This window comes from Psychrobacter sp. G (assembly GCF_000418305.1).
In the GTDB taxonomy this organism is placed as follows: Bacteria; Pseudomonadota; Gammaproteobacteria; order Pseudomonadales; family Moraxellaceae; genus Psychrobacter; species Psychrobacter cryohalolentis.
Genome location: NC_021661.1, coordinates 1787819 through 2249191 on the forward strand (window position 1 = coordinate 1787819; position 461373 = coordinate 2249191).

Genomic DNA, 461373 nt, shown 5'->3' on the forward strand with positions numbered 1-461373 from the left:
ACGCGCACAATTCTGAATGTCCTGCACAACAATCTTGCAATAAAAACTGAATGACCATCTCCATATGTGATAGTGATGCACGATAAATTATCTGGCGGCTGTGTCGTTGAGACACTACCCACCCTGCCCGCGCCAGCACAGCTAAATGTGCTGACATCGTATTGTGCGGCACAGACAATTGACGAGCAATTTCACCTGCTGGCAGACCAACGGGCTCTTGGCTGACAAGCAACCTAAAAGCTTTTAGACGAGTATCTTGAGAGAGCGCAGCAAAGCTTGCGATAGCATTGTTTATTTCCATATGTCTAATAATACAGACATATTAAAATGACTCAAGTTTTTTTGGATAAATAAGCAAAAAAAAGCATTACTCCTGATAGTTTATCTTTATCTGATGAGAATCAACCACCAAACCGCCGCAAAAACTGTAATTGTGTCTTGCAAGATGCTTAAAATCAGCATAGGCTAATCTATTTCATTTTTATACTTATCTGCGCTTTTTGGTAGTTCCTATCGTTAATTGCCACTTATTTATAACCATCCGCATTTTTCATATTCATACACACGAGTCTAGGAATTTTTATGCTGTCACATTGGGTACGAGCCATCTTACAAGCCACTGTCTATGACGTTGCTATTCAAACACCACTTGAAGCGGCACCCAAGCTGACCCAACGTTTTGCTAATGACATTCGATTCAAACGTGAAGACCTGCAACCGGTAAAATCCTTCAAATTACGCGGCGCTTATAACCGTATCAGCCAATTAAATGACGAGCAAAAAGCGCGTGGCGTGATTTGCGCATCGGCGGGTAACCATGCCCAAGGTGTTGCCTACTCTGCTCGCAAGCTTGCCCTTAATAACATTATCGTTATGCCAACCACTACCCCTGACATCAAAGTAGATGCTGTAAGAGCACTTGGCGGCAATGTAGACTTATATGGTGATAGCTTTGATGAAGCGAACCGCTATGCGATCAATCGCGCTGAGCGTGAAGGTCTGACTTTTATCCCACCATATGATGATGAGCTGGTGATTGCCGGACAAGGCACCATCGGGCTTGAGCTCACCCAGCAATGGCGAAATATGGATTATGTTTTTGTGGCAGTTGGTGGTGGCGGTCTGATTTCTGGCGTCGCTGCGTTTTTGGGCGAAGTTGCTCCGCATGTCAAAGTCATCGCTGTAGAAGCCGACCAATCAGCATCACTAAAAGCAGCGCTTGAAGCCAATGAGCGAGTCAAACTTGAGCAAGTGGGACTGTTCGTCGATGGTGTGGCAGTCGCACAAATCGGCGAATTACCGTTTGATATTGTTCGTATGCAGAAGAGCGATAAGTCCGGTCCTGTCGTCGATCCTGAAGTCGTCACTTGTACCAATGATGAAGTTTGCGCTGCTGTCAAAGACATCTTTGAAGAGAACCGCAGTATAGTTGAGCCTGCTGGCGCGCTGCCAGTTGCTGGTATGAAAAAATACATCGAGGCTCATAACCTACAAGGCAAAAACTGCGTCGCCATCATTTGCGGTGCTAATATGAATTTTGATCGCTTGCGCTACATCGCTGAGCGTACTGAGATTGGTGAGAAAAAAGAAGCCATCTTTGGCGTAACGATCCCTGAGCAGACTGGCGCTTTCTTAAACTTCTGTCGTAGCCTACACGGCCGTAATATTACTGAGTTTAATTACCGTGCTGATAGTAAGAAATCACCTGATTCTATGGAACCTGCGGCGATATTCGTTGGGATTGCATTAAAAGAAGGTGACAAAGAGCGTCAAACCATCCGTACGCAATTGGTAGCTGATGGCTATACAGCACACGATTTGACCGATGACGATGTCGCCAAATCCCATATCCGTCATCTAATTGGTGGCCATGCTCATGTTGAAAATGAGCAGTTATTACAAGTCACTTTCCCAGAACGTCCAGGCGCTTTATTGACCTTTTTAGAAAAATTGGGTGACGACTTTAATATTACCTTGTTTCATTATCGCAATCATGGCGCTGCTGAAGGTCGAGTATTGGTCGGTTTGCAAGCTTCTGAGGGTAACTCTCGCCAGCTACAAGATGCGCTGCTCGATATCGGTTACGACTGCACCATGCTTAATGATAATGTTGGTTATCAGTTGTTTTTAAAATAAAACTAAACGTAGACTATCAATTTATCAGTGGCCGAAAGCATTGCTCCCAAATGACATAATGCACAGAAGCCACTTAAACTTTATAGCACTGTCCTAATACAAAAATGGATGATAACCATGACAGCATCCCCTATGAAAAGCAGTGGTGTCAATAACCTCAATGACAAAAACGATGTTAATCGCTTAGTGCTCTTTTAATTATTAAAAATACCACCATTATAATCTTACATTATTGATATCTATGAGGTTTTGATGAGTAAACATAATAAAAACCACAATCAGCCCAGTCATAGCAATCCTGATGCTATTCGTATGCGTCTTGATAAATGGTTATGGGCTGCTCGCTTTTACCGCACTCGCACTCTTGCCAAAGAAGCCATCGAAAGCGGGCGCGTACATTACGCAGGTAGCCGCGCAAAGACCAGTAAAGAGATTACCGTTGGCGATGAATTGCAGATTCGTCAAGGATCAGCCACTGCCATGACTGAAAAGACAGTCGTTGTTGAAGCACTAACGGCGCAACGCGGTAACGCAACAGCAGCTGAAGTATTGTATTCAGAAACCGAAGAAAGCATCGCTCGCCGTGACTATTATGCTGAGCAGCGTAAACTTGCCAACCTTGCCCGTCCAGACAACAAACCCAATAAAAAAGAGCGCCGTGATTTACATCGTTTTAAGAGCAATCAAGATTAGCTCTCTTGGTAAGATCAGTAATAATATCGCCTCATCTTAAATAATAATACGGCTAGCGGGTATGCATGAACCGCTGACCCTATTGTTTACTCTCCGCCCTTGCCATTCAAGGTATTAACCGTTACGCTATCACTCATTAACTTACACTCTATAGCATGCTTATAAATCACATTTTTAGTGTTGATTTTGATAGCATGTTTTTTTATTGCGACAAAAGGTCATCATATGCCCATCAAAGCGTCTACTCCGTCATCTGTATTATTGGTCTGTTTGGGGAATATCTGCCGTTCACCAACTGCTGAAGAGATTTTTCGTCAGCAAGCAGCGATTGCAGGGTTGTCGATGAAGGTAGATTCGGCAGGCACTGGGGATTGGCATATTGGGCATGCACCTGATGAGCGCGCGCAGCGTCACGCTAAAGCTCATGGTTACAACATCAATAAATTGGTCGCGCGCCAAGTCAGTGCTGATGACTTTCGCGATTTTGATTTAATCTTAGCGATGGATGCACAAAATTTAGCAGACTTGCAGAGTATTAAAAACGGTATAACAAATACCGATAAAAAATTAGCCAAATTGGCTTTATTTAGTGAGGAAGATCCCACTTACGGCGGTGATGATGTGCCAGACCCATACACTGGTGATGGCGATGCTTTTGAAGAGGTAATCGAGCGTATCGAATCAAGTGCACAAGCTTGGATTGAAAGCTGGAAGATATAGTAATCATAAGGCGCTATATTTTTGCTACCTTTATACCTAGCATCCTTTATAATAAATACCATATGACTTTTTGTTTACTTGCCCCATAGGCTATGTTATGACTTCAGCTTTATGCTCTAAACCCAGTGCACCACACACTCTATCTGATGACGTAGCTGATTTGTCTCATAGCAACACCATGGCTTTGGCATGTATGGCTGACTCTGTAGTTACCTTAACGGATGAGGTGCAACTTGATGAGTTTATGGCATATTATGAGCAAAATACTCAACATAGAAAGCCATTATTTGTCTTGTCCGGTGGTAGCAATGTGCTACTACCAGCAAAGCTCAATGCGATTGTCTTACGACCACAAATGCGTGGTATACAGGTGACAGCGCAAACAGACTCTCATGTCGATATCGAGGTAATGGCAGGTGAAAACTGGCACGACTTGGTGGTACATACGGTCGCTCAAGGCTGGTATGGACTCGAAAACCTTGCCCTCATACCTGGTCTGACTGGCGCCGCTCCCATACAAAATATTGGCGCTTATGGTGTTCAGCTAGAGGACTGCTTACAGTCTGTACGTGCTTACCATCTGCCAAGTCAAACGTGGCATGATTTGACCGCGGTCGACTGCGATTTCGGCTATCGTGATAGTATGTTTAAACGTCAGCCGAATACGTGGCTAATCAGCCGTGTGGGTTTTAGATTGCATACTGATGCGACAAAGGTGCTGGCAAGCTATGGTGATGTACAGACCGTCGCACAGAGCTATGCGATACAGCAAGGTCGCACCAAACCGACGCCCGCTGATGTAATGCATGCCATCATTGAGATTCGTCAGCAAAAGCTGCCTGACCCGAAGCAATTACCAAATTGCGGCAGCTTTTTTCAAAATCCTATTGTCCCTCAAGATCAATTTGCTACGCTGCAATCATCTTATCCGGCTATCGTTGGCTACCCAATGCCTGACGCAATGACTAAAGTGGCAGCCGGCTGGCTTATCGAACAAGCGGGTCTAAAGGGCGGCGGTATAGAGCCTATTTTTACCCATCAGCAGCAAGCGCTAGTACTGACCAATCACGCGCCGTATATTGCTACTAAACAAGATGTCGCCGCTGCTCAAAAATATATTATAGATACTGTCTATGAGAAATTTGCGATTCAACTGTCGCGTGAGCCAGTATGGGTAAATGCCGATGGCTCCATTGGGTACGATGAGCATGTGGTCTAAGCAGTCATGGTCTAATCGCCTATGGCGACATTATTTACGTTCAGCTGAGCGTATGATCAAGCTGTTTCGTATTATCAATGCTACGTTTTTGCTGGGTGCAACGACCGTTATTTTAGTCCTCATCAGTTTATTCACGCCGCTATTTTCTCAAGCAGTAGTCTATATATTGGCTCATCTGCCGCTACCAAAAATGCCACCTGTTGCTATAAGCTCGCCGCCTACCGCTTATGTGGTATTGGGTGGCGGTCTGACCAATGATAATAACAACCAAATTATCCTCAATCGCTATAGCCTTAATCGTGCCCGTGCTGCCGCTACAGCCTATCACGACCTTCCTCTGCCCATTGTACTCAGTGGTGCTGAAGCGCCTTGGCTTGGTCAATGGCTGATTGAGCATGGTATTGATGGGTTAATCAGCGAAAACGCCAGTATGAATACTTGCGAGAATGCGCGATTTACGGCAAAGCGTATCCCTCTGCATCATGTCTATCTCATCACCGACAGCTACCATATGGCACGTGCTCGCAGACAATTTGCCTTAAACGGTATCAATAGCACGGCGATTAATGCCCCCTTACCCGTCATACGTGACTGGATGGAGCCAGCACAAAACTTAAGCCATTCTAGGCGGGCGGTTTATGAGGTTGCCGCCTATCTACGCGATGTGATACGACCTCAAGCAAATTGTCGCCAAGCTAAAGAAGTGACGTCGCAGCAGCTGTTGACTCCAAGAGGTAAAGTTGCCAAAACTGCTGACGACTAGAGTCTATACCTCAATTTTAGAAACATACCCTCATAATAATCTACCTTTTTACCTTTATCCTTACAGGTCAACCATCTCACTGGCAACAGGTGTATAATAGTAAAAGAAACTGCGATTAAAGAGATGTGCCATGCTCAGTATATTTTTACTAATTCCATTAAGTCTCATGCTGTTTGTGGTCGCGATTTGGGCAGTACGTTATGCGGTCAAATCCAATCAATTTGAGGATTTGGATAACGCCTCCCAGCGCATTATTTTAGATGATCGCCAAGAACGTCGACAAGTCATACAAGCTCAGGAAAATGTAACACCTATTCAAGAAGTAAAAGAAGTGAGCGATACTACTTCGATTGAAAAAGAATCTAATAAGCTAAATAATGCGCATATTGCCGCCTCTCCTCTCTCTGATACAGACAAGAACTCAAAAACATAGCCTTGGGCTATTTTACTAATGCGTTACCCACTTATTCTATCTGCATAAGAGAGTGATAAGTCGGTACGCCTTTTACCATTTTTAGGAGTACCTTCCCATGACCACAGCTTTACTCGTTGCGGCATTATTAATGGGTTTTTTTGGTTCACCACATTGCTTAGGTATGTGTGGCGGCTTAGTAACTGCCTTTGGTCTGTCGATGAAGGATGTCAGCCCCGCCAAGCGCCGTGCATTGGTGGCGACCTATCATTTCGGTCGCTTAACCAGCTACGCATTTTTGGGTTTGATCGCAGGACTGTTAGGTACTGCCGTATTACAACCGTTGATGCAAGGCAATAGTGCACCGCGTATTTTGCTTGGTTTGGTATTGGTGTTCGTCGGCATGACCATGCTTGGTGCACCATTTTTAAAGAGACTTGAGCGTTTTGGTATGCGATTTTGGCAATACCTAAGCCCTATTCGTCAAAAAGTATTTCCACTCAACACTTTTCCGCGAGCATTGTCTGCTGGTCTTCTATGGGGATTCTTACCTTGTGGCTTAGTCTATGGCGCCCTACTTATCGCTGTGGTCGCGCACAACCCTCTCAGCGGTGCTGCCTTGATGTTCATCTTTGGCTTAGGAACCGTACCGATGTTAGTCGCTACTCATGAGACCGTTGGTTGGTTACGGGATAAGATTGGACGTTTTCGCTTAAGACAGCTTAATGGTGCTGTGATGGTATTATCAGGTTTGGCTGTGGTCTTCGTTCCTATCGCCATGTCCAGTATGCATGGTGATCATGGCGGCGGTCATAGCATGGGCATGGCGCATGGTGATACTATGATGACTGATACGGATAATACGACTCACCATGATATGAGCCAAATGGATCACAGTATGCACAATATGAATAATGACTCGGAGACGATGGAATAGCATTACTAATCAATAATAATTGCTTAGTGTCATAACCAATATTACATGCATAAAAAAGCCCTTAATTATTTATCAAGGGCTTTTTTTATCAGTCAACAATTTTAAATAGTTTGATGAATAATGTATTGGCTGAGTTCTAAATATTAAGTACTTAAGGCTGCCACTGCTCAAGCTTAAACTTCGTATCTAAATGCTTCTCTAATGCCGGTATATTAAAGGCATCATCTTCGCTGACAAAGCTAATACTAATTCCGGTTTGCCCAGCGCGCCCAGTACGACCAATACGATGTACATAGTCATCTGGCTGGTCTGGCAAGGTATAATTAATCACATGACTGACATCATCTACATGAATACCGCGCCCTGCTACATCAGTCGCGACCAAAACAGAGGCATGCCCGTCTTTAAAGCGCTGTAAATATTTTTCGCGTTTTTGTTGAATCACATCGCCTGATAACATGACAATTTTATGTCCCTGACGCAGCTTATGATATAGGCGCTTTACTTGGTCTTTACGATTGGCAAAAATAATGACCTTCTCTACCGTACTATCCGTGATAATACGCTCAACCGCTTCTAGCTTCTGATCTTCAGTTAAGAGATAAAAATGTTGGTCTACCAGCTCACTGGTTTTATGCTCAGGCTCAATCTCAACAAACTCTGGCTCATGTAACCAGCGATAAGCCAAACCCATCACATCTTGGTTAAAGGTAGCAGAAAACAATAAACTTTGACGGTCGGTATTGGGCGGCATGCGACCGACTAAGCGTTTGATATCGGGTATAAACCCCATATCGAGCATGCGATCTGCTTCATCTAATACTAATACTTCTACGCGATCAAGATAAACCATACCTTTGTGCATTAAATCAATCAAACGACCAGGTGTGGCAATCAAGATATCGACGTATTGACGCTCAAGCTCATGCTGCTGGGTTTCATAATTGGTACCACCCATAATACAGACGCTATGCAAAGAAGTATATTTGGTCAAAGCGATACAGTCATCGAATATTTGCTGAGCAAGCTCACGGGTTGGTGCCATGACTACAGCACGTGGCTCACCTAAATGACGTTCTTCATCAGCAGCAAATGGGCGCTTAAGTAACGCCTCCATAATGGTCAATAGAAATGTAGCCGTCTTGCCCGTACCCGTTTGCGCCTGTCCAATCGCATCTTGATTTGCCAGCGTATGCGGCAGTATTTTTGCTTGAATCGGCGTCAATTCAGTAAAACCTAAGTCACTTACTGCACGCAAGGTCGCTGCTGAAAGTGGCAAATCCGTAAACGTCGTAAAGTTACTCAAAAAAATATCCTTTTATATAAATCGCTTGTGTATCATAAATAAATGAGAGGCTATAAGGCTTAACGATTTATATCAACCATTAGCCAACAGGCAAGCCCTATAAAACTGATAAGCATAAAAAAGCCAAGCCCCATGTCGATACTTACCAAATATGCTGCGTTAAAATCAACATAAGTAAGACAGAACGGGCTTGACTCAGTAGTATATCAGTAGTTTGTACAGACATTATAGCTAAACTGCACGAATGACTGTCACGATTACTCTTCTACTTTTCTGACTTCTTCAGCTTGTAGGCCTTTATCACCTTCTACCACACTGAACTCAACTTTTTCGCCGTCTTTTAGAGAGCGATAACCATCACCTTGGATCGCGCGGAAATGCACAAAAATATCTTCTCCGCTATCACGTTGAATGAAACCAAAGCCTTTTGAGTCATTAAACCACTTAACGATACCTTGCTCGCGAGCTGACATAATATTACTTCCTAAAAAGTTTACTTAGTCCCAAATTCCTTTGCATCATTGCATATAAACGGGTACCAAGATGATGAAATCAAAACTTAAAAGTGACTATCTAATACAGTATTAGCGAAATATGAAAGCCTTATACTTACTTTTAGTATTTAGCATATAGTCATTTTACTGCCTCTAATCTTTGATAGAAACTAAAACTAGAGTTAGCAACAAACATGTAATGTTTATTGTGTAAAAAATATCATAACACGGGTTTTTAGCAACACAAAGGCTTTTAATATGATTTTTATACCTCGATCTATTTTTTAGAATTATTTTTTTATAAGTCAGCTTGCAAGCTGTTAATATAAAAGGATAGAGAGCGCTATGTTCCCTAACACCTGTTATTGTAGTACGCTTATACTCACCAATAATTTATCTAGACATATTCATTGCTACTCATAGAGACCATTATGACCGCCTCATCTCAATCAGCAACGACCAGCACTGCTTCCCATAAAAAAGCCAATAAAACCCTTACTCATAAGCTATTATTGATTAATGGTGTCAATCTAAATCTGCTCGGCAAACGTGAGCCTGATATTTATGGTCATATGACGCTTGCTGATATTGAGAGTGCTTTAATCAAGCGCGCCGCGGCACATGGTATTGAGCTAATTTGTAGTCAGTCGAATCACGAAGGCAAACTGGTCGATGATATTCAGTATTACGGTCTATTGGCAGAGCCAAGCGCACAGATCGATGCCATAATCATCAATCCTGCTGCTTTTACTCATACGTCTGTTGCGATACGCGATGCGCTACTTGCTACCCAAAAGCCATTTATAGAAGTACATTTATCTAACGTCCACGCACGCGAGTCGTTTCGCGAGCATTCTTATTTATGTGATGTAGCGGTTGGCGTGATTTGTGGTTTGGGGCATTTGGGCTATGATATGGCATTGGATTATTGGCTGACCCATACTTATGCAATAACACTGAATAAGTAGTTTAATGGCGTTAAGGTTTTTATCTAAACAATACTGCCGAACACATGACAAAAATTACTGCGACAAGTACTACACAAACCGTTATTGCGATACTTTTAGCACAGTAGTTAAACAGCATTCATTCGATTAAAATAATAATATTAGGGGTTAGATACTAACCCACTAAATACCCCACTATATGGTGATAGGCATGGCAAAATCGTCCGGAACGCGCTTTATGAAACTTGCTGGTATGACAGCAAGTATTGCTGGAAAAGCAGCTAAAAACTCCCTAAAGCATCTCTCAAGTGACGAAGAAAAACGCCTACAAGCGCGCTCAGAATTGATGCAAGATGTCGGTATTCAAATCGCTGAAACTTTAGGTGAGATGAAAGGTGCGGTCATGAAGGTAGGTCAAATTGCCTCGCAATATAAAGATGTGTTTCCACCTGAAGTTGCAACCGCATTAGAGAAACTACAAAAAGATGCACCGGCGATGCCCTATGCGCAGATACGCACACAAGTTGAACGTGAGCTCAAAGCACCTATTCATGAATTGTTTACTGAATTCGAAGAAATACCATTTGCTGCAGCTTCCATCGGACAGGTACATCGCGCAATTTTGCCATCTGGGCAAAGGGTTGTGGTTAAGGTGCAATACCCTGATGTCGACAAAAATTGTGATAGCGACCTAAAACAAGTCCGTATGGCACTAAAAATCGCTGGCGTGCTCAATATGAGTAAGCAATTGCAAGAGCAATTATTTCACGAAATTCGCCAAAGCTTACATGATGAGCTTGATTATATTAAAGAGGCGCATAATCTGCGGGTATTTGGCGCTTTTCATGTCGAAGATACGGGTCTCATTATCCCAAAAGTGATTAGCAGTCACTCTTCTAAAAGAATCTTGACCTTGACAGAAGAGAGCGGCGAAACCTTAACAGTGGCAGCAACGTGGGATAATGATATTAAGCAGAAAATCGCAGTGCGCTTGTTTCATTTTACTGCAGGGCAGCTGTTTGGGTTATATCGAATGCACTGCGACCCTCATCCGGGCAACTTTGCGTTCCGTGCTGATGGCAGTGTGGTTGCCTATGATTTTGGCGGGATTCGTAGCTATAGCGACAGCGAAGTTCAATTATTTCGCCGATTTGCCAAGCATGCCTTAAAAGGTGATGTCACTGCCCTTGAGCAAGATTTGGTTGCTCTTGATATACGCCGTGAAGACGATAAAATCGTACCGGGCGAGTTTTATGGAAAATGGTTAGAGATTGGGCTGAAACCCTTATCTATCAAACCCTATCAAGACGGTGATTTTGATTTTGCAAGCAGTCAAACCCATCATGAAGCCATCGCCCAAATGCGCACTTCTTTGAAATACTTTGGACAGTTTCAACCATCAGCCTCTACGATGATGCTCGACCGTACTATATCAGGACAATACTGGAACTTAGTCAATCTAGGAGTGACGATAGATTTGTCGCCACTGGTACATGAATATATAGGTTTTTAGAGCATTAAATGGCTATAAATATATAGGACAAGTTTTAGTATTGGTTATACATGCAAGGCATGTCCACAGCGGTCACAAAAATCCGCACCTACTGCGTGTCCAAATTTACCACAGTTCGGACACGTGACAGGATTGAGCTGCGGGCGCATATTACGTGCAAGCTCTGAGGTGAAAATCCCTGTCGGTACAGCAATGATTGAGTAACCTGTAATCATGACCATGGTTGCAATGGCTTGCCCTAAGGGTGTTTTTGGTGACATGTCTCCGTAACCAACCGTCGTCATGGTAACAACTGCCCAATAGATAGATAGCGGAATGCTGGTAAAGCCGTTTTCTGGTCCTTCTACGACATAGATAATCGAGCCAAAAATGGTGACCAGTAACACCAGTGATAAGAAAAATACCGTGATTTTTTGCTGACTGGTTCTAAGCGCAGACGCCAAAAACCCTGCTTGTTGCATATAGGCTTCAAGCTTAAGTACTCGAAAGATACGCAAAATACGTAAGATACGAATGACAAGTAAGTACTGTACGCCCACAAACATTAAGCTTAAGTAGCTTGGTAGTACGGACAATAAATCCACTATCCCAAAAAAACTAAACACGTAACGAAAACGATTGGGTGCTGAAAACAACCTGAGCATATACTCAATCGTAAACAAAATAGTAAAAAACCATTCTGCATACAAAAACAGCGTGCCATACTGCAAGCGCATATAGAGCACACTATCGAGCATCACGACCGCCACACTGGCCAAAATCGCGATCAACAATACAATATCAAACAGCTTACCCAAACGAGTATCTGTACCTTCAATAATAATATGAATGCGGTTACGCAAATGAGTAACGGCTTCGGTATTCGGCTGCTTCATAAAGTCAATCAAATCATAGGATCAATGGATATCTAAAACCGGACAACTTAGGCGTATATGCATAAGCTAAGATTGGTCAAAATACGTGAAAGTGGTTTATAATATTGAAAGTAATGTGGTTATTGGCTGCTATCCGTCACTACGATAATAATCGATAGCGGGTCAAAAGCCAGAACATAGCAGTGTAGCAAAAAAGCGCTATTAACAACATACAAATCGTTAACTTAGCGACAGATCACTTAACAGCGCAATCAGGTAATAAAACTGCTGTAGCTATAAAAAATTTTTACCAATAAATGTTTTAGCTGTACAATACATCACTCGTAATACTTAAGGACGTCATATGGCAGGCCATTCAAAATGGGCAAATATCAAACACCGTAAAGCCCGTCAGGATGCGGTAAAAGGTAAAGTATTTACCAAAATTATTCGTGAAATTGTTTCTGCTGCCAAGCAAGGTGATCCTGACCCTGATAAGAATCCGCGCCTACGTGCGGTTATTGAAAAAGCCCTGTCCGTCAATATGACAAGAGACACCATCAATCGTGCGGTAGCTCGTGGTACAGGCGGTGATGACAATGACAATATGGACGAAGTCAGCTATGAAGGTTATGGCATCGGCGGCGTCGCAGTATTAGTCGAAACCATGACTGACAATCTCAATCGGACAGTCAGTGAAGTACGCCATGCTTTTACCAAAAATGATGGCAATCTGGGTACTACTGGCTCTGTGGCTTACCTATTCAATAAACGCGGTGAAATAAGCTTTAATGACACAAGTTTAGAAGATGAAGTTATGCTAGTGGCATTAGATGCAGGCGCGCTTGATATCGAAAATGATGGCGAAAGCTTGCTTGTCATCACTGAGTGGGAAAATTTCGGTCATGTTAAAGACGCGCTTAATGCTGCTGGTTTAGTCTCTGACAATGCTGAAGTAACTATGTCGCCATCCACCAGTGCTGAAATAGACAACGTTGCAGATGCCGAAAAAGTCATGAAGATGATTGATATGTTAGAAGATATTGATGATGTGCAAGAAGTTTATAGCAACGTCAATTTTTCAGACGAAGTCATGGCGCAACTTGAGCAGTAATTTTTGTATTTTGTATTAAAAAAGCCAAACGTTTTTAGCGTTTGGCTTTTTTGTTCAACAATATGTGACGAGCAATTACTTCAAACTAAGCTTTGCACGTGACGCCTTCAAGCGCTAACAAATGCGTTTTCTTATCTAAGCCGCCTGTATAACCACCAAGTTTGCCGTCGCTTGCAATAACGCGATGACACGGAACGATAATACTAAAAGGGTTTTTACTATTGGCATTCGCAACCGCACGAAAGCCTTTGGGACTATCGACATTTTGTGCCAGCGTTGCATAACTAATCGTCTCGCCATACCCAATATCTTGTAGTGCTTGCCAAACTCGCTGCTGAAAATTAGTTCCTAAGCTTGCATCTAGTGGCAAATCAAATGCTTGACGCTCACCGTTAAAATACTGTGTTAATTGTGCTATAGCCTCTATTAATAATGCTTGAGTAGGTTCATTTTTGCTTAGGCTATCTTTATCTAGAAATGTGAAGCTTTGATCGTCAATACCATAATGCTTTTTAAGCTTGGGAATAGATTTTGAGCTGTGCCAAGAGTCACCTGCCAGCAGCCAATTGACCTCAACCAGCTCAGGACTGCTATGCTCATTGACACTCGCAATTAATGTTAACTGATTAGATCCAAAAGCGGCTGTGGTGACTATCATGACTACTCCTTTTCAAATCGTTATATTTTCAAGACTTGAGTATTGACTAAAATAAACGGTTGAGCGCTATTCTTTATCATCAGTTTCAAACAGCGCGGCGACAAATTGTTTTGGACTAAAGGCACGTAGATCATCAATCGACTCGCCTACGCCAATATAACGAATAGGTACATCCGTCGTTTCGGCAATATTAAAGACCACACCGCCTTTGGCAGTCCCGTCTAGTTTAGTAATCGTGATTCCGGTTAATGGTACCACTTTATTAAATAATTCCACTTGATTAATGGCATTTTGACCCGTGCCAGCATCAAGCACAATCATGCCTTCATGTGGCGCGCTTGGATCAGCTTTGCGCATCACACGTACGACTTTTTCGAGCTCTGCCATCAAATGGGTTTTATTCTGTAAACGTCCAGCAGTATCGGCAATTAACACATCAATATTTTTTGCTTTAGCAGATTGCATGGCATCAAAGATAACTGATGCACTATCAGAGCCATGACCTTGCGCCACAACCGGAATATGATTACGCTCACCCCAGATTTGCAGCTGTTCAGTAGCAGCTGCGCGGAAAGTGTCCCCTGCTGCTAACATCACAGACTTACCCTCGCCTTGCAAACGTTTGGCAAGTTTACCGATAGTCGTCGTTTTACCTACGCCATTTACGCCTACGACCAAGATAACAAATGGTTTTTTGCTGCTATCAATAATAAGCGGCGCAACTTTTGGCGTTAAGATATCGACCAATTCAGTCTGCAATGCCTTATATAATGAATGCGCGTAGATTAAATCACCGCGATCTGTCTGCTCAGTAAGGCTTTTGATAATACGATTGGTCGCATTGACACCGATATCAGCCACCAACAGTTGGTCTTCAACCTCTTCTAATAGCTCATCATCAATCTCTTTGCCACCAATAAGGATACTGACCATCCCTTCGGCTAAGTTCTTACGCGACTTACTTAAACCGGTTTTCATCCGGTTAAACCAGCTGCCTTTTTTGCTGCTTTCTTGTTCCTCTTGCAACGCTTTATTTGCTTGCGACTCTACTGGAATCGTTTGCTGTGGCTCAGAGGACGCTTGATTACTACTACTATTAATGCTACTTGCACTGCTAGGCGTAACGCTTGGCAGATCCCCTAATTGTGCTTGTAAGGGCATAGTAGGGATTTTTGATCCAGAGACAGCTGGTGTTGTCTTCTCTGTTTCATTGGTATTTGCAAAGCTCTCTGAGGTATTGTCTGTATGACTCTGCTTTTGCGTCATAAGGATAGGCGCGCCTAGGGCAATGCTCTCGGCTGCATCTGTGCTTGATACTTGCTTATTGACTGTAGGCGTTACTGGCTCATCACTATTACTTACCTCATTTCTTTCAGGCGCATCGATAATAGGGACAGATTGCACTGGCAGACTGGGTAAGGTAATATCATCGTCATCTAATTCATCAAGTCCGCTGTCAAGATTAATGACCACACGATTGCTATTATTGGGGTTATTCATAAGTTTGCCCTAAAGTTCATCAGTATCAGTAATGTGTTTATGGTAAAACCGGATCTGTATATCGTTGTATTGTCCGTTTTCTATGATTCAATGCAGAGATTATTTTTATTCTAGTTTAGCATAATTCAAGTTGAGCTCAGCCTTTCGCATCCTAGATTGCTTATAAATGGCAAAAATCATCAAGTGATACAAAAGCGCTATTAAACCTTTAGCGTGAAAAAGATGATAAATAAGATCGCTCATTGAGCAAGTTTCGCTTAAGGTTTGGACACATAAATCTGACCTTTGCGATGGCAAACTTCGCCTACTCTTAGCAAGGCTAATTAAATACCTGTTTATAGCCTTTATCTCCATGCTTCTTACTTATATTAGGAATGTCTTATGTTGTCTTTATCCAATCATTATAAAAACATCGCCCATATCACTGCTACTTTATTACTGGCGACGATGGCACTATCAGCGACAGGTTGTAACACGACTCAAGAATTCAAGCCGACTGCCAGTGTCATGGTTGGTGCGCACAAATCTTTATGATGGTATAAGTATCAGTACCATGATGAAAATAGATATGTAGTCAATTCAATTTAAAAAGAACACAGTACTGCTGGGATAAATTTTGCGAAGCCTTTGGAGTGCTAAGTGCACAGCAAGCGAGAGAAATTTATCCCAGCATAATGCTATTCTGAACGTAACTCTTTTACATTGAACTTACTATACACTCTCATCCATTTACAAGCTGCCCGTTTAAAAGTCTCCCTTTTATATAAGTAGAACATACCATGTCTGTCCCTTTATCTCGAACCACACTCTCTTTACGTCTTGCATCTGCCTTAGCCATGGCGACCACACTTGCCGCTTGTCAAACCAGTACCATTAACGCCAATTCCGTGACTGCGGTCAAGAATCCAGTGCCTGAAAACATAGTTACCAAGGACGCTCAGCCATCATCAGCGCTGACTATGGATATGTCTGGTCGCCATGAATATCAGTTGGAAAACGGTCTAAAAATAATCGTCAAAGAAGATCACCGTGCGCCTGTGGTGATGACTCAGATTTGGTATCGGGTTGGCTCAGCTGATGAGCCGGTCAATAAAGGTGGTATCTCGCATGTGCTTGAGCATATGATGTTTAAAGGCACTATTAACGTTTCAAGCACTGATTATGAACGCTTAATTGCTAAGTTTGGCGGCGTCAATAATGCCTTTACTAGCTATGATTATACGGGTTATTACGAGCTGTTCCCTGCTAACCGTTATCCTTTAGCACTTGAGCTTGAAGCAGATCGGATGAAAAACTTGGTATTCAATGAGAAAGAGTTTGTCAAAGAGCATCAAGTTGTCATGGAGGAACGTCGTCAGCGTACTGATGACAATCCACTTGCCAAGGCTTACGAATCATTTCGTTTACTGGCATTGCCAAATAGCCCCAAAGGCGAGTCAGTCATTGGCCCCATGAGTGAGCTTGAATCGATTACGCTCTCAGACTTAAAAGACTGGTATAAAACATGGTATGCACCAAATAATGCCACCTTGGTTATCGTTGGCGACGTTGAGCCCGCTGAGGTTTTAACCCAAGTGAAGCGTTACTTCGGGGAGCTAAAACCAAGTAAGCTACCAAAACGTCCTGCCGTTAATCAAAAAGGCTTTCGTGGTTATCAGCAAGTAGAATCTGAGCAAGCAGTACAAGTGCCTGTATTGCTGATGGGCTATAACGTACCAAGCCTTGTGACAACAGATGCCAGCAATGAAAAACAAGCCTATGCACTATCGCTTGCGCAAGACGTATTGGATGGCGGTTTATCAGCGCGCCTTGAGAGTCGATTGGTACGCGAGCAAGGGCTCCTGACCACAGTGGGTACGTCTTATGATCTATTAGATCGAGGCGACGGGCTATTTTTGATACAAGCGACTCCGCGTGAAGGCGTCAGCTTAGCGCAAGTGCAGCAAGCCATAATCTCTGAAATAGAAAAGCTTAAAACCGATCCGATTGCCACCGATGAAATTGAGCGCGCCAAAACCAATACGATCACTGGTCTGATATACGCGCAAGATAGCATGGAAGGTCAAGCGCGTATGATTGGCTCACTACAATCTATCGGTCTCGATGATAGGTTACTTGCTCAGCTACCCACCAAAATGGATACCGTAACGGTTGCAGACATACAAGCAGCTAGTAAAAAGTATTTGGTCAAAGACAATTTGACGGTCATGCATATTATCCCACCTAAAGAACCGGTCAAAAAGGTCGTTAAGAAAAAATAAGGGTACTGTAATATTGGATAATGTTATCAAATATCATGACTCAAAATACCAATGACTAAAACACTATTAATAAGAAGAAAGATATGACTCAAAATCCTACTCTCCATGCTAAAAAGAATACTGTTCTGGTGTCATCAATAAAGCCAACATTTAAGCGACTACCCTATTTGAGCATGGGGTTATTTTTGGGGCTGACTACTTTGACCATGACCGCGCAGGCTGATGGCATTACTGGTGAGGATTATCGTACTCAGGCATCTGCAGTCGATGTCAATGCACCTATTGCTGCGTTGTCTAAGCTGACTAGCCTCGATAATGCTAAGCCTTTAAAAGTTACCGTTCCAAAGATTCAACAGTTTAAGACCAAAGCGGGTGTGCCAGTACTTTTTGTACCGACGACGGCATTACCCATTGTCGACATCGATTTACGTTTTAATGCTGGTAGCGCGCGCGATGGCAGTATCAGTAGCACAGGTTTTGGTATCGCCAATATGACAGCGACTATGCTCGAACAAGGCTCCAAACGTTTAGATGAAAACGAATTTACTCGCGCGGTTGAAACCTTAGGTATCAATCTAGGCAGCAGTGCCTATAAAGATATGTTTACGGTCTCATTACGCAGTTTATCTGACGATAAACATCTATTACCTGCCATCGATTTGATGACCCAAATGCTCACCGAACCAAGTTTTAATGAGCAAATTCTAGCTCGTAATAAAGCCCGTTTATTGGTCGGCTTGCAGCAGCAAAAACAAGACCCAAACAGCCTTGCCAGCCTTGCTTTTGATAAAGCACTCTATGGCGGCCATCCTTATGCTCATCCTTCTGTTGGTACACTTGAGACATTACCTAATATCACAAGACAACAGCTGATAGACTTTAAAAATCGCTATCTGGTTGCCGCCAACGCTAGCCTTTCTATGACAGGTAATCTCACTTTAACGCAAGCCAAAAAACTGGCAGAAAACATCACGGCGGGTTTACCTACTGGTCAAGCAGCGCCTATTCTGCCTGAACCAAAACCATTGACGAAGTCTCAGCATATTCATATTCCCTTTCCTAGCACTCAAACGACAGTACTGATGGGGCAACTTGGTGATAAGCGTGCAACGGATCCGCAAGCGCAGCAAAAGCAAACCAGTTTTGCCGTTGGCAACGAGGTGCTCGCAGGGGGCGATTTTAATGCACGACTGATGACGGAAATCAGACAAAACCTTGGCTATACTTATGGTATTTCAGGCTCAATGAGTCCGATGCTGACACGCGGACCATATCAGATAGGTTTTTCGACGCGCAATGACAAGGCTCGTGCCGCCATTGATGCTAGTTTAGACGTTATTAATGACACGTTAAAAAATGGCATTACTAGTACTGAGATGAAGCTGACCACGGATAATTTAAAAAACAGCTTCCCAATGGGTTTTGCCAGTAACGCTGGTATTAATGGTTTGCTTGGTATGATGAATTTTTATCAGCTACCAACAAGCTATCTTAGCAACTATGTCAATCGTATCGAACAAGTCAAATTAGCAGAGGTGAATCAGACCCTGCGTGATACCTTAAAGCCTAATGACTTCTTAATTGTGACCGTTGGTGAGGTCAATCCTTGGGATAAGAAGGCGGCTAAATAGTTAATTTATCTTTCATAGTGCTATAAAAAAGCTCAGCCCATTATATATACGGGCTGAGCTTTTTTCTATCTTAGAATTATCGTCAGTAGCGGCAGGCAGAGCTGCTACTGGCATGATTAAAGCCCCATTTACGATAACCATCGGTATCTAAATGTATAGCACCAGTGGAATATAATCCTAGACCAAAATTGTGCGACTGACCCTGATATTGCCAAAACTCACATAAGCTGTCTTGCATTCGGCTCAGCTGCCATGGACTACTTTCATAATCTGGCACCCAAATATCAATCGCGCCAGCTGTCATATGCTTACTACTACTCGCGCCGCCCGCGCAGTCATTTAATCCGGGACTACGATATACCGAGCGTATCTCACTGTTTGCTGGCAGAATCCCTTGGCTTTTCAGCTGACTGTATAGCTGCAATGTCGGTACAATGTTTGACCACAGCTCTTGAGGAGGCAGCTGATACGGCTCATAGCCACATTTGTCCCAACTGCGAGCGGTGGTCAGTAGCTGTGACAAAGGCGGTACGTTTCGAGCGCCGACACGCGCGCTTAAATAGCGCTGATAGTTTGCTACTTGGCTTGCGCGATAGCTATTACTGTTGAGCCAAGTATTAAAATCCATGCTGATAAAATCATTGTAATTGTTATTACCCGTGCTATAGGTGGTGTTATAACGCGGCGTACTTCTATTGGTAATGACACGTTTGTTCTCTTCTATTGATAAGCTGGCATCAAATTCAAACTCACGCTGCTTTTGCTGAATAAGTCCTTGCATACTATCGCCACTTGATCCGCTTAAAATAGTCACCCCTGCATTATAAGGCGCTCTTTGTGCAGATGGTGTGATATAGGTATTGGCATTGCTGTTGTTCACACTGCTACCCTGACGCACTTGGATACGGCGCTCACTATTATCACTAATAATAGCGGCATGGGCACTCATAGTGCTGGCACAAATACAGAGTGCAATAATAGGCCTATGGATTTGCCTGTAAACTTGTTTTGTTATTTCGATCATTGCAACAAACACCGCTAAAAACGTTTTATCGATACTATCAAATTTTAAGCAAGCAAGCTAAACTATCGTCACCAATTGGCAGCGACTTATTCGTTATTAACACTTATCCTCATTATTTTTATATTGACGTTACTTTATTACCGACAAGTTACTTTTTTTATCATCTAATCGGTTAAATGCCCTATAATTATCGATTTTCTTAAGTCTTCTGCTAAATATAGCCCTTCTTCCACACCAACTGCCAGTCACACTTTGCCTATGTCTTCTAACCCGCAATATCGTTTTTCCCGACAGAGCCACCATTTCGGTCAAGGTCAGACACCGACCTTTTGGCAACGTAGTCATATTGACCCTTGGTTGACCCTTTTATTATTGACCGTTTGTTGTATTGGGCTAACGATTTTATATAGTGCAGCCGCTCAAGATACGAGTATGGTGCTACGACAAATGGTCAGCTATGGTGTCGCTTTTACTGTTATGTTTATCATGGCGCAGATACCACCGAGCCTTTATCGTACTTTTACGCCCATCTTTTATGTATTAGGTCTGATACTATTGGTGTTGGTTGATATTATCGGTGAAGTACGTATGGGGGCGCAGCGCTGGATTAATCTACCAGGATTTGGTAGTGTGCAGCCCTCAGAGTTTATGAAGCTTGGCATGCCTATGATGTGTGCGTGGTTTTTGTCTAAGCGTGATCTGCCCCCTTCACTACCCAGTATCGGCATTACCTTGGCGTTAATTGTGGTGCCAGTCTTATTAATCGCTAAAGAGCCAGATCTTGGCACTTCATTATTAGTCGCTGCTAGCGGTATCTTTGTGCTGTTTTTGGCAGGGCTATCGTGGCAACTGATAGCTGGTGCGGTTGCTTTGTCGATCCCGCTTGTTGCCTTTGCTTGGAATTTTTTGTTACACGACTATCAGCGTACCCGTGTACTCACACTATTCAATCCTGAGGCAGATGTGCAAGGTGCTGGCTGGAATATCATTCAGTCCAAAACTGCTATCGGCTCCGGCGGCCTAACGGGTAAAGGCTATTTAGAGGGTACACAGTCGCATTTACATTTCTTACCAGAAGGTCATACCGACTTTATTATCGCGGCTTTCTCTGAAGAGTTTGGCTTGCTTGGCGTCATACTATTGATGTTTATTTATGCATGCTTATTGACCCGCGCCTTATATATCGCCTTTTCTCATCCTGATACTTATAGCCGACTACTAGCAGGCGCGATTGCGATGTCGTTTTTTGTGTATGTCTTTGTCAATGTTGGTATGGTCGGCGGTATTTTACCTGTCGTTGGTGTACCTCTGCCTTTTATCAGTTATGGTGGTACTGCCATTGTTACTTTAATGGCAGGTTTTGGTTTACTGATGTCCATTCATACGCACAAGTCAGACTAAGTATCTACGTTTTTATACCTAAAGAGACAATATTTTAATAATACGGTCTCTTTTTTTATACCCTCTATAAGCCCTATCAAGGTGCAATGAATTTTTCAGAAATTAAGTATTAAATAGTTTATGTCAGTATCTAAAATAGTGAAAATGGCGATGATACATAGATGGCTGAATACATAAAGAAAACATAACATAGCATGTTTCAAAATTGAATCGATTAACAAATAACTGCACAAATTTGACTTAAAATCTAGTTACTAAGTAACTATGCGTAAAGATAGAATGTGCAAAAATCTTAGTAAATAAGTTAATTTTTGCCAATCTTATTTGTAATCAATTATACATAAACTATTATAAAAACTATAATTTTATTACTCCTTATTCAATCATAAGATTATGATTTAATTACTAATATTTTCAAATACTATCCTTGAAAATTATACCTAATATTCAGTATTTAGGATTGAATACCAGTCTGTTTTATTCCTTGTCTTTTACAATTATTTGCGTTAATCTCGTGTTAGTGTCATTTATACATAACCCGTACAGACCTACTAAGAAAGTTAGCATTTAATTATATTGTCGTTGTAGCTCATCCGTATAGTTAGCAACTTGTAGATTTTAGACTTTCAAAGTCACTACTTAATTAACGGTTTAATAACAAACTCATACGTAAAACTCTCGAAACCCTTTATTAACTTAGCAATGTTAAAAAGGCTGTTTATCGAATATTAGTATCTGATTTTAGTTGTTGATGAATATTTTAATTAAGATTGTTAACTATCATTTGAGCGTGTCATAAGTGGATTATTTATAATCATCAATCCAATTATGATCATGAATTAAAAATTACCATACGTTAGAACTTATAAAAGCCGAACGATAAAATCAGTCATTATAAAGAAGATAGATTGATATCGGTTTTGGAGTTTGCGGTATTGTTAGATTGGTCTAACACTATCTCGCTCAATCTAAGATGTTTTTAGAGTTAGGTTCTAAGGTATAAGTCATAGAGGTATTTATGAATAAGCGTTTATCTGGTTTACTTACAATGTCAGCGGTACTATTTGCTGGCTCTGCAATCGCTTCTAATGCAAATGCTGTAGAATCAAGAACCTCCCTTGCTATGATCTCGCAAGATAACGCCTCCCATATCGACCGTGTACTTGGTGAACTTAGTCGTCAACATGACGGCGCATCAAGCTTAGTCAAGTCTGCACGCCAACCTGCCTCATTAGCGCTTAGCAGCTCACTGTTAGCCAGTGATACCGCCCAAGTCAGTAATGATGAAGATGTGTTAGAGCGCTTAACAGCCGTTGCCTCTAACTCGGTCAGCAAATTCAAGCAAACCGGTTTAGCTTCTTGGTATGGTCGCCAGTTTCATGGTCGCAAAACCGCCAGTGGCGAAACTTTTGATATGAATGGTTTAACGGCTGCACATCGCTCATTGCCATTAAACTGTTATGTTAGAGTGACCAACAAAACCAATGGTAAAAGCGTCATCGTTAAAGTAAATGATCGTGGTCCGTTCCATGGTAATCGTGTGATGGATTTATCTTATGGTGCTGCCAAAAAACTTGGTATTACTGCTAAAGGTGTCGGTAACGTCGCGATTGAGCGTGTTTCAGGACCTTCTTCTTAAACCATTCGCGGTTTAAGCCTTTAACGGTTTTGTACAAATATTTTTAGATTTAACTAAGAGCGCCTAACTAATTGATAGTTAGGCGCTTTTTCGTGTCTTAAATTTACAAGGTTTATAGATATAAATATTAGATCAACAAACTATAACTCGAATGCACTCGCAATCGCATCATCAAGACGTTCGACTGCAATGACATTAATGCCTTTGAATTGCGGCGCATCTTTGGCAGGCGCATTGGCTTTAGGAATAATGGCATGCTTAAAACCATGCTTCATGGCTTCTTTTAAACGCTCTTGTCCATTGGGGACAGGACGAATTTCACCCGATAAACCGACTTCACCAAAGACCGCCAATGACGATGGCAATGCTTTTTCTCTAATGCTGGATGCACAGGCTAATAATACTGCCAAGTCTGACCCTGTTTCTATGACTTTGACACCGCCAACGACATTGACATAGACATCTTGCCCGCTGGTATGGATACCGCCATGGCGATGCATCACTGCTAACAGCATAGACAAGCGCTGAAAGTCTAATCCTAATGCCATACGTCTTGGTGAGCCTTGAGAGTCATCAACCAAGGCTTGTACCTCTACCAATAGCGGTCTTGTGCCTTCTCGGCTGACCATAACCACAGAACCCGCCACGGGCTTGTCATAGCGGCTCAAAAATATCGCTGATGGATTGGCAACCTCTTTTAGTCCCATATCTGTCATGCCAAAAATACCTAGCTCATTGACCGCGCCAAAACGGTTTTTGACGGCACGAATCATGCGAAAACGAGAATCAGACTGACCCTCAAAGTACAATACCGTATCGACCATATGCTCAAGCACTCGCGGACCGGCAAGTGTTCCTTCTTTGGTGACATGTCCCACTAGAAACAGAGCTGTACCTGTTTGCTTAGCATAACGTGTCAAAATCGCCGCTGACTCTCGAATTTGACTGACCCCGCCTGGTGCAGAGTTAATCGCATCAGTATAAATAGTCTGAATGGAATCAATAATAGCAATCGCTGGCTGCTCTTGAGTCAAAGCGGCACAAATAGTCTCGACATTGGTTTCAGCAAGCACACGAAGTCTGTCCGCAGGTAAATCCAAGCGCTTTGCCCGCATAGCAACCTGTGCCAATGATTCCTCACCAGTCACATACAGAGCGCTACCTGCCAGTGAATCCGCTTTTGCCATATTGGTCGCGGTTTGCAATAGAATGGTCGATTTTCCAATACCGGGATCACCGCCAATCAGTACCACAGAACCTGCAACCAATCCACCGCCTAACACACGATCAAATTCACTAATACCAGTCGGCAACCTAGTGTCTAAACCTACGCTCACCGCATTGAGCGGCATCACAGCACTATGCGTTCCTGCATAATTGCCCGCCGGTGCACCCGCACCACTTGCATTACGAGGTATGGCGCGACCAGCATTGGACTTTGCTACGTTTTTATTATGATGTGGCATACTGACGTTAGGCGCTTCAGTCAAGGTATTCCATTCGCCGCAATCACTGCATTGCCCTGACCACTTGCCAAAATGAGCACCGCAAGCTTGACAGACATAACTGGTTTTATTTTTTGCCATAATATAGAAGCCTTATGCAGGTGTTCAAGTCTAAAAGAGAGAGTATATGAAAGGGAATAACGCTTATAAGCGTATTTTTGAAGATAAATACTAAAGTATAAATATTAAGATAAACAAGCAGTTGCTGTAAGAAGCAATGTTTTATAGAAGAATTTTTGCGAACGGCACAATATAGAGAGGGCTGACTAAGAATGCAAAGTAACAAATCTTATGTCAGCATAATTCAGTAATCAATCACTTAGTCTATACCTGAAAGTCTTTACCAAGATACACAGATTTCACCAGCTCATTTTCCAGAACTTCTTCTGAGGTACCCTCAGCAATGATAGCGCCTTCTGAGACGATATAGGCTTTTTCACAAATCGCTAAAGTCTCACGAACATTGTGATCAGTAATTAATACACCGATACCACGTCGTTTGAGCGCTAAAATGACATCTTTGATATCACCGACAGAGATAGGATCTACACCGGCAAAAGGCTCATCTAGTAAGATAAACTTGGGGTCAGCTGCTAGAGCGCGAGCAATCTCACAACGACGACGCTCACCGCCTGATACGCTCATACCTAGAGATTTTCGTACATGTTCTAAGTGAAAATCACCAATGAGCTTTTCAAGCTCTTGACGCTGCTGGTTACCATTCAAATCTTTACGAGTTTGTAAAATGGCTAAAATATTGTCTTCAATGGATAGCTTACGAAAAATAGAGGCTTCTTGCGGTAAATAACCAATACCGGCACGCGCACGCTCATGCATAGCATATTTAGATAAGTCCATATTTCCCAAGGTGACACGGCCTTTATCCATATTGACCAGTCCGACTACCATATAAAAACTAGTCGTTTTACCTGCTCCATTTGGACCTAACAATCCAACGACTTGCCCTTGCTCAACAGAGAATGAGACATCTTTGACGACCCAGCGCTTACCATAGCGCTTACCCAAGTTTTGCATCGACAAACGAGCGACCGGCTCAACAGCATCATGCGCTGTTATGGTTTGGTTTTCTACTAAACTGGCATTATTTTTATTATCATTCATAACTTACTCATAAGGTGGTCGCATTTAAATGGATAGCAACCACTGAAATGTTTAGTCGTTTGTTTATATTTATCGCAGGTGTTATGACTTAAGTCGTCATATAGCCTAACGTATACCACTCTGGCTGGTACTATTGTTAGGCGGGAATACCAATTCGACGCGCTGATTGCCGCCAGCAGTCGCTTCCACATCACCAGCTTTTAGGCTATAACGAATGACATTACCTGCGAAGCTTGCACCATTTTGTACCAATTTTGCATTGCCCGTTAGCGTCACGATACCCGTCACAGCATTATAGTCAATCTTATTTGCCTGACCTTTTGCCAGACCTTTTTCTTGCGTCACAACTTGCTGCATCGTCGCTGGACGCCCTGTTGCTACTGCAGAATTGATACTTCGACCTTGTGATAAATTGACCGTGATATTATCAGCGGTCATCTTAAACGTACCTTGAGTAATAACTACTGTACCAGAATAGCTTGTAATACCGCTACGCTCACTATAAGTGGCTTTGTCTGCCAATAATTTAATAGGCTGATTGGCATCTGATGGCAGAGCATGGCTGTATAGTGGCAGCGCCAACAGCATAACCACTGGCAGTGCACGCAATCTATGCGACACTTGAATAGAGCGTGTCGATAGCAAGCGTAAAGTAGGCAAAGAATTAGATTTCATGAAAATTACTCGTTTTATAATGGGTAGTAGAGTTTGCAAACTTCCTGCTAGATGCTTCACTGAATAATATGCTAATTAAAACAGGGCTTTGTCTTGACGATCAGCGGGCGTAAAAGAGACAGCCACTTGACCAAATTCATAGTCGCCCGTTTCAAGATTGGCTTTCATACTCGATGCCTCAAAACGGTTCATACCTTGTTCAACCTTAACTGGCTCATTACTATACACTTGACCTGACTTGGTATTGCCTTTCAATGTGACACCAGTGACCTTAATAGGTTCAACTTCAGGATTAGCTGTTTTGCCTTCACTGATTAAAGAGAAACCGCCCGATAAGCTCAGCTCACCCGTCTGCTGACTGATAGCCGCTGTACCCGCTTCAATACGATAACGCTGCTCATCCGAAGGCTCCCAATTCATGGTAATGCCTTTCATCTCATCTTTATTGGTCACCGGATTGTGCGTCAATGACTCAGCGCTCAGCTCATATTCGGTCTCACCTTGCTCATTGGTTTGTACCGCTTTAATATCTGTTGCTTCATAATCGACATCAGAGGTTTCAATATTGACTGGCGGCGTGATTTCTCCTTGCTGCTTAAAAAACCAACCAGCAAGACCAGCGATGATCAAGGTAATGACTATTAAAACACGAGTATTCACGATAAGTCATCCTGATTTTTTACTTCATCAAGCGTATAGTGCGCGATAAAGTCTTGGTAATGTCCATGACCCTTTAAAATGAGATCACATACTTCACGTACGGCGCCTGTCCCGCCGGCTCGCGTGGTTACCATATCACTGCGATTGATAACCTCTGCTTGGGCATTTGGCACAGTAGCAGCAAATCCTACTGTTTGCATGGCTTTGATATCTGGCAAATCATCACCCATATAAGCGCAATCAGCAGCTGTGATATTAAGCGCCGGATCAAGGCTGGCAAGCAGCTCGTTTAATGCTACTAACTTATCATCACGTCCTTGGACAATATAATCTACGCCAATTTCAGTGGCGCGTTTATCGACCATAGGACTGCTACGACCAGTAATAATCGCAGTCAAAATACCATAACGGGCTAATGACTTGACGCCTACACCATCATAGACAGAAAACGCTTTGGTCTCAACACCATTGGCATCATAGATAATTTGACCATTTGATAAAATACCATCAACGTCCATGACCAATAACTTCACTTGTCCGGCTTTCTTGATTAAGTCTTGCATCAGTCATCTCTTCTATTAATAGATATTCTAATATAATGTTTATTTTACACCAGCTTGTAGTAAATCATGTACCGTAATAATGGCTTCTAGGCGCTGGTCATCATCGATAATAAGCAATTGACTGATAGCATTTTCATTCATCACGCTAAGCGCATCTGATGCTCGCATGGATTTACTGATACGACGAGGGCTACACACCATCAGCTCACGCATCGGGGTCTGCAAATCAATGCCTTTTTCCAATCCTCGCCTTAAATCACCATCGGTAAATATACCAACTACTTTTTTCTCATCATCTGTAACCACCGTCATGCCCAATCGCCCAGCTGACATGATAAATAATGCTTCTTGTAACGGTGCTTGCTGATTGATGAGTGGCAAGTCCTCTGTTTTAGTATGCATCAAATCTTCTACGCGGGTCAGTAATTGACGACCCAATGCACCTGCAGGATGCGATAACGCAAAATCTTCTGAGGTAAAATTGCGGGCATGCACTAAGGCAACTGCCAATGCGTCACCGAGTGCTAGAGTTGCTGTGGTACTTGAGGTAGGAGCCAGATTGAGCGGGCAAGCTTCTTGCGACTTACCAAGTGTCAATATAATATCCGCAGCATGGGGCAGCATACCTCGTTTATCTCGACTGATACTAATCAGCGGAATATCTAAGTGCTTGACCACAGGCAAGAGCATTTTGATCTCATCTGACTCGCCAGAGTTAGAGATGGCAAGCAACACATCCCCTTTGACCAACATTCCGAGGTCACCATGCCCTGCTTCACCAGGATGCATAAAGAACGATGGCGTACCAGTAGACGCAAATGTCGCCGCTATCTTACGACCAATTAATCCCGACTTACCCATCCCTGTCACAACCACACGACCTTGACATGCCAAAATGATGTCACAAGCCTGAGCAAATCTATCATCTATTTGCTCGGTCAGTAATGCTAGTGCCGCCTTTTCAGTATTGATGGCATCAATAGCGGTACTAATAAATTGCTCATGGGTTAGATTGCGTTCAGGACTATTCATACAGTGGCTCTATATTTTATTAATTTTTTTGTTTTCAATGACTCTATATTTTTGGCTATATTCTTATAATTTGATGAATCATTTTACTATACATTTTATAATACTATGAACCATATTAATAATTATGGTCAATATTAATATGATGCTGTAGGAATACAGCCATAAGGCTATCGTGGGTGCATTAAAATGTTATTACTTATAAGAGTATCAATACAAAAAAACCCACTATAATAGTAGGTCTCAATATGATATCTCATGTCTTAGTAGGAGGGTCTAAGAGTTGCTATCATCAGACTCGTCATTAGGTTTGTTGTCATAACCCACATTCTCTGACGGCGCTTCAAAACCACGATCTTGACCAAAACCACCACGCTCAAAACCGCGATCTTGACCTTGACCAAAGCTACCGCGCTCAAAGCCGCGCTCTTGGCCTTGACTAAAGCCACCACGATTAAAGCCACTACGATTGGCAAAACCACGTTCTTCAAAGCCGCCGCCAGTAGCTGGATTTGCGCTACTGCCGCGCTCAAAACCACCGCTCACGCCGCCACTTTGACTTGGATAGCCCATTGGTGCTGCGCCTTGACTTTGAGTAGTCGCGCTTGGCGTTGTGCTGCTACGAGGATTACGTGCTGGGACGACTGTTGAGATAGCATGCTTATATACCATCTGACTGACGGTATTTTTCAGCAAAACCACATACTGATCGAATGATTCTATTTGACCTTGCAGCTTAATACCGTTCACTAAAAAAATAGAAACAGGAATGCGATCTTTGCGTAGTGAGTTCAAGAACGGATCTTGTAAAGTTTGTCCTTTTGACATGAAATCTCTCCTAAATATTATATAATTATTGTTAGCGCCAATTATTTTAAAGGTTACTGCAATTATAATGGCTAAGGGTAGATACAATAATAAGTTTTATTTATAAAACGTATCTAAATAAGTGCTAAAGCTTGTTAAGTCATTCTACTTTATCGTGAATATGTCATTATTTTCATAAATTAAGTAACCAAGTGTTGCATGGGTCACCTCTATCACCAAATGTTGATGAATAAACACTAAAAAGCAATCAACGCTTGCAACAGTTAACACTTTCATATAATCAAATTATAACAGTTATATACATTATACTTTGAAACTAATTGTCATTACTTTCGTATCTTTGTATGATGTTATACGCTCATACTGTGTTTTTATTACTACAGCTCGACCATTAATATTACAGAACAATAATGGTCTGACAAATCTAGATATAGGCAAACGACTGATATCACTCATTAAACCAAATACGCTCTCGCCTGCTCCATAGTGCTAAATGAGTGCAATATTAACTTATTTTTTTGAAGATCTGTCACATCATCAGAGCCAACAATGGATGTCGACGACGCTGTTATTGATCCTATTGCAGGCACTGCTGCCGTATTAGACAGTTGCATCACTTTTCGCAGCCACGTGTATTGGCGCTTTGCTAACTGCCTTGTAGCATATAATGCCTTATTTTGCATTTGCTGACAAGCAAGCGCATCGGTTTGGGCAGTTGCCATTGGTAGATGCGTCTGAGTTATGCTACTTTGAATCGTGGTATCTTGCTCTTTACTTTCGTTACTTGATGGTTCCGATTGAGCAAAAGCATCATAAAACTGCGCTTTATCCAAATGGGGCTGTTCAAATACAGGGTGATTAGTCTGTACCAAATACTCTAATACTTGTCGATAACCAACACAGCGCATCGAAGGTAAGCTTGGGATCAGAGGATAATGCTCAAGCAAACTGATAACCTCTGCTACCAATCCTTCACGCCACATGATATCTAATCGCTGCTCAATACGCGTATGCAACCATGGACGGTCTGGCATAACCGCCAAAGCATGCCACTGCTGATTGGGATTATGAGCCAATGCTTGCTTGGGCTGATGCTGCCAGTCACTAATAGGAATATCAGTTTGCAAATATACTTCAACAGCACGGGTAATACGCTGGGTATCAGTTGCATTAAGACGCTCATGGCTGATAGCATCAACTTCACCAAGATAATCATATAGCGCACTGATGCCTTCATCTTGTCGCCACTGCTCAACACGCTCGCGAACACTGTCATCACTATCAGGCACTGGTGAGAGTCCATCGAGTAATGCCATGTAATACATCATCGTACCGCCGACCAACAAAGGTATTTTGCCATTCTGATGACAGCTATCAATCAATCTTGCCACATCATTGACAAACTCAGCGACACTATAGCTTTGCATAGGATCAATGATATCGACCAAATGATGGGGATATCGTGCTAGCTCAGCAGAATTTGGTTTTGCGGTACCGACCGTCATGTCACGATACACCAATGCTGAATCTACCGAAATCAGCTCATAACGACCGCTATCATAAAGCTCGTAAGCCAAAGCGGTCTTACCACTCGCGGTTGGTGCCATCAAGCACACCACGCTATTGTCCGCCAAATTGGGACTTAAGTAAGAAGATAGGCTATCAGATGAAAGTCGCATATACTTGCCTTTGATGGTCATGGTTTTAAGAACAATAAGGTAAATTATTGATAGCTCAGCGATATGTCTTAACTATAGAAAATACGCTATTTTCCCAATAGCGCTATTTAAGCGCAGATGATAACATCAATGTGACTAATTGATGACTATCTATAGAGTGGATAGCATATTTGCTCAGTATAGCTTCCATATCTGCTACAAAAGCTTGTGCATCTTGTGATGACATCTGCTTAATTATCTTCGCCAATTGCTGATTAATAGTAGTGCTATTTAATACTTTGGCTTTGTCATACATAGTGCTGCTAAAGATAGTTGACTCAAACAATACTTTTAATCTTGACTGCCATCTCTCAGCGCTAATTAGCGCACACTGCCCTTGATGATAAAATAGTAGCCAAGGCAGCGCTTTATCGTCAATACCATGTCTAGCTGTCGACTCCACCAAACCAGTAATACTATCTATAACTTCTAAGCAAACTGGTAAAGATGGTGTTTTTACAGAGTAACTATTAACAGCATGACGACTGTCTTCTATAGGCTCATCAATATGTAAGTCTTTAATACTTTCGAATAACGACTCATTTTCTGACAGCTGATATGGTTGCTTAGGAGCTTGAACTTGCTGACCTCGCATTACACTGTTAGTAGATGATGCTATCGGGTTCGACGTATTAAAAGACTGTTTTGTGGAGGTATGACCACTTGGAATTGGTGTCACCTTTTTAGAGCAAACAATTTTCGCGGTATTAAGCCCTCTTAACTTCGCACGAATCGCATGACTTAAATGTGCCATGATATTGTTCAGTGGGCTAATCTTGATACGCTGCTTGGAAGGATGAACATTAACATTGAGCCACTGAGTTGGTAACTCAAAATAAAGCGCATAACCCATACCTGCTAGCTGTACACTTTGAACCATTTGACGAAGCTGATTGCTAATTAATGCTTCTTTTACCAATCTGCCATTTACATAAATGAGCTTTGGTAAACTATGGTTGGCATCATAACTTGCCCACAACCAACCGCCAATACTCGCCGGTTGCATAGTGCGTACATTATCAGCATATTCATCATTAGCATGAGTAGCAGAAGAACTCCCAAATTGCTGCGTTAGGCTAGATAAATCAACCGCGACTTCAATGGCCTGCTCTGTAAGTGCCAATCCAGTCGCTTGCTCCAAACGTGATAACGGCAAATACTTTTCAGTAACTTTATTTATAGTGTTAACCGATAGTGATAGCCGTTTTTTATTATCATGAAAAAGCGTCAGCGCCACATCAGCGCGTGCTAAAGCCACTTCACGGACAATCGTTTCGATATGACCAAACTCAGTCGCGATAGATTTCAAATTACCGCGCCGTGCTGGTACATTGAAATATAAATCTTTGACTGTAATAGTAGTACCGCGATGATGCACAACCGGTATCAGCTTTGGCGTATCGCCCAATATACCGGCAACTTGCAACTGACGACCAATCCCGCTGCTATCATGACTACTGGTTAAGATCAAACGGGAAACAGCAGCCGTCGCTGCCAGTGCTTCCCCGCGAAAACCCAGCGTTGTAATTCCGTGCAAGTGTGCCACATCAGCGACTTTGCTAGTGGCATGACGCGTGACTGCCATGACCATATCATCAGGATGAATCCCAACGCCATTATCAATCACCTCAATCATACCCATGCCACCTTGGGTAATGCGGACCTCGATATCTGTGGCATGAGCATCAATTGCATTTTCCAGTAGCTCTTTAACCACAGCTGCTGGACGCGTCACGACTTCACCCGCTGCTAATTGATTGATCAGCAGCGGCGATAGTTTTTTGATACGAGTATTGGTGTGGCTATGTAGCATTGATGGGTATCATATATTGAAAATAATAGAGGCAGATTTTAAGGCTTTAAACATCTGTAGCACGATTTGGACTAAAGATTTAGACTGGATAGGTCAAAACCTTGTACTTGTCCTGCCTTTGACAATCGTATTGCAACTTGGCGAGATTCTTTATCATCATTGCTATTACTTTGAGTCATATCAATAAACATAGTAGGCAGCGGCAAATAGCTGTCCGCACGGCTCGCCCATTCAATGATAACCAACGCATTTGGCTCATCCAAATACTCATCAAAGCCAATAAAAGACAGCTCTTCTGGATCTTGTAAACGATATAAGTCAGCATGATAAACAGGTTTAATTGAGCCGTCATTTTGGATAATACTATAAGGCTCAACCAAGGTATAAGTCGGACTTTTCACCGCTCCTTTATGCCCTAGCGCTTGCAACCAATAGCGAGTTAATGTGGTTTTACCCGCACCCAAATCTCCTGCCAGCCACACACTACCGGTCAGCGGCAAAGCTGCCAATTGCTCAGCCAAACGCTGAGTATCTTTTTCTGAATGCAGCGTCAAAGTCTGCAGGTTCTTACCACCACTTATAGCTGTGTCTTCAATCGTTTGATTATTATTCATTAAACTCAATCTACCTGTACTTGCATTGTGACTGCTGGATTAACGAAACTCTCACCACGTATCAGTTTGGCATATAGCTCAGGGTCATGCCACTCTGCACATACTTGCTCGCTAAATTCAAACTCTTCTAAAACCAACTTACCCATTTGCTCATTGCTCACATCATCAGCAAAACACTGCGCGTAACCAGTCGCAGTTTCGTGCGCAATCACTGAATATACGCTCACATCCGCTTCGCCATTTTGCATTTGTGTCTGTTGCAAAATCTCTTGCGCCCAAAAGAATATCACCCGCGAGAATTGCTCTGCTGACGGCGATACCGGCAAGCTGATCCAGCGTGCACTGAATTTCTTACAGGCAGCGATGTATTCAGGATCGTCTTTACTCCAAAAGCAAATCGCATGATCAAAGCTGTCGATAATGTCTTTAATAGAGGATTTTAATAAGCCAAAATCATAGACCATCTGCCCATGATCTAAACGCTTGGCCTCAAGTATCAGCTCAATCTGATAGCTATGACCATGAATCGAGTGTTTGCAGCGCTCAGAGCTACAGTTACGCACAATATGGGCGTTTTCAAATTTAAACAGTTTACGGATACGCATAATAATCAACCAAAACAGTAAGCATCATTGTGCTAAATAATAATAGGATAAAGGTTTGCCGCGATTTATCGGCTTGCTGCTCATTATAGCAAATCGTGATGTATTCGTAAGTAAGCACTTATTAACGCCAGCGTCCATTTGCTTGAAGCTAGCTATTAATCACCCTTAGGGCTATACTGATTTTAATAAGTATTAATCAGTCACATAAAAGGACAACATCATGAGTAAAGGTCAAGATAGTAAGAAGAATGTCAAAAAGAAGCCGCTGTTAACAGCAAAAGAGAAAAAAGCGGCTAAACAATCAAAGAAAGATGATAATGGTAGCATCTTAGGAAAGCATTAATAGTAAGCGCAGCAATATGCCAATCGAACTTAATGATTTGATTGGCATTTTTTTATTTATATGATCAGTGAAAAGCAATATCGATACCTTATTGTACTGCTGGTATGAATTTTTTGTAGCTTCTGTCTGCGTAGTCACAGCAAGCAAGAAAAATTCATACCAGCAGTACCGTAGCGTTTTTAGGGTATTTTAACTGTATATTGAATTTACTAAATCTTGAATTAATAAGCTTTAATTTGCGCACTTTGACTCATAAGCTAGGCACTGCGCGGCGCAAACATAATAATTGCCATGCCCAGTAAAGCAATAGCAGAACCTACAATATCCCAAGTCGTTGGACGTATCCCGTTCACTGTCCACAACCATAAAATCGCCATCGAAATATAAACACCGCCATAAGCGGCATAGACCCTACCGGCAGCAGCTGGATGTAATGACAGCAGCCATACAAAAGCTATCAAACTCAGGGCACCAGGTATGAGCAACCAAACTGACTTACCCTCTCGTAGCCACAGATAAGGCAGATAACAACCTGCGATTTCAGCCAATGCAGTAAGAGCAAAAAGCCCCACTGTTTTTAATTCAGACAAAACTTACTCCTCGACCGTGATAAATCCCGTCAAATAATGCACAGCATGACCGGAGATAAGCACTCTATCTCCTGCAACCACACAGTCTAGTACCCCGCCACGTTTTGACGCTTGATAAGCAACCAATGTATTTTTACCCAGTCGCTGTGCCCATAATGGCGCTAGTCCAGTATGAGCCGAACCCGTAACTGGATCTTCATCACCACCATTGGCAGGCCAGAAATAACGTGAAATAAAATCGTAGTCTTTGTAGTCAGCAGATTTAGCCTGACAAGTGACAACCACATCGAGAGGCGCAAGTTGTTTTAGCGCGTCATTATCACGCTCTACATTTAACACGTCAGATTCCGAGTCATAAATCACAAAATATGCCTGTGAGTTTTTATAGACTTCAATAGGGACAATAGACAATCCTGCCAGCAAACTATCAGGGATATCACTGACTTTCTCAGGCTTAGTATTGGGAAAATCCATCTGTATTTTATCATGATCGGTTTGCTTGACCGCTAAAACCCCAACTGCTTCAGCTGAAAACTTAATAGACGTCAAAGTAGGGTTTTTCTTAAACAGTACAAAGGCAGAAGCCAAGGTCGCATGACCACAAAAATCAATCTCCGTAAGCGGTGAAAACCATCGAATATGATAAATGCCTTTATTATCCAAGACTATAAAAGCCGTCTCTGATAAATTATTTTCAAAAGCAATAGATTGCATGAGTTTCTCAGACAACCAGCTTTCTGTAATGATCACTGCCGCTGAATTGCCTTTAAACACAGTATCAGTAAAGGCATCGATAACATTGATTTCTAATTGCATATTACGCTCTTATTTTTATGATAGGGATATCGCTGATTTACGGTAAAAAATACCCTGTTGCTGATAAAAAATAGGTCAAAATTTTGCAGCCTTTATCAGGCTCTATCTAAAGGATTGTCGCATCGGTTTGAATAGCTTATTTGTAGACTATAACTCAGTATCTATCATCCCCTGTATTTTCCTACAGACTCTCGAGCTTACCTTTTGCAAATCAGTATACAGCTTTGAAAGATTTGCATTTACTATTTGGCGATTATAGACAGAGTACAATCATAGCTAAGGCAATAGCTGGGGCGCGATATAATCTTTCAAATTAATGGTGGCTATCTTATCAGCCCAATTTGGCTCAGTTGGATGCGGTAAACTATCTAAAACCGTCAAAGGCTTCTGATAAATTGTTTTAAAAGCACCCATAAACCCAATTGCAGTATCGCCGCAAGGTACGATAATAATATCAGCTGACGCTTGCTCAAGCACTTCAGTTAATCGGCTAACAAAGTCTTTAAAAACACTGTTTTTCTTCAAATCTACAGGTAATTTATTCGGATTACTTTGATTTAAATTTTGTTTAATAGCTGCCAATTTATTCACTTTTGCTAAGTCTTCACTATTTAAAGCGCAAGGGTAAAACGCTTTATTCAGTGACAATGTAGAGCAGTTTAAGATACCCAGTGGCTGATAATTTAGTGCTTTGATATTACAGCCTAATGGCAATTGGGCATCAAAATCCTTTAAATACCCTTGAGCAATCAAAAACTGAGTGAGCTCAAGCGCCGACTCGCCTGCCGCTGGATGTTGATGGAGATATTCATTGATATAGGGAGATTCTAGAATAAATAACACTTTTAACTTTGTCACATCCTCAATCAAGTTGAAGACTTTATATTTTTCTAAAGACATAGCAATTCTCCTTATGCCATCTATAACTATCAGTTTTATGATACTCGTTTTTATTATAGAAGCAGATACGTAAAAAAGCACCCTATCGAGTCTGCCTCAATAGGGTGCGTTTTGTTTAACGAACAATAAAAGCTAACACGAGAATTTAGATATCAAACTCAAGCGCTCTATCGCCCTCGCTATCTTTGATGCGCGTAGGCAGACCAATTTTATTCAATAGATTGATAAATGGCTTGGCATCAAGCTCTTCAACGTTGACCATTTTTCCTGCATCCCACTCGCCTGTAGCAACTAGCATCGCTGCGGCGACTGGTGGCACGCCTGCGGTATAAGAGATACCTTGACTACCAACTTCATTATAGGCATCTTTATGGTCTGCGATATTATAGATAAATACCTCACTATCGACACCATTGATCTTGCCTTTGACCTTGTCACCGATACAGGTTTTACCGGTGTAATTTGGCGCAAGTGAGCTTGGATCTGGTAGGACTGCTTTCACTACTTTTAACGGTATCACTTCTTGTCCTTCAGCAGTCATCACTGGCTGCTCAGACAATAAGCCCAAGTTTTGTAGAACGGTAAAGACATTGATATAATGCTCACCAAAGCCCATCCAAAAACGAATATTGGGCACATCTAAGTTGGCAGACAAGGAGTGAACTTCGTCATGACCACTTAAGTAACTGTTTTGTACGCCAACAACAGGCAAGTCATCCGTACGCTTTACTTCAAACATCTTGTTAGACTGCCACTTACTGTCCTGCCAAGAATAAACCGTACCAGTAAATTCACGGAAGTTAATCTCAGGATCAAAGTTGGTGGCGAAGTATTTACCATGACTACCAGCATTAATATCAATGATATCAATATCAGTCACTGAACCTGCATCCATCATGTCATAACCAAGACGTGCATAGGCATTGACCATACCAGGATCAAAACCTGCACCTAAGATCGCAGTGACATTATTATCGGCACAGCGCTGTTTGCGCTTCCATTCATAGTTATCATACCATGGTGGCGTCTCGCAAATCTTACGAGGATCTTCATGAATAGCGGTATCAATATATGCTACGCCAGTCTCGATACAAGCTTCCAATACTGTCATATTCACAAATGCCGAACCGACATTGATAAGGATTTGAATACCCGTATCTTCAATCAGCTGTATCAGCGCTTGGGTATCCATGGCATCGACTTCATGCGTGTGCAATACCGCTTGCTGCTTAAAGCTGTTCTTTTCTATAACGCTCTGAGCGATGGCATCGCATTTATCTTGGGTACGTGAAGCGATATGAATCTCGCCAAGTACGTCATTATGCATCGCACATTTATGCGCGACTACTTGAGCGACGCCGCCAGCACCGATAATAAGTACATCTTTTTTACTAGGCTTAACTTGTTGGTTTGTGTTCAAAGAACAATCCTCCTTTGTGTCCCTGTCGATACCATTGATATTGGCTATGCAAAACAGAAACGAGTGAATGATATGCGTGAATTAAAAAGGAAGACCGAGGAAAACCCACGCACCCGTTAGACAAATCCTACTGTGTTTGCCAGTAGCAATTATAACAATTTTTACTGACTTTTCGGCAAAAATTACAACATAACTTAAAAACGTCAAAGCGAATAAAGATTTATAGATAGTTGTTTGGCATTACCATTTGGTCATGCCAAATATGCGTCTAATAGCGTTATGACAAGCTTGCCTTATAATCTTGATAATCAAACTCGCGTTGGATATCGATACTGCCATCTAAGCGGCGAATGACAATCGCTGGCATATTCACGCCATTAAACCAGTTTTTCTTCACCATGGTATAGCCTGCTGCGTTACCAAAGGTAACGGTGTCACCTACTTTTAGCTTATTTGGCAAGGCATATTCACCAAAGATATCGCCTGCCAAACAAGAACGACCATAGATAATCGTATTATTAGCTGATTTAGCGTTCTCGCTTATGGGTGCAATGTTGGTAGGGTCGATATCAAGAGAGGCGATATTAATTAAATCACTATTAACAGCCGCTATCGGCGCTGACTCACGGTAAATCAGCAAATCAAGCATATGTGCTTCAATGGATGAATCTACTACTGCTAGGTTTTTTTCATTGTGCATCGTATCTAAAACGCTTGTGACTAGCGTACCAGCACCATGAATACTTGCCTCACCCGGCTCTAGATAAACTTGTACGCCATATTTTTCACTAAAGCCTTTTAACCTGTCAGCCAGTTTCTCTAGTGGATAATCAGGAGCAATAAAATGAATACCACCGCCCAAACTGACCCATTCAAGCTGCTGCAAAACATCACCAAATCTGGTTTCGATATCAGCTAAGCTGTAACTAAACGCCTCAAAGCTGTCATTTTCACAGTTGTTATGAATCATGACACCGCTAATATCACTCAACACGGCTGCAATTTTATCTTTATCATGCTCGCCAAGACGACTAAACGGACGCGCAGGATCGGCAATGATAAATGACGAATTACTGGTCTTTGGATTTAAGCGTAGTCCGACTGGGATGTTTTTTGCTGATGCTTCACCTTTAAAAGCATTTAACTGCGCGATTGAGTTAAAGATAATCTTATCGGCGTAGCTGAGCACTTCAGGCATCTCATCCGCGCTGTACGCCACGCTATAGGCGTGAGTTTCTTTTTTATCTTTGCTACTAGCGTCGCTATTATTACCAAAAGTCTCATAACCCAATCTGACTTCATTTAGCGAAGATGACGTTGTACCATGCAGATAAGGCTGCATGATATCAAAAACGCCCCAAGTCGCAAAACATTTGAGCGCAAGCAGTGCTTTTGCGCCAGACAACTCGCATAGGCGAGCGATAATCTGCATATTGGCGACGATTGCGGCTTCATCAAGCAAGTAATATGGCGTTGGTGGTAATGATGACTGAGTGTTTTGTAGCGAATTTTTTGTATTCATAAGGTTTACCTAATAGCTGCTGCTCGTATCATGACAGACATAAATATTTGCGCTATAGTAGACTAAATCTATCATAATTAGAATAGCTTATGTCTCTCTCAACCGATTATTCCACCTCAAAAAGCCATGCCAATTTATCGTCACTTGATCCAAAAAACATAAGTTTAGAGTATCTCGATTCAGAGGCGTGTGCCGTATTGGATTTTTGGTTTGATAAGGACAATGAACATTATTGGTTCGAGCAAAGCCATGAATTTGATCAGCAAATAAAAGAGCGGTTTGGTAAAATTTGGCAAGCAGCAAAGCAAGGGGAATGCGTCACTTGGCGCATTTCAGAAGCAGCAACCGACTGCAATAGCTCCATTACCGCTTTGGCTGGGCGTCTGGCAGAGATCATCGTTTTAGATCAATTTTCACGCAATTTATGCCGCAATAAAGCGGAGGCGTTTGCGCAAGATGGTATGGCGCTGGTGTTGGCTCAAGAAATCGTATTGCAGCCACATTTTTCTACCTTACCAATGACATGGCGCAAATTTGCTATTATGCCGTTTATGCATTCAGAATCTTTAAGGATTCATAGTCGCTATCTGCCATTATTTGAGCAGCTCGATGATGCCATTACTTTAGATTTTGAGCAGCAGCACAAAGAGATTATCGAGCAGTTTGGGCGTTACCCACATCGCAATAACACGTTAGATCGCGAGTCAACAGATGAAGAAGAAGCCTTTTTGCAGCAGTGGAACTCGTCGTTTTGACGTGATAACGCTTTCATAGTGGATTGACTATTATATAAAACAAGGGCTGAATCAGATAACTGGTTCAGCCCTTGTTTTATAACTTGTTCTATAATAAGTCTTTTAGATCACGCAATTAATTGTTCACAGCACCAGTTTTAAAGGTAAAGCTCTCACGCTCTGTGGCTTTGCTATCGACTAAGATATCAAAGCTGACACGGTAATCACTATTGCCATGTAAACCACAATTTGCGTCTTTTTTACTGGTGCTTGTACAGCTTTTCAAATTGTCCGTAATGGGCAAGATGAACGCTTCGTTCGCTGGTAGCTCATATATGGTGTTTTTATGGGGATCTTGGCGATAATCTAATATCTCAATGGGCACATCCATATTACGCTGTATATCATGGAATTTAACATTGCTGATGTCAATCGTTTGAGCAGACGGCATACTGACATAAATAGGCTGTCCGATAGGATCAGTTTGTAAGTCACGACCTGTTCCTTTGACCGGACTTGGCGTTTCGTTATACAACGCAGTGACGGTACCGCTGACCCCTTGGCATGGATAAGTGAATATTCCTGCTACCGTATTATCTTCGGTCGCCTGCGTCGCTGAGGCATGGTTGACTAATACATAACCTTGATTATTAGCCGTATCCTTACCAAAAGGCTTATAAGTGACCATGCCCGTCCCTGTCAAACTTGAACCTGGTAGCATCAAAGAGCGCAGATGATAAGGCGCTGCCAATAACGACTTAGCCATTGAGCCTGCCACTGTATCAGAGCCTATAATATTGCCTGCCGAGCTATAGTAAACCGATTGGGCAATATTCTCAGTCACAACATATCTGGCATTGCCATATTTTGCCTGTAATAACCGGTCTGTGAAGCTAACGCCCCTAAAGAACGGGTTAGTATCGCCTGTGACGTTTGCGATATCCGCAATCTTATTTTCATAATGTGGACTAAAAGTAGTCGGTGTACTGTTAGCAAATACGTGCTTGATGTATTTGGCATGTTGAATCGCAATATTATCCAGTGCGGTGTCAGCGGACAAACCTCCAAGACCACAGCTGGTACGCGCTAGACTAAAGGTATTACTTGCGATTAATGCTGCTTGTGTCTCATTGTCGCTTGCCACATTAGCAGTTTGGTCATCAGGCTTATCAGTCGAGGTATCATCAGGACTAGCAGCAGGTGCTATTGGCTTTGGCGTAACGTCATTAGCGCTATTACCTGAGTCTCCGCCACCGCCACAAGCCGTTAAAAAAGCCGTTAATAATATAATTACAGCGAGGTTTTTTTTTGGCAATTTGAGGGTCATCTCTTATCCTATAAGATAGTGGCGCGGTTATTATGAACAATAATTCGGGTATAACGAATACTTATTCAGATGTCATTTAATGAAAAGTATAAAGCTTTAAAGCATGTTTATTGAAAAACTAATAAGTATTTCGCTTAGGCTATTTATTTAAATAAATCAGCCAATCTCTACCCACTCTTAACGCTCTAACGCCTTTCTAACGGGTGCAAAGCTGCGTCTGTGCGCGGCTAATACGCCATAAGTTTCGATTGCCTCCATATGTGCGCGTGTTGGATAGCCTTTATGCTTGGCAATGCCATATTCAGGATGCTCAGTGTCAAGCGCGTACATGGTTTTGTCACGGCTAACTTTTGCCAAAATACTGGCAGCGGCAATACTGGTATGACGAGCATCACCCTTGACCCATGCTTGACAGTCAACTACTTCTTCTTCGACACCAAGTTCTACGAGCCTTGCATAATTCAATTCAGGACAGCGATTCCCATCGAATAAAACTTCAGCATGCAGCTGATGTATGTCTTGTGCCATGTCATTCAAATGATAAGCAATGACCTCTAACATTATCTCAGTACATAAACGCATCCCAAGCATGGTAGCTTGTAAGATATTCACTTGGTCAATCACTGCCGCTGGAATATCAGCAATGACATAACCAATGGCATATTGCTGAACCAAGGGATACAGCATATCGCGCTTTTTTTCGCTCAACTGCTTGGAGTCCGTCAGTATCGATAAGGGCGTATCTTTGAGAGGCTGCCCTTCAATCAGTCCTGACCAAACACGTGGTAATATTGCCGACGCAACATTCACACTGCCCAACAATGGTCCACGCCCTGCTTCATCGACACCAATCTGAAGCACTGAGCTCGTATCACTCTGTGCAATAGTGTTCGAATATTGCGCAAGTAATTCGTTGATATTAAGTTGACCAGATAAATAAATGGGAGAAGCCAAATTAATATATTGTCCTTTTATATCAATCTGTTCGATACGGCGTCTGATCTGTAAGATATGGTTCTCTTTATATGGCATGCTATTCATTGATTTTACGGTCTTATGTATATGAGATGACGAGATATGAGGTGAATTCACTTACTAGATCTGCGCCGTTTTCGACGGATAATTTTGCAGATACCATTGTTCAATCACGCTATTGGCAGGTTGATGATTGCTTTGCTGTTGCAAAAGATGCTTGGTCTGAATCAGCGCATTCAATTGCTCCGCATAAGCACGTGGCTGCAAAAGGCGCATGACGGTACGGCAGATATTGTCACCACTTGCTTGCTCTTGAATAAGCTCCGGTACGATCGCGGTAGCTGCCAAAATATTTGGCAAACCCACATAGGGCACTTTGACCAGACGTTTAGCAATCTGATAGGTTAGCTGATTCAGCTGATAGACGACGACCATCGGACGCTCAAGTAGCATCGCCTCAAGCGTTGCGGTACCTGAGGCTAACATCACAATATCTGATGCCGCCATCGCCTGCTGACTAAAGGTTGGCTGGCTATCATCATAGACCACCACGATGGCGGCACGCAGCTGCTCTGAGCGCTGATCAATCACGTCTTGGACGATATATTGATGGTTTTGATCGACAGTTGGGATGATAAAGCAAAGCTTTGGGTCCAATAAAAGCAGCTTTTGGATACCGTCTAGCATCAAGGGTAAAATAGCCGTTATTTCACTGCGGCGTGAGCCCGGCATCACACAAATAAGCTGACTGACCTCATCAAAGCGTTCGATAAAAAACTGCTGCAAGCCATCATTGTGCCAGACCAGATCACTACGTCGCTGATTGATTGGTATGTCGAGCAGTGACTGGTCAATGGTATACATCAGTGGATGCCCAACGCATATCGCCGGATGCTTATAACGCTCGTAAACAGGCAGCTCAAACGGAAACAGGCACAATACCAAGTGGGTTGCCGCTTTAATATTATGAATACGTGACTCGCGCCAAGCCCAGATAGAAGGACTAACATACTGCACGCAAAACACGCCTTTAGGCTTTAATTTTTTAGACACTCGTAGATTAAAATCAGGGGCATCTATTCCAATGAACCAATCAATATCCGCCTTTTTAAAAGCAGCCAGCAACTCACGACGCGCCTTAAGCAAATCAGGCAATTGCCCCATGACTTCTACCAGACCCATCACTGCCAAACGGGACAATGGAAAAATACTATTAAGCCCTTGTGCCTGCATTTTGGTACCGCCCACTCCGACCCAAACGATGTCATCACGTAGATTGTTCATCTGCTGCATAAAATCTGCACCCAGACTGTCTCCTGATACTTCACCAGCAACGATACCAATAACGAGCGGCTCACGCGCTACATTAGCCATCTCGTAAGTATCAAATGGCACAGTTAAATCAGTCTGAAGCGTATGGTTATCGGTCATGAAAAACTCTTAATAATAAAGTGTTACAGTGAAAGTCGTACAAGGGAGAAAACATGGATATTATAAAATATAACATGGGGTATCTATTATAGGATACGCACCATCATAATCAGCGGCGTTTTTGGTGCTCAAATTGAGCTATTTATACTGCCATCATACGTGACGATGATAAAAATAGCGAAGCTGCCCGAAGAAATCCAGTGGCATAAACGTCTCTTTATCTTACCTATAATCATCAAGTATAACCAAGTTTTCGCATCAGCATTCCAGTTATCAGTCAATTAACTGCTCGACTCCCCTTGTCAACCGGTACTTTTGTCCGCATAATGAAAGTCCCTATAAATCAGCTAGACGATATATAATCATGATAACAACCGCTACCCATAATGCAGAAATTGACGACGTGAATATTGAAAAATTTATTCCATTAATCACACCCAATGAGCTAAAAACCGAACTTCCTTTATCAAACGAAGCCTATAAAACCGTTTTAAATGGTCGTCACACTATCCAAAACATCTTGGACGGCAAAGACAAGCGTTTGTTTGTGGTTATTGGTCCATGCTCTATTCATGACATCAAAGCCGCTCATGAATATGCTGATCGCTTAGCCATATTGGCGAAAGAGATTGAAGACAGCGTATTCGTTGTGATGCGTGTCTATTTTGAGAAGCCGCGCACGACCGTTGGCTGGAAAGGCATGATTAATGACCCCGATATGAATGACAGCTTTGATATCGAAAAAGGTTTGCGTACAGCCCGTAAGCTACTGCTTGATCTCAATGAAAAAGGACTACCTTGTGCTACTGAAGCGCTTGACCCGAATACACCGCAGTACATGCAGGACTTGATCAGCTGGTCAGCGATTGGCGCACGTACAACCGAGAGCCAAACGCACCGTGAGATGAGCTCAGGCTTATCATGCCCAGTCGGCTTTAAGAATGGTACTGATGGTGGCATGACTGTTGCGGTCAACGCCATGCAAGCGGTAAAAGCGGGTCATAGCTTTTTAGGTCTTTCTTCAGATGGTAAAGTGTCTATCATCAAATCTAAAGGCAATCCTTATGCTCACGTGGTATTACGCGGTGGCAATGGTAAGCCTAACTACGATGAAACAGCAGTCGCTCAAGTAGAAGACGCGCTTGCCAAAGGTAAAACCAGTAGCAAGATTATGATTGACTCAAGTCATGCCAACTCAGGTAAAGACCCTTATTTGCAACCGATGGTGATCCAAAACGTCGCGGAGCAAATCAGAAACGGCAACAAGTCAATCATTGGTATGATGATTGAGAGTCACTTAAAAGGCGGTCGCCAAGAGCTGACTGCTGATTTGGATGCGCTCGAATACGGCATGTCAATTACTGATGGTTGCTTAGATTGGGACAGCACGGTCACAGCACTACATAACTTACGTGATATGGTCAAAGACATCCTACCTAACCGTTAATAGCTGCTTATCAAAAAAGCCCGTTTGACACTAAATTGTCAGACGGGCTTTTTTCATGTTTAAGATTATGACTTTAGTTTTTTAAGACAGCTCTATGCAGTCGCTGTACCCAGCACACTGCTTAGACTCTCATGCACATGCTTAGAGGATACTTGCTGCTGCACATCAAGCAGCTGCAAATGAGCCATTTGACGGCGTGGCTCAGCTAACGTATTCCAACGTGCCAATACTTGTAGTAGGCGCGAGGCTATCATCGGGTTAGAATCATCTAGTTTCTTAATCACGTCTGTATAGATATCCAAACCTTGTTGCGTCCATAATGCAGTTGGCTGCGCGGTAAAAGCGCTGATGACTGAACGTACGCGATTGGGCGTATTCCAATCGAAATCATCATGTGCTAATAGTGATTTAATAACATCAGCATTGACGTTGTCAGCAGATGCTTGGACACTAAACCACAAATCAATCACCAAATCATCGGCTTGAAAACGCTGATAAAAATCTGCCAAGTACTCATCAGCCTTTGCCACTTGATGATTGACCATGGCCTTTAGTGCCCCAAAACGCTCCGTCATACAGCTGGCATTATCATACTGCTGCTGTGCCCACTCTACAGCGCCTTCCACGTTTGCGCTCAATGCCATATCGAGTACCACATTACGTAGTGCCCGTTCACCACGAGCTTCTGCACTGTCTTCATAAGAGTGCAATGGCAGTTGCTTGTAAAGCATTTCCCATTGATCTTTTAACGCCTCTGCTAGCTGCTGATACAAACCTTCACGCTGCGCTTTGACCACTTCTGGATCATAATCTTCAGGAATAGCAGCCGCCAACTCTTGAGCTGATGGAATATCAAGTAAACGCGCTGCTAGCATTGCATCTTCACCTGCGAGCACTGGCAATGTCTGCGCCAATGCCGCTAGATAAACATCAGGATTGCTCTTTGTGCCTTGGGTGGGCAACAAAATACGGTTGACCAGCATCTGCGTCACTTGCCAACGATTGAAGCCATTGGTTTCATGTTTAAGTAAAAATGCCAAATCTTCATCTTGATAATCGTAATTCAGCTGTACAGGCGCACTAAAATCACGTAGCAAAGACACCACAGGCTCAGCACTTACGCCTTCAAAAGTAAAGGTTTGTTTGGCTTGGTCTAATAGCAACATACGCTCAGCAATAATTTTGCCGCTTTCTTTATCGAATAATGCCGTTGCAACTGGAATAGGCAAGGGTTTTGGCGCATCAAAGCCGCTCACATGACGGGTTTGCTGACTCAACGTAATGATTAATGTTTGCGTGGCGCTATCATAGTCTTGATGACCGGACACCACTGGCGTACCTGGCTGGCGATACCAATCGATAAATTCTTCTACTTTACCGTTAGTAATACTAAGCGCAGATAAAAAGTCTTCAACCGTGACCGCTTGACCATCATAACGACGGAAATACTCGTCCGTCCCTTTTCGGAAATCATCAGCGCCCAAGGTATTGGCTATCATACGGACAATTTCAGCGCCTTTTTCATAGACGGTGGTAGTATAAAAATTATTAATCTCAACAAAACTCTCAGGACGTACAGGATGGGCAAGTGGTCCTGCATCCTCTGCAAACTGATGGGCACGCAAAGTCGCGACGTCATCGATACGTTGTACCGCGCTTGATTGCTGATCCGCTGAAAACGATTGATCGCGGTAGACGGTAAAGCCTTCTTTTAAACATAACTGAAACCAATCACGACAAGTAATCCGATTGCCTGTCCAATTATGGAAATACTCATGGGCGATAATAGCTTTTACGCTAAAGCTACGAGTATCAGTCGTGGTTTCAGGGCTTGATAATACACAGGCAGTATTAAAGATATTTAGCCCTTTATTTTCCATCGCACCCATATTAAATTGACTGACTGCAACGATCATATAACGATCTAAGTCATAAGCACGACCGTAATTAACTTCATCCCATTGCATCGAATCTTTGAGCGCCTGCATACCAACATCACACTTATCGATATCGGCAGACTTTGCATATACTTCAAGTAAGACTTCTCGACCTTCACTGGTCGTATAACTATCCGCTAATACATCCAAGTCAGCGACCACACAAGCAAATAGATAGCTTGGCTTATTGGTCGGATCATGCCAAATCGCATAATGGCGGTTTGGCGCATCGATCATCTCCCCCGCTTCAACCAAATTACCATTGGCTAGTAGTGTTGGATAGCGCTTGTCTGCTTCAAGGCGAGTGGTAAATATCGCGAGTACGTCAGGGCGGTCTGGATAAAAGGTAATTTTACGGAAACCTTCCGGCTCGCACTGGGTGACAAACATCGTCTCATCACCACTGCCCGCCATATAAAACCCCTCAAGGGCAGTATTGGTCTGTGGACAGATACGCACTTGTAGCGCCAATGTCACCTCATCAGGAGCATCACTAATCGTAAGCTTACCTGCTGACAGCTCATAACGCTCAGCACTCAATGCCTCACCATTCATAGACAAAGCCAACAGCTCTAAATCTTCACCAAATAAAACGATATCGCCTGCGCTTTGACGTACCATCTTTAGAGTACTATCTACCTGTGCATGGTCTTCAAATAACTTGATATCTAAGCTGACAGTTTCAACATCGAAGCTTGGCTTTTGATAGTCTTTTAAATTGATTTTACTAGGCGCATGGAGAGGTACATCAGGCATTTCAGCATTGATGATTTGTGCATCGTTTTCAGCGGTAGACATATAGATTCCTATTGTTTTTTATGATGGTTATATTTATAACAGCCTTTATAGCAAGACTTAAGCGACACTTTGATACTGTCGCAATACCTATGTAAGATACCTAAATACATTGACTTAAAGCGCCAAATTTCAAGGTGACTACTAAATTAAAATAAGAAAGGTAACGATGGTAAGAATCCCTATATAATGGCGTAAATATTGGCGTAATGCGCATTATATCTATTTGTAAACTCTAGCATTATTTACAGTAATAGTACTTACATAAAGTAACATTTAGTATATTATAGATAGCAATTGCCTAAGTTTTATCGTAAGCAGTTTACAACAACAAATCTAATTCATTAAAATTTTTGGAGCTTATTATGTCAACCAGTTTTTCAAAAATCGCTGCCCTCGCTGTATTATCAAGCGCTGTTGTTCTAGCATCAGGTTGTGCCACCAAGCGCGCCACTTCTGAAGTCGTCGTTGCCCCACTGGGTATCCCAGGTGGTCAAGTTGGCTACAATGGTGCAGTTATCGTAGACAACTCAAATGCAGTTATTACCGGTGCTGAGAACATCCAAGCCGTTGTATACTTTGCCTTTGACAGCAGTGCGATTACTTCACAATCTGCAGGTGTCTTAAACCAACACGCAGGTCTGTTAAAATCTAACCCAAATGCAGGCGTAGTTATCGCGGGTCACACCGATGAGCGCGGTAGCCGTGAATATAACATCGCATTGGGTGAGCGCCGTGCCCAAGCAGCACGTGATTATCTTGCAGCACAAGGCGTTGCAGCAAATAATATCCGTGTCATCAGCTATGGCGAAGAGCGTCCTGCTGCTGCCGGTACGAACGAAGATGCCTATGCCCAAAACCGCCGTGCTGAACTGTCTTACTAAGCACATAGCATAAGACATTATAAGCATTCAAAAGCCCAACAAGCCTATTGTTGGGCTTTTTGTTAGGCTAAGATAAATCGCGATATAAACCATAAGTTTCTACAGTATACAGACTATGCAAAACTTAATGCTACACGATATTCTCTATACTCAGCTCGACCCCATGACAATGACATGGTGTGCGACTGCTCAAGTGCGCCCTATCCAGCCTTACTATGATCAAGCAGCCGATGCTCACTTATCTGCTCCTCAGATTGCTCGTCATCAGCGCCAGCAGCAACGTGCAGGTGTAAGGCTATTATTGCAGGCATTGCTCAAAAGACTGGATATCGTCGATTGTTTAGATGAATCAAATTTTCCTTATCGACTCACTCATAGCCAATATTATGTGTGTTTTAGCCATACCAATGGCAATAATAAAAATGCTACTCGAATACAAAATGATATAGAAAACTCAGACATACCATACGTCAAGGTCGCTGTCGTTATCAGTCGCTATCGTCCCTCGGGTATTGATATCGAAGTCAATGCCGTGAAATGGCAGGTAGCAAAGCGGTTCTATCATCCAAAAGAGCTGGCTATCTTGCAAGCATTGCCAATGATACAGCGTAACTCTGCCATAAGATGGCTGTGGCAAATAAAAGAGAGCTTTATTAAGATACATCAATATACGCTTGCCCAAGGTTTAGGCATGGATTATTCCGCCATCATTTACGATTTACTCAATCAGCCTATAGAAACCCTACCCTTGCTTACTCTGACTGACGATAAGACTAATTATCGCATCTCTGTTATTTCCTCACAGCAAACTGTTATTGTTTATTGATAAATCTCAAATACATGATAATAAATGATATTTATTACTTTATTTTAGACATAAAAAAACGACCCTCAAAAGGATCGTCTTTTTATACTTATTCTTCTGTTAACAACAGCACTCAGACTGTCATTAAATTAGAAGCGGTAAGTTGCACCAACTTTAACAATTGGCAACCACTCAAGAAATTTTTCGTCTTCCAATTCTTTCTTAATTTGAGCTTCAGCAGCTGCACCGTTTGCGCCAGTGGCATTAACAGTAGCAGTCGTTTTACCCATATAAGCTGCACCTAGCTCACCGAATAAACCAAAGTTATTAGTGATATTAGGACGGAAGCCAATAGTAGCATAAGGAGCTAATTTATTACGATGCTCTAAATCAGCTGAAACACTACCAACATTTAATTGGTCACCACGTGAAGCATCATAGTCACCATTTGTAGGAGTGCCAACAAAATATTTTTTGCCATCTACAGGATAATATCCATTAGGACCAGCATCTCTTGCATTAGCTGTGGCAGTGATTTCGTTATCAGGAACGATGATACCAGCACCCATAGTGAACCAGTTCGCCATAGGACGTAATTGGACGCCTAGGTACGGGTTGCTAAAGTCAGTATCTACATCGTAGTTTACATCGTTAGCATCAAAGTCACCGCCGAATAATTCAGCAGCATCGCCACCTGCCCAACCAGCTTGAATTTCAGTTTTGTCGTTTAAGCCCCAAGCGATGTTAGCACCATAACCTAAAGTACCAGCTTCAGCACTGATCGCTGCTGGATGAGTAACAGTTTGGAAGAAAGTCTTAGTACCGCCAACAACTGCACCAGTGGTGTTACGTAACACACCAGCATCTGCATTATAGGCATAACCAGCGTCTGCTTGATAAGCAACTGCTACTGGCTCAGCTTCGTATACAACAGCGTCATTGCCATCAATAACAATAACTGGATCAGCTGCAAGAGCAGCAGTTGAGGCTAAAACGGCAGCAGTGATTGCTGTTAATTGAATAAGTTTCATAATTACTCTCCTAAAGTATGAAATAACGCGCCCATAAAAAAATGAAAATACTAACTTTTTTAAACAATCATTTTGATGCGAGGATTAAAACAATTTTGGCTCAAAAAGTCACCCCTAAAGACGCACTTTTTATTTACCATTATGTAAAGATTGCATAGATATTGTAATAATTACTACACCAGCCCGCAATACTTCGCCTTTTTGTTACACAATGCTATTAAAGCCACCGCGCAGCCTACACATGATTATTGGAATGCTTAACGCTCATGTAAAGGTATTACAAAATATGTCTGCATGATGAAGCATCTTGAGAAATAACGCAATAACAGTTATGGAGTTAATTACTACAGATTGTTGTACTTTGTGACTGAACGTATCTAATATTGCTAAGAAAACCAAAAAATTCTCAGATAATTATTTTGTTATAAATCCACGCAATGTAAATACGTTACTATATAATGAGAGGTAGGCTTGTCTAAGGGTTATATTGTGCTAAATTAGAGTCAGTAAGCCAATTACTGTAGGCTTTTATACTTATCCATTTTTAGCCTTATCGCCTTGACTGTTCTGCTCTATTTTTAGAGGCGATTATATCTATTACGATACAACTACTTGCTTTGTTTTTTTATTATTACTGAGTCATTTATATGCCTAAAGTATCATCGATTACCCGTGTGCTAGAGATTATTGAGGCGGTATCTTATGCCTCAAAGCCGATTTCGCCACTAGAGCTATCGCAGGAGCTTGATATTCCGAAGCCAACCATTCATCGATTGATTCAAAATCTGGTTGATGAAGGGTTTGTGACAATTGATATTGGCGGCGGTATTATACCGGGTAAACGTGTACGCAATTTGGGTGTTGAGCTTTGGCAGCAGCGACTGTTCTTTAATGAACGTCAAATGATTTTGCAAAAACTGGTCGATGAGTTAAAAGAAACCTGCGGTATCGGTGTTCCTTATCACATGAATATGATCTATACCAACCGCGCACAAACGACCTTGCCGATACAGATTTATTTACCAGTGGGCGCAAAGTCGCCAATGTGGTGTACAGCGACTGGGAAGCTGTATTTAAGTCAGTTGCCGAGTGCAAGCCGCGAAAAAATACTACAAAATTTATCACTAGATAAGTTCACTAAAAACACCATCACTGATATCGACAAATTAAACGCTGAGCTTGATCGTATCGCTGAAACAGGCATAGGTATCGATAACGAAGAGTTTATCTCTGAGATGGTGGCAATCGCCGTACCGATAAGGGATAGGAAATCACGCTACCTTGCTTCGCTATATCTGCATGCACCGACCATACGGGTGTCTTTAGATGGCCTCTTAACCTATGTGCCACGACTGCAAAAAGCGGCGCAAGATATTCAGTCTCTGGTCTATGAGCTGCCAAGTTAAATGCCTTGATATAAACTAGAAATAAGTCAAAAAAGGTCTGCACTATTACCATAATGCAGACCTTTTTTATTTGTGTGCTTGATAATTTAAGACAATACAGAGCTGTCGTGACGCGCCATAATGCTAGAAAAATCTCTATCGCCATTCTCGATGGTATGCGCGGCATAAAGCTCAGTTGCTTTAGCGCCCATTGGTGTCTCTACATGCGTATCTTGAGCGGTTTGCATGGCAAGGTTAAGATCCTTTTGCATCAGCTTACTCATAAAGCCACCTTGATAGCCATTGCTCGATGGGACATTTTCCATCACTTGCGGATAAGGGTTGTAGACCTCTAGCGTCCAGTTACGACCGGAGCTTTGTAGCATGATATCGGATAGCACTTTTGGGTCGAGACCATTTTTGACGCCTAGATTAATCGCCTCTGCCGTTCCTGCCATCAGAATTCCAAGCAGCATGTTATTACAGATTTTAGCTACTTGTCCTGCACCATGCTCGCCTGCGTGAAAGATGTTTTTGCCCATTACAGCCAGTATCGGTTCAGCTTTGGCAAAGGCTGCATCGTCTCCACCAACGATAAAGGTCAATGTGCCAGCGATAGCGCCCCCTGTACCGCCAGAGACTGGCGCATCTAAAAAATCAATACCAAGCTTACTTGCAGCTTCTGCTACTTTCCTAGCATCAGCAGCTGCTATAGTACTGCTATCGATAACCAAAGTACCTTTTGGTAAGTCTGAAAGTAGACTGTCAGAGCTACCTTCTCCTAGATAGACAGAATGGACATGCTTGCCAGCAGGTAACATACTGATAATCACCTGAGCATTTTGAGCAGCATCTTTCGGACTCTCTGCTACATGGGCACCCGCTTGTTGCAAGCGCGCGGTCGCCTCTACAGATAAATCATAAACCGAAAGCGTATAACCTGCCTTTAACAAGTTTTCTGCCATTGGACCGCCCATGTTACCTAGTCCAATAAAGGCAATATTTGGCTTTGCCGTATTACCATCATTATCAGTCGTAGTTGTACTACTTGAACCTGTATCCTTTGTAGCCATCTCATCGCTCCTTGATGATTGATTATGCAATTAGTTTTAATTTTTCAAATTTCACTTAATCTAGTCACTTAATCCAGTTAAGTTGGCTTAAATCAGATGCTAAATATCTGGTTAGCGAACCGCTTCATTACCCAATGCAGCAGCGCTAAGCCAATCGTCTAAAGGATGCTCGCCTTTAGCATATGGATTGGTAAAATGCTGCTGGATATAATCTTGTCCCTCTGCGCTCAAGCAGTCCGCTAACGTACGAGACCAGTTTGGCGTCCGATCTTTATCAATCAATAACGCACGTACGCCTTCTTTGAAATCAGGGTTAGCCGCACAATGTACAGCGACATTGGTCTCTAGGTACAAAACTTGCTCTAGCGATAAATCCGTCACCTTATGATATAGCGCATAGGTCAATGCCGCAGTCACTGGACAGCCATGTCGATAGGTTGCAATGGCTCGCTGTGTCCAACTGTCGGCAGCAAAATCTGCATCGAGCTCTATGAGCGCCTCATCACTTTGTAATAGCGCATCGATATCACCCAAACCGCCCCTGTTCATTAGCTGCTGAATAGCACACCAATGCTGCGCAAGCTTACTAGTAGGCAATTCAGCAACAGGCTGCGCCGCCAATGCTCGACTCACGATACTATGGGCGCTATTGTTGTCACATTTATCCGTACTATTAGCTGCAACCTGCCAATCGCTCTGTTTTAAACTTTGTATGACGGCATCATAGTGACTACTGGCGACAGCATACTCTGCAAGGTTAGCCAACATTGCATCGTTGCCATTACACATCGCACCCGTTAGCCCCAAGAACAAACCTGCTTTGGCTGGCATACGCTGCAAAAACCAACTGCCAGAAGCATCAGGGAACAGCCCAATAGTCACTTCTGGCATCGCAAAGCGGGTACGCTCGGTGACCAGACGATGGCTGCAACCTGACATCAATCCCATGCCACCGCCCATAATAATGCCGTCACCCCATAGTATTAATGGCTTAGTATAAAAGTGCATTTGGCGGTATAGACGATATTCATGACCAAAAAAATCTGTCGCATAAGGATTTGGCATAGGCGCTGTTGCTGACATACTGTCATATAACCTACGAATATCACCGCCAGCACAAAACGCCTTATCGCCCGCGCCTTTTAATAGCAATGCCACTACTTGCTCATCACCTTGCCACTGCTCTAGTTGTTGCGATAACAATTGACACATCTCAACGCTCAAGGCATTAAGAGATTTGGGCATATTTAACGTCATTATCCCAATAAGGTGACCACAATCTGTCGGCTCGGTGCTGAATAATACCGGCGCGTCTGATATGCCTTCTATAGCTGCTGTCATAAATGTGACCTACAAATATTAAAAGAAAAATAGTATCATTAAGTTTGATTTTATGGCGTTTATTTATTTTGCCAAACAGGCTTACGCTTCTCTAAAAATGCTTGCACACCTTCGCGCTGATCTTCAGTATCGAACAATCTAACAAAGGCTTCACGCTCATGGATAAGGTTTTGCGCAGGCGGCGTGTGTCTTGCTGCTTGAATAAGTGTTTTGGAATAACTGACTGCAACTGGTGATTGTTTAGCAGCTTTTTGCGCCAATGCTTGTGCTGTTTGTAATCCTTCACCTTTCGCAGCAACTTCTTCGACTAAGCCAATGCGTAGTGCAGTCTCGGCATCGACGCGCTCACCGCATAATATCATGCGCTTTGCCCAACCCTCGCCTACTAAAGCGGTTAGATTTTGGGTACCACCGGCACACGGCAACAAGCCAACGCCCGTCTCAGGTAATGCCATTTGAGCATGATCTTCTGCGATACGGATATCACAAGCGAGTGCGCACTCAAGTCCACCGCCCATCGCATAGCCATTGATCACTGCAATGCTCACGCCGCGATAGGCTGACAATGCTTCGAACGCTTCACCAAAGGCTATCGCCATACTGATCGCGCGACCTTTATCACCATCTGCAAAATTATTTAGATCGGCGCCCGCTGAAAAGAATTTCTCACCATCGCCATGAACAATTAGTGCATATACCTCGTCGTTGGTATTGAGGTCAGTGACCAGTTGCTTAAGCGCCTTGAGACTGCCCATTGTCCATGTATGAGCAGGTGGGTTATTCAGTGTTAGCGTTGCAGTATGACCATCAATCGATAGTTTTAAGTTGGTATAATCCGTCATGAGCAAACATCCTTATCATAAAATCATTTTATTCATATAAATAGGTTAGCGCAGTTGGCTCAATGCATCGTCTTGTAATAGCTGACGCGAGACAATCACGCGCATAATCTCATTGGTGCCTTCCAAAATCTGATGCACACGCAAATCTCGCACATGACGCTCAAGCGGATACTCATTGAGATAGCCATAGCCACCGTGTAGTTGCAGAGCTTCGTTGGCGACATCAAAACACAAATCCGTCGATAAGCGCTTTGCCATCGCGCAATAAGTAGAGGCTTGCGCATCGTTATTATCAACTTTGTTCGCTGCTAAATACAGCATTTGCCGTGCCGTGATGGTTTGAGTCAACATATCAGCAAGCTTAAACTGTACCGACTGTAAGCTGGCAATCGGGCTGCCAAACTGGCTGCGCTCTTGTACATAATTGGTCGCTGTCTCAAGCGCCGCTTGCGCCGTCCCTACTGCACAGATACCGATATTAATCCGGCCACCATCCAACCCTTTCATGGCGATACGGAAACCTTGACCTTCCTCGCCGATGAGATTCTCTACTGGCACTTTGACATCTTTAAAGCTAATCGTCCGTGTTGGCTGCGCTTTCCAGCCCATTTTATGCTCATTTTTGCCGTATTCAATACCAGCACTATCGGCATCAACCACAAATGCTGAGATGCCTTTGGGTCCTGCAGCGCCCGTACGTGCCATAACCACTAACACATCGGTGGAACCTGCCCCTGAGATAAAAGTTTTTTCGCCATTAAGAACATAATACTCGCCTTGCTTATCGGCTTTGGTACGTAGCGATGCAGCATCAGAACCGGCATTAGGTTCCGTCAAACAATAACTGCCTAGCCATTCACCACTGACCATATTTGGCAAATATTTTTTGCACAACACATCGCTACCAAACTCACCAATCATCCAGCCTGCCATATTATGAATACTCATATAAGCAGCTACTGCGGTATCACCCCATGCTAGCTCTTCAAAAACCATGGCAGAATCTAAACGCGGCAAGCCCAAGCCATCATACTCAGGGTTGGTATATAACCCTAAAAAGCCAAGCTCGCCTGATTTTTTGATGACATCAATTGGGAAATGCGAAGTGCGATCCCATTCAGCAGCATTGGGCTTTAGCTCTTTTTGTGCAAACTGTCTAGCAGTTTGTCGAAAGGCGATTTGGTCATCGGTCAATGAAAAATCCATGGGGTCATCCTTGTGCTGAATAGAGTATATTAAAGCGTCAATGCAAATATAGGTGATTCAGCGTTAAATTGAAATAGTCGTATTAACACCGCGACTTGCTTCATCATCAAACCAGCGCGCTGTAACGGTCTTGGTTTGGGTATAAAATTGCACTGCTTGCTTACCATAAGGACCTAAATCACCAAGCTTACTAGCACGTGAACCTGAAAACGAGAACATCGGTAGTGGCACAGGAATTGGCAAGTTAATACCGATTTGACCGACTTGGATATCTTGCTGGAACTTATGCGCGGCAGCCCCTGACTGAGTAAAGATAGCGGTACCATTACCATGCGGGTTGGCATTGAGCAGCTCAATTGCCTCATCTAAGCTATTGGCACGCATGATGCACAGTACAGGTCCAAAGATTTCTTCTTTGTAAATTTGCATGTCGCTTGTGACGTTATCAAAGATAGTTGGACCAACGAAGTTGCCTTTCTCATACCCTTCAACCGTAATACCACGACCATCAAGCAATAGACTGGCTCCCTCTTCTACACCAGTACCAATCAAATGCTCAACACGCGCTTTTGCTGCAGGAGAAATCAGTGGACCCAAATCTTTATCGTGCTTACCGGCTGAGACGATTAAACCTTCTGCTTTGGCCTTGATGTCATCAATCCACTCACCAGCAGCACCGACAAGGACAACGACAGACAGTGCCATACAACGCTGACCGGCAGCACCAAATGCGGCACCTGCTAGCTGATTAAGAGTCTGCTCTTTATTGGCATCCGGCAAGATAACGCCATGGTTTTTTGCGCCCATCATACACTGAGCACGTTTGCCTGATTGACTGGCACGCTCATAAACATGTTTGCCGACATTGGTCGAACCGACAAAAGAAACTGCTTTAATATCAGGATGATCACAAATCGCATCAACGGTGGCTTTGCCGCCATGTACGACGTTTAGCACTCCTTCAGGCACACCCGCTTCAACCGCAAGTTCAACCAAACGCATGGTCACCATCGGATCTTGTTCAGAAGGTTTTAAGATAAAAGTATTACCCGTGGCAATCGCCATTGGAAACATCCACAGTGGAATCATCGCTGGGAAGTTGAACGGCGTAATGCCTGCACAAACACCAAGTGGCTGCCAAATACTGTAAGTATCAACACCTGATGCAACGTTTTCAACAAAGTCCCCAATCTGCAGGTTTGCAATGCCTGCTGCATGCTCGACTACCTCTAAACCTCGGAATACATCACCACGCGCATCAGCAATGGTCTTGCCCTGCTCTGCAGTCAAGATCTCTGCTAATTCATCCATATGGTCGCGAATCAGTGCTTGGTACTTTAAAAAGATACGAGCACGAGTGGTAATTGGTGTTTTACGCCACGTTTGAAAAGCCGTTTGAGCGGCAGCGACTGCTTGATTGATTTCATCGTCTGTCGTTTGCGGTACCTTGGCAATGACTTCTTGAGTGGCAGGATCGGTAATATCAATCCATTCGCTAGTATTAGAATCAACAAATTGACCATTGATGAGCTGCTTGACGTGGTGCATAAGATATCCTTATCTTGTTTGTAAGACCGCCATTAGGTGACGGCTTAGAATTTTGAAGACTTTGAGTTTTAAAACTCTAAATTTAAAAACTTAAAATTTATCATTCTGTCATATAATTTTAAAATGATTTATTTCGTATCGTTATTGACTATAACAATAAAACAATTTTAGGGTCAAGCTCTTTATGCTGCTTTTAGTAAAGTTAACGTTAATGTCCGATTTATATACCATAATCCATAAGCTATTAACGACAATAAAAAAGCCCATGAGCATTCATGAGCTTTTTTAGATAAAGGTAGTTTTAAAACGTGCCTGAAAATGCGCCTAGTAATCCTTCATAGATTGCTTGACCGCATCAATAGCCGTTGGATTATCAAGGGTAGACATATCACCAGTGGGTTTATCCTCTGCTAACGCCCGAATAGCACGGCGCAATATCTTACCAGAGCGCGTCTTTGGTAATGCTTGCGGGAAATAAATCGCAGCAGGTCGCGCGATACCGCCTAAGGATTTCACCACCGCACCGATCACTTGCTGCTCAAGGCGAAAGCGGTTTTCAGTGGTTGCCACCAGTTCATGATCTTTTAACACGCAAAAAGCAATCGGCAGCTCGCCTTTTAGTTCATCTTGAATACCCACGACCGCACACTCTGCGACCTCTGCATGCATACTGATTGCCTCTTCAATCTCTTGGGTTCCCAGTCTATGACCGGCGACGTTGATGACATCATCGGTACGACCAAGGATATGAAAATAACCGTCCTCGTCAACGACTGCATAGTCCGATGTCGAATATTGATTGCTATCCGCTAAGCTAAAGTAGCTGTCAATAAAGCGCTTATCATTACCCCAAACTGTGGTCAAACAACCCGGTGGTAAGGGCGCACGAATCGCCAGTAAACCTTTTTCACCCGCTTTACACGGCTCGCCAGTTTCTTCATTGATGACCTGCGCATCGTAGCCATACATAGGATAGCCAGGTGAGCCTTGTTTGTGCGGTTTATCAGCGAACCTAGGAGTATTACTCAGAATAGGCCAACCTGATTCTGTCTGCCAATAATGGTCTAAAATCGGTACACCCAAATGCTTGGTCAGCCAGCTGGCAGTAGACTCATCTAGTGGCTCACCTGCCAAAAAGAAGGATTTGACGCTTGAGACATCGTAACGGGTCATCCATGTCTCATCTTGCTTTTTCAGCATACGCACACCAGTTGGTGCGGTGAATAAGATATTGACCTTGTTGGCCTCCACAATACGCCACCAGATACCAGGGTTTGGTAGATGCGGTAAGCCTTCATACATAACACTGGTCATGCCAGCAAGCAATGGCGCATAAATGGTATAAGAATGCCCAACGGCCCAACCGATATCAGATATCGCCCAAAACGTCTCGCCTGCCTTACCGTCGTAGATATAGTCTATCGATGTGGTCAGTGCTACTGCATGACCACCGGTATCACGTTGCACGCCTTTTGGTGTGCCCGTCGTACCAGAGGTATAAAGCAGATACGATGGCGTATTAGACTCAAGCCATACAGGCTCGACGATAGCATTGGCTTCACAGCTGATACGGCGTTCAGTGGCATAATCCACATCTAGCTCTTTTACGTCAAACGGCAAAATACCACGATTGACCACTACTACATGCTCAGGCTTAGTGGTTGCCTGCTCGATACCTTGATTGACAAGGTTTTTATAGTTGACGACTTTACCACCACGCAAACCTGCATCCACTGTGATGACCATTTTTGCTTCAGCATCATCCATACGAATGGCTAAATTATGGGCAGCAAAGCCACCAAATACCACCGAATGCACTGCACCGATACGCGCACAGGCGAGCATTGCATAAGCGGCCTCTAAAATCATCGGCATATAAATGATGACACGATCGCCCTTCTCAATACCGTAACGCTTTAATACATCGGCAAAATAATTCACTTCTTTATAAAGGTCGTTATAAGTCAGGCGGCGCTTGGTGTAGTCGGTATAGAACTCAACGTTATTACCCAAGTCTTTAAAAGCATCGACTACAGCAGGATAGGTTTCTACGAGTTCTTGATTAATCTCTGATGACAGCCAAATAAAGGCATCCTGTTCTGCACGTTCTTCAAGGTGACGATCGACACAGTTATAGCAAAGATTGGTCTCGCCGCCAACAAACCACTGCGCAAATGGCAAATTACTGTCATCAAGGATTTGCTCAGGCTCTTTATGCCAATAGATACGCTTGGCTTGCTCAGCCCAAAACTCTTCTTTATTTTCAATAGAAGACTGATAAATCTCAGCAAAGGTTTGAGTCGTATTTAGTGCTTGAAATGTTGGGGCTGACATTTGATTGGTCACTGCAGTGGCGGTTTGCGCGCTCATAATAGCTGTCCTTAGCATAAATGATGGGTAATGCGATGTGATTTGTCCGATAATATCATAATATAAGACTGGCTATCCCGGCCAGCTATCCTTACTAAATCAAAAAAACCGATACACTACGTATCGATTTAGTGTGTATCGGTTTAAAATGTAGCAGAGCCAATCATAAAGGTCAACTATTAAGCCTGTTATCTGCTTAATAGTTGAGTTAGTTCAAAAAAACTATACCTCGCTCTGATTGGCATACATCTCACGCATCACTTTTTTATCGTGTTTACCAACAGAGGTCTTTGGTAGTTCATCTACAAACTTAAACTGACTAGGTATACCGTATTTTGGAATGATACCACGGGCCACTGCCTGCTCTGCCAGCGCTTTGATGTCATCAACTTTGGTATCTTGGCAATTTGGTTTGAGTACTACCAATGCTAATGGACGTTCGCCCCATTGCTTATCACGTACCCCAATCACAGACACATCCGCCACCGAAGGATGTAGCGATAGAATCGTCTCAATCTCTAGTGAAGATATCCACTCGCCACCTGACTTAATCACATCTTTTAAGCGATCGGTGATTTTGATATAGCCATCAGGTCGTATATAAGCGATGTCTTGAGTATGCATGTAGCCGTTTTCCCACAGCTCTTTGCCAGCGTCATCATTTTTTAAATAGCTTTGGGTCAACCACGGTGCGCGTAATACCAGCTCGCCAGTATTATCCTGACCTGTACCAACTGGCTGATTGTTCTCTCCCCATACTTGAGCATCAACCATAAGTACAGGCTTACCCGTCATACAGCGGCGAGCAATATCCTCTTCTTCACTCAGCTGCGGCTCATTGAGGCTAAAGTCAGTCAGACTGATTAGAGGTGCGGTCTCCGACATCCCATAACCGGTATAAACTTCAATACCCTGATCCATCGCCGCTTTTGCCAAGCCTTCTGTCAATCGTGAACCACCAATAATCATTTTTAGACCATTAAAGCTGGCACCGCGGTCTTGCGCTTCTTTGAGTACCATTTGCAAAATTGTCGGTACACAGTGGGTGATGCTGACCTTTTCATTGATAATCAAATCCATCAACAAATCGGGTGCATAACGACCAGGATATACTTGCTTTAGACCTGTCATAGTAGCTGTAAACGGAAAGCCCCACGCATGGACATGGAACATCGGGGTCATTGGCATATAGACATCACCATAGCTGACGCCTTGTTTATTTGGCAACATACCAATCGACGCTGCTTCCGTCAGGGTATGCAGTACTAACTGACGATGGCTAAAGAACACGCCTTTCGGATCACCTGTCGTACCTGAGGTATAAAAAGTTGTAGCAATGGTGTTTTCATCAAAATCTGGGAAATCAAAATGGTCATCAGCAGCATCAAGTAGCGCCTCATATTCACCTTTGACACGGTTCTGGTTACCCCCGAATACGCCCTCAGAGGTCACACCATTATCATCTAACCAAATAATATGCTCAATGCTGGAGTTTTCAAACTGATAATCTTTGACCAACGGCGCAAATTCAGAGTTGAGTAGCAGCACCTTTGGTTTCGCATGATTAATGGTGTAAAGGATTTTGTCAGGTGATAGACGAATATTGACCGTCTGCAAAATATACTCTGACATTGGTACGGCAAAGTAGGATTCAAGATAGCGATGACTGTCCCAATCCATCACAGCAACCACATCACCAGCATCAAGGTTTAAGCCGTCTAAAACATTTGCCAAACGATTGATACGGTTAAATAAGTCTTTATAAGTAAAACGTTTTTTATCTGCATAAACGATTTCTTGATCTTGTGATACGGTTTTGGCGCGGTTTAATAACTGCTTAACCAATAGCGGAAAATCATAGGCGGATGGCGCACTGTGATAGATATTTGACATAAGTTTGACGTCCTTGTTTATAGTATTTTTTAGTGCAGATAAAAACCAATTGATTGGATATCAGTCGTGATTACATGGTGATGTTTTTATCAATAACCTCTTGATAGTAAGAAAAAACCAGCCTCATGTAAAGGCATGACACATAAGTGGCACAATACTCATTGTTCGAAAATAATCGTTTCTCGATTGCTTAGCTTGTGATAGCTTATTTTATCTCTTATGTTGGTTTGTCTGGTGTTAGCTTGTCTGGCATTAAGCAGGACGCGGTTTTGTTTTTATCATGCCAAAACTTGCGACCAAAAGTGCCAATACTTGTACAAATAATAATAGCCAAACGGTTAATGACCATTGTCCACGTGCATAAACGATACCGCACAGCCATGCGCCCATCGTGCCGCCCGCATAATAAGCCATATAATATAAACCTGAAGCTAATGAACGTCCGTTTTTGACATTGACGGCAATATAGCTAATGGTTGCCGCTTGGGTAACAAAAACGCCTGACGACATAATGGCAAGCCCAATAATAATGCCCCATAATGGCGTGACCAGCGTTAATAACGCACCAAGCATCGAAAAAATCACTGCCACTCGAACGGTGCGTGCTGCCCCAAATCGACGTAATAATGTTGTCGACAATGGCGTGATAATCACTCCGATTAAATACACCGCAAAAATATTGGCAAGCGCGCCAGTGCTGAGCTCATAAGGCGTGCCAGCAAGATGTAGATTGATAAAGGTAAAGCAACCAACGAGCGAAAAAAGCACACAAGCACCGAGCAAACATGCGGTTACCACATAACGATTGGTCAAATGCTCACCAAGCGTCTGCATCGCTGAGCGAAAATTTGGATTGGCTACAAAATGCCGCGACGATGGCAACATCTTGCCAACCCATAGTGCACCGATAAGCGTCATCGCTGCCATCACATAATAGCCTGCACGCCAGCCAATATATTCATGCAAATGCCCCAGTAAGAACCGCCCCATAAAGCCGCCAAGTACCGAGCCTGAGACATAGAATGACATCAGCTCTGTGACAGCTCGCCCCTCGAACTCTTCACCGATATAGGCAATGGTCACAACCGTAATGCCTGGCACAGACAATCCTTGCATAAAGCGCCACATACCAAGCCAGCCAATACTAGGACTTTGGGCGATTAAAGCAGTAGGTATCGCTAAAAACAACAATGCCCCAACGATAAAAGATTTGCGCCCGGCCGCATCAGATAGCATCCCTAAAAACGGTGACATAATGGCAATCGCCATCACTGTTGCGCCAACAACCATCCCTGCCTGCACTTCAGTCGCTGAAAAATCTACCATCAATACTGGCAATACCGCTTGAATAGAATACACCTGCAAAAAGGCGAACATCCCAATCAAACCAATAGTTAACTTCAGCACCCATGAAGGCGAATCAAAGAGTATCTTTGTCGTGTTGTTATTTATATGATTATTCAAAAGAGTACTGACTATAAAAAGGCTCATTTAGCTTAGGCTAATTGGGCGTGGGTGATAGGAATACGGCAATAGTACACAAAATATCTAATCTAATAACTGTAAAAATCATGACTTAATATCAAAAAAATTTAATGAAGGCAATTTTAATCAAGGTATTTTCCATTAAAGTATTATTCATTAAATCAGCTGAGTTCCAAAGCCAATAATTCTCAAAGAAGTTAAGTTGCATTTTATCACAGCACATAACAAACACAGGTTGCGCTATGTTACAAAACAGCATTCAACACCATGATGGCAATAGCCTGAAAATAGAAGCCTATAACTATAAAAACGGCTTATAAAGCGCTCAATAATAAACCGTGGATAAACTCAATCGTCTCTTGAGTCAGCGCAGGTAGGGTGCTATTTTACAGTCCCTTCCAATGTATGGCGTTCAGCAGTAACACAAATGATGTTAAAATAACGATTTGTCCGTATTTTACCTACAGTGTTGCCCGTAATTTCAGCCATATGTTGCCTAAAACTCTATGCTTAATTTTAAAAAGGATGTAAGTCATGATTAACACCAAAATATACAAGTCCGTTTATACCTTGGCTGAAAAGCTACTAGAAGCCGATAGAAAAGGACATCAAGAAGCCTTTAATTGGCTATATAGCGAGTTAAAAGCGATTTGTGTCGATAATGAAAATACTGATAAAGACCATCCAGAGCAATGGGAAACGCTAGCCGACTTCACTGCAGAGTTAGATGAAGCGTTGGTCATTTATGATAAGGCACTTGAAAAAGCCAAAGCCATCAACTCAAAAGATCATCTGTCATCCATTGCGTTTTCTATGGCAGTTATCCAAGTTGAATTGGGGCAAAAAGAAGCTGCAATTACCAGCCTGCAGAACGCAAAAATTACCGCGAATAAAATCGAAGATAAAGAGTTTAAAGCGGAAATAGATGAATTACTTACCAAATTGTTAGCAGAGTAAACAACTCAAACTTTCGATCCGGTGCCAACACAACATCAAATCAATACATTTCTACATTCGTATATTGATACACATCCTGCTATCTTTTTTATGGCAAACTTTGTATATCTATAAATAGGCATAAGCGTTTATATATCAGCAGCCGTATAACCACTAAAATAGTTAAAAAAATAAACCATAAGGACGAGTATTAATGAGCGATAAAATCATAGATTTGGGTGCAGGATTTTGGAACATTCGTGGTACGTTTCGTTTAGGCGGTGTGCTGAATATCGGTACACAATGCTCATTGGTTAAACTTGCCTCTGGACAATTTGTTTTTTTAGACAGCTATACCTTGACTGATGACGTACGAGCGCAAGTGATGGCATTGACTAATAATGGACAAGATGTCGAAGCGGTACTTAATTTGCACCCCTTTCATACTGTCCATTGCGCGCAAATGGCAAAAGACTTTCCGCAAGCGACTTTTTATGGCAGTAGTCGGCATCATAAAAAAGTACCTGAAGTGCAATGGGCAGACGATTTGGTCGAAAGTGATGCGGTCGCTGAGCGTTATCCTGAGCTTAAGTTCTCATTGTCACAAGGGGTTCACTATATCGCACCTAATGAGATGATTCATGCAGGTTCGCTGCTGGCATTCCATCCTGCCAGTAAAAGCTTACACGTCGATGATACTTTTATGAGTCCGCCGACAAAGCTATTAGAAGCAGTGTTACCTGAATTATTGCTACATCCTACTACCAAAAAAGCACTAAAGAATGAGCCGAACGCTGGTAAAGAGTATTGTGATTGGGCAAGTAACTTGGCAGATGACTGGCGCGATGTACGCAACTTTTGCGCAGCGCATTCATATTTAGTAAAGTTTAAAGACGGTGAGTTTGAGAAAGCATTATTAAAGGCGATTGCAAAAGCACGACCTAAGCTTGAAAACGCGTAATGGTTGATTGGATAAACGATAAAAAAGGCTACCAAAATAGGTAGCCTTTTTTATCGCGAAACCCTGTTTGCAGCGTCGGGGCAACTTGTATGGTACTGTCTTGAGTGGCGTTGCTAACCATATCTAAACTTGAGTAACCTGTTAATAACATAACTGCCATAACAGCTGATGCGCTCATTTTGCAAACGCATTTTATAGTATGACTCTTTAATAATCTTGAAGTTAATTTAAATAATTTTCACTAGAATGGCATACTATTAATAGTAACTTCACAATGATGCTAAGTAGATCACAACATCCTGTCTTATTTAAATTGCCTTTCAAAAGCGAGAAAATATGTTATGACAATTATGATAATAATGCTGCAAGCTCATCCTTATTCTCGATAATGTCTGCTAATGTATAACGTTCAAGCACGGCAATAAATGCTGTCAACGCTTCAGCAAGCACCTGTTTTAGCTGACAGACCGGACTGATAATACAGCCTGAAGCTATATGACTTACAGTTTCATCAATCAGTTTTAATGACATATCGTTAACGCTAGCGTTCTTTTCATCATTTATTACAGCACTATTAATATCAGCGATCGAGCTGTCCAATGAGTTTGTAGAAAAGCACTCAACCAAAGCAAAATCCGGCTCTATCTTTTTAATCAATTCACCCAAATTAATGTCTTTTGGCGCGTGCGCTAAGCGAATACCGCCATTCTTACCGCGCACACTATCGATATAACCAAGCTGTCCGAGCTGCTGGATAATCTTGGTCAAATGACTTTTAGATATATGATAGCTATTGGCAATATCACTGATATTTGCCAATAGCGTCGGCTCGGGCTTAGTCGCCAAATATATTAACGAGCGCAGTGCATAATCACTGTAATTGGTCAATCGCACCTTAAAGTGCTCCTATTTCTAATAGTTTATTCATTTATTCTAAGGGCTATGCTAGATAAGTAAAGTGATTTAAAACCGCTTTATAAAAAGAAATGGATTGAATATGGAATAACGCTCCAAGCTTATCGAATCAGTTATTATCCGCTCTCACAAAAACAGTAGAAATCTCCTGCTTTTATCGACTTAGACTATTCATGTATAAAAACCATCAGGAGTCTAAATGTCTAAAGAGAGAAATAGAAGTTAATGAATGCTATTCTGTCAACAAAAGCACCCTATCGTTGTCTATTTTGAAGTGCTTCAACTACAGTAGCTTAGCATAATAATGAGAACCAAAAAGGCAGCTAATACTGCTCGATGAAATTCCAATTAACCAGTATAACAACCTCACCCATATTCGGTTAAATTTGCTACAATACGCCCAATTTTGATTTACTATTTTACTAAGTCTTATATCAACTGATTTTATCAATATATTGAGAGCATGTTATGGGTTTTAATTGCGGCATCGTCGGTCTACCAAACGTGGGTAAATCCACCCTGTTTAACGCCTTGACCAAAGCGGGTATCGCCGCTGAAAACTTTCCATTTTGTACCAAAGATCCCAATACAGGTATCGTTCCTGTACCTGACCCACGCCTAAAGAAACTCGCTGATATCGTCAACCCTGAACGCGTGTTACCAACGACGATGGAATTTGTTGATATCGCAGGTTTGGTCGCTGGTGCGTCAAAAGGCGAAGGCATGGGCAACCAATTCTTAGCCAATATTCGTGAGACCGATGCGATTGCGCACGTGGTACGCTGTTTTGATGATGACAACGTCGTACACGTTGATGGTCGCGTTAGCCCTATCGACGACATCGAGACCATCAATACTGAATTGGCATTAGCCGATTTAGAAGCGGTTGAGCGCGCGATCTTTAACTTGACCAAAAAAGCCAAAGGCGGTGATAAAGACGCTGGCGCCATGCTTGATATCTTCAAAAAAATCGAGCCGTTATTAGCAGAAGGTCAAGCCGCACGCGCCGCCAATCTTGATGCTGATGAGAAAAAATTAATCAGAAGTTATGGTTTAATTACTCTGAAGCCTACCATGTATATCGCTAACGTCTCTGAGGACGGCTTTGAGAATAATCCTTACTTAGATGCCGTACGCAACTATGCCACTGGCGAAGATTCTATCGTTATCGCATTGTGTAACCAAATCGAATCTGAAATTGCCCAGCTTGATGAAGATGATAAAAAAGACTTCTTGGCTGAAATGGACATGCTTGAGGCCGGTCTTGACCAAGTGATTCGTGGTGGTTATGATTTGCTTGATATGCAGACTTACTTTACCGCTGGCGTAAAAGAAGTGCGTGCATGGACAGTCGCTGTTGGCGCAACCGCACCTCAGGCAGCTGGCGTGATTCATACTGATTTTGAGCGTGGCTTTATTCGTGCTGAAGTGATTGCTTATGACGACTTTATCGAACATAACGGCGAAAAAGGTGCTGCTGCTGCCGGTAAATCACGCTTAGAAGGCAAGACTTATATCGTACAAGATGGCGATGTGATGCATTTCCGTTTTAATGTTTAATGCTTAACCTTTAATACTAGACAGCATGTTTACACAGTCTTAGCATAGAACAACCAAAAGCCAGCCTTGATGCTGGCTTTTTTTATTATACTGGGAGCGACAGCCGTTAAATAATAAGAATAAAGGATTATGGACCATGATCGCTCCTATTAATAAACCACTTAATAGCCGTAGCCATTGGGCAAAACTATTTAGTGCCCAGCGTTTAGGCAGTCAGAAAAAAGCCCCTGCTCAAGATACTGCGCGCTCTTCTTTTCATAAAGACTATGACCGATTGGTGTTTTCGCATTCCTTTCGTCAACTCAATCAAAAGACCCAAGTCCATCCATTGACAAATCAATTGGGCATTCATACCCGACTTACACATTCGCTAGAGGTTTCTTGCATTGGGCGCTCTTTAGGGATCATGGCAGCTGAGAAGCTACATGACAAACTAGAAGGTGGTTTACCTGATGGTGTCACGCCAGCTGATGTGGGTGTGATTGTACAAGCAGCCTGCCTCGCCCATGATATCGGCAATCCACCCTTTGGGCATGCGGGAGAGTACGCCATTCGTGATTGGTTTATGCATTCTGAACGTCAAACCATTCTGCAAAATATGAGCAGCAATGAGCAATTAGACTTGTTGGCTTATGAGGGTAATGCGCAAGGATTTCGTATACTCATCCGTAATGAGCATCACCCTGATGTAGGTGGTATGCGCTTGACTTGTGCCACGCTAGGCGCGTTTATGAAATACCCTTGGCTTGCGACGCATAGTAATAATGACACTCAAAGCAGTCATAAAAGTACTCCGCACAGCAGGATATCAGCTAAGGCGCAGAAATTTGGCTGCTTTTATAGTGAAGCCGTACAGTTAGAAGAGTTAGCAGCCTGCTTGAATCTACCTCGCTCAGAGCAGCATGACGGTTATGCTCGCCATCCCCTCGCCTATTTGTTGGAAGCTGCTGACGATATTTGTTATGCGCTGATAGACTTAGAAGATGGTATCAATCTAAATATGCTTACCTACAATGAGGTGGCTGCTATCTTCTATGAGCTGATTGGCGAGCGTCCTAGCACTATCAGCCTGCCTACACATATGTCCGTCAGGCAGCATCTGGCATCACTACGTGCACGGGCAATGATGCGATTGGTCAACACCGTCACCGATGCGTTTGTTGATAATAGTGATGCGATGCTAGCGGGTACACTGCAAGGCAGTCTATTTACCCATTGTGATGCGACCGTTCAGCATGGTATTACCCAAGCCAAAGAGTTAGCACGTGAAAAAATCTTTAACCACCCAAGTAAAGTGCGCATGGAGCTAATGGCCAATCAATGTCTGCATCGCCTGTTGGATGCTTTTATGCCGTTAGCTTGGACAAATGAGACAAGCACACCGATGTCCTTTGAACAACAGCGTTTGCTCATGTTGTTAAAGCCCCATCTTGATGAGCATCACCGTGTTTTAACAGATAATATTTATCAAAATATGCTCAATGTCTTAGACTTTATAACGGGCATGAACGACCATGAAGCTTATCGATTGGCCCAAGAGCTACAAGGACATTGGGGAACTGTTGTTTAAAAGCGACATTTAAGCGTATTTCATTCGTATTTTTGCAATGAAATGAGTATGATAGACTTCTATCAGTTAATTTTGAAATATTATGAGCAGTCGCGAACAAAAAAAACTTCAAACTCGGCACGCCTTTTTTAATGCAGTGCTCGATTTATGTATGACAGGACAATCTTTTAGCTCTATTAGCCTCAGACAAGTCACGCGCGAGGTTGGTGTCGTGCCGACCGCATTTTATCGCCATTTTGATGATATGGAATCGCTCGGTCGCGCTTTGGTGATTGAAGAGCTAGGTGGTACATTAGCCACTTTGAGTGAGAGTTTGCATATTGGACGTAAACGCAGCTTTGAGCGTCAAATTGCCAAAAGTATTCAGCTATTCTTGCATATGGTCAGTGAGCAACCCTACTATTGGCAGTTTTTGGTCAGTGAGCGCTATGGTGGCTCGGACGCCGTCCGTAAAGCCATCAATGAGCTTATCAAACAGCATGGGGGAAGCTTAGCAGACGATTTGGCGTTACAGCCTGCTTTTACACACATTAATACTTATGATCGTAGACTGCTGGCTGAGGCTGGGGTCAATATGTTTTTTTCTTGGATCATTGATTGGCTAGAGCTGACTTATACTGAAGATCATGATGATGAAGTCGACTTGGCTGAAATTGAACAACGAAAGCAGCTGATGCTACATAATTGTACGCGCCAAGCACAGATGTTGTTTTATGGCGCTTATAATTGGAAATCTACTGAAGAAACTCATTTAAGTGATTAATAAGACATATATTTGATTGTTTTTGATGATTATCGTTTAGTGATAATAATCAAAAATTCGGTCGAAATGCCCAAAGTCGTTGCGTCACCACGCGAACCTCTTTGGGCGTTTTGTTATCAGCGTTTTTATTATTGCTATTAGCATTATCGCCGTTATTGCTATTTTCCATAACATCAGTAGCAGTCTTGCTAATCATGATGGTTGCATAGCGTTGTCTTGCTTGACCAACAGTTGCATTATCCGTAGCAGTGATAAGTGCCGTAAAAGCTTGGCTATCAACCGCCAAGAGTGGCGCTAGTGCTTTCCGTTGCTTTTCATTTAAACTACTTAATATTGGCAGCTGCCATATCTCATCAATAGACTCGAATACTTGCTTTTCCCGCAGGTCAACGATGGTTTGCATTTGCTGGCTAGTTGCGCCGTCGATCAGAGCAGCAAGTATCACCGGACTGGCTGTATTCATATTAATAGGTAAATAATGTGGCACTACTGTGATATAAGGTCGTAGCACTGCCAATACTTCCGCGTTGATGCCTTTCACATTTTGTAGCTGATCGATATTGACCAATCGTTGATTGGGTAAATCGTTATCCACTGAGCTATTAGACTGCTGGTTATAAACCGTACTTTCATCACCGCCATCTTGATAAACCTCACTGTCTGCATCTTGATAATCAAGAACAGCAATAGCAATATCTGGCGCCAAATTCAATTGGGTTAATAGCCGTTGCAATACTGCCAAAGCATTATTATCGACTGCGCCGTTTTGATATAAATTATTGATATTAAAGCGACTGGCTTCATCACGTATTTCAATGCCAACGCTATGTGTCCCCAAGGTATAAGGGGGTATAGGCTTTGCCCAGATATCTTGCGTACTATCAGTGTCATTTAGATTAGCATCGGCACGAATCATCGTAACCGCTAGTTGCTGACCGGCATCGATATCTTGTAAGAGCTGGTTTTGATCAAACAACAAACCGCTGCGTCTAATCGCAATTTTTTGGCTGGCAAGCATCGCCCCTGCGACCACCGTAATACTAACCACTAGTAATAAAATGGTAAGTAGCGCGACACCACGCTGAGAGTCGACTTTCATGGGCATAACTGGCATGCTTGGCATATATTAAATTCCATTCCCTGAATTATTATCTACATTGCCATTGGCTGCATCATTGTTACTTGCGCCATTGCTATTGCCGTTGCCGTTGCCGTTGCCGTTGCCGTTGCCGTTGCCGTTAGAATTATCAGGAGTATTATTTTTATTGGCACTATTATTTGGTATTGGCTGCGGAGCAAGCGCCCACTGCCAGGTAATCGGCATATCTTGATAAGTGAAAGTGATAGCAACTCCTTTCGGTAGCAGCACACTCTCAGGCTGAGCAGTGGTTGACGCCGCCCCTTTTCCAAACTGGCTGTTCAAGCTGGCATTGTCACTATTACTGTCTTTATTGGGAAACTTTGTACTTATTTCTGGCAGATACGCTTGCCATTGCCCTGCTGTCACCCCTTCCAGCAAGACACTATCCAAACTGATACTATCACTACCTCCGCCTATACTGGCATATTGACGGCGAATCAAACGCTCATCAGCAAAAATATATTCGACATGCTGCATACTAGGACTGCTTTGATATCGAGGATCAGGATCAGCAAAACGGACAAAGCTGATACGCGTACTATCCAGATTCATAAAAGGTTCAGGCGCAGGCTGTAGTGCATTTTCTTGATTGCTATTATTTGCATTATCAACATTTAAAACACTGGCACTTTGAGTATTTACTGCTTGATAAGGAATGATTTGCCTCATATCTTGCTGTAGCTGCAGATAAGCATATTGCAAAACGGCTAAATTATCTGCATGGAATTGGGCACGTTCTCGAGCACGGTTGACGCTATCAAACACCTGCCAGCCTGCCACTGCTAGCATCGCAAATATTGCCATGGCGACCATCAGCTCAAGTAAGGTAAATCCATGCTGCGATTTCACAGACTACCTCCATTTGGGTTTGAGCCAGTCAAGTCCAAACTACCTATATCTTGCTTTGAGTTGCTCAGTATCACATTGATATCATTGACTGCGGTACGCGTTTGACCATCTATGATAGGTGCAACGGCGATATTCACTTTTTTTAATGCTGGCGTTATACCCTCACTCACAGTCATCGTAATTTGCCAGTCGCGACCTTGGGCATTGATTGTCTGGGCACTATTAGCAGTTAGCCAGGTGTCTTGAATACGTAAGTCAGCAGCAGCGTTTTGGGCAACAAAATGCGCAAGCGTACGTGTCCGTAATACATCGACTGAGCTCAAATAAGCACTACTAGCACGGCTCGCAGCAACAGCAACGACCGCCAAGATCGCTAAGGCAACCATCACCTCAATCAAGGTAAATCCGCTCTCATGCTTTGATAGGTTTGGCTTTCGGTTTACATGGTTAGGTTTGGCTCTGTCATTATTTATCATCGGTTATTGCCCTTGACCTATCGACATACTGCCATCTGGCATAATCGTAATGACCTCACCTACCAGACGGGAATTATGGCGCACTTCAATGGTCACCGGTGCTGCTTGCCCTGTGCCAAACCATAATACTTGCGGCACTGTTTGATCTGTAAACCAAGGTTGTAGCGTTTGGATTTGTCCTCTATTTGACATATTACCAGCATCTAGGCCTTGTATGGCTAAGCTCACCCCAGCAGGCAGCTCAGGCAAAGTGACTTCGGACTCAAGCTCCCAGCTTGGTGTTGGTAGCTTGTCTTTAATCCCACTAGACATATTGGATAAATCGGCAGATAGCTCCATTGAATTCTTAGGCGTACTGTCTCCACTAGAAGACGCCGAGGTATCAGTTTGATAAGCCATATAAGGATTAGATAGAGTGACAATCACAGGGGTAATTTGACCCTGCTTATTGGCTTGCAGACTCAAACCCATCGGCTGCATACGTTCAGCCGATAACAGTCGAACATAGCTTAATGAATCCGTCAGATGCTCATAAAAAGCGCGATTTTTACGCGATTCACTACTACCTACTGATAAGCTCATCATGCCAGCGAATATAGACAAAATAACCACGACGACGACGATTTCAACCAGTGTAAAGCCAGCTTGGGTATGATGATGTGTCATTGGTGATGAGAGTTTTGACATACAAAAGTCATCTTGAATGGCGTCATTCTTTTAAAAATGACGTTATATTGGGTGAGATATAAAACGGGAGAGAAGATTGACTGTATCAGATAAAGATTAATGTGCTGCTACATAGCATATAACAACACAGATTATTTTATAAAATAACCACTCATGGTTTTCACGTTACAGTAAAAACCTAATAATTGGTATTGCGATGCTCTTCTGACTCAGTATCAATCTGTTCGACCAATTCCTGCATATCCTCATCCATCACTTCATCCTCAGCCGCTGGGTAATGGCTTGGCAGCTCTAGCATTTGTTGGACAAAGGCATAACGCAGAGTATCGCGGCGTCCCAAATAACGCTGATAAAAACTTGAGTTCAACAGCCCTGCACCGCCCTGACCCATCGCCCAGATAGATGATAGGTAATCACGCGTGCTTAAGCTACTGTGCTCGTCCTTCAGATAAGCACTGATGATATCAATCAAGCGCTTCATGCGCTGACGGCGAATATCATACAGCTCACCAAATAAGCGATTAAGACCTGTCACTGATGCCGCCAAACGCTCTTCGATTTGATTGAGTAGCATGGCTTTTTGTGGATTAAATAATTGCTGAAAAATCATACGAGCGACGCCTGCTGATGGGCAATCGTCAATACGATTAATTTCAAACAGCTGCTCTTCATAACGAATGATAATACGCAGATAGAGCTCATCTTTACTAGAGAAATGCTTATACAATGTGCCTTTAGCCAAATCAAGCTGGTCTGCCAAGCTGTCTAAAGTGATGTCGCCATCGCCTGACTCAAGTAGCAATTGCTCTGCCATTGCTAAGATATTCTCTTCTCGTACCTTGAATTGATGCTGACGACTCATAACCTCTCCTAAAACTTGACAATATCATGCATATGACCACAGTTCGTATTGGCATATCGGCATTCGGAGTATCAAATACTCCAAAGAATGCGTGACGAACACAATAAAGAAATATGCGTATGTTTGCTAAATAATCATTTATAATCATGTGCTTATATTTAACGTTGCAAGACGGCATGCATAAAACAGCTGCCACTTGCAAGAAATGACTGAGTGGTCATAGCATAACCATTTTAATGATACTGTGCTAGTAAATTCTCAAAGTTTTTTGCAGTCAGTGTACCGACCTCTTCGCTACTGCAGCCATACATCTCTGCAATACAACTGGCGACATAAGGCACGTAAGCTGGTTCATTCGGGCGACCACGTTTGGGGACAGGCGCTAGATAAGGGCTATCTGTTTCGATCAATATCCTGTCTCTTGGCATATTTTTTGCCGCATCTTTGATATTTTGGGCGCTTTTAAAGCTGACAATGCCTGAAAATGAGATATAAAACCCTAAGTCTAAGGCACGTTTTGCGGTTTCCCAATCTTCGGTGAAACAATGAATAATGCCATGCTCAGCACCTTCTGCTTTTAGAATATCAATCGTATCTTCTTTAGCATCACGCATATGGATGACAAGCGGTTTTTTTAGGCTTTGGCTAGCATGAATATGACGGGCAAGGCTGGCTTGTTGCGCTTTTTTATTTTCTGTCGACCAGTAATAATCAAGTCCCGTCTCCCCTATTGCCCACACATGGTCAGCGCTAGCCGTTTCTATCAAACGTTCAACGGTTGCAGATTGTAAAACGCTGATATCTTCACAAGGATGTATACCAACGCTCATGCCAAGATTGAGCGTTTCATCGCCATAAATCTTGACGATATTGGCAATCTCATCATATTCAGCAAAATCACACATAATTGCCATCGCGCGCGTGACATTGGCTTCTTTCATCGCGGCAATTGCGCCAGACAATTGACCATCGTATTTGGTCAAATCTAAACGGTTAAGATGGCAGTGGCTATCGGTAAACATAAACAATCTCGTTAATAAAAATCAATAAGTAGAATTATCTTATAATATGGATTTGGTAATCGTAATAGTATTAATTGCTCTAAATAGCACTGTTTTCAAGGGGTGTTTAACAAACGCCTATATACGTGCTTCTAAACCCTTTTCTCATCAGCGTATATTTTTCAAAGAATACATTTTTTAAAGAGATTACATTTAAAGGGCAGTTATCAATGCAGTTGTCAATGTAACGGTACCACGCGCATCACCTCTTCCATGGTCGTTACCCCTTCACTAATACGCTTCGCACCCGATAGGCGTAATGGCTGCACACCTTCGCGGTATGCTTGCTGCTTTAATACATCCAGATTGGCATCAGTAGCGACCAGTTTTTTTAGCTCATTTGATAATGGCATAATCTCATAAAGACCAATACGACCTTGATAACCGGTATGGCGGCAATGCTCGCAACCCTGTGCCTTATAAATCTGCGCTGGCACGGACGCGCGCCACGGCTGTACTAATTCTTGCCATTGAATGGCAATCTCGCTATCTGCCGTAACATCCACGGCTTGCTTACAATGTGGACATAATGTCCGTAATAGACGCTGTGCCATGATGCCCAAGATAGTCGCTGACGTCAAAAAAGGCTGAATACCCAAATCATGCAGTCGAGTAATTGAACTTGGTGCATCATTGGTATGCAAGGTTGAGAGCACCAAATGTCCCGTCAAAGACGCTTGTACTGCCATATTGGCCGTTTCAGCATCACGAATCTCACCAACCATAATAATATCAGGGTCTTGGCGCATCAAAGAGCGAATACCATCAGCAAAATGTAAATCAACTCCTGGATTAACCTGCATTTGATTAAAGGCAGGTTCAATCATTTCAATCGGATCTTCAATAGTACAGACATTGACTTGCTCAGTGGCGAGCTGCTTGAGCGTACTATATAAAGTGGTCGTTTTACCCGAACCCGTCGGACCGGTAACCAATATAATGCCATTTGGATGCGCGGTCAGCTCGTGCCAAGTCTCCAGCTGCTTACCTGACAAACCAAGCTGAGCAAAGGAGCGTACTAGTACCTCAGGGTCAAATACCCGCATGACGAGCTTTTCACCAAAGGCAGTCGGCATCGTGGATAAACGCAGCTCGGTCTCTAAGCCTTTTGGTGTACGTGTTTTTAGTCGCCCGTCTTGTGGTTTGCGTTTTTCTGCCACATTGAGCCGTCCCAAGATTTTAATACGTGCCGTTACCGCCACTATAATAGCGAGTGGCATCTCATAAACACTATGCAGCACCCCATCAATGCGAAAACGCACCTTGCCCGTCTCACGACGTGGCTCTAAATGGATATCACTGGCGCGCTGCTCAAAGGCATATTGCAACAACCAATCGACGACTTTGACAATATGTTGGTCATTGGCATCGGGGTTGGTATTGTCCCCTAGCTGTAATAGTGCTTCAACATTAGTGATATCAGATGCGGCACGTTTATGTAGTGAGTTCGCCCCTGCAATCGCTTGCGTGACTTGGTAAAATTCTTGCCGATAGCGATTGATTTGTTCAGGATTAATAAAGACTGTACGATAGCTTTTTGACTTAATGAGCTTTTCAATATTGCCATGCCAATCGGTATAAAATGGCTGATCGGTACCGATAACCACCTCATCAAGCGTTACTTCAATCGGCAAAATATGCTGCGAGCGTGCATACTCAAACGACATGAGCTGCGTCACTGCTGGTACATCGACTTTTAACGGGTCAATACGGACCAGCGACATATCTGCTTTGGCAGCCAACCATTGATTGAGCCATGCCAAAGTTAATTTATTTTCAGTATTATTATCAAGTGCATGACTATTAGGCAGACCAAACTCACTTATAGCCAATAGCGGATGCTGACCCTTACTGCGGCGGCTGGTAATGACGAGATTATAACCCCGTTGGTCTATCACTCGATCTGCCAGCAACTCATCAAGGCACCAACGCAAATCAATTACTATCGAATACTGTTGAGCAGGCATATTTTTTCTTCTTTTATGGTTTAAAGCATTTGCGCAATGTCGATATTCATCTTACCTATTAGACTATATTGTGTCGATATCCGTTATCTGTAATTCACCTGAACCTATCAATTGAAAACTCACATCAATAGATTTATAGCGCATGATAAATGAAGTATTAACCTCTTTCTGGCGATAAGCAGGGCGTGGGTCTTGTGCTATCAACGCTTTAATATTATCAAGATCAGGCATAAGCAATTGTTTTTGCATTTTATGAATGACCGATTTTACCGTTGCTTTTTCATTGTGAGCTATTTTTTCTGCTTCATTGTGAATATGTTGATTGTCTATAATTTGCACAAACTGCTCATAGGCAACTTTAGTGACAGTCACCTCCAACAAATGCGGCGCAGAGGGCGCAAAACCGCTTTGTGCATCAGGTAACGCATCACTATAAGCCACATAAGGCTTGATATCGATAATTGGCGTACCATCTATCATATCAGCACCGCTAATGATAAGTAGCACCCGTCCTTCTACAATCTCAATAGCTTCAAGCTTAACCACAGACAATCCAAGCGCTGAGGGTCGATACATACTGCGACTGGCAAACACGCCTATCTTTTGATTGCCGCCCAAACGCGGCGGTCGCACTTGCGCACGAAAGCTGCTATCCGCTTTATTAGCCTGTTTATCTTTATACAAATAGTTGTGATGAAACTGCCAGCTGACCCAGATATGGCTAAAATCTTCCAAACCAACAAACGCAGCTGGCGTATCATAAGGCGCAATCATCTCAATCACGCTGGTCAATGCAACCAGATTTGGCTGTCTTGGCGCGCCAAACTTCTGTGAAAGTGGGGCATGATGGTAACCGATAATTGGTGCTATATGATTATGCAAAAAAGAAGCAGTCTGACAAGACATAAATTAAATCCAAAAAACAGGGTTTTATAGTTCCACATAAGCGCTATACAAGCCAGCTGTGACTAATTATAGATAATAACTCACTAACGATATTCCATTTTATCATGCTATACCAAAGCCGCTTGACGGATTTTTATTTTAAAGTTTGTTATGATGAGCGAGAAATTTATTGAGAATGGCTTGCATTCATCAATAATGGCTTAAAAATCGCGGTCATGCGCGCCGCATCAGCTTATAACGCCGAATAATAATGTTAAAATAACAGAGTGATGGCTTAATTAGCATTGATAGCATTCATCTTCTATTAAAATTTTGCACCATTTTGACTTTATCATGGAAAATGGGTATTCAGCATTTATTTAGATTGATACAGATTACCACTTACTAACGAGGAATTTATGTCAAAACTCCGCACCGAAACGGTTACAGAGGTTCATCATTGGAATGATGCACTATTTAGCATCAAAACCACACGCGACGACGGCTTGCGCTTTCGTAATGGTGAGTTTGCGATGATTGGTTTGGTCGTTGATGGCAAGCCGTTGCTGCGAGCTTACTCGATTGCCAGTCCTAATTATGAAGAACATTTGGAGTTTTTCTCCATTAAAGTACAGGACGGTCCATTAACGTCGCGTTTGCAACATATTAAAGTTGGTGATGAGCTATTGGTCAGTAAAAAACCAACGGGCACTCTCGTATTAGATGATCTCTTGCCGGGTAAGAACCTCTATATGCTGTCAACCGGTACAGGTGTTGCGCCATTTTTAGCATTGGCACGTGACCCTGAAGTCTACGAGCGTTTTGAAAAGATCATTTTGGTACATGGTGTGCGCGGTGTTAGTGACTTGGCTTATCGTGACATGTTCGAAAACGAGCTGCCGAATGATGAAATTTTTGGTGAAGATTTCCGTAAAAAATTCATTTATTATCCGACTGTCACTCGCGAAGAGTTTAGAAACACCGGTCGTATTACCGACTTAATGAAATCTGGCAAATTTTTTGAAGATATCGGCCTGCCTCCTATGAACAAAGAAGATGATCGCGTCCTAATATGCGGTAGCATGCCGTTTAATGCTGAAGTCTCAGCTATTTTGGATGATTTCGGTCTAACGGTCTCACCGCGTATGGGTGTACAGGCAGATTATGCGGTTGAACGCGCCTTCGTTGGTTAAAATCTGAATTTTTATTCAAAATATAATAAATAATTCTTGACGCTCAAAAATAGGCTGCTATAATACGCAGCCTATACAGAGATAACCCTGTAGCCCAATTCGATAATGTTTGCAGTATATAAACTTTATCACCTAACACGCCGGTGTGATGGAATTGGTAGACATGACGGATTCAAAATCCGTTGCCTTTAAAAGCGTGTCGGTTCGAGTCCGACCACCGGTACCAATTAGCAGTACAAGTAAGTTCGAGAATGACTGATTAGCCCTTATGTTTAATAGCATAAGGGCTTTTTTGTGTCTGTAGTAGTCCGAGCAGGTCTATAGCAAACTGAGATTAATAACAGTAAACCAGATAGTAATTACACCTTTTACTGTTTAATCAAAATGGAATTACTGTCTAACGATAAAAGTTAAGATTGGAGACGCTGTTAGAAAGTCAGGTTCTATTATGGTCTAGGCGATAAACCATTACACTTTTTCTGTCTCAGGCTTAGAGATAGCTCGCCATAAAATCACAAATAGCGCGTCAAACTCTGCGTTTATCGGCGTATTGCTCTGCCGCATAATATGCATAAAGCCTAAACGACTGATAAAACCCATAAAAACATCAAACAGAATATATAGCGGCACACTGTCATTCAATACACCCCGTTTTTGACCATCTTCTAATACATCCAAAAATGCACCAATCAGTTCTTTATTCTCATAAATGGCAATACTGCGAATGCGGGATACCGATATCGAGGACAGCACCATCACTGCATCTGGATGGCTGTCGACAAAATCAAAACATACCCAGAGTGTCTTGCGCAATCGATCTTTTACGCTATCAATCCCTTGTAAATGGTCCATGATCCGCGTCGCCAACCTACCAAGTACGATATCCATAATGGTATTAAACAGGGTTTGCTTGTCTCCAAAATATTTATAAAGCGTTTGCAATGAAACGTTGGCAGACTTTGCAATTTGAGCCATCGTTACTTCACTAGGGTCGAAGCCTGCGAACACTTTACGAACCGCTTGCTCAATCTTATCCAAGGTGGCAGGTCGCATATCTGATAAGGGCGCTAAATGTTGAGAGGTCTCAATACCATCCTTTCGCTTGACTGTCCTCATTGTCATTACTATTTACTCCCTTGTAATCTACTTAGACTAGAGTCAATCTCTTCACTCAATAAGCCACTTTTATCTAAGGTAAGATGTATTACCATTTATTTTAAACGTATTGAATAAAGCAGTTTTGTCATCTAGTATATCTTCTACAAGTTTTTATTTTAAAGAGTTTTTAATACCTAACTAAAGGGTAATATAAATTACCCTAAATTCAATTTCTATATAATTACTGTCAAGGATGGACAACATGAGTATTGAAGCATTTACCTCAAACTGGATGACCGAAGAACACAGCATGGTATATGACAGTGCTTTGAAGATGTTTAAAAGTTGGGAGGATAAAGATGAGCAGTGGCGTGAAAACGGCATGATTGACCGTAAAGCTTGGAACGAGGCAGGCGATATGGGGTTTTTATGTGCGTCAATGCCTGAAGAATATGGCGGTGGCGGTGGTGATTTTGGTCACGAAGCCGCTATTTTGTTAGCTCAGGCACAGGCTAACCAAGCTGGTTTTGGTGGTATGGTCCACTCAGGTATTGTAGCGCCATATATTTTAAAGCACGGTACTGAAGAGCAGAAAAAAGCATGGCTACCTAAACTGGCTACTGGCGAATCTGTTGGCGCTATCGCAATGACAGAACCAACGACAGGCTCTGACTTACAGGCAGTCAAAACCTACGCGGTGAAAGATGGTAACGACTACATTATCAATGGTTCAAAAACGTTTATTACTAACGGTCAGCATACCAACCTTATCGTTTTAGCTTGCAAAACGGATCGCGATCAGGGCGCTCAGGGTGTTTCCCTGATTGTGGTCGAAACTGACGCTCTAGAAGGTTTCTCACGTGGTCGCAACCTCAAAAAGACCGGTCTATCTTCTCAAGATACCTCAGAGCTATTCTTTAGTAACGTCCGTGTCCCACAGAAAAATGTATTAGGCGGTGTTGAAGGTCTTGGCTTTATCCAAATGATGCAAGAGTTGCCGCAAGAGCGCCTGATTATTGCGCTAAGTGGTTGCGGTGCTATCAAGCTGGCTTTAGAGTTGACGCTTGAGTACGTAAAAGAGCGTGAAGCTTTTGGAAAGTCAATTTGGAAGTTCCAAAACACGCGCTTTAAGCTGGCTGAAGTTCAGGCCGATTACCTAGCCGTAAAAGCTTTGTGTGACTCTGCTGTTGAAGCGATGATTAATGGCACCTTAACCGCACCGCAAGCGTCATTAATCAAGTATTGGGTGACCGAAAAACAGTGCAATGTCATGGATGAATGCTTACAGTTATTTGGTGGTTACGGCTATATGACAGAGTACCCAATCGCTCGTATGTATGCTGATGCGCGCGTCCAAAAAATCTACGGCGGCACTAATGAGATTATGAAGGAATTGGCTTCACGCTTTATGTAATAGCGTTGGGTGAAACCAAGCCGCTTTATGAAAACCGTTACATGCAAATAAATACATGCCAGCCAATATACGAATGTTATTAAGCCAAATGTTCTTAAGTATTTAATTGAGGAGAGTACGTTCTCCTCAAAACTTCATTATCTAACAAATATCCAATGAAATCTTAAAGGGATTTATTATGACTGAGACCGCTTATATCTATGATGCCATCCGCACCCCACGTGGCAAAGGTAAAAAAGATGGCTCCCTCCATCAGGCGTCACCTATTTGGCTCGTTCGTACGCTACTAAAAGAGATGCAACAACGCCATAATTTAGATACCAGTTTGGTAGACGACGTCATTTTAGGCTGTGTGACACCAGTCGGTGAGCAGGGTTCTGATATCGCACGTATCGCCGTTATCGACGCTGATTGGCATGAGAGCGTAGCAGGGTTAACGCTGTCACGCTTTTGTGCGTCTGGTCTCGAGTCAATTAACCTTGCGGCAACCAAAGTCATGTCTGGTATGGAAGACTTAGTCGTCGCCGGTGGTGTTGAGTCAATGAGCCGTGTACCAATGGGTATGGACGGCGGCGCTTGGTATATGGATCCACGAGTAAACGATGCCGTTCAGTTCGTACCTCAAGGGGTTGGCGCTGATACCATCGCAACGCTAAAAGGCTTTAGTCGTAAAGACGTTGACGAGTTTGCATCAGAATCACACAGAAGAGCAGCGGCTGCATGGGAAAAAGGCTACTACGATAAGTCAGTCGTTCCCGTAAAAGATCTAAACGGTTTATCGCTATTAGACAAAGACGAAACCATTCGCCCAAACACTTCAGTGGAAACGTTAGCAGGCCTAAACCCATCATTTATGATGTCCGGTAAAATGGGCTTCGATGGCGTTATTCTTGATAAATACACCACTATTGAAAACGTCAACCATGTGCACCACGCTGGTAACTCTTCAGGCATCGTTGATGGTTCAGCATTATGTCTTGTGGGTAGTAAAGCTGCTGGCAAAAAAGCAGGTCTAAAACCACGCGCTAAAATAACGATGGCATCTGTGATTGGTTCAGAGCCAACCATCATGTTGACTGGCCCTACCCCTGCCTGTAAAAAAGCACTGGCTAAAGCCGGTATGACTGCTACTGATATCGACCTTTGGGAAATCAACGAAGCATTTGCAGCTGTACCGCTTAATACCGCTGATGACTTTGGTCTCTCACTTGATATTGTCAACGTCAATGGTGGCGCTATCGCTATGGGTCACCCATTGGGTGCGACAGGCGCGATGCTGCTGACCACGGTGCTTGATGAGCTTGAGCGCCGCGATCTAAAAACAGCAGTGCTCACACTGTGTGTCGGCGGTGGTATGGGTATTGCTACCATCATTGAGCGTGTTTAAGCCTCAAATATTACCTATATATGGACAAACCTACGCATAGAAAATAAGGATATCGAATGAACACAAACAGCGTAAATGCCATTAATGAATTAAACAGTTTTTCAGCAGAATCAGACAACGGTATTATTACGGTTACTATCGATCAAGTAGATCGTAAAATGAATGTCATCGGTGATGGCTTTAATGACGCCTTTGCCACATTGACTGATGCTTTTGTCAACGACCAAGAAGCAAAAGGTTTGATTTTAACGTCTGGTAAATCAACCTTTGTAGTTGGCGCAGATATTGACCAACTGGCCACTATTGAAACTGCTGAGCAAGCGTTTGACTTGGTTGAGGACTTAAAATCCAGTTTGCGTACACTTGAAACGTCAGGTAAGCCAGTGGTTGCTGCTATTACTGGTACGGCACTAGGTGGTGGTTTAGAGCTAGCTTTGGCTTGTCATTATCGCATCGCCATTGACTCTCCAAAGACCTCGTCTAAAACCAAGCTGGGTTTACCTGAAGTCAAGCTTGGTCTATTACCTGGTGGTGGCGGTACTCAGCGTCTGCCACGTTTGATTGGTATTCAAAAAGCACTTGAGCTGATGACGCAAGGCAAAGCGCTTAGCCCGCAGCAAGCGATTGACATTGGTCTTATCGATGACGTGGCTCATGATAATGATGAGCTTATCAGTAAGGCTAAAGCATGGATTAATGAAAAACCAAAAGCTCAGCAGCCATGGGACAAAAAAGGCTTTAAAATCCCGGGTGGCGACAGCAAACATCCTAAAGTAGTACAAGTATTTTCGGTTGCGCCTGCGATGGCAAATCAAAAGTCGCACGGCAATTATCCGGCAATCACCCATATCTTATCTAGTGTCTTTGAAGGCTGCCTAACCGATATCGATAACGGTCTTAAAATCGAATCACGCTTTTTTGTCGCTTGTGTATTATCAGACGCGTCCAAAAATATGATAAATACGCTTTGGACACAGTTAAATAGCATTAAAAAAGGTCAGTTACGCCCAGAAGGGTTTGAGCGTTCTAAAGTAAGCAAAGTCGGCATACTTGGTGCTGGCATGATGGGTGCGGGTATCGCTTACGTCTCAGCTAAAGCGGGTATGGAAGTGGTGCTGTTAGATACGGCTATCGAAGGTGCCGAAAAAGGCAAAAACTATTCTGCTAAGTTGCTAGACAAGGCGATCAGCCGTGGTCGTTCAACGGAAGAGAAAAAACAAGCACTGTTAGACCTTATTAAAACCACAACGTCTTACGACGATTTAGAAGGCTGTGATTTAATTATCGAAGCGGTATTCGAAGATGTAGACATCAAAGCTGAATGCACGCGTAATGCTGAAGCAGTAATTCCAGAAGATGCCGTTTATGCGTCAAACACGTCAACCTTGCCTATCACTGAACTTGCCAAAGCTAGCAAGCGTCCAAACCAGTTCATCGGTCTACATTTCTTCTCGCCAGTAGATAAAATGCCATTGGTTGAGATTATTGTTGGCGAAGAAACCGATGATGCCACTTTGGCTAAAGGTTTTGATTATGTCGGTCAAATCGGTAAGACACCTATCGTTGTCAATGACAGCCGCGGCTTCTACACTTCTCGCGTCTTTGGTACTTATGTCTCAGAAGGTATTGCCATGTTAAGTGAAGGTATTCATCCTCGTAGTATTGAAGTGGCTGGTATGAAATCTGGTATGCCGATGCCGCCACTCGCACTGCAAGATGAGGTGTCACTAAGCCTATCATTACATGTCATGCAGCAAACCAAGCGTGCCTTGGAAGCGCAAGGCAAAACCTTTACCCCACATCCTGCCATGCCAGTGGTAGAAAAAATGGTGAAGGAACTTGGCCGTGAAGGTAAAAAGGTTGCTAAAGGCTTCTATGACTATCCGCAAAATGGTGAAAAGCATCTATGGCCTGAGCTCACTGAGTTATATCCAGCGATAGATGAGCAGCCGTCTCAGCAAGACTTGGTAGACCGCCTACTTTACGTGCAAGCCAATGAGACCGCGAAGTGTTTCGAGGAAAACGTCGTACGTACGGTAGCTGATGCAAACGTAGGTTCAATCTTCGGTTGGGGCTTTGCACCGAACCAAGGTGGTACATTACAGTTCATCAACTCAGTAGGCGTTGATAAATTTGTTGAACGTAGCCGCGAGCTTGCTAGCAAATATGGTAAGCGGTTTGAACCGGCTCAAATATTAGTGAATATGTCTTCAAGTGGTGAGGAGTTTGTTGATGGCTAATCAAGCTGATACTATGAAAAACTGCCTACAGGGGTTGCGCGTTGTTGATTTGACGCGCAACCTCCCAGGACCATTTGCCACGCGACTGCTTGCAGACTTAGGCGCGGATGTTATTAAGATTGAACCGCTTAATGGTGATCCTGCCCGTGCCTTTGGCGAGCTTTTCACCGCGTTAAACCATGGTAAAGAGACTCAAAAAGTTGATTTTCGTGATCCAGCAGGTATTGAAACAATCAAAACGCATCTTAAAGATGTCGATGTGATGCTTGATAGTTTTCGCCCAGAAGTGCTTGAAGGTATGGGGCTGGACGCTAAGACCCTGCATGCTATTAATCCAAAGCTGGTCATGGTATCGATTACGGGTTATGGCGTTGTTGATGGCGAGAGCATTATCCATGATTGGGCTAATAAAGCTGGTCATGACATCAACTTTATGGCGATGAGCGGCGTGCTTGATCAGCTCAAAACCGCAGATGGTGATCAAGCAATGCCTAATATCCAGTTTGCAGATTTGGCAGGCGGCAGTGATACGGCAGTCATTACCCTTTTGGCTGCCGTGTTGTCAGCACAGCGCACGGGTAAAGGTCGTCACGTTGCGGTCAGTATGACCCATAGCTTGTATCAGCATCTGGTCATGCCAAAAGCAACTGGTAAGTTGGTTGCAAGCTTTTCTGGTAAAAACCCAAAGCCGGAGCATGATTTTTTAGGTGGTCTACTACCCTGCTATCGTTTGTACAAAACAGCAGATGATCGTCATATGGCAGTCGGCTCTTTAGAGCTAAAGTTTTGGCAAGGTTTATGTGACGTATTAGAGTTACCTGAGCTCAAAACTAAGCATTGGCAAATGGGTGTCATGCCTAATACCAGAGACAGCCAAGAAACGGCGCAATTGGTCGCTGATACCTTTGCCAGATATGGTCTTGCTCACTGGCAGCAGGTTTTTGAATCGGCAGATGTGTGCGTTACGCCAGTTCTTACACTAGAGGAAGCGCGCGCGCACCCTTTATTTGCGCACCAAGATGAGCATGGTGCAACATTAGGCTGGCAGTAAAATGACATAGTCAGGACGCTATGTTAAAGTTAATCGTCAAAAACCAAAGAAGGTTTATGTTGGAAAAAATCGTTCATGATACCAACATTAAAACTATCAGCAGCAGCGGTATCGACACCATGCACACAAAAGGCTGTAAAAAATCTTTGTCGTTAAAGCAGATCTAAGTTTGACTAAAGAGGAAGTCTTATAATTTTGCAAAGAAGATTTGACGGGATGTAATAGTTATCGCGGTGATAGCAATAAGACACGGCATATGAACCTAAAACATTATTTGCATTGTTGTTTTTAATTATCTTTATTCAGATATTTTGAGACATCAAAATAACCACTAATAATTACTTATTTAGTTAAGCGCAGTCGTTGTCAGTGCCATGGACAAGTATTTAACACCTATTAAGTTACTCTAAGCGAATCTATACAGGCATTACAAACTTAGCCAAAACAAACACCAACGCATAAACAAAGTTAAAAACGATCCCAATACGGATCATCGCCAAAACGCTCAGCGATAAAATCGATTAGATAACGGCAGCGCTGCGATAAGAAACGGTTTTTGGGATAAACAGCATAAGCATTTAAAGTCGGCAATTGATACTGCTGCATGATGGGCACAAGTGCACCACTGGCTAAGGTTTTGTAAGTAATAAAATTGGGCAAAAAAGCGATTCCATGACCTTTTACCGCCATTTCTCGTAAAAAGTCGCCATTATTGACCTTTATCTTTGAGTTGATAGCGACTTGGTGCTTTTTACCTTGCTCGTCTATGAGCTCTATCGTGCTGGATTTGTTTAGACCGTATTGTAAAAACTCATGCTTGGCAAAATCTTCTAGGGTAGTTGGTGTGCCCATTTTACTCAAATATTCAGGGCTGGCACATAAGGTATAGCGAATTAGCGCCAGACGTTTGGCTTGATAGCTCGAGTCCTGCAGTTCTCTAATACGAATCCCCAATTCAAACCCTTCTTCAACCAAATCTGTATGCCGATCAGAGAAATCGAGCTCAAAGTTCAAATTGGGATGCTGATTGGCATATTCATCAATGACATCATTTAGATGCATCAAGCCAAATGACAATGGGGCGGTCATTTTTAAGGTGCCCTCGATACGCGTGGGCGCACCACTGGTTTCTTCGTTTAGGGCGTCAACTTCGCTCAGTATATTATTCACCTTTTGATAATACTGCTCACCGGCTTGGGTTAAGTTGGATTGGCGCGTGGTTCGGCTAATAAGTTGACTGCCCAAGCGCGTCTCTAAATCCTTGAGACGACGGCTAACCGCTGATTTGGCAATATTTAATTGCTCAGCGGCTTTTGTGATGCTGCCGGCTTCAACAATGCGTACAAACATTGCCATGTCTTCTAATTGTCCCATGTAAGATGCTCCTTGACTGTTCTATAAAAAAGAACTGTTATTTGCGATTATCACGGTTTATCTATAAGTGGTCAACAATTAAAATATAATCATTACTTAGCGACATATAAACGATTTAAATCCACATTGTGACATTTTTGGAGAATTACTATGGATAAATTACAAGAGCTTAGCGCCCCAATTGGTCGCCTATTTTTATCAATGATTTTTATCTTTTCAGGCTTTACCAAAATCACAGGCTACGCTGCTACTCAAGGTTATATGGAGTCGATGGGCGTACCTGGTATGCTATTACCGTTGGTGATTGCCCTTGAGTTATTTGGTGGCATTGCTATTTTGCTCGGTTTTAAAGCACGCCTGATTGCGTTATTGTTCGTGGGTTTTAACATTATATCAGCACTGCTTTTCCATCAGTTCTGGATTGATGAATCACAAATGAACCCGTTTATGAAAAACATCGCGATAGCAGGTGGTTTCTTGATGATTTTTGCTCATGGTGCAGGCGCTTATTCAATTGATCACAGCAACACGCGTAGATAATTGCCTATAACTAAAAATAAGAAAACGATGGTTAAACGTGTATTTATGCTCACTTATACTTATGACAGCTCCTTATCATGACAACTAACGCTCACAGCCCATCTAATGATAACTTACCAAGTTTTTGGCAGCGTCATCAAACGCCTGTGTTATTGACAGTGGTTGGCGGTGCCATTGATACCATTGGTTTTATCACCTTGTTTGGTTTCTTCACCGCACATGTCACGGGTAACTTGGTGATGGCGGGCAGTGGCTTGGTGAAAGGTGAAGCCGGTCTATGGATTAAACTTGCCGCTTTACCGTTATTTATTTTGACGGTCATGGTGACCAAGATATTTATTGATCATAGTAAAAATAAACAGCTAACGCTGAGCCATTTATTCTTAGCGGAAGCATTTTTTCTGACCGCTTTTATGATTGCCGGTTTGTACTATCAGCCTTTTGTCGATGCTGGTGATATAACCGTGGCGATAACGGGTGGATTAGGCTTAATTGCGCTGGCAATTCGCAATACCGCTAGTAAAACGGTGATTAAGCATATGAGTCCGACAGTATTGATGACAGGTAATACTACGCAACTGGGTATCAATCTGACCGATTACTTGGTCAATCGCACAGCGGACAATCGCAAAAAACTGGCACACAGCTCAGTATTGGTATCTAGCTTTTTAGTAGGTGCATTAGTGGGTGCGTTGTTATATATGCAGCTAAGTTTTTGGGCAGTAGGCTTATTTGTTTTGCCCGTGCTGTATCTATCAGTTAGGGCGCGTGATAGAGACTTTTTACAACATATTGCGTAATGGATTTTTGGGCTTATAGCAACCGTTTATGCAACTGACCCTGTTATAGAATCCATGGTTCCACTATGAATATGTGGCGCTATCTCTGCCATCCAATTGTTCTAAAAACAAGAATAGCTAATTGCATTTAACGTTGTTTATCTATTATAGGATAACAATTATAATAGACCCATTGTTTAAACAAGTTAATTAATAATAAATTTATAGACATTTAACCTATTAATATCTAAGGATAAATTATGAAAACGATCTATCATGCAGCAGACTCTCGTGGCGATGCCAACCATGGCTGGCTAAAAAGCAAGCACACTTTTAGCTTTGCTAACTATCATAATCCAGAACGTATGGGTTTTGGTGCGCTACGTGTCATCAATGATGACTTCGTCATTGGTGGTCAAGGCTTTGGTAAGCACTCACACCGCGATATGGAAATTATCAGTATTCCTTTATCAGGTAAGCTCGGTCACGGCGATAACATCGGTAATAATGGCATCATCGAAACCGGTGAAATCCAAGTCATGTCAGCGGGTACTGGTATCACGCACAGTGAAATGAATGGCGATGACAAAGAAGAGGTGAAGTTCATACAGATTTGGGTTATCCCAAATAAAATGAACGTTGAGCCTCGTTATCAGCAAATCCGTATGGACGATATCCTAAAGCCAAACGAGTTCAATCAAGTATTGTCACCCAATGCGGACGACGCAGGGGTATGGATTCATCAAGATGCTTGGTTTAGCATGGGTGATTTTGATAAAGGTGTTACCCAAACCTATCAGCTAAAAGATCCTAACAACGGTGTTTATGTCTTTGTCATTAGCGGTAAAGTCGTGGTAAACGATAACACTTTGGATACCCGCGATGGCCTTGGCGTCTGGGACACCAAAAGCTTCACGATGGACGTCATCGATGATGCTAAAGTATTGCTAATGGAAGTACCAATGAGCTAATGGACGCTTCAACGCATTTTAATTTATCTATACTAAAAGATAATTATTGGAAGTGCAGATACTGAATATAACCATTAATAGTACCGATCATTTATTAGTTCGAATCAATTTATATTAACCATGTGGAGAAATACTATGTCAGACCTAAATACCTTACAACAACTTGCCGAAAAACGCCGTTCTATCTATGCGTTGAGCAATCAATTGCCCGTATCGAATGAAGAAGTCGTTAAGTTGGTTGAGCATGCAATCTTGCATACGCCGTCATCATTTAACTCACAATCGACGCGTGTTGTCGTATTGTTTGGTGGAGGGCATCAGAAACTGTGGAATATCACTGAAGAGACGCTACATGCAATCGTTGGTGATGAAGAAAAGTTTAAATCAACAAAAGACAAAATCGCGGGCTTTAAGGCGGGTGCAGGTACAATCATGTTCTTTGAAGATCAAAGTGTCGTGAAAAGCATGCAAGAAAACGCGCCGTTATATGCGGATAAATTCCCCATTTGGGCACATCAAACCAACGCGATGCATCAGTATGTTATTTGGACGGCTTTGGCCAGTATCGACGTTGGCGCAAATCTGCAACACTATAATCCTATTATCGATGACAAAGTTGCTGAAGCATGGAATATTGACAAAGACTGGACGCTAAACGCTCAAATGGTATTTGGTGCTATCGAGCAGCCTGCAGGCGACAAAACGTTTAAGCCTGTTGAAGAGCGCATGAAAGTATTCGGTTAATATCGCATAGTTTTCAATACTAAGCTGCTCACAATATAGACAATAAAACCGCTATCGAAATATCTTAGCGGTTTTATTGTTTTGACATTATTTTAATTTAATTGTGCTTACAAGGTATTTACCACAGCAACCCACTTACTTGTCATGATTTTGTATTGACTTAAAAAAGCCTCCTTATTGGAGGCTTTTCTGTGTACAGATTTTGAGCATTATTACGGTAACAAGACATGCTTGCTCTTTTGATAAGCCGATAGACCACCTGCGCCCAACTCTCGACCAATACCACGCAGCCAATGCAAAGGCTAATTTCCAAGCAGTGGTTACCATTGGAAAATTCCACGGGACAATAAGCGCACAGATATCAACGGGTGTAAGCAGATAGGCTTGAGTAGCGACATCCACTGCTATATCTACGTGGGCTTTTGTGCTCAGTCTGGTCGTAGTAATCACCACTCCTGAATTTGGGTCATATAATGCATAGGTATCTTTCTCATCATCTCGGTCTACCGCTTCAATAGCTACCTTTAATAAGGCAAAATCGATTGCTGGCATAGCATTACGCACAAGCACATTTTTTAATACAACAGATGCGCCACAGTAGTAATAACCACCAAACTGATCAGCGTACGCAGAATAAAAATCATAAATAGCTCTAGCACATTCAGCTTAATGTTTGATTTTAAAATCAGCGCCCCTACTTCAGACATATAGATAATCTGGGTAATAGAAGCTGCACCAACGATAAATCTCGTCATCTCACTTTCAATACTCTTACCAACCAAAGCGGGCAAGTACATATCAGCAAAGCCCATAATCATCGCTGGAGCCGCTTCAGCAGCCTCTGGAATTTGTAGCAATTCAAGCAGCGGTACAAGCGGTGCCGACAACCAGTTAAATACGGGCGTGTACTCTGCTAAGCCAAGACCAATAGTACCGATAGCAAAAACCACTGGAATCAAGCCAAAATAGATATCAAATAGGTTTTTTAGGCTGTGTTTAAAGACATTACCCAAACTTGGCATAGAATGTGCGCGCGTAATTGCATGGTTGATCGCCCATTGATAGGTGGTGTACTCAGTCGGAATCTCTTCATCAAGCATGCTCTTACCTGAGTGATAAGTGTCAGGCTTTAAAGATAATGGTGGTAGGCGCGGCATGATAATGGCAGCAATAAAGCCTGTTAAGGCAATGGTCAGATAAAAATACACAAAGTTATTGTCAACGCCGATGGTTTTGGCTACCACATAGGTAAAAGCGATGGAGGTGACTGAAAAAGTCGTTGCGATAATGGCTGCTTCGCGCTGACTGTAGTAGCTTTTATCATACTCTTGCATGGTGACAAGCAAACCGATAGATGCAGCGCCAAACCAAGAAGACATGGCATCGACCGCAGAGCGGCCCGGTAACCGGAACAGTTTGACAAACACCTTACTCGACAAGGTACCCAAAAATTCCATCAAACCAAAATCAGTGAGAAACGGTAACGATAAAATAGCAAAAAAGAACAAAGGAATCAAAATAGGAATCAGGTCTTCAAAAATCACGCCGCCGGTATTACGGTTGATAATAAACTCAGGTCCGATTTGCAGGTAAATCATCCAAACAAATAGCGCCCCTAAAAAGCGCGCGGCTAGCCAAAACCAATCAACATCAAACAATTTTGCGCGCATAGAATCGGCTGGCATATTAGGCTTCAAAACTTTGACCGCTAGCGCCCCTACAAAGGAGACTGTCACAATCGCTAATGCGGCGTAAACAACATAACCTCCAATCAATGCTTGCAAGGTATCGGTAAGCACTCCTAATAAAATAGTTACCTTGCCGTCCCATTGAAACGGGATGATAAATAAGGTAATACCCAATGCTGAAAACAGCAAGAACTTCCACATTGCGGCGCGCCACTGTGCGCCTTGCGGGGTCTCTGACACACTAACATGATTGCCCAATATGGGCTGCTGCGATTGATCAATAACATTTGACATCTGATTCCTCCTTGATAAGCGACGATCACCAATTTTTCCCTTTGGCGGTCTGACCAATGCTCGAATTGAGCGAATTGTTCGGATCTAATTTTATTAATTATTTTTAGTACAAATCAATATTCAGCTAAAGCAGGTAAACGTCTTACCCATTTCAAGAAGAAATTCATCAGCCTCATCAATTTCATAAATGATGGGTTGTGTGCCTTTAATGTCTTTTTTTAAAGCGTCGAGCAGTTGCTGTTTGGCTGTGATTCTGCGATAGCCTGCGCCAAATCCTGCGGCTAATGGCTCAAAGTTCGGGGTTTTAATATTGACCCCAATCAATGGTAAGCCGCCCTCTTCCATATAGCGGCGAATCTCACCGTAACCTTGGTTGTTCCATAACAGCACAATCAATGGCAGCTCAAGCTCGGCGGCGCAAATTAGTTCTGCGATGGTAAACTGAATGCCGCCATCGCCAATCAGACTAATAACTGGCGCTTTTGAGCCAATCATGGCACCAATCGCGGCAGGCAAACCATAACCCAAAGTGCCAAAGCCAGTCGATGAGTTAAACCATCGACGCGTGGCTAAAGCCTCAAAACCAAGGTTGCCACTATAAACAGGTTGGGTTGAATCGCCAACGAAAATGACGTCTTTTACTTCATCTCGAATCAGCTGTAGCAGTGCGTTTTGACCAGCAAAATCTGGCGTCATTTCTTCTATCAACGCTTGCTTTACCTTTGCTACTCGCGCGAGGGCTTGATGATTCAGCGGTTGATTTTCTAAGCGCGTACATAGACCACTAATGGCCATTTGCGCATCAGACAATAGCGCAATATCTGCTCTAAACGGACGCTGTAATTGCTGAGCATCGCAATCGATACGAATCAGCGTGCCATTGATTTTGAAACCACCATTAAAGAAGACGTCATAATCAGTCTCGCCAAGCTCAGTACCGATCGCCAATACTAAGTCGGCCTCGCTAATGACAGCGCGACCAACATCCAATGACTGATTGCTACCCAAACTCAGCGGATGAGCAGGTGGCAGTAAACCTTTGGCATTAATGGTCAAAAAGGTGGGCGCATCGATAAGCTCTGCCAGTTTTTGTGCGTCATTATCGACATCAACGCAGCCACCGCCATAGAGCAATACTGGATTTTTTGCGCTTTTTAGCTGCTCAATAATCAAATCTAATTGCGCAGGATGAGGTAGCGGTTTGTTTACTTGTAGTTGCGCCAGAATATTATTATCAGATTGGCTGTTTAGAGAAGCATCTAGCTTATTTAGCTTAGGCGGCTTGGCGACATGACTGGCATCGGCGGTAATCACATCAATGGGCAACTGGATATGCACCGGTCCCAGACGCGCGCCATTAAATAACGCAAAAGCTTCAGCGATGACTTTGGGTAACGACTCAGGTTGCCAGATGGTTTTACTCATGAGCGCAACCTTACTGACCATACCTTGCTGGTCATGCAATTCATGCAAGTGCCCTTCACCGCTGCCGGTATGCTGCACTTTATTGACACTAGATATCACTAGCATCGGTATAGAATCTGCCAATGCTTGCGCCATTGCCGTCATGATGTTGGTCATGCCGGGACCGGTGATAATAAAGCATACTCCGACTTTACCAGAAGCGCGGTAATAACCATCGGCCATAAAGCCTGCGCCTTGCTCGTGACGCGGCGTCACATGGCGGATATTGGTATTGGGCAGGCCACGATATAGCTCGACCGTATGTACGCCCGGAATACCAAATACCGTCTCAACCCCGTAATATTCTAGCCACTGTACGAGTAGCTCACCGCAAGTTAGAGATGAGGTAACTAGCGCAGATTTTGGCAATGAAGAAGGCGTTTGTGGAGAATGCGTCATGAGTTAATCATCCTAAAAATTCAATAGCAATTAAATAAGTCGTTCAGTATCAAATCCAAGCTAAACCCAAACTGCCCTTTAATTCCTTATAAAAGGCAATTTAAGATTATAAATCATGCTCAATAAATGGCTTTGACTTTGTCGTCATAGCGCACACCCGGTAAGATACATAACATTTCAAATAGCAGGTTCGCGGCTAGTACCGAGGTATTACCAAACGGGTCATACGGCGGTGACACTTCTACCAAATCGCCACCGACCACATCAAGTCCACGCATACCGCGAATGATTTCAATACCTTGCGTTGACGTCAAGCCACCGATTTCAGCGGTTCCCGTACCCGGTGCAAATGCCGGATCGATGCCATCAATATCGAAACTTAAATATACTGGGCCATCGCCTAATTTTTCGCGCACTTCTGCCATCAATGGCGTCAGCGACTTGTACCAGCATTCCTCAGCAGGCACTACGCGAAAACCTTGCTCGGTTGACCAATCAAACTCTTCAGCACTATAACCCGTACCACGTAAACCAATTTGTACCACACGATTACCATCGATGAGGTTCTCTTCAACTGCGCGGCGGAACGGCGTACCATGGGCAATTTTTTCGCCAAACATCTCATCATTGATATCAGCATGCGCATCGATATGCACCATACCGACAGGGCCATGTTTTTTGGCGAGCGCACGCAAAATAGGCAGTGCAATCGTATGATCACCGCCTAACGTTAAAGGAATAGCGCCATGACTGACGATTTTATCGGTATAGAATTTTTCGATAATATCGACGCTTTTTAGCAGGTTAAAGGTATTGATAGGCACGTCGCCAATGTCAGCGACTTGTAAGGACTCAAAGGGAGCGGCGCGAGTGGCGACGTTATAAGGGCGAATCATGCGTGATTCATCGCGAATCTGTCTCGGACCCAATCTTGCACCGCTACGGTTTGAGGCGCCAATATCTAAAGGCACCCCAACAAATGCTACATCTAGTCCTTCGGCATCGGCTTGGGTTGGCAGGCGCATCATAGACGCAAAGCCGCCAAATCTTGGCATGTCGTTGCCGCTTAATGGTTGATTGAATTTCATCACTCACATCCTTGTATCGATTGGTCAAAACAGACAATTTGTCTATGCCACTTTTTTTCTATGTCACTTTTTATATACTTCTGACAATACCTAAATATCAACAGGTAGACCATGATAAAATTTAGAAGTAAACTTCTGATTTTTCGTAGTAACTTTGATTTATTCGTTATTTATAGAAGTTTTACAGAAAATTGGTTAAATTGGTTAAGACAATAGATACAGGGACATGACTTTCGATGCTAGATGAATTGATAAAAATTGACATCAAAACCCTGCGGAGCTTTATGGCCATCGTAGAGTGCCAAGGCGTGACCGCCGCGCAGTCACGCTTAAATGTCACGCCGTCTGTTATCAGCGGTCATTTGACCCATTTAGAAGACCGCTTGGGTATGACGCTCTGTCATCGTGGACGCGCGGGTTTTAAGCTCACCGAAGACGGTGCCGCGGTTTACGAGGCTTGCTTAAGTTTTACCGAAGCGGTGGCAAGCTTTCAGCATCAACTGCATTATATTCGCCAATTAGATTCGGTGCGTGGCGGTCATATTCGATTATGTTTGATCGATCAGATGCCAACGGTTTTTTATGATGCGTTACGTCAGTGCTTAGCAGCAAGCTATCGTAATAATCCATTGATACATTTTTCTATCGATGTGCAAAACCCTGAGAGTATGCTTGATAAGCTTTTAAGTAATGAAAGTGATATTGGCGTGGGATATTTTGGTAGCTTCCCACCCCTATTAACTTTCCAGCCAGCATTTATCGAAAAGCAAGTGGTTTGCTGTGGACGTGAGCATCAGCTATTTTATGAGGCGGAAGGTTTAACCTTTGAGGGTTTGGAACAAAACTATCCATGGATAAAACGAGGCTATATTACTGATTTGAGTATCAATCATGTCCGCCCAAAAACGTTAAGCGCCACCACTTACCATATGGAGGCGACCGCGCAATTAATTTTGGCAGGTCATCATGTCGGCTACTTGCCCAATGATTTGGCAAAGCGTTATGAAGAGATGGGGATGATGAAAATACTACTGCCCAATGAGGCAAGTTACGAGGTCAAGCATCATTGGGCCTATCGAGAAAACTTACATAAGCACGTCGCTGATTTTTTAGAGCAGATGATTAGCCTATTACGAAAAAACCCCTTTAAAGAATGAATATTCTTTAAAGGGGTTTATGTAGCTGTTGTTTAATTAACTGCTTGTGCTTTTTGATGCTTACGGACGCTAGACCCATCTTTGCGCGTAATCGTTATCCCTGTAAAGCCAAACAATATCGTCAGTAGCAGTGATAAATAACAGAAGAATGCATAAGGTAGATAATCAAGCACTGGCACACCTAACGCTTGGCTGATAAACACACCGCACACACTCCATGGTACAAGTGGATTGATAACTGTACCAGCATCTTCAATGGTGCGCGATAGGTTTTTTGGATGCAAGTTCAAGCGCTCAAACGTCGGACGAAATGCCGTACCCGATAAAAGAATACTCAAATACTGCTCACCGATGAGGACATTGATACTGAGTGCTGACATGGCAGCGGCAAAAATGGCGCGTCCTGCTGTCGTTAAATTGTCTTTGATACCAGATAACAGTGCTGGCAAGATACCCAACGCCGTCAGCAATCCGCCTAAACTCAGCGCCAATATCACGATGGCTTGAGTAAAGAACATACTTTGTACACCGCCACGCGACAGCATACCGCCCACTTCACCAAGCTCTAATGACTCTGCGGGTGTATAACCTGCAAAGAAATAACCACCCAACTGCCCAACGTTTGGCGTGCTATGCATATAAGTAATGATAATTGCCACAGCAATGGTACAAATAATGGTGTAAATGGCATTAACTCGAAATAGAGCCAGCGCAATCAAGACCACAAATGGTAATACCGCATAACCATGCACCAAACCACTGTCAATCAATTGTCCTTTTAGCACCGTTACTTGACTTAAATCTGAGCCAGCCGTCTGTCCAGAGAAAAACCAAAATAATATAACCGTTAATATCCATGCCGGCACTGTGGTATACATCATATTGCGTATATGCTCGAACAAATCGATGCCTACAACTGCTGAAGCAATGGTACAAGTATCCGATAATGGCGACATTTTATCACCAAAAAAACGCCCCTGATACCACAGCGCCTGCCGCTATCGCAACGTTAGCATCAAAGGCATCACTCATACCAATGAAAGCCACGCCAAGCGTCGCGGCAGTCGTCAAACTACTGCCCAACGCGATACCAATAATAGAGGTCAAAACAAAGGCTGAGATATAATAATATTGCGGTGATATCAGCTCAAAACCAAAATACATCAGCGTTGGGATGGCACCAGACATCATTAAGGCGGCGACCATCAAACCGATAAAGAAGAATAAATAGATCGCACCAATACCGCGCATAACGCCGGATGCCATTTGCGCTTGCATGTCATCAAAACTTAATCCTTTAAATATACCAATGCCTAGCAGGACACAGATAGCGAGGATTAATGATAAATGCGGTACCCAGCCAAAGCCAATCATGGTAACGCCCATGATAGCAATGACAATGGCTGAAATCATAAATGCCAGTTGCGGTGAGATTTGGGTTAGAATTTTTGGAGGCATCACACATCCTTAGAGTGCCAGTAGAGTCTGGCAACAGGGTTTGATTTTAGGGTGACAAGTTTAATCAGTTGCTAGCAGTATTGCTACTCTGATTATTTGGTGAGTAAGCTGTCGGTCTTGGCTGCCATGACAAAGTCATTGCGATGCAAACCTTTAATACTGTGCGACCACCAAGTGACCGTCACCTTGCCCCACTCTACCAATATGCCCGGATGATGCCCTTCTGCTTCAGAAATCTCAGCAAGCTCATTGGCAAATGCCATTGCTAAAACGAAATTCTTAAATTTATATTGACGCTGTAATTGCTTGATGCCATCGATTTCAATCAACGTCCACTCTGGTATTTGTTGTAATAACTCTGTTGCTTCGCTGTCGCTGACTGTCGGTGCGCCAATACGGCAGGCTTCACAGCTGGCTTGTGATAATGTCGTCATGATAATATCCTTTTATATTAACTATTAGTTTTTTAATGAATGTACGTCCGTGTTGACGTTGGTTCCTTTATTACTTATAAAAAATGCACTGTCTATTAAGCGGTTTTGATAGCATATGTTGGCTCAAACATTCCTAAACTCATCGCCTTTTTTACAGCGCCCATAATGTCGCTATTCACGATATCAAATAACATATCCAAATCGTCAATTGCATAATAGATAGGCTGAATTTGATCAATACGGTAAGGAGTGCGCAATACGTCAATCAAATCAAACGCACGACAGTCCGGATCATCGCTTAGGGCATAGATGGTTTCAGACGGTGAGCTTAAAATGCCGCCACCATAAATCTTGCGGGTTTCTTTGGTCGCGCCCATTAGACCAAATTCGATGGTGAACCAATACAGGCGTGCTAAATAAAGACGTTCTTGCTTAGTCGCATTGAGACCAAGCTTGCCATAAGTCTCATTAAAAGTTGCAAAAGCAGGATGGGTCAGCAGCGGACAATGCCCGACGATTTCATGAAAAATATCTGGCTCTTCGATATAGTCCATATCATCAAAGCGGCGGATAAAGGTCGCAACCGGAAAGCGTTTATTAGCTAAGAGTTTGAAGAATTTACCGAAGCTTATTAACGCTGGTACAGCAGCGGTTTGCCAACCAGTACTGGCTTGCAATACTTCATCAATATCTTGTAGTTGCGGAATATGCGTTGCTGGTAGCTTGAGTTTCTCTAAACCCTCAAGATAGGCTGAACTGGCACGATTGGGTATTTGCTTGGCTTGACGTTCAAGCAGTGCTTGCCACATCGCGTTTTCATCGTCACTATAATGAATATGACCATGATCGTCTGGCTGACGCGATACGTAAGGGTGCTTCTTCTGAGTTAAATGATGAGTAGAAGCTTCAGTGCTTAACGAATTGCTACTGAGAGGCTTTATGTACGCAGTTGTCTGGTGACGGCTTTCCATGCCTAGTTTCCTTATATTGCAATGAGTCCAATACCTTGGTATCAGTCATTTGCTTTATTCACTTTATCTGCCTCGCTTTTAACGTTTATTATTAATAGCAGAGTAACAAAGGTAATAAGGACAAGATAAACCCCTTTCATCTTGCCCTTTTGATACTTGTTTAAAAGTGCTTTTTTAAAGGCACTCTTAAGAAATCTCTGAAAATTATGGCGCTTCTGTCTCTATCTCTGTCTGACCAACCATACCGCGGCGTACTTGGTCGCGCTCGATAGATTCAAACAATGCTTTAAAGTTACCTTCGCCGAAGCCCTCTTCGTAATCGCCTTTACGCTGGATAAACTCAAAGAATACTGGGCTACCTAAGATGGTTTCAGAGAAAATCTGTAGTAGCAGACGCGGAACATCGCCTTCAGTTGTACCATCTAACAAGATGCCGCGCATCTGTAGCTCAGAGATATTCTCGCCATGACCTGGTAGACGCTCATCAAGCATCTTATAATAAGTATCATTTGGTGCCGTCATAAGCGGAATGCCCATCTCTCGCAATTTGTCGATGCTAGACAATAGGTCATCACTCAATAGCGCGATATGCTGGATACCTTCGCCATTAAATTGCATCAAGTACTCTTCGATCTGACCGCCGCCCTGCTTTGACTCTTCGTTCAATGGGATACGAATTTTGCCATCAGGTGCAGTCATCGCTTTACTGGTCAAACCAGTATATTCACCTTTGATATCGAAGTAGCGGATTTCACGGAAGTTAAAGATACGCTCGTAGAAGTCAGCCCAGTAAGCCATGCGCCCACGGTAGACGTTATGCGTTAGATGATCGATGACTTTGAAGCCAAAGCCTTTTGGATGCTTATCAACATCAGGCAGATATTCAAAGTCGATGTCATAAATAGAGTTACCAGCGGTAAAGCGGTCGATAAGATAAATGAGCGAGCCGCCGATACCTTTGATCGCTGGCAGACGTAACTCCATCACCCCTGTTTTGACATCGACTGGCTCAGCACCGTTTTCGATCGCTAAATCATAAGCTTGCTGGGCATTTTTTACACGAAAACCCATGCTGCAAGCGCCGGCACCATGCTCACCTAGAAAGTAGCTACCATGGCTTTTTGGCTCACGGTTTAAGATAAGGTTGATGTCTCCTTGACGAAACAAGGCAACATCTTTTGAGCGGTGATTGGCGACATGAGTAAAGCCAAGGTTGCGAAACAGCTCTTCGACAAGCTCAGGCTCTTGTGAGACGAACTCAACAAAATCGAAGCCTTGTAGACCCATAGGGTTGTCAAATAAATCTGCCATTGTCATCATCCTTAATTGCAATTGGTGGTATAAAGCGCTAAAAATTAGCAAAAAATAAGTTTCATCAATCATTCCTATTGACGATTCATTTATATTAGATTAGCTTGATTTATAAGACTAATCGTATTTTTTGATTTATTTATCAGGTTTACTTATGAATATCAGCATTCGCCAACTTACCGCTTTTATCAAAGTCGCTGACAACGGCAGCTTTACTCGTGCCAGCGACCAGATGCATTTGACCCAATCTGCCGTTAGTGGATTGATAAAAGAGCTTGAATCTAGCCTTGGCATTGTGTTGTTTGATCGCACTACACGCCAGCTGTCGTTGTCGGCAGTTGGACGGCATCTATTGCCGCAAGCTCGGCGCATCTTAAATGAGATGCAGCTGTTTGAAAATGAAGCCAGTAGCTTAACGAGCTTAGCGCAAGGTCAGGTCAGGCTCGCTGTATCACAGTTTGCGGCCTCCTCTATGCCAGCGGTTATCGCTCAGTTTGCCAAAGAATATCCTGAGATTAGCGTGTCTTTGCTCGATTGCTCAGCAGAAAATGTCTTAGAACACATTCAAAACATTGAGGTGGATTTGGGCGTGGGCACTGAGCTTGAATTTATGGACGCTGAAGATGACATCAGCGCCGATTTGTTATATCAGCTGCCATTCTGTGTGGTCATGCCTGATAGTCATGCGCTGGCACGTAAATCTGAGATTGTTTGGCAGGATTTGATTGATACGCCGCTCATTACCCTGCAAGGTCCATTTATTGAGCAAGTGACCGCAGAGCTTGATGAGCGAATCGCAAACCACATACAACAAGCACGCTATAAAGTAAATTTTATGTCGACGGCGCTCGAGATGACCCGTCAAGGCTTTGGCATTACCTTGTGTCTGCCTTATATGCCGGAGGTGATAGACTGGGTCAGCGCTAATGGTTTGCAGATGCGACCTTTGACGCAACCTGTCAAAATGCGCCGATTTTTTATTTACCAACGCTCTTCACGCGCTTTATCACCAGCCAGCATTGCTTTTAAGCATTTTTTGCAGGGCTACTTTGCGAGCCATTTTGATGATTTACAAAATATTTAATAGGCAACTTTATACCCTTTATCAAAGCAATTTAAACCATGATTCAAGAAAAATGGCATCACTAGGCAAAAAACTGCATGAATTGGTGGGGATAATGGAATCTAACATTGAGTTAATGCCCAAACTGGTTTATGCTTTTTAGCGCCTCAACTTATACCTTTGTACTTATATCCCTTGTAAGGAAAACACATGTTTGAACGTATCGATTACTATGCCGGTGACCCAATCTTAGGATTGATGGACAAATTTGCAGCCGATAACAACCCAGATAAAGTCAATTTGGGTGTCGGTGTCTATTATGACGAAGATGGCAAAATGCCAGTACTTGAGTGTGTAAAAACCGCTGAACAACGTATTGCTGACCCTATCTCGCCGCGTCCGTACTTACCAATGGCAGGTTTACCAGGACATCGCAAAGGCTGTCAAGAATTGCTGTTTGGTAAAGACGCTCAGATTTTACAAGATGGCTTAGTGGCTACTATCGCGACCATTGGTGGTTCTGGTGCACTAAAAGTCGGCGCAGAATTCATCCACGAATGGTTCCCGCAGTCTAAGTGTTACGTGAGCGACCCTACATGGGGCAATCACATTGCGATCTTTGAAGGGTCTGACGTCGAAGTCGGTAAATACCCGTACTACGATACTGCTACTGGTGGCATCAAATTTGATGAGATGATCGCGTTTTTTGAGACATTGAATAAAGATGATGTTCTGCTGCTTCATCCTTGCTGTCATAACCCAACGGGTGTTGATTTGACTCGTGAGCAATGGGATCAAGTCCTAAACGTCATTCAAGCGCGCGAGCTGATTCCGTTTATGGACATCGCTTATCAAGGCTTTGGCGAAGATATGGACAGCGATGCTTACGCCATTCGTAAAGCCGTCGATATGGGTCTGCCATTGTTTGTGAGTAACTCATTCTCTAAAAACTTATCGCTATATGGCGAGCGTGTCGGTGGTCTATCAGTTGTTTGCCCAACGGTAGATGAAACTGATCGCGTCTTTGGTCAGCTGAACTCTACGGTACGTCGTATCTACTCAAGCCCGCCATCACATGGTGGTCGTGTGGTTGATATCGTTATGAACGACGAAGCGCTACATGAGCAATGGGTTGGCGAAGTATATGCGATGCGTGACCGTATCAAATCTATGCGTACCAAACTCAAATCAGTATTAGAAGAAAAAATCCCAGGTCGTAGCTTTGATTACTTGACCGCACAAAACGGTATGTTTAGCTTTACAGGTCTAACGCCTGAACAAGTTGCTCAGCTACAAAGCAAGTATGGTATCTATATGGTATCGAACTCACGTATGTGTGTTGCCGGCTTAAACAGTACCAATATCGACTATGTTGCCAATGCAATGGTTGACGTTTTAAAAGATTAATTCCCTAATCGCTTTTATTAAAATATAAACAAAGGCTAAGTATCGTTACTTAGCCTTTTTTCATGCGTTGGATTTCGTAATGGTGATATTTTTAGCAAAAAAGGCAAATATAGTCAAAACGCTACGGTACTGCTGGTACAAATTTTTTGCAGCCTCTGTCTGCATGGGCACAGCAAGCAAGAAAAATTGATACCAGCAGTACCTAATGTGTCGATATGACTTTTCACTGACTATAGCTTTTAGTCTCAGTCAAAACTTAATCAATTTATAGAACGAGCACATAAAAAAACTTGCAATCGATTACGCTATAAATTACATTATACGTAAGTAGTTAATTATAACGTAATTTAATATTCGCTTTAGCAAGGAGCCGATCATGTCAACGATTGACAAAAACCTATCATCTTTCCTCGATATCGCAACCGATTCTGACTTCTCTATTCATAACCTGCCTTATGGCATTTTTAGTGAGAGCACCGACGGCAAACGTCGCGCTGGTATCGCTATCGGCGAGCACGTATTGGATTTATCCGTACTTGAATCTGAAGGGTTATTGGGTTTAGACGGTGGTTCATATTTCGGTCAAAACACGTTAAATGCCTTTATTGATTCTGGTCGAGACAATTGGAGCAAAGCGCGTAAAACGATTCAAACGCTACTCTCTAGTGATTGTGATACTTTACGTGACAACGCCGATTTGCAGCAAAAAGCCCTATTTCAACAATCAGATGTCACTATGCATCTGCCGGTTCAAGTGCCCGGCTTTACCGATTTCTATTCGTCTAAAGAACACGCAACCAACGTCGGTACTATGTTCCGTGACCCAAGTAATGCCTTACTGCCTAACTGGACTGAGATGCCAGTAGGCTATAACGGACGCGCCAGCACCGTCATCGTCAGTGGTACAGATGTGATACGTCCATCGGGTCAGCTAAAACCCAATGCCGATGACCGCCCTATTTTCTCACCTTGTAAGCGTCTGGACTTTGAGCTTGAAACGGCATTTGTCGTTGGCAAAGGTAATAATATTGGTCAACCGATTGCCGTAGATAATGCTATTGATCATATTTTCGGTATGGTTTTGCTGAACGATTGGTCAGCTCGTGATATTCAAAAATGGGAATACGTGCCATTAGGTCCATTTAACGCCAAAACTTTTGCCTCTGAAGTATCCCCATGGATTGTGACGATGGAAGCTTTGGCACCGTTCAAGATGCCATGCCCAACGCAAGAACCAAAGCCGCTTGCTTATCTGAACGAAAAAGACAGTAATAATAGTTACGATATCCATTTATCAGTAGAACTATTGCCAGAAAATGCTGAAGAAGCAACGGTGGTTTGCGAAACCAATTTTAAATATATGTACTGGTCAATGGCGCAGCAGTTGACTCACCATACTATTACTGGCTGTAAAGTAGAAGTGGGCGATATGATGGGTTCAGGGACTATCTCAGGACCGACGCCTGATTCTTATGGCTCGATGTTAGAGATTGCGTGGAATGCAACCAAACCTGTCACCCTCCAAGGCGGTGAGACACGCAGCTTTATCGAAGATGGTGACACGGTCATCATGAAAGGCTATAGCGAAAAAGACGGTATTCGTGTTGGCTTTGGTGAAGTACGCGGCAAAGTATTGCCTGCCCTTACCTTCGATTTTGACAAATAGTACTTATTTGTTGACCTGTATATAGTAAACGTTTATGTATAAAAAGGCGTGCAAACGATAGCGTTACGCTGTTAGGGGTTAATGACTTATATTCATAATTACTAACAGCCAACCGATTGATACAAATTGTACGTCCTATCAAAAGGAGTTTGATATGAGTTTTAAAATTGAAAAAATCCATCATGTGGCCTATCGCTGCAAAGACGCTAAAGAAACCGTGGAATGGTATAAAAAATATCTGAATATGGATTTCATCCTAGCCTTCGCTGAGGATCATGTACCTTCGACCAAAGCCTTTGACCCTTATATGCATGTGTTTTTAGATGCGGGCAATGGCAATGTATTGGCATTTTTTGAAGTGCCTAATCAGCCTGAAATGGGCTTTGACCCTAATACGCCAAGCTGGGTACAACATCTAGCGATGAAGGTAAAAGACCGTGATGCCTTAATGGCAGCTAAAAAGCATTTGGAAGAAAACGGCATCGACGTGGTCGGTGTGACGAATCATGGCATCTTTCATTCTATCTATTTCTTCGATCCAAATGGACATCGTATGGAGCTTACTTACGATGATATTACCTCAGAAGAAAAAGTTTCGATGATTACTGAAGAGATGAAATATGAGATGCTGGACGAATGGTCACGTACCAAACGCGCACCCGCTCATACTCAGTTTTTACATGCAGAGGAGCTGGCTGAAGCACGAGAAGTCGCGCCTGCCGGTGAGTAATATTTTTTAGCGTTTAGATTATTCTTTATAAAATAGCTAAGATAAGTTTTAGCTATTTTACGAGCTACACTATTTGATAACGCTGTGCAATTGCTAATATTTGTTCGACCACATTATGCTGCTCACTCATAGGCAACTGCTCTGTGGTACCAATGATAGTAATGGCATACTCCAAAGACAAACTTTCAACAGATAGTTTGTCTTTGTCATATAGATTCGCAGTGGTTGATAGCTGCGGTATGATAACGGGAATAGTAATCGCATTAATCCCCATTAACATATCACCAGTAACAGTCGCATAGCCTTGGGTTCGAACTTTCGCTCGCAACTGGTTAAAATGTTGCCATTTTTCTGTTATTGCTGGCTCTTGCTTCGCCTGCCATTCTGCGATGACCAAGGGTTTGATAATGGTATCTGGCTGATAGCTTGCAAACAAATGACCTGTCGCAGATGTAGTCAGCGGCATACGCGATCCGATGCGAGTAATAATACTAATAGCGCTATCTGGTTCAACAGATTGAATGATAATAGGACCTTCGCTAAACCATTTAGCGATTTGTACACCGCAATTAAGCGTGTCTTTGATCTCATTAGCAATATGCGTCAGACGATCCAAGATATTATTTTGATTAAACCCACTATGACCTACTGCTCCTAGCGCGCCCATTGCATGAACTCTATCACCAAGTCCATAACGTCCATCACTGAGCTGGCGAGCATAGTGTTTACGAATAAGACTGACCAAATAACGGTGGCACTTTGCTGGATGCATTTGCATGGCTTGTGCAATATCCTTTAGCATCATCGGCTCGTTACAATCGATGAGCACATCTAATACCGACAGCCCAATCTCAAGCGATTGTACGCCGCCTTGGTTTTTATTCATCGTAGGAAGATTTTCTATCAGGTTTTCAGCTGCTGGCATGGTTTACTCTGTGAATGATTAACTGAATGCGTTATCAATACAATATTAGAAAATTGAAATAAAGACTTAATGTCATAATAGGTATCTTTTACTCTTTAAGACATTAGTAAGCTCAGTAATTATAACCCTTTATTTTACTCACAACACAGCATAATAAAAGGAATACCTTATGATGACACTTTATGGCTACTTTCGCAGTAGCACCTCTTACCGTACACGTATCGCAATGAATTTAAAGCAGTTAGATTACGATTACATTGCGGTTAATTTAGCAAAAGATGAGCAATTAGAAGCCGTCTTTCAATCTATTAATCCTCAAGGCTTGGTACCCGTCGTACAAGTAAATGATTTATGGTTGTATCAAAGTCCTGCTATTTTGGAGTGGTTAGAAGAGGTATATCCTGAGCATCCTCTGTTGCCCAAAGACGCAGCAGGTCGCATGCAAGTACGGGCTTTGAGCGCTATGATTGGCTGCGATATCCATCCGCTAAATAACCGACGTATTTTGCAGTATCTGCGTAATGAACTATCAGTAGCTGAAGATCAAGTCATGGCTTGGTGCCATCGCTGGATGAGTGAAGGTTTTGACGCTCTCGAAAAACGCTTGGCACAAGACAAAACACGCGGTAAATTCTGCTATGGCGACAGCCCTACTTTTGCAGATTGTTATCTGATTCCGCAGATCTCTTCTGCCGAACGCTTCAAGGTAGATCTCAGTGCTTATCCAAATATCGTTGCGATCGACGCCCACTGTCGAACATTAAAGGCTTTTGCCGACGCTGACCCTATGGTGCAGCCTGATGCACCAAATGCTTGATATAAGCTGCAAAAAAGCCTCCGATTTAGGAGGCTTTTTTCTGAAAATATAGTGGTGCTATTGCCATTTATACTCTCTAACTTAAAGTATGGAAAGTAGGCTATTCAAATATTCATATCAGATTGTGTTGCAGCCACTGTTTTTATAGGTACTGCGAACAGCCAAGCCGTACCACAATTACAGTAAAAACAGCCATCTTTAAATTCGACAATATAAGCGGTAAAATCGTTACCACAATGATCCATCATCGCTTGTTCATCACTGTCATCATCGACTGCGCACCATATTTGTTTGTCGCCTCGTGCAAGCAATGCGCGTGTTAAATCACTTCCTCTCAACTCATTATTCATACCCAGCTCCTTAACTTCTCTCACCATAGTTTGAGCTATTCGTCATGAAATATAGGGTTTTCTATACTGATATTTATTAATGATCTTTATCGTTGCTAAAGTGATGAGCTTGATATAAGCGATGCAAGTCCATTTGCTACTCATCTGTACCCATTAAACATTATGCCTATATTTAACGATGATTTACCTTTCTTGCTCTATATCTATAAACGCTTTGTATCCTAGCTATCTTATTGTAACGCTATGCAAGCAAAAGTGTAACAACCAGATATAGTATTTCCGATGAATGGTCAAGATATGAATATGAACGGTCAGTACATTTAAAAATACTACTAATTATTATGCATATTTATCAGATTTGGCATTTTATAATCTAATAGTTCTTTGAATATTATCGATTACATGAACGATGATGATGCACTATCGATATTAAATTTTTAGAATAGTTTTCAGTAGTTAAAAACCCTAATGAAAATCTTGTTTTTTATCAATCTATGTAACACTTCTCACTTTTTGAGTGAGTATTAGAGACCAAAATCAGTGCGAAAAATCAGGTAAAATAGTTTTATGACAATACATGTTACAACAACAAACACTAAACCTGACGTTAGCCAATCTAACCTTCGCAAAATCATTCATATCGATATGGATGCTTTTTATGCCAGTGTAGAACAGCGTGATTTTCCTGAGCTGCGTGGCAAGCCATTGGTGGTTGGCGGCGATCCCAATGGTCGCGGCGTGGTTGCTGCTGCCAGTTACGAAGTTCGTAAGTTTGGCGTACGCTCCGCCATGTCATGCTATGAAGCCAGAAAGCGCTGTCCTGACGTGATATTTGTACCGCCGCGCTTTGATGTTTACCGTGCTGTTAGTGTTGAGATACGTCGTATCATGCACAGTCTGACCCCACATGTTGAGCCGTTATCATTAGATGAAGCCTATTTGGATGTTACTGGATTGTCTGTTCATCAAGGCTCAGCCACATTAATGGCAAATTGGTTACGAGCGCAGATTTTAGAACAAACGGGTCTAAATGCCTCTGCCGGTGTCTCATTTAATAAAATGCTGGCGAAAATTGCCTCTGATATTAATAAACCTAATGGCACAGCGGTCATCACGCCAGCGGATGCTGATGCCTTTATCAGCGCTTTGCCTATTGAACGCTTCCACGGTATTGGTAAGGCAACGGCCAAACGCCTGCATGCAATGGGTGTTAGTAACGGCGCTGACCTTCGGCGCACGCCAGCTGCCATACTAATCAATGAGTTCGGTAAGCGTGGACAGTTTTATCATGATATCGCTCATGGACGTGATGAGCGTGCGGTCAAGTCTGAGCGTACACACAAATCGGTTGGCTCTGAGACTACGTTTAGAGAAAACTTAACGGATGATAATGAACTAAAAATACAAGTCTATGAACAAAATGCTGATGCCTTTAGTCAGCTGCACAAAAAACAGCTTATTGCCTATACTATTACTCTAAAGGTCAAATACTCAGATTTTACTCAAGTCACGCGCTCGCACACCTTATCGACGGCATTTGATAGCGCAGAATCCTCTCACTTTTGGTTAGATAAGCTATTTTTGGACATTCCGCGTACTCTTCCTATTCGATTGGTTGGTGTGACATTTTCCTCACTGACATCTGCAACGCAAGTCACGCCACAATTAAATTTATTTGAATGATTTTTCGCCTGAATTCTTTAGAGAGTTTTCCTAAACAAATATCTCAATTTTTTACTTAGGCTATTTTATTTATATTTAGAGGTAAATAAAAAAGTCCTGCTTAGTAAAACATTCTTTCATATCCTCATTTCTGCTACAATTGCTCTCAAAATTCCCACCTATCGAAAGACTTTCTTATGACTGATTCTGAACCTCAAACCTTAAATAATAACTCTGAAATTACTGCCAGTCATAATGACGATATTTTAGAGTATCTAAGTGTTGATGATTATGATTATGAACTGCCAGACCAGCTGATTGCCCGTTATCCATTGGCACAGCGCTCCGCGTCAAAGCTACTTTATTTGCCTGCTAACAATGTTAATCGTCAGGTTGAAGTTGAAGATAAGCTATTTTCTGAGTTGCCAGAATTGCTTAATGCAGGCGACTTGATTGTTTTTAACGATACCAAGGTAATGAAAGCGCGCTTATTTGGTCAAAAAGATACCGGTGGAAAGATTGAAGTATTAATAGAGCGTTTAGTCTCTCTATCGGATTTAAATAGCGCGGATCTAGACGCAATAACGTCAAATTCTGACATCATAGACATGAAAGTTATTGCAAAAAAGCATATCGCTCTTTGTCATGTTAAAGCCAGTAAAGCGTTGAAGCTTGGACAAGGTCTTGTACTTGCTGATGGTCATATGACTGGTGTCATGATTGGACGCCAAGAGAACTTATTTATCTTGGCTTTTGATACGCCCATTCTGCCTGATTTAGAGCTATATGGTGAGCTGCCTATTCCACCCTATTTCGAACGCCATGCCGATGCGACCGACAATACTCGCTATCAGACTGTTTTTCATGACCCTGCTAAGCTTGCCAGCGTCGCTGCCCCGACAGCAAGCTTACATTTTGACGATATTGTATTAGAAAAGCTGGCGGCAAAAGGTATTCAAACCGCTTTTGTTACACTGCATGTCGGCGCAGGTACTTTTGCTCCGGTAAAAACAGAGAACCTGCTGAATCATACGATGCATAGCGAATATGCACACCTGCCTCAAGCCACTGCCGACCTTATCAATCAGACCCATGCCAATGGCAAGCAAGTCATTGCTATCGGGACTACTGTCACACGTGTCCTTGAAACGGCTTACCAACAAACCGCAGTTGATGGACAGCCACTTTCTGGCTGGGCAGGTGATACAGAGATTTTTATATATCCCGGTTTTGAGTTTGGCGTCGTAGATAAGCTACTGACCAATTTTCACTTGCCAAAGTCTACGTTGCTGATGCTAGTGTCCGCATTTGCCACAAAAAAATCTATCGAAGAAGCTTATCAACATGCAATCGAATCCGAGTATCGGTTTTTTAGTTATGGTGATGCCATGCTGCTTGATAAAAAAGTTGACTGATGTGTGTAAATATTAAACATACAATTGAACTATTGGTCACAACAGCAGTGGAATAAACTGGTAAACTAAACAGTATTTTGTTATAACAACACAGACAACTTTTACTCCAAAGGGCTGCATATGTCTTGTCATTTATCTTACCGCTTGACTAGCATACATCGCGCAGTATCGATGGCATTGTTTTATTCAATAAGTTATGCAGCCTTAATATCTAGCGCCCAAGCAGCGACTATCGGCAAAACAGTTGTTATTTCAGCTCAGCATGAACCTTTAGTTGCCAGTATTATGGTCACTGATATTGAAAACACTGACTTTTCAGCCAGTTTGGCAAATTCTGCCATTTATCAGCAAATGGGTCTAACCCCAACTGATTCCATGATCGTACGCTTTCATCCGACTTCAGCTACAAGTGGTCAAGTTTTTATTACCACCACCAAGCCTATGTCCAAACCCTTTGCCGATGTGGTTCTAGCAATTAATGATGGCAATCAGCGTAATGTTATTCCAAAAACATTACTGATGCCACTTAATGACAGCTTACCGATTGCGACTTCTAAAAATATTGTAACAGGCGCAAAAAATCCTAACTTACCCGTGGTTTCTACAACTAACGCGCAGCCATTGACGGTTAGAAATGGTGCACCGCCACCTTTATTATCATCTGGTTCATCGAAACCTACACTAAAGGCTGCAACATTACCCGAGCGCAATGTTCAATCGCCGAATATACGAGTACCTGTTATTCAAACGCCAAGTATCCAAGCTTCAAGCTCACAAGTACCAAGCCTTCAAGCAACAGCTATACCCTCTGGCTTACCAAAAGCATTTGCAACAACGACACAAAGCAATATCACAACCTATGCGCCTAGCCGTTTAGAAAACGGTCGATTAAATAATCCTATTGATATAAAAAACGATAGTGTCATGGCGGGCGCAAATAATGATAATAATACAGCTTTAACCGTCTCATCAAATAGTACGCTTTCTGCTACTAGCGAGACTGATAAACAGCTCGATATTTTAAACATACAAATTACTCGTCAGATACAGCCGAAGAGTCAAAGCAATACAGATATGATGGTTGCTAGTTCTATGGCGCTCAAAACCCTGATTCCGAATGAAGCAGCTTTCACCAATAAAAATAAAGCTATTATCCCAAATGATAGTAATAATATGGTCGCTACAGCCCCTTTCAATAATGATGTGCACCCTAACTCGAATGCCTGGCAGAAAGCAGTGACGCCTAAAACGTCGGCCGCAGCAAAAAACACTTCAAGCCAAGTATCAGATAAGTCAGCTAGTAGCGAGATCAATTATACCGTGCAGCGTAACGACAACTTGTGGGTGATTGCACAGCAAATCGCAGAGAAGAACAATATCGACGTTCAAACCGTTATGAAAGAAATTCAGACGCAAAATCCTGACGCTTTTATCAATAGAAACGCCAATCAATTAAAAGCAGATGCACAGTTGAGTTTACCTAATTATGATGCGCTACCTTCACAGCAAAAACTTGAAGCTGCTATCAGTGCTCAAAGGCAATATAGAAGCGCCAATACACCTGTCGCAAAAAAACCAACTGCATCAAATCCTGTGTCCAAAGGTGCCAATACGCAAGCAACAAAACATACTGAAAAGCCGGCGACCACTAAGACTCAATTTTTACCAAAGGCGCAGTTTTCTGTCCTTGCTCCTGGTCATGAAGGCAGCGCAGATGGCACTAAAACCAAAGCAGGCATGGCAACGGGTAACGGACTTAGCATGGAAGTGTTAGACCTGCTTAAATCATCAAGACAAAGTACCGCATCGCAAGCGCAGCAGTTATCAAAAACTAGTGGTACGCTTGAGAGCTATACTCGCAAATTACAATTACAAAATCAAAAACTGGCTGAGCTGCAAGCTCGTCTCAAAAAATTACGCAATCAATAATTGCCTAACAGATCAATGCAAGCAGCTCTGATCGTAGGCGTGGGAGTAACTATGGACAATATGCTATATATCATCGCCGGATTGGTGGTTATTTTACTCGTTGCGGTCTTGGTCATGCGCAAAAACAAAGCGCAAAAGCCATCAGAGCATTTGAGTACAAATACTGGCAAAATTGAGCCCTTATCGAAGCATGCTGCTTCTAGAAGTACGCCTACTCAAACAGCTATCAATCATGAGAAAAAGTTTGATCATATTGAGATTGCTCAACGTTTTATGGACCAACAGCGCTATGATAAAGCGATTGAAACGCTCAATCGCGGCTTAAGCGAAAAGCCAAATGATAGCCAATTATCTCTCAAGCTCCTTGCGGTATATGCCACGATAGATGAGTCTGAGAATTTCAATAAAGTCTATGATGCTATCAAAGCAAATAATGATGACAAAAGTATCGCACAAGCTGATGAGTTAAAAGCTTTGCTGACTGAAGAACAGAACCAAGTCACTAAACAAACTATGTTAGCAGACAAAAGCGAAGATGCTGGATTTGAAAGTTTAGATTTCGATTTACCGACCAATAAAGCGAGCAGCAATAGTCCAATCCTTGATACTAATACGGTTCAAAATGTTGAATACAAAAACGACTTGTCAGAGGCTACTAATGAAACCTTAGCAGCTTCGAATGCTTTTGATGATAATAATTTCGATGATATTGAGCAGGCGTTTGATTTTAGTCTGAGTGATTTAGAAGATGGCACTAATAAACCTGTCCATACTAGTAATAACTCGGCACCTGTCACCACGCTTGATGTAGTAGATGAAGATATTTTTGCGCCTGCAACTGTGGTTATAGACACTGATAATAGTCCTATTACTGACAGTGATTTTGATTTTGAATTATCTGAGCACAGTCTTGCATCTACAGAGACTCCCACCGATGAGGCTACCGATGAGGCTACCGATGATAGTTTTAACAGCAGCTTAAATGAGCTATCATTAGAAGATGACTTTGTCTTAGATTTAAACAGTGACGCCGATACCAATAACGTTATCAATAATGCGCCTGTCACAACAGAGACAACTTATTTAGATGATGACCATCTGACCTTATCTTTACACAGTAAAGATGTGTCGAATGAGACGCCAGATCAAATAGAAATTCAGCATTCTCTTGTCGAAGATAATTTTGAAGATTTTAGTTTCGAAGACGCAAATATTGAAGATACAAATATTGAAGGTATCAGCGCCGAAGAAACAAATAGCACAAAAAATGAGTCCGACGCTTCTAGCAGTGCCCCTACTACTCTGATGTTCGATGATGATACGGTCATAGACGATGATTTTGACTTTGATTCTTTATCTTTATCAGAGTCTACAACAGCAAGCACGCCAGTTGAAGTTGATAGCGAATATGCCAATACTCATATCGACAATGCTATTGATATAGCTCCTGCAGCCGACACTAGCAGTATTGAAGATTTTTCGTCACGGTTCGCAGCAGATTTTGATTTTGTTAAATCTTTAGATAGCAATCAAGTTACGCTAGATTTAGCAGGTCAATACGTGCAACTTGGCGAATACGATAGTGCCAAACGCCTACTCAATGAAGTCATTGCTAAAGGCAATAGTGAACAGCAGCAGCAAGCACAACGATTGCTTGATCGCACTGCTTAAAATGACTGGTGTAACAGCGAGTATTCTAGCCGCTTAGAATACTCGCTGCATTTATAATAATAGTGCTTTTTCTATCTCTTTTCTTTCAATAATTCTGCTCTATCGTCTATTCAATTTAAAACCAATACAGTGCACTCATCTATGACAAATACAATCCCTGCACCTATTCAACTTATTTATGCTGGCGGCACTTTCGGGAGTTATGGTCGTCCATTAGCGCCGCTATCAGCAGAGGTTTTTTTGCCAACTTTGCAGCAACTACTGGCAGAATTGGATAATGCGCTTAATCTATCGCCCATTGCTTGGCTTCACAATACTCTGATTAAGGACAGCAGTCAGTTTACACCCAGTGATTTTGTGCATTTTTACCAACTTTTATTATCGGCATATCAACAAGGCAGTAGACGTTTTGTGTTAATTACGGGCACGGATACACTCAGTTATTTGGGAGCGTTCTTAGCAGAAGCCTTTGCAGGTAGCGATATTTGTATTGTCGTTACTGGTAGTATGCGTCCGCTCCTAGATAGTGAGGAACTGCACTCTTATAAAGTAGATGCACAGAGTGATGCTTGGAACAACCTTACTGACTCGTTAAAGCTAGCAAGTGCAGGTGAATCTGGGGTGAAGATTGCCTTCGGCGGCGAATCATGGCCAGCGCAAACAGTACAAAAAATACATAGCCATGACTTTATGGCATTTACTGGTCACTCTAGAGCGGCTTATCCTGCCAATAGTTATGTCAAAAGCTTACCAGATACTCGTCGGCAGCATTGGATTGATGACCAACAAGATATTAGTGCTGATATTGCAGTTCGTGCCGAGCACGCTTACGTTCATGCGTTGTACTGCTTGCCCAATGCAACCGACGCATTAAACCAACAGCTACGCGCCTTATTATCACAGCCGCCTTGTGGCATTATTTTATTAGGCTATGGCGCTGGCAACGTCCCTTATTCAGTAGAGTTGGCAGAAGCCTTGCAACTGGCTTATGAAAAAGGTCATATGGTAGTGTGCGCTAGCCAATCGCCGTTTGGTGGTGTGAGCGACACTTATGCTGCGGGCAGTTGGCAATACGATTATCAAGTGGTTGCAGGCGGTCGTTTAACCATTCCGGCCATTTATGCACGCTTGCTATGGTTACTGCTACGCTACGATAGCCCAGCACGACGTCGACAACGCTGGTTAAATAACGTCCAGCAAACGGCCACCAGTATCAAAAAACGTTAAACTATCACTCACAAACTCTGTATAAGTTCCAAAATGACCATGTTCATGACTGAAAACAACGAAGCAAAGCGCCCAACTTATACTTTAGCCATTGCTATTGAATTTTTGGGGACTCACTATCATGGTTGGCAACGCCAAAGAGAGGTATTTGGCGTACAAGAAGCGTTAGAGACCGCCATTAGTACTGTTGCCAATGAAACAGTAGAAGTGATTGCTGCAGGGCGCACAGACTCAAGTGTTCATGCTGGCAATATGATTGCCCATTTTGTTACTCATGCTTATCGACCCTCGCACAATTGGCTGCGTGGTGTAAATAGTCTTTTACCTGATGATATCGCTTTACGCTGGGTTCAGACGATGCCTGCTGAGTTTCATGCGCGTTTTGCCGCAATTGCTCGTCGTTATCGTTATGTTACTCTCAATCAAACTCAGCGTCCTGCCATCCTCAACCATCAAGTGACACATATTCACGAGCCGCTTGACCTAAAAGCCATGCAGCTTGCAGCATCTGATATCGTTGGTACACATGATTTTAGTAGCTACCGTGCTGCCGCTTGTCAATCTAATCAGCCCGTGCGCCATATTAGCCATGCCAATCTTTTTACTCATGGTCAGTTTATCGTCTTCGATATTCAAGCTGATGGATTTTTGCACCATATGGTGCGAAACCTAATGGGGACGTTATATGCGATCGGCAGACACGAGTTAGAACCGGCTGACTTCTTAAATATTTTGGCGAAAAAAGATCGGACAATAGCACCACCAACTGCTTCAGGTGATGGCTTGTATTTCATTAATGCCTATTATCCTGAGCATTTTCAAAACTTACTGCCCGATGCGCCGCTCACGCCTATTTGGCTCAACCTTCCTGATTAAATTCATATAATCTGGCATACATATCACTTACAGGCTGTCAAGTAAAAATCAGGTTCCGTATTGCTTTAATCTGCTAACTTACGTATAATATGGGCTTATTTTAAATTGATTGATGATACAAATTATGGCAAAAGACGAGATTATTGAATTTGAAGGCGAAGTCATTGACACCCTTCCAAATACTTTGTTTAAAGTTCGTTTAGAAAACGGACACGAAATTATTGCGCACATCTCAGGTAAGATGCGTAAGCATTACATCCGAATTTTGACTGGTGATAAAGTTAAGGTTGAGATGACACCTTATGATTTGTCTAAAGGTCGCATTACTTATCGTGGTAAAAACTAAATTCTTATCTACTAAGATAGTTATAAGAGCATATGTATAATGCTTGAGTGGTTTAACTGATAATAATAATGATATTGCTAACCTACTCATTATTGCCTATCATATTTTAGTAAGTTAATATGGTTTTTACCATAAAAAATACCGCTAGATATCAGCGGTATTTTTTTGTCTAAAATTTAGCCGTTATTTAAATTCAACAGTTGCACCACTTTGTATCACCCCAAGTAATGCAAGCGCATCCCAATTGGTTAGACGTATACACCCCGCTGATGCCTGACGACTGATACGAGCAGGATCAGGCGAACCATGAATCCCATAAGACGGCTTACTGAGTCCAATCCATACTGACCCTACAGGGTTGTTAGGACCGGGTGGTAAAATAGACTTGCTGCCGTTCTCTGCTGTATAAGTATAATTAGGCTCGTGTACCTTAACTGCAACTGTATGCGTACCTGTTGGTGATGGCGTCGCTGTACTTCCTACTGTGGTTGGATAGCTAGCAACCAAGATGCCTTTATCATCATATGCATACAATGTTTCGGTAGTCTTATCAGCAACCACTCGACTAACAGGTTTGATATTAGGAGTGCCTGGATTGTAAACAGTAATGGTTTCGCCTACTGCAAATTTAGCATTAGGATTGAGCGCCTTAAGATAACTTTCACTAATATGAAACTTTTCCGCCAAACCTTCAATGACAGTTTCATAGTACATCCCTTCAAGCTTGGCTTTGGCTTCTGCTCCTGCTGGAATAACCGTGGTTTTTATATTGATATCTGCATCAGTGAGCTGATAGTTGACCAATACCGGTTGTGCCATAAGCTTATCATTCTTGGTCAATGCCTGCCACGTCTCAATATTTAATGTATCAGTCACTGCCAACCCATTTGCCATCTGAAAAGCCTGCATTGCCTTACGAGAGTTCTTTCCCCAATAGCCATCAACTGCACCAACACCGTTTTGATGCCAGTTTAATAGAGCTTGCAGCTTAGTGGTAGTATCACGATTTCTCTTCATACCTTGTTTCCAAGTAGCACCATTTACCTTTTGCGCCTCCATTGGTAGATTTTCAGTGGTATATTTTATGGTCGGTAAATACTTATTCAACGATACTGCTGTCTTACTTTTACCAGCAACTTTTTGACTTACGCCATTGGTTACTGGGCTGACATCGTTGTTATTACTAGTTACTTGATTTGTATTATTGGACTCTGTGCTCTTAGTGGCAGTACCTTTTGCACTTCCTTCGACCGTGTCATTTTTGACATCGCTCGTTACTGCAATACTTTGCCCCATAAATAAAATGGTCGATAGACCAAGCGCTGCGATTGCCGTGCTGATTTTGGTCAATTGATACATGTATTACTCCAATTTGTTAAGTTATATTTTTTATTACAAACAACTTATAAGTAATTATAAAATTATTACCATTAATGCCCAATTAGGATTATATAATTAGTTCAACATACCATATGTCCATGTCAAAAAGCCTGTGACTAGTATAGGACTGATTTTACAATGTGGATTGAGCCAGTAGACATTGATTTATCTAAACCAGTTATAGATAAGCTATGGTGACATATTCCCATGTGAGCATATAACAGCATTGTGTTAATAAGCGCATTAGACTGCAGTATCTGTGTTAAAACAAATGCTTTTATGCAGCTTTCTGTTTAAAGACGTTAACATTAGCGAATGCTTATCTTCTCTAAAAGCGAACAGTAAAAAACCCACAACTTGCTTAGTAAATTATGGGTTTTCATTATAAATTTTCAAAAATTCAGATTAGGATAAAGTAATCTCTATTAAATCAATTTTGCCAATACGGCTTGCCCCATTTGCTGACAACCGACTTGTATAAGTCCAGCTTCATTACGATCCAAGATATCAACCGTACGTAAACCATCATCAAGCACCTCACTGACCGCTTGCTCAATCGCTTGTGCTGCTGCTTCTTGTTTAAAAGTATAACGTAACATCATAGCGACCGATAAAATGGTCGCTAGTGGATTGGCTATATCTTGTCCTGCGATATCAGGCGCTGAACCATGACAAGGCTCATACATGCCTTTGCCCGCTTCATCAAGGCTGGCTGATGGTAGCATACCAATAGAGCCTGTCAGCATCGCCGCTTCATCAGATAAGATATCGCCGAATAAATTGCCAGTGACCATAACATCGAACTGTTTAGGGTCTTTAATCAGCTGCATACAAGCATTGTCAGCATACATATGAGATAACGCCACATCGCTATATTCTGACTGCTGTAATTCAATCATCGTCTGTTTCCAAAGCTCAGTAACTTCCAATACATTGGCTTTGTCGATAGAGCAGACTTTGGCAGCGGTTCCTGCTGCTTGCGCGCGTGTTTGCGCCAATTCAAAAGCAACTTTGCCGATACGATTGATTTCGCTGGTGCTATACACCATAGTGTTATAGCCTTGCTGCTCACCATTTTCTAGTGTACGAATACCGCGAGGCTCACCAAAATAAATACCACCAGTCAGTTCACGCACGATCAGCAAGTCTAGACCCGAGATAATCTCAGGTTTAATGCTTGAAGCATTCACAAGCTGCGGATAAAGTTTGGCTACACGCAGATTGGCAAACAAACCAAGCTCACTACGGATTTTTAGCAAACCGCGCTCAGGACGTTTGCTACGTTCGATACCATCCCACTTAGGACCACCAACTGCACCTAATAACACTGCATCTGCTGCGCGTGCACGTTGTAGCGTCTCTTCTGGCAAAGGTTCACCTGTTGCATCAACTGCTACACCGCCAATCAATCCAGACTCAAGGTTCAAACCTAACGCAAACTTATCATTGACAGCGTTCAGCACATCAATGGCCTGAGTCATGATTTCAGGGCCAATACCATCGCCCGCTAATGTTAAAATCGTTGCCATACTGGTCCTTGAGGTTGAGTAAATTTATATTTCTATGACTTATTTTATACTTACTTTTGTTTGTAGCTAATAACGACAGGCTTTTAATAATTATACTTTGGCTTTTACCTTTACTTTCGATGGCACTGATGCCGCCTTAACGATACTGGCTTCTACAAACTCTCCTTGATGCTCAGTGCCAATCTGCTTGCAGAAGCGGCGCTGGACGGTATTGCCTTGATAAAGCTCAACACATAAAGGCTCTGGCGATGCTGTATCTAACAAGCTACCGGAGCTCTGGCCAGACTTTTTTTGATAAGCACGCAGCTGATAAGTGCCTGGGCCAGCAAAGTCATGAATCATAGCAAAACGCTCGACATAGCCTAGATTATTTTCTGGATAAAAATTAACGTGCACTTCACGTTTAGCGGGTTGGACCCGAGCATAATAGTTAATAAGATTTGGCATAGCAGACGCTGATAATGGCACAATCTTAATGGCATTATTATGAATAAGCGGCGTCATATCCATCGTCATAGCAGCTTGAGAATGCTTACTTCTTGTGCGAGTTTTATTGTTTTGGCTCACAGCATTCATCGCAACCACCATGGTGGCATTCACAGGTTTATGATTTTCAGGCGATATCACCATCGTGCGATCTATCTTTACAATCTCACAGTGGTAGGTGCCGACACAGGCAATATTTACCTCGCCAGCAATGGGCTTAATAGTACCCGTCCATACCTTTGCGCTTTCTGCTTTATCTATCTGTTGATAGCCTGTCAATGCCTGACAACCAGATAATAAGGTTATGGCAATAGCCGTACTTGTCCATACCGCAAAACGTATTTTATTCATAATGGTGGCTACTATTTATCAGATGGAAATATATAATATAAGAATAGATTACCGTTCATTTTAGCCACTTAGTCGCCATAACTCAACGCTGTATTAGCGTTAAGCTCGTTTTTATGGCGATTCATATTCGTTATTAATCGTTTGCCATTAGCGGTTTTATTTCATGATTAAACACTAGGCTCTGACTTCATTAAATATCCAAGGCGTTTTTTGCATCATTTTATGCTCGTATTCTTTAATAGCATCGCTTTGCTGCAACGTCAGTCCGATATCATCAAGACCATTTAATAGGCAGTGCTTACGAAAGTCATCGACTTCAAACGCATACTCTTCGCCAGTTGGGGTAATGACCACCTGACGCTCAAGATCTGCAGTCAGCTCATAACCTTCGTTAGCAAATGTTGCTTTCATTAAGGTGTCAACGATTTCTTCGTCCAATACAATCGGTAGCATGCCATTTTTAAAACAGTTGTTATAAAAGATATCAGCAAAGCTTGGGGCGATGACTGTACGAAAGCCATACTCTGAAAGTGCCCAAGGCGCATGTTCACGGCTAGAGCCGCAGCCAAAATTTCGACGAGCTAGTAAGATGCTAGCACCCTGATAGCGTGGCTTATTCAGAATAAAGTCAGGATTGATAATACGTGTGCTGTTGTCTTGACCCGGATAGCCTTCATCCAGATAACGCCAGTCATCAAATAAATTGACGCCGAAACCGGTACGCTTAATAGACTTCAAAAACTGTTTGGCGATAATCTGGTCGGTATCAACGTTTGCGCGATCAAGTGGGCAAACGATACCTTTTTGGGTGTTATAAGCTTGCATAGTATTTCCTATCGATATTGTGCTTATTATTAAATGACGCGTAATAACTAAAAAGTTCGCACATCCACAAAGTGACCTGCCAATGCTGCTGCCGCTGCCATTGCTGGGCTGACCAAATGCGTACGACCACCATTGCCTTGACGACCTTCAAAGTTGCGATTGGATGTCGAAGCACAATGCTCTTGTGGCTCAAGCTTATCAGCATTCATCGCAAGGCACATCGAGCAGCCAGGCTCACGCCATTCAAAGCCTGCATCCGTAAACAACGCATCTAAGCCTTCTGCTTCTGCCTGCAACTTCACTTGACCAGAGCCCGCAACGACGATGGCTTCTTTGATAGTATCAGCCACTTTACGACCTTTGATCACGGCGGCGGCATCACGCAAATCTTCGATACGTGAGTTGGTACAAGAGCCAATAAAGATACGGTCCAGCTGAATATCGGTAATTTTTTGACCCGCCTCCAAACCCATATAGGTATAAGCACGCAACCATCCTTCTTCTTGTGCTTCATCAATCGCTTGATCAGGCGTTGGCACTGACTGTGTGATATCAACCACCATCTCAGGCGAGGTACCCCAAGATACTTGCGGTGCAATTTGGCTACCATCAATCTCAATCACGCTATCAAACACAGCGTCATCATCTGAGTAAAAAGTACGCCAGTAAGCTTCTGCTTGCTGCCATTGTGACTCGTTCGGCGCATATGGACGACCTTTAACATAGTCAATCGTCGTATCATCGACTGCAACCATACCCACGCGTGCGCCCGCTTCAATCGCCATATTACAGACGGTCATACGACCTTCCATGCTCATGTCTTCAAATACTTGACCAGCAAATTCAATCGCATGCCCTGTTCCGCCAGCAGTACCGATTTTTGCAATGATAGCAAGCACCACATCTTTTGAGGTTACGCCAGCGCCAAGCTCACCCGTGACGCGGATTTGCATATTCTTTGATTTCTTTTGAATCAAACACTGGGTTGCCAATACGTGCTCAACCTCAGAGGTACCGATACCATGTGCTAAGCAGCCAAGTGCTCCGTGCGTGGCAGTATGCGAGTCGCCGCAAACAACTGTCATACCAGGCAATACCAAGCCTTGCTCAGGACCGACGACATGCAAGATCCCTTGACGAGCATCATTAATCGTAAACTCAGCGATATCAAATTTGCTGCAGTTTTCATCTAAGGTCAGTACTTGTAAGCGCGAGACCTTATCCTTGATACCTGCTACACCTTCTGAGCGCTCTTTAGTGACTGTCGGTACATTATGGTCAGGGCTTGCAATATTAGCCGACAGACGCCACGGTGCTCTATTAGCCAATTCCAAACCCTCAAATGCTTGCGGACTTGTTACTTCATGTAGCAAATGGCGGTCGATATAAATCAGGCTCGAACCATCATCACGCTTGGTGACTTCGTGAGCATTCCAAAGTTTGTCATATAACGTTTGACCGGCCATATTGCTATCCTTTTTAGTGGCTAATGACTTTATTCTCATTTACTAAAACCCTAGTACTAGGACCATAGTTTGCTATGGTTTTATCTGTTAATTACTAATGGTTGCGATAATAGATGCCTAAAATAAGATTTATGGCGCAGATTATCAAGTAAATACAATAAATATGTCTAAAATACGTTTCGATGTCTTGTGATTATAGCAGGCTAATCCTATAATAATAATTGATGATTCTTTCATAGTTGCAAACTTTTATTTCTAATACATTATGATTGGGTCAGCCAACTTTTATTTATAGCTCGTTATGTAGCTAAGGACATCGGTGTGAATACCACAAATTTGACGACATTCGTGACTGTGATGAATACAGGTAGTATTTCGGGTGCAGCAGAAAAGCTTTTCATTACTCAGCCTGCGGTCAGTAAACGCATCAAAAACTTAGAAGATGAGTTTAATATCACTTTATTTGATACGGTGGGTCGCGGTATTGTCCCAACTCAAGCAGCTAGTGAGATGCTACCTCATGCCAAACGATGGCTTGAAGACTACGAAAACTTTAAAATCAATCTGCAGCACTCTAAGCATATTGTATCCGGCAAACTTGTCATTGGTACTAGCCATCATATAGGCTTACACCATCTCGCCCCTGTTCTTAAGCATTTTATCCAAGCCTATCCTGCCGTACAGCTAGAGGTACATTTCGTCGATTCAGAAACCGCACATAAAGCGGTACTTGATGGTGACTTATCTCTAGCCTTTTTGACCCTGCCACCCGTCTATGACAAGCGTTTAACCTATCATACTCTATGGTCAGATCCACTTTACTTTATGACTGGCACCTTATCACCTTTGGCCAGTAAATCTAATGTGACACTAGAGCAATTGGCACGTTACCCTGCTATCTTGCCATCTGCCAATACCTTTACCAGTCAAATTACCTTGGCTGAATTTGCCAAACACAATCTAAAGCCTTATGCCACCATGAGCACCAACCCACTTGAATCTATTCGGATGCTGGTGTCTGTAGGACTTGGTTGGTCAGTATTGCCGCAAACGATGATTAGCCAAGACTTAGAGCGTATTGATATGGCAGATAATATCGAATTACAGCGTCATTTAGGCGTGGTAATCAACCCAAAACTGACTCAATCAAACAGTGTAACTGCACTATTAGATTTGCTAGCACCTATTGAATAGCACCTTATTCAATAAAAACTCCTAGTCTAGTGTGGTTGGATAGCTAAGATAAAATAACTTTCTAAAATATTACTTGCTGAAAGATACTGAGTTAGCATTTATGACGCTCGTACGTTATAATGCCTCTGACGTTTTTTATAACATAATTTTACCCAACTGGCACTGATAATCATATATTGAACATCTCTAGTAATATATGATAGTAAACAGTAGGTTTAATGGTTTTAAATGATTGGTTATATAAGCGATTAATATTTGGCAAGTGGTAGAGATGATGGCATTTAACACAGAAGTGTATTTGCCCTTTTCTATACAACATTGTTTGATAAGTATTGGTCCTAAAACAGCATCAATCATATAAAACTAACAGAAGATATTGAATAAAAGCCATTATGTCCTACTTAATGGCTTTTTTTGTCTTTAGATATTGTTTCTAAACATCGTCTTGCAAGACTTAATTTTTCTCGTTAAAAATAATGACAGCCAACAACGTTGGTTAAGGACTATTTATATGAACGGAGTTTCTAGTGGCGTGCTGATATCACTTGGCGCCTATTTCTTAGTGATGATCGGGATTGGGGTTTATGCTTATTTTAAGCAAGCCAATGATACCGAAGGCTATATGCTTGGTGGTCGTAGTCTCGGTCCTGCGGTAACCGCTTTATCCGCTGGCGCATCAGACATGTCCGGTTGGCTATTACTTGGTTTACCGGGTTATATGTATGCCGATGGCGTCGTGAGTATCTGGATTGCCCTCGGTTTGACATTGGGTGCATTTTTAAACTATATCATCGTGGCACCGCGCTTACGTGTTTACACTGAGATTGCAGATAATGCCATCACATTACCTGACTACTTTGCAAATCGATTCGAAGATAAGTCGCATATGCTGCGTGTTATCTCAGCAGTTGTAATTATTTTATTCTTTACTGTTTATACAGCAGCTAGCTTAGTTGGTGGTGGTAAACTGTTTGAAAGCTCACTCAACTTATCTTATACCACAGGTTTGTGGGTGACTGCTGGTGTGGTTGTCGCCTATACTCTATTTGGCGGCTTTTTAGCAGTGTCAATGACTGACTTTGTACAGGGCATTATCATGCTATTTGCGATGGTTATCGTACCTGTTGTAGCCTTTACTGATCTTGGCGGAATTTCAGCCACAACTGAGGCGGTCAGGAACATTGATCCAAGCTTACTTAATGTCACCAGCGGTATGACGATCCTTGGTATTGTTTCGTTAATGGCTTGGGGTTTGGGGTACTTTGGGCAGCCGCATATTATTGTACGCTTTATGGCTATTCGCTCAGTCAAAGATATACCAACGGCACGTAACATTGGTATGAGCTGGATGATTGTAAGTCTAATTGGTGCATTGATGACTGGTTTTGCAGGTCGTGCCTATGTACAAAAAACAGCAATGACTTTAGATGATCCTGAAACTATCTTCTTAGTATTCACCCAGTTCTTATTCACGCCATTAGTTTCAGGCTTCTTGTTAGCCGCTATTTTAGCCGCGATCATGAGTACAATCTCATCACAGCTATTGGTCGTATCAAGCTCACTAACCAAAGATGTGTATAAGCTGTTTTTTGATAGAGATGCACCAGAAGCCCGCCAAGTAATGGTCGGTCGTCTTTCAGTTATCGTGGTCGCCGTCGTTGCTATTTTGCTGGCTTCTAATCCTGAAAGCTCTGTATTAAGTTTGGTCTCTAACGCTTGGGCAGGATTTGGTGCGGCATTTGGACCGTTGGTTATTTTCAGTCTTATCTGGCGCGGTATGAACCGAAACGGTGCGGTTGCTGGTATGGTCGTTGGTGCATTAACTGTCATCTTATGGATCTATGGTCCTTTCCAGATGAATGGTATGGCACTAAATAGCTGGTTATACGCTATCGTTCCAGGCTTTATCTTAAGTACTATTGCCATCTTTGCTGTAAGTATTATGACAGGGGGTCCAAAAGCCTCAGTCTCAGCGAAGTTTAAAGAAATGGAAATGAACTTAGATCAATAAGCACTTTTTAATTACTGCTGTTAAATTAGAAAACCTCGCTACTGTTATAGTAACGAGGTTTTTTATTGTTTGATTAAATATCACTGGGTTATTTCAATGCTAACTGCCTCTATATCATCAATTTGCGTGATAAAAAGGTAGTTAGTAACCCTCTACGTCTATTACTCTGAAAGTTACTACCTATTTATTTTTAAATAGATGCAGTATCACTAGGCTACTTCTTGCAAATCTCTATACTACCTAATAATAGCAAGTAGTAAATCTTTATATAAATAGCATTCAAATCTCAATATTAACGTACCGTTTCTATCTATTTCTATAGCTATTAGGTTTTTCCTCGATTCATATATATAAGAAAGCGACCCTTAATGGATCGCTTTCTCATGTCTAACCTATTTGTCTATAATAGTGTTTTATTTAGCTTGATAAGATATTTTTACACCAGCCACATAACCATCGTTGTCTTGGAAGTCACCAACGATCTTATCTGTAGGTAGTTGACCTTGAGCATCACCAAACCATAAGTATTTACCACCTGCTGATACTGCCCAGTTCTCTGTAAGGTTATACTTAGCACCTAGACCAACACTGTAATAACCATCAATTGGACCTAATGAAGTCGTTGGATCACCAGCGCCACTATCCCAACCAACTGTACCACTAATGGCTAAAGCTGGGGCAATGCGTTTAGCAAGACCAAGCTCTACCTGCCATTGATCGTCATCATACTCAACCAGATTCAAACCCTCAGGGAAACGTTGTTTACTGACTTGATTGTATACTGGAGGAGTAATGGCAAAATCGCTCCATGGTACCCAGCGTACTTTTGCCGTCGCTAACGTAGTAGGATTAATACCCGTTTGGAAATCAAAGTTTACTGACTTAGGTGTTGTTATCTCCATCTCATTGACTGCTCCATTTATCCCTACCACTGGATAATCCTCTGAAATCTGCGTGTTATGCTTAATCTCAGAACGATAAGTCAATGCCGCCTTTAACGCTATCTCAGGTTTGCTAAAGGCAACGCCAGCAAGGTAACCATAATCTTGATCAGGATTTACATGAGCGTTGTAACCAGTAGCAGGACCATAGGCAAGGCCTCGCAACTTAATATCAGCTCGTACACGCTGTGCTACTGGACCACCATACACTTGAAAGCTTTTAGTGGCACCCAACTTCATTCCAAGAATGGCAGTAATATTCTCACTACGAACTTCAACGTCTGTGCCTTCACCTGCATCTGCATCTTGTTGTGCTACAATACGCGCCGCGCCGCCAAGAGTTTGAGCTTGAGCTTGAGCATTAGGATCATTCGGGTTAGCTGCTGCGTTAATTGCTGCAGCTCTAGCAGCTGCGTTAAGAGCTGCTTGATTAACTAACGGATTACCAGTTACTTCTCGAGCAGACTCATCTCCATTGCCACCTTTTGATACAAAGTTATTATCACCTTCATATTTGGCAGCAGCACCAAATGGCTCGTCATATAAGATACCGACACTAAAAGTATCATTAATGTCTGCCTTTACGCCATAACGAAAGAAGTCATAAGACTCAGCAATATCACCAGTGGCATTACCTTTAACATAGGTATTGCTTGTAGGGACATTGTTAGCACTATCAAAGCCACTAACGTCTGCGTCGATGTAGGTATAGACGGCCTCAGCATAGGTGCCATCTTGTAGGAACGCTGTAATATCTTGACCTGAACGATCAAGACCTGCAGCGTTAGACATACTGGCTATAGAAAGAGTAGCTATCGCTACAGCAAGAGTTTTTAAATGAAAAGTAGCGCGCATTGGGTATCTCCAAACATCCTAGTTGTTAAATCATCTTCATAACTCATATTCGGCATTGTTGCTTAAAATATAAACTTATGTAAACGACGTCCTGAATGAATAGTAATCACTTTTTGACACTAAAACAACACTTAAAACACTTTATTTCTTAATAATGACTGTTCAGTACATTTATCTAGACCTAAAGCAAACGAACAAAAATACAAAACAAATATTCATAAAGTAACTCATAAATTGTAATTTTAGCAAACTTAAATCTAATAGTTAGTAATTCTAGATTTTTAATTTAATACATAAAAAAACGACCCCTTAAGGATCGCTTTTAAAATTGTTAAAACAGTATTATTTAAAGTAAAGGCATAAGCGCTTAGTTAAAGTTTTGCTTGGCTTGATAAGATAATTTTACACCAAGAGCAAAGCCATCATTATCTTCAAAGTTACTGACAACAGTTTTACTAGGTATCTGACCTTGGGCATCACCAAACCACAGGTATTTACCACCAGCAGAAATAGCCCAGTTGTCGGTCAAATTATACTTTGCACCAAGACCAGCGCTATAGTAACCTTCAATAGGACCTAGTGACGTAACTGGATTGCCAGCACCACTGTCCCAGCCAACCGTACCGGTCACTGCTAATACTGGCGTTAGACGTTTAGCAAGACCTAATTCAACCTGCCACTGGTCTTTATCATAGCTAACCAAATCTAAACCTTCAGGAGGAATACCAGGCTGACCTGCTAATTTTTGGCTAGTCTCATTGTATAATGATGGTGTAATCGCAAAATCACTCCATGGTACCCAGCGTACTTTTGCTGTAGCTAGCATCGTAGGATTAATACCCGTTTGGAAATCAAAATTCACTGATTCAGGGGTAGTGATCTCAATATTATCGATTCTATTTGGCGAAAGACCAACTCTCTGAGCGAAAGGATAGATTTCTGCAGCCTGTGTATTATGCTCAATTTCTGAACGATACGTTAGAGCAGCTTGTAAGGCAATTTCAGGCTTACTGTAAGCGACACCAGCTAACCAGCCATAGTCCTGATCAGCACTGATATTGGTGCTATAACCATTAGCGATACTATAAGCAGTTCCACGCAATTTCACATTGGCTTTCACACGTTGAGCTACTGGACCACCATATACCTGGAAGTTCTTATTTTCGCCAAGTTTTGCGCCAACAATGCCAGTGATGCTTTCAGTACGAACTTCAACATTGGTACCTTCACCATTTCTAGGTGAAAGAGGATTTTGATCTACAAAGTCATTCTTACCACTATAGTCAGCTGCTGCACCAAAAGGCTCGTCATATAAAACACCAACACTAAAAGTGTCGTTGATATCCGCTTTTACACCATAACGAAAAAAGTCATAAGACTCAGCAATATCATCAATCTCTTTACCTGACGAATCTTTGCCAGTGACATCGCCATCAATATAGGTATAAACCGCTTCAGCATATACACCATTTTGTAAAAACGCTGTGATATCTTGACCTGAACGATCAAGACCTGCCGCACTCGCAACACTAGCAATAGAAAGAGTAGCAATAGCTACCGTGAGGGTTTTAAGATTAAAATTTGCGCCCATTGTGTATCTCCAAACATCCACGTTGTTTACCGCTATCCCGAACTTTGTTAGGTAGACGGTACTTAAGGTGAAGGATACTAATGTTTTTAGTACACTAAAACAACATTATTTCTCTAATATGACTGGATAGTCACTGCACAGTATATTTATCCGAAAATACATATATAAATTCATTCAAAATAATTCAGTTAGTCGCTGTTTATGTATGGCATATTATGGTTAATAATGGGGTGGTCTGTCTGCCATAACGTCAAAAGGTGCCACGCCTCCTTCTTCATCTTGGCTTTCAACTTGTTTATAAATAAATTGTAATTGTCGTTGTAGCGTTTGGATATGTTTGTCTTGACGAGTAATGACGTCGTCAAGGCGTTCTACGGTCAACTCAAGATGAGACATATTCATCTGCAGTTCGACTAACTGCAATTGTAAATCAGCTTGTGTGGCTAAGCTGTCGATTTGCGGCTTGGATACACTGTTATTTTTTGGATTTGCTTCATTCATATTTTTCTCAATACTAGATGCTATGGCTAACGATGGCTAAAGCCTTGATAAGATGTTCTACATTGCTTCATAAATTAATCGTCATAAAATCGTGCTGATAAATCTATTTACGCACGCTACAGTTACGTGGCAGCATGTTATACTGCTGCAAATTTTGCAACAACCCCTACCTCACTATTATATAAGCTTAAGATACTCTATGGCACTGATACATTTAAAAGATATTCACTTAGCCTTTGGCGTCGCTCCTGTCCTTGATGGTATTGACTTTGCTATCGATTCAGGCGAGCGCGTGTGCTTAATTGGTCGCAATGGCGAAGGCAAATCCACCTTATTTAAACTGATTAATGGCACATTGTTGCCTGATAGCGGCGAAGTTATTATTAACAATAGTGTACGCGTCGCTATGCTCGAGCAGGATGTACCTGAAACCAGCGGTAGAATTTTAGATATCGTTATGGGTGGCAGCAAACGCACTGCCGAGCTGCTGATTAACTATAATGCGCAAACTGATTTATGTGCCAATGGTGACATGGATGCCTGCGAGCGTATGGCAGACTTGCAGCATGATATCGATGCGGTACATGGTTGGGATTTAGAGCGCGAAGCAACACGTCTTATCACGACAATGGGTCTCGATCCAGACGATGACTTATCGTCACTATCTGGTGGTCGTAAGCGCCGTGTTTTATTAGCACGCTCGTTAGTGACTAAACCTGATGTACTGCTTCTCGATGAACCGACTAACCATTTAGACGTTGATAGCATTGAGTGGCTTGAGCGCTTTTTATTAGATTGGCAAGGTTTGACATTGTTATTCGTCACCCATGATAGAGCGTTCGTGAATAAATTATCGACTCGTATCATTGAGCTTGATCGCGGTCAATTGACCAGCTATGACGTCACTCAAGGTGAAGGTGGCTATGCACGCTACCAAGAGCTAAAAGAGCTACAGTTACTAGCTGAAGAGAAGAATAATGCCAATTTTGATAAAAAATTGGCACAAGAAGAAGTTTGGATTCGCCAAGGTATCAAAGCACGCCGTACCCGTAACGAAGGTCGTGTGCGTGAGCTAAAAGCATTGCGTGAAGAGCGTAGTGACCGCCGTGAGCAAGTCGGTAATGTCAATATTACCATGGGTCAAGGCGAGAAAAGCGGCAAGCTGGTCTGCAAAGTCAAAAATCTACACCTACAATATGATGACCATGTATTGGTCGATAACTTTAGCACTACCATCATGCGCGGTGACAAAATCGGTATCGTCGGTCCGAATGGCGCAGGTAAAACCACGCTTATTAAAGCCCTACTCGATATGTCAGACGATGATGTGATCAAAACAGGCAGCGTTGAATTAGGTACTAACTTAAAAATTGCTTTCTTTGACCAGCTGCGTGATCAGTTAGATTTGGAAGCCAGTGTGGCGCAAAACGTCTCAGAAGGCTCTGACTTCGTCGAAGTCGGCGGTCGTAAAACGCACATTATGAGCTATCTACAAGATTTCTTATTTGCGCCAGAGCGTGCCCGTACGCCTGTCAAAGCATTATCAGGTGGTGAGCGTAACCGCGTGCTACTAGCTAAGCAATTATTAAAACCTGCAAATATCCTCGTACTCGATGAGCCAACCAACGACTTGGATATGGCGACACTTGAGCTACTAGAAGAATCAGTCGCCAGCTTTGGTGGTACGATTTTGCTCATTAGCCATGATCGCTCATTTATGGACAATGTCGTCACTTCTACTTGGGTATTTGATACTGATGAAGATGGTAAAGGGACGGTCAGCGAGTATGTCGGCGGCTATCAAGAGTATTTGGTACAAAAGAATCGCGAAGAAGCTTCTAAAGCAGCTAAATCTTCTAATAGTAATACTACTGCCAACAGCAAATCTGTTAATAAATCAGCGGCAGTAGCGAAACCTAATACTGCTGCTAAAAAGCTTAACTTTAATGACCAGCGTGAGCTTGATGCGTTACCAAAAGAGATTGCTGCTTTAGAAGCGGAACAAATGCAACTAGAAGAAAAGCTAGCCGACGGTACTTGGTTTAATCAAGATTTTGATGCGGCAACAGCTGCTAGTGAGCGACTGCTTGCTATTGAAGATGAGATGATGATTAAACTTGAACGCTGGAATACGCTTGAGAGCTAATCTAAGTCATTATGCACGTAATTATCATCACTTTATAATATAAAGTGGTGATAATAGCGTCACAGCGACTTACAAAGTAGTGATGTGCTGAAAGTTAGTGAACATTGTCGTAATTTCAAGTATCATTCGCTATTGCCGAATACCCTTATCATTTATAAGGTCATTATCCATAACATTTTTGTTGATATAAAGCTGCTATTAAACATTGATAATTAAGGTGTTATGTCTTGATCACTTTGTTTAACGCTAAAACGTGCCCTATTAAGGTTGCTTTATTTTTAACACAATAATTTATTTTATGACCAAAATAGCTTAGAATAGCAACAATTAGCAAAATTAGGCACAGCTAACGTGGCTTGATAATTGTTTCTATTCTAAGTCACAAACCCAGTGTGGGATAATCCCATTTCATTCACCTGGAGGAAGTATTAATGAGCCATGCCGAAGGCGTTAACGTACAACGCCGTAGAGTTCTGATTGCCTCGACTGCCGTAATTGGTGCAGCTGGGGTAGCTGCTGTGGCAACACCTTTTGTCCGCTCTTGGACCCCAAGTGCTAAAGCTGAAGCTGCTGGTGCAGCAGTGACCCAAGATATTGGTTCTATCGAAGCAGGACAAATGATTGTCGTCAAATATCGTGGCAAACCCATCTTTGTGGTTAAGCGCACTGAAGAGATGCTGACCCTGCTTGAGTCAGTAAAGCCATTATTGTCTGACCCTGATTCTAGTGCCTCTTTGCAACCTGAGTACTGTAAAAATCCTGAGCGCTCTATCTCGCCAGAAGTATTGGTAGTAGAAGGCGTCTGTACACATTTAGGCTGTGCACCAAACTACCGTCCTGATGTTGGCGCAGCCGATTTAGGTGGTAATGACTGGTATGGCGGGTTTTTCTGCCCATGTCATGGCTCTAAATACGATTTAGCGGGTCGCGTTTATAGTGGCGTACCTGCACCGCTTAACTTACCTATCCCAGAGTACAACATGGATGGTACCATCTTGACGATTGGGGAGGCTTAATATGAGCATGGGTAAAAAGTTAATGCATTGGGTGGACGCGCGTTTTCCTGCGACTGAAACCTATGAATATCATATGTCAAAGTACTATGCACCAAAAAACTTTAACTTTTGGTACTTCTTTGGCGTGTTATCAATGGTGGTACTGGTCAATCAGTTAGTAACTGGTATTTGGCTGACGATGATGTATAACCCAAGTGCCGAAGGGGCATTTGCGTCTGTTGAATATATCATGCGTGATGTCAAAGGTGGCTGGCTCATCCGTTATATGCACTCGACCGGCGCGTCAGCGTTCTTCGTAGTGGTATATCTGCATATGTTCAGAGCCTTGCTATATGGTTCATACCAAAAACCGCGTGAGCTGATTTGGCTTATCGGTATGGGTATTTACTTAGCATTGATGGCAGAAGGTTTCTTCGGTTACCTACTCCCTTGGGGCAACATGTCATTCTGGGGTGCTCAGGTTATCTTGAACTTACCTGCAGCCTTACCTGTCATTGGTGACGGTCTTGCTGAGTGGGTTCGTGGTGATTATATCATCTCAGGTATCACCCTAAACCGCTTCTTTGCCTTGCATGTGGTTGCGATTCCGCTCGTGCTTGTGGGCTTAGTCTTTATGCATTTAGTGGCTCTGCATCATGTGGGTTCTAATAACCCTGATGGTATTGACATTAAGAAGCTAAAAGACAAAAACGGCGTGCCATTAGATGGTATCGAATTCCATCCGTACTACACTGTGCATGACATGGTTGGTATTGTTGTCTTCTTTATCTTATTCTTTGCTGTGGTGTTCTTCTTCCCAGAAGGCGGCGGCTTCTTCCTTGAGCCACCAAACTTTGAGACTGCCAACTCACTAAAAACACCAGCGCATATTGCACCGGTATGGTACTACACGCCTTTCTATGCCATCTTACGTGCCGTTCCTGATAAGCTTGGTGGTGTGATTGCGATGGGTGCTGCTATTGCCGTATTGTTCTTAATACCTTGGCTTGATAGATCGCCAGTACGCTCGATACGTTATAAAGGCATTTTATCTAAAATCGCTTTAACCGTGTTTGCTATTAGTTTCTTAGTATTGGGTTATTTAGGTGCGACGCCTACCACCCCAACAGCAACTATAATGGCTCGTATCTTTACCATATTGTATTTCTTGTTCTTCTTATTGATGCCGTTTTACACTGCCATTGAGAAGTGTAAACAGCCACCAGAACGCGTTACCGGAGGTCACTAATGAGCACGCTAATTAAATCCCTAGCAGGTTTGGGCTTAGGCGCGGCATTAACTTTGACTGCTGGTAGCGCTCTAGCAGCAGGTAGTGGCTGCGGTACGTTTACCAATGCTGAGGGTATTGTAGAGCATTTGGCTTGTAGTACAGCGCCTATTGATTTTACCAATAAGGGCTCACTACAAAACGGTGCTAAGACGTTTATGAACTACTGTGCTGGGTGTCACTCAGCCAAGTACGTTCGTCACTCACGCATCGCTAAAGATTTAGAGATTCCACCTGAGTTGGTCGAAAAGTATTTGATGGTGACGACCGATCAGATCGGTGATCATATCGATGCTGAGATTGACCCTGAAGTACAAGCCTCATGGTTTGGCGCGGCTCCTCCAGATTTGTCACTTGAGACAAGACTGCGCGGCGATGATTGGGTTTACACTTACCTATTGTCTTTTTACGAAGATCCAAGCCGTCCTTGGGGTGCTAATAACTTAGTCCTTGCAAATGCGGCAATGCCTCACGTTTTGCATAACATGCAAGAAGAGCTGAGTCAGGAAGAGTTCGAATCTGAAGTAGGTGACTTGGTTAACTTTATGGCATGGATGGCAGAACCTGTTCGTCATGACCGTAAAGTGATTGGTTTCTTTGTGATTTTATTCTTACTTGTGTTACTGATTCCAGTTTACTTGCTTAATAAAGAATTCTGGAAAGATATCAAATAAGCGATATTGATAATCGAGCAAGATATTGGTATAAAAAAAGCATTACTTCGGTAGTGCTTTTTTATGCTTTAAACATTTATAAATCAGCCACAAAAGCAAGCTAAGCGCCAAATTTTTAAGCGACAGTGTTTACGTACGCTACCTTGATAAACACAGCAACATTGTTTACGATGGCAGGCTTTACTATTAACATTAGGCTTTCATGATTGATGCGAATGACATTCCAAGTAGTCAGCTAATTTTATACGCTGATGACGGCTACGACAGTCATGTGGTGCGCCTATTGCTTGAAGAAAAGAAGCTCGCTTATTATTTATCACGTTTGCATTCTGAGCGTCCTGAGGATTTGACTGAGCTGAACCCTTATCATACTTTACCTGTCCTACAGCAGCGTGAGATTGCGCTTTATGAGATTAACGTCATCTTTGAGTACCTTGAAGAGCGTTATCATGCCAATAAGCTCTTGCCTGAGACGCCACAAGAGCGGGCACAATTTCGCCAGTTAGCATGGCGTATTCAGCGCGATTGGCTCTCACTCGGTAAGCGATTGCTTATGCATCCAGACAGCTTCAATAAAGCCCAAGCGGTTATGGCTAGAAAACAGCTGAGCGATTCGCTCATCACTATATCACCATTATTTGCGCACAAGTCTTACTTTATGGCAGATGAGTTTGGCTGGTGTGATGTGCTTCTAGCCCCTTTATTGTGGCGATTGGAAGAGATGGACATTGAGCTACCACGCGCTATCAGTCGTCCTCTGTTTGACTATCAAAAACGGGTCTTTGAGCGAGATAGCTTTCAAAAAAGCGTGCGTTAATTAGACAACAGTCAAATGCTGCCTTAAAATAACAAATAATGAAGCGCAAATGAATTTCTGCAAATAATCTTTTGCCGCTGATACCTTTTAACCCTTACTTAATACCGTCAATATAGGAAGCCAAAGATGAGCGAAGAAACCACATCTATTACTCCAACACGTCCTTATATGGTACGTGCCTTGTACCAATGGATAGAAGACAATGCGCTTACGCCGTATCTGATGGTCGATGCAACCGCCGATAATGTTCAAATTCCAAAAGAGCATGTGCAAGATGGTCGTATCGTGCTCAATATTGCCAGCCGTGCCACTGGCAATATGAGTATGGAGAATGACTACATTCATTTTAGTGCGCGATTTGGCGGGGTATCACAAGAGATCTGGGTACCGCTCACAGCAGTGCTAGGTATCTACGCCAAAGAGAACTCTCAAGGGATGTTTTTCGATCCCAATGAATATGACAATTATGTGCCTGAAGACGATGCCGTTGCGAGTAGTAGCTCTAAAACAAACGTAGCAGCTCCTAAGCCCAAACGTGATAATAAAGCCGGTTTAAAAGTATTAAAATAACAAAATATATCGCATAAAAAAGCTGAGCATATTAAATATGTTCAGCTTTTTTTATTGTCAGCCCAAAAGTGATGATAACCTTAAACGATTAGGTTCTCGGCAAAGTCACACCGCGCTGTCCTTGGTATTTACCGCCGCGATCTTTATAACTCGTCTCACAGACATCATCAGCATCACTTTGGAAAAACAGCATCTGCGCAACGCCTTCGCCGGCATAAATACGCGCAGGAAGATTGGTAGTATTACTAAACTCTAAAGTCACATGCCCTTCCCACTCAGGCTCAAGTGGCGTGACATTGACAATGATACCGCAGCGGGCATAGGTTGATTTACCAAGGCAAATAGTCAATACATCGCGTGGAATACGGAAATATTCCATCGTACGAGCCAATGCAAAAGAATTAGGCGGAATAATACACTCGTCACCGATGACATCAATAAAGCTTTTTTCGTCAAAGTTTTTAGGGTCCACAATTACTGAATGTACGTTGGTGAAAACCTTAAATTCAGGCGCGCAGCGTACATCATAACCATAGCTTGAGGTACCGTAACTGACCAAACGCTCACCGGCATCATTAAAACGTACTTGACCGGCTTCAAACGGCTCAATCATGCCATGTTCTTGAGCCATTTTACGAATCCAGCGGTCAGACTTGATAGACATTGTTATTCCTTAGCAGATATAAAATAAAACTTATAATATGAATGGTGTTTTGATAGCGACGATTATACGGAATTGAGCGCTCAATTTATAGGCTTGGCTACGTTTAAAATAAATCTCTGGTCAAAATGATAATCGCCTACCATTTTGCATAATGATCTTCTGCCAGTCCCATCACATTATCAAGCTTAATCACCTCTTGTTTGATTCCAATCTCACCATTATAAAAACCAAGCCATTGCTCAAAAATACTGGCAACGATACCAAAGTTATCGGTCTTCTTATAAACCGTTATAGGGGTAAAGCTTAAATCAATATCAACATTGCTCCAGCCAAGGTTTTGATGATAGATATGCCAAGGCTGCGGTGTGTCATCTAACCTATTAGCAACAGTGTCTTGCTGATTGGATGGCAAATTTAGAGCATCACGAAGAAACATAACAGGCGGTAAATAACATATCTGCCCATCTAGCCAGCACGCATTTTCACTAGTGCCCGTTTCATTAACACCCATCGATAAGTTCAATGTGAAATGACGACCATCTGGCAAATAGCTATTGATACATGTCCAAAACCAATTGGTCTCATGACGCATATATCCAAGTGTCCAATCTAAATTGGCAATAGTGTCATCATTGAATGATATTTTCTGAACTTGTTGTCCATTATTAAACGTTGAATTGGCCTTAATAGCTAAGTGACCTACGATTTTGGTAAGCGGCTCTTTTTGCGTAAAAGTCCAGCCACGCCTGCCAGTCGGTGTGCAGACCGCCAAAGGCTGCGACTGCCGCTGTAACGTTGCTTCAATAGCCAGATACTGACTATCTAACACAACGTTGACTTGTGGCGGGGTAAAATCTAACGTCAATGTCAGATTGTTATGTCTAAATGCCATCTGCCCTTGATAGCAACTACCCTCTAAACGCGTATCAAGCGTCAAAGGCTGCAAGGCTTCACACACCTCTATCTCGTTTGTTTCATCATTATAAAGATAAACAAAAGCACTGGTCGCAAGCTTAATAGTCGCCAGTGCCAAGCAGACTCGATAAGGTGGTTGAATGATTTGAATAAAGCAGAATTGATTGGCTTTTAGGTATTTACGCCAATTGGGCAGAGGTTTCTGTGAGATAAGGTGACTGTGATAATCTAAATATTTGATGTTTTTAACTTGGGCAAAAATACCAGAATGAGGCTGACCGTTTTGGATTAGTTGGTCGAGCACCGCTGGTTTCAATTTATTAGAGATATCAGACAAAGGTTGATGATTGTTTTGAGTCATAATGGCGGCATCCTAGCCAAATTTATACCAAGAGTTAAGCAGTTTGTTATGTAATAGCTATTGTTTGCTACTAACTTAGTATAATAGCAAACAATAGCCCATTAAAAATAAAAACGCTGTGATTCTTAGTAGGAAACTATAACCATTAAAAAATACGCTTATCATTAATCGGTTTGGCAAACTTATTAATATTGGTTTCAATATTTTTGGCAATACTCAGATAGTAAAACGCAAACTCATCATCTACCAATACGCTTGGCTCACCTTTATCTACCTGTGCACGGATAGCGCTTGCCAGTGGAAGCTGTCCTAATAGCGGCACTTGATATTGATCAGCGATCTTTTCGCCGCCGCCCGTACCAAAGATAGCTTCAGTATGATTGCAGTTACTACAAGTGTGCAGCGCCATATTTTCAACCACGCCAAGCACAGGAATATTGGTTTTATTAAACATCTCAATGCCTTTTTGCGCATCAAGTAAGGCAATATGCTGCGGCGTCGTCACAATGACAGCGCCCGTCACCGGAATACGCTGAGCAAGGGTGAGCTGAATATCACCGGTGCCTGGTGGCATATCAATGACCAAATAATCTAACTGTGGCCAATTGGTTTGATTATATAGCTGCATCAACGCACCGGTCGCTTTTGGACCGCGCCATGCGATAGGCGTATTATCACCATCAAGCAAGCTGCCAATCGATAGCATCGCTAGTCCATGCGCATTGATAGGCACAAACTGCTCATTTTCAAGCTCAGGTCTGATACTATTCACACCTAGCATCGCTGGCATACTGGGTCCATAAATATCAGCATCTAATACGCCAACACGGTTGCCGAGCTTTTGTAATGCCAAGGCGATATTGACAGTAGTCGTTGATTTTCCCACGCCGCCCTTACCAGAGGCAACGACAATGATATGACGAATACGCGGATGAGCGGACAACGACGCTTGGGTAGGAGCTTGCTTAGTGATAGGTGGTTCAGCATTTACCGTACTATCATCGCTCTTGGCAACAGGTTTACTATGACTATCCATCGCATTGGTGGTTTTTGGCATTGCTTTTGGCAAACTTGAGCCTTCACCTTTCATCGGCACTGGTATCCGAACATTCATATGAATGCTTTGAATACCATGCGGCTGTAATAACTGCCCAAGCGCTTGCTGAATGGCCTCAGGATCGCTTTCATGTGGCAGACGCAGCTCTAATGTCAGCTCACCACCATTACGCTCAAGCCCAGTGACCATCGTAGCAATACTGCTATCCCCAACATGATAACCCAGCAATACTTTATCAACAGCGCTATCAAGCGCAGCTTTCTGCTCTGGAGTTTCCTTTTGTGCGGTGGGTTTTTTCTTCATAAAATTAAACATAGCGACCGTGACTGCCTATACAAGTGGGTTGGTATGCTAAAAAGTATTATTAATACTATAACGAGAATAATTAACGATAGAAGCCATAAGCTTTTTAGCCAAACCTTTTATCGTGTCAGTGTAGCTCAATTGCAAGCATAAAAAAACCATGATGCCAGTAAGACAGCATTTTGCGTACAGCTTTGAGCCTACGGTATCATCGATATCAAATAACATAGATGAATTACTTTATGACACGAGACAAGGATGAATTTGTTCAATACAAAAGGCAAGCTCGCAGCTTATCATCACCACAGACATCATACTCATTACCAATACCAATACCAATACCAATACCAATACCAGCGATACTATGAAATCACCGCGAACACAGCACGAGGGAATACCGAAGCAAGCGTCCCCTGAATATCGGTATCTATATACACAAATATCGTCGAGCGATTGGGCAGCTGCTGTAATAACTGCCAAGCAAGTTTGGGTTTAATCAGCGCGATGATATCAGCGATATCTATAGGACGTAACGTCTACAGCGCATCAATCGCGCTTAAAATCTTGTCTTTCAATAGTATCGCTTAACTTTATTGATATGCCTTTATTATTCATCACTTTATCCCTGCGCCCAAGATAGCCCAACGAGCGCTCATAAAAAAGAGCCAATATCATTGGCTCTGGTCAATATAAAGATAAACCCTAGTCGATTGGTCTTTTTTAGCAAGCTCATACAGTTAAGCTGACTGACCAAACAAGTTCTTAATTCGTACTATTAATTCATAAACCAGCCGTGGCTTGCGACAATCGATTGTCCGGTAAAGACATTGCTTGGAAATGCAGCCAAAAATAAAGCCAGTTGAGCAATGTCATCAACCGTAGTAAATTCTTTATCAACCGTATTAACTAGCATAATATCGTTCACTACTGACTCTTCGCTAATGCCTTTTTCAGCCGCTTGTTGAGGGATTTGTTTTTCGACTAAAGGCGTTTTGACAAACCCTGGGCATATCACATGCGAGCGTACATTATGGGCAGCGCCCTCTTTTGCCAATACGCGACATAGACCAAGTAAACCATGTTTGGCGGTGACATAAGGCGCTTTAAATAATGAGGCTTCATGTGAATGCACAGAACCCATATAAATCACTGTGCCACCTTTGTCATCTTTATACATATGCTGTACGGCAGCTTTGGTGGTCAAAAACGCCCCATCTAGATGAATGGCGAGCATTTTTTTCCAATCTTCAAACGCCATTTTATGGATGGGGTCAATGATTTGGATACCGGCGTTAGATACCAGAATATCAATACCGCCAAAGGTATCGACCAGTTTCTGAACACCGTCATTAACAGCAGTTTCAGACGTTACATCCATCGCAATTGCAACGGCACGCCCACCTGCTGCTTCAATAGCATCGACGGTTTGCTGAGCAGCTTCAATATTAATATCTGCAATACCGACTGCCGCGCCTGCCTTAGCATAAGTTTCGGCGATATCACGTCCGATACCGCTGGCAGCGCCTGTGACCAATGCTACTTTGCCGGTCAAATCTTGTTTTAATTGGGTCGCCATATATTATCCTTAATAATAGGTGATGGTGTGTAGTGATGAGTAGTAATGAATGAAGCCTATAAATAAGCCACTAAAATATAGTGGCTATTAAACAATTTACTAATCAGTATTTGAACTATTGAGTGGTTTATCAAAGCTATTGAGCAATGCTCACTGGTGTTTTTTCTTGTAGCTCATCGAAGCTAACACCATCTGCAAGCTCAACCAATTTTAGGCCATTATCAGTCACATCAAGTACGGCAAGCTCTGTGATAATACGATCAACCACGCCTTTCCCTGTCAGTGGTAATTCGCAATTGGCAAGGATTTTTGGCTCGCCGTGTTTATTAACTTGCTCCATGAGCACAATCACACGCTGTACGCCTGCGACCAAATCCATCGCGCCGCCCATGCCTTTAACCATTTTTTTGGGAATCATCCAGTTTGCCAAATCGCCCTGCTCTGAGACTTCCATCGCGCCCAATATTGCAAGGTTAACATGACCGCCACGAATCATCGCAAACGACTCTGAACTACTAAAATAACTCGCACCTGATTCGGCAGTGACCGTTTGTTTACCTGCATTAATCAAATCTGCATCGACGTTTTCTGCAGTAGGAAACTCGCCAATACCTAATAAGCCGTTTTCTGACTGTAGCCAGACATCGACGTCTTTAGGGATATAGTTTGCAACGAGTGTCGGTAGACCGATGCCTAAGTTAACATAATAACCGTCTTGTAACTCTTGTGCGGCACGCTGTGCCATCTGCTCTCTTGTCCATGCCATGATAGCTTCCTTAATTTTTACGATATTCTATTACTATAAATTTAATAATTTATTAATTATGCTGTAATCGCAATGACTAAGCGCCTTCGACCACTTTAGTTGTTGTCTTTTCGATACGCTTTTCAGGGCTGCTATTCAATACGATACGCTGCACAAAAATACCCGGCAGATGAATCTCATCAGGATTTAAGATGCCTGTTTCTACGATCTCTTCAACTTCAACAATAGTAATCTTGCCCGCCATCGCACAGTCTGGATTAAAATTACGCGCCGTTTTATTAAAGATTAAGTTACCTGCTTTATCCGCTTTCTGCGCTTTGATTAGAGACACATCAGCGCGTAATGAATGCTCAAGCACATAAGTACGACCGTCAAATTCGCGGGTTTCTTTACCTTCAGCAACTAAGGTACCAACGCCAGTTGCGGTATAAAATGCCGGAATACCTGCACCACCTGAACGCAGTTTTTCTGCCAATGTACCTTGCGGAGTCAGCTCAACTTCCAACTCGCCTGCCAAGTACTGGCGCTCAAACTCTTTATTTTCACCCACATAAGATGAGATCATTTTTTTAATTTGGCGCGTCTGTAATAACAATCCCAAGCCAAAGTCATCGACACCAGCGTTATTACTGATGCACGTCAAATCTTCAACACCACTATCCCGCAATGCTTCGATTAACGCTTCAGGAATACCGCATAGACCAAAACCACCTATCGCCAGCGTCTGTCCGTCACGCACAATACCACTCAACGCCGCTTCTGCGCTGTCATACACCTTTGATTGACTCATGCTTATCTCCTTACACGTCTCATTTTTATTATTTACATTGATTCATTATAGGTTTTGCTTATTTAAGCAAACACTAGACTACCAATCAGTTTTATATTTAAAGCAATACAATTTATATCACTATAAAATATAGAGTACAGCTGTAATAACTTAACATATAATTCTAGCAGCGACTAGACAATAATATAAAGCGCGTACAAGGCAGCGCAGCTTGAGCAATATGGGTGAGGTCACCATCCTAATTGTCTAAAATAATGTTTGATAAAATACGTTAAATCGCCCGTTACGTTTAATTTTATTGACCTATTTCCCTATGCCCTGCATACTCTCAGGCTTAACTTAGCCAAGGAGGGCGGTCATGTTTAGCACACTTGCTATTATTATTACTTTATTACTTTTGATGTTCTTTGCTTATCGCGGTTATTCCGTACTGATTTTAGCGCCAATTATGGCTGCTTTAGCCGTACTACTTTCAGGTGATTTTTTAAGCAGTATTCCTGCTTATACTGATGTCTTTATGGGCGCATTGAGTGGCTTCCTACTCAAATTCTTTCCTATCTTCTTACTGGGCGCACTCTTTGGCCGTTTGATGGCAGATTCTGGGGCGGCAACAGCGATTGCTAAAACGGTGGTCGAAAAGCTTGGCGCCAGTAAAGCGATTTTGGCGGTTATCTTAGTTTGCGGTATTTTGACCTATGGCGGTGTGTCACTGTTTGTCGTGGCATTTGCTATTTATCCAATCGCCAAAGACTTGTTTAAAGCTGCTGATATTCCTAAGCGCTTGATTCCAGCAGCGATTGCCCTAGGTTCGTTTACCTTTACCATGACAGCATTACCTGGCACGCCTGCCATTCAGAATGCTATTCCGATTCCTTATTACAATACCAACGTATTTGCCGCACCTGTCTTGGGACTTATTGGTGGTACGATCATGTTTGTCTGTGGTTGGTTGTGGTTGCAATCGCGTGCCAGAAAAGCGAATGGCGCTGGTGAAGGGTATGGTCAGCACGATGAGAGCGATGTAGGCGGTGTTGGTGGAGGCGCAGCAGAGACCAACTTGCTTAGTACACATCATACCTCATTCACCGTTGCGATGATTCCTCTGATACTGGTCATCAGTTTGAACGCTTTACTGACTTACTTTGTCTTCCCATCGATGGATTTTAGTGGCCTACAGACTCAGTTCCCAGATTTGAATATCGCAGGTTCGCTTGGTCTATGGTCGATCATCCTCTCATTGGTCGTAGCTTGTATCGTGCTAATCGTCATGCGTCTCGGTCATTGGACCAACCTACAAAAAACCATCAACCGCGGTACTTATGACTCGATGTTACCGATCTTTAACACTGCGTCGGAAGTAGGTTATGGTGCCGTTATCGCTTCATTAGCAGGCTTTCTTCTCATTCGTGATAGTATCTTGAATCTAACGCCAGAAAATCCACTCATCTCAGAAGCAGTCGCTATGACCACGCTGGCTGGTATTACTGGCTCATCATCTGGTGGTTTGAGTATCGCACTATCAACCTTGGGTGAAGACTATCTAAGAATGGCAGTCGCAGCCGGTATTGATCCAGAACTAATGCACCGAGTGGCGGTAATGGCAGCAGGCGGTTTGGATACCTTACCACACAGTGGTGCGGTCATTACCTTGTTGGCCATTTGTGGTCTGACACATAAACAGTCCTACTTAAACTTGGCAATGGTCACTATGGTGATTCCACTGATTGCTGTCGTCGTTGTCATTACCTTGGGCACGATGTTTGGTTCATTTTAATTGGGTTGAATCAGTAAAGCATATAATGAAGTCAATTTAAAAAACGGACAGCTTTACTGTTTTAAAGCGCTCATAAAAACCCCGCTAAGCAAAAGCTTAGCGGGGTTTTTATGAGCGCTTTATAAGGATTTATTATGTTGGACTTTTATCATAAATATCAATAAATACATTACACTTATTATAACGTACTACTGGTATAAACTTTTCTTGCTTGCTGTGCCTACGCAGACAGAGTCTACGAATAATTAATACCAGTAGCGCTGCACTCTTCTAAAAGTGAATCAACTATAGCGCTTATTACCATATTAATTCGTAAGGAATATCACAAATTTAGCCGAATTACGGTATCATAGGCACACTTTTTCAATTTCTATTGATAACCAACCCGTTTATATAAGAATATAGGTGATGAAAGTGCGTGAGATTTTAGTAACCAGTGCCCTGCCCTACGCCAATGGAGACATTCACTTGGGGCATCTTGTAGAGTATATCCAAACTGATATTTGGGTACGATCGATGAAGGCGCAAGGCCATAAGGTGACTTATGTCTGTGCGGATGATGCTCATGGTACTGCTATCATGCTCAAAGCCGAAGACAATGGCGTAACACCAGAACAGCAAATTGCCAATGTGCAAGCTGCTCATGAAGCCGATTTTGCTAAGTTTTTGATTAATTTTGACAATTATCATTCAACGCATTCAGAAGAAAATCGGGAATTTTCTGAGCTGATTTATCGCCGCCTTAGAGATGCAGGTCATATCTCTACTCGTGATGTGGAGCAGCTATTTGACCCTGAAAAACAGCTGTTTTTAGCCGATCGTTTTGTTAAAGGTACCTGCCCTGAGTGCGCCGCTACCGACCAATATGGTGATAATTGTGAAGTTTGTGGTACGACTTATGATGCGACAGAACTTAAAGATCCGTACTCTACGTTATCAAATGCGATGCCTATTCTAAAGACTTCAAAGCATTATTTCTTTGATTTACCAGAGTTTGAGCAATTTTTAAAGGATTGGACGCGCAGTGATAATCGCTTGCAAACCTCAGTTGCCAATAAGCTACAAGAGTGGTTCGATGCCGGCTTAACCAGTTGGGATATCTCGCGTGATGCGCCTTACTTTGGCTTTCAAATTCCAGACACGCCAAGCGATGAGCCAGATAAATACTTCTATGTATGGCTAGATGCGCCTGTTGGCTATATGGCAAGCTTTCAGAACTTGTGTGATAAACGTGCAGGTACAGAAGAGGCTCTAGACTTTGACCATTATTGGGCGCAAGAAAACGAGCATAAAACCGAAGTGTATCACTTCATCGGTAAAGATATTGTTTACTTCCATGCGCTATTTTGGCCTGCCATGCTTGCTGGTAGTGAACTCCGTACACCAACCGGCGTCTTTGCTCATGGCTTCTTGATGGTCAATGGCGAAAAAATGAGTAAGTCGCGTGGCACCTTTATTAAAGCCGACACTTATGCTGAGCATTTGCATCCTGAGTACTTGCGTTATTACTTTGCGAGTAAGTTATCTGACAAAGTCGAGGACATTAACCTTGATTTAGAAGACTTTATGCAAAAGGTTAACTCTGATCTCGTTGGTAAAGTAGTCAATATCGCCAGTCGCAGCGCTGGATTTTTGGTCAAAAAGTATGATGGTATGCTGACAGACGTCTGTGCTGAGCCAAGCCTATTAGAAGACATCACCAAGACGGGCGATGAAATTGCTGCGGCTTATGAAAACCGTGAATTTTCTCGTGCCATGCGCCTGATTATGCAGTGTGCTGATAAAGCCAATGAATACATCGATGACAAAAAACCGTGGGCGCTTGCCAAGGTTGAAGGCGCAGAGCAAGAAGTTCAAGACGTCTGCTCAGTAGCAATCAATATCTTCCGTCAATTAATGGTATATCTTGCGCCTGTATTACCTGAGCTGACTGCCAATGCTAAAGAATTCTTGAACATTGATGATTTAAGTTTTGCCAGCCGTAATGAGTGGTTGCTTGGTCATCAAATTAATAAGTTTAAACCACTGATGCAGCGTATTGAAGAAAAAGATATTGCAGCGATGGTTGAAGATTCTAAAGCCTCATTGACACAAGTAGGTGCGCCTACCGCTAGCCAAGACGATAAAGCAGCAGCAAAAAATACCTCGCCTGCAGCAATGCCAAGCAGTACCGAACAAGCAGACTATATCGGTATCGAGGACTTTGCCAAAGTCGAGATGAAAGTCGCTCATGTTATCGCTTGCAACCATGTCGAAGGCGCGGACAAACTGCTTCAGTTCACACTAGATGTTGGTGAAGCACAACCTCGCAACGTCTTTAGTGGTATTCGCAAATTCTATGAGCCTGAGCAATTACAAGGTAAAAAGGTTATTTGCGTGACCAATTTGGCACCGCGTAAGATGAAATTTGGCATATCAGAAGGCATGGTATTGTCGTCAGGCGACCCGAAAACAGGTCTGGTGGTAATTACCTTACCTGATGAAGCCGTTATCGGTGATTCACTGGCTTAAAAACGTTAAATTAATCAAGTAATAATAAAAGAACAAAACAAAAAACGGTCTAAATAGACCGTTTTTTATGTTAAAAAGAATAGAAAGTAAGCTTGCTGTTTATCTGGTCAAAATATCAATGATCTGCAACGTATCATTAACGACCGTCACAATTTTATTTTCTGGCGTGCGAATACGAACATAGCGGTCATCATAACGGTCTAAAATTACCGAACGATCATAAATATCTCTATCAATGTTGCCGACTACTCTGTAACCGTATTGATCGAGATCACGCTTGAATGAGGCGTTAGAGTTAGCATGATGATAAGCATTAATGTTAGGCTGGGCATTGCTGCTATAACCATTTTTAAATTTATATTTTTCTAACTGATGCTGCTTAAGCTGTACTTGTTCATGCTTATCTTTACCGACATACGCAGATTTGCCCTTGCCATGATTATTACCGTGACCCTCTTTTGCCATAGCAGGTAAGGAAATCAATGAGATCGCTGTAATGCCAGCGATGGTTAATAACTTAAGATTAGTAGTGTTCATAATGTCATCCTTAAAATATTCATTTGAAAAAGATTAAGTAGATGGTAGAGTCTGTTGAACATTCACTAATGTCAGCATGATTAATAATGATATGGATTTCAGACTCACTGTAACTTTCGTATAGAAATTAGCTTGCGTTCATTATAAAGTGCGTTTGTAATCGCTGAATTGCTGGTTTGTGCGTTTTTTAAGCAGCGTTTTGCCGAATAAAGATGATTTTGCCAAATAAAACAGTCAATACTTGCTTTAATAACACTGGTGACGAATACGCTTTAATTTTTTATTGCGATAAGTTACATTACTGTCATAATATGAACATAATGATCAATGGATTGATTACTTTGATGTTAGCCCGTTATCTCAGCATTCACATAACATTGACTCGGGTAACCTGCACTTTCTAACCTACGAGCCACTATAAAATGATTTTTGCTACTACTTTACGCTTTAGCCTACTTGGTGCTGCGATGAGCGCCGCGCTTGGATTATCAGCCTGCTCTAAACCTGCAGATACTACAACGACCACCGATGACAGTACCACTACTGCTCAAAAACCTGCCAAAACATTGGCAATTACTCAAATCGTTGAGCATCCCTCATTGGATGATATGCGTCGCGGCATTATTGATGAGTTGGCGGATAACGGTTATGTCGAAGGTCAAAATCTAAAGGTTAACTTTCAAAGTGCGCAAGGCAATACTGCAACCGCAGGACAAATCGCCAAGCAGTTTGTCGGCGACAATCCTGATGCCATCGTTGCTATCTCAACCCCATCGGCACAATCTATCGTCTCTGCAACCACGACCATACCAATTATATATACCGCCGTCTCAGACCCACTGGGTGCCAAATTGATCACTGCAGATGGTAAACCCTTTCAAAGCAATTTGACCGGATTATCAAGCCAATTGCCATTAGAGCCGCAGCTAGATTTGCTCCAAAAAATCAAGCCTGACCTCAAAACCATTGGCTATGTATACAGTCCTGGTGAAGCCAACTCGGTATCATTGCGTGATGCGCTTAAAAAAGCGCTGCCGGCACGTGGCTTATCATTACTAGATATTCCAGCCAACCGTCCAACAGATATCGGTATGGCGACACGTAGCTTACAGGGTCGCGCGGATATTATTTATACCTCGTTTGACAATAATGTTGCCTCAGCCTTTGAAGCCATGGCACAAGCTGCCAATGAGCTAAAACTGCCTATTGTTGCCTCTGATGAATTCAGTGTCCAACGCGGTGCCACAGCAGCACTTGGTGTCAATGATTATGACTTTGGTCGTACGACAGGTAAGATGGTTTATCGCATTTTAAATGGTGAAGCGGTCAGTACCGTTAAGCCTGAAGTCATGAACGAATTGACACTCTACGTCAGCCCTAAACATGCTAAAACGCAAGGTGTAGTACTGTCAGATGAGCTGTTGAAAAATGCTATTAATGTTGATGAAAAAGCAAAAACTGCCAGCAAATAATCGCTAGTAGATAAGAGTGAATACGCAGTAGATAGCTTATAATTTATAACAAACACTGTTTATAACCGCAGTACGTAAGATCTTCTATTTATCTTTTATATAATGTACGGACACATTATTATTTTCAGGAGTAAGACCCATGTTGTATCAGAATCGTTTTGCCAAAGCTCTTTTATGGGGCGGTATATGTACCGCTATTTTGACTGGTTGTAATCAGCCAGCTAAAGAAGGTACCGCGACTGATGGTACTGCGGGCACCAATACCACAACAGAAATGAAAACGGTTGCTATTACCGCTATCGTTGAGCATCCAGCGCTTGATGCCGTACGTAAAGGCGTAATCGATGAGCTAAACGATGCCGGCTTTAAAGATGGTGAAAACCTGAAAGTTAACTTCCAAAGTGCTCAAGGTAATACTGCTACTGCTGGTCAGATTGCCAAGCAATTCGTCGCCGACAATTCAGACGTTATCATTGCTATTGGTACGCCATCGGCTCAGTCAGTCGCTGCTGCAACCAGCAGTATCCCGTTAGTGTTTTCAGCGGTTACTGATCCGGTTGAAGCCAAACTGGTCTCAAAGCTTGATGGTTCTGGCACCAACGTCACTGGTGGTTCTGATGCGCTTCCTTATGAGCCACAGATCGACTTGATGCGCCAAATTATTCCTAGTCTCAAAAACGTCGGCTACGTCTATAGCCCAGGTGAAGTTAACTCAACGATTATCCTAAAAAATCTAAAAGAAAAACTGACGCCACTTGGCATCAAAGTACATGAAGCCCCTGCCCAGCGTAGTACTGATATTGCGATGGCAGCACGCAGCCTAGAAGGTAAGGTCGATATGATCTACACCTCAACGGATAATAACGTGGTTTCAGCTTATGAGTCACTATATCAAGCCGCTAAAGAAAGTAAGATTCCGTTAATTGCTTCGGATACCAGCTCAGTTGAGCGCGGTGCCATCGCAGCATTGGGCGTCAACTACTATGATCTTGGTCGTGAAACTGGCAAAATCGTTGTACGTATCCTAAATGGTGAAAAAGCAGGCGCAATTCCCGTATACACGCCAAAAGTTCTTGACTTATATGTCAGCCCAAAACATGCTAAAGAGCAAGGCATCACCTTACCACAAGCGGTTATTGATAAAGCAAAAGAAGTGGTAGAGTAACTGCCTTTTACCTAATTAGTATAAAACAAACAGTAGATGATAATGTTGATTGCGCAAGCTGTCATTATCGTCTACATTAGCTTTACCTTGCTATTTATTGGTGCGAATTATTGCTACAAACAAAACCCAGCTATGTGTCAGTAGGCTGGGCTTGTTGTTTAAAGGCTTTCAATAAGCAAAGATTATGATCATTTATGACAGTGATCGGTTGCGCTTTACCCTAGCTGCAGATTATACAATCTGTTAAATTCACCGCCTAAGTGTTTGGTTTGTAGATGATGCTGATATATGCCACTCATCTCAACCTCATGGTTCTCTAAACACTTGGTTATGACTTACTGATCTCTTATGTCTTTAATTGCTTTTTTTGGTGCACTTGAAAGTGGTTTGATTTATGGCCTAGTGGCGCTTGGCGTCCTTATTTCATTTCGTACCCTCGACTTCCCTGATTTGACCGCTGACGGCAGTTTTCCATTAGGTGGTGCGGTCGCTGGCATCTCTATCATCGCTGGTGTCAATCCATGGCTTGCTTGCGCCTTTGGTATGCTAGCCGGCTCAATTGCCGGTATCGTCACTGCTTGGTTGCACGTTAAGCTTGGCATATTACAGCTCCTTGCCAGTATCTTGGTGATGGTTGCGCTCTATTCTATCAACCTACGTATTATGGGTGCGCCAAACTTGCCGCTGTTGGGTGAAACGACTGTCTTTAGTACCTTGGTCAATGATGGCAATGGCTATTGGATGCGCTGTCTGATCATTGGTATTGTCGTGCTATTGGCCATGTTATTTTTAAATTGGTTTTATAGTACCGAAACCGGTCTCTCTATGCGAGCAACCGGCTCAAACCTACGTATGGCGCAAGCACAAGGTATCAATACCTCATGGATGACCATCATTGGTATGGCAATCTCTAACGGTTTGATTGCTTTAGCTGGCGCGCTTTTTGTCCAGACCCAAGGTGGCGCAGATATCTCAATTGGTATCGGTACTATCGTTATTGGTTTGGCAGCGGTCATTATCGGTGAGACGATTATTCCAGCTAAACGCATTTGGCTGATTACATTTGCAGTGGTCGTCGGTGCGGTATTGTATAAGCTGTTTATTCAAGTGGCACTATCGAGCGATACGCTACGTAGTATCGGCTTTGGGCCGCAAGATTTGAACTTAATTACTGCCCTACTCGTGGTATTGGCATTGGTATTGCCAAAAGCTAAAAATAAATTCTTAAGTCGTAAAGTTCGGGCTTAATGTCAATGTGCACCCATAAGGAATAATAATTATGATGCAAGCTACAGATTTGCGGTTGACCTTTAATCCTGGAACGCCCATTGAAAACCCTGCCCTACGTGGTATCGATTTAAATATCGCTGATGGTGAATTTGTCACTGTCATCGGTACCAATGGCGCGGGCAAATCGACCTTTTTAAACGCGGTCAGTGGTACCACTCGCGTCGATAGTGGCTCAATCTTACTAAATGGCATTGATGTCACCAAAAAGACCGCGCACCAGCGTGCTCATTGGGTGGCTCGTGTATTTCAAGACCCAATGGCGGGAACTTGTGAAGCGTTAACGATTGAAGAAAACATGGCGCTTGCCTATAAACGCGGTGGCAAACGTGGTTTAAACTTTGCTCTAAACCAAAATAACCGTGACTTATTTCGCGAAAAATTGTCGGTCTTAAAACTTGGCTTAGAAAATCGTTTGACTGACCGCATGGGTCTGTTATCCGGTGGTCAGCGCCAAGCGGTTAGCCTATTGATGGCATCATTGCAGCCGTCTAAGATTCTACTACTTGATGAGCATACGGCGGCGCTTGATCCTAAAACTGCCGCTTTTGTGTTAGAACTAACAGATAAAATTGTCACTGATAATCAGCTTACCACCATGATGGTCACGCACTCGATGCAGCAAGCGCTCGCTCATGGCACGCGTACCGTGATGCTACATCAAGGTCAAGTGGTATTAGATGTGGCTGGTGATAAACGTCAAGGCATGACTGTGCATGATCTACTCGATATGTTTGAGCAAACGCGCGGCGAGAAAGTTGATGATGACAGCTTAATATTAAGCTAACCGATAACACGTATTTCTTTGAATATAGATAAAAAACGCCTACTTAATCGTAGGCGTTTTTTGCTTTTGATTTACTATAAAAATAATAGCTGATCGTTATTCCCAATTGAGAATCTAACGTCACTATAGTCAACATACTCTAAAAACGCTACGGTACTGCGGGTACAATTTTTTTGCAGCCTCTGTCTGCGTAGGCACAGCAAGCAAGAAAAATTGATACCAGCAGTACATAATATGTCGATATTACTTTTCATTGACTATATCTTTTGAATCAGCTCGCTTTTTATATACCAAAGCCCTCTACTCATCAGCCACGCCTAATTTGCTTTAAGGTTTTTGTTATTGATAAGTAATGATAGCACCACTTTGCCACTAGCCATTATATAGTAAGCATTTATACATCTGCTCTTAGTAAAATAACCGTTATCTATCAGCATTCGCTTATAAGGTTTATCATGCGCAAAATTCCTGTTTATATACACCCTGCAGCGGGCTGGCCTGCACTGATTGCCTCTACGCGTACCTTAATGGATTACAAGGCTTTTTTGCGCGGCAGTATCAGCGTCTTACATAGCAATCAGCCAAAGGACGGCTTTGATTGTCCGGGCTGCGCATGGCCGGATCACAAGTCAAATAAGGCCATAGATGTCTGTGAAAACGGTATCAAAGTCATCGCCAGTGAAACGATGAATAGACGAGCAGACGCGGCTTTTTTTGCTAATAATACAGTCACAGCGCTACAAGGCTGGTCAGGCTATGAGCTTGAACACAGTGGACGCTTATCAGAACCACTCTATTATGATGCTACTCAAGACCGCTATCTGCCGATTTCTTGGGAAGCGGCTTATGAGATTATCGCTGACCAATTAAAACAGCTTGATTCGCCAGATGAAGCACTGTTTTATACCTCAGGACGGGTAACCAACGAACCTGCTTTTATGTTTCAACTATTTGTGCGCTGTTTTGGCACCAATAACTTGCCTGATTGCTCAAACATGTGTCATGAGCCAACGTCAGTGATGCTAGGTAAGCAGCTAGGCATCGGCAAAGCAACCATAATATTGGAAGATTTTGAGCAGGCTAAATTGATTTTAATGTTTGGGCAAAATCCTGCAACCAATCACCCACGTATGCTTGAGATGCTAGCGCACACGCATAAGCAAGGCTGCCGCATTATTTCTATTAACCCCATGCGCGAACAAGGTCTAAGCAAGTTTAGAAATCCGCAAAAACCCTCCCATATGGCAGCAGGTCAAAGTGATGAGATGGTCGATGAGGTTATCCAAATACAAATCGGTGGCGATGCGGCTTTATTAACCGGCATGGCCAAATGGGTCACCAAAAACGGTAAGATAAACAGTGGTTTTATTGAGCAGCATACCTCAGGCTATGACGCTCTGGATGCTTGGTTACGTCAGCAATCTTGGACGGATGTAGAGCTTGGCTGTGGCATTAGTAAAGCAGAGATTATTATGCTCGCAAAGTTGGTTGCTGAGAGTCCAGCAACGATTTGCACATGGGGCATGGGCATCACTCAGCATGTACAAGGCGAGGATAATGTTGCCATGATTACTAACTTGCTATTGTTGATGGGTATGATTGGTATTGATGGTGCAGGCGCATCGCCTGTACGTGGACACTCAAACGTGCAGGGTGATCGTACCATGGGTATTCATGAACGCCCTAAGCAGAGCTTGCTTGATAGTCTTGAGCGCGTTTTTAAGCAGCCGATGCCACAAGAAGATGGTCTTGATGTCATCGCCGGTGCAAAGGCACTAATAAAAGGCGGCATCAAAGCCTTTGTTAGTATGGGTGGCAACTATGCGGTTGCCGCGCCAGATAAAAGTGCGATTCAAGCGGCGCTGACTACTACCCAGTTAAATGTCTTTGTCGCAACCAAGCTTAACGAAACCATGCTATATCCTGGTAAAAACAACCTTATCCTGCCTTGCATCGGTCGTACCGAGCGCCTCATCACTGATAAAGGTGAGCAGTTTGCCACCATTGAGGACTCAATGTGTCAAGTTGTGGCGACCAGAGGACGCCTTGAGCCTATCAGTAACACGCTAAAATCCGAAGCGCAAATCGTTGCAGATATGGCAACTCATGTACTTGGATCTGAATCCTCAATCCTTTGGCAAGCGATGAGTACGGATTTTGATGTTATTCGTGATTATATTGCGCAAGCGATTGAAGGATTTGAGGATTTCAATCAGCGTATTCGTGCTGCTGAGCGTAGTTTTCACTTGTATCATGCGGCGCGTCATCGGATTTGGAATACGGATAGTGGCAAAGCACAGTTTGAAGTGCCGCAATACCCGATTACCTACGTTGCCGCGCAAATGGCACAAACGAAATCCGATTATCAAAATAATTCAGTAGACAATCAAACCTTTGATATGAACCAGTCCGCTGAGCAAAACGTCTGGCAACTGACGAGTGTCCGTAGTCATGACCAATTTAACACCATGATATTCGGCTTCCAAGATCGCTACCGACAGACTGATCGTCGTGATGTGCTCTTTATGCATCCAGATGAAATCAGTCGCTTAGGTTGGCAAAAAGGCGATCAAATCATGGTATCGCGTCAAGACAGTCAAAATGCTGAGCGCACGTTAGGGCCTTTAATACTGACAGAGATGGATATTGCAGCGAATGCAGTGGCAACCTATTATCCTGAATGTAATGACCTCCTTGATTTGGACAGTCATGCGCCGGAATCTAGAACACCTGCTTATAAGTCTGTTACCGTGGTATTGAAGTGTGTTGAACAAAGCAGTATGGCAACTGCCGTATGATGGGTGTCTCGGCACCAGGACTTTTATTTTATTAATAACACAGGCTAATAAGCACTCACAATGGCAAACAAACCTCACTTGGCGGCAGAAGATAGCTTTAAGAAAGATGCGCCATTATCACGGCTACATGTGGCATATAAACACAGCTATGCATCAGATACATTTTTAGATGCTGCTAAGAAGGCGCCGCTGGATATTGATACCAAGTCAGGAATGTTGGCTGTTGAGGCAGCTGTAGCCATTGTAATTAATGGCATTCATTACGCTGTCTTGATGGCAAGTCCTTATCAGCTCGAATATCTTGCCATCGGCTTTTTATATAGTGAAGGATTGATTCAGCATAATCATGAATTACTAGATTGGGATATTACTCAATTGACAGACGATGAAAGTTATCAAGATTTTACTCCTGATTCTTTTATTCAAAATTCTTCTAATAAACACTCTCTTAATTCTAATGTGACTGATGAGCTTATAAGCTTGGATCAGCTCTCAGAGCAACTGCAAGACTATGATATATACGTGGTCGAGCTAGTCTTAAACCAGCGCTGTCATCAACGTATTCAAGCGCAAAAACGCCAACTAGCAGGACGCACAGGATGCGGTATGTGCGGCATAACGGGTTTAACGCAGGCACTACCCGATCTAAGTAAATATCAGATAAACAAGCTATTGCTTAGTAGAGCGATGCCTAATCTTGACGATTTACTGAGTATGCAGGCACAAATCAATGTAGCCCAGCACACCCATCAGCTCACAGGTGCTGTCCATGCTGCTGCAACCCTATATGAGCAGCAGCTGTACCTATTTGAGGACGTGGGGCGCCATAACGCTCTCGATAAGCTCATAGGATGGCAGCTGCATCATAAGGTAGAGGTTGACTATGTGCTAATGACTTCGCGTTTATCGATTGAGCTGGTACAAAAATCCATTCGTAGTCGTATACCTTGGCTGATTGGTATGTCTGCACCGACCAGTACCGCGGTACGTGTTGCCGAGCGTTATGGCTTAGGCCTAGCAGGATTTTTACGTGATAACCGCGTGACTTACTACGCAGGTTATGCCGACTCTTAAAATACATAGACCCTCTTCTACTCTAATGTTTGAACACATTCTTTGTCTAACCACTTCCATCAAACTTTGTTTTTTAATATCTCCCTCATCTGTCGAACACACTTTTCAATGATCAAATTTATATATCATTATTTATAATAATTAACCATAAAATTTGTGATTGATAGCAGAATAGGTTAGTCTTAAGGCACAAACATGTTACTAATATTTAACATTACTGTAGTTTTAATTATCAATGCTACGTATGTCAGGTTAAATGCTTAGACATTTATCACCTGCCATCACGATTACGGATTATGTGTATTAGACCATAGATTGAGTAAAACAATACTCGATCCATGGTTATATATATCTGATACACGCTATCTAAACCTAGCATAAGTCAAGCAGTTGCGACTTACCGCTCATCCGTATTATTGCTATAGATGCTTGTACAAGCCTTTATCAGCAGCCAGCTATATCACGTATGCATCATTCGTAGCGTAATGGTTCAGCCATTTACAGACGCATATCGAGCGTTGTCCCTATGATTTTTGACATATCCTTCATAATTTATGATGAAGTCATATAGAGGCAAAAGCCATCCGCTTTCGATTTTTTTTGTGACGGTTCATCTCGTTGCGTGCTACCGATAATTGACCTATAGGCTGAATAGGTCGTTTTTGCATACCTGATAGTCTGGGAGAATACGTTTTAATCTACATTTTACTTATAACAATTGCGAGGTAGGAATTTGAAAACTGAGTCATTGTTCCAATTTTCAGCATTAACCATCATTTTGCTATTACTGGCATTTTATGGTGGTACTTATCTGCTGTCTTTATTAATAAAAAAAGATAAGGAGACGACCTCAGGTTTTATGGTCGCCGGTCACAACGTCGGTTTTGGTATGGGTGCTGCCAGTATGACCGCTACTTGGATCTGGGCAGCGTCATTTTATGCAGCTGCCACATCCGGCTATAAATATGGCGTCTCAGGACCGTTACATTATGGTTTTTGGGGTGCCTTGATGATTTTATTCATATACCCTTTTGGGATGCGATTTCGTGAACTTGCCCCTAATGGACATACCTTGGGTGAACTTATTCACGCCCGCCATGGCTCATCAAGTCAATTAATTTTAGCCATATCTAACCTTATGGGCAGCTTAATTAGCTTGATGGTCAATTTCACCGCTGCTGGCGCATTGGTATCAGTATTATCACCTTTGTCATTCCAAACAGGGGTAATTATCGCCGGCGTCGGAGTGCTAAGCTATACCTTAACTTCTGGATTTCGTGCTTCAGTGTTCACCGATTTTGCCCAATTGGTCGCGTTAATGGCGATTGGTGTCATCATTATCCCAGCGGTACTGTTTTCCATGGGTGGTCCTTCTGCCATGGTAAGCGGACTTTCAAATCTAACCTTGCAGCAACAAGACTTCTTTTCATCTGAAGCCTTTTTTCAGCAAGGTGCGCCCTATTTTGTCGCAGTATTGGCTTATGCCATCGGCAATCAAACCATTACCCAACGTCTATTTGCCATTGATAAAAGCAAAATTAAAGCAACCTTTATTACTGCTACTGTCGGCTATGCCGGTATTGTAATTGGTCTCGGCATGATTGGACTTATGGCATTAACCATAGGTATTGAGCCGCTCAATGGCAATATGAATAATTTGATTCCGCAAATGGTCAGCACGTATCTACATCCGGTATTCATCGCCTTATTCTTTATCTTGGTTATTGGTGCCCTGTCCTCAACAGCTGATTCAGATTTATCAGCACTATCTACAATTATGATGGCTGACATTTATGGCAAGAATATTGCCAAAAAAGGCGGCGTAAACCCAAAAACCATGATGCTTGTCGGTCGGGGAACCATGATTGTCGCTACGGCTGCCGGATTGATTTTTGCCAGCTTTAAGCTTGATATTCTCGTGATGCTGGTTTTCGTCGGTGCGTTATGGGGTGCGATTGTATTCCCAGTGATTGCCAGTGTGTTCTGGAATCGCGTGACAAACACTGCCTTTACCTCAGCCGTCATCGTCGGATTATTATTATTCTGTATCGCTCGCTTTGAGCTCATACCTATCATTGGCGTTACGGCGCTATTTTTTGAAGTATTGGCAAGTGTTGGTGCTGCTGTGGTGATTGGACTCATGGTATTTGGCTTTTTAGGTCGAAAAATGGCTGTGGCAGCTGCCGCTCTCACACTGATACTGATGCTGATATTTGCCACTGGTTTCTTACGTCAATATATGGTGCTGCTTGCATCACTGACCGCTTATGGTGCCAGTACAATCGTCTGCGTCATTATCAGCCTCATGAGCAACGAGCATTTTGACTTTGACCTTATTAAACAGCGCGTTGGCGACTATGACCATAAACCCAACATACCGCCGACCACCAACGTTCAAAACTAGATTTATATCTTATCGACGTTTTGATGAATTTTTTAATGGCTTGATGTATTCATCATTCATTTTTAATACCTAAAATAAAGGAGTTAATATGGAAACCACGTTTTTTTATGGGCTTTATATCTTAATCTGGCCAGCAATCACGCTGGGTGTACTGATACTTATTTGTACTGCGACTTATAGAGATGTAAAAAAGGCCGTAAATAACAATAAAAGTATCGTTTAGCGGCTTAATTGAGGCTAAGATTTATCGTGATATAACGCTAAATACGCCTAACCTGATAAATAATCGGTCTTTATATCAAAAAGGGCTTGTAATTTAAATTATATTTGCTAATATAGGCGTCCTTGATTGGCTGGGTGGCAGAGTGGTCATGCAGCGGACTGCAACTCCGTTAACGCCGGTTCGATTCCGACCTCAGCCTCCAATTTATTAGGTTAAAAATTTATTAGGATTTATATTAATTTTAGCTTGCTTTATTAATGTAAATGCTTATAATAGCGACCACTATCTAACAAGTAGAAAGCTTACTTATTAGATAATACAAGTTTTGCCCGGGTGGTGAAATTGGTAGACACAAGGGATTTAAAATCCCTCGCTAGTAATAGCGTGCCGGTTCAAGTCCGGCTCCGGGTACCATTATATTGAAAGGCTTCCAAGAAATTGGAAGCCTTTTTCTTATTGTATATCATTAACTTTCTGTAGCTACTTCTTACCTCTACTATCAGCAGATTATGCTGTAATTCTAATGAGAAATTTAGGCATAAAAGCCACCAAGCGCTTTAATACTATCGTATTCTTTGTCGTTACGTGTTCCATGAATAGACATAGATTATATCCTCTAAATTATTAATCGATTGAAATAGCATCACTTTATTTATTTAGAAAGCACTAGCTAATGATAGCCATTAGATAACACAAGTCCTTATTCAACCTGCTTGTTTCATACAAGTTTTTTAGCTACAGTTAAAACTCTTATATTAAATAATGACGATGAACCGTCAAATAAAAACAATCTTTCATAAGCTGGAGTACATTATGGAGCTAAAGCTGAATGAGCTTTCCGATAAAAACAATTTAAATAGTCATCATGGCGAGCATATTATCCTGCGTCTAACTTATGTTAGCCGCTATAACACCGAAAATTCAAATATCGAAGTAGCACGTATTCTTGAGCAGGCGCAGCGTAATAATGAGCGCAATGGTATTACTGGCGCATTAGTAATTAATGAAAACTATTTTCTCCAAGTTATTGAGGGCGCAAGACCAGTTATTAACAATCTGTTAAAAAAATTGATTGAGGATAAGCGACATTTTTCTTTGCAAATTATTGAGTGCCGTGAAATTGAGGAACGGCATTGGAATAAATGGTCAATGAAATATTTAACGGCTAATGATCAGAATAAAGAGTATGTTCTGAAATACTCAGCCAGCAATGAATTTAATCCTTACCTAATGAATACTTCTCAAATTACTATGTTTATAGACAAGTTATCAAAACTTCAAGAGCGACAAGAAAAACGCGAGTCTAAGATGAAAAAATCTTAGTTTTTGACCAGATGATTAGAATGGGTATATTTTATAGGTTAAGAACAACTTAATCGTCTAATGTATAGCCTACTATATAGGACGCTATACCTCTCAATACCTGAAAAACGCCCAAAATAAAGGGCTAACAGTCTATGACGGTCAGCCCTTTATCGTTGTTTGGTGGAGATGGCGGGAGTTGAACCCGCGTCCGCCAGCATTACGCTCATGAATCTACATGTTTAGTTTCTGTCTTTAATTTTAGTCTGCACCGATCCGACAGTCAGGATGGATTAGCCGATTCTCTACTTTTAAACCCAAGCAATTGAGACAATCACTTGTGGCGCTTCTACATGCGGACGCTTCAACTTAGTTGACCAACTGTAGATGATCAGCAACCAAGTAAACAGGGTTTAAGCTGCTAGAGCGTAATTTTCGTCGTTTGCGACTATAACAATATATGTTTGATTAACGAGAGGACATATACTCTCGACATGCATCATTGAGTTTCATCACCAGCGTCGAAGCCAGAACATCCCCAATAAGGTCGATGATTATATAGCATATATACGGCTGCTTGCAACCTATTAGAGCTCTGTATTACATTACGTTACAGCTCAACCATCTAAGCCAGTATGGTATTTAACCATTTACCGATATTTTGAATCTGCGGCATACATACCTGATGTGCCATAGGATAGGTATGATAAGCAACACTATATCCTTTCTCTGATAATAACTGCTTTGCTTGTTCGCCTAGTATAACGGGAACAACTGGATCATGCGTACCATGCTCAATCAAAATGGGCATATCTGTGTTGGCAGCACTATAGCGAACGCTGTCGTTGGTTGCAAAGTAGGTAGAAAGCGCCATCAAGCCAGCCAAGCGCTGTGGGTAACCGAGTGCCACATGATACGCCACTGCCCCGCCCTGCGAAAATCCTGCAATCACAATATGCTCAGGTTTCACACCGCGCTCGATTTCACGAGCAATCAAGTCATGGATTTGTTGTGCGGACTCTTCAATCTGCGCAATATCAACTTTGCGCTCAAGGCTCATCTCCAAGATGTCATACCATGCGGGCATGACCATACCGCCATTGACCGTCACTGGGCGGTTGGGTGCATGCGGAAAGATAAACCGCACTGCCATTCCATCCGCTAAGCCGAGCTGCGGTACGACTGGCTCAAAGTCATGACCACTAGCACCCAAGCCATGCAGCCAAAGGACAGCTCTATCTATTTTTTTCTGTGAGGGATTGTGCTCGACAATAACGGCATCTAAATACTTATTCATTAATTATCCTTAATGAGAGTCAAAATTTAAACAAAATTAATATTACAAAATTACTTTGGTTGTCATCATTCCTTAAACATAGCCCTATATTTTAGGAACTAAGTCAGTAACCATAAAATTAGTAATGATGATTTATGCACATTTATGAGGATAGTTTACATGACAATTTCAAAAAATTCAGCGAATGAGCGGGCGCAGCTGCATAACGCAGTGCTGAATAGATTCAGACGCCAAGGTTTTACTTTACCTTTAGCCATTATCAGCACTTTTTTATTAATAGGCTGTAATGAAGATGACGGTTCATCAGCGATCGTACCACCTACTCTACCGCCAACGATTGAACCTATACAGTCGCTAGCTTATACCTATGGCGTTCGACCATTTTATCTGGTCAACGATATGGATGACAGCCCGCTAAAAGATGAGTTACTGGCATGTAAGGGTCAAACACCTAGCAAGACAGATTTCTCTCTCGCCCATCGCGGCGCGCCTCTACAATTTCCTGAGCATACTTATGACGGTTATGTAGCGTCAGCACAAATGGGTGCAGGCATTTTAGAGTGTGATGTGGCTTTTACTAATGATGGTGAGCTGGTATGTCGCCATGCCCAAAACGATCTGCATACCACGACCAATATTGTCGCCACACCATTAGCGAATCAATGTAGTGTCCCACCTATAATAGATGCTAATGGAACTCTCACCAACGCCGCCGATATTGAATGTCGCACTTCAGATATTAGCGTCAGGGATTTTAAAAGCTTAACGGGAAAAATGGACGCCGCTAATCCAAAAGCCACCAGTATTAGTGCCTACATGAATGCAACTGCCCCATGGCGCACCGATTTGTATTCACAAAATGGTGAGGTATTGACATTAAAAGAGCATATAGCACTTGCCAGTAGCTTGGGCATGAAGCATACACCTGAGCTCAAAGAACCCGTGGTTACTATGCCATTCAATGGCTATAGTTTAGATACTTATCGTCAACAGCTAATTGACACTTATAAAGTTGCAGGCGTGCCCGCCAGCGATGTATATCCGCAGTCGTTCAATCTTGCAGATATTGACTATTGGATTAATAACGAACCGAACTATGCCACCAATGCCGTCTACCTCATCGATGATAGCAACGAGAGCGCGGCGGGTAAAATATTTGATAAAAACGACCCAACGACGTGGAAGCATTCATTGGCTGAGCTGAAAGCGCGCGGCGTTAATATCATTGCCCCCGCAACTTGGCTATTGGTCACCAGCGATGGTAATGGCAAGCTGCTACCGTCGGCATATGCCCTGCAAGCCAAAGCCAATGGCCTCGACATTCTCACGTGGTCGCTTGAACGGTCAGGGCCATTAAAAAGTGGTGGTGGCTGGTATTATGGTGGGCTTAGCGACGCCATTAATAATGATGGCGACATCATGAATGTCATTGATGTGCTGGCGCAAGAAGTTGGAGTGAAAGGCATCTTCTCAGATTGGCCAGCAACGGTCAGTTACTATGCCAACTGTAAAGGTTTAAAATAATGTAAAGGGTCAACCTTACTCATGTTATAAAGACATAAGGACCTTAAGTAATCGATTGGACTGGTTGCTTAATATCGGCATTTTGACCACGATGACGCAGATAATGATCCAGTAACACAATCGCTAACATAGCTTCGGCGATAGGTGTTGCACGTACACCAACGCAAGGATCATGACGACCTTTTGTCAGCATCTCAATCGCCTCCCCCTCTGTATTGATACTCTTGCCAGCCGTAGTAATACTAGAGGTTGGCTTCAGTGCAATACTGACACGGATATCTTGTCCTGATGAGATACCACCCAAGATGCCGCCTGCATGATTGGCGGTAAAACCATCGGGTGTCATTTCATCACGAGAGCTATGCCCAAATTGTCCTGCCACTGCCATGCCATCACCAATCTCAACACCTTTAACAGCATTAATACTCATCATGGCATGGGCAATATCGGCATCTAAACGGTCAAAGACAGGCTCACCAAGTCCAACTGGTACACCGCTTGCAATAATCTCAAGACGGGCACCACAGCTCGTACCTTCACGGCGTAAACTATCTATCAAGGTCTCAAAGCGACTGACAGCATCGGCATCCGCACAAAAAAACGGATTACTATTCACAAAATCCCAATCGATTGTGCTTGGGTTTAGGACATTACTGTACTCATTACCAATTTGGGTCACATGACCACGGATTTGCACACCTAAGCGCTCTAGCAAGTATTTCTTGGCGATAGCGCCAGCAGCGACACGCATGGCAGTCTCACGCGCCGATGATCGACCACCGCCACGATAGTCACGAAAGCCATACTTCATACTATAAGTATAATCGGCATGACCAGGCCGAAAGGTATCTTTAATTTCACCATAGTCTTTAGATTTTTGATTGGTATTACGAATCAGTAGACCGATAGAAGTACCTGTCGTTTTACCTTCAAAAACGCCAGAGATAATCTCGACTTCATCAGACTCGCGTCGCTGGGTCGAGTACTTAGAAGTACCCGGTTTACGGCGATCCAAATCTATTTGCAAGTCGGCTTCGGATAAGGCTAAACCAGGTGGCACGCCATCGACGATTGCCAATAAACCTGCGCCATGCGACTCACCGCAGGTGGTGACGGTAAAGACCTGCCCAATACTGTTGCCTGCCATATTTATCCTTAAACAAATGAAGTCGATTTTTGACTGTTTGAATTATAGTATCAATCGTGATTTATTGATTGCTATCTAGTAACTGTACATAATTAGCGAATAATGAGCGATAGCTCATAAGCTCATCATAGGTAATCGCAAAGATGCCATGACCGCCATGAGCAAACCTTAGCCAATCAAACTGAATCTCAGGATAAGCTTGTTTTAACGCCCACTCGCTATCGCCCACTTCACAGACTAGCAAACCTTCTGGGCTAAGATAATCTGGCGCTTCAAACAAGATACGATGTACCAAGTCCAAACCATCTTGACCAGCAGCGAGTGCATGCTCAGGCTCATATAAAAACTCTGGTGGCAAATCTGCCATGATAGCGGCATCAACATAAGGAGGATTGGTTACAATCAGTTCATATTGATTTTCGGCAGGGATTTTGGCAAATAAGTCAGACTCAATTACATTGACTTGATGACCAAGGTCATGATGATCGACGTTGACCATCGCGACTTCTAGCGCGCCTTTATCAATATCTACAGCATCAACCAGTGCATCGACAAAGCGAGTCGCCAGCGCGATAGCAATACAGCCAGAACCGGTACATAAATCTAAAATACGCTCAGGCTGTGATAGCTGTTTAATTTCTAAGCCATGATCATAAAAAGCTGGCGCTTGATTATTGACACTTACGCCTATTGGTTTTGCCAGCTCACTCACTTCAAAATATGGATGGAACTGCTGACGAATCAATTCAGCAATAGGTGAGCGAGGAATCAATACGCGCTCATCGACATAGAACGGCAAATCACAGAAATAAGACAGATTAATCAAATAGCTTAATGGCTTACGCTCAGCGATACGCTCTTCTAACAAGCTTAGAACCAATTGCTTCTCTGAAGTGGTCAAACGACAGTCCAGAATCTGATCATTGGCAGACCAATCCAAAGACAAAGAATGCAATACAATCGCAGATGCTTCGGCAAACTCATCGGTGGTGCCTTGGGCGACAACCACATCATAGTTGCGTAATTGCGTCACTGAAAAACGAATAAAGTCACGAATAGTGACCAGTTGCTCACGTGCCTCTTCAAGCTCCGCACGCAAAGTCGCAAATTCATCGTGCTCACCGACCAGCCCTGTCTCTAAATCGTATTCCATATCATCATTGATACCTTGTGACTCATCATCATTAAAGTATTGATTTTGAAATTCTTCTGCGCTCATTACTTGGTCTTCTGACATATCGCACCTTGCTGATTACATGCTCACTGACTACATGCGGATGGGTTAAATCGCTTTCAATGATTTCACTGAACAGCCAATTTATTAAATAAAAATCTCGTTCTACATTATAGACGGAAACAAGATGATGCGCCAATGACTGTGTTTTTTACTTCAACAAAATCTCCATCAGTGTTTACAATTAAGTAGCGCATGACTTTAACAGAACGGTCAAAAAGGGTAATTTAGCATAGCCATATATCACTACCTTAAAGCTCATAATGTATTGTGGTAACTGTTAATTGAGTGGAAAAGGCAGCCCTAGCCTGACTCAACTCTTGCTTAATTGTAGTGAATACGTCAACTGTTAACGTTTGGCAAGTCTTAAACGAAAAAATATGTGTCAAAAGTTTGCGAAGCATTCAAATTATGCGCATAATAGCCTCATTAGCAGCCACCACAAGTATATAAATATGATGAAAATAAAACCTCTTATCACCGCTATATCTATCGCTGTTGTTAGTATGAGTGCTATTGCTGCACCTACTGATGGTACACGCACTTTACCTGTACGCACAGCTGACTCGCTTCCTAGTATTGCGAAAAAAGTCAGTCTGAATGTGCAAGAAAGCCGTAGTAGCTCAGTCGTCGACTCTAGTACGACCGTAAAGCTAGATACGAATAAAGCCAAATCAGCGGACCGTATGACCCAGCTGATTGATGCCAAGCAGGACGCTGAAGTGAAAGCATCGGTCGCGGTTATCGCTGACAATATGACCGTAGAGGAATTGACTCGTAAGGATGAGCAATCAGACAGTGACGATATTAGCGAAGGTCAAGCGGTATCAGCACCTAGCTCTGCCATGGCTGATAGTGCAACGGATACTTCTATCAAAAGTATCGCCGATGTTGATGGTAAAAAACATACCACGCTGAATTTGTCTAATTATGCCAAACAAGTAAACGGTGCCACATGGACACCGAGTATGAAAGTTAACTCAGCTATGACTATCAAAATGCAGGCGCTGCTCGATTGGAATCATGCGTCTCCGGGTGCTATTGATGGCGGCTGGGGCATGAACAGTAAAAAAGCACTGATCAACTTTCAAACCATGCAAGGCTTGCCAGCAAACGGTAAGATGGATCAAAAAACATGGGATGCTTTAAATAAAAATATTCCAGCTAACAAGCCAGTTTTAGTGACCTATACCATCACTGAAGATGATGTGAATACCAATTTTGCTACTATGCCTGCAGACTCAGAAGCCAAGTCAAAAATGAAAGGCTTGTATTATCAAGATATCAAAGAGATGTTTGGTGAGCGCTTTCATATGGATGTGCGTTATTTAGACAAGTTAAATAAAAACAAACAATATAAAGCGGGTGAAACCATTACTGTGTTAAATACGCGTGCTCCGCTTAAGCAGCGTATCAATCGTGTCGTCGCCAATAAAGCCGATAAAACCCTTTATGCTTATAATGATGATAAGCTGGTTGCAACCTATCCTACAACTGTCGGTAGTGACAGCACGCCATCACCACAGGGCACCTTTAAAATCGTTAATAAAGTAAAAATGCCGTGGTATAAAGCAACTGTTGGTGAAGGCGCAGATAAAAAAGTACATATGTTACCACCAGGACCGAACAGTCCCGTAGGTGTCGTATGGATGGGCTTATCTAAACCTTCTTACGGTTTACATGGCTCACCTAAGCCAGAAGGTATCAGTCGCCAAGCATCAGCAGGCTGTGTGCGTTTGACTAACTGGGACGTTTTAGAGGTCTATGCCAATATCGAAAATGGTGCAACCGTTGAGCTAAAATAGTTCAATAGATAGTACGCAATAAAAAAGACCTTGATCATCGTATCAAGGTCTTTTTTATTATATTCCAAAAGATTCAGTACCAAAATTTTCAATGTAATAAATAAAATGAATAGCATATATAAAATGCTCGATTGAATGATACTACGATCTTTTTTACCACGAACTATGCTTTGTAACCCTCTTCATTACCTGTAATGTTGCCAATTTTTTTGGTGAAAAATAATGCTGTGGGAATAGAAACTAAGAAACCGATAGCGACTGCTATTTGAATATGCGGAATCTGGTTAAAACCCATGACCAAAGCGCCGATCATAAAGAGACCGATGATGACAGTTGCTGCCATTGAATAGACAACAGAAAAAAGTGGCCAGTTCATAACTTATTCCTTACTTTTATTATGGGTATAACTACTTTATACACTATATCCACACTAATAGTAAGTCTTTTATTATTTATGCTCAGCCCAATCATAGTAAGTAATTACTATTAATAACCTTATTATAAGTATTGATTTATAATAAGTGTTTTTACTAACCCCAAACCGCCTTTTATTTAAAAGTTTTCCACCCTTTGTACTGGTCTAATTTTATTCAGGAAGACCTATGACTACGTGCTTGTTTATCCTTACTATTGAAATATTCGACTGACAATCTAAATAAAATTGTCTGGTTTATAGCAAAAAATGAGTAGGGTTTACCATGTATTTACTTAGGAATCTTCAACACCTTTGGCACGTTTGTGCTAAAATCGCTTGCAAAATTATTTTACTTATTCTACTAAATACATCCGTCAGTAAGGAGCCGCTGTGAGCCAGCCATTTCGCTCAGCCGATATTCGTCAAGCTTTTATCGATTTTTTCATAAGCAAGCAGCATACCCCCGTCGCCTCATCGAGTTTGATTCCGCATAATGACCCGACATTGCTATTTACCAATGCCGGCATGAATCAGTTTAAAGAGACCTTTTTGGGTATGGAGCCGCGTGATTATACGCGTGCGGTAACCTCGCAAAAGTGCGTACGTGCTGGTGGCAAGCATAATGATTTGGATAACGTCGGCTATACGGCGCGCCATCATACATTTTTTGAAATGCTTGGTAATTTCTCTTTTGGCGATTACTTTAAGCAAGCCGGTATTGGTTATATTTGGGAATTTTTGACCTCGGACGAATGGCTAGCAATCGATAAAAATCGCTTGTATGTGACCATTTATGAGACTGATGACGAAGCCTTTGATATTTGGCATAAAGACATCGGTATCCCAAGCGAGCGCATTATCCGTATTGGTGATAATAAAGGCGCGCCTTACGCCTCAGACAACTTTTGGACGATGGGCGATACCGGTCCTTGCGGTCCTTGTACCGAAGTCTTTTATGACCATGGCGCTGATATCGAAGGCGGTTTACCGGGTACGCCTGAAGAAGACGGCGACCGCTATATTGAGATTTGGAACTGCGTCTTTATGCAGTTTAATCGTCAAAAAGACGGTACTATGCTGCCGCTACCAGCCCCAAGTGTTGACACCGGCATGGGACTTGAGCGTATCAGTGCCATCATGCAAGGCGTACATGGCAACTATGAGATAGATTTATTTGTTCATCTGATGGATGCTGCCGCTGATATTTTAGGTATCGAAAATCAGCAACAGTCATCATTAAAAGTCATTGCTGACCATATTCGCGCTGTTTCATTTTTGATTGCTGATGGTGTCACTCCAAGTAATGAAGGTCGCGGTTATGTGCTACGCCGTATCATTCGTCGTGCGGTACGCCACGGTAATAAGCTTGGTGCCGATAGCGATTTCTTTTATAGAATGGTCGCACCGCTTGTCGCTGAGATGGGCACTGCCTATCCTGAGCTAAAAGACAAACAAAGCGTCATTGAAAACGCCATTCAAAAAGAAGAAGCGCAATTTGCTAAAACCTTAGCACAAGGTTTACGCCTGCTTGCCAGCGAACTTGAAGGCTTACAAGATGGTGACACCCTCTCTGGCGAAGCGGCATTTAAGCTATATGATACCTATGGCTTCCCCGTTGACTTGACCGCTGATATCACCCGTGAGCGCGGTATCGTAATTGATGAAGCGGAGTTTGATGAACATATGCAAGCACAGCGTGAACGCGCGCGTGATGCAGGCAAGTTCGACGTTGATTATAGCAGTGTCATTCAAGTAGAGAACCCAACCACCTTTATCGGTTATGAGCAGCTTGAAGAAGAAGGCGTAATGATTGATGCGCTGTATCAAGATGGCAATCCAGCCAATAGCTTAACTGAAGGTATGGAAGGCGTAGTCGTCCTTGACCGTACACCGTTTTATGCTGAAGGTGGTGGTCAGGTTGGTGAGCTTGGCGAAATCCGCACCGCGACTGGCGTTTTTGAAGTGCAAGACACCAAAAAATCTGGTCAAGCCATCATTCACTATGGTGTCGTGACCATGGGTGACATTAGCACTAAGCAAACCGCTGAAGCACAAGTACTCTCTAGCATCCGTGCGGCCAGTGCCAAAAACCACTCTGCCACGCATCTCTTACATGCTGCATTAAGAGAAGTATTGGGTGATGAAGTTACGCAAAAAGGCTCGCTAGTATCAAGCGAAGTATTGCGTTTTGATTTCTCCTATGACAAGCCCGTCAGCACTGCTGAAATTACGCGTATCGAACGCTTAGTCAATGAGCAAATTCAAGCCAACACCCCTGCTCGCATCGAGAATATGTCCATCGACGAAGCGATGAAACAAGGTGCAATGGCATTGTTTGGCGAAAAATATGGCAGTGACGTTCGCGTCTTAACCATGGGCAGTGACAGTATCGTCGATGGTCAACGTAAGCCCTTCTCTATTGAGCTTTGTGGTGGTTTGCACGTTAAACGTACCGGTGATATTGGTGTGTTAAAAATTACCAGTGAATCAGGTATTGCGGCTGGCATCCGCCGTATTGAAGCCGTCACTGGCATGAATGCGATTAAAAATATCCAGCAAAGTGAGCAGCAGCTGAGCGAGCTTGCCAGTCAGCTAAAAGTAAAACGTCCAGAGGTTGCACAGCGCGTGCGTACCATGGCGGATAAGCAGCGCGAACTTGAGAAACAACTAGAGCGTTTAGAGCAAAAAATCGCCAGCGCCCAAGCCGCAAACTTGCTTGATGACGTGCAAACCATCGCTGGTACGCCAGTACTTATCAGTACATTAAGCGGTATCGATGGTAAATCTATCCGTACGCTAATGGACGATATCAAATCAAAACTACCAGATAGTGTGATTGTATTGATTGGTGATAAAGATGGGCAGTTAGCACTAGCCGCCAGTGTGGCAAAGTCTGTAACTGCGAGAGTAAAAGCCGGTGACATCATTCGTCATTTGGCAAGTGAGCTTGGTGGTAAAGGTGGTGGTAAACCTGACTATGCTCAAGGCGGCGCGCCAAAAGCTGCCAATACTAGTGCGGTTGTCAATGCCCTACCTGCTTGGATTGCGGACCAGCTTGGCTAATACCTTAAGCTGAGCAATATTGTACTAAATCAGAGATAAGATACGCGATTGGTTATAACGGTTATAACCAATCGCCATGTATCTAATGTCTACTGATACTTAAAGTTACGGCTCGAATATGATATAAAGGTCAACGCTTAGACTTATTTCAGCGTATGAAGTCTATTGGCATAATAAGACAGTAAACCATCAAAAAGTAAAACAAAGGGCGCAGTTCTTATAATCTGGCTTTATCGTTATTAAAATCAATCTAGCACTTAATTTAGACAGTGCCATGACGAATTGATGTCTCTCAATAACAGATAACCATTGGTGAATAATAGGTAGATTTTTATGGCGTTAATAGTACAAAAATATGGCGGCACCTCGATGGGCAGTATCGACCGCATCAAAAACGTCGCCAAACGAGTCAAACGCTGGCATGACAATGGTCATCAAGTGGTCGTTGTCGTGTCTGCCATGAGCGGTGAAACCAACCGTTTGATTGATTTAGCACGCCAAATCAGTAGCCAGCCCGATCCTCGCGAATATGACCAAATGGTCTCAACCGGCGAGCAGGTGTCTATCTCACTGCTTGCCATGGCGATTAAAGAGTTGGGTATCGGTGCACGTTCATTTACCGGTCGTCAAGTCGCTATTAAAACCGATAATGCTCACAATAAAGCGCGTATCGAAAGTATCGATGACAAAAACATCCGTGAGCAGCTAGATGCCGGCAACGTCGTTATTGTCGCAGGCTTCCAAGGTATCGATGAAGAAGGCAATGCGACGACATTAGGGCGCGGCGGCTCTGATACGACAGGCGTGGCGATTGCCGCGGCTTTAGGCGCGGATGAATGCCAAATCTATACTGATGTTGATGGCGTCTATACCACTGACCCGCGCGTCACCTCAAAAGCCAAAAAACTTGAAAAGATTACTTTTGAAGAAATGCTTGAGATGGCAAGTCTTGGCTCTAAGATTTTACAGATTCGCTCAGTAGAATTTGCTGGCAAATACGGCGTACCGCTGCGCGTATTATCTAGCTTTGATGAAAACAACGATGGTAGCTTCGACCAAGAATTTCAAGACAATGTCGGCACCCTAATTACGATAGACGAAGGAGACAATATGGAACAGGCAATCATCTCAGGTATCGCTTTTAATCGAGACGAAGCAAAAATCGTCGTACGCGGTGTCCCTGATCACCCTGGCATTGCTTCTGCTATCCTCAGCCCTATTGGCCGCGCCAATATCGAAATTGATATGATCGTGCAAAACCTATCTACCAATGGTATGACTGATTTTACTTTTACCGTTAATCGTACGGACATGGAAAAAACCATGAAAGTACTAGAAAGCGAAGTCAAAGATGAAATCGGTGCTAAAGAAATATTGGCCAATGATGAAGTGGTTAAAGTCTCATTAGTCGGCGTCGGCATGCGCTCGCACGCAGGTGTTGCTAGTCTTATGTTCCAAACCCTTGCGGAAAACAACATCAATATTCAAATGATATCGACCAGTGAAATCAAGGTATCTGTTCTTATCCAAGAGCAGTATCTGGAAAAAGCGGTAAGATCACTGCATACGGCCTTTGGTCTTGATCGTGAAGACGGTGAAAGCAAAATCGCTGGTTTATAAGAATGAGCGTATAAACACTTTACTAAAGCCGTATAAAAATAATAGGCTTTAATATTTGTTCAATAAACTGCGATTTATTATTTTCAATAATGCTTAATGCTTAATTAAATAGGGTCTTATTAAGACCCTATTTTCTTTTTTTATTATTTCTGAGGTTATTATAAAACCAATAGTTTTGTGAAAACCCGTGACAGTATCTGTTATGCCCCCTATAATGAGGGTTTCATTTGGGCTAAATGAATTTATCTATCATTATCGCTATTAGCATCCTATTTTGGGTAAGATTTATAAAACAATGTTTATGATATTTATTTTATAACAGCTGCCTATTTTGTGCAGCGATAATGTCCTGTAATTGAGACGCAATCTGATGAGTAATAATCTGTTGATGCGACATAAGGAGTGTGACGCATGTTAATTTTGACACGCCGCGTGGGCGAAACGCTAATGATTGGCGACGAGGTCAGTGTGACTGTCCTAGGTGTCAAAGGCAATCAAGTACGTATCGGCGTTGATGCGCCAAAAGATATTGCCGTACACCGCGAAGAGATTTATCAGCGCATTCAACATGAGCGCACGGTACAGTCGCAAATGCAGCATCTTGAGCAAGGCAGCTTTGCGCCTTCATTCGATGATGAAGACTATTTTAATCGCTAACCTGTTAGCTTCATATCCAACTATCAATAATCATTAAGCTTGTATCAAGCATGCTAGTTTTGGCTTTTTAACAGCTTTGAGGTCATTTATTTATGAGTATCCGCCAATCAGATGTATCGGCTCTACTTAATGGTTTGAATAAAAAAGCCATTGGATTCAATGATGTCATCAGTTTTATTGATGATTTTTATCGTTATGCGCCAGCGCCTTTTGTGAATGGCATGGCACATAATGCTGCTGGTGAAAACGAAGGCAGCGCCAAGATTTTTGGTTTTGCAAAGCATCACGGCTTAAATCAATTAGATACGCTAAAGTTGTTTGGTGAGCATTACCAAACAGTTCAAGCGACGCCTAAAGGAGTTGATCATCCCAATATTCGCAATTTTTTACATTGGGGCTGGCAAGGTTTTTTAATGGAGAAGAATCCATTAACACTGCGCCCTAGCGTAGATACCAGCACGCTTTAATGGTTTATGATTGACGATTATAAAAAAGCCACACTATGATGATAGCGTGGCTTTTTTTATGCTTCATTTTTTATCAGTGCATTTACATAGTAAGTCTATTTATCACGAAACTTCACGGGCTGTACCGCGCCTTTCGGATTTGGCATATTGGGATAATGATGTTCATGTTCAACATCACATTCAGCCCCAACGACCGAACCATCTTCTCTGACCGGCTTATGAATATAGCCAGTTCGCTCAGCAGGCGCCAGATGTTCATGTTCCCATACCATCACGGCTTGCATACAGGTCTCGCGCTGCTCAGCAGTCAGCTTACGACCGTCTTGCCATTTGCCAAGCTCAATTGCCATACGAAATTTATCGACCACTTCAGGTGTTAGGCTTGCTAATATCGTTTGTTTGTCCATCGTGCCTACTCTCCACTACTATTTTTTATATCACATTTTTGTCTAATAAAGACGCTTATTCATCGTCCATGATATCATCATCAGCGTCGAGACTGAATTCCTCAGCATGCACATTCCAGTGTAACTTCGTCCGGCACGCTTCATAAAAGTCAAACCCTGGCGGATGTAGCAAGGTTAATTTGTCCGGATGCTTACGAATATATAGACGCTGCTCTTGTTCAAGCGGCGTGCTTGGTTTACCGTCAGCACTGACCATCGGTTGGGTGCGGTTGTCCTCATGAATACGAATACAAATCTCGCTGGTGCCACTGACCACAATAGGGCGACTTGACAGCGTGTGCGGGTGCATAGGCACCAAACATATGGCATCCATGCTTGGATGTATAATAGGACCACCACCAGAGAGCGCATAAGCTGTCGAGCCCGTCGGTGTCGCTACGATGAGACCATCACTGTGCTGCCGATAAACATCATGCCCATCGATTTTCATCTGAAAATCAATCATATGGACAGACTTACCAGCGTGCAACACGATATCATTGAGTGCCATGTCTTCATGAATAATCTTACGACCTTCACGAATCTCCATCGTGAGTAAAAATCTATGGTCTAACTGATAATCGCCCATCAGTACTTGGCGCAATTTAAACGCCGCTTCATCAGGTTTGACATCGGCTAAAAAACCAAGGCGACCACGGTTAACCCCCAAGACAGGTACACGATAGCGCGCTAGTGCTTCGGCAGCATGGAGTATAGAACCATCACCGCCAACCACAATGACCAAATCACAAATCTCGCCGATAAGGCTACGCTTAACAATTTTGACCCTCTCAATATCAGTGAGATTCAGAGTGGGCAAGTTAGCAGTTTGCACATCCATAATCAACGTAAGGTTCATATCGTTAATTATCTGGGCAATCTGCCCAAGACTTTGGGTTACACTGCGCTTTCCAGCACGTCCCATCAAGCCAATACGGCGAAAAGCTGGATTTTTGATAGCGTGGAACAGCTCTGATTCATGTAAGTGCGGCAATCTTGCGGACTGCGCTGAGGTTTCCATAAAACGACTCGGCATGATGATAAATTACAGAGCAATGATAACGAGAAATAGGCGATTAGACTAGCCTGTTTCTCAATTATCGTTGTTAACGGTCGTAATTGACCCCATATAAAAGCCAACATGCGCTGTTTCGGGCGTATGTATTTAGCTATTTGATATCGCTGTGTATAGGAGCAAAATCGACTCAATAGTTGCGCAAAGCCTTGTACACTGTCACGCAAACACCGTTGACAATAATGGCGATTTTGCTAAAGTAGCTGACATAACTATTATTTATATTTTATTGAGGACAACTTTATGGCCAATCCTATTGTCAGTCGCGCAGAGCTTGCCGTCGGCGGTGCGCCGATGACAGTGAAGGGCGTGATTCAAAAAACCAGTTTATTGCTTGGCTTATCGGCGATTACTGGTATTGGATTTTTCTTTTATGCGTTGATGGCAGGTTTATCACAAGGTTTTATCACGATGGCGGCTTTTGGTAGTATGTTTGCTGCCTTTGGTCTTGCTATTTTTATCACTTTTAAACCGCAAAAAGCTAAGACGCTTGCCGTCCCATATGCACTTTTGGAAGGTATATTCTTAGGTGGTATTTCCCTGTTTTTCATGAGAATGTACCCAAGTGTACCAGTCACTGCAATGTGTGCAACGTTTGTAACAGCGGCGGTTATGCTAGGGCTATATCGCTCAGGCTTGGTTAAAGTGACTGAAAAGTTCCGCTCAATCGTCACCTCAGCCTTGATCGCTATCATGCTAGTTTATGTGGCGCAGTGGGTACTTTCTTTAGCATTTGGTTCAAGCTTGCCTTTCTTGTTTGAAGGCGGTCCTATCGCTATTGGCTTTAGCTTATTTGTAATTGTTATCGCCTCTTTTACACTGTTATTAGATTTTGATAATATTGAGCGTGGTGTGGCAATGGGTGTGTCAGAAGACTACGAATGGTTATTCAGTATTGGTCTTCTTGCAACGCTAGTGTGGATGTATATCGAATTTATGCGTCTATTAAGCTATCTACAAGATTAGTCAAATAGCTGTTCGATAGTCATTGAAATAAAAAAACCGTCTTTTATAAAGGCGGTTTTTTGTGGGTAATCTTCAGAGATTTTTTTAAATGAGTTTAAGCTGGTTTAAATTAAGCACGCTTTAGACGCAGGGCATTCAATACCACAAATAACGAGCTTAATGACATGCCGATGGCAGCGAGCCAAGGTGGCACATAACCCAAAGCTGCTGGTATCAAAACACTGCCATTATAAATAAGTGCCCAGCGCAAGTTTTGTTTGATAATGCGCTTGGTTTTATCAGCGATACGTTTCGCTGCAATAATAGCTTCAATTTGTCCGTTTAGGATAATACTGTCACTAGATACTTGCGCCAAATCTGCTGCACCGGCAATCGAGGTTGAAACGTCTGCCGCTGCCAATACTGGCGCATCATTAATACCATCACCAACCATCAATATTACTGCACCTTGAGCTTGTAGCTGTTGAATATGTTTGACCTTGTCCATTGGTGACAGACCGTTATACGCAGACTGCATACCCAAATTTTCAGCCATGACCAAGGCTTGCGGACTTGGGTCACCTGTGAGCATGACAGGCTCGATACCTAATGCTTTCAAGCTATCCAGCATAGATTGAGCACTATCACGTACCTTATCATTAAAATAAAAACATGCCAGTGCTTGCCAGCTTGCTGATTCATCCTTTTGACAAGATAAGACTACCGCTGAGCTGGCGCGCTCGGCAACTAGATCAATCATTAAGTCGTTATCTGCATTGGCAACATTATTCATTTTGTCTAAAGCAAAATCTACATGACCAATACGATATAGCACATCATCCATCATTGCTTCCACGCCACCTGCTGGATAATGCTGTAAAGCTTGTGTCGCTGGCAGATGCAGTTGATATGCGGCGGTCAGTAGCGCATGAGCAATAGGATGACGACTGCCCACCTCTAACGCTGCCGCAATGGCTAATACATTGTCTCTTTGCTCATCTGCCTTTGTGATGACACTTGTATCAGTAAGTAGCTTAATGTTTAATAAATTGGGTTTACCATAGGTCAAGGTTCCCGTTTTATCAAATGCCACATGGGTAATTTCAGCAAGCGTTTGTAGGGTATGCCCGCGCGTCGTCAAAAAGCCATAACTAGCCAATCTATTGGTCGATACGGTAAGTGCAATTGGTGTCGCTAAAGACAGCGCACAAGGACATGTCGCGACCAATACCGCCACCGTTGCCCAAATCGCTTGGCTTGGATCCACAATATACCAGCCAATAAATACCAAGACAGACAATACTAAAATACGCGCCACAAACCAACGTGCTAGCTTATCTGCTTGCTGTGCAAGTTTTGGCTTTTCACTCATTGCCCGATTCATTAGCCTGTCAATCAAACCGATTTGGCTGTCTTCTGGTAACGCTGTGACCAACATCTCAAATGGTTGGCTGTCGTTTTGTGCACCGCCAACGATATAATCGCCTTGGGTCTTAGTGATTAAATCACCTTCACCTGTCAGTAGGCTTTGAGAAACTGTGGCGGTTGAGCTGAGCAAGATACCATCACTGATAATCTCAGAACCTGCCTCAACCATGATGATGTCGCCCACTTGCAAGCTATGAGCGGTCACCATCTGCTTTTCTTTTGCCTCATCGTTTGTATTTGAGACAGTTAATCGTTGCTGACGAGTCTGCTGCCATTCTTGAGCAATACGTGATGTTAACTGATAGACATTAGCATCCATACTTTGCGTAAAATTAGGCGTAGCGCTCACTGTGTTTTGACTATTTACCTCATTACCAACTACGGTAACAGCCCCATTAACAGCTCTATCATCAAGCTTATTAACAGACTCTTCGCTTTCTTGTTTAAGCGCATTTTTCTGAACGCTATTTTGTTCTAATAATTGCAAAATACTTGCAGTAGAGTCTTTGTTTTCAGCAATTTTCTGTACCAATACTGGCTCAACTACCACCAAATCGTTTGCCATAGTTGCCGCTTTTAGGCGCGCATTGTGCTCAATATAACGACCTGCCAGCAAGAAGAAAATAAACATACTAACTGAGTCATAATAAGTCTCCCCTTGCCCAGTAATAGTGGCAAATAGACTGGCGAAAAATGTGACAATCAAGGCAATACTAACGGGCACGTCCATATTGACTTGGCGAGCACGAATCGCTGACCATGCTGACGTAAAAAATGGTACACCGGCATAAAAGAATACTGGCGTACTGACGAATAAAGACACCCAGCGCAAAAAATCGCGCTGAAATATCAGCATATCGCTATATTCACCGAAATAAATTGCCACGGCATACATCATCGCTTGCATTGAGCCGAGTGCCGCGATACCAAGCCTTATTAGCATTTGGTTGTTATGACGTGCTAGCATGGCTTCGTGGGTATCTTGCCGATAAGGCTTGGCTTCATAGCCAATTTCATTGATAACCGCAAGAATCCGGCTAATCGGTAGCTTGGTCTCATCCCAAATTACACGCATGCGTTGATTGGTCAAATTAACCTGACATTTACTGATGCCATCCAACTCATCAAGCCGCGATTCAATCAACCACGTACAAGCGGTGCAACGCAAATTATTGACAGACAACTCTGCTACCGACATACCGTCTTGGGCGTAGACAAACTGTGATTTTATTTCATCATGATCATAAGCTTCAAGGCGGGTCATCTGAACGGGTAAGCTTGCCGTACGGTTAATCTCCGAGCGATCAAGATAATATTGCTCAAGCCCCGCTTCCACGATACTTTGCGAAGCTAACTGGCAGCCCATACAACACATCTCACGCGATTTACCTAATATATCGGTATGAAACGGCGGCTGCGGCAAGGGATCACCGCAATGAAAACAATGACCCTCCAGCGGCAATACCAGACCGTCAATAATAGAATTGTCTTGATAATGAGTATTGGGTTTTGATGACCTTGGTAATGTCGGTGATGTTGGCGGCATAGGAGATGGAATACTGGACATAATCGCACTTATTTCCTTTAGACAGAACATTGAGTAAATAGCTTTAAATCAAGGCTCTATCATCTGATCTACTCGATATCGAGAAAACCACTATGTTTGATGTACATTGGTTAACTGGCTACTATATTTGGGCTACGCGACATTGATGGTTATGCTTCTTTAAAATAGTGAGTGTTAATGCAAACCATTACTCTTATTCAAAATTGAGACAGTGTTACGACAATAAGAGGTGGCGGATACTTTCAAATAACCATCATTGCTTTTATAAAGATTATACTATAAGCACAGGCTCTCAGCAGTATAACTCCTGAGCGCTGAGAGCAAATGAATGCCTGCGTTGATGATGATAGATTGAAAAATTTGTCAATTTGCGTCATTATGAGGCAGTTTTTCATCCCAAAATGGTGTGTCATCAGTGCAAAAATCTAATTCTAAGCAACCACAGTCCTCTAAGCCTGCTATCAATACGCTACCTTCCCAGCAGCGCGGTGTGGTGTTTAGTAGTATTTTATTAATTGTTGTCATCGCTGGCATGGTGCTATTAGCACTATACTTGGTCAAACTTGATCGCACCATTACTCACAAGTTTGAGGGTAAACGCTGGGATATTCCTGCCAAAGTATATTCGCAGCCATTAGAGCTGTATCAAGGCGCCAACGTCGATAAAGACACGATGAAGAAATGGCTTGAGCTACTTAACTATCAAAGTAATAAAGCCTATGATCGCACGGGTACTTATCATAAATCAGGTAATACCTATTTTATTCATACACGTGGATTTACTTATAGCGCTAATGATATAGACCAAGAGCAAGTCATCAAAATGACTATTGCTGGTGATAAGATTGAGTCAGTACAAAGTACTGTGGCGGCGAAAACCGGCATTATCCGTCTTGAACCGGTGAATATCGGTGGTATTTACCCAGATAGTAATGAAGACCGTATGGTTGTCTCGTTAGATCAAGTACCGCAGCCGCTTATTGATGCGCTGATAGCGACAGAAGATCGTGGTTTTTATGAACACAAAGGGGTATCGATACGTGGTATCGCTCGTGCAGTTATCAATAACTTCTCTGGTGGATCACGTCAAGGTGGCTCGACCATCACCCAGCAGCTGATCAAAAACTTTTATCTCAATTCAGACCGCACAATGAAGCGTAAAGCCAATGAAGCCTTGATGGCTGTGCTACTTGAACTGCATTATAGTAAAGATGAGATTTTGCAAGCATATCTCAATGAGATTTATCTTGGTCAAAATGGCAAACGCTCTATTAATGGTTTTGGGTTGGCATCACAATTTTATTTTGATAAGCCGCTCAATGAGCTGCGCCTAGATCAGCAAGCACTGCTTGTCGGTATGGCAAAAGGACCGAGCGTTTATAATCCGCGCCGCCATCCAAACGATTCAAAGGCGCGTCGCGATGTTGTGCTTAGCAATATGTTGGCGGTCGGCTCGCTCAGTCAAGAAGACTACGATAAAGCATTAAAAAACTCACTTGGGGTAGTTGATAAGCCTGTTGAAGGTAAAAGCCAATTCCCTGACTTTTTAGATATCGTCAAGCGTGAACTAAATAAAGTCTATTATTCCGATGATCTCAAAAACGAAGGTCTGATTATCATCAGTACGATGGACCCTATTGCCCAGTTGGCAGCGGATAAAGCGGTTGAGAGAAAGCTTGGCGAGCTACGCCGTAGTGGTAGCAAAACCAAAGATTTACAAGGGGCGCTGGTCAGTGCCAATCCTGAGACGGGTGAGCTGGTTTCTGTTGTCGGTAGCGGCAGCGAGTTTACTGGCTTTAACCGTGCGGTCGATGCCAAACGCCAAGTAGGCTCATTATTAAAGCCGATTATTTATATGACTGCTCTCGAAAGTGGTCGCTATAATTTGGCAAGTTCGGTTGATGACTCCCCTATTACGGTCAGTCTAAGCGACGGTACCGAATGGAATCCCAAAAACTATGACAATCGTGATCATGGCTACATACCCTTTACCACAGCGCTGTCGCAATCGTATAACCATAGTGCCGTACGCTTAGGGATGGAGTTTGGAGTCGACACCTTTGCCAAGCAATTAAAACGTATGGGCGTTAAAGAGAAAATACCTCCTTATCCTGCGGCATTATTGGGCTCAGTCAATCTAAGCCCGATGGACATGCTTGGGGTCTATCAAGTTTTTGCAACGGGTGGTTTCCGTACGCCTATTCATAGTATCCGTAGTGTGATTGATGATCGCGGTAGTATTTTGCAGCGCACAGGCTTAAATACTCAGCGCAGTATTCCGCCTGAGACCAACTTTTTGATTAATTATGCGTTGCAAGATGTCGTCAAGAACGGTACAGCTAGACGCGTGCAATCGCTTGGTAGCAATCTAAATCTTGCGGGCAAAACAGGTACTACCAATGATTACCGCGATGCGTGGTTTGCCGGTTATAGTGGCAACTATGTCAGCGTGGTTTGGGTTGGACGTGATGATAATAAACCGATTGGGCTTAGTGGCGGTAGCGGTGCTTTGCCAGTTTGGGTTGATTATATGAATCGTCTAAAACTGACACCTGTTGCGCTACCAGAGCCAGAAGGCATCGAATGGCTCTGGTTAGAGAACAACTCAGGCAAGCTGTCTAATGAGCGCTGTGCCAGCGCACGCTACTTGCCTGTTATGTCAGCATATTTGCCCCAAGAAGCCAGCAGCTGTGCGATTGGCTTATACCAACAGGATCGTGCGCGCGAGCAAATGCAGTGGCAAAATCAGCAAGGCAATATCAATAAGCAACGTCGCCGTGAAGGATTAGAGATTCCAGATGGTGAGGCTATTGATAATAACAGCAGTGATGCCGAGCAAGACGGTGATATACCCAATCGTGTAGATACTTGGTATGATCGTGCTGTTGAATGGTTTTAGTGAGCTGCTTCTATTTCAGTCGTGATAGCTGAAAATTTGACTTTAAAGGTTAGTAGCTGAACGATTTTAAGATTTTTAAAACTTAAAAAGGGTTTTAATATGGCGTTATCTATATTGCAAGCGTTATTGACTCAGCAGACGATTGAAGCTCAGTCCAAAAAACAGCCAAAGCATTTGCATACAGCTCTTTTAATTAGCGCTTGTTTTAGCATGCTAAGCTTGAGTGCTTGTCAGACTGCACCAACTTCAATAAAAGCGCCTTCTGCTCAAACCTTCCCATCAACCAGTAGTCAAAAAACGACGCAACCTGAACAATCCACAATAGTGACGCAAACCCCTAGCACTGATCATAGTGGTTATGAAAGTGTTGAGAGTACTGAAGCTGATAAGACTGACGATAATTATCCTATCGAGCCTTATCATCCACCTGTATCGATAGAGTCGCCAACGGAATCGGTAACAGAAAAGCCACCTGTAATCTTGGGGTCTAATCAAAGCACGAGTCAAACTCCGATCGTAACTCAGCCTGATACCGTGATCCTCACGCCTGCTCGTGAAGATGAAGTGATATATGTGCCATCTATCCCGTCGCATAATGAGCTATTAGAGCGTGCGCGGCAGAACTCGCAGCGCAGTCAGAAAACCACCAACAATAATAGCAACTTGCCCGCTTTTCGTACCCTGATGCAAGTGGGCACTGATCAACTAAAGGCAGGCAATCTCAATAGCGCTGAGAGCAGCTTTACCCGAGCTCAGCGCCTAGCACCCAAATCATCAGCGGTATATTTTTATCTTGCGCAAGTGGCACTCAAAAAAAACCAGCCACGCAAGGCTGAAGCAATGGGACGGCGTGGGCTTAGTGTCTCTCAAGACAGCAGTCGCCGCCGTGCGCTATGGCAAATTATTCTACAGTCTGGACAAGCACAAGGTAATGCACGGGTGATAAAAGAAGCCAAACAAGCATTACGCTAACAGTATTATCTTTTTGATTAACCATGGCGACTGACTATATAAGCGCTAAAATAGGCTTTTATAGTCGGTCGTTAATTTTTATTATCTATTTTTTATTTTGAAACAAGGTTACTTTTATGGCATGGCAACAACTTCACTTACAATGTGAAAAAGACAACGTAGATCTTGCTGAAGCGCTATTATTAGAAGCAGGCGCGCTATCTATTGCACTTGATGATGCAGGCGACCAACCTTTATTTGAGCCACTTCCTGGTGAATCACCACTATGGGACGAAGTGATTTTAACAGGGCTCTTCGATGCTACGATAGAGACTGGAACTCGTGATGTTATCGAGCAACTCAGTCATGAGATTGCAGTCCAAGTGCAGGCGAGCCGTAGTTGGGTAAGTGCTGTCGATGACAAAGATTGGGAGCGTGAATGGATGTCCAATTACAAACCCATTGAGTGTGCCAATGACTTGTGGATTGTACCTAATTGGCTGACTCCGCCCAATCCTGAAGCGACAAACATCATAATGGATCCAGGCTTGGCATTTGGTACTGGCTACCATGCGACGACTCGCCTATGTCTTGATTGGCTAACTGAGCAGGACCTTACAGATAAAGTAGTGATTGATTATGGTTGCGGCTCAGGTATCTTGGGTATCGCTGCCTTATTATTAGGCGCGCGCCATGTTTATGCCGTAGATATTGACCCGCAAGCGGTACTGGCAACCAATCAAAATGCAGCACGCAATTCGGTCGACAATCGTTTGCAAGCGTTTTTACCAGAGGATTTCACTGCCTTTTGGCAACAGCAAAATATAGCGCCTGTAGAAGTGATGGTTGCCAATATTTTAGCCAAGCCACTGATAGGTCTAGCGCCTTATTTTGTCACCTTGATGGCACCAAAAAGTCGCATCGTCCTTGCCGGTTTGATTGAATCACAAACTGAGCAAGTGACCGAAGCGTATCAGCCTTATTTTGCGCTTGATCCTAAGCATGCTTTTACTGCACAAGAAGATCAACATTGGCAGAGATTGTCTGGTACATTTACAGGCTAGCAACATTAAATTACATCTGTTACGATAGAGTAGTAGTTAAATGTTGTGTATTTGGCGCTACTCTAGAGTTGCCTGTAGTTTATAATTAATAATACTTCAACAATGACATTGAAGTATTTGGCAGCGGTTGGTGAGTGGCTATACGGTATTCCTACTGATACCTTTTTGGATTCAACTCTATGACCACACCCATTAAAACCCAGTGTCCTCATTGTCATACCATTTTTAATATAAAAAATACCCAGTTAAATCAAAAAACCGCGACAGTCTGTTGTGAACATTGCCAGCAAATGTTTTTGGTGAATAACAATCTTATCGTCACTGCTGATATAGACAGCAATCGTAAGCTGACAAGTACAGAAGTTTCTAGCGAGCGTGATAAGAAAATTAATGACATAACCTCTCATAAGAAACATTCTATTTTAGCTGCTGCAAACTCAAATGATACAGATATCCTAATTCATGACGATATGATACATGATGACATGATTCATGACGATATCGATATTGAGGCATCTGCTGACAAGAGTCTAGAATACGACTCACTAGATAGTATGGATGCTTGGCTTACACAAGCCACTGATAACAATAATGCTACCCAAAACGCTCTATCAGAAAAAAGTACTGCGAAAAAATTAGATAAACATTCAGATACATCCCTTAATTTATTTGAAGAAACTTCTACCTCTACTAAGCATTCAAAACGCTCTCCTTCATCCGCAGAATTGGCTTTAAGCTCAACGGCGGCTAACAGTATTCATGCCAATATTGATAATGATGCTGATGACTCGTGGCTCGAAAAACTGCTTAAAGAACAGCACCCACCCGAAGATACGCCAACCAATGATACTGATTTATCGCAATTACTCATTAGTATGGGCGTCGACTTTAAAGAAGAAGACCATAGTAAGGCGGCACATGCTAAAAGATTACAAGCGCAAGCCAAATTCTCACCAACACCATCCCATCGTTCAGTAGCTTCATTACTATGGACAGTAGGCTGTTTGGTGCTAGTACTACTACTTTTTGCTCAGTACATTATGTTTAACTTAAATAACTTAGTTAAAAATCCTGCACATGCTCAACGCTTACAGACGATATGTACGATTGCAGCTTGTAGCCTGCCCAGTGCTGACTTGACTGCATTAACTCTGAGTGACATCAGATACCGAGCCGGTCAAATAAATAGTGCAGCTGATTCTAGTGATATAAGTGCTACTCTAAATAACCAAAGCTCACAAGCACAGCTATATCCTCATATAAAAGTCAGTGTATATGGTGCCAATGCGCTGATTGGTGAGTTTATCGCTCCACCAGATAAGTACTTGGTTGGTAAACAAAGTCAATTAGCTTCTAATGGTCGTAAGCAGTTACTCTTTACGGTACCTATTGCCAATGCTCAAATTAGTAAAATTGCTATTAATCCCATTTACTGATGTTCGCTGACTGATATTCGCTCATTAACCTCATCTTCTTAAGATGATCGCTGCTGATTTTGATATAATAGCCAACGAGAGCCTCATGGTTTTACTCTTTAACCCCAAGGACATTATCTTATGACACCACAGGCACAGTATAATGCCAGTCATGTTAACAAAAGCGCTGGTAATCTTGATTATTATGAAGAGGACTACCATCGCTCAATCCGTAATGTGGAATCTGCTTTAGATGACACAGATCATGCGCATGAGCCATTACGGATACATGTTGAACGCGTGGTGCGTCAATATTTTGCAATGTTAGGTGATGAGATACCAACTGACTTATATGAGCTTATTTTAAAAGAGATAGAGCAACCTTTGCTGTCTGTGGTACTAGAAAAGAGCCGTGGTAATCAAACCAAGTGTGCACAGATTTTAGGTCTAAATCGCGGTACACTACGCAAAAAGCTCAAAATATATGGTTTAATGTAATACTATAAATAATGTTTTTGATAAATCTGACTTATTAATAAGTACCATCAATCCTATTTATGAAACGCTTACCTACCCTAACTGATATTATGTATGGCAGTTTATAGTTTATGATCTTATCACTCACGATATGCTCTATACTGATTGTCATTGTTACCTTGCCAGACGTTTACGTCAGGCTTTTTTTATGGAAATTTTTTTATGAGTAAAGCCCCACTAGCACTACTGTCGGTCTCCGATAAATCCAATATCGTTGAGTTCGCTCAAGGTCTGATTAAAGCAGGTTTTGGTCTGTTATCGACTGGCGGTACTTTCCGTTTGCTCACAGAGCATAATGTCGCTGTCACCGAAGTATCAGACTATACGGGTTTCCCTGAGATGATGGATGGTCGGGTTAAAACGCTTCATCCTAAGATTCACGGTGGCATTTTGGGACGCCGCGGCACAGATGATACTGTGATGAGTGAGCACGCGATTGAGCGTATTGATTTGGTAGTCGTAAACCTTTATCCATTTGCAGAAACGATTGCCCGTAGTGACGTTACCATGGATGATGCCATCGAAAATATCGATATTGGCGGACCTACGATGGTGCGTTCAGCGGCAAAGAATCATGCACACGTTGGTATTGTGACTGATCCAGCTGATTATACGCGTGTACTTGAAGCATTAGGAGATGGGACGACATTAACCCATGCCTTACGCTACGATTTAGCGGTTAAAGCGTTTGAGCATACGGCACAATACGACGGGATGATTGCCAACTTCTTAGGCAGCCGTGTTAACGAGAATCAAGAGCCGGAAGATTTTTCACGTACCTTTAACGTTCAGCTAGAAAAAGTGCAAGACCTGCGCTACGGTGAAAACCCGCATCAAAAAGCAGCGTTCTATGTTGAAAACAACGCTTTAAAAAGCAAGCAAGCATCTATTGCTACTGCTAAGCAATTGCAAGGCAAAGCATTGTCTTATAACAATATCGCCGATACTGATGCCGCGCTTGAATGTGTGAAAGCTTTTAGTACGCCTGCCTGTGTGATTGTCAAGCATGCCAACCCTTGCGGCGTTGCTGTCGACACTGATCAAGTAGCAGCATATCGCACTGCCTTTAGCACCGATCCTGAATCTTCTTTTGGCGGCATTATCGCTTTTAACCGCCCGTTAACACTTGCCGCTGCTAAAGCCATTATCGACAATCAGTTTGTTGAAGTCATTATTGCCCCAAGCATTGAAGACGGTGTCCTTGAAGCGACAGCTAGCAAGAAAAACGTTCGCGTTTTGGTCTGCGGCGACTTGCCAGCACCTGAGTTACGTGACCGCCAGCTTGATTACAAGCGCGTCAATGGTGGCTTACTGGTGCAAGAGCAAGATTTAGGGTTAATTACTGCCAATGATTTAAAAATCGTCACAGACGTGCAACCAACCGAAGCACAAATTGCTGACTTACTGTTTAGCTGGAACGTTGCAAAATACGTCAAATCTAACGCCATCGTTTATGCTAAAGGTCAGCGTACCATTGGTGTCGGCGCAGGTCAGATGAGCCGTGTTAACTCAGCTCGTATCGCTGCTATTAAAGCGGAGCATGCTGGACTTGCAACCGAAGGCGCGGTTATGGCATCTGATGCTTTCTTCCCATTCCGTGATGGTATCGATAACGCTGCCGAAGTAGGTATTGCGGCGATTATCCAGCCGGGTGGCTCTATGCGTGATGATGAAACCATTGCTGCGGCAAATGAGCACGGTATCGCCATGGTATTCACCGGTATGCGTCATTTCCGTCATTAATTTGTGATTGAGCGCTATCATCATTAAAAACTCATCCTCTTGAATAAAAAAAGCCACTGTATGATTACAGTGGCTTTTTTAATGGTTAAAAATAGATTTATTTAAAATGGATAGCGCACAAAGTACTTATCGCCCTTGTGCATTTTCCATATTGGCTTTATTAATCTCAACCTTATACACCAAACGCAAATAGTCTAAGTAATCTTGCAACTGATCTTGGCCTAAATTATCACGGATAATCGCTGCCGTTTGCGCTCTTTGGGCGGCAGATAATGGTGATTGCTGCTCTGTTTTGATACGGTCACCAACCAATACCGTTGCGCCCATTTCTGTTTTACTTGCTACGGCAACTACACCGTTCTCAGGTGCTTGCTTACTAAACGCTAAGCCGCGCTCTTTTTCTGTCAGCTGCGTAGTCTGACGATTGATCTCACCAAGCGCTTGGAATGTTACCCCTTGCTTATTGATATCAGCAGTAGTCTTAATACCAGCCGCAAGTTTTTTCGCATCATTTAATGCCAATTCACTAGCCTTTTGCTGACGTAATAACTGCGTGATTCTAGGCGTCGCAGCAGTTAAAGACAATGTTTTGGTCGGACGATAGTTACTTGGCTGTACCCATACCGTGCCATTACCAACTTCGATACCAGCGGTGACCGCTTGGTCTTGAATGGTAAACTCATCAAACGCTTGTTTAATCACCGCTGGCTGGGCAAGGACAGATTTATTATTCTCTTTGCGGTAATCTTTAAGACGTTTTAATGACACATTTTCTTGCTGAGCAATATCTTCAATACTAAACCCATCTGCGGCTAAATCGTTAATCGCCGTTACTTTGTCAGCATAGATTTCTTGACGCTTGTACTCTTTTGCTTTGGCTATCAAATCATCACGCATACTCTCAAGGCTTGGTATCTTGTTACCATTATCTTCAGTCACGGTGAATATCTGATAACCAAAACTGGTCTTCACTGGTACGCTAACATCGCCTACACTCAAACCTTCTAACGCTTTTTCTACTGCTGCTGCATCATTGCCAAATACTGAGGGATTAAAGCGTCCGATATCGCCGCCTGTTTCGCCTGATGGATCATCTGACTCAGCTTTAGCAACCTTCGCAAAGGCTTCACCTTTGGCAAGACGCGCTTTAATTTTATCAGCACGTGCTTTGGCATCGCTACCAGTTAATAAGATTTGGCTGACCTTACGCTCATCGACGACGGCAAGGCTTTGCTTATAGGCTTCGTACTGCTGCTGTAAGTCCTCTTTAGTGACCTCGTTTACTTGGATGGTCTGAGGGCTAAGCTGCAAGTAAGCCAAATCGACCATAGCAGCGCTCTTTAGCGTGTCTTTATTGGCATCATAATACGCTTGGATGTCATTTTTACTCAATTTAACTTTTGACACATAATCTTGCCAGTTAAAACGATGTAGCCAGATATTGCGTGCCTCTAGCTGCAAATCAATCAGTTGACTGACTGCTTTCATCGGATAGGCAGCAGTACCAACGATACTAGCATTCAGCTGATCTAAGCTCAACTGATTGCGGAACTCATCAAACAGCTGATTTTTTGTCATATTGCGTTGACGTAAAAAGCTTGCAAACTGATCATTTGAAAACTCGCCATCTGCACCTTTAAAGATCTCTTCTTGACGCAACAGACGATTGATGGTGTCATCAGAGACGGTCATACCAAGCTTGCCAGCCTGCTGCTCTAGCAAGGTGCGGTCAATCAGACCTTTTAACACTTGCTCATGTAGCACATCTTCATTTAATAAACTGGCATCATCAACTTGGTCTAAAAGCTCAGTACGGCGATTGTTTACTGCCGTTTGATACTCTGATAGGCCGATACTCGCTTCCCCTACCTGAGCGATCTGATTGGGATCGACATTACCCCCAAAGTAGCTTTCGACGCCCAATAGAGCGAGCGGCGATAGGCATAAAATCAATAAAATGCGACCCGGCCAGCTTTTTAAGAAATCGCGCAATTTATCCATAGTTATCTCTGCTTTATTAACCTATATTGATGAAAAACCATTGTAATACTATTAATAATATCAACGCTCTACAAGCTGGCAATGGTAAGAAAATGGTAAAACTAAGAAGGGGTACATTTTATTATGGTTGCTCAAGGCGGATAACACCGTCTTTGTTCGAACAACATCTCTGTCGCGCGCCCTATGATACGTGATTTTTGATGCAGACTCAAAATATTCAGGCGATATAATACAAACCACAGCACTAAAAAAAGCACCTATTATCTAGGTGCTTTTTTGATGAGTCGCTCATAGCTGTTATGAGCCATCACTTTTTATCACTTTACCGTCAACAGACGCCGTTCTTATTCGTGTATCACGCCATAAGCTGCGACTGTCTTTAAATAGATACGGCTTAGTTCAAGCGTTCTTTTAGGTTTTTACCAGCTTTAAAGCTTGGTACTTTGCTAGCTGGGATACTTAGCTCTTCACCAGTCTTAGGGTTACGGCCAGTACGTGCTTTACGGTCTTTTACGCTAAAAGTACCAAAACCAACTAGTGAAATGCTATCGCCAGCTTCTAGAGCTTCGCCAACGCTTTCCATAACTGCGTTCAATGCATCGCCAGCTTGAGTTTTATTTAGACCACTTTTCTCAGCAATGCTATCAATTAATTCTGACTTATTCATAAAATTTCCTTCAAGTTTTAGGGGGTAAAAAAACGCTCACGCCAAGCATTGTATCGCTCTCAGAGCACTTAAGCAATAAAAACCACTTGGCTCATGCATAAACAGGTTTTGCTTTGTTATCGCCTTTATAGCAAGGCAACATAAGGAGCGCAAGCAATTTTACATATTTTTGTGCACTCTACAACGTATTTGACACCCAATGTTACCTAAACCTGCTGCAATATGATGACAAAAACGCTATTTTAGCTTTTAATTTGTGTCTTAGCTTTTATTTACTGAACGCTTATCTAGACGCTGATGTTTATCAACGCCAACTATAAACTTTGATAGTTAACGCATAAAATAAAAGAATTATTGTCAGGTAATAATTTTGCAACTGAAAGAAACCCGCGTTACTTTTTATCATAAAGGCGTTACTATAAGCGCAATGTCATTGCATACTTTGGGTCGGTTTTAACCCTTACTTATCTTATTATGTTTTATTTGAACAATAAAAACGGATTATCTACATGAAGCGTTCTACGTTGTCTCACTCTTTTCTTAATGTCCTCTTGGTGTTTATCGAATCGGCGCTGACCCTATTGTTACGTTTAGATCCAGAACTCCGTAAAGCTGCTTATCCACTTGCTAAGCAAGAAACTGTCGTTGCGCTTAGATTATATCTACCACACGTAGAGGTGTTCGCTACTTTTAGTACCAAAGGCGTGTTATTAGATGACAGGCTACCTATTGGTCGCAGTGAGCCTGATGTCGTGATCAATGCTTATAGCCTGCAAGTGATTAATGCCATTACCACGCATGATAGTGAAACAACTGAAAAGCTGCAAATGCGTGGTGAAACGGTACAGGTTCAGCTGGTTAAGCAATTTATTATGCAGCTTGGTCTAGGTAGCTTAATTCAAGGCTTAATCAAAAAGATTAAGGGCGGTAAAAGCAAGCCCAAGCCGACCGAAGCGGAAATGGCAGATAAAAAAGAAAGCTATAAGCTACGTATTAAAGAACAGCAAATCGAAATTACCACTTTGACCATCAAAAATCGTGAGCTCGAAATCGCTGTCAAAGAGCTACAAAGCAAACAAAAGACTTTTATCATCACGACAATAATTGCTTCTATCATTGCTCTTGCTGCCATCATTGCACTCTTTGTGATGAATTAATGTTCAAAAAATAATCTGATGTATAGATGATTTTTTGAAAATATCTCTTAAAAGCGTTTGATATGGCATATCGTCTATCAAGCGCTTTTTTCGTTTTATATCCAATCATTGTTTTTATCAATCATCGTCATTAATATCACTAACCATTCAACCACATTTTAATCTTGACTAAATTACTCGGGATTGAGTATAATTACCTTATCGTTGCACACATCGGGTAAACCATCTGTTGTTTAATAACGATAAAACACACTTAGTCGATAGATGATTTTTCTTATTAGCAGCATAGCTATTTATATGTGACTGGCTATCTCTTAACCATCTGACCGAACTAAGATCGTTGTTAAATAAAATTATCCTTAAAAAGTTTGGAGATAACACATGCGTTTAACTACTCGAGGCAGATATGCCGTGACCGCTTTGCTAGATTTGGCATTACAAACCAGCCAACAAGAAAGCGCGGTGTCTTTATCCGACATTGCCAAGCGACAGTCCATTTCTATATCCTACCTTGAGCAGTTATTCTCAAAACTTCGTAAGCGCGGTTTGGTCACTAGTATTCGCGGCGCAGCAGGTGGCTATTATTTAGCAAAGCCACTTGATCAGATTGATGTGATGAGTATCATCTCTGCTGTCGATGAATCGGTCAATGCCATGCAGTGTGAAGGACGCGGCGACTGCCAAGGTGGTACAATGTGTCTGACCCATGATTTGTGGTGTGCATTATCAAATCATGTAGAGCAGTACTTGAAAAATATAACATTAGCGCAATTATTAAACATGGAGCACGTGCAGTCTGTATCAGATCGGCAGCACAGCGATGCTCTAAAAGATATTTCTATAAAAGACATTAACACTATTACTTTATCGACCAGCGAGGCAAACCCAGCATGAGCCAACATAACACCCTTATATATTTAGATTATGCCGCCACGACGCCAGTTGCTAAGTCAGTCGCTGCCAAGATGAGCGAATATCTGACGGTAGATGGCATCTTTGGTAACCCAGCATCACGCTCGCATGGCTACGGCTGGCAAGCAGAAGAAGCGGTAGAAACGGCTCGTCAGCAAGTTGCTGAGGTCATCAATGCTGATCCTCGCGAAATCGTCTTTACCTCTGGTGCGACAGAATCTGATAACTTAGCCATCAAAGGTGCTGCTCATTTTTATCAGTCTCGTGGTAAGCATATTGTTACCAGTAAAATTGAGCATAAAGCGGTATTAGATACCTGCCGTGAGCTTGAGCAAGAAGGTTTTGAGATTACGTATCTTGAGCCGCAGCCAAGCACTGGCATGATTTTACCAGAGCAAGTAAAAGAAGCTCTGCGTGAAGATACTATCTTAGTGTCTCTCATGATGGTGAATAATGAGCTTGGTACGATTACTGATGTTGCAGCGATTGGTGAAATCACGCGCGAAGCGGGTGTTATTTTTCACGTTGATGGCGCACAGTCTGTTGGTAAAGTACTTATCAACCTTGCAGAGATGAAAATTGACTTAATGAGTTTCTCAGGTCATAAAGCTTATGGTCCTAAAGGTATTGGTGCCCTATTCGTTAGTCGCAAGCCGCGTATTCGCCTAAAAGCCGAGCAGCATGGCGGTGGTCATGAGCGCGGTATGCGTTCAGGTACTTTGCCGACTCACCAAATCGTAGGTCTTGGCGCAGCATTTGAGTTAGCCAATCAGCGCTATCAAGAAGACAATGCACATGCGGCAAAATTACGCCAAAAACTGTGGGATGGTCTACAAGATATTGAAGAGATTTATCTAAACGGTGATTTAGAAAACAGCGTACCTAATATTGTAAATATCAGCTTTAACTTTGTTGAAGGCGAATCACTGATGATGTCGCTAAAAGACTTAGCTGTCTCATCAGGTTCAGCTTGTACGTCAGCGACTCTTGAGCCATCTTATGTCTTGCGCGCTATTGGTCGCCCAGACGAGTTGGCACATAGCTCAATCAGATTTAGCTTTGGTCGTTATACTACTGAAGAAGACATTGATACGGTTATCACCCAGATGCATCAAGCTGTTGATAAATTACGTGCGCTATCGCCACTTTGGGATATGTATCAAGAAGGCGTTGATTTAGATTCAGTAGAATGGTCTGAGCACTAATACTACATTTAAGCTTTATAATTTAAAAAATAATGGCAACAGCGATATTTTTATTTACTTTTTCTATCAAACATAAAAATATCGCCATAGCTAATGAATCAGACAATTATACATTAAGTGTTTGACCCCAATTATCGATGAGCCAGTAACCCATTAACAAAGACAGTCATTAAATGACAGCTCATCATCTAACCAGGAGAAAACCCCATGGCCTATAGTGACCAAGTTATTGATCATTACGAAAATCCACGCAACGTTGGCAATCTTGATAAAAATGCCAAAAACGTCGGTACTGGTATGGTCGGCGCACCAGCCTGTGGTGATGTCATGCGTTTACAAATCCAAGTCAATGATAACGGTATTATCGAAGATGCACGCTTCAAAACTTACGGTTGTGGTTCAGCCATTGCGTCAAGCTCGCTCGTTACTGAGTGGCTAAAAGGCAAAAGCTTGGATCAAGCTGGTGAAATTAAGAACAGTCACATTGCTGAAGAATTGGCATTGCCACCAGTAAAAGTGCATTGCTCAGTCCTTGCAGAAGATGCAATTAAAGCGGCTATTAGCGACTATAAAGGCAAACATGTTCCTGCCTGAGCCCAGTCGTCGTTAAAATGACCAGCCATATTAAATAGTGTATAAGCTGTTTAATATATATTATTTAGCAACTTGTTCTCTGTATGAAAGCGCAAGCTGCCAGAAAGCGGCTAACGCCAAGGAGGTGACAATGACGCTTATGTAATTGTCACCTTTTATTTATTTCGTTATTTATTTTGAATTTTTATCCCTATTATTGATAGTCAATGGGAGTTGGCATGATTGAAATGACAGAACGCGCCGCTCAACATGTGCGTGAGTTTTTGGACAATCGCGGTAAAGGCGAAGGCATACGCGTGGGTATTCGTACGGCAGGATGTTCAGGCTTGGCTTATGTTTTAGAGTTCGTTGATATTCCTGACGAAAATGACACTCGTTATGAGAGCCTTGGTGTTAGTATTTTTATTGACCCTAAAAGCTTGGTATATCTCGATGGTCTATTAATGGATTATGAAAAAGAAGGTCTCAATGAAGGCTTTAAATTCAGTAATCCTAATCAGAAAGGCGAATGTGGCTGCGGTGAGTCCTTTACGGTATAACCGTTTTACTATATAAAATAGAAGCCCTTAAAATAATAAATAAAATAAAGGCAGACGATATGACAGACAACGTATTAGAACCACAGTTTGATAATTTTTTTGCCTTATTTGAGCAGCCCGTACAGTTTGATGTTGTACAAGACAATTTGGATCAGCGTTTACGTTTTTTGCAAAAACGCTATCATCCTGACAATGTCGCAAAAAATATAGCCAATATTGCAAAAGTACAGCAGCAATCTGAGCAAGCATCAGCGCTTATTAATCAGGGCTATCAAACTCTGAGTTCGCCTGATAGTCGAGCCAGTTACTTGTTAGATATGGCAGGTCAAGCGCAAAGTCTAGAGCATTCCATCGCAGATCTAGACTTCTTAGAAGACGCTATGGAAATGCGCATGGATTTGGACGACGCTATTGGTGCTCAAGATATAGCAACGCTAAAGCAGTTACATCCACAGATTACAGAACGTCTAGCAAAGCAGTCAGCAAGCTTTAAAAACGCTTATGAGTCTCAAGACTGGCAAACCGCTATTGATTCTACCCAAAAGCTGAAATTTCTGGTGAAGTTAAATGCTGACGTCGTGACAGCCATTGATGGAATTTCGGCAGCTACACATTTAGATGATGATGATGATTTATATGTGTAATTAATGCGCTTATTAGTAGCGTTATTATTGAATATAATAATAACGGCTCAATTTATAATACGTTTCAGAAGTTTTAAAAAGCGACGGTTAAAATAAGACCAATTATCTCGTATAATCTTAACTCTAAAAGCCTTTAATGGCTAGTTTCTATATTCAAACATTTATAGCAAAACCATTTTATGTTGTACTAACGATAGTCTATTTATCGTCTTTGTATCATTTCACTTATTCATTTTATCTTTGAGTTATCTTATGTCCTTAATGCAAATTGCTGAACCCAATCAAAGCACCCGACCTCACGAGCATCGTTTTGGCCTAGGCATTGACCTTGGTACCACGCGATCATTGGTCGCCGTGGTACGCTCAGGCAAGGCCCAAGTTTTGCAAGCAAGCACAGCGACAGATACCTTGTTGCCTTCTGTGGTGTATTATCCAAGTGAAGGTAGCCCATTGGTTGGCTCGGACGCCCTCGCCCACGTAGTAGATGATCCTAAAAATACCATTATTTCAGCCAAGCGCTTTATGGGTCGCAGCCAAGCTGATATCAAATTCTCTCATCCTTATGAGCTAAGCGGTGGCAAGGATGAAATGCCAGCTTTTGTCACTGCGCAAGGAGCCGTATCTCCTGTTGAAGTGTCAGCGCGTATCTTAGCAGCGCTAGAACAGCGTGCTGCTCACGCATTGCCTGAGGATAGCATTCAAGGTGCGGTCATTACCGTGCCTGCCTATTTTGATGAAGCACAGCGCCAAGCTACTAAAGACGCCGCCCAAGCAGCTGGTATCAAGGTACTGCGTCTGTTAAACGAACCTACTGCGGCTGCGGTTGCTTATGGACTCGACCAAGCAACTGATGCAGGTATTGAGAAACATTACCTTATCTATGATTTGGGCGGCGGTACGTTTGATGTGTCGATTTTGAAACTAAACGATGGCGTTTTTGAGGTGCTAGCGACAGGTGGTAATAGTGCACTTGGTGGTGATGATATCGATCGCTTATTAACCAATTGGTTGATCAAGCAGTTAAATATCGATCCTAAAGACGTCAGCCTGCATGATAAGTCAATCCTTGCTCAGCAAGCCAAAGCTTATAAACAAGCACTGACGGATACTGAGCAAGTCGATATTGATATCGTCGTGAATGAGCAATCTTTTAAGGGCATATTGCGCCGTGAAGATTTATTAGTCATTGTAGACCCAGTGAGTCGCCGCACCTTGAGCGTTTGCGAACAAGTATTACGTGATGCCAAAATTTCAACATCCGACTTAGATGAAGTTATTTTAGTTGGCGGCTCGACCCGCATGCCTGCTGTTAAACAAGTGGTTACTGATTTTTTTGCAAAGCAGCCACTTTGTCGATTAAATCCAGATGAAGTCGTTGCTTTAGGTGCGGCACAAACTGCACATCAATTGGTCAACGGTGATAGTGATAATAATTTATTGTTGTTAGATATCACTCCGCTATCGCTTGGTCTTGAAACTATGGGCGGTTTGGTTGAAGTGCTTATCCCGCGTAATACCCCTATTCCAGTTAAGAAACGCCAAATATTTACCACTTATCAAGATGGCCAAACCGGCATGGTGATTCATGTGGTACAAGGTGAGCGCGAGACTGTCGATAACTGCCGCTCACTGGGACGCTTTGAGCTATACGGCATTCCGCCCATGAAAGCGGGATTTGCGCGAATCGAAGTGACTTTTAGCATTGATGCTAATGGGCAGCTGACAGTGAATGCACAAGAAACCACTACCAAGACCGAAAGTAAAATTGAGATTGTGCCCTCTTATGGCTTGTCTGATGAACAAAAAGAACAGTTACTCATTGCAGGATTTAAATACGCTGAAGAAGACAAAAACGCGCGCTCATTGATTGAAACCAAGGTTGAAGCAGAACGTGAGATACTGGCACTGCAATCGGCATTGAAAGATTTTGACGCTTTACTTTCAGAAGATGCTAAGCAGTCTTTGGCACACACTATGCAAGACTTGCAAGCTGCGCTTGATACCAATGACTTAACCCTTATTGATGCAAAAAAGCTGGCGCTTAAACCGCATAGCGACGCCTTTGCTGCTCTTATCATGAATCAAAGTGTCAAGACCAGTATGGCAGGTACCAGCGCCAAAGACTGGTAACAGAAATAAGTTACCATATTACTGACGTGTCAAATTAAGCATATTTTTATATTTTTAGATGTTATTTTAAATGGATTAGCACCGGATAGACTACCTTATGCCAAAAATCACTGTACTACCCCATCATGAAATTTGCCCTAAAGGCATCGAAGTTGAATTAGCAGCAGGCGAAAACTTATGTAAAGCCTTACTCGAAAAAGGCATCAAGATTGAACATGCTTGCGAGATGTCAAAAGCTTGTACGACTTGCCATGTCGTAGTGCGTAAAGGTTTTAATAGCTTAGATGAGATGGATGATATCGAAGCTGACTTACTCGACCGTGCTTGGGGACTGGAACCTGATTCACGCTTGTCCTGCCAAGTGATGCTTGAGGATGACGATTTAACCATCGAAATTCCTAAGTACACTTTGAACCATGCTAAAGAAAATCACTAATTATTGATGACTTTATACTCATAAAAAAGCCAACTATGTCTTATAGCTGGCTTTTTCCTATTCCAATATCTGATACTTTAAGTAATCACAATCTATTCATGAGCAAAGAAAATTATTTACTATCATTATAATATTGCTATAAATTATTTATGCTTCCCTTCTTTTTTGCTGGCTGCGTCAATTTTAATAGCGGCAGATTTTTCTTCTTGCTCAATACGTGCAAGTGCAAGATTAAGACGACTTCTAATATCTTGATAATCGTTATCTTGCATGTCTCTAAAGTTCAAATGCAGATTAAAACCTGGAAGCGTGTGGTCTACCCATTTCGATAACTTGCCTTTATTTTCATCTGGATCCAATACTTTCCAAGCACTTACTTTATCATCGAAACCTTTTAGCGGGAAAGCACCTGCGTATTCGCAGTCAAAATCATGAGCGATATAGTCGTGAGTGCTCTCGCTAATGTATATTTCACCCTTACCAGCGACAGCTTCAAGCCTTGAAGCCAGATTGGCCTCTTTGCCAATCAGCGTATAGCTCAGACGATTATTACTACCAAAGTTGCCAACATGACAGTAGCCTGTGCTAATGCCTACGCGTATATATAATCCCTCAAAGCCCATCAGTCGCCATTTTTGTCTCAATGTGCGCATTTCACGGCGCATATCTATTGCCATAGCTACGCAATCTAAGGCATCTTGACGCGGACCGCGGCTATTTGGCTCTCCAAAAAAACACACCATGCCATCACCAATAAACTTATCTAATACTGCCCCATGTTTATTGGCGATCAAAGTCATACAGTGCATATAAGTGTTTAAAATATCAGCCAAATTATCTGCACTTAAGCTATCAGACAGCTCAGTGAAACCAACGATATCTGAAAACATAATCGTCAGTTTAGCGCGTTTATTAGCGACAGTAACTGGACCGTCCGCTTTGACAATAGGCTCCCATACTTGCGGTGGTACGAAACGTGTCAACTTATTGATTACCGACACCATCGTACTTAAGCGCCCGACCACTTGCTCAGCCCGTGCCTCATAATGGATATACTCATAATATATATGGCGAAAGTGACAAAGCATTACGATCATCGTTGCTAGCAAGATGATAGGCGTTATCCAAGTGGTGTGACAATCTATCTCGGCACTACTCAAAATGACACTAACGTAGTAAAAAATAATGATGGTAACGATGGATACAGAAACCAGCTTTAGATGATTCTCAGGGCTGCTAATAATAATACGCAATCCGATCAACGACGCTAAACTTAATGAGATAATAGGACAAAGCTGAATGGAACCAATAACAGAAGACAATAAAATAATAACTATATTAGACGTCCAAAAGCTTTTTTGACGACGAAAGTTATAAACTAAAATCATGAGGCTAGGTAAGCAGACGACGATTAAAAGTGCCATCGAAGTTGGACTGAAGTCAAAATGGATAGCGAGCAGTATCACGCTGAGTATGAGAACAAAGATTTCAGGATAATCAAATCGACAGACATCTGTACCCTGTATAGATTTTTTTGGGCTAAAGGTGTCTAAAAGTGCCATGAGAGCTATTCGCTTAAATCAGTAAAATCATTGAAAGTACTCATAAAGATAGTATAGATAATGTACCTTATCCTTATAAAAAATATTTATGCTTATAAATAATATAAGAGAAATTAAACAGTTAACTTGCATATTATACGTTTTAATTTTATTAACAGCTATGTCATTGATTCCTCAAAGTATACCGTTTGTCATTTATTTTGTTACCAAAGCCAATGAAATCATCATCTCAAGACCTTTGTACTAAACATAAATATCAATTTCGAGCTAATGGCAAAAAAGCCAGATAATATATCTGACTTCTTTTAACTGGCATGTACCAAGCAATGTTAAAACTATCAATAAGTAGTTAGTTACATCTGCCAATCAAACGGCATTTGATGATGACCGCGCAGTGCCATCATCAAAGTCTGTTGCATTTGCGCCAATACTTCTTTGCTATAAGGCACTGCAGGAACGCCCCATACCGGATTTGGCCACTGCATATCGTTTTGATAGCGGACAATATGATGAAAATGAAGCTGTGGTACTTGATTACCGAGCGCTGCCACATTCATTTTATCTGCCTGAAAAGTTTTAGCGAGCTGACTTGATAACCAGCTTGATTCACGCAAAAACTGCGTTTGGTCTGCCTCAGACAATTCATACAATTCTTTGATGCCTGATACTCGTGGCACCAATATCAACCATGGAAACTGGCAATCATTGATTAAGCGACAGGTTGATAGTGGAAAATCACCCACTAAAAAACTATCGGCAGCAAGTTTATGATGAAGTTGGAACATAATGGCGGTTCTCTTGTTATGAAACTCAAGTAAAAGAATAAGAAAGAAAGATTAGGCTTAAAATTTAAAACAGATATTTAAGGTAAAAATACAGTGACGCTATTTTATCAGTTATCCAATCGATAAAATAGCGTCATGATTTATTGTCTAAATGTCCTGCTTTTTAAATCTCTTAGTCTATAAGGTAAAGGTTAAACAGCTATTTTCCATGGTATATAGTGATGATTGAATATCCTAAACCGACTCTACCACCATATGCTTGCTAAAATAGCTTAATAACTCTTGAATCACCGTGACACGCTGCTGCGGTGTTGCCAATTTATCAGCATCCTGATAGCGAATGCCAGAAGCACCATTCATACGATAGTGCTGCCCATTTGCTTGAATTAGTTTAATAATCGCCAAAGCATCGACCGGGGTATCGGGTGCAAACTCTAATGTCATGCTATTACTATTGGCATCAATTTTATTAATTTTCAAAGGCTCGGCTTGTATGCGTAGACCATGAACCGCAAATAACTGCTTGGTCTGCTCTGGCAAAACACCAAAACGATCAATCATTTCAGTTCGAATATCAGTCAGTGCCTCTTTATCATCGGCATTACCAATACGTTTATAAAATAACAAACGCTGATGCACATCATGCAGATACTCTTCTGGTATCAGTGCCGAGCTATGCAGATTGATTTCGCTGGTTAGCGATAATGGTGTACTTAAATCAGGCTCTTTACCGGCTTTAATCGCCTTCGTTGCTCGCTCTAGCATATCCATATATAGACTGAAACCAATTGCCTGCATATTACCACTTTGCTGCTTACCAAGTATTTCCCCAGCACCGCGAATCTCTAAATCTTCACTTGCCAGCATAAAGCCTGCACCTAATGTGTTAGCACGCTCAATAGCATGCAATCGGCGCTTGGCATCTCCTTTAAGCCCCTTGATAGACGGTACAAGTAAATAGCAATAAGCTTGATGATGACTACGACCCACGCGACCACGCAGCTGATGTAATTGAGCCAAACCAAACTTATCCGCGCGCTCTATAATAATGGTATTAGCATTCGGTACATCAATACCAGTTTCGATAATGGTCGAACAAATTAGCACATTGAATTTTTTATGATAATACTGCTGCATGACTTGTTCTAGTTGACGCTCTTGCATTTGCCCATGAGCGACCCCTACTCGCGCTTCAGGCACCAGTTCACGTATGGTCTCTGCCATGCGCTCAATACTGGCCACATCGTTATGCAATAGATAAACCTGACCACCCCGCAACAGCTCACGCAAGATAGCCTCTTTCATTAAAGCATCGGTCTTCTGCATGACAAAGGTCTTAATCGCAAGACGACGGGCTGGTGGCGTGGCAATAATCGACATATCACGCATACCTGAGAGCGCCATATTGAGCGTTCTCGGGATGGGCGTCGCTGTCATCGACATACTATCAACATCAGTCTGAATCGCCTTAATACGCTCTTTATGGCGCACCCCAAAGCGATGTTCTTCGTCAACAATCATTAGACCTAGATTAGAGAACTTTACATCGGGCTGTAATAACTTATGCGTACCAATGACGATATCAACCTTGCCTGCCGCAAGGTCTGTTAGCACAGTGTCTTGATGTTTTTTACCGCCAAAGCGCGAAAGCGTTTCAATACGTACTGGCCAATCAGCAAAACGATCACGAAAATTGTCTTCATGCTGACCTGCCAGCAAAGTCGTCGGCACCAGCACCGCTACTTGATAACCAGCACTGACCGCGATGAATGCCGCGCGCATGGCTACTTCCGTTTTACCAAAACCCACATCACCACAGATGAGACGATCCATGGGCTGATTCTGCTTCATATCTTCCATGACTGCATGAATAGCATTGGCTTGATCCGGCGTTTCTTCAAAGGCAAACTGACTAGCAAACAGCTCGTATTGCGAGATATCTATTTTAAAATGAATACCGACCTTTGCCTCACGCCGTGCTTGTATATTAAGCAACTCAGCTGCGACATCATGGATTTGCTCGAGCGCTTTCTGTTTAGCTTTGTCCCATTTTCCACTACCAATCTTGTGCAATGGTGCAAGCGCGGGATCACCGCCGCTATAGCGATTAATCATTTGCAGATTGGCAACCGGCACGTAAATACTGGCATCATCAGCGTATTTTAAGTGAATAAATTCTTGCTCACCATCTCCGACATCTAAGGTTATTAAACCATTATAACGTCCAATGCCATGCTCAATATGAACGACTGGACTGCCATCAGTTATTTCAGTCACGCTTTTAACCAAGAACTCTTCTGATACACCACTTTGACGGCGGCGGCGCGTTTGCAGCACTTGCCGACCAAATAATTGTGTCTCACTAATCAGAACCAAACGTTCTGGCACATAGACGCCACGTTCAATAGGTGCAACCGTCAGCCCAACCTGTGGCAACTTTTTATTATTAAGCCCAGTGCTTTTATCGGCAGCTAAAAATGCTGCAAAACTATCATAAGCCTTGATCTCAATCTTACCCTTAAACAGCTCAATAAGAATCTCACGACGACCTGCTGTCTCAGATACTATCAATACTGGTGTTGCTGTTTGCGCTTGTAGCTCTAAAAACGCTAGCAGCTCAGTAAGTGGCTCTGCTTTTTGATGATTGACCGCCAACTGTGGCGGCTCTTGCGCACTTAAAGTCACCAATCCTTGTTGCTTATTCTGAACAAAATCTAACTGTGGTTGCTCAGATAACTGTAATGGACTCTCCAATACTGTCTCGTCAATCGCAGATGCATCATTCATTGTCGACAGTTCATTACGTGCACTGAGTATCACCCGTGGATAATGATTGAGATGCTCGTTAAGAGTATTTGACAACAAATACAGCAACTCAGGGGCGACAATAGGTTTATCAATATCGTGACGACGCTCTTCATAGCGGCGCTGGATTTGCGACCAATAATCCGCTTGTTTCTCGTTAATTAGCTCATCAGTGATGAATAGCGTATCGCTTGGCAGATAAGCAAATAAACTACTCTCTACCGTCCAATCTTTTAAATCAAAAAACAGTGGCTGATAATATTCCAGTCCGCTACTCGCAATGCCCGCCATTACATCTTTATGTAATTCGAATTTACGGCTATTGCTATTGGGGAACATGGCAGCAAAATTGGTACGAAAGGTTTCACGCCCTTCATCAAGTGGAAACTCTTTTGCGGGTAGGATCTGAAACTGTTTAATAGGCTTTGAGATATCTGGCAGTTTATGCAGTAGCGACAATGACTCTTTGCCCATACTACTATCGTTACCACTCATCATTGACTTTAAATCATCAACGGTCAATGTCCGTTGGGTCTGCGGATTAAAAAAGCGAATGGTTTCAATTTCATCGTCGAATAAATCTAGACGTAGCGGGAATGGCTGACCCATGGCAAAGATATCAATGATACTACCACGTACCGCAAATTCCCCCGGCTCAAAGACATTATCTACCGCTCGATAACCTGCTTTTGCTAATAAGCTACGTTGGGTATTGATATCAAATTGATCGCCAACACTTAAATCAAAATGCTGTCCAATTAACCAGCTTGGTGGCGCAACACGGTGCATTAATGCTTGCACAGATATCAATAGCACGCCTGACGTTGGCATATCAGTTAATAAATTGATACGCTCGCTGACAATATCTTGATGCGGTGACAACTCATCATAGGTCAGCGTCTCCCAATCAGGAAATACATGAGCATCCACGCCGCAAAACGCCAATTCTGTCTCTATTTGATTCAGCTGATTTTGGTCACGCGTCACTACGACTTTTAGACGCTCGGCAACATTCCATATAGGTGCTTGTACTAAACTTGCCAGCCATAAGCTGCTGACTGCACCGTGTACAGGTGCAAGCCAGCGGCGCTGGGCATTTTGGATAGGGAATAATTGCTGGTTAATCGGGGCAAAGGCGTCAGTCAAAGCAGTGATAGGCATAAAGGGTAAGATCAATGTTAAGAGTCAGAAAGCTATTATACGAATATTTGCGCAATTACCAAAATTTATGCCGTAACGGTTTGTCACATAGCATTATTATAAAAAATATAAAGAGCCAAACACTTTATAAAATAAAGATTTATTGCTAAGAATAGGGCTGATAAACGAAAAGACCTTAGCTTGCGAGCCAAGGTCTTTATAGGGAACTCTTCAAAAACAGACTTTGTCTTTAAATTAATGGCTTGTCACTAGCGATAATGCCGTTATTGTCTGCGTAGACAAACATACCAGAATTTAGCGTTAAATCACCAAAGCTGATTTCAAGATCGGTTTGACCTTCATCGCGGCGATTTGATTTACGCGGGATACAACCAAGCGCCATGACCCCGATGTCCATTGCTGCCATATCATCAACATCGCGAACACAGCCATATACAATGACCCCTGCCCAGCCATTATCAATAGCCGACTGTGCAATCATATCGCCTAATAGCGCACAGCGCATAGACCCGCCACCATCAACGACCAATACTTTGCCATTACCGTCTTTGTCTTTACCATCACTGTTAAGCAACGATTTGACGCGACTATTATCTTCAAAACATTTGACGGTCACAATCTCACCGCAGAATTTATCTTTACCGCCAAAACTATAAAACGATTTACCTTCGATATTAGGCAGGCATACCTGTGATTCAGGATTGGCATCTAATAAATCACAAGTTACAAAGTTTTCTTTGGTCATTGTTGCTGATTCTGGCATGGTGAGACTCCTTGTCTGTTATAGTTAAATTGTTTTGACTTATTAAACCTAAATATTACTTAGGCTATTTATTGTAGTAGTAATAAATGTAAAAGTTATCTGATTAATAGCTTAATGTTTTACACGGGTCATCGCAAGCATCTGTTTATTTTCGATAATATCAGTGGTTTTAATCGCGGGTTCGCTGCGGTATTTACTGCGATGATAGATATCATGGGCGCTCATCGCCATGGCACTAGCGACACGCTTAGCTGAAATAGGATGTAAGGATAATGACTCTGACACCAATGGCGAGATAAGCTGGAAGGCTTTTTGTCCCAGACTCTCAAGCGGGCGACCCTTATGTTTACCAAGTAGTAATGATGGACGGAAAATAACCAATTGGGCAAACCCTAATGCCATTATGGACTCTTCCGTTTCAGCCTTTACCCGATTATATAAAAAGCGACTGTCGATGTCAGCATTCATCGAGGACAATAAAAAGAAGTTTTCAACGCCTTTATCTTGGCAAAGTTTGGCAAAACCAACATTATAATCATGATCAATCTTGCGAAAAGCTTCATCACTACCCGCTTGTTTTTTGGTGGTGCCCAAGCAACTAAAAGCATCCGTTTTTCGATCAGCGCCAATGCTTGTAAAGATTTCGGCTAAGTTGTCAAAATCATTCACCTGATAAAAACGCATGCTCGCATTGATGTAGCGAGGAGGACGCCGTGCAATCACAATTAATGTGTCATAAATCTCACTCAGCTGCTTTACAAGATGTTGCCCAACCAATCCCGTTGCACCTATTACCATTGCTTTTCGCTGCATATCCTATCCATTTATAGAGTGTTGGAATACTTATGATCGTCAAAAATGTGACTTTTTAAAGCCCGTCGGTGACGCTGACCACTGTAGTATCATACCTAAATTAATCAATCATCGAGGCTATTATGCATGATTTATTGTAAGAGATTTTATCAGCAAACAGTTTCACTCAGCTCATACGCTCATTTAGACTCAAATACTCACTCAATATTATGATAAATACCTTTATAAATACCTATTAAAGGCATAAAATCCCGCTCATCCACGTAATGCCGTAACTTCTTTGAGCATTAATCATCAAACTTATTGTCCTAAGGGCGATAATTTGCTAAGATAACCGGCTTTACACGTCAACGCTGTTTAATTATTCCAAACAGTTTTGGCGCTTGCGATGATTTATTACTATCAGATACTTTAATAGTAGGCATCGACATCATGTTCGGCGAGACGGCTGCTCGTTATCGATGATGGTTAAACCCTTTATTGCAATCCACATTCATAATTTTATCTGTCTTTATCAAGGAGATTCGCGTGGCTAATACTGCACAAGCTCGTAAACGCGCCCGTCAAAACACTAAACGTCGTCAGAACTCTGCGTCACAACGCTCTATGGTTCGTACTTATTTGAAACGTGTTGACGCGGCTATCGCTGCTAAAGATTATGACGCGGCTACCGAAGCTTACAAAAAAGCGGTACCGGTTCTTGATCGTATGGCTGACAAAGGTATTCTTCATAAGAATAAAGCTGCTCGTCGTAAGAGCCGCCTAAACAAAACCATCAAAGGCTTACTAGCTTAAGATTGGTTGCGTTTAGACCGTATGATGCTTCGATAACATCATAACTAAAACCTTGTCACTGGTTCTAATACTGGGGCAAGGTTTTTTTATGACTGCTCAAAAGTAATTAATAATTTCGTAAATAGCGCTTATGTCCATTTTACTTCTGGTGGCAATAATAGCTTATTTGGATGAAAGCCAGCAGTACGGTAGGCTTCAAGCAAAGTGTGTATTGGACGTACATAAACTTCACCGCGCCAGACAAAATACGCACTTGCCTGCTCGAATGGCTTGTCATCAAACCATAAAAATACCCCTTCCATCATTTTTGGCCAATCGTTCCAATCAATCTCAATAACATCAAACATCACCGCTAAGAATGCAGATAACAAAGTGTCATGGCTGACAGCGAGCATTAGATGCCCGTGTTGCGGCTGATTTTGATAAAAAAGCGATAGAATATCGATACCGCCTTGATAAGCGTTTTTAGTGCCTTCAAGATTGCCTTGCAAGAATCGATTGATAAAATTGAGAACACCAATCTCTTTAAAGATGGGATTTGCAATATCAGGTTCGGTCACTAAGCTACCAGGCTCAACCAACAATGACTGGTGCGCGATATCACGCCGTAGTCCTGCCCCTTCTTGCATCAGCTGCGCCGTATCAAGACAGCGACCAATCGGGCTTGAGATGCTATCAACATCGAGCGAATACGGCAGATGTCCTGCCAACCAACGACCCCAAGATTTTGCCAATACACGACCTTTGGGTGTCAATGGCAACTGATAACTGGCAAAGCCATTACCATCAGAGCGCTCACGCAGGGAATGTCTGGTAAATAAAATCAGGCGCTTATCTTCAGGCAACAACCTGACCGACGACATCATACTATCAGGAAGATGTGAGGGCGCTGGTGCACTTGGATTATGACTCGCAAGCTTCTCAGCGGATAGGCTCGATGTGGTGTTATTAGGAAGTTTACTCATCACATAAGCCTATCAGATTTTTCGACAGGAATGAACCAAATATAAGTCCAATTGCAATATAATCTAAAGCAAATATATTGAGAGCAGACCCGTTAATTTTATTAGAAATAAGACGTTATGACACGGTGAAATCAAAAAAGAAATACTCATATTTATTACGTTTGACTAACCGATATCAATTACTCTATCCCATGTAAACGATAATGCCGTACTACTAACCTCATTTGGATAAGCACGCGGATTGACGATAACGCGCGTATTATGAATGTGGTAATCAAATGCTTCATGCGTATGCCCATGCACCCATAGTGCTGGTGCCCACTCTTCATACATCCAGCTTGATAAATCACTGATAAATGCGGCATTACTTGGTAGCTCAGCATACTTCTCAGAGACAGATAATGGACTGATGCTATGATGACTCATTACCACGGTTTTTTTGCCCAGTGCTTTTGCCGTTATCAACGCTTGTTTAAGCCATTGACGCTGCTTAGCATGAATCTGTATCGACATTTCAGGTGAAAACAGCTCGCTGCCGGCATAGATCTGTTTGTAGTCACGCATAAAGCGCATTGCTACTGCCCTAGTCTCTTCATTGGCTTGATATTGATAATCTGTCCAAAGCGTACAACCTAAAATGCGCACCTCTCCGATATCAATATGCTGACACTGCAAAAATCGTACGCCCTGCTTGGATTCACTATCATAATTGTCCCAAGTCGCCAGCTTTTTATCAAAATGCAGCACGTCTTCATTAAAGTACTCATGATTACCAGCGATAGTGATTAGAGGGACTTGTAATCGCGCTGCTTGCTCTTGTAGCCATGGCATACCAATATCGCTATTTGCTGTATCTCCCGCCACCAGTACGATGTCTGCGCCGGTTTTGGGAATATGCCCTATCGGATGGGATTGACGTATATAACTGTCAATATGTAAGTCACTCAAAATCTGTAATTTCATAGCAGCCAATATCATTAAATAAACATAAATAGTTTAGCACCTTTTCATCTAGGGACAAAAAGTAAAAAGACAGCGGATTAGGCTGTCTTTTTACTTTTTGACTGAAGTCTCTACTTAAAAATTTAGAGACTTTGGAGTATTAACTGTAATTTCGCTGCAGGATCTACTGCTTGAGTAATTGAGCGCCCTATCACCAAATAATCAGAGCCATCAAGTAATGCCTGTTTTGGCGTACAAATACGCTTTTGATCATCAGCATTATCATCTAGCAGACGGATACCAGGCGTAATCAGTTTAAAGTCCTGACCACATAATGCCTTTAATGCCTTTGCTTCTTGTGCTGAGCATACTACACCATCGAGACCTGCTTGCTTGGTTAATTGTGCTAAGCGGCTCACTTGTGCCTCTAAGCCGTCGGTGATGCCCGTTTGTATGAGTGCTTCATTGTCCATAGATGTTAAGACAGTCACTGCTATCAATAGCGTGTCAAAATCATTATCTAGCAAGCGCTGTTTTGCCAATGACATCGCATCGTGGCCCGCACTTGCATGAACGTTGACCATCCATATACCAAGCTCAGCGGCAGCCAATACTGCTTGTGCAGTGGTATTGGGGATATCATGAAATTTAAGGTCTAAAAAAACCTCAAATTGGCGCTGATGCAATGCTCTGACTATCTCAGGACCACAGCGGGTATACAGCTCTTTACCTACTTTCAATCGGCATAATGCCGGATCTAATTGGTCAGCTAATGCAAGAGAGGCATCCTTTGTCATATTATCTAATGCAACGATGACAGGAGAATTAATTGCGTTGTTCATTGTTATGCTTCTTTATATCAGGTTTATCAAATTATTATATTTATAATCAGCAGTGAAAATGCATATTACAAATTATTAGTAATCGCGTTTTTGCTTGGTCAAACTTGACCCATCATTCACATTGGCGTTGGGATGAGCATTGGGCATTGTCGTATCCTGTACATTGACCGCTGTTGCACCATAAACAGCTTCTTCTACAGTAGGCGCATTCGCTTGACGATCAATCACCATATTGGCTTGGGTTATCTGCTCTTGCAAATTGGTATTTGCCTTTTGTAGACGCAATATTTCCCACTTATTTTGCAAAACACGGAAAATTAGTAGTGCTAACAAGATACCTATAACGATACCAAGTATGAGGCAAAGTATCATTAGCAAGCCTAAATTCATCGTTGGTGCTTGCGAAAACAAAAGATTGACGCCAACTTCAGTATTGTTTGCCAATACCAAACCTAGCGAGTAAGCGAAGCTCAAAAATAGCAGCACTAATAATAAAATACGCATCAGACGTCTCCTTAAGTTTTTAATAGAACAGATAAATGGATAAAAACTAAGCCATACTGATTGAGATTACTACGTCATAAAAGGGTTAGTATAAATAAGAAAAATCGGCTCATACTTTAGTAGTAGATCGGTAGAATATCTTATATTACTTCAACTGGCTTATTGGCCGCCTGCTACTTTTTCGTTTACAGCTTCACGTAATGCCTTGCCTGGCTTAAAATGCGGAATTGCTTTTGCAGGTACTGGTACGCTTTCACCCGTTTTAGGATTGCGACCCATACGAGCACGGCGATGATGAAGACAAAAACTGCCAAACCCACGAACTTCTACTCGACCATCATTGGAGAGCGTATGAGTCATCAAGTTTAATATCTCGCGTACGGCGTCATCGACAACAGTATCTGTCATCGTGTCACAATTTGCACTCAGATTACTAATAAATTCGGACTTATTGATTGTTTGCTGCATTATCATACTTGCCTTGTTCATTGATAGATAAGATGATGGAAATGACTAAAATGATCACCACAGATATTATAAAATATTAGCTGACAACCACGCGATTGTTGACTAAACATCTGTTCATTTATAATGACTTGGATCTGATTTTACATCTCGTTACTCGATGTTGTAAATGATAGCGGATATTGAAGGAAATTGGAAACAAGAGTTCCTCTATCAAGGAAAAAACTGTATCAATTATCGTTAATACTAAAATTTAGCCATAAAAAAAAGCGACCGGAGTCGCTTTCTTTTATAAGATCATAACATTAGCGGTAAATAGCTTACTGCATTTGTTCTTTGATCAAGTCACCAATCGTTTTTGGTTGTACATCAGAACCAGCAGCAGTACTAGTCGTAGTTGTGCTACTTAACTCTTTAATCGCTTGACGCTCTTCAGCTTCGTCTTTCGCTTTGATAGACAGGCTGATATTACGTGTTTTACGATCAACACTGATGATTTTCGCTTCTACATCATCACCAACAGTTAGATGCTTAGTCGCATCTTCAACGCGGTCACGTTGAATCTCAGAAGCACGTAGATACGCTTCAACTTCATCAGCAAGTTCGATAGTAGCACCTTTAGCGTCTACTTCTTTTACTTTACCATTAACGATAGCACCGCGGTCATTATTGACTAGGTATTCGTTAAATGGATCTGACGTTAATTGTTTCACGCCTAGGCTGATACGATTGGCTTCTGAATCTACAGACAATACCATTGCTTCAACGGTGTCGCCTTTGTTGTAGTTACGGATAGCATCTTCGCCAGTTTCATTCCAAGAAATGTCTGACAAGTGAACTAGACCATCAATACCGCCATCTAGACCGATAAAGATACCGAAGTCAGTGATTGATTTGATCGTACCAGTGATTTTATCACCGCGCTCATGTTTCTTATCAAACTCATCCCATGGATTGGCTAGAGTTTGCTTGATACCTAAGCTGATACGACGACGTTCTTCATCGATATCAAGGATCATGACTTCAACTTCATCACCCACTTGAACAACTTTCGACGGATGGATGTTTTTGTTGGTATGATCCATCTCTGATACGTGTACTAGACCTTCAATACCTTCAGAGATTTCAGCGAAACAACCATAATCAGTCAAGTTGGTTACGCGAGCTTTAACAACGCTACCCACTGGGTATGTGCCGCCAACGTTATCCCAAGGATCAGTACCTAGTTGTTTTAGACCTAAGCTGACGCGATTGCGCTCACGATCAAATTTAAGTACTTTAACTTTAAGATCTTGACCAACTTCAACAACCTCAGATGGGTGCTTAATACGGCGCCATGCCATATCAGTGATGTGCAATAGACCATCAATACCACCAAGATCAACGAATGCACCATAATCAGTTAGGTTCTTAACGATACCTTCGATTTCGATACCTTCTTCAAGCTTGTTCAATAGCTCTTCGCGCTCAGCTGAGTTTTCAGCTTCCATAACCGCACGGCGACTAACAACAACGTTGTTACGTTTTTGATCAAGTTTGATAACTTTAAATTCTAACTCTTTACCTTCTAGATGCGTCGTATCACGGATAGGACGTACATCTACCAATGAACCTGGCAAGAAAGCGCGTACTGAACCGATATCTACAGTAAAGCCGCCTTTTACTTTGCTAGAAATAATACCTTTTACAATCTCATCATTGTCAGAGATTTTTTCAAGGAAATTCCAAGTTTCAACGCGTTTGGCTTTTTCACGTGACAGTAAGGTTTGACCCATACCGTTATCAACCGCTTCAACCACTACGTCTACTGTATCGCCAACTTCAACTTCAAGTTCGCCTTCTTCGCTTAAAAACTCTTCACGAGCGACGATACCTTCAGATTTTAGACCCGTATCAACAGTGATCCAGTCGTTATCGATGGCGACAACAGTACCGGTGATAACCGAGCCACGCTCGATATCCAGACCTGTTTCTTCGATGCTCGCTTCAAATAGTTCAGCAAATGATTCCATTATGTCTACCTTTGTATAGCCGTATCCTGTCCAGCACAGTACGGATCAAATTTATGACTGTATAAAACGAGAATACTGGTTTTATATCCTATGCAGTCATATATAAAAACGTTTGTTGCTAATAAGCGAATGCGTCAGCAAACTCACTAGCAACAACTGTCTTATATTAAAATGCGTTATATTTTTTAAATTATGACCTTTAAACAGTAGATTCCATTATTTTCTAAAGATTACTGGCGTCTACTACTGTAATTTTATACTAAAATCAATCCTATAGGAAACCTTTTCATACTTACTACCTTGTTATTATTAGCTATTGAAGCAAATACCTTTATCCTGACAATATTGTTTTACTTGCTCATAAACCGCATCAGCATCTAAGTCAGAGCTGTCTAATAATAGCGCATCTGCTGCAGGCTTTGATGGTGCCGTTGTACGGTTTTCATCACGATCATCACGGGCTTTAATCGTTGTTAATATTGCATCAAAGTCTGCTATTTGACCTGCATTTAGTAGCTGTGTGACACGGCGCTCGGCACGCGCTTCGGCACTGGCTGTCAAAAACACCTTAACGTCAGCGTCTGGAAACACGACTGTACCCATATCACGACCATCCGCAACCAATCCTGAACGAGTTGCCATATCTTGTTGCAGCGTTAGCAATGCTCGACGAACTTTTGGAAATACTGCTATCTGTGATGCGTAACCGCCAACCGTTTCATTACGAACTTGCTCACCTACTGCATCACCATTCACGATAATATCGACACGTCCTGATGCATTGTTGGGTACAAAGGCAATCTCTAAGCTTTGAGTTAACGCTAATACAGCCATCTCATCAATGGTCTGACTTGCATCAGCAGTAATCAATCCAGCTTCAAACGCCTTAAGTCCAACGATACGATATAACGCCCCTGAATCAAGTAGCTGATACCCTAAAGCTTGTGCTAAGCGCCATGTAACTGTGCCTTTACCTGCGCCACTTGGCCCATCAATACAAATAACAGGATAACGCAATGAGGGCTTCTCACTGTTAGTATTCGCGTTAGGGTTGGCAACAGTCATAATACTCACTTAAAGTCGGCAATTTCTACAACCACATAAATAATTATAAAAGTATCAATAAAGCATTTTTCACTTACTTATCAAAGCATTATAAGAAAATCACTCTATTAACAAGTAAATAGGGCGATATTATAGCAAACAAAGCGACCTATCACTAGCAGCAAGAATCATATCTTGTTAATCACTTATCTTGCGATTGGCTTTTGCCACTTTTCTACGCTGCCGAAAAAAATCTTTGAGCATCTGGCTGCTGTGCTCACGGCACAAGCCTGCATCGACTTGCATACGATGATTATAAAAAGGCTGTTCAGCCAAGTTCATTTGACTACCAAGCATCCCTGCTCTCGGCTCATGCGCTGCATATACTAGCCTATCTACACGTGCATGAATCATCGCACCCATGCACATGGTACAGGGTTCTAAAGTCACATATAAGGTCGTCTTTAGGGGCAAGCGATAATTCTTTAAGCGTGTACAAGCATCTCTTAACGCTACGATTTCAGCATGAGCCGTCGCATCACAGCGTCCAATCGGCTCATTAAACCCCTGACCAATAATTTGCTGGTTATGTACCAACAGAGCTCCTACTGGCACCTCTTCTCTCTCAGCGCCTTGCTTGGCAAGTTTTAGTGCTTCTTTCATCCACTTGATATCCTCAACTGACCAAAATAGAGCTGTTTTAATCTGCTCACCTATCAGCGGATTACCATTAGTAAATGGACTATGTATTAGCTGGCAAGGCAATAAATTAGTGTTTAGAAAATTTTTCATTTACTGTGGTAATTGCCAGTCGATAGGCGTTTGACCATATTGCACCAGATAATCATTGGTTTTTGAAAACGGCTTAGAACCAAAAAAACCACCACGGTTAGCAGCAAGTGGTGATGGGTGTACTGCCGTCAAAATCAGATGTTTATCAGTATTGATATACTTGCCTTTTTTCTGAGCTTTACTGCCCCATAAAATAAACACAGTATGTTCAGTCTGCTCATTAATAACATCAATAACCGCATCAGTGAACTTCTCCCAGCCTTGATTTTGATGACTGTTTGGTTCGCCTTCTCTTACTGTCAAAGAGCTATTTAACAATAATACGCCTTGCTGTGCCCAATACGTTAAATCACCATGTGCTGAAGGTTTGATGCCAATATCGTCCGCCATCTCTTTCAATAAATTGTTAAGTGACGGTGGCTTTGGGATAACTTTAGGGACAGAAAAGGACAGCCCCATTGCCTGTCCAGGACGATGATAAGGATCTTGTCCTAAGATAACAACTTTCACCTGTGATAAAGGTGTCAAATTAAACGCATTAAATATCAGCTGTGCTGGGGGATAAATACCATCCTCTGACTGATAGGCTTCTTTTAAAAAAGCTCGCAAGCTATCCATATTGTCAGAAGTTAATTCTTCTGACAACGCCTGCTTCCAATCTTCTGGCAAGCGTACATTGTCGAGAATCGCTTGCTTTTGCGCGACTGTTTTTGTGGGTTGTACGTCAAATAATTCCATGATGAATCCTTTTTTATTTGTTATCAGGATGCGTTAAGGTTGATATTAACAAAATATTAGGGTTGCGTTGTCATATATATTAGCAATAAAAAAACGGTTACCGCAGTAACCGTTTTTATCATGGTGCGAAAAATAACCTAACTGGCTAATGATTCGGAGTCTGGACGTGGCTCATGAGTCTCAACAACAGTCAATATAATACGGCTATCCGCTGACCCTTTATCTGACGACTTATCAAGCTTCACAGTATCACCATCTGATGCCTCTGGCTCCAAGGTTAAATGTACAACCCCGCCATTCACCAAATCACCAAATAGAATCATGTTTGCCAGAGGCTTTTTGATTTCGTCTTGAATCAGGCGCTGCATTGGACGTGCGCCCATTAAGCGATCATAGCCTTTAGCTGCCAGATAATCACGTACCTCATCATCAATCTCTAAAGTAACTTGCTTATCGTCAAGTTGTACCTGTAACTCAACCAAGAATTTATCAACCACGGATACAACGACTGAGGTATCAAGCGGATTAAACTGGATAATAGCATCAAGACGGTTACGGAATTCCGGAGTAAACACACGCTTGAGTGACTCTGTATTGTCACGGCTATGATCTTGCTGGGTAAAGCCCATAGAAGATCGACTGATACTCTCAGCACCGACGTTGGTCGTCATGATAACAATGACCTGCTTAAAGATAGCAACCCGACCATTATTATCCGTCAATGTACCGTGATCCATCACTTGTAATAACAAGTTGAAGACATCCGGATGCGCTTTTTCGATCTCATCAAACAATAACACACAATGCGGATGCTGATTGATTTTCTCAGTCAATAGACCACCTTGATCATAACCCACATAACCTGGAGGCGCACCAATCAAACGTGAGGCAGTATGTGCTTCCATGTACTCTGACATATCAAAGCGCACCAGCTCAACACCCAACAGATTTGCCAATTGACGAGAAACTTCCGTTTTACCAACCCCTGTCGGACCAGCAAACATAAATGAGCCGATTGGCTTATCTGGTGCTTTCAGACCAGCACGAGACAGCTTAATCGCATCTGCTAGAGTCGCAATCGCTTCATCTTGCCCAAATACCAGATGCTTAAGATCACGATCTAGATGCTGAAGAATACTCTTATCATCACTAGATACTGACTTGGGCGGAATACGTGCAAGCTTGGCAACAATCGCTTCGATATCTGCTACATCAATTTTTATCGGAGCGCGCTTCCCTTTTGCTTTCTTATCAACAGACGATTTTGCACGATCATTGGCTTTCGCAACATCTGCCTCATCCTGCATTTCGTTATCACTATAAGTATCACTGTCGAGACCGTCAATATCAGCCTCAATCTGTGCATCAAACTCTTGCTCTATATCAGCAATGAAACTTTCTTCCGCTTCTATATCGTCTGCATCAGCCACGACCCCTAAACGCTTATAAGCGCCAGCCTCATCAATAACATCAATGGCCTTATCTGGCAAAAAACGCTCATGGATATGTTTCGCTGATAATTGAACGGCAGTAACCAGTGCTTCATCAGTATAGACAACATTATGGAACTCTTCGTACCGCGGTTTAAGACCACGCAAAATATCAATCGTATCATCAACACTTGGCTCTTTCACGTCGATCTTTTGGAAGCGACGCGATAAGGCATGGTCTTTTTCAAACACTTGACGGTATTCAGTAAAAGTGGTTGAACCGATACAACGCAGTTCACCATTGGCAAGTGCTGGCTTAATCAGGTTAGACACATCCATATTACTGCTCATTGATGAGCCAGCGCCAATAATCATATGAATCTCATCAATAAACAAGATAGCATTGGGTTTTTTCTTCAATGCATCTAATAGCGATTTCATACGTTTTTCAAAATCGCCGCGATATTTAGTGCCTGCGATCAATGAGCCAATATCAAGACTATAAATTACGCAACCATTGAGTGGTTTCGGGGCTTTATCATTGATAATCAACCACGCCAACCCTTCAGCAATAGAGGTTTTACCAACACCCGGTTCACCGACCAATAGTGGATTATTTTTGCGGCGGCGACACAAAACTTGCGCGGCGCGTTCAATCTCAGGACCTCGCCCAATCAATGGATCTGTTTTACCTTCAGCAGCACGCTGATTTAAATTGGTCGCAAACTCAACCAATGGATCTTTACTGGTTTTTTCTGAGGCACTACTACGGCGCTCTCCCGTCATAGAAGCACGCGGCTCAGATGGCTCATCTTTATCTTGACCGTGTGATAGATACTGAGTCAGCTCAAGACGACTGATGCCCTGTTTTTTGAGCAAATAAACCGCATAAGTATCATGTTCTGAAAACATCGACACCAGAATATCCGACCCTTCAACCAAACGACCGCCACCAATAGACTGCACATGAAAAATTGCCCGTTGTAGAATACGATCGAAGCTTTGGGTCGGCTGCGGGGATTGCTCAGTATCAGGATCGACCGTTGGAGTATGCTTATTAATATAAGCCTCAAGCTCAGTACGTAGTGCTGAGACATTTGCATTACAGGCCGTCAATGTGTTGGCAGCGTGCGTATTTTCTAAGAGTGCCAGTAAAAGATGTTCAACAGTGAGATACTCATGCGATTTTTGGCGCGCAAGTGTCATTGCTAAACGCAAAGAAACTTCAAGATGACGACTTAACATAACGACTTCCTACGGTTATACCTATCTTTATAATTGATAGCTTTATGAATGAGTTAGTAAGTAAATCAGGGCGGTAGATGGATTGTTCAAGGGCAATATGAGTATTATTAAATGACGCTGTTAAATAATGGCTTCTATGGCTTGGCTATGATCCTCACTTTTCTTTATCTCAACATGATACTCAGATATAGTCAATCTATTAACACATACTAAAATGTATCGAAGTGTCCCTAGACCATTTTTCAATGATAATATTTATTCAACAATAATAGAGCGCATGTACTAAAGCTACAGACAATTCAAGAATTTGAATAATGTAAAAAGAGAATAAATACAGGCAGTAATGAGAAAAGTGATTATATAAGAAAGTCTAAGCTAGTTTAAAAAAGAGAAGTGCAGAGCAAGTTTGTGCTTAAATAAACTTGCTCTAAAAACACTAAAAGAATATATTTTATGGAAAATATTAAAGATATATAGTTAGAACATAGTGAGTTGAAGATAAATGAGCGTCATCAAAAATTAGAGTAAGGCTTTACTCGCCTTGATGCGGTTCGATTTGGGTCAATAATGGATAGCCTTCACGATGTGCCAGACTGTTAACTTTTTTGGCCTTGGTCTCAGCAATGTCTTTAGGATAAATACCAGCAATACCTTTGCTGCTATTATGAATCGTCAACATAATCTCAACGGCCGAATCCATACTATGACGAAATTCAGATTGTAAAATATAGACGACAAATTCCATCGGCGTGTAATTATCATTATACATCACCACAGCATACATAGGCGGCTTGGCGACTTCCGGCTCTGCCACCAATACATCAGCCTGTGGGGCTGTTTCACCTTCAGGCTCACCCACTTGCGCAAGACGCATGGGTATATGTGGAAAGTGCCAATCTGATGTGATTGGCGTCGCTCTTGCTATCGTTTGTTTTATCATAATTGGAATACAGATGAATCAGTAGGTTTAATGAATGGTTATCTTTAAGAGACTATAAAATCGTTAAAAATAAGGGGTAGCACTAGATATCTGGCTAGCAGCTACGACAACTAATGCTCAATAAGACTTAAGGCACAATAGGACTTTCATCGACGTCTGGCAAATCTAACAGTGATAATGGCATATTGTCAACTTTAGCACCAAGCTTCCAATCATACAGCTGCTCGACTTCTTGACCAGCGGCTTTTAGATTTAGCTTGATTTGCAATGGCTTGAAACCCGCTGGCATTGTAAAGCGACCACGTATACGCGTCACGCCTTCAATCGTGTAGCTGACGGGCTCTAATGGCACTTCTACAAAATCATCATCATCAAGCAAAGTCAGCGTTGGATTTAAACGTCTGGCTTTACCATCACTTGCGAGCATACCTATATCGAAACCATATTCAAAGGCATTTTCAGGTAAGGGTTCAATCTTTGCACCTAGTATCTGTAAAGGCATGCCGCCCTTCTCACTCACAATCTCAGCATAGAGGTCATTGAGCTGCGCTACCTGTCTATTTTCAACCATGATGGCTTGCTGGTTTTCGCGTAACTCTTTTAAGTTTGCCAAACTTATTTCTAGCTCTTGTTTAGAAGTAGCAACTTCATTGGTCGCTATTTTATGACTGACGCGTAAATCTTTTAGCTCTTGGAGCGACTCTTTGCTGGTAATGACTGCTTGCTGGGTTTCATTTTGCATTGAATAATAGCCACGTTGATAACCAAGTTTGTGACCAAATACTAATGCGACAATTGCTGTCACCAATATCGCAATCACAAATAACGCTAACACCAATGTGGAAGCGCCCTGCTGCGAGCGAGCAATCCTGTAATGCTTCACAACACTACGCTGAGTTTCAGTATTCAGAAATGAACAATGTAAGCTACGCTCCAATTGATACGAAACAGAGTCTTGGCACGATGGGCGTGCTGGCGGTGAGCAAAAGCGTAGTACACTCTTAAAACGCATTTAGGCAGTATCTCTTAACAGGAAAGGCAAGTTATTATAGCGGAATTTATAATCAATACCTAGTATCATAAATGAGGATAATTTAATCACAACTAAACATCTGTTAAGGAACGATGGGCGCAAAATTTAAACCAAGAGACTCATCCAGTCCAAACATGACATTCATGTTTTGCACTGCTTGCCCAGCTGCCCCTTTGACTAAATTGTCTTGTACGACAATGACAGTTAATTCGGCACGCTCATTGTCTTGGTGAACAGCAATACGCAATCGATTGCTAGCACGTACACTACGGGTATCGGGATACAGACCTTTTGGCATAACATCTATAAATTGTTCTGATGCATAGCTTTGCTCAAATACTTGTTGCCAATCCACTAAAGCACCTGCATCGGTCAGCTCCATATGAATAGAGCTCAACATACCGCGTATCATCGGTACCAGATGCGGCAAAAAACGAATACGATGGTTAAAGTGACTGTCTAGTAACTGGGCAACACCTTGCTCAATCTCTGGCAAATGGCGATGACCTTCAACGCTATATGCCTTAAAATTGTCTGTGCTTTCTGCATAATTCAGTGCAAGACTGGCTTGGCGACCAGCGCCAGAAACACCAGATTTGGCATCGATAACAATGCGTGATTCAATCAACTGTTTAGATTGCTTATTTTGCGCGTCAATTATCGGCTTTAAACCTAAGATAGCCGTAGTCGGATAGCAACCAGGGTTACCAACCACCAATGCCTCAGCAATTTTGGCGCGATTGACTTCAGGCAAGCCGTAGACGGCAGCTTTTAATAACTCAGGACAAGCGTGTGGTTGTTGATACCAGTGCTCAAATTCGCTCAATGACTGCAAACGAAAATCTGCCGCCAAATCAATGACTTTTACCCCAGCTTGAGTCAAAGCCTCTGCTTGCTTCATTGCAACGCCATGCGGCGTGGCAAAAAATACCACATCACATTTTTGCAACGTCGCTAGCGTCTCGTCCCCTAGATCACTAAACACAATATCTGAGATACCGCGTAAACTTGGGAATATCTCATCAGCGCGAGTGCCCGCTTCACTACGCGAGGTTAACAAATCAATAGACACTTCAGGATGGGCAGATAATAGACGTATCAACTCAATACCTGTATAACCTGTGCCACCGACAATCGCTGCTGAAATCATAAGATATCCTTTTCTGCTACTTTACTATTACTTAATAAATATCAGATATAAACTCAGTCAAATAACTAAGAATATATCTCAAATCGTACTTTTTAAATTTTATAATCATGTACTGCATCGATGAACACTTTGGCATTGTCAGGATTAACCCACTGGGTAATACCATGACCTAGGTTTGCCACATAACCGGTCTTTTCACCGTTAGCATAAGCACTATCGAGCATCGCATTGACTTCAGCACGGATAGTTGCTGGAGAGCCGTACAAAGTTGCTGGGTCTAAATTACCCTGAATGGCTTTGCTACTTTGTAGTTTTTTATGGTGCTTGGTTAACTGACGCTGACTTTCGGTCAAAACTTGACGGGCACGATCAATCGGCATCGTCCAGTCTAAACCCAATGCATCCGCCTCACTATCCGCTTGAATATCAAGCCATAGCCCACCACCTTTAGTAAATAATACTACCGGTATTTCAGGATGACGTACCTTTAGCTCAGCGACAATACGCTTATTATAAGCATGTGAGAAATCAATGAATTGACGATGACCCAGCGCGCCGCCCCAACTATCAAATATCTGTAGTATCTGTGCGCCTGCCACGACTTGGGCATCGAGGTAATCAATCACTGACGTTGCTAACTTATCTAACAATTGATGTAAAAAATCAGGATTGCTATACAAAAAGCCTTTGGTATAGCGATAATCTTTTGAGCTACCACCTTCAATCATATAAGTGGCTAATGTCCAAGGACTACCAGAAAAGCCAAATAACGGCACTTGCCCATTGAGCGCAGTACGAATACTGGTTACCGCACGCATGACATAGTCAAGAGAATCATTAACATCGAGCACAGGCAATCTATCCAAATCAGCTTGCTGGCGAATAGGATGTTTAAACTTAGGACCTTCACCCGCTTCGAAATAGAGACCCAATCCCATGGCATCAGGAATGGTCAATATATCACTGAACAAAATAGCCGCGTCTAAATCATAACGACGTAATGGCTGTAAGGTGACTTCTGTCGCACGCGCGGTATCTTTACACAGGCTCATAAAATCACCTGCTTCAGCACGGGTCGCTTTATATTCTGGTAAATAACGACCAGCTTGACGCATCATCCAGACAGGTGTGGTATCGATCGGCTCAAAACGAAGTGCTCGTAGCAATCTATCATTTTTCAAAGGCGCAAATTTTTGCTCAAGCGAATTATTATTGTCTGAAGCACTCATGTACAAATCTCCAAAACAGCACTATATGTCACCAAAGCGCATATAACACTGGATAAATTACGTTAAAGGAAAGAATAGCAAAGCGCTTATTATCAAGATATTTATAGCTCTATAGATATTAATCTTTTTACATCGTCAATGCTAAGTTATCACGGTGTACCATGACGACACGTTCTTCATTGTTACCAAGGATACGATCGAACTGCTCAGTACGCTCACGAGCAACGCGGCAGGCATCGCGAGAAGAAAAGTTGACTTGACCAACGGCGATACGCTCACCAGTATCCTGATGGACGATTTCGACCACATCGCCTTCATCAAAATCTCCACGAACTTCAGACACGCCAACTGGCAACAAGCTTTTCTGATGTTCGACCACCGCTTTTGCTGCACCTGCATCAACAATTAAAGAGCCCGACATACGCAAATGGGCGGCAAGCCATTGTTTGCGAGCAATAATTTTGTCTTGATCATTGGTGGTCAATAAGGTACCAACTGCTTCGCCTGATACCACTCGGGTAATCACATCATCAATAGCGCCACTCACAATCACCGTCGGACAGCCACCCATAGCAGCAAGACGACCAGCACGAATTTTGGTTAACATACCACCACGACCCAACTTTCCACCATCACCTGCAATATCAAATAAATAATCAGCCATCGCACGCTCTTGACGGATCATTCTGGCATGAGGGTTGTTGCGTGGATTGTCAGTAAAGACACCTTCTTGATCAGTTAAGATAATGTACAAGTCGGCATTGACCATCGCCGCTGCCATCGCTCCTAGAGTATCGTTATCACCAAACTTAATCTCATCAATAGTAATGGTATCATTTTCATTAATGACCGGCAGCACACGCCATTCTAGTAGCTGCGTAAGCGCGCCAGTAGTATTAAGATAGCGACTACGGTTAGACAAATCATCATGCGTTAGCAGCAACTGTGAGCTTTGAATACCATATTGAATCAATGCTGACCACCAGGTTTCAATCAAACCCATCTGTCCGACAGATGCACAGGCTTGTAATGCCGCCAGTTTTTTAGGACGCTCCTCAAGATTCATACGCACCACCCCTTCAGCGACAGCACCTGAAGATACGAGCAGTACCTCTACGCCTTGCTTATGGAGTTGCGCGATCTGCTTTGCCCATTCGTAAATGGCAGTTCGATCGAGCCCTCGACCATTATTGGTTAATAACGATGAGCCAATCTTGACAATAACGCGCTGAATATCAAAGTTACGAGCTTGCTCAACAAACCTTGCTTCTTCTATCGTGTTCTCTATGCCAACTGCCATATAAACTCCTGTTGCTATGGTAAATTAATCATGGGGATACATCTAAAAAATATGTGCAAAGACCAATCAGATTAAGGAGCGTAAACTACTTCGACGCCATCATCATCGTCATCGCTATCATCAAAATCGTCATCCGACAAATCCGTACCTTCACGCACCGCTTTACGAGCAGCACGATACGCTTCACGCTGGGCTTCAGTGTTTAGACGAACTTCTGCCTCTAGACGCTCAAATCGCGCTTTTTGTGCATCAGCAAAGATAGGATCTTCGATTTCACGTTCGCGTTCACGCTCGATCTCATTCATCAAGTGGTACTTGATAGCATCGACACCCTCACCTGTTAAGGTGGCGGTACGGAAAACGATACCTGTCCAGCCAAGCTCTGCCACAATATGGGTACAAAGCTCATTTAACTCTTCTTCAGGCACTTGATCGATTTTGTTTAATACCAAAATCTGTGGCAAATTGGCCAGTTCAGGTGAAAAACGCTCAAGCTCATTTAAGATAACGCGAGCGTTTTCGACCGGGTCGCTGCCATCGATAGGCTTGATATCAACCAAGTGTAACAGACGACGCGTACGAGCGACATGCTTTAAAAAGCGAATACCAAGTCCAGCACCTTCTGAGGCACCTTCGATCAAGCCTGGAATATCGGCCATAACAAAAGAGCGATGACGACCAATATCAACCACACCCAGATTAGGAACCAGCGTGGTAAATGGATAGTCAGCTACTTTTGGTCTAGCAGCAGAGACTTGGCGGATAAAGGTCGATTTTCCTGCGTTAGGTAAACCAATTAAGCCAACATCAGCCACTACTTTTAGCTCAAACTTAAGAACTTTTAGCTCACCTTCAAAACCTGACGTCGCTTTACGCGGCGCTTGGTTGGTAGAGCTTTTGAAATGGGTATTACCCAAACCACCATCGCCGCCTTTGGCAATCAGTAAAGTCTGACCAATTTCAATCAAATCACCCAACACTTCATCTGTCTCGGTATCAACGACCGTCGTACCAATAGGCACTGGTAAGAAAAGATCATCAGAGCCTTTGCCTGAACAGTTTCTACTATGACCGTTCTCAGCACGCATAGCGTCATGACGACGGGTATAACGATAGTCAACTAGGGTGTTGGTATTATCCTCTGCAATGACATAAACATCGCCGCCCTTGCCACCATCACCACCATCAGGACCACCGCGCGGGACATATTTTTCTCGGCGAAAACTGGCGATTCCGTTACCACCGTCACCTGCTTTTACCGTTACGACGGCTTCATCAATAAATCGCATCTTACTTTCCTTTATTTACACTCTAGTTTATAAGCTTAATGACAGTCATAGACTGCTTCTTTTGCCTATAGTTATCTTTTAAAAAAATGGCAGACTTTCGTCAATATTGCTCTATATCATTGCTTTATTTATGACAATAACACCCGATAACCAATCGGACTATCGGGTGCTGTAGATATTACCGCTAAAACCATATCCGTTTGTTTATATAACTAATGACCATCGCTCTGCTCTTTGAATCAAAGCATTATGACCGAGTCATTGCTGCTATACAAACGTATTAAGCTGGAATCTGCGCATAACTGATACCTGCCATTTGCGTTGCCAAACGTAATACTTGCGTGCTATAACCCACTTCGTTGTCATACCAGATATAAACGATAGCATGATTATCGGTCAAAATAGTCGCTTGGGCATCAACAATACCTACATGTGTATCACCGACAAAATCCGTCGATACCGCTTCTGTAGAATCCGTATAAGCAATTTGTGTCTGCCACTGGCTGCTATTTGAGATTTTGCGCATAAACTCATTTAACGCATCAGCACTAGCTGGCGCAGTTTTAAGATTTAAATTCAAAATCGCTAAGCTAACGTTTGGTGTCGGCACACGGATGGCATTGCCCGTTAATTTACCGCTCAGCTCTGGTAACGCTTTCCCAACTGCCTTTGCTGCACCGGTACTGGTGATAACCATGTTCAATACCGCACTACGACCACGGCGATCCGCTTTATGATAATTATCAATCAAATTTTGATCATTGGTAAACGAATGAATGGTTTCAACATGCCCATTTTCGATACCATATTCATCATTTAATACTTTTAACGTTGGGGTAATAGCGTTGGTCGTACAGCTCGCCGCACTAACGATAGTATCATCGCCGACCGTATTATTATTAACGCCATATACAACGTTTTTAATCTCACCGCCAGCAGGTGCCGTTAATAGCACTTTTTTCACACCAGTCGATTGTAAATGCTTACCAAGACCAGCTTCATCTTTCCAGATACCCGTATTATCAATGACCAATGCATCGTTAATACCATAAGCCGTATAATCAATCTCGCTTGGGTCTTTGGCATAGATAATTTGCACAAAGCGACCATTAATGATCAAACCATTGTTTTCATCATCAACAATCACGCCGCCTGCAAAACTACCGTGAATCGAATCGCGCTCTAGCAATGACGCACGCTTAGCCAAGTCGCCTGCTGCTGCGGGACGTACTACGATGGCTTTTAGCTGCATGCCCTTGGCACTTGAGGCTTGCGATAACAATAAACGAGTTAGGATACGACCGATACGACCAAAACCATATAGCACCACATCTGCTGCGCCATTGATAGCCGCTTTAGTATTATCAACAGACTGTAATGCCGATTGGATATCACTGTCATTAGCGATTAGCTGACCAACATCAATACGGACAGCTGGCAGATTTTTATTCTCTGCTAACACTTTAACCATCGCTAAAGTATCAGCGATATCAATCGCATGAGCACCTTGATCACGCAAAGCAACTTTTTGATGCAGCGCCAATATTTGACCCACAGAATTGCTATCTAGCGTATCACCGAATAAAGTCACTTGCACATCTTGCTCATTGTAGAGCTTGTTCAATAGCCCCATGAGCTCAATCGCTTGTTGCTCCTGGGTGTTATAGTTGCTCAAATGGTCTTGATGTAATTGGCGTAAGGTATCAGCGTTACTCACGAGAAACATCCTTATGGTCAGTATTGGGGAATCAGTAAAATAGGAAGAAATATTATTGAATAAGGTATATACAGTCTATGTACTCACTCAGATATGCTAACAGACGACTGCTGTCATCGATTATTATCATAGGAGTCTGTAGATAAGCTAGATTTTAGCTTAAAACGCCTTATTTTGCTAGTGATAACAAATTTGTATGAGTCACAAGCTATTTGATGACTACCGATTTAGCATAATAAAACGGGTTATTACGATAAAGGCAGCATATTATGCTGCCTTATTATAAATCCACTTAAACAATGATGAATACAAGAGCCATGATAAATAAAGGCAATATAAACCATTATCAGACTTTTATGGAATCAAATCCACCGTCTGCTCACTCTGCGACGTTAATTTAAATTCTTTCAAATCATAACCCTGTTGCTGGGCAATTTGACGGTATTTGGCATAAGTTTCTTGGCTTACGTTTGGCGAACGAGCCAGCAGCCATAAATACTTTTTATCAGGTGTGCCAACCAGAGCAGTTTTATAATCTGGATCACGTGCCAATACCCAATAGTCAGCTCGCCCTACCGGTAACCAACGAATCCACGATGGCAAAAAGGTAACTTTTAGTTTGCTTCCTGTCGCATCAGCAGGTTTTGCTAAGCCTTCAGCAATAATGTTCGAGCCATCTTCAGCCTTACACTGATTGATAACTTTGATACCTGAACCATCAGTTTTCTCAACATAGTTAGCCGTCACATCGCTGGCACAGTTGCGCTGAAAATACATCGGCAAACGACCGATCTCATACCAAGTACCAGCATATTTATTGAGATCAACACTATCTACCGTAGTCGGTGTACTAGCAGATTTATGAATAATACTGCTAGGTTTAACCGTGAGCACCTCTGCCGTTACATTGGTCATGTGCTTGCTAGCAACCGCTTGAGTCATAGACGGTGTCGCTGCATAAGCAGAAAATGCTGCTAACGGTATAATAATAGCTAAGGCTATTCCAGTATGCTTAATAAGACCATTCATAAATATACGCTCTGGTATCTCTGCAACGCTTGCTGCGTTTTTAGGAGATATGATGTGAGGTGGCTCGACTATGGATTGCTCAAATTCTTTGAAGATACTTGTCTTAATACAATCAACTTCAGCTGTACTGGCGTTAAAGGTGCTGTTATCAATTAAATTAGAGTTAAGTACACTTACATGAGTTTTTTTGACACATTTATAATCAAAAAAGCTGGTCTGTTGTGACATATCTTGTGCCAGAGTTTCTAAATATTCTTCACCAAAACCTACATTATTATAGCTGGCGTCATTACTGGCACGGTCAATATTACCTGCTGGTGTTGCCTGATCTTTATTCATCTGATACTTAGGTGGCTGGTCAGTATGCGGCGATTGAGAACCAGCTGCCTCAGAATCAGACCATACTGACTTCGGTAACTTATTGGTTTTCATAGGGATACCATTTTATTAACAGTGATTATTAGGAGCGATCTATCTACTTATAGGCATTTATTCATACCATTGTTATTTATAAGAGAGGCACAAAACGATTTTCACCCACTGGCCTTGCAACAAAAAATGAATGGAAGTTAAATTGGCTATTACTTTTAACATTGTAGTCATAAAAAGTCTTAACAATTAATAAGTCTATAAAAGCTTGATTTAGCGCCCTTCGATAATTAATGATTCATAGTAATGGCAAATCCCTAATCAAAACAGTGTGGCAATGTAGGAAAACGCAACGGTTTGTAAGTAATTCTGTTTATAAGATATGCGAAGTTACATTTTTATTAACCGGTAAAGAATATCCAAATCAATTACTTATCTAGTGCTATTTTTCCTCTGAGATTTTTTTATTTGCCCTATCATACTCTGGTTTTAGCGGTGTTTAAATGGCAGCTTGATGCCCAAAATTATTATAAAAATGCGGGTAACAATAATACCAAAAACTATTTTAAAAACTGGCGAATTCCAGCAACAGCAACGCCTCCATGTAGCACGGCTTGTTTATACATCATAGGTGATAGTCCACCTAAGCCGATAACTGGCATATCCGCTAATTTTGCTAAATTTGACCATGCCTCCCATCCTAATGCCGGTGTATCAGGATGGGTTTGGGTACACTCAACAGGTGCCAAGAAAATACCGATAACGGGTGGCAACTGCTGCTGTAATCGAATATACGCCAGTTGATTGGCAGCATTGATGCTATCTACATCATGACAACTAACGATTAATGGCAAGCTTGTAGACAAGGCAGAGTACGACATGGGCTCCTTAGCTACTCCGCTTGACCATTGCATAAGCTGTATCTGTGTTAAATGACTTGCTATTATTTGATTATTTGCTTCTACATTGTCTGCTTTGTCCATATCTAAGTGGTCAGGAGTAATCGCTTGAATATCAGGACGTAGTTGTAATAGCTGCTTGATACTGTTTTCTGTCCCTGCTGCTTTTGTCCGCATATAAACCCAAGCCCCAGCCGTTATATGCTCATGATGATACTGTAACCATGCTGCCATAGGATTAGAGGCAGCATCAAAATGCGATAATGGATAAGTAACTGTTATCTGCATTGGTAATCGTAACCACGCAAGGATTGTCTTATTGGCAGCGGGTAAATCATAATGCCCTGCCAGCAGCTCTGCCTCTTCTACCCATGTCAGCTTTTGACCTTCTAAACCATAGCTTAGGTTTTTATATTGCGCATATTGTTGTGTAGTCACTTCAATACGGTAGACCTGTAAGCAGACCTGCTTATCACCATAATCATGATGCAATCGACCGAGTTTAACTGCCGTATTATTAGCTATACTGATGCCTGTCTCTTCGGCAACTTCTCGTATCAGTGCTTGTTTTGCTGTTTCATGAGCGTCTATCTTTCCGCCTACAAACTCATAGCGGTTCCCTTGGTGTTGAGAAGCCGCCCTAAATCCTAGTAAATATTGATCCTTATAATGAATAACGGCAACCGCTACATTGACTGTCGTTATTGAAGTGTCTTTTATAGAGTTACTTTGTTCAACTGTCATCCTATTTTCCTTTAATGCTACTGAGATTGATGGCTAAAATTGTTTGAATGAAAAAAAACGGTTAGATAAGTTTACATAATCGCTGTTATTTATTTTATAAATTTGCTTGCAAAATCATTCAATCTAAATGATAATTATTATCGTTAATAAATTATATTCTATTAGTATTTAATGTTTTGAATATTTGCTATTTTGCTATCAAAAGGAATTTACCATGAGTCTTGTTATCTCTCGTCATTTGAACTTCCGTGAAAACCGTCTGCCTACTTTGCAATCACAGCACTTGTTTGCTTTGACTAAGGAGGTACGTATTGAACATGAAGGCGAAGAATATCGCCTTCGCTTAACACGTAATAATCGATTAATTTTAACCAAATAAATTCTCTTAATGCTCATAAAAAACGCCTTTTTATAAAGGCGTTTTTTTATTTGATCAAATAGTGATGATAGATTACTTTATAAGCCGTCACTTCCGGTCAACTAATCTGCCCAGCTGCCCATCTATTAAAGTCACAGCAAATATGAGGGTAGATATCTAAGTACAATCTTTAGAACTGCCAACTATAAACCACATCCACGGCATTTTCTGCTGCTGACGTTGCCTCTACATAGATACGGCGGGTCAACTGGTAACGTATCGACAAGCTGTTCTGCGCATTGAAAACGCCCACACCATAGCGGATATATAAGTCAGGGGTCACATAACCGGTGACATTGACATTGGTATCTTCACTGCTGCCCGAAGCATCAACCGTTAAGCTTTGGAAGCCAAACGCTTGACCGATTTGATTGGTCAAATTACGTGTACCGCTCAGCCCAAAGCTCAGCCCAGCGGCCGCTAAGTTATTGGTGACTTGAGATTTAAAGCCTTGCTCACTGATTTGAGTAGCACTCTGATTATTAATACGACCCGTGACCAAGGCATTCATCGCTTGCTGCTGCGTAAGCCCGGCATTATTGAAAACGATGATATTAGGGCTTTCAGTATTACCTTTGACACGGACACCGACTGTTTTACCACTGATATTTTTGACCGCTTCGATACTTAAACTCGGTTTCATCACATCGCCGTTGAAGCGCACTTGACCATAGTTAAGCTCTAGGTTTTGACCAAAAGCATTAATATTGGTACGACGTGAGACCTGTACCACCCCTTTTGCACGCATGATGCCTGTACCGCTTTGCGTGACATGAATGGCACCTGCTAGAGGAATCACGGCACCAAAACCACGGAAGTTGATGTCATTACCCAAATCGATACCGATATCAGCATTGATTGACCAAGGTTTTGAGATAGCTAAAACTTCATCAATATTGCCGATAAGACGACGATCAAGTACGACAGCGTCTTCGGTCTGAGTAATGATGTCTTCACTGGCCTCTGGCGGACGAATGGTCGCTGATGGCACACTAACTGCCCCAGTTATATTGACGTACCGATCGGAAGGACGCACGATAATATCGATATCAGGATCAACACTCGCCACCAATAATGGCGGCTGGGTCAATATCAAACCTTTACCATCTATACTCAGCTTAGCCTGTAGCTTTTGCTGCCAATTGACAGTGCCAGCAACCGTCCCTTTCCCTGTACCACTATTGAACTTACCATCAATCGTTGCTTGAGTACCACGGATTTTGGCAGTGGCATTCACTTTGGTCAAATTGACCGGCAAATCAAGCATCGCCATGCGACCATTGGCCAATTTCACATCGCCATAAAACTGTGGCTTATCCAGTGTGCCGCCCAAACCGCCTGCCATAGTGATGTTGCCTTCGAGCACGCGCATACCAGGGAAGAAAGGTTTAAAAATAGCCAAATTAAGCTCATTGAGCACCAACGCACCTGATATAGGTTTGGGCGTCTTATATGGATCGACGATCACTTCTGCATAACCACGAGCACCATCACCCGTATTGATATCTGAGCGTATTTTTAGACCATTTGGTACAGACACCGCAATGAGCGAGATGCGCTTGTAAGGTAAGGTGACAGGCAAGCTATCACCATCTTGAATCAAGCCAATTTTACCGTTGTCAGAATACAGCGTGGTATTAATCGTCGGTGGACGACCACGTTGCCAGCCAACAATCGCTTTGCCGTTAATCTTGCCATGCCAATCGATATCTTTCGGTAAAAATGCTGAAAATAGCGAGGTATCTAGTTTTTGTATCGCCAAATCAACTTGACCACCAGCAGCTGAAGCAATGAGGTTTTCACGTAAGCAGAGCTTTCCTGTTTGATCAGTCGCCTGCCAACAATGTGCCGCCAGCTGTACTTTTAGCTCTGTGCTATTTCTACCTTGCTTCTTAGGCAAATTAACAATCAGCTGCGCTGGCTGCAATTGGTTTAAGGTTGCATATTTGGACTTAACTTGACCCTTGCCAATAACACCTGACCAGATGAGCTTATCTCGATTAAAGCCACCCTTAAGCCTTGCTGAGATACTGAGCTTCTCATTAAGCAGATCAAAATCAACTATGTGAGCTTGTTCAGTACCATTAAAGGTTGCATTAAAGTTTTTAAAATTTTGCCCCGCCGCTTCTAAGCCTTCAGCAGTGATAATAAACTGGCTTGGACTGTTTGCCAAGTTAACCAGTTTACCGCGTATGCGACCTTGACGTAATATAAAGCCTGGTAGCGTAATACGCTCACCAATCAAATCAACATAGATAGTCGGCAATGCTTGTCCTGCTGGCTGTGACAAGGTAGCACCGCCAGAGACTTTACCACCAAGCTTGTCTGAGAGCTGATCAAGGCTTGTGATATTGATTTTGGCTTGTAGCTGTTTGGCATTACCATTGGCGGTGATGTAATTATTACCCCAACGCAGTACTAAATTATTGGCATTTAAGCTTTCGATCAAAGCGTTCACTTGCTTATATTGTGCCTGCGCATCTTGCTTCTGCAAACGTTGAAAATAGCTTGCCAAGTCTTTTGGTAGATGTAGTTTGGCTGTCAAGCTGCCTTTGGCGCTAAGTGGTTGACCCTTTAGCATCCCATTCAAATTCACTTGCTTGATATTAATCGTCTGTTGGGTATCACCCCAACGTCCACTGGTATCAATAGTGCCGGTAATCGTACTCGGTATGTCTTTGAAGAAATAACCCAAACTAAAACGATCCATGACTGCATCAATATCCCAAGCAAGACCTTGGCGCACATCAACGGTGCCTTTAGCATCAATACTGCCTGCTGCGCCCACATGTCGGAAACGCTTGATGCGAATGAGCTGTGCATTACCACTGGCATCAATAGTCAGTTTACCTGCTGGCAATTGCTCAGCGTCTAAGACACCATCAAAGTTTACGACGAAGTTTTTCAGTACGCCTTTTGCCTTAGGATTATTCTTTGGCGGACTTTGCCACTCGCCAGTGGTTTTTAAATCACCAGTAATAATGGCGGCATTATTGGGTAAGAAATAACCCAAATTAAACTTATCAAAGCGCCCATCTAGCGTCCAGCCGATATTCTTTCTTAGGTCGATGACACCCTTGGCTTTGACCGCACCTGCTTCGCCATTATAATTTAACTTGCGAACACTGATCAGATTTGGCGTACCAGCGGCATCGATTGATAAACGACCTTTTGGTACATCAGCCGTGTCAATTTGACCATCAAAACGCGCATCAAAGACCGATAGCTTACCGCCGATAATATCAACACTGGCATCGCCGCCGCCAGTAATGCCGATAGCACGACCTTTTTGCGTGGCATCCAACTGCGCCTGCAAAGCGGTATTATTGAAACTAATAATATGCCGCTGACCTTTGACACGGTTTTTAGTGATATTCAGCAATCGTCCGCGGGCACTGATACGTCCAGTTAGGCGCTCAAGCGGTATATCACTGCGGTATTGCTTGGGCAATAAGCCATTAGTACGTGCATCAATCTGCCAAGTAAGCGGACGTTTTTTAGTGGCTAATTGAATCTGACCTGTGCCTGACAAATCGCCCACCACCCCTTTATAGTTTAGGCGGTTGATATCAATGATATTGCCAGCCTTACGAAGCCTGACATCGTAGTTACCTTTAGGCGCTGCATTCAGCTCATTAATAATGGCTTTGCCATCGACAGAAAGATTTGAGCCGCGAACAATCACCTTTGCTTGCCCACTAGGGCTATTGATGTTGCCGATATTAGGGATATTTTTACGCACAAGGTTCTGCCATTTTGCATCAATATACAAAGGGGCAACTTGTTTAGATTTGGCTGAGGTTTTTCCACGGACAATATTGGCATTGACTTGCTCGCCGTCACGCTGACGTAATGCAGCATCCATTTCCATATTACCAGCAGTATTTTTATGCTGATAATGAACGGATAATCGACCGTTTAACTTTTGCGGAGCATATACTTTAAAGTCCGCATATTGTTTAGGAATGACGCGACGTACATCAAAATTACTGCTGCTCGCTCTTATCTTTGCATCAAAACTACTGTTCCAATCCAAGATACCTTGCAATATCAAGTTGCCAGCGGCCACATCTGCATCTAGGCGATCAACACGTAGCTGACGATTGGCAAGAATGGCGCGTCCTTGGTAATGTCCTGAAGGAATGTCTTTAGCGGTCAATTCAGTGTTTATACGTAGGCGTATCTCTGAGATCACACCTGATGCGGTCGCGATGCCACTCTTTAAGTGAATGTTTTGACTGTCCGCATAAGGAACCAGAATGTCATCCCATTCAAGTTTTGCTTGAAACGGTGCATCAGGATCCAATCCCTGCACTACAAAGTCGCCACTAACCGCACTATCATTGTAGCGGCTACTAACCTTGCCAACGGTGCGCTTTAAAGTGCCTGTTGCGGTGATATTCAAGGGATCAATATAGGCTTTTTCTAAAGCACTGACCTCTACAATAGCACTCAAATCTAAAGGATAGTCGCCTTGCAAATCGGCATGACCCTCTAAAGCACTGACTTTAACAATATCGCCATATTGCAAACTACCGCGACCAACCGTCACCATACTGCCAACCCACGTCAAATCGCGGGCTTCAATATCATGCACAACAATGGGGTCACGAGTTACTTTCTTATAAATGATGGTTTTTACTTTTGCATAATCAAAACGTAGATTAACCGGTAAGCTTAAGGTTCTATAATCGAATGCCTCACCTGTTGGTGGTTTTTTATTGATAATTTCAATGGTTTGTATATCCGCATCACGCAAATGTACTTCTTTGGCAAAGACGGCGCGCCAGCCTATTTTAACGTAAGCTTTATCTACCAATATCTCAAGATCTTTATTGGCAACAATATCGATATCATTGAGCCATAGACCTTCGCGCAGATTGCCGCTACCGTATTTGAACTCAATACCGGTTTCTGCACTGATTTTCTCTAAGATAAACTTAGTGCCTGACTCAGTACCCGCCGCATATAAGAAGATAGCAAACATAATCGCTAGCACGATAAGAATCAGTACCAGCAATTTGAGCACAAAAGACAACGGATACCAACGTCTTACGGCGCGGGCATCTCGTTGTGCTGGATCTTCATCTAATGGCTTATTAGGCAGGGTATTTTTGGTCGACATGACACTCAACTACGTTAAAGAATGATTACCAGCAATCGCTAGAATAATAAAAAGACAACAGTTTTGTTTATATACTTTTATAAAGGAGAGCCAATAAACAGATGCAATCTCACTGGAATACTCTCTTCTGTCACACCAGCTGCAACATCGACGCGCACCACGCCAACAGGTGACGCCCAGCGGATACCAACGCCGACACCAACTTTGGTATCTGTCTCAAAATCTTTGTCATAAGCATTACCAATGTCAGTAAAAACAGCACCGCGAAAGCCGGGTTTAAACTCATAGTTATATTCTGCACTACCAACCGCGAGGATTTGTCCACCGGTCAGATAACCTTTATCTAGTGGCGATAAGCTTTCATAGTCATAACCACGGATACTTTGGTCACCACCAGCAAAGAAGCGCAGCTTATAAGGCACCTCATCAAAGTCATCTGCCCAAATATAACCAGTATTGATACTGCCAAGCACTTGATGCTTGTCATCAGCACCAAAGCTATAAATACCGCTGACGCCAGCGCGAGCAATTGCTAGATTGGTATCGCTAAGCGCTTTATCAGCACCCGCTTCAATCGAATAGTATTGGCGGATACCGCTAGTGGGATTGGTCACACTATCTACATCTGTCTTACTGATGCCATAACCAAGTAATAATGCTTGCTGTTTAGGCTTTGAAGACGTAAAGCGAATAGGAAGATCGTTTAACTGCGCTTCATCATCAATACCCGTTTCTAACTCATCTAAACGGTAGCGCAGAGAGTAGCTGCGGTTCCAACCCGTTTCACGGCGGATATTACGTGCTAGCGACCCTTTTAGGGTTTTGGTAGACAAATCAAAATTGCCTTCACCTTGATTAATCGCCTCTTCCTCATAAGTCAAACTTGCTTCAAGCTTATCATTCAAAGGATGTTTCCAAGGCCTGCTAGCATAGACACCGACATTTTTAGTAATTCTTGAGACTTCTGTCTCAAGCCCTGCTTGATAGCCTTTACGATTGAGCAGATTATAATCTATTTTCGCGGTTGCGCGGACACCCGTATCGGTACCATAACCAATACCCACCTGAGCATCACGCGGTTTATTTGCCGCCACAAACACGTATAGCGGTACTTTCTTACTCTCTAACACTTCTTGTGGTGTTTTACGCCCTGCCAATGTTGGTGGTACGAAGTTCTCATCCGCCAATATACTTTTCTCATCCGGGAATATCTTTTGTGCAATGTCGCTGATAGCATCACTAATTTTACCCAAAATACTGTTTGAATCTTGGTCTTTTTCATCCAATACCCGATCATTTGGCAGACGGCTTAAGCGTTCTGCTTTTTGCTTAATCGCCTGGAGCTTCTCAAGCGTCTCTTCATCGGCTTCAAATTCGATAGCAGCAATGTCAGCCGCATTTACTTTCTCTCCGCTATTGGCATAAAGCTCGCCGTCATTACTAACACCTTCTATTTGGCGCGCATTAACATCGGAAGCATTGTTTAATTCGTCATCCATTGTTTCAATAAAATTATCCACATTTGGTGAGTTATCAAAGGCCAAAGTAGCACTTTGTGTGCGCTCATCTGGCGGCAAAATCGACTCAACGTTGATGGTATTAAAATAACGGGTCGCCGATAAATCATTACTGAATTTCGTGACAGCGGGACGATAAAAAGGATCGCCTTCTTTAAAGTCGAATAACTGCCTTAACAGTGACAATTCAACGGGCAGTTTTGCAGGATCACGGGTCAGTGTCCCTGATTCTCTATCATAAGTAAAAAATACCACTTCATCAAACTCATAGCGATCGCCAGTATTGTAAACTAGTGAAACATCTGCTGTGTTATCAGGCAAGATAATATCGACGGATTTATTTAACCAATATTGATCAAAGTAACCGTAAGTATTACTGAGCGACTCAAGGGCAGATTTACTGTCTTTATAGACGCGGTGGTTAAAGATATCGCCTTCTTTTGGTGGCAGATCTTTTTCAAGCTCAACAAATTCTTTTTGCTCACTGCCTGCACCGCGAATGTCGACAATCCGGCTATCGACACGTACGGGCTCACCCAGCTTTTCAATGACGACGTCGATCGTGTCTGTATAAGGCTGGCTTAGACGCAAAGTCACATCATAGTAACCAACTGCTTTTGCGGCATCTAATGCGGTTTGGCGTAAACGCGGTAAAGCTGCTGTAAAGTCAACGACAGACTGCACAGTGGTATCATCAAGCGCCGCCTTAATATTCTTAATAGGCTGCACATCGTCATCAGCTTTGACTAGTATCGGCTTGGTATTGACAGCATTGCTATTGTTAGCTGCGACTTGTTGTAAGTAAATCGTAGTATCTACATGTGGTAGCGCCAGTGAGCCTGAATTAAACAATCGATTATAGAGACGCTTGACAATATTGCCTTTGTTGTGCGCCATTGGACTCGGCGTTTTGGCTTGCTCGATACTTTCGCTAACGGCTTCGGTATCGTTTTGATAATCTGGCAAATAGTCATCAGGATTGATCGAGTTTTCTGTATTCTTTGATTGATTGACGTTGGCTAAAATATCGTTATCCATCACTTCACTGGCATTACCACTGCTGACAGCATCGCTAACCGTAATAGGACGCGCCATGATCTCTGCTCGCTCAGCAATGCTTTCATTGATGCCTAATGTATCTAAATTACTGGGTATCGGCAGATTGGTCGCGTCTAATTCCACATCCAACCCAATCGGCGGCGTACGATCGTCTAAAGTGGCGACAGGCGCATCAAAACCCCTATTATTACTAGTGCCAATATTACTAGTGCCGATCCTATCGATATCTTGCGCGTTTTGTCTGTCCATCGCCGCAAGCTCACGATCAATCTCTTCAGGCGTCATCATCTGATAGCCCTGCTGCTGTATCGCTGCTGCTTGCTGCTCTAAATCTTGATTTGTATCAAAATTTTGCGCATCATCGAAATCATTAGTAAAGCTATTGGCATTTTCTGGAGTAACATTACTGTTAGTCTTGCCAGCTGAATTTTTCGCGTTTGGATTCTTAATACCTAGCGTTTGCTCACTATAGTCATCCAATACAGATTGCTCAATAATACCTTGCTCGACTGCTTTTTTTAGGCGCAGCGCATCTAACGCCATATCCAGCTGACGGTCATCATCAAAAATCGCCGCTTTGGGGGTTTTTGGTGACGCTGCTGTAGCAGTTTTTGCTGTTATCTGGCTGCTTATAGCGCTATTATTTGAATCAGTAGTAGCGGCAAAAGCTGCAGGGGCAAGACTACAGCCAAAACCGACCAAGCTGGTGGTCAATGCACTAAAAAGCGCTGTGCGGGTAAAATAAAGACGCGGAGTGTCGTTAGCACTAATAGTAGCACTAGATTTGATTGAGCTATTTTGGCAACCTAAGAGGTCAGGCAACTTAACAGGTACGTTATGCACTGGCGTTGAAGGCTGATGTTTCATATTCATTCCTATTCCCTCACGCAGTGCAAGGTTGCTGACGCTGACGACTGCTAAGTCTTGGCGGTAAATACAGTGATGACAACAATTATAATGAGCTAAAACAATTTTTTAACTTGCAGCTTTACTTTTTGTTTGACGATTTAGCCTACGATTGAAGCATTACTATGTAATTAGTATATAAAAAATTACTTACATCAGACCATTTAAGCATCGGTAAACCTTTGCTATTGGCCACTTTATTAGGATTTAGTCGGCTAAAATTTACAAATCATAACTTAGTTAATTATGAAATCATAGCATTGGACGTATGTATTTTTGCCAAAGCCTTGCTATTATACGGCTTAACATTGATAAAACCTATGCCATATTTAGTTAAGTTTTTGATAGCGTTGATAATTACCCTAGTATTAATGACTATCTTCTCCGTCTTGCTTCACTTTTACTTGTCTTGACCCATTTGCAGGAATTTTCATGGCCAATCAGTTTCAGTTATTTAAGCGTCGCCGTTTTAGCGCCATGTTTTTTACCCAATTTTTGGGAGCGTTTAATGACAATATTTTTAAGCAAGCGCTGATATTAGTTCTGACCTACACGGCGGCGAGCCAGCTTGGCGTTGAGGTTAGTATTTTAAATAACTTGGCGGCCATGTTATTTATTTTGCCGTATTTTCTATTTTCGGCGCTGGCAGGGCAAATCGCTGACAAGTTTGAAAAGTCTAAATTGACCCGCTTAACTAAGCTGCTTGAGCTATCCATTATGGTGATTGCGGCAGTGGGTTTTGTATTTGAGTGGTATGCACTCTTATTTGTCGCGTTGTTTTTAATGGGCACACAATCTACCTTTTTTGGGCCTATCAAATATGCCTACTTGCCACAAGCGATGCAAGAAAATGAATTGGTCGGTGCCAATGGTCTGTTTCAAATGGGTACGTCATTAGCGATATTACTTGGTATGATTATCGCTGGCGTCTTAACCCAAGTGCCACAGCCGCTGTATTGGATTAGTCTGACCGTATTAGTCGTTGCGATATTAGGTTATTTCGCCGCCCGATCTATACCCACCATGCCAGCGATGCAGCCTGATTTAAAGATTAATTGGAATATCTTTACCACCAGTGTCTCAACGGTACGTTATTTATATTCCTTACGGTTTTTGTTCTTCGTTATCTTGGGCAACAGCTGGTTTTGGTTTTATGGCGCAACTTTTTTGACCCAAACACCTGAATTCAGCAAAGTCATTCTTCATGGCGATGAATCAGTGGTAATTTTCCTGCTGACTTTATTTTCAGTTGGGGTCTCTATCGGCTCATTATTATGCAAAAGGCTTACCAAGAATCAGGTCAGCTTACGTTTACTACCCTTTGGTATCGCTGGTTTGAGTATCTTTGCTATCGACTTGTATTTTTCGCTATCAGGATTGTCGATTGATGGGAATACTGAGACGTTAATCGGAGTGAGCGGATTATTTGCTATCCCTGGTAGCTGGCGCGTCTTTGTCGATTTATTCTTTTTGGGTTTTAGTGGCGGCTTATATATTGTCCCTTTATATGCATCTATGCAGGCGTATGCACCTAAAAGCCATCGTGCACGCATCGTTGGTGCCAATAACATATTTAATGCCATATTTATGGTTGGCTCAGCGATTTTTTCTATCGTGGTATTAAATAGCTTAGGCATGTCACTACCGCAGTTATTCCTTGTTACAGGCTTACTTAATATTGCCTTTGGGGTATTTTTATATACCAAGCTGAATAAACATATTAAGCATGCCATCATACAAACTCATGATGATCAGCTAAACAGACATGATTAAAGGGTTTGATAATTTGAATCAACAGCATTATTGACAACTGTCATTATAAATCGATTGCTGAACGCCTCATTATTATGATGCCGACCATTGATGTTGTTTGCTATAGTAAGCTCTAAGATTGAGTAGTAGTCGCTGCAACGCTTTAAAAATTCCATAGCAACACGTTATTCATAATAAATAATGCCATCAGGAGTGAATCATGGCTTTGCGTTCCTTATCTAAAATCGATCAATTACTGCTTGGGGTAGACAAGGCATTGCGAGCGGTCGTACCGCATTCCAATCCGAGTACTCGCCCTCTGCCTGTGAGTAGTGATGAGATTCCTGAGCTGAGTATTACAGAATCGCGGCACGTTGCAGGGCTGATGCGTATCAATCATACCGGAGAAGTATGCGCGCAAGGGCTGTATCATGGGCAAGCATTTACGGCAAAAGATAATAGTGTCAAACAAGCCATGCAGCAATCTGCCGAAGAAGAAGTCGACCATCTGGTCTGGTGTGAGACGCGTCTAAACGAGCTTGGTAGTCATCCAAGTGTGTTTACACCTTTATGGTATGGCATGTCTTTTGGTCTCGGCGCAGTAGCAGGCGCCATCTCTAACGAGTTTAGTTTGGGGTTTGTCGCTGAAACAGAAGCACAAGTTAGCGAACATCTGCAAGATCATATTGGACAATTACCACCGCAAGATCAGCGCTCAAAAGAGATATTGGCACAGATGGATAGCGAGGAATTACATCATCGTGAGTTGGCACTTGCCAATGGTGGCGCTGCATTGTCGCCACTCATGCGTCATACCATGCGCTGGATGGCAAACCGCATGAAAGCCACGGCTTATCACTTTTAATTGATTTACTTTGACAAACACAGGGCAGCAAAAAATGCCTCAGTAATGACTTTTAACACTCCTACTACTGTTCGTATTGAGATTAATTTGCTAGGGTATAAAAAATTGTACGATTTTGCCGTAACTATATGAGTACGACGTCAATGTCTAGCAGCTATTAAGCAATGGATTTATCAATAACGACCAAATAGACAAAACAACGACCAAATAGACAAAACAACGATTAAATAAGGTAACTATCTTTATGAACGCCATCAGTCAACCGACCCACTCTCAAAAATCGACTAAGTTTGCGACTTTAACCGCATTGGCCGCCGCTTGTGCCATGATGCTATCTGCGCCTGTGAATGCTGCCGAAGTTGATGCTTCAGCGACTGCAACTACTTCTGTACCGAGCGCGATTGACTCAAGCAAACGAGTGATTCGTCTTGCTAGACCTAATGCAGCTGTCAGTGCTCAGGCAGCAATCACTGTTCAACCAGAAGTGGCAACAAGTACCGCAGCACAAGTGAGTGCTCAAGCAAATATCAATACGAATCAACAAAGCAGTGCCCAAGTTACTAATACTCAAATAAACAATACACAGCCCACTCCCACTCGTGCGCCTCAAAGTACTATCCAAAATCAAGCCATCCAAACCAATCAGAATACTGAGCTTACAGGGACGACACGGGTTTATGAGCGTGGACCAATGGTTGCAACGGGTATCGATTTACGTGGTGGTCAGCTGTCAAACATTCCAACGCCACAAGTGCAACTTTCAGACATCAGCTTTGTACCTACCATCTTGATAGCGCAGCAAACCGGTCTTGGTACAGACAAATTGGATGTCAGTCTACTCGATGATTTTATTAAAGACACATCACCATATGCACGCCATTATCCACCAAACTTCCCTAACCGCACCCAGCGTCATTACGCTCGTGAAAAAATCAAAGTACTAACTGACTGGATTGAACCTTATGCCAAATCGCCTAAGGCTTCTTACGATGTGTTACTGCGTGCTGCTAAGCTAAATGGTATGGGACGTAACTTAGACTTAGGGTCAGAATATACGGTACGTGGTGGGCAATATATTGACCGTGCCATCAAAATCAAACCGGATAGCGGCGAAGCCAACTTTATATATGGCATGATGCTCTCAGAAGGCGGTGGTTTCAAAGAAGGTCAAAAGTATCTTGATCAAGCGGTTAGCTTAGGTTATACCGAAGCAGAGCAAAGCTTGGCACAATCAGATGTCTTGAGTGATCGCCGTGAAAAAGCGCTAGAGCGTTTGCGTCGTTTAGAGCAGAAAGTCCCAGACAATACGGTTATCCGTCAGCAAATCAAGCTGATCGAAGACGGTAAGTTTTATATTTGGGATATACCAGCATCAAATATAAAACCAAATATGTAAAATCAAAACCTTATAAAGATGATGTATGACAAATACGTCATCAATATTAGATAAAAATAGTTAAAAATTAAAAATCTAGCGCCTTTTTTTATATTGAGAAATTAACGATATAAAACTAAGGCGCTTTTTTGTACCCAATATAAACGCGTATTATGAACGTCAAATAAAGTGTCATCACGCTCTTACATTCACTTTTATTTGAAGCGCTATCCTTCTTTGTTATTCTATCTTTTCAGTAGTGCTGTTTTCTCCAGCATCGTAGCCAGTAAATTTAGCAAAATTTGAATATAAGACGATAAATACGATAGTAGAAGCACCAAACTTCCGCTACACTCATCCTAATATAATTGCTATTTGATAATACATGCCTGTCCATTATTCACTGGAATTACCTATGATTTTCGCTGACCCTGTCAATAATGCGCCGACAGCTATTCATAAAAATAAGATGCCTTTAGCTGTATTGGCACTGCTATCAGCTATGGCAATATTACCTGCCTGTAGCACTGTCTCTGTCAATAGACAGGCCTCTGCCAAGACGATTTCAGCGCAGCGAGGTAATATTGTCACTGATAACAAGCTCAGTAGTGATACCGCATCATTATTATTATCAGCAGGGCTCAATGAGCAAGCCTGTATGCAGCAGTTTGAGCTTTGCTTAACGCAGCTTGCTGATAGCATGCTTAATAGGCACTATCGCCCAGCACTGGCCGCCTTTTCAGAATTACACTATGCAAAAGCGCGCCAACTCGCTACCTCAAAAAGCTGTAGCAATGCGCTTGCCCGTCCGCCACTTGATCCCTATTATGCCAATGCACCTTTGGATGATGCTGAAGCTAAAGCGCAGCAGAGCAAAACCGAGATATGTTTAATTGACTATCAAGAGCGTCTCTTTGATGCCATCAAATCCAGCTATACCTACTTATTCTATGACAGTCTAGAGCATGATTTTGAAGGAGCCGATGAAAAAGTAAGTGGCGGACGGGCAAAAAATCGTATCCCAAGCGATATCGATATCCAAACTCAAGATATCTATAATGCCGCGAGCAATGATGTTATTACTCAGCTTTATCAATCAACAGGCGACATGAACCAATTGATGCGCAATGTAAAAGTAGAGCATCTTGCCACGACCGCTAATACCAGCAGGCGTGATAGTAGTGAAATTGCCGTCAGTGCAGCCATTGCCAATAGTTCACCCGTCAAAGGACAGTCGTCCGATCAAGTCAAAGTAATGAAGGTGCAAGTAGACAACTATCATTTAAACGTCTATTTGCCAAATGAAAACAACTATCTTAAAAATGCCAATGAGAAAAATTACTGCGCTAGCAGACTTAGTGTCTACTTATGAGCTGCGCTTGTCGGGGCTAAACTCTATTAGCAAGCGACCGGGTTTAGGTATCAGTTTGGTAGCGTCATTGGACGATCGCTATACCACCACTATTCGTCAATTATTACTCTCTTCGCTCTCAGGTCAAATAGGTCAAGAAGCTGCTAATAGCAGACTTGGCAACAATAGCGCAAGCAACGCCGCAAAAATTGCTCAAGAAGAAGATGCTAGCTCACGCATTTATCCTACTGGGCATCTATTGATGACAGGACTGATTAAACCTACGGGCACTAGCGTACTCGACACCCTAAGTAGCGAGCAGCTAGACATCCATTTATATAACCCTTACCGCAGCGAGAGCGCCTCTATCTTAGGCGATGACTATCCACTGGCCGCCAACTTCTCTGCCGGTTATGGACTCTGGTTAGCAGAAAATCAGCTCGATGGTGTCGGCTATCTAAACCTTATTACCCGTCAAAAAGAAGCCAGTTTACCCAAACTTTTTATGCTTGAGCCCTATGACCCTAATAAACGCGTGATTATCATGCTGCATGGTCTGGCATCAAGTCCGGCAACGTGGGTCAATTTGACCAACGATATTTTTAATGATGATAAATTACGTAATAACTATCAGGTATGGCAGATTTTCTATCCAACCAATCTGCCTATTTTAGAAAATCGCTATCAAATCCAAAAATTAATCACTGCCACTTATCAGCAAACAGACCCTGCAGGGGAAAATCTTGCCAGTAAGAACAGCGTCATTATTAGCCATAGCATGGGCGGCATCATTGCTCGCATGATGTTATCTGATGATAATTTGGCGAATAATTTAGATGCATTAGACGATAACAGTTTATTAGCCAACAGCAGCCAGCGTCAGGTTGACGCTATGCTCAAGCAAGCACTTACCAATAAAGAGCTACGCAACCGTTTTGAATTAAAGGCGCTACCGCAAGTTGATACGGCAGTCTTTTTATCTTCACCATTCCAAGGTACTGACTATGCCGATCGCTGGTTTACCCGTGCGTTACGCCGCATTATTTATCTGCCGGTGGGCTTAGTAAAAACCGTTACGGACAATTTGGCAACCATTGCTATAAAAGGCGACTTGGCGAATAACCCTCTAGGGGCGTTATACCTGCAAAATGGTGCCAGTCAATTGAGTGACAAATCTTCCTTTATTCAATTAACCAAAGACATTAGCATCAATAAGCGTATTACTTATCATTCGATCATTGCCAATAACGATTCTGATATCACAAGAGGTCTGGCAGCAATGCAGCCGGCAGGCGTCAAACTTGATTTGTCGCAAGCAGTCATAGAAGATGACGATAGCGTGATTGAGACTGTCGATACTAGTAGTACAAGCAATGTAGAAAACTCAGATAATTTAAACGTTTCAGCTGCCGTAGTTGATGGAGAGATTGCAAAAGATGCGACTGCTAAGACAGATACCTTGCCACCTGAAGCACTGGTCGCTGCTGTTATCGTCAATGAAGAAATTAGTCAAGCATTAACTGAGCGTTTGTCAGATGGTATCGTCCCCTATACCAGTGCGCATCTTGATGGTGCAGCGTCTGAGACGGTTATCAATGGCGGCCATAGTATCCAAGAAAATCCACAAACCATTCTGACCTTGCGACGTATATTGCATAAACAATTACAGCAATAGCTTAAATTAAATGACAGGTTGGTTACTTTCACAGTATATTTTTTACAATAGATAGCAAAAAAATATTATTAAAAGGTATTGTTTTATATTACTGTTCTGTTTCTATTGATAACCTTACTTAAACAATAGCCATAGCTTGAAAAGCACTATATTACATTGTTAATCATTTATGACTAATAGGTGCGTGATATGGCTGGATAGCAACTTGCGCGTAAGCAAACTCAGGCGCATAATGCTGAAATAGAAAATATTTTAATAATGCCATAAGAGACATATCTTATAGTTTATAAGGACATAAATTATTTACTTTAACTAAATAGTAGTGCTTAAATTATCATAGATAAGGTGTTGTCTAAATGACAACGATAGCCAGTTTACATTGACTATTGTTCGTAACACTTATTATCCTACTGACATCCGTATCGACGGACAGCTACGAACAATGATTTCAGCGTAACATGGAAGCAAGCGCTATTCAGCTAAAATATAAGGGTAACCGCTTATGTTCGCTACATTTATGATTGACCAGCTTGATGCGCTGATGCTTGCGCGTATCCAGTTCGCATTTGTTATTTCATGGCACATTGTTTTTCCAGCTTTTTCAATCGGACTTGCCAGCTTCTTGACCGTTTTAGAGTTTCGCTGGTTAAAAACTGGTGAGCCTATCTATGCCGAAGTCTACAAACACTGGGTAAAAATATTTGCCGTGGTATTCGGCATGGGTGTCGTGTCAGGCGTGGTAATGTCCTATCAATTCGGCACCAACTGGGCAGTGTTTTCCGATAAAGCGGGTAACGTGCTGGGCCCCTTGCTTGCTTATGAAGTATTAACCGCCTTTTTTTTAGAAGCCTCATTCTTAGGGATTATGCTCTTTGGCTGGGGTCGTGTCAGTAAACGTATGCACCTTGCCTCAACGGCAATTGTCGCTATCGGTACGCTGATATCAGGTTTCTGGATTTTGGCCGCCAACAGCTTTATGCAGACGCCACAAGGCTTTATGGTTGGTGCGGATGGCCTACTGTATCCCACCAATTGGTTAGAAATCATTTTTAATCCCTCATTTCCTTATCGCTATGCGCATATGATGACCGCGGCTTTCTTGACGACTGCTTTTGTTATTGGCGGTATCGGTGCGTATTATCTACAATCCAAAAAACATGTTGAACATCGCAAACACGGTCGTGTCATGCTCGGTATGGCGATGGTGATGGCGATTTTTGTTGCCCCAGCACAAGTACTTATCGGCGACATGCATGGGCTTAATACACTAGAGCATCAACCTGTCAAAGTCGCAGCGATGGAAGGGCTTTGGGAAAATGAGCGCGGTGCACCGCTGGTATTATTCGGCATTCCAGATCAAAAAGCAGAAAAGAATCACTATGAAGTTAAAATACCTTATGTGTCCGGTTTAATTTTAACTCACTCATTTGATAAAGAAGTGAAGGGGCTTAAAAACTGGGCACCAGAAGATCGACCATTCGTTCCCATTGTATTTTGGGCTTTCCGTATTATGGTTGCCATTGGTATGCTCATGGTATTGGTGGGACTATTTAGTCTATATAAATACTTCAAAAAACAACAGTTTAATTCTGACAGTATCTGGTTCCACCGCTTATGGATGATGATGACCCCGATGGGTTTTATCGCCCTACTTGCTGGGTGGTTCGTCACTGAAACCGGACGTCAGCCGTGGACAGTTTACGGCGTCATTCGAACGGCAGAAAGCATGTCTCCGGTTGCGGCACAACAAGTGGCAACGACGCTGATTGGCTTTATCGTGCTATATGTCTTCGTATTTGGCGCAGGCAGCTTTTATATTTTACGCTTGATTGCAAAGGGTCCACAGCCGTATGAAGACCCTGCTGATGATAACTTCTATGAGCACTCTATCACTGAAGGTCAAGGTCGCACGTTAAGCGGCGATAGCAATGCCAGTGAGAAAGTAGAAGATTTGGATCAACCTGCCGATGACGTCGAAGATGGAGGATTACGCTAATGTTTAACTTTGGTGACGTATTAGATTTACCCCTCATCTGGGGCGGCTTAATTGCTTTAGCTGTCTTCGTTTATGTGTTACTTGATGGATTTGATTTGGGCTGCGGTATTTTATTCCCGTTTGCGGGTTCCGACAAAAATCGTAGCCGCATGATGAACTCTATCGCCCCTTTTTGGGATGGTAATGAGACATGGTTAGTATTGGGCGGTGGTGGCTTATTTGCCGCCTTCCCAGTCGCCTATGGCATTATTATGACAGGGCTTTACCTGCCGGTGACCTTTATGCTGTTCGGTTTGATTATGCGCGGTGTAGCATTTGAGTTCCGTTTTAAAGCAACTTCACATCGCTATGTATGGGATACTTTTTTCTTTATCGGCTCTGTGGTTGCTACCTTCTTCCAAGGGATTATGCTTGGCGCGTTGGTACAAGGATTAGAGGCAAGTAATCGTTTATATACCGGCGGCCCTTTTGATTGGCTCACGCCATTCTCTATGGTCTGCGGTATCGCTCTGATTATCGGTTACGCGCTGCTTGGCTCGACGTGGTTGATTATTAAGACTGAGCATAAGCTGCAAGTTTGGGCGCGTAAAGTTTCTGGTTGGATGCTATCAGCATTGGTAGTCGCAATGATTGTCGTGACTGCCTTTATGTATTTCTCAGACATTGATGCGCTTGAAGGTTGGTTTAGTTTCCCAGGGTTATTGTACCTTGCACCGATGCCGATTATCGTCTTGGCGTTATTTTTCTTTATGCGTAAAGACTTGACCTCAGAGCGTGAATATCGTCCGTTCTTATTGACCGTCGTGCTATTTTTGATGGGTTATATCGGTGTTTGTTTTGCGATTTTCCCTTACATCGTGCCGTATCAAATGACCATTTATGAGGCAGCAGCAGCAGATACTTCATTATCATTTATGCTTATTGGTGCTGGCATTATGCTACCCATTATTTTGAGCTATACCGCGTTTGCCTACTATACGTTTAAAGGTAAAACGGATCACAAGCACATGTATTAATAGCTATTGAGCAGTATTCTATATCCTATAGTTTTCAGGAGAACACTGTTTAGGAGAATATCATGAAAAATCTTAGTAAAAAACAATCTCAGTGGGCATGGTTTATTGGTTTATATATCGCAGGTTTTCTGACGATTTTTACCATTGCCCAGTTGATTAAATTGGCAATGGGCGTATAAACATTTACCCCATTCGCTATTCATAAAAAACCGCAGCGCTAATCAATAATTAGCACTGCGGTTTTTTATAGCCTATTACTACTATGTTTTTTGAATAAGGCTGTAATCCATTTTTAATTAAGCACCGCAATGTTCGCTTACACCTTTATTTTCTATAAAGGTATTTACCTGCTCTAGGCGCTCAGGCGTACCAACATCTATCCAATTATCAGGCATGATCTCAGCCGTTACTTGGAATTTTATCATTGCTTGTCTAAGTAAGGGTCCAAGGGCAGCAGATTGACCTGATACCAAGCCATCAACCAATCGTGGCGACACCACACTGATGCCAGCAAAAGTATATTTATCGGCGTCACCAATGGCCTGCTCGCTTGCCAAACCATTATTAATAGCAAAGTCGCCACCCTCATTATGCTCAGGATTATCAATCAACAATAAATGGGCGCGCTGATCTGCGCTTAGCTCATACGTGACCAACTGACTAAAATCAAACGTCGTCCATACGTCAGAGTTGACTAAGATAAATGGTTCATTTTTTAACTTTCCAGTTTGTAACGCTTTAAAAATACCACCTGCTGTCTCTAATGGCGCGTCAGCTTCAAGTGACCAATGCAACTGTACACCAAACTGCGTGCCATCGCCAAGCGTGTCCATCAACTTATCAGCCAGCCAAGAGGCATTAATCGTAATATCAGTAATACCAGCAGCTTGTAGCGCTTTAATATGCCAAATAATAAGTGACTGCCCACCTACTTCCACTAACGGCTTTGGTGTCTCTAAAGTTAATGGACGCAGGCGCGTACCCTTACCGGCTGCCAAAATCATGGCTTGCGTTATTACCGACATAGATAATCCTTATTCTTGGCGAAATTTATACGAGGCGACTGATGATCACTAGCTTTTAATACATTGACATTAAATATATGAGCGTTAAATATATTGCTGCACAAATTTGGTTTGATAAGCAGGCAATACTGTATTCATTATCCATTGATTAAATGGCAAAACGACTGGTTGCAGACGCGCACTGCCTTTGGTACTTAGCCATTCTAATTCAAAAAGAAAATCACGCATGACTTTAGGAATATCCGCTAAATAACGACTTTTACCATCGCGCTCATAAAGCCGGATAAAAATACCAAGCACTTTTAGGTGCCGCTGTACGCCCATGATATTGACCTGACTTTCAAGTTGCTCAGCACTGCCTGCTGTTAATAGCCCTGCTCGTTTTTGCAATTGCCAAAAATCATGAATCCACTGCGTTACTTGCGCTTCCGACCATTCGACATAGGCATCACGCAGCAATGATACCAAGTCATAGCTATGCGCACCAATCACGGCATCTTGAAAGTCAATCACCCCTAATCGCGTGTTATCCGCCTGATCCTGCATCAAATTGCGGCTATGATAATCACGATGGACGATGACTTGCGGTTGTAATAGAATCTCTTCTATCAAGGCTGATTTTAGGTTTTCCCATAATGACGTATCAAGTGTCACGCCGATATGTGGAATAAACCAGTCGCTAAATAAGTCCATTTCACGGGTTAGCATTGCGGCATCATAATCAGGCAATTGATGCTGAGATTTTGCTGTCTCTACCGGTATCTGTTGCAACGCAACTAGTGTCTGCATCGCTGATTGATAGTAGTCATTTACTTGCGCAGGCGTAGCACCAACCAATAAATGAGCGAACTCTACCGCGCCAAAATCTTGCAAGACCAAAAAGCCTTTTGTCACATCTTGCGCGATCAGCGTCGGCACATTGATGGCTTGCGACATGAGCTTTGCCACATTAATAAACTGCTGCATCGCGTCTTGCTCATCAGCCGAATCCATGACAATATAACGCGCTATTTTTGTCGTATCATCTGTATCAATAGTTACTAGCTGAATACGGTGATAACGGCGAGCACTGGCATCACCTGGCAAGCTTTCAAGAGTAAAGGTTTGATTCTCGAACACTTGCTGCAACCAGCACTCTAATGACTCTTGGCGCGTATTAATGGCAGGTATCGTAAGATTTAATAGTGTTTTATCGGTCATAAAAAGCATCGCAGGTTAAATATAAGTCGTAAATGACTAAATGAGTGATAAGTAGGACAAATACTTGCTAAAATAGTGAGCGCTTATTGCACAGTCGCTGTTGTCTTAAAAATAGCATGGCTATCTAATAAACTTTGATAATTTGATAAATAGTGTAGCTGATTTGGTTTTTTTTGACTATGATTAGTCGTCATTATATGTAAAACGTCCCAACTTTTAAGATTATATTATTTATTATTCGTTTATAAAGCGCTGTAGCTGTCTAAAACAGACTTGATAGACGATATATTGCAATCCAATAGGCTCTACAAATCATAGGTGTGCCCTTGTTATATTCTCCGCTTTACCAAAGCATCCGTTTGATTTTATTTGGCGCGCTAGGCTTATCAAGCCTGACCGTTAGTGCCGCTATCAATCAGACTGACTCGATGATGCCTGAGCCATTGGTGACTGATAGCTCAAACCAGTATGCCGATGACGTAGCAACTGATGCTGGTTTTAATAATGAAATCAATCAAGACATCAGCTATCAAAGCGACAGTCAGCAATCTGCAGCCTATAAAAAAGCCAGTTTGAGTAGTGATGCTACTCTAGGTAATGATGCGGCTGTAAATAACAGCAATATTACTGAGATTAATGATCGTACCAAGACGAGTCAAGATAGCCGCGTTGCCCCAGTGAATACAAGCAACGCAGCAAAAGCTGGTAATCGTCGAATTGATACCAATGATGAGAGTATTCAAGAAAGCCTTAAACGTTTAGCAGAATTTTATGAGCTGACGCCAGATACGAATGTTGCAACATCAAACAATACAGGCACTAGCGTAAACGACGAACAAAATAATATTCAAAACAGTTTGACGCCTGTAACGACTAATATCCCAACCGTAGGTAGCAATCTGCGCTTGCTGCCACATACCGTCGATAGTGCGGCGCGCTGTGAAGGACAATGGGTTTATCCTAAGAAAAACCCTAACTATCAACGGGCTGTTAATGAAGCAAGCGCCAGTAGTGGGCAACCAGCACCCAATTTAAATGGTCTGCCCAATAATCAAGCGCCACTATTTGCAGAGTCAGATTATGGCTACTATGATAATGTCGATTATGCCGAACTATCAGGTAATGTCATCATTGACCAAGGGACTCAGCATATTGAGGCTGAAAAAATCGTATTGGACTTAAGCAACGGGGTGGCAGCGGCGCAAGGTAAAGTGATGTTTACTGACCAAGCTACTGGCAATGTCTCTGTAAATGGGGCACAAGACCGCATTCAGCAAAACGGTAAAACCAGCCTTACTGATAAAGCAACACAAGGTGGTCTCATTGGTGTTGCTGACAATTTGAATTATAATACTGAAACAGGGCAATCTACTGCTACAAATGTTGCCTTTGCCAGTGTTGAGCTACAAGCACATGGTTATGCCAAGCGCTTAAACCGACCGAATGAGAGCCAATATGAATTGGATGAGGTCATGTATAGCACCTGCCCTCCGACCAATCGTAAGTGGCAATTTGATGCCAAAAGCATAGATTTAGACACTGAGACAGGACGCGGTGAAGCTTACAATACCACCTTCCGTATTGCTGATGTGCCTGTATTTTATCTGCCCTATTTTAACTTTCCAATAGACAGTCGACGCGGTAGTGGCTTCTTATTGCCTAATGCAAGTATCAGTAGCGAAAACGGACTTGAAATTGATGTGCCTTATTATTTCAACCTAGCTCCCAACTATGATGCCACGCTAAGCACGCATATTTATACCACTCGTAATCCTATGCTATCTGGAGAGTTTCGTTATTTAACAGAAAATTATGGCGAGGGTATCTTTAATGGTTCGTACTTGCCTAATGATAAAGAATACGATGGCGAAGACCGCCGCAGTTTGTTCTATGATCATTATTGGTCATCTACCAGCATCCCACGCCTAAGCGGTGAGGCCAAATACAGCTACGTATCTGATGCCGACTACCTTAATGATTTTGATACGCTAGGTTTATCAGATAACACCTTAAACTTGCCGCGCCGAGCGCAACTGAATTATTATAATGACTATGTCGACGGCGAGCTAAAAGTAGAAACCTTCCAAACACTTGATGCGTTGAATAACAATGGGCAGATGTTGCAAGATAAAGACAAGCCTTACTCGCGCCTACCGCAGCTCAAACTTGATTACCGTCTACCTTGGGCAAAGCATTTTGATATCACTGGCGTCAGTGACTCCGCTTATTTTAAAAAATCTATCGATGATGGTTCTGAGAATGAAAAAAGTGGCACACGTTTTTATAATAAACTCAGTGCATCTTATCCTATGGAGAACTCATGGGGTTATATCAAGCCAAAGCTAAGCTTACAACATCTGTTTACCACTTATGATGAAGATAGCTTAGTTGACAATTCACTGGATAAAAATGATGGCAGCCAGTCAGTGTTTGTCCCGCAAGCCAGTATTGATGCAGGTTTACATTTTTATCAAGCCGGCTCACCGTTTGGCGCATTTGATGACACGTTAGGTGGTTATCGTTTACTTAGCCCGCGCCTGAAATATACTTACTCGCCTTATAAAGACCAAAACGATATTCCAAACTTTAATACTCGTATTGCCTCTATTAACTATGAGCAGTTATTCTCAGACAGCTGGTTTTTAGGGCATGATCGCTTACAAGATTTACATGCTTTTACCCCAGGTATTAACTATCGTTACATCGATGCAACGGGCGTGACACGTTTTGATGGTAGCATTGGTGAACAATTTTATCTCGATGATGGACGCGTTACGCTTGATAATAAAAAACCTGTCTTTACCTCATCCTCTTCAGGGCTAGTTTGGGATACCAGCACACAGCCTTATAATAATGTCTGGGTCGATGTGAGTGGCGCGCTGACCAATAGCTACGATTTAAATTATATTACTACTGAGTTACGTTACCAGCCATCTGATAGAAGCTTATTTAATGTAGGCTTTATCAAACGTCAACGTGATGAAAATACCAACCAGTTACCACTGTCTGCATTGACAGCGTCAGCAGTTTTCCCAATCAATAATAACTGGCGTGTACTGGCTCAAGGTCAATACGACTATAATCGCAACCAAATGCTCGATTCATTGATTGGGATCGATTATGAAGATTGCTGTTTTGGCTTTGCGGTTTATGGTCGTCGTTACTATAATGACTTGAATATTGCTGAAAAACCCACACAAGCGATTATGGCAGAAGTAAGATTAAGTGGTCTTGGCAGTGGTAGTAGCCGTTTGACACGCTTACTTGCTGATAAAGTATTAGGTTTTGAACCTGTTCAAAATGCATGGAAAGACTAATAACATGATAAGAGACAAGCCTAATTTATAGCCTAGTATGTATGGTATAAACTGGTTTGCATTCTATTATAAACAACCCTAGCCACTACTTTAGTATTAACATTATTTGATGCTAAAATTGTGGCGAGTGGATTTAACTGATTACCATCCGATGCAATGACATTGATGAGGAGCATCATGAGATTTTTTTCTTTACGCCAGACAAGCCAAGCAGTATTCCTATCGATGGGGTTAATGACTGCTCTTGGTATGAGCGTTAGTGCCCAAGCAGCAACCGTGAACTCTGCAAAAGCGCAAGCGACGACAACTCAAAAAAACAACGTGGCTCGTTTAACGCCTGCCAATAGTACAGATGGCATCATTGCATTGGTGAATGAAAATGCGATTTTAAAAAGTGATCTCATTGCTGCCATTGCTCAGACGCAGGCACGTGCAAAAGCTGCAGGTGAACCTATTGCCAATTCAGCACAGTTACAGTCAGAAGTATTAAACGCCCTTATTTTGCGCGAACTACAGCTGTCCTTGATCAAACGTGTTGGTTTAAATCCCGATGAAGCGTCTATCAATAAGCGCTTAGAACAAATAGCAAAAGCAGAAGGTTTAAATAGCATCGCCGCTTTACAACAGCGTTTAGACTCAGCGCAATCGGGCAGCTACGCGACTTTGCGCGCGCAGTTGATTGAAGATGCCGCGATTCAAGCCTTACAACAGCGTCAAATCACCAATCGTGTGCGTATTAGCGAGCAGGATATCGATGCATTTTTGGCATCACCTGAAGCCAAACGCTTGAACCAAAGTGAGTATCAGACAGTCCATGTCCGTGTTCCATATATGGATGACTATAGTCGCCTATCAGAAGCACAGCGTAATGACGCCTTAAAAGTGGCACAAAAGTTACGTACACGCCTTCTTGTGCCAAATGTCAATGTCGCTGAAGCGATTGCAGCCAGTCAAGGCAGCTACCCTATCCCATTACAAGGTGGTGATATGGGCTTTCATAAAGCCGCTGCCCTGCCAACTGAGCTATCGAGCGAGATTACCAAACTTGAGGTTGGCGCTGTGAGTGCGCCTTTAGTCACCCCTGAAGGTATCGATATTATTAAGCTTGCCAATAAAAAAGCCAGTGATACCATGCTTGTTCCTCAGTGGAACACTCGTCATATCTTGGTTAAAGTTGATGAGCTACAAACAGATGCTCTTGCTGAGCAAAAAATTAATGACCTATATAGTCAGCTACGTAATGGTGCTGCTTTTGATAGTCTAGCGTCAACGTATTCAGACGATCCTGGTTCAGCAGGGCGTGGTGGCGATCTAGATTGGGTTGGTGAAGATCAAATGATTGCTCCGTTTGAAGCAATGATGAAAAACACAGCTGTCGGTGACTATTCTGCCCCGTTTAAAACGCAATTTGGTTGGCACATACTCAAAGTTGAAGGTAAGCGTCAACAAGATGTCAGCGATGAGTATCGTCGTACTATGGCACGTCAAGCTCTATATCAACGCCTAGCACCACAAGCCAAAGAAGACTGGCTACAAGAGCTACGTGCTGGCGCTTATATCCAAGTGCTTGGTTAATGATCAAGTGAACTAAATAACCAGTCAAAGTATTTTATAAAAAAGGATATATGCCAGTGCGTATATCCTTTTTTTATGCCTTTTGATTTGTTATTTACTTGAAAACGATAGCAGATACATAAATACTCAAGCATAAAAACAATGAGTAAAAATATATAAATCAATAACTTAAGCACAAAGAAAAGCCCCGAACCTAGGGCGATTGGTTCGGGGCTATGGTTTTTCATATTATTATTGTTATCTCTTCCGTGTTGACTCATCCTAAGTCATAAACAGTAATCCATGAGACAGTGGGCTGTCCTGTCCTATTATTGATACTGTCTCAACACTACATCCTTGCGTATCCTTGTGTTGATGGATGTATTCTAAGACAATTGATGTGCAGCGACTAGAGGCTAAAGACCTTATTTAACGTAAGCATTTGCTTACGTCTGAATTGTTTAGCTAGCAGGTATTCTTTGCTTATTAGGATTCTTCTGAATCTCACTTCTATTCCGATTCTTCATGCTCTTTAGACACCTTGCAACCTTCTTTTTTGCCTGCTTCGATCTTATTTTCCGCCTCTTGAAAGTCGGCTGCTTGTGCTGTAGGAGCATTTCCTTTTTGATTACTCTCCTCTTCTGGCTCATATTGCAACGTTGTCATCACAGGAAAGTGGTCGGAGCCAATCGAAGGTAAACGTTCAATATCAATCACTGTGAAGCAAGCACTATGGAAAAGATGATCCAATGCCCAACGTAAAAACGGATAGTTAACATGAAAAGTATTGATAAAATGTCGTCCAATACGGGGATCTAGTAGCCCTGAAATACGTTGAAAACGACGTGTGGTCTGTGACCAAGCAACGTCATTAAGATCACCTGCCAATATGGCCGTTTGCTTATTATCTTTAATATGCTTGCCAACCATCAATAGCTCAGCATCACGGGTCGTAGATTTATCAGCTTCTGTTGGACTGGGGGGCATAGGATGCAAGCAATAAAGCCAAATGACGCGCCCACCTTGCAACTGTATCTGAGTGTGAATAGAAGGTATATCATCAATGATCAAATATTTAATCTCAGGGTCTATCAGCTCAAGCTTAGAATAAAGATGCATACCATATAAATTATCTAAAGGCACTTTTACTGTATAAGGGTAATCAGACTCAACTTGATTAAGCGCTTTTTCCCATTTTTCGTCACTTTCTAAAGTAATTAAGATATCAGGTTGTTTCTGTTGTACTAACTCAACCAATTTATAAGTATCATCATTGGTGGTCAACACATTTGAAACCATGATTTTTAACTGATATTCCTCAACATCCGGCTTATCTTTGGCATTTTTTACTTCTTTCTTCCATAGCAGAGTATAGGGCAATACCATTCTGAGTTGAAAGGCTAACGTAATACTCAAAGCCGCAAACAACAGCCATTGTTCTAGCTGCCACTGAGGTCCAAATATCACCATACCAAGCCAAGCAATGATACCAAGTATCATGATTTGAATACGAGGGAAATCCACACCGCGTACCCACCAATTATCAAGTGGTAGCCATCCCCAAATAGTGATAAATGCGACGAGCCCTGCCAGTCCTTGCGCACCGTAATATAGAAAGGAGAAATCCATCATGTGTATCGACCATTTATCAAATCAACAGTTACACCATTGATTATGTTCGTTATTATTATGGCTTAGCGTCTATAATAGCTAAACGATAAATTCTCTTAATAAAATGCATATAGAAATATTTAAATAAAAAACATAAAACGAAAAGTGCTTAAGGTAAGCATTATATATAAGGGCTTACTTTAGCATTCCAGACAACCTGCGCCTACTATTGAACACTAATTACCTAATAGATACTATAAAACATTACAAAGATCAGGCTTACGTCTGTGCTTGTTCCGTTATCAAAGTCTATATTTCACTTATGATGAATATCATTTCTAATTCATTAGCAGAGCTAGAATAATGACCATAACTCAAAGTTATAACTATCATAGTTAATAGTGCTAGTAAAACCCGCGAAACCTATCAAAAAACCTTGCTTTTTGGAGCTATTCACGGCATTGTTATTGGTTGGCGATGCAACAATTTATTGTAAAAAAGGATTGAGTTTGATGAGTGATTTAACAGTAGGTTTGGTAGGCTGGCGCGGTATGGTCGGGTCAGTATTGTTACAACGTATGATGGAAGAAAAAGATTTTGACGGTATTACGCCAGTATTCTTTTCAACCAGTAATGCAGGCGGTGATGCGCCAAGTTTTGATGGTATTAAGACCAGCCAACTACAAGATGCTCATGATATTGACGCCCTTACCGCTTGTGATGTGATCATTACCTGCCAAGGTGGCGACTATACCTCAAAAGTACATCAACCACTGCGGGATAGTGGTTGGACTGGCTACTGGATTGATGCGGCAAGCACCTTACGCATGGAAGATGACAGCATCATCATTCTTGATCCGGTTAATCGAGTTGTTATCGATAATGCACTCGCTGAGGGTAAAAAAGACTTTATCGGTGGCAACTGTACTGTGTCACTGATGCTGATGGCAATTGGTGAGCTGTTTAATAAAGGTTGGGTCGAATGGGTCAGCGCCATGACTTATCAAGCCGCTAGTGGTTCAGGCGCTAACAACATGCGTGAGCTTATTGAAGGCATGGGTGTATTACGTGATGCTGTTAAAGATGAGCTTGCCAATCCTGCTAGCGCCATTCTTGAGATTGATAAAAAAATCGCTCAGACTCAACGCTCAGACGATTTTCCTAAACAATACTTTGGCGTGCCATTAGCCGGTAGCTTGATTCCTTATATCGACTCACAGTTAGAGAATAAGCAGTCTCGTGAAGAATGGAAAGGTGGTGTTGAAACCAATAAGATCCTTGGCAACTCTGAAGCAGATAAGATTGCTATCGATGGTATGTGTGTTCGCGTTGGCGCAATGCGCTGTCATGCACAAGGCTTAACGATTAAGCTTAAAAAAGACATTCCATTAGAAGAGATTGAAGCGGCACTGAAGAATAGCGGTAATCAGTGGTTAGACGTGGTTGAGGACAATAAAGAAGCCACTATGAACCGCTTAACGCCTGTTGCAGTAACCGGCACCTTAACGGTTGCACTAGGTCGCCTGCGTAAGCTTAATATGGGACCTGAGTATTTAGGCGCATTCACCGTGGGTGACCAACTGTTATGGGGCGCGGCTGAGCCATTACGCCGTATGCTGAACATCATTCGCGAGCAAAACAGCTAAACCCGATATTCCGAATTTAGATATAAAAAAGACAGCAAACGCTGTCTTTTTTATGCGTTATTTTTGCTCATAAGTAATCATGATTTCATTGCGGCGCATGAATGGCAGTGTCCATGGTGGATTGTAACGTGCTAATTCGGGTTCACCTGTCATCTTTAATTTTTGCGCCTGCATCCAAAACTGTAATTCTGCCGTTTTCGCAGCCACCTTTTCACTGCCAGCAAGCCCTGAAAACTTAATAATACCGTAAGTCTTAGCGGGTACTTTCACAATTTCAATATTTGAATTATTTGGTTTTGGTAGCGTTTGCAGCGTGTATTGGCTTGGCATAATAAATTGCACACGCCACTTTCCATCGTTTTGTTGCATACTTACTGGCGCTGTCATGGCTATTTTTTGTGACTCATCACTGCTATTTTTATTTTCAGATTGCATCGTCACAGGGGCAGTCATGCTGATTTTGCTACTCTCGCCACTTGGCGCAGTATTGTTACCAAATATATAATCTGCTAACACCTTAAACCCTGCACGACTGGCCGTATTTTGATCACCGGAAACCCAAGTTTGCGCTACCAATTGCTCATCATAACGACGCAATTCAAAATTTTCAGTTTGCGACAAGACAGTATATTTCGGCTCTTCGGTAGCCATAGCTGCTCCTGATATCGATAATAAGCTACTTAACAATAAGCTGCTCATTAAGTAATTTCTTTTGGTCATGACTTATCTCCATTGTCCAAAAGCATATAAGGTATTAATACTTGGGTTATGGTCGGTTCTCTACTTTAGCAATGACTTGATAAAGATGTCTGTAGCTTTTAGTTATAGTCGACTAAAAACACCCCGTGAAATCTAAGCTAAATAAACATCAATAACCAAAAAAAGCCTAACAATGCTATAATTAGCACCATTTTCATAGCTTACATAGCGGTTATCTTATGCAATTTGTCTTACATAAAACAGCCAGTGGCGTTACTCGCGCACGCCGTGGTACAGTCCACCTCAATCATGGTGATGTACAAACGCCAGCCTTTATGCCAGTAGGTACTTACGGTACCGTTAAAGGCATGCTACCACGTGATATTGAAGCAATTGGCGCAGATATCATCTTGGGCAATACTTTTCATTTATGGTTACGCCCTGGTACCGACATTATTGATAAATTCGGTGGCTTACATAAATTCATGCATTGGGATAAGCCTATTTTGACTGACTCTGGCGGATTTCAGGTATTCAGTCTTGGCGCGATGCGTAAGATCACTGAAGAAGGTGTGACTTTTAAATCACCTATCGATGGTGCTAAAGTCTTTTTATCACCAGAAAAATCGATGCAGATTCAATATAGCTTGAATTCAGATATCGTGATGCAGTTTGATGAGTGTACGCCCTATCCTGCCACTCACGATGAAGCTAAAAAGTCTTTAGAGTTGTCACTACGTTGGGGACAACGCTGCGTTGATGAGCATAAAAAGCTTGGCAGTACCAATGCGTTATTTGGCATCATTCAAGGCAGTATGTACGCTGATTTACGCAAGCAATCACTAGAAGGCTTGCTTGAAATTGGCTTTGATGGCTATGCCATTGGCGGTTTGTCTGTTGGCGAGCCAAAAGAAGAGATGATAGACGTCCTAGATTATATCGCAGATGACATGCCTGCCGATAAGCCGCGCTATCTGATGGGTGTCGGTAAGCCTGAAGATCTCGTAGAAGGAGTACGCCGCGGTGTCGATATGTTTGATTGTGTCATGCCAACCCGGAATGCGCGTAATGGTCATTATTTTGTCACAGGCGACGCCGACAATGCGGGCGTGGTACGTATACGCAACAGCCAATACCGCACCGATGAAGGTCCATTAGACCCTGAATGCGATTGCTATACTTGCCAGAATTTTAGTCGTGCTTATTTATCGCATTTGAATAAATGCAAAGAGATGCTTGGCGCGCAGTTAGCGACGATTCATAACTTGCGTTACTATCAACGTTTGATGCAAAATATCAGAGATGCCATCGAACAAGATAAATTTGATGAGTTCGTGAATGAATTTTATAGCAAACGTGGTCAGACGGTGCCAGAGCTGAATTTGCGTTAATAGTAGTGGTAATTTGACATTAGCTATTCAGATATAAAATACAAAAAAAGGCTTAAGATGAATCTTAAGCCTTTTTTGTTCACTAAATTTTGACAATCTAACTATTAACAGGATAAATGATTAGCCTACCAATGCAGCCACAAATACCACGATGACCGCGATTGGCGCTACAAATTTAGTAACGATTTGCCAAATCTGCCAAGTACCGTTTGATAAATTAAGCTCTTGCTGAATGCTACGTTGGTCCATTCTCCAAGCAAAGAAGATAATGCCTGCAAGACCGGTTAGCGGTAATAAGAACTTACTGGTAAGTTTGTCTAGTGCATCAAAGATGCCATTACCCATGATAGTAAAGTCGCTCCATAAGTTAAACGACAATAGCGCAGCGATACCCAATAGCCAAATCACAGTACTTGCAGCAATGGTAGACATCGTGCGGTTCATCGATGTACGCTCTTCTAAGAACTCGACACTTGGCTCTAGCAATGATATCGACGATGTCACAGCAGCAAAGGTAATCAATAAGAAGAACAAAGTACCGATAATCGTACCACCAGCCATGCTACCAAAAGCAATCGGTAGACTGACAAAAATCAAACCAGGACCTGATGCAGGATCAAGACCATTACTAAAGATGATTGGGAAAATGGCCAAACCAGCTGCTAAGGCAATAACTGTATCTAAAATAACAACCGTACGAGCAGTTTTTAGTAAGTTCACTTCACGACCTAAGTATGAACCATAAGCCACCATGATGCCCATACCAATAGATAGGGTAAAGAAAGCATGACCCAATGCCGCTAGCATTACATCAACGGTCAACTTGCTCAAATCAGGTGCAAACAAGTAATTAACCGCTTCACCAAAACCACCATTTATCACGTTATAACCAACGATGATAAATAAAATCACACCCAGTAATGGCATCATGATTTTAGCCGCGTTTTCAATACCGCGCGTCACACCGATACCAACGATGAGCGCAGTGATGATCATAAATACCGTATGCCAAATCGTTAGCGTACCTGCTGATGCTAGCATTCCATCAAAGGTTGCAGCGACAGAGTCACTGTTTTGACCGGCAAAACTGCCCGTGCCAACTTTAGTGATATAGTTCAGCGCCCAGCCACCGATGACACTATAAAAAGAGAGAATTAAAAAACCGCCTAAGATACCGGTTGCGCCAACAATACCCCAGCTACTTGACTTACCTTCACTAACAGCAACATCTTTAAAGGTATTAATAGGATTCTTTTGACCACGGCGACCAATGAGCCACTCAGCGACCAATACAGGAAAACCAACCAAAGCAATACAGAATAAATAGGCAATAACAAAAGCTGAACCACCGCTCTCACCTACCATATAAGGGAATTTCCAGATATTCCCTAAGCCGACTGCCGAGCCTACTGCTGCCAGTACGAAGCCAAAACTTGAGCTCCACTGCGCATGATCTTGTTTATTACTAGCCATTTTTCCTTCCTCATGCTTCAATTAATATTGCTTATAATCATCCTTGATTATTATAAATAGCTGTCCATAATATTTTACTATTTACTCTATGCATCAATGTGATGCATCCAGCAACATTAAGAAAGAATTGTTTACATTGTTGTAGAGGCTCAGTTTCTGCTAAGCAACTAAAAAAGTCAAGTAATCATAAATATAAAAAGCCATAACTAATAGTTATGGCTTTTTATATTTATGATTACTATTTATAACATTTAGTTTCGATGGTAAAAACTATTTAAAATGAGCTACCAATGTATCAAAACAGAATTTAGCGCACGACTCCGCGGCGACTTTTCTGTAGCGAATCGATTAAAAATTCAATTTTTGACTCTTTTGGCAGCAGATCTTGTTTCAATACTTCAAGTGCTTGCACTGTCGTTAAACCAGATCTGAATACCACACGATAAGCTTGACGCAGCACGTCGATGCTATCTTTAGACCAGCCTTTACGGCGCATACCTTCAATATTAAGACCATGTGCCTTAGCAGGATTACCTGAAACCATGGTAAACGCTGCTACATCTTTTAAGACCAACGTTGCACCACCAACCAAACTATAATCATCAATTGTACAAAACTGATGAATGCCTGAGTTGCCACCGACAATAATATGATTGCCAATGGTAACATGACCTGCGACGCCCACATTATTAGCCAATACATTATGGTCGCCAATCAAGCAATCATGAGCCACATGAGTGTTAACCATGAGCAAGTTATGGCTGCCAATTTTTGTCAACCCACCATCTTGCTCAGTACCACGGTGCAAGCTACAGGCTTCTCGAATGGTATTATGATCGCCAATCTCAAGCCAAGTACGCTCACCCGCGTATTTGAGGTCTTGCGGGTCTTCGCCAATGCTTGAAAATTGATAAAACTGATTGTATTCACCGATACGAGTCAATCTAGTGACGACTACGTGGCGATGCAATACAGTATATGCACCAATCGTAACCTCATCACCGACAATACAGTAAGGGCCAATGGTTGCGGTTTTATCAATCGTAGCAGACGGTGAGATGAGTGCTGTAGGATGGATCTGACTCATAATAGAGGCCTTTGTAACATCGAATGCAATTAAATTAGTAAAACAAATACAGACAGCTTAGTGAAATTAACTAGCCTAAAGCTGCCTTTGTTAAAAAATAAGATGATGCTAATGAATAAGCATTCACATCATAGTTTAGATGTTTCATGCATTATTCAAAGTGACTAATACGGTTTATTGCTCTTGACGGGCAATCATAATCTGCGCACTAACCGCAAGCTCATCTTCAACATGTACAGTACAATCAAACTTATAAATACCCTGCTTTTGCATCACAATTTTAGATCGGATAATCAGCTGATCACCAGGGATAACACGGCGCTTAAAGCGCACTTTATCAACCCCTGCGAACAAGTATAAATAGCCATCTTCTGCCGTCAGTCCTGCACTAATAAAACCCAGAACACCTGATACCTGAGCCATGCACTCAACCATCAATACGCCTGGCATGATAGGCTCATCAGGGAAATGCCCATTAAAAAACTCTTCATTAATGGTGACGTTTTTTATGCCCGTGATACATTCGCCTGGTGTACAAGCAACTATCTTATCCACCAATAAAAATGGGTAACGATGTGGCAAATAATGCTTTAATGTATGGTAAGTTAATGGCAACGTTAACCCTTGTTCAGCCAAGCTTTTGATGTCTTCTGCCGTTGGGTTATCAATATTGCTAGTGCTCATAGTAGCGCTTCCTTGCTGTATTTAAAGTCTTGCTTGAGAATAAATATTTGTTGAGTTTTAATATTATAAATAATCTAAGTATTAATTTTCTTTAACTATGAATCTTTAAACGCTAATCACGACCAAGCTGGCGAAAACGGACAGCGGCACGGCGCCAGTTAGCAGTTGGCATAGCAGCCGTGCCAGAAGAGTAAGATCCGGCAGTGGTGATTGACTTAGTGACCATAGTCATACCCGATAAAGTAACATCATCTGTGATATCAATATGTCCGGTAATACCGACCGCCCCGCCAATAATGCAGCGTTTGCCAATTGTAGTACTACCTGCGATACCTGTATGAGCAGCGATAGCCGTGCCATCACCAATACGGACGTTGTGTGCTACTTGTACGAGGTTATCAATAATAACATGATTTCCAATCACCGTATCATCGATGGCACCGCGATCTATACAGCTTTGACTGCCAATGCGTACATGATCACCTATCAGCACACGCCCTAACTGTGCAATACGCTCCCAACCTGTGACACTAGGATTGGCAGTGGGGGCAAAGCCAAAGCCTTCCGAGCCTATCGTCACCCCAGCGTTCAACCTAACATGATTACCAATAATACAGTCATGTCCTATCACCACTTGTGATTTGATAACACCATCTGTACCAATGGTAGTATTATCCTCGATGACTACATGAGCCTCAAGCACGCTGCGATCACCAATCTGCACTTGCTCACCGATGACACAAAAAGCACCGATAGTCACTTTATTGCCAATAACGGCACTGTCGGCGATGAAGGCTGTCGGATGAATACCGCTAAATGAATGTTGGCGAGCGAAAAGTTGACTCACGCTAGCATAAGCCAAATAAGGGATCGCAACAATTAAAGCTACCGTATCATTTGGCACTTCTTCATGATGCTCTTCAGTGATGAGTACTGCCCCAGCACCAGTATTAGCTAGACTAGAAAGATAGTGAGGATTAGCCAAAAAGCTCAACTGCTGCCGATTGGCCATCGTTAAATTACCAATACCCTCTAAGGATAGACGGTGCTGCTCAGCGCTAAGCTCAGTCTTGTTAAGAACAGGCTGACGCTGCTCAATCTGGGAGATGAGTTGCTCAATCGTTATCATAATCAGTATTAGTATTGGCAGGAATAAGAGGGTCGTCAAGTTGAGATATCATCTTGACGACCGGCTAAATCTAACGAACGCTTCAACTACCTAAAGGGCTGAATAACAAGAATCAAACCCTTTACCTAGTAACAGGCAATTAGCAAGCACTTAGAAAGTGTTACCAATTTGGAACTGGACTTTTTCAGTCTCATCGCCATCTTTATCACCGATAGGTACAGCATAGCTCAAAGAAATCGGACCAATTGGCGTATACCAAGTGACGCCTAAACCGGCACTAAAGCGCAATTTATTGTCCTGTGTTAATAGGGGTACACCAGTATCGTCGCCCGTAGCTGGATCAATAAAGGTGCGATTTTCTTTGTCAGTGGTATCAAATACCTGACCACCTTCAGCAAATAGTACTGGACGTACTTGATCCGCCCAATCGCCTTTAAATGGCATTGGTAAAATCAATTCAGTACCAAAGCTGACTAGCGCATTACCACCAACTTCTTCGTCTTTAAAACGCACATCATCATTTATCGCATCATTGTAGCTTTGTGATTTAGGTCCAAGCGTTGATGCTTCATAACCACGTACTGAACCATAACCACCAGCATAGAAATTTTCATAAAACGGTAAATTATTACCATAACCAAGTTTGGTATAACCGCGAGCAACCCAATCTTTATAGATAGGTTGATAAATGTTACCACGATAAACCAGTTTCTGATAACTGGCATCACCTAAGCCAATAGTCGCATCGACTGTATGACTCATGCCTTTATTCGGAAATACGGGACGATCTAAAGTGCTGTAATCCCAACCGAATAGTAAGTTGTAGCTTTGATATTCGTTTTTAAAGCCCGTACGACCAGAGAATTCATCTTGATCATTATTGAATTTCTCGAACGTACCACCGTCATCTATAATCTGCTGAACGCTTGATACACCTAGACGGCTACCGCCACGTACTGTGGTGTTATCAACGTTTAAGCCCGCACTCACACGTTTGGTTTCATCAACCGGATAGCTATAGTTCAACGTTGCACCATAAGCGTCGGTAACATAGTTACTAACGTTTCGATCATCGTATTTGGTTTCACGGTAATAAGCGCTGATACCTTGTGATACACCATTTTCCGTGAAGTACGGATCGGTATAACCCAAGCTATAAGAATCACGTGTCTCTGAGCGTGACAAAGAAGCTTTAACGCGGTCACCAGTACCCATAAAGTTGTTTTGGGTAAGATCTAACTGGAAGGTAACACCGCCACTCTGTGAATAACCGGCAGCAATGGTTGAGCTACCAGATGGCTGCTCTTCAACCGTATAGTTTACATCGACTTGGTCTGGTTGATTAGGAACCGGCTTCACATCAACGTTAACATTTTTAAAAAAACCTGTGCGCATCAAACGCGTACGTGACAGCTGAATCTTATCACTAGAAGCCAATGACCCTTCCAACTGACGCATTTCACGGCGCAGTACTTCATCTTGGGTTTTTAAGTTACCAGTAAAATTGATACGGCGCACATAAATAGGACGTGCAGGATCAATATAATAATCGATATCGACGACTTTGGTCTCGTCATTGATACGCGGTACTGGTCTGATTTGCGCTAAATAATAACCCTCATTACCATAACGACTCTTAAGAGCGGCAGTGGTGGCATCAAGCTTGGCTTGTGAGTACTTTTCTTTAGCACCAAAAGTGACCAGCTCTTTTAATTCACTGGTTTCAAAAGTTGGCTTACCTAAGAAATTAATTTCGCCAAACTGATATTGTTCGCCTTCGCTAAGACTGACTTCGATAAATACGCTGCTCTTATCTTCACTGATATTGAGCACCGCATTGTCTACCGAAAAGCGTACATAACCATCATTTAGGTACAGAGCTTTTAGATTTTCTAAACTTGCCGCGAGCTTCTCTTTCGCATAACGATCAGATTTAGATAATAGACGCGTCCATGAGGACTCTTTTACTGCAAAGACTTCTTTAATTTCTTTATCGCTAAAGTGCTTATTACCAATGATATTGATATCAACTACTTTGGCCGGCTTGCCTTCGATAAAGCGCACATCAAGTTTAACGCGGTTGCCATCAAGCAGCGTCTGATCGACTTCAATATTACTATTGTAATAACCTTGGCTGATATATTGCTGTTGTAGCTCGTTTGCAACGCCTTGTAGGGTTGCTTGCTTAAGTACATTACCCACAGCAAGACCTGCATTATTTAAGCCTTGCTCAAGCCCTTCTTTGGGAATAAGTTTGTTGCCATCAAAATTAACTTCTGCAATCGTTGGACGTTCAACGACATCAAAGCGCAGCTTGCCGCCTTCAATACGGCTTTGAATGTCAGCAAAGTTTTCGGTCGCATATAGTGCTTTGATACTGGCAGCCAGATTTGCATCATTGACCGTATCACCTATTGTAATAGGCAGTACTGGATATAAACTATCAGGTGTTAGGCGTTGTAGACCATTAAAGCCAATATCAGTGACCACAAATTCTGCAGCCTGAACCGGCATACTCATCATTGCTACAACTAACGGCAACCCAGCCGCGCTCATAAATAAAGGCGTACGCATAAACACTATCCGTCAATAAAAAACTTGCTTAAGTTAAGTTGAAAAGCACATCTTATCTGGTCTCTTTTGTGTCATATCGTAACCACTTAGGGAACAGACTCAGAACACTTTATATAAAACGCGTCATAAAATAAACTAAAATATAAAATTAGTACAGCAGCACGGCGATAAAAGAAATTGCTTAACAGCCTAACAATAGATACAGGATAAGCATAAAACCATTAGTCTATCGCATCTTACCGTGCAAGAAGTATGCTATATCATCAAAACAGCCGACTGATATCATTACCAATTGCTAACACCATGAAACCTGCCAGCAAGAGTAAACCAATATTTAAGCCTACCATTTGCACGCCTTCAGAGAGTGGCTTACCACGTATCAGCTCAATCAGATAATAGACAATATGACCGCCATCTAATACTGGAATGGGCAACAGATTCAAAACCGCAAGGCTCAAACTGATTAAGGCGGCGGTAGATAATACCATTTGCCAACTGATATCAAAACTTTGCTTAGCGACTTTGGCAATGGTAATCGGACCTGATAAGTTATCAAGACCTATCATACCTGATAGCATCTTGCCCATTGAGCTGACAGTCATAACAGCCAATTGCTCGGTTTTCTCAAACGATTTGATTAACGACTCAGCTGGACTATAGACCACCGTGGTTTTGTACGCATCAGGAATGACAATCTCAGACTGTGCCACCATAGCACCAATTTGTCCATAATCGTTACCTAAATTATCTTTTTTACCTTGCGGCATAATCTGTAATTCAATCGGCTTATCATCACGCAATATGCTAAATGTAAGCAAAGTCTCAGGATTGTCACGGATAATACGAGTGGCACTAATCCAGTCATTAATGGCTTCATCATTAATAGCAGTGATGCGGTCGCCAGCCTTGAGACCTTGACGACTTGCCGCGCCATCAGGCGTTACATCACCAACTATCGGTGCAATATTTGGTTGCCACGGTATCATACCAAAGCTTGATAAGGCATCTTTACCTTGTGCGGCACCTTGCATAAATTCTTTTACAGGCGCTTGATAAGTTTTGGTTGCATTATTATTGGCTTCTGATTGCAACGTTACGCTTATATTGGCTGTCTCGCCCATGCGCCCGGCAAGGCGATAATTAATCCCTTCCCACGTCTGTACGTCATGACCGTCAATCGCAACGATTTTATCACCGGCAGGCAACTGTGCTATCGCGGCAGGCGTATCCGGTAATACTTGACCAATCTTGGTGGCAAGCTGCTCTGAGGGAGTCATAAATAACACCCAGAACAATGCAATGGCAATAACGAAGTTCATGATAGGACCAGCAGCCACAATAGCTATTTTCTTAAGCGGATGCTGACGATTAAATGCTAAATGCTGCTCATCTTTTGCAACCTCACCTTCACGCTCATCAAGCATTTTGACATATCCACCAAGGGGTAATGCCGAGATACGATAATCAATGCCACTTTTTTTGCTGGTCCAGCCAAAAAGCTTAGGACCAAAACCAATAGAATACGTAAGTACTCTAACGCCGCAAAGACGCGCTACAATATAATGACCCCACTCATGCAAAGCAATAAGCGGACCTAAGACAAATATTGCCGCAAGGAGTGTTAATAGAAACGTCATGATCTTTTCTCAGTAGGTACTCTTAAAATCATTATAAAGGCGATAGTGCTTGATACATCTAGACCAGTCTTGCCACCAGCTTCTCAGTATGCTGACGCGCTAGGTTATCGATTGCCAAAATCTCATCAATATCGGCAGTCTCAGTTAATGCCGAAACTTGTATCTCATTCAATGCTTGCTCATTAATATCAGCAATATCCGTCAAACGAATTTGATTATTCAAAAATGCGGCAACTGCAATCTCATTCGCCGCATTTAGAATAATGGTCGCGTGAGTACCCGCTTGCATCGCCTCTCGTGCCAAACGTAAGCAGGCAAATTTTTGCAAATCAGGCTCGATAAACTCTAAACCGCTTAAGGCAAATAAGTCTAATGGCTGCGAGCCACTGTCAATACGGTCAGGGTAGCTTAGCGCATGAGCGATGGGCGTTTTCATATCTGGGCTGCCAAGCTGCGCCAAAAAGCTGCCATCGCTATATTCTACCATTGAGTGAATGATACTTTGTGGATGAATCACCACATTTATCTTATTTTCAGGTAAATCAAACAAATGACAGGCTTCAATCAGCTCAAGCCCCTTGTTCATCATCGTGGCAGAATCGACCGATATCTTTTGCCCCATTGACCAGTTTGGGTGTTTGACTGCTTCAGCGACACTAGCTTGCTGCATCTGCGTAAATGACTGCTGTAAGAACGGTCCACCAGAAGCCGTTAGCCATAGCTTACGCACGCCATGATTTGGTCGGTGAATTTGAGTATTATCCTGCTGGATAGCAAATGGTAAACACTGAAAGATAGCGTTATGTTCAGAATCAAGCGGCAGCAAGGTTGCATGATGCGTTTTGACCGCATTGATCATCACTTGCCCTGCCATCACCAGCGCTTCTTTGTTCGCTAGTAGGATACGCTTGCCTGCACGGGCAGCAGCTAGAGTAGAAGGCAAGCCTGCGGCGCCAACAATAGCAGCAACGACAGTATCAGTTTGTGAATCGGTAGCGATATCCACGAGGCCTGTTTCGCCGCCGACTACTTCAATATCAAGTCCTGCTATACTCAGACGCTTGGCGAAGTCATCAACCGCAGCTGTCGGTACGCCTACCCGCTTAGGAGCAAACTGCTGACAAAGCGCAAGCAGCTTATCTAAACGGTGATATCCAGATAAAGCATAAACATCGTAATGCTTTGGTTGTGCCGCCAAGATGGCTAACGTACTGTCGCCAATCGAGCCTGTCGCGCCTAATACGGCGATACGTTGGGTCATAACCATGGGTGCCTATAAAGATACGGTAGTAATAAGATGGAAATTAAATCAGCAGCTAAGCTTATGTTCGGTCAGATAACTACATAAGCGATTTTGATAGTATTAGGCAAGTCAAACGACTATCAAACCAAACTGCTGTATTGCCCAAAAACCAAGCGCAAATATCGGCGTAGCAGATAGCAGTGAATCAATACGGTCAAGTATTCCACCATGCCCCGGTAGAATCGTTCCTGAATCTTTAACATCAGCACGGCGTTTGAGCATAGACTCAAACAAATCGCCCAGTACGGAAGCTAAAATCGTCAGAGCCGATAATGCCACAAAGGCGATGAGCGCTGCACCCGTCAATTGTAATTTAAAGACACTTATAATTACTACGACCAGTAGTCCTGTGACTAAGCCACCCGCCAGCCCTTCCATACTCTTATTGGGTGAAACGTTCGGTGCCATTTTTCGGCGGCCAAGCTTGCGTCCGACAAAGTAAGCACCACTGTCTGCACACCAGACCAATAAAAACACATATAGTAGCCACCATGGCGACAATTGCCATAAGTAAAACATAGCCGTAATTGAAGCCGTTAATATCACTGCTCCCATTAGCGCCAACTGCTTACCGTACCATTTGGTAGACGTTGGGAAAACTCGTACCCAAGACAGCGCCATTAACCATATGACGAGAGAAGCTACCCACCAAAAAAGCCAAGTGACTTTAAACATGAGTGACACTAACGTCAGCAGCAACACCAATACTACGAAGACCGCGGGCTGACGCCATTTTGGCATCAATTTAGTCCATTCATGAGCGGCAATAATCACCCCAATCCCTAAAAGTGGTGCAAATAATATAGGGGTTTGGCTCGCAAACATTGCAATACCAACGATAATAACGAGAACAATTGCCGTCTTAATTCGTTGCCACATACTTATTGAGCCTTATAATAATGAAGAACATTTGGTCAAATTGCGTGATAAATATTTACTATAGATAATGACGTATCATAGCCAGCTGCTGACTATAATAACGTATTGATAGTGACGCACGCTATTGAAAGTGCTCCAAATTGACAAAAGTCGTCTAATGCTCTTAACATAACCTCTAAGATATTTGCTGAGCCGTCACTATTTGCTCGCTGGTTTTGCCAAAGCGGCGTTGACGTTGAGCAAAATCCTCTAGCATTGCTGCTAGCTCATCGACGCTAAAGTCTGGCCACAATGTTGGGGTAAAGAACAGCTCTGCATAGGCTGATTGCCACAATAAGAAGTTGGAAAGACGGTACTCGCCGCCGGTACGTATCAGCATGTCTACTTCTGGCGCATCTGCCAATTGCACATACTCTCCAAGTTTTTCCTTGTCAATATCATCGATTGATAACTGACCTGCCTGCACTTGCTGTAATAGCTGCTTTGCTGCATGAGCGATATCCCACTGTCCACCGTAACTGATGGCGATGACCAATGTCATAGCATCAAAATCAGCCGTTTTTGCTTCAGCATCTGCCATCAATAATTGCAAATCATCACTAAGCTGACTGCGGTCGCCGATAAAACGCAAACGAATACGGTACTTAACCATGCGAGGCATCTGCTCATTGATGGTTAAGCTCAGCAAATGCATCAGCAGAGCCACTTCAGTCGGTGGGCGCTGCCAATTCTCACTGGAAAAGGCAAAGACGGTCAAAACCTCAATACCCGTACTGACGCAATATTCAACAATAGGGTCTAGCGCATCTTTGCCAGCGATATGCCCCTGACCTTTACCTAAATTATGGACTTTACCATAGCGGTTATTGCCGTCCATAATAACAGCGATATGGCGTGGAAGAAGGGCTGGAGCTAAATTCTCTGACATAGACATAGGCTAACTTGCTTGTTGTTTAGGTAAAATAATCATAACGCGCGCCATACTTTATAAAAACCCTAACTCATAATTTATATAAAAAGATTCATATAAAGTGCTTATAAAAAAGGACAATATAAACAAGCTATAGAGTAAGATTAATTGTCTACACGGCAACAAACAGCCAATAGTACTTTGATATTGGCTGTTTGTTGCCGTGTAGACTTGTTATATAAAATATTGATAGCGCATCATTTTTGACAGCAGAAAAATGTGCTTATACTGCCATCAAATCGGTTTCTTTTTTGCTTAAGCGGCTATCGATTGTTTCAATATATTTGTCAGTGATTTTTTGAATGTCATCACTGGCACGGCGCTCGTCGTCTTCTGAGATCTCTTTCTCTTTGGCTAACTCTTTGATGTCATTCATCATATCACGGCGGATATTGCGAATAGAAACACGGCTGTTTTCTGCTTCGCCACGTGCCAATTTTTGCATATCTTTTCGAGTTTCTTCTGTCAATGCTGGCATAGGAACACGAATCACATCAGCAGTCATTGGATTAAGACCCAAATCTGCTTCGCGAATAGCTTTGTCAATCGCTTGCACCATGGTGCGGTCAAATGGCTGTACCAGTAGCGTACGCGAATCTTCAACGTTAACACTCGCTACTTGATTTAAAGGCGTAGGCGAACCGTAGTAGCTGACCATCACACCTGTCAACATACCTGGATGCGCGCGACCCGTACGGACTTTACTAAAAGTACTTTCAAGCGCTTCCAAGGTTTTTTGCATGCGCGCTTCGCCGTCTTGCTTAATTTCTTGAATCATGAGGTATCCTTATTTATCGCTACCGACAAATCATTTATTGTTTATTATAAAAACTATTCAGGTGTTGTCACAGATAAGCAGCTGTCTTACTTCTGCCTATCTTTTATCATATTTTGGGTACGATATTAATGGTAGACGCGTGTGCCCTCATTCTCGCCCATCACAACATTTAATAAAGCATTAGGCTTATTCATATCAAAGACTTGTAATGGCACATCGTGCTCACGACATAATGCGATGGCAGTCAAATCCATAACTCCAAGCTTTTGCTCTAACACCTCATCAAAGGTCAGACCATCATATTTTACTGCATCGCTATGTAGGCTTGGGTCTTTATCATAAACACCATCTACTTTGGTCGCTTTTAGAATCAAGCCTGCTTCAATTTCAATACCACGTAAGCAAGCAGCCGTATCAGTGGTAAAGAAAGGGTTGCCCGTACCCGCGACAAAGATACATACTTCGCCATTTTTAAGATAACGAATCGCATTACGGCTGCTATAACTTTCAGTGACTTCACCAATCGGCAGGGCTGACATTAGGCGCGTTTTAATATTACGGCGCTCAAGAGCATCACGCATTGCAAGGCCATTCATAACGGTTGCAAGCATGCCCATTTGATCGCCAGTGACGCGGCCGACCAAACCCTCTTTTTGTAATTGAGCACCGCGATATAAGTTACCACCACCGACCACGATACCCACTTGGACACCAAGCCCGCGCAAATGGGCGATAGATAAGCTCATCTTATCGAGCACTTCGGTATCAATACCCATATCTTTCGTACCCGCTAAGGCTTCACCAGAAAGTTTTAGCAAGATACGAGAATAACGCGGGTTTTTGTCAGACATGAGGTCACCTTGTCAGTATTGAATTATAATTAAAGTTATCGGTAATATACAAATAGAGTTTACTTTGAGACTTGACGGCATTGCCCAACTTAAGGATAAGCAGGTACAAAGGTCAAATTGCGCTAATTGTAGCAAAAACTGCCCGCGATTGGGCAATTTTCATGCGCCTATTACAGTGACTGCTTAGCCTTTGTAACTGGCAAACAAATCATATTCACTAGCATCGTCGATAGTAACCGTTAAGAACTGCCCAACTTTGACCTGAGCGTCAATATCATCAACGTAGACGTGACCGTCAATCTCTGGTGCGTCAGCATAACTACGGCAGATCGCAACACCTTCTTCTCTATCAATTTCGTCGACCAATACCATCAAGGTTTTGCCAATTTTCTCTTGCAGTTTTTGGGCTGAAATATCTTGCTGTAACGTCATCAAACGCTCGTAACGTTCTTGCTTGACGTCTTCTGGCACATGATTTGGCAAGTCATTGGCAACCGCACCTTCAACTTCTGAATAGGTAAAGGCACCAACGCGATCAAGACGGGCTTCTACTAACCAATCAAGTAAGCATTGGAAATCTTCTTCTGTCTCACCAGGGAAGCCAACAACGAAGGTTGAGCGAATGACGATATCAGGGCAAATCTCACGCCATGCATGGATACGCGCCAAGGTATTTTCGCTATGAGCAGGACGTTTCATGGCTTTTAGGATGCGATGGCTGGCATGTTGGAATGGAATATCAAGATAAGGCAATAATTTCTTCTCGCCCATTAATTCTACGACTTTATCCACATGCGGATACGGATACACATAGTGTAGACGCACCCAAATACCCAAATCGTTTAACGCTTGGCACAAGTCATAAAATTTAGACTTCAGCGGCATACCATTCCAAAAGCTTGTCTTATACTTTAAGTCCAGACCATAAGCAGAAGTATCTTGCGAGATAATCAATAGCTCTTTCACACCAGCCTTTTTCAGCGCCAGCGCCTCATTCATCACGCTATCAATCGGACGTGAAACCAAGTCTCCACGTAAGCTTGGAATGATGCAGAAAGTACAACGGTGGTTACAACCTTCTGATATTTTTAGATAAGCATAATGGCTAGGCGTTAATTTGATACCTGCCTCATTAATCAAATCTATTTTTGGGTCATAACTGGCATCCAAACCACGGTCAGGCTTTGGTACATGCAACGCGACGGCTCTAATGACGTCATCATAAGCATGAGCGCCCGTCACTGCTAGTACAGCAGGATGCATTTCACGGATTTTATCTGCCTCTTTACCCAAGCAGCCTGTCACAATCACCTTACCGTTTTTACTGATAGCTTCACCGATTGCATCGAGCGACTCTTGTACCGCTGATTCGATGAAGCCGCACGTATTGACCACTACTAAGTCGGCGCCTTCATAATCACTGGCTACTTGATAGCCATCACGGCTAAGCTCTGTGATAATGCGTTCACTATCGACCAAGGCTTTTGGACAACCTAGAGACACAAATCCAATCTTTGGCGCGGCATTGACAGGGGCATTGGTCGTTGCTGTTGTCGTTTTAGCTGAAGCCGCTGAAACTACCTCGCTGCTTTGTTCGACACTACGATTTTGATTATGATTGGCTTTATGATGGTAAGGTTGAACACTGTCCGTCGAGCTTTGCGCAGGCATTGCTGTCGGCTTAGCAGGATTAAAGAGAGTGGCAGTGTCTTTTGGTATAGAAGCTGGCTGTGAAGGGGCTATAGTCGTATTAACGGACTCGGTAGAAATATTGGGCATGGCTAACCTTGCTAGAGATAAATTGGCTGTGCGCATTGTACGTTTTTTTTACAAAAATCGCCAGTTTTGCCGCTCTATAGTGTTGATTTATGGTTAAATATTATATCGAGCCTCTATTTATCTAGGTATTAATCATGACCGCTGATTTTATAAGCGCAAAACCAACGCCTGACTTAACCTTTATATCGCAGCATTTGTTCACGGCTATCTTGTGGGTCAATGATGAATTGTCTATTACTTGGCTAAATGCCCAAGCTGAGCAGCTACTGGCGATCAGTAGTGGACGATTGCTTAATCAGTCGGTATTGATGCTGCTTGCGCCCGAAGAGTTGAAAACCAAAAGCAGCACACTTATTGACAGTCCAAAAGACAAAACCTGCTCTTTGACTGAACGCTTTTTTCAAGCGAAGCAGTATCAACAACCTTTTATTGACCATGACCATCTGATAAACAGCCCATTAAATGGCAACTTATCACTCTCGATTGACTATAGCGTCACCCCTGTTATCTATCAGCAGCAAAATTACTTTATTATAGAGATATGGGGCAAAGACCGCCAAAGTCGTATCTCAGAAGAACAGCGCCAACAGCAGCAGTACAATGTTGCGCGTCATATGCTGCGCTCGGTTGCTCATGAAATCAAAAATCCGTTGGCTGGTATCCGCGGTGCCGCGCAATTATTGCAACGTCAATTTATCAAATTTAGTGAGCGCTCTTTTAATACTCACACTACTGATACTGACTACCCTAGCCTTATATCGAGCCCGACTTTAAACCCTGATAACAAGCTACAGAAAACCGCTGACAAATTACGCAGCTATACCGACATCATTATCTCAGAGACAGATCGCCTAACTCAGCTGATTGGGCAGTTTCTTGGTTCTAATCAATTACCACATTGGCAAATGCTCAATGTTCATGAGCCAATAGAGCATGTTTTGGCATTGATCATCCATCAATATCCGCAAGTTTTATTACAGCGTGACTATGACTTATCGTTACCTGAACTCTGTGCTGATAAAGACCAGCTGATTCAAGTCTTCTTAAACTTAATTAATAATGCTTGCGAATCCATGACGGAATTTGCACAAACGCTGCAGCAAAGCGTGCCAGCCGTATCCAATCAATTAACATCAGATAGTCCACTTAATAATCTTGATTTTGACGATGGCTATCAACCCAAACTCCATATTCAAACACGTGTTGCCTTTCAACATACGATTGCCGGGCAGCAACATAAACAAGTACTGCAAGTTGCTATCACCGATAATGGTTCTGGCATTCATCCTGATATCATTGGGCAGATATTCTTCCCTATGGTGACCAGTCGCGCGCTAGGAACTGGGCTTGGTTTATCCATTGTGCAAGATATTATCAGCCGTCATCATGGTATGATTGATGTCAGCTCTACTCAATCGCAGGGCACCAGTACAAATACTAATGTCGATAATAAAAACAGCAAGTATAGTCAAACCCGTTTTACCCTTTATTTGCCTTTTCATCAGCCAATTGCTGAAAATTAATGCCTTCACCTCAATTCTTCTCACTGCTTATTAGGCTAAATACATGACCCAGTATAATGACACCCAATCTCTTACAAGCAATGAGCGAACGCCAATGGTCACGGTCAATAACAATCCCGATAATGAGCTTGCTACTTTATGGCTCATTGATGATGATGCGGCGCTGCGTATGGTGCTTGCAGATACTTTTGAAGACGCTGGATTGACAGTTATCAGCTTTACCCAAGCACAAGCAGCGTGGACACGCCTCAATGATATTCTAAAATCGTCAGAGTCAACCGCCTTGTTACCTGATGTGATATTGACCGATATTCGTATGCCGATGATGGATGGTCTGTCGTTTAGCGACTGGGTACACAAGCACTTTCCTAAGCTTCCGATTGTCATTATGACAGCGCATTCAGACCTTACTTCTGCCATTAGCAGCTATCAGACTGGTGCATTTGAATATCTGCCCAAGCCGTTTGATTTAGATGATGCGGTCGCAACGATTTATAAAGCTATTAACTATCAGCCGAATCTAGTCATATCAAACCATTCAATCGAGTCTAATACGAATGTAAGTACCGATACCAAAGAACAGCCTGTGAACAAACCAAATGCAGCCAAATCAGCTAGAAAAACCCCTAAAGCTGCTGAAAGTAAAACTCATGAAAAACCCAAACCCCAAACCAATAACAATCCAAGCGGCATCATTGGTCAATCACAAGCCATGCAAACGGTATTTCGTGCCATTGGTAGACTTGCGCACTCACCGATTACCGTTTTAATCACTGGTGAATCAGGTACAGGTAAAGAGTTGGTCGCTAGCGCCTTACATCAGCACTCACCGCGACACAATAAAACCTTTATTGCACTAAATATGGCAGCAATTCCCCATGATTTGATTGAGTCTGAATTGTTTGGTCATGAAAAAGGCGCATTCACTGGCGCCACAACTTCACGCCAAGGTCGCTTTGAGCAAGCAGATGGCGGCACGTTATTTTTAGATGAAATCGGTGATATGCCTTTTAGTACCCAAACGCGGCTGCTACGAGTGCTGGCAAATGGTGAATTTTTTCGCGTGGGTGGTCAGCAGCCCGTCAAAGTAGATGTACGCATTATTGCCGCTACCCATCAAAACTTGGAAGAATTGGTCAAACAAGGCAAATTCCGTGAGGATCTATTTTATCGCCTGAATGTCATTCGCCTGCCATTGCCGCCCTTACGGACTCGCCGCGAGGACGTACCAGCATTAACCACTTATTTTATGCAGCGCGCGGCTGAGCAGATGAATACGGCACCAAAACAGTTACATCCGGCAGCAATGCAAATGATGCAGTCTTTTGAATGGCGCGGTAATGTCCGTCAACTTGAGAATGTCTGTCTCTGGCTGACAGTAATGGCGACTGGCGACACCGTTATGATCGATGACTTGCCTCCAGAGTTGCTCGAAAACATCTCCTCTACTCTAAACAATCAACAGCAGCATGTATCCTCACAAGATGCTATTGAAAATAATCATCTACAAAGTCAGGATACTTTTGGTACCCAAAGCTGGCAACAAGCTTTAGCTATTTGGGCAAAGCAGTCACTACAAGCTGGCGCAACCGATATTTTACAGACAGCAACACCTGAGTTTGAACGGGTCTTGCTAACCGCAGCGCTCCATCATAGCGGCGGCAAAAAGATAGCTGCTGCCAATTTACTTGGCTGGGGACGCAATACGCTGACACGTAAATTACAGCAGCTGAACCTCTCATCATATCAAGAGTAATATTAATGTGAATAAAGTGATAAAGAATATGAATTAAAAAATCAGTAATATCAATTGTTTATGATATTCAGCAAAAAAAATTGCTAAATAATTAAAAATAAGTGCAAATAGGGCTTGCCAAACTATTCAAACTCTATATAATAGCCAACCACTGAGACGCACTACCGAATCAGTTATTTATCTCAATGGGGTTTGAATATCAACACCAAAGATGATAAGGTAACGAAAATGGGGCTGTGGCGGAATTGGTAGACGCACCAGATTTAGGTTCTGGCGCCGCAAGGTGTGAGAGTTCGAGTCTCTCCAGCCCCACCATTTTCGGATAGTACATCTTAGACCAAATATTAAAGCCTGCTTTTAGCAGGTTTTTTTGTGTCTGGGATTTACTAGATTTATCCTTTCAACCTTAGTTGTTGGGCTCAGTTACCTTGCCATTCCATACTTTCTAAATCTAAAAGCATCTCACCCATACTCTGATACCTTTTCTCTATCTGCTTCGCCAATGCCTTATCAACAACGTCCTGATAGCGACTATATTCTAATGGCAAGGTCGGAACAGACTGTTGGCAATGTTGTGTCGCCCAATCAATCATTGAATCACTACTTCGAACATCAACGGCAAATGGTCGCTCGCCGACTAATATCTCATACAACATAATCCCAAAAGCGTATATATCGCTTTGAACCGTTGAGCCATACCTTTGCCAACGCTCAGGAGCAAGATAGGCAGGCGTGCCAGCAATATTTGCCACACTTGGCTGATAAAGAGTGCTCGTTAAAGTAAAATCCGTCAATAATAAATCAAAGGTGATACGGCTATTATCCGCATTATTTGGCAAAAAACCTTCTAGCAAAATATTACTGGGCTTAATATCATTATGTAGCCAGCCGATATTATGTAAATGGTAAATAAGATTGGCAGATTGTAGGATAAATTGATTTTTTTGTGCCTGTGTTAATAATAAATGCTTTTGAGCGCTCAGCTGATTTGCCAAGCTGCCATTTGGATAATAAGGCATGACCAGGATAGTCAGCTGCTGCAGCTGCGTTAATATTTCCGAAGTAATATTTTCATAAAACAATAGTGGTGGTACGATAGCGGAAAGGCTATTTTGAAGCTTGTTTTGATTATTTGATAAGTTGTTTATAGATGTTAGAACGTCAGCTTCATAGGTTAAATCAGACAGGTCTTGATTAGCATTAGCATATAACTGCCATTTAATCATTACGCGCCCAAACTGCGAGTGTTGGGCGCGTGTTAAGCCCTGATAATCAAGGTCACTACCATTATGTTGCTGACTGAGTCGTTGATGCGAGATCTCGCTATAATTTAGGCTGAAAAAGAATGCCGTTAATGCTGGCAGGATTTGCTGCGCTTGCACTCGTAACGCTTGTTTTGCATCTGCTTGTAATACACAAGGAATACTGGCACTATTTTTCATGGTAAAGTGATGCCTTTATATATCTATTAAGCCAAACGTCATTTTAATTTTTATAAGCGACTGAGTATTATGCCCCAATCTACTAAGCCCGTTATGAATTATGCTCTGCCATACCATTTATTAGATCTGCTCAGTCAGTATCTGCAAGAGCAGATCACGCCAACCATTGAGATTGATCCTGCGCAGTTCGCTTATCGCTGGGTCGGTGGGCAGACTGGACATTTAGAGCCGCTGGCGGTTAATTTGTTTTTAAGTTTAGATGACTTACATGGTATCGATACGCAAAAATCAAAGCTAGTACAAAACACGCGTCAATTCCTCAAAGGCTATCCTGCCAATCACGTCTTGATGACAGGGACACGCGGCGCTGGTAAATCATCGCTGATTAGAGCATTGCTACAAGCCTATCATAATGAAGGTCTGCGCATTATTGAAATTGCCCGAGATGACTTACGGATGCTTGATAAAATACGGGCAGCGATTAAAGCCTTACCAGCTGACTGCAAATGTCGCTATGTGGTGTACTGTGATGACTTGGCATTTAATGGTCAAGATGAAAGCTACCGCACCTTAAAGAGTGTACTTGATGGTGCCCTAGATTCAGAGCAAGACAAATTATTGGTTTATGCAACCAGTAACCGCCGCCATCTACTACCGCAGCTCATGAAAGACAATGTTAATATTTATAATGGTCAAACCGATGAGGTTAATCCTTATGAGACCATTGATGAGACGGTGTCTTTATCTGACCGTTTTGGTTTATGGCTGTCCTTTCATCCAATGGATCAAAATACTTATTTACATATCGTGCGACATTATTTATCTATTCAACAAAAAGTCGATGCTGGAAGTAGTCATGATGACATGCACGGTGATGCAGCAAATAAAGGTGCAGATAGCATTGATGAGTTACCCACCCATATCAGATCAGCCGCATTACGCTGGGCATCAGAACGCGGTGGACGCTCTGGTCGGGTGGCGTATCAGTTCAGTCGTTATTGGATAGGACAGACCCAATTAGCAGCTGAAGACAGTCAGTCTTAAAAACTCATATCATTCATTTTTATGGTCGCGTGCAGAGCCTAAATACTGTACGCGACTGCCTATATTATCACCCACTTCTTCCGCTGTTCCATTCACCAGATATTGGTCAAAATCTGCTGCCAGCCATAGATTACCTTGGTAAACACTTTCGGTATCCAATCGAATATGCGCCATATTTGGCGTGCTACTATTTGGATTGTCAAAGCTCTGATAACGAGCGCTAAAATGAGTGAGAATTAGGTTTTTAAGCCTATTGTCTTGGGCAAATCGACCCAATAACTGCGCGCTACTATGCATTGGATCAAAATCTGGATTTTTTGCCTGAATCTTATTCAGCACCTCATGAGTATATGTAGCTTCATGAATTAGTAAATCCGCATCGGCTATAGCATTGTTAAGACACTCTGGCGTATCGTTATCTCCAGCCACCACTACCCTTGTACGCTGACTCTCATTATCGACATAATCTGTTGAACGAAGCTTGCGACCGTCTTCGGTCATAACATCTTCGCCCTGTTGTAGTCTGCCCCACAGCGCGCTGGCTGGAATATTATCTGCTATCAGCTTGTCCTTATCAAGATGGCAACGACTTATCGTCTGGTTAATACCAAAGCCATAAGAGGGAACGCGATGCGATAACGGCGTGATATCAATCTCAAGCTGATGTTGATTGTCAAAGCTGATAGTTACCTGAGCTTTATTTTTACTATCTTGCTCAGATAGCAAATCTTCTATCGCCATAAATTTAATAACAAATGAAAAGTGCAATTCGGTAGTCAAAATAAGAGCATCAAGCAGTGTGGCAATCGCTTTTGGTACAAGCAGTATCAGCGGCGCAGTACGTCCTGACATTGCCGCACTCGCTAGCAACCCCGGCAACCCATAGCAATGGTCGCCATGCACATGAGTAATGCAAATCGCTTGTAACTGATGTAAAGATAACTTGGTATGTAAGAGCTGATGCTGCGTACCTTCACCGCAATCAATCAATAACCACGGACGTGATTTCTTGTTTTGCTGTTGATTTGTCCCTGAGCTATAAGGATTGAGGCACTCGATGGCAAGCGCCGTTACATTACGTTGCTTGGTTGGCACGCCTGCTGAGGTACCCAAAAAAGTGAGTTTTAGCATCGCTTATCTCTGCTGGTTATCATTACGAGCCATTATGACAACTGACATATCATGGTTTTTTTACCTTCAATCATCTGTCCACCATTTGCCGTACATTCATTGACCATATTGGATTCATACGACTTCCAGCCACCATAGAAGCTGGCAATGCATAGAATCACTACCAACAGTTTTTGCGACCATGCTTTAATGGAAACTTGTTGACTATTCACATTATTATCAACTTCATTAAGTGGTTGTTCATTAGCACTGTTGGTATGGTCAGTATTATTCGACTTATTCAAATCTGTCATTTTTCATACCTAAAAAAAGGGTTTGTCTATAAATAAACAAAGCCCTTTATTCTTATATTAAATCAATAATTAATAATAAGTGTCGCACTTAAAACTGTAGACGACCGCCCTTTTCTTCTGCACGTTTAAAAGCATCACGTTCTTCACAACGCTTAAGCCAAGTTAAGATATTGATATATTTACTACTATCTAAACCTGCGCCTGCATTGGCACCGACCACAGCCAGATGCATCTGAATATCAGCAGCGCTAAATTCTGCTCCGGCAAACCAATGGTTGTCTTGTAAATGCTGCTCCATCATATCGAGTATGGCAGTCAAGCTTTTGCTTATCATGCTTTTTTCGACTTGCTTTTTGATGCTTTTACTCACAGGTTTGATCAGCATCGGCGACTGCTCAACCACTTTAGTAAATACCAAACGCATGACCAACGGCGGCATTACTGATGCTTCGGCAAAGTGTAGCCAAAACGTATAGGCCTCCCACGCCGCTTCATTGTCATCAGCAGGCTTAAACTGCCTTTCTTTATCATAGTGCTTTAATAGATACTCGATGATAAAGCCTGACTCAATCAGCACACGACCATCGACCTCTAGCATCGGTGCATGACCGAGCGGGTGTATTTGCTTTAAGCTGTCAGGGGCACGGTATGCTTTGTTACGCTGGTAGCAGGTCAGTTGGTAGTCGGCATTCAGCTCTTCTAATAGCCATAAGATACGAAATGAGCGTGAGTTTGCCAAGTGATGAAGGTGTAGCATAAACCATCCTTATAATAAGTTTTTAGTATTCAATAGCAGATTTTATAAGTCAATTCTTCAATATTCTGTTTAAATAAAGGAGTTTAATAAATCAAACAACCCGATTTAAGTTAATAATAATGCTTGATAATAACTCACTTACTGTTTTTATTATAGCTTTACTATGTAGCTTGACTTATCAAACCACTTTTATCGGGCCACACTACTTATCATTACATCAATAACTACTTTGAATCTAACGCTTGGATTTTACGCGTGATTTTATCTATTCGCTGTTGGTATTTCCTGATTTTACGAAAACGGTGCGCCTTTAATACACCTTCTATACGATGGTCGATAAAACGGCGACGCGGTGGAAAACTCCCAACTTGCGGCTCTCGGTAACCATGCAAATGATTGTCACGGCGTCGGATAAGAAAGCCTTTCATACTATCAGCAATCATAATAAACAATGCCAGTGTAATCATGCCATACATGAATAACGAGCCTCCTTCATCCAGACTTTGATTTAACACAGTAATAGATAATACAAATAGCAGCATAGGCTCTATGTAGCTGAGCGCGCCAAATAGCGACACTGGCAGCTTACTACTAGCAACCATAGTCAATGACATGGCAAGCGCACTAAAAGCGCCTAGCAGCGGCAATATGTACCAAAATTTGGTATTTTGCGCCGCCACACTAAAGCCGCCGCTGCTATAAAGCATAATCAGCACCACTGGCGTCAGTAACGTCAAATCTGATAACAGACCTGTAATAGGCGGCACAGCAAGCTTACGACGTAGCAAATAATAAGGCGGATAACCCAAGCATGCAAATGCGGTTACCCAAGATATACTGCCATATTGCAATATATCATAGCCGATACCGAGCGCAGCACATATCGCTGCTAACCATTGCAAAACACTCATATGCTCATGATAGAAAAAACGCCCAATCACAATCATGACCAACGGCAATAAAAAATAGCCCAAGGTCACATCAAGACCAAAGCCATTGACCGGTCCCCACATAAACAGCCAAATCTGCCCACCTAAAATCGGGGTTGGCAATACAAAAATAATCCACTCTTTTGGCGTCTTTAATGTTTTGAGATAATCAAATACATGCTGCCACTGTTTTGTAAGGCTGACCAATAGCATTAGGCTCAGGAGCATCATCAATACACGCCACGAAGCCACCTGCGTACCCGTTAATGGCAGCATAAATAGCCCGAATAGAAACATCAAAGAAAACAAAAAACTTGATGATACTGAAGCCAAAGTTCCCTGAACGGTCTGATTGGTCGTAAGCATAACAACAGCCTTAAAAAACAGAAAAAAAACAAAGCCTCCAACGATAACGTCAGAGGCTTTTTTATAAAAGGTAATAAAAGAATAGACCAAAAAGCTAACTAATAAAAGCGTTATTCGTCAGTGTCAGTTTCTGTATGACTAGTATCATCAAAGTCTGTCTCTGTAGCATCACTATTCGCCGCATCAACATCCATCTGTTCTTGACCTTTTACTTCAAACGTTCCATCTTCTCTCATTGCATCAATCAGCTCATTGTTACCCTCTTCGTGCTCAACACGCGCCATAGCAACCAGCTTTTCATCTTTTGATAAACGAATCAGCGTGACGCCTTGGGTATTACGACCAGAGCTTGCTACATGCTCAACTGGGGTACGTACTAAAGTACCTTTGTCTGAGATTAAAATAATATCGTCTGTAGAGTCCACCTTGGTAGCACGAACCAGCGCACCATTACGCGTGCTAGTTTTAATAGCGATAACACCGCCACCGCCACGATTTTGGGTGTTGAACTCCTCGATAAAGGTACGTTTACCAAAGCCATTTTCACAAGCAATCAGAATCTCGCGGACATCATCTTCGATAACAACCAATGATTTGATAAACTCATCAGCAGTCAGACGCATACCACGGACGCCTTTTGCCGTACGACCCATCGCACGAGCATCAGTTTCATTAAAGCGAATCGCTTTACCACTTGACGCAAATAGCATGACTTCTTGGCCACCATTGGTGATACGAGCGCTCACCAATTTATCGCCTTCTTCTAAGCCAACCGCAATCAAACCGTTCGAGCGGATATTGGCAAACTGTTTCAGCTCTACGCGCTTCACCGTACCATTCGCCGTTGCAAAGAATACAAAAGGCGGCTCTGCTTGCGTGCTGTCGTCTAATAAGTCATCATCACTATCTACTAGAGCATCTGCTGATGTTTCGCCTTTGACCGATAACTCTTCTACTATTTTTGGAATAGGCAATATCGTTGTGACCGTTTCATCAGCATTTAAGCCAATCAAATTCACTAATGGACGTCCACGGGCACCGCGGCTGGCGATTGGCACTTCAAAACCACGTAAACTAAAGACACGACCTGTATCAGTAAAGCACAGTACGGTTGCATGCGTTGAGGTCACAACTAAGTGATCAATCACATCGTCCTCTTTCATCGCCGTCGCTGATTTGCCTTTACCGCCACGTTTTTGCGCCACGTAATCATCAATTGGCTGAGTCTTAGCATAGCCAGTACGCGATACCGTCATCACTACTGTCTGCTCTGGGATCAAATCTTCACGGTTAAAGTCCATACGCGAATCAATAATATCAGTGCGACGCTCATCACCAAAATTATCACGGATTTCAATCATCTCATTTGAGATAATGGTCATTAGCTTATCAAAATCACCAAGGATAGATTCTAGATGAGCGATTTCACGCAACAAGTCTTGGTATTCTTCAGTCAGCTTGTCTTGCTCAAGACCAGTTAAACGATGCAGCTGCATGTCCAGAATAGCATTGACCTGCTCAAGCGATAAGCGATAGCTTTCTTGATTATTAATCAGACCAAACGGCGCTTTTGGATCTTCGCCTTCGATAAAGTCAGGACGTACCGACTGGCTGCCTGCAGCGGTTAGCATCGCTACAACACTACCTGAACCCCAAGTATTACTGAGTAAGTTTTCACGAGCTAAGCCGCGGTTTGCAGAGGCTTTAATTGTCGCAATAATCTCATCAATGTTCGCTAGTGCAACGGTCAAACCTTCAAGCAAATGACCACGGACACGGGCTTTATTGAGCTCAAAAATGGTACGGCGCGTCACCACTTCTTGGCGATGGCGTACAAATGCTGCAATCAGCTGGCGTAAGGTCAATAGCTTCGGTTGACCATTGTCAAGCGCCACCATATTGATACTAAAGCTCGATTCTAGCGGCGTTTGCAGGAACAAGTTGTTAACGATCACTTCCGCTGTTTCGCCACGACGTAAATCAATAGCGATACGCATGCCGTCTTTATCAGACTCATCACGAATCTCGGTAATACCTTCGATTTTTTTGTCACGCACAAGTTCTGCAATACGCTCAATCAGCTTGGCTTTATTGGTTTGATAAGGCACTTCGGTGAAAACAATACGCTCACGGTCACGGTTGACACCCGTTTCACTCATCGGCTCAATAATATATCGACCACGCACATGCAAGCGACCTTTACCAGTACGATAAGCATCTAAGATACCGGCGCGACCATAGATAATACCGCCCGTTGGGAAATCAGGACCGGAGATATGCGACATCAGCTCTTCAGCAGATATTTGCGAATTTTCAGCATAAGCTAAGCAAGCGTTAATCACTTCCGTCAGATTGTGCGGCGCCATATTGGTCGCCATACCAACCGCAATACCGGTAGCACCGTTAATCAATAAGTTAGGGATACGCGCAGGCAACACGCTTGGCATACGCTCAGAGCCATCGTAGTTGTCTTCCCAATCGACGGTATCTTTATCCAAGTCAGCAAGCATTTGATGGGTCAACTTGGTCATACGCACTTCGGTATAACGCATCGCTGCCGGAGGATCATCATCAATTGAGCCAAAGTTACCTTGACCATCAACCATCGGGTAACGCAAGCTAAAATCCTGTGCCATACGTACGATGGCATCATAGACAGCACTATCGCCATGTGGGTGATACTTACCAATGACATCGCCGACCACACGTGCAGATTTCTTGTAGGCTTTGTTATAGTCATTAGACAATACATGCATCGCATACATCACACGGCGGTGTACTGGTTTGAACCCATCACGCACATCAGGCAGCGCGCGCGAGACGATCACGCTCATCGCATAATCCAAATAGGACTGCTTTAATTCGTCCACAATGGCAATAGGACTGACCGATTCGCTCATATACACTCCCTCACTCACATCTACTCTCTAGCATTGGCATATCTAAGCCATAATGGGCAACAATAACGGCACCAAAGCGCCGTTATATAATAAATACAGTGACCATCAAAAAAGGCTTAGCAATCATTCAAATCTATAGAGAATTAGCGATAGTTTTAATGTTGAATAAAAGAAGCTATTTTAGCACAAATTTGTTGATTTAGGGGGTTCTAGGTGCTATTAAAATCAAGCAAAACAGTTCAGTAATTGCTACTTTTTGCATCAATTACCATGATTCAAAAACCTTTCCCAACAGCATTGATATCACTGGCTAATTTTGCCATTGATATATATATAAAGACCGTTTTTTAGCAATACCATTTAACGCCCACTTTTTTCAAATAGCGCGTCATCAGAGTATGGGTGTTAATGCAATTTAAAAACAATCCTAAAAAGACGTCAACGCTAGATTAGCGCCCTGCTTTATTGTACGATACGCCACCATACATCCTCCGATATAGACAACTCTTTATGCCAACCAATCCTCAATATATTAATAATAGCGATGCGGTAGACTCTACAGAAAATGTGACAGTACAAGCGTTAAAAGAAGATGTGCGTACTGACCGCAGCTTTGATGCGATTGCCGATCATTTTGAGAAAAAGGTCTATGGTGGCTTAAAGGGAGACATTCGATTAGCAGTATTGCGCCGTGATCTTTTTGAATACTGCGCGCAGATGAGCAGCACTCTTGGGCGACCTTTACGTATTTTGGATGTGGGTGCAGGGCTTGCGCAAATTGCGATTGAGCTTGCGACTCAAGGACATACACTGGTCATCAATGATATCTCGGCCAATATGTTAGAGAAGGCGCAAGAGAGCGCTGCACAAAGTAGTGCAAACGATGAAAAATTGAATATTACGTGGTATGTATGCCCGTATCAAGAGCTTGAAGAAAAGCTGGCTGATGAGACGGAGAAATTTGATTTAATCATGTGTCACGCGCTACTTGAATGGTTGGCAGAGCCTGCCGCGGTAATGGACTTTTTTGATCAGCAATTATCCGATAATGGAGCATTATCGCTGTGCTTTTATAATCCAGCGAGTTTTGATTATCGTAACTTGATAATGGGCAATTTCAACTTATTAGATAACACTGAATATAAAGCCGACAATAAAAAAAGCCTGACGCCCAATCATCCGGTTGCAAAGGAAGAGGTTGAAGCTTGGCTACAGGCGCATGATTATCAGACTCTGATCGCCAGCGGTCTGCGCGTATTCCATGATTATTCGCCGCTAAAACGTGGTGGGCATAACGATCCTGAAGCGGTCATACGTATGGAGTTACGCTACTCTCAACTGGATCCCTATAAGTGGCTTGGACGCTACTTACATCTTCTAGCGACACGTGTCTCTTAAACACATGCCTCTTAAAAGCTTTACAACTTTAATATCGTGCGTGCTTTCGGTAAAGACAACTTAATAAACGCTATTATATGTCCTCAAACCGCTCTGACCTATCGTACTCCGACCACGTGGTGGCGTTGATGTCTTTTTCATCAAATACCACCACATGCTCGAGTATCGGCAAGATACCGATTTGGGTGCCGACTTCGTGATTATGATGACTGGCAACTAAGGACAATACGGTTTGGCCATCATCTAGTTGCAAGCGATAGAGATAATTGGCACCGCGAAATACCCGACCAACCACTAAGGCGGTCTGCGTACTGTCATCATCATGGATAATGTCATCGGGACGCACCAATACCTTAATCGGTGTACCATTCGGATAATCGTACTCACAATACTGCGGCTGACCGGACGCATCGTAGACTTCCATCCGTCGATAAATATCACCAAGCGCCGTCTCAACATGACCTTCTTTGATGATGCCGTCTATCATGGCGCCTTCACCGACGAACTCAGCGACAAACGGGCTGACCGGTTCATGATATAGCTCACTTGGGGTTGCCCACTGTACCAGCTTACCTTTATGCATGACGCCGACTTTATCAGCAAGCGCAAACGCTTCATTTTGATCATGAGTGACCAAAATGGCGGTAGTATTGGTACGTTTGAGAATATCACGAACATTCATGGCCAGTGACTCACGCAATACCACATCCAAGTTTGAAAACGGCTCATCGAGCAGTAATAACTTAGGCTTTGGAGCCAATGCACGAGCCAATGCCACCCGCTGCTGCTGTCCACCTGAGAGCTCGCTTGGGCGTTTATCGGCATGTTCAGACAATTCTACCAGCGCTAGCATCTCAGCAACACGGGCTTTTTTGTCGGCAGCAGACCATTTATTGAGACCAAAGCCGATATTTTTTGCCACGCTTAAATGACCAAATAGCGCATAGTCTTGAAATACCATCCCCATGCCGCGCTTGGCAGGCGCAACAGCAAATGAGAGTCGCGCTGCTTGCTCTGTCAGCCGCTGATTGTTAAGCGTGATTTTGCCGCTACGACTCTCTTCTAACCCTGCAATCGCTCTTAATGCCGTGGTCTTACCACAGCCGCTATAACCTAAAAAACAACCAATTTCACCTTGCTGTAGGTTTAGTGACAAACCATTGACCACTATGGTGTCGTCATAGCCAACCACCAAATCTTGTACACTAAAATACGACTGAATGCCGGTAGTATCATGGTGCTGAACGAAAGCGCCATCTAAACTAGCAACACCTTGTTGTAACTCTCTTTCCGCTACAGCTTGCGCCATTTGCGCTTTGGTTATGATAGTCATAGGTGGCTTTTTCACATTACTTTGTCGTGCTTTACTCTGAGGCTCTACAGAATTAGAGTCTGCTGGATTTATGGAATCGTTCATCAAGTCAGTATACATAGACAGTACCAATAAGCTATTAGTGAAGAAAATCCAGCGTCACAACATTCAAAATATTAGACGTTAAAAACATGAAACTTTAAAAGTGTGAATAACGTAAGAAGCACCAATTAGAATCCGTTGATCATTTAAGCACAATACTTTAATTAAAAAATACCTTAACCCTGCTTATCACTTTGACGCAGTAATATCCAAACAGGAATAAGACCGACCAATACAATCAACAAACTTGGTAATGCAGCGCGACCCCACATGCCTTCACTGGTCATCTCAAATACCCGAACGGCTAGCGTATCCCAACCTTGACGCCGCGTCATCAAAGTAATCGGCATCTCTTTCATTACTTCGACAAAACCCATCAACAAACCCGTTAATACCCCTGGGCTCAATACGGGCAACATCACTTGCCGCCAGCGCTGAAAAGGACTATCGCTAAGCAATTTAGCAGCCGCTTCTTGATTGACGGTCAAGCGCTGAAGCTGACGGTCTACCGGCTGAAAACTGACCGTCATAAAACGGGTCGATAGAGCCAGTAGCATTACGATCACACTCCCAGATAAAAACTGCGTGGAGGTTATGCCATAAGCAATCAGCTGATTATCCAGCCACGCAATCGGAATAAAGATCCCGACCGCTAATACCGTACCCGGCACCACATAGCCCAAATTGGCTAAAGTAGTCATAAGCTTGGTAGATTTGTCCGGATATTGACGCTTAATCCACGCAATCATAATCGCTAAGACCGCAATAAACGCAGTGGTAATACTAGCAATCATGAGGCTGTTGGTGACAAAATCAATATAGCGGGCATCAAAATCTTGCTGAAAATTTGCCGCTGTCCAATAGATAAGCTGTGCAAACGGGATCAAAAATGCTATCAAGAATACCAGCGTACAAAGCAGCGTCATAGCAAGCTTAGCTGGTTTACTGACTTCAAAACGTTGGCTACTACCTTGGGTAATAATATTACCGCGTTTTGCTTGCCAATATTGTTCAAACAAGACAACGATGAAGACCACACCAATTAATAGTGCTGCCAACTGTGCCGCTGTCGTCAAGCTAAAAAACCCAAACCAAGCTTTATAAATGGCAGTAGTAAAGGTATCAACATTGAATACTGACACCGCGCCAAAGTCTGCTAGCGTCTCCATACTTGCCAGTAGCAAACCACCGATGACCCAAGGTAATGCTTGCGGTAATGCCAACCGAAAAAACACTCGACCACGACTTAAGCCAAGCATCTGCCCAGCTTCAATAGCTCGCCTACCTTGAGATAAAAAGGCTTGGCGCGCCAGCAAATAAACATAAGGATAAAAAGCCAATGACAAGATCAGCCCTGCACCCCAGACGTTACGTACCGACGGAATGGCAGTCGTAACCCCAAAATCTCTTAATGCGGTTTGTAATGGTCCACTAAAATCAACGATACCAACTGTGACAAATGCTAAGACATAAGCTGGCATAGCAAGCGGCAACATCAGCGCCCACGAAAAAAACCGCTGTCCAGGGAAGCGGTACATACTCGTAAGCCATGCCAATGCCGTGCCAATCGTGCCAGAAATTACTGTGACCATTAATAATAAAATAGCCGTATTTTTGAGGACTTGCGGCAATACGTACTCACGCATATGCCCCCAAATATCAGCGACGGGCTGTGTCCATGACAATAACACGATTAAAATCGGTACTAGCATAAACAACGAAATCAGTCCTAAGACTGATTTCGAGATGACACGTTTGCGGGTAGCATGGTCTTGGCGAATAGATTTACTCGTATTGCCTGTCTCATTACTTTCATTGACAGTATTGTTCTGACTTGCAGACGATTCTGGCATTGTTATCATAAGTTGTTACCGTGTCATACGCATCATAACCCCATTAAATGACTGGCAGACTTTTATTTATAGCCTGCTTTGTCCATCATTTGAATAGCTTGGGTTTGTAATGCACCAAATTTCTGTACATTGATATCGTCTGGTTTGAACTGACCCCAAGATCTAAGCATCTCTGACTCATCAATCCCAACTTTGACTGGGAATTCTTTATCAGCGCTAGCATAAAGACCTTGTGCGTCATCAGAAGACAACCATTCCATCAGTTTCAATGCGCCATCTGCATTGTCTGAACCCGTTACTACGCCAGCACCTGAGATATTAACATGCGTGCCTGTCGTACCTTGGTTTGCCCAAAATATTTTTACTGGGAAATCAGGCTTTTCATCAAGCAGGCGACCATAGTAGTAGCTATTGGCAATACCCACTTCACACTGACCAGCAGCGATAGCTTCTAGTAGATTGGTATCATCACTGAAAACATCAGTAGCTAAGTTAGCAACCCAACCACGGATGACCGCTTCTGTTTTTTCAGCACCTAAATGCTCCATCATGCTCGCAACCAATGACTGGTTATAAACCTTTTTCGAGGTGCGTAGACATAATTTGCCTTTCCACTTTGGATCCGCCAAATCTGCATAAGTGGATAATTGATCAGCGCTTACTTTACTTGGGTCATAAAAAATCGTACGGGCGCGCAATGACAAACCTGTCCAGCGACCTTCTGGATCACGATACTTAGCCGGTACATTTGCTTCCAAAACGCTAGAAGCAACAGGTTGCAGTAAACCTTGCTCAGCCGCTTGCCATAAGTTACCGGCATCAACTGTCAAAAGCATATCGGCTGGGGTATTCTGACCTTCAGCTTGCAGACGCGCCATCAGTGGACCATCTTTGTCTGTAACCAGCTCAACCTTCACACCCGTCTGTTCAGTATAACGATCTAACAATGGCTTGATTAGCTGCTCATTACGTGATGAGTAGATAGTCACTGTCTGTCCATCAGCACTCGCCGCGTTGTCTTTTGCTACTTCTTGCTCAGTGCTTGGTGCTGGCGTTTCGGCATCAACACTTTCTTCTGGCGTCGATGATTTACTACAGCCAGCAAGCGCCAACATCATGCCAAATACGGCAACCGGTAAAGTAAGTTTAGCAGAAGATAAATTTGCACTGATTACATTCAATGACATGGTTTTCCCCATAATAGCGCGGCAGATAGGTAGGATAAAAAGACATTAAAAATCATGGATTGATAGGATTAAAAAGACCCTAATGTCTGGAAAGCATATACTAATGGAAATGATATTAATTATCAATACATTTATTTAGCCCGATTATTTAGTTAAATAATCGGGCTAAATAATGCTGTGTATAGTGGTTTTTTAATGGGATTTTGATGCCCTTGTAATGAATCTTGCCGCATTTCCAACTAAGACTTATATCAGTTATTATCTTACAATAGCCATTGCCCCAGAATAGCATTGACTGCCGCTTCGGTGCGCAATATTCGTGCACCGATATGTACCGTTTGGCAGCCTTGCCTTGCAAGCAGCTCAACTTCATAATCAATCCAGCCACCTTCTGCACCGATAAAAACCATACTAGGCAATACTGACCTATGAGGCAATTCAGAGCTTTCTAACTGTTGTTGCACATATTGCGCAAACGATAATTCCGCATAAGGGTGAGCGACAATAGCTCGATTGGTGATTAAGTTTACCAACTCATCTTCAACAAAGGGCTTAAAACGTTTTTGCAAACTGATACGCGGCGCGACGGTATCAACGCCTTGTTGCAGACCTTCTAATATGAACTCATCAAGGCGACTCAGCATCGGGCTTTGCCAGTAGCTCTTCTGCGTACGATAGCTGTTAATCAAGATGATATCGCGGACACCAAGCGCGGTCATATCCATAATCAGCCGGCGCAATACTTTGGGGCGTGGCAATGCCAACACTACCGTGAGATCAAGCTTAGGCGGCGGTGCTGTGACCAAACTTACCTCACATAAATCAATACGCTCAGGCGTCATATCAGCAATGACAGCAGTGCCAAGATTACCTTCTAGCTGTCCAATTTTTAGGGTATCGCCTACTTTCGCTCCCAGAACTTGGTTAACATGCTCAATTTGTGCCACTGCATTGATATGTGCAGATTTATTAGAGAAGCTTGCAGCTGGTAATAAGATACAGTTCATAGTGGCTCTTAATTTGAATCTTGGCTAACGTTTTGAAGAGCATGCTGCTCGATGACTTTTTCTATCATCGATAATTGACGACTCAATACGGCTTGCTGCTGATCGGTCATCCGCGCGCCTGCTTGTCCTGCTTGCTTAGCCAACATTAAATGAATCAGCCAATATTTTAGTTGTTGATAAATCAGTGTCTCATCATCGGCAAATTTTTGGTTTTCGTTCGCTTGTTCATCATGATTATTAGTATGATCAATAGCCTGATAAAAAGGGTTGTTTGGCTGATATAACGCCCCTACGCTCGCCAGTTTATCCACGACACTTTGACAAGATTGAGTATGAACACCCATTAAAACCGGTGTCGCCACACTTGCCGGCTCAACTGGATTATGTCCGCCCACCTCGACCAATGAGCCGCCAACCAATGCCACATCGGCAAGAGCATACCAATTCATTAACTCACCCATGCTATCCGCCAGATAGACTTGAGTGTTTATATCAATAGCTTCTGCTGCACTGCGCCGTGCCATGGTCAAGCCTGAATTTTGAATGAGCGCTGCCACTTCATCAAAACGCTCTGGATGGCGCGGAACGATAATAAGTAGCGCTTTTGCCAATGCAGGGTTTGACAGTAATTGCTGCTGCCATGACAGTACCGTATTCTCTTCACCACCATGAGTGCTTGCTGCCAACCAAATTGGGCGATTGACCATGCCCAAATCACTCGCCGTCACACTCGTTTTTTCTGCTAACTCTGGCGGCTCGCTATTTACGATATCGACATCAATCGCCTTATCATCATCTGGCTCAGACACATTAGACAATTTAGGCGTATTAATGACCCACTTTAGCGAGCCTGCCACACGGATTTGGGCGCTATGCGCACCCAATTGTCGAAAGCGTTTGGCAGAGTCATTATCCTGCGCAATGATTAAACTCAAATTTTTCATCATGCTGGTGCTGACTGCGCCAATTTTTTGATAGCTTTTAAAAGAGGATGCTGACAGTCGCCCATTCACCAAGATACTTGGCATATGATGCTCAGATAATTTGGTTAAGATGTTTGCCCATAGCTCTGTTTCTACAAATAAGGCAGCAACAGGTTGTACATGAGTCAAAAAGCGCTCAATCACCGCCGGACTGTCAACCGGTACATAACTGTGACTCAATCGACCTTGCGCAATGTCTTCTGCAAATCGACTGGCACCGCGCGCAAAACCCGTCTGGGTAGTGTTGGTCAGCCATATCCGATAACCACGAGACAATAGTGCATCCAATAATGGCGCAACAGTATTTGTTTCTCCCAAAGAGACCGCGTGGCACCAGATAGTTTTATTTCGCTTATTAGACTTGATACTGCTGTTTAAATCCGCAGCTGGCAGATACGTTTCTGTGGCTATAGGAGGCGCAGGATAACGCTTACCAAAACGCTGTTCAACTTCTTGCTGATAATTATCACGCGCATGCGAGCGGCGCCATACTTGCAGGCGATATAACGGCTTTAATAAGCTTATGCCGACTTGATAATATACAGGCGGCTTATATACCGCATGGCTTTGCAGAGGCTGTGCCTGAATAGAAAGATTTTTTGAGGTGTCAGAAGATGGCATGCAAAAGCCTAGATAATTAATGGAGCAGATAATAGGAGTCGCGCACAAAAAACGCACCAATTCTACCTGAATTTATTGCCAAACAATACGTTTTTAAATTCAAGGATGTTGGTCATCGTTTTTTAGACCAAAATAATAATGAGTAAGGCTATTACGATAATGACTGCAAACAGTAGCTGATAGCGCTTAAGGCTATGCTGCTCTTGCTTTTGGGTGTTGATTAACGTTTGTGCTTGTTGCCACTGACCGATTAAGCTTGCCGCTTCGATGTGCCCATTTTCTGCCGCTTGCTCGAGCCAATATTTACCGACCTTAAGGTCTTGCGTAACCCCTACGCCTTGATAATACATTTTACTCAGTAAGCGCTGAGCGCGGCTGTCATTTTTACTTGCCGCTTGTTGCACCCATTCAACCCCAGCCTCTATACCAGCGACTTTATCAGCGCCTTCATTTGCTATCAGACCTTCGCCGAGCAGCTCATACATCGCCAAGCGCAACATCGCAGCACTGTTTCCTGCATTTGCAGCGTCTTCTAATCCCAACAAGGCCTGCTGCTTTGCTTGCAGATGCGCCTCTGAAAAGACGACTTGCTTACGGGGTTTTTCTTGCTTGGAAATGTGACGTTCAAACTGATCTAAAACCTTGCACGCCTTCTCATATTCAGTTTCGCCCTTGGTCTGTGTTACTTCTATCTCATGTAGCTCTGTTAATAATTGGCTAAAAATCTCTGGCGTGGGTGGTTTTTTTGCGACTGCCGTGGTTTTTACTGGTTCTACTATAGGTGCTACGGTTGCCTTTGTTATTTCTATATCTTCTGCTAATGGCATTGATGTAATTGTAGTAGCTGATATAGAAGATACATTACCCATTTTGTCATCTGAAAGTTGAGTTGTCGCCATGTCTATGGGCGACTTACTATTCGAATAAAGGGATGGGCTACTATTTTCAGGGCTTACTTTCTCAATAAATGCCTTTTCATTTGCTGTTTGAGTGTTTGGTTTATTTGCTACGGTCGTATCAACCAAATGAGGCTGATGATTTACAGATTTTGGTAATCTAGCGCTCACCGCTTGGTATAAGCCACTAGCGACTTCACAACCTTGCGCCGATTTAAACGCGCGGTCGATATGACCAAATAAACGCATCCCTATCGGTTCTAAAGCAAAGAAAAGCGGGGTATTATCTTTATCACTGCTATCTTTGGTATTAACATCAGTATCAGCGCCATAAAACATCGCCATATGCTGATAAAAATCATCGGTCATCAGTACTAACTCAGGATAGCGGGCATCTAGCTCAAACTGACCAAACCAACGTGGCGATTGTTGCCATTGCTGCGCTAATACTCGTCCTGCATAAAACGCCAAAAACACCATAAAGTTACGATAGCGCTCATCTTTTAATAACGTTGCTTCATCCCAAATGCTTGTTTTGACCATATCGCGGCGTATCTGAGACAGTAGCGTATCTATGCGCTGCAAGCTTGCCAGCGATTCATCCAAACCACAGTGATGCAAATCCACTTCGTAAGCGATACCGCCTGCGACAGCACGCCTTGCCAAAAAATCTTGCCAATAACCTGCTGCAATATAATCAAGGGGCGTTAAGGGCGATGCAGACATAAGAAACGCGTATCCTTTAAAAGAGTAAATTAATCATAGAGGCAATGAACTACAGGCAGTTGTGCAAAATATAGTGCTTACCTTAACTTAAAATATGTAGGGCTACAATAATGGACTAAATAAGCGTATCACATTATCAAACAACCGTTCAGTCTTATGACGCCGTTGCCACTCATCCAAGGTTAAAAAACGACAGCTTTGTAAATACGAATCTTGACAAGCGGCAACTTGCGCGACCATTTCAGGCGTATAAATCGCCAAACTGACTTCCATGTTCAGATAAAAGCTGCGCATATCGATATTGACGGTACCAAATATACAATAATCGTCATCTATAACTACTGTTTTGGCATGCAGCAGACCACCCTTAAACAGAGCAATGCTAACGCCCGCTTCTAACAACTCTTGGTAATACGCTTGCGAGGCGTGCTGAACTAAGAATGAATCAACCTTTTCAGGGATAATCAGCGTAACTTTGACCCCGCGCTTGGCTGCCGTCACTAGCGCGCCTGACAAAGCTTCATCCGGTACAAAGTACGGCGTTGTGATACAAATACAGTGATTAGCACGATGTAAAACGGTTACTAAAGTATTATAAATAACGTGAGCGGTCACTTGTGGCGCTGAAGGAATCAGCTGCGCGACCACGCCTTTTACTACCGGCATCTGCGGAATCACTGTCGACATCGCACCAGTACAGGGGTTTTCTACATTTTCTAGCCCATCATCCAATACTTTGATACGACTATTTATGTCATTAATCGTCGGATTGCGCACATACAGCTTACGTGTGTAGCTGTTGACTCGTTGATGCAGCGCATCTAGATTGTCACTGTTTTCCGCCCCGATATCGGTCACCACCACTTTTGCCATTGCAGTCGCAATGCTAATGTCATTATCACTGACACTGCGTATCGCCACATCAATCCATTCACCGACGTCTTTATTCTGCTTAAAAAACTTAGGATCAACCAAATTGAAGCTACCGATATAGCCGATATAACCATCAATAACCACGATTTTACGATGATTACGCAAATCTGAACGCTTAAATAACGTTTTAAACAACCCTACTGGCAATGACTGGTGGACAAAAACGCCTGCTTTTTCTAATTTTCGATGGGCTTTACTGTTAAAAAAACTAAAACTCCCCACACTATCAATTAGAATATGACACTCAACTCCGCGTTGAGCGGCTGCCATTAACGATTCTATAACATCAAGCACCTGCCCCTTAGGATAAATAATATAAAACTCCATCAAGATACTGCGCTGAGCGGCATTGATGTCATCAATCAAACGTTTAAAAATAATATTGGCGTGCGTCAACAGTTGCATCTCATGGTTTGAGAATACCCCAAACCCTGTCCAGCGCGTACCGATATGACTGACCCCACGGTAATGAGTCGGCAATACCTCTTGCCCTTCATCAAACACCAAGCGTTCCCGTTGTGCCATCTCATTCATCAGTAGCCGCGCTTGATCCATTCGCTGGCGATAACGTCTACCTATCATCGGCTCACCCACCAGCACATAGGCAATCAAGCCAAATACGGGCAAAGTAAACAAAACCGCTATCCATGCAATTGCCACCCCAATATTGCGCTGTACCGAGACAATCCGCAAAGTCATCACAATCATAAGAATAATATGAAATATCAGACCTAGCCCAGCAAAGTCTGTCCAAGACCATGCTGCCACTTGCTGCTCAGTAGTAGATAAAGCTTCTATTGTTTTCGCCTCCAACTGGTAATAGCACAATATAATCAAATACAACCAATCAAGTATAGTAGCTTTTATCCGCCGCGCAATAGGTAACTATTCGTTGACTAAGTAGTTGCCATATGGGCTGTCACATCATCTAGCCATACTCTCAAAAGCCTTTTTAATAATCATTTTTTAAAAAATGTAAAATAGTGTTTGACAGCCATGTGTAAATCTATATAATACACACCCACAGCAGCAGAGCTTAGTGACAAACTTAGAGCTCAGTTGATGTTGAATAAATTGCCTAGCAATTGTTCGAAGGGTGATTAGCTCAGTTGGTAGAGCGTCTGCCTTACACGCAGAATGTCGGCGGTTCGAATCCGTCATCACCCACCACTATTTAGTATAGCGTTACTCTAAAGTAGTAGGCTAAGTGGTTAAATAAACTAAGTACGACCTAAGCAGCGGTAGTTCAGTTGGTTAGAATACCGGCCTGTCACGCCGGGGGTCGCGGGTTCGAGTCCCGTCCGCTGCGCCATATTTAAAACGAATTTAAACTGTTAAGTTTAAGCAAGTTTCGCCTCAAACATTAGATTGTTTGAGGTTTTTTTGTGTTTATTATTTACCTAAACCTCTATTATATATAATCCCCGCCTTTTAGACCTTCCGTCCTCCCGTGGCTCACTGCAAAAATTGCTAAGCCAGCTCGCGCATTTCATTGTCAAATTGATGGGTAGCAGCCAACACTTTTGGTCTCGTTACCACTGCTGGCAACTACACTCGACGTTAAATCAATTTTAGTAAAAGATGAATCAAAGCGTTTTGGACTTAATGTCTATAAAGCTCTAGGTGGCTCCTATGCTTTAGGATGTTTATTAGCAAAATACCTTGATATAGATATAGTTGATATTGATTTAGCAACTGTCGACTCTAAGCTTGGTAAACCTTTGGTATTTGCCACTGCAACAGTAGGTAATCATGGTATTGGCGTTGCATGGGCTGCACAGAAAATAGAACAAAAAGCAGTTATATTCCAAAAGGTTCCTCGTTAGTGAGTGCGGGGCGTATACGTGAAGTATAATCTATTGAATCATTAAGGGTTTTTATTATGAAACGCGCCAATCAATTACAGCCTTTATCTCGCCAACATCACCTTGGACTTAACCTATCTCGCCATGCTAAAGAATGTCCTGATGAGCCTGCTGAGATTGCCAAGCATTGGCATTATCTCATGGCTTATATTAAAGATATGCAAGCTCACTTTAATATTGAGGATACCTTAATCACTCATGCTTTGAAGCCTTACCATACCTCTCATACTAAGGTTGCCTCAGTACTTGATACTTTAGATGTTCGACATAGACAGCTATATAAACTAATGGATGAAACTGAGCGTTCACATAAATTTATCAATAAAGAGGTAACCGCTGCCCAAGTTCAAGCATTAGGCACGCTTTTATACGACCTTATTCGTTTTGAAGAGCGTGAGTTATATCCAGCCGTTGAAAAACACCTGAAAGAAGCAGAGCTCAATGCCATTTATGAAGCAAGCCCTGACAGTATCAAACGTACTGATGGGCTGCGTTAAAAACTAAGACAGCCTTATTAATCATGACTCAAATAACACCTCTAGATTATAATTTGGATTATTTAATACAAAAAAGCCTTCAAACAAATTAGCCCAATCGTAGCGCTTGATTCATCTGAAGGCTTTCTTGATAGCTTTTTTTCTAAGGTGCCGATTTTAAGGTATCAGTTTAAAGAAATGCTGACGATAGTGCTTAAGCTCACGAATTGAGTCACGAATATCATCTAACGCTAAATGACTGCCGCCTTTCTCAAAATTCTTGAGGACATCAGGGCGCCAGCGGAAGCAAAGCTCTTTAATAGACGACACATCAAGGTTTCGATAATGAAAGAACCGCTCTAGCTCAGGCATTTGACGCGCCATAAAGCGGCGATCTTGGCAGATTGAATTGCCACACATTGGCGACTTACCACTATCGACCCATTTATTCAAAAATTTAATGGTTTCAGCTTCCGCCTCAGCCAATGTCACCGTACTACGGCGTACACGGTCAACCAACCCTGATTGCCCATGCTGCTTGGTATTCCAGTCATCCATACCATTTAACTTTTGATCTGATACTTTGATCGCAAAGACAGGTCCTTCGGCAAGGACATTCAAATCTTCATCGGTGACAACAGTCGCTATCTCGATAATCTCATCATTTAGAGTATCAAGACCGGTCATTTCTAAATCAATCCATACCAGCCCTTTTTTGCCTTGGTTTCTGATTTTAATTTTATTGGGATGGTCGCCGGTGGTCATAAAATATCCTATGGTCAATAAAGTTTGAGACAACTTACAAGCAATGCTTTAATAGCAATGTGAATAAAATAATGCGCCTATCTAACTATCTCAGTGCAAAAAATATTTGTAATTAGGCAGCTGTGAATTTCACTTAGAATTTATGAATACTAAAATATTACAAAATCTCTGCCCAGTGCAGGCGCTTTAGGCTGTATGTTAGCAAATTTTCACGCTACACTGAGCAATATTTTATAATAGGTCACCAACCCATGGCATTAATCCGACAACGCAAACTAACGAAACAACAGATTCGGCGCATCGATAAGCAGCAATTATTAAGTCAAGATAGTATCGATGACAGTTTGATGGATGGTGTGGTCATGGCGCATTATGGCAAGCAATTGGAAGTGCAAGTGACCAGCTTACCATCATTCATACCTGTGCAGCCTGAGGTTGCACCTGATGACCCTGAGCCGTTTTGGCAAGAGTTGGCACTCGGTGATATTTGGCGCTGCCATGTACGAACCAATCTACCGATGCTAGCAGCAGGTGATCAAGTGCGCTGGAATGCTGACTCTAATACAGGATTTGGTCGGATAGAATCAGTCAAACCACGTACGTCATTGGTATCCCGACCTGACCGCTATCATAAGCTCAAGCCTGTCGCCGCCAATGTCGATATTTTGGCAATCGTATTTGCGCCCTTACCTGCTGCCGCGCCAACGCTAATTGATCGTTATTTAGTTGTTTGTCATCATGCTGGGGTCAAGCCTTTATTGGTGCTCAATAAAGCCGATTTATTGGCGCAAGAAAAAGGCGTCGATACCAATGAGTTATTGGCGCAATATGCCGCACTTGGTTATGAGAGCGTTTTGACCTCAGTTGACTGTCCTGAAAACGTCGCGGATAGCGATGACCAGGAAGGACTTGATGAACTAAAACGCTATATAGATAAAAAGCTGGTTATTTTTGCAGGGCAATCTGGCGTCGGTAAAAGCAGCTTGATCAATGCGCTGCTACCTGAATCAGCACAAAGCGTGAATATCATCTCTGATAATTCAAAACTTGGTCAACATACCACCACCACCAGTCGCTTACTGCCCTTTAATCCAGCCGATTTGACCCAAGGCGGCATCGTCGATACCCCTGGTATTCGCGAGTATGGTATTTGGCACTTGACGCCTGATGACATTATTTCTGGCTTTGTTGAGCTTGCACCATTATCTGGTGACTGTCAGTTCCGCGACTGTCGCCATACTCATAATAGTAAAGGCTGCGCGTTATGGGAAGCAGTTGCTGATGGCAAAGTATTGCAGCGCCGCGTTGAAAACCTCGTGACGCTAAGAGAAGAGGCAGATACTAAGCCTTATTGAGCCTTATTAATTCGTATCCACTGTTAATCACGATGATGACCATCACACGTTTACTATGGATAGGCTAATCGGTATAATAGCGCCTTGTTCAATCCATTAGGCTGTCTTCTCAGCGTAATAGAACACTTATTTTTTTGGAGGTATGGTTTGGATCGTGCGCTGGAATTTGTGGGCAACCACCCGTTTTTATTTGGTATATTAGCCGTACTAGCCGTGCTATTTTTTGCTATTGAAAACAAACGTAGCGGTAAAAAGATTTCACCCAATACCCTTGGTATGATGGTGAACTCGCAAAATGCGCAGCTTATCGATATCCGTGCCAAAAAGAAGTTTGTCACCGGTTATATCCAAGGCAGTCGCAATATCCCATTTACTGAGCTAAAAGACCGCATTGAGGAAATTCGTGCGATTGAACAGCCAGTGATTATTATCTGCGATATGGGCGTACAAGCAGGTGCTGCCATTCAGATGATTGGTAAAGAAAACGTCTATCGCTTAGAAGGCGGTGTTGGTGGCTGGCAAGCTGCTGGAATGCCACTTGTTGGCATAAAGGATACTAAGCCGAAGACTAAAGTCAAAGCAAAACCGAGCTTGCATAAGTAGTTTGATAGCGCGCTTTATTAAACTATGACTTACTATCTATCGGTAGTGAATAAAAAAGACACCTCTTCATAGGGTGTTTTTTTTATGTGGCATTTATGATAATGACGACGCTTTTGTATTTATTTGGCTTGAATTTATATTGCCTATCCCCACTTTATAGTGAGCATAATAGAATATAGGCTTGTGATTTACTTGATTGCAGCCTCTATAGGCAAATTTTATAATACTACTTTCCATCCTATAACCTATCCGATAACAATTGCTCTATACATTTATAAATAAGGATTTATCATGACTGTATCTGTTAAAGTTTATACTACTCCTATCTGCCCATATTGCTCAAACGCTAAGCAACTGCTGAAATCAAAAGGCGTTGATTATGAAGAGATTGGCATGCACGATATGAGCAGCGATGATCGCCGTGCTTTAATGCAAAAGACCAATAACTATCGCACCGTGCCACAAATCTTCGTTGGTGAGACCTTTGTCGGTGGTTTTGATGAGCTCAATCAAATGAACCAACAAGGCAAACTTGACGAGCTATTAGCGGGTTAATTTGCTATCTTGCTATTCTGGCTGTCTTTATTTATTTTACTAGTCTATATGTGAGTCATTTATATAAGTAACGATAGGGACAGCTATAAAGGGCTTTGATAAAAAATATCGAGCTTTTGTCTCGAATTATATTACAATGCTATTTTACTAAAATAACAGTTTGCCCAATCACTTGATCAACTTTTAGAGGAATTATCATGGCTGAAGAACAAGCACAACCGCAATTAGCACTAGAACGTATTTATGTCAAAGACATGTCACTTGAAGTCCCAGGCGCTGGCGTATTCACCAAAGAGTGGAACCCTGAGCTTGATATTAATCTATCTAGCAATGCCGAAAAACTGGACGATGACCATTATCAGGTTGTATTGACCGTTAGTGTCACTGCGAAAAATGCTGAAGAAGCGGCGTTTATCGCGGAAGTTCATCAAGCAGGTATCTTCTTATTAAAAGACATCCCAGAAGATCAGATTGGTCAAATCCTAGGTGCTTATTGCCCGAATGTTTTGTTCCCATATGCTCGTGAAGTCATCAGCGATATCGTAACGCGTGGTAGCTTCCCGCAGTTATTGCTTGCACCAGTTAACTTTGACCAAGCTTTTGCGCAAAGTCAGCAGCAAGCACAAGTTGATGCTGAAGGTAATGCTTAAGTTTTAAATTAAACGCTACTGGCTGTACCAGTAAGACGTTTTAATAAAAAGGCCGTTTACTTATTATGAGTAAGTGGTTTTTTTATGGAAATTTTTAGAGTTTATTTTCAATCATTTAGATTTATGTTGCTATTAGTCATTATTTTTGACCCATTAAAAAACCCTGCTGATTGCTATTACTAGCGGCAGGGTCTTTCATAACACTATTCGATTAATCCGCTATATTCTAGCGTCAGTACAAATATTAGCCTTTTAGGGCAGAAAATATTTGTTGCTTAACGTCATCAATACCTTGGGTACCATCGAACTTATCATACTTAGGTGCATCGCCGCCTTCTTTAGCTTTGTTCTGATAAAAGCCAACGAGGGCTGATGTTTGCTCATGATACGTAGCTAAGCGGTCACGAATGGTTGATTCTTTATCGTCTTCACGTTGGATAAGCGCTTCACCAGTAACATCATCGATGCCTTCTTGCTTTGGTGGATTGTGATCAATATGATATACACGACCAGAGCCAGCATGTTGGCGACGACCTGATAATCGCTTGACGATTTCATCATCAGGTACACTGATTTCAATTACATGATCAATCGTCACGTTGGCATCTGCAAGCGCTTGCGCTTGTGGAATGGTACGCGGGAAACCATCTAAAATACAGCCGTTAACACAATCAGGCTTAGCGATGCGTTCTTGCACGAGGTTAATGATTAGATCATCAGAAACCAAACCACCAGCGTTCATCACGTCTTTGGCTTGTTTGCCAAGCTCAGTGCCTTCTTTGATTGCTGCACGCAGCATATCACCCGTTGAGATCTGCGGAATATCATATTCTTTAGAAATAAACTGAGCTTGGGTACCTTTACCGGCGCCTGGTGGACCTAGCAAAATAATACGCATCATTACACGATTCTCCTTAATAAATAGGATTTTGGGACTAATAAAACTTAGGGATTGGTGGTTTGCAGAGCTTACCTTACCTTGTGGCTTTCAAAACCTCAAGTATTTTTAGTATTGATGCAGCAACATATGATGACTTATCTGTTCATGAGAGAAGGTTGCGCGCCATAGATGAGACGATAGCGCGCACTAAATGTAGGATGATATTCTGGACTCAGCGAGTTAAGGAACTTGCTGATTAATGGCCACATTGACTTGATTCTGCTCGACGCTTATCACCACAGGATTACCTGATAGATCACCTGACTCGGCAATGGCAGTACCACTATGACTGATGCGAGCAATGACAGCGAGTTGAACTTTTTCATCACGCGCAGATTTTAATGTGCGCTCTGGCATCATGGCATCTAAATCACTTAGGCTAACAGTTGCTTCGCCTTGCTTAATCACGCTAATCGGTAAACGCTTGGCGGCAAATGGCGGGCCACCTTTCACATCACGTATCGCGACAAACAACACATCTTCAGCTTTCACTAGTGGCAACAATGAACGATCAATAGAGACGGTGACTTCAATCCCTTCAGATGCTTGCTGCTCTTGTGCCGTGACATTGGCACTTAGCTCATCAAGACTGCTCAATGCTTGGGTATGGTCACCTGGTTTGGCAGCAATACTCTTACGTAACCGCTTAATCCAACCTTGCGCTTGTTCAAAATTATTACCGCGCGCCTCGCCCATTGCCATCAGCATTTGCGCACCTTCGTGCTGCGGATTTTTGGCAAGAACATCTTGCAGCACACGGCGGCTATTGGCATCAAGCTGACCTTTATTAGCAAAAAAGCTAATCTGCGCATAAGTGGTGGCGATTTCTTCGTTATCAGGCGACAGACGATAAGCACGAGACAAAGCTTCAATCGCTGAGTCAGTAGCTTCTAACGACAAAAATAGCTCTGATAAACGCATCCAGCGATCAGGGTCATCGGCATGACGATAGACGTTGGTCTGCATGGCACTGATCAACTGAGTACCATCTTCAATCGCCCAAGCGGGTGGCTGGTCAATCTTACCGGTCAATAAATTATCCGCCACTTGGGCAACTTTGTCTTCTGCTGCCCACAAATCAAATACTGGTGTACGATCACCGACCAAGAAATAAGCCAATGCTGCCAGCACAGGTACCCATACTATGATAATCAAACGACTCTTAATACCAGGCGCGACCATTGGGGTGACTTCACGCTGTGCATCCAATAGCTGACGCTCAAGCTCGATCTTTTGATTTTGATAATGGGCGTCATCAATTGTGCCGTTGTCTTTGTCTGATTGTAATTCTGTCAAACGTTCACGAAATACACCGATATTGATGTCTAGTAGCTGATTGTCAACAGGATTTTCTCGTAACCTTGAAGCTCGTAGCCAAGGTGTGATAACGATCACTGCCAGTACGAGTGCAATCAGTAAGCTTAGGGCAATAAATAAGCCAAAAGTAGAAAATAGGGTCATTTTTTGTCCTCTATGCTTGTGATGTCATGATCTGTTTTATTGCGATCAGCTCGTGATAACAGACGATCAAGTTCCGCTTCTTCTACTGCTGATAAGGCGGCGGCGCTGTCTACCAAGATGCCACTTTGACCACGCGCAATACGCTGACTGCGTTTGCTTTGCCAAAACCAGCCAACAATTAATGTAATTAATAATAATGGCGGAAAGAACCATAATATCCACGTTGAAGGACGTACGGGCGGCTTATAAGTGATAAAGTCGCCATAGCGCTCTTGCATATAAGCGCGAATCTCACCATCACTACGACCTTCTTTAATCATGTCATAGGTTTTTTGCTTTAAATCTTGGGCAATCGGCGCATCAGAACCTGCCAAGTTTTGGTTTTGACATTTTGGGCAGCGCAGTTCTTCAATAAGACCACGGTACTGGGCTTCTTGCTGCACTGAGTCAAAGTCATAGACATCAATGGCGGCATAAGCATTGATACTAAGCACGCCAAAAAGACAAGCAATGATCAAACTTGCCAAATTTTTCGTGATAGATTTTAATGGCATCATAATCATTTGCACGTCTCCTTAACTTGGTCAGGATCAGGGCTGACATTACTTTTATCAGCCTCATTGAGCACCATCAGACAAGGCGTGATACGGCTCTGCCAATTACTTTCATTAATCTCACCGACAATGTGCTGACGAATAATACCTTCACCATCGACCACAAAGGTTTCAGGTGCACCGGTCAAACCCAAATCTAAGGCAAACTGACCAGATAAGTCTTGGATAGACATCGAAAAAGGGTCACCGCCACGGTTTAAATAACCGAGGGCGTCGCCAATATCATCTTTGTAGTTGACGCCCACCAGATTGACGCCACGTTCCTCTAACTGCATTAAAAAAGGATGCTCAATGATACAAGTTGGGCACCAAGAGCCCCAAATATTCATCAAAAACGGCTGATCTGGCAGGTTGTCATTGGTCATGATACGGCTGGTATCGGACAATAACGGCAACTCAAAAGCGGGCACCGGACGCTCAAGAGCGGTATTAGTTACGATTTCGGTCGGCTGACCTAAACGGAAGTACAGCATGACTATAAAAGCGGCAAAGATTATCAACGGAATCAAAAACCATATTCTGATTTGGCTTTTTTTCATCGTTTGATTGCCTTTTTTATCAGTACCTTTTTGAGGAGACTTCTCTGATTGAGTCATCTTATTTCTCCCCTATTGTTGCCGTGGCATCTGTCGCATTGTTGCCATCTAAGTCAGCAACGGTCGCGAAACCTGACTTGCTTGCTGTAATTTGAGCGGGCGTCTTAGTTGTTTTGAGACGATAGCGCCTATCAAGCATACTCAATAGACCACCCAATGCCATAATAATAGCGCCGAGCCATATCCAGCGAATCAATGGCTTCACATAAATACGTACTGCCCATTGATTGCTACCCTCAGCGATAGGCTCACCAAGTGCGACATACAAGTCACGCATGAGGTTGGCATTAATTGCCGCCTCAGTCGTCGGCATCGTACTAATGATGTAAGTCCGTTTTTCAGGATGAAGTATCGTTACTGCCTTGCCCTTCTTAGTGACTGTGACCTCAGCTTGCGTTGCATCAAAGTTACTGCCTCTCGTCTCTCTTAAATCGGTTAATGCAAAGTCATAACCTTGGACATTAACCGTTTCACCAATCCTTAATGCCACATCACGCTCGATGCTTAAGGTACTAGTAAAGGCAACACCGATGACCGCTATAATAACGCCGATGTGAGCGGTCTGCTGACCCCAGTAACTCAAACGGAGCTTAGCTAAGCCCTTTAATAAGCTTGGGGCATTTTTGGTTTTGTCTTTAAAATCAACCACCATCCAGAACAATACCCAAAAGCTCACCGCTAGCGTCACACCAATATTGAGCATGGCAAATGGGCTAACAAAATAGGCAATGACTGCAGCTAAAACAAGGCTACTTGCCGCAATGACCATGCCAGCGCCTAAGAGCGGGCGACTGTCTTGTTTCCAGCGGATATTGGAACCCATGCCCATTGCTATCATTAATAGCCAAGTCAGTGGCACAAACAGTGCATTAAAGTACGGAGGACCTACGGATACCTGACCTAAATTGAAGGCGTCGGCAATGATAGGATAGAGCGTACCAAGTAATACCACTAAGGTCGCAATCAAAATGATGACATTGTTAATGACTAAAAATGACTCACGGGAAATCAGCTGATACTGACTCTCAATAGTCAGACGCCAGCCACGCACAGCGAACATCAATAAACCACCGCCCACAATAATGCCAAGAATCGCTAAAATCACTAAACCACGTGTAGGATCTGCGGCAAATGAATGCACAGAGGTAATAACCCCAGAGCGTACTAAGAATGTCCCAAGTAAGCTTAATGCAAAAGCAAAAATGGCCAGCATAATCGTCCACGCTTTAAAGACACCGCGTTTTTCAGTGACTGCCAGTGAATGGAGCAACGCCAAACCTGCCAACCAAGGCAATAGCGAAGCGTTTTCTACTGGATCCCAAAACCACCAGCCACCCCAACCAAGCTCGTAATACGCCCACCAAGAACCCAGTGCAATACCAATGGTTAAAAAGCCCCAAGCAGCCAATGCCCATGGACGTGACCAGCGTGTCCATACTGCATCTAAGCGACCTTCCCACAATGCTGCCATACAAAACGCAAACGGCACTACCATACCCACATAGCCCATATAAAGCATCGGCGGATGGATAATTAAACCAAAATCCTGTAAGACAGGGTTTAAGTCAGCACCATCCACGGGCAAGTTTGGCAAAGTGCGGTCAAACGGTGACGAGGTAAAGATAAGCATGGCCAGCATCATCATCTGTACAGCGGCTAATATCACCAATACACGTGCGCGCATCGACAATGGCAAACCACGACTAAAGTATGAGACCAAGGCACACCATGTTGCCATGATAGTCATCCATAGCAGCAGGGAGCCTTCATGCCCACCCCACGTTGCAGATAACTTATAATACCAAGGCAGCAAGGTATTCGAGTGCTGCGACACATAGACAAGGCTAAAGTCATTAAAATAAAAGCCTGCCATCAATGCGCCAAACGAGGTAATCATGGCGGCAAATTGCGCCCATGCCAAGCTCGGTGCCAAACGCTGCCAAGCAACATGGTCACGCATAACGCCTATCGTTGGTAATACTACCTGCAAAATCGCCAACATAAAGGCGGCTAGCACGGCAAAATAACCCAATTCTGTGATTAACATACGGTCTAACCTTGTTTACCTTAATACGGTCATTGTTTATTTTAGGGATTGGTATTGCAGGATAATCGAAAGTATCCAGTACTTGTTACTGCTTGTAGTTTAAGCGATTATTATTATCTAAATAACGCCCTAAGCCATTGCAGCTTAGGGCGCTTACAGCATGGTACATTAGCGTCAACTTGTCACGTTTCTGTATCCACTCTGTATGCGATGTGTATAAAAAGCATAAAACATTGCTTATCACTGCATGGCTGGGAAAAATACCAATACCAGATGCAGCCAACCTGCCAAAAATCCAGTCAAGCCGCCAAGCACAATTAGCGTCATCTCATCTTCACGAAAGGCAGGACGTAATAAGTTTTGGAATTCATCAGGCGTCAGCGCACGGATGCGATCACGAAACAGTCCAAATATCTTACTGGCACGACTTTCATTGAGCTCAGGGTCCCTTAGTGGCACCATCGTTGCAACGATAGATTTATCAATGATGGTATTTTTTAATTGCCCAAACTCGCGGCGACCCAGTCCTAATCGTAAAGTCGTATTAATCACTGGTGACTCTAAGACTTTATACAGATGCGACTTCATCAATTCACGCGTCTCAATAGCGCGGTCACCATACATCATCTCATTCATGATGTTCTCAAGCGTCACCAAATCTTTGACCACAATCTCAGCAAATACTTCAGATACCTCTTCTTGGCGCTTCATAAAGCCGCCTTGGAGTCGATATCGAGCGATATGCGGTAATTGTGGCTTAATAAAAGGAAAACGGCTCTGTAGCGCAAAAAACTTCACATAACGGATAAAATGCGGCTCTACAGGATTAAATACCATCCAAATCGCAATCCAATTGGTCAAAAAGCCCCAAATGGCCGCAAAGAATGGTACTGTCCAATGTTGCGGCACTACCAAGAATATAAACATTTGGATAATGCCGAAAATCAGCCCAATCAAAGCACTAATATGCCAAATAAAATTGATTTCTTTTTGTCCAACTTTTAAGAACATATTGACCATCAAACGACGATCACTTTCCATCTTATTGACAATCATCTTACGCATATCGACCAAATCTTCGACATGATAGGTCAAGTCAGTCACCAAAGATTGCATAATACTTGGCAGCTCTTGGTGCGCTTGGGCATAGACACGGCGCTTGAGTGCATAAGGCAAATTGCCCCACAGTGCTGGCGAATGATCAAGCATAATTTCATCAATCAAGTTTTCAAGGTTTTTATCAACCGCCTCAGTGATGAACAGCGCCATCTGATCTGGTTCCATAGCCTGAAAAAACTCATCAAGCGAGCCAAGCTTAGATAGCGTCTGATCAACAATCACGCCAGATATCTTACCCGCTTTTCTTGGCACAATACCTTGCCAGCCAAGACCCGGCAGCCCAAAGAATGGGAAATTAGGGATGCGTATACCGCGAAACTTAATCGGATAAAACAACATCTTGAGCGCCATCCAGACATGAACCCATGTCACAAATGCTGTCACCGGCGGAATGGTAAGCATGGCAAAAAACTCAGGGTGCTCAGCGATTGTTTGCCACAATGAAGTTACATCCATGACTTTATGTATCCTTGCCGTGATGATCGATGTTGACCAAATATTCTGAGCACATTAACAATGCTTAGCAATAAGAAGCCCTCTCCCCAATAACTACTACAAAATAAATCGCCTGATTTTAGCATACTTGCCATTCATTAGCACATGTAGACCCTAGGCAAGTTGTGACTAGAGATGACACGTTTTACACTGCTACTGTGGCACAAAAAATCCTTAAAATAATCTACTGGCGTATGACCAGTAACCGATTTAATAACTACTTTTTTCGAATTTACTTGGTGATTAGATCCATTGTGAAATGAGTCACCAACCACAGTCGTATGCATAATGATGCCACCTTTTATAACAGCGATAAAATAAATGACTGTCTACTGCGTCATCGCTTTTGATCTGTTATAATTTGCCGTTGTCGTTTGCGAGATGTTTGTAGATCTATGATGATAATATTTCAGATATTAAATGCTTCTTATATCACGCTATGTTGTTGAAAGTCCTTAGCTTATCCTTTATGCTCACCTCGCTTTGTCTACATGATATTTGACATGGTCGACTGCTACTTCATAAATACCTCCTTTGATAACTTTTTGATTTATTGTCTCACTGACTGTTTGGGTACTGACTTTATATGAACAAACCGCTCACTCCTGATACCGAACAGGTCAATCGCATTTTTACCAGTCGCATTCTAATTCTTGGATTAATCATATTTGTGGGCTTGCTAGGGCTAATAGTACGTTATGGATTTCTGCAAGTTTTTGCTCACGATAAATATACGACCCAAGCAGACAACAATCGCATCAAATTGATTTCTGCCCCACCAAGTCGTGGTTATATTTATGATCGCAACGGCGTTATCCTCGCTGACAATCAGCCGGTTTTTACCGCTATGCTCAGCCCTGATGAAGTCGAAAACCCTGAGCGTACCTTACAATTACTCGCGCCCATCTTTGATTTGACGGATGAAAATATCACCGATATTTTGGCGCGTGTGAGTAAAAGTAAAAATGATCCGGTAACCATAAAGATTGACTTAACCGAGGCGCAATTGGCGCAGTTTAGTGAACGCAAACCCTTTTTTCGCGGTGTTAGCATCCAAAGTAAGCTCACACGCTCATACCCGTATGATGAACTTTTTGCCCATGTTATTGGCTATGTCGGACGTATTAACGACAAAGAATCGAAGAGAATTAATAAAGATCGCTATGCCGGTACCGACCTTATCGGTAAGATTGGGATCGAAGATTATTATGAAGATATTTTACTTGGGCAACCCGGTTATCAGTCAGTAGAAACCAACGCGCACGGCAATGTGCTGCGTCAACTCGATACTAAGCCACCAATCGCCGGTAACGACATCACCTTAAGTTTAGATTATGGGTTGCAGGTTGTGGCGCAGCAGCAGCTTGATGGCAGGCGCGGTGCCATTGTGGCAATAGACCCCAAAACCGGCGATGTACTAGCCTTTGTCAGTAATCCAAGTTATGACCCAAACCCCTTCATCTCCGGCATCTCATTTAAAGACTATGATGATCTGCGTGAAGATTTGGATCAGCCGCTTTATAACCGTGCCCTACAAGGTACTTATCCACCGGGTTCAACCATCAAGCCCTTTGAAGCCCTAGGCGGTATTCATTATGGTCTACGTAACTGGGAAACCACTATCTACGACCCAGGTTATTTTAGCCTGCCAGGTGACTCCCACCGCTTTCGTGATTGGAAAAAAGGTGGTCATGGTACCGTCGATCTCAAAAAATCAATCGTAATGTCAGTCGATACTTATTATTATAAATTGGCGTATGAGATGGGCATTCAGCGCTTACATGACTGGATGGTACGTTTTGGCTTTGGCGAAGAAACTGGCATTGACTTGCCCAATGAAAAATCCGGAATTATGCCTTCACCAAAGTGGAAAAAAGACACGTACGATAAGGGTTGGTTACCGGGTGAGACCATCTCTGTCAGTATTGGTCAAGGCTATTTCTTAGCGACGCCACTACAGATTGCCAATGCAACGGCCATGACAGCGAGTAAAGGTCTTCATATTACTCCGCATCTCTTAAAAAGTAGTGACGGTGCGGCAGCAGTCGATGTCATCACCAAACCGGATGGCAAGATTGATTATAATGGCAAACCATCTGACTGGCTGCGTATGCATGATGCTATGGAGCAAACGGTCAAGGCAGGTACTGGACGCGGTATATACACACCGCGCTATCGTATCGCCGGTAAAACGGGCACCGCGCAAGTAAAATCCATTGCTCAGGGTAAAAGCTATAACAAATCCGCGCTGGATAAGCGCCACTGGGATCACGCTTGGTTTAATGGCTTTGCGCCAGTAGAAGATCCACAAATCGCCCTAGCGGTATTGGTCGAAAACGGCGGTGGTGGTAGTGTCGTTGCTGCTCCTATTGGGCGAGCCTTGTTTGATTATTGGGTATTACAGCGCGACACCAATCCTATTTTGCCGCCCACTGCTGATCAGCTAAAGGTTATTAAACGGCAAAAAACATTTGAGAAAGCCATGCGTGATGCGATACGTGAAAAAGAAGACAAAGCACTAGAAGCCGCAAAAGAACAGGCTCAAACCGCTACAACGACAGCGACTTCTGACTAACATATTCAGTATAGAGTAGATAACTAAGCTAATTTTATGAAAAAATCTTCAAGCGCGCGTAAGCCTAATAAAAATCAAAAAACCAAATCTATCACGGCTGGTGATGTACGTATTATCGGTGGTCAGTTTAAACGCCGTATCGTACGTTTTATTGATGCAGAAGGATTACGTCCGACCCCAGACCGGCTACGTGAGACCTTATTTAATTGGCTGATTTCTGATATTCATGACGCTCAAGTGCTTGATAGCTGCGCCGGTAGCGGCGTCTTAGGTTTTGAAGCCTTATCGCGCGGTGCTGCTCATTGTATTTTTATTGAAATGAATGCCGCCCAAACTCAAATGCTACGCCAAAGTGCCGAGATGTTACGTCTTGATAGTGATAACCATAAAATCATTCAGGGCACAGCCGAACAAGTTCTACAACAAAAGCAGCTTGTACCGCGTCCCTTTGATATCGTGTTTATAGATCCACCTTATGCTAAGGATTTATGGCAATCTATTTTGACCACTTTGTTTACCCAAAATCTAATCAATACAGACACGCTTATCTACCTAGAAGCGGATAAAGATTTAGATGAGCAATTGAGCCAACTGGCAACGGTTTTTAATACCACGCTAGCGCTGCAAAAAAACGATGAATCACAAACATTGTATTTTGATTGTCTGAAACAGACCAAAGTTGGACAAGTTGTTGCTGGACTTTATCGTCTATTATCGTCATAATTGTCCGGTTAATGAATTCTGTTAATAAAATTTATAAATGTTTAAAACCGCTAAAAAACTGGCCAACGCTGCAGTTTAATGTATATAAGGCGAAAATAAACCCCAATGCAGCTTGCAAGCGTAGGCGCTACTGCTTATAATGTGCAGTCTGTTTTTTGAGAGCCCCGTTCCCAGCTAAACTCTCAACGAATTCTAATTTTAAGGTTTTATCATGAAAACACTTAGTGCAAAACCAGCTGAAGTGACCCATGACTGGTATGTCGTAGATGCTGACGGCAAAACCCTTGGTCGCTTAGCCACTCAAATCGCTACTCGCTTACGTGGCAAGCATAAGCCATCTTTTACGCCGCACGTTGACACTGGTGACTTTATTGTTGTCATCAACGCTGACAAAATCACGGTAACGGGTAAAAAAGCGCAAGATAAAAAGTACTATCGTCACAGTGGCTACCCAGGTGGTATTAAAGAAACCAACTTCAGTAAACTGCTTGCACATAAGCCTGAAGATGTTCTACACAAAGCGGTTAAGGGTATGCTTCCAAAAGGTCCTCTTGGCTATGCGATGATCAAGAAGCTGAAACTTTATGCGGGTACTGAACATCCACATGAAGCACAGCAACCTAAAGCACTAGACATCTAAGGATACACTTATGGAACGCAATTACGGAACTGGTCGCCGCAAAACTTCTACCGCTCGTGTCTTTTTAGCGAAAGGTACTGGTAGCATTGTTGTTAACGGCAAACCACTTGATGAGTATTTCAGTCGCGAAACGTCGCGCATGGTTGTTCGTCAGCCTTTAGAATTACTTGATACCCCTACTGCTTATGACCTTTACATCACTGTAAAAGGCGGCGGTATTAGTGGTCAAGCTGGCGCAATCCGTCACGGCATTACGCGTGCATTGATTGAGCTTGACGAATCTAACAAACCTGCTCTAAAAGCAGCTGGCTTTGTTACTCGTGATTCACGTCAAGTTGAACGTAAGAAATTGGGTCTACGTAAAGCACGTAAACGTCCACAATTCTCAAAACGTTAATCAAAGCTATCTCTTATATTTCTGCAACTGCTGTCTTTATCTCAGAGCAACAGCTGCAGCATTAAATATAAGAATAGATTTGCAAAACCTTATAAGCTGTCCGCAGCTTATAAGGTTTTTTTATGCCTGATGCTTTTATAAAAAACGATTTTCATATATAACTATCTTGCCTATAAATCTGTCTTAACAAAGGATAAATCACCTTGCAAAGTCTCGCTTACTACCCCATCATAATCATAACTTTTCATTACTAGTAACAGTCTTATGAAAGCGCCTGAACAATACGATCCTAGCAAATCTGCCTCAAAGAGCAGCATGCCGCCACCAAGTATACAGCCGCCTGCTAAATCTCCGGCTCTACCTGTTGGCACACCGACGATTACCCAAACGCATAAGCAGACCGATCAAGCAGAAAAGAAACCTTTTGAATGGCAGTTTTTAATGCCTAAATATTGGGGTATTTGGCTATTATTTGCTATTTTTTTGCCGCTGATTTATCTACCGCTACGGTGGCAATTTTGGCTCGGTCGCAAGCTTGGTATTTTGATCTATACTATCGTAGGCTCACGCCGTCGTGATACCTTAATTAACCTCAAACTGGCATTTCCAGAAAAGCCAGAAGTGGAACGTGAGCTCATGGCAAAGCAAGTCTTTGTCAATCAGGGCATTGGCGTATTTGAAACCTTATGCGCTTGGTTCCGTCCGAATGTTTTTACCCGTACAGTGTCTATCTCAGGGTTACAGCACCTTGTTAATGTACAAAATGAGGGTCGCGCGGTCATCTTATTGGGTGCCCATTATACGATGCTTGATCTAGGCGGTATGCTCTGTACCCAGTTCTTCCCAATGGATGGTATGTATCGTCCGCAAAATAACGCATTGCTTGATTGGTTTATTTATAATGGGCGCACAAGTATTCTGAGTAAACAAATCTCCAACCGTGATATGCGTAGCCTTGTTAGCTCTCTTAAAAAGGGTCGTGTGATTTGGTATTCACCGGATCAAGATTACGGTTTAAAACAAGGGGTCATGGCGCCATTCTTTGGCGTACCAGCAGCAACTCTGACGGCAACGCGGCGATTGGCAACCTTAGGCAATAAAGTGCATCCACCAGCCGTAATGGCGCTGCATACTTATCGACAGACGCCAGATAATTTGCCACGTGGCAAACGCCCCCATTATCATCTGACGATTACGCCAGAGCTAGAGAACTATCCAAGTGATAACGAAGTGGCTGACGCTACTCGCGTTAATGAAGTACTAGAGGGCTTGATTCGTATTGATCCCACTCAGTGGATGTGGTTCCATCGCCGTTTTAAAAATGGTCCCGAAGGTCGTAGAGATATCTATAAGTAAGCTTTTATTCCGACGAAAATCACTGGCAAAATTTGCTATAATTTACAGCTAATATTTTTTGCTATTATCAGCAGATATATAACCATAAATTTATAATAATTTGATCAATAAATAACGGATTTCCCATGAGTAATAATCAGATTTTTGACAGCCAACCTACTATTAATAGCTCAGCAGCAGCCAAACGCATCCTTACTGGTATCAAACCGACTGGCACCCTACATCTGGGTAATTACGTTGGCGCGATTCGTCCAGCGATTCAGTCTATCCAAAACAGTGACGACGAAGCATTTTTCTTTTTAGCAGATTATCACGGTATTATTGGTTGTTATGACCCTGATATTATTCATGAATCGACCAAAGCCATTGCAGCAACTTGGATTGCCTGCGGTCTTGATCCACAGCGCGTGACTTTTTATCGGCAATCAGATGTGCCTGAAATCCCAGAACTTGCTTGGATATTGAACTGCTCATGTGCAAAAGGTCTCATGAATCGTGCGCACGCTTATAAAGCGTCAGTCGATATTAATATGGAAAAGGAAGATGTTGATCCCGATCAAGGTATTAACATGGGGCTGTTCGGCTATCCGGTACTGATGGCAGCCGATATCTTAATGTTCAATGCTACGCATGTGCCTGTTGGTCGTGATCAAATTCAGCATATCGAGATGGCTCGTGATATTGCTGGTACTTTTAATCATCGCTATAAGCCACTGTTTACGCTACCATCTGCTGTTGTAGATGACGATATCCCACTACTCACAGGTCTTGATGGTCGTAAGATGAGTAAGAGCTATAGCAATACCATTCCCCTATTTGGTGATCTAAATCCACAAGTTAGTGCTGAAAAGCAGATGCATAAAGCCATCATGAAGATCGTCACCAACTCGCAGTTGCCTGCTGAGCCAAAAGACCCTGGTGACTCTGCTATTTTCGAGATTTATAAAGCCTTTTCAACGCCTACTGAGATTGCCGATATGCGTGCGCAGTTTGCCGCTGGTATTGGCTGGGGCGATGCCAAACAAGCGTTGTTTGATAAAATCAATAATGAAGTTGCCCCATTCCGCGCACGTTATGAGGAACTGATGGCAAATCCAAAAGAGCTAGAAGAAATCCTACAGATGGGTGCAGAAAAAGCCCGCCGTCATAGTCGTAAGCAACTAGATAAGACCCGCCGCGCTATTGGTATCCGCCCACTTGCCAAACTTAAGTAAATTATTATTTATGATGACCATAGATTGCTATCATGCAAAGTAAGCGATTAATTGAGTCTAGCGCAGAGATTCATGATATGTCTCTGCGTATCTATCAGACGCCTGTACAGCATTTGCCAGAAGATCTGTATGTACCGCCGCAAGCGTTTGCTATTTGGCTTGAGCAGTTTGCAGGGCCATTAGACTTTTTATTGTATTTGGTTAAGAAAAACAACGTTGATTTGACACGAATGCCGATATTACCGATTACAGAGCAGTATTTGGCTTATATCAGTGAATTGGACACCAATCATTTTGAGTTGGCCGGTGACTATCTACTAATGGCATCAACCTTGATTGCGATCAAGACTGAGTTGTTACTTCCTAAACCAGAAACACCTACCGATGAGCGTGATCCAAAAGCTGAGCTGATTGAGCGTCTTGAAGAATACGCCCAAGTCAAAGCTGCCAGTCAACGTTTAGACAATTTAATTCGACTTGAGCGCGATGTGTTTTTGGCGATGGTCAGACCGCCAAGCCAAGACATCATGAATGCTGAGCTGCCAAACTATTCACCTACTCTATTGATTGATAGCTTGTTTAAGATGCAGTTGCAACCCGACTATCAGATGCATAGCATCAAGGTCGATGCTGTGCCACTTGCTGATCGTATCGCTAGTATCAGTCGCCAACTGAGTATGGACGGCACGCGCTCTTTTTATGAACTATTAGATAAAGCCCAAGGAAAAATAGGTGTGGTGGTCAGCTTTGTCGCGGTGCTTGAATTAATCAAGCGCCAACTGATTGGTGTGGTTGCTAATAATACGGACAGTCGTGTTAACACAGCAAATAACGCTGATATCAGCCTGCCGACTCATAGCGATTTACTCGGAAAATTGACGTTAGAATGGTTAGCATAATCCTAACTGGCTTTATAGTAAGTCTAAAATCATTAAACTGAAGAAGATTATATTGAAATGGCAGATATAGACGACCCTAAAGACCACCTACTATCTATTGAAGACATAAGCAAACAGATTGAAGTTTTACTTCATGCTTCAGAAGCACCCTTAACTACTAATCACTTAAAAAAACATCTCTCCTTGACGACTAATAAGTTAGAGCAGGCACTAGAACTGCTAAAGCAACGCTTAAATCTTGGCGTATTAAGTTTGCATCATACTGCCAGTGGTTATCGCTTGCAAATCGCTGATAGCCATAGCGCCTTAATACAGAGTGTCTTTCCCCAGCGTCAAGAACGTCTCAGCCAAGCCTTGCTAGAAACTTTGAGCGTTATCGCCTACAAGCAACCGGTGACCCGTAGCGATATAGAACATGTGCGCGGCGTGACGCTATCGAGCAACATATTGCGTCAATTGTTTGATAAAGGCTGGATTGAAGAAAATGGTTATAAAGAAACTTTAGGGCGTCCGGCATTACTGCATACTACGTCTCAATTCTTAGATGCTTTTGGACTGAGCCATTTAGATGAACTACCGCCCATGCCAGAGATAGACAGTATCAGAGCATCCTCCTAAATAAATCCGATAAAATACTCTTGCTCAATAAAAAAGGACACACCTATTAGGTATGTCCTTTTTATTATTCTAATCAGCTAGTTTAATAAATAAAATACTGATTACTTCTACTGATTGATAATATCAACACCTTTTGGCGGCGTAAACTTAAACTGATTGCTACTAATGCTTGGGTTCATTTTGATACCGCTAAACCTAATAGAGGTAGTCTGTCCTAAGCTATCATTTAACACCATCATCACAGGCTTACCACCGCTAAAGCTCATTGATAAGCTCTTAAAGCTAGCACTATCTGACTTTGGATACAGCACATAGTAGTTTTTATTGGCATATGGCTGGGTGATTTTAAAGTTCTTATCGATTTTACTTGGATCACCTGATAGTAATAGCGCTGGCGTATTACCCACTTGGCTGTCTACGTTTTGTTTAGTGGCTTGCTCCAAGTCCTTATCATAAACCCACATCGAGCTACCATTTGCCACAATCAGCTGCTCTGATGGAGATTTGGTTTCCCAGCGGAAATTATTTGGACGTTGTACGCTCATCGTACCACTGAACGTACCGCTATTAGCGCCCTTAGTCGTCTGGCTAAAGTTGGCCGTCATGCTCTTAGTATTGGTTAAAAGCTTATTTAAGCGCTTAGCTGCCGTTATATTGTCAGCTGGCGCTGCTGTCGCCGATTGCGTTATCGCCATCATAGGCGCTGCGACGCCAAGCGTAGTCATTAAGACGCCTGCCAATGCTCCGCCCATCATCTTTTGTTTTAGCGTTGTTGTCTGTTTAGTCGATTGATTAGTCAGTAAAGTCATTATAAATCCTCTCTAAAAATGCAAAATAGCATAAAAATAAAACGTTTTATCAAATTTTTGTTTTCGGTAAATGTTTATCATACGAGTACAAAACCGGTGTGATAAAACAATGAGGACAGTGTGCCAGTTTTTTTATTACGCGCCTAGTCATGATTTGCAATCATTACTACTGCTGGCATACAGGCTTGTAAATACAACAGTTACAAAGTAATAAATAGCCTTTATTGTAGTTTTAACCATTTTAATCAGTGGTTAACATAAGCTTATAAGCATAAAAAACCCCTACTACCAAACGGTAATAAGGGCTTTTTTAGTCATCAAATTATTTTATCTAAAAGATAAAACAATCTAGATGGGCAACTAGGCGCTTTCAACCATCACATAACGACGGTTAAATTTACCTTTGGTCGCAAACTTTACCACACCGTCATTTAGTGCAAATAAAGTATGGTCACGACCCATGCCAACACCTTCGCCGGCGTGGAATTCTGTACCACGTTGACGAACGATGATGTTACCAGCGACGATGGCTTGACCGCCAAAGATTTTTACGCCTAGCATTTTTGGGTTTGAATCACGACCATTACGGCTTGAACCGGCAGCTTTTTTATGTGCCATGAGAAAATCTCCTTGTTAATGTGACTTATCGCTAATGCGACAACTCTTAAGCTTTTAGTGCGTTATTAATCATCAATAAACTGACAATCGTTAATTAAGCATTAATCGCTTTGATTTTTAACAAGGTATACCATTGGCGGTGACCTTGCTCTTTGTGATAATGCTTACGACGGTTGTGCTTGACGATACGAATTTTTTCGCCGCGACCATGCTCAACAACTTCAACTTCAACACTAGCGCCTTCAACGATAGGCTGACCGATCTTGACAGTTTCACCATCAACAATCATCAACACATCTTCAAATTTGATTGTTTCGCCTGTTTCTGCTTTAAGTAATTCAACTTTAAGCAATTCATTAACGACTACACGGTGCTGTTTACCACCAGTTTTGATTACTGCGTACATTGTATGACTCCGTTTAACCCGTGTGCCGTGGCTGATATCATACCAACACTTCGACGACGAACACGACAGGGAAAAATTAAAGGCAAGATTTTACGGCTTTTTGCTGATAAAAGCAAGCCGCACCTCTTGTTTTTGTATGGTGGTGATACCAAAAATCTATACTCGTATCAGACACAATGTCATTGATTAATCAGCGCAATGTATATCGCTATTAATCAATGACTGCCTAATAACACGCAGAGATAGTGGTTAAAATCCAACAGCGGCTATTATAGCTTATCTAATCAGATACTTACAGTTTTTTGTAAATAGACATGTAATAAGTATCTATTCATTAGTCATCGTTGTTTAGATCACTTAGCTGCTAATAGCTACTTACCAGTGATTTGCTGATTTTCACCATAATAAACGCTGTAATATTCGCCTGAACCTCAAGCGCCGTATCGTATTTTGCTATACTTAAATCAACAATATCACTAGACAGCTATGCTATCATGCATAAAACGCTGGCTTTGCTAAGTATCACTATTAAAAGTATCGCTATTAAAATATTCTTTATTTTTATTGGTATGATTATCTATTATGACTTGTACTCCTTTATCTAAAACCGCTGCGCCATTAATCAATCTATCGTCTACACCAACCTATGCTGATATCCAGAGCATTGTGGCTGATGATTTCGATATTATGGACAAACAAGTGTTTGGCAGCCTTAATTCCAAAGTTAAGCTGGTGATGAATGTCTCACAGCACGTGATTAACGCTGGCGGCAAACGTATGCGCCCATTAATTACCTTGTTATGCGCGCGAATGCTTAATGATGAGCCATCGAAGCAAGCCATGCATTTGGCAGCGATTACTGAGATGCTGCATACGGCAACCTTGGTACATGATGATGTGATTGATGAATCAGGACAGCGCCGTGGTAAGCCTACTGCCAATGCCACTTGGGATAATGCGACAGCTGTCTTGGTCGGCGATTATTTGATTGCTCGCGCTTTTAATTTGTTAGTGGGCTTTCAAAGCTTGCCACTATTGCAAGTGTTTTCAGACGGTACTTGTGATATTGCTGAAGGTGAAGTATTACAACTGCAGCATCAGCATAATCCTGAAGCAACTGAGCAAGATTACCTCAATATCATCGATGGTAAGACTTCACGATTATTTATGATGGCAACTCAAGGCGCTGCGATTTTGCAAGGTCAAACGCAGCATTTGCAAGCATTGGCTGATTTTGGTCAGCACTTTGGCAATGCTTTTCAAATTGTCGATGACGTGCTTGATTACAGTGGCGATAGTGCGCTGATGGGTAAAAATCTCGGCGATGATCTAGCTGAAGGCAAACCTACTCTACCTACTATTAAAGCACTCGAACTACTCAAAGACAGCAACAAAGAAGGCTATGAGCAGCTGCGTATCGCCGTCCAAACGGGCAAAACCCCCAATGCAGAACAGTTAATCGCCTTAGTACGCCATTCAGGCTCACTAGATTACTGTAAACAGCGGGCTTTAGAAGAAACAAAGCTTGCCCAACAAGCACTCGGCAGTTTGCCGGATAATCGCTATCGTCAGGGCCTATACCAGTTGACTGAACTTGCCAGTGCTCGCTTATTATAATTATCAAATAACAACGCTTAGTTATTATTTATATTGCTACTACATTGATAAGACTCAAATCGATACTGCTTATATTGATATAAGCAGTTAAATGTTTTTATTGCTAAATTTTTACTTAATTATTGCTATAGCAATGTTTTTCTGAACAGACTAAATATTGCTTCTTATGTGTCTCCCTTTATTAATAATGCACTTCTATATTTTTTAAATAAACAAAATTTAACAATGTTATCACTAACTAACCAATGTAAATTTTGCCCTTCATTTTTAGCGTAATGCTTGTGTTTTCAATAGGTTCTAATCTTTTATTATCATAAACGGCAATGATAGCCGCCAGAAACGGTTTTTTTCGCCTTGACTGTGGGGTATACCCTATAGTTTATAATCTCTTATTAAATTTACTTATCCGGTTATTGAGCATTCAATGTACTGTGATAACGATAAATGCCTAATAGTTTTTTATATTTTCTACGTTAAGATGTATCCATAAACTTTTTATATTGTCACTATTTATTATTATATGATATTTATATTGCCGAGGACATTGATGAAGCACTCTTATCTTGCGCTTGTAATAGCAACTGTACTATCTGGAGCTGTACTGGTTGGCTGTGACAAAAAAGAGGATGCCGCTGGCGACGCGGCGGCGGCACAGCAACAAATGCCGCCCTCCGTCGTCAACGTTCAGACTGTTACTTTTGATACCGTACCACAAGTACAGACTTTTGCTGGACGTACAGCGGCTTATCAAACCGCTGACGTCCGCCCACAGGTAAACGGCATTATCGACGAAGTGTTGTTCCGTGAGGGCAGCAACGTCAAAAAAGGTCAACCTTTATATCGCATCAATACGGATAACTATGCGACGTCTATTACCAGTGGTCAGGCGGCAATAGCCCAAGCAGAAGCCAACTATCAGACGGCATTGGCTAATAATGCCAATGCAAAAGCGGATTTGGCCAGCCGTCAAGCGTCATTATCACAAGCACAAAATGATTTGCAACGTCTGCAAGGTTTGGTGGCTATTGATGCCATCTCAAAGCAGCAATACGATCAAGCACAAACCGCTGTGCGTACTGCACAAGCAGCTGTCCAAAGCGCCAATGCTGCTATCGGTCAATCACAAGCCGGTATTGAAAGCGCAAAAGCAGGTATCCAAACGGCGAAGGCTGGGTTGCAAGCGAGCACTTTAGATCTCAATCGTACCATCGTACGTGCGCCTATCTCAGGTCGTACAGATCGTTCTAGCGTCACTGCCGGTACATTGGTTAGCTCAGGTCAACCTACTCCTTTAGTAACTATCTCACGCCTAGATCCTATCTATGTCGATATCAGTCAATCATCTTCTGAACTGCTTAAATTGCGTCAGCAGATCTCTGCAGGCAAAGCAAAAACTGGTATGAATTCAGTTGAATTGGTGTTAGAGGATGGTTCAACCTATCCTGTACGTGGCGAGTTGGCATTGTCAGAGGCGAAAGTCGATGAATCAACAGGGGCAGTGACCTTACGTGCCATCTTCCCAAATAACAGCAATATCTTATTACCCGGTATGTATGTCACTGCGCGCTTAACCCAAAGCGTCATTACCAATGCGGCATTAATTCCGCAAAGCGCAGTCACACGTACACCTAAGAGTGAAACGCAAGTCTATATCGTCGATGAAAACAACAAAATCCAAGTTCGTCCGGTCACGATTAATGGTACTTATCAAGGACAATGGGTAGTCACTGACGGTCTTCAAGCTGGCGACAAAGTCGTGATTATTGGTGGCGCAAAAGTGAAGCCTGAACAAGAGGTTATTGCGAAGCCATTAGAAAATCCAAACCCTGCGCCTGCTGCAAAAGAGGCTGCTGCCAAAACACCGCAGCAAGCTGCACAATCAGCTGCCAAATAATTCCATTCAAAGCTAGGAAGACTTAGGGATTTACTATGTCACGTTTTTTTATTGATCGCCCTATTTTTGCATGGGTGATGGCTATTTTAGTCATGCTTATCGGGATAATATCGGTTATTAACCTACCGATCGAGCAGTATCCACGTATTGCACCACCGACCATCTCAGTCAGTGCCAGCTATCCTGGTGCTAACGCACAAACTGTCGAGAACTCAGTCATACAGATCATTGAACAACGTATGAAGGGTCTTGATGGTCTGATGTATATGTCGTCATCGAGCTCGTCAAATGGTAGCGCCTCAGTGACGCTTACCTTTGAGAATGGTACTGATTCTGATACCGCACAAGTACAAGTACAGAACAAACTGCAAGCAGCGATGAGCTCCTTGCCTGAGTCTGTTCAGCGTCAGGGCGTCAACGTCAATAAATCGTCTAGCAGCTTTTTGATGGTGCAAGCATTTATTTCTGAAGATGGCACTATGGATCGAGCGGATATTGCCGATTACATTAATTCCAATGTCGTCGATTCGATCAGTCGTGTAGAGGGTGTGGGGGAAGTTCAAGTCTTCGGTTCTACCTATGCGATGCGTGTATGGCTTGACCCTTCACGCCTACGCAGCTATAACATGGTACCGTCTGATGTCGTCAATGCAATACGAGCGCAGAACGCGCAAGTATCTGCTGGTCAGCTAGGTCAAGCACCTGCTGATACCGATCAACAGGTTATCAATGCCACCGTTACAGTGCAAAGCTATCTACAAACACCTGAAGAATTCCAAAATATTCTGTTAAAAACAGATACCTCAGGTGCCCAAGTACGCTTAGGCGATGTGGCAGATGTCGAAATCGGTAGTGCAGACTATAGTGTAGTATCGCTATATAACGGTCAAGAAGCTGCCGCTTTGGGTATTTCACTCGCAGGTGGTGCTAACGCGCTTGAGACTCGTGAAGCCGTTGGCGCACGTATGGCGGAGCTAGAAAAAAACTTCCCAATTGGTCTAGCCTCAGTCGTTCCTTATGACACCACGCCATTCGTACGCTTGTCTATCGAACAAGTCGTCATGACCCTCATTGAGGCGATTGTGTTGGTATTTATCGTCATGTTCATTTTTTTACAGAACTGGCGTGCAACTATTATTCCAACGCTTGCCGTACCTGTCGTTTTACTGGGCACGTTTGCAGTGCTTTATGTAGCGGGCTTTAGTATCAACGTGCTGACCATGTTTGCGATGGTACTATCCATCGGTCTATTGGTCGATGATGCGATCGTTGTGGTAGAGAACGTTGAACGTATCTTAGAAGAAGATCCTCATATTTCTATTAAAGATGCGACCATTCAATCGATGGGTGAGATTAGTAAGATTGTTATCGGTATTGCTTTGATTCTATCAGCAGTATTTGTACCGATGGCCTTCTTCGGGGGTTCAACGGGCGTAATTTACCGTCAGTTCTCCATTACTTTGATTACTGCTATGGTGTTATCAGCCATTGTCGCCCTTGTTTTCACCCCTGCGCTATGCGTGACCTTATTAAAACGTGGCAAGAGCCATGAAAAAGGCAACGAAGAAAAGCAAAAAGGCTTCTTTGGCTGGTTTAACCGCTCATTCTTTAAGCTTAGTCATTCATACGAAGGCTTTGTCGGTAAAAGCTTTCGCTTCAAATGGTTATATTTGATTGGTTATGCGGCCATTATTGGCGTCATGGTGGTGGTATTCTTACGTATTCCCGGCTCATTTTTACCAGAAGAAGATCAAGGTATTATGTTTACCTTGGTTCAGCTTCCTGCCGGTTCGACGTTAGATGAAACACAAGAAGTGCTCGATAAAGTGAGTAACTACTACACCACACAAGAAGCTGATAATATCGCCTCCGTCTTTACCATTGCAGGCTTCAGCTTTGCAGGTCAAGGGCAAAATATGGGACTGGCATTCGTTCGCTTGTCAGATTGGGAAGCGCGTTCCGGTGATGAGAACACCGCTCAGGCTGTTGCTGGTCGAGCAATGGGTTACTTCTTTACTCAATTAAATGAAGCGCAAGTTTTTGCGATTGTACCGCCAGCCATTACCGAACTTGGTAACGCCAGTGGTTTTGATTTAATGATTCAAGATAATGGTAACCTTGGTCACGACGGGCTACTTGAAGCACGAAACATGCTGCTAGGCATGGCAGCGCAAAACGATCAAGTCGCTGGTGTACGCCCTAACGGTCAGGAAGATTCACCGCAGCTTAAGGTGAATATCAACCAAGAGCAAGCCGCCGCTTATGGCTTGTCACTAGGTAATATCAATAGCGTTATCTCCACCGCTTGGGGCTCAAGCTACGTGAATGACTTCATTGATCGTGGCCGTATTAAACGCGTCTTTGTTCAAGGTGAAGCGAGTAGCCGCACCAATCCGGATGATATTGGTAAATGGTACGTACGAAATGAAATGGGCGATATGATCTCATTTAATGCTTTTTCGACCAGTGAATGGCAATCAGGCTCACCACGTTTGACTCGCTACAACAGCTTACCGTCTATGAACATCCAAGGTAGTGCTGCGCCCGGTCTAAGTACTGGTGAAGCGATGAGCTCGATGGAAGCGATGATCGAAAAGCTACCTGAGGGTGTCGGTTACGAGTGGACGGGTATGTCACTAGAAGAGCAAAAGTCAGGCGCGCAAGCACCGATGCTCTACGCGCTTTCAATCTTAGTGGTATTCTTATGTTTGGCCGCTTTGTATGAAAGCTGGTCTATCCCCTTCTCTGTCCTACTGGTCATTCCACTTGGGGTATTAGGGGCAGTCATATTTACGTGGTTACGAGGTTTCGCCAACGATATTTACCTGCAAGTAGGTCTATTGACGGTGGTTGGTCTATCGGCCAAAAACGCCATCTTGATTATCGAGTTTGCTAAAGAGCATCAAGAGGAAGGCTATAGTCTAAAAGAGGCAGTCATGACAGCAGCACGCCAACGTCTGCGCCCCATTATCATGACCTCGCTTGCCTTTGGTCTAGGTGTTGTGCCATTATTCTTGGCGAGCGGTCCAGGTTCAGGCAGTCAAAATGCCATTGGTACCAGTGTGGTTGGCGGCGTCGTAACGGCGACCCTCTTAGGCATCTTCTTTATCCCGATGTTCTACATCTGGATACGCAGTGTGTTCCCTCACAAGTATGACAACAATAAGCCAAATAATGGTGGGAGTACGCCTGGCGGCTCTAATCCGAACAATCCAGACAGTCCAGTTGGACCAACAGAGTATAATGAGCCACCGATCATACACGTTGACGACGATATGCAAAACATGACGCTCTCTAAGAGAGCTCAGCCTGCAAGCTTTGGAGATAATACACAATGAGTTTAAGTTATTTTGTTACCCCCAACTCAGCAACTAAGGCAGTCTCTTTGACTGCCCGCGTTCGCCAAAATAGCGGTCGTTTGCTTGGCTTAACGGCTTTGGCATTCAGCATGGCGGCTTGTAATACCATTCCAAAGGCTGATACACGTCCTATATTGGCGGTGCCTAATATTCCGATCGAACAAACCTATGGCGCGTTTGATAAAGAGACCGTTAGTAGCGCTGAGCAAGCCAGTCTTGCTAGTCAACGCTGGCAGAACTTTTACAGCGATGAGCGTTTAAAGGGTCTGATTGCTCTAGGTTTAGAGAACAATAAAGACTTTGAAAGTGCTCGTTTAGCGATTGAAAAAGCCCGTGCACAATATCAAATTACTGATATCAATGATCTACCTCGCATTGATGGTAATGCTGGCTATTCACGCGCGCGTCAACGCGGACAAACAGGCGATAACTATAACGTTAACCTTGGTCTTACCAATTATGAGCTCGACTTTTGGGGTAAAATTGCCAGCTTAAAAGATCAAGCGTTGCAGAACTTTTTATCAACGACAGCGGCAAAAGACGCGACCCAGATCAGTCTGATTAGTAACATTGCTCAAAGCTATGCCAATTTGAGCTATAGCTTGGCGCAGCTACAACTGGCAGAAGCGACTGTAGAGAGCCGTGAGAAATCGCTATTTATTGCTAGCAAACGCTTTGAAGCCGGTATTGATCCTAAGCTGCCCTCTTTGCAATCTAGCGCCTCACTTGAAAATGCCCGACTTGCCGTTTTACGTGCCCAAAGCAGTATTTTAAAATCACGTAATGCATTGCAGTTTTTAGTTGGTGGACCGATTCCAACCAATCTGATTCCAACGCCTGCGGTCAGTAATATCACAAGTCAGCAGGTATTTAGTGCTGGCTTGCCAAGTGAGCTGCTACGCTATCGTCCTGATGTGTTGCAAGCAGAATATAATCTAAAATCAGCTGGTGCGAATATCGAAGTGGCGCGTGCGTCTTACTACCCTTCTATCAGCTTAGCCAGTAATGTTGGTTTAAGCAGCGGCAGTTTAAATGACTTGTTTAAAAGTGGTTCTGTCGGCTGGTCATTCGGTCCAAGTATTAGTGTTCCTATCTTTGATGCTGGTCGTTTAGATGCCAATTATGATGTGGCACAAATCGAGCGTAAGCAGACCCTTGCAGGCTATGAGCGCTCAATTCAAACAGCTTTCCGTGAAGTGTCTGATGTCTTAGCCACCCGTGCAACTTTGGGCGAGCAGTTAGAGGCGCAGTATCGTTTGCAAGACAACTTTGAGCAAACGTATCAGATTGCTGATGCGCGATTTAAAGCAGGTATCTCAAACTATTTAGACGTTCTTGATGCTCAGCGTTCGTTATTTTCAACACAGCAAGGCATTTTGGATTTAGAGCTGCAGAAAATCATCAGCCAAATCGAGCTTTATCAAGTATTGGGTGGCGGTGCCAATCTAGATGTACCTACCGTGATTCCTGTACCGCAACATAGAAATCTGGTACAAGTAGTCAATGCAGCTGCCAATAGTAACAAGGCAAAAGCTACTGATGCTATCGATGCGGCAAGTTCTGCGCGTGTGGTTTCTGCTCAAGAAGCCCTCGCCATTAAACAGGCACAGCCAGTAGAAAAATCGACCTTTAAGCCAACGGCTGTGGTCGATATCAATAATGATGGCAAGACTGATGCTGCTCTCGGGGTGATTGTTGAAGAAACCACTGTTCCTGAAAGCAATGTCGAGCAAGTACCAGTCACGCAGATTATTGAGCCATAAATCTTTATAAAGCCCTAAGCGTGTAACGTACTTTTATCGCGTTGATAGTCGATAACTACAATCAGCCCTACCGACTCATTATAGTAAGTCGATAGGGCTTTTGCTTTTTATAGTGCTTTTGCTTTTCATAGCTGGTATTGGGTATAGTATCGACATTGTGTGACGTACCTTTTTAAAAACCTTAGTAGTAACCTCATTAAAAATTTCAGTAATTAAAAAAATAACCGTGATTGCCATTCAGATAAGGAAACAATATGACTTATACTTTTAACCGCCAATTCCCTGAAACTCGCCTACGTCGTTTGCGTTATAACGACAATATACGGGCAATGATTCGCGAAGTTGAGTTGCATCCCAAGCACTTTATCGCCCCCGTTTTTGTATTAGAAGGTACTAACGAGCGCCAACAAATCGCTAGTATGCCGGGGGTTGAGCGCTTGTCGATAGACCTGCTCATTAAGCACGCCAAAGACTTGTTGAGCGAAGGCGTCACAACTATCGATATCTTCCCAGTGATTGATAATTCACTAAAAACCCCTGATGGTAGGTCTGCTTATGATGAAAACGCTCTCACTGCACGTGCGGTAAAAGCGGTCAAAGATGCTGTGCCAGAGATGGTCGTCATGACCGATGTGGCATTGGACCCTTATACCTCACACGGTCAAGATGGCTTGCTGGATGAATCAGGGTATGTCGTTAATGATGTAACGGTTGAAGTATTGGTCAAGCAAGCGCTCGTCCATGCACGTGCTGGCGCTGATATCATCTCACCCAGTGACATGATGGATGGTCGTATCAAGGCGATGCGTGATGCCTTTGAAGCTGAAGGTTTTGTGAATACCGCTATCATGGCGTATTCAGCAAAATACGCTTCTGCTTATTACGGTCCGTTTCGTGATGCGGTCGGTAGTGCGGGCAATTTAAAAGGTGGGCATAAGAAGCAGTATCAGATGGACTTTGGTAATCGTGCTGAAGCGCTACACGAAGTTGCCATGGACATCAATGAAGGCGCGGATATGGTGATGATTAAACCGGGTCAGCCATATTTGGATTTAATCCGTGAAGTCAAAAACACCTTTGGCGTACCAACGTTTGCCTACCAAGTCTCTGGTGAATATGCCATGCATATGGCAGCGATTCAAAACGGTTGGCTGACTGATGCCGTCATTTTAGAGTCATTAATTGGCTTCCGCCGTGCAGGTGCCGATGGTATCTTGACATATTTTGCATTAGAAGCGGCAAGACAGCTGAATAACGCTTAATATCAGCATATTTATATATATAGTTAATCCACTTTTAAAAGGGTACAGAACTACTGGGGCTAATTATTCGCAGCCTCTGTCTGCGTAGGCACAGCAAGCAAGAAAAATTAACCCCAGTAGTACCTTATTATATTTATATTTCTTTTATTTAGGACCGACTAGACTAAAAAAACCGCACCCGCGACTTTATAGCAGCGGGTACGGTTTTTTATTTCTTTATCCCAAAAACTCAAACAGCATTTTATAAAATAGCACTCGATAAATGTGCCCGCCCATGCGGCTTATCAAAGTCAATAATAGGACCAGCCGGTATCACTCCAGTTGGATTAATCGTTGCATGACTGGTGTAATAATGTGCTTTGATATGTTCCATATTCACGGTGTCTTTAATACCCGATACTTGATACAAATCACGCAGATAGCCCCAAAGATTGGGATAATCAACGATGCGCCGAATATTACATTTAAAATGTCCAACATAAACGGCATCAAAACGCACTAAGGTCGTGAATAAGCGCCAATCCGCCTCAGTTATTGTGTTACCTATTAAGTAACGTTGATCTGCCAAACGCACCTCTAACGTATCTAGCGCAGCGAATAGCGCAACGACCGCTTCTGTATAAGCAGCTTGCGTGCTCGCAAAACCAGCTTTATAGACGCCATTATTGATAGCATCATAAACAAACGTATTTATCTCATCAATTTCTATTATTGCATCGGATGGTAAAAAATCGCCAGCTACTGCCCCAACGTCATCAAAAGCTGAGTTAAACATACGAATGATCTCAGCAGATTCATTGCTGACGATGGTATTGGTCTTTTTATCCCATAATACCGGTACTGTCACCCGTCCCGTATAATTTGGCTTTGCCGCGAGATAAACTTCATATAAATAACTTGCATTGATAATAGGGTCAGTGACAACACCTACATCCTCTGCAAACGTCCAACCTTTATCGCCCATAAAGGGATGAACCACAGACATCGAAATAATATCTTCTAGACCTTTGAGTCTGTGGTAAATCGTGGTGCGATTTGCCCATGGACATGCCAAAGAGACATATAAATGATAACGGTTGGCTTCGGCTTGAAAGCCACCTTGACCCGATGGACCAACACTACCATCTGACGTTACCCAATTTCTAAAGCCTGCATCTTCTCGCTCAAAGCGTCCACCGCTAGATGCTGTATCATACCATTTATCCTGCCAGTGCCCATCGACCAATAAGCCCATACGGTGCTCCTAACCCTTTCACTGTTAACTTAACTTTATTAGATACTATTTGATTATTATCAAAGATGTTTTTCTATTATCTGCAATAGTGTTACTAGACTGCCCAGTACCAAGAGACTTATCGCTATTGACAATAAAAACTAAATGATAATTCTATTATAGCAATTAAAACTACATAAAAATCCTTATTTGACTGTCGATACAAAGCTAAATCGCAAGATCACAATAATAAGGCAGTTTTATTAGAAAAAAGGCTTGCAAAATAGTGGGAACTTGATAGAATACTCAACCTAAATAGGCGTATAGCTCAGTTGGTTAGAGCGCTACCTTGACATGGTAGAGGTCAGCAGTTCGAGTCTGCTTATGCCTACCAAATTTAGAAAGCCCCAATCTTAAGATTGGGGCTTTTTTTGTCCGTAAAATATGGGCTGTAGCGGAAAAAGAACATTGACACCAAGTAGAACACTCACTTTTCCAACCCTAATTAAACTGCATCAAAAACTCTGTGTGCCCAAGTTGTGCCCAAAATGTGCCTTCTCTCTATTTCGCCTTTCCTTCAGAATAGCACTTTCGACCTCCACCTTAACTTTCCTAAAACCATCTTAAAATTAATTTACTTTTCTTTATCTAGCGGCTCGTTAGGTACATAAGTAAATAAATCACCTACTTCAATATCTAGTGCCTCACAAATTTTGTCCATAGTGTCAAAATCTATTCTTGAAGTCTGTTCGTTATAGATCTTGTGCACTGTCGACTTGCTAATTCCCGTCATTCTTATTAGATCTGCTACCTTCATACGTCGTTCGGCTAGTAGCACTGGTAAATTACATAAAATCATTAATAATTCCTTAATAGACTAAAAAGTACTTGCATCGACTAACAATAGCTAGTAAAGTACTTCTATCGAACAACAAATTACTTTTATAGAATTATTTGTTATCTCGATAAAACAATATAGTTATTTAATTGGCTTACAAGGAATTTATTATGTCACATACCTACCTAACTACCCAAGAGCTTTCTGAGCTCATCAAATACAACCCTCGTACGATTCGTAATGAGCTTAAGGACAGTGTTCTCATCGAAGGCATTCATTATATACGTCCGTTCGGTGGTCGTAAGATTTTATACGTTTGGGAAGAAATTGAAAAAGATATGCGCACTGGTATTGCTGGTAGCATCAACGCCATGGCATTGCAATAAGGAGAAATAGGATGGCTAGTATCAGAACACGCAAAGGGAGCAACATGCTATTTGTCGATTTTTACTATATGGGCATACGCTGCCGGGAGACGACAAACCTGACAGACACGCCAGCGAATCGCAAGAAGCTGGAGAAAGTGATTGAGAAAATGGAGGCAGAAATTACCCTAGGTCTGTTTAACTACGCTAAGTATTTTCCAAAAAGTGACAAAGCGGCAGAAATGGTAGCGTTGAACGATCGTAAGGAATGCATTAACACTAATACGCCTTCCTTTGAACAGTTCGCAGAATTATGGTTTTCTGAAAAAGAAATTGAATGGCGTGATACCTATAAACGCAAAATAAAGGAGATTATTGATATGTACTTAATCATTAAGTTTGGGACTAGGCCCATTCATCTCATAAAAAAGACAGATGTATTAGCCTTCCGTTCATCCCTCGCCAAAGTGACTTACGGAAAAGCTAACAAACATCTGTCAGCGGCACGCATCAATTCGATAATGGTACCTTTAGGTATGATACTAAAGGAAGCGGCAAAACGCTATCAGTTTGATAGTCCTTATTACGATATCAATGCGCTCAAACAGCCTAAAACGGATATTCAACCATTCACACTAAATGAGGTTTGGAAATTTATTAACGGTGTGAGAGCAGACTATCGCAATTATTATTTGGTACGTTTTTTTACAGGGATGCGTACGAGTGAGATTGATGGGCTGACATGGGAGAACATTGACTTTGATCGACGTGAGATTGTGATCAAACAAGCTTATGTCAAAGGCAAAATTGTTCCTCCTAAAACTCAGGAGTCTTACCGTTCCATTCAGATGTCACCTTGGGTATATGATGCTCTAAAAGAGCAGCAGGTCGTCACTTATAAGCGATCTGACTATGTGTTTTGCGCGCACACTGGTGAACCACTGGATTACAACAACGTGAATAAGCGAGTTTGGCATCCCACGCTTAAAATTTTGGGTCTGAAAAAGCGTAATGCTTATCAGACTCGTCATACGGCAGCAACACTATGGTTAGCAGCAGGTGAGAGTCCTGAATGGATAGCCAGTCAAATGGGACACTCTACGACTAAGATGCTATTCAACACCTATAGCCGTTACGTACCGAATATGACTCGGCAGGATGGCAGTGCATTTGAAGCATTGGTCAATCGGAGTCAGATTGCTCAAATATCTACTGACAAGGAGACGTCACAATGAAAATTATCAACTATGCGAAGTTGTTTAGTGAGTTTAAACCCGACGGGGTTGTAAGCGAAGATGCGAACATTCTCGCCAATACTTTGATTTGTGAGCTGCATATTTCCTTTGGCTTCAACCTAGCACGTTTTTTAGGCGTAAATAGCTATTTTGATAACCATATGGCGATGCGAGCATGGGTGCAGAAGCGCTTAGATGCCAATCCTGACTATGTATGTGATGAGATGTGTGGTCAGCTAGAGAGTGAGCTTTACGGACTACTACCACAAACTGGCTATGGTTACTGAGGAGAATGCTATGAGTGTTAAACTTCAGCCTAGTATGACTCAAAATGCTCGAGATCTAAAAGTTTGTGCAGACTATTGGGCGTATTCAAACAATGACGGATATGATGGCTATATTGAACATGTAAATGCGCTTTGTTGCCAATATGAGATCAGCTTACACGTTTTGTTTGAAACGATAGGTCAATGTTTTGCTTATTTAGATGATGTGCTATGCGAATACTGTGGCTATATTTGTCCTTTAGAGGTACCAGCAGACATTCCTTATATGCGCTCAAAACAGAGCTGGTGTTGTGAGGTATGTGAGCACGCCGCATGGCGTGAGCATAACAACCGATAATTTTTTTAAATATTTAAAGCCAAACAGCCTAGGTTGTTTGGCTTTTTATTGTCTTTTAAGTCTTTAGCGACATCCGTTGTCGTAAAGACTTTTATATATATTGTTTTACCAACATAGTTCGGTTAAAGTAAATTTGTATTAAACTCTACAATAATTCCAATGGACGGAACTACTATGGCAAAACCTAGCAACGCCTATACTGACAATAGTTTCGCGTCCTCTGATCTAAAGACTATTTTGCACTCCAAACGTGCCAATATCTACTACCTTTCTCATTGTAGGGTAATGCAAAAAGATGGTCGAATTCTCTATCTAACAGAAGAGGATAAAGCCAATCTGTTCTATAACATTCCTATTGCTAATACCACCTCCATTCTACTCGGTACGGGAACTTCCATCACTCAAGCGGCAATGCGATTGCTATCACAAGCTGGCGTCTTAGTTGGCTTTTGTGGTGGTGGTGGCTCGCCATTATTTATGGGTACGGAGCGTGAAATATTTATCGAGTGGATGACGCCGCAAAGCGAGTATCGTCCAACAGAATACATTCAAGGGTGGATGAGCTGGTGGTGGGATGATGACAAGCGTTTGATGGCAGCGAAACTGTTGCAACATGCACGATTGGCTTATCTGCAAACGGTATGGAGCAGAGACAGTGAGCTAAAACGTTGGGGCTTTGATAGCAGCAATGACGCGGTGCAAGCCCTGCTATCCGATAACATTCGGCAAATCAATCAGCAAATGGAAGTCATGCACTTATTGCAATTAGAAGCGCGTTTGACTAAGCAGCTCTATAAACTGGCCGCCAAAAATACGGGCTATGATGGCTTTACAAGGGAACATGAAGGTATCGATAAGGCCAATGGCTTTCTCAATCATGGTAATTATCTAGCATATGGTTTAGGTGCGACAACAGCATGGACACTGGGCATTCCGCATGGCTTTGCTGTAATGCACGGCAAGACTCGACGTGGTGCTCTGGTGTTTGATATTGCCGATATTATTAAAGATGCTTTAGTGCTGCCTCTCGCCTTTATCTGTGCTAGCGAAAACATGAGCGAGCAAGAGTTTCGTCAAGAATGTCTGAATATTTTTACTAAGCATAAGGCACTGGATTATCAGTTTGAAGTCATAAAGCAGATTGCTATGACTAAAAATTGGGAGGCATAAATGATTGTCACTTTAGTCTCGCAATGTGAAAAAAAGGCTCTAAGTCGAACTAGGCGTATTTTAGACGCTTTCGCCAACCGTATCGGTGACAATGTTTGGCAAACGGCTATTACCGAGGAAGGTCTTAAAACGGTCAAGCAACTATTACGCAGCTCAGCGACTAAGTCAACGGCGGTAAGCTGTCATCGTAATAAGACACGCCAGCTGACTGAGCTGGTATGGGTGGTGGGCAATAAGCGTAAGTTTAATGAGGTTGGGATTGTTCCTGTGAACGTCACAGAAAGAGATGTCTCTATTTATCAAGACAGCCATCATTGGCGTACGTCAACTATAATAAGATATGCTTCAGCGATTGCAGGGTTATTTCACGACTTCGGCAAAGCCAATATATTATTCCAACAAAAAATTAATCCAAAGCTAAAAACAGACTCATTCGAACCTTATCGTCATGAATGGGTATCGCTGCGTTTGTTTGAAGTATTAGTCGATAAAGATGATACAGATCAAGCTTGGTTGAACATATTGATTAATGGCGATAAGCCTAGTTTAGATAATTTATATAAAGATGGCCTATCTGAAGACAAAGAATTTACCAACCCTCTTATCAGTCTACCACCGTTCGCTCGATTAGTGGCATGGCTCATTGTGGCACATCACAAACTCCCCTCTTACCCCAAGTGGAAAAATGAGCTTGGAGATGAGCCAAATTTTAATGATATTAATCAATGGTTAGATACTTTCAAGCCAACTTGGAATTCACCCAACTGTTTAGATATAGAGCAACAAAGTCGTTTGGCTGATAATTGGGAAATCAGCCACCATGGCCTACCTTACTACAGCTTACAGTGGACATCCTATGCCTGTTTATTGGCGACAAAGGCCAAGCAAGCTTTATCATCACAGTTATTAGACACAACTGACTTTTTGAAAGATGAACTGTTCACAGCCCATATATCAAGACTGGCGTTAATGCTCGCTGACCATCATGTTTCATCATTTAATATTACAGAAACTCATGAACAATTACGACAAAAAGGATGGAAAAGCGAGCGCTACCCTGTTTACGCCAATACTCGTATGGTAGATGAGCATACAAAAGATTATAAGCAACAGTTAGATGAACATCTGATTGGGGTTGCTCATCATGCTGAGCAAATCATTAAAGCATTACCAAAATTCAAATCTGAACTAAGAGGGCTATCTACTAATAGTTTTTTGGAAGATAAAGTCAAAACCACTTTGTCACTCACAATAAAAGGTGAAGATAAAAAACAAATCATTGATAATTTGTATCAAAAATTTAGTTGGCAAGATGATGCCAAAAAAACGGCTGAAAAAGTAGGTAAAGATACCTTAAAAAATGGTTTTTTTGGTATCAACATGGCATCAACAGGGAGTGGGAAAACGTTAGCAAATGCCAAGATTATGTACGCCTTAGGCAAAGCCACGGGGCAGGTTCGTTTCAACGTCGCGCTTGGACTACGCACTCTGACGTTACAGACAGGAAAAGAGTTTCAAGAAGCATTAGAGCTATCCGACGATGATTTATCTATTACTGTCGGCGGCATTTCAGTCAAAGCATTATTTGAAAATCAGCAAAAGAGTAAAGAAGAAAAGAGTACTAATGAACAATTAGGTAGTCCCTCTGCTGATGATTATCTCAATCCTGACTTATACGTCAATTATACAGGCACATTAACCAATCATGCGCTGTCTCAATGGACTAAACGTAAACCTACTACTGAGAATCTTTTACAGCCTCCTGTGTTGGTATGTACTATCGACCATCTAATTCCCGCAACAGAAGGTATTCGTGGTGGTCAACAAATTGCCCCTATGCTACGACTGCTTACTAGCGACTTAATACTAGATGAACCTGATGATTTTGGCTTAACTGACCTTCCAGCACTATGTCGACTGATCCATTGGACAGCAATGCTTGGTAGCCGAGTTATATTGTCTACCGCAACTATGCCACCAGCGCTAGTTTATGCTTGTTTTGATGCCTATCAGTCTGGCTGGCAAGCCTTTGCAAAAGCCAATATTGAAGATTGGAATAGCTCTATTCAATGTGCTTGGTTTGATGAGACACAATCATCTATAGCATCGCTTGAAACTAGTCTTGATAACTTTAAAAAGCTACACAACAGCTTCGTAGAAAAGCGAGTGAAACAATTAGAAAAGCTACCTCCAAAACGACTGGGTAAGGTTGTCATCATGAAGGAGGATGCTAGTCAGAAAGCGACTGAAAATATATCTCAAGCTATCTATAACAGTATTCATGAATTACACGCACACCATCATTCAAGCAAAAATGATAAGACCATTTCTATCGGGTTGGTACGGATGGCAAATATTGATCCTATCGTTGCTGTCGCAAAAAGCTTATTAGATATGGATGCTCCTGCTAATACTTGTATTCATTATTGTGTTTATCATAGTCGCTATGCTTTAGCGGTACGTTCTCATTTAGAAGAACAGCTTGATCATATCCTTAAGCGTAAAGATAACAAGCGTATTTGGGATACAGATGACGGCTTGGGTGATATCGTTAATAGCTATAATGAAAAACATCATATTTTTGTGGTGGTAGCTTCACCAGTAGCCGAAGTTGGACGTGACCATGATTATGATTGGGCGATTATTGAACCATCGTCTATGCGCTCTATTATTCAAATAGCAGGACGAGTATTGCGTCATCGAGACATGCAGCCGAAATTGCCTAATATACATGTCCTGAATAAAAACATTAAAGCATTAAGCAATAAGGAGATATGTTTTACCAAGCCTGGCTTTGAATCCAAAAATGCAACCATAGAAGATGATCAGTTAATAAGCCATCTCACGCTTTATTCACATCAGCTCAATGACTCATTAACTGATAAAAAGTTAAGTAGTATTTTACGAGAAGGCGAAATTAATATTATTAGCGCCACTCCTCGTATTTCGCTATTCCCATTTGAACGCACTCTTATTGAAAGCTCGGCTACAAGTCGTAAAAAAGATGCAAAACATCATGTGCAATATAAGCATTTAACTGCACTAGAACACATGGCACTTTTTGAAGCCTTGTATAAAGGTTTAAAGCCTGCCAGTGTATGGTGGTCTAGCTATCCACACTGGTGTGGGGAGGTACAGCGTCAGCAGCGCTTTAGAGACTCAAAAAATGATATTAGTTATCGCTTGTATTTTGCTGATGAGTTTCATGGTATGACATTTAAACATATGAACACGGATAAAAGGCCACCTGAACTGGGTGAGCCACTTGATAAATTTAAGAATGATGAATGGCAGCCAAAAGGTAATAACAGTGTATTTTGGTTTGATTTAAACCCTTTAAAAATTTACCAGCAACGCGCAAAAGATTTTAACTTAACGCTTGATAAAGTGAGTGTTCAATTTGGCGAATTTCGTGTGACAAAATATGGTGAGGAGCAAAGTACATTTTTTTATCATAATCATTTGGGCATATATAGCAAACACTAAGGGAGTAATACATGATTGATAATAACGAGAATCATTGGGAAACGCTTATTTTAGGCTTTTTATTAGCTAAATTTGAGGCTGATTTAAGTAAGTTTACTAAAGAAACTTTTAAAAATATGCAAAATCTGATTACAAAACCTAATACAGTATCAGAAGATTTTGAGGATTTTTTAGATACTCGTAAGAACAAACAGCCTGATAATATCAGTGAAAAGAGTTTTTTGATGTCACGCATGGATAGCTTATTTGAGCATCTTGAGTTAACTGATATTGTCGATAAATCTAGTCTCGAATCCGACTACACTGCTTTAATTGATAAGCTAAACAAAAAATATGAGGCACACGCTTGGATTGAAGATGCTTCAAATAACGCAAGCAGTATCACTTTTGCGACTCATGTCGCTAAACTTACACATTCAAAGATTGATAGCTCATCACTTAATGACACACTTAGCTCAAGCAGACCAGATGTATTGACCACATCAAGCCTGTCTGAAATCATCATAGATGGTGCGGTAGCAGGCAATCAATATGCCCCTATCTATCAGTTTTTATCATTAGAGCATGATGGTGTCAACTTAGCACAGGCATTCACGCAACTATCAAACAACCTGTTAAAGTCATTTGCTAAGGATGAGGTACAGTTGGCTGAATGGAATGAGCGCTTTAGACAAGTTACTCAACCTTCAACACTATCTACCCATAGCTTAGCCAAACAAGTCTATTTTCCTGTCAATTCTGACACCTTAGAGCAAGCTCGTTATCATTTATTATGTCCTATAATCTCATCGTCATTAGCGCAGCACATATTTACCACCTTGTTTAATGATGCACTTAAACTAAGTAGAAAACAGTACTTTGATAAAAAATATCATGCAGATATTTTTTATGATTATCCACAAAAAGCAGCGATAGCGGTCACGGCCAGCAATCATAGCAATGCCTCACAATTAAACGGTAAACGCGGCGGTAAGCTGTATTTATTTAATACTAAGCCTCCCATATGGCAAACTCAAATCAAACCCCCTAACTTTGAAAGTAATATGTTCAATCACGAACCTTTAAACTATCTTTGTACCGATAACCTTAAAGGCTTTCAAGCAATGTTTTTGGGAGCAGTTGAGGTGTATCGTAAGCCACATATTATGGCTGGCATTGAAAAATGGATACAGGCTATCAGTGACGATGTGATTGCCTATGCCAGCTTAATACAGCAACTGCCTGCGGGCTGGTCGGCTGGCAGTAAGCTGGAAAGCAATAATATTGAACATTGTTATTTTCTAGATTGTAATCGACAAGATAATACTTTTGTCCTCAAACAACAAAGTAATGACTGGCAGCGAGTAGTTGCTCATGATTTTGGTAGTTGGATAAATAATAAGCTGAATAAGAATAGTAAGAATTTCACGCCACAAGCCGAACATCGCAAACTATGGCAAAAGCTATTTGCGCAGCAGTTACATGATTATTTGAATATTTTTATTATCGAAAATACTGACCAACAAGCGATAGATAAAGGGGCAACTATATGAGTAACTTTTTGCTGATTGATCATATTGACATTCAAGGTGCTAATACGGTAGCAGGATTTACTTGGGGGTTCCCTGCAATAACGCATTTTTTGGGATTTGTCCATTTATTGCAGCGTAAAATACATCAGCACGCTGACTTTCACTCTATTAAGCTGGCTGGCTGTGCGGTCATCGCTCATGATCAACAAACCAGTGCCTATTGCAGTGGCTCAACGATCGCATTTACCCAGTCTCGTAACCCACCCTATCTAGCTTCACACGCCAAAGACTCTCCACCGCCTATCATCGAAGAAGGTAAAATGTCGATGACGGTGTCTTTGCTTATTGAAGTTGAAGATTCGGTTAAACAGTATGGTCAAGTATTTATAGATTGGGTTCAGCAGCAAAGTTACTTACAGCGACTGGCAGGCGGTAGTATTTTTAATATTGCAGGTGTTACTGGATTTGCTATTAATAATGATGAAGATAAAGCTTCACTGAGAGCATTACAACGTAAGTTGTTACCCGGCTTTGCACTTATCAATCGCTCTAACTTGTTAGATGACTATTTTGAGAGTATGCAAACTGACAACCCATCTACTGAAATATTTGACGCTTGGATTGATTTTTTTGCGCTTAAACGACGAGCTCGTCCAGCTTATGATTTAATTGATCGCCATCTCGTAGGTTTGCTTAAAGATCAAGATTCTGACAACACTATATTGATAGCAGAATGGAAACATCATTTAGAAAAAAGCTATAACCCAAAAGAATTGCCCGATAATCTCTTAAACTATTTTAGTCATTTAGTAGCAGATAAACCTAACAAAAACTTGATAGATCAGTGGCAACAGTACATGGAGCCGACTGAACGCACAACTGCAAAATGGGAATATATACCTAAACCCGCTCGTGGCTATTTAGTACCTATTATGTGTGGCTACAAAGCGATATCTGAAGTGTTGAATAACGATGAGGTTACAGGTACGCGAGATAGTGCTACTGAAGTTTGCTTTGTAGAGGCGGTTCATAGTATTGGCGAATGGCAAAGTGTGCATCGTTGGAAAAATTTGAACGATGTTTCAAACTCATTTTGGCAGTACAACTACTCCCCTGACTGGTATTTATGTAGCAACCACCATAGTTTTGAAAAATCTGATAGCACAGCTACAGATGATATTGATGCCCTATTAGTACAAGATCTAAATTCATTGTAATCAAATATTTTTATAAACCAAGGAGTAATATTATGAGCAAAATCACCCTACCAACCATGCTTGCCTTTGAGCGTAAAATTGAGAACTCTGATGCATTAATGTTTTCAGGTAATTGGGATAATAAGGAAAATACAGGAAAATGGCAGCCTATCGCTATTATTCCACGTTTAAACCGTTCTACACAAAGCGCTCAAGGTATTGCTGATGCCAAAAAAATCATGCCAAACCCTGTTGCAGCCAGTAATGATGATGCCAATCTACCTCTAGAACATGACACTTTGAAACTCAGCTTTACGCTACGGATTATTGGAAATTTGGGCTTGCCCTTCGCATGTAATAGCCCTGACTTTGAAACTGCAATTACAGCGAAAGTAAATACGTTTAAAGACACGGATATAATGGGTGAGCTGGCAAAGCGTTACGCTTATAATATCGCTAATGGGCGTTTCTTATGGCGTAATCGGGTTGGTGCAGAAGATATTACTGTTATTGTAAAGATTAATAATGAGGAGACATTAACTTTTAATGCTTATGACTATAGTTTAAATAGTTTTGATCAAGCAGATGATAAAGTTAAAAAACTAGCGAATGCCATCAAAAGAGGTTTGAGCAACGATACCTTTGTTTTGCTTACGGTAAATGCTTTTGTGAAGCTTGGTAATGGACAGCATGTGTTCCCTTCTCAAGAGATGAACATGGGCGAAAAACGTAAAGCGTTATTTAAAATTAAAGACCAAGCTGCTATGCATAATGTCAAGATTGGTAATGCACTACGCACAGTAGATGACTGGTATAGTGACGATGCTCAATTCCCAATTGCCGCTGAACCTTATGGTTCAGTTACACAACGCGGGCAAGCATATCGTAAAAGTAAAAATGACTTATATACCTTGATGGTTGAGTGGATAAATGATCATGAGTTATCGCCTGAACAGCAAGCTTATGTCGTCTCAAACCTAATCCGAGGTGGCGTATTTAGTAAAGGTGGTGACTAATGCAATACTACCAAGAAATAACCATCATCCCCGACCCAGATATTGCGCCCTACTTTATCTGGAGTAAGCTATTTATCCAGCTACACATTGCGTTTGCTGATATTAAAAATAACCATAGCATCGACTCTATTGGTGTCAGCTTCCCTGATTATCACTATGATGATAAAAATGAGCAGTCATCCAAGCTTGGGCTAAAACTTCGCCTCTTTGCTCCCAGCCAAAAAGACTTAGAGACCCTAAATCTCAACGATTGGCTATCGCGACTGATGGATTATGTGCATATCAAAGGTATCAAAGAAGTTGGCGATAAAATAACGGGCTATGTCAGCGTACACCGCTATCGTTTTAAACCTTTAGAAGTGCAAGTACAATCTCTAGCCAAAAAAATGGAGATTAGCAATCACAAGGCGATAGCGATTGTTGCCAAACGCAAAGCTGAATTAAATCTGCCTTTTATTAGAATGTATAGTGAAAGCAATAAGAGCCATTATCCATTGCAGATCTTACAGCAACCTTGTGAAGAAGAAATAACGGGTCGTTTTAATGTATATGGTATGAATGGCATGTCTAATCATGTCACCGTGCCGCAATGGTAGTAGATTATAGTAAAGGGTAATGACGAATTACCCAAAAATTAGGCATAAAAACCCTTATTTTTGACTACTTAAAAACTTATAATAAAATCAATTAGTTACGATAGGTAAAAGAATGGAGGGTAAAATAGGGTATTTTGCCCTCCACGTCTTAGCGTAACTCACTTTTTTGAGGTATAATTCCTCTTCATCACCGCTCAGGTGACTTAGAAAGTAAGGGGTTTAGGGTGTTTCTTGACAGTCTTCTTCATCACCGCTCAGGTGACTTAGAAAATTGGATAGTCGTTGCCATCGTTTTGACCGTACTTCATCACCGCTCAGGTGACTTAGAAAATATATATGGTGAAGGAATGAGTAAAGTAAAACTTCATCACCGCTCAGGTGACTTAGAAAATATATAAGGTAGTAGAAGACTTGGTAACAATCTTCATCACCGCTCAGGTGACTTAGAAAGCCATCGGTCAATAGCTACTGGAAAAGAAACACTTCATCACCGCTCAGGTGACTTAGAAAAGTTAGTAGTTAAGCCCTCATTGATTCCACTCCTTCATCACCGCTCAGGTGACTTAGAAAATCAGCTCATCACGTTCTTCGTTTACTTTCATCACCGCTCAGGTGACTTAGAAAATCAGCTCATCACGTTCTTCGTTTACTTTTGCCTTCATCACCGCTCAGGTGACTTAGAAAGTAAACGTGAGTACGATCATCGTGATGAAAAGCTTCATCACCGCTCAGGTGACTTAGAAATGCTAGGTCAATGGTATAACCATACTTTATACCAAAGGCGATCTGTTAGCGAGCAAAGTGATACTTAATCAGCCTAGTAATAATGGGAGCCCTAGAACAGTGACCTTAACCAGTCAGTAGTGATTAGCTTTGTCATATGACTTTCATTGCATAACCTTGATCACATGGCAACGAAACATAAAATAGCAACTAACATGGGCGCTATTTTTTTATGGTTTAAACGACCCATCTAAAACCTCACGACACCCATCGTCGCATAAATCATATCTGCCCTTGAATTCCTCAACCTCCTACCTCTACACTCAAAGCCATCTCATCCAATTGCTTAAATATAAACAATTGGATCTAACGCCCTTTTTTATGCCAACAATAACCCGAGACCGCCATGTATGCGCTCATCGACTGCAACAGCTTTTATGCCAGCTGTGAAAAGCTATTTCGTCCTGATCTAAAAGACAAACCCGTCGTCGTGCTATCCAATAATGACGGCTGTGTGGTTGCTCGCTCGCCTGAGGCAAAGCTGTTAGGTATCAAGATGGGTGTGCCCTATTTTCAAGTTAAAGATTTCTGCATCAAAAATAACATCACTGTCTTTAGCTCCAACTACGCTCTTTATGCCGATATGTCTCAGCGTGTCATGAATACGCTTGAAACGCTGTGTCCAACGGTTGAAGTGTATTCTATTGATGAAGCCTTTTTATACTTAGCCGATTATCCCGTTGCCCTGCAAGATTTAAGTGCTTACGGGCATAAGCTTAAAGCCATTGTAGAGATGCACACTGGCATTCCAGTCGGTGTGGGTATTGGCACTACCAAGACCATGGCAAAGCTTGCCAATCATGCGGCTAAGACATACCCAGCCACCAAAGGCGTCTGTGTCTTAGACAATATCAGATGGATACGCCGCATCATGCAGATAACCGGTGTCGGCGAGCTGTGGGGTGTGGGTCGTCGGTACAAGGTTAGACTCAATGAGATAGGCATTCATACCGTCTACCAATTGGCCATCTGTGAGCCTGCTAAAATCAGACAGCACTTTGGCGTGGTATTAGAACGCACCTGCTTAGAGCTTAACGGTCAGTCCTGTTTGGGTATTGAGAGCATCGAGCCTAAAAAACAAATTATCTCCTCACGCTCTTTCTCTGAGCGTATCACCGACCAGCAAGCACTCAGCGAGTCTATCTGTGCTCATGTAGCTAAGGCTGCTAGTAAGCTGCGTAAGCAAGACAGCGTGTGTGCTTATATCACTGTCTTTGCTAAGAACAGCCCTTTCAGTAAAAATGAGCCTTATGTCTTCATCTCTGGTGACTATCAATTTATAACCCTAACGGCAGATACCAGAGTGATGGTCACGGCTGCCAGACAAGTACTAAAGGTGATTTATAGAGAGGATGTGCGCTACGCTAAAGCAGGTGTGATGCTGCTTGGTATTTGTCAGCATGATGAGGTACAGCTTGATTTATTTGCAGAGGATAAGAGCGATCACAATGATAACGGTCAGGATGAAAGCATCAAGAAAAGGACTGAGGTCATTGCCATCATGGATGCGCTGAATAAAAAGTACGGACAAAACAGTCATCAGCAATCAGCTGTGTTTATTGCCAGTGAAGGCATCAAAGATAAGCAATCATGGGAAATGAGTTGTAATATGCTCTCGCCTTGCTACACCACCAATATTAACCAGTTGCCTAAGGTGCATTAGATGACCGTCAAAATAATCGGTAAGCTGACAGATGAAGGTGAAACGGTATTGCTGTCTTTATACAGTGATAAAGTGAAAGCAGGCTTTCCAAGCCCAGCGACTGACTATGTGCAAAACCGTATTGATTTAAACACCCTACTCATACGCCATCCAGCATCGACGTATCTGGTTGAGGTGGAAGGAGATAGCATGGTGGATATCGGTATTTACCCTAATGATATCTTAATCGTTGACCGCTCACTAACAGCCTGCCATAAAGACATTGTGATTGCATTGGTCGATGATGGTTTTACTGCCAAGCAGTTGATACTGGGTGAGAACATTATTCTGCGTGCGCACAATGAGAATTATGCCGATATAGTGGTTAAGGGATCGCTTGAGCTGTTTGGGGTGGTGGCGAGTAGCATTAGACGGTTTAAGCGGTGAGATGACACGATGCCACCTTTAGATTTATAGCATGATCATCTATAAATGTACTGATCACAATATTCTGTATCTCTTGCCAAACCGCATCATCTGCTAAAAACCTAAACTCTGTGAGCAGCCGATTACTCCTATCATCTTTGCTATTTAACTCTATAGAAAAAGTCACTATCTTTGATGGTCTCTCGGTGGCTATCGACGCAGCTTATAATATGTAAAGGTGCTACTGGCTCAATATCAGCAAGCTTTGCTAACCGCATCCCACCTGTTAGATCTGCTATATGTTTGTACATAGTTTTAATTTGATTGGTTATAAACCCTTCTCCGAATAATCCGCAAAATACGTTAAAGCGTCACATAATGTCGTGTATTACATGATTTTGCTTCAATCCTTAGCAAAGTGGGTTTCAATTGTTCGTCAGTCCTCGTAAAGTACGAGTAGAGGTCAATAAAAGGGGCGCGACGACCAAGTCATCAACTTGTTACCATAGTGAGGAGTATATGAAGTCACTATCGATCGCCAAACTACAGACAGCCACGGTGCTTGTATATCCAGAAATCGTTAGTTTGTTTGCTATTTACACCAATTATATTAGACCTTTTATTAATGATCAGGCTCTCAAGATTGAACAAAGCAATGCTTGCTTAAAACCCACCTCCTTTATCAAAGAGGACAAAAAATGGTTTCTAGCTAATAATTTTGAGCTTTTTCATCTCATCAAAAATTCTGACATTGATTTTTGTGTGCTAAGAAAAGAGGTGCCGATCAGATACATTGCAAAGGATCAGTTTGAGTTTGACCTTGGTTTTTATGAACTCATTGAGATCATTACTCAGCATAACAAGAAGCTAGATATCAAACTCATTTATAGACAACTTAAAACTATGTTAGATAAACAGATGAATCAGCAATTATTTGGCAAAAATATCTTTGCCGTCACTAAGTTTTGTGAGCTTATCGACATTACTGAACAAACTTATCATGCACGCCGCTGTGGAGTATCGATGTGACTCAAAATAATAAGACCTCATCCAGCCAACAACAGATATCATCGGAGATTTCAAGAAAGACCATTAGCGCATTAAAGAATGATGGAAGCTTTGATTACCCAGAAACCGTTATAGAGGCCATTTCCACTATTGTTAGCGCGATGCATTACAGTTATCAAAGCGAAGAAAACGCGATTGCAGATTTGTCAAAAACGATTGTGCAGACACTGCAAGAGAGACCAGTTGCCGATCAATATATGCAGATTAATCGGACAGATTTGGCACAAAAACCACTGATAATGCAGCTGCTTATCCTAATGCAGGATATCGTTATCAAACAGCAGTTAGGTCAGTCAGTGCAACAACTAGTTTGGTTGTCTATAGCGATGCACACCGCAGCGCTGCTTATCGTGTCCGGTAGAAAAACCGATACTGATACCAATAATATACTCATGCAATTTAAGATGGCGCAGTTTTCAGCATCTTCTAGGCGCAAATGGCTTTGGCAGGCACTTCCTAATATCGCCCAAACTGAGATAAGCATAAAGCGCATATTATCGGAATTTAACAGTCTGTTAGAACAGCAAAAAAGTGCACTTGAAGTGCTAAATGATAAACAAACTACTCATATCGAAGAAAAGAAAGCATCAACAGGTAAGTCTAATGAAAATGATAAACATACAGAGAAAATAAAAAAGGACAAGGCTGATGCAAAAGCAAAACTCAGTCAAATAGAGAAAATAACGACCGCCTATCAAAATGCGCATGTATTACAGAAGCCTAAACCTAAACGTAAGAAGCCACCTAAAAACATTAAAATCAAAGCTATCAACTTAGCAGATAATACATCTACATCTGACTTAGACTCTACTGCAACGAGCCATAACTGGAATACTACGTCCAGTAATGATGCATGGATCAGCAGCATACGTGATGATATAGAACACAGTGCTACCGCCGTAGATCTCGCATTTTTAGACCCTAATACCGAAATCTATGAAGGGTTAACTACCAGCTTTGAAGAGCGTATTGACCACTATGAGGCGCCCTATGTCAGCTATGGCGAATATCCAAACCCGTTGATCAAAAACTCTATACCGCTGCAAACTATAGATTTATCGCTACAGCAAAACTACATGTCTCAGCGCAATCTCGCGCTCAACTCTAACACGCGACTGCTCTCTGTTGCTGGTTACCAAGCGCTATTTGCGGCGCTCAACCAAGACGCAAGCACCTTACCAGAATCAGAGACTCACAAAACCTATGCAGGTATTTTGCTATTATCTATGATTACCGGACTGCCAGTTAAATCTTTACTAATACCCGGCTATATCGGTCATCCTGGTATTTTTAATCTTGAGGGTAAAAAATATTACATTAAACACAGTTTAGGTATTACCGAAAGATCCACAAGCCAAACACTGGGCGAAGAGAATTATGAAAATCATTCCGATACCATCAAAGTTCCACTGCCGTCATGGCTGATAGATGATTTACTTGCTTGTGAGTTGCCATTAAAAGAAGATTTTACGGCGTATCTTGCCGACTTGCGTAGCAGCCTTGGATTGCCGTACCTGTCCGTCAATCGTATAGAGACCGCACTACATGTCATGCTCTCTCGTTATACACCTGATTGTCATGAGCACATTGCCGATATCATCTGTCGCACGCCAGCGCCCCATGCTCCAGCGATGTATTACAGTAGCCATACCAGTGAGATGATCGTTGCTCACTATAAATCAGCACTAAGCGTATTGAGTAGCTTAAGTAGTTTTGACTTAACTTATATCACCCCTTGGCATAAATATACCGTAGGCTCAGGGTTTGCGTTCAAAATTGATAGCGTCCAGAAGATCATGAATGATATGAAAGTCTGGGCAGATCAAAGTTCAAATGATGCAGATCACTTCAATCGCACTAGTATTTTTGTATGGTTTATCTTTTGCATTTTAACGGGCGTGCGACCGAACAACGGGCTTGGTAAAACGTACAATATAGATCTCGAAATTGGTTGGCTGCTCATCAATGATAAGCCTGTGAAGAAGGTCAAAAGTGATCGCCTAATTCCATTATGCCCTACCCTTGTACGCCATTTAATAGACTATAGAGACTATCTAATCGACTATCAGGCTAAGCACCAATTAAAGCATGACATTAGTAAGACTATTGATAGTATCCGCTTAGGTAACGATGAAGCATTATTGAAGCTTTTATCTGCAAGTGTAAATAACTTAAAAAATATTAAGCGCGGTGACGCCTACCATATGACCAAAGATATCATTGACGCTAACCCTTACTGGACACGTCATTTTGTACGTACTCAGCTTGGAAAACATAGTGTTCAGCTTCCGCTAATCAATACTATTATTGGTCATGAAAAAGCCCGTCAAGAAGTATTGGGGCGTTTTTCCTCAAGCAGTAAAGCAGATATTAAACGTGTTGCACCTGTATTTGAGCAGATCGCTGAGCAGCTAGAATTAAACCTTATAGAAATTAAAAACTATTCTAAACTCAGTCATATACAAAGAAGACATGTAGAGGTAGATCATGCTAATAAATAATATCCATCTGCCAAAAATTATTGATGGCTTAGCAAAGTTTGATGGTAGAAAAAAACGCTATGTACCATATCCTTCGCTACTTGATGATAGTAACCCTACAAGAAAGCGTGAACTACAGCTATTAGTGGATTTACAGACCGAGTGGGATTCCTTGCAAAAAGCCTATCCTGGCAATATTAGGTTCACTCAATCTCTTGCTAAATATTATAAACAATACGAACAATTACTTTGGCCAGATAATCGCACCTTCTTGGCTATATCGAGTCCTGCCAGTTTTGCTGATGCGTTATGGTTGCCACGAAGTCAGGTAATAGGCGAGTTTCAGCGTGCCTTTATTAATAAGCTAAAACCTTTATCTGACGAAGGATTCGATACGTTTCAAGCTGTTGTTCAGGATAAAGTTTCTCAAGCCTATAAAACAACCAAAACATTAAAACAAGCATGGCAAACTATTAGTCAGTTTATTAATTATCAAAATCAACATTACATGCTTGCAAAACACTATTATCCTAAGATAATCGCGCCTCAGCCCACAAAGTTTAATCCATTGATTATTAATAACGACTGGATCAAAAATGGCAAGTCACTGGTCAGAACTATTCGTGCCGTACAGATGCACTGGAATCAAACAGCTGATTATAGCCAAGATCAGATCTTAGGCTGGCTTATATTCTCAGGGATTGTGTATGGTGGCATTAACGAAAAACAAATGCTCCAAGGGTGGCTTACATCATTACTAGCTAAAAAGTATCAACCATTTATCCATCAAAGAATAGTGGTCTCACCACGCTTTGCTCAAAAACGTTATGGTAACGAGCGTGAAGAAGGTAGTGACAAGCTTTACAACACCAAGCAAATCGTTGTAGATATGGTCAGTCAATGTTGGCTGATGCGTTACCATAAAAACAGCGATCAAGCAGAGATCAAGCGGACACTTTCCGAGCTGTCATCAGATAAGATTGAGCAATACTTGACCGTAGTTTTGTCTGATGTGACCAAGCCTTTAAATATAAAACCTCTCCCCTTTTCAAGGTTTTTACATTACGCCAGTTATCACTGGGAGGTACTCGATGGCGCTGACATTGACCACGCTTCAGTTGGGGTGCTGCGAGGTATGCATAACACTGCTGGACTGAATACGCAGGATTTTGAGCGGTTTTTGAATCAAAAATGCCAATATACAGATGAGCCATATAATTTAGAGCAGATTTTAGCGCTGTCTATCAGCAAAAACTCTATTAATCAAAAAGAAACACCTAGCAGTTCTACCAAAAAGATAGAGGTTAGAAAGTCTGATTTGATTATGAATCTCACTAAAGACTTCAAAATGGATGAAAAAGAGAAAAAGAGAAAACTCAGCCAAACGACGTACACCCTTATCGAAAGAGTACAAAAACGCTATGAGCAATATGATGACCTAAGTGAAAAGATTTTATTAGATTGGGTACTAAGTTTACTCAATCGAAAAGAATCAAAATCGCTTAGTAATAAATCTATTTTGAAATATATTAAAACCATAGGGTATGAATGGTTATATTTCACAACGGCGCAGCCACTTGATATTTGGTCAGAAGAAGAGTTTGAGGAGCTCTATGAAGATATTTTAGAGTACAAAGCTGTCGTACGTAATAATACTAACATTGGATATTCTGCTAATTTATTTAAAAGTATTCACAACTTTGCCAAGGAAAAATACAACCTACCCTCTGTGAACTTTCAACACTCCAAAAACGGTCGACGTGTACGTGCGGAGCTGATATCACCGCAAGCGTACCAAGCCATTATTAAGCAGATACTGGGTTCTATAGATATATTAGAGCGGGAGATGTTCGCGCTTTTATTTATCTTAGTTTATCGTACTGGCATGCGTAAAAAAGAGCTATTGGGACTTAAGTATAATGACATCGAAGGTTTGAAGGCAGCCACACCGTCAGTTGTGATCAGACCCAATAGCTACCGTTCAACCAAAACTCAAAGTAGCATTCGCCGCGTTGCCGTATTTGCCCTCCTCAAGCATGATGAGTTGGATTTCTTTATGAACTTTGTGCAAAGTAATATCGGCGGCAATCCAAACAAGTTTATCTTTACCTTATCCTCAGATCAACGTCCCATTGATGATCACGTCCCCTTACAGTTACTCAAACGAGTCTTAAAAGATATCTCTGTAGATGATAACGTGGCAGAGCATACCTTTCATGGGTTTAGACATACGGCAGTGAGTAATCTATCTCTAGCGCTATTAGGTGATCCAGATCTCGTACACGCCTTAACCGATTATGATAAAAATGACATACTGCGTATAAAGAAAGGCGTACTCGGGGAGCATATCGATGCACAAGATCGCTGGTATGCTCTATCAGGTATTATGGGGCACTTGTCGCCTGAGCGTAGCTTTGAGTATTACAACCATTTTGCTACGCTGATGGCAACCTATGCGCTTAGTGAGGCAAATATAACATTGCCAGATCAGACGCTTTGTAACATAACAGGTTTTACTAATAAAAAAATTAACGAAAACAATGCCATTGTTAGTCACAATATCGTCAGCATACCTAGCATTCGTACACTTTTATTTAAAAGTATTATAGAAGGCAAACGCAAATCACCACGATTTACGATCGAAAAATGTGACGTTCAACCTGTATTGAATGCTAAGCCAGCAGCTACTGATGAGCTGTTTGGTCGTTATGGTCTAAACCGAGTACAGCTGCTACTACAGACCTATGATAAAGAGGTTTCATTAAGTAAGGCAGCCCAATTAGCAAATATTTCTATTCACGATGCAAACATTTTAATAAAACGTGCCAGCGAGGTTGCTGCCATCACTACCAAACGTAATCAACCGCGCTTTGTAAAACGAACAGATTCAGAGTCTACTGCATTGAGCCCACTGAATATCCAATATCAAAGTGACTTAAGATTGCTATCACTCCTGTTAAATAATGCCTATCGCCTACGAGAAGAATCAGGGAATGACTGGACTTGGTTCATTGAGATATGTCGTCAAAGACTATCAAATAGCAAAGCGTACCTACCATTCGGGAAAGGAGATGAGAAAGAGTTGCAGCGTTTCATTGATATTGCCAAAAAACTGCTGCCTTTGAAACATTGGCTGATAAGTAGCAACGAAGCCTTATTAATGAAAAATATGTCACCTACCGACTATCAAGACATTAAGCGACAGTCTAACAACTCGATAGAAGCTATTCATACCGGTATTGCTAGCCGAGACCTTAGAGATCAAACGAATAAATGGCAATACTCGCCCCTACTACGGTTTTTTGTGCATATGATACTGATCACTGATGAATCGCTATCCATTGCAAATTAGTTTTTGTATTAAATCTAATTATCTCAAGATCTATTATGGGGCCAGAGGATGGTGGTGGTATAGCTAATAAAATCGTTGAATCAATGGAGCATAATGGTTACGCATTAAGCTCTTTGCTAAGCTTTGAATATTGCTAGTCTCAAAAGAATCTATTGACTCGGCATGCCATAGTGATCTGCGATTAGCTCAACCGTACGCGATTGAGCTCGGCGTGAATAACCTTGAACAACCATCATAACCTCATCGACCCCTGTCTGCTCTTGAAGACCCTCTAAACCTTTTGCGACTTCAGCAGCAGTGCCATGCAGGGTTTGATCGGTATACTGCTCAATAATTTGGCGCTCTTGTACATTGCCTTGAAAAGCCGCTACTTCTTCTGGTGGCAGTAAAGCGAAAGGCTTGCGCTGGAACATTCTTAACATTGCCATGGCAGTGGATGTTGACTGGCGGCGTGCCTCTACAGGATCTTCATCTGCAATCGCGCCAATACTGACCAAACTGTATGGCTTGGCTAGAGTTTTTGAAGGACGGAAATTCTCTCGGTAAATGCGCATGGCATTGAGAACATCTGCACTGCCAAACTGCAAAGCGAACGCATATGGCCTGCCAAGCTGGGCTGCCATATGGGCTGAATAAGTTGATGACCCCAAGATCCATACATCAGTGGCGGTCTTTGATGGCGGCACTCGATTTTGCTCGGCCTGCCATGGCCCTGGCACCGCATGAACCTCACTATAAGGATGGTCTTTTGGAAAGCTGTTTTCTAAAAATCCCAACAATTCTGCGACTTGCTGAGGAAACTCATCGTTCGCCGCCTTGTGACGGCGCAAAGCTGACGCCGTTGCTCCATCCGTACCCGGTGCCCTTCCCAAACCAAGATCAATTCGTCCTGGAGCCAAAGCATCAAGCATACCGAATTGTTCAGCAACCACCAAAGGCACATGATTCGGTAGCATGATACCGCCTGCACCAAGCCTAATGCGCTCGGTTTCACCAGTAAGCCGAGCAACCATCATCTGCGGAGAAGGAACTGCGGCGCCCGGCATGGCATGATGTTCAGACATCCAAAACCGCTGAAACCCTCTTTTATCCGCCAGTTTCGCAAGAGCGATCATCTCTTTAAAGGTATCCTCTATGGCATAGCCAACGCCGGTGAAGGCATTATCAAGTACCGACAGAACGAAAGGGGCGTTGCCAGAATTATTTGGAATATTCATAAACGATCTCATTTTTACCGTATTGATTATGCATGGCAACACACTTTGGGTATTGCCACACAGGGAAGATTTAAAAACCCAGCTATCAAGTACTAGAATTTATAGAGCTGCCCATCATCAGGAACAAGCGCTCGTTGTTTATCCAGATGTTTTTCCTCGATAAAGCGGCGCAGCTCTGCTTTCGACAGTGCTCCATGATTGACCGTGTCCATGTGCACATTAACTATTTGAGCGTTAGGAGAGAATTTGTACGCACGGTATACATCCTCTTTACCCATGATGATAGAGTCATCAACAAAGGTAGTGAGCTTTGCATAACCTGTGTTAAGGATGACTGCATCAGGCTTGTAGCGAGTCAGTGCATTCTCTACTTCCTTATTCCAAATCGTATCCCCTGCGACATAAACCGTCTTGTAGTTTGGTTTTTGGAACACAATACCCATCGTTTTGCCAAGTGCCTGAGCAAGTGCTGGAACCTTGTACATCTCATCAGTACCATGCTGTCCAATGGTTTTATTTATTCTCGTGCCTTTAAACACAACCCCTTGCTGTGTCAATACTCTGACATCGGTAAAGCCATCTTTACGCACAGTTGCTGCATCGGCTTCATTTTGAGTAAAAATTGGCATATTACGAGGGACGAGGTTACGTGCGGCATCATCCCAATGGTCAGCATGCAAATGGGTCAAAATAATGGCATCTGCTTTAAGCACTTCTGCAACAGACATCGGCAAATCTACCACTGGATAGCGGATTTCGCTATTCAATGTGTCTGCAAACCCTGCATAAGCATTTTTAGGTGCTAGCATAGGGTCGATTAAAAAAGTAGTGCCGGCATAATCAAGTTTGATTGTGGCATTGCGGATTTGCTGAAATTGAACGGTATTGGTGGCTGTATCTTTTACCGCGTTAGAATTTGCTGCTGGACTGGCAAAGGTGGTACATGCCGTTAACAACATCACGCCACTTAACAGCGTGGTGCTAGTCAGTAATTTTGCTATCTTCATAATCTTTACCTTATCGATGAGAATCTTATTGAGGAATCTGTTTTACAACTTAATGAGGGTTTGATTAACTACTCAGGATTAACGTGCGATCCATGTTTGGGCATCAATCACTTCGCCATATAGAAACTCAATCGCTGCCATGATGGTGGCATGAGCCTGAGCGGCGAGTACGGTCGTTCCATTAAATTCAAGATCAAGCGTGGCACAGGCATCATGAACCGTGGTCGTTGTATAACCAAAGTCCACTGCCGCACGAACGGTGGCATCAACACACATATGGCTCATGGCGCCAATCACGGTCACGTCTTTGATACTTTCTTTATCAAGCAGATCTTTAAGAGAAGTTTCACGGAATGAATTGGGATAATGCTTGACGACGACAGCCTCACCCTCTATCGGTTTTACTTTCTCATTGATCTCTACACCATCGGTACCCGGCGTAAAGATTGGTGCGTCAGTAGAAGGCATCTCATGACGAACATGAATGACGGTATGACCTTTTTCTCTAGCAGACGCAATAACCAAAGCGGCATTATCAGCGGCTTCGTTAATACCTACGAGTGATATCTTACCTTCTGGGAAATACTCATTTTGAATGTCTACAACGATCAGAGCTTGTTTGTTCATGATAGTGCCTCTTTATTTATGGGAGTGACTGTATAGACGTATATTTTACAAGTACTATGCTACACTAGCGAGTGGCTAAATCGACACATTAGAGGTTAATAACGACAAATGAATCAAAACCATACGATTGAAATAGGCTTGATCGTCTATGAGAAAGCACAAATGGCGGCTGTCCTTGGACTAACTGATTTATTAACAGTTGCCAGTAAAATAGCCGCCAAGCGCCAAGATACAACTGATCTTCCTTTACAAGTGAGTCACTGGGAGATTAAAGATACTAATCTGCTGCCTACCTGCACTTTTTCTAGTAATCCAGATAGTGTAGGAAAATTAGCGGCTGTCATTATCCCGCCAACGTTAGAGGCACCGATTGAACAACAAGCAGCAGCGCCTTGGCTGGACTGGCTGAGAGATCAGCATTCAGCAGGTGTAATCATGTCATCCGTTTGTGCGGGTGCTTTTTTATTGGGTGAAACAGGATTACTCTCCAAGCGTAAGGCAACCACACATTGGGGTTATGTAGAGCAGTTCGAGAAGCGTTTCCCTGATATCGATCTTGATGTGGATCGCATTATTATCGAAGACGGTGATATTGTGACTGCTGGTGGTGCGATGGCTTGGACGGATTTGGGGCTTAGGATGGTTGATCGGTTTCTTGGCTCACAGGTGATGAATGAGACCGCTCGTGCGTTATTGATTGATCCCTCAAGGCGTGAACAATGCTATTACAGTGCATTTTCTCCAATACTCACCCATGGTGACGCGGCCATATTAAAAGTTCAACACTGGCTACAACAAACGGATGCACAAGATATTGATTTATCCACACTAGCCAATTGTGCGCAGTTGGAAGAACGTACTTTTCTGCGTCGTTTTCATAAGGCGACGGGCATGACATCCACAGAATATTGTCAGCGGTTACGCATCGGAGAAGCAAAAGACTTTCTACAGTTCTCGTCGTCTCCTGTTGAGCAAATAGCGTGGAAGGTGGGTTATAGTGATGCCAGTGCGTTTCGTAAGATATTTAAGCGCATTGTTGGTTTGACACCGAGCGAATATCGGCGCAGATTTAATACGAATAAAGAATAATAGGTTTAGATGGTTGTTCTGATAATACTCTCCACTTTTTATAATTAAAAATAGACATATAACCAAATGCACGGGGCAAACACATCACTAAGATGCAGTTGCCCACTCAAGCGTTGTCCATGCAATTTCTTTTATCCCACGCTGGCTTTTCTTCAATTGGTCAATAACCTTAGAATAATTAAGCCCATCGCTCCTTTCTGTTAAACGTATAGGCTGCGCGTTTTAAGGCTGGTTCATTGCACTTGTGCAGGGAAACCGTCTTTTTCTAAAGCAGCCGTCATCTGCTCAACATTTGCGATGGTTGTGATATTTACCACTTTGGCTGCCAAATCAATATCAACCTTGGCATTTGGGTCGATATCGTGAATGGTTGCTGTCACACCACGTGCACAACCGCCACAGTTCATATTTACAATCAATAGTTTCATAACCTTTCTCCAAATGAGTTTTTGTTTCATCACCAAGTTTAAGCCTTGACATGATGGTAAGGTCAAATATATTTTTTGAAAACATGCTTGACCTTACCATTATGTCAACCTATATGCTGTTGATAACAGATTAAAAATGGTGGAGGTTGTTATGAATTCGAAAAATACTAAGACTTATGCTTATAGTGAAACATTGTCGATTGAGGGTATGACTTGTGCTTCCTGTGTGGGACGAGTAGAGAAAGCATTAAAAAAAGGTTGAGGGTGTTGAAAATGCTGAGGTGAATCTCGCGACTGAAAAAGCCATGATTTCCTCGTCTCAACCTTTAGATCTTATCGCATTAACCACAGCAGTAGAACGAACAGGTTATAAGGTCTTGGCAACTCAGCCGATCGAGCTTTTGATAGAAGGTATGACCTGTGCTTCCTGTGTGGGACGAGTAGAGAAAGCATTAAAAAAGGTTGAGGGTGTACAACAAGCCAATGTTAATCTTGCTACCGAACGCGCATGGGTACAAGGCAACGCTAAAATACAGAGCAGCGATTTGATTCAAGCTGTTAAAAAAGCGGGATACACAGCTAAGCAGATTGAGCAGAGTGTGAGTGTTCAACAGGATAAAAAAGCCACGGAACAGCAGCAGCTAAAACGAGATTTAATGATCTCTTTAATTCTAGCCGTGCCTGTTTTTATTCTAGAAATGGGGTCACATATGATTCCAGCTTTTCATATGTGGGTCATGGATAATATCGGCACGCAACAAAGCTGGCTGATTCAATTTGTTTTGACCACGCTGGTACTCATCTTTCCAGGACGACGTTTTTATCAAAAAGGTATTCCAGCATTATGGCGCTTTGCCCCAGATATGAATTCATTGGTAGCAGTTGGTACATTGGCGGCTTACAGCTTTTCTCTAATGGCAACGTTTGCTCCAGAAGTTCTACCTGAAGGCACTGTAAATGTGTATTACGAAGCGGCAGCTGTGATTGTGAGTTTGATTTTATTAGGGCGTTATTTTGAGGTAAAGGCCAAAGGACGTACTTCTCAAGCCATTCAGCATTTAGTTGGTATGCAGGCAAAAACGGCGCGTATTCATTATAACGGACAAGTAGTTGAAGTCCCGATTGCAGAGGTGACCACAGAAACGATTGTTGAAATTCGTCCCGGCGAGCGTGTGCCAGTCGATGGTGAAGTGGTTGAAGGCCAAAGTTATATTGATGAATCCATGATTACAGGTGAACCCGTTCCTGTCAAAAAACAATTGGGTGATCAAGTGGTAGGAGGGACGGTCAATCAGAATGGGACCTTGAATTTTCGGGCAACGGCTATCGGAGAATCGTCGGTCTTGGCGCAAATCATTCGTATGGTTGAACAGGCTCAAGGATCTAAATTACCGATTCAGGCATTGGTTGATAAAGTCACTATGTGGTTTGTGCCCATCGTAATGCTCTTAGCCACTCTGACTTTTGTTGTCTGGTTTATTTTTGGTCCTGAGCCTGCTTTAACTTTTAGTCTCGTCAACGCCGTTGCCGTCCTAATCATTGCTTGTCCCTGTGCAATGGGATTGGCAACCCCCACCTCCATTATGGTGGGGACAGGTCGCGGTGCAGAAATGGGCGTCTTATTCCGTAAAGGAGAAGCATTACAAGCGTTACAGGAAGTAAAAGTCATTGCTGTCGATAAGACAGGCACATTGACTCAAGGTAAACCAACCTTAACGGATTTTCATGTACAACAAGGGTTCGAACATGAACGAATTTTGCGTATTGTGGCATCGGTTGAAGCAAAGTCTGAACATCCAATTGCATTGGCCATTGTTCAAGCCGCAGAACAACAAAATATCAGTTTATTACCCATTACCGCCTTTGAATCTGTGACTGGATTAGGGATTAAAGCGGAAGTTGCAGGTCAGGCTGTTTACATCGGTGCTGATCGTTATATGAAGCAATTAGCACTTGATATCACAGCTTTTGAAAACGAAGCTACACGTTTAGGACAAGAAGGTAAAACCCCACTCTATGTCGCGATTGACCAAAAGCTAGCAGCCATTATTGCCGTTGCAGATCCCATTAAAGAAACTACTTATGCCGCTATTGCCGCTTTACATCAATTGGGCTTGAAAGTTGCCATGATTACAGGCGACAATCGGCATACGGCTCAAGCGATTGCAGCAAAATTACATATTGATCAAGTGGTCGCAGAAGTGTTGCCAGATGGAAAAGTGGATGCGTTACGTCAATTGCAACAACAGTATGGACGAGTGGCTTTCGTTGGTGATGGGATTAACGATGCTCCTGCTCTCGCTCAAGCTGATGTCGGTCTGGCGATTGGGACAGGTACAGATGTGGCGATTGAAGCAGCGGACGTTGTATTAATGTCGGGTAGCCTACAAGGTGTACCTAATGCGATTGCTTTAAGTAAGGCCACCATCAAAAATATTCGACAAAACCTATTTTGGGCATTTTTCTATAATGTTGCTTTAATTCCAATTGCCGCAGGGGTTTTATATCCAGCATTTGGTATTTTGTTGTCACCAATTTTTGCCGCAGGTGCAATGGCACTGTCCTCTGTTTTCGTATTAGGTAACGCCTTACGCTTAAAGTATTTTCAAGTACCAGCGATTAAAGCATAGATTGTATTAAGATAGGGTTAAAGTAGCCTTTTGGCTTTAACCCTTTTTATATCAGGAGTAAAGTTATGAATATCGGTCAAGCGTCAGAGCAATCAGGAATCTCTCCCAAAATGATCCGCTATTATGAACAGATCGGGTTACTTGATGCCGCAAAACGCTCAAATTCAGGTTATCGCATATATTCTAAGCAAGATATAAAAAATTTGTGCTTTTTAAGACAGGCTCGCGATTTAGGTTTTTCCTCCAAACAGATGAAAGAGTTGCTTGATTTGCGGAAAAATACAGATCGGCAGAGTGCTGATGTTAAACAATTGACACTCCAACATATCGCAACTTTGAACCAAAAAATAGCTCAATTGCAAGATATGGTGAGCTTATTACAGATTTCTGCTGATCATTGCTCAGGTGATACAAACGCAGATTGTGCCATATTAGAAGATCTTGAACAGAGTGAATAAAGTAAATTACATGTAGTCTTATCTGTTTTTTATGCATATTTCAGTCTGAAAAGACATATGTCTAAAAAAATATTCAGCGAATTCTAAGGATTCAGTATTCTAGTGAGGACTTGAATATTTAGCTGTAATCTATTGATTGAATGTTTACAGTACTAAATAGTAAGTGCCCTTCTCTATTTGTATAACTTAATAACACGATAAAAAAGAAGTGAGAGCTAACAAAAGAACGGCTTTAAGGTTATAGTTATAGGAAAGCATGAGGGGTAATCTATGAAAGATAAAAAGCTCATCCTACAGGCAGTAGCAGTCTTTATTTTAATTATTGGACTAACATCTGTAGTTATAATTCAATTCAAATTAATGTCACCCAGCATGTTTTATAGTCTTTTTTGATTAAAGATTTTTTTATGATTAACGGTCTAGTCCAAATCATAACTTATACCGTCATAACAAATCAACGGACTTAACAATAGCTCAGCAACACTTTAAACATTTGTTGTACAGACAGCCCAATTGTGTATCTCTATATTAGATATGTCAGCTTGAAGCTTAATAACTGCTGATACCCTATTCATCAATAAAAAAAATAAAAGATGGATAAGCTTGGTCTTAATATAGATGCGTTGACTCAAAAACTCATAAATGGAAAAGGAAAACCATAATGAACAATCAAGATGTGAACGAACAAAGCATGGATGAACAGTACAAAAACAATCAAAAAATGGATAACGATATGAATAACCAGACACTAAAAGGCGAATGGAATCAACTCAAAGGTTCAGTAAAACAAAAATGGGGAGATTTAACAGATGACGATCTCACTCATATCGAAGGTGACCGTGACAAGCTGGTTGGGCGTGTCCAAGAGCGTTATGGTCATTCAAAAGAAGATGCTGAACGTGATGTAGATGAGTGGCGTACACAAAACAAATATTGATTACCCTGTGTCTAACTAATTAGACCCTAAAAATATAAAAAGCCCGTGACTATGGTCACGGGCTTTTTTAGTCAATTTTGCTAATTATGTAAGTAAAAATGAGAGGCTTAATAGGTACAGTTTCTTAGACAAACTTGAACATATGGCTGTGAGCTATTGATGTTAATATTTAATGGATTGCGCACTTTCTCATACTTACTGCACTCCATCTGCTGATGTTTGATCTAAGTTCGGGTTATTTTCATTAACAGTAACCGTATCATCCGTCTTTTGGTCGTTTTCTACACTCCCATTACTAGAATAGTATGCTGTACCACCCGCACCTTCTACATCCTCTGTAGAAGCAGGAGTTTGATCTTCAGCCTCGGTCGCTGTTTGCACAGGTGTCATTTCGCTAGATTCTGTACTAGGATCCGGCTCTTCTGTCTCACTGCTGCAAGCACTAAGACCAAAGAAACTCACCAAAAACACTATCCATAGTTTATTTTGAAGCGATTTAGTAGGTACTGATGTTTTCATTTTAATGTCCTTATTATAGTTACTGGCAACAAAAAACATAGAGGATGGGCTAAAGCCCTAAATAATAAGATTGTAAATTAGTCAGTATGGCGATTTACAACCTCTATAATACTCTTACAAATAAGACTATTGATGCTGCGTAGCTTTTGCTCAGGTGGGCCTTGACAGATACTGCGAAAATCATACAGCTCATCTTTATAACCAATGCAATAAAAAAACGTACCGACAGGCTTATCCTTAGTTTCAGAGCCTCCAGACGTTAATAGTCCTGTACAAGCCACATATAAGTCGGCTTCAAACATGGCCTTAGACTTATTAACCAGTTCTTGGGCGACTTCTAAGGATTCAGGTGTACACTCAGCAATTAATTGGCTCGATATATTTAACACGTTCTTTTTTATCGCAACGTCATAGCATACCAAGCCGCCCATTAATATATCGCCTGAATAAGGACTCATAGAAAAGCGATGTGCTAGATAGCCCGCGGTCGCGCTTTCAATAAAGACTATGGTCAATTGCTTATCTGCCAACAACTTAGCACAGCTATCGGTCACAACGCCCTCCACACTAGTATTAGAACAATCAAGGCTATTACAATACGTTCCTATTCAAGTTTCAATTCATATAGTGATGAATTTACGTAACAGTATTTTTTTAATTAAGCATACTTATGGCGAGCCAATCAGACTCTTTCCTTGGTTCGTTTCCCTAGTGAGGACTTGAATCTTTGGCTGTAGGCTAATGCTATCAAGGGTTTTGGTTACTTTGTTCATTGTAGTGTACTTCACAGTGTACATATTGAGATGCTTAATGTAATTTGATCATCTCACTCTAGAGTAGGTAATTGATTAACCAAAATAGCGAAAGGCTTAAAATATGAAAAAATTTATACCTCATTTAAATGCTGATATCATCCCATTAAAAAGTGCCGCAGGCATTGATATTGGATTAAGCTTTGATGAGTTTCTTAAACATGCACCACATAAGCTGGTTGATAATGAGGAATATAACAAGCCATCAAATACTCAAGGCTTATGGTATGTCATACATCACAAAGGTACTAATAGCTTAGGGAAAGAGTTTGATGCTTATGCCTGTCGCTGGAATAATGATGTTGTTTTACAGTTTGATGGAAAACCTACAAAAATTCTTTACGGAATCATAGTTTCAGACAATTATAAAGGTTCGCTATTTAATGAATTGAGAATTAATGACAGATTAGACAAATTATCTAGTCAATACGATTTAGGATTTTATGCGGATGGTCATTTTTTAATAGACAAAGAAGATGCAGATATTTATGTACCAATTGAAATTGGTACAGATTATTTAGCCAGCTATGAAGATGTACCTAATCAAATTATTCGATTATTTTATGTGATAATGCATTTTGAAGAACAGATAAAGCATGGTATTACTTGGGATTAATTACACACCTTAATCGGACGGGCAATTTCAATGCCTAAAACTTTCTGACGATTGAACTGGTTTTGTAATAACTATAGTTCGGTGCGCTATACAGGCATCGAACTATCAGCTATGTGCCTAATTTCTTATTATCAGACAATTTATTAGGGTACGCTCTCTTTAGGAGTATTTATTTTTATCTTCTCACCTATATTTATAGGAGGTATATAGCTCTCATTAGAAGTATAGTGATCGAAATCTACATAAACATGAACGCCATCTACATAACTGAATATTTCGTTAAGCTCGATATCTTCTTGCAAGATTAAAGAGAAATAAAAATCGTCCTCCATTGGCTTTAAAGAACTGCTAGTAACAATATCAAAAAAATATAAGCTACATAGCCCTCTAACCCAACATTTAAAAAGAAAAGAAACATCATCTTCTGCAATACTATTAAGGTTTAACTTGCTCAGTTTACTTAATCTTTTTGCTGTATCAGTCATTCCGTAATAAAGCAATGAATCCCTATTACTCTCTAAGTCTTCAGATATAATTATATTAAAAGCTAGACTTGTATACCCATAGCTCTTAAAAGGCTGCGTAAAAAAATCATAGAACATTTTTAAAAACTTAATAAAACTATTTTCTAGTTTTAAATAATTACTAATTTCTATATGACCATATATTTCTACGAAATCAACAATACTTGTCCATTTGGACATGAACTTATGTTCATCAGAGCCATGTCTTGAAATTTTATAATAATTAAAATTCATTAATCACCTACCTTCTTTAAAATAGAGAGATGTTCTAAGTAGCTTTGATAAAGCAGTAGAAGAATGCTTCGATGTTGATATGTTAGTTAATTTCTTATTAGAAGATGACTCATGGTATATACCTTTTGATTCTAGAATGAAGCTTATGGAAAAAGCAAAATCTTTAGGCGGATGCTCATTGGAGTTTTTGGCAGATTACTATTCATTTAAAACAGCATTTCTAGATCCAGGCAAAGAATATGATGATGCTGTCGCAAAACTAGATGAGCTATTTCAATAAGTTTGATTAGATTATACCCCAAGGGAACCAGTTATTTCACACTTCAAACCTATTAATAGACTACTTAAAGCAGACTTTTGAATTATAGGGCTGGTTGCTGTGCTTTTTTCCTATCATTAGCCTATATCAAAAACATAAAACTTCTAAACGACAACCTATCTATCATTAGACTTGTTTCTGTTATTAAACGATAGGGTGGTGTTCTAATCAGCATACTTTTTGATACACCATCAACTATATTTACGATGGGCAATTTTAAGGTGAGAATATGAATGAACTTATAAAAGCTGAGTTGTTGGAATTGAGAAGACATGTATTGACCGACTACCAACCTACTAAGGTATCAATACAAGCTATGAAATTTTTGCTTGATTATTCTAACGAGATATCTTATGAACTTCAGAGTGATCTGCACAGCTTGATAGCAATGGATATGGATGAATTCATATTAACTCAAGAGGAATGTATTGAAATTATTGATAGACTAATCGCTTGGCGTTCATGATAAAAAGACTCATTAATCAATTAATAGACTACTCATAGCAGACTGCTATATTGGAACCTGAATTGCCTCGACTATATCGGAGGGTGATTTACTTCTTTTATCCAATTTATTTGCCATAACATCCGTTATTGGAATAAATAGTGATCTTTTTAAAATATTACAGCTCATTCGTAACGACTGAACAATTATTAAAAGAGCCATAATAAAATTAACACCCCTGAAATAATGGGGTTGATCAATGAATATTTGATCTTTAGTATAAATCAGTATATTGAGTTCAATATAGACAACAGAAACTGAAGGTAATGACTACCCTATAATCAATAAACAAAAAAATTAAGCCTATCCTGTTATTGTTAGTCAGCCCCTACTCTAAAACTTTTAAGCCCGCTTTAGCAACCTGCACATCTTGACTGCCGTGCGCGCCTCCGACACCAATGCCACCAACCACAACGTTGTCAATGTAGATGGGTACACCGCCATCTAAGATAAGTATATTTTCATCCAAGTAGCGAATATCGCTAGGAATCGTTCCATCTGCGATACCCTTAGCAATGACGGCGGTTTCTCTTTTCTGCGAATTAGCAGTATATGCTTTTTTATAACTGGCACGGATAGTATGCACCCCTGCTCGATGGTCTCTTAACACCGCTAGCGTCTGCCCAGAGGCATCAACGACCGTAATCGACACCATCCACTGGTTTTTCTTAGCTTCTAGTGCGGCGGCTGTCACCATTTTTTGTGCTATTTCACCAGTTAATACAGGAATTGTTGCCACATAAGCTCCAGGATTATTTACGTTCGGTTTTATTTGATGGCTGTGTGAGGAGGTGCTGGCACAAGCCGTAATTGACAACATTGACGTTGCAAGAGCAGCATAAACAAGTAAGTTTTTCATTTTAAATCCTAAGAGTTAGTTTAGCGATTATTTAATATAAGCGTTATTGAGTATTTGGAAGATTCATCGCCTTAGCATAACCTGTGGGGGCAAACTTCATCGTGACCATCAGCATTGCTACCAGCGTGATCAAAAGTAGCAGCCAAACGATCTGAAAGCTACCTGACCATTCCCGTAAAAATCCTGCGAAATAAGGAACAATCGCGGTAATAATAAAGCCAACGCCTTGTACAAAAGCCGTCAATGCCCCAGCCAATCTAGGTGCGGATAGATGGTCAAGCGCTACGGTAAGCGTTAATGAAAAACAAGCCCCAAGACCACCCCCTATCATAGCGACCCACAAAATCAATAGTGATTCTGGCATCAACATTAATCCTGCAAAGCCTATAATCTGAATACCCACAGCAAAAAACAACCAAGGGCGGCGATCTAAGCGCTGAGCGGACAGCGCAGGCGCAGCTAACGCACCCAATACTTGAAAAACAGTCATAATACCGATCAGCTCGCCACTACCTTGTGTGCTCCAGCCTAAATCATGAGCATAGGTTGGTAAAAATGCAATCATACAAGCATAGCCTGCGTTCGCCAAACCAAAGTAACTGGCCAATAACCATGCGCGCCGATTCTTAAAAAAATTGACTGCCACGCCATTGTGCTTCTTGTCCATCACCTCGGACGGTCTTAACCACCATAAAAAAATTGCTACTACAGGCAACAGCAACCATATTCCAAGACCCGCTTGCCAAGTGCCATAATACTGAGCGACTACTGGGCTCAGTGTTGCAGCAATACCGCCTCCAGCCATCAGCAGCGCTGAATAAACCCCCATGGCTAATGGGACACGCTTAGGATACCAACGTTTTACTATGCCAGGCGCTAACGCCTGTACGATAGCGATACCCGTACCGCCTATTAAAGCGCTAGCAATCAACGCCCAACCTGTTCCTAAACCCAAACGCCATAAACCAGCTGCAGCAATGGCGAATAGCCCACCTGTTATCCAAGCGTTTTCGCTCAGATGTTTTCCAATCAAAGGTAGTAATGAAGGGAAAATACCCATGCACAGCATCGGTAATACGACCAATAAAGAGGCTACTTGTAAGCCCATACCAGTACTCTGTCGAATCACATCAAGCAGAGGGCCAGTGGACGTCAAGGTTGGGCGTAGCGTTAATGCCAATCCAGCAATCACGAACATAGGCCAAAAGAGCATCAGCGCCGATTGGTGTCTCGTAGAGGAAATACATTTAGTAGTCATTAGTAAGGTGGTGTCCTTTATTACTAAAAGTGTAGCCACAAAAAGCCGACGTTGAACGCCGACTTTTTCCATTTTCTAAGGTTTTAAATTGAGAGACCTTTAGCTTTTTCAAAAAGACTTATAAAACTTTACAACCGATTAGAAAGGTTTAAAAGGTAGGAACTTACCATCAAGAGTAATGACCGCACGGTCGCCACCTTCTGGATCGGCCACTTTTTTGATATCCATTTTAAAATTGATTGCGCTGATGATACCATCGCCAAACTGCTCATGTACCAGTGCTTTAAGAGTCGTGCCATAGACCTGCATCATCTCATAAAATCTATAGATGGTAGGATCAGTCGGCATTTCACTACCGACGCTACCACGGTGTGGAATTGCTTGTAGTAAAACGATCGCTTCGTCATCTAGACCTAACGTTTCGCCGACTTTTTGTGCGGCTTCCGCTGGCAACGGATGCTGACCTAGTAGCGCGGCAGTCACATAGACATCGCTAAGATTAGTGCCTTCGGCTATCTGCTCAAAAGATAAATTTTTATCAGCTTTAGCGGCAATGATAGTATCGGTTAAAGCTTGACGGGCGGTGTTGCTAACTTGAGACTGAATCATGGGAATACCTTTTATTGGTTAGTGGTTGTGAGTAAGTTATTATTAGTAAATAAGGACAATTAAGTAAGCCGTATTTGTCATCAATAAAACAGTAAGGATGGTTTAAATTGCGACTGGCAATGCTATAGGATAAGCACGAACCTCTGTATTTTCAGCAAGCGCAACAAATGTGTTGTTAGCGCCATCTAATGCATCAATGCCACCCGTTTCGATATCGTACACCCAGCCATGTAAGGTCAAACGATTTTCTCTTATCGCCAAACGAACAGAGGGATGGGTTTTGATGTTGTCAATCTGAGCAATGACATTTTCACGCACCATGGATGCCACACGCTCGCTGTCATTAAGATGAGTGATGGATTCATTGACCACACGCGCCGAGTCGGCATATTTTAGCCACCTACCCACCGCGGGCATATGCTCCATGCAAGTACAATTGGCAATCGCTGTCATCGCGCCGCAGTCTGAGTGCCCACAAATCACCACATCGGTCACTTGTAATGCGGTGACGGCATACTCTACTGAGGCAGATACCCCACCAGGCTCAGGTCCATAAGAGGGGACAATATTGCCAGCGTTCCGAATTACGAACAGACCACCCGGTTCACGCTGGGTGACCAACTCAGGAACCAAACGACTGTCTGAGCAAGAGATGAATAACGTGCGCGGGTTTTGCTGCGTTGCCAAATTTTTAAATAAATCAACGTGTTTTGGATATGCTTCGCTGTGGAATTTTAAAAAGCCTTCGATAATATCTTTCATAACGGCGGTCTCTGTTGTGTTGATAAAGTGAATACTACGCCGTTATTCTGATAAGGTAAAATACTGGTATATTATGATATCGATAATAAATACTTATAGATAAAACGGGAGATATAAATTATGATGGATGCTAATCATCCACGTTCGCCGTAACGATAAAGTAATCACCATAAGAAAAACCATCGAGCAACCATGATACTCAGACACATAAAATACTTTCTAGCGGTTGCCAAGCATCAAAGCTTTACCCAAGCAGCAGCGTCTCTTTATGTTTCGCAGCCGGCTTTATCACAACAAATTAAGCAATTGGAAGAGACGCTGGGAGCGCCTTTATTTGATCGGTCGGGACGGCGTGTTAAGCTTACTCAAGCCGGTAAGGTATATGTGCGCTACGCCCATAAGGCGCTACAGGATTTAGAAGAGGGTCAACGAGCAATTCATGATGTGCAGAACTTGAGTCGCGGCGCATTGCGGATTGCTATTACCCCAACCTTTACCACCTACCTGATTGGTCCGTTGATAAAAGCATTTCATGACCGTTATCCTAACGTTACCTTGAGCTTGCAAGAGATGTCGCAGGAGCAGATGGAAAAGCAATTACTTGATGATGAATTCGATGTGGGTATTGCTTTTGCAGATGTAGGGTCTGCCGATATAGAAGCACAGATTCTACTCATTGAAACACTGGCGTTGGTGGTGAACAAAAATCACCCACTTGCAAAGCATCAAGCGATTGATCTGCTGACGCTAAGCGAACAGGAGTTGGTGTTGCTCAGCCATGAATTTGTCACCCGTGGACAAATTGAGCGTTATTGGCGCCAACACGACATCCAGCCTAAGGTACTGATGGAGGCAAATTCATTAAGTGCCGTGATTGAAATAGTACGCCACACGCAATTGAGCACCTTATTACCCTCTAATATCGTGAGCAATCGAGATGAGCTTATTGCCATTGCTCTGGCACCCTCTTTACTACAACGTACTGCCGTACTACTACAACGAAAAGGGGCCTATCAGAGTGCGGCTACTGAAGCGTTTATTGGCTTAGCGCATCAACACTGTGAGAAAAGTTAAATAGGTAACTACAAAAGGGAGCTCATACGAAAAACTAACCTATGTTGCCTATAGAATACACTCAAAAAAAACTCCGTTCAGCTGTAGGCTAATGGTATCAAAGCTTTAACTCACTGAAATAGTCACAGTGTACTTCATGGTGTACCTACCATACATATTCTATTCGTGATCGGTGCGCTATACAGGCATCGAACAGCCAGCTTTCTGTAGGTAAATGTTATAAACTTTTCAAAAACGTTTTAGCCTCAATGGGCTTAGTAAGCTCAATAAATTTAATATGCTGGTATTCAGGTTTGTTTATTAACTGACGAACCTTTTTACGATTTTTCTTATGCGTTGTGATCGTCCACCAAATAATAGATTTTTTGGAAAATAGTCTTGTTAAGCTCTCTACATTATTGGTATCCCACAGCTTCTTTCTACTAATAGTCCTAAATATGGCACGCCTGAAAGCACGAGACAACACTAATGGGAACGAATAGTTCAGCCAAATGACGGTGTCGATATCTTTCCATTTTATAGGTATCGTCCGACTATAATTACCATCTAATACAAACGCTGGCTTATCTAGCGCCTTTTCCATATGTTTGATAAAGGTTTCATCATCAACATGCTGCCAATCATCCAGCCAAAATAATCCGTCCATTTCAACATATACATAGCTAAGCTTATCTGCTAGAGCTTTGGCAAACGTAGATTTTCCTGAACCCGATGTACCTAACACGTTGATTCTTTTCATGGTTATACTACCTCAAACACTTATGAATATTTTGGCAATATCCGAAAAAAGGCACGTAGTATACCCAAGGAAACTACCTATTTCACCCTTCAAACCTATTAACAGACCACTTAAAACAGACTGGTATAATGGAACCACTTATAACAGACTATTTTAGGTGTTTATGTTTATTAGAGCGTCAACCAAAGAACAAGACGCTAAGCGTGCCAAAAGCGAGCTCATAGCATTTGCCAACGATCATGGCCACAAGATTGCCGCCTTCTATGTCGAAAACGAATCAGGAGCTATCTTGGTGCGACCCAAGCTTATGCAGCTGATCGAAGATGCTCATAAGGGCGATGTTATCTTAGTTGAGCAGATTGATCGCTTGGCACGTTTGAACCAAGCTGACTGGGATACGCTCAAAAGAATGCTATCAGAAAAAAAGCTATCTATCGTATCAAAAGAGCTGCCCACCTCATATATGGCGCTTCAATCTGAAAGCAGCACTGAATTTATGAGCAGTGTATTGCAAGCCATTAACTCGATGATGCTGGATATGCTCGCAGCCATTGCTCGAAAAGATTATGAGGATCGCCGTAACCGCCAGATGCAGGGTATTGCTCGTGCTAAGGCAGAAGGTAAGTATTCAGGACGTAGGAAAGATACTGAAAAACGTAAGATCATCGCCAGTCTACTCGAATCAGGTCATAGCTATTCTGATATTCAAAAAATGGCTAAGTGCTCACGGCATCTGATCGCTGATGTGGCCAAGGAAAGACCTAAACCGATCACTGATCATTAAGTGGTTCCACTACAGCGGTCTACTATGAGTAGTCTATTAATTGATTAATGAGCCTTTTTATCATGAACGCCAAGCGATTAGTCTATCAATAATTTCAATACATTCCTCTTGAGGTAATATGAATTCATCCATATCCATTGCTATCAAGCTGTGCAGATCACTCTGAAGTTCATAAGATATCTCGTTAGAATAATCAAGCAAAAATTTCATAGCTTGTATTGATACCTTAGTAGGTTGGTAGTCGGTCAATACATGTCTTCTCAATTCCAACAACTCAGCTTTTATAAGTTCATTCATATTCTCACCTTAAAATTGTCCATCGTAAATATAGTTGATGGTGTATCAAAAAGTATGCTGATTAGAACACCACCCTATCGTTTAATAACAGAAACAAGTCTAATGATAGATAGGTTGTCGTTTAGAAGTTTTATGTTTTTGATATAGGCTAATGATAGGAAAAAAGCACAGCAACCAGCCCTATAATTCAAAAGTCTGCTTTAAGTAGTCTATTAATAGGTTTGAAGTGTGAAATAACTGGTTCCCTTGGGGTATACCTTATTAACTTACATGATGATAAAAAGTATAGCTCGATAAATACATTCTGATCAAAATTTTAAGGGAATCTATAAAATAAGAAAAATATTATAAGATGGAGAAATCATGAGTTACGACTTTAAAGATGTAAAAATAAATAGAGAGTTTAGATACTCTCTTGGAAAAGAAATAACCACAGGCAAGTGCTATTTGTCTTTTCCAGTAAGAAATAGCTATGTTGATTATATAGAGTATTATGAGCTATCTCTTGAGCAGCTTAATATTTTCATGAAAAACGAAGAAGAGTTATTAGATTTTTTAGATAAGTGTAAGAGAAGAAAGAAAGATGAGCTTATGGCATTTTTTCCTATAGCCCCAATTCGAGGATATCCAACCTGAAAAATGTGAAGTATAGAGAAGTGTGTTAGGTTTTCAAATGAACAGAATTACCAAGATTGTCTATAAAATCGTAATAGCGACATATCAAAGTTGTTAATGATTTTGTCTAAATTAGAATAGTAGACGCAAAAAGACTTTAAGTTACAGGTATACGACCTAGTGTTCGACTCCTGTATAGCGCATCGAACTATCGGCTAACTCTTTATCAGCCCATTATTATCATCGGTTTTTAATGCTGGTACACGTTCTTGTATTGCATGATAGAACCTATCTTTGTCTTTTGGTGATATCACTATGCTACCACCTTCATATCTTATCTCAATCCTATCTAAAGACAGTGCTGGAGCAGATAAAGTACTGCTGGTAGGAGTGATATTGTTAATGTCTTTCAATGAAATGCTCTGAGTAGAAAAACCATTTTTCACTAACAATGTGTCAGCTGTCAAAGTGTACTTTATATTAAAAAACAGTACCAATAGCAGTAACGCAGTTGGTATGGTAAAAAGGCTAATAAACATTATTCTTTTAATAGAACTATTGTTATACATCCATTCCCATACAGGCACCAAAACGAGTAGTAAACTAGAACCCAATATTAAAAACGCCAACCAAAAATCAATCTTTGATGTAAATATAGTACTTATCATAATTTGTTAGCAGAAAGCCTTTAGTTAATATTTATGTTTGAATAGCTCAGTTCATGTACACCACGAAGTACACTGCCATTATTTTAATAGATATATTTACTAGCGTATATAGCCTACAGCAAAAGCTTTAAGTCCTCACTAGGAAACCGAACCAATGAAAGTACTTGATTGGTTCGCCATAGGTATAATCAAATACGCTCGGCTTCTAACTTAGTTACTATGTCCTTAAAAACTTCTTCAAAATGCTGGCTATCAGTACATCTTTTGAATGCGTTACCATTCCAAAATCCTAAATGAAATGTAATTGTAAGTCGCTTTTTATCCGCAGTTATCCGTCTTATTTCCGATAGGTTAATAATTTCATTGTCTACAACTATAAAACTTGGCATCTCACTCTCTTTATATGTTTTATTTAATAATAGTCAGCTATAAACCTCATTTCACAGCTTGCGCAATTTGGAGGCAAACAACACTGGCGCCAACTGTAGAATAAGTATTCTTATCAAATGATGTGAAAGAATAAACATAACATTTAGTCCTGAAGCCACTGAGATTACCGTGACTGTCTCAACTCCACCGGGAGCGTATGAAAGGAAAAGTTGTGAGAACGCTATATCTAAAATTTTTGACGCTAAAATAGAGAAGCTTACAGTACAGATCATACCTACACAAAAAACAACGACACTGTCTTTGATGCTAGTTTTAAACTCTTGAAATGAGATACCAGCGAATAAAGACCCTATCAGGATACCTAATACGATAGTGGCACTATCAATCATTAAAGAAGGAACTGTAAAACCAGCCAACAATCCAAACTTGACTAGAACTATCGTCATTAACATTGAAACCAATAAGTATGGAGCAGGTATTCGGTAACTTACTAATAATCTACCCAAGAATGCAAATGAGATTAATAACATCATCAATACTATTAACGTTTCTATAGTAAAAGTCGGGCTCACTGTGCCTACAGCAGCGTACTGCACTGGTCCAAAAAGAGTCAGGATCATGGTCAATAAGAACAATCTCACTATATGAGTAATCATTACCTTTGGACTAACTTTAGTGATATTGAACATATCAATAACCACCGCTAGAGAGCCAGGATATACTGCAAGAATTGAATCCAATTTGGACCATTTTGCTTTTTTGTGAAGCCAAATAAAAGATAGGAAGGATTGAAGGATAAGACAGAATGTCATGACAACAATGCTTCCCGCAGTTATATACAGCACCTCCATAGACCAGTCTTTAAAGTATAATCCTGTTGAGATACCAAGAACTATTTGAATATACGGCAAATAAAATGCATGTGTGACTTCCCTATTAGTATAAGTCGCAAAAAAAAGTGAAACTAATATTCCCGATAATAGAAAACCATATTTTACGCCAATGAGATTAAGAAAAAACCCGAGTAGAGTAGTTGTCACTATACAGATAAACAAATACATTCAATAAGCCCTGAAAAACTCAGCATTTAATTCTAATGACTCCTGACCTGTTTGCGCCGCAACGATAATACCTTCACCAAATACAAACAAAGTGTCAGATTTCTGCTTTGCATTTTCCGCACTTACCTGTTCAAACTTATCAAGTAGCCATTGCCTAACCTCGGTTTTATGCTGCTTAGCTATTAGATGCGGTGAAGACTGCTTATCTGAATACTCTGCGCAAGCATTGATAAACATACAACCATAAAAGTCCTCTGATAACGTCCAGTTCTTGAGGAAATTTAAGTAGCAAGTGGCAACATCTGCTACTTGCTCAATCTCAAAATCATCAAAGTCAGCTTTTAGTTGAATCATAAACATCTGATGACGATACCTAAGTGCCTCCTCAATCAATCCTTCTTTATTACCAAAATGGGCATACAAAGTCCGCTTGGTAGTCCCTGCTTGCTTTGCTAACAGCTCCACTCCACTGTCATGAAAGCCTTGCTTATAAAAGAGCTCATAACTTTTTTGTAGAATGACATCTCGTAATTCCATTGGTTTTGCTCCTGTTATTGTTATTGTTATTGTTATTCAATGAATCACAATAATAGCATTATCGGATACCGTTCGGTATACTTAGTATGTATACCAATCAGTATACTCGTAGTGATACCTTTTTATTTATGAGAGGAGTAAGTATGCATTCATTCTTTAACTGGCATAAGTTAAGCGATCAAGTGAACCAATGCCCAAAGAGATTGCCTTTATCGATGATAGTAGTGGCTTGGCTAGGCGGCACCATTGCAACTGCAACGCTTGCTATGTTAGGAAGCTCAATAGAACTTATTATGATTTTAGGATCGTTTGGCGCAAGTTGTTTACTAATATTTGCCTATCCTACCAGTCCTTTTGCCCAGCCGAGAAATGTTATAGGTGGACATGTTATTGCGACTTTTACAGGACTGGTGTTCATGACGTTATTTGGTATTCACTGGTGGAGTATGGCAACTGTTGTTGGTACTGCCATTGCACTAATGCTGATATTTAGAATGCCTCATCCACCTGCTGGGTCTAACCCTTTAATAGTTATGCTAGGCTCAGTAAATTGGAGTTTTTTGATAACACCTACCCTACTCGGTTCAATCGTTTTGGTCATGGTAGCGCTTATTTATAACAATTTGGGTAAAGGTAAACAGTATCCGACTTATTGGTGGTGAACTATCTGAACCACCTCAGACTGTCTGGGACTTAACATTCTGAGAGTTAGCCTATAGTCAAAGGTTCAAGGTTCAAGGTTCAAGCAACCGTATCTATTTAGTATACTTTATAACCCCCATGATCTTGTACCTTGACTCGCTTTACTGATGGCTTTCACTGAGTAAGTGCGATTAATCTCAATCAGAAACGACCTACCATTTTTTTAGCGCCACGAACTCACCTTTACCAATGGGAGCTAAGTAGGTGTGAAACTGTGGATTACCATTGAAATAATTAAAAACGTCTGTCATTTCATCCTTATGAGAGACTGCGTTATCAAACACAATGATGCCTTTTGTCCTAGTTAACCGTATTACATCCTCCAAGATATCTAAATACAATTTTCGATCCATATCAACAAAAACTAAGTCAAAGCTTTCCGTCATTTTTGATAAAATCATGGGTGCATCACCCTCAATAATTTTAATCTTATCCACTAGACCTGTACTTAAAAAATTCTCTCTTGCAGCGCTGATCTTCTTAGGATCATTCTCTATTGTGGTGATCTGAGCGGCTTCATCAGTGCATAATGCTAACCAAGCAGCAGAATAACCATTTGAAGTACCTACTTCTAATATTTTTTCTGCTGACGTGAGTTGAGCCAGTAAACCTAAAAACTTACCTGTATCTGGCGTTATATTGAGGTACTTATCAATTTTATTGATAGATTTTGAGTCATTAATCTGACCTTTCATATATAGTTCATTCAAAAAAATTTCAATATCTACGTCATTCATTTAAGTAAAACTCCTCAATTTTTAAAACGACTTTAAATCCGTTTTAGTCTCGACCTTACCACCAAGCATCTTTACTAAGTCTGAGCTATGCTGAAGAAATCGTACAGCTAAACTTGGTAAACTAACGACTCGATGAGAAGTTTACCATGACCAAGAAAATCAGCACTTATAGTACAGAATTCAAAGCAGAAGCCGTCAAGAAGATAGCAGACAACGATGGGAATATTTCAACGACCATAAAGCAGCTTGGTATCGCCTATGCAGACCTTATCTAATTGGCACAATAAAGCCCATCAAGGCAAACTTGCCGGAACAGCTCAATATGACCCTGAACTCATAGCGGTGATCGAAGAAAACAAGCGTCTTAAACGACAGCTCAAAGTAGTTGAAGAGGAACGAAAGATCCTAAATGAGGAGGGATAAAGCGAAGCACTGCTTCGCCCCGACGCAAGATGAGAGCTGTGCTCGCAGTGAAATCAGGAGTCAAAAGGGTTTAGGCTATCGATCGCCAAGACAGATGTGGTTTGACTTTTATCGTCAAGCTGCGTAACTAAAATCTCCCAATTTTAACTGTACGGATTTGACGGCAGGGGTCACGTTGTCCAATTTTATTATGCCAACACATATGTACTCACAGCCCTTTTTATACTAATACTCATTTCTAACGCTCACCCATGCCTTCTGACAAGGTTTTTGTAATTGGCTTAGTAAGGTAAGATAATACCGTCCGCTCCATTGCTTTGATATCCACAGAAGCTGTCATACCAGGCTTAATCACTATTCTATCTTCTCTACCCTTAAACTCAGCACCGGTTATAATAATTAACACTCGATAATAAGGCTCCTCTCCTTTGGGTGTTTGCTCCATTAAGGTATCTGGGCTGATATAGCTCACTGTTCCATTCATTGCGCCAAAGATTGAATAGTCATAAGCGTCAAGCTTCACAGTGGCTGTCTGACCTTCTTTAACATAAGCAATATCTGCAGGACTGACCTTTGCATCGATAATCAAATCACTACTCGTCGGTAGTATTTGTAATATAACTTCGCCAGGCTTAACGACACCACCGATAGTGGTCACGTTGATGTTTTTAATTTTGCCATCTGTCGGCGACATCAAGCGTTTTTCTTCTAAAACCTGTACGCGATCTCGCAGTTGCTCAAGCTCAGTGTCTAGCTCTTCTTGCGCCTTGGTCATTTCTGCTTGTGCTTCTTCAAAATATTTGTTTCGCTTATTATTGATTTGCGCTTCAATATCAGCCACTTGACGGCGCAATTTAATCACATCTGCTTGACTGACATCGCCATATTCCAATAACGGCTCATTCATTATCAGCTCTTTTTCTGCTAGTACCAGCATCGCTTCAAGAGAAGACACTTCTTCATTGATGGCTTGACGACGACGATTATAAAGTGCAGTTTGGTTTTGGACGTATTCAGGGTAATTTTTTATCTCTTTAGGAAAGACAAGAGACTTCTCAAAAATTTCTGCATTTAGTCGAGCCAATTTAGCTTTTAATGCCGCTGTTTTAGAAGCAGAGTTATCTAAAGCTGCTTTAGCTCGCTCTTCTTCTAAGACCACAAGTAGCTGTCCGGCCTTTACTTCTTGACCTTCAGTCACTGCCAACTCTGTTAGGACACCCCCTTCTGAAGCTTGAATCTCTTGCGTACGAGCGCTAGCAATCACAGTCGCCTTTGCACGAGTCACCTGATCGATTTTGGCAAAGGACGCCCATACGATCAAGACCATGATGCCGATTAATCCGATCCAAATACTTAGCCTTGAGCGACCCACCTTGATAGTGGTGGGCGTATACTTATAGTCTGACATACCTACTTACCTTAAGCGTCTGTGAGCGTTTTAGTGATGATAGGCTTCACTATACTTTTAGAATTTGGTGATTGTGCAGGCGGATTTTTAGCTTGCTCATTTTTCTTCAATTCTTCAAGTACTGCTTGTTTTGGACCATCAATAATGATGCGTTGATTGTCCATAATAATCAGTCTATCAGCCAACTCTAATAATGCCGTTTTATGGGTTGAGACGATAAAAGTTTGACCTTCTGTCAGTTCTTGCTTGAGTACTTGAAGGCAGCGCTGTTCTTGTCTATTATCCATAGAGGCAGTGGGCTCATCGAGTAAAAATACATTGGGCTTAGTCAATAATAAACGCGTAAAAGCAACGAGCTGTTTTTGCCCTCCAGACAGTCCGCGCCCACCTTCGCTAATAGGCAGATCAAGACCACTAGAATGACTAGAGACAAGATTTATCAGTCCAGTCTTGCTCAGCACCTCTTGCATCACATCATCATTAGGCGCCGCCATTCCTATCAATAAGTTCTCTCGTAGCGTTCCTTGGAATAAACGATGATCTTGTTGTAGATAACCCAAACGCTCACTTAAGGTCTCGCGACTGATCTGATGAATATCAAGACCATCTAATAAGACCCGCCCTTTAGTAGGCGCATATAATCCAGCAAGTATCTTAAGCAATGTAGACTTACCTGAGCCGATAGGCCCTAAAATGGCTATACGCTCCCCTGGACGAATCGTTAATTTTTTAATATCTACAGCCGCTCTATCATTACCTTGATAATTAAATCCTAAGTTTTCACATTGATAAAAACCATTAATACGACTGGGTGACAATGGGTAAGCAACGCCGTGGTTGTCCTGCTCTAATGAAAACAAGGTTTCAATATTAAGCTTAGCGGCCTTGGCATGTGAGTATTGCACCAGCAAATTCGGTAGCATCATGACAGGTGCTAATACCCTACCACCCAATATCGAGCAAGCAATCAATCCACCCATGGTCATATCGCCGCTGATCACCACGAATGATCCGACAATCACAATCCCAACATAACTGATCTGCTGTAGCATCTGGGTAAAATAGGTCAGATTATCATTGGTGTGCTTCATGTCTAAATCGTTTTTGATAGTGACCTTCATCACATCAAGCCAACGTGATAAGAATTTCCAACTTCCAGCCCCCGCTTTGATGGTTTCAACGCCTTCAACCGCTTCAACCAACAGACCTGTCTTATAGTAAGAGGCAGTAGCACCTTCAGCAGCAATGGTGTTAATACGCTTACGAGCGAACAGTCCCATCGTGACAGCAATCACGGCGGCAATAACAGGAACGACTGCCACCAGTGGTGACCCAATGAAAGCAACTAAAGAGATGAAAATAATGGTCATAGGTAAATCGACCAAGCCAAATAACGTACTGGCCGTAAAAAAGCTGCGCACCTGCTCATAACCACGCAATTGCGCCGCCATCGAACCTACTGAGCCTGGCATCTGGTCTATACGAACTTTTAGCAGACGTTGAAACACCTCACGAGACAAGTACTGATCCAAACCCACAACGACTTTATCCATAATTCTCGACCGTGAGAACTTCATAAAAGCTTCAAAAAGGATCACGAGAAAGACACCACTGGCTAAAATAATGAGCGTATATTCACTGCGAGTGGGTATAACTCGATCATAAACCTGCATAGAGAATAACGACACGGCCAATGCCAACATATTAATCAAAAAGGTAGCCAAAACAGCTTCAAAAAGAACGCCTTTATAGTTGCCTAAATCGGATTTTAATAAGTCTGTAAAAGAGGATTTACGCTTTTGGATATGCTCATCACTAAGACGAATCCTTAGTACGAATGTCAGCTCATCAGCACGCGTATGGATATGATTATTTTCTTGTCTAAAATTCCAACTTTTTTGCGGTGTTTGACCGTCAATAACGCCCCAGCCTAAATCCGAACGATAAGCCAATAAGGGTAAAAAAGCCGCGTCTGGCTGCTCTAATATTTCTGGCGTCTTATCTATTCCAACGTCTTTTAATACTGCAACCACGCTACCAAGCTCATTAATGACTTGACCGTCATCATTGGTTGACCTGCCATTATAACGGGCGACCATTTCCTGTAAGCGCACATTGTCTATCGGATAACCTTGCTGGCTCAATAAATGCCTAATAGCATCAGCCAAAGTCTGTATCAAATCAGATGACATCAACATTTGATCTGCCATATTGCTCATCTGGTTACTCTCTAAATCTGCGGTTGTCAGCTTAAATTCTTCACTCATATCAGTCATTTCTTCAGCTCTATCATAGTATTCTGATCAACGATGGGTGTGACACTATAGTCTTCGTTTAGCATAATAAAATTACCATTGTTAAGACTGTCTTCTACATTGTCAGGCAACCTAATTTCTATATAATCCTCTTCTACTGTCGATACATAACCCATGCTCTTGGCGGACTTTTTTACTTCTTGATTGTTAATCCACTCTTTTACTGGATCCAATGGCTTAAATAATGTCACTGGCTCACGATTGTGTCCATACTGTTGCCAAGGCATGCTGCCGAAATCTACTTGAAGACGATAAAATGCGCCTAGCATGTCTGCTCTTGTCTGTACCAGCTGCACTTGATACTCATTGTGCTCACGAACGGCATTTAGCACCTCTAACCACGATTTACGTCCGGCAATAAACTGACGACGATAAGAGCTAACGACAATCTGCGCTCCCGCTACCGCTGCTACTAATGAGGTCTCGCGATCTCTAGCACTCACAAACTGCTGATATTGTACTTGAACGTTTTCTATAACGCGCCGACGTGCCGCTTCTTGGGTTTGTACCAGGCTGCTCACCTGCGCCTGCGAGGCACGTGCCAGCGCTAGGTTAGAAAACCCTGCGCCAGGTGCGTAATTTAACCCTAATGAGAATTTGCCTTTATTTTCATTGTCTTCGTGATAGTAAGCGTGCTCATATTGAGCATAAACCGTCGGATATTTAGAGGCTTGTTGGGCTTCGACACCTTGTTTTGCCGACTCAATTTGAAAGTGCTCTTTTACCACGGTGGGATTATAAAAACCGGCTTGCTCAAACGCCATGCGCTCAAAATTGGTGGATTGTTGTTTGGCTTGATTTACGAGTGCTTTGATATTGGGTAAACTCATCACACTACTCTGCGACAAAGGCTCCCCGACAATTTGCTCAAGGCGCGCAGCCGCAATGCGTTGCTGCTCTACTGCCGCTTGATAGGCATTTTGCTCCTGCAATATACGGTTAGTCACTAGATCAAGCTCAATACGCGCAGAGACACCCTGATTAACACGGCGCTGCATCATGGCTTCAAATTCATTCAACTCTTTTAAACCATCAATATGAACGCTTTGTTTAGCAATGGCCTGTATATAAGCCTGCCAAGCATCAATCGTGGTTTTTGCTACAAGATTTTGCTGCTCATAGATATACTCAACTGCAGCCTTGTCATCAAATATGGCTTGATTGACCTCAGCGGTGAGCTTACCGCCTGTCCACAATGGCTGGCGAATGGTAACTTGTGAGACAAAATCATTATCTCTATCATAGCCAGAGCTGACGCTTGGGGTTGGTAATAGATTCAATTTTGCCGCATTGATACCTTCCGTGGTTGCCTGTTGATTGGCGCGAGCTGATCCAACCAAAGGGTGAGTCTGAACTGCATGTGTAATCAAAGTATTGATTTGCATATCTTTTACTGCAGCTTGCGTATTCATAGCAAAACACATGGTTGCAGCTAATATTGTTCTTTGGCTGCATGGTATTAAGCTATGAGACAGAGTTTTTTGGTATGACAGATTTTTCATATTAGGTTTCGATAGTTAGCTCTGTAAATATATTTTGGTATGAGTAATTGGGCATGAAGGTCCAAATATTACCTTTTAAAACCACTCAGCAATAAGTGTAAAAAAGCTTCCAACTAGGGAAGCGTTTTTTAGATCGCAATATCATTAGATAATATTGGCAATCTCAGTATCAATATAAACCTGAGAAGAGAAACTATTATCTATCTGCCAGACATCATAGGTCTGTCCTGCATTGTCGTTAACATTTTGTCCAGTATTACTCCAATCATTCCCTTGAAGATGTACTGTGTCATCACCATCGCCTCTAATATAAATCGGATTCGACATTTCAGAACCAGTAATATCTTCCTCTCCAATATTTAAGGTATTTGCACCCGTACCGCTAATATCAATCACTTCAGTCTCGAAGAAATCTGACAAACTAATGGTCTGACCCGAGCCAGTCACATTGAAAACATCAGAACCTTCATCAAAGTTACGGAAGGATGAACCATAGATATCATCCAGATAAACAGTATCTTCACCAATAGCTCCAATGCTATAGCTTGCTATACTAGCACCTGCCACTTGCCACTTTATGCTGCCTAACAACTCAGTAAGATCAGTAGCTGTGACTTGTAATAGTGCTTCATATTCAGCATTGCCATTGCGATCTATCATGAGAACGCCATTCTCATATTTCAGGTAGTTATCGATATTTTCAGTCGTTTGATTGCCATCGAGCAAGCCTGTCACATCAATCTTATCGCCTTGGGCCGCACTAAAGTCACTCCAAACATCCAGACCATTATTACCATTGCCGCCGTTTGCTGTACCTAGATTATCGAAGACTAAAGTATCAGCACCCACACCCATTATGAAGCTATCGTTAGCAGCAGAGCTAATAGCAACATCATTATGAATAGAGGCGGTAACTGTTTTACCAACGTTAATCTCTAAATTAGCGGTTTCTTTGACGCCAGTCACAGATATAGTTTGGTAGGTAAAGTTTTCAATCCCAAAGCTTTCGCCATTTGGTAGATAGCTATAGCTACCATCTTTATTGACCGTCAAGGTTCCGTACAAACCTTCGATATCAATCGATTTAGCACCTTGGTTTGGGTCACTGATAAAGACGGACTTACTGCCAACTTTTAGTTCAGAGATATTGTCTGTACCTGTGTCATTATCAAGTAACAAACCCGTTATCGGATCAAGAGAAGATGCTGTGTAATCTTCTGAATGTATTACCGACGACTTAAAGTTGATGCTTTGCAAGTTGCCTTTATTAGTAGTAATCGTGAGCTCATAATTGCCTGCTGGCAAATCAGGTAATGAAGCGTTAAATGATGCACTAGCCTTTGTACCTTCTACTAATCCAGTAAAGCTATCGCCAGTTGTGGTATTTAACAATGTATAGGTAATGGTGACATTAGCACCAAAAGCTATATTGCTTGAACTAGCTGTTGCTTCTATAACAACTGGAGCAGCGGCATCATGATCAGCAACGTCAAACTCCGTTGAATAAGATTTCCCATAGTTTTGACCAAATTTATCTGGCATATCGATATCGTTTACTGTCACTGTATTTTGCGTTTGAACTGTCACTTTATTGAAGTCATCAACCGCAGTATGAGTGCCAATCTTAATATTCAAGGTTTCAACAGCAGCTTTACCATTTGCGTCTTTAGTCACCAATCTAAATGAGTCTACCTCACCATATGGCGGCTGCCAATTAGGATCACTAGCGTTATTGTTTACGCTATAGGTGTAATCGCCATTTGCATCTATTGTGAGCTGCCCATACTTACCTTGGTAAGTCACTGGTGTATCTGATGTGACAGATTCTTCGCCAACCTTAAGTATGACTGTGCCCGCATCAGGGGTGGCGTCTCCTGTTATCTCACCCATAAACTTGGAAGGTTGGTCATAATCATAGATGATATCGCGATCCACATATAAGCCATTACCACTAAGCACTCCAACACCGCCTGCGGTTAATAAAACAGCTTTATAGTCGCCTTCACCAAAACTTAGCGTCAAAGGATCTGACTTGCCACCGAGGAATGGAACATTGAACCAATTTTTTTCAAAGTGCACTTGTACATATTGTCCCGTATTTTCATCTAGCTTGTAGACGGCCATACTATAAGTTTTTGCAATATCTACCCCGCCCCCACTACCATGTAAGGTAAGCTCGCGCACTTGATTGTCACCAACCGTAAACTCAAGTGGCGGCTTGCCGCCTAATAGTTCAAGATCAAGCACGGATGATGAGCCAAAGCTTAAATCAAGAACCCCAAAGCCAACAGCATCTTTAATCTCAGAATCGGTTGTATCTAAGATTATCGTTGGTTCAACATCAACAATTAGGCTCTGATCTATCTTGATTTGCTTGTCAACGGGAAGAATATTTAATTGAATATTAAGCTCGGCAGAAGCAGTATTGCCATCAGGTGAGGTAATAGTATAGGTAAAGCTCTCTTCACTGCCATAAGGTCCACGGAAGTCTTCATTAACCCTATATTCATAACTACCGTCAGGTGATATGGTCAATGTGCCATATTGTCCTTGAATCGTTGTCTCGCCCGATTCAAGAGTTTGTGGTGGGCCATTAAATGAAGTGATGGATGTCACCGTGGTACCAACTGGTAGCTCATCATAACTAGAGCTTGCATCATCATCTGCTAAAATATTTCCTGCCACTGAACCACTCACCGCTGTTGCTTGGGAGTAATCTAAGACGGTATCTTCTAGGAATTTTAAGGTATAACCTGTCAGCGCTGAGATACCTTCATTACCAGACATAACAAAGAGCCACTGACCTTCATCCAAGCTAAAGTTGGTCTCTTTAGACACGCCCCCTAGTAAATAAGACACTACCCAATTTTCTTTGACGGCCTGCAGCTCCCATTCGTTGGTAGATTCATTTAATTTGTATAAGTTCAGATTCATGGTGCCTGCGACTTGTACGCCGCCTGCATTACCTTGAACGGTGACTTCACGGACTTGATCCTCACCTACATTAAGCACCACTGAATTTTTAACGACATCAGCGACAACGCCTGCACTTAATACAGGACCTAAACCTGCACCGACAACGGTAAAACCTGTCTTATTCAAATCTGATGGCGTATCATTTTTTATCTCTAATGGCGTAGCCGTTATCTGAAAATCAACAAAGTTATCAGCAGCAGCGATGATTTCATCTGTATTGACGGTATATTCTTTAGTTGTATTTACTGTGCCCGTGTTTCCAGCGACATCAGTTGCTGTAACACTGACTTCAATAGTCTTATCAGCATCAGCGACTAATTCAATACCTGGAACCTCAATACTAAATTTACCAGCAAGATCCACAACACCTGTATAGTCAACACTATTAACCGTTATCGTAACCACATCTCCTTCACTGTAATCACCAGAGACTGTCCCTGTAACAGCGATAGTCCCCTCAGCTTCTATCGCATTGATAGTGTCATCGGCAGTGACATCATCAATGATAATCTTAGTAGTATTGGCATCAGGGGCAATGGTATCAATGTTAATCGTCGCGCTAGTCACATCAGTGCTGCGTGTAGATTTTGCAGTCAGAGTCTCTAATCCTTCTCCCATGGCAGCAATATTCTGAGAAGTGACTGGGATACTCCATTTATTATTCTCATCCACAATTGCAGTACCGATGATATCGCCTGCTTGGTTGGTTAGGGTAATGAGATCACCTACCACGCCAGTACCTGTTACGTTAAAGCCCGTATTTGCTTCTTGAGCATTGACGATATCGTCACCTGCAATTGGCGAGGTAATGGTTAATTGATCTGCAGGAACAATAGTAATACCAGCGGTTTCAGAACTAACGTTGCCCGCTGGGTCTTTGGCGGTGATCGTCAAAGTTTCTAACCCTTGATTCATATTGGCAACGTCTATTTGCGTGACAGCAATTGACCATTTGCCATTAGCTCCTACGATAGCAGTACCAATTTCACCATTTTTTCCATAAGTTAAAGTAATGGTATCGCCTGCCGTACCTGTACCTGTTACATTAAAACCTTGAACTGCCTCGTCAGCATTGACAATATTATCGCCTGCAATCGGCTTATTGACGGTCAATGAAGCGATGGTATCTACCGTTACTGTCACTACAGGCGCACTCTCACTCACGTTACCAGCAGCATCTTTCAGATTGTAACTTAAGTCATGCTTACCTTCTGCAAGCGCTACTTGCGGTGTTAACGTCACGATGCCATTATCTAGGTTGGTGACGGCTATCGATGGCACCACTTTCCCATCAACTATCAACTGCGGCGTACCTTTAGCCGCTTGCGCCGCAGGAATGGTAATACTTGGCGTATTATCGTTGGTGACATCACCAGCTTGGATTATTTCTGGTGGATTTAATACGTCTCCACTACCATCATTGGCAACGTTGTCTGTGACGATGGGCGCTGTGGTCGGCGCAGCTGGGGCGGTGGTATCTACAGTCACATCTACTGGGGTACTTGGCGCACTGCTGTTACCCGCCTTATCTGTGACAGTAGCTACGATACTATAGTCACCGTCAGCGGTGATGCCATTTAGGTCATTGGGTATTGTAACTTCTGAGAGGCCAGCTGTGGCTTCAGTACCAGTGACAGTATGGGTAATCTGTATGGGCGCTCCACCACCCGCTGGGGTCACGGTTAGGGTGATACTGTCCCCTTCTAAAGTGCCTGTCGGCAATGTGACTTGGGTTTGAATGCCATCAGCAAATTCTGTTGCATTCACGCCATTTTCAGCTTCTGGAATGGCAATGATGGGAGCAACTTGAGTGGCGCCTTCTTGGCCACCAGGCGCTGTGGTATCAACCGTAATATTCACTACCGTACTTGGTGCACTACTATTGCCTGCTTTGTCTGTTACGGTGGCCACAATACTGTAATCACCATCTGCAGTAATGCCGTTGGTTGCATTAGGTATGGTGACCGCTGAGACGCCAGCTTCGATCTCAGAGTCAGTAATGGTATGAGTGATTTTTATTGGAGCGCCGCCGCCCGTTGGGGTTACCGTGATAGTGATGGTGTCACCCATTAAGGTGCCTGTCGGTAGGGTCACTTGGGTTTGAATGCCATCAGCAAATTCTGTTGCATTCACGCCATTTTCAGCTTCTGGAATGGCAATGATGGGGGCAACTTGAGTGGCGCCTTCTTGGCCACCAGGCGCTGTGCTGTCTTCTGCTACAATGTCAGCAGGGTTAGACTTGTTACCTGCAGCATCAGTTGCCGTTACAGTGATGGTCTCACCATCAACCAATGGCGTGCCACTGGTATCAACCGTATAGTTACCATCATTATCAGCGGTAACAGTGTACTCGGGGACGCCATCACCATCAGTATCTACCTTAACGATAGCACCAGGCTCAGTAGTACCTGTGATTAGTGTGCCTTCAGGGTTTATCTCAGCGGTCGGAGCGTCAGGTACTACAGTATCAATATTAATAGTTGTGCTGGTAGATGCTGTGTTACCTGCAGGATCAGATGCGGTTGCCGTTAATATTTCTGAACCCTGATCCATTGCAGCAACATTATCTGTATTAACAGGAATTATCCAACTGCCATTCGCATTCACCTGAGTGACGCCTATCACAGCGCCCGCTTCGTTGGTTAAAGTAATGGTGTCACCAGCAGTGCCAGTACCCGTTACATTAAATCCTTCTATAGCTTCTTCACTATTAACCACATCATCACTGGCAATAGGTGTATTAATCTCTGGGGCTGTCGGGTCTGTGCTGTCTGCAGCTAAAATCTTAGTAGGATCAGATTTATTCCCCGCTTTATCGGTTGCCGTTACGGTAATGGTCTCACCATTAACCAATGGCGTGCCACTGGTATCAACCTTATAGTTACCATCATTATCAGCGGTAACAGTGTACTCGGGGACGCCATCACCATCAGTATCTACCTTAACGATAGCACCAGGCTCAGTAGTACCTGTGATTAGTGTGCCTTCAGGGTTTATCTCAGCGGTCGGAGCGTCAGGTGCAGTTAAGTCAGGCGCTGTCGCACTTTCAGAATCAGAGGTATTACCCGCTTTATCCGTTAAAGTAGCTTCTATCTTTTCACCGTCAACTTGTGGCGGAACCAAGTCGACTTCAAACTCACCGTCTGCATCAACCACACCTTCACCAATCACATCACCATTTGGATTTGTGATTTCAACTTTAGTATCAGGTTCACCTTTACCAGTTACCTTGGTACCGTCTTCACTGACCACCAAGTCAGTCGGTGCATCCGGAGCCGTGGTATCAACTGGTGGTTTATTGGTATTGTTACTATCATTGTTGCTACCACCTAGAGCAGCGCCTAATAGCCCTACACCTGCAAGACCCACCAACCATGGTAACGCATTAAAACCTTCAGTTTCTGTAGCACCTACCCACCAAGGCGCGACCTGTGGATTGCCGCCTAGCGCTTGACCCTGCATTTCACCTGCTTGTAGCTCAGTGACGTAGTCGCCAACTTCACCGGAATCAGGAATGTAATAATAATAACTGCCATCTTCAGCAACACCGATAAGAGCACTATCGATATCATCATAGAACCCTTCAATAATAAGATCAGGATTTTCATTATTGTCTTCAAAAGAGATATGCAGTGCTTTATCTATACGTTTGGTAACAATATGGTTCGGAGCGCGGCCCGTAGACTCATCAAGTAGCTCGTAGTTCACTTTATCAACGGCTTTTATTATTGTAGGTTTACCATTTTGTGTCACAACCTTATGTTCAGTAATAGTTTCAGTTTGGGCGTTGACTTTGACAGTTATAGTGCTCATAAAATCATCCTTAATTAACTGGTTCTAAATGAGAGACTTATCCATATAGAAGTATGAGTTCGTTTAGTTATTTCATTGACTAACGATAGCAACAACTCGGCGGTTGTTTTGACGACCCTTTTCAGTATCATTGGTATCCACTGGCATAGTTTCCCCATACCCTACTGTGCTTAAACGCATAGCTTCAACATCGTACTGGTCTACTAAAATATCTTTAACCATATTTGCACGGGACTCCGAAAGCTTTAAGTTATAGCTTTCAGAACCTTTATTGTCCGTATGACCTTCTAACGTAACTGACATCTTTGGATAAGCTTGAATAAAATTAGCCATGCTCCTTAACACTGCAGAGTGATTGCTTTTAACACCTGTACTATTGAAGTCAAACAGCACATTAAACTGCGCGGGGTTTTTAATTTCCGTTTTATCTACCGCAGGGATCACTATTGGGTTTTGGGGTGAAGCTAAAATTGGAAAGGATGTTGAAACATTGCAGCCCGCTAAAACCCGACTGATCTGATGAGTTTGACGCGTCGTTTGATTTAATAACACCAATGCTTCATCAGCTGGTATTTGCTGAATAACAGGACTACCTGCTGCTGACAAGAAAACTTGCAAATAAGTTGTTGTTTGAGGAATAAATTGATAATTTCTAGAATGAGAAATAACTTGACCACTTTCCTGATTTAGTTTTCCTATAGTAATGATTTGATCGCCGCTACAGATAACGGCATCTGAATAATATCCGTTTTGAAGACTCACATGGAAGGTGTTATCAGATCCCATTCCTATTTTGACATTATGTAACTGCTCGTTATCATTCGAGTCGCGGAAAAAGACAACTCTGCTTTCATTAGCTGCTAAATTATTATCAGTAGGCACATGAAATAGCTCGCCAGTTTTTCCCCAAGTAACGTCTTTAACTTCATAGCTATTATTAGAGGTAGATAACATGGAATCGGTTTTTATAGTCTGGCAACCTACTAAACCAATTGCTGAAAAAATCGCGGTTGATAACAATACAGTTCTGCTGTCCATAGCATCTTATTCCTGTCAATGGAAAATCCAGTATATAAATATCAATATTATTATAGATATTTGATATTTCATTAAAATTGAGCTGGGTTTTCCTAAAAAATTATGCCTCTTAAAAAAAGCAATAGCTAATTTTTACTGTGGTGTTCACTTTATTATATCTACCCATATTTATAATGCAATCGAGTGATTTTACTAAAATATACACTCTCACCCTGAATATATAATAAAACCTGTCTTCATATCACGAAGATTAAACCGAGTAATATTTTTCTAAAAAACATAAAAACAATCGTACAATATGGAGTCATTACTAACTGAGAATTTCATATTTTATTTTGTATATTTGATTAATAAAACTTTCAATAGAAAGTTTTATTTTTAGAAAATCTTATCAATATTTTGATAAACATATACATGGCTGCCACATTCTAAGATTAGAAAAAAAGGATTTTTCATGATGTCTCAATTCTTTAAAAAATGGTCAGCAGCGTTAGTATTTGCAATACTTCTGCACCTAGGTGTCTTCTTTCTTTTCTATATAAATTCGTATGAAAATCGTACAGACAATATAGCTAACAGTCAGGAATTTATTGAAGATACTACTATGCGTACTAACATAGAAAAGGATTATCTATCGACTATGACTCAAGCTCAGGTAGCAACGCTTAATACTGCAGAAAAAGACTATGAAATTGACAACGTTCGAGAGAAGAATTTAGATATGAGCCAAGAATCAATTAGTAAAACTAAGGAGAAAATGCCTAGTAAATCTTTAAAGGTCGTTAATATTACCCCTATTTATCCCTTGAAAATGGAAACAATAAGTAATAAAAACTTACAAGAGAATAACAAGATACTAGAAAATGTAAGAAATATTGATGTAGAACCTAGCAGTTTTTCTAATGAAGATTTAGCTGATATTAAAGATGATTTAGGTTTGCTTAATATAGATACACCTATACAAAGTTCAAAACCTAAAATAGATAGCAAGTATGATCTCATAAAATCTGAAATAGAAGAAACTAACGATCAAATTAGCGATGCTATTAATGAAGTAAAAAAACGCAATCAACAAAAAATAGATAAAATACAACAACAGAATAAATATATTCATAATAGTGAAAGTAATGATTTAGCTATTGGTAATGCTGAATAAAAATTCATATTTTTATAAGAATTTTTTCACTAAAAACATGTCGAAATTAATAATTTAAAATGTAGAAATTGAGCTATGCTCAGAAAAATGTAAAACCAAACTTGGTAAAATAAGCGTATCAACAGAAGCTTATCGTGACTAAGAAAGCTAGAAATTTATGACTGATTCAAGCTGCTAATCTTATAGGAACTAGGGTATGTCATCAATTAGCTCAGTTTGCTATATAGTCTAATTCACATAAAACCAATACAGCACTTATAATCAACTTATTTAATGAAATAAACGATGACCTATTCAATAGACTTTCGCAAACAGGTAATTTCTAGCATTGATAACAGTATGACCGTGAGAGAAGCTGCTACTTTTTACGAGCTTAGTACGAGTACCATTCACAGCTGGAAAAAAACTTTAGAGCCTAAGACGAGCAGAAATAAAGCCCTTGTCAAAATACCTGATGACGTTTTATTAAATGATGTTAAAAAGTATCCTGATGCTTATCATTATGAGCGAGCTCGTAGACTAAATTGTAGCAAAACAGGCATTCATCATGCCTTGAAGCGCCTTGGTATTAGTCAAAAAAGATCTTAGAACATCCAAAAGCCTGTCCGATGAAGAAAGCGGTATATCAGAATAAACTTGATGCTTTTAAGCAGCAAGGCTATCCCATTGTTTATATGGATGAAAGCGGCTTTGAAGCCTATAGCCCTGACTTAAACCCCATCGAGAAGAAGTGGGCACAAGCTAAATTTCTACGCCAAGGCGGGATGGAGAATAATCTGTCTAAATTGTTTTATGATATGGGATGTTCCAGTTTTATTGTGGATTGACTATATACAGCGGATACAATCACAAAATAAGGCTCTGCTACAGAGTAAATGTGATGTTACGCAAATTAGGAACGATATGTTTGAAAAAGAAGCAGCCTTTCAACAGCAATTAGCAAAAGACATTAAAGAGGCGCAAAAGCGTTCCAACAATATGCAGCGCAATGTACTAAAAGGTCAGATTGGTGAACAGTCCACGCCCTTTATTACTGACTTTCTGTACAACCCTTCGGACTGCCGATTTATGGGTGAACCGATTGACTACGTCATCTTCCAAAACTTGCACGAATGCGCTGATGGCAACGTGCCTATCGAGGACGTGCATCTCATTATTACAGAAGTTAAAACAGGGAATGCTAGGCTTAACCAACGACAGAAAATCATCAAGCAAGCCAAAATAGGTAGGTTAGCTTCAAAGAGCTTAGAATAAAATACTGTGAGGATACGGAAGATATGCGTGTATATGTAAGTGTGTAGATCAGTCTTTCTATTCACTTCAACCTTTAGATATAAAGTCCCTATACTCTTCTTAAAACATGTTTACTGGAACAATGAGGTCCATTCAATAACCTCTAGAGATATACCTAAATTATTGATTTGTATATACAATTAATAAAAACAACTCCATTAATAGTCTTTTTTAATGAAAAGACTATTAATGCAATAGTATTACTCCTCAATAAAATGCGACAAATTTTTAGTCAAAAGACATTATTCATAGAAGTATCTAAGATCGTAATCACTCTCTAATTATGACGGCATTGCATACAGGGATTAGCACTTTATCAACTAATTGATTAGTAACTTGTATCGTTTAATAGTATTTGTAAACTACACAAAATGACTTCTTCAACAGCATCATTTATACTTATCAGAGCTTATTTCATAACTTCAAATAAGATATAGTTTATCCTAGATAAAACCGATACATCATGTTTTGAGGCAGCACTAATATAAATTTTTCTAGCTTACTGTGCCTGCGCAGACAGAGGCTGCAAAAAATTCATTCTAGTCCCGCTGTATCATTTTTATACTGAGCTTACTATATCATTATCGCCTCAACATAAAAAAAACGAAAGAACCAGAGAGGTATCTTTCGTTTAGGACTTGCTTAGCTATACTTAGTGAAACTCATACAGTATAGAAAATATAACACTACAGTGCGGCGTGGTTTAAGTCATATCATAACACCTAGACAAACACGCTCTTCCTTGCTTTATTTTTTATAGTTTATTAACTTGGTTAACATACCACTACATCATCTCCTTATTAATACAATCATCCTTATGCAGTGCGTTGTAGAGCTTCGTCTCTGCAACTTTTATCAATGCCTCACGCTTAGCATAATCGTAACTTTGGGTAGCATTGGCATCAACTAATCGGTCTTGATTGTTCTCTTCTTGCCACCCAATGATACTCTGCAAAAGCTGGGCACAATAAGCTTCATGCGCCTCATCAAACAAGGGCGTATCAGCGGTAGGTGCACTACCAATATCATCTGAGACCGTAGTGATTGCTAACATCATAATGGCGTCAAAACTTTGCTGACTAACTTGTATATCACTTTGCTTTTTTGTGGCGAACATTATCTTTCCCGCTGTCTTGTACTTAAGAATTTATAACTCGCTATACTAGATTTCTGATGTGACAAACTAATGACATCATCACAATTATTGTAATTAATTACAGCTTTCAACTGAACCGTCCCGGTATTGCTGGACACTCAACAGGAACGCGTATAAAGCCCATGAGAACCTATTGAACCGTAATTTTAGCCCAACTACGCTCAACCAAATTTGGACGGGCGACGTGACTTATATTCGTATTAAAAGCGGCTGGTGCTATCTAGCTGTTGTTTTAGATTTATATGCCCGGCGTGTGGTGGGCTTTACTGTATCAGACTCCCCTGACAGACAGTGTGCTGACCGCTAAGGCGCTACAGATGGCATATCACAGCAGTCAGACATTCGCTGAAGCTAGGAGTGCCATTATTGATTATATCTGAGGCTATATTCTATCTAATAATGCGCCAACCTCTGAACTTAGCAAAGAAACCCTTAAGTCTTTCAGAAAAATTCAAAGCCTCCGATTCTGTTACCTCCTCGACATGATGGCGAGCCGCCAGTATCGGCTGTTCTACCAATCTTTCGTGATGATCAAAAGCGCGATCCAGACTGATACTCATGATAGAGAAGTTGGTCGGCCGTGGTAGGCAGCGATATACTTGACCTTTATTAATTAAATCAATGACCATATGGGCATCTTTGAATTCAGTCAACATAAGAACCATCAAATCTGGCTGGATGTTTTTTAAGGCATAAACAATGGGGGTAATATTTTCTTTATTGAGTGTCGAATCCGTAATAGTGACGCCAAAGCGTTTTTTTTGTAATAACTTTGCTGCCTGTTCAAGGTTATTGGCCCAACTCACGGTATAAGCACTCTTAAAGTGACTTTTTATTTGCTGATAGACGCTCTCGTCGTCATCTAATACCAATATATTACGGTTGCTACCAGTGCTGCCACCACTAACTTTTTGAGTATCATTACCTTGCATAGTGTTTTGGGTGATTTCTTGAGTTTGCTGAGCAATTTCTGTGGCTTTATTGACGATTTGCTTAAGCTCATCATTTTGCCATGGCTTTGTGATATAACGATAAATTTCGCCCTCGTTCACAGAGTCAATCACTGCATTCAAATCAGCATAGCCAGTCAGCAAAATACGCAGCGTATTTGGTGAGGCCGCTTTGATATCACGTAACACTTCTGTACCTTGCTTATCTGGCATGCGTTGATCGCTGATGACCACTTGCACATCATGCTCGCTAACATACTTCATCAATTCGCTAGCATCAGTAGTGATAAATACATCATGTGACTGGCGAAAATGCATTTTTAAACTGCGTAAAATGCGTGGCTCATCATCGATAAAAGCGATTTTTGGTTTTTGCATGACGCTCTCTTTAAATAAGTGATGGGAAGTCTCTTAACTTTCAAATAAGGCTTGTGAAGGTTTAGGTTCATGAGCGCTAGACTGTATCGGCAGTTTGATGGTAAAGGTCGTGCCCGCGCCAACGATTGAACTAACCTCGATATATCCACCATGTTGCTCGATGATTTGTGCCGTAATGGCCAACCCTAGCCCTGTGCCATCGCCTGCTTTTTTGGTGGTAAAAAACGGCTCAAAAATCTTCGCCAGCGTATTTTCTTGGATACCGACACCATTGTCTTTGACACTGACGACAATGTGCTGCTGCGCCTTATCAATAGATGAGCTCACTTGCAGTATCCCTTTATGATCAATCGGCATGGCTTGGGCGGCATTATTAAAGAGGTTTAATAATACTTGGTTGATCTGTGAAGGATTACATTGAATCGGCGGCAGCTCGGCTAGATTGGTTTTGACGTCTAAAGTTTTTAAATTATTGCGCGCCATAATCAATGAGGTATTGATGCAATCATTGATATCGACATCTTTTACCTTAGATTCATCAATTCGAGAAAAGTCGCGTAAGCTGACGACCAGCTCGGCAATCTGATCGACGCCGTAAAGTCCATCTTTAATCAAATCGGCCAAATCCTCACTGACCTCATCTTCTTTAATTTCCTCACAGCATTGTAAGGTTTGCTCTATCAGTTGCTCGACTTGTTCTTGATTGATAGTTGGTGCTTTTAAGACCTGCAATAATTGATCAGTATGTTGTAGCAACTCATCAAAACGCATGAGATTATCGCCAACCAATTCCATGTTACTACGCACGTACCCGAGCGGCGTGTTGACCTCATGCGCCACCCCTGCCACCATTTGACCTAATGTAGCCATTTTTTCGGAGCGCACCAGATGCACTTGCGAGGCTTTTAATTCATCCATGGCTTGCTGTAAATCTTGTGTGCGGGCGGCGACTTGTTTTTCTAGATGAACATTGATTTCAGCCAGTGCGCCTTCATTCTCGACGACGCGATCAATCAATTGATTGGTCTGCTCACTAATAACTTGAATCTCACTGACATTTGAATAAGGAAGTTTGTGCGCGCTTAATTGTTGATATTTTTTTTGCTCAATTAACATCCCCATGTCAGCCACTGACTGTGCCATGTGCTTTAGCGGCCGCGTAAAGTAGCGACGAAATACCCATGCGGTCAACAACAAGATAGGAATGAAGCCCAACAGCATGGCTTGAATCAGTTTATTAGACAGGGCATTTGCCACGCTCATCATGTCATTATCAGGCTTGACGATGACCATCTTCCAATACGTAAACGGCATGCGAAAAACGAAGGCGGTGGCGGGCTGCTGCAACACAAAGTCATTGGGCACAGCGATGGTATCGACCAAATGACTGTCTACCAAATTAAACGTTTGGTCGATATTTAACAGCAATAATGCTGAGAGCAATTTGGACTCTTGCTCGCTGATTTTATTCAGATTGGTCGTACTTAGAATACTACGAGCAGCGAGCGTATAGCGGCTTTCATCTTTGGTTACTGCCTCATCTATCAGTGTCTGATTAATGTTATCTAGACTGTCCGCAATAGGGGCAAAGCTAGGGTTACTCTCAGCTAACTGCCGTGCCGTTACGACCTCGCCCTGACCGCTATCTTTAGTTGCGTGCATGACCATCGACTGATCTGGAAAGGTCAAAAACCGATTGTCCAAGTCTACTAAAAAGACATAACCACCGAGCTTATCTTGCCACTTTTTCATCGCCTCACCGAGGTTGTCTAATAGCAGATTAAAACTCACCACTCCATCAAAAGCCTGATTGCGACTGTCGTATAATGCCTTGGCACACGTCATCATCGGCTGATTACTCACCGGATCGACATAGGCACGGCTCCAGACACAGTGGTCATGACGCGCGTACATCGCAGGAATATACCACCAATCACGATAATAGGGATTCGGGGTTTGGCGCGCTTGATTGTAACGCTCTAATGGCTGCATGCTGCCTGACTCATCACGTGACCACACAAATGACTGCCGTTCTCTACCCTCAGCGTACATATTTGGATCAAACCATACGCCGCCGCCTACAATGCGTTGATCCATTTGTTGCATGAGATTACCAAAGGTTTCTTTATAAAGGCTGTCTTGTTTTGGTAAGCCGCCCGCCATCGTACTGGTGGCTTTCGCCAGTCCGTCGACATGATTGATACTCGCCATGATGCTGTTAATAGCTTCGTTGCCTGTTTCAACCACTGTCTCTGAGGTCATCTCCAGTATACGCGGCTTAGCTTGGGTTTCGATGACCCAGTACACCAACAAAATAATAAGCAAAAAAGCCAATGTTAAGATAATCAATATACGGGTGGAAATACTACCAAACCGACCAACAACCTTCATAAACACACCTGATATCTATGCGCTAACTGTTTTCGATAAGTCATTGAATGACTAAAGATATGAGTGTGACGCCAACGCTATTTATAATGAGCTCAAGGATACGATTACGTTATGACAATATGATGACAAAAATCGTGTTTTACCGTATGGTAGCTATTGTCTGTCTATGCGCAGCAGCTATATGATCTCTTCATTATTTATTTTTGCGACTTTTTTAGCATAAACGACATTCCTCTTATTGCAAGCCTATGTCAGGCTTGGCAATGCCATTATTGCTTTAGATAAGGAAAAAATTATAGCTAAAGAGACAGTCCTTATTATGGGACAGCCCACTCTAATTGGACCATGGAGAAAAGAAGCGACTATAGTCAGTTTAATATAAAATCGATACAGCCCATGTCATGAAATAGTTTAGGTAGATTCTTCTCCATCTATCCTTGGCCTAGAAATTTAGCTTGTGCCCACTTCTTCTCGATAGGATTTAGATCAGGGCTATATGGTGGTAAAAATAACAGGCGATCGCCGTGCCTATTAATTAGCTTTTGCACGCGTTTATGAAAGCTTGCGTTATTGACCTATGCTGACAATACTGTAGAAACTAACTTAGGAAATTTTAATAATAAAGCTTAATGATGATGACCCATGCTATCGACCTCATAGCCATTAAATTCATATCCAACACTAGAAGTTCGATTCCCATATAGGGAATTGAACCCAATTAAAGCACCTTAACAAGTATTATATTATTCAGTGATTTCGGCACCCTAGTAAGGACTTGAACCTTAAGCTGTAGGCTATCTATACCAGTAGTCAAAGTTATTTATGGTAACTCAGTATACATAGAAGTGTACTTTTCATTATAAAATAGCGAATCCCCATGTACAGGATCAACATCAACGACCAGAACTTGGCCAACGCGGATGATAGTCATCAACTACGAAAGGATGGGTATGGCGTATCCCGTTGGGTGTAGGAGATCCAATGGCATGGGCATGACCCTCTGGTAGATTGGCATGTTCGTGCTCAATCTCTGTTAAATCAATAGACGGCCAGACTCTAAAAGCAGTCCATACCGCTAGTGCAGCAGCACAGCCTAATACCGCAAAAGCTACGGTCATACTGTAGCGAGCGCCTAACCAACCAGCTAACGGATAAAATACTAACCAACTGACATGGGACATGGCAAACTGAGCGGCAAACAGGGCTGGGCGATCTTCTTGATGTGAAGAACGCCATAACAAGCGTCCAGCAGGTGTCTGAGCAGCAGAATAACCCAAACCTAGCACGAACCATAATGCCATAAGAGAGTTTTGTCCCACCATCAATGTACCAGCGAACATACCTACCACTAACAACCCGACACCGCTTAACATGACCCTACGGTCTGTCAGCTTACTTAGTAGGCTTGGCAAAGCCAATGCAGCAATCATAGAGCCTGCACCAAAGCTTGCCAATGCTAATGCGACTGCGCTCTGAGTCAGTCCCATCCCACTCTGAATGATTACCACTGTATTCACAAAGACCATAGACGCAGCGGCAGAGACAGCAACATTGACTGCGAGCAATCCGCGCAATCGAGGTGTGGCTAAGTAGATTCGAATACCGCGCGTGGTTCTATCATAAATGCTACGACGCTCTGGCATAGCATGCGCTGGTAGCGTGACCGATACGACCAATAAGGCAGAGACTAAAAATCCCAACACCGTTCCCGTAAACAGATTATGAAAGCTCATTACTGTCAGCAATGCCGCCGCTAACATAGGACTGACCAGACTCTCTATATCGTACGCAAGGCGTGAGAGTGATAAGGCTTTGGTGTAATCCGCTTCATCAGGTAGAACATCAGGAATAGTGGCTTGAAAAGTAGGCGTGAAGGCTGCTGAGGCAGATTGCAAGACAAAGATCAGCACGTAAACCTCCCAAATCTGGGAAACAAACGGCAAAAGCAGAGCTACACCTGCTCGTATCACATCCAGCGTTACCAACATCGTGCGTTTGGGCAACCGTTCGGCAAAGGCCGCTGCAATGGGTGCAATACCAACATAGGCAATCATTTTGATAGCCAATGCCGTTCCCATAACAACCCCAGCATCATTGCCAGCCAAATCAAAAGCTAGAAGCCCAAGCGCCACGGTAGCCAGACCAGTACCAATCAGGGCAATGACTTGCGCGGCAAATAAATGACGATAAGTTTGATTTGCAAAGATACTAAGCATGGGAGGCTCTTTAGATCAGTCGATTGATCTTATAGGTAACGGGTTATCTTCTTAAACTCCTCGATAGAATTCTGCTGATCTTTATCAACAGAACCTAACAAATCTTCAAGGCAATGATCTAAATGGTCTTGGATTAAAATTTTCTTGGCTTGGTGAATCGCATTCTCTACCGCTTGTAACTGTTGGGCTACATCAAGGCAGGTTCGACCCTCAACCAACATCTCTATCGTACTGCTTAGATGACCATTCGCTTTTTTAAGGCGTGTGATAACGGCTGGATGAGAAGCGTGTATGTGCGGTTTTTTCATAATGACAGTATCCTTCCTCTAGAGAGCGCAATTATACCCGATAAAAACTTAATTTTTTATTGACCCCATCCCCCCCTAGGGGATATTATCCTACTCCTTAATTGCTTGGTTTGCATTCGAAAAATTCACGATTTTACTTACTAGTCCGTAAAAAAATGCTTAGTAACGCAAATCACAATTACTCCATTGGTTAGGATTAACTGTTCTTATCGCATTGCATCACGCAACGCAACGCAACGCATTCATTATTTTCAGACCACAGGATTCTTAATGTATAGCCATGTTTTAAATAGGCTTTCAAGCTCGCCATGGGCGACTTGGCAGACCCGTCTGTTAGTGTTCTCAGTACTTCTTATTTGTCTTCTTACTGGCAGTAATGAAGCGCTTGCTCATGCTGTAACCGCAGGGGATAAAGGGTATATTCAGGAGATTTCAGGGGTCAATATTTTGCCCTTTATGTACTTGGGCGCTAAGCATATGATAACGGGGTATGACCACATACTGTTTCTCTTCGGGGTCATCTTTTTTCTTTACCGCATGAAGCACATTGGTATCTATGTGAGCCTATTTGCATTAGGTCACTCCACTACGATGATTTTAGGCGTGTACTTCAACATCGGTATGAACAGTTATCTGATTGATGCCATTATTGGTCTCTCTGTTGTTTACAAAGCTTTAGATAACATTGGTGCGTATCAAACATGGTTCGGGTATCAACCAAACACCAAAATAGCAGTGCTTATATTTGGCCTTTTCCATGGCTTTGGGTTATCAACTAAAATTCTTGAATATGAGATGTCACCTGACGGTCTACTTCCTAACCTGCTCGCATTTAACGTGGGTGTGGAAATTGGGCAACTACTGGCTCTAGCGATCATATTGATTGGTATGAGCTACTGGCGACGCACGTCAAGTTTCATCCGTAACGCCTATACCGCCAACGTTGCCATGATGAGCGCAGGATTTATTTTAGTGGGCATGCAGCTCACTGGCTATTTAATGTCTCAATAATCTAAGGATTTCTAATATGTATAACAGTGATACCCCCTTGCAGGCTGAACTCCCCTCTTCAAAGCAGCTTATGAAATCTACTGTTCTGGCTGCAATCGCAGCAATCGTTCTTTTATTTACGGTGGTTCTCCCAGCTGAATATGGTATTGACCCAACTGGGGTTGGTAAACTGCTTCGTTTGACAGAAATGGGACAGGTTAAGCAGCAATTAGCAGAAGAAGAAGAAGCCGATGCTGCTGGTTTATTAGCAACTGATACACTGGCGTCTGAAACACCAGATATTGATAATGTGGCTGAACAAGCAGTGAGTGCCACACTTTCTGATACTGCTGTCGCTAACGGACAGTGGCGCGATGAAATTCCCTTCACCTTGACGCCAGGTGAAGGGTTAGAGATTAAAATGAAAATGGATTCAGGTGACAAGACTGAATACTCTTGGGTCGTGACAGGCGGTGATGTTAACTTCGACACCCATGGTGACGCACCAGGCCAAGCGATTAGCTATGAAAAAGGTCGCGGAATTGCCGCTGATGAAGGTGTTCTAGAAGCCGCATTTACAGGTAATCACGGCTGGTTCTGGCGCAACCGAGGACAATCGGATGTTCAAGTTGTTTTGCGTACCCGTGGCGATTACAGCACTATTAAAACGATGTAAAAAAGTAGCAGTTAGTTTTTGCCGCTACTACCTGATTAGAAACAGAGCTGTCTCACTAAGCTTAGAGTAACAAGCTAGACAAACTCAATCCTCGAATTGGAACACAAGCGGTCTAATGCGAGGACTTATTTAGGATTGGATAGCGATATATCTACTTCTAGGAGTTATTGAAGATATGATCTATGAGAGAGGCACAAAAAAATGTAGTCACAGCCGTATCAAAACTTAGTGGCTCTGCCTAACCACGCTGCCAACTCACGGGCAGGAGCCTGACTCAAACACTGAGGACAATTAATATAAGTCATCACGCAGTCATTCAAATCGGTTAGCATATGTAGAAGTAACCCTAAACCAATTATTTTATAGGGCCTTGGTAGAAATAGCATAGCCGCATATGCCGCCATTGCATAGTAAGTATGCAGCGGATGAAAGTTAATACTGCAACGATCGGGCGAAAAGATAGGTGTCGCTAGCAGATGATCTAAATCAACTAGCATGGTTGCTAAAAGAATCAAATATACTCGTTTATAGTCGTCACGAAAAAATATATAGGCGATGACCAATGGCATACCAAAATGTAGAAAATAATGGATAACGGTTTGAATCATCGCTTTTTCCGATTTAAGATAGTTTGTAGTGGAAAATCAATTTCATATAAAACATAAGATATTTTTTCTTTAAAGTGCATGTGAAATATATGCATCATACACTCACTCTCTTATCATTGTATCTGTCCAAAAAATTAATAGTTAATATAGGGCATACCCAAGTGGAACCAGCTATTTCACCCTTCATACCTATTAATAGACCACTTAAAATAGACTGCTATCACAATGCTGAACTAGCTCGTCTATTGCGTTACGCATCATAGAACCACATGTTCTTTATTACAAAGCCACCTCGTAACTCGTACTACGCCCCGAAGCCTCGGATTTTTTCAGCATCCCCCTCTCTATCAGATCATTGATATCACGCAGTGCTATGTCTACAGAACACTTGGTCATCACTGACCATTTTTTAGTAGTCAAGTTGCCATAAAAGTCTGTGAGTAAATTATTTAGCATAGTGACTTGTCTGGTGTTCAATGCATGCTGTCGATGGTTCTGCCAAAAACTCGCTTTATCAATGATTTTATCTGTGGTCATTTGAGCAGCAATGAGTGCTTGTTCTAGTGTTTGTAGAAACCAGCACAGCCAATCAGTGATATCAGTATCGCCTTTTTGTGTTCATTCCAATATTTTATAGTAGTCATTGCACTGTTTAAGAATCTGCGCTGACATACTATAAAAACGTTGGGCGCTATCCTCGCTTTGTGCCAGTACTCTCTCAGTAATGGCACAGGTCAATCGCCCATTGCCATCATCAAAGGGATGGATCGTCACAAACCATAAATGAGCGATACCTGCTTTAATCACCAGATCTATGTTCTCTTGCTCATTTGGTAACGTGTTAAACCAGGATAAAATTGTCTATCATATTGGCGACTGGTCACTTGTCGGCAACGTTCGCTATGACAATATGCGCTGTAGCGGAAATATAAAGCTAGGCTTGAGCAAAACTTGCCCAATTATAGCCATAGCCAAACTACATCAAAAAATCTATGTGCCCAAATTGGGCCTAAGTTGTGTCTTCTATCAATTTTAACTATAGTCAATCCACTATAAATCAACCACAGTGCTACTGGGATAAGTTTTGCGCCGCCTCTGTCTGCGCAGGCACAGTAAGCAAGAAAAATTTATCCCAGTAGCGCTTTATAATATTTGTACTTATTTTATTTAGGACTGACTATATCTTTCAAAATAGCATTTTTGACCTCTACTTTAATGGTATCAATGTTTTTATTCTTTGAAATAGCTACGGTGTATTTCTTGATATACATGCCATACATATACTATTCGTGATCGGTGCGCTGTGTACGTATCAATCAAACTTTAGCATCAATGAAATCGAGCATAAAAAAGACAGTTTATACAAGGTTCATTAAGATATATATTAATATCAATGACTCGAATTCGGGAATTAAGCCATGTTAACTTTTCATTCAAAATCATCATTGCCGATAATTAAGACGGCAGTGATTTCTACTTTATTAATCGGTACTGTGCAACTGATGACAGGCTGTGACTCACAGCCCTCATCTTCGAATAACGATGGCATTGCACAAACGAATACTGCACAAACGAATACTGTAGATAAAGACATGGCTAAGAATGATGAGATGTCTGTCAATCCACCGCCTACAGATACGAGTGCTATGGATAAAGCACAAACTAACGAAGCAGCAGATATAGCTAATGAGCAAACCGTCAGCCCGTCAGGGTATCAAAATTTAAGCTTCGGTCAGGTTATTACCCCTGAGCTGCTAAGTAGCCTAGGAATGACCAAAGCAAAGAGCGATAACGAACAGTGCTATTACGTCAGTAATCCGAAACTGAGCTATGTCGATAAAGAGTACGGTGAACATGCTTCTGTGCTATATCAAATCATAGATGGTAAAGTTGCTCTGATCAGTATTCAGGATCCAAGCATCCTGTTTTATAAAGACATCAATGTTGGTGATTCAGCCACAGCGGTTATGAAAGCACATAATGACGAGCTTAGCTACGAGGTCGATAAATATGCGGTTGATGGTGACTACTATAGCCTGATTGCTAATGTTAATTTCAAGGTAATAAAAGAAAGCCCACTTGGAGAATCATTAAAAGACGAAAATATTGAGCTCAATAATAAACAGGATAAGTTACCCCTACAAATTGAATATCATGTCAAGGGCGGTCAAAAGCTTAATGATTATCAGATTAAGGCGACTGAATGGACAGCAGACAATAAAAGCCTATTAAAAGGTGAGGTAGAAAGCATCGATATGGGTATACCAGAAGCGATTTATTTGGTCGAAGGCTGCTCTTAAAAACTGAACGCAAAAAAACCCAGCATCTAGCTGGGTTTTTTATGAAAGGCTATTTTCTATAAGGTTGCTTTGTGACTCAAGATTAATTAACGAGTCATCGCACTCTCTAAAATCGTATAAGCTGCTTTAACCCTATCTGCATTTGGATAGTTTTTATTTGCCAGAATGACAATGCCTGATTTTTCGGCAGGAATATAAGCGATATAGCCACCAAACCCATTAGTAGCGCCTGTTTTGTTGACCCAGACGTTGTTCAAGGTAGGTGTTGGATGATTGTCTGTTTTAATGGCTTGAGGCTTTAGTACCACGTCCATCGAATTACCTTCGAGTAAGGTATCTAGCTGAGTAGGATAAGGGTACATCTCCCATCCTAACCCTTGGGTAAAAGTGCTCGCCTGATAGTAACCCTTTCTATTATTATTTAGTGCTTGCTGAATATTTTTATCCAGCGGTACTAGCCCCATATTAGCCGCCATAAAATGTGTCATATCTGTGATGGTGGATTTAATGCCATAGGCTTCGGCGTCTAACATACCAGGATTGACTCGGATAGCATCGCCAGCAGCGTTATAACCAAACGCATAATCAGCCATCTTGTCACTAGGCACATTGATAAAGGTGTTGGGCATATTGAGTGATGGTAGTATTTTTTCTTCCATCAACTGTGTGTAATCAGCGTCCATGCTCAATGCAGATATATAACCAAACAGACCGATACTGGCGTTGGAATATAAACGCTTTGAGTTGATAGGGAATACAGGCTGCCAAGATTTATAATAACGAAGCAACTCTTTATTGTTTTTAACGTCATCAGGTACTTGTAGCGGTAGACCACCAGCTGAATAGGTGGCTAGGTTTATCAGCTTGGTGTTGCCAATGGCGCTGTTTTTTAGGTAGGGAATATATTTATCAGTGGTATCTTCTAATTTAAGTGTGCCATTTAATTCTGAATAACTCGCTAAGGTAGCAGCAAATGTCTTACTGATTGAGCCTAGCTCAAAAATAGTGTTTTCTGAGACAGGTATTTTGGCTTTCTTATCAGCCAAACCATAATGATAGAAGTGTGATTTACCATCAATAATAATACCAAAAGCCATTCCTGAAATATTATGCTCATTCATTAGTAATTTGGCTTGTTGATCAACTGTGCTCTTTAGATGGTCATTGTTATCTGCTGCTTGTACGGTTCCAGATAGTAATGATGCTGTCACTAAAGCGGTAAATCCCACTTGATTTAAAAAGGTTTGAAAGGGTTGTTTCATTATAGGGTTTCTCATTTATTCTGATAGATGTACTGATAATTTAGTGAGCATGCAAATAGCGCTTTGCTTTCAGTTCGGGTGTACCGTTTTACATTATCTCAGAATGCTGAATCCCCGACAATCTTGGCGATTTAGTATCATGGAATGGATCTTTTAGGATATGCCTCAAAGGGATCATTGAAAAATGGCTTCTTCTATCTAAAGCCATTTTTCATAATATTTCTTACTGGAACAAAAGGCGCGCTTCATACTTTGTGCTGATGATCAGCGGTAACAGGGCTAATCTTTATATCTTCAGCCTGAGTACCTACCTGCGTATTTAAATCATTACTTGCAGCGGGCGTACTATTTTCATGGCTAAGCATACGATTCTTGCGAGCATGCTCGGCTTCTTCATCTTTGACCGCTTCTTTAAAACCCTTTACCGCACCGCCTAAATCCTTGCCAGCATTTTTAAGCTTAGCAGTGCCAAACACGACCACTACTACTACCAATAAAATCAGCCAATGTGTAATAGAAAAACTGCCCATAACGGTATCCTTATATCTTAGGCCTTGATAAGACCAGTATATGTATGTGTGCTTTAAAACCCTCTTCACCGTACCAAAATTACAGCTTCAAACGTCGCAACCGCAGCGCGTTACCAATAACAGATACTGACGAGAGACTCATAGCCGCCGCCGCTATCATTGGACTTAGTAAAAGCCCGAAGAACGGATACAGAACACCCGCCGCAATCGGCACCCCAAGGGCATTGTAGATAAAGGCAAAGAACAGGTTTTGTCTGATATTGCGCATCGTAGAATGGCTCAGTTTATGGGCTCTTACGATTCCCATCAGATCACCTTTCACTAACGTGATCCCAGCACTCTCCATGGCCACATCTGTTCCTGTGCCCATGGCGATGCCGACATCTGCTTGGGCAAGAGCGGGAGCATCGTTAATACCGTCACCCGCCATAGCCACAACCTTGCCACTACTTTGCAACTCTTTGATGATACGGTTTTTGTCTTCTGGAGAGACGTCAGCATGTACCTCATCAATCTTTAACTTACTAGCAACCGCTCTAGCCGTTATCTCATTATCACCTGTCAGCATGACTACCCGCAGTCCAGCTTTGTGTAATAGCGATATTGCCTCACTCGTACTCGGCTTGATCGGATCAGCGACCGATATGAGACCAGCAGCTTGCCCATCTACTGCGACAAACATGACAGTTTCACCATCTTTTCTGCGCTTGTCGGCGCGTTCTGAAAGCGTACTATCAAAACTATTAAGGCGTTGCATGAATTTTGAGTTGCCTACGGCGACTTGCTTGCCATTGACCAGCGCCTGCGCGCCTTCACCAGTAGTTGAACTAAAATCGCTTGCCTTAACCATATCGAGAGATTTTGCCTTTGCAGCCTTGACAATAGCTTCTGCCAGAGGATGTTCGCTGGCAGTCTCTACCGCTGCGACAAGTATAAGCATCTCATCCTCGTCTAAGCCGCCAAGCGCTTCGATAGCGGTAAGCTCTGGTTTACCTGCTGTCAGCGTTCCGGTTTTATCGACAACGATAGTGTCGACTTTTTCCATGCTCTCTAACGCTTCAGCATTCTTGATAAGCACGCCATTTTGTGCTCCTTTACCAGTACCCACCATAATCGACATCGGTGTGGCGAGCCCTAACGCACAAGGGCAGGCAATGATTAATACAGCGATAGCATTGACCAGCGCAAAAGCCATTGCAGGCGCAGGCCCAAATATCGCCCAGACAATAAAGGTAATGACAGAGCAAATAAGTACGATGGGCACGAACCATCCAGCTACCTTATCAACCAGTTTCTGTATTGGCGCGCGACTGCGCTGGGCTTCAGCGACCATTTTGACGATCTTGGATAATACGGTATCATCACCAACATCAACCGCTTTAATCAATAGTGTCCCAGTACCGTTCACCGTTCCACCAGTGACCGTATCCCCTTGTGCCTTTAGAACTGGGATTGGTTCACCAGTCACCATCGATTCATCAATGCTACTACTGCCTTCAAGTACCGTGCCGTCCACAGGAAGCTTTTCTCCTGGCTTAACCCGCAATATATCGCCACTAATCACTTCATCAAGCGATACTTCGGTCTCGACATCGTTCTCATCCACACGTCTTGCCGTTGGTGGTGCGAGCTCGAGTAACGCACGGATTGCTCCTGAGGTCTGACTTCTGGCTTTGAGCTCTAACACTTGACCCAATAGCACTAAGGTCACAATGACCGCTGCCGCTTCGTAGTATACCCCTACTTGGCCAGTGGCGTCCCTAAAGCTGTCTGGAAAAACATCTGGAAGGAAGGTTGCTACCAGACTGAAACCAAAGGCTGCGCCTACACCAACTGCAATCAAAGTGAACATGTTCAGGTTTCGGCTTTTTATTGATTGCCAGCCACGGACGAAGAACGGTGCGCCTCCCCATAACACCACTGGTGTTGCAAGCGCTAGCTGAATCCACTGAGCGATCTGTCCAGAGATATCACCTTGACCAAGGTTGTCTAAGCTTAGACCTACCATGTCACTCATAGCATACAGAAATAGCGGTATGGTAAGCACCGTGCATATCCAAAAACGGCGTGTCATATCGTCGAGCTCTGAGGTGTCCTCCTCACCAATAGTAGCCGTCTCTGGTTCAAGTGCCATTCCGCATATTGGACAGCCGCTATTCTTCACATCTCTGACTTCTGGATGCATGGGACAAATATAGACTGTACCGCTATAATCAGCTGGCACTTTGTCGTATTTGCCGCCTTTGACAGATTTTACCTTAGTGCGGTCAGTATCTTTGCCATGACAATGTGAATGACTGTCTTCATCAGTAACCTCGTCTTCGGGTTTGAGGAACATACCACATATTGGACAATCGCTTTTTTCCACATCTCGCACTTCGGGATGCATCGGGCAAATATAGACCGTATCGCTATAGTGCTCTGGTACTTTGTCGTACTTACTATCTTTAGTAGGATGAGTATCGGTATTCGACGCGCTGTGGCAGTTGGTATGGTCATCTTTCATTGCTGCCATCTCGGCAACATTATCTTCGGCAATACTGTCTTCAGGTTTAAGAGACATGTTGCATATTGGGCAGCCGCTATCTGTAACGTCTTTCACCTCTGGATGCATCGGACAGGTATAAACGGCGCCATTATAATCAGCTGGCACTTGGTTATACTCTTTGAAGGTAGTATGGGCTTGGTTAGTATTGTTTGACTCTAAACCACTATGGCCATTCTTTTTATCGCTATTATTAGGATTCATCAGATAACTCCTTCACTTATATTGAGTAAAGATTGCGCTCTAATTCAATGGTTAAGAGATGCCCGTTATCATGATTACTATTTGATAAAATCTTAATTTTGATGTTAGAGACGGATGCTAGAGGAAAGGTAATATGTACCAATAGCACTTAAAATTGGGCTACTGTTAGGCTACTGAATAAAGGCGTATAGCGAAGGTCTCAGTCATCCAATAATATATTTGCACCTAATCTTAAAGAGCAATAACTCTCTATTGGATAGTTTTATCTAAAATATAGATTCAGACTCTACGAGATTGCTACTCAAACGCCATTTCCCGACGACTACACGCATCTCTTTATTACAAGCTTTAATCTGATTTACGCAGATATTTCAGAATTGCTATTAATATCAACACAAGTACAGCAAAAAGAAGTAGCGCAAATAGTAGGCAGAGAATCATCCAGCCCCAGCCCATCCCTTGCATCATCGTTCCCTGCATCATTTCTCCATTCATTATGCCGTTCATAATAGTATTTCTCCGTAGATTATAGTATTGGCATTAATAGTAGTGTGCGCGCTAAGCATGGGAATATCAAATGCTCATTAATTACATCTCTTCAAGATCAGAGCCGATAAATTAATCATCGTTAAATGTCGACTCTCTTAAAATCCGTAACATTATCCTTGAGGGCTCTGCATCATCTGGCGACAGTAAGTGGCTAAATTTTCTGGTAAATCCTCTGGGCAGACGCCACACTGCTGGTTGCCAGGAACAGCATAATCAATGAATTTCGGATATGATAGATTTAGGTTGCTCATGATGACCTTGAATTCTTCGAGTGATATGTCCCCGCCAAGCCGTGGATTGCGCTTTTTTTCCTGAGCGATTGAAGATACAAAGCGCTCCTTGTAGTCGTGCGCAGGATAGACCAGCGTGTCGTCTGGTAAAGAAAAAAGTTTCTGCCGCACAGATTTATACAGCGCATCGGCATCGCCATTCTGGAAGTCGGTCCGGCCACATCCATCGATAAGTAAAGCATCGCCAGTGAATACCCGCTCATTAAAGAGATACGCAAAATGACCATCGGTGTGTCCCGGCGTATGCAATGGGTGCAGGGTAATACCAGCAACCTGCAAAGGTGTTCCTTCCTCCAGCCCGACATCCACACATGGTAGACGGTCAAAGGCAGGCGCTGCGATCTTGCTACCGACGGCACGCTTCATCTCTAGTGCTGCAGTAATGTGATCTGCGTGGATATGCGTGTCAACTGTATAGACCAAATCCAGTCCCAATCTATGGATTTCAGCCAAGTCACGATCCATAGTCGCGATGACCGGATCAATCAGGATAGCTTGACCTGTATCCTCATCCCCTAACAGATAGGTATAAGTGCTCGAAAGGGGTTCGTACAATTGACGAAATATCATGATTATTCCTTGTCTAAGGTAAGGGATGATGCCCAACACACTGGTTATTGCACCTATTTTTTATATATTATGTTCTAATATAGTGTATTCATAAAGCATTACTCTGTATGGTTTTTATGTGACATTAGCAGACCAAAGCTGTTGGACTCGTGGGTCTTCGATATTTGCTCTTGAGCTGGTCAATACGACAATTGAGTGATGCGGTATCATCAATGAATTGCTGTATTAAATAACCATAGTGTTAAGATTGGTTCTTAGGTTATTACACGCCCTTTTATAATCTTCTCTCTTTATATAACCTTCCGTAATACTAAACATCATATCTTCAGTCTCAAATACAATTCTTTTAGCTTCCTCTAGAAATAATGACTATGACATTGACAGCACGGTTCATTATCATCGAGCTGACTGATTAAACTCTCCCAAGTTAGTGCCTAAAGATTTGATATCATAAAATCAAATTATTCACTCGGATCAGAACCCGGTGGAAATTCGTGACGGAGCTGAGCAACGTTGGCAGCAGTGACTGTATCGGTAAATTTATTAAGGTCACTATGCACATATTGAGTGACCGCTGCTATTTGTTCATCATTCATCATACTTTGAAAGGATGGCATACCGCGTAAGCCATTCATCACAACACTAATAATATAGTACTTTGATTGCATCTTACTGTTATCAGCAAGCGGCGGATAGTAACCTGCCCCCTTTGCACCCTTACCATCTTGCATATGACAGCCAGCACAAGAATCATTATAGAGCTTTTTAGCATTGGTAGTAATAAACCCCTTTTTACCTTCAGAGCTACCTTCGAATTTTGCTAACCACTTTTGCAAGCTAGCATCTTCTACCATTTTCGGTAGTGAGCTGACATCGACGATATTGGCTGTTGGCGATCTAAGCGCTTCTCTAGTCATATACACTGCACCCCATGCACCATTATTGCGACTGGCTTGATTATCAAAGACCATTTGCGTGGTTTGTTGCTGGCTGGCGAAAGTGACAGCGTTGGCTTTAGTGGATTGGCTACAGCCTGATAGCACGACTGTGCTTCCGATACCTAATATCATTACCACAGCAAGCAGGTTTGGTTTGATCATGTCCATGATTACCTCTGAATTTATTATGATTAATTTACTGTAATAATCACTTCTACTAACCAAGTTTTTTTGCCTTTTGATGTAGTCGCTGAGCGGCATCCATGCCAGATAAAATTGCCCCTTCTTGCCATGCTGGGATATGCGAGCAGTGCTCACCTGCTAGTACGATACGGTGGTCAATCGCGCATAGCGTATCGTAGTACTGATCACGGCTTGACTCGCTCCAAATGCCATAGCAACCGAGCGACCATGGAATACGGTGCCAAGCGACGGACGTTCCAGAGCGGAACTCTTTGGTGTATTGCGGATGAATATACTTACCATACTGTAGTGCCGCATCAATACGCTCTTTTGGATTCAGCGTATTAAATCGATAAGAGGCTTCTCCAAATCCATACGCGCCGAGTAGCACCCCTGAGCCTGTGGTAAACATATCGTGTGAAGGATAGGATATCTGTGAGATAGGCATATCAGTATAGGTGATACCGCCGTAAATCCATTCGTCTTCTTCCCAAAAGCGGCGTTTGAACTCTAAACCTACTTTATAAGAGGTGTCATAAGGTACCGCTGCCATCGCTTGCTTCATCGGCGCTGAGACGTTAATGTCAATCTGGGTCAATACTGATAGTGGAATGTTGCAGATACACCAGTCAGCACGCACGGTTTTAGTTTCGCCATCTAGATTGTTACTAATGCTATTGCTATCGACATAATCGACAGTGACGCCAGTCTCATCTTGATAAATTTTAGTGACCTTAGCATTAAACGTAATCATGTCTCGACATTCGCGAGTGAATGCATCACCGATTTTTCCCATACCACCGACAGGCTGAAACATCGCTGGTTGATGGTCATATGTCGTATAGTTGCTATAAATATCTGACCACATCCCTGAACTTAAGAGCTTGTCCATCGGTATCGGTGTTGAGGGTTTGGCATCAGGCATGAGCCCGCCACCTGGATAAACACTGTACCCACGATGCTTGCTGGTTTCATGGCTCTTGACATAGCGATAATTGTTATCAAGGACGCCCCAACCTTTTAATCCTTCTAATAACTTCTCTTTATCCTCTTTATTAACCGTCTTATCAAGGCTACCAGTATTGACTGCTTTGGATAATAGCTCTGAGACATAGCCACGTATGTCACTTTGTACTTCACCCAATCGCTGCGGTGCACCATTAAAATGAGTGGTACGGTGCAAATAGGCGCGGTCATTGGTTTGGATAAAAGGCTGCAGTGCCACACCGAATTTTTTACAATAATGGAATACCGCATAATGATGAACGGGCAATCGCCATGGTCCACCATTAAAGTAATTGCCTTTTTTAAAGTCACAAGTCACCTCGCCGCCACCAAGCTCGGTATATTTATCACCTGCGTTTAGTGTCCAACTGCGACCACCACCGCGATTTTGAAACTCAAGAACAGTGACTTTATAGCCGGCTTTACGTAGCTCATAAGCAGCGGTGAGTCCGCCCAATCCTGCGCCAAGGATCACAATGCTCGCACCAGCAGGCGCACCCTTCAAATTCATCTCTTGTTTAAAGCTAGATTCAGAAGCAAACCCTAACGTAGTCATCGCCTGATACATTGCTGTCGCCCCTGCGGTCTTACCGATCATTGATAGCAGTTGCCGGCGTGTGGGCGATTGAAGCATATCATTCATTTTATTATCCTTATTATTGAACCGTCATCCATGTCATCAGGTTGCATTAAGTATTTTTATAGCTGTATCGATAGTGGGATTAATGGCACTTACTTTAAGATGCGTTTGACGTCAGCAGCACTGACATCACTATTTTGTAGACCACCGAAAGTTACCCGCACGTAATTGGTAATACTGGCAATCTGTGCATGACTCAACTCTTTCTCGAAGCCGGGCATTTTGGGTGCTGTGTTTAACGCCCCTTTTGCACCATAAGCAATAACGTTAATCAGTGCGTCTGGCTTAACGCGACGAATACTACTCAGTCCTACGATAGAGGCGTAACGAGCATCGGGCTGCGCGTAACCATCGACCCCATGACAGCTACCACAGGCAGCAAGATATAGCGCTTTTGGTGAGTTTTGGTCATTATTAGAATGAGCATTCGTGGATGTTTTTGCCTGCGCTAAATAGTCTTTTTGCTCTATTAAATCATAGGTAATAGAGTGACTAACTGGACTGGGTAGCCGTGACGTGTCCACGGGTATCACGTAATCGTCTGTCTTAATGATAGGGACGACTTTTAGATAAGCAGCCATTGCAATTAAGTCGCTATCGCTTAGATAGCGTGTACTGTGGGCGACGGCTTCAGCCATTGGTCCACCCGCATAAGCCCGTTTGTCGAGCATGCCGATACGCAGATAAGTGACGATATCACTCTCACTCCAGCGCCCAATGCCACTGTCATTATCTGGAGTGATGTTGGGTGCATACCACTTACCAAGTGGCGCACCGGATAAATACTTGTCTTTATCAAGACCTTGCGTGAGATTGCGTGGGGTATGACAAGTACCGCAATGTTCCAAGTTATTAACCAGATATTCACCACGCTGCTGGGTTTGGGTAAGCCCTGCACGATTTTCGGTAGAAGGTACGTTAATCACATTCCAAGCCAACATTAATGTTCGTATATTTAACGGGAATGGGAGCTTAGTGGTATTTTCAGGTGGCTCCTCTACTGGAGGTACGGTTTGAAAGTAAGCAAATAACGCGCTGATATCCACATCAGCCATACCATGATAAGACGGATATGGCATCGCAGGATATAGCTGATGCGTAGGCGCACGACCTTTTTTCAGGGCTTTTTTAAAGTCAGTCTCAGTATAGTTGCCGATACCATAACGTGTGGAGGGCGTGATATTGGTCGAGTAAATATTACCAATAGGGGTTTCAATCGCGACGCCGCCGCTATAGTCTTCGCGATGACACGCCATGCAATCAGCAGTACGGGCAATGTAGGCACCGCGATTAACCAAATCGTTATTGGCAGGACTGACATTGGGTAAGCTGGTAGCTGGACTGATATTGAATAGGCTCGTCGTATTAGGTAAGCCTGCACTATCAGCCATGACAGCGCTGGAAGCCATACTAAGTGCAAGTGCTGATAACAGCATATAACTTGATTTCATACTATCCTCACTAGGCTGGACAAAAACTCATTTTTAATCATTTTAGCCATGACTTTATGACACGTTTATTATTTATCGACGCTAAAAAGATTATTGTTTAGCCGCTTCAACTTTGATACTTAGAGTCAGATCTTTAGTCATACCGAACAAGACATATTTTTTGATATTCCAATGAGTACGGTCAATAGTGGCGGTAAAATTGCCTCCGCAGATATTCTTCTTAGCTAGAGCGGTCAGATAGCAATTAAATTTGGTCGCCAATAAGCTAATAGGATAGGTCTGACCGTTTAAGGTTAGCTTGCCATCCACTTGTGTGACCTTTGGGTTTTCTGTGTCAGAGGTAAAATGCCATTTGGTAGATTCAAAATGAGCCAATGGAAACTGTTCCATATTAAAAAAATCAGAGCCCATCAGTTTGAGAGTGACGCTTTTATTGCCTGTGTTTAGGGATTTTATAGGGATAATAAGAGAGATGTCGCCAGTTTTTGCGCTCGGATCATACTGGAGTATTCCCGTCACATTATAGAAGCCGCCAGTGGTGGCAGAGGTTTTGAGATGGTCAATAGCGAAACGTACGTTAGAGGTGTCAGGCTCAATTTTATAGGTGGCGGCAAAGCTACTAATCGTAAAACCTACCAGCAATAATAGTGTTCCTAATGGCTTGTAGTAATGCAATAGTACTTTGTCAAATACAAGCTGGCTCATGACAACATTCCTTTGTTGTGTGATCTTACTTATGACACGATTTCTAAGCGTTTACTAGTATTGTTTTATTTGGAGGAGTTTTTAAGATTAGTACTGTGTCTGTTATTGAACTGCCTTACTATATTGATCGAAAACTATCAGAATATGATAACCAAGCGATTAAATGAATTGTAGCAGAGGGTTGGACTCTTAATTCCCAACCATAATCACTAAGAATATCTTTCAATCAATCACCTTTTTACCAACCAGTTATACCACAACCGGCTTGCTGCTTTTTTTAGTCAATACGTAGTGAGCAATCATACCGATACAAATACCCCAAAACACCGAACTCAACCCCAAAAACTGCATACCGGATGCCGTGGCTAAAAAAGTAATCAGTGCCGATTCTCTTTGACTATCATCTTTCATGGCAACCGTAATATTGGCTGAGATAGCACCTATTAGCGCCAGACCAGCTAGAGCGGCGATCAGCTCTTTAGGTAATAAGCTGAATACCAGCACAATACTACTAGCAAACAATCCCCCCAATAAGTAAAAAATACCATTAGCAACACCGGCGATATAACGCTTTTCTTTGAGCTCGTGCGCATCTTTTCCCGTACATAGTGCAGCGGTGATTGCTGCTAATGTAATGGTGATACCTCCTACGCAAGCAACCGCTAGTGAGGCAATGCTAGTGATCATGACAATAGGTTTCGCCGGCGTGTCATAGCCACTTAAATTTAAGATAGCCATGCCGGGTAAAAACTGACCACTTAAACTCACAAGAATAAGAGGAATTGCAAGGTTAAACGTTGCGTGCCATGACCATTCTGGCCAGATGAGGACGGGTATGGTCATCGTAAAGTTGATATCGACAGGGTTCATCTTGCCAAGTAGCAAACTTAAGGTGACGCCACATAATAATACCCAAATCATTGTATAGCGCGGTGACAAGCGCTTGGCCAACAAATAACAGCCTAACATACTAAAAATAATAAATGGCATGGTGTCAGTGGCGACGAATAACGCTAAGCCAAATTGAAATAGGATACCTGCCATCATACCGGCGGCGATACTGTTAGGAATCCACTGTAAAACCTTATCAAAATAGCCAGTCGCACCGACCATAAAAATGACAATGGCTGAGATAATGTAAGCCGCAACGGCCTCATTAATACTCATCTGCGGAAATAATGTCACGAGCAGAACGGTTCCTGGAGCAGACCAAGCAGTTACTATCGGCGCTTTATATTTGATAGAAAGATAAATACCAGGTATCGCAGTGCCTATCGATATACCCCAAATCCAAGACGCCATCATCGCCTCTGCCACTTGTGCTGCTTGTGCCGCTTGAAAGAAAATAACCAGTGGCCCTGCATAAGCAATGAGTACCGCTAAAAAGCCAGCAACAGACGCTGAAAGTGACCAGTCTTGTTTTAAATCTTGTATTACAGTTACCATCTTACATTCCTAAAAACTCTATAATTTTATCAATTGATCATCTTTAGGATAAATATGACCTCTTATACGAGTCATTACTAGTCGATAAAACTTTATCTATAGAAACTAAGAAACTCTTAATTTTTAAAATTAAGAGTTTCTTACTACATATCATATCGACAAGAAAATAGATGTCCTTTATATTTTTACGACATACCTGCCCACTGACTTTCCCTCTAGCATCAATGTATAGGTGTCTTTGATATCTTCTAGGCCAATCTCGTTAGTGATACTATCTAAAGTAGCTATTTTAAACTCACCAGCCAGTTTGTCCCATGCCGCTTGCTTCTTCTCAAGCTTACATTCAACCGAGTCGATACCTATTAGTCTGACGCCTCTTAAAATAAATGGGAATACATTGGTATTGAGTTCATGTGACGCTGTTAACCCACAGCAAGTAGCAACCCCATCGTATTTTATATATTTTAGGGCATTGGCTAAAATATCACCGCCAACCGTATCGACGACCCCTGCATATCTTTCAACCATAATGGGTTTTTTAGCGTCCTCATTAAAAGTATCTCTAAGGATGACTTCTGACGCGCCAATTTGTTTGAGATAATCAATTTGTTCCTCTTTTCCTGATACGGCAACGACAGTAAAGCCAATTTTGTTTAGGATAGAAACCGCTAAAGAACCTACGCCACCAGTAGCACCAGTGACTAAAACCTCACCATCTTCTGGCTTGACACCGTTATCTAGTAATTCATTAACACTCAAAGCTGCGGTTAATCCTGCAGTACCGAAAGTCATGATTTCTTTATCAGTTATTGTGTCAGGAATACGAGCAACCCATGACGCTGGCACTTTGACAAACTCGGCATGACCGCCATCAGTATTCATACCCAAGTCGTAGCCAGTCACCAATACTTTTTCTCCGACTGCAAAGGCATCAGATGTCGTTTCGTGTACCACTCCGGCCACATCGATACCGGTAATATGCGGGAACTTTCTAGTCACACCCGGATTGCCGACAGAGCTTAAAGCATCCTTATAATTTAATGATGAATAAGTTGTCTTTATGACCACTTCATCTTTATCACATTCTGGTACAGGAACTTCTTGTATTGCGCAAGAAAACACTCTGTCCGCTAGTTTCTCTACTACAAAGACTTTCATATTTATTCCTTATATATTCTTAGGACTACAAAACCTCAATATTTGCAACGAGAGGATTGTTCGCCTTTAATCACTTAAATTAGAAGTTAGCATTTCACCAATATATTTTTTATTCTGTATTAGTTTTCATATATCGATAGATAAATTATCGTTATATAAAATAACATAATTGATTTATCATAACAAGATGTAAACGCTCAAGCCTTCTCGTTATAATGGACGTAGCTATGCGGCGTTGTGTCGCTAAGGATATGAATCAAACCATGAATAATGCTAAAAAAAAAGGCTCAAGCGTTGAGCGTGTTTTGAAGATAGTTGAAATGTTAGCCAAGTCTCAAAGACCTATGAGTGTCAGCGACCTAGCAGAAGCGTTAGACATACCGATACCAAGTATGTATCGGCTGCTAGAACAATTACAGAATCTCGGATTCGTCCAATTAGATCTGCCTGGAAAAGTAACCTGCGGAAAACGAACTTATCAGCTAGCCATAGATTTATGGCAAAACAATCATTTCAAAACTGAAAGGCTGGCAATCTTGCAACAGCTTTCGGCACAAATAGGCGAAACGGTAGGCATTGCGATTATGCAAGATTTAGACGTGGTTTACGTCGATCGCGTATTGTCTGATTGGCCCCTTCAAATATACTTACCTGCGGGTTCTCATATTCCAGTTTGGGCAAGTGCCAGTGGTAAGTTACTTCTAGCACAACTACCTACAGATAAGTGCGAACGTATTATTGATAAAATGTCGATACATGCCTTGACCACCAATACACAGACCGATAAAAATCAGCTACTGAAGACCATCGCTAAAACGCGTGATACTCAAATAGGGATAGATAACGAAGAGTTTATTCCAGGCATGGTCGCCTGTGCGGTACTCATTCCAAATGGTGAGCAACAAGCATTTGCCACCGTATTTACTCATGGTCCCACTGTCAAAAAGTCTTTGGAAGAATTATTAAGCCATGTACCTCTTTTGCAGGAAGCTGCAAATGAGCTGTCTGTTGTTTTTAATCAAGACTCTCTATAGTCATTTGTCCAATTAGGTCACTAGCAAAACACCATAGCCGTTTTTTTCTTCTTGATTAATAGGGTATAGATCATAAGTAACATAGCTCAAGCAGAACACAAGTTACTTAATAATTGACAACACGGTTGTTTTTTGCCAAGATATTTATGAACAATGATTTGGAGGCGATCATTAAATAGCCGTGATTTTAAATCAACTACTATTCACACCTTTCCGGTTTGTGTGTTAGTAGCTCCTACATCCGGGTTTAAGCGATTAAGATTTTTCTTAATCTTTTCTAAACCTGATGACTAATAGGAGTCACTATGCAGGTTAAATCTCAAAGAACTTGGATCAAAAACCCCCTCGACTGTTTAGACCCCGCTTATGCTGGCGGTATCGTTATTCAAAATGATCTTATTGTCGAATTAATAAGGGCTGGTGAACAACCCTTACAATCGGTTGATGAGGTAGTGGATGCTCATGAACACGTTCTTATACCCGGCTTAATCAATAGCCACCATCACTTTTATCAGACATTGACCCGTGCTTTTCCTGCCGCGTTAAACAAAAATCTCTTCCCTTGGTTACAAAGTCTTTATCCCGTTTGGGCCAGACTAACCCCTGAAATGATAGCAACATCTACCCAAATAGCGCTTTGCGAATTACTACTCTCTGGTTGTACTACAGCCAGTGATCATCATTATTTATTTCCTAATGGTTTAGAGCATGCTATTGATATTCAAGTAGAGCAGGCAACCAAACTAGGTATCCGCGTTCACCTTACCCGTGGCTCAATGAGCTTAGGTGAAGATCAGGGCGGCCTGCCTCCTCGAACCACGATTCAAACAGATCGCGAAATTTTAGATGATAGCCAGCGATTGATTAAAGCCTATCACCAATATAAAGATGGCGCGATGACCCGCATAGCACTAGCCCCCTGCTCCCCATTTTCTGTTAGTGAAGAACTGATGCGAGCAACGGCTGATTTAGCCCAAGAGCTTGATGTCAGATTACATACCCATTTGGCCGAAACCCATGATGAAACAGACTTTTGTATAAAAATGTTTGGCGTGCGTCCCGTTGATTACCTTGAGCGCGTTGGTTGGTTAAATAATCGTACGTGGCTTGCACACGGTATTCACTTTAACGATGAAGAAATAGCACGATTGGGTAAAGCGAATGTAGGTATTGCCCACTGCCCTTCATCAAATATGTTATTAGCATCAGGACAATGCCCTACTATTGCCCTACAAGAGGCGGGTTGCCCTGTCGGTCTTGGTGTTGATGGGTCCGCGTCAAATGACGGCTCGAACATGATTGGTGAAGTCCGCCAAGCATTATTGTTACAACGCTTGCGCTATGGTGCTGAAGAAATAACCCATCAAAAAGCGTTTGAATGGGCAACTATAGGCTCGGCAGGATGTTTAGGTCGTGATGATATTGGCAAAATAGCGGTCGGTAAACAAGCTGATATAGCCCTATTTAAACTTGATGAAATACGCTTTGCGGGCGCAGGCTCTCCTGTTGCAGCACTATTACTTTGTGGTGCAACCAAAGCCGATAAGGTAATGGTTGCCGGTAAATGGCGTGTATTAGAGGGTCAAATAGTCGGTGTCGATATGAATCAATTGATGGCGAAACAAATTACGCTAGCGGCGGATTTAGCCCGTGCTTAAAAATATGTGAATGTAAACTATATTGATGGAAATAATAGTGGCTCCCTAATTATGATTCAAACATTCGGGTATGCGGTATAGATAGTAATAATTTTAGATAACGTACAAGATATTTTTTGACGCCAAACCATAGAATGTTATCTATAACAAACACGTTCACAATTTTATATAGAAGATTCTTTAAGAATACTTTATATTTTATAAAAAATCACACATGGAAAAGTGGCTAGCGATAGCCACTTTTTTTATGCTGCGTCTATAATAGACAACCTTAGCTTTACGCAACCAGACAGGATGTGTCATGAGACATTTTTATTTAGACTTCATCTTCACAGCTATCGCATTGATGGTAGCTGCATGGTGGGGATATTCACATAGCGGTATGGGCGGCTTAATCACCACCCTTTCTATTACTGCTATTTTGGCCGTCATGGAGATTTCATTATCCTTTGATAATGCGGTGGTCAACGCCTCAGTCCTTAAAGGCTGGGACGAGTTTTGGAAAAAGATATTTTTAACCGTTGGTATTTTAATTGCTGTATTCGGTATGCGCTTGGTATTCCCAATTGTCATCGTTGCGGTTACCGCAGACCTTGGCATGATGCAAGTGATAGATCTGGCATTGAACGACCCTAAAGAATACTCAGCAAGACTGATGGCACATCATGCTGAAATCTCAGCCTTTGGTGGTATCTTCTTGTTACTCGTCTTCTTAAACTTTATCTTTGATGATAAAGAAGTGCATTGGTTTAACTGGCTTGAGAGCCGCTTAGCAAAGCTTGGCAAAGTCGATGCCATGAGCGTGTTTGTTGCACTTATTGTCCTGATGTTTGCTGTATCTTGGGCAAGTGCGGAACAAGCTTCTGCCGTACTAATTGCGGGTGTTTGGGGTATCTTGGTCTATCTTGGTGTCCAAGTTATCTCTGGTATGCTCGAGGGTGACCTTGAAGAAGACTTAGAAAATGAAGAGAAGGGTTCAGGCGCCGCAGCGACCAGCGCGATTATGAAGGGCGGTATTATTGGTTTCTTATACTTAGAAGTTCTTGATGCTTCATTCAGTTTCGATGGGGTGATTGGCGCATTTGCGATTACCAATGACGTTATTGTGATTATGCTTGGTCTTGCGATTGGTGCCATGTTTGTACGTTCGATGACTATTTTCTTGGTAGACAAAGGCACACTTGATGAGTTCATCTATCTAGAGCATGGTGCGCATTATGCCATTGGTGCTTTGGCAATTATTATGCTGCTATCAGTGAAATTCCATGTACCAGAGATTATTACTGGTTTGATTGGTATTGCCTTTATCGGTTGGGCATTGCTTGCTTCACTTAAGCATCGCAAGCAACAAGCAAAGGCGATTACTTAGTGTTGATTTTAGCTTACGTTTAAACGCTAAGTTCAAATTAAGAAAAAGCGCTTTGGTAAAAAATCGTAGTCATGACAGGTTATATCAAGCGATTGGTATGACCTGTCTTCTGTCACGGATCACTTTCTATTGCCTAAGATAAGCATCTTATTTTATAACGCATATTCCCAAAAACAAGAGATATACATGCTAAAGAAAGCTGAACAAACATTAGAGAAAACTATATTTAATAGTCGTTGGCTACTAGCCCCATTTTATTTGGGGCTAGTGATCGGTATTATTTTACTATTTATCAAGTTTTTCCAAGAACTATGGCACATGATTACCCATGTGTTTACTGCTTCTGAAGCCGATGTCATCGTCGGCACGTTGGCTCTTATTGACATGTCACTGGTCGCAAGCTTATTACTCATCATCATATTTAGTGGCTATGAGATCTTTGTCTCAAAAATTGATACAGGTGATCATGAAGATCGTCCTGAATGGATGGGAAAAATCGATTTCTCTGGTCTGAAACTTAAAGTAATCGGTGCCATCGTTGCCATTTCTGCCATTGATCTTCTCAAATCATTTATGGATATACCCAAAAAGATGAGCGATGCTGATGCTGATGTATTGATGTGGAAAGTCATTATCCATATGACGTTTGTATTATCTGGCTTGTTGTTTGCTTTGATGGATAAGATTGTCGGCGATACCAAAAAGCACTAAAAAAAATTTCAGTACAAAGTGTAGTGGCATAATATATGGCACAGTTTTTAGAGAATCCACCCGTACAAGCAATGAGTCTTGTTTTACCGAGTATGCCTGTCGGTAGCCCCAGTATGGAGTATCAAGATAAGTTTGAACCGTATCAGATTATGCAGCGTAATAAGGATAGCACCACCTAAGTCTATGCAGATATCGAATCGGTGCAGTAGAAATTATAGTCGGGTAAATATTTTTCCTATTGTCTGAATCTAATCGCTATAAACCAAGAGTATCCATTCAATTAACTGGTGAATTGAATGGATACTGATCAGAGGTCTTACTGTTTTTATATATAGACTTCATAGCTGTGAATGCCATAATCTTCAACTGGTAATTTTACGAACCAATAAAGTAAGTTTGTCTTTACCATTATCAACTGTCGCTTCCTTATCATAGGCGACGGTCGTTTCATGTTCCGCAACATCATCTCCAACTTTAAGAGCCGTAACGACTTTAGCAGTATGCTCATTATAGGGCTTTACTGTCAGGTTATACTGAAACTCAGTGTCAACAGCGATCGATGCCATCTCTTCAGCATTTACAAGCATTACAGGTGAAGCAACTAACTCACCATCTTTAAATACAGAGGTAGAAACTTTATAAGCATCAGCAGCAAAGCATGATCCTGACGCCAATACGGTAGCTACTAACAAACCTAATTTTACTTGCATCTTAATTTCCTTGTTTATAATCAATGTATAGTCAATTCCAAATAAAACAGATACGTTATGTTCCAATGCAGTACTGGTATAAATTTTTCTGGCGTGCTGTGACTACGCTGACAGAGGCTGCGTAAAATTCATCCCAGTCCTACTGTATCGCTTTATTACTGAACTCACTATAACTATTCGACAATATTTATAGCCAACTAAAAATATGATATTTCATGCATTCTATGACGGAAGCGCTATATCTTGAAAGTGGGACATTACTTATGTAGCGCAGTCGCTGTCTCTTTTAGCTAAGCAACTGCTTTACTTAGTTAGTTTCTATAGGTTTGACATACATCTGCAGGTATTCACGAAAAAAATAGTCAGCCTTCAAGTTTGTGACGTTAGGCAAACTTGAATTAATACGGCGTATCATTTGGCAGCAGCTCCGCTATTCGTTTTTGCCATTCATCTTTAGAAAGAAGCGTATTATTATTTGATTTCATTTCTTCTAATACCCTATAACGAGTAGTAAGCTGATTAATGACGTTGGTAAGAGCCGCTTGTTCGCTTTTCGCTTGAGCAAGCTTTTCGGAAACGGCAAGCATTCGTTTATCGATACTGAAATTGCCATCGTAATAATCATTAAGACCATCCTTAATTTCATTGAGACTAAAACCGACAGCTTTTATGTTTTTAATTATTTCGATACGCTCAATACATTCTGGATGAAACTCTGTATATAATCGTGACCCTGCCTGACGCTTACGAGATCTCAGCAATCCCAATTCATCGTAATGGCGAATAGTATCTTTAGTCGTATTGGCTTGTTTTGCCAATGCCCCTATCAATAAAAAGGCTGGATCAGATTTCATGTAATAATCTCGAAAAGGTACGTTTATCTTATTTTAGACAAGTATACCTCAATGAAACCAGTGTAAACCGACTTCTTCTATCCAGAGTCATTTGCCATAACATTTCTTATGAAAAAAAGTGCGGTTCACGAGCCATGTCATGGTATTCCTTTATGTAATTTCATAACCATTTTCAATTAATACTTTATAGATTTCTAAAACCTCATCTAGAATCTTTATAGCCATCGTGTCATCTTTCATCATTTGCCACGGCTTACTAGAGCTTCTCCAATCGAAAGGCTCAAACTTGCCCTTAGCTGGCCACCAACCAGAACTTTCAAACTGCTTATTTTTAATATTCTCGTTTAGTAAACTTTTTATTCTACTTTTATGTTCACTTGCAAATTCAGAATGTCTGAATTTTCCTAAAAATCTTACGCCTAAGCTTGGTTTATTATAATAATCTTGAAATTCAAAACAAATAATTCCAATTTTTTCTATACTTCCGAAGCTAAATTTTTCATACTTATTATCTACTTTCATATTTCTTAGAATAATTTTTTGAGGATAGCTTTTAGCATTTAGGTGTAAATCTAATTTAAGCTTTCCGACAAACTCTTTTTTCATTTTTTCAACATTATTATGGAAAGCCAGGCTAGCCTCTATAGTATTCTTATTTCGTCTCATGATTTCTAAAGCTATTTTATACTCATTCATATCTCCAACCTCCGTAAACTATTTTTTCTTGATGCTCGTCTGCGAGGTAATATTGATGTTCTTAGAGACCGCGTCCTTGCACATATGGTTACCCATGATTTGTGTGATAACGAGGCTAAAGAGGTCAAAGTGACTTTTGCCATATAGCGTGGTATAAATTAAAGCCGGCTCTATGGGTCAAATCGGTGTCTTGGCGCGGATAATAGCGACCAAACTTATGCAGTTGTAGTTGGTCAGATACCTGTTGCACGATGTATGATTGACCTTGCAAAATGACGATCTTGTGAGTAGCTTGATATTGATAGCAAAAGACCACCTTGATAAGTGATCTTTTGTTGCTTATTCTTTTTTTCAGATATTCTTTTTTTTCAGATATAGTGCAGTCAGCTTTCATGAAACCCAATTTAAAAAATCATATGAGCACATAATGCAATAATTGGTAATGAAATAATGGTTCTTAATAGAAAAATTATTAACAACTGAAAAAAGCTCACTGGAATTTTTGTGCCTAGAATCAATCCCCCTACTTCTGACATATAGATCAGTTGAGAGACTGACAAGCAAGCGATGACAAACCGCGTTAACTCTGATTCTATTGAAGAGCCGATAATCGCAGGCAAAAACATATCTGCAAAACCCACCATAATGGTTTTTGACATTTCTGCTGCAAAAGGTATATTCATTAATTCTAAGAATGGAATAAACGGCATACCTAAATAATCAAATACAGGTGTTTCTTCTGCAACGATTAAACCCATCGTCCCGATTGCCATAACAACAGGCAATATTCCGATCCACATATCCAAAATATTTTTTAACCCATCGTTCAAGAAAGTAAAAAAGCTTGGACTCTTTTCTGCTTTGTGAACGGCTTTATGTAAACTATGGGTAAATAACGTTTTTCCTTCAGGGATGGTTTCATGATCTCTATCACTATTTTCTACTACATACGTATCGTCAATTCTAGATAAAGGCAACAACCTTGGTACTATTAAAGCACAAACAATCCCGCATAAAGCAACCACCCCAATCATATTGAGGAAGTAGCTTTCTAGCTTAACCTGAGAGATGACGACCAAACAGAATGTAATCGAAACTGCTGAAAAACTGGTAGCAATAACAGCTGCTTCTTTTTTAGTATAAAACCCACCTTCCAACTGTTTATCAGTTAATAATACGCCAATAGTGCCATCACCCAACCATGATGTTAGACAATCTACAGATGACCTACCGGGTAAACCAAATAGAGGTCTCATTACTTTACTTAATAAAACACCAAAAAATTCTAATAAGCCAAAATCAAGCAATAACGGTAGCAGTAATCCAGCCAAGAAAAACACAATAAAAAGTATTGGCATTAATTCATATAATATTAAACCCCCAATATTATCTGAATATATTGCCTCAAACCCAAATTTAAAATAGGTAACGACAGCAAAAAACGCACCAAGCATTCTAATAATAAGCCAAGGTGTTGTAACGTTCAGTAAATTATTTAAAAATGCATTATTTAGAATCAATGAAGGCTTCATGATTTTAGTGTATAAAGTACAACACAATGTAATCATAATTGAGATTACAACAAACAGTGGCAAAAGGCTGCCCATGTAACCTTGTATATAATCCTTTAAGACAGAGATAGGAATGGTAAATCCTTCTGCATATGATACAAATTTACCATCTACATAGGGAATTGGAAATACGAAGAGCAACAAACCTATTATAGAGGGTATAAAGAATTTTAAAAATTGTCTAATACTGATACTGCTGACAGCTTGACTTGAAGCATTGGCTTTAATAATGTCCATATTATTTTTACTCGCAGTCCATTTTTTAACTAGCATAAATAGATTTTTTTATGCTAGATTCTTTAACTCATTTTAAATAATTTATACTAATAATTATTTAAAAGAGACTGTGTCACTTTTTCTAAAATTTTAAATATTCTGGTTGAGTCATCTTTTGAATTGTTATACAAAGGATTGATTTCTGCCATTTCCCAACAGCATACTTTCTTATTCTTGATTAACTCTATGTTAAGTTGCATGGCTTGTTCATATGACAAACCATTCATTGCAGGCGTACCAGTTCCTGGCACATACAAAGGGTCAACGCTATCAACATCAAATGAGACATAAATGTGATCACAATATTCTAGCTTCTTAAAGATTTCCTCTACTGTGGAACTGATGCCTTTTTGAGTGATTTCAGCAACGCTATATAAAGGGATTTTATGTCTTCTAATTAAATCCATCTCTTCTTCTTGATAGTCTCTAACGGCACAAAAAACCACATTTTCTGGTTTGATTGATGGTTCGCTTGATGCCATAAATTTCAATTTCTCCCAATACTCTTTTTCTTTTTCAGAAAGCTCATTGCGCTGGCATTCTAGATTGTCAATGGCACAAGCCATCGCCAAAGGCATGCCATGCATGTTTCCTGATCCACTGGTATATGGTGAATGAAAATCAGCGTGTGCGTCTATATAGACCACACCGATTTCAGCATCAGGATGCGCCATTTTTAGGCCGTGCATCGTTCCTGCGCAGCTAGAATGATCTCCAGCTAAAACAATTGGGAATTTATTCTCATTTCTTATATCTTTTATTTTATGTGCTAACTTAGAGATGATCGGTTCAATCACATCAGCATATTTTGCATGCGCAAATTGTGATTCCCCTTCACTGTTGCTATCATCCTCAATACTGTCGAATTGCAATTTTTCAAAATAATCTGCATTAAGCTCTTTCGATGACGCTTTTAATGCATCAATACCTAGAGAGGCACCTTTTTTTATATCCTGCAATATCTGAATAAACTTCTACTATTCTTATATTTTTCATCATATCAGTCATGATTTTGTCTCTATTAAATAAAATAATTTTTACATCATTTAAGTTAAATTAATTTTTATATATTAAAGCTCTTGAAAATTAGCAGATATATTTAAAACAATAAACATATCCATAACTATCCAAGAGCCTTGCTAAATATAGATAAAATTTAAAAAAATGATGCAGATTTTAAACGCTACACAAAATGAGAAATGCTTATCATTTTTTTGTACTAATTACTGTTGTATCAATAGCGATTGTATTAATCACTTACGACATAGCCGCAACCGCCGATTCAGCTTCATTCGTCACTAGGCTATGATCTTTGCTATGTTCTTTCACTACCGAATATAAGTTTTTAGGATCAGCTTGTTGCGGGATTAGATCTAAAATCTCATACCCTCCCTGCTCTCTGATCAAGTCGCGTAAAAACACCAACGCTGTAAAGTCTTCTGAGGCAAAACCAACGCCATCAAACACGACGAGATCATCCGCTGACGTTCGAGCCTGCACTTCACCTTTGAGGATGCGATGAAACTCAGTAACAGGGAAGTCGCTTGATAGATTTTGGATTTCCCCCTCAATGCGTGTCTGAGGCTCAAACTCTACAATCACATGATCTGCTCGCATTAATATATTTTTATCCAGCTCTGTCTTACCAGGACAATCACCGCCTATCGCATTGATATAAACACCTTTTGTAATTATATCGTCTCGTAAAATAGTGGCATTGGTTTTGTCGGCCGTACAGGTAGTAATGATCTCTGCACCCAAAACAGCTTCTTCTAACGTGCGACAAACAATCACTTTCAAACCTGAGTCTGAAAGGTTATCAGCCGTTTTCTGCGATGCTGCTGGATCAATATCATACAAACGAACTTCTGAGATACCCATGATGGCTTTCATACCCAATGCTTGAAATTCAGACTGAGCGCCGTTTCCTATTAACGCAAGTTTTTTGACGCCCTTTGGCGCGCAATGTTTGGCCAGCATGGCTGATGTGGCAGCCGTACGTAATGCCGTCAGGATACACATCTCTGTCAGCAAAATAGGATAGCCAGTTTCGACGTCAGACAAGATACCCATCGCCGCTACGGTCTGCAAGTTTCGTTTGGTATTGATTGGATGACCATTGACATATTTGCAGGCAAACATCTCTCCATCGCTGACTGGCATCAACTCGATGACACCGTCTTTTGAATGCGAAGCAAAGCGAGAAGATTTTTCAAATTGATCCCAACGAAGATAATCTTGCTCTAAAGCATCCACTAGATCTGTAATACATTGCTCAACACCATACTCATGAATCATTTTAGCCATCGCTTGTACACTAACGAATGGCACGCCTTCCTTGGGTGATACGATAAATTTAGACATTAATGCTATTCCTTTTCATGAATATTGTTTGTTGAACCGACAATTAATATCCTACCAACTATAATTGTCAGTTAAAATGTCAATAAGTTATTAAATATGGACGTATTTTTGACATATTGTTAAGTGCTACCTAGCATAATGTCAAAATTCAATGAAGGAAGCATTTTTATGGCGTATTACACTTATGATTCTTTAGATAGCGAACTGATATCTGAACTTCGACAAGATGGTCGAGCAACCATCTCAAACCTTGCTAAAAAACTCAAAGTCTCTCGTGCCACTATCCAAAACAGATTGGATAGACTGATGCATAACGGCGCTATTTTAGGATTTACGATTCGAGTGCATGAGGCACTAGATAAAGAAACCGTCAAAGCGATGATGATGATTGAAGTAACAGGAAAGTCTACGTCACAAGTGATTAGGAAACTGCGGGGTATCCCGCAACTGATTAAGCTACATACGACCAATGGGGCGTGGGACTTGGTCGCAGAAATACACACCACAAGCTTGAGAGAATTTGATGAAGTGCTGCGTCAAGTCAGAGAGATTGACGGCATTCTTAATAGCGAAACCAGTGTTCTGCTTTCGAGTTTGTAATATAACTATACTCAGAAAAATATGTTCAGCGCAGCCTAATGTTCAATTCTCTAGTAAGAACTTGAATCTTAGGCTGTAGGCTAAGGGTATCAATGGTTTGATGTAGTGGCATAATAAAACTGGACAGCTTCTAAGAGGTTAGATAAACCCAAAGAAGGAAAATAGTATGACCAACAAACGCAACCAATATATCCAAGAATTCAAACTTGAAGCTATCAGCTTAGTGGTTGATCACCAACGTAAAATACCCGATGTAGCAAACTTACTTGGTATTGGTAGATCAACTGTAGTGGTCAAATAATTTAGAACACCTGACCACTACAGTACAGTCTCATATTGCATATCTTAATGTAGATTGTTTTGTTCTAAACGGGTTAGAAATGCTGCAAAACCTTCGGTTGCTCGAGCCTGTAGTCGGCTACTGGTCATTACACGGACACGATTGCTCCAAGTGATGGCATAGCTTTGAGCTTCAAATCTACTGACCAAGTCCACATCCTCATGACAAGGTATAGATGCAAAGCCGCCAACAGCCAGATAAGCCTCACTACTAAAACTTAAATTTGCTCCATGAATATGATGGTGTCCCATTCTATCTTGGTAATGAGCGATATAATCCTTTCGAGTTTGCGGTGTTAACCGTGCCCAACTGTCAACTTGCACTACGCCGCAAATCATATCTGTCGGTTGGTGGCTAATATGTTCAATCTGCTGTGCCAACCAATCTACAGTTACCACGGAGTCAGCGTCTGTACAGGCAATCCATGCGGCACCATTTGTGATCGCATGACGAATACCAATATCTCTCACCCTTCCCACACATTGATAGTCACAGCATAAGTAATCAATACCAGCGGCTTTGACGATGGACTGCGTATTATCAGTACAGCTATCCAACACCACTAGCGGATACGCTTTAATCGTTGAGGGCAATTGCTCGATAGCGCTCCGTACTGATGCCAAGCATTTAGCGATGGTCATTACCTCATTATGAGCGGGAATCACAATGCCAATTTTCATAGCCTATTCACCTCTCTACTCAGTTTTTTAAAACTTATACCCTGTTATATCAAGTTTTCTTGCATGGCTACCGAGCTTGGAGAACGTTGCCAAATATCTAATAAGAAATCATTGTCTATCACTTGGCTTTGATGATTGAACGCAACGTGATGCTTCTCATTACTTGCAAAGTTAAAGGCATGTTGCAGGCGCTGATGTATGGTTTCACCTGTCATAGCAAAGCCATCAATAGCATAGCGCCAATGACAGCATAGCAATGTACCGCCTATAGCAAGGTTTTGCTGAGTCCAAGCGATCACTGTATCAATATCATTGGGTGATAAATAATATAAAATTTCACTAATGACAATTAAATCAAAGGCTGGCTCTATAGTAGGTGTATCGTTTGATAAAGGATAAGCCTCTATGATTGCCTCCTTTAAATTTAATAATCTATTAGGAACCACACCTTGAATGACCTTAACATGAGACAATTCTGCCAAGCGCTCTTTGGCAAGTTGCACTGCCCGTTGATTCCCATCGATACTCACTAATGCCCGACAACGTTGAGATAATAACTCACTAAGCACGCCGTTTCCGCAGCCTAGTTCAATGGCATTGTTATATTGAGATTGGGGCAGTATTGCTAGACAAATATCACGTTTTCGTTTTTCATACCAGCGAGTTTGATACTGCCATGGGTCCGTGCTGTCATTATATAATGCGTCAAAATACGATTCTGAATAAGCAGAGGTTTGGCACTTAGTAGCAGAATTATCATCTAAGACAGTTTTAGCATAATCTACACTATCGACTAAGTTATCGGCATTCATTAATGGCTTAGGTTCAGAAGTGTGATTCATATAAATAAACCTCCCAAGGTTGGCTGATTCTAGCAATCGTTTGCGCGGATAAAATAGGCGGATTGCCCGTACTGTCATCAGCAGTGATTTGACTTTCAAAGCAGGCAATGGCCTCTATTTTACGCTGTAGCTGCTCAGTGGTTAAGTCAACTCTCATGGCACAGTGCCAAGGAATACGGCTATCCGCAGGTTTTGCCCAATGCCATGCCCAAATTAATACCTGATAACAGGCTAAATGATGCTGCTTGGCAAATGAGACCACCACTTGTCCAGTTGCTTCATGGTCAGGATGCCCGTCATGCATAAAAGGCGTTATTAAAATATCGTTAGGTTTAATAATGGTGGATAGTTTCTGGTGAAACTGATCTTGTTGGGCAAAGACATTGCCATCTGTTAAGTCTAAAGCAACAGTCGTGACCTGATGGGCCACACTCAATACTTCTAGCGCTTTGACACTTTCTTGTGGACGGATGATATTAAGCTTTTCTTGAGAATAAAATTGCGAGTTTGGATGACTTTGTGTGCCATTAGTCACGTGAATAAGAACGATAGGATTGCCATTCGCCGCCAGTTGTTGCAACAGACCGCCACAGCCTAGCACTTCATCATCAGGATGCGGGGCGAAGATACAGACACGCTGATGCGGGGCAAAGCTTTTTGCAATATCAAATCGAGGCATGTCTTGCAGTCCTGACCAGTTTTTCCAAGCATCTTGACTGGTGCCATCACCTTCAATAACACGGTCACCTACAATCGGATGGTTGCCTTCAGGAAAAGCAACATGGGTAGCAGCATTATCTTTGGTGGCAGGTTCTACAGCCTTATTAGATATTATAGTTGCCATATATTGTCCTGCCCATCAGTTAAGTCATTGGCTAAAATACCAGTTAATTCGCCGATTTTCTGTAAGTCAACAGCGCCATGACTTTGGCGGATAAACACGGGCAGATCGGCTGACAATCTTGCAAAATGGGCATTGCGACAAAATGGTGCTGCTCCCAATGCCTGCCCGACAACCTCCATTACTTGGCGAGCGACTTTCTCAACTTGTAATCTTAGCTGGCGTATGGCAAGTTCATGACTCAGCTGTGGCTGGCTATCTATCAAATCAGCAACATAACGAAAATACTGCTGAGTGACTGCCAATGCCGTACTAATTTGACCCAAATACATGGCTTTATAATTGTTTGGTTTCTGCTGATAGGCGTTGATCAAGTAGCTTGATAGGTAAGCGGTTGCCCCGTACCAGCAAGCAGCAACACCTGCCGCCCCATGCCAAAAACCCACCCTTTCTAGGTATTTATTGGCTCTCCCAACTTGGGTGGCCGATACTTCATGGAACTTTAATGTTGCTGTATCAGTGGCTTGCATCCCTACTGCCTGCCACTCCTCGTTATCAATCTCAATACCAGATTGACTCATATCTACGACAAGCAATTGCGCGTGACCATTACCATCACGATACGTTATGAGTCCATGATCTACCATATTGGCGCCAGAACACCACGCTTTGGTACCACTGACTTTTCCTTGCTCATAACGTATAGGATTACCCTCTGCTGCCCAAACAGCCCACAACCCTTGATCAGCTTTAGCATAGCCCACCTCATGTAAAATACTTAGCGCATCCAAGTGCGACTCAAACCATTTTGCAATCGTTAAATCAACACCTGCTACATAAGCCAAAATTTGCCAACGGATCAACGTCCTTGATATTGCACCATTTACATTGGTAGCACCACTTGCCGGATGCGGGACTTTCTCGCTATAGGTGATTAAGGCTTTTAGAATGTCATGACGTAATGCATCAGTTAAGCCAAGCGTCCTAATGGTTTGATTATCAGTACGTATGATATTGTCTATACTGGCTTTAATCTCTGATAATAAAGGATTTGTTGCATCTAACGGTAGCATAAGGGTCTCCTAATCGTTCTTATGAGTCAGACATTTGGACTGTGACAGGTTTTGAAATACCTGTTTGTCGCCTTTTAACATCATACAGATCATCTAAAAAACTCTGCTGCCAGGCTTGCAAATTATCTTTTTGCAGTCCTTGCAGTAGCGATTGATAGCGCGACTGCCGCTCACCTAATGGCATCGTCAGAGCAATGCTTAAACCTTCTGTCATACTTTTTGGCTGATGTGGGTCGATAATGACCGCAGCTTGCATTTGCGCCGCTGCCCCAGCGTAACGTGAGAGCAATAGCACGCCAGGATTATCAGGATTTTGAGCGGCAATATACTCTTTGGCAACCAGATTCATACCATCTTTGAGCGAATTGACCCAGCCGATATCACTCTGCCAGAACATCGTCATTAGTGTCTCGTGGCTTATTACGCTTTCGTCATAGTTGATAGCTTGCCAATTATCTGTAGAAGCATCTTTTGTATATTTACTAGGCAAAAACTGCTGATTAATATCATTAACAGCAGTTTTAACATCATGATGAAGTCGTTGATAAGCAGGCACATCTAAGCGACTAGGACAGGCGATTTGTAATAATTTCAGTTGATTCTGATAGGACGGATTTTGCTGTAAAAAATTGCGATATGCCGAAAAACGCTTTAACAAACCTTTTGAGTAATCAATTCTATCTACTGCAATAATCTGCTGGGCGTTATACTTTATGCGTTTTTTGCTCTGATGGGCTTTGACGGCTTGTACTGAGCCGTGCGCAGACAAGTGACTGACCTGTTGTTGGATTCTCTCCACGTTCACACCAATTGGATAAGCCTTAACCATTAAAGAATGCTGGGATTTTAAATCTAAATTGAGCAGTAACTGCACATCAGATGATTTATATAGACTAGCAGCATGTTTGTCGTGCAAAACATTTATTGGTGAGAGCTCTAAAGAACATACTGCTAAAATCTTATCTGTTAAATAATATCTGCAAACCGCAAGACAGTTGGCTCTACCTTGATGAGTTTGTGTACCAAGTACGTCATAATGAGCAAGGTGCCTAATGAGCTCATCGCTTTTATCAAGCGATTGCCAAAATGGCAATGAGACAAATGGGATGTGTAAAAAAAATCCGATACGATTGTGAATACCCAACTGCCTACAATGATATGCCACACTTAAAAAGTGATAATCATGAACCCAAATCACATCATCAGGCTTAATAATCTTCTTTAATTGCTTAGCAAAAAGATGGTTTACCTCTTGATAGCCTGCGTAATCCTCTGGTGTTTCATGAATTAAATCAGGTCGCTCGTGCAATAATGGCCACAATACATTATTAGCAAACCCACAGTAAAACTGCTGATATTGCTCAGTCGTAAAAGCAGTGGTCATATAAGTAATAGAGGTCTTGCCCTGTGATATATCTATGCCTGATAAGACGGCTTGTTTGGTAATACTAAATTCATTAGAGAAATCATCATCAAATCTATTAACAATTTCACCATTCCAGCCCATCCAAATGACTGATTTTTCCATTAATACGTCTTGCAGTGCTATCGCCAGTCCGCCTGCCATTGGATTTTTATCAGGCATTTTAACCCGATTAGACAAGACGATTAAGCGGCTCATATCACGTGTCTCACTGTTTCTTTTGCTAGCATTGAATGCTCTTGGCAAAAGCCTAAAAAGCTATTCAGTAATATGGTGACCTCATGAGTATTACATACATAGTAATTGGCATGCGTAGCCTCACTACCAACCTTAATCCCCATCCCTTTTAATGGCTGTGGCTGACTGGCTATTATTTGATTTTCACCTTGTACAGCGATAAACCCTGCTTCATCAGTAGTATCATCACCGATAAAAATAGGGAAAATACTATTACTACTCTGCATTCTTTTTAATAAAGTCAGAATCGCGCTACCTTTATCCACTCCTTTTGGCACTATCTCCCAAACATACTTACCGGATTTCAATGTCCAGTTAGCATAAGTTTTTAAGGTTTCTACCATGATGGTATAAGCCGCATCAGCCAAAACAGGGTTCTTTCGGAAATGGAGGGCGACAGAATAGGGTTTATCTTCTACGATGAAGTCATCAAAGGGAATGCAAGATTGGATAATAGACTTTCTTATTATAGCAAGTTCCATGATGTCAACAGATACAGCATGTGTCTCATTATGATCACTGATATCATCAAACGCTATTTCTAGTCCATGCGTTGCGGCAATCGGTAATGTTAAAGGAGACAGCATTTGCCTTGCTTCAGCCAAACTGCGTCCTGTTACGACAGCAAGTTTTACACCATGGCTTTGTATTTTTTGTAGAAGAATTAAGGTTGATGTTGGGATAACGCTGTCTTTTGGATTCAGTGTGAAATCAGCTAACGTACCATCTATATCTAGAAACAAATAATAATTTTGCTGAGGGCATAAATAGTCAGCAAAGTTTTTTGGCAGAATATAGATAGGTCGCCTATTTATACTGGGATTTCTTCCTGAAGTCACGTTTATTCCCTTTTAGTATGAGACCATTTTTCGCTCTAACACCACCTAAGTTTGAAATAATTTAGCTGCTAAAAGTTACTGTCGTTTTTAATATAGATCTATGGGAAGGCCACTATTAAGCAACTAAACCTAATAAGAAGTGTGCCATAGCTCCAGTAAAAATCTAGTGACCAGAGTGTGCTGTTTGACGTGAGTTCTGTAACTCATTGAACACGGTTGCCATTTATAGCAGGCCGCTATACATTGTATGTAATTCAATGGCGCTTAGCTTTTCGCGTAGTGCGCTCATTTGTAACTTGCAGCTCTTGTAATACGCTACTTTCTCTTTATCCTCTAAGCTTTTTTGATAAGTAAAATCGTCCAATAGCATTAAACAATTTGTAATTAACTTGAGATTATTTAATGATATATCCTCATACTTACCCAAAGTATGAGACTTGATTTTTGAGCGCAATTAAAATAATCCCAAACTACAGCCCCATATTTTTTAATCAGTTCGTCCCTTGATTCTACGCTACTCTTATCATTTTCTTTCATCGCAATCCTTAAACTATATACTCCTGTGTTTATAATTACCCATTTTTTATAAATGACTAAGCATCAAGCCAATGCTGTTGTCTGGCATAAAAAAGCTGTTTGGGCGTATCGATATCATAGCTAAGTTGATGGTTTATGACCGTACTTAACTGATTGGGCGGTAAGGCTCTAATCAAATAGCGCAGACCTTTATCCCCTCTCAGTGCTGGTTTCCATTGTTTGAGACGCTCAACATTAATGACTATCGGAAGACCGATGATATTATTCTTACCTGTATCAGTAGAATACGCTTTATCTAGATATTGATAACGACTAGCGACCACTGTGCTTTTGAACGCTAATAATTCTTTCAAATGCTCACTATCTAACAATACTTGATCTACCCCCATGATTAACACCCGATTAAACAACGAAACCTTCAAGTTAGTCAGAGCTTCAATACCAAGAGACAAGCTATGCGCCATACCCGTTTTAGGTATTAAATTAATCACGGTATAGATTATTGAATTTTGACGGACCAACTCATTAATCGCATCAGTGATTGCTGGTTGATCTTGAGGAAGGACAACAATAACGGCAAGAGGCTTTGTGGCTAATGCTATTTTAGTCATATAACAGATGAGAGGTTCGCCATGCTTGCTGAGCAGTTGCTTAGATTGACCAAGACGCTCGCTCAGACCGCTCGCTAAGACAATAACAGCATGGTCTTTTTCATCATTTAATGTACTACTGGGCAATGGATTTTTGGTTGATAAAATAGAATTATTAGTATCAACATCGCTAGTCATGGGCGTAATCATTTTTATAATTATTGAAGCCTGATTGCTCTGAGGTTTGAATAGTATATTGACTATTTGGCAGTGATGTTTGCGGCGCGTGCCCATGAATCACCGCGCTCATTTGTGCCATGATACTGAGTGCCAATGCTTCAGGTCCATCCCCACCCAACTTATAACCGATAGGATAATGCAGTTTACGAATACCATCAGCTAAAATATGTGGGTTAGCACTTGTCTCACTAATTTCTTTGATTAAACGCTCAGTACGATAGCGAGGTCCCAGTTGTCCAAGATAACGATATTGAGCAGAATGCTCTAGTAGTACGGCTAGTCGGGCGTGGTCTTGAGCCAGACTATGAGACATCACAGCAACGGCGGCGCCAGCACTGAGATTGAGCAATGTTTCGGTTTTATCCAAAGCCACGCACAGTACTGAGTCTGCTTGGCTAAAGCGCAAACGTGTCGCATATTGTGGACGACTGTCTATTACAGTGACATGCCAATCCTGTAGCTTTGCCATCGTCACCAATGGTATAACATCATTGCCTGCCCCACAAATCAGTAATCGGATTTGTGGGCAAATGCGCTGCAATAACCACTCACTCTCATGCTTCCGATCACCTGTAGCTTGTAACTCTAAATCGCTCGTTAACTTAATGTATTCAGCATTTTTTTTATGAAACTTATGGTTTGATAGTTTTTGAATAGTATTTAACAACATATCATCTATAAACGTATTCGAATCGCTTATCGTGTTGCGGTTCAAATATAAATCGGTCAGACTTCCTGTCTTTAAATACGTATCTAAATAAATGCGGCTACCAACTTGCAGGTCGAGCGCTCCGTTTTCGCTACCATCCGACCTAATAAGAGTGGCAATTGTTACTGGCTGTTGAGTATTACGAACCTGACGAATTAGATCCAATAGCGGTATTGCTGTCGCTAAACGCTCAAACAATACATGCACTCGTCCATTACAACCCAAGCCAAAATTGAGCTCACCCTCTAAAAAATCGTCTTCAGACATATCCTCATCTTTGACAGTAATGCCTTCTTCTACAACAGTTGAATCAGGATCGCCATTGTTGAGATATCTAATATCATCCCCTGTCTGGTAAACTTGTACATTCGCGCCATGACGGGTCAGCCAAAACGCGCGTTTGATAATATGCGGCTCAAGGCAGCCGCCGCTAATCATCCCAACCGAACGTCCATCGGCGCAGATAAGCATCATCGCACCTGGTTGCCGATACGCCGAGCCTTCTGTACGAACTACGGTAGCTAATACAGCATCGATGTTTTGTTGTATCGCTTGCTCAGCAAGGTCAAGGATATCAGCAGTTTGATTCATAACGTTCCTTATAGACTTATCAATAAGCTTAGAGAATAAGCTAAAAAAACCCGCTGTTTAATCGGGTTTTTTTAAGCAAAACAGTATTTGATAAGAATCAATCTGGCAGTTGGTCAATAAGCTTATCTAGAGTAATGGGGAAGTCTCGAACCCGGATACCGACCGCGTTATAGATAGCATTCGCAATCGCTGCTGCAGCGCCTGAAATTGCCGTTTCGCCAATCCCTTTGATATGCATTGGATTGGTATAACGATCATCTTCTTCTAGCAAAATAACATCCAATTGCGGTACGTCAGCATTCACAGGAATATGGTATTCAGAGAGGTCATGATTACACAAGCGTCCGTCATGCTTATCATGGATAACTTCTTCCATTAACGCCGAACCTATGCCAAAAACCATACCACCATAGCATTGTGAAGTAGCAGTTTTGTGATTGAGGATACGCCCTGCGGCAAATACTCCCGTCATACGCTTGACTCGAATCTCACCCGTTACTCGGTGCACAGCGACTTCCGCAAAATTGGCACCGAATGAAGATTGGCGATGGGTTTTTTCATTTTTACCCGGTTTAATCTTGCCTTTAGCACTTAACTTTTGGTCGTCATATTGCGCGATAATATCGGCTAGTGAATAACTATTATGGCCACTAAAATCATACCTGCTTTGTTTAGCCGTATATTTCTCTGGCAAGCGTTCCAATACGGATTCAGGGAGAGGCACGCTCGTTTTTTCTGCTAACTTCTCTACAAGTTCAGTGGCGACATCCTTACCAGATTCAATGATAGTCTCTGTTACTGTAACTTCATGCTCTCCTATTTCGCTGATCTGACCGTTATTTAGCTGGATAGTGTCGGAGTATAGTCCAACTTTGTCTGCCAGCATTTCACGCAATTGCTGACACGCCAGATAAATACTGCTACCTGAGCTTGCCGCACCCATGCTACCGCCTGAACCAACGGCTGGCAGCATACTGGTATCGCCAAGTTTCATCTCAATATGGTCAACCGGTAGACCAAGTAGATCAGCAGCAATTTGGGTAAATACGGTATAAGAGCCCGTACCAATATCGGTCATATCCGTTTCAATAATGGCTTTGATCCCAAGCGTTTTTGAGTCATCGAGTTGTAGGGTTGCTCTTGCTTCAGAAAGCTTTAACTGATTACCACGGGCAGCGGCAGCCATACCGATACCCAACCACCAGTCTCCTTCTAAGCTCTTGGCAGGCATCTTATTGCGCTTCTCCCAACCAAACTGCTCAGCCCCTTTTTCCATACAGGCGATCAGCTGCCGAGTTGAAAAAGGTATTTCTTTACTAGGATCCTGATGAGGCTCATTACGACGGCGTAGCTCTATAGGATCCATATCTAATTGAATGGCCAGCTCGTCCATTGCACATTCAACAGCAATTAACCCCACTGCTTCCCCAGGAGCGCGCATTGAACCTGATAACACTTTATTGACATCAACCATCTGATAGTCGACCTGACGATTTTCACCGCGGTATAGATAGTGAGTAGACAGCGCTGCAGGCTCAAAGAAGCTCTCGCCGGGTAAGTTACTAGTAATAGTATTATGGATAAAAGTATTAATAATACCGTTTTTATTACAGCCGATGCCAATCCGTTGGCGCGTATCTGAGCGCCTTATGGTGGTTTCCATGACTTGCGGGCGAGTCATCACAATCAATACCGGACGCTTTAGCTCTTTTGCAGAAATGGCCGCGGCAATCGATTCAGGGGCAATGCCAAGTTTACTGCCAAAACCGCCACCAACGTAATGAGCAATCAGTTGTACATTATCTGGATCTAAATTTAAAGCATCCGCCACTTGTTGTTTGCAAGATGACAACATCTGATTGGCCGTATACATGATTAATTTCTCATCCTCCCAATAAGCCAATGTAGCATGTGGCTCCATGGGCGAACTACTCTGGCTTGGCGTATGGTAAACCTGATCAAACGAAACCTCAGACTCTTTAAGTCCTTGCTCTGGGTAGCCCTGCTTATAATTCTTGTCCGAGCCTTTTTTTTCATCAACCGAATGCGCATTTACCAATGCTGAGCTGAAATCTATTACAGCATCTGCTGTTTCATCTTCATAAGTCACCTTGAGGGCTTTTGCGCCTTCAGTAGCCGCTTCAAAGGTTTCAGCGATTACGGCAGCTATGGGCTGACCATGGTAAAAAATCTCAGCGACGCCCTGAGTGGGTGCTTTTTTCTCTCCGCCTTGCTGAGCATTACGCAAAAAATGCTCGGGATCAGTAACCACTTTAATAATACCTGGAATCGCCTCTACTGCATGGCTATCGATGTGCTTCACCTTGCCTTTAGCAATGGTCGCACCAACTAAGACGCCGTAAACCTGTCCTTCAATATAAAATTCTGCGCTATAAGTCGCTTGTCCACTGACTTTCAAGGAACCGTCTACACGGTTGATAGGCTTACCAACCAATTGACTGGCAGTTTTATCAAAAAGAGTATCAACTGGGTTATCCATGGTCAGTTTTTTTGTGGGTTCTGATGGCAGTACTGCGTCCAATAGTGACATGATTATGCTCCCTTACCCGTTAGTGCGCGCTCAATAACTTGCTTTAACAAGCGACGCGTCAGCGGTATCTTAAAATCGTTCTGACCACTACCCTTGGCATCTTTTAATAGCAAATCTGCCGCTTGCGAAATAATGTCAACATTACCGTCTGTACCTATGAGTAATGCTTCAACCGCTTCATTACGCCAAGGCTTAGTGCCAATACCACCAAATGCCAAACGTACCGTTTCTAATTTTCCTTGATTATTGACGTTTATTACGGCCGCGCATGACACTAAAGCAAAGGCGTAAGAGGCGCGATCACGAACTTTGTCATAAGTGTGCATGCCTTTCACTGGAGCTGGGAGAACAATATGAGTAATCAGCTCCCCTGTCTCTAAGACAGTTTCGATATTTGGCGTGTCTTTTGGCAAGCAATAGAAGTCTTTAATCGGAATCTGGCGCGAGGTGCCGTCTGCTTGGAGCGTCTCAATGGTGGCATCGAGTAAGCGCATCGCTACCGCCATATCTGATGGGTGCTGGGCAATACAATCATCACTCGTTCCTAAGACAGCAAGCGGACGATTTTCACCTTTAATAGCGGGACAACCAGAACCAGGATTGCGTTTATTACAAGGACTATCGGGCTGATAAAAGTAGTAACAACGGGTACGTTGTAATAGATTTCCGCCTGTAGTGGCTCTGTTGCGCAATTGACCTGTCGCTCCGGCTAAAATTGCTCGAGAGAGTACAGGATAGTTTGCAATCACAGTGGGATGCGCCGCCAAATCACTGTTCGTCACCAGCGTGCCGATGCGTAATCCACCATCAGCGGTAGTCTCTATTTGTTGCAGCTCCAAGCGCGTGATATCAACCAATTTTTGAGGAGTCTCAATCTCAATCTTCATTAAATCTAGTAAATTGGTGCCGCCGGCAATAAAAGATGCATCCTCAGGCGTGGCAAACATCACGGCTTGTTGCGGTTCGAGGACACGAATATATTCAAAGCGTTTCATGAACGTTCTCCCTTAGCACTGGCAGCATTGGGAACATTAGCAACATTGGCAGTTTGCTTTACCATTGAATGACCACCAATTTGTGCCTCGCTAGGCGGCGGCGACCAAATACCGCTAATAGTTAGAGCAGCTGCCTCATCATTGCGTGTATCGTTAATCACTGAAGAAGAATCTGATAGTTGGTTTTCGAGTACCTGTGAGATGGCTTTGATAATATTAGGATAGGCTGAACAGCGACAAATATTGCCACTCATGCGCTCAGCAATTTCTTGTACTAGTAGTCCATTGGGATTTTGCAAATCAGTAGTTACATGACTTGGCCACTGTTGCTTGATTTCCTCTATCAATGCCGTTGCAGAACAAATTTGTCCCGGCGTGCAATAGCCACATTGAAACGCATCATGATCTTTAAAAGCCTGTTGCAATTCTGATAGCGATTCAGGTAGTCCGATACCTTCAATGGTGGTAATCTCATCACCATCGTGCATGACCGCTAATGTCAAACAAGAATTGATTCGTCGACCATTAATAATCATAGTACAAGCGCCGCATTGCCCATGATCGCAGCCTTTTTTTGGTCCTGTGATATGTAGATGGTGACGACATACATCCAGCAATGTCGTTCGCGGGTCAAGATTATCAAAATCATAATCCTGCTGATTAATCGTTAACATTAAATTAGACATGCTGGCTTCTCGCTGGCAAAGGATAATAAAATATTAGATTAGGTCTTGTAACTAGTCTATAGATTAAATGTTAACTGTTAACTACATTCAGTTATTGCTGTTGTGTTTTTCGGGACCATGAGATTTTGGTAATTTGAACTACGAACCCATAATGGGCGCAGTTCGATTAATTTCCGACTGCGCTACTTGTTCAGGTGATCCTTGCGCTACAATTTTTCCACCTTCATCACCAGCGCCCTGACCGATATCAATAATACACTCGCTACTTATGGCAACCTGCATATCGTGCTCAACCATAATAACCGTACTGCCAGTGTCAACAAGAACATTACAATCACCTAGTTAGCTCTATCAGTACCAGTCAAAATACAAGAACGTCGTATCTCTAAAGAAGATTGGAGCAGTTAGTAACAGTCGTAACCTTTCGTCAAGTTTCATAAAGCTACGCAACGTCATAATCCTTTATCATTTCCTTTGTCGACAGAGTAAGGCTTCATCAAGACATTTTTTTGATGGTAAGTCTTGCTTCTCAATCAATAATTCATGTTTGAATACGAATTTGGAAGGAAATGATAATGAAAAATACAATGATAAGCGCTATTGTAGCTGCTACCGTTTGTTTTGCTATGATTGGTCAAGCAAGTGCTGCACCCGCGCCGCATGTTGCAAAACATCATGTTACCCATACAAAGCAACATAAAGCTCCTCAGAAAGTAATGGTTAAAAAAGTTGCAAATAAGAAGGTTGCACATAAGAGAGTTGTGGCTCAACACCATAAACCTGCACCTAAAGTCGTATATGTTCAAAACCGTCGTTAATTAGCATACATTTAATGGTATTATCTGATGAAAAAATAGCTCCTAGTTAGGAGCTATTTTGTATTGTGTTATAGGTTGTACTTTTATCTATGGTCGTTTCAGCAGCAATGAATGCTTGCTCTATAGGCTATACACCTCCTGCCCCTTTACTTGATGCCTCACTGTTTTCGACCAATATTGCTGCAGCACTTTTTTTCAGAGTTGCCCACTGCCCATCATCAACATAAATGCCTTCTTTCCATGCCCTTTGATGGGTTTCATACAACTCATCTGTTGATACTTTACGATCAAAGTACTGAATATCCTGTTCAATATCAAAGTTGGCCGTTGATAGCTCAATGACCATGTCATTGGTATTATAATTAGCCTGTGCCTCATTAAAAAAATACAGATCAGGATAAACAAATCTTTTATCTAAAGTAAATATCGTATGCTTGGGTGCGCTACCATTGTCCCACTTCGCCAAACAAGCAATGCCTTTTGCCGCCAATTTTGCAAGCTCACTATAAGCCAGCCAGCGGTTATGACAATTCTGCAAATACACTTTAAAATGATCGCGACTGCCCATCTTTTCAATCACATAATCCATTACTGCCGGTAAATGACAGACCAAACTGCTCCCATGCAAGTCTAATCTGACTTCACCCTCGCCTTGATAGATGATATCAATCGCAACATCACGTTCAGACAAAATAAAAGGACTGGCATTATTGAAATGCAAAATACCATTTAGACCAGCCATTTGTAGCTCAGCTACCATGGAAGCAATAAGGTCAGCTTCGCCTACTTCACGTTGCATGCCCAAAAAAGCTTTATTCACCATGGTCACTATTTCGTTATGCGATACGATCATGGGTTAGCCCTCTTTTCGGTACAGATAAATTTGGTAATAAAGGAAACAACCACTCATCGCTGTGTACTTCAGCAAACAAAGGCGCACCTTGGAATAGCGTGACACGCACCCAGCGATCTGATCTTGGATCGAACTTAGTCGCGCCAAACATAGACAATTTACAGCGTAACAAGTGCATTGGTAATGCCGTCTTCTGCAGCACATTAATCTGAATATCGCCCATCTTTTTATGCCCCATTGTCCAGACGCGCCGAGCAATAGAACGATACTTTGGTTGCTTTAAGATAAATTCTGACAACAACTGCTGTGGATCCGCTTGTTGTAATGCCAGATATAAAGTATTCGCCTGCCTACCAATATCTAATAGGAATTCCTTATCATCGCCACGCTCTTGTCCGCGCACACCCATTCTTGGCTCTTCTTTATCTTCTGAGCGATACCAGAACCAATAGACATTATCTTCTGCCCCAAAATCAATGCTGATCGCCCATTGATAACGCACTTCTAATATGTCAATCAAGTCTTGTACGACTTTGCCACCGGGCAGCGACATGGTTTCATCAGCATTGGCTTGCCCTGCAAACCCATCAACAAGCTCAGGATAAAGCTCCATCATGCAAGAAGTAATGACCTCTTGACTCTCAAAACTAAGGTGTGCCTGACGCTGTAAAAAATCAGCCCACGTAACACATCCTTCAATCTCGCTCATAAAGTTGTTTTGTAGCTTATTCAGCTCATCAACGACGGTACTATTCAGTAGAATTTGCGGCTCATTGATAGTCACCACTTCAGAGAAATGCTGGATAGCGCGCTTCATTAAGTTTGAAAGCTGCTGGATTTTATTATTACGATCATCTTCAATATCACAGACCAACACCGCTTGTAGCGCGCCTTCACGCGCACTCAGCCATTGATCAACGACACAAGGATGATTAATGAGATAAGGTGCCATTCCAAGACCAGTCGCATTACCTATGCCCAGATACTGCTTAATCTCCGGATGCAAGCTGACCGCTTTATCACCGCCCTTTTTCTGAGCCAAATAATCGACCCAGTCAAGGCTAAATTCTCGAATGAGATACACGGCACACATCTGGGCGCGAAAAGATTGATTAAAATCCTCGCTGTGATCTAGCGGTTTAAAGTCATAAATACCGAATTTACCATTGCCATAAACTGCCGTGGTACGCAGGATATAGCCGACTTGCGCAAGTACGTCCAAATCAGGCTGCTGACCTTCAGCAAGTGAGCTGACAATATGATCAAAGACCCGTACGCTTTTGTTGGCACGTGCCAGCACCATTACCATGTTGGAGTTACGACCCGCTTCTTGTAATGGCACATTGGCTTTTAGGTTTGCCAGCAGCTCGTCCCCTATTTCCCCGTAAACTAGGGCAAATGTAACATCCCATTTTTGCGCAATGACACGATCATTACGTTCTTCATCGGCAATCTGATTGCAAAATACCACCAAGTGATAGACGTGTTCAGGCGTTTGTAAACGATAAATGACCTGTCCATAGCCGTCGTTATCTAAATCCCATAGATGCTTGCTTAATGTCCAATGCTCTTTGTCGATTTTGCGCAATAACGTACGGACGAAGCTAATACGCGTTTGGTGCATAGCGCCGAGTCGTTCAGAATGCATCACCACATCGGGTGTACGGAAGCCGACTGCATCTAGCTTATCGTTGTTTGGCAAAGTATGTTCCATATAACTATCACCTTCAATAATGTGTTGAACCAACCACCTTTTAATACTTTTAATACTTTGGATTTACGGCTTTTATACGCAAATAAATGATCATCTATAATAAAGCGCTACCTAGTCGATTTTTTTATTTTTTTCGACAAGTTGCTCTTCGATGAGTTGATGAGCAGTTTCCACTCTATTAGGGCGATAAAGATCTTGATCCCGTGCCATTTGCTGGGCAATTTTTGGTCCATTCCATAATGATGGCAGCAAAACAAAGGATACAGGCACTGCCGTAATGACAATAAAGGATTGCAACGCTGTCACACCGCCTGCACCAAGCGAGATAAGAACAATCGCCGTTACCCCCATCATCACGCCCCAAAAGGTGCGAATAATAGCATTTGGCTCTCTCTCACCACTGATCACGACACTGATGGTATAGGTCATCGAATCACCAGTAGTAACAATGAAAACCATGGTTAGAATGATAAACAATAAGGAAGTAATTAAAGGAAATGGCAGCTGCTGAGTGATGGCAAGCAGTGCTCCAGGAAGATTAAAGCCTTCAAATGCTGTACTCACACTACCAGGATTGGCAATCTCAAACGCAAGACCCGAACCGCCGATGACCGTGAACCAAAAGCAGGTAACCAATGGCGCCAAAATGCACACGGTCGTAATCAATTCACGAATCGTGCGACCGCGTGAGATACGAGCAATAAATATCGCCATCATCGGGCCATAACCCAAAAACCAGCCCCAAAAGAAAACCGTCCAACCACCAAGCCAAGCTTCATCACCGCGATAGGTTGCCATCGGGATAAAGTTTTGCACCATGGTGCCAACACCTTGAATATACCCATTAACAATAAATTTGCTAGGACCAAACATCAAAATAAAGACCATCAGACCAAAGGCCAATATGACATTAAAGCGACTGAGCAGCTGCATACCTCGAGCAAGACCACTAATGGCTGAGAGTGTATAAAGTGCAATAGCAAAGATGATGATGATAAGTTGGGTCATAAAGGTATCAGGAATACCAAACAGCGTATTTAATGCATAGCTTGTTTGTAAACCCAAAAATCCAATAGGACCGATCGTACCGGCAGCAACCGCGACAATACAGCAAGCGTCGATAATTGCGCCCGTATGACCTGTCAGCACGCGCTCACCAAACATAGGGTATAAAAGCGTACGCGGTTTCAGCGGCAAGCCTTTATCATAATGTAGATGCATCACCACAATAGCCGTCAAGCTACCGACAATTGACCAAGCTAAAAATCCCCAATGCATAAAGGACTGAGATAGCGCATTGAAAGCGCGTTGTTGGATATCAGCAGATTCGCCATACAGTGGCGGTGCGCTAACGAAATGAGCGATAGGTTCAGCGGCTGCCCAAAAGACGCCGCCGCCAGCGAGCAGCGTACAGAATAAAATCGCCATCCATTTAAAACCGTCCATCTCAGGCTTCGCTAGATTACCTAAAATGACGCGGCCTGTGCGACCTGCGCCGACTGCTAGTGCAATCACAAAGGTCGCTAACAATAATATTTGCCAAAAAGGGCCAAAGACCGTTGCCGACCAAGAAAATCCGATATTGATGAATTTTGCCAACCGCTCTTCGGCAAAGATGGCCATAAGAACAAACACAATGATAAAGCCGCCACTATACCAAAATGCTGGGTTTTTTAGCCCTAAAGTATCTGATGGAGTCTCTAAATGCATTAAATTATCCGCTATCTTATCGGTTTCGTGAGAGCGTCCTTGCTCATGTTGCTTACTGTTAAATCCTTTTAAATCAGCCATGATGTGATTCCATATGATAATGTTGCGTCATTTAAATTGGCGTTTTATCTAAACCGTCTTACCCATCTATACTTTAATGCTTGTGACTTTGAGTTTTAGCCAGCATTTTAGAAAGCTACATCTGTGCCTAGCATTTATACTAAAGGCTTAATGCCACTCTCAAGAAAATTAAACCAGTTTTGTCCGATGATTTTTCCAGCATCAGCATCATTAAAACCATGTTTGAGCAGACCGTTATAAATATTCTCCATCCCATCCTTGCCTGCAAACCATGGCAAAGTATCCGGCCAACCTGAATTGTTGGCATTGCCTTCGCCATAATCCATTGCCTTTGACCAGCGTCCATTGCGCATCCATTCAAGTACCGCTTGCGGTTGATTTAGGCACAAATCACTGCCTATCGCTAAATGATCAACCCCATATTTATCAGCACAATCAGCAACCATGCTGCAAAAATCATTGAGCGTACAATCACTGCCATTCGGCAAATGAAACGGATATAGGCTAAAACCTAACAGCCCGCCTGCTTTGGTTAAGGCACTAATAACGGTATCAGATTTATTACGCAACGCATCGTGTGCAGCCGTTGGATTGGCATGACTGATACATATCGGGCGCGTAGAATGCTCGATCGCTTCAAGCGTTGAACGCTCTGCGCTATGCGACATATCAATAATCATCCCAACTCGATTCATCTCTGCTATCGCCTGCTGGCCAAAGCGCGTAATGCCACTATCATTCTTCTCATAACAACCGGTTGCTAGTAGGCTTTGGTTATTATACGTCAGCTGCATGATCAGTAGCCCTAAGCGGCGCATCACGCTGATAAGACCAATTTCATCATCAATCGGTGAACAATTTTGCGCGCCAAAAAGGATACCGACTTTACCTTGCTGCTTTGCCCTCTCAATATCAGTGACTGAATACACTGGTAAAATAAGATCTGAGTTTTGCTCAAAGCGTGCATGCCATTCTGCAAAGCGTGTCATTGTCTGCCGCGAATCCTCGTGATAAACCAAGGTGGCATGTACCGCATTGATACCGCTGGCTTGCAGCATTTTGAAATAGTCACGATCCCAATGGCTATACTGTAAGCCGTCAATGACGATATGGTCTTGATACATAGTTAATTCCTTTTATACTTTTACAAATGCATTGTGGCAGGAGAATCTTTACCAGCCACACATCACTATTAGCACATGTCATTAACTGACTTTTAATAAGCCTTTTGATAAGCCGTTTTAACAATAGTATAAAACTCTTTAGCATACTGACCTTGTTCACGCGGGCCAAAGCTAGACTCTTTACGACCACCGAAAGGCACATGATAGTCGGTACCAGCAGTTGCTAAATTGACCATGACGCAACCTGCTTGTACTTGCTCTTTAAACATTGAACTATTACGCAAGCTTTGGGTAATGATGCCGCCGGTGAGACCAAAGCGAGTATCATTGGTCATCGCAATCGCTTCCTCTAAACTGCTGACGCGCATGACACAAGCTAGTGGCGCAAATACTTCTTCTTGATTGATATCCCAGCTGTTATCAGTCTCAGTAAACAAGGTAGGCGACATATAATAACCCTCATGTGGCATATCTAAACGCTCGCCACCAAAGGCTAAGTTCGCACCGGCTTGCTTGGCCTTTTCAATCCAGCCTAGGTTGGATGCAAGTTGCTTATCATCAACAACGGGACCCATAAAGATACCGTCATCAAGCGCATGACCAACTTTTAAAGTTTTCATTTTTGCGATGACACCATCGACGAAAGCATCATGAATGCCATCCATGACAATCAAGCGTGAAGAAGCCGTACATTTTTGTCCTGAACCGCCAAATGCACCAGCAACCGCCGCATCAATAGCGACTTGTAAATCAGCATCATCAGCGATAACCAAGGCATTCTTACTGCCCATCTCAAGCTGGCAGCGCACAAAGTTTGGGGCGGTTGCCGCAGCAACTTTACGACCGGTTGGCACAGAACCTGTGAAGCTGACCGCATCAATGTCTTTAGAATTAATGAGTGCATCACCAACTGATGAGCCGCCCCCTAATACCAAGTTAAACGTACCTTCAGGCAACCCTTGACGATGAATGATTTCAGCTAAGGCGACCGCACTGGCTGGTGTTAAATTGGCAGGCTTCCAAATGACGCTATTGCCAAATGCTAAGGCTGGGGCTATTTTCCACACCGCGGTTGCGGTTGGGAAGTTCCAAGGAGAGATAATCGCGACGACACCGACTGCCTCACGCGTTACTTCCACTTTAACCCCTGGACGTACTGAATCCGCAGTATCGCCCATTTGACGCAACACCTCAGCGGCATAATAATGGAAGAACTGACCTGCACGATAAATCTCACCACGACCCTCAAGAAATGGCTTGCCTTCTTCACGTGACAATAAAGTACCTAATTCATCGCAACGGGCAATCATCTCATCGCCAATCGCCTGCAAAATAGATTGCTTCTTCTCTAACGGCGTTGCTTCCCACTTTGGCTGCGCTTGGCGGGCAGCAGCAATAGCGTCTTTGACTTGATCGCTACTGGCTTGGGCGAACTCGCCGATAGTTTCGGTGATATCAGATGGGTTAATATTAGCAATAGTATCGTTACCCGCTTGCCACTCACCATTGATATAAAGTGATTGCTGCGGGTCTTGCTGTAATACTTTTTGTATGTTTTGAGCTGACATAGTAGCGTCCTCAGTTTATTAAAATTCAAGTGATAAAATGATTTAAAGAGCTGTATAAATATAGTGGAAAAATTATGGTACGTTCGCGTATACGACTAGCTCAACCAACATCTCTTCACGAGCAAGTCCTGCTATCACTAAAGCCGCGCGATTTGGATAGGGTGCTGTAAAATATTCCGCATAGACTTGATTGACCGTTTTTAGATATTCACGATCAGTAACATAAATGAGTACCTGTAACACTGAGTCCATGCCTACATTGGCACATTCTAAAGTATGCTTTAAATTATCAAGGGTTTGCCGAGTTTGGGCTTCGATACCACCTGCGACCACATTACCGTTTTCATCAATAGGAATTTGCGCGGTGTATAATGTGCCATTACTCGTGACCGCCCATTCAAGAGGTGCTTTTGAGGCGTAAAGTGAAGTCTGAACCGCTTGTTTGGTTGAGGGAGTCGTCATATAGTCATATCCTTTGAATGAATGGTTTGGCAATTTCTGTGTTATTGATTATCCTACGCAATAAATAATGACAAATCTAACTAATTAAATATTAAATATGATAGATTTAATCTATCGCTATAATAGATAGTATCTGATCAACGGCAGCAAGCACAAAGGCACTAACGATTATGAAACTACAACAGTTACGACATTTTTTGTTTGTGGTAGAAGAAGGGGGTTTTCGTGTGGCAGCCAACCGCGCCAATAGAACACAGGCCGCATTATCCGCCTCTATAAAAGAGCTGGAAAAAACACTGGATCAGCGTTTATTCGAAAGTGGCAATAAAGCAACACTGACGCCGTTTGGGGAAAGTTGCTTGCCAAAGATTCAGCAGTTCATTAGTGTTTATCAAGCGTTTGAAGAGGACTTAAGAGCGACCGCAGCAGGCGATAAAGGGAAGATAAGAATTGCTAGCGTACCATCACTGGTGACTAAGCTACTACCTAGCGTATTGGTCGCCTATTCAAAGAAATATCCTGATATTGAAATTGTTTTGATAGATGATAACGCGGTTGGCGTTGCAAACCGGCTGCTCACGGGCGAGGTGGATTTGGCATTAGGTAATTGTACGAGTATCAATCAAACAGATATTGATTTTACCCCACTTATATCAGACCCTATCGGTGTGGTTTGTCTTAAAAGTAATGCGCTGAATAATGAATCAAGTCAATCTCAAGGGCTAAAATGGCAACAACTCATGGCAGAGCCTTTTATTTATAATGGCACCTGTCGATTACTTGAAAACACACCCGCAGAAGTGCTCAATCGCAAAGCTCGCTATACGGTAGAAAACATCACCTCACTGTTCTCTTTATTAAGAAACGATCTTGGCATTACTACCCTACCGAAACTTGCCTTTCCCTCTAATGAGCCCGAGCTGGTTTGGATAAACTTACTTGACCCTTCTTTAAACAGACAAATCGGTATCTTTAAACTGGCTGACAAATCTATTTCCCCGCCCGCTCAAGCTTTTTATGAGCTATGTGTGACCTATGTCCAAGAGCACTATCTATTGTGATGCATCCAATAATAAAGCTACTGACTGCGGTATTGTTGTCTTAATTAGGGAGTAGTGACAGACTGAATGAGTCATCACAGACGAAGACTTATCATGAAAGTAACGTCTAAAGATAGAGTGAACTCATTGATACCAGCGATACGTTATAGCGCTAGTTGTAACTAGCCCGAAGTGTGGCTGTAGCGCGGCATCTACTTGTGATAAATGTGATAGGTGGTCGAAATACTGTGAGTGTGGTAAAAAGTAAATAGCGTTATCACTTTAAACCTTATAATCTACAACTATCTAAAATACCAATGACATATAAAAAAAGCAGCCTCTAGAATCAATTCTGTAGGCTAATAAAATCAATACATATAAGATATTGTCGTATTATGATATTTGGTTGATCTACTTTGAACGATATAGGGTGTTATCAGCAATTCAAGTTGTTATGGATACCAAATATTTAGAAAGCCCCAGTCTAACGACTGAGGCTTTTTTATGGGTAAAATATGGGATGTACCTGAAAATACTAGATTGATATCAATCAAAGCTCAGAATCTAACCCTTACGTTCTGTAAAGCACTTTAACCACATGCCAGCCAAATTTGGTTTTCACTAAGTGTGGAGTGAGGAGTTCGCCGCTGAAGCAAATTTTATCAAATGGTGGTACCATATCGCCTTGTTTAAACTCACCTAAGCTGCCGCCTTTTTTAGCTGAGGGGCAAGTTGAGTATTTCTTAGCCAACACATCAAACATGTTGCCTTTTTTAAGCTTGGCAAGGATATCTTCAGCTTGTTCTTTGTCTTTTACTAAAATGTGTAATGCGCTAGCTGTACGAGCCATAAGGTAAACCCTTTATAAAATATCGATTGTCGGGGCATTATATCATTACTTACCTTAGTTGCTAACTTTACTGGTCTGCGCTACTTCATCAAAAGTCGTTATCTGCCTTTTGAGTGTCAGTACCATATATCTAGCAGACGCCCATAAACAGTTTAATTTGAGCTAAAAGTAATTGGCAGCTTATGTACCCAGTACTTATACAGTCGATTTATTAATTCGCTGCTGGCCATTGTAACTTAGTCAGCGGAAGACAATAAACTGGAGCTTGTGTAAGAATTTTAGTATTTATATTGTAGTATTTATATTGCTTAGTACCATAAAAAATTGCTTGGCTACCTAGAGTAGCCAAGCAATTTTAAATTTTATTATTATTGTGTGATTTCTTATCGTTATTAGCTATTAAATACAAATGCTATTTAAACAACGGTAACATGCAAGCGCACATCAACATTGCCACGAGTGGCATTAGAGTATGGGCAAACTTGATGAGCGGTCTCGATTAGAGTTTGTGCTTGCGATTCATCAATACCAGATACTTCGACAGACAGCTCTATATCTAAGTTATAGCTATTATCCGCTTTCATACCAATACCAACTTGGGCAGATGTTTTCGAAGCGGTTACTGGTAGTTTCATTTGTTGTGCAGTCATATTTAGCGCACTATCAAAACACGCAGCATAACCCATCGCAAACAGCTGCTCTGGATTCACCCCCTCTTTATCTTTTTCTTGAAAGGATACCAAATCAAAACCGAGCGAACCATCATCAAGACCTGTATGCCCAGAACGACCACCAGTTGCTGTTGCACGAGTTTTATAAAATATTTTCATTATGCGTTCCTTATGTAGATTTATTGAATATGATTAAAATCAGACTTGATGCGTCGTGATAGGATTATTATAGATGCGCAACCAACAATTCGTTAGAACAGTCCTACGAAACTCTTGCCTAATTATCCAAAAATTTATATTATCAAGCAAACCTTAAAACAAGAAAAAAATTATGCAGTTAAAAACCATTGAGCAGTTACTTAGACTATTACCCAAAAATAAAACGATCGAATCTACTATTCCAAACTTATTTTTCTATTGCGCTGACAGACCAAGTAAAACCGTCAGCTATATTCAAGAGCCTAGCATCTGTATCGTCCTACAAGGCGAGCGCGAGATTTACTTAGGAAAAGATTGCCAAAAATTTGACAATAGCAGCCTGATGTTTTGCCCTGTCGATATTCCTTTAAGTATGCATATTAAGCATGCTTCGTCAGACCATCCTGTCATCGTTTTATCAATGAAATTAAATCTTGTGATGATTCAAGAAGTGCTCGCTAGAATACCGCCTCAACAACAAGTAAAAGAAGGTAATTTGGGAATAAAATGGCAATTAGATGACGCTATAATGCAAGCATTTGAGCGATTGGTAAACTTACTTGATTGTCCAAATGATACTGATTTTTTATCTTCTTTAATACAGCAAGAAATTTATTATCGCATGCTCTCGGCACAACAAGGGAATAAGTTGCGACAACTGGTCATCAATGGCAGTCATACTCACCGTATTGCACAAGCAACCGATTGGCTAAAAGCGCATTTAGACGAACCTGTAGTGATTGGAGACTTGGCGAGCAGATGTGGTATGAGTATCTCAGGTTTTCACCAACACTTTAAAGAGATTACACAGTTGAGTCCGCTACAGTATCAAAAAAAATTACGATTAATGGAAGCGAGGCGTCTGATCATAACCAATGACTCTCAAATATCACAGATTGCCATGCAAGTAGGCTATGAAAGCCCCAGCCAATTTAGCCGAGAATATAAACGATTATTTGGAAACAGTCCAAATAGCGATTTGAGTTAAGAGGTTGAAAAAACTGGTGAAGTTATTACTGCAAATGAGTATTTTTGAATTGGTAATCTTCCAAGTTGATGTCTTCCAAGTTAATGTCTACGAATTTGACAGCAAATGTCAGTTCAAGTCCTCACTATGAACCTGAACCTTCGATTGCAGCACCCGTATTTTCGGTCTTTATTATTTTAAAACCCGCTAACTACACTAGGACCTGTATGTCGACTTCTTTGATATGACTTTTGGAGATAAACCCTAAACTTTACGATGCTTAAACTTTAGCGCTCTCTATCCAAGAAAACTCTTCCAGGATGCGCAGCCATTGATCGTCTAGTCCCGCTTTTAGCAATAACGGCTTGCCTGTGACCGGATGGCTGAGCGCTAAAGTCTGAGCATGCAGTAGCATACGCGCGCAACCATATTGAGTACGAAAAAATCGATTGTGCCGTCCGTCGCCGTGGCTGGTATCACCCACGATATGATGGAATAAATGTCTCATATGCCGACGCAGTTGATGCTTACGTCCGGTCTCGGGGGTTAAGCGCATTAGACTATAGCGGCTAGTGTCATGCTTTTTTGACACCGCAAATGGCAACTCAATTTGCGCCAAACTTTGCCAATGGGTCACCGCCTCTTGAGCCGGTTTATCCAAATTAGCGAACTTATCGGCAATAGCATCGGGCTGAAAGCTCAGCGCATAATCAACGGTGCCTTGTTCTGACATATAGCCGCGCACCACAGCTAAATATTGCTTGGTCACTTTGTGTTCAGTAAAAGCCTCGGTAAGGCTGCGCGCCACGGCTGAGCTCTTGGCAAACAACAACACGCCTGACGTAGGCTTGTCTAACCTATGTACCGGAAATACATGGCAACCTACCGCATCACGGGTGAGCTGCATAGCAAAGCGTGTCTCACCTTTATCCAGCCAACTGCGATGCACCAACAGCCCAGCCTCTTTATTAATCGCCACCAGAAATTCATCTTCATAGATGATTTCTACTTGATTGGCGATTTGATTAGCGATTTGATTGGCGGTGTCGCTTTCGATATTCATGTTTTCAGTGCCTATATTTTAGATATCATAATTATATATCTTTTTTAGCAAACGCTACCAATTCACGTATAAAAGGTATTCCAATAATTTTGCCCATATTTCTGACCTATCCAATAATTTTCAATCTCACACGCTTTTAACCGCCTCGGTATTGCCGCTAACTTAATCCGCTAACTTCTTTAATATGCGAAGTCACCCATGCTACACTTTAGAAGATAGCTTGCCAGCCTTTATCGCCTCATTACTGTGCTGATTCGCTTTTATCAAAAACACTAAGTCTCTGATAAAAGCGAATATTAGTCCTGTTCACTGCTCATTACTAAACATTATATTAAGCAGTATTTTTCTTTATACAAAATTACAGATTTGCTGCTTCACTATTTTTTAATTAATTTAAGGAGAAGGTCAAGGATGATAATAGATAATGACATATTACGTGAACGCATTAGTTTATTAGGTTCCTTCCTAGGGGATGCGATTTCTCGCCAGACTGGTGAACAAACGCTGCATACGATTGAAACGCTACGCAAAGGTTTTATTCAACAGCGCCGTGAGCCTAATGAAGCTCATAAGCAGAAGCTCATCGATTTTATTGCCTCTTTGGACAATCAAGCCTTAAAAAATGTCATCCGCAGCTTCTCTATCTATTTTTTCTTAGCCAATCTAAGTGAAGAGAATTATCTACGTGAAGAGCGCCATGCATTACGTATGCAATCAGAGCAGAGCTGGGAAGGATCGTTTCGCCGTACTTTACTAGAGTGTCGTGAGCGCAATATTGAGCCAGCACAGATGCAAGAGCTCATTGAGCAACTAAAATTCATCCCTGTATTTACCGCCCATCCTACTGAAGCGCGTCGACGTACAACGATGAACTTATTACAAGGTTTATTCACTCATAGCGATGCCTTAAATAACGTTGCACAAAATAGTTTTGCCTACGAGCAAGCCAGAGAAAAAACTGCGCAATCGATTGATCTGCTATGGTCGTCTGATGAAGTGCGGACGCGTAAGCCTTTGGTCTATGACGAAATAAATAATGGTCTGCATTATTTCAATGCCAGTCTATTCAACGCCATTCCCAAGGTTTATCGTAATATTAAAAACGCTATTATTGATATCTATCCTGAGCTAACAGACTACCCTCTACCTGCTTTCATAAGCTTTGGCTCTTGGATTGGTGGCGACAGAGATGGCAATCCCTTTGTCACTCATGACACTACAGAAATGGCCGTATTGATGCATGCAGATACTGTATTGCGTCACTATCAAGTGTTGCTCAAGAAACTACGTCGTCAGCTTATTCATAGTGATACGATTGTTACTATCGAACCTGATGTGTATGCCAAGATTGAAAGTTATAGTGAGCTCGACAGACGAGTCTTTGATTACAATCTTGATGATTACGGCAATGAACCTTATCGCAGATTCCTCTCCTTAATCCTAAATAAAGTCAAAGCCACCAATCTTCTAATCCAAAGCAAAGGGAATGATACTGAGGCTAAAAAAGATGCCTACGCCAATCCACAAGAACTATTAGAAGACTTACGCATCATCCGTCAAAGTGTGAATACTCATGATACTGCACATGGCGAAGGCTTATTACTCGATATAATACGTTTGGTCAAAACCTGTGGCTTCCATTTGGCAGCGCTCGATATTCGCCAAGAGTCGTCTTATCATAGCGAAGTGATTGCCGATATTTTTGCCAATGCTTCTAACTTGCCTGACTATCAAAGCCTCAATGAAACCGAGCGCCAAGAATGGCTAACGCGCCTGCTTGAGAAACCAGGCACACCGCT

Annotated in this window: 382 protein-coding genes, 7 tRNA genes, 1 other RNA gene, 7 pseudogenes and 1 CRISPR repeat array (2 of these 398 only partly in view); of the genes and pseudogenes, 178 read left to right on the forward strand and 219 right to left on the reverse strand. The window is 42.2% G+C overall.

Features of this window, described 5'->3' with window-relative positions; translation table 11 throughout:
• On the reverse strand, window positions 1–301 hold the 5' portion of the coding sequence (locus PSYCG_RS07365; RefSeq protein ID WP_020443624.1) for an ArsR/SmtB family transcription factor. 74 nt of this gene lie to the left of the window's left edge; only the first 301 of its 375 coding nucleotides appear in the window; the start codon lies at window positions 299–301; its stop codon lies beyond the left edge, outside the window.
• Between the two features lie 281 nt (window positions 302–582).
• Between PSYCG_RS07365 and ilvA the strand changes: the two genes are divergently transcribed.
• The 7 genes from ilvA to PSYCG_RS07400 all read left to right on the forward strand — a co-directional run bounded on the left by ilvA (window position 583) and on the right by PSYCG_RS07400 (window position 6880).
• Window positions 583–2136: a threonine ammonia-lyase, biosynthetic gene (gene ilvA, locus PSYCG_RS07370; protein WP_020443625.1), complete on the forward strand. Its 1554-nt coding sequence runs from the start codon at window positions 583–585 to the stop codon at window positions 2134–2136.
• Between the two features lie 252 nt (window positions 2137–2388).
• Window positions 2389–2829, forward strand: a complete 441-nt coding sequence (locus tag PSYCG_RS07375; RefSeq protein WP_020443626.1) for an RNA-binding S4 domain-containing protein — start codon at window positions 2389–2391, stop codon at window positions 2827–2829.
• A 225-nt stretch (window positions 2830–3054) separates the two neighbouring features.
• On the forward strand, window positions 3055–3549 hold the full coding sequence (locus tag PSYCG_RS07380; protein ID WP_011513800.1) for a low molecular weight protein-tyrosine-phosphatase: 495 nt from the start codon (window positions 3055–3057) through the stop codon (window positions 3547–3549).
• A 97-nt stretch (window positions 3550–3646) separates the two neighbouring features.
• A complete protein-coding gene (murB, locus tag PSYCG_RS07385) occupies window positions 3647–4768 on the forward strand; it encodes a UDP-N-acetylmuramate dehydrogenase (RefSeq protein ID WP_020443627.1) in 1122 nt (373 codons plus the stop codon).
• Complete coding sequence (locus PSYCG_RS07390; RefSeq protein WP_227500733.1) at window positions 4728–5531, forward strand: YdcF family protein; 804 nt, start codon at window positions 4728–4730, stop codon at window positions 5529–5531. Before murB ends, PSYCG_RS07390 begins: the two co-directional genes overlap by 41 nt.
• Window positions 5532–5661: 130 nt before the next feature.
• A complete protein-coding gene (ccoS, locus tag PSYCG_RS07395; protein ID WP_020443629.1) occupies window positions 5662–5964 on the forward strand; it encodes a cbb3-type cytochrome oxidase assembly protein CcoS in 303 nt (100 codons plus the stop codon).
• Between the two features lie 97 nt (window positions 5965–6061).
• Window positions 6062–6880: a sulfite exporter TauE/SafE family protein gene (locus tag PSYCG_RS07400; RefSeq protein WP_020443630.1), complete on the forward strand. Its 819-nt coding sequence runs from the start codon at window positions 6062–6064 to the stop codon at window positions 6878–6880.
• A gap of 151 nt (window positions 6881–7031) precedes the next feature.
• Here the strand turns inward: PSYCG_RS07400 and PSYCG_RS07405 are convergent, their stop codons facing one another.
• Complete coding sequence (locus PSYCG_RS07405; protein WP_011513805.1) at window positions 7032–8186, reverse strand: DEAD/DEAH box helicase; 1155 nt, start codon at window positions 8184–8186, stop codon at window positions 7032–7034.
• Window positions 8187–8443: 257 nt separating this feature from the next.
• Entirely contained in the window at window positions 8444–8659 is a 216-nt protein-coding gene (locus tag PSYCG_RS07410) for a cold-shock protein (RefSeq protein ID WP_011513806.1), read from the reverse strand.
• 452 nt (window positions 8660–9111) lie between these two features.
• On the opposite strand from PSYCG_RS07410, the gene aroQ reads away from it, so the two are divergent.
• Window positions 9112–9648, forward strand: a complete 537-nt coding sequence (gene aroQ / locus PSYCG_RS07415; protein ID WP_011513807.1) for a type II 3-dehydroquinate dehydratase — start codon at window positions 9112–9114, stop codon at window positions 9646–9648.
• A 190-nt stretch (window positions 9649–9838) separates the two neighbouring features.
• Complete coding sequence (locus PSYCG_RS07420; RefSeq protein ID WP_020443631.1) at window positions 9839–11140, forward strand: ABC1 kinase family protein; 1302 nt, start codon at window positions 9839–9841, stop codon at window positions 11138–11140.
• A 44-nt stretch (window positions 11141–11184) separates the two neighbouring features.
• Here PSYCG_RS07420 and PSYCG_RS07425 read toward each other — a convergent pair whose 3' ends face one another.
• Complete coding sequence (locus tag PSYCG_RS07425) at window positions 11185–12015, reverse strand: ion transporter (RefSeq protein WP_011513809.1); 831 nt, start codon at window positions 12013–12015, stop codon at window positions 11185–11187.
• Between the two features lie 343 nt (window positions 12016–12358).
• On the opposite strand from PSYCG_RS07425, the gene PSYCG_RS07430 reads away from it, so the two are divergent.
• Window positions 12359–13108 carry a YebC/PmpR family DNA-binding transcriptional regulator gene (locus tag PSYCG_RS07430; RefSeq protein WP_011513810.1) on the forward strand — a complete coding sequence of 250 codons (750 nt, stop codon included), beginning with the start codon at window positions 12359–12361 and terminating at the stop codon, window positions 13106–13108.
• An 85-nt stretch (window positions 13109–13193) separates the two neighbouring features.
• Here the strand turns inward: PSYCG_RS07430 and PSYCG_RS07435 are convergent, their stop codons facing one another.
• On the reverse strand, window positions 13194–13766 hold the full coding sequence (locus PSYCG_RS07435) for a methylated-DNA--[protein]-cysteine S-methyltransferase (RefSeq protein WP_020443632.1): 573 nt from the start codon (window positions 13764–13766) through the stop codon (window positions 13194–13196).
• A 66-nt stretch (window positions 13767–13832) separates the two neighbouring features.
• Window positions 13833–14927, reverse strand: coding sequence for a signal recognition particle-docking protein FtsY (ftsY, locus tag PSYCG_RS13710; RefSeq protein ID WP_084674211.1), 1095 nt, complete (start codon window positions 14925–14927; stop codon window positions 13833–13835).
• A 720-nt stretch (window positions 14928–15647) separates the two neighbouring features.
• Between ftsY and PSYCG_RS13425 the strand changes: the two genes are divergently transcribed.
• The 3 genes from PSYCG_RS13425 (at window position 15648) to PSYCG_RS07450 (ending at window position 19158) form a co-directional block, all read left to right on the forward strand.
• On the forward strand, window positions 15648–15800 hold the full coding sequence (locus PSYCG_RS13425) for a hypothetical protein (RefSeq protein ID WP_020443634.1): 153 nt from the start codon (window positions 15648–15650) through the stop codon (window positions 15798–15800).
• A gap of 245 nt (window positions 15801–16045) precedes the next feature.
• The gene (locus PSYCG_RS07445; RefSeq protein ID WP_020443635.1) at window positions 16046–17527 is read left to right on the forward strand and encodes a M16 family metallopeptidase; all 1482 of its coding nucleotides are present in this window, start codon (window positions 16046–16048) and stop codon (window positions 17525–17527) included.
• Window positions 17528–17610: 83 nt separating this feature from the next.
• The gene (locus PSYCG_RS07450) at window positions 17611–19158 is read left to right on the forward strand and encodes a M16 family metallopeptidase (protein ID WP_051130944.1); all 1548 of its coding nucleotides are present in this window, start codon (window positions 17611–17613) and stop codon (window positions 19156–19158) included.
• Between the two features lie 82 nt (window positions 19159–19240).
• On the opposite strand, the gene PSYCG_RS07455 is transcribed toward PSYCG_RS07450, so the two are convergent.
• Window positions 19241–20107, reverse strand: coding sequence for a D-Ala-D-Ala carboxypeptidase family metallohydrolase (locus tag PSYCG_RS07455; RefSeq protein WP_020443637.1), 867 nt, complete (start codon window positions 20105–20107; stop codon window positions 19241–19243).
• A 333-nt stretch (window positions 20108–20440) separates the two neighbouring features.
• On the opposite strand from PSYCG_RS07455, the gene rodA reads away from it, so the two are divergent.
• Both rodA and PSYCG_RS13755 read left to right on the forward strand, forming a co-directional pair.
• Entirely contained in the window at window positions 20441–21583 is a 1143-nt protein-coding gene (rodA, locus tag PSYCG_RS07460) for a rod shape-determining protein RodA (protein WP_011513816.1), read from the forward strand.
• 1291 nt (window positions 21584–22874) lie between these two features.
• Window positions 22875–23222: pseudogene (locus tag PSYCG_RS13755) on the forward strand (septal ring lytic transglycosylase RlpA family protein); the annotation flags it as partial.
• Between the two features lie 140 nt (window positions 23223–23362).
• On the opposite strand, the gene radA reads toward PSYCG_RS13755, so the two are convergent.
• The 11 genes from radA to PSYCG_RS07520 form a co-directional block, all read right to left on the reverse strand.
• On the reverse strand, window positions 23363–24808 hold the full coding sequence (radA, locus tag PSYCG_RS07470; RefSeq protein WP_020443638.1) for a DNA repair protein RadA: 1446 nt from the start codon (window positions 24806–24808) through the stop codon (window positions 23363–23365).
• 243 nt (window positions 24809–25051) lie between these two features.
• The gene (gene lptB, locus PSYCG_RS07475; RefSeq protein ID WP_020443639.1) at window positions 25052–25849 is read right to left on the reverse strand and encodes an LPS export ABC transporter ATP-binding protein; all 798 of its coding nucleotides are present in this window, start codon (window positions 25847–25849) and stop codon (window positions 25052–25054) included.
• Window positions 25850–25954: 105 nt separating this feature from the next.
• The gene (lptA, locus tag PSYCG_RS07480) at window positions 25955–26524 is read right to left on the reverse strand and encodes a lipopolysaccharide transport periplasmic protein LptA (RefSeq protein ID WP_011513820.1); all 570 of its coding nucleotides are present in this window, start codon (window positions 26522–26524) and stop codon (window positions 25955–25957) included.
• 75 nt (window positions 26525–26599) lie between these two features.
• Window positions 26600–27184: an LPS export ABC transporter periplasmic protein LptC gene (gene lptC, locus PSYCG_RS07485; protein WP_020443640.1), complete on the reverse strand. Its 585-nt coding sequence runs from the start codon at window positions 27182–27184 to the stop codon at window positions 26600–26602.
• The gene (locus PSYCG_RS07490; protein ID WP_020443641.1) at window positions 27181–27747 is read right to left on the reverse strand and encodes a KdsC family phosphatase; all 567 of its coding nucleotides are present in this window, start codon (window positions 27745–27747) and stop codon (window positions 27181–27183) included. The genes lptC and PSYCG_RS07490 overlap by 4 nt, the downstream gene beginning before the upstream one ends.
• Window positions 27748–27786: 39 nt before the next feature.
• Window positions 27787–28779, reverse strand: coding sequence for a KpsF/GutQ family sugar-phosphate isomerase (locus PSYCG_RS07495; RefSeq protein ID WP_020443642.1), 993 nt, complete (start codon window positions 28777–28779; stop codon window positions 27787–27789).
• Between the two features lie 273 nt (window positions 28780–29052).
• Entirely contained in the window at window positions 29053–29604 is a 552-nt protein-coding gene (gene hfq, locus PSYCG_RS07500) for an RNA chaperone Hfq (protein WP_020443643.1), read from the reverse strand.
• Window positions 29605–30059: 455 nt separating this feature from the next.
• Window positions 30060–31283 carry a tRNA (adenosine(37)-N6)-dimethylallyltransferase MiaA gene (gene miaA, locus PSYCG_RS07505; RefSeq protein WP_020443644.1) on the reverse strand — a complete coding sequence of 408 codons (1224 nt, stop codon included), beginning with the start codon at window positions 31281–31283 and terminating at the stop codon, window positions 30060–30062.
• 103 nt (window positions 31284–31386) lie between these two features.
• Window positions 31387–33135, reverse strand: a complete 1749-nt coding sequence (gene mutL / locus PSYCG_RS07510; RefSeq protein ID WP_020443645.1) for a DNA mismatch repair endonuclease MutL — start codon at window positions 33133–33135, stop codon at window positions 31387–31389.
• Window positions 33136–33206: 71 nt separating this feature from the next.
• Window positions 33207–33749 (reverse strand): tRNA (adenosine(37)-N6)-threonylcarbamoyltransferase complex ATPase subunit type 1 TsaE, encoded by a 543-nt coding sequence (gene tsaE / locus PSYCG_RS07515; RefSeq protein ID WP_020443646.1) that lies wholly within the window; start codon window positions 33747–33749, stop codon window positions 33207–33209.
• Window positions 33750–33754: 5 nt separating this feature from the next.
• Window positions 33755–34354, reverse strand: a complete 600-nt coding sequence (locus tag PSYCG_RS07520) for a 6-pyruvoyl trahydropterin synthase family protein (protein ID WP_020443647.1) — start codon at window positions 34352–34354, stop codon at window positions 33755–33757.
• A 220-nt stretch (window positions 34355–34574) separates the two neighbouring features.
• Between PSYCG_RS07520 and PSYCG_RS13675 the strand changes: the two genes are divergently transcribed.
• Entirely contained in the window at window positions 34575–34697 is a 123-nt protein-coding gene (locus PSYCG_RS13675) for a hypothetical protein (protein ID WP_020443648.1), read from the forward strand.
• Between the two features lie 257 nt (window positions 34698–34954).
• On the opposite strand, the gene PSYCG_RS13335 is transcribed toward PSYCG_RS13675, so the two are convergent.
• From PSYCG_RS13335 to PSYCG_RS07545, 5 genes are all read right to left on the reverse strand, one after another.
• Complete coding sequence (locus tag PSYCG_RS13335) at window positions 34955–35287, reverse strand: YnfA family protein (protein ID WP_020443649.1); 333 nt, start codon at window positions 35285–35287, stop codon at window positions 34955–34957.
• A gap of 3 nt (window positions 35288–35290) precedes the next feature.
• Window positions 35291–36103, reverse strand: coding sequence for a PhzF family phenazine biosynthesis protein (locus tag PSYCG_RS07530; RefSeq protein ID WP_020443650.1), 813 nt, complete (start codon window positions 36101–36103; stop codon window positions 35291–35293).
• Between the two features lie 276 nt (window positions 36104–36379).
• Entirely contained in the window at window positions 36380–37003 is a 624-nt protein-coding gene (locus PSYCG_RS07535; protein ID WP_020443651.1) for a hypothetical protein, read from the reverse strand.
• 145 nt (window positions 37004–37148) lie between these two features.
• On the reverse strand, window positions 37149–38423 hold the full coding sequence (locus PSYCG_RS07540) for a saccharopine dehydrogenase family protein (RefSeq protein ID WP_020443652.1): 1275 nt from the start codon (window positions 38421–38423) through the stop codon (window positions 37149–37151).
• Between the two features lie 277 nt (window positions 38424–38700).
• On the reverse strand, window positions 38701–39945 hold the full coding sequence (locus tag PSYCG_RS07545; RefSeq protein ID WP_020443653.1) for a carboxynorspermidine decarboxylase: 1245 nt from the start codon (window positions 39943–39945) through the stop codon (window positions 38701–38703).
• Window positions 39946–40034: 89 nt separating this feature from the next.
• Here PSYCG_RS07545 and PSYCG_RS07550 point away from each other — a divergent pair, with 89 nt between their 5' ends.
• Window positions 40035–40700, forward strand: coding sequence for a DUF924 family protein (locus PSYCG_RS07550; protein WP_020443654.1), 666 nt, complete (start codon window positions 40035–40037; stop codon window positions 40698–40700).
• Between the two features lie 115 nt (window positions 40701–40815).
• On the opposite strand, the gene PSYCG_RS07555 is transcribed toward PSYCG_RS07550, so the two are convergent.
• The 3 genes from PSYCG_RS07555 to lpxB all read right to left on the reverse strand — a co-directional run bounded on the left by PSYCG_RS07555 (window position 40816) and on the right by lpxB (window position 44355).
• Complete coding sequence (locus PSYCG_RS07555; RefSeq protein WP_020443655.1) at window positions 40816–42006, reverse strand: CAP domain-containing protein; 1191 nt, start codon at window positions 42004–42006, stop codon at window positions 40816–40818.
• A 177-nt stretch (window positions 42007–42183) separates the two neighbouring features.
• Window positions 42184–43047, reverse strand: a complete 864-nt coding sequence (locus PSYCG_RS07560; RefSeq protein WP_051130946.1) for a ribonuclease HII — start codon at window positions 43045–43047, stop codon at window positions 42184–42186.
• Window positions 43048–43101: 54 nt separating this feature from the next.
• Window positions 43102–44355, reverse strand: a complete 1254-nt coding sequence (lpxB, locus tag PSYCG_RS07565) for a lipid-A-disaccharide synthase (RefSeq protein ID WP_413771534.1) — start codon at window positions 44353–44355, stop codon at window positions 43102–43104.
• A 421-nt stretch (window positions 44356–44776) separates the two neighbouring features.
• Between lpxB and PSYCG_RS07570 the strand changes: the two genes are divergently transcribed.
• The gene (locus PSYCG_RS07570) at window positions 44777–45859 is read left to right on the forward strand and encodes a 3-deoxy-7-phosphoheptulonate synthase (protein ID WP_011513838.1); all 1083 of its coding nucleotides are present in this window, start codon (window positions 44777–44779) and stop codon (window positions 45857–45859) included.
• Between the two features lie 92 nt (window positions 45860–45951).
• Here the strand turns inward: PSYCG_RS07570 and pepN are convergent, their stop codons facing one another.
• Window positions 45952–48552: an aminopeptidase N gene (gene pepN, locus PSYCG_RS07575; protein ID WP_041772571.1), complete on the reverse strand. Its 2601-nt coding sequence runs from the start codon at window positions 48550–48552 to the stop codon at window positions 45952–45954.
• Between the two features lie 404 nt (window positions 48553–48956).
• Here pepN and pal point away from each other — a divergent pair, with 404 nt between their 5' ends.
• Window positions 48957–49475 (forward strand): peptidoglycan-associated lipoprotein Pal, encoded by a 519-nt coding sequence (pal, locus tag PSYCG_RS07580; RefSeq protein WP_011513840.1) that lies wholly within the window; start codon window positions 48957–48959, stop codon window positions 49473–49475.
• Window positions 49476–49590: 115 nt separating this feature from the next.
• On the forward strand, window positions 49591–50301 hold the full coding sequence (locus tag PSYCG_RS07585; RefSeq protein WP_041772268.1) for a 4'-phosphopantetheinyl transferase family protein: 711 nt from the start codon (window positions 49591–49593) through the stop codon (window positions 50299–50301).
• Between the two features lie 128 nt (window positions 50302–50429).
• Here PSYCG_RS07585 and PSYCG_RS07590 read toward each other — a convergent pair whose 3' ends face one another.
• Window positions 50430–51311, reverse strand: a complete 882-nt coding sequence (locus PSYCG_RS07590; protein WP_020443660.1) for a hypothetical protein — start codon at window positions 51309–51311, stop codon at window positions 50430–50432.
• A gap of 647 nt (window positions 51312–51958) precedes the next feature.
• Between PSYCG_RS07590 and PSYCG_RS07595 the strand changes: the two genes are divergently transcribed.
• Window positions 51959–52717, forward strand: coding sequence for an IclR family transcriptional regulator (locus PSYCG_RS07595; RefSeq protein WP_020443661.1), 759 nt, complete (start codon window positions 51959–51961; stop codon window positions 52715–52717).
• A gap of 86 nt (window positions 52718–52803) precedes the next feature.
• Here PSYCG_RS07595 and mmsB read toward each other — a convergent pair whose 3' ends face one another.
• The 8 genes from mmsB to PSYCG_RS07635 all read right to left on the reverse strand — a co-directional run bounded on the left by mmsB (window position 52804) and on the right by PSYCG_RS07635 (window position 64460).
• Window positions 52804–53769: a 3-hydroxyisobutyrate dehydrogenase gene (gene mmsB / locus PSYCG_RS07600; RefSeq protein WP_020443662.1), complete on the reverse strand. Its 966-nt coding sequence runs from the start codon at window positions 53767–53769 to the stop codon at window positions 52804–52806.
• 111 nt (window positions 53770–53880) lie between these two features.
• On the reverse strand, window positions 53881–55110 hold the full coding sequence (locus PSYCG_RS07605) for an enoyl-CoA hydratase/isomerase family protein (protein WP_020443663.1): 1230 nt from the start codon (window positions 55108–55110) through the stop codon (window positions 53881–53883).
• A 59-nt stretch (window positions 55111–55169) separates the two neighbouring features.
• Window positions 55170–55952 (reverse strand): enoyl-CoA hydratase, encoded by a 783-nt coding sequence (locus PSYCG_RS07610; RefSeq protein WP_020443664.1) that lies wholly within the window; start codon window positions 55950–55952, stop codon window positions 55170–55172.
• Between the two features lie 45 nt (window positions 55953–55997).
• Window positions 55998–57158: an acyl-CoA dehydrogenase family protein gene (locus PSYCG_RS07615; RefSeq protein ID WP_020443665.1), complete on the reverse strand. Its 1161-nt coding sequence runs from the start codon at window positions 57156–57158 to the stop codon at window positions 55998–56000.
• A 63-nt stretch (window positions 57159–57221) separates the two neighbouring features.
• Window positions 57222–58706 (reverse strand): CoA-acylating methylmalonate-semialdehyde dehydrogenase, encoded by a 1485-nt coding sequence (locus tag PSYCG_RS07620; RefSeq protein WP_011513848.1) that lies wholly within the window; start codon window positions 58704–58706, stop codon window positions 57222–57224.
• 324 nt (window positions 58707–59030) lie between these two features.
• On the reverse strand, window positions 59031–61076 hold the full coding sequence (locus tag PSYCG_RS07625) for a propionate--CoA ligase (RefSeq protein ID WP_011513849.1): 2046 nt from the start codon (window positions 61074–61076) through the stop codon (window positions 59031–59033).
• Between the two features lie 222 nt (window positions 61077–61298).
• Window positions 61299–62969 carry a fatty acid--CoA ligase gene (locus PSYCG_RS07630; RefSeq protein WP_011513850.1) on the reverse strand — a complete coding sequence of 557 codons (1671 nt, stop codon included), beginning with the start codon at window positions 62967–62969 and terminating at the stop codon, window positions 61299–61301.
• A gap of 252 nt (window positions 62970–63221) precedes the next feature.
• Complete coding sequence (locus PSYCG_RS07635; protein WP_041772270.1) at window positions 63222–64460, reverse strand: MFS transporter; 1239 nt, start codon at window positions 64458–64460, stop codon at window positions 63222–63224.
• Between the two features lie 528 nt (window positions 64461–64988).
• Here PSYCG_RS07635 and PSYCG_RS07640 point away from each other — a divergent pair.
• Together PSYCG_RS07640 and PSYCG_RS07645 are read left to right on the forward strand one after the other, a co-directional pair.
• Window positions 64989–65411, forward strand: coding sequence for a hypothetical protein (locus PSYCG_RS07640; RefSeq protein ID WP_020443668.1), 423 nt, complete (start codon window positions 64989–64991; stop codon window positions 65409–65411).
• 193 nt (window positions 65412–65604) lie between these two features.
• Window positions 65605–66351, forward strand: coding sequence for a hypothetical protein (locus PSYCG_RS07645; RefSeq protein ID WP_020443669.1), 747 nt, complete (start codon window positions 65605–65607; stop codon window positions 66349–66351).
• Between the two features lie 28 nt (window positions 66352–66379).
• Here the strand turns inward: PSYCG_RS07645 and PSYCG_RS13430 are convergent, their stop codons facing one another.
• Window positions 66380–66529 (reverse strand): hypothetical protein, encoded by a 150-nt coding sequence (locus PSYCG_RS13430; RefSeq protein WP_020443670.1) that lies wholly within the window; start codon window positions 66527–66529, stop codon window positions 66380–66382.
• 170 nt (window positions 66530–66699) lie between these two features.
• Window positions 66700–67245, reverse strand: a complete 546-nt coding sequence (locus PSYCG_RS07650) for an Rrf2 family transcriptional regulator (RefSeq protein ID WP_020443671.1) — start codon at window positions 67243–67245, stop codon at window positions 66700–66702.
• A gap of 489 nt (window positions 67246–67734) precedes the next feature.
• Between PSYCG_RS07650 and ychF the strand changes: the two genes are divergently transcribed.
• The 3 genes from ychF to PSYCG_RS07665 all read left to right on the forward strand — a co-directional run bounded on the left by ychF (window position 67735) and on the right by PSYCG_RS07665 (window position 71159).
• The gene (ychF, locus tag PSYCG_RS07655) at window positions 67735–68826 is read left to right on the forward strand and encodes a redox-regulated ATPase YchF (protein ID WP_011513855.1); all 1092 of its coding nucleotides are present in this window, start codon (window positions 67735–67737) and stop codon (window positions 68824–68826) included.
• 136 nt (window positions 68827–68962) lie between these two features.
• Window positions 68963–70396, forward strand: a complete 1434-nt coding sequence (locus tag PSYCG_RS07660; RefSeq protein ID WP_020443673.1) for a deoxyguanosinetriphosphate triphosphohydrolase — start codon at window positions 68963–68965, stop codon at window positions 70394–70396.
• A gap of 82 nt (window positions 70397–70478) precedes the next feature.
• Entirely contained in the window at window positions 70479–71159 is a 681-nt protein-coding gene (locus tag PSYCG_RS07665) for a TetR family transcriptional regulator (RefSeq protein WP_011513857.1), read from the forward strand.
• 49 nt (window positions 71160–71208) lie between these two features.
• Here the strand turns inward: PSYCG_RS07665 and gspK are convergent, their stop codons facing one another.
• From gspK to tsaA, 8 genes are all read right to left on the reverse strand, one after another.
• Window positions 71209–72282 carry a type II secretion system minor pseudopilin GspK gene (gene gspK, locus PSYCG_RS07670; protein WP_020443674.1) on the reverse strand — a complete coding sequence of 358 codons (1074 nt, stop codon included), beginning with the start codon at window positions 72280–72282 and terminating at the stop codon, window positions 71209–71211.
• 3 nt (window positions 72283–72285) lie between these two features.
• A complete protein-coding gene (gspJ, locus tag PSYCG_RS07675; protein WP_020443675.1) occupies window positions 72286–73149 on the reverse strand; it encodes a type II secretion system minor pseudopilin GspJ in 864 nt (287 codons plus the stop codon).
• Window positions 73146–73625 carry a type II secretion system minor pseudopilin GspI gene (gene gspI / locus PSYCG_RS07680; protein ID WP_020443676.1) on the reverse strand — a complete coding sequence of 160 codons (480 nt, stop codon included), beginning with the start codon at window positions 73623–73625 and terminating at the stop codon, window positions 73146–73148. Before gspI ends, gspJ begins: the two co-directional genes overlap by 4 nt.
• Window positions 73626–73628: 3 nt before the next feature.
• A complete protein-coding gene (locus PSYCG_RS07685) occupies window positions 73629–74312 on the reverse strand; it encodes a prepilin-type N-terminal cleavage/methylation domain-containing protein (protein WP_020443677.1) in 684 nt (227 codons plus the stop codon).
• A 178-nt stretch (window positions 74313–74490) separates the two neighbouring features.
• Window positions 74491–75174 (reverse strand): TetR/AcrR family transcriptional regulator, encoded by a 684-nt coding sequence (locus PSYCG_RS07690; protein ID WP_011513862.1) that lies wholly within the window; start codon window positions 75172–75174, stop codon window positions 74491–74493.
• A 233-nt stretch (window positions 75175–75407) separates the two neighbouring features.
• Entirely contained in the window at window positions 75408–76196 is a 789-nt protein-coding gene (locus PSYCG_RS07695; RefSeq protein ID WP_020443678.1) for a TatD family hydrolase, read from the reverse strand.
• Between the two features lie 218 nt (window positions 76197–76414).
• Window positions 76415–78202: a GspE/PulE family protein gene (locus PSYCG_RS07700; RefSeq protein WP_020443679.1), complete on the reverse strand. Its 1788-nt coding sequence runs from the start codon at window positions 78200–78202 to the stop codon at window positions 76415–76417.
• 63 nt (window positions 78203–78265) lie between these two features.
• Window positions 78266–79108: a tRNA (N6-threonylcarbamoyladenosine(37)-N6)-methyltransferase TrmO gene (tsaA, locus tag PSYCG_RS07705; RefSeq protein WP_020443680.1), complete on the reverse strand. Its 843-nt coding sequence runs from the start codon at window positions 79106–79108 to the stop codon at window positions 78266–78268.
• A gap of 398 nt (window positions 79109–79506) precedes the next feature.
• Between tsaA and PSYCG_RS07710 the strand changes: the two genes are divergently transcribed.
• Window positions 79507–80280 (forward strand): ferredoxin--NADP reductase, encoded by a 774-nt coding sequence (locus PSYCG_RS07710; RefSeq protein ID WP_020443681.1) that lies wholly within the window; start codon window positions 79507–79509, stop codon window positions 80278–80280.
• Between the two features lie 139 nt (window positions 80281–80419).
• Window positions 80420–80506: transfer RNA gene (locus PSYCG_RS07715), tRNA-Leu, on the forward strand.
• A gap of 242 nt (window positions 80507–80748) precedes the next feature.
• Here the strand turns inward: PSYCG_RS07715 and PSYCG_RS07720 are convergent.
• Window positions 80749–81402: a TetR/AcrR family transcriptional regulator gene (locus PSYCG_RS07720; protein ID WP_020443682.1), complete on the reverse strand. Its 654-nt coding sequence runs from the start codon at window positions 81400–81402 to the stop codon at window positions 80749–80751.
• A 238-nt stretch (window positions 81403–81640) separates the two neighbouring features.
• Here PSYCG_RS07720 and PSYCG_RS07725 point away from each other — a divergent pair, with 238 nt between their 5' ends.
• From PSYCG_RS07725 to PSYCG_RS07740, 4 genes are all read left to right on the forward strand, one after another.
• Window positions 81641–82792, forward strand: a complete 1152-nt coding sequence (locus tag PSYCG_RS07725) for an acyl-CoA dehydrogenase family protein (protein WP_020443683.1) — start codon at window positions 81641–81643, stop codon at window positions 82790–82792.
• 178 nt (window positions 82793–82970) lie between these two features.
• Window positions 82971–84179, forward strand: a complete 1209-nt coding sequence (locus PSYCG_RS07730; RefSeq protein ID WP_020443684.1) for an acetyl-CoA C-acetyltransferase — start codon at window positions 82971–82973, stop codon at window positions 84177–84179.
• Between the two features lie 56 nt (window positions 84180–84235).
• The gene (locus PSYCG_RS13715) at window positions 84236–86419 is read left to right on the forward strand and encodes a 3-hydroxyacyl-CoA dehydrogenase NAD-binding domain-containing protein (protein WP_020443685.1); all 2184 of its coding nucleotides are present in this window, start codon (window positions 84236–84238) and stop codon (window positions 86417–86419) included.
• Complete coding sequence (locus PSYCG_RS07740; RefSeq protein WP_020443686.1) at window positions 86412–87470, forward strand: CaiB/BaiF CoA transferase family protein; 1059 nt, start codon at window positions 86412–86414, stop codon at window positions 87468–87470. Before PSYCG_RS13715 ends, PSYCG_RS07740 begins: the two co-directional genes overlap by 8 nt.
• 468 nt (window positions 87471–87938) lie before the next feature.
• Here PSYCG_RS07740 and PSYCG_RS07745 read toward each other — a convergent pair whose 3' ends face one another.
• A complete protein-coding gene (locus PSYCG_RS07745; protein ID WP_020443688.1) occupies window positions 87939–88844 on the reverse strand; it encodes a LysR family transcriptional regulator in 906 nt (301 codons plus the stop codon).
• Between the two features lie 150 nt (window positions 88845–88994).
• Here PSYCG_RS07745 and PSYCG_RS07750 point away from each other — a divergent pair, with 150 nt between their 5' ends.
• From PSYCG_RS07750 to PSYCG_RS07765, 4 genes are all read left to right on the forward strand, one after another.
• Complete coding sequence (locus PSYCG_RS07750) at window positions 88995–89384, forward strand: DoxX family protein (protein WP_011513873.1); 390 nt, start codon at window positions 88995–88997, stop codon at window positions 89382–89384.
• 77 nt (window positions 89385–89461) lie between these two features.
• Window positions 89462–90184: a YoaK family protein gene (locus PSYCG_RS07755; RefSeq protein WP_020443689.1), complete on the forward strand. Its 723-nt coding sequence runs from the start codon at window positions 89462–89464 to the stop codon at window positions 90182–90184.
• A gap of 239 nt (window positions 90185–90423) precedes the next feature.
• A complete protein-coding gene (locus tag PSYCG_RS07760) occupies window positions 90424–91134 on the forward strand; it encodes a pirin family protein (protein WP_020443690.1) in 711 nt (236 codons plus the stop codon).
• A gap of 135 nt (window positions 91135–91269) precedes the next feature.
• Window positions 91270–91878 carry a nitroreductase family protein gene (locus tag PSYCG_RS07765; protein WP_020443691.1) on the forward strand — a complete coding sequence of 203 codons (609 nt, stop codon included), beginning with the start codon at window positions 91270–91272 and terminating at the stop codon, window positions 91876–91878.
• A 174-nt stretch (window positions 91879–92052) separates the two neighbouring features.
• Here PSYCG_RS07765 and PSYCG_RS13690 read toward each other — a convergent pair whose 3' ends face one another.
• The 4 genes from PSYCG_RS13690 to speB all read right to left on the reverse strand — a co-directional run bounded on the left by PSYCG_RS13690 (window position 92053) and on the right by speB (window position 96811).
• Complete coding sequence (locus PSYCG_RS13690) at window positions 92053–92430, reverse strand: aldehyde dehydrogenase family protein (protein WP_020443692.1); 378 nt, start codon at window positions 92428–92430, stop codon at window positions 92053–92055.
• A 23-nt stretch (window positions 92431–92453) separates the two neighbouring features.
• A complete protein-coding gene (locus PSYCG_RS07775; protein ID WP_020443693.1) occupies window positions 92454–93860 on the reverse strand; it encodes a YjiH family protein in 1407 nt (468 codons plus the stop codon).
• A gap of 120 nt (window positions 93861–93980) precedes the next feature.
• The gene (locus PSYCG_RS07780; protein ID WP_020443694.1) at window positions 93981–95723 is read right to left on the reverse strand and encodes a 5-guanidino-2-oxopentanoate decarboxylase; all 1743 of its coding nucleotides are present in this window, start codon (window positions 95721–95723) and stop codon (window positions 93981–93983) included.
• A gap of 119 nt (window positions 95724–95842) precedes the next feature.
• Window positions 95843–96811, reverse strand: coding sequence for an agmatinase (gene speB / locus PSYCG_RS07785; RefSeq protein ID WP_020443695.1), 969 nt, complete (start codon window positions 96809–96811; stop codon window positions 95843–95845).
• A 236-nt stretch (window positions 96812–97047) separates the two neighbouring features.
• On the opposite strand from speB, the gene PSYCG_RS07790 reads away from it, so the two are divergent.
• Window positions 97048–97968, forward strand: a complete 921-nt coding sequence (locus PSYCG_RS07790) for a LysR family transcriptional regulator (protein WP_020443696.1) — start codon at window positions 97048–97050, stop codon at window positions 97966–97968.
• 32 nt (window positions 97969–98000) lie between these two features.
• Here PSYCG_RS07790 and nhaC read toward each other — a convergent pair.
• The 4 genes and pseudogenes from nhaC to hppD all read right to left on the reverse strand — a co-directional run bounded on the left by nhaC (window position 98001) and on the right by hppD (window position 102142).
• Window positions 98001–99426 (reverse strand): annotated as a pseudogene (gene nhaC, locus PSYCG_RS07795) (Na+/H+ antiporter NhaC).
• 92 nt (window positions 99427–99518) lie between these two features.
• Window positions 99519–99860, reverse strand: a complete 342-nt coding sequence (locus PSYCG_RS07800) for a 4a-hydroxytetrahydrobiopterin dehydratase (RefSeq protein WP_020443697.1) — start codon at window positions 99858–99860, stop codon at window positions 99519–99521.
• Window positions 99861–99955: 95 nt separating this feature from the next.
• Window positions 99956–100831: a phenylalanine 4-monooxygenase gene (gene phhA, locus PSYCG_RS07805; protein WP_020443698.1), complete on the reverse strand. Its 876-nt coding sequence runs from the start codon at window positions 100829–100831 to the stop codon at window positions 99956–99958.
• 204 nt (window positions 100832–101035) lie between these two features.
• Window positions 101036–102142: a 4-hydroxyphenylpyruvate dioxygenase gene (hppD, locus tag PSYCG_RS07810; RefSeq protein WP_020443699.1), complete on the reverse strand. Its 1107-nt coding sequence runs from the start codon at window positions 102140–102142 to the stop codon at window positions 101036–101038.
• Between the two features lie 154 nt (window positions 102143–102296).
• On the opposite strand from hppD, the gene PSYCG_RS07815 reads away from it, so the two are divergent.
• The 4 genes from PSYCG_RS07815 to PSYCG_RS07830 all read left to right on the forward strand — a co-directional run bounded on the left by PSYCG_RS07815 (window position 102297) and on the right by PSYCG_RS07830 (window position 107008).
• Window positions 102297–103226: a LysR family transcriptional regulator gene (locus tag PSYCG_RS07815; RefSeq protein ID WP_020443700.1), complete on the forward strand. Its 930-nt coding sequence runs from the start codon at window positions 102297–102299 to the stop codon at window positions 103224–103226.
• 189 nt (window positions 103227–103415) lie between these two features.
• The gene (locus tag PSYCG_RS07820) at window positions 103416–104612 is read left to right on the forward strand and encodes an aromatic amino acid transaminase (protein ID WP_011513886.1); all 1197 of its coding nucleotides are present in this window, start codon (window positions 103416–103418) and stop codon (window positions 104610–104612) included.
• A 376-nt stretch (window positions 104613–104988) separates the two neighbouring features.
• On the forward strand, window positions 104989–106278 hold the full coding sequence (gene fahA / locus PSYCG_RS07825) for a fumarylacetoacetase (RefSeq protein WP_020443702.1): 1290 nt from the start codon (window positions 104989–104991) through the stop codon (window positions 106276–106278).
• Window positions 106279–106432: 154 nt separating this feature from the next.
• A complete protein-coding gene (locus PSYCG_RS07830) occupies window positions 106433–107008 on the forward strand; it encodes a VOC family protein (RefSeq protein WP_020443703.1) in 576 nt (191 codons plus the stop codon).
• Between the two features lie 64 nt (window positions 107009–107072).
• Here the strand turns inward: PSYCG_RS07830 and PSYCG_RS07835 are convergent, their stop codons facing one another.
• Window positions 107073–107933: an IclR family transcriptional regulator gene (locus PSYCG_RS07835; RefSeq protein WP_020443704.1), complete on the reverse strand. Its 861-nt coding sequence runs from the start codon at window positions 107931–107933 to the stop codon at window positions 107073–107075.
• A gap of 172 nt (window positions 107934–108105) precedes the next feature.
• On the opposite strand from PSYCG_RS07835, the gene maiA reads away from it, so the two are divergent.
• A complete protein-coding gene (gene maiA / locus PSYCG_RS07840; protein ID WP_201765228.1) occupies window positions 108106–108750 on the forward strand; it encodes a maleylacetoacetate isomerase in 645 nt (214 codons plus the stop codon).
• A gap of 104 nt (window positions 108751–108854) precedes the next feature.
• Here the strand turns inward: maiA and PSYCG_RS07845 are convergent, their stop codons facing one another.
• A complete protein-coding gene (locus PSYCG_RS07845; RefSeq protein ID WP_020443706.1) occupies window positions 108855–109100 on the reverse strand; it encodes a hypothetical protein in 246 nt (81 codons plus the stop codon).
• Between the two features lie 567 nt (window positions 109101–109667).
• Here PSYCG_RS07845 and dinB point away from each other — a divergent pair.
• The 7 genes from dinB (at window position 109668) to infA (ending at window position 118226) form a co-directional block, all read left to right on the forward strand.
• Complete coding sequence (gene dinB, locus PSYCG_RS07850; protein ID WP_041772274.1) at window positions 109668–110783, forward strand: DNA polymerase IV; 1116 nt, start codon at window positions 109668–109670, stop codon at window positions 110781–110783.
• A gap of 176 nt (window positions 110784–110959) precedes the next feature.
• The gene (gene queA, locus PSYCG_RS07855) at window positions 110960–112177 is read left to right on the forward strand and encodes a tRNA preQ1(34) S-adenosylmethionine ribosyltransferase-isomerase QueA (RefSeq protein ID WP_020443708.1); all 1218 of its coding nucleotides are present in this window, start codon (window positions 110960–110962) and stop codon (window positions 112175–112177) included.
• Between the two features lie 120 nt (window positions 112178–112297).
• Window positions 112298–114106 carry a peptidoglycan-binding protein LysM gene (locus PSYCG_RS07860; RefSeq protein ID WP_020443709.1) on the forward strand — a complete coding sequence of 603 codons (1809 nt, stop codon included), beginning with the start codon at window positions 112298–112300 and terminating at the stop codon, window positions 114104–114106.
• Between the two features lie 51 nt (window positions 114107–114157).
• Entirely contained in the window at window positions 114158–115777 is a 1620-nt protein-coding gene (locus PSYCG_RS07865) for a FimV/HubP family polar landmark protein (RefSeq protein ID WP_020443710.1), read from the forward strand.
• Window positions 115778–115918: 141 nt separating this feature from the next.
• A complete protein-coding gene (locus PSYCG_RS07870) occupies window positions 115919–117004 on the forward strand; it encodes an asparaginase (RefSeq protein ID WP_020443711.1) in 1086 nt (361 codons plus the stop codon).
• Between the two features lie 45 nt (window positions 117005–117049).
• A complete protein-coding gene (gene truA, locus PSYCG_RS07875) occupies window positions 117050–117880 on the forward strand; it encodes a tRNA pseudouridine(38-40) synthase TruA (protein ID WP_020443712.1) in 831 nt (276 codons plus the stop codon).
• A 124-nt stretch (window positions 117881–118004) separates the two neighbouring features.
• Window positions 118005–118226, forward strand: coding sequence for a translation initiation factor IF-1 (gene infA / locus PSYCG_RS07880; protein WP_010199824.1), 222 nt, complete (start codon window positions 118005–118007; stop codon window positions 118224–118226).
• A gap of 183 nt (window positions 118227–118409) precedes the next feature.
• Here the strand turns inward: infA and PSYCG_RS07885 are convergent, their stop codons facing one another.
• From PSYCG_RS07885 to leuC, 5 genes are all read right to left on the reverse strand, one after another.
• Window positions 118410–119585 carry a L,D-transpeptidase family protein gene (locus tag PSYCG_RS07885; protein WP_020443713.1) on the reverse strand — a complete coding sequence of 392 codons (1176 nt, stop codon included), beginning with the start codon at window positions 119583–119585 and terminating at the stop codon, window positions 118410–118412.
• A gap of 446 nt (window positions 119586–120031) precedes the next feature.
• Window positions 120032–121135: a 3-isopropylmalate dehydrogenase gene (gene leuB, locus PSYCG_RS07890; protein WP_020443714.1), complete on the reverse strand. Its 1104-nt coding sequence runs from the start codon at window positions 121133–121135 to the stop codon at window positions 120032–120034.
• A gap of 90 nt (window positions 121136–121225) precedes the next feature.
• Complete coding sequence (locus PSYCG_RS07895) at window positions 121226–121972, reverse strand: hypothetical protein (protein WP_020443715.1); 747 nt, start codon at window positions 121970–121972, stop codon at window positions 121226–121228.
• 174 nt (window positions 121973–122146) lie between these two features.
• Window positions 122147–122797, reverse strand: coding sequence for a 3-isopropylmalate dehydratase small subunit (gene leuD, locus PSYCG_RS07900; RefSeq protein ID WP_020443716.1), 651 nt, complete (start codon window positions 122795–122797; stop codon window positions 122147–122149).
• A gap of 47 nt (window positions 122798–122844) precedes the next feature.
• Window positions 122845–124263: a 3-isopropylmalate dehydratase large subunit gene (gene leuC / locus PSYCG_RS07905; RefSeq protein ID WP_020443717.1), complete on the reverse strand. Its 1419-nt coding sequence runs from the start codon at window positions 124261–124263 to the stop codon at window positions 122845–122847.
• A 321-nt stretch (window positions 124264–124584) separates the two neighbouring features.
• On the opposite strand from leuC, the gene PSYCG_RS07910 reads away from it, so the two are divergent.
• A complete protein-coding gene (locus PSYCG_RS07910) occupies window positions 124585–125457 on the forward strand; it encodes a LysR family transcriptional regulator (protein ID WP_020443718.1) in 873 nt (290 codons plus the stop codon).
• A gap of 511 nt (window positions 125458–125968) precedes the next feature.
• A complete protein-coding gene (gene putP / locus PSYCG_RS07915; RefSeq protein WP_011513904.1) occupies window positions 125969–127468 on the forward strand; it encodes a sodium/proline symporter PutP in 1500 nt (499 codons plus the stop codon).
• A 413-nt stretch (window positions 127469–127881) separates the two neighbouring features.
• On the opposite strand, the gene PSYCG_RS07920 is transcribed toward putP, so the two are convergent.
• From PSYCG_RS07920 to PSYCG_RS07930, 3 genes are all read right to left on the reverse strand, one after another.
• Window positions 127882–129264, reverse strand: a complete 1383-nt coding sequence (locus PSYCG_RS07920) for an outer membrane protein transport protein (RefSeq protein WP_020443719.1) — start codon at window positions 129262–129264, stop codon at window positions 127882–127884.
• 367 nt (window positions 129265–129631) lie between these two features.
• Window positions 129632–130855, reverse strand: coding sequence for an OmpP1/FadL family transporter (locus PSYCG_RS07925; RefSeq protein WP_011513906.1), 1224 nt, complete (start codon window positions 130853–130855; stop codon window positions 129632–129634).
• A gap of 219 nt (window positions 130856–131074) precedes the next feature.
• Window positions 131075–131356 carry a SlyX family protein gene (locus PSYCG_RS07930; protein ID WP_020443720.1) on the reverse strand — a complete coding sequence of 94 codons (282 nt, stop codon included), beginning with the start codon at window positions 131354–131356 and terminating at the stop codon, window positions 131075–131077.
• A 199-nt stretch (window positions 131357–131555) separates the two neighbouring features.
• Between PSYCG_RS07930 and PSYCG_RS07935 the strand changes: the two genes are divergently transcribed.
• The 6 genes from PSYCG_RS07935 to PSYCG_RS07960 all read left to right on the forward strand — a co-directional run bounded on the left by PSYCG_RS07935 (window position 131556) and on the right by PSYCG_RS07960 (window position 137846).
• Window positions 131556–133502 (forward strand): ATP-binding cassette domain-containing protein, encoded by a 1947-nt coding sequence (locus PSYCG_RS07935; protein WP_020443721.1) that lies wholly within the window; start codon window positions 131556–131558, stop codon window positions 133500–133502.
• 431 nt (window positions 133503–133933) lie between these two features.
• Entirely contained in the window at window positions 133934–134518 is a 585-nt protein-coding gene (petA, locus tag PSYCG_RS07940; protein WP_011513909.1) for a ubiquinol-cytochrome c reductase iron-sulfur subunit, read from the forward strand.
• Window positions 134519–134525: 7 nt separating this feature from the next.
• On the forward strand, window positions 134526–135746 hold the full coding sequence (locus PSYCG_RS07945) for a cytochrome bc complex cytochrome b subunit (protein WP_406626821.1): 1221 nt from the start codon (window positions 134526–134528) through the stop codon (window positions 135744–135746).
• The gene (locus tag PSYCG_RS07950) at window positions 135746–136459 is read left to right on the forward strand and encodes a cytochrome c1 (protein WP_011513911.1); all 714 of its coding nucleotides are present in this window, start codon (window positions 135746–135748) and stop codon (window positions 136457–136459) included. Before PSYCG_RS07945 ends, PSYCG_RS07950 begins: the two co-directional genes overlap by 1 nt.
• A 202-nt stretch (window positions 136460–136661) precedes the next feature.
• The gene (locus PSYCG_RS07955) at window positions 136662–137276 is read left to right on the forward strand and encodes a glutathione S-transferase N-terminal domain-containing protein (RefSeq protein WP_020443723.1); all 615 of its coding nucleotides are present in this window, start codon (window positions 136662–136664) and stop codon (window positions 137274–137276) included.
• Between the two features lie 126 nt (window positions 137277–137402).
• Window positions 137403–137846 carry a ClpXP protease specificity-enhancing factor gene (locus PSYCG_RS07960; RefSeq protein WP_020443724.1) on the forward strand — a complete coding sequence of 148 codons (444 nt, stop codon included), beginning with the start codon at window positions 137403–137405 and terminating at the stop codon, window positions 137844–137846.
• 88 nt (window positions 137847–137934) lie between these two features.
• Here the strand turns inward: PSYCG_RS07960 and dcd are convergent, their stop codons facing one another.
• From dcd to PSYCG_RS07995, 6 genes are all read right to left on the reverse strand, one after another.
• The gene (gene dcd / locus PSYCG_RS07965; RefSeq protein ID WP_020443725.1) at window positions 137935–138510 is read right to left on the reverse strand and encodes a dCTP deaminase; all 576 of its coding nucleotides are present in this window, start codon (window positions 138508–138510) and stop codon (window positions 137935–137937) included.
• A 136-nt stretch (window positions 138511–138646) separates the two neighbouring features.
• Window positions 138647–139786, reverse strand: a complete 1140-nt coding sequence (locus PSYCG_RS07970; RefSeq protein ID WP_020443726.1) for a DUF2804 domain-containing protein — start codon at window positions 139784–139786, stop codon at window positions 138647–138649.
• Window positions 139787–139931: 145 nt separating this feature from the next.
• The gene (apbC, locus tag PSYCG_RS07975) at window positions 139932–141158 is read right to left on the reverse strand and encodes an iron-sulfur cluster carrier protein ApbC (RefSeq protein WP_020443727.1); all 1227 of its coding nucleotides are present in this window, start codon (window positions 141156–141158) and stop codon (window positions 139932–139934) included.
• 763 nt (window positions 141159–141921) lie between these two features.
• On the reverse strand, window positions 141922–142722 hold the full coding sequence (locus PSYCG_RS07985) for a 3-hydroxybutyrate dehydrogenase (protein ID WP_020443729.1): 801 nt from the start codon (window positions 142720–142722) through the stop codon (window positions 141922–141924).
• Between the two features lie 136 nt (window positions 142723–142858).
• On the reverse strand, window positions 142859–143488 hold the full coding sequence (locus tag PSYCG_RS07990) for a CoA transferase subunit B (RefSeq protein WP_011513919.1): 630 nt from the start codon (window positions 143486–143488) through the stop codon (window positions 142859–142861).
• 76 nt (window positions 143489–143564) lie between these two features.
• A complete protein-coding gene (locus PSYCG_RS07995; RefSeq protein WP_020443730.1) occupies window positions 143565–144278 on the reverse strand; it encodes a CoA transferase subunit A in 714 nt (237 codons plus the stop codon).
• A 358-nt stretch (window positions 144279–144636) separates the two neighbouring features.
• On the opposite strand from PSYCG_RS07995, the gene PSYCG_RS08000 reads away from it, so the two are divergent.
• Together PSYCG_RS08000 and metG are read left to right on the forward strand one after the other, a co-directional pair.
• Window positions 144637–146052 carry a GntP family permease gene (locus PSYCG_RS08000; protein WP_020443731.1) on the forward strand — a complete coding sequence of 472 codons (1416 nt, stop codon included), beginning with the start codon at window positions 144637–144639 and terminating at the stop codon, window positions 146050–146052.
• A 408-nt stretch (window positions 146053–146460) separates the two neighbouring features.
• The gene (metG, locus tag PSYCG_RS08005) at window positions 146461–148563 is read left to right on the forward strand and encodes a methionine--tRNA ligase (protein WP_020443732.1); all 2103 of its coding nucleotides are present in this window, start codon (window positions 146461–146463) and stop codon (window positions 148561–148563) included.
• Window positions 148564–148662: 99 nt separating this feature from the next.
• On the opposite strand, the gene PSYCG_RS08010 is transcribed toward metG, so the two are convergent.
• On the reverse strand, window positions 148663–149100 hold the full coding sequence (locus PSYCG_RS08010; RefSeq protein ID WP_011513923.1) for a hypothetical protein: 438 nt from the start codon (window positions 149098–149100) through the stop codon (window positions 148663–148665).
• A gap of 422 nt (window positions 149101–149522) precedes the next feature.
• On the opposite strand from PSYCG_RS08010, the gene PSYCG_RS08015 reads away from it, so the two are divergent.
• The 11 genes from PSYCG_RS08015 (at window position 149523) to PSYCG_RS08060 (ending at window position 161633) form a co-directional block, all read left to right on the forward strand.
• Window positions 149523–150572, forward strand: a complete 1050-nt coding sequence (locus tag PSYCG_RS08015) for an ABC transporter substrate-binding protein (RefSeq protein ID WP_020443733.1) — start codon at window positions 149523–149525, stop codon at window positions 150570–150572.
• A gap of 139 nt (window positions 150573–150711) precedes the next feature.
• Complete coding sequence (locus PSYCG_RS08020) at window positions 150712–151737, forward strand: ABC transporter substrate-binding protein (protein ID WP_020443734.1); 1026 nt, start codon at window positions 150712–150714, stop codon at window positions 151735–151737.
• Between the two features lie 348 nt (window positions 151738–152085).
• The gene (locus tag PSYCG_RS08025) at window positions 152086–152985 is read left to right on the forward strand and encodes an ABC transporter permease (RefSeq protein ID WP_011513926.1); all 900 of its coding nucleotides are present in this window, start codon (window positions 152086–152088) and stop codon (window positions 152983–152985) included.
• A gap of 31 nt (window positions 152986–153016) precedes the next feature.
• Window positions 153017–153811 (forward strand): ABC transporter ATP-binding protein, encoded by a 795-nt coding sequence (locus PSYCG_RS08030; protein ID WP_011513927.1) that lies wholly within the window; start codon window positions 153017–153019, stop codon window positions 153809–153811.
• Between the two features lie 455 nt (window positions 153812–154266).
• Window positions 154267–156609 carry an FdhF/YdeP family oxidoreductase gene (locus tag PSYCG_RS08035; RefSeq protein ID WP_020443736.1) on the forward strand — a complete coding sequence of 781 codons (2343 nt, stop codon included), beginning with the start codon at window positions 154267–154269 and terminating at the stop codon, window positions 156607–156609.
• 60 nt (window positions 156610–156669) lie between these two features.
• Entirely contained in the window at window positions 156670–157683 is a 1014-nt protein-coding gene (locus PSYCG_RS08040; RefSeq protein ID WP_020443737.1) for a formate dehydrogenase accessory sulfurtransferase FdhD, read from the forward strand.
• A 748-nt stretch (window positions 157684–158431) separates the two neighbouring features.
• Window positions 158432–160087 (forward strand): sodium:solute symporter family protein, encoded by a 1656-nt coding sequence (locus PSYCG_RS08045; protein ID WP_201765229.1) that lies wholly within the window; start codon window positions 158432–158434, stop codon window positions 160085–160087.
• 88 nt (window positions 160088–160175) lie between these two features.
• A complete protein-coding gene (locus PSYCG_RS13760) occupies window positions 160176–160310 on the forward strand; it encodes a putative transporter small subunit (RefSeq protein WP_020443739.1) in 135 nt (44 codons plus the stop codon).
• Between the two features lie 128 nt (window positions 160311–160438).
• A tRNA-Cys gene (locus PSYCG_RS08050) sits at window positions 160439–160512 on the forward strand.
• 125 nt (window positions 160513–160637) lie between these two features.
• A tRNA-Leu gene (locus tag PSYCG_RS08055) sits at window positions 160638–160724 on the forward strand.
• Between the two features lie 354 nt (window positions 160725–161078).
• A complete protein-coding gene (locus PSYCG_RS08060) occupies window positions 161079–161633 on the forward strand; it encodes a BLUF domain-containing protein (protein WP_227500734.1) in 555 nt (184 codons plus the stop codon).
• Window positions 161634–161793: 160 nt separating this feature from the next.
• Here the strand turns inward: PSYCG_RS08060 and ssrA are convergent.
• Together ssrA and PSYCG_RS08065 are read right to left on the reverse strand one after the other, a co-directional pair.
• Window positions 161794–162152: a transfer-messenger RNA gene (gene ssrA, locus PSYCG_RS13235) on the reverse strand.
• Between the two features lie 85 nt (window positions 162153–162237).
• Window positions 162238–162909 (reverse strand): alpha/beta hydrolase, encoded by a 672-nt coding sequence (locus PSYCG_RS08065; protein ID WP_020443741.1) that lies wholly within the window; start codon window positions 162907–162909, stop codon window positions 162238–162240.
• Window positions 162910–163068: 159 nt separating this feature from the next.
• Between PSYCG_RS08065 and PSYCG_RS08070 the strand changes: the two genes are divergently transcribed.
• Window positions 163069–164433, forward strand: a complete 1365-nt coding sequence (locus tag PSYCG_RS08070; RefSeq protein WP_020443742.1) for a glycerophosphodiester phosphodiesterase family protein — start codon at window positions 163069–163071, stop codon at window positions 164431–164433.
• A gap of 43 nt (window positions 164434–164476) precedes the next feature.
• Here the strand turns inward: PSYCG_RS08070 and aroC are convergent, their stop codons facing one another.
• Both aroC and prmB read right to left on the reverse strand, forming a co-directional pair.
• Window positions 164477–165580, reverse strand: a complete 1104-nt coding sequence (gene aroC / locus PSYCG_RS08075; RefSeq protein ID WP_020443743.1) for a chorismate synthase — start codon at window positions 165578–165580, stop codon at window positions 164477–164479.
• A 61-nt stretch (window positions 165581–165641) separates the two neighbouring features.
• On the reverse strand, window positions 165642–166817 hold the full coding sequence (prmB, locus tag PSYCG_RS08080) for a 50S ribosomal protein L3 N(5)-glutamine methyltransferase (RefSeq protein ID WP_011513962.1): 1176 nt from the start codon (window positions 166815–166817) through the stop codon (window positions 165642–165644).
• 377 nt (window positions 166818–167194) lie between these two features.
• Between prmB and PSYCG_RS08085 the strand changes: the two genes are divergently transcribed.
• A complete protein-coding gene (locus tag PSYCG_RS08085; RefSeq protein WP_020443744.1) occupies window positions 167195–168619 on the forward strand; it encodes a L,D-transpeptidase family protein in 1425 nt (474 codons plus the stop codon).
• Window positions 168620–168782: 163 nt separating this feature from the next.
• Here the strand turns inward: PSYCG_RS08085 and PSYCG_RS08090 are convergent, their stop codons facing one another.
• The gene (locus tag PSYCG_RS08090; RefSeq protein WP_020443745.1) at window positions 168783–168995 is read right to left on the reverse strand and encodes a hypothetical protein; all 213 of its coding nucleotides are present in this window, start codon (window positions 168993–168995) and stop codon (window positions 168783–168785) included.
• 429 nt (window positions 168996–169424) lie between these two features.
• On the opposite strand from PSYCG_RS08090, the gene alaS reads away from it, so the two are divergent.
• The 4 genes and pseudogenes from alaS to PSYCG_RS08110 all read left to right on the forward strand — a co-directional run bounded on the left by alaS (window position 169425) and on the right by PSYCG_RS08110 (window position 174841).
• Window positions 169425–172097, forward strand: a complete 2673-nt coding sequence (alaS, locus tag PSYCG_RS08095) for an alanine--tRNA ligase (protein WP_020443746.1) — start codon at window positions 169425–169427, stop codon at window positions 172095–172097.
• Window positions 172098–172430: 333 nt separating this feature from the next.
• Window positions 172431–173717 (forward strand): aspartate kinase, encoded by a 1287-nt coding sequence (locus PSYCG_RS08100; protein WP_011513965.1) that lies wholly within the window; start codon window positions 172431–172433, stop codon window positions 173715–173717.
• A gap of 411 nt (window positions 173718–174128) precedes the next feature.
• Window positions 174129–174296 (forward strand): annotated as a pseudogene (gene csrA / locus PSYCG_RS08105) (carbon storage regulator CsrA); the annotation flags it as partial.
• Between the two features lie 170 nt (window positions 174297–174466).
• On the forward strand, window positions 174467–174841 hold the full coding sequence (locus tag PSYCG_RS08110; RefSeq protein WP_011513967.1) for a HopJ type III effector protein: 375 nt from the start codon (window positions 174467–174469) through the stop codon (window positions 174839–174841).
• A gap of 95 nt (window positions 174842–174936) precedes the next feature.
• Here PSYCG_RS08110 and PSYCG_RS08115 read toward each other — a convergent pair whose 3' ends face one another.
• Both PSYCG_RS08115 and PSYCG_RS08120 read right to left on the reverse strand, forming a co-directional pair.
• Window positions 174937–175248, reverse strand: coding sequence for a YeaC family protein (locus tag PSYCG_RS08115; RefSeq protein WP_011513968.1), 312 nt, complete (start codon window positions 175246–175248; stop codon window positions 174937–174939).
• Window positions 175249–175303: 55 nt separating this feature from the next.
• Window positions 175304–176308, reverse strand: a complete 1005-nt coding sequence (locus PSYCG_RS08120) for an NAD(+) kinase (RefSeq protein ID WP_020443747.1) — start codon at window positions 176306–176308, stop codon at window positions 175304–175306.
• 297 nt (window positions 176309–176605) lie between these two features.
• On the opposite strand from PSYCG_RS08120, the gene PSYCG_RS08125 reads away from it, so the two are divergent.
• Window positions 176606–177328 carry a Bax inhibitor-1/YccA family membrane protein gene (locus PSYCG_RS08125; RefSeq protein WP_020443748.1) on the forward strand — a complete coding sequence of 241 codons (723 nt, stop codon included), beginning with the start codon at window positions 176606–176608 and terminating at the stop codon, window positions 177326–177328.
• A 109-nt stretch (window positions 177329–177437) separates the two neighbouring features.
• On the opposite strand, the gene PSYCG_RS08130 is transcribed toward PSYCG_RS08125, so the two are convergent.
• The gene (locus tag PSYCG_RS08130; RefSeq protein ID WP_041772275.1) at window positions 177438–180302 is read right to left on the reverse strand and encodes a heavy metal translocating P-type ATPase; all 2865 of its coding nucleotides are present in this window, start codon (window positions 180300–180302) and stop codon (window positions 177438–177440) included.
• A gap of 415 nt (window positions 180303–180717) precedes the next feature.
• Here PSYCG_RS08130 and mrcB point away from each other — a divergent pair, with 415 nt between their 5' ends.
• The 6 genes from mrcB (at window position 180718) to purH (ending at window position 188911) form a co-directional block, all read left to right on the forward strand.
• Window positions 180718–183201, forward strand: a complete 2484-nt coding sequence (mrcB, locus tag PSYCG_RS08135; protein ID WP_020443750.1) for a penicillin-binding protein 1B — start codon at window positions 180718–180720, stop codon at window positions 183199–183201.
• 99 nt (window positions 183202–183300) lie between these two features.
• A complete protein-coding gene (locus PSYCG_RS08140; RefSeq protein ID WP_020443751.1) occupies window positions 183301–184173 on the forward strand; it encodes a tetratricopeptide repeat protein in 873 nt (290 codons plus the stop codon).
• 116 nt (window positions 184174–184289) lie between these two features.
• On the forward strand, window positions 184290–185216 hold the full coding sequence (prmA, locus tag PSYCG_RS08145; RefSeq protein ID WP_020443752.1) for a 50S ribosomal protein L11 methyltransferase: 927 nt from the start codon (window positions 184290–184292) through the stop codon (window positions 185214–185216).
• Window positions 185217–185395: 179 nt separating this feature from the next.
• Window positions 185396–186652, forward strand: a complete 1257-nt coding sequence (locus PSYCG_RS08150; protein ID WP_020443753.1) for a DUF3426 domain-containing protein — start codon at window positions 185396–185398, stop codon at window positions 186650–186652.
• Window positions 186653–186772: 120 nt separating this feature from the next.
• Entirely contained in the window at window positions 186773–187129 is a 357-nt protein-coding gene (gene fis, locus PSYCG_RS08155; RefSeq protein ID WP_020443754.1) for a DNA-binding transcriptional regulator Fis, read from the forward strand.
• Between the two features lie 201 nt (window positions 187130–187330).
• A complete protein-coding gene (purH, locus tag PSYCG_RS08160) occupies window positions 187331–188911 on the forward strand; it encodes a bifunctional phosphoribosylaminoimidazolecarboxamide formyltransferase/IMP cyclohydrolase (protein WP_020443755.1) in 1581 nt (526 codons plus the stop codon).
• Between the two features lie 126 nt (window positions 188912–189037).
• Here the strand turns inward: purH and PSYCG_RS08165 are convergent, their stop codons facing one another.
• Both PSYCG_RS08165 and PSYCG_RS08170 read right to left on the reverse strand, forming a co-directional pair.
• Entirely contained in the window at window positions 189038–190912 is a 1875-nt protein-coding gene (locus tag PSYCG_RS08165; RefSeq protein WP_020443756.1) for a SurA N-terminal domain-containing protein, read from the reverse strand.
• Between the two features lie 394 nt (window positions 190913–191306).
• A complete protein-coding gene (locus tag PSYCG_RS08170; protein WP_011513979.1) occupies window positions 191307–191579 on the reverse strand; it encodes an HU family DNA-binding protein in 273 nt (90 codons plus the stop codon).
• Window positions 191580–192088: 509 nt separating this feature from the next.
• Between PSYCG_RS08170 and PSYCG_RS08175 the strand changes: the two genes are divergently transcribed.
• The 8 genes from PSYCG_RS08175 to fdx all read left to right on the forward strand — a co-directional run bounded on the left by PSYCG_RS08175 (window position 192089) and on the right by fdx (window position 199196).
• Complete coding sequence (locus PSYCG_RS08175; RefSeq protein WP_020443757.1) at window positions 192089–192736, forward strand: hypothetical protein; 648 nt, start codon at window positions 192089–192091, stop codon at window positions 192734–192736.
• A gap of 381 nt (window positions 192737–193117) precedes the next feature.
• Entirely contained in the window at window positions 193118–193630 is a 513-nt protein-coding gene (locus PSYCG_RS08180; protein WP_011513981.1) for an Rrf2 family transcriptional regulator, read from the forward strand.
• On the forward strand, window positions 193627–194853 hold the full coding sequence (locus PSYCG_RS08185) for an IscS subfamily cysteine desulfurase (RefSeq protein ID WP_020443758.1): 1227 nt from the start codon (window positions 193627–193629) through the stop codon (window positions 194851–194853). Before PSYCG_RS08180 ends, PSYCG_RS08185 begins: the two co-directional genes overlap by 4 nt.
• A 207-nt stretch (window positions 194854–195060) precedes the next feature.
• Entirely contained in the window at window positions 195061–195447 is a 387-nt protein-coding gene (iscU, locus tag PSYCG_RS08190) for a Fe-S cluster assembly scaffold IscU (RefSeq protein WP_020443759.1), read from the forward strand.
• A 218-nt stretch (window positions 195448–195665) separates the two neighbouring features.
• Window positions 195666–195986 carry an iron-sulfur cluster assembly protein IscA gene (gene iscA, locus PSYCG_RS08195; protein WP_011280745.1) on the forward strand — a complete coding sequence of 107 codons (321 nt, stop codon included), beginning with the start codon at window positions 195666–195668 and terminating at the stop codon, window positions 195984–195986.
• A gap of 59 nt (window positions 195987–196045) precedes the next feature.
• Complete coding sequence (gene hscB, locus PSYCG_RS08200; protein ID WP_020443760.1) at window positions 196046–196630, forward strand: Fe-S protein assembly co-chaperone HscB; 585 nt, start codon at window positions 196046–196048, stop codon at window positions 196628–196630.
• 252 nt (window positions 196631–196882) lie between these two features.
• Window positions 196883–198760, forward strand: a complete 1878-nt coding sequence (hscA, locus tag PSYCG_RS08205) for a Fe-S protein assembly chaperone HscA (protein ID WP_020443761.1) — start codon at window positions 196883–196885, stop codon at window positions 198758–198760.
• Window positions 198761–198857: 97 nt separating this feature from the next.
• Window positions 198858–199196 carry an ISC system 2Fe-2S type ferredoxin gene (gene fdx / locus PSYCG_RS08210; RefSeq protein ID WP_011513987.1) on the forward strand — a complete coding sequence of 113 codons (339 nt, stop codon included), beginning with the start codon at window positions 198858–198860 and terminating at the stop codon, window positions 199194–199196.
• Window positions 199197–199339: 143 nt separating this feature from the next.
• Here the strand turns inward: fdx and PSYCG_RS08215 are convergent, their stop codons facing one another.
• The 5 genes from PSYCG_RS08215 to PSYCG_RS08235 all read right to left on the reverse strand — a co-directional run bounded on the left by PSYCG_RS08215 (window position 199340) and on the right by PSYCG_RS08235 (window position 207085).
• Window positions 199340–200758 (reverse strand): adenylate/guanylate cyclase domain-containing protein, encoded by a 1419-nt coding sequence (locus PSYCG_RS08215; protein WP_020443762.1) that lies wholly within the window; start codon window positions 200756–200758, stop codon window positions 199340–199342.
• Window positions 200759–201111: 353 nt separating this feature from the next.
• Window positions 201112–201543, reverse strand: a complete 432-nt coding sequence (locus PSYCG_RS08220) for an HIT domain-containing protein (RefSeq protein WP_011513989.1) — start codon at window positions 201541–201543, stop codon at window positions 201112–201114.
• Between the two features lie 234 nt (window positions 201544–201777).
• Window positions 201778–205509 (reverse strand): transcription-repair coupling factor, encoded by a 3732-nt coding sequence (gene mfd / locus PSYCG_RS08225; RefSeq protein ID WP_020443763.1) that lies wholly within the window; start codon window positions 205507–205509, stop codon window positions 201778–201780.
• A 229-nt stretch (window positions 205510–205738) separates the two neighbouring features.
• Window positions 205739–206254: a ribonuclease E activity regulator RraA gene (rraA, locus tag PSYCG_RS08230; RefSeq protein ID WP_041772578.1), complete on the reverse strand. Its 516-nt coding sequence runs from the start codon at window positions 206252–206254 to the stop codon at window positions 205739–205741.
• A 129-nt stretch (window positions 206255–206383) separates the two neighbouring features.
• Complete coding sequence (locus PSYCG_RS08235; RefSeq protein ID WP_020443765.1) at window positions 206384–207085, reverse strand: NAD-dependent epimerase/dehydratase family protein; 702 nt, start codon at window positions 207083–207085, stop codon at window positions 206384–206386.
• 528 nt (window positions 207086–207613) lie between these two features.
• On the opposite strand from PSYCG_RS08235, the gene rpsT reads away from it, so the two are divergent.
• Window positions 207614–207880 (forward strand): 30S ribosomal protein S20, encoded by a 267-nt coding sequence (gene rpsT / locus PSYCG_RS08240; RefSeq protein WP_011513993.1) that lies wholly within the window; start codon window positions 207614–207616, stop codon window positions 207878–207880.
• 128 nt (window positions 207881–208008) lie between these two features.
• Here the strand turns inward: rpsT and PSYCG_RS08245 are convergent, their stop codons facing one another.
• The 19 genes from PSYCG_RS08245 to PSYCG_RS08335 all read right to left on the reverse strand — a co-directional run bounded on the left by PSYCG_RS08245 (window position 208009) and on the right by PSYCG_RS08335 (window position 230558).
• A complete protein-coding gene (locus PSYCG_RS08245) occupies window positions 208009–208845 on the reverse strand; it encodes a histidine phosphatase family protein (protein ID WP_020443766.1) in 837 nt (278 codons plus the stop codon).
• 165 nt (window positions 208846–209010) lie between these two features.
• Window positions 209011–209808, reverse strand: coding sequence for a metallophosphoesterase (locus PSYCG_RS08250; RefSeq protein WP_144061767.1), 798 nt, complete (start codon window positions 209806–209808; stop codon window positions 209011–209013).
• 122 nt (window positions 209809–209930) lie between these two features.
• Window positions 209931–210629, reverse strand: coding sequence for an orotidine-5'-phosphate decarboxylase (gene pyrF, locus PSYCG_RS08255; protein ID WP_020443768.1), 699 nt, complete (start codon window positions 210627–210629; stop codon window positions 209931–209933).
• A gap of 75 nt (window positions 210630–210704) precedes the next feature.
• Complete coding sequence (locus PSYCG_RS08260; RefSeq protein WP_020443769.1) at window positions 210705–211133, reverse strand: LapA family protein; 429 nt, start codon at window positions 211131–211133, stop codon at window positions 210705–210707.
• A 159-nt stretch (window positions 211134–211292) separates the two neighbouring features.
• The gene (locus PSYCG_RS08265) at window positions 211293–211601 is read right to left on the reverse strand and encodes an integration host factor subunit beta (protein WP_020443770.1); all 309 of its coding nucleotides are present in this window, start codon (window positions 211599–211601) and stop codon (window positions 211293–211295) included.
• A gap of 317 nt (window positions 211602–211918) precedes the next feature.
• Window positions 211919–213610: a 30S ribosomal protein S1 gene (rpsA, locus tag PSYCG_RS08270; RefSeq protein ID WP_020443771.1), complete on the reverse strand. Its 1692-nt coding sequence runs from the start codon at window positions 213608–213610 to the stop codon at window positions 211919–211921.
• A gap of 309 nt (window positions 213611–213919) precedes the next feature.
• Complete coding sequence (gene cmk / locus PSYCG_RS08275; protein ID WP_020443772.1) at window positions 213920–214675, reverse strand: (d)CMP kinase; 756 nt, start codon at window positions 214673–214675, stop codon at window positions 213920–213922.
• Between the two features lie 177 nt (window positions 214676–214852).
• Entirely contained in the window at window positions 214853–215446 is a 594-nt protein-coding gene (tadA, locus tag PSYCG_RS08280; protein ID WP_020443773.1) for a tRNA adenosine(34) deaminase TadA, read from the reverse strand.
• Window positions 215447–216184, reverse strand: coding sequence for a uracil-DNA glycosylase (locus PSYCG_RS08285; RefSeq protein ID WP_020443774.1), 738 nt, complete (start codon window positions 216182–216184; stop codon window positions 215447–215449).
• Between the two features lie 137 nt (window positions 216185–216321).
• Entirely contained in the window at window positions 216322–218859 is a 2538-nt protein-coding gene (clpA, locus tag PSYCG_RS08290) for an ATP-dependent Clp protease ATP-binding subunit ClpA (protein ID WP_020443775.1), read from the reverse strand.
• Window positions 218860–219391: 532 nt separating this feature from the next.
• Window positions 219392–219799, reverse strand: coding sequence for an ATP-dependent Clp protease adaptor ClpS (locus tag PSYCG_RS08295; RefSeq protein WP_011514003.1), 408 nt, complete (start codon window positions 219797–219799; stop codon window positions 219392–219394).
• 127 nt (window positions 219800–219926) lie between these two features.
• Window positions 219927–220811, reverse strand: a complete 885-nt coding sequence (locus PSYCG_RS08300) for a hypothetical protein (protein ID WP_020443777.1) — start codon at window positions 220809–220811, stop codon at window positions 219927–219929.
• A 103-nt stretch (window positions 220812–220914) separates the two neighbouring features.
• Window positions 220915–221982 carry an N-acetyl-gamma-glutamyl-phosphate reductase gene (argC, locus tag PSYCG_RS08305; RefSeq protein ID WP_020443778.1) on the reverse strand — a complete coding sequence of 356 codons (1068 nt, stop codon included), beginning with the start codon at window positions 221980–221982 and terminating at the stop codon, window positions 220915–220917.
• 92 nt (window positions 221983–222074) lie between these two features.
• On the reverse strand, window positions 222075–223211 hold the full coding sequence (gene hemE, locus PSYCG_RS08310; RefSeq protein ID WP_011514006.1) for a uroporphyrinogen decarboxylase: 1137 nt from the start codon (window positions 223209–223211) through the stop codon (window positions 222075–222077).
• A gap of 127 nt (window positions 223212–223338) precedes the next feature.
• Window positions 223339–224511, reverse strand: coding sequence for a glutamate 5-kinase (proB, locus tag PSYCG_RS08315; RefSeq protein ID WP_011514007.1), 1173 nt, complete (start codon window positions 224509–224511; stop codon window positions 223339–223341).
• Between the two features lie 71 nt (window positions 224512–224582).
• Window positions 224583–225800: an Obg family GTPase CgtA gene (gene cgtA / locus PSYCG_RS08320; protein ID WP_020443779.1), complete on the reverse strand. Its 1218-nt coding sequence runs from the start codon at window positions 225798–225800 to the stop codon at window positions 224583–224585.
• Between the two features lie 280 nt (window positions 225801–226080).
• Window positions 226081–227526 (reverse strand): glyceraldehyde-3-phosphate dehydrogenase, encoded by a 1446-nt coding sequence (locus PSYCG_RS08325; protein WP_041772277.1) that lies wholly within the window; start codon window positions 227524–227526, stop codon window positions 226081–226083.
• A 345-nt stretch (window positions 227527–227871) separates the two neighbouring features.
• Window positions 227872–228978 (reverse strand): lipocalin family protein, encoded by a 1107-nt coding sequence (locus PSYCG_RS08330; RefSeq protein WP_020443781.1) that lies wholly within the window; start codon window positions 228976–228978, stop codon window positions 227872–227874.
• A 497-nt stretch (window positions 228979–229475) separates the two neighbouring features.
• Window positions 229476–230558: an NUDIX domain-containing protein gene (locus tag PSYCG_RS08335; RefSeq protein WP_020443782.1), complete on the reverse strand. Its 1083-nt coding sequence runs from the start codon at window positions 230556–230558 to the stop codon at window positions 229476–229478.
• A gap of 214 nt (window positions 230559–230772) precedes the next feature.
• Between PSYCG_RS08335 and hemP the strand changes: the two genes are divergently transcribed.
• Window positions 230773–230937, forward strand: a complete 165-nt coding sequence (hemP, locus tag PSYCG_RS13240) for a hemin uptake protein HemP (RefSeq protein ID WP_020443783.1) — start codon at window positions 230773–230775, stop codon at window positions 230935–230937.
• Between the two features lie 169 nt (window positions 230938–231106).
• On the opposite strand, the gene PSYCG_RS08340 is transcribed toward hemP, so the two are convergent.
• Both PSYCG_RS08340 and PSYCG_RS08345 read right to left on the reverse strand, forming a co-directional pair.
• A complete protein-coding gene (locus PSYCG_RS08340; RefSeq protein WP_020443784.1) occupies window positions 231107–236101 on the reverse strand; it encodes a translocation/assembly module TamB domain-containing protein in 4995 nt (1664 codons plus the stop codon).
• A 77-nt stretch (window positions 236102–236178) separates the two neighbouring features.
• The gene (locus PSYCG_RS08345; protein WP_144061768.1) at window positions 236179–239550 is read right to left on the reverse strand and encodes an autotransporter assembly complex protein TamA; all 3372 of its coding nucleotides are present in this window, start codon (window positions 239548–239550) and stop codon (window positions 236179–236181) included.
• Window positions 239551–240015: 465 nt separating this feature from the next.
• Here PSYCG_RS08345 and PSYCG_RS08350 point away from each other — a divergent pair, with 465 nt between their 5' ends.
• The 8 genes from PSYCG_RS08350 to PSYCG_RS13765 all read left to right on the forward strand — a co-directional run bounded on the left by PSYCG_RS08350 (window position 240016) and on the right by PSYCG_RS13765 (window position 249792).
• Window positions 240016–241356 carry an MFS transporter gene (locus PSYCG_RS08350; RefSeq protein WP_020443786.1) on the forward strand — a complete coding sequence of 447 codons (1341 nt, stop codon included), beginning with the start codon at window positions 240016–240018 and terminating at the stop codon, window positions 241354–241356.
• Between the two features lie 205 nt (window positions 241357–241561).
• A complete protein-coding gene (gene coq7 / locus PSYCG_RS08355) occupies window positions 241562–242200 on the forward strand; it encodes a 2-polyprenyl-3-methyl-6-methoxy-1,4-benzoquinone monooxygenase (protein WP_227500774.1) in 639 nt (212 codons plus the stop codon).
• A gap of 244 nt (window positions 242201–242444) precedes the next feature.
• Window positions 242445–243596, forward strand: a complete 1152-nt coding sequence (locus tag PSYCG_RS08360; RefSeq protein ID WP_020443788.1) for a tetratricopeptide repeat protein — start codon at window positions 242445–242447, stop codon at window positions 243594–243596.
• Window positions 243597–243990: 394 nt separating this feature from the next.
• Complete coding sequence (locus tag PSYCG_RS13595; protein WP_041772278.1) at window positions 243991–244947, forward strand: hypothetical protein; 957 nt, start codon at window positions 243991–243993, stop codon at window positions 244945–244947.
• Window positions 244898–246601, forward strand: a complete 1704-nt coding sequence (locus PSYCG_RS13120) for an esterase/lipase family protein (protein WP_227500735.1) — start codon at window positions 244898–244900, stop codon at window positions 246599–246601. The genes PSYCG_RS13595 and PSYCG_RS13120 overlap by 50 nt, the downstream gene beginning before the upstream one ends.
• A 502-nt stretch (window positions 246602–247103) precedes the next feature.
• A complete protein-coding gene (locus tag PSYCG_RS08375; RefSeq protein WP_020443790.1) occupies window positions 247104–248597 on the forward strand; it encodes a cytochrome ubiquinol oxidase subunit I in 1494 nt (497 codons plus the stop codon).
• The gene (gene cydB / locus PSYCG_RS08380; RefSeq protein WP_020443791.1) at window positions 248597–249613 is read left to right on the forward strand and encodes a cytochrome d ubiquinol oxidase subunit II; all 1017 of its coding nucleotides are present in this window, start codon (window positions 248597–248599) and stop codon (window positions 249611–249613) included. Before PSYCG_RS08375 ends, cydB begins: the two co-directional genes overlap by 1 nt.
• Window positions 249614–249675: 62 nt before the next feature.
• The gene (locus tag PSYCG_RS13765; protein ID WP_020443792.1) at window positions 249676–249792 is read left to right on the forward strand and encodes a hypothetical protein; all 117 of its coding nucleotides are present in this window, start codon (window positions 249676–249678) and stop codon (window positions 249790–249792) included.
• A 117-nt stretch (window positions 249793–249909) separates the two neighbouring features.
• On the opposite strand, the gene murU is transcribed toward PSYCG_RS13765, so the two are convergent.
• Both murU and PSYCG_RS08390 read right to left on the reverse strand, forming a co-directional pair.
• A complete protein-coding gene (gene murU / locus PSYCG_RS08385; protein WP_020443793.1) occupies window positions 249910–250638 on the reverse strand; it encodes an N-acetylmuramate alpha-1-phosphate uridylyltransferase MurU in 729 nt (242 codons plus the stop codon).
• Window positions 250639–250722: 84 nt separating this feature from the next.
• Window positions 250723–251838, reverse strand: a complete 1116-nt coding sequence (locus PSYCG_RS08390; RefSeq protein ID WP_020443794.1) for an aminoglycoside phosphotransferase family protein — start codon at window positions 251836–251838, stop codon at window positions 250723–250725.
• 326 nt (window positions 251839–252164) lie between these two features.
• Here PSYCG_RS08390 and PSYCG_RS08395 point away from each other — a divergent pair, with 326 nt between their 5' ends.
• Together PSYCG_RS08395 and PSYCG_RS08400 are read left to right on the forward strand one after the other, a co-directional pair.
• Window positions 252165–255155, forward strand: a complete 2991-nt coding sequence (locus PSYCG_RS08395; protein WP_020443795.1) for an LPS-assembly protein LptD — start codon at window positions 252165–252167, stop codon at window positions 255153–255155.
• A 177-nt stretch (window positions 255156–255332) separates the two neighbouring features.
• Window positions 255333–256730 (forward strand): peptidylprolyl isomerase, encoded by a 1398-nt coding sequence (locus tag PSYCG_RS08400; protein WP_020443797.1) that lies wholly within the window; start codon window positions 255333–255335, stop codon window positions 256728–256730.
• A 489-nt stretch (window positions 256731–257219) separates the two neighbouring features.
• Here PSYCG_RS08400 and PSYCG_RS08410 read toward each other — a convergent pair whose 3' ends face one another.
• On the reverse strand, window positions 257220–258341 hold the full coding sequence (locus tag PSYCG_RS08410; protein ID WP_020443799.1) for an endonuclease/exonuclease/phosphatase family protein: 1122 nt from the start codon (window positions 258339–258341) through the stop codon (window positions 257220–257222).
• Window positions 258342–258832: 491 nt separating this feature from the next.
• Between PSYCG_RS08410 and asd the strand changes: the two genes are divergently transcribed.
• The gene (asd, locus tag PSYCG_RS08415; RefSeq protein WP_020443800.1) at window positions 258833–259966 is read left to right on the forward strand and encodes an aspartate-semialdehyde dehydrogenase; all 1134 of its coding nucleotides are present in this window, start codon (window positions 258833–258835) and stop codon (window positions 259964–259966) included.
• A 57-nt stretch (window positions 259967–260023) separates the two neighbouring features.
• Here asd and PSYCG_RS08420 read toward each other — a convergent pair whose 3' ends face one another.
• Window positions 260024–260686 carry an SOUL family heme-binding protein gene (locus tag PSYCG_RS08420; RefSeq protein WP_020443801.1) on the reverse strand — a complete coding sequence of 221 codons (663 nt, stop codon included), beginning with the start codon at window positions 260684–260686 and terminating at the stop codon, window positions 260024–260026.
• Window positions 260687–260904: 218 nt separating this feature from the next.
• On the opposite strand from PSYCG_RS08420, the gene tgt reads away from it, so the two are divergent.
• Complete coding sequence (gene tgt, locus PSYCG_RS08425) at window positions 260905–262056, forward strand: tRNA guanosine(34) transglycosylase Tgt (RefSeq protein WP_020443802.1); 1152 nt, start codon at window positions 260905–260907, stop codon at window positions 262054–262056.
• 120 nt (window positions 262057–262176) lie between these two features.
• Here the strand turns inward: tgt and PSYCG_RS08430 are convergent, their stop codons facing one another.
• The 12 genes from PSYCG_RS08430 to rimO form a co-directional block, all read right to left on the reverse strand.
• On the reverse strand, window positions 262177–263529 hold the full coding sequence (locus PSYCG_RS08430; protein WP_011514029.1) for a sodium-dependent transporter: 1353 nt from the start codon (window positions 263527–263529) through the stop codon (window positions 262177–262179).
• Between the two features lie 307 nt (window positions 263530–263836).
• Window positions 263837–264616, reverse strand: coding sequence for an acyl-ACP--UDP-N-acetylglucosamine O-acyltransferase (gene lpxA, locus PSYCG_RS08435; protein WP_020443803.1), 780 nt, complete (start codon window positions 264614–264616; stop codon window positions 263837–263839).
• 174 nt (window positions 264617–264790) lie between these two features.
• Window positions 264791–265300, reverse strand: a complete 510-nt coding sequence (gene fabZ, locus PSYCG_RS08440) for a 3-hydroxyacyl-ACP dehydratase FabZ (RefSeq protein ID WP_011280792.1) — start codon at window positions 265298–265300, stop codon at window positions 264791–264793.
• Between the two features lie 112 nt (window positions 265301–265412).
• On the reverse strand, window positions 265413–266429 hold the full coding sequence (gene lpxD, locus PSYCG_RS08445) for a UDP-3-O-(3-hydroxymyristoyl)glucosamine N-acyltransferase (RefSeq protein WP_020443804.1): 1017 nt from the start codon (window positions 266427–266429) through the stop codon (window positions 265413–265415).
• Between the two features lie 150 nt (window positions 266430–266579).
• The gene (gene bamA / locus PSYCG_RS08450) at window positions 266580–269003 is read right to left on the reverse strand and encodes an outer membrane protein assembly factor BamA (RefSeq protein ID WP_020443805.1); all 2424 of its coding nucleotides are present in this window, start codon (window positions 269001–269003) and stop codon (window positions 266580–266582) included.
• A 263-nt stretch (window positions 269004–269266) separates the two neighbouring features.
• On the reverse strand, window positions 269267–270640 hold the full coding sequence (gene rseP, locus PSYCG_RS08455) for an RIP metalloprotease RseP (protein ID WP_020443806.1): 1374 nt from the start codon (window positions 270638–270640) through the stop codon (window positions 269267–269269).
• Window positions 270641–270698: 58 nt separating this feature from the next.
• Window positions 270699–271907 (reverse strand): 1-deoxy-D-xylulose-5-phosphate reductoisomerase, encoded by a 1209-nt coding sequence (gene ispC / locus PSYCG_RS08460; RefSeq protein ID WP_041772282.1) that lies wholly within the window; start codon window positions 271905–271907, stop codon window positions 270699–270701.
• 105 nt (window positions 271908–272012) lie between these two features.
• A complete protein-coding gene (locus tag PSYCG_RS08465) occupies window positions 272013–272822 on the reverse strand; it encodes a phosphatidate cytidylyltransferase (RefSeq protein ID WP_020443808.1) in 810 nt (269 codons plus the stop codon).
• Window positions 272823–272997: 175 nt separating this feature from the next.
• Window positions 272998–273756 (reverse strand): polyprenyl diphosphate synthase, encoded by a 759-nt coding sequence (gene uppS / locus PSYCG_RS08470; protein WP_011514037.1) that lies wholly within the window; start codon window positions 273754–273756, stop codon window positions 272998–273000.
• Window positions 273757–274015: 259 nt separating this feature from the next.
• Entirely contained in the window at window positions 274016–274570 is a 555-nt protein-coding gene (gene frr / locus PSYCG_RS08475) for a ribosome recycling factor (protein WP_011514038.1), read from the reverse strand.
• Window positions 274571–274695: 125 nt separating this feature from the next.
• Entirely contained in the window at window positions 274696–275421 is a 726-nt protein-coding gene (pyrH, locus tag PSYCG_RS08480; protein WP_011514039.1) for a UMP kinase, read from the reverse strand.
• A 183-nt stretch (window positions 275422–275604) separates the two neighbouring features.
• Complete coding sequence (gene rimO / locus PSYCG_RS08485) at window positions 275605–277200, reverse strand: 30S ribosomal protein S12 methylthiotransferase RimO (RefSeq protein ID WP_020443809.1); 1596 nt, start codon at window positions 277198–277200, stop codon at window positions 275605–275607.
• A 134-nt stretch (window positions 277201–277334) separates the two neighbouring features.
• Here rimO and PSYCG_RS08490 point away from each other — a divergent pair, with 134 nt between their 5' ends.
• From PSYCG_RS08490 to PSYCG_RS08500, 3 genes are all read left to right on the forward strand, one after another.
• Entirely contained in the window at window positions 277335–278723 is a 1389-nt protein-coding gene (locus PSYCG_RS08490) for a two-component system sensor histidine kinase NtrB (RefSeq protein WP_020443810.1), read from the forward strand.
• 43 nt (window positions 278724–278766) lie between these two features.
• Window positions 278767–280479 carry a sigma 54-interacting transcriptional regulator gene (locus PSYCG_RS08495; RefSeq protein WP_020443811.1) on the forward strand — a complete coding sequence of 571 codons (1713 nt, stop codon included), beginning with the start codon at window positions 278767–278769 and terminating at the stop codon, window positions 280477–280479.
• Between the two features lie 230 nt (window positions 280480–280709).
• Window positions 280710–280794 (forward strand) — tRNA-Leu (locus PSYCG_RS08500).
• 104 nt (window positions 280795–280898) lie between these two features.
• On the opposite strand, the gene PSYCG_RS08505 is transcribed toward PSYCG_RS08500, so the two are convergent.
• A complete protein-coding gene (locus tag PSYCG_RS08505) occupies window positions 280899–281921 on the reverse strand; it encodes a serine/threonine-protein kinase (protein ID WP_020443812.1) in 1023 nt (340 codons plus the stop codon).
• A gap of 69 nt (window positions 281922–281990) precedes the next feature.
• Between PSYCG_RS08505 and PSYCG_RS08510 the strand changes: the two genes are divergently transcribed.
• Window positions 281991–282965 carry an ATP-binding protein gene (locus PSYCG_RS08510; RefSeq protein ID WP_084674196.1) on the forward strand — a complete coding sequence of 325 codons (975 nt, stop codon included), beginning with the start codon at window positions 281991–281993 and terminating at the stop codon, window positions 282963–282965.
• Window positions 282966–282974: 9 nt separating this feature from the next.
• Here the strand turns inward: PSYCG_RS08510 and PSYCG_RS08515 are convergent, their stop codons facing one another.
• The 5 genes from PSYCG_RS08515 to gyrA all read right to left on the reverse strand — a co-directional run bounded on the left by PSYCG_RS08515 (window position 282975) and on the right by gyrA (window position 289341).
• Complete coding sequence (locus PSYCG_RS08515) at window positions 282975–284096, reverse strand: ribonuclease Z (protein WP_020443814.1); 1122 nt, start codon at window positions 284094–284096, stop codon at window positions 282975–282977.
• 32 nt (window positions 284097–284128) lie between these two features.
• Window positions 284129–284389 (reverse strand): hypothetical protein, encoded by a 261-nt coding sequence (locus PSYCG_RS08520; RefSeq protein ID WP_020443815.1) that lies wholly within the window; start codon window positions 284387–284389, stop codon window positions 284129–284131.
• Window positions 284390–284477: 88 nt separating this feature from the next.
• Complete coding sequence (locus tag PSYCG_RS08525; RefSeq protein WP_020443816.1) at window positions 284478–285146, reverse strand: glutathione S-transferase; 669 nt, start codon at window positions 285144–285146, stop codon at window positions 284478–284480.
• Window positions 285147–285370: 224 nt separating this feature from the next.
• Complete coding sequence (gene rarD, locus PSYCG_RS08530; RefSeq protein WP_020443817.1) at window positions 285371–286441, reverse strand: EamA family transporter RarD; 1071 nt, start codon at window positions 286439–286441, stop codon at window positions 285371–285373.
• A 110-nt stretch (window positions 286442–286551) separates the two neighbouring features.
• Window positions 286552–289341: a DNA gyrase subunit A gene (gene gyrA, locus PSYCG_RS08535; protein ID WP_020443818.1), complete on the reverse strand. Its 2790-nt coding sequence runs from the start codon at window positions 289339–289341 to the stop codon at window positions 286552–286554.
• Between the two features lie 510 nt (window positions 289342–289851).
• Here gyrA and PSYCG_RS08540 point away from each other — a divergent pair.
• Window positions 289852–290739 carry a methyltransferase domain-containing protein gene (locus PSYCG_RS08540; protein ID WP_020443819.1) on the forward strand — a complete coding sequence of 296 codons (888 nt, stop codon included), beginning with the start codon at window positions 289852–289854 and terminating at the stop codon, window positions 290737–290739.
• A gap of 73 nt (window positions 290740–290812) precedes the next feature.
• Here PSYCG_RS08540 and PSYCG_RS08545 read toward each other — a convergent pair whose 3' ends face one another.
• From PSYCG_RS08545 to PSYCG_RS08575, 7 genes are all read right to left on the reverse strand, one after another.
• Window positions 290813–292072 (reverse strand): ABC transporter ATP-binding protein, encoded by a 1260-nt coding sequence (locus PSYCG_RS08545; protein WP_227500737.1) that lies wholly within the window; start codon window positions 292070–292072, stop codon window positions 290813–290815.
• Between the two features lie 257 nt (window positions 292073–292329).
• Window positions 292330–294015, reverse strand: coding sequence for an ABC transporter permease (locus PSYCG_RS08550; RefSeq protein WP_041772284.1), 1686 nt, complete (start codon window positions 294013–294015; stop codon window positions 292330–292332).
• 53 nt (window positions 294016–294068) lie between these two features.
• On the reverse strand, window positions 294069–295193 hold the full coding sequence (locus tag PSYCG_RS08555; protein ID WP_020443822.1) for a Fe(3+) ABC transporter substrate-binding protein: 1125 nt from the start codon (window positions 295191–295193) through the stop codon (window positions 294069–294071).
• 263 nt (window positions 295194–295456) lie between these two features.
• Entirely contained in the window at window positions 295457–296200 is a 744-nt protein-coding gene (locus tag PSYCG_RS08560; RefSeq protein WP_020443823.1) for a 16S rRNA (uracil(1498)-N(3))-methyltransferase, read from the reverse strand.
• An 8-nt stretch (window positions 296201–296208) separates the two neighbouring features.
• The gene (locus PSYCG_RS08565; RefSeq protein WP_020443824.1) at window positions 296209–297804 is read right to left on the reverse strand and encodes a 3-deoxy-D-manno-octulosonic acid transferase; all 1596 of its coding nucleotides are present in this window, start codon (window positions 297802–297804) and stop codon (window positions 296209–296211) included.
• Window positions 297805–297926: 122 nt separating this feature from the next.
• The gene (locus PSYCG_RS08570; protein ID WP_020443825.1) at window positions 297927–299426 is read right to left on the reverse strand and encodes a tetratricopeptide repeat protein; all 1500 of its coding nucleotides are present in this window, start codon (window positions 299424–299426) and stop codon (window positions 297927–297929) included.
• A gap of 102 nt (window positions 299427–299528) precedes the next feature.
• Window positions 299529–301172 carry a cardiolipin synthase gene (locus PSYCG_RS08575; protein ID WP_020443826.1) on the reverse strand — a complete coding sequence of 548 codons (1644 nt, stop codon included), beginning with the start codon at window positions 301170–301172 and terminating at the stop codon, window positions 299529–299531.
• A 281-nt stretch (window positions 301173–301453) separates the two neighbouring features.
• On the opposite strand from PSYCG_RS08575, the gene PSYCG_RS08580 reads away from it, so the two are divergent.
• The 4 genes from PSYCG_RS08580 (at window position 301454) to PSYCG_RS08595 (ending at window position 302721) form a co-directional block, all read left to right on the forward strand.
• Window positions 301454–301529 (forward strand) — tRNA-Val (locus PSYCG_RS08580).
• A gap of 65 nt (window positions 301530–301594) precedes the next feature.
• A tRNA-Asp gene (locus PSYCG_RS08585) sits at window positions 301595–301671 on the forward strand.
• A 211-nt stretch (window positions 301672–301882) separates the two neighbouring features.
• Window positions 301883–302185, forward strand: coding sequence for a pyridoxal-phosphate dependent enzyme (locus PSYCG_RS08590; RefSeq protein WP_020443827.1), 303 nt, complete (start codon window positions 301883–301885; stop codon window positions 302183–302185).
• Window positions 302186–302241: 56 nt separating this feature from the next.
• Window positions 302242–302721 (forward strand): hemerythrin domain-containing protein, encoded by a 480-nt coding sequence (locus PSYCG_RS08595; RefSeq protein ID WP_020443828.1) that lies wholly within the window; start codon window positions 302242–302244, stop codon window positions 302719–302721.
• Window positions 302722–302877: 156 nt separating this feature from the next.
• Here the strand turns inward: PSYCG_RS08595 and orn are convergent, their stop codons facing one another.
• Entirely contained in the window at window positions 302878–303465 is a 588-nt protein-coding gene (gene orn, locus PSYCG_RS08600) for an oligoribonuclease (protein WP_011514059.1), read from the reverse strand.
• 251 nt (window positions 303466–303716) lie between these two features.
• Here orn and rsgA point away from each other — a divergent pair, with 251 nt between their 5' ends.
• From rsgA to secB, 4 genes are all read left to right on the forward strand, one after another.
• Window positions 303717–304820 (forward strand): ribosome small subunit-dependent GTPase A, encoded by a 1104-nt coding sequence (gene rsgA / locus PSYCG_RS08605; protein ID WP_020443829.1) that lies wholly within the window; start codon window positions 303717–303719, stop codon window positions 304818–304820.
• A gap of 147 nt (window positions 304821–304967) precedes the next feature.
• Window positions 304968–305423 carry a rhodanese-like domain-containing protein gene (locus PSYCG_RS08610; protein ID WP_011514061.1) on the forward strand — a complete coding sequence of 152 codons (456 nt, stop codon included), beginning with the start codon at window positions 304968–304970 and terminating at the stop codon, window positions 305421–305423.
• 291 nt (window positions 305424–305714) lie between these two features.
• Window positions 305715–305978: a glutaredoxin 3 gene (gene grxC, locus PSYCG_RS08615; RefSeq protein ID WP_011280820.1), complete on the forward strand. Its 264-nt coding sequence runs from the start codon at window positions 305715–305717 to the stop codon at window positions 305976–305978.
• Between the two features lie 197 nt (window positions 305979–306175).
• Window positions 306176–306628 (forward strand): protein-export chaperone SecB, encoded by a 453-nt coding sequence (secB, locus tag PSYCG_RS08620; RefSeq protein ID WP_011514062.1) that lies wholly within the window; start codon window positions 306176–306178, stop codon window positions 306626–306628.
• Between the two features lie 244 nt (window positions 306629–306872).
• Here the strand turns inward: secB and adk are convergent, their stop codons facing one another.
• The 6 genes from adk to PSYCG_RS08650 form a co-directional block, all read right to left on the reverse strand.
• Window positions 306873–307526, reverse strand: a complete 654-nt coding sequence (adk, locus tag PSYCG_RS08625; RefSeq protein ID WP_187289141.1) for an adenylate kinase — start codon at window positions 307524–307526, stop codon at window positions 306873–306875.
• A gap of 222 nt (window positions 307527–307748) precedes the next feature.
• Window positions 307749–309029, reverse strand: coding sequence for a c-type cytochrome biogenesis protein CcmI (ccmI, locus tag PSYCG_RS08630; RefSeq protein WP_020443830.1), 1281 nt, complete (start codon window positions 309027–309029; stop codon window positions 307749–307751).
• The gene (locus PSYCG_RS08635; RefSeq protein ID WP_020443831.1) at window positions 309026–309592 is read right to left on the reverse strand and encodes a cytochrome c-type biogenesis protein; all 567 of its coding nucleotides are present in this window, start codon (window positions 309590–309592) and stop codon (window positions 309026–309028) included. The genes ccmI and PSYCG_RS08635 overlap by 4 nt, the downstream gene beginning before the upstream one ends.
• Complete coding sequence (locus PSYCG_RS08640) at window positions 309589–310239, reverse strand: DsbE family thiol:disulfide interchange protein (protein ID WP_020443832.1); 651 nt, start codon at window positions 310237–310239, stop codon at window positions 309589–309591. Before PSYCG_RS08640 ends, PSYCG_RS08635 begins: the two co-directional genes overlap by 4 nt.
• 1 nt (window position 310240) lies before the next feature.
• Window positions 310241–312286 carry a heme lyase CcmF/NrfE family subunit gene (locus PSYCG_RS08645; RefSeq protein ID WP_020443833.1) on the reverse strand — a complete coding sequence of 682 codons (2046 nt, stop codon included), beginning with the start codon at window positions 312284–312286 and terminating at the stop codon, window positions 310241–310243.
• A 240-nt stretch (window positions 312287–312526) separates the two neighbouring features.
• Window positions 312527–313861 (reverse strand): membrane protein, encoded by a 1335-nt coding sequence (locus tag PSYCG_RS08650; RefSeq protein ID WP_020443834.1) that lies wholly within the window; start codon window positions 313859–313861, stop codon window positions 312527–312529.
• Window positions 313862–314486: 625 nt separating this feature from the next.
• Here PSYCG_RS08650 and mrdA point away from each other — a divergent pair.
• The 8 genes from mrdA (at window position 314487) to scpB (ending at window position 322322) form a co-directional block, all read left to right on the forward strand.
• The gene (mrdA, locus tag PSYCG_RS08655; protein WP_020443835.1) at window positions 314487–316475 is read left to right on the forward strand and encodes a penicillin-binding protein 2; all 1989 of its coding nucleotides are present in this window, start codon (window positions 314487–314489) and stop codon (window positions 316473–316475) included.
• Between the two features lie 36 nt (window positions 316476–316511).
• On the forward strand, window positions 316512–317198 hold the full coding sequence (gene rsmD / locus PSYCG_RS08660) for a 16S rRNA (guanine(966)-N(2))-methyltransferase RsmD (protein ID WP_020443836.1): 687 nt from the start codon (window positions 316512–316514) through the stop codon (window positions 317196–317198).
• Between the two features lie 211 nt (window positions 317199–317409).
• Window positions 317410–317838 carry a 50S ribosomal protein L13 gene (gene rplM / locus PSYCG_RS08665; protein ID WP_010199223.1) on the forward strand — a complete coding sequence of 143 codons (429 nt, stop codon included), beginning with the start codon at window positions 317410–317412 and terminating at the stop codon, window positions 317836–317838.
• Window positions 317839–317848: 10 nt separating this feature from the next.
• On the forward strand, window positions 317849–318235 hold the full coding sequence (rpsI, locus tag PSYCG_RS08670) for a 30S ribosomal protein S9 (RefSeq protein ID WP_011514071.1): 387 nt from the start codon (window positions 317849–317851) through the stop codon (window positions 318233–318235).
• 264 nt (window positions 318236–318499) lie between these two features.
• Complete coding sequence (locus PSYCG_RS08675; RefSeq protein ID WP_041772286.1) at window positions 318500–319591, forward strand: lipid A biosynthesis acyltransferase; 1092 nt, start codon at window positions 318500–318502, stop codon at window positions 319589–319591.
• A gap of 125 nt (window positions 319592–319716) precedes the next feature.
• The gene (gene trpS, locus PSYCG_RS08680) at window positions 319717–320805 is read left to right on the forward strand and encodes a tryptophan--tRNA ligase (protein WP_020443839.1); all 1089 of its coding nucleotides are present in this window, start codon (window positions 319717–319719) and stop codon (window positions 320803–320805) included.
• Between the two features lie 32 nt (window positions 320806–320837).
• Window positions 320838–321704, forward strand: a complete 867-nt coding sequence (locus PSYCG_RS08685) for a segregation and condensation protein A (protein WP_020443840.1) — start codon at window positions 320838–320840, stop codon at window positions 321702–321704.
• Between the two features lie 57 nt (window positions 321705–321761).
• On the forward strand, window positions 321762–322322 hold the full coding sequence (gene scpB / locus PSYCG_RS08690; protein ID WP_020443841.1) for an SMC-Scp complex subunit ScpB: 561 nt from the start codon (window positions 321762–321764) through the stop codon (window positions 322320–322322).
• Between the two features lie 107 nt (window positions 322323–322429).
• Here scpB and lolA read toward each other — a convergent pair whose 3' ends face one another.
• The 3 genes from lolA to rplU form a co-directional block, all read right to left on the reverse strand.
• Window positions 322430–323131, reverse strand: coding sequence for an outer membrane lipoprotein chaperone LolA (gene lolA / locus PSYCG_RS08695; RefSeq protein ID WP_020443842.1), 702 nt, complete (start codon window positions 323129–323131; stop codon window positions 322430–322432).
• A gap of 360 nt (window positions 323132–323491) precedes the next feature.
• Complete coding sequence (gene rpmA, locus PSYCG_RS08700) at window positions 323492–323749, reverse strand: 50S ribosomal protein L27 (protein WP_010199200.1); 258 nt, start codon at window positions 323747–323749, stop codon at window positions 323492–323494.
• Window positions 323750–323843: 94 nt separating this feature from the next.
• On the reverse strand, window positions 323844–324155 hold the full coding sequence (gene rplU, locus PSYCG_RS08705) for a 50S ribosomal protein L21 (protein WP_011280837.1): 312 nt from the start codon (window positions 324153–324155) through the stop codon (window positions 323844–323846).
• 687 nt (window positions 324156–324842) lie between these two features.
• Between rplU and PSYCG_RS08710 the strand changes: the two genes are divergently transcribed.
• From PSYCG_RS08710 to hemB, 5 genes are all read left to right on the forward strand, one after another.
• Complete coding sequence (locus tag PSYCG_RS08710) at window positions 324843–325772, forward strand: polyprenyl synthetase family protein (protein WP_413771535.1); 930 nt, start codon at window positions 324843–324845, stop codon at window positions 325770–325772.
• A gap of 547 nt (window positions 325773–326319) precedes the next feature.
• Window positions 326320–327666 carry an efflux RND transporter periplasmic adaptor subunit gene (locus tag PSYCG_RS08715; protein WP_020443844.1) on the forward strand — a complete coding sequence of 449 codons (1347 nt, stop codon included), beginning with the start codon at window positions 326320–326322 and terminating at the stop codon, window positions 327664–327666.
• Between the two features lie 35 nt (window positions 327667–327701).
• Complete coding sequence (locus tag PSYCG_RS08720) at window positions 327702–331004, forward strand: efflux RND transporter permease subunit (protein WP_020443845.1); 3303 nt, start codon at window positions 327702–327704, stop codon at window positions 331002–331004.
• The gene (locus tag PSYCG_RS08725) at window positions 331001–332788 is read left to right on the forward strand and encodes an efflux transporter outer membrane subunit (RefSeq protein WP_020443846.1); all 1788 of its coding nucleotides are present in this window, start codon (window positions 331001–331003) and stop codon (window positions 332786–332788) included. Before PSYCG_RS08720 ends, PSYCG_RS08725 begins: the two co-directional genes overlap by 4 nt.
• Window positions 332789–333042: 254 nt before the next feature.
• Entirely contained in the window at window positions 333043–334050 is a 1008-nt protein-coding gene (hemB, locus tag PSYCG_RS08730; protein WP_020443847.1) for a porphobilinogen synthase, read from the forward strand.
• Window positions 334051–334291: 241 nt separating this feature from the next.
• On the opposite strand, the gene PSYCG_RS08735 is transcribed toward hemB, so the two are convergent.
• Window positions 334292–335284 carry a glutathione S-transferase family protein gene (locus tag PSYCG_RS08735; protein WP_020443848.1) on the reverse strand — a complete coding sequence of 331 codons (993 nt, stop codon included), beginning with the start codon at window positions 335282–335284 and terminating at the stop codon, window positions 334292–334294.
• Between the two features lie 296 nt (window positions 335285–335580).
• Here PSYCG_RS08735 and PSYCG_RS08740 point away from each other — a divergent pair.
• Window positions 335581–335657: transfer RNA gene (locus PSYCG_RS08740), tRNA-Val, on the forward strand.
• A gap of 240 nt (window positions 335658–335897) precedes the next feature.
• Here PSYCG_RS08740 and PSYCG_RS08745 read toward each other — a convergent pair.
• Window positions 335898–336122 (reverse strand): helix-turn-helix domain-containing protein, encoded by a 225-nt coding sequence (locus PSYCG_RS08745; RefSeq protein ID WP_020443849.1) that lies wholly within the window; start codon window positions 336120–336122, stop codon window positions 335898–335900.
• Window positions 336123–336271: 149 nt separating this feature from the next.
• On the opposite strand from PSYCG_RS08745, the gene PSYCG_RS08750 reads away from it, so the two are divergent.
• The 15 genes from PSYCG_RS08750 (at window position 336272) to PSYCG_RS08820 (ending at window position 357051) form a co-directional block, all read left to right on the forward strand.
• Entirely contained in the window at window positions 336272–336487 is a 216-nt protein-coding gene (locus tag PSYCG_RS08750; RefSeq protein WP_020443850.1) for a hypothetical protein, read from the forward strand.
• Between the two features lie 11 nt (window positions 336488–336498).
• Complete coding sequence (locus PSYCG_RS08755; RefSeq protein ID WP_020443851.1) at window positions 336499–337701, forward strand: site-specific integrase; 1203 nt, start codon at window positions 336499–336501, stop codon at window positions 337699–337701.
• A complete protein-coding gene (locus tag PSYCG_RS08760) occupies window positions 337698–337988 on the forward strand; it encodes a hypothetical protein (protein ID WP_020443852.1) in 291 nt (96 codons plus the stop codon). Before PSYCG_RS08755 ends, PSYCG_RS08760 begins: the two co-directional genes overlap by 4 nt.
• Before the next feature lie 10 nt (window positions 337989–337998).
• Window positions 337999–338325, forward strand: coding sequence for a hypothetical protein (locus tag PSYCG_RS08765; protein ID WP_020443853.1), 327 nt, complete (start codon window positions 337999–338001; stop codon window positions 338323–338325).
• A 174-nt stretch (window positions 338326–338499) separates the two neighbouring features.
• A complete protein-coding gene (gene cas1f / locus PSYCG_RS08770) occupies window positions 338500–339495 on the forward strand; it encodes a type I-F CRISPR-associated endonuclease Cas1f (RefSeq protein ID WP_041772288.1) in 996 nt (331 codons plus the stop codon).
• Window positions 339496–342981: a type I-F CRISPR-associated helicase Cas3f gene (cas3f, locus tag PSYCG_RS08775; protein WP_020443855.1), complete on the forward strand. Its 3486-nt coding sequence runs from the start codon at window positions 339496–339498 to the stop codon at window positions 342979–342981.
• 11 nt (window positions 342982–342992) lie between these two features.
• A complete protein-coding gene (csy1, locus tag PSYCG_RS08780) occupies window positions 342993–344513 on the forward strand; it encodes a type I-F CRISPR-associated protein Csy1 (protein ID WP_020443856.1) in 1521 nt (506 codons plus the stop codon).
• The gene (csy2, locus tag PSYCG_RS13125; protein ID WP_020443857.1) at window positions 344510–345709 is read left to right on the forward strand and encodes a type I-F CRISPR-associated protein Csy2; all 1200 of its coding nucleotides are present in this window, start codon (window positions 344510–344512) and stop codon (window positions 345707–345709) included. The genes csy1 and csy2 overlap by 4 nt, the downstream gene beginning before the upstream one ends.
• A gap of 32 nt (window positions 345710–345741) precedes the next feature.
• A complete protein-coding gene (gene csy3, locus PSYCG_RS08790; protein WP_020443858.1) occupies window positions 345742–346704 on the forward strand; it encodes a type I-F CRISPR-associated protein Csy3 in 963 nt (320 codons plus the stop codon).
• Window positions 346704–347300 (forward strand): type I-F CRISPR-associated endoribonuclease Cas6/Csy4, encoded by a 597-nt coding sequence (gene cas6f / locus PSYCG_RS08795; RefSeq protein ID WP_020443859.1) that lies wholly within the window; start codon window positions 346704–346706, stop codon window positions 347298–347300. Before csy3 ends, cas6f begins: the two co-directional genes overlap by 1 nt.
• A gap of 182 nt (window positions 347301–347482) precedes the next feature.
• Window positions 347483–348044: direct repeats of the CRISPR family, unit length 28 nt; unit sequence CTTCATCACCGCTCAGGTGACTTAGAAA.
• A gap of 385 nt (window positions 348045–348429) precedes the next feature.
• A complete protein-coding gene (locus PSYCG_RS08800) occupies window positions 348430–349746 on the forward strand; it encodes a Y-family DNA polymerase (protein WP_020443860.1) in 1317 nt (438 codons plus the stop codon).
• The gene (gene umuD, locus PSYCG_RS08805; RefSeq protein ID WP_020443861.1) at window positions 349747–350172 is read left to right on the forward strand and encodes a translesion error-prone DNA polymerase V autoproteolytic subunit; all 426 of its coding nucleotides are present in this window, start codon (window positions 349747–349749) and stop codon (window positions 350170–350172) included.
• 537 nt (window positions 350173–350709) lie between these two features.
• Complete coding sequence (locus PSYCG_RS08810) at window positions 350710–351180, forward strand: hypothetical protein (RefSeq protein WP_144061769.1); 471 nt, start codon at window positions 350710–350712, stop codon at window positions 351178–351180.
• Window positions 351177–353720, forward strand: coding sequence for a site-specific integrase (locus PSYCG_RS08815; protein ID WP_020443863.1), 2544 nt, complete (start codon window positions 351177–351179; stop codon window positions 353718–353720). The genes PSYCG_RS08810 and PSYCG_RS08815 overlap by 4 nt, the downstream gene beginning before the upstream one ends.
• Complete coding sequence (locus PSYCG_RS08820) at window positions 353707–357051, forward strand: tyrosine-type recombinase/integrase (protein ID WP_020443864.1); 3345 nt, start codon at window positions 353707–353709, stop codon at window positions 357049–357051. Before PSYCG_RS08815 ends, PSYCG_RS08820 begins: the two co-directional genes overlap by 14 nt.
• 149 nt (window positions 357052–357200) lie before the next feature.
• On the opposite strand, the gene PSYCG_RS08825 is transcribed toward PSYCG_RS08820, so the two are convergent.
• The 3 genes from PSYCG_RS08825 to PSYCG_RS08835 form a co-directional block, all read right to left on the reverse strand.
• A complete protein-coding gene (locus PSYCG_RS08825) occupies window positions 357201–358268 on the reverse strand; it encodes an LLM class flavin-dependent oxidoreductase (protein WP_020443866.1) in 1068 nt (355 codons plus the stop codon).
• A gap of 92 nt (window positions 358269–358360) precedes the next feature.
• Entirely contained in the window at window positions 358361–359275 is a 915-nt protein-coding gene (locus PSYCG_RS08830; RefSeq protein WP_020443867.1) for an MBL fold metallo-hydrolase, read from the reverse strand.
• Between the two features lie 78 nt (window positions 359276–359353).
• Complete coding sequence (locus PSYCG_RS08835; protein ID WP_020443868.1) at window positions 359354–359902, reverse strand: cysteine hydrolase family protein; 549 nt, start codon at window positions 359900–359902, stop codon at window positions 359354–359356.
• Between the two features lie 108 nt (window positions 359903–360010).
• Here PSYCG_RS08835 and PSYCG_RS08840 point away from each other — a divergent pair, with 108 nt between their 5' ends.
• Entirely contained in the window at window positions 360011–360991 is a 981-nt protein-coding gene (locus PSYCG_RS08840; RefSeq protein ID WP_020443869.1) for a GlxA family transcriptional regulator, read from the forward strand.
• Window positions 360992–361224: 233 nt separating this feature from the next.
• On the opposite strand, the gene PSYCG_RS08845 is transcribed toward PSYCG_RS08840, so the two are convergent.
• On the reverse strand, window positions 361225–361419 hold the full coding sequence (locus PSYCG_RS08845) for a heavy-metal-associated domain-containing protein (RefSeq protein WP_020443870.1): 195 nt from the start codon (window positions 361417–361419) through the stop codon (window positions 361225–361227).
• 151 nt (window positions 361420–361570) lie between these two features.
• Between PSYCG_RS08845 and PSYCG_RS08850 the strand changes: the two are divergent.
• The 3 genes and pseudogenes from PSYCG_RS08850 (at window position 361571) to PSYCG_RS08860 (ending at window position 365444) form a co-directional block, all read left to right on the forward strand.
• Window positions 361571–364049 (forward strand): annotated as a pseudogene (locus PSYCG_RS08850) (heavy metal translocating P-type ATPase).
• A gap of 65 nt (window positions 364050–364114) precedes the next feature.
• Window positions 364115–364507: a Cu(I)-responsive transcriptional regulator gene (gene cueR / locus PSYCG_RS08855; RefSeq protein WP_020443872.1), complete on the forward strand. Its 393-nt coding sequence runs from the start codon at window positions 364115–364117 to the stop codon at window positions 364505–364507.
• A gap of 661 nt (window positions 364508–365168) precedes the next feature.
• Window positions 365169–365444: a CsbD family protein gene (locus tag PSYCG_RS08860; protein WP_020443873.1), complete on the forward strand. Its 276-nt coding sequence runs from the start codon at window positions 365169–365171 to the stop codon at window positions 365442–365444.
• A gap of 195 nt (window positions 365445–365639) precedes the next feature.
• On the opposite strand, the gene PSYCG_RS08865 is transcribed toward PSYCG_RS08860, so the two are convergent.
• Complete coding sequence (locus PSYCG_RS08865) at window positions 365640–365906, reverse strand: hypothetical protein (RefSeq protein WP_227500776.1); 267 nt, start codon at window positions 365904–365906, stop codon at window positions 365640–365642.
• A 134-nt stretch (window positions 365907–366040) separates the two neighbouring features.
• Complete coding sequence (locus PSYCG_RS08870; RefSeq protein WP_020443875.1) at window positions 366041–366517, reverse strand: CinA family protein; 477 nt, start codon at window positions 366515–366517, stop codon at window positions 366041–366043.
• A gap of 322 nt (window positions 366518–366839) precedes the next feature.
• Here PSYCG_RS08870 and PSYCG_RS08875 point away from each other — a divergent pair, with 322 nt between their 5' ends.
• The gene (locus PSYCG_RS08875; protein WP_020443876.1) at window positions 366840–367391 is read left to right on the forward strand and encodes a hypothetical protein; all 552 of its coding nucleotides are present in this window, start codon (window positions 366840–366842) and stop codon (window positions 367389–367391) included.
• Window positions 367392–367534: 143 nt separating this feature from the next.
• Here the strand turns inward: PSYCG_RS08875 and PSYCG_RS08880 are convergent, their stop codons facing one another.
• Window positions 367535–368149 (reverse strand): hypothetical protein, encoded by a 615-nt coding sequence (locus PSYCG_RS08880; protein WP_020443877.1) that lies wholly within the window; start codon window positions 368147–368149, stop codon window positions 367535–367537.
• A 79-nt stretch (window positions 368150–368228) separates the two neighbouring features.
• Here PSYCG_RS08880 and PSYCG_RS13350 point away from each other — a divergent pair, with 79 nt between their 5' ends.
• Together PSYCG_RS13350 and PSYCG_RS08885 are read left to right on the forward strand one after the other, a co-directional pair.
• Window positions 368229–368429: a hypothetical protein gene (locus PSYCG_RS13350; RefSeq protein WP_144061772.1), complete on the forward strand. Its 201-nt coding sequence runs from the start codon at window positions 368229–368231 to the stop codon at window positions 368427–368429.
• A gap of 268 nt (window positions 368430–368697) precedes the next feature.
• A complete protein-coding gene (locus PSYCG_RS08885; RefSeq protein ID WP_020443879.1) occupies window positions 368698–368934 on the forward strand; it encodes a hypothetical protein in 237 nt (78 codons plus the stop codon).
• A gap of 367 nt (window positions 368935–369301) precedes the next feature.
• On the opposite strand, the gene PSYCG_RS08890 is transcribed toward PSYCG_RS08885, so the two are convergent.
• The 4 genes from PSYCG_RS08890 to PSYCG_RS08905 all read right to left on the reverse strand — a co-directional run bounded on the left by PSYCG_RS08890 (window position 369302) and on the right by PSYCG_RS08905 (window position 372461).
• Entirely contained in the window at window positions 369302–369832 is a 531-nt protein-coding gene (locus PSYCG_RS08890) for a GlcG/HbpS family heme-binding protein (protein WP_020443880.1), read from the reverse strand.
• 43 nt (window positions 369833–369875) lie between these two features.
• A complete protein-coding gene (locus PSYCG_RS08895; protein WP_227500738.1) occupies window positions 369876–371045 on the reverse strand; it encodes a CynX/NimT family MFS transporter in 1170 nt (389 codons plus the stop codon).
• Between the two features lie 183 nt (window positions 371046–371228).
• Complete coding sequence (gene cynS, locus PSYCG_RS08900; RefSeq protein ID WP_020443882.1) at window positions 371229–371699, reverse strand: cyanase; 471 nt, start codon at window positions 371697–371699, stop codon at window positions 371229–371231.
• A 102-nt stretch (window positions 371700–371801) separates the two neighbouring features.
• Window positions 371802–372461 carry a carbonic anhydrase gene (locus tag PSYCG_RS08905; protein ID WP_020443883.1) on the reverse strand — a complete coding sequence of 220 codons (660 nt, stop codon included), beginning with the start codon at window positions 372459–372461 and terminating at the stop codon, window positions 371802–371804.
• 192 nt (window positions 372462–372653) lie between these two features.
• Here PSYCG_RS08905 and cynR point away from each other — a divergent pair, with 192 nt between their 5' ends.
• The gene (gene cynR, locus PSYCG_RS08910; RefSeq protein ID WP_020443884.1) at window positions 372654–373535 is read left to right on the forward strand and encodes a transcriptional regulator CynR; all 882 of its coding nucleotides are present in this window, start codon (window positions 372654–372656) and stop codon (window positions 373533–373535) included.
• Window positions 373536–373752: 217 nt separating this feature from the next.
• Here cynR and PSYCG_RS08915 read toward each other — a convergent pair whose 3' ends face one another.
• On the reverse strand, window positions 373753–374274 hold the full coding sequence (locus PSYCG_RS08915; protein WP_020443885.1) for a hypothetical protein: 522 nt from the start codon (window positions 374272–374274) through the stop codon (window positions 373753–373755).
• A 163-nt stretch (window positions 374275–374437) separates the two neighbouring features.
• Here PSYCG_RS08915 and PSYCG_RS08920 point away from each other — a divergent pair, with 163 nt between their 5' ends.
• Window positions 374438–375058 (forward strand): recombinase family protein, encoded by a 621-nt coding sequence (locus tag PSYCG_RS08920; RefSeq protein WP_020443886.1) that lies wholly within the window; start codon window positions 374438–374440, stop codon window positions 375056–375058.
• A gap of 60 nt (window positions 375059–375118) precedes the next feature.
• On the opposite strand, the gene PSYCG_RS08925 is transcribed toward PSYCG_RS08920, so the two are convergent.
• A complete protein-coding gene (locus PSYCG_RS08925; RefSeq protein WP_020443887.1) occupies window positions 375119–375355 on the reverse strand; it encodes a hypothetical protein in 237 nt (78 codons plus the stop codon).
• A 363-nt stretch (window positions 375356–375718) separates the two neighbouring features.
• Here PSYCG_RS08925 and PSYCG_RS08930 point away from each other — a divergent pair, with 363 nt between their 5' ends.
• Window positions 375719–375991 (forward strand): hypothetical protein, encoded by a 273-nt coding sequence (locus PSYCG_RS08930; protein ID WP_020443888.1) that lies wholly within the window; start codon window positions 375719–375721, stop codon window positions 375989–375991.
• A 194-nt stretch (window positions 375992–376185) separates the two neighbouring features.
• Here the strand turns inward: PSYCG_RS08930 and PSYCG_RS08935 are convergent, their stop codons facing one another.
• The 4 genes from PSYCG_RS08935 to PSYCG_RS08950 all read right to left on the reverse strand — a co-directional run bounded on the left by PSYCG_RS08935 (window position 376186) and on the right by PSYCG_RS08950 (window position 378626).
• Complete coding sequence (locus tag PSYCG_RS08935) at window positions 376186–376638, reverse strand: PH domain-containing protein (protein WP_020443889.1); 453 nt, start codon at window positions 376636–376638, stop codon at window positions 376186–376188.
• A 188-nt stretch (window positions 376639–376826) separates the two neighbouring features.
• Window positions 376827–377027: a hypothetical protein gene (locus tag PSYCG_RS08940; RefSeq protein ID WP_020443890.1), complete on the reverse strand. Its 201-nt coding sequence runs from the start codon at window positions 377025–377027 to the stop codon at window positions 376827–376829.
• A gap of 51 nt (window positions 377028–377078) precedes the next feature.
• Window positions 377079–378089, reverse strand: coding sequence for an AbrB family transcriptional regulator (locus PSYCG_RS08945; RefSeq protein WP_020443891.1), 1011 nt, complete (start codon window positions 378087–378089; stop codon window positions 377079–377081).
• Window positions 378090–378626 (reverse strand): TetR/AcrR family transcriptional regulator, encoded by a 537-nt coding sequence (locus PSYCG_RS08950; RefSeq protein ID WP_020443892.1) that lies wholly within the window; start codon window positions 378624–378626, stop codon window positions 378090–378092. It lies immediately after the preceding gene.
• A gap of 143 nt (window positions 378627–378769) precedes the next feature.
• Between PSYCG_RS08950 and PSYCG_RS08955 the strand changes: the two genes are divergently transcribed.
• Window positions 378770–379288 (forward strand): HPP family protein, encoded by a 519-nt coding sequence (locus PSYCG_RS08955; protein WP_020443893.1) that lies wholly within the window; start codon window positions 378770–378772, stop codon window positions 379286–379288.
• Between the two features lie 192 nt (window positions 379289–379480).
• Here the strand turns inward: PSYCG_RS08955 and PSYCG_RS08960 are convergent, their stop codons facing one another.
• Window positions 379481–380065 carry an O-methyltransferase gene (locus tag PSYCG_RS08960; protein WP_020443894.1) on the reverse strand — a complete coding sequence of 195 codons (585 nt, stop codon included), beginning with the start codon at window positions 380063–380065 and terminating at the stop codon, window positions 379481–379483.
• Window positions 380066–380211: 146 nt separating this feature from the next.
• On the opposite strand from PSYCG_RS08960, the pseudogene PSYCG_RS13485 reads away from it, so the two are divergent.
• Window positions 380212–380479 (forward strand): annotated as a pseudogene (locus PSYCG_RS13485) (transposase); the annotation flags it as partial.
• Between the two features lie 247 nt (window positions 380480–380726).
• Here PSYCG_RS13485 and PSYCG_RS08970 read toward each other — a convergent pair.
• From PSYCG_RS08970 to PSYCG_RS08990, 5 genes are all read right to left on the reverse strand, one after another.
• Window positions 380727–381896 carry an HlyD family efflux transporter periplasmic adaptor subunit gene (locus PSYCG_RS08970; protein ID WP_020443895.1) on the reverse strand — a complete coding sequence of 390 codons (1170 nt, stop codon included), beginning with the start codon at window positions 381894–381896 and terminating at the stop codon, window positions 380727–380729.
• Between the two features lie 11 nt (window positions 381897–381907).
• The gene (locus PSYCG_RS08975; RefSeq protein WP_041772592.1) at window positions 381908–384163 is read right to left on the reverse strand and encodes a type I secretion system permease/ATPase; all 2256 of its coding nucleotides are present in this window, start codon (window positions 384161–384163) and stop codon (window positions 381908–381910) included.
• A gap of 5 nt (window positions 384164–384168) precedes the next feature.
• Window positions 384169–385623 carry a TolC family protein gene (locus tag PSYCG_RS08980; protein WP_020443897.1) on the reverse strand — a complete coding sequence of 485 codons (1455 nt, stop codon included), beginning with the start codon at window positions 385621–385623 and terminating at the stop codon, window positions 384169–384171.
• A 234-nt stretch (window positions 385624–385857) separates the two neighbouring features.
• Window positions 385858–392502 (reverse strand): BapA/Bap/LapF family large adhesin, encoded by a 6645-nt coding sequence (locus tag PSYCG_RS13130; RefSeq protein WP_020443898.1) that lies wholly within the window; start codon window positions 392500–392502, stop codon window positions 385858–385860.
• A gap of 72 nt (window positions 392503–392574) precedes the next feature.
• Window positions 392575–393540, reverse strand: coding sequence for an OmpA family protein (locus PSYCG_RS08990; protein ID WP_020443899.1), 966 nt, complete (start codon window positions 393538–393540; stop codon window positions 392575–392577).
• 454 nt (window positions 393541–393994) lie between these two features.
• On the opposite strand from PSYCG_RS08990, the gene PSYCG_RS08995 reads away from it, so the two are divergent.
• The 4 genes from PSYCG_RS08995 to PSYCG_RS09010 all read left to right on the forward strand — a co-directional run bounded on the left by PSYCG_RS08995 (window position 393995) and on the right by PSYCG_RS09010 (window position 395950).
• Window positions 393995–394696 carry a hypothetical protein gene (locus PSYCG_RS08995; RefSeq protein ID WP_020443900.1) on the forward strand — a complete coding sequence of 234 codons (702 nt, stop codon included), beginning with the start codon at window positions 393995–393997 and terminating at the stop codon, window positions 394694–394696.
• Window positions 394697–394981: 285 nt separating this feature from the next.
• Window positions 394982–395284 (forward strand): IS630 transposase-related protein, encoded by a 303-nt coding sequence (locus tag PSYCG_RS09000; protein ID WP_020443901.1) that lies wholly within the window; start codon window positions 394982–394984, stop codon window positions 395282–395284.
• Window positions 395285–395304: 20 nt separating this feature from the next.
• Window positions 395305–395523, forward strand: coding sequence for a hypothetical protein (locus PSYCG_RS09005; RefSeq protein ID WP_020443902.1), 219 nt, complete (start codon window positions 395305–395307; stop codon window positions 395521–395523).
• 76 nt (window positions 395524–395599) lie between these two features.
• A complete protein-coding gene (locus PSYCG_RS09010; protein ID WP_187289112.1) occupies window positions 395600–395950 on the forward strand; it encodes a Holliday junction resolvase-like protein in 351 nt (116 codons plus the stop codon).
• Window positions 395951–396773: 823 nt separating this feature from the next.
• On the opposite strand, the gene PSYCG_RS09015 is transcribed toward PSYCG_RS09010, so the two are convergent.
• Window positions 396774–397106 (reverse strand): hypothetical protein, encoded by a 333-nt coding sequence (locus PSYCG_RS09015; protein ID WP_020443904.1) that lies wholly within the window; start codon window positions 397104–397106, stop codon window positions 396774–396776.
• Between the two features lie 172 nt (window positions 397107–397278).
• On the opposite strand from PSYCG_RS09015, the gene PSYCG_RS13245 reads away from it, so the two are divergent.
• Window positions 397279–397452, forward strand: coding sequence for a DDE-type integrase/transposase/recombinase (locus PSYCG_RS13245; RefSeq protein WP_084674197.1), 174 nt, complete (start codon window positions 397279–397281; stop codon window positions 397450–397452).
• An 82-nt stretch (window positions 397453–397534) separates the two neighbouring features.
• On the opposite strand, the gene PSYCG_RS09020 is transcribed toward PSYCG_RS13245, so the two are convergent.
• The 5 genes and pseudogenes from PSYCG_RS09020 to PSYCG_RS09035 form a co-directional block, all read right to left on the reverse strand.
• A complete protein-coding gene (locus tag PSYCG_RS09020; RefSeq protein WP_020443905.1) occupies window positions 397535–398473 on the reverse strand; it encodes a response regulator in 939 nt (312 codons plus the stop codon).
• A gap of 33 nt (window positions 398474–398506) precedes the next feature.
• Complete coding sequence (locus tag PSYCG_RS09025) at window positions 398507–400864, reverse strand: ATP-binding protein (RefSeq protein WP_020443906.1); 2358 nt, start codon at window positions 400862–400864, stop codon at window positions 398507–398509.
• A 431-nt stretch (window positions 400865–401295) separates the two neighbouring features.
• Window positions 401296–401439 (reverse strand): annotated as a pseudogene (locus PSYCG_RS13250) (transposase); the annotation flags it as partial.
• A gap of 318 nt (window positions 401440–401757) precedes the next feature.
• Entirely contained in the window at window positions 401758–403080 is a 1323-nt protein-coding gene (locus PSYCG_RS09030; RefSeq protein WP_020443907.1) for an MFS transporter, read from the reverse strand.
• A 29-nt stretch (window positions 403081–403109) separates the two neighbouring features.
• Window positions 403110–403388 carry a metal-sensing transcriptional repressor gene (locus PSYCG_RS09035; RefSeq protein ID WP_020443908.1) on the reverse strand — a complete coding sequence of 93 codons (279 nt, stop codon included), beginning with the start codon at window positions 403386–403388 and terminating at the stop codon, window positions 403110–403112.
• A gap of 270 nt (window positions 403389–403658) precedes the next feature.
• Between PSYCG_RS09035 and PSYCG_RS09040 the strand changes: the two genes are divergently transcribed.
• Both PSYCG_RS09040 and PSYCG_RS09045 read left to right on the forward strand, forming a co-directional pair.
• Entirely contained in the window at window positions 403659–404399 is a 741-nt protein-coding gene (locus PSYCG_RS09040) for a HupE/UreJ family protein (protein ID WP_020443909.1), read from the forward strand.
• Between the two features lie 70 nt (window positions 404400–404469).
• Window positions 404470–405054 carry a transmembrane anchor protein gene (locus tag PSYCG_RS09045; RefSeq protein WP_264648848.1) on the forward strand — a complete coding sequence of 195 codons (585 nt, stop codon included), beginning with the start codon at window positions 404470–404472 and terminating at the stop codon, window positions 405052–405054.
• Window positions 405055–405272: 218 nt separating this feature from the next.
• Here the strand turns inward: PSYCG_RS09045 and PSYCG_RS09050 are convergent, their stop codons facing one another.
• Together PSYCG_RS09050 and PSYCG_RS13600 are read right to left on the reverse strand one after the other, a co-directional pair.
• On the reverse strand, window positions 405273–405662 hold the full coding sequence (locus PSYCG_RS09050) for a DUF6122 family protein (protein WP_020443911.1): 390 nt from the start codon (window positions 405660–405662) through the stop codon (window positions 405273–405275).
• 618 nt (window positions 405663–406280) lie between these two features.
• The gene (locus PSYCG_RS13600) at window positions 406281–406520 is read right to left on the reverse strand and encodes a Fic family protein (protein WP_227500777.1); all 240 of its coding nucleotides are present in this window, start codon (window positions 406518–406520) and stop codon (window positions 406281–406283) included.
• 560 nt (window positions 406521–407080) lie between these two features.
• Between PSYCG_RS13600 and PSYCG_RS09060 the strand changes: the two genes are divergently transcribed.
• Window positions 407081–407962 (forward strand): hypothetical protein, encoded by an 882-nt coding sequence (locus tag PSYCG_RS09060; protein WP_020443914.1) that lies wholly within the window; start codon window positions 407081–407083, stop codon window positions 407960–407962.
• Window positions 407963–408048: 86 nt separating this feature from the next.
• Here PSYCG_RS09060 and ampC read toward each other — a convergent pair whose 3' ends face one another.
• The 11 genes from ampC to PSYCG_RS09110 all read right to left on the reverse strand — a co-directional run bounded on the left by ampC (window position 408049) and on the right by PSYCG_RS09110 (window position 421438).
• Window positions 408049–409224: a class C beta-lactamase gene (ampC, locus tag PSYCG_RS09065; protein ID WP_020443915.1), complete on the reverse strand. Its 1176-nt coding sequence runs from the start codon at window positions 409222–409224 to the stop codon at window positions 408049–408051.
• A gap of 245 nt (window positions 409225–409469) precedes the next feature.
• Window positions 409470–409754: a Sec-independent protein translocase subunit TatA gene (tatA, locus tag PSYCG_RS09070; RefSeq protein WP_020443916.1), complete on the reverse strand. Its 285-nt coding sequence runs from the start codon at window positions 409752–409754 to the stop codon at window positions 409470–409472.
• 79 nt (window positions 409755–409833) lie between these two features.
• Window positions 409834–412503, reverse strand: coding sequence for a copper-transporting P-type ATPase (locus PSYCG_RS09075; protein ID WP_020443917.1), 2670 nt, complete (start codon window positions 412501–412503; stop codon window positions 409834–409836).
• Window positions 412504–412851: 348 nt separating this feature from the next.
• On the reverse strand, window positions 412852–413010 hold the full coding sequence (locus tag PSYCG_RS13440; protein WP_020443918.1) for a hypothetical protein: 159 nt from the start codon (window positions 413008–413010) through the stop codon (window positions 412852–412854).
• A 152-nt stretch (window positions 413011–413162) separates the two neighbouring features.
• Window positions 413163–413912: an MBL fold metallo-hydrolase gene (locus tag PSYCG_RS09080; protein ID WP_020443919.1), complete on the reverse strand. Its 750-nt coding sequence runs from the start codon at window positions 413910–413912 to the stop codon at window positions 413163–413165.
• A 461-nt stretch (window positions 413913–414373) separates the two neighbouring features.
• Window positions 414374–415018: a c-type cytochrome gene (locus tag PSYCG_RS09085; RefSeq protein ID WP_020443920.1), complete on the reverse strand. Its 645-nt coding sequence runs from the start codon at window positions 415016–415018 to the stop codon at window positions 414374–414376.
• Window positions 415019–415067: 49 nt separating this feature from the next.
• Window positions 415068–416681, reverse strand: coding sequence for a flavin monoamine oxidase family protein (locus PSYCG_RS09090; protein ID WP_020443921.1), 1614 nt, complete (start codon window positions 416679–416681; stop codon window positions 415068–415070).
• 89 nt (window positions 416682–416770) lie between these two features.
• On the reverse strand, window positions 416771–418129 hold the full coding sequence (locus PSYCG_RS09095; RefSeq protein WP_020443922.1) for a cytochrome c: 1359 nt from the start codon (window positions 418127–418129) through the stop codon (window positions 416771–416773).
• 90 nt (window positions 418130–418219) lie between these two features.
• Window positions 418220–418834 (reverse strand): YceI family protein, encoded by a 615-nt coding sequence (locus PSYCG_RS09100; RefSeq protein ID WP_020443923.1) that lies wholly within the window; start codon window positions 418832–418834, stop codon window positions 418220–418222.
• Window positions 418835–419083: 249 nt separating this feature from the next.
• Window positions 419084–420280 carry a benzoate/H(+) symporter BenE gene (gene benE, locus PSYCG_RS09105; protein ID WP_020443924.1) on the reverse strand — a complete coding sequence of 399 codons (1197 nt, stop codon included), beginning with the start codon at window positions 420278–420280 and terminating at the stop codon, window positions 419084–419086.
• A 177-nt stretch (window positions 420281–420457) separates the two neighbouring features.
• Complete coding sequence (locus PSYCG_RS09110; RefSeq protein WP_020443925.1) at window positions 420458–421438, reverse strand: YhdH/YhfP family quinone oxidoreductase; 981 nt, start codon at window positions 421436–421438, stop codon at window positions 420458–420460.
• Window positions 421439–421665: 227 nt separating this feature from the next.
• Here PSYCG_RS09110 and PSYCG_RS09115 point away from each other — a divergent pair, with 227 nt between their 5' ends.
• The 5 genes and pseudogenes from PSYCG_RS09115 to PSYCG_RS13445 form a co-directional block, all read left to right on the forward strand.
• Window positions 421666–422472 carry an IclR family transcriptional regulator gene (locus tag PSYCG_RS09115; RefSeq protein WP_227500739.1) on the forward strand — a complete coding sequence of 269 codons (807 nt, stop codon included), beginning with the start codon at window positions 421666–421668 and terminating at the stop codon, window positions 422470–422472.
• A gap of 305 nt (window positions 422473–422777) precedes the next feature.
• Window positions 422778–424130, forward strand: a complete 1353-nt coding sequence (locus PSYCG_RS09120) for an 8-oxoguanine deaminase (RefSeq protein ID WP_020443927.1) — start codon at window positions 422778–422780, stop codon at window positions 424128–424130.
• Window positions 424131–424431: 301 nt separating this feature from the next.
• The gene (locus PSYCG_RS09125) at window positions 424432–425499 is read left to right on the forward strand and encodes a DUF475 domain-containing protein (RefSeq protein WP_020443928.1); all 1068 of its coding nucleotides are present in this window, start codon (window positions 424432–424434) and stop codon (window positions 425497–425499) included.
• Between the two features lie 186 nt (window positions 425500–425685).
• Window positions 425686–426210 (forward strand): TIGR00645 family protein, encoded by a 525-nt coding sequence (locus tag PSYCG_RS09130; RefSeq protein WP_020443929.1) that lies wholly within the window; start codon window positions 425686–425688, stop codon window positions 426208–426210.
• 32 nt (window positions 426211–426242) lie between these two features.
• Window positions 426243–426389, forward strand: a pseudogene (locus tag PSYCG_RS13445) (DUF411 domain-containing protein); the annotation flags it as partial.
• A gap of 183 nt (window positions 426390–426572) precedes the next feature.
• On the opposite strand, the gene PSYCG_RS09135 reads toward PSYCG_RS13445, so the two are convergent.
• The 6 genes from PSYCG_RS09135 to PSYCG_RS09165 all read right to left on the reverse strand — a co-directional run bounded on the left by PSYCG_RS09135 (window position 426573) and on the right by PSYCG_RS09165 (window position 432681).
• Complete coding sequence (locus tag PSYCG_RS09135) at window positions 426573–426920, reverse strand: hypothetical protein (RefSeq protein ID WP_020443931.1); 348 nt, start codon at window positions 426918–426920, stop codon at window positions 426573–426575.
• 398 nt (window positions 426921–427318) lie between these two features.
• Window positions 427319–427774, reverse strand: coding sequence for a MerR family transcriptional regulator (locus tag PSYCG_RS09140; protein WP_020443932.1), 456 nt, complete (start codon window positions 427772–427774; stop codon window positions 427319–427321).
• Between the two features lie 150 nt (window positions 427775–427924).
• Window positions 427925–428470: a hypothetical protein gene (locus PSYCG_RS09145; RefSeq protein WP_020443933.1), complete on the reverse strand. Its 546-nt coding sequence runs from the start codon at window positions 428468–428470 to the stop codon at window positions 427925–427927.
• Between the two features lie 404 nt (window positions 428471–428874).
• On the reverse strand, window positions 428875–430314 hold the full coding sequence (locus tag PSYCG_RS09155) for a YjiH family protein (protein ID WP_020443935.1): 1440 nt from the start codon (window positions 430312–430314) through the stop codon (window positions 428875–428877).
• 50 nt (window positions 430315–430364) lie between these two features.
• The gene (locus PSYCG_RS09160; protein ID WP_020443936.1) at window positions 430365–431276 is read right to left on the reverse strand and encodes an arginase; all 912 of its coding nucleotides are present in this window, start codon (window positions 431274–431276) and stop codon (window positions 430365–430367) included.
• Between the two features lie 298 nt (window positions 431277–431574).
• On the reverse strand, window positions 431575–432681 hold the full coding sequence (locus PSYCG_RS09165; protein WP_020443937.1) for an ornithine cyclodeaminase: 1107 nt from the start codon (window positions 432679–432681) through the stop codon (window positions 431575–431577).
• Between the two features lie 168 nt (window positions 432682–432849).
• On the opposite strand from PSYCG_RS09165, the gene PSYCG_RS09170 reads away from it, so the two are divergent.
• A complete protein-coding gene (locus tag PSYCG_RS09170; protein WP_020443938.1) occupies window positions 432850–433281 on the forward strand; it encodes an Lrp/AsnC family transcriptional regulator in 432 nt (143 codons plus the stop codon).
• Between the two features lie 166 nt (window positions 433282–433447).
• Window positions 433448–433582, forward strand: a complete 135-nt coding sequence (locus tag PSYCG_RS13695) for a hypothetical protein (RefSeq protein ID WP_020443939.1) — start codon at window positions 433448–433450, stop codon at window positions 433580–433582.
• Window positions 433583–433626: 44 nt separating this feature from the next.
• Here the strand turns inward: PSYCG_RS13695 and PSYCG_RS09180 are convergent, their stop codons facing one another.
• The 12 genes from PSYCG_RS09180 to PSYCG_RS13360 form a co-directional block, all read right to left on the reverse strand.
• Window positions 433627–434301: a glycosyltransferase gene (locus tag PSYCG_RS09180; protein ID WP_020443940.1), complete on the reverse strand. Its 675-nt coding sequence runs from the start codon at window positions 434299–434301 to the stop codon at window positions 433627–433629.
• A gap of 44 nt (window positions 434302–434345) precedes the next feature.
• On the reverse strand, window positions 434346–435143 hold the full coding sequence (locus PSYCG_RS09185; protein ID WP_020443941.1) for a class I SAM-dependent DNA methyltransferase: 798 nt from the start codon (window positions 435141–435143) through the stop codon (window positions 434346–434348).
• On the reverse strand, window positions 435127–435987 hold the full coding sequence (locus PSYCG_RS09190; protein ID WP_020443942.1) for a PIG-L deacetylase family protein: 861 nt from the start codon (window positions 435985–435987) through the stop codon (window positions 435127–435129). The genes PSYCG_RS09185 and PSYCG_RS09190 overlap by 17 nt, the downstream gene beginning before the upstream one ends.
• Window positions 435975–437057 carry an acyl-CoA/acyl-ACP dehydrogenase gene (locus PSYCG_RS09195; protein ID WP_020443943.1) on the reverse strand — a complete coding sequence of 361 codons (1083 nt, stop codon included), beginning with the start codon at window positions 437055–437057 and terminating at the stop codon, window positions 435975–435977. The genes PSYCG_RS09190 and PSYCG_RS09195 overlap by 13 nt, the downstream gene beginning before the upstream one ends.
• A 19-nt stretch (window positions 437058–437076) precedes the next feature.
• Window positions 437077–438678: an alpha,alpha-trehalose-phosphate synthase (UDP-forming) gene (locus PSYCG_RS09200; protein WP_020443944.1), complete on the reverse strand. Its 1602-nt coding sequence runs from the start codon at window positions 438676–438678 to the stop codon at window positions 437077–437079.
• On the reverse strand, window positions 438675–439556 hold the full coding sequence (gene otsB, locus PSYCG_RS09205; RefSeq protein WP_020443945.1) for a trehalose-phosphatase: 882 nt from the start codon (window positions 439554–439556) through the stop codon (window positions 438675–438677). Before otsB ends, PSYCG_RS09200 begins: the two co-directional genes overlap by 4 nt.
• Before the next feature lie 593 nt (window positions 439557–440149).
• Entirely contained in the window at window positions 440150–440881 is a 732-nt protein-coding gene (locus tag PSYCG_RS09210; RefSeq protein WP_020443947.1) for a nucleotidyltransferase family protein, read from the reverse strand.
• The gene (locus PSYCG_RS09215; RefSeq protein WP_020443948.1) at window positions 440874–442223 is read right to left on the reverse strand and encodes an XdhC family protein; all 1350 of its coding nucleotides are present in this window, start codon (window positions 442221–442223) and stop codon (window positions 440874–440876) included. The genes PSYCG_RS09210 and PSYCG_RS09215 overlap by 8 nt, the downstream gene beginning before the upstream one ends.
• Before the next feature lie 97 nt (window positions 442224–442320).
• Entirely contained in the window at window positions 442321–444774 is a 2454-nt protein-coding gene (locus tag PSYCG_RS09220; RefSeq protein WP_020443949.1) for a xanthine dehydrogenase family protein molybdopterin-binding subunit, read from the reverse strand.
• Window positions 444775–444776: 2 nt separating this feature from the next.
• The gene (locus tag PSYCG_RS09225; protein ID WP_020443950.1) at window positions 444777–445769 is read right to left on the reverse strand and encodes an FAD binding domain-containing protein; all 993 of its coding nucleotides are present in this window, start codon (window positions 445767–445769) and stop codon (window positions 444777–444779) included.
• Entirely contained in the window at window positions 445766–446455 is a 690-nt protein-coding gene (locus tag PSYCG_RS09230; RefSeq protein ID WP_020443951.1) for a 2Fe-2S iron-sulfur cluster-binding protein, read from the reverse strand. The genes PSYCG_RS09225 and PSYCG_RS09230 overlap by 4 nt, the downstream gene beginning before the upstream one ends.
• 138 nt (window positions 446456–446593) lie before the next feature.
• Complete coding sequence (locus tag PSYCG_RS13360; RefSeq protein ID WP_187289113.1) at window positions 446594–446737, reverse strand: hypothetical protein; 144 nt, start codon at window positions 446735–446737, stop codon at window positions 446594–446596.
• Between the two features lie 293 nt (window positions 446738–447030).
• Here PSYCG_RS13360 and PSYCG_RS09235 point away from each other — a divergent pair, with 293 nt between their 5' ends.
• Entirely contained in the window at window positions 447031–447273 is a 243-nt protein-coding gene (locus PSYCG_RS09235) for a hypothetical protein (protein WP_020443953.1), read from the forward strand.
• A 127-nt stretch (window positions 447274–447400) separates the two neighbouring features.
• Here the strand turns inward: PSYCG_RS09235 and PSYCG_RS09240 are convergent, their stop codons facing one another.
• The 6 genes from PSYCG_RS09240 to PSYCG_RS09265 all read right to left on the reverse strand — a co-directional run bounded on the left by PSYCG_RS09240 (window position 447401) and on the right by PSYCG_RS09265 (window position 454785).
• Window positions 447401–448126 carry a DUF3726 domain-containing protein gene (locus tag PSYCG_RS09240; protein ID WP_020443954.1) on the reverse strand — a complete coding sequence of 242 codons (726 nt, stop codon included), beginning with the start codon at window positions 448124–448126 and terminating at the stop codon, window positions 447401–447403.
• Window positions 448110–449840, reverse strand: a complete 1731-nt coding sequence (locus PSYCG_RS09245; RefSeq protein WP_020443955.1) for a hypothetical protein — start codon at window positions 449838–449840, stop codon at window positions 448110–448112. Before PSYCG_RS09245 ends, PSYCG_RS09240 begins: the two co-directional genes overlap by 17 nt.
• A gap of 111 nt (window positions 449841–449951) precedes the next feature.
• A complete protein-coding gene (locus PSYCG_RS09250; protein ID WP_020443956.1) occupies window positions 449952–451631 on the reverse strand; it encodes a BCCT family transporter in 1680 nt (559 codons plus the stop codon).
• A gap of 134 nt (window positions 451632–451765) precedes the next feature.
• Window positions 451766–452755, reverse strand: a complete 990-nt coding sequence (locus tag PSYCG_RS09255; protein WP_020443957.1) for a membrane dipeptidase — start codon at window positions 452753–452755, stop codon at window positions 451766–451768.
• A 92-nt stretch (window positions 452756–452847) separates the two neighbouring features.
• Window positions 452848–454323, reverse strand: coding sequence for an aldehyde dehydrogenase family protein (locus PSYCG_RS09260; RefSeq protein WP_020443958.1), 1476 nt, complete (start codon window positions 454321–454323; stop codon window positions 452848–452850).
• A 72-nt stretch (window positions 454324–454395) separates the two neighbouring features.
• On the reverse strand, window positions 454396–454785 hold the full coding sequence (locus PSYCG_RS09265; RefSeq protein ID WP_020443959.1) for a RidA family protein: 390 nt from the start codon (window positions 454783–454785) through the stop codon (window positions 454396–454398).
• Between the two features lie 170 nt (window positions 454786–454955).
• Here PSYCG_RS09265 and PSYCG_RS09270 point away from each other — a divergent pair, with 170 nt between their 5' ends.
• Entirely contained in the window at window positions 454956–455846 is an 891-nt protein-coding gene (locus PSYCG_RS09270; RefSeq protein ID WP_020443960.1) for a LysR family transcriptional regulator, read from the forward strand.
• 550 nt (window positions 455847–456396) lie between these two features.
• Here the strand turns inward: PSYCG_RS09270 and PSYCG_RS09275 are convergent.
• Window positions 456397–456675 (reverse strand): peptidylprolyl isomerase, encoded by a 279-nt coding sequence (locus PSYCG_RS09275; protein ID WP_011514138.1) that lies wholly within the window; start codon window positions 456673–456675, stop codon window positions 456397–456399.
• Between the two features lie 416 nt (window positions 456676–457091).
• Entirely contained in the window at window positions 457092–457505 is a 414-nt protein-coding gene (locus PSYCG_RS09280) for an organic hydroperoxide resistance protein (RefSeq protein ID WP_020443961.1), read from the reverse strand.
• 172 nt (window positions 457506–457677) lie between these two features.
• Here PSYCG_RS09280 and PSYCG_RS09285 point away from each other — a divergent pair, with 172 nt between their 5' ends.
• Window positions 457678–458532, forward strand: coding sequence for an AraC family transcriptional regulator (locus PSYCG_RS09285; RefSeq protein WP_020443962.1), 855 nt, complete (start codon window positions 457678–457680; stop codon window positions 458530–458532).
• 259 nt (window positions 458533–458791) lie between these two features.
• Here PSYCG_RS09285 and truC read toward each other — a convergent pair whose 3' ends face one another.
• On the reverse strand, window positions 458792–459574 hold the full coding sequence (gene truC / locus PSYCG_RS09290; protein ID WP_020443963.1) for a tRNA pseudouridine(65) synthase TruC: 783 nt from the start codon (window positions 459572–459574) through the stop codon (window positions 458792–458794).
• A 411-nt stretch (window positions 459575–459985) separates the two neighbouring features.
• Here truC and ppc point away from each other — a divergent pair, with 411 nt between their 5' ends.
• Window positions 459986–461373: the 5' portion of a phosphoenolpyruvate carboxylase gene (ppc, locus tag PSYCG_RS09295; RefSeq protein WP_020443964.1), read on the forward strand. 1393 nt of this gene lie beyond the right edge of the window; 1388 of the gene's 2781 nt are visible here — the first part of the coding sequence; the start codon lies at window positions 459986–459988; its stop codon lies beyond the right edge, outside the window.

Bases quoted from the DNA above. Each gene is read 5' to 3' on its own strand.
- PSYCG_RS08995 (WP_020443900.1), top strand. From the start codon at position 393,995: ATGATGTCTCAATTCTTTAAAAAATGGTCAGCAGCGTTAGTATTTGCA.
- PSYCG_RS07750 (WP_011513873.1), top strand. From the start codon at position 88,995: ATGGATAAATTACAAGAGCTTAGCGCCCCAATTGGTCGCCTATTTTTA.
- PSYCG_RS07920 (WP_020443719.1), bottom strand. From the start codon at position 129,264: ATGCGCGCTACTTTTCATTTAAAAACTCTTGCTGTAGCGATAGCTACT.
- PSYCG_RS09170 (WP_020443938.1), top strand. From the start codon at position 432,850: ATGGCGTATTACACTTATGATTCTTTAGATAGCGAACTGATATCTGAA.
- hscA (WP_020443761.1), top strand. From the start codon at position 196,883: ATGTCCTTAATGCAAATTGCTGAACCCAATCAAAGCACCCGACCTCAC.
- PSYCG_RS08935 (WP_020443889.1), bottom strand. From the start codon at position 376,638: ATGATAAGTACTATATTTACATCAAAGATTGATTTTTGGTTGGCGTTT.
- PSYCG_RS08765 (WP_020443853.1), top strand. From the start codon at position 337,999: ATGAGTGTTAAACTTCAGCCTAGTATGACTCAAAATGCTCGAGATCTA.
- leuD (WP_020443716.1), bottom strand. From the start codon at position 122,797: ATGCAAGCTTATAACACCCAAAAAGGTATCGTTTGCCCACTTGATCGC.
- PSYCG_RS07490 (WP_020443641.1), bottom strand. From the start codon at position 27,747: ATGCAAGACTTAATCAAGAAAGCCGGACAAGTGAAGTTATTGGTCATG.
- rodA (WP_011513816.1), top strand. From the start codon at position 20,441: ATGTCTTCTAACCCGCAATATCGTTTTTCCCGACAGAGCCACCATTTC.
- rarD (WP_020443817.1), bottom strand. From the start codon at position 286,441: ATGCTTACGACCAATCAGACCGTTCAGGGAACTTTGGCTTCAGTATCA.
- PSYCG_RS08390 (WP_020443794.1), bottom strand. From the start codon at position 251,838: ATGACCGATAAAACACTATTAAATCTTACGATACCTGCCATTAATACG.
- rplU (WP_011280837.1), bottom strand. From the start codon at position 324,155: ATGTACGCAGTAATCAAAACTGGTGGTAAACAGCACCGTGTAGTCGTT.
- PSYCG_RS07685 (WP_020443677.1), bottom strand. From the start codon at position 74,312: ATGTCAAAACTCTCATCACCAATGACACATCATCATACCCAAGCTGGC.
- metG (WP_020443732.1), top strand. From the start codon at position 146,461: ATGAAAGTGCGTGAGATTTTAGTAACCAGTGCCCTGCCCTACGCCAAT.
- PSYCG_RS13695 (WP_020443939.1), top strand. From the start codon at position 433,448: ATGACCAACAAACGCAACCAATATATCCAAGAATTCAAACTTGAAGCT.
- PSYCG_RS07870 (WP_020443711.1), top strand. From the start codon at position 115,919: ATGACAAATACAATCCCTGCACCTATTCAACTTATTTATGCTGGCGGC.
- PSYCG_RS08540 (WP_020443819.1), top strand. From the start codon at position 289,852: ATGCCAACCAATCCTCAATATATTAATAATAGCGATGCGGTAGACTCT.
- PSYCG_RS09155 (WP_020443935.1), bottom strand. From the start codon at position 430,314: ATGCTAGTTAAAAAATGGACTGCGAGTAAAAATAATATGGACATTATT.
- PSYCG_RS08175 (WP_020443757.1), top strand. From the start codon at position 192,089: ATGAAGCGTTCTACGTTGTCTCACTCTTTTCTTAATGTCCTCTTGGTG.
- PSYCG_RS13690 (WP_020443692.1), bottom strand. From the start codon at position 92,430: ATGCCAGCAATCGATTTTGCCTTATTAAAGGTAGCTATTGAAGCGGTA.
- PSYCG_RS07845 (WP_020443706.1), bottom strand. From the start codon at position 109,100: ATGAATAATGAGTTGAGAGGAAGTGATTTAACACGCGCATTGCTTGCA.
- PSYCG_RS09145 (WP_020443933.1), bottom strand. From the start codon at position 428,470: ATGAATGAGTATAAAATAGCTTTAGAAATCATGAGACGAAATAAGAAT.
- PSYCG_RS09045 (WP_264648848.1), top strand. From the start codon at position 404,470: ATGAAATCTACTGTTCTGGCTGCAATCGCAGCAATCGTTCTTTTATTT.
- frr (WP_011514038.1), bottom strand. From the start codon at position 274,570: ATGATTCAAGAAATTAAGCAAGACGGCGAAGCGCGCATGCAAAAAACC.
- cydB (WP_020443791.1), top strand. From the start codon at position 248,597: ATGTTTAACTTTGGTGACGTATTAGATTTACCCCTCATCTGGGGCGGC.
- PSYCG_RS07885 (WP_020443713.1), bottom strand. From the start codon at position 119,585: ATGTATCAATTGACCAAAATCAGCACGGCAATCGCAGCGCTTGGTCTA.
- PSYCG_RS08185 (WP_020443758.1), top strand. From the start codon at position 193,627: ATGAGCCAACATAACACCCTTATATATTTAGATTATGCCGCCACGACG.
- cmk (WP_020443772.1), bottom strand. From the start codon at position 214,675: ATGACTGTTGCCAACCCTAACGCGAATACTAACAGTGAGAAGCCCTCA.
- PSYCG_RS09005 (WP_020443902.1), top strand. From the start codon at position 395,305: ATGAAGAAAGCGGTATATCAGAATAAACTTGATGCTTTTAAGCAGCAA.
- mrdA (WP_020443835.1), top strand. From the start codon at position 314,487: ATGAACAAACCGCTCACTCCTGATACCGAACAGGTCAATCGCATTTTT.
- PSYCG_RS07830 (WP_020443703.1), top strand. From the start codon at position 106,433: ATGAGTTTTAAAATTGAAAAAATCCATCATGTGGCCTATCGCTGCAAA.
- PSYCG_RS07800 (WP_020443697.1), bottom strand. From the start codon at position 99,860: ATGACGACATTATCACAAGCCAGCTGTGAAGCCTGCCGTATTGGCGCA.
- PSYCG_RS09210 (WP_020443947.1), bottom strand. From the start codon at position 440,881: ATGACTAGCGATGTTGATACTAATAATTCTATTTTATCAACCAAAAAT.
- PSYCG_RS08830 (WP_020443867.1), bottom strand. From the start codon at position 359,275: ATGAAGATAGCAAAATTACTGACTAGCACCACGCTGTTAAGTGGCGTG.
- PSYCG_RS08340 (WP_020443784.1), bottom strand. From the start codon at position 236,101: ATGTCGACCAAAAATACCCTGCCTAATAAGCCATTAGATGAAGATCCA.
- PSYCG_RS08595 (WP_020443828.1), top strand. From the start codon at position 302,242: ATGAAACGCGCCAATCAATTACAGCCTTTATCTCGCCAACATCACCTT.
- PSYCG_RS08845 (WP_020443870.1), bottom strand. From the start codon at position 361,419: ATGAAACTATTGATTGTAAATATGAACTGTGGCGGTTGTGCACGTGGT.
- PSYCG_RS07820 (WP_011513886.1), top strand. From the start codon at position 103,416: ATGTTTGAACGTATCGATTACTATGCCGGTGACCCAATCTTAGGATTG.
- PSYCG_RS08720 (WP_020443845.1), top strand. From the start codon at position 327,702: ATGTCACGTTTTTTTATTGATCGCCCTATTTTTGCATGGGTGATGGCT.
- PSYCG_RS08735 (WP_020443848.1), bottom strand. From the start codon at position 335,284: ATGGGCTTATTGGTCGATGGGCACTGGCAGGATAAATGGTATGATACA.
- PSYCG_RS07725 (WP_020443683.1), top strand. From the start codon at position 81,641: ATGAGTATTGAAGCATTTACCTCAAACTGGATGACCGAAGAACACAGC.
- PSYCG_RS08930 (WP_020443888.1), top strand. From the start codon at position 375,719: ATGAGTTACGACTTTAAAGATGTAAAAATAAATAGAGAGTTTAGATAC.
- PSYCG_RS08640 (WP_020443832.1), bottom strand. From the start codon at position 310,239: ATGACTCAATCAGAGAAGTCTCCTCAAAAAGGTACTGATAAAAAAGGC.
- PSYCG_RS08825 (WP_020443866.1), bottom strand. From the start codon at position 358,268: ATGAATATTCCAAATAATTCTGGCAACGCCCCTTTCGTTCTGTCGGTA.
- tadA (WP_020443773.1), bottom strand. From the start codon at position 215,446: ATGAAAAATTTTCTAAACACTAATTTATTGCCTTGCCAGCTAATACAT.
- PSYCG_RS07740 (WP_020443686.1), top strand. From the start codon at position 86,412: ATGGCTAATCAAGCTGATACTATGAAAAACTGCCTACAGGGGTTGCGC.
- PSYCG_RS07625 (WP_011513849.1), bottom strand. From the start codon at position 61,076: ATGAGCGCGCAAACCGCCACTGCAGTGACCAATCAAATGTCAGCCCCA.
- PSYCG_RS08120 (WP_020443747.1), bottom strand. From the start codon at position 176,308: ATGGAAACCTCAGCGCAGTCCGCAAGATTGCCGCACTTACATGAATCA.
- PSYCG_RS07555 (WP_020443655.1), bottom strand. From the start codon at position 42,006: ATGACCCTCAAATTGCCAAAAAAAAACCTCGCTGTAATTATATTATTA.
- PSYCG_RS08410 (WP_020443799.1), bottom strand. From the start codon at position 258,341: ATGATGGATTTCTCCTTTCTATATTACGGTGCGCAAGGACTGGCAGGG.
- leuB (WP_020443714.1), bottom strand. From the start codon at position 121,135: ATGGCAACGATTTTAACATTAGCGGGCGATGGTATTGGCCCTGAAATC.
- PSYCG_RS09025 (WP_020443906.1), bottom strand. From the start codon at position 400,864: ATGAAGGTTGTTGGTCGGTTTGGTAGTATTTCCACCCGTATATTGATT.
- PSYCG_RS08260 (WP_020443769.1), bottom strand. From the start codon at position 211,133: ATGCGTATTTTATTATTAGTGCTGCTATTTTTGAGCTTCGCTTACTCG.
- PSYCG_RS07955 (WP_020443723.1), top strand. From the start codon at position 136,662: ATGATTGATGCGAATGACATTCCAAGTAGTCAGCTAATTTTATACGCT.
- PSYCG_RS13130 (WP_020443898.1), bottom strand. From the start codon at position 392,502: ATGAGCACTATAACTGTCAAAGTCAACGCCCAAACTGAAACTATTACT.
- orn (WP_011514059.1), bottom strand. From the start codon at position 303,465: ATGACCACCGGCGACCATCCCAATAAAATTAAAATCAGAAACCAAGGC.
- PSYCG_RS08835 (WP_020443868.1), bottom strand. From the start codon at position 359,902: ATGAACAAACAAGCTCTGATCGTTGTAGACATTCAAAATGAGTATTTC.
- PSYCG_RS08645 (WP_020443833.1), bottom strand. From the start codon at position 312,286: ATGTTAATCACAGAATTGGGTTATTTTGCCGTGCTAGCCGCCTTTATG.
- PSYCG_RS09270 (WP_020443960.1), top strand. From the start codon at position 454,956: ATGAAACTACAACAGTTACGACATTTTTTGTTTGTGGTAGAAGAAGGG.
- PSYCG_RS09280 (WP_020443961.1), bottom strand. From the start codon at position 457,505: ATGAAAATATTTTATAAAACTCGTGCAACAGCAACTGGTGGTCGTTCT.
- PSYCG_RS13595 (WP_041772278.1), top strand. From the start codon at position 243,991: ATGATTTTCGCTGACCCTGTCAATAATGCGCCGACAGCTATTCATAAA.
- PSYCG_RS07640 (WP_020443668.1), top strand. From the start codon at position 64,989: ATGATTAACACCAAAATATACAAGTCCGTTTATACCTTGGCTGAAAAG.
- PSYCG_RS09120 (WP_020443927.1), top strand. From the start codon at position 422,778: ATGCAGGTTAAATCTCAAAGAACTTGGATCAAAAACCCCCTCGACTGT.
- lpxD (WP_020443804.1), bottom strand. From the start codon at position 266,429: ATGATAACGATTGAGCAACTCATCTCCCAGATTGAGCAGCGTCAGCCT.
- PSYCG_RS08555 (WP_020443822.1), bottom strand. From the start codon at position 295,193: ATGTCATTGAATGTAATCAGTGCAAATTTATCTTCTGCTAAACTTACT.
- gspI (WP_020443676.1), bottom strand. From the start codon at position 73,625: ATGATAAATAATGACAGAGCCAAACCTAACCATGTAAACCGAAAGCCA.
- PSYCG_RS08285 (WP_020443774.1), bottom strand. From the start codon at position 216,184: ATGGAATTATTTGACGTACAACCCACAAAAACAGTCGCGCAAAAGCAA.
- PSYCG_RS09115 (WP_227500739.1), top strand. From the start codon at position 421,666: ATGCGGCGTTGTGTCGCTAAGGATATGAATCAAACCATGAATAATGCT.
- phhA (WP_020443698.1), bottom strand. From the start codon at position 100,831: ATGGAAAGCCGTCACCAGACAACTGCGTACATAAAGCCTCTCAGTAGC.
- miaA (WP_020443644.1), bottom strand. From the start codon at position 31,283: ATGCGACTTTCATCTGATAGCCTATCTTCTTACTTAAGTCCCAATTTG.
- PSYCG_RS08350 (WP_020443786.1), top strand. From the start codon at position 240,016: ATGGCCAATCAGTTTCAGTTATTTAAGCGTCGCCGTTTTAGCGCCATG.
- hscB (WP_020443760.1), top strand. From the start codon at position 196,046: ATGACAGACAACGTATTAGAACCACAGTTTGATAATTTTTTTGCCTTA.
- PSYCG_RS08015 (WP_020443733.1), top strand. From the start codon at position 149,523: ATGATTTTTGCTACTACTTTACGCTTTAGCCTACTTGGTGCTGCGATG.
- PSYCG_RS07700 (WP_020443679.1), bottom strand. From the start codon at position 78,202: ATGCCTGCTCAACAGTATTCGATAGTAATTGATTTGCGTTGGTGCCTT.
- lpxA (WP_020443803.1), bottom strand. From the start codon at position 264,616: ATGAGTCAGATCCATCCTACAGCACTCATCTCACCGTCTGCTACGATT.
- PSYCG_RS08940 (WP_020443890.1), bottom strand. From the start codon at position 377,027: ATGCCAAGTTTTATAGTTGTAGACAATGAAATTATTAACCTATCGGAA.
- PSYCG_RS08885 (WP_020443879.1), top strand. From the start codon at position 368,698: ATGAATGAACTTATAAAAGCTGAGTTGTTGGAATTGAGAAGACATGTA.
- PSYCG_RS09130 (WP_020443929.1), top strand. From the start codon at position 425,686: ATGCTAAAGAAAGCTGAACAAACATTAGAGAAAACTATATTTAATAGT.
- umuD (WP_020443861.1), top strand. From the start codon at position 349,747: ATGACCGTCAAAATAATCGGTAAGCTGACAGATGAAGGTGAAACGGTA.
- PSYCG_RS13765 (WP_020443792.1), top strand. From the start codon at position 249,676: ATGAAAAATCTTAGTAAAAAACAATCTCAGTGGGCATGGTTTATTGGT.
- PSYCG_RS08375 (WP_020443790.1), top strand. From the start codon at position 247,104: ATGTTCGCTACATTTATGATTGACCAGCTTGATGCGCTGATGCTTGCG.
- PSYCG_RS09225 (WP_020443950.1), bottom strand. From the start codon at position 445,769: ATGAAACGCTTTGAATATATTCGTGTCCTCGAACCGCAACAAGCCGTG.
- PSYCG_RS07435 (WP_020443632.1), bottom strand. From the start codon at position 13,766: ATGATAGTCACCACAGCCGCTTTTGGATCTAATCAGTTAACATTAATT.
- PSYCG_RS08345 (WP_144061768.1), bottom strand. From the start codon at position 239,550: ATGAATATGAAACATCAGCCTTCAACGCCAGTGCATAACGTACCTGTT.
- PSYCG_RS13715 (WP_020443685.1), top strand. From the start codon at position 84,236: ATGAACACAAACAGCGTAAATGCCATTAATGAATTAAACAGTTTTTCA.
- PSYCG_RS07660 (WP_020443673.1), top strand. From the start codon at position 68,963: ATGATCGCTCCTATTAATAAACCACTTAATAGCCGTAGCCATTGGGCA.
- PSYCG_RS08400 (WP_020443797.1), top strand. From the start codon at position 255,333: ATGAGATTTTTTTCTTTACGCCAGACAAGCCAAGCAGTATTCCTATCG.
- PSYCG_RS09100 (WP_020443923.1), bottom strand. From the start codon at position 418,834: ATGAGCCAGCTTGTATTTGACAAAGTACTATTGCATTACTACAAGCCA.
- adk (WP_187289141.1), bottom strand. From the start codon at position 307,526: ATGCGTATTATTTTGCTAGGTCCACCAGGCGCCGGTAAAGGTACCCAA.
- PSYCG_RS13425 (WP_020443634.1), top strand. From the start codon at position 15,648: ATGTTGTCTTTATCCAATCATTATAAAAACATCGCCCATATCACTGCT.
- PSYCG_RS07755 (WP_020443689.1), top strand. From the start codon at position 89,462: ATGACAACTAACGCTCACAGCCCATCTAATGATAACTTACCAAGTTTT.
- PSYCG_RS07635 (WP_041772270.1), bottom strand. From the start codon at position 64,460: ATGAGCCTTTTTATAGTCAGTACTCTTTTGAATAATCATATAAATAAC.
- PSYCG_RS08915 (WP_020443885.1), bottom strand. From the start codon at position 374,274: ATGAAAAGAATCAACGTGTTAGGTACATCGGGTTCAGGAAAATCTACG.
- hemB (WP_020443847.1), top strand. From the start codon at position 333,043: ATGACTTATACTTTTAACCGCCAATTCCCTGAAACTCGCCTACGTCGT.
- PSYCG_RS09200 (WP_020443944.1), bottom strand. From the start codon at position 438,678: ATGAGCCGCTTAATCGTCTTGTCTAATCGGGTTAAAATGCCTGATAAA.
- PSYCG_RS08140 (WP_020443751.1), top strand. From the start codon at position 183,301: ATGGCGTTATCTATATTGCAAGCGTTATTGACTCAGCAGACGATTGAA.
- PSYCG_RS09250 (WP_020443956.1), bottom strand. From the start codon at position 451,631: ATGGCTGATTTAAAAGGATTTAACAGTAAGCAACATGAGCAAGGACGC.
- PSYCG_RS08745 (WP_020443849.1), bottom strand. From the start codon at position 336,122: ATGATTTTATGTAATTTACCAGTGCTACTAGCCGAACGACGTATGAAG.
- PSYCG_RS08925 (WP_020443887.1), bottom strand. From the start codon at position 375,355: ATGAATGAACTTATAAAAGCTGAGTTGTTGGAATTGAGAAGACATGTA.
- PSYCG_RS08115 (WP_011513968.1), bottom strand. From the start codon at position 175,248: ATGGACAAACAAACGATATTAGCAAGCCTAACACCTGAAGTGGTCGAT.
- PSYCG_RS08065 (WP_020443741.1), bottom strand. From the start codon at position 162,909: ATGAATAAGTATTTAGATGCCGTTATTGTCGAGCACAATCCCTCACAG.
- csy2 (WP_020443857.1), top strand. From the start codon at position 344,510: ATGAGTAACTTTTTGCTGATTGATCATATTGACATTCAAGGTGCTAAT.
- cas1f (WP_041772288.1), top strand. From the start codon at position 338,500: ATGGCAAAACCTAGCAACGCCTATACTGACAATAGTTTCGCGTCCTCT.
- PSYCG_RS08945 (WP_020443891.1), bottom strand. From the start codon at position 378,089: ATGTATTTGTTTATCTGTATAGTGACAACTACTCTACTCGGGTTTTTT.
- aroQ (WP_011513807.1), top strand. From the start codon at position 9,112: ATGACCGCCTCATCTCAATCAGCAACGACCAGCACTGCTTCCCATAAA.
- PSYCG_RS07535 (WP_020443651.1), bottom strand. From the start codon at position 37,003: ATGTCTTTAGAAAAATATAAAGTCTTCAACTTGATTGAGGATGTGACA.
- hfq (WP_020443643.1), bottom strand. From the start codon at position 29,604: ATGTCAAAAGGACAAACTTTACAAGATCCGTTCTTGAACTCACTACGC.
- ampC (WP_020443915.1), bottom strand. From the start codon at position 409,224: ATGAAACAACCCTTTCAAACCTTTTTAAATCAAGTGGGATTTACCGCT.
- PSYCG_RS08215 (WP_020443762.1), bottom strand. From the start codon at position 200,758: ATGGCACTTTTAGACACCTTTAGCCCAAAAAAATCTATACAGGGTACA.
- PSYCG_RS08110 (WP_011513967.1), top strand. From the start codon at position 174,467: ATGAGTATCCGCCAATCAGATGTATCGGCTCTACTTAATGGTTTGAAT.
- PSYCG_RS07970 (WP_020443726.1), bottom strand. From the start codon at position 139,786: ATGACTCAAAACAATCATCAACCTTTGTCTGATATCTCTAATAAATTG.
- PSYCG_RS08875 (WP_020443876.1), top strand. From the start codon at position 366,840: ATGAAAAAATTTATACCTCATTTAAATGCTGATATCATCCCATTAAAA.
- PSYCG_RS07545 (WP_020443653.1), bottom strand. From the start codon at position 39,945: ATGAATACAAAAAATTCGCTACAAAACACTCAGTCATCATTACCACCA.
- PSYCG_RS08170 (WP_011513979.1), bottom strand. From the start codon at position 191,579: ATGAATAAGTCAGAATTAATTGATAGCATTGCTGAGAAAAGTGGTCTA.
- PSYCG_RS08165 (WP_020443756.1), bottom strand. From the start codon at position 190,912: ATGGATAAATTGCGCGATTTCTTAAAAAGCTGGCCGGGTCGCATTTTA.
- mfd (WP_020443763.1), bottom strand. From the start codon at position 205,509: ATGCCTATCACTGCTTTGACTGACGCCTTTGCCCCGATTAACCAGCAA.
- queA (WP_020443708.1), top strand. From the start codon at position 110,960: ATGACTGATTCTGAACCTCAAACCTTAAATAATAACTCTGAAATTACT.
- PSYCG_RS08545 (WP_227500737.1), bottom strand. From the start codon at position 292,072: ATGACTATCATAACCAAAGCGCAAATGGCGCAAGCTGTAGCGGAAAGA.
- asd (WP_020443800.1), top strand. From the start codon at position 258,833: ATGAGTGATTTAACAGTAGGTTTGGTAGGCTGGCGCGGTATGGTCGGG.
- cas3f (WP_020443855.1), top strand. From the start codon at position 339,496: ATGATTGTCACTTTAGTCTCGCAATGTGAAAAAAAGGCTCTAAGTCGA.
- lptB (WP_020443639.1), bottom strand. From the start codon at position 25,849: ATGAATGATAATAAAAATAATGCCAGTTTAGTAGAAAACCAAACCATA.
- PSYCG_RS07420 (WP_020443631.1), top strand. From the start codon at position 9,839: ATGGCAAAATCGTCCGGAACGCGCTTTATGAAACTTGCTGGTATGACA.
- PSYCG_RS07790 (WP_020443696.1), top strand. From the start codon at position 97,048: ATGCTAGATGAATTGATAAAAATTGACATCAAAACCCTGCGGAGCTTT.
- PSYCG_RS07865 (WP_020443710.1), top strand. From the start codon at position 114,158: ATGGACAATATGCTATATATCATCGCCGGATTGGTGGTTATTTTACTC.
- PSYCG_RS08495 (WP_020443811.1), top strand. From the start codon at position 278,767: ATGACCCAGTATAATGACACCCAATCTCTTACAAGCAATGAGCGAACG.
- PSYCG_RS13120 (WP_227500735.1), top strand. From the start codon at position 244,898: ATGCCAATGAGAAAAATTACTGCGCTAGCAGACTTAGTGTCTACTTAT.
- PSYCG_RS07430 (WP_011513810.1), top strand. From the start codon at position 12,359: ATGGCAGGCCATTCAAAATGGGCAAATATCAAACACCGTAAAGCCCGT.
- dinB (WP_041772274.1), top strand. From the start codon at position 109,668: ATGACAATACATGTTACAACAACAAACACTAAACCTGACGTTAGCCAA.
- PSYCG_RS08325 (WP_041772277.1), bottom strand. From the start codon at position 227,526: ATGTTTCTCGTGAGTAACGCTGATACCTTACGCCAATTACATCAAGAC.
- csy3 (WP_020443858.1), top strand. From the start codon at position 345,742: ATGAGCAAAATCACCCTACCAACCATGCTTGCCTTTGAGCGTAAAATT.
- PSYCG_RS13440 (WP_020443918.1), bottom strand. From the start codon at position 413,010: ATGAACGGCATAATGAATGGAGAAATGATGCAGGGAACGATGATGCAA.
- PSYCG_RS08000 (WP_020443731.1), top strand. From the start codon at position 144,637: ATGTTTAGCACACTTGCTATTATTATTACTTTATTACTTTTGATGTTC.
- PSYCG_RS07730 (WP_020443684.1), top strand. From the start codon at position 82,971: ATGACTGAGACCGCTTATATCTATGATGCCATCCGCACCCCACGTGGC.
- argC (WP_020443778.1), bottom strand. From the start codon at position 221,982: ATGATTTCAGCAGCGATTGTCGGTGGCACAGGTTATACAGGTATTGAG.
- PSYCG_RS08430 (WP_011514029.1), bottom strand. From the start codon at position 263,529: ATGGCTAGTAATAAACAAGATCATGCGCAGTGGAGCTCAAGTTTTGGC.
- PSYCG_RS07765 (WP_020443691.1), top strand. From the start codon at position 91,270: ATGTCAGACCTAAATACCTTACAACAACTTGCCGAAAAACGCCGTTCT.
- PSYCG_RS08100 (WP_011513965.1), top strand. From the start codon at position 172,431: ATGGCGTTAATAGTACAAAAATATGGCGGCACCTCGATGGGCAGTATC.
- PSYCG_RS09050 (WP_020443911.1), bottom strand. From the start codon at position 405,662: ATGATTCAAACCGTTATCCATTATTTTCTACATTTTGGTATGCCATTG.
- uppS (WP_011514037.1), bottom strand. From the start codon at position 273,756: ATGTCTATGTCAGAGAATTTAGCTCCAGCCCTTCTTCCACGCCATATC.
- radA (WP_020443638.1), bottom strand. From the start codon at position 24,808: ATGGCAAAAAATAAAACCAGTTATGTCTGTCAAGCTTGCGGTGCTCAT.
- truA (WP_020443712.1), top strand. From the start codon at position 117,050: ATGACTGAAAACAACGAAGCAAAGCGCCCAACTTATACTTTAGCCATT.
- PSYCG_RS08510 (WP_084674196.1), top strand. From the start codon at position 281,991: ATGCCCCAATCTACTAAGCCCGTTATGAATTATGCTCTGCCATACCAT.
- PSYCG_RS08840 (WP_020443869.1), top strand. From the start codon at position 360,011: ATGAATCAAAACCATACGATTGAAATAGGCTTGATCGTCTATGAGAAA.
- PSYCG_RS07710 (WP_020443681.1), top strand. From the start codon at position 79,507: ATGTCAAAACTCCGCACCGAAACGGTTACAGAGGTTCATCATTGGAAT.
- PSYCG_RS09075 (WP_020443917.1), bottom strand. From the start codon at position 412,503: ATGAATCCTAATAATAGCGATAAAAAGAATGGCCATAGTGGTTTAGAG.
- prmA (WP_020443752.1), top strand. From the start codon at position 184,290: ATGGCATGGCAACAACTTCACTTACAATGTGAAAAAGACAACGTAGAT.
- cgtA (WP_020443779.1), bottom strand. From the start codon at position 225,800: ATGCGATTTATTGATGAAGCCGTCGTAACGGTAAAAGCAGGTGACGGT.
- tsaA (WP_020443680.1), bottom strand. From the start codon at position 79,108: ATGTCTTGTCAGACTGCTTCTTTTTTGCATAATCATATAGCACCAATT.
- aroC (WP_020443743.1), bottom strand. From the start codon at position 165,580: ATGGCAGGCAACAGTATTGGGCAGGTCTTTACCGTCACCACCTGCGGT.
- rplM (WP_010199223.1), top strand. From the start codon at position 317,410: ATGAAAACACTTAGTGCAAAACCAGCTGAAGTGACCCATGACTGGTAT.
- PSYCG_RS09235 (WP_020443953.1), top strand. From the start codon at position 447,031: ATGAAAAATACAATGATAAGCGCTATTGTAGCTGCTACCGTTTGTTTT.
- mutL (WP_020443645.1), bottom strand. From the start codon at position 33,135: ATGCTACATAGCCACACCAATACTCGTATCAAAAAACTATCGCCGCTG.
- PSYCG_RS07610 (WP_020443664.1), bottom strand. From the start codon at position 55,952: ATGACGGATTATACCAACTTAAAACTATCGATTGATGGTCATACTGCA.
- PSYCG_RS09185 (WP_020443941.1), bottom strand. From the start codon at position 435,143: ATGAATCACACTTCTGAACCTAAGCCATTAATGAATGCCGATAACTTA.
- ilvA (WP_020443625.1), top strand. From the start codon at position 583: ATGCTGTCACATTGGGTACGAGCCATCTTACAAGCCACTGTCTATGAC.
- PSYCG_RS09110 (WP_020443925.1), bottom strand. From the start codon at position 421,438: ATGAAAGTCTTTGTAGTAGAGAAACTAGCGGACAGAGTGTTTTCTTGC.
- PSYCG_RS08980 (WP_020443897.1), bottom strand. From the start codon at position 385,623: ATGAATACGCAAGCTGCAGTAAAAGATATGCAAATCAATACTTTGATT.
- PSYCG_RS07935 (WP_020443721.1), top strand. From the start codon at position 131,556: ATGGCACTGATACATTTAAAAGATATTCACTTAGCCTTTGGCGTCGCT.
- benE (WP_020443924.1), bottom strand. From the start codon at position 420,280: ATGGTAACTGTAATACAAGATTTAAAACAAGACTGGTCACTTTCAGCG.
- PSYCG_RS09135 (WP_020443931.1), bottom strand. From the start codon at position 426,920: ATGCAAGTAAAATTAGGTTTGTTAGTAGCTACCGTATTGGCGTCAGGA.
- fahA (WP_020443702.1), top strand. From the start codon at position 104,989: ATGTCAACGATTGACAAAAACCTATCATCTTTCCTCGATATCGCAACC.
- PSYCG_RS07835 (WP_020443704.1), bottom strand. From the start codon at position 107,933: ATGCCAGCAGCTGAAAACCTGATAGAAAATCTTCCTACGATGAATAAA.
- PSYCG_RS07560 (WP_051130946.1), bottom strand. From the start codon at position 43,047: ATGAATAGCATGCCATATAAAGAGAACCATATCTTACAGATCAGACGC.
- PSYCG_RS08070 (WP_020443742.1), top strand. From the start codon at position 163,069: ATGACAATTTCAAAAAATTCAGCGAATGAGCGGGCGCAGCTGCATAAC.
- PSYCG_RS08250 (WP_144061767.1), bottom strand. From the start codon at position 209,808: ATGAAATTACAGATTTTGAGTGACTTACATATTGACAGTTATATACGT.
- PSYCG_RS07690 (WP_011513862.1), bottom strand. From the start codon at position 75,174: ATGAGTCGTCAGCATCAATTCAAGGTACGAGAAGAGAATATCTTAGCA.
- fdx (WP_011513987.1), top strand. From the start codon at position 198,858: ATGCCAAAAATCACTGTACTACCCCATCATGAAATTTGCCCTAAAGGC.
- PSYCG_RS07455 (WP_020443637.1), bottom strand. From the start codon at position 20,107: ATGAGTGCCCATGCCGCTATTATTAGTGATAATAGTGAGCGCCGTATC.
- trpS (WP_020443839.1), top strand. From the start codon at position 319,717: ATGAGTAATAATCAGATTTTTGACAGCCAACCTACTATTAATAGCTCA.
- ispC (WP_041772282.1), bottom strand. From the start codon at position 271,907: ATGGTTATGACCCAACGTATCGCCGTATTAGGCGCGACAGGCTCGATT.
- murU (WP_020443793.1), bottom strand. From the start codon at position 250,638: ATGTCGGTAATAACGCAAGCCATGATTTTGGCAGCCGGTAAGGGTACG.
- PSYCG_RS09195 (WP_020443943.1), bottom strand. From the start codon at position 437,057: ATGCTACCGTTAGATGCAACAAATCCTTTATTATCAGAGATTAAAGCC.
- PSYCG_RS07615 (WP_020443665.1), bottom strand. From the start codon at position 57,158: ATGGATTTTTCATTGACCGATGACCAAATCGCCTTTCGACAAACTGCT.
- infA (WP_010199824.1), top strand. From the start codon at position 118,005: ATGGCAAAAGACGAGATTATTGAATTTGAAGGCGAAGTCATTGACACC.
- hemP (WP_020443783.1), top strand. From the start codon at position 230,773: ATGAGTCTTGTTATCTCTCGTCATTTGAACTTCCGTGAAAACCGTCTG.
- PSYCG_RS08710 (WP_413771535.1), top strand. From the start codon at position 324,843: ATGGACAAACAAGTGTTTGGCAGCCTTAATTCCAAAGTTAAGCTGGTG.
- PSYCG_RS09020 (WP_020443905.1), bottom strand. From the start codon at position 398,473: ATGCAAAAACCAAAAATCGCTTTTATCGATGATGAGCCACGCATTTTA.
- PSYCG_RS08090 (WP_020443745.1), bottom strand. From the start codon at position 168,995: ATGAACTGGCCACTTTTTTCTGTTGTCTATTCAATGGCAGCAACTGTC.
- PSYCG_RS07760 (WP_020443690.1), top strand. From the start codon at position 90,424: ATGAAAACGATCTATCATGCAGCAGACTCTCGTGGCGATGCCAACCAT.
- speB (WP_020443695.1), bottom strand. From the start codon at position 96,811: ATGAAATTCAATCAACCATTAAGCGGCAACGACATGCCAAGATTTGGC.
- PSYCG_RS07930 (WP_020443720.1), bottom strand. From the start codon at position 131,356: ATGAATGAAGCAAATCCAAAAAATAACAGTGTATCCAAGCCGCAAATC.
- PSYCG_RS07590 (WP_020443660.1), bottom strand. From the start codon at position 51,311: ATGAAACTTATTCAATTAACAGCAATCACTGCTGCCGTTTTAGCCTCA.
- PSYCG_RS08085 (WP_020443744.1), top strand. From the start codon at position 167,195: ATGTGTCAAAAGTTTGCGAAGCATTCAAATTATGCGCATAATAGCCTC.
- PSYCG_RS09085 (WP_020443920.1), bottom strand. From the start codon at position 415,018: ATGGACATGATCAAACCAAACCTGCTTGCTGTGGTAATGATATTAGGT.
- PSYCG_RS08010 (WP_011513923.1), bottom strand. From the start codon at position 149,100: ATGAACACTACTAATCTTAAGTTATTAACCATCGCTGGCATTACAGCG.
- cynR (WP_020443884.1), top strand. From the start codon at position 372,654: ATGATACTCAGACACATAAAATACTTTCTAGCGGTTGCCAAGCATCAA.
- PSYCG_RS07550 (WP_020443654.1), top strand. From the start codon at position 40,035: ATGTCTCTCTCAACCGATTATTCCACCTCAAAAAGCCATGCCAATTTA.
- PSYCG_RS08040 (WP_020443737.1), top strand. From the start codon at position 156,670: ATGGCAAACAAACCTCACTTGGCGGCAGAAGATAGCTTTAAGAAAGAT.
- PSYCG_RS07570 (WP_011513838.1), top strand. From the start codon at position 44,777: ATGATAACAACCGCTACCCATAATGCAGAAATTGACGACGTGAATATT.
- PSYCG_RS08550 (WP_041772284.1), bottom strand. From the start codon at position 294,015: ATGATAACAATGCCAGAATCGTCTGCAAGTCAGAACAATACTGTCAAT.
- leuC (WP_020443717.1), bottom strand. From the start codon at position 124,263: ATGGCCGGTCAAACGTTATATGACAAACTTTGGAATGCTCACGAAGTC.
- PSYCG_RS07815 (WP_020443700.1), top strand. From the start codon at position 102,297: ATGAATATCAGCATTCGCCAACTTACCGCTTTTATCAAAGTCGCTGAC.
- PSYCG_RS08180 (WP_011513981.1), top strand. From the start codon at position 193,118: ATGCGTTTAACTACTCGAGGCAGATATGCCGTGACCGCTTTGCTAGAT.
- PSYCG_RS07595 (WP_020443661.1), top strand. From the start codon at position 51,959: ATGCCTAAAGTATCATCGATTACCCGTGTGCTAGAGATTATTGAGGCG.
- mmsB (WP_020443662.1), bottom strand. From the start codon at position 53,769: ATGGCTACAAAGGATACAGGTTCAAGTAGTACAACTACGACTGATAAT.
- tatA (WP_020443916.1), bottom strand. From the start codon at position 409,754: ATGGGCAGTTTTTCTATTACACATTGGCTGATTTTATTGGTAGTAGTA.
- cas6f (WP_020443859.1), top strand. From the start codon at position 346,704: ATGCAATACTACCAAGAAATAACCATCATCCCCGACCCAGATATTGCG.
- PSYCG_RS09035 (WP_020443908.1), bottom strand. From the start codon at position 403,388: ATGAAAAAACCGCACATACACGCTTCTCATCCAGCCGTTATCACACGC.
- PSYCG_RS09090 (WP_020443921.1), bottom strand. From the start codon at position 416,681: ATGAATGATATGCTTCAATCGCCCACACGCCGGCAACTGCTATCAATG.
- PSYCG_RS09220 (WP_020443949.1), bottom strand. From the start codon at position 444,774: ATGTCACTATTGGACGCAGTACTGCCATCAGAACCCACAAAAAAACTG.
- PSYCG_RS08330 (WP_020443781.1), bottom strand. From the start codon at position 228,978: ATGAAAACCAATAAGTTACCGAAGTCAGTATGGTCTGATTCTGAGGCA.
- pyrH (WP_011514039.1), bottom strand. From the start codon at position 275,421: ATGTCTGACAAAAACCCGCGTTATTCTCGTATCTTGCTAAAACTTTCT.
- PSYCG_RS07605 (WP_020443663.1), bottom strand. From the start codon at position 55,110: ATGACAGCAGCTATAGAAGGCATATCAGACGCGCCGGTATTATTCAGC.
- tsaE (WP_020443646.1), bottom strand. From the start codon at position 33,749: ATGAATAATAATCAAACGATTGAAGACACAGCTATAAGTGGTGGTAAG.
- fis (WP_020443754.1), top strand. From the start codon at position 186,773: ATGACACCACAGGCACAGTATAATGCCAGTCATGTTAACAAAAGCGCT.
- PSYCG_RS08565 (WP_020443824.1), bottom strand. From the start codon at position 297,804: ATGCCATCTTCTGACACCTCAAAAAATCTTTCTATTCAGGCACAGCCT.
- PSYCG_RS07410 (WP_011513806.1), bottom strand. From the start codon at position 8,659: ATGTCAGCTCGCGAGCAAGGTATCGTTAAGTGGTTTAATGACTCAAAA.
- PSYCG_RS08560 (WP_020443823.1), bottom strand. From the start codon at position 296,200: ATGAACTGTATCTTATTACCAGCTGCAAGCTTCTCTAATAAATCTGCA.
- PSYCG_RS09000 (WP_020443901.1), top strand. From the start codon at position 394,982: ATGACCTATTCAATAGACTTTCGCAAACAGGTAATTTCTAGCATTGAT.
- PSYCG_RS07945 (WP_406626821.1), top strand. From the start codon at position 134,526: ATGGGTAAAAAGTTAATGCATTGGGTGGACGCGCGTTTTCCTGCGACT.
- bamA (WP_020443805.1), bottom strand. From the start codon at position 269,003: ATGCGTACGCCTTTATTTATGAGCGCGGCTGGGTTGCCGTTAGTTGTA.
- PSYCG_RS08750 (WP_020443850.1), top strand. From the start codon at position 336,272: ATGTCACATACCTACCTAACTACCCAAGAGCTTTCTGAGCTCATCAAA.
- PSYCG_RS08220 (WP_011513989.1), bottom strand. From the start codon at position 201,543: ATGTTCCAACTTCATCATAAACTTGCTGCCGATAGTTTTTTAGTGGGT.
- PSYCG_RS09060 (WP_020443914.1), top strand. From the start codon at position 407,081: ATGTTAACTTTTCATTCAAAATCATCATTGCCGATAATTAAGACGGCA.
- PSYCG_RS08420 (WP_020443801.1), bottom strand. From the start codon at position 260,686: ATGACCAAAAGAAATTACTTAATGAGCAGCTTATTGTTAAGTAGCTTA.
- rimO (WP_020443809.1), bottom strand. From the start codon at position 277,200: ATGCCCAATATTTCTACCGAGTCCGTTAATACGACTATAGCCCCTTCA.
- gyrA (WP_020443818.1), bottom strand. From the start codon at position 289,341: ATGAGCGAATCGGTCAGTCCTATTGCCATTGTGGACGAATTAAAGCAG.
- PSYCG_RS07445 (WP_020443635.1), top strand. From the start codon at position 16,046: ATGTCTGTCCCTTTATCTCGAACCACACTCTCTTTACGTCTTGCATCT.
- maiA (WP_201765228.1), top strand. From the start codon at position 108,106: ATGACACTTTATGGCTACTTTCGCAGTAGCACCTCTTACCGTACACGT.
- PSYCG_RS09265 (WP_020443959.1), bottom strand. From the start codon at position 454,785: ATGACGACTCCCTCAACCAAACAAGCGGTTCAGACTTCACTTTACGCC.
- PSYCG_RS07995 (WP_020443730.1), bottom strand. From the start codon at position 144,278: ATGAGTCAATCAAAGGTGTATGACAGCGCAGAAGCGGCGTTGAGTGGT.
- putP (WP_011513904.1), top strand. From the start codon at position 125,969: ATGAACGGAGTTTCTAGTGGCGTGCTGATATCACTTGGCGCCTATTTC.
- PSYCG_RS08755 (WP_020443851.1), top strand. From the start codon at position 336,499: ATGGCTAGTATCAGAACACGCAAAGGGAGCAACATGCTATTTGTCGAT.
- rpsA (WP_020443771.1), bottom strand. From the start codon at position 213,610: ATGGAATCATTTGCTGAACTATTTGAAGCGAGCATCGAAGAAACAGGT.
- PSYCG_RS07495 (WP_020443642.1), bottom strand. From the start codon at position 28,779: ATGAATAGTCCTGAACGCAATCTAACCCATGAGCAATTTATTAGTACC.
- PSYCG_RS08920 (WP_020443886.1), top strand. From the start codon at position 374,438: ATGTTTATTAGAGCGTCAACCAAAGAACAAGACGCTAAGCGTGCCAAA.
- csy1 (WP_020443856.1), top strand. From the start codon at position 342,993: ATGATTGATAATAACGAGAATCATTGGGAAACGCTTATTTTAGGCTTT.
- PSYCG_RS13350 (WP_144061772.1), top strand. From the start codon at position 368,229: ATGTTAGTTAATTTCTTATTAGAAGATGACTCATGGTATATACCTTTT.
- PSYCG_RS07450 (WP_051130944.1), top strand. From the start codon at position 17,611: ATGACTCAAAATCCTACTCTCCATGCTAAAAAGAATACTGTTCTGGTG.
- PSYCG_RS07390 (WP_227500733.1), top strand. From the start codon at position 4,728: ATGCCGATGGCTCCATTGGGTACGATGAGCATGTGGTCTAAGCAGTCA.
- PSYCG_RS08300 (WP_020443777.1), bottom strand. From the start codon at position 220,811: ATGCGTTTTAAGAGTGTACTACGCTTTTGCTCACCGCCAGCACGCCCA.
- PSYCG_RS07950 (WP_011513911.1), top strand. From the start codon at position 135,746: ATGAGCACGCTAATTAAATCCCTAGCAGGTTTGGGCTTAGGCGCGGCA.
- PSYCG_RS09030 (WP_020443907.1), bottom strand. From the start codon at position 403,080: ATGCTTAGTATCTTTGCAAATCAAACTTATCGTCATTTATTTGCCGCG.
- PSYCG_RS08245 (WP_020443766.1), bottom strand. From the start codon at position 208,845: ATGAGTAAACTTCCTAATAACACCACATCGAGCCTATCCGCTGAGAAG.
- gspK (WP_020443674.1), bottom strand. From the start codon at position 72,282: ATGCCAAGCATGCCAGTTATGCCCATGAAAGTCGACTCTCAGCGTGGT.
- PSYCG_RS07860 (WP_020443709.1), top strand. From the start codon at position 112,298: ATGTCTTGTCATTTATCTTACCGCTTGACTAGCATACATCGCGCAGTA.
- PSYCG_RS08265 (WP_020443770.1), bottom strand. From the start codon at position 211,601: ATGCAGCAAACAATCAATAAGTCCGAATTTATTAGTAATCTGAGTGCA.
- PSYCG_RS08635 (WP_020443831.1), bottom strand. From the start codon at position 309,592: ATGATTATGATGCCATTAAAATCTATCACGAAAAATTTGGCAAGTTTG.
- PSYCG_RS13430 (WP_020443670.1), bottom strand. From the start codon at position 66,529: ATGAGCGCATCAGCTGTTATGGCAGTTATGTTATTAACAGGTTACTCA.
- proB (WP_011514007.1), bottom strand. From the start codon at position 224,511: ATGGCAGTTGGCATAGAGAACACGATAGAAGAAGCAAGGTTTGTTGAG.
- PSYCG_RS08025 (WP_011513926.1), top strand. From the start codon at position 152,086: ATGTCTTTAATTGCTTTTTTTGGTGCACTTGAAAGTGGTTTGATTTAT.
- lolA (WP_020443842.1), bottom strand. From the start codon at position 323,131: ATGACTTTACTGACTAATCAATCGACTAAACAGACAACAACGCTAAAA.
- PSYCG_RS07985 (WP_020443729.1), bottom strand. From the start codon at position 142,722: ATGGCGACCCAATTAAAACAAGATTTGACCGGCAAAGTAGCATTGGTC.
- PSYCG_RS07745 (WP_020443688.1), bottom strand. From the start codon at position 88,844: ATGGGACAATTAGAAGACATGGCAATGTTTGTACGCATTGTTGAAGCC.
- PSYCG_RS07585 (WP_041772268.1), top strand. From the start codon at position 49,591: ATGCAAAACTTAATGCTACACGATATTCTCTATACTCAGCTCGACCCC.
- tgt (WP_020443802.1), top strand. From the start codon at position 260,905: ATGCAATTTGTCTTACATAAAACAGCCAGTGGCGTTACTCGCGCACGC.
- iscA (WP_011280745.1), top strand. From the start codon at position 195,666: ATGATTGAAATGACAGAACGCGCCGCTCAACATGTGCGTGAGTTTTTG.
- PSYCG_RS08235 (WP_020443765.1), bottom strand. From the start codon at position 207,085: ATGCAGCGAAAAGCAATGGTAATAGGTGCAACGGGATTGGTTGGGCAA.
- PSYCG_RS08990 (WP_020443899.1), bottom strand. From the start codon at position 393,540: ATGGACAGCAGAACTGTATTGTTATCAACCGCGATTTTTTCAGCAATT.
- PSYCG_RS08020 (WP_020443734.1), top strand. From the start codon at position 150,712: ATGTTGTATCAGAATCGTTTTGCCAAAGCTCTTTTATGGGGCGGTATA.
- PSYCG_RS08060 (WP_227500734.1), top strand. From the start codon at position 161,079: ATGAACCGTCAAATAAAAACAATCTTTCATAAGCTGGAGTACATTATG.
- grxC (WP_011280820.1), top strand. From the start codon at position 305,715: ATGACTGTATCTGTTAAAGTTTATACTACTCCTATCTGCCCATATTGC.
- pepN (WP_041772571.1), bottom strand. From the start codon at position 48,552: ATGCCTGATGTACCTCTCCATGCGCCTAGTAAAATCAATTTAAAAGAC.
- PSYCG_RS08970 (WP_020443895.1), bottom strand. From the start codon at position 381,896: ATGTCAGACTATAAGTATACGCCCACCACTATCAAGGTGGGTCGCTCA.
- rsgA (WP_020443829.1), top strand. From the start codon at position 303,717: ATGGCATTAATCCGACAACGCAAACTAACGAAACAACAGATTCGGCGC.
- rsmD (WP_020443836.1), top strand. From the start codon at position 316,512: ATGAAAAAATCTTCAAGCGCGCGTAAGCCTAATAAAAATCAAAAAACC.
- PSYCG_RS07620 (WP_011513848.1), bottom strand. From the start codon at position 58,706: ATGCACCACGTCAAGCAGCTCATCAATGGTCAATTTGTTGATTCTAAT.
- PSYCG_RS08950 (WP_020443892.1), bottom strand. From the start codon at position 378,626: ATGGAATTACGAGATGTCATTCTACAAAAAAGTTATGAGCTCTTTTAT.
- PSYCG_RS07895 (WP_020443715.1), bottom strand. From the start codon at position 121,972: ATGAATAAAATACGTTTTGCGGTATGGACAAGTACGGCTATTGCCATA.
- ftsY (WP_084674211.1), bottom strand. From the start codon at position 14,927: ATGCCCTTACAAGCACAATTAGGGGATCTGCCAAGCGTTACGCCTAGC.
- PSYCG_RS08130 (WP_041772275.1), bottom strand. From the start codon at position 180,302: ATGTCCAGTATTCCATCTCCTATGCCGCCAACATCACCGACATTACCA.
- PSYCG_RS09165 (WP_020443937.1), bottom strand. From the start codon at position 432,681: ATGTCTAAATTTATCGTATCACCCAAGGAAGGCGTGCCATTCGTTAGT.
- PSYCG_RS07775 (WP_020443693.1), bottom strand. From the start codon at position 93,860: ATGTCAAATGTTATTGATCAATCGCAGCAGCCCATATTGGGCAATCAT.
- PSYCG_RS07630 (WP_011513850.1), bottom strand. From the start codon at position 62,969: ATGTCAAATATCTATCACAGTGCGCCATCCGCCTATGATTTTCCGCTA.
- PSYCG_RS09180 (WP_020443940.1), bottom strand. From the start codon at position 434,301: ATGAAAATTGGCATTGTGATTCCCGCTCATAATGAGGTAATGACCATC.
- PSYCG_RS13675 (WP_020443648.1), top strand. From the start codon at position 34,575: ATGAGTAAAGGTCAAGATAGTAAGAAGAATGTCAAAAAGAAGCCGCTG.
- PSYCG_RS08520 (WP_020443815.1), bottom strand. From the start codon at position 284,389: ATGACAGATTTGAATAAGTCGAATAATACTGACCATACCAACAGTGCT.
- rraA (WP_041772578.1), bottom strand. From the start codon at position 206,254: ATGACCAAAGAAAACTTTGTAACTTGTGATTTATTAGATGCCAATCCT.
- iscU (WP_020443759.1), top strand. From the start codon at position 195,061: ATGGCCTATAGTGACCAAGTTATTGATCATTACGAAAATCCACGCAAC.
- PSYCG_RS08820 (WP_020443864.1), top strand. From the start codon at position 353,707: ATGCTAATAAATAATATCCATCTGCCAAAAATTATTGATGGCTTAGCA.
- PSYCG_RS08975 (WP_041772592.1), bottom strand. From the start codon at position 384,163: ATGAGTGAAGAATTTAAGCTGACAACCGCAGATTTAGAGAGTAACCAG.
- pyrF (WP_020443768.1), bottom strand. From the start codon at position 210,629: ATGAACAACGCAATTAATTCTCCTGTCATCGTTGCATTAGATAATATG.
- PSYCG_RS09240 (WP_020443954.1), bottom strand. From the start codon at position 448,126: ATGATCGTATCGCATAACGAAATAGTGACCATGGTGAATAAAGCTTTT.
- PSYCG_RS08760 (WP_020443852.1), top strand. From the start codon at position 337,698: ATGAAAATTATCAACTATGCGAAGTTGTTTAGTGAGTTTAAACCCGAC.
- cynS (WP_020443882.1), bottom strand. From the start codon at position 371,699: ATGATTCAGTCTCAAGTTAGCAACACCGCCCGTCAAGCTTTAACCGAT.
- PSYCG_RS07520 (WP_020443647.1), bottom strand. From the start codon at position 34,354: ATGCGTATCCGTAAACTGTTTAAATTTGAAAACGCCCATATTGTGCGT.
- prmB (WP_011513962.1), bottom strand. From the start codon at position 166,817: ATGTCAGAAGACCAAGTAATGAGCGCAGAAGAATTTCAAAATCAATAC.
- PSYCG_RS08505 (WP_020443812.1), bottom strand. From the start codon at position 281,921: ATGAAAAATAGTGCCAGTATTCCTTGTGTATTACAAGCAGATGCAAAA.
- purH (WP_020443755.1), top strand. From the start codon at position 187,331: ATGAGTAAAGCCCCACTAGCACTACTGTCGGTCTCCGATAAATCCAAT.
- PSYCG_RS07990 (WP_011513919.1), bottom strand. From the start codon at position 143,488: ATGGCATGGACAAGAGAGCAGATGGCACAGCGTGCCGCACAAGAGTTA.
- PSYCG_RS07780 (WP_020443694.1), bottom strand. From the start codon at position 95,723: ATGACGCATTCTCCACAAACGCCTTCTTCATTGCCAAAATCTGCGCTA.
- PSYCG_RS09245 (WP_020443955.1), bottom strand. From the start codon at position 449,840: ATGGAACATACTTTGCCAAACAACGATAAGCTAGATGCAGTCGGCTTC.
- PSYCG_RS09040 (WP_020443909.1), top strand. From the start codon at position 403,659: ATGTATAGCCATGTTTTAAATAGGCTTTCAAGCTCGCCATGGGCGACT.
- PSYCG_RS09190 (WP_020443942.1), bottom strand. From the start codon at position 435,987: ATGGCAACTATAATATCTAATAAGGCTGTAGAACCTGCCACCAAAGAT.
- PSYCG_RS13360 (WP_187289113.1), bottom strand. From the start codon at position 446,737: ATGCAGGTTGCCATAAGTAGCGAGTGTATTATTGATATCGGTCAGGGC.
- PSYCG_RS08125 (WP_020443748.1), top strand. From the start codon at position 176,606: ATGGCCAATCCTATTGTCAGTCGCGCAGAGCTTGCCGTCGGCGGTGCG.
- PSYCG_RS09015 (WP_020443904.1), bottom strand. From the start codon at position 397,106: ATGTTCGCCACAAAAAAGCAAAGTGATATACAAGTTAGTCAGCAAAGT.
- dcd (WP_020443725.1), bottom strand. From the start codon at position 138,510: ATGTCTATCAAGTCTGACCGCTGGATTCGTAAAATGGCTCAAGAACAT.
- PSYCG_RS09010 (WP_187289112.1), top strand. From the start codon at position 395,600: ATGTTTGAAAAAGAAGCAGCCTTTCAACAGCAATTAGCAAAAGACATT.
- truC (WP_020443963.1), bottom strand. From the start codon at position 459,574: ATGAATATCGAAAGCGACACCGCCAATCAAATCGCTAATCAAATCGCC.
- PSYCG_RS09285 (WP_020443962.1), top strand. From the start codon at position 457,678: ATGCAGTTAAAAACCATTGAGCAGTTACTTAGACTATTACCCAAAAAT.
- PSYCG_RS08030 (WP_011513927.1), top strand. From the start codon at position 153,017: ATGATGCAAGCTACAGATTTGCGGTTGACCTTTAATCCTGGAACGCCC.
- PSYCG_RS07425 (WP_011513809.1), bottom strand. From the start codon at position 12,015: ATGAAGCAGCCGAATACCGAAGCCGTTACTCATTTGCGTAACCGCATT.
- lpxB (WP_413771534.1), bottom strand. From the start codon at position 44,355: ATGGCTAATGTAGCGCGTGAGCCGCTCGTTATTGGTATCGTTGCTGGT.
- PSYCG_RS07720 (WP_020443682.1), bottom strand. From the start codon at position 81,402: ATGACAATGAGGACAGTCAAGCGAAAGGATGGTATTGAGACCTCTCAA.
- PSYCG_RS08725 (WP_020443846.1), top strand. From the start codon at position 331,001: ATGAGTTTAAGTTATTTTGTTACCCCCAACTCAGCAACTAAGGCAGTC.
- PSYCG_RS09255 (WP_020443957.1), bottom strand. From the start codon at position 452,755: ATGTATCAAGACCATATCGTCATTGACGGCTTACAGTATAGCCATTGG.
- PSYCG_RS08515 (WP_020443814.1), bottom strand. From the start codon at position 284,096: ATGCTAAAACTCACTTTTTTGGGTACCTCAGCAGGCGTGCCAACCAAG.
- PSYCG_RS09125 (WP_020443928.1), top strand. From the start codon at position 424,432: ATGAGACATTTTTATTTAGACTTCATCTTCACAGCTATCGCATTGATG.
- PSYCG_RS09215 (WP_020443948.1), bottom strand. From the start codon at position 442,223: ATGAATCAAACTGCTGATATCCTTGACCTTGCTGAGCAAGCGATACAA.
- secB (WP_011514062.1), top strand. From the start codon at position 306,176: ATGGCTGAAGAACAAGCACAACCGCAATTAGCACTAGAACGTATTTAT.
- PSYCG_RS09080 (WP_020443919.1), bottom strand. From the start codon at position 413,912: ATGATATTTCGTCAATTGTACGAACCCCTTTCGAGCACTTATACCTAT.
- PSYCG_RS09260 (WP_020443958.1), bottom strand. From the start codon at position 454,323: ATGTCAGCTCAAAACATACAAAAAGTATTACAGCAAGACCCGCAGCAA.
- pal (WP_011513840.1), top strand. From the start codon at position 48,957: ATGTCAACCAGTTTTTCAAAAATCGCTGCCCTCGCTGTATTATCAAGC.
- PSYCG_RS08890 (WP_020443880.1), bottom strand. From the start codon at position 369,832: ATGAAAAACTTACTTGTTTATGCTGCTCTTGCAACGTCAATGTTGTCA.
- apbC (WP_020443727.1), bottom strand. From the start codon at position 141,158: ATGTTTAATTTTATGAAGAAAAAACCCACCGCACAAAAGGAAACTCCA.
- PSYCG_RS08150 (WP_020443753.1), top strand. From the start codon at position 185,396: ATGACCACACCCATTAAAACCCAGTGTCCTCATTGTCATACCATTTTT.
- PSYCG_RS07375 (WP_020443626.1), top strand. From the start codon at position 2,389: ATGAGTAAACATAATAAAAACCACAATCAGCCCAGTCATAGCAATCCT.
- cueR (WP_020443872.1), top strand. From the start codon at position 364,115: ATGAATATCGGTCAAGCGTCAGAGCAATCAGGAATCTCTCCCAAAATG.
- PSYCG_RS07960 (WP_020443724.1), top strand. From the start codon at position 137,403: ATGAGCGAAGAAACCACATCTATTACTCCAACACGTCCTTATATGGTA.
- PSYCG_RS09140 (WP_020443932.1), bottom strand. From the start codon at position 427,774: ATGAAATCTGATCCAGCCTTTTTATTGATAGGGGCATTGGCAAAACAA.
- hppD (WP_020443699.1), bottom strand. From the start codon at position 102,142: ATGGCAGATTTATTTGACAACCCTATGGGTCTACAAGGCTTCGATTTT.
- hemE (WP_011514006.1), bottom strand. From the start codon at position 223,211: ATGAGTGCTTCAGACAATAATAATTCGCTTGAGCAAAAATTTGCGCCT.
- PSYCG_RS07695 (WP_020443678.1), bottom strand. From the start codon at position 76,196: ATGTTTACCGATAGCCACTGCCATCTTAACCGTTTAGATTTGACCAAA.
- clpA (WP_020443775.1), bottom strand. From the start codon at position 218,859: ATGTTAAGTCGTCATCTTGAAGTTTCTTTGCGTTTAGCAATGACACTT.
- PSYCG_RS09230 (WP_020443951.1), bottom strand. From the start codon at position 446,455: ATGTCTAATTTAATGTTAACGATTAATCAGCAGGATTATGATTTTGAT.
- PSYCG_RS07645 (WP_020443669.1), top strand. From the start codon at position 65,605: ATGAGCGATAAAATCATAGATTTGGGTGCAGGATTTTGGAACATTCGT.
- PSYCG_RS07530 (WP_020443650.1), bottom strand. From the start codon at position 36,103: ATGCAATTAGAAATCAATGTTATCGATGCCTTTACTGATACTGTGTTT.
- PSYCG_RS08675 (WP_041772286.1), top strand. From the start codon at position 318,500: ATGAAAGCGCCTGAACAATACGATCCTAGCAAATCTGCCTCAAAGAGC.
- PSYCG_RS08490 (WP_020443810.1), top strand. From the start codon at position 277,335: ATGACCGCTGATTTTATAAGCGCAAAACCAACGCCTGACTTAACCTTT.
- murB (WP_020443627.1), top strand. From the start codon at position 3,647: ATGACTTCAGCTTTATGCTCTAAACCCAGTGCACCACACACTCTATCT.
- PSYCG_RS08650 (WP_020443834.1), bottom strand. From the start codon at position 313,861: ATGGATGTAACTTCATTGTGGCAAACAATCGCTGAGCACCCTGAGTTT.
- PSYCG_RS08715 (WP_020443844.1), top strand. From the start codon at position 326,320: ATGAAGCACTCTTATCTTGCGCTTGTAATAGCAACTGTACTATCTGGA.
- PSYCG_RS09275 (WP_011514138.1), bottom strand. From the start codon at position 456,675: ATGGCTCGTACAGCTAGCGCATTACACATTTTAGTAAAAGACAAAGAA.
- lptA (WP_011513820.1), bottom strand. From the start codon at position 26,524: ATGAAATCTAATTCTTTGCCTACTTTACGCTTGCTATCGACACGCTCT.
- PSYCG_RS07925 (WP_011513906.1), bottom strand. From the start codon at position 130,855: ATGGGCGCAAATTTTAATCTTAAAACCCTCACGGTAGCTATTGCTACT.
- petA (WP_011513909.1), top strand. From the start codon at position 133,934: ATGAGCCATGCCGAAGGCGTTAACGTACAACGCCGTAGAGTTCTGATT.
- PSYCG_RS08860 (WP_020443873.1), top strand. From the start codon at position 365,169: ATGAACAATCAAGATGTGAACGAACAAAGCATGGATGAACAGTACAAA.
- ychF (WP_011513855.1), top strand. From the start codon at position 67,735: ATGGGTTTTAATTGCGGCATCGTCGGTCTACCAAACGTGGGTAAATCC.
- PSYCG_RS08335 (WP_020443782.1), bottom strand. From the start codon at position 230,558: ATGACAGTTGAACAAAGTAACTCTATAAAAGACACTTCAATAACGACA.
- PSYCG_RS13760 (WP_020443739.1), top strand. From the start codon at position 160,176: ATGGAAACCACGTTTTTTTATGGGCTTTATATCTTAATCTGGCCAGCA.
- PSYCG_RS08955 (WP_020443893.1), top strand. From the start codon at position 378,770: ATGCATTCATTCTTTAACTGGCATAAGTTAAGCGATCAAGTGAACCAA.
- rpmA (WP_010199200.1), bottom strand. From the start codon at position 323,749: ATGGCACATAAAAAAGCTGCCGGTTCAAGCCGTAATGGTCGTGATTCA.
- PSYCG_RS07400 (WP_020443630.1), top strand. From the start codon at position 6,062: ATGACCACAGCTTTACTCGTTGCGGCATTATTAATGGGTTTTTTTGGT.
- PSYCG_RS09095 (WP_020443922.1), bottom strand. From the start codon at position 418,129: ATGAAATCAAGTTATATGCTGTTATCAGCACTTGCACTTAGTATGGCT.
- PSYCG_RS08360 (WP_020443788.1), top strand. From the start codon at position 242,445: ATGAACGCCATCAGTCAACCGACCCACTCTCAAAAATCGACTAAGTTT.
- PSYCG_RS08035 (WP_020443736.1), top strand. From the start codon at position 154,267: ATGCGCAAAATTCCTGTTTATATACACCCTGCAGCGGGCTGGCCTGCA.
- PSYCG_RS07380 (WP_011513800.1), top strand. From the start codon at position 3,055: ATGCCCATCAAAGCGTCTACTCCGTCATCTGTATTATTGGTCTGTTTG.
- PSYCG_RS08960 (WP_020443894.1), bottom strand. From the start codon at position 380,065: ATGAATGACGTAGATATTGAAATTTTTTTGAATGAACTATATATGAAA.
- PSYCG_RS08895 (WP_227500738.1), bottom strand. From the start codon at position 371,045: ATGCTCTTTTGGCCTATGTTCGTGATTGCTGGATTGGCATTAACGCTA.
- fabZ (WP_011280792.1), bottom strand. From the start codon at position 265,300: ATGAGCACTAGCAATATTGATAACCCAACGGCAGAAGACATCAAAAGC.
- PSYCG_RS08525 (WP_020443816.1), bottom strand. From the start codon at position 285,146: ATGCTACACCTTCATCACTTGGCAAACTCACGCTCATTTCGTATCTTA.
- ccmI (WP_020443830.1), bottom strand. From the start codon at position 309,029: ATGACCCTATTTTCTACTTTTGGCTTATTTATTGCCCTAAGCTTACTG.
- rseP (WP_020443806.1), bottom strand. From the start codon at position 270,640: ATGACGTTTCTATTAACACTCCTTGCGGCAATATTTGTCTTAGGTCCG.
- PSYCG_RS08465 (WP_020443808.1), bottom strand. From the start codon at position 272,822: ATGTGGCAACGAATTAAGACGGCAATTGTTCTCGTTATTATCGTTGGT.
- PSYCG_RS08800 (WP_020443860.1), top strand. From the start codon at position 348,430: ATGTATGCGCTCATCGACTGCAACAGCTTTTATGCCAGCTGTGAAAAG.
- rpsI (WP_011514071.1), top strand. From the start codon at position 317,849: ATGGAACGCAATTACGGAACTGGTCGCCGCAAAACTTCTACCGCTCGT.
- PSYCG_RS08880 (WP_020443877.1), bottom strand. From the start codon at position 368,149: ATGAATTTTAATTATTATAAAATTTCAAGACATGGCTCTGATGAACAT.
- ccoS (WP_020443629.1), top strand. From the start codon at position 5,662: ATGCTCAGTATATTTTTACTAATTCCATTAAGTCTCATGCTGTTTGTG.
- PSYCG_RS08295 (WP_011514003.1), bottom strand. From the start codon at position 219,799: ATGATAAAACAAACGATAGCAAGAGCGACGCCAATCACATCAGATTGG.
- PSYCG_RS08905 (WP_020443883.1), bottom strand. From the start codon at position 372,461: ATGAAAGATATTATCGAAGGCTTTTTAAAATTCCACAGCGAAGCATAT.
- scpB (WP_020443841.1), top strand. From the start codon at position 321,762: ATGGCAGATATAGACGACCCTAAAGACCACCTACTATCTATTGAAGAC.
- PSYCG_RS08685 (WP_020443840.1), top strand. From the start codon at position 320,838: ATGCAAAGTAAGCGATTAATTGAGTCTAGCGCAGAGATTCATGATATG.
- PSYCG_RS07665 (WP_011513857.1), top strand. From the start codon at position 70,479: ATGAGCAGTCGCGAACAAAAAAAACTTCAAACTCGGCACGCCTTTTTT.
- PSYCG_RS08570 (WP_020443825.1), bottom strand. From the start codon at position 299,426: ATGTCTGCATCGCCCTTAACGCCCCTTGATTATATTGCAGCAGGTTAT.